Genomic DNA, 453,383 nt, shown 5'->3' on the forward strand with positions numbered 1-453,383 from the left:
CTGCTGGCGCGCGTGTCGGACAGGTAGGTCTCGCTAAACATCCGTAGTGAATCAACCGCCTTGCGTGCTTCGTTTACCCAGATTGTCTTGCCCTGGTCCAGCTCGGACAGTGCGCTCAATTGCAGCAGATCATGGCTGACCTCCTGGGCCAGTTGATTGATACGGGTCGATTCCCGGAGCAATTGATCATAATGTGCCCGGAGTCTGTCGCGTTCTGTCGTCAGGTCCAGATAGTTCAGGCCTTTACTGATCTCGCCCCGTAATTTCTCCAGGCGGGCGATGCCTGCACTTATTATGGCGACTTTAGCGACCGGCGTGCTGGTCAGCGCCGCCAGTTCTTCAGGACTGGGCAACAGATTCTTGAAAACGTCGGCCAGGTTGTATTTCTCGTATTCCGTGATGGCCGCATCCAGGATTTGCTTGTCTTCCATCAGTGCGGCGATCTGTTTGCCGAGTTCGGTGATGCTTTCCTGATGGGTGTCGAGCTGGCTCTGTAGCGTCTGTTGCAGCCGTTCGCTCGCCGGTTTCAGATTGATTTGCGACAGGTCATCAATACTTTGCAGCATGGCGTTGTCAGCCTGGTGCACGCTGTGAGCGAGTGTCAACAAGATATGGGTACGTTGTGCCTCCACTTGTTGAAGCGCTTCCTGTTTTTGTTCGGCATGCAGGCTGGTATCAGACTCGATTTGCACGCGAAGCTGGTCGGTTTGATTCAGGTTGATAGTGCGCGCAGTAGCCAATACCTTGTTGAGCTCTTTGCGAAACGTGTAGCTCGCCTGGCTCAGAGCTGTTTTAACGAAAGGCAGCTTTTCTTTCATGACCGGTAGAAAATCAAGTGACAATGACTTGATCTGGTTATAGATAAGTGTCTGTGCATCAGTCATGACTTTTAAGTCAGGTGTTTTAAAGTCGTGCGAGACGGGAGCGAGCATGGTCATATCCTTGTACCGGTAAGCGTCATTGGTTATTGAATTGTTCAAGCGCGCTGTTGAAAACAGTCAGCAACTTGTTGGTGAAGCCGTTAATGTCGCTCCAAGGATCTACGACATTTGAAAACTTCAAGGCAAAGGTCAGCAGGGACTGGTTGTCTTTTATCGTCTCCAGCTCATTAGCGGCGGCCTGGATGTACTCAGACAACATCGTCCAGATATCCCGCAGATTGACGGCGCTGCGATGAGCATCGAGCATGCGGAACTGCATGTCCTCAAAGTAGATGGCGAGGCTTGCAACGGTATTGAGAAGAGGGCGCGAGACCTTTAGTTTTTCAAGGGCGGCGTCCTTCTCTTTCAACAGGCGATTTTTTGCCTTGCGGGCGTCTTCGGCTCTTTTGCCGAATATACCGCCGGTGATAATCAGACCAAACGCTCCCCCTGGCGCACCGCTGAACGCCAGCGCTACATTTTTTTTGTACTCCGCTGCTTTTTCGGCGATCTGCTGGGTCAGCTCATCAATGTACCTTTCCAGTTCGGTGATTTGAGAGGCCAGCCCGGACTGGTTCGCATGATTGAATTTCTGATTGATGTCCGGGATCAGTGTCTGGGTCAACGTATTGGCGAAGACTTCAAGGGAATTGCTCAACGTGCTGGCGCTCTGGCGATGCTGCTCAACCTCGTCAGCGATGCTTTTCAGAAAGGCTGACAGTTCGTTGCGAATGCTCAGGTCCTGATCGTCGAGGGCCGACGGGTCGAGGTCATTGATGAACGCCAGGCTCAGATCGGAAACCTTGAGTTTTAAACGTTGAGCGATGCTCATCTGCTCAATGCTTTCGATGATGTCGCTGCCGTTTCTGTAAAAGCTGCCAGCGAACCGGTCGATCGTGAAGGTCACACTTTTTATGTTGTTTTCAATCGGGCTCCAGCTCAAGGCATGGTCGCGAATCTGGCGGTAAGTATGCAGTATGTCCTGAGGTTCAAGACCGGGTACGTTGCTTTTATTAAAGCCCAAAGCGTGTTCTACACCGGTTAGTGTGACGGGCAGGTTGAGGCTGTGCCGTTCATAACGCTTGATGTTGAAGATGTCTTCTTTGGTCAAGATCAGGGCCGGGCTGCGGCCTTCGAATTCTTCATCCAGCAGCGCTGTTTTTATATAGATGATCGGGATATCCGAGGTGCTGGCATGGGTGTCACCGGATACAAGTGTTTTCAGCATCATGTGCACGTTCCTTGTGTTGATAGATGAAGTTGCTCCGTTGCTGATCATGTTACTGGTCAGCCGTATGGGTGAGGCTGTTTTATAAGTAACACGGGTATTTGACGGGCGGCAATCGTGGCATTGTGTATAAAGTGGGTGGTGTGTTTACTATTTGTTATATGTGTAACTTTTTAAAAATTCGCCATTGTGTTGCTGAAACTTCCGACAAAATAATGTCCCGTTTCGCGCCTCAAATGCTTAAACTGCGCGCTGATTTTCAAGGTCCCGAAGGGACACCCGAGGCGTAGTCAATGTCAGTTTCCAACGATGCCGCTACCGGCTCTGTAGTGGATCAGCGTGCCCAATTCTTCACCTTGCTGGACGATTGCCTGGCGCAGAGTGCGCTGGTCAAGCTGGTCCTGGCCCGCTATGTCGGTGCCGAGACCGACCTGCAACGTATCCTCATCGCGCCGGTGACCCTCAAGGGCCAGGCCTGTCTGTCGTTCGTGTACCGTTACAAGACCCGCGACATCACCAAGAATCATCCGCTGGCTGAGGCTGTGGCGCTGATCGCCGAGCTGCTGCCAGGCTCGTTTCGCAATGCTCACCTGCTGTCGCTCAGCGATGAAGTGCAGCTGGAGTTCAGCAAGAAGGGCAAGGCCAATCTGTCACGCAGCCAGACCGGGCAATCGCGTGTTGCGCCTGCGGCGGCACATGATCGGGAGAAGAAACGCTACCTTGAGCTGACCCGGCCGTTTCTCACCGATCTGGGTGTGACCAACCGCCAGCATGAATTGATTCCTGCCATGTCACGCAAATGGAAGCAGATCAACAAGTTCATCGAAGTGTTCTCCCATGCCCTGGCTAGCTCGGCTATCCGCCTGGACAAGCCGGTGCGGGTGGCGGACTTCGGCTCCGGCAAAGGTTATCTGACCTTTGCGATCCACGATTACCTGCGCAATACCTTGCAGGTGCAGGGCGAGGTCACCGGTGTCGAGTTGCGCGAAGACATGGTCACCCTGTGCAACAACGCGGTCGCACGCCTGGAGCATCCGGGTCTGGTGTTTCGCTGTGGTGACGTGCGCAGTGTGGCGCCCAGCGAGCTGGAGGTGATGATCGCTTTGCATGCCTGCGATATCGCCACTGACTATGCGATTCACACCGGCATCCGCTCCGGGGCGGCGATCATCATGTGCTCGCCGTGCTGCCACAAGCAGATTCGTCAGCAGATCCAGAGCCCGGGCCTGCTGCAACCGATGCTGCAATATGGTTTGCACATGGGCCAGCAGGCCGAGATGGTCACCGACAGCCTGCGTGCCTTGCTGCTGGAGGCCTGTGGCTACGAGACCAAGGTCTTCGAGTTCATTTCGCTGGAGCACACCAACAAGAACAAGATGATCCTGGCGGTAAAACGCGCCGAGCCGGTTGATCCGGCGTCCATCCTGGCGCGCATTGGCGAACTGAAAAGCTTCTACGCCATCGACGAGCAGTGCCTGGAAACTCTGTTGCGGGCTGACGGCTACTTTAGCTGAGCTTCACTGTCGTGGCGGGCACACTGACTACCGTAGTCTTGCGCCCGAGAATCACCGTACCGACCACCGCGGCGGCGAAAATCCAGGTCACCGGCTCGACCTGTTCGCCGAACAGCAGGGCCGACAGGGCGATGGTGAAGAAAATCTGCAGCAACTGAATCTGGCTGACCCGGGAGATGCCGCCCATTGCCAGCCCCGAATACCAGGCAAAAAAGCCCAGAAATTGCGAAAACAAGGTGACGTAACCGAACGCCCACCAGGCTTGCGGCGAAATCGCGCCCTGGTGCTGGCTGGCCAGCCAGGTCACTGGCCCCAGCAGAAGCGGGAACGACAGCACCAATGCCCAGCAGATCACCTGCCAGCCGCCCATCTGCCGTGCCAGCCGCCCACCTTCGGCATAGCCCAGGCCACCGACGGCCACTGCAGCTAACATCCACAGGTCGCCCAACTGGATGCTGCCGGCACCATTGATCAATGCGTAGCCCAACACCAGAGCGCTGCCCAGCGCCGCGCAGCCCCAGAACGAGCGTGATGGACGTTCGTGAGCCAGCCAGGCGGCATAGAGGGCGACGAACAAGGGCTGGATGCCATTAACCAGCGCGGCATGCGAGGCCGGCAGGCTCTGCATGGCCCAGGCCGACAGCACCGGAAAGCCGACAATCACCCCCAGCACCACCAGCAGAAGGCCTTTGAGCTGGGCGAAGGTGGGCAGCTTTTCGCGGCGCCACAACAGCAGCAGTGCCGCCGGAATCGCCGCCAGCAAGGCGCGGCCCATGCCGTTGAGCAGTGGATGGATGTCCTGAACCACGATGCGTGTCATCGGCAGGGTCAGGCTGAAAATGATCACGCCCAGCAGGCCCAGGGCCATACCGGTATTTTCACGAGAAGACATGGGAAACGCCAAATGCCAGAAGAGAACAGGATCGTCATCAGGCCATAGAACCGGCGGCCGTGCCTTCTACAGCTAGCGGCAGATTGAGCAGTACAGTTAGGAACTCTGGTTGGCGAGCGGGAAACTGTTCATTGAGCTGAATCAATACCTTTGTCATGCACTACGGCGATGCTGGAGGCCTGTCACGTCAGGAGAGTCAGCATGAGCAGCACCTTTTTTATTCCAGCAGTGAACCTGATCGGTGCCGGCTGTATAAATGAGGCGATGGACGCGATCGGTAAATACGGCTTGCTCAAGGCGTTGATCGTGACCGATGCGGGGCTGGCCAAGGCCGGCGTGGCCAGTCGGGTCGCGGGCCTGTTGGTCGAGCAGGGGATTGATTCGGTGATCTATGATGGCGCCCGGCCCAACCCGACCATTGCCAATGTCGAGCAAGGTCTGGCGCTGCTCCAGCAACACGGGTGTGATTTCGTCATTTCTCTGGGAGGCGGTTCGCCCCACGACTGTGGCAAAGGCATTGCCCTGTGTGCCAGCAACGGCGGGCATATCAGCGACTATGAAGGCGTTGACCGTTCTGCACGTGCGCAGTTGCCGTTAGTGGCGATCAACACCACCGCCGGTACAGCCAGTGAAATGACGCGGTTCTGCATCATTACTGACCAGACCCGGCACGTGAAAATGGCAATCATCGACCGCAATGTCACGCCGATCCTGTCGGTCAATGATCCGCAAATGATGGTGGGCATGCCGCCTGCGCTGACGGCCGCCACCGGCATGGATGCGCTGACCCATGCAATCGAAGCGTACGTTTCCACGGCTGCCACGCCGATTACCGACGCCTGTGCCTTGAAAGCCATCGGCCTGATTGCAGGTAACCTGCTGCGCGCCGTGGACCAGGGTGATGACTTGCAGGCGCGGGAGAACATGGCCTATGCCCAGTTTCTCGCTGGTATGGCATTTAACAACGCCTCGCTGGGGTATGTGCATGCCATGGCGCACCAGTTGGGCGGCTACTATGATTTGCCCCACGGAGTGTGCAATGCGGTCTTGCTGCCCCATGTGCAGCGCTTCAATGCCTCGGTCAGCGCTGTGCGATTGACTGATGTGGCGCACGCCATGGGCGAAAGCATTCGCGGTTTGTCCCCCGAAGCCGGTGCCCAGGCGGCGATCCGGGCGATCAGCGAGTTGTCTGCCAGCGTCGGCATACCTGCCGGGCTGAGCGAGCTGGGGGCATTGGCAGCCGACATCCCGATTCTGGCCGCCAACGCGCTGAAGGACGCCTGCGGGCTGACCAATCCACGACCTGCCGATCAACAGCAGATCGAAGACATTTTCCGCCAGGCCCTGTGACCTTACCGGCAGCCGGTGGCGGGTTCAAACCACGGCCGGGTGCCCTGCAAGAGGGATTCTTGATGAGCATAACCTCCATGGACATTTGCCAGGCCGCCGAACGACTCGAAGGCTTTGTTGGCTATCACCGCAAGATCCAGACATATATCGTGCGCTTCAGCGAAGACTCGTTCGGCATGGATGTCGATGAACACAGCATCACACCAGTGCGTGAGTTCGTCTGGACGGGCGCTGAAGGCTCGCCCATGACGCTGGACCGCGAACGGCTGCAGATGCTGGTCAACCAGAACATCGACAGCCGCCTGGGCATCAGTGAACCACTGCGTGTCTATCTGCACCGCCATGACCTACCACCGATTCGCGCCGAGCGTTTGCTAAAGGCGGGCTGAGCAGTTTAATGAAGCGCCTGCTGGGTCTGGCGCACCAGAGCCAACAGGTAAGGTGCTCCCTGCTGGCTGATGGCCTGGCGCAGAACCTTTTCCGAAACCGTGGCGCCGTTGTGGCTGGCGGCGCGGCAGTAGCGATAGACCCGGTCGACGATCTGTTGCTGGTCAGGTGCTTCAGGCAGCGCCGCAGCGGCCTGTACCAGTAACAGATAGCGCAGGGCGAGGGTGCGGATTGCCAGGGTCGCAGCCCATTCGACCAGGGTCACACCATAATCCTGACCGGCGCTGGTGGTGGAAATGAAGGGAAAACCGGTGCGGGTCATCTCGGCAGCCATAAAGCGCTTGAGTACCGGTTCCAGCGCTGCGCCTGCCGCGCTGTAGGCCAGTTCGCGTACCTGCGGTTTAAGGTTCACGCGGTTGTGTTGCGGGGTTTGGCCAGCTTCGATGTCGATGGCGGCCATCACGCTCTGGCGCAAACTGTCTGGCACGAACGGTGCTTGAGTGATTTCGAACAGCACCAGCAGCAGTGGATCGGTAACGATGAGGGCCGGATCGGCGGCCGGTAACTGGTAGCCCCGAGTCAACGGCGCAGCCGCTTCGCCCCATTGTGCATAAGGCACCTGGTTCAGTTGCCCGACCAGCTCATACAATTGCACGAGAACGTCACCGGCGGATCGCTGCGAACCGAGCACCAGATCATTGAAGAAATTGACCGTGCTGACCCAACCCTGATCATCGAGGCCGTCAAAGGTGCTCGGGCTGCTGGCTGAAGAGCGATAGTCATCCTCAAGCTGTTCTTCGAGCTGGAACGGTGCGTCACTGAACAGCACCAACCGGGTCACCTCCGGGCAGCTCATGGTTGCCGACTTGACGGTCAGCTCATTGATGCGCCGGTACATGCGCGGGTAGGTCGAGCAGATATCCGGCAAGGCCGGCTCGCCGCGTGCCGCATGAATCGAACAACGACCGTGCTGCAGAGCCAGGCATTGATTATTGTCATTTTTCTTTATTCGGTAGTCATCGTGCTCCCGGGCTATCAGGTTGAGCAACTCGGGCGCCGTCTGGCCTGCGCGTTCAATCCAGCGCGGTGTCACGGCGATGGGCCAGTTCTGACAGCACGTGTCTTCACAACGCTCGGCCAGACAGGAAAACGACTGGATGTACTGGAACGCCTTGACGGGCAGAGTAGCCATACACACCTCAAGCAGAAGGATCGCTTAAAGCCCCTTGAGTGGCGTGGCGGGACGGGTAGTTCCATTGGTTTTGCGCTTTAGAGGGTGTTTACGAAATGGCCGCACTCGCCAGTACGGCGTTGCAATCGCGCAGGCTGCCTCGCTTACGTTTTTTCAGGCACCCTTGGGTCAAACGCTTTGCGGCCTGGCTTGATGGCATCTCAGGCACCAGACCACGCCTGTTACCAGCAGGGCAATGGCTGACCACTGCATTGCATCCGGCCAGTGCCCCTCCCACACAAAGCCCAGCAGTAACGCGGCCAGGGTTTCGATGACCAGCACCTGGCCACTGAGTGCCAGTGGCAGCAGGCGACTGGCCTGATTCCACAGTGCCCCGCCAAGCAGCGAAGCGAGCAGGGCCACGCCGCCGGCAACCATCAGATGGCTGAGCCACTTCTGGGGATCATGGTGGGTTATCTCCGGCCCCAACAGGGGAATGGCCAGCAGCAGGGACTGGGCGCCGGTCATGACGCCGGCCAGTAACGCCCAATCGTAGGCTGATACGCCAGGCATGCGATTCAGGCGTCGGGCATTGCTGACCGCGAACCAGCTCCAGGTCAGCAATGCGCCGAAGGCACAGAGCAGGCCGGGGCCGATATGGGCTGACTGGCCAGCAGCGCCGGTTTGCAGGGTGTGCAGGCTGATCAGCGCCGCTCCCGCACCGGCGCAGCACAGTGATGGTGCCAGACGACGCAAGGGGACGGCCTGGTCATCATTGCGCCCGGCCAGCGCAACCAGCACTGGAATCAAGCCGACGATCAGTGATGTGGTGGCGACTCCGGCCAGTTGTACGCCGCTGCCGACCAGTGTGTAGTACAGCAGATTGCCGATCAGGCTCAGCCAGAATAAGGAAATCCAGTCTTCGCGACGCAATGCGGCGTACGCGATGCGCCAGCGCGGTGTCAGCAACACGGCGCAAATCAGGCCGTAGCAAAGAAAACGCAGGATGGCGAACTGGGCGCCAGACAGTTCCGGTGCGAGCTTGGGGCCGAGAAATATCACCCCCCAGCATAATCCGGCGCCAACCCCATAAAACATGCCCTTGAGCACAACCCGATCTGCCAGCATGAGCCTGTCGCCTTATTCAAATGCAAGGCTGCGAGTCTAGGTGGGGGGAGCGGGTGGATATTGCTCGAAAATTCCGGATTTTTTACCCAGGCTGTTTTTACCGGGGTGATTTCATGCCAGTGGTTTTGCGCCAGACGGCCGGTGTGGTACCGCACTGCCGGCTCATTGCTCTGGTCAGCGCTGCCTGGTCGCAAAAGCCGCAGCGCAGGGCAATCTCGGCAATCGGCAGGTGCGTATCGGTCAACCAGCGCTGGGCCTGGCGCAAGCGAACCTGAGTCAGCCAGGCTTGCGGGGTGGTATCGAGCAGTTCACGAAAGCGCAGGTGTAATTGGCTCAGGCTGACGGCCGCGAGGCTCGCCATCGCTTCATTGCTCCAGGCTGCGGCCGGATTGGCCTGTACTTGCGCAAGCAGGCGCTGGAGACCTCCAGTTGCCGATTGAGGCCCGGCGGCGAGTGCGGACAGTAGCAGCGGTGCGAGTTGCTCGGCGTGATTGATCAGGGCTTGACTGCCTGCCAGCTCGGCAAATTCAATCAGTCGTCTGGCGGCTGGCGAAACAGGCACATAAATGCGTTGGGCCAACGTGTCGAGGGCTTTGTCCTGCAACCAACTGCTCGGGCAGTCGAGCACCAGAAAACAGCTGTCTGCATCAGCCTGTTGTGCGTGCGCCATACCGGGTGCCACCAGTGCTGCCGTTGAGGTGTCGAGCCTGGCGCCATGGCCTTGTACTTCTATTTCCATCCGCCCATGGATCGGCAGCACCAGTTGCGTAAATGCGTGCTGGTGGTGAGGGGATTCACCCTGATAACGGCGAATGGTGAGAACTGGGCTCATGGCACCCTGTTGCAGATAATCAAAAGTCTGGTGGGCTGAATCTACCATAGCCATCTGCCTGATGGTTCCGGTTCCGCCATGAGCGGCCGGCCGGCTCCTCCCACTTGGTCCGCAGTGCTTGTCTGAACAATATTAGGCTTACCCGCGAATCTGCTTCCACTCCAGCCCGTAGCGTGCCAGGTATTTGCGTAACCGGTCGGCGTCGTTGGGGTTGGCCTTGCCCTGGCGGGACACGCCAAACAGTTTGCGCCCGGCATCGGACAGGCTGCCTGCGTCGCGGCATACCTCGATCACCGCCTGGAGTTGCAGACGGTCGAACAGGTCCAGCTCAAGGTCGTCTTGCAGCAGCGGTTGCAGGTCGTCCTGTTCGGCAACCAGGCCCCAGGCATAGCTCAGGCGCTGGATTTCTTCCTCGACCTGGCTCTGGTCGATGCGCCCGCTGTCGGCCAGGGTCGCCATGCGCGTGATCGACGCTGAAAGCTCACGGAAATTGCCCAGCCAGGCGGCTTGGCTGGAACTGGCGAAATCCAGGTAGCGGCGCCGCGCTTCAAGGTTGAAGCGCACCAGCCGGCCCTGCTCGCGGGCATGACGTTCCAGTTCGAAGTCGATGTTCGGCTCTATGTCTTCGCGGCGGCCGCTCAGGCCGGGGAGGTTGAAGGTCCACAGGTTGATCCGCGCATACAGGTCCTCACGAAACAGCCCTTGGGCCACCCGCTCGCGCAGGTCACGATGGGTGCCGGCGATGATCAGAAAGTCGCTGTCGACCTCTTTGTCCGAACCCATGGGGAAGAAGCGTTTTTCTTCGATGGCTTTGAGCAGCATGGCCTGTTCATCGGCGCCCAGTTCGCCAATCTCGTCGAGAAACAGCATGCCGCCGTCTGCCGCACGCAGCAGGCCGTCGCGAGCATTCTGGGCGCCGGTGAACGCGCCTTTGATATGGCCGAACAGTGCCGACATGGCGCCGTCGCCGCGCAAGGTCGCGCAGTTCACTTCCACGAAACGGCCCTGCACCTGATGCCGGCTGCGCTTGAGCTCAAAGATGCGCCGGGCCAGAAACGACTTGCCGGCACCGGTCGGGCCGATCAGCAACATCGGTGCGGTGGAGCGCAGCGCGACCCGCTCGATCTGTTCGATGGTTCGGTTGAAGGTGGTGCTGCGGGTGGCAATGCCTGACTTGAGAAACGCCAGGCCTTCCAGGCGCTTGCCGGCGAAGCGCGAAGCGATGTGGTCGTAGCGCGACAGGTCAAGATCGATGATTGAGTGGGTACCCGGTGCGCGCAGATCCGGTTCCAGACGGCGGGCAGGTGAGGTCTGCACCAGGCGCGCCGGCAGGTAGCGAGCCTCTGTGAGCAGAAACCAGCAGATCTGCGCCACGTGGGTGCCGGTGGTGATGTGGATCAGGTAGTCCTCATGCTCGGTGTCGAAGGCATACGCTGCGGCGAAGTCATGCAGGGCGCCATACACCTCCTGAAAGTCCCAGGGATTTTTCAGGTCCATCGGCTGCAGGCGGACTTCAGTCTCCGGCGAGACCTGACGGATGTCATCGGCCACGCGCTGGGCCAGGCTAACGTCACGGGCGTCGATGCTGTGGATCAGCTCCAGGCGATCAATCAGCAGGTCCGGTTGCTGGCACAGGCCGACAGTAGGCCGCCAGACGGACCAGCGGTTGGCGCCTTTGCCGACCCGGTCAAGCTTGGAGCCGATAAACCCTACAGCCACAGTGCGCTTGCCTGGCATTTTTATCCTTTTAGATAAATGACGATAACCAAGGATAATTTTTGCCGGCGGTTTTGTCTCGCTGACGGACCAATAAAATTCATCTTTTAAAATTAATTCGTTATTAATCAAATAGTTATAAATTTATTTAGAGTGATTTTCGAAAGCTGGCACAGCGGCTGCAATACCTCTGATAACAACGGAACATCAGAGCGAGACGCCAAGATGGCCAACTTCAAACTGTTCAATCGCCAGGCGGCGACCTTACCGGTCACTGATACTGTCAATGCAAGCCAGGCGCCGGCCTATGCCTACAACGCCCGTCACAAGCTGGCACAACTGGCGGTGACCGGTTGCCTGAACCAGACCTTCCATGCCTCGGCCCAGGCCCAGCTTGACAGCGTGCTGCAACTGGTCGCTGAGCTGGACAGCCGCTACGTGGCCAAGGCGGCGGTGTATGCCCGCCAGCGAGGACACATGAAGGACATGCCGGCACTGCTGTTGGCTGCGCTGGTGGCTCAGCGCTCGGCGCTGGTGCCCGAACTGTTCGCTCAGGTGGTGGACAGCGGCAAGATGCTGCGCACCTTCGTGCAGATTCTGCGCAGCGGCGTGACCGGGCGTCGCTCCCTGGGCTCGCAGCCCAAGCGTCTGGTGCAGGACTGGCTGAACAATGCCAGCGAGTACCAGTTGTTGCAGGCATCGGTAGGCACGCAGCCTTCGCTGGCTGATGTGGTGAAGATGGTCCATCCCAAACCTGCCGAAGCCTGGCGTGCCGCGTTCTTTGCCTGGTTGCTCGGCAAACCGGTGGATGTGCAGGCCTTGCCGGAGCTGACCCGTGACTTGCTGGCGTTTCGCAGCGGTGCCACGACCGAGGTGCCAGCGGTGCCATTGCAGTTGCTCGGCAATGAAACCCTCAGTGCCGAACAATGGGCTGAACAGGCCCGATACATGGGCTGGCAGGCATTGCGGATGAACCTCAATACCCTGGCGCGGCATGCTGCGTTCCAGGTGCCGGGGTGCGCTGAGCAAGTGGCGGCGCGGCTGGCCGATGCTGCACAGGTGGCCAAGGCGCGGGTCTATCCGTACCAGTTGCTGGCCGCTTACCGAATGGCCGGCGACGAAGTCCCGCAGGTGGTGCGTGAGGCTTTGCAGGAGGCGCTGGAGTTATCGCTGACCAACGTGCCGACGCTGCCGGGCGCGGTGGTGGTCTGCCCGGATGTGTCCGGTTCGATGCACAGCCCGGTCACCGGCTATCGGCAGGGCGCGACCACGGCGGTGCGTTGCATTGATGTGGCCGCACTGGTCGCCGCCGCCGTGCTGCGCAAGCAGCCCAAGGCCCGGGTGTTGCCGTTTGAGTTCGAGGTGGTCAAGGTCAGGCTCAACCCGCGTGACAGCGTGATGAGCAACGCACAGAAGCTGGCCTCGATTGGCGGTGGCGGCACCAATTGTTCGGCACCGCTGGCGCGCCTGGCTGATGAAAAGGCCAGGGTCGATACGCTGATCCTGGTCTCGGACAACGAGTCATGGATCGATGCGCGGCGCCATGGTGCCACCGAGACCATGCGCCAATGGGAGCGCATCAAGCGGATCAATCCGCAGGCGCGGCTGGTGTGCATCGACATGCAGCCCGGCGCGACCACCCAGGCGCCAGAGCGTGAGGATATCCTCAACGTCGGCGGCTTCAGTGATGCGGTGTTCGATGTGATCGAGCAGTTCGCCCTGGGCCAATATGCTGCCCGGCACTGGGTGCGGGCCATCGAAACCTGCGGGACCGGCTTGGGCCGGAAATGAGTTTTTTGCTTCACCGGTGCTGAATGCTGACGGGACTACATTCCAAGACGTCTCGTCAAACCCTGGTCAGCGCCTGTGAACGGCACGAATGCCGGTGGCTGTACATCTGGTTTAGCCGGTTCGATTCCGGCAGCAGGTCCTGGACCTGCTTTCAGTCACCCCCTTTAGTCGTGCCACTTTTTTGAATTTGCCCGGCGAATGCCGGTGGAACTACAGGATGCCGAGGTCGCGGGTTCGATCCCCGCCCGCCGTGAGGCGGTAGCTCAATGGCAGAGCGCGGTACATGTTTCACCCCCTTTTGTCGCCTTGAGGCTGTGAATAGACGCCGAGTAATCGGCCAATTAGAGAAGAACCCGATCATGCAAGAGAAAACCTTTCAGCTACTCGAAGTCGCCAACGGCAAGCCCATCAAGATGTGGACCCAGGGCGTACCGGTAGAAAGCGAAGCCCGTGAGCAGTTGATGAACACCGCGAAGATGCCGTTCATCTTCAAGCACCTGGCGGTGATGCCGGATGTGCACCTGGGCAAGGGCTCGACCATCGGCAGTGTGATCCCCACGGTCGGGGCGATCATTCCTGCGGCAGTCGGTGTGGACATCGGCTGCGGCATGATTGCCGCGCGCACCACGCTGACTGCCCAGGACCTGCCGGATAACCTGCATGGCTTGCGCAGTGCGATCGAGAAGGCCGTGCCGCACGGGCGTACTTCCGGTCGCGGAGGACGCGACAAAGGCGCCTGGGAAAACGTGCCGCAGCAGGCCGATGACGCCTGGGGTGCGCTGGCCAGCCGCTTCAAGTTGATCACCGACAAGAACCCGCAGCTGAGCAAGACCAATAACCGTAACCACCTGGGAACCCTGGGCGGTGGTAACCACTTTGTCGAGGTGTGCCTTGATGAGGCCAACCGGGTCTGGTTCATGTTGCACAGTGGCTCGCGCGGGGTGGGCAATGCCATCGGCAACCTGTTCATCCACAAGGCTCAGGAGGATATGCGTCAGCACATCGCCAATTTGCCGGACCGTGACCTGGCGTATTTCGAGGAAGGCAGCCAGCACTTCGACGATTACGTCGAGGCGGTGGGGTGGGCCCAGGATTTCGCCCGGCAGAACCGTGCGCTGATGATGCAGGCGGTGATCCATGCCACCCGGCAGGTCATCAGCAAGCCCTTTGAGGTGGCACTGGAGGCGGTGAACTGCCACCACAACTATGTGCAGAAAGAGCGGCACTTTGGCCAGGACGTGTTTATCACCCGTAAAGGCGCGGTGTCAGCGAAAAAGGGCGAGTTGGGCATCATTCCAGGCTCGATGGGCGCCAAGAGCTTCATTGTCCGCGGTCTGGGTAACGAGGAGGCGTTTTGCTCGTGCAGCCACGGCGCCGGGCGAACCATGAGCCGTACCAAAGCCAAAAAGCTCTTCACCGTCGAGGACCAGATTCGCGCCACCGCCCATGTCGAGTGCCGCAAGGATGCCGATGTGATCGATGAGATTCCGATGGCCTACAAGGACATCGACCAGGTCATGGACGCCCAGCGCGAACTGGTGCAAGTGCTGCACACCCTGCGTCAGGTGGTGTGCGTGAAAGGGTGAGCTGGGCTCATGAAATGCACCGCACCGAGCGCCACTCGCGTTGCCGCCAGATGCCTGAGCGGCACGCCCGGGCTGCCGGCTTGGGTAAAGGCCGGCGGCCTTGATCGAATCAGAGGGAACGATGAAAAACGTCATTGAACTGGACGGCGCCATCGGCGGCGGGCAGGTGCTGCGCAGTGCCTTGAGCCTGTCGATGATCACCGGCCAGCCGCTGCATATCCACAATATCCGCGCCCGGCGCAGTCGGCCCGGACTGTTGCGTCAGCATCTGACAGCGGTACTGGCAGCGGCCGAGATCTGCACTGCACACACCGAAGGTGCGCAGTTGCATTCTCAATCGCTGAGCTTTGTACCCGGCCCGGTCCGTGGCGGTGATTACCGCTTCAGCATCGGCACTGCCGGCAGTTGCAGCCTGGTATTGCAGACCCTTTTGCCTGCGCTGCTACAGGCACCTGCACCTAGCCGGGTGAATGTCACGGGCGGCACCCATAACCCGCTGGCACCACCGGCGGATTTTCTCCAGCGGGCCTTTGTGCCGTTGTTGCAGCGTATGGGCGCGCAGGTCGAGCTTGAGTTGCTGCGCCATGGTTTTGTGCCGGCCGGTGGTGGTGAGCTGCAGGCAATCATTCAGCCTTCGGCCTTGCAGCCGCTGCAACTGAACGAGCGTGGTCGCGTGCTGGCGCGGCGTGCCACGGCGCTCAGTGCCGCAGTGGCCGGGCATGTGGCCGAGCGTGAACTGGGGCGGGCGGCCAGGCGGCTGGACCTGCAGCCGGCAGAGTTGTTGCGCCAGGCGCTGGATGCCGAACGCGGACCGGGCAATGCCCTGTTGCTGGAGTTCACCTGCGAGCACCTGACTGAGCTGTTCAGTGCGCTGGGTCAGGCCAGCCTGCGGGCCGAGAAGGTCGCTGACCTGGCGGTGGACGGCGCACGGCGCTGGCTGGCCAGTGAGGCGGCGGTGGCTGAGCATCTGGCCGATCAATTGCTGTTGCCCATGGCGCTGGCCGGCGGCGGCAGCTTTAGCACCACGCATGTGAGCGAGCACTTGCAGAGCAATATCAGCGTGATCGAGTGTTTCTTGCCGGTACGTTTCGAATGCAGGGAATTGTCCAGCGACTTGTTGCAGGTGCAATGCTTGAAGACCACCGGCACTTGACCCATGCCTGATCGGCGCTAAAGTGTGGCGCTTGTTTCCTCCGATTGAGGTGTTCGTCCGATGCGCCATTGATGCCGCCGTCCTTTGACGGCTCGTTTAACTAGCCCGCTTTGCTGCGGGGTGTTTTCGGCATCTGTGGAGTTCATATGACGGGCCCTTGTCTGACGCTTGATAGCGTTTGTTTTGTGTTGCCTGATGGCAGACCGCTTTTTACGCATCTCAGTGCACAGTTCGACCAGCAGCCGACCGGGCTGGTGGGGCGCAATGGTGTCGGCAAAAGCATGCTGGCGCGGATTCTTGCCGGCCAGCTTCAACCTGCCAGTGGCCGTTGCCTGCGCAGCGGGCGGGTGCATTACCTGGCCCAGCAGGCCAGTGGCGCCTGTGTCGCCGAACTGGCCGGTGTGCAGACGGTGCTGGAGGCGTTGCAGCGCATTGAGGCCGGTAGCACGGCCATTGAGGATTTCGACGCCGTCGGCGAGCGTTGGGATATTCGTCAGCGCCTGGAGCAGGCGTTGCAATCGGTTGGCCTTGGGCATCTGCAAGCCACCACGCCGGCGTCTGAGCTCAGCGGGGGCCAAGCCATGCGCGTGGCGCTGCTGGGCGCGATGTTGTCGCAGGCTGATTTTCTGATTCTCGACGAGCCGAGCAACCACCTTGATGCGTCGAGCCGAGCGGCGCTGAACGAGCAACTGCAACGCTGGCCGGGCGGTTTGCTGGTGATCAGTCACGACCGGCAGTTGCTGGGGGCCATGCAACGCATCGTCGAGCTGACCCCCTCGGGGCTGCACAGCTATGGCGGCGATTACCCGCACTACGTCCGCTGCAAGGCCGCCGAACAGCACGGTGCCGAGCAGCACTTGCAACAGCGGCGTCTGGAGCTCAAACGCGGCCAGCAAGCGCTGCGTGAGCAGCAGCAATGCCAGCAGCGCCGTCAGGCGCAAGGCCGGCGCCAGGGGCGCGAGGCCAATCAGGCCAGGATCCTGCTGGGCCGCCAGAAGCAGCGCAGCGAACAGTCGGCAGGTCGACAACAGCAACGGCAGCTGGACGAGACCGCCCGCCTGGCAGCCAATGTCCGTGAGGCCGCCAGGCAATTGGACGACGAGCGGCTGATCAACCTGCACGTTGCGCCGGTCGATACGCCGCCGCGACGTTGGGTGGCCGAGTTGCTTGATGTCGAACTGGCGCATGTCCCGGTCAGGCAACAGATCAATCTGGCCCTGCGCAGCGGTCAGCGGCTGGCAATCAGCGGGCCGAACGGTTGCGGCAAATCCAGTCTGTTACGCCTGCTGGCCGGTCAGCAGGCACCGCTGGCAGGGCATTGTCGGGTGTCAGTCGCCAGCGTGCTGCTGGATCAGCCACTGAGCCTGTTGCTGCCGCATCGTTCGGTGCTTGAGCAATTGCAAGCGCTGAACCGGCGCGAGCCGCACGCTGTGCTGCGCATGCGTCTGGCGCAGTTGGGGCTTGATGCGCAACAGATCCTGATGCCCAGCGCCCGGCTCAGCGGTGGCGAACAGGTCAAGGCCGCGCTGGCGTTGGCCCTGTACGCCGAGGCGCCCGCGCAACTGCTGTTGCTCGACGAACCGGGCAATCACCTGGACCTGCCGTCCCTTCAGGCGTTGGAAGCCATGCTGCGGGCTTATACCGGGACACTGGTGGTGGTCTCCCATGACCCGGTTTTCAAGGCAGCACTGGCATTGGACAGTGAGTTTATGGCGAGCACTGACGGCTGGCAGATGGGTTAGCGGTGGTGTATATAAAAGAGATTCACAAATGATATTTGTTTCTATTTAATACGCGCACTCCGCCTATTTCTCCTCTTCAGGTACACCCGCATGCGGCATTTTTCACGCCCCCTCGTCTCGGCTGCCCGTGGTACGGCCATTGGTTTACTGGCTATCAGCCCGGCGGTCATGGCCGACAACAGCCCGACGTCGGCTGGCCAGGCACTGGAGCTGCCCGATACCACTGTCCAGTCCAGCTATGAACAGACCTCCAGCACCGCCCCGTTCACCGGTTACAAGGCTGACCGCGCGCAAAGTGCGACCAAGACCAATACCCCGCTGAACGAAACGCCGCAAACGGTGAGTGTGATCGGCAGCGAGCAGTTGCGTGACCAGAACGCCCAGTCGCTGGCCGAGAGCCTGCGCTATACCGCCGGGGTCAATGCCGGCCAGCGCGGGCGCCGGGGGCTGGATGACTTTATCGTGCGCGGCTTCGTCCAAAGTGCCTACAAGTTCGTTGATGGCATGCGCATGGATTCGGACATGTGGATCCAGAGCGACCCGTTTGCCTTCGAACGCATTGAAGTGCTCAAGGGGCCGGCCTCGATTCTGTATGGCCAGATCGCACCGGGCGGGGTGATCAACCAGGTCAGCAAGCGGCCCACCGATCAGCCGCAGGCCGAAGTGGGCATGGGCCTGGGTAACTACGGCCAGCGCAAATACACCGCCGATCTGTCTGACAGCCTCAATGCCGATGCCAGCCTGCGCTATCGTCTGGTGGCGCTGTACTCCTCCAGCGATGACATCGTCGATCACGTCGACCGCGACCGCAGTTACATCGCCCCGTCGCTGACCTGGGACATCAATGACGACACCAGTGTGACCCTGCTGGCCAGTTACCAGAAGAGCCACTACGTGCCGATCCGTGGCCTGCCGGCTGAGGGCACCGTGCTCGCTAACCCCAACGGCAAGATCGACCGCGACCGTTTTGTCGGGGTGCCGGGCATCGACAACTACACCACCGAGCAGCGGATGTTCGGCTATGAGCTGGAGCATCGGTTCGCACCCAACGTCAGCTTCCGCCAGAAGCTGCGCTACAACGAATACGACCTGGACGGCGCGTTCGCCAGCCCCACCTCGCTGGCCGCCAACAAGCGCAACTACAACCGCCAGATCCAGTGGCGAGATGTCAAAGGTGAAGTGTTCACCATGGATAACCAGCTCAACGTGCAGTTCGACAGTGGCCCGCTGAGCCACGACGTATTGGTTGGGCTGGACTGGTTCGACTTCCATACCGATGACACCCGTCACACCTCGACTCTGGCGGCGATCGACCTGTACAACCCGTCTTACAACGTGACGCCCGGAGCAAAGACTTTTCAGGCTGCCACCAGCGGCACCGAAGACCTGCTGCAGCGCGGCCTGTACCTGCAAGACCAGATCAAGTTCGGTGACGGCTGGAACCTGCTGCTGGGCTTGCGCCACGATGACTCGGAACTCAAGTCCCATCGCGGCACGACCCGCACCACCACTGACGAGAACGCCACCACCGGCCGGGTGGGGCTGTTGTATGCCTTCGAGAGCGGCTGGTCGCCGTACATCAGCTACAGCGAGTCGTTCGTGCCGGTCACTGGCAGTGATGTCAGCGGCAAGGCCTTCGAGCCGGAAACCGGTGAACAGGTCGAGGCCGGCATCAAGTACCAGTCGCCGAGCAAGGCCTTCGATGTGACGTTCGCGGTGTATGACCTCAAGCGCCAGAACGTCACCACCACCGACCCGAACAACAGCGGTTTCAGTGTGCAGGTGGGTGAACAGCGCCACCGCGGCGCTGAAGTCGAGTTGCATGGCCAGTTGACTGAAAAGCTCGACCTGGTGGCGACCTATAGCTATATCGACGCCGAAATCACCAAGAGCAACGATGACTTCCAGGGCAATCGCCCGGTGCAAGTGCCCGAACACATGGCCAATGCCTGGCTGCGTTATGACCTCTCCAGCCTGCTGCCGGGCCTGGGAGTCGGTGCCGGAGTACGTTACATCGGTGAACAGGCCGGCGATCAGGCCAACAGCTTCAATTCGCCCGAGTACACCCTGTACGACATGATGGTCGACTACAAGACCGGCCCATGGCGCTTTGCGGTCAATGGCAGCAACCTGAGCAACAAGGATTACACCGCCAGCTGTGCCAGTACCTCGCAGTGCTTCCCGGGTGATCCGCGCATGCTGATGTTCAGCACCAGCTACCGCTTCAGGTAATTGCCGGGGAGGGGGCGGTTACATGCTGTGGGTGCAAGCAGCGCCGCGTGACAGTTTGCCGGTTTACCGGGCCTGATCGGAAACATAGCCTGCCGGGCGCTTCACTATGAAGTGCCCGCATGCAGTTTCATCAGATCAAGGACCTTTCATGAAAACCACCCGTTCACTGCTGCTCGGCCTGTTGGCCCTGTTCGGCGCCACGACTGCCGTAGCTCAGATCAAATTCGCCAATTCCGGTGCCAGCGGCTTTCCCATTTCCGATGCTGTCCAGGTTGGCAATACCCTCTATCTGTCTGGCCAGTTGGGGATGCTGCCAGGCACCGGCAAGCTGGCCAGCGGCGGCATCGAAGCCGAGTCGCGCCAAGCCATGGATAACATCCAGCGTATCCTGCAAAGCCATGGCCACAGCATGCAGGACGTCGTCAAATGCACGGTGTTTCTGGCCGATATTGCCGAGTTCGGCCAGTTCAACGAGGTCTACACCCGCTACTTCGAAGCTGACCGTTATCCGTCCAGAAGTGCTTTGGGCGGTATCAGTCTGGTGAAGGATGCGCGGGTAGAAGTGGAGTGTCTCTCCGCCAAGGGGTGAGCCACCGTCAGCCGCGCCGCCTGGTCGGTGCGGCTCAAGCGCTTTTCAGACCGGTGCCGGGCGGTTGATTTCCACCGTCACATGCACCAGCTCTTGATGGATCGACAAGGCATTGCGCACCGTTTCTGCTTCCAGCGGCTCGTTACAGGCCAGGCTCAGCATGCAGGCGTACTGGTCCTTGCCGACCCGCCACACATGCAGGTCTGTCAATGTCGAGCTGACCGGCAACTGTTCGATCACCTCGCGCACCTCGGCCACCACCGGTGCCTGCATTTCTGCATCCAGCAGCACCCGTGCGGTGTCACGCAACAAGCCTTTGGCCCATACCCCCACCAGTATCGCGCCGACAATGCCCATTACCGGGTCCAGCCAGCCGGCTGCCCAGAATTTGCCGGCCAGCAGGGCGATGATCGCCAGCACCGAGGTCGCTGCATCGGCCAGGACATGCAGATAGGCCGAGCGCAGGTTCAGGTCGTGGTGATGCTGGCCGTGGTCATGAGGGTGGTCATGGCCGTGATGGTGATGGTCGTCACGCAGCAACCAGGCGCACAGCAGATTCACTGCCAGCCCCGCCACGGCAATGACGATGGCTTCGTCGTAGTGGATTGGCCCGGGATACAGCAGCCGCTCGACGGACTGAAAGACCATCAGCCCGGCCACGCCGAGCAACAGGATGGCACTGGTGTAGCCACCCAGAATCTCGATTTTCCAGGTGCCGAAGGTGAAGCGCGGGTCACTGGCCAGCCGTCGCGAGGCCGCATAGGCGAACAGCGACAGGCCCAGCGCCAGGGTATGGGAACTCATGTGCCAGCCATCGGCGAGCAATGCCATAGAATTGAATTGCCAACCACCCACGATTTCCACGAGCATCATCACTGCCGTGATCCACATGGCGATTCGCGTCTTGCGTTCGGCTGACAGATCGGGCTGGTGAAATTCATGCGAATGCAGGCAATGCCCGGTGTCACGAGTAATCATGAGCAGCGTGCTCCAGAAATGAAGTTTTATACTATACCCCAGTATAGTTTTAGGAAGGCTAATGGCTCATACCGTAAAGGGCAAGAAGCAGTTGCTGACCAGGGTCCGCAAGATCCGTGGCCAGGCCAATGCATTGGAAACTGCGCTGGAAGAAGAAAAAGACTGCGTGGCGATCCTGCAGCAGATTGCGGCGATTCGCGGCGCGGTCAACGGCCTGATGGCCGAGGTGATGGATGGGCACATTCGCGACCACCTCGGCGATGCCGAGCTGAGCGCTGAACAACGTCAGGTCGAAATCGAGCAGATTTCCACATTGTTGCGTTCGTATCTGAAATGAACTGACAGCCAATCTGCGCAAGCAAGTTAAAGGAATAACAATGCAAACGATTTTCCTGAATCTGGGCCGGCTGATTCCCGTCTGGCTGTTTTTCGGTGTGCTGTTCACGGCGCTTGGTTATCCCGGCTACAGCCATCTCGACCAGGCCATGAGTCAACTGGGTGCGCAGGGCGCTGCTACTCACGGCTACTCGCCATGGGTCAACAACTACCCGCTTGGCGTGTTGTTCGTGCTGTTTGCCTTGGGTGTGAGCCAACGTTTTCGCGGATCACGTCTGGCTCAGCTGAGCGCCGCACTGGTTGCGCTGCATGGTCTGGCCAGTTTTGCCACCGGCTACTTTGCCTGTGATCAGGGCTGTGCACCCGAGCAGCCGTCCTCGTCCCAGCAACTGCATAACCTCGCCGGGCTGGTCATGTTCCTGTCGCTGACCCTGGCCAGTGCCCTCTGGATCTTGCTGGGCAAGCGGCTGCTGCACTCTCGCGGCTTTGGCGTTTATTCCGCGCTCTGTACCGTGCTGGCGCTTGTCAGTGTGGCGTTTATGGCTCAAGCGCTGGAGGCCGGGCATCTATTTGGTCTGTATCAGCGGCTCAACTACGGCGTGTCGGTCCTGTGGTTGGCGGGCCTGGCGCACATGGCACTGGGTTCGAAGCGGCCCGGTTTAAAGTTCGATATCCGCCGGTCAGCCTGAAGCCGGGCTTGTTGATCAGGACATTTGCCAATCCGGGCGGCGGCAGGCAGCATGCGCGGCGTGACCGATCCAACGGCGCCTGAGCTGAGGTTGAAGATGTTCTTGAAGTGGACGCAGAGGCTGCTATTGCCTCTGGCATTGATGTCGATCCCGGTGCTCGCTGTCGAGCAAACCGTGCAGGTCCCAGGTCCTTTAGGGGCGCTCTCGGGCAGCCTTGTTGCTGTCGCCGACCCGCAGGCCCCGGTGGTGCTGATCGTGCCAGGCGCAGGCCCGACTGACCGCGACGGTAACAATCCGCTGGGCATTCGTGCCGCCACCTACCGGCTGCTGGCCCAAGGGCTGGCCGGGCAAGGCATCAGCAGCTTGCGCATCGACAAGCGCGGGCTGTTTGGCAGCCGCGCAGCGATTGCCAATCCCAATCAGGTGACCGTTCAGGACTACGCCAGCGATGTGCGCTTATGGATGAGCTATCTGGCCCAGCGTGAACGCTATCGCTGCGTCTGGTTGCTGGGCCACAGTGAGGGGGGCCTGGTCGCCATGTTGGCGGCGCAGAACAACCCGGACCTGTGCGGGGTGATCCTGCTGGCCGCCCCCGGCCGACCGATGGGGCAGGTGCTGCGCAGCCAACTGGCCCGCAACCCGGTCGAGCGCAAGCAACTGGACGCCGCGCTGGCGGTGATCGACTCGCTGGAGCGCGGGGTGCCGGTGGCTGAAGTGCCGGGCGTGTTGCAACCGTTGCTAAGACCTGAGGTGCAGAGCTTTCTGATCAGTGGCTTCGCGCTCGACCCGGCGCAGTTGCTGTCGCGGGTTAACAAGCCAGTGCTGATCCTGCAGGGTAACAGCGACCTGCAGGTCGGGATCAACGACGCCGAGGCGCTGCATGCGGCCCGGCCGGGCTCGGTGTTGCGTATCCTGGCGGGCGTCAATCATGTGTTCAAGGCGGTACCGCAAGGCGATCATGAAGCCAACGTCGCGGCCTATGGCGACCCTGATCTGCCACTGGCCAGTGGCGTGATCGAGCCCATTGTGCAGGTGATCCATGGCGCCGCGCACTGATTGGGTCGTGCACAGCGGCCATCCGTCCAGGGTCGAGCGCATCGAGGCGTTTTTCGGTGGTCACGGTTACGACCCGCATCGCCACGATACCTACGCGATTGGTCGTACCTTGTCAGGGGTGCAGAGTTTTCTGTACCGCAAAAGCCTGCGTCACAGCCTGCCGGGCGGCACCATGGTGTTGCATCCCGATGAATTGCATGACGGCATGGCGGGCACCGAAGAGGGCTTTCATTACCGGATGATTTATATCGAGCCGGTGTTGATCCAGCAGATTCTAGGCGGCCAGCCATTGCCGTTTATCAAGGGCGGCCTGTCGACCGATCCGCGTTTGTACCGGGCCAACGAAACGTTCATGCAGGCCATGGATTGCCCGCTGGAGCCGCTGCAAGAACAGGACGCGCTGTTCGACCTGGCCCAGGCGCTGCAAGCGGTGTCCGGTCACCCCAAGGGCCGACGCAGTTTCGATTATCAGGCCGCCGAGCGCGCTCGCGAGTACATCCATGATTGTCAGGGCGGCCAGGTGAGCATGGATGAACTGGAGCGGGTCAGCGGCCGCGAGCGCTGGAGTCTGTCGCGCGACTTTCGTGCGCTGTACGGCACCAGCCCCTATCGCTACGTGACCCAGCGCCGCCTGGCGCTATGTCGGCAACTGCTGCGCTCGGGCTTTACCCTGGTCGATGCGGCGCTGGCGGCCGGCTTCTTCGACCAGAGCCATATGACCCGGCACTTTGTACAGTGTTATGGGTTGTCGCCGTCGCGCTGGTTGAAGATGCAAGGCTGAGGTTGCAGGATCGTACAAGAAGCCAGCGTCCTGGCCTCATTAAGCTGACACCACTCAATCAGCCAGGAGTGTCAGTCCATGAATCCGCTCAACACGCAATCGATCAACCTGCTGCACAAGGTCTCGCTACTCAACGAGCAGTGGTCACCCCGAGTGGTGGCCGAGATGAACGACTACCAGTTCAAGGTGGTGCGCATTCAGGGCGAGTTCATCTGGCATTGCCATGCCGAGACCGACGAAACCTTTCTGGTGCTCGACGGTAATCTGCGCATCGATTTTCGTGACGGGCATGTGCTGTTGGGCGCTGGCGAGCTGTACGTGGTGGCTAAAGGTGTCGAGCATAAACCGTACGCCGAGCACGAGGTCAAACTGCTGCTCATCGAACCTCGCGGGGTGCTCAACACCGGGCATGAAGGTGGCGAGCGCACCGCGCAGAACGACGTGTGGATCTGACGGGCCCACCTCAATACTGTTCGATTAGGCGCTTTATGTCCCCGGTGGGAGCTACCTTGGTAGCGAAGAGGCCAGTAAAAACACTGCATCTGCTGTGAATGTGCCGCCGCCTTCGCCAGCAAGCTGGCTCCCACTGGTCTAACTGACAAGTATTGGATTTAACCTCGGTTCAGGGTGGCGTTGGCATGGCGGATGAATTCGTCAGCGCTTACTTCACCGGTGATGCGCGCCTCGCGGCGTTCCTTGCCATCCGGGCCGATCCACAGCAGGGTCGGCGGCCCCAGTACTTCAAAGCGCTTGAGCAGCGCCTGGCTGGCGGTATCGGCGCGGGTGACATCAGGTTTTACGATGCGCACGCCACTGAGACTGGCCTGTACCTCAGGGTTGGCGAACACCTTGGCTTCCATGGTTTTACAAGACACGCACCAGTCGGCGTAATAGTCGACCAGCATCCACTGGCCCTGATTACGCGCTTGAGCCAGTTGCTCTTCAAGCGCCTGCAGTGAGTCGAGTTTTTGACTGGCAGGCGCACTGCTGAGCAGCGGCGCGCTGCGGCCGGCATACACCGAAAGTGGCTGCCAAGGATCACTCGCGCCGCCCGCAGCGCCGACCAGCATCAGCACGCCCCACACCCCCAATACACCGGCAGCGGCGCGGCCTGCTGCTCGGCGAGCGCTGCGCTGCCTGGCCAGATCGCGCAGCCAGGCTGCGAGCATGATTGCCAGCACGCCCCACAGCCCCAACCACAAGGTATCAGCCAGCAGCGGGCGGGCGACCAGCAGTGCGGTGGCAAGAAACACATAGCCGAACAGCGCCTTGAGCTGTTCCATCCACGCCCCAGGCTTGGGCAGCAAGCGATTGCCTACGGTGACCAGCAACAGCAGCGGCAGGCCCATCCCCAGACCCAGCGCAAACAACACCAGGCCACCGTGCAGGGCACTGCCGCTTTGCGCAATGAACAGCAGCGCGGCGGCCAAGGGGGCGGTCATGCACGGGCCGATCATCAGCCCGGAAAACAGCCCGAGCAGGCCGGCACTCAACACACTGCCGCCGCGTTGCTGCTGGCTGGCACTGTCGAGCCGGTCACGCAAGAAGGCGGGCAGTTGCAGTTCGAACAGACCAAACATCGGTAAGGCCAGGATGACGAACAGCAGGGCAAAACTGCCCAGCACCCAAGGTTGTTGCAGCGCCGCCTGCAGGTTGGCGCCGAGCAATGCTGCCGCCACGCCCATGGCGGCGTATACCAGTGCCATGCTCAACACATAGACACCGGCCAGCAACAACCCCCGACCGGCTCCAGTGCCTTTGCCGACCACAATCGCGGCCAGGATCGGCAGCATGGGCAGTGAGCAGGGCGTGAAGGCCAGCAGCAGGCCCAGGCCGAAGAATATCAACAGGCTCCAGCTCAGTGTCTGCTGCTCCAGCATTCCGGACAGCGCCTGATCTGTGGCCTGTAATGGCGGTTTTTCAGCCGGGTCTGCCTGCAAGGCCACTTCCCGGCTTTGCGGCGGGTAACACAGGCCGGCGTCTGCGCAACCCTGCCAGCTCAGCTTGACCTGGCTGGCCGAACCCGGCGGGATGTTCAGGCTTAAGCTGTGACGATAGACCTCGCTGTCGCCAAAGTAGTCATCATGATGAGCTTCGCCTTCTGGCAACGAAGGCATTTGCTCAGGCGTCAGCCCAGAGAATTGCAGGCGCTGTTTGTACAGGTAATAGCCCGGGGTAATTCGCCAGTACAGCTGGGTCGAACCATCGGCTTGCGCATCGACACTCAAGGCAAAGGCCTGGTCGGCGGGCAAAAACTCAGCCTGGCGGCTGCCCAGCAATCCGTTGGCCGATACCACGCTAGAAAACAGCAGCACGATTAGCAACATCAATGTACGCATGGGAGCCCCTGTTTCAGTCACGGTGGACGGGCAGCATGCGAGTGAGGCATTAACAGCGGGTTAAAGCGGGCGATGCAGTGTTTTACCAAGCTGGCGCGAAAAGCCCCTTCCTTCAGGTGGGGATGAAAGCGGCACCGCGAAGCGGTCATAGGGGTTAAGATCCATAAAGCCGCCCTATCCTGTGTTTCATGACTGAAATGAAAGCGACCAGAACCCTCAAGGTTCGAGTGCGAGACAAGCATGCACCGCAGCTGCGTGAAGCTTCTCGTGCTGTGAATTTTGTGTGGAACTACGTAAACGAGTTGAGCCGTCGCTCGATTCGTGAGCGTGGTCGTTTTCTGTCGGCGTTCGACATTCACAAGTACACCAACGGGGCCGGTAAAGACCTGGGGCTGCACAGCCAATCGGTGCAGGCTGTTGCCGACGAATATGTCACACGGCGCAAGCAGTTCAAAAAGTGCCAGCTCCGCTGGCGCTGCTCGGGCGGCGCTCGGCGCAGTCTGGGTTGGCTGCCCTTCAAGGTCGGCGCTGCTGTCTGGAAAAACGGCCAGGTCGTCTTCAACAAACAGCACTTCAAGGTCTGGGACAGCTACGGCCTGGCGGGTTTTAAATTCAGATCCGGTAGCTTCAACGAGGACAGCCGTGGACGCTGGTATTTCAACATCGTGGTCGAGGTCGACCGCCAGTTATCGCCAGGCCAGGACGCGGTGGGTATCGACCTTGGGTTGAAAACCACCGCCACTTGCAGCGACGGTGACAGGCTCGAAAGCGGACGCTTCTACCGAGACCTTGAAAAGTCGCTGGGAACGGCCCAGCGCGCCGGCAAGAAGGCCCGTGTGCGGGCGATTCACGCCAAAATTGCGAACCGCCGCAAGGATGCCCTGCACAAGTTCAGCAACGCGCTGGTCGCGCGTTGTGGCGTCATTGTGGTGGGCGATGTGAACTCACTGAAACTAGCGAAAACCAGGATGGCCAAGTCGGTGCTGGACGCCGGCTGGGGCCAATTGAAAACCATGCTGGAATACAAATGCGATCACGCAGGCACGGTTTTCAAGGTTGTCAGCGAGAGAAACACCACCCAAACCTGTTCGAGCTGCAAGCAATTGCCGGACTCGAGGCCGAGAGGTATCGCAGGGCTTGGAATAAGGGAATGGACTTGTTGTGGGTGCGGTGCCACCCACGACCGCGACGTCAACGCCGCAAAGAACATTCTCGCGCTCGGGCATGAGCGTCCAGTTGTGGGAATCCCCGCCCTTTAGGGCGGGGAGGATGTCAAGGCGCGGACATGTCCGATAATGCCGTCTTAATCGAAATGGCCGATGATTGGCTGATATTGATACCGGAGTTGCCCCATGCACGTATTGCTGGTCGAAGACGATGCGCTGATCGCCAGTGGTATCGTGGCCGGGCTCAATGCCATGAGTCTTACCGTGACCCACGTGGCCGATGCACGTAGCGCCGAGGCCAGCCTGCGCATGGGGCATTTCGACGTGTTGATTCTCGACCTGGGCCTGCCCGATGAAGACGGCATACGTCTGCTGCAACGCCTGCGCCAGCAAGGCATGGAGTTGCCGGTGCTGATCCTCACTGCACGCGATGCGGTCACCGACCGGGTCACCGGTCTGCAGGCCGGTGGCGATGATTATCTGCTCAAACCCTTCGACCTGCGCGAACTGGCAGCGCGCCTGCATACGCTGGTGCGCCGTGCCGCCGGGCGCAGTGTGAACATCGTCGAGCATGGCCCGTTACGCTTCGATCCGGGGACGTGCCAGGCCTGGCTTGACAGTGAGCCGGTGCATTTGCCACGCCGTGAACTGGCACTCTTGCAGGTGCTGCTCAACAACCCGACCCGGGTGCTCAGCAGCGACAACCTCAAAGATGCCCTGTACGGCTTCAGCGAAGACGTCGAGAGTAACGCGCTGAACGTGCACATCCATCATCTGCGGCGCAAGCTCGGCAACAGCATTATCGAAACCGTGCGCGGGCTGGGCTATCGATTAGGCCCGGCCGGTCGAGAAGTGGAGTCATGAGTCTGCGCCTGCGCCTGACCCTCATGCTGGGCTCGTTTTTCGTGCTGCTCTGGCTGTTGGCGGCAGCCTGGATGTTACAGAACCTCCATGGGCAGATGATGCGCTCGCTCGATGGCCGGCTGGAGGCTTCGGCGCATATGGTCGCGAGTCTGTTTGCCCAGTTGCCCCATATTCATGATAAGGACGGTTCGCGCGTGCCGATCAGCGCCGAGCAACTGGCGGTGGCCAACGGCATGGCCTGCCAGGTCAGTTCCTTGCGTGGTGAGGTGCTGCTCAGCAGCCAGACCGCTCCTGATCAGGCCCTTGAGCCTGAGGCTCACGGGTTTAGCCAGCAGGTGATCGAAGACGTCGTGTGGCGCACCTTCACCCTGGTGGCGGGGAATTTACGCATCACCACCGCTGACAAACTCAATGACCGTGACCATCTCAATCGTTCGGTGCTGTTTGCCGCCGCCTTGCCGGTCCTGGTCGCCTTGCTGGGCAGTCTGGCGCTGTTGTGGTTCTGTGTCGGGCAGGGACTCAAGCCTTTGCAGGTCATGCGCGAAGCCTTGACCCGGCGCAACGCCGACTCGTTACATCCCTTGCAGATGGGCGCTCTGGCCGGTGAACTGCAACCGCTGGTCGACACCCAGAACCAGTTGTTTGCGCGGATTGCCCAGACCATCGAGCGCGAGCGGCGTTTCAGTGGCGATGCGGCCCATGAGTTGCGCAGCCCGCTGACTGCGATCAAGACCCACCTGCAAGTGGCGAGGATGGTGCACGGCGAAGACGACCCGTCGTTGGCCCATGCCGAGGCTGGAGCCGATCGCCTGCAACGCACCCTTGAGCAATTGCTGTTGCTGGCACGGGTTGAAGGCAGCCAGGACTTTAACGATGGCATGCAAGGTTCGGCCGAGGACGTGGCACGCATGGCCATTGCCGATATCGACCCGGCGCAGCGCCCGCGAGTGATCTTGCAATTGGCGGGCGACTTATCCGCCGCGCCGATTCAGGCGCCGGTCACGCTGGTGGTGTCGGCGCTGCGTAACCTGCTGGAAAACGCCCTGCGTCACTCATCGGCGCAAAGCCCGGTCGAGTTCCGGGTGTGTCACAGCACGGCCGGGTTGCAGTTCTGCGTGTCTGACCGGGGACCGGGAATGGCGCAAGAGCAGATCCCCAACATGACCCGGCGCTTCTGGCGCAAGACCGGCAGTGACGGCAGTGGCCTTGGCCTGTCGATCGTCGAAGCGATTGCCGAGCGTTGCGGCGGCAGTCTGGTGTTCAGCAATCGGGCCGATGGGCTGGAGGTGACGTTCAGCCTGCCTGAGTCGTTGACTGCCAAGGGTTATTGAAGCCGCCTTTCCAATATACATTTTGGGTGATGAATCAATTCATCAATTGCTTCAATTTATGACATGCCATGCCGATAGCCTCTCAATATCAATCGAAGGGATCGGCAATGATGGGACTGCGTAACTTTGGTATTGCACCACGAGCGTCGATTTTTTTCGGCATCATGGCGTTGCTGGTCCTTTTTCTGGGGCTGATGAGTCTCAATAAAATGTCGAGCCTTTACGACGCCACGACGAGTATTGCTCAGGACAGCCTGAAGCCGACTCGTATCCTCGGTGAGCTGGCCGATACCACCACCCGCTTGCGTACTGTTTCGTACGTAATCCAGGTAGGTCGCTCGCAGGCAGACATTGATAAAGGCGAAGCGCGTCTTGAGGTGCTGACCAAAAAGGTCAACGCCAGCATGGACGAGTATGCGCCTTTGGTAGGCAGTGCCGAAGAGGCTGATAAATTTCGTCAGCTCAAAGAAGCACTCGTTAATTATCTGCTTGCGCAGGACACGCTGCGCAAAGCATCCATCGAGAAGCGTGACGGAGAAATCCTGGGCCTGATCAATGGCGATCTGAAGCGTTACTCCGATCAGATGGCGCCGTTGATTCAGTGGTTGCTGGACGTGAATCGCCAGGACTCTGACAAGGCTGTTGCCGATGCCGCTGAGCAGTATCTATCGGCGCGTAACATTGTTATCACCGTGCTGGTGCTGGCTGCGATCATGACGGCCCTGCTCGCGGTGATATTTACCCGCAGCATTGTGCGTCCTCTGGATGAAGCCGTGCAGGCCGCCGAAACAGTGGCCAGCGGCGATCTGACGCAAACTGTCGAGCCCGATGGCCATGATGAGGTTTCGCGCTTGCAGCAGGCATTGCGGAAGATGCAAATGAATCTGCGCGATACCTTGCAGCAGATTTCCGGGTCGGCAACCCAGGTGGCTTCTGCTGCCGAAGAACTCAATGCCGTCACCGAGGAAGGGTCACGTTCGTTGCAGCAGCAAAGCAACGAGATAGAGCAAGCGGCTACCGCGGTAAATGAAATGACGGCAGCGGTCGAAGAAGTGGCCGGCAACGCGGTCAGCACCTCTACGGCGTCGCAACAATCCAGTACCTCTGCTTTGCATGGCCGTCAACGTGTGCAAGAGACCGTCACTGCCATCCAGAAAATGAATGAAGACGTCGGCAACACCGCTGACCAGATACGCAACCTCGCGGAACAGACGCGTGACATCGGTAAAGTACTGGATGTCATCCGGGCCATTGCCGAACAAACCAACCTGTTGGCACTCAACGCGGCTATCGAAGCGGCAAGGGCGGGGGAAGCCGGGCGCGGTTTCGCAGTCGTCGCCGATGAGGTGAGGGCTCTTGCCCATCGTACTCAGCAGTCGACCCAAGAGATCGAGGTGATGGTCGGGGGCATCCAGCAAGGCAGCAGCCAGGCGGTCGTTTCGATGCAGAACAGCAACGCTCGTGCTCAGGCCACTCTGGATGCCGCTCGAAGTGCTGGCGAGGCTCTTGAGGAGATTACCAAGAGCGTCAACCTGATCTCCGATCGTAACCTGGTGATCGCCAGTGCAGCCGAAGAGCAGGCACAGGTATCGCGAGAGGTTGATCGTAACCTGGTCAATATCCGTGACCTGTCGCTGCAATCTTCGGCCGGAGCCAAACAAACCAACTCCGCCAGCCAGGAGTTGTCGCGGTTGGCTGTCGATCTCAATCAAATGGTGGGTCGCTTCAAACTTTGAAGTCGTCCAGTACCGGAGCAGGGCGTGTAAACCTTCTGGCACTCTGTTGCTTGAATCCATCAACAACAGACGATTATTGCTATGGTGATCCTACCGTGCCATGCCAGAAGGAAATCCCATGAGTTTTTCGCTGCTCAGTCGTTATGCGTTCTTTGTCTGCTGCGTCGTGTTCACCTTGGCGACCCTGCCGTTCGTGCACCAGCATGAATGGCTCTGGATATTCACCCTGGTGCTGGGGTTGTTGAGCCTGCAGGGCATCTTTGATCTTTTACAGTCGCGTCATGCTGTACGGCGTAACTACCCGATTCTTGGCAACATCCGCTACCTGATCGAAGGCATCCGCCCGGAGATTCGCCAGTATCTGCTTGAAGCCGACGACGAGGCCACGCCGTTTTCCCGCGCCCAGCGCGCGCTGGTTTACTCCCGGGCCAAAAGCGAAGCCTCGGACAAACCGTTCGGCACCTTGATGAACGTCTACCAGACCGGCTACGAATTCATCAGCCATTCGATGCGCCCCGCGCCCTTGTCAGACCCTGAAAGTTTTCGGGTCGAGATCGGCGGGCCGCAATGCACGCAGCCTTACTCGGCTTCGGTGTTCAACATCTCGGCGATGAGCTTCGGCTCACTCAGCGCCAACGCGATTCGCTCGTTGAACAAAGGCGCGAAGATGGGTCATTTTTCCCATGACACCGGTGAGGGCAGCATCAGCCCCTACCACCGCGAACACGGTGGTGATCTGGTCTGGGAACTGGGCAGTGGCTACTTCGGCTGCCGGACATACGACGGTAAGTTCGATGCCGAGAAATTCGCCCGCCAGGCCGGCGACCCACAGGTGAAGATGATCGAGATCAAGCTCAGCCAGGGCGCCAAGCCCGGCCACGGCGGGATCTTGCCCAAGCACAAGGTTACCCAGGAAATCGCCAGCACCCGTGGCGTGCCGATGGGTGAGGACTGCATCTCACCATCGAGCCACAGCGCCTTCTCCACGCCGCTGGAACTGATGCACTTCATTGCCCGGCTGCGTGAGTTGTCCGGCGGCAAGCCCGTGGGTTTCAAGCTGTGCCTGGGCCACCCCTGGGAGTTCATGGGCATCGCCAAGGCCATGCTGGAAACCGGCATCCTGCCAGACTTCATCGTGATCGATGGTGCAGAGGGCGGCACTGGCGCTGCGCCAGTGGAGTTCACCGATCACCTTGGCGTGCCGATGCGCGAAGGCCTGTTGTTCGTGCATAACACCCTGGTGGGCATCAACCTGCGCGACAAAATCAAACTCGGCGCCAGCGGCAAGATCATCAGCGCCTTCGATATTGCCAGTGTCCTGGCCATCGGCGCCGACTGGGGCAACGCCGCGCGCGGCTTCATGTTCGCCATCGGCTGCATCCAGTCCCAGTCGTGCCACACCAACAAATGCCCGACCGGTGTCGCCACCCAGGACCCGCTGCGCCAGCGTGCGCTGGTGGTCGAAGACAAAGCGACCCGGGTCTATAACTTCCACCGCAGTACCTTGAAGGCCCTGGCCGAAATGCTCGCCGCCGCCGGTTTGACCCATCCACGACAACTGACCGCACGGCATCTGGTCCGGCGCATGTCTGCCACAGAGGTCAAGCTGTTCTCGCAAATGCATGTGTTCCTCAAGCCCGGAGCATTGCTTGGCGGCCACGTTGAGGGTGAGTTTTACGAGCGCATGTGGCGGGCGGCGCGGGCCGACAGCTTTGATCCGATGCCGGCCGATGAAACGGCGATGGAGCCTACGCTGGTGGGGCAGGCGCGGGCCTGACCGGCGGCTTTTTCCGGATCAGTTGTTGTCCTGAACTGATCGGCCTTGGCCCTGCATGCTGCACTGCCCGTGGTGTTTACCTGATGAACCACGGGCAGTCGCAGGGTTTAATTGCCGCGGTTAAGGGGTGTCTCGGCTTTGGGTAAAGCAGGCTTCACTGGCGTGGAGACTTCGTTCCCCGTGCCCTTGATGCCGGGGTTGGCATTGTCGTTCATGAGCACCGTCGGGTAGTTCTTCTGGGTCCAGGTACGCCAGCTGGAAACGCCAATCATCATCTGCAGCGAGTAATCCAGTGAGTTGAATCCTGGCGTAAAAGGCTCGCCGGACTTGAGGTTACGGTAGAAAGGCGCTACCGCCGCTTCATTGACCTTGCAGCCGGCCACGCGCTCGTAGGTTTCATTGTCGCTGCCGGGAAGCGCGACTGCTCTGAGGCAGCTATCCGGGTAGCTGGGGTTGAACTCTGGTGCACGTTCGCCCCGAGTGTCCATGGCTCGGCCGTGGCAGCTCATACAGCTGGACAGTGGACTGTCGACCGGGCCGTTCATGCGGCCCAGGTACCCCATCTGGTCATCGGGTGCACGCTTGGCGAACATGCGCTTGGCTTCGGGGTTGATCCAGCTCTCTTCAGGACGCTTGCCTGCCTGGTAATCGGCGTAGGTCAGGTTCGGCGAGTTGCCCCATTCCAGACCCACAGCAATCAGATTATCCCAATAGTTGGCCGCTTGACGGTCGCCGTTGAATACAAAGGTACCGAACACCCAGCCGCTATGGGTCGCGTCTGCCTGTTCCTTGACCGCGATATCCATTTGCAGCAGGCGAACTGCCCTTGGCTGGCCGTTACCATCGATGTCGGCTTTCCATACCAGATTGTTACCCTTGAGGTAGGGCGCTTCGCTATCGGTGGCATCGGTGAACAACAGCTTGGCGGTGACCGTGCCTACAGGGAAAAGCGTGTTGGTGGTTACGGGCCGTGCCGGGTCTGCCCATACGTTGCCGAAGGTACTGGCACCCAATTCGTTGTAGAACCCTACCGCCCAGTTATTCGCCCGGCGTGTCTGGTTGGGGCCTAATTCATGAAAGCGGCTGCGCCTTTCCATGGTCAGTCCATGGACCGGTTCGCGTTTATCGTGCATCCAGGGGGCGTGGTACCAAGGGCGTACGGCGTTTTTCTGCAATTGCCAATCAACTTCGGTATTACCTTCGACAACATAGCTCAGGACCGCGGCCATGTACTTCTCTGGTTCGGTTTTGTAATCAATGCCGCTCCAGGGGAACGCCGCGACAGAAGCGGGCGGTTGCCGGGGGTATTGATTGCTGATGCTGAAGCAGGGGAAATCGCTGATGCAGGGCGCTTTGGCGGAGGTATTGAACTGTTCTATGGCGGCCTTTTCGTAGCCGTTATCGCTGGACAGGGCATGGGCGTTGAGCCCATAGACAGTGGCCACCGCTGTTATGACTGAACACACTATATGCTTATATGACATCGCGCACTCCTTGGGCTTTTTTTCATCACGTGTTGCTGATCAAGTGTTGTTTTAATAAGTGTTAATCACGCGGATCGATGCAAGTTGATCAATCAGGTGCTCGCTAACGACGTCTGCGGCCAATACGCGAAAATGTCTTTGAGCCGAGTCTGGATTAGCTGGCTGCCGGGATATCTCAGAACGGATGCAACGCCTGGCGAGTCATTGGCGGGCTGAACGCACTCAAGGCCAGGGGCCCAATAGAAAGCCTGCGTGGTGCTTACGCTACGACCTGGATTGCTTGCTGGCATGGACCATCCTGATGCCTTCCCTGGATTCGTGCCGCTCGCGTAATACCGCTGCGCGACTGTGATGTACGGATGGATTGAGTCGAAAGGCTTTTGCTTGGAACCGGCTGCGGATTCAAACCGGGCTTTACGAGCTCGGAAATGTACTCCGGATCTGATGACGGTAAAACGAATATTTGGCACATTGCCATCATTTCTTGGGTGCCGTGCTTTTTTGTTGTAGATAGCCGTCGATATTGGATTGGGAGGGGGATGATGCAGGCAGTCGCTGCGCACGTTCATTCGACGACGCTATGGCCGGTTTGGTTAATGCGCAGTAGAAGGCAGGGACAGGAAGGTTGCGATGCTTATCGCGAATAGCCAAAGCCAGATACTGCATGGCTTTGAGGCTATCGTCGGTGAGCTATGGTCACCGGGAGGAGACTGGAGCGGGTGAAGGGAATCGAACCCTCGTTATCAGCTTGGGAAGCTGGAGTAATGCCATTATACGACACCCGCTTTGTGCGCCTGACTTTGTACCAGATAGAGCGGGTTAAATGAAGCGTTGATTTACTGACCGATCATTCAGGCAACATTCGCCGAGAGGCTTTGGTGGGCATCGGCGAATGTATGTGCTTGGTTGGGGCCGGGTACGGCAGGTTTCAAAGAGCAAATGCGTGAGTTCCCTGTGGCTGGTGGTAGGCATGGCGGGTATTGCTGGCAGACACCGCACCTGGCTGCAGAAATCCCAGCAGGGCGTTTTTCGAGTCGCGGCAGGCGGCCTTGTTTTCCATGTCGAGGAAATGACCGGCGTCCTGGATGGTGCTGAAGCTGCAGTCTTGTACGTACTTGGTGAAATGGTGGACATCCTGGCCACTGGTGTATTCGTCCAGCGCACCGTTCATGAACAGGACGGGGATTTTGATATTGCTCGCGGCTGCCAGGTAGTTCTGCGGGTCGACTGCCAGCACCTGGGTGATGTGATGATGCATCTGGTCGTATTCGTGCAGGTCCAGACTGCTGACATGCCGATAGTTGAAGCGTTTGAACAGCGAGGGCAAGTGCTTGCCGATGGTGTCGTTGATCAGGTGACCGACTTCGTAGCGGTTACGTTCGCCCAGGTGTTTCACGCCGCGCAGCAGATAGTCCTGCATGGCGTCGTTGATGACCGGCGAGAACGAACTGACAACGGCTTTCTCGATGCGCTTGGGACGCTGCGCCAAGGCCAGCAGGGTTGCCACCCCGCCCCATGAAAAGGACATGACATGATCGGCATGGAAGTGCTCGATCAGTTCCAGCAGCAGATGGGCTTCTATCTCACGGCTCAGCGGTGCTTCGTGGGTGTTGTGCGGTTTGGAACGACCGGCGTACGGCTGGTCGAACAGGACGATGTTGAACTGTGGGTACAGGTTACGTACGGTCTGCGCATAGGACGCGGTGGTGGCCAGTGAGCCATTGACCATGATGATGGTCTTTTCCGCGGCGTCTGCACGATAGAATTCCGTGTAAACCCTGAACAGTCCTTGTATATCAAGCACAGCGATTTCTGGGCTCATATGTCTTCTCCTGGCGTAGACAAGGGTTACCAAGCAGTCGAAAACGGCCGGCGTTTTTCAACGGCTTGTTACGCGCAAATCAATTTGCACGAGTTTCGTGACAGGTAGGCATATGCCTTGGTTAAAAGCCCATGTCGATCCGAACCATCTGTCCGACAGGTATTGTTATTAGGCGGGCGATTTGTCGTGGGCCTGAATGGCCCTGGTACGGCAAAAAGGTTTCTTAGAATGCGGGTATGACTTGTCGGTCACATGTGGACCGACGTCTGGATTCAAGCAGTCGATCCGGGAACCCGCAAGTGCCGTTCGTATGAAGTCACATTTCGTGGGGTGTGGGCCGACTGACGGTCAGATCGAGTCGACTTCCTGGGCCGTCAGTGCGCGAAACCGGCCCGGTTTCAACCGCTCATCCAGTAGCAAAGGGCCCATGCTTTCGCGGTGCAGGCGCATCACTTTGTTATCGAAGTGGCCGAACATCCGCTTTACCTGATGATAGCGGCCCTCGACGATACTCAGCCGTGCCTGGCGTGGGCCGAGCAGGGTCAGGTGAGCGGGCTGGGTGGTGAGGTTTTCGAAGGCGAAATAGAACCCTTCAGCGAAGCGCGCCACATACCGTTCGTCGATTACCTGCTCGGTTTCAACGTAATACACCTTGGGCAGTTTGGTCTGCGGCTGGGTCAGTCGCCGCGACCACTGGCCGTCATTGGTCAGCAGCATCAGGCCGGTGGTATTGAAGTCCAGGCGCCCGGCGATGTGCAGTTCATGCCGGTCTGGCACATCCAGCAGGTCGAGCACCGTCGGATGCTGGTCATCCTGGGTCGCACTCACGCAGCCCATCGGTTTATGCAGCATGAAGTAACGCGCCGGCTTGCCTGCCTGTAACACCTCGTCGTCCAGTTGCACGCGGCTGAACTCGCGGACCTCATGCAGCGGGTCACGGGTGGTGTTGCCATCGACCCGGACCCGGCCAGCAATCAAGAGCAGCCGCACTTGCTTGCGGCTGAACTGGGGCAGGTTGCCAAGAAAGCGATCCAGACGCATGGTCAGGCGCCGTCCTGCGCCAGGCTATCGACAATCCCTGCGCAGCGCGGGCACAGGCAGGCTTTATTGCGCAGCTCATCGGGCAGGGCGGCGAGGCGAGCAGGGTCAATGCTGACACTGAAGCACCAGCAAGCCTGGGCGGCGGTACGCGGATCGGCCAGCGAGCAGTCGTTGCTGTAGCCGCATAATGGGCAGCGTTGGGCGATGGCGCTGCTCTGCGGTATTGCACTCATACCGGCACTGCCCGCTCGACGCACACTTGATTACGGCCGCCTAGCTTGGCCTGATACAGCGCCCGGTCAGCACGGGCGATCAGATCCTGCAGGTTGTCGTTGGGCAGGCGCTCGGTCAGGCCGACGCTGACGGTGACCTGCAGCATGCTTCCGGAAAAAAAGTAATCGTGTTGCTCAGCCAACCGGCGAATCTGCTCGGCCACGCGCTGGCCGCCGGCCAGGTCGCTGTCTTTGAGCAATACGATGAATTCTTCGCCACCCCAGCGGCAAATCACGTCGGACTGGCGCAGGCAACTCTTGAGGTCTTCCGCGAAGCCTGCCAGCACCGCATCGCCTGCCAAATGGCCATGGGTGTCGTTGAGGTGTTTGAAGTGGTCCAGGTCCAGTAGCAGGGCGGTCACCGGGCCGGGGCTGTCCAGGGTATTGCTGGCCAGCAGATTGAACCCGCGGCGGTTGGGCAGGCCGGTCAGGGTGTCGAGCGTGGCCTGCGCTTCCAGGCGGCTCTGGTAGCGGTGCAGGGTCTTGTTCAGTAACAGCATGACGATCAGGGTCACCGCCAGGCAGATCGCCAGGTTCAGGTAGAGTGAATGGCGGATGCCGTCCAGCGCGCCATTTTCCTTTTTGGTGACGAACAGGAACCAGTTCAGTTCAGGGATGAAGCGCACATTGACGAAGCTGTCAGCGCCTTCGGCGGTGTACTCGTAGCTATCGTTGCTGGCCTGGGGCAGTTTTTCCATGAGCTTGCCCAGGCCTGGCAGGTCCAGCAGCGTCTGGCCGGCCTGTGGATCGTGCGGGCTGCTGCTGGTGCCGGTGAGCACCACAACGCCGCGGGTGTCGACGAAAAATACGCCACGATCATAGCGCTGCTGGTAGCGGTCGATCAGCTTGACCACCGCATCCACGGTCAGCCCGACCCCGGCGGCGCCGATGAAGCGATTGTTGTAGTCGAACACCTTGTAGTTGATGAAGAAGCTCGGCCGGTCCTGGTTGGCCATGTCCGGATCGAAGCTGATCTCGTAGGGCTCGCTCATGTCCCGAACCCGGTAGTACCAGGCATCGCGGGGTTCGTCGGGCTTGATGGTCTTGAGGATGCCCTTGGCCTGGTAGTAGATCCCGGTTTTTTCGGAAATGAAAAATGAGGTATAGGCACCGTAGTGGTCATGCACCTCGCGCAGGTAGCGGATGATCTGCTCGGGGTTGTTCTCGCCGCTCACCACCCAGTCGCGCATGAAGGTGTCACGCGACATCATTGAGGCGATCAGGGTTGGGCGCACCAGGTCCTTCTGGATTTCCGAGTAAACCGTGTCGGAGGTCAGTGGCAGCTCGGTATTAATGATGTTGTCGCGGATCGAGCTGCGCGAGGCGTAATAGCTCAGCAACGAGGTGACCAGAAAACCGCCTGCCAATAGCAATGCCAAGGTGAACAACAAGGTGCGCTGTGAGGTGATGGCATTGGGAAAAGGCATAACGATTCCGGGTGGCTGGTAAACCGCTGAGGGCGGCATAGTAGACGAAACCTATTGCTGTGCTCTATCACCGCGTGGCCAGCATTTATCGGGCCAGAGTTCTTCAAGGGCTGATCGGGCGCCCCGGCAGCCGTGCAGGCACAGTGTAGACCGGTGCCTGGCCGATCAGCCCCTGCAGCGCGGCGCAGCGGCAATGCACCAGAAGTATCCGGTCGTAATGAATGCCCTGCTGAAAAAGGTTACCGAACAACTCGTCCAAGGTCGCCGGCAGGCGGCCAAACCGGTTGCGTACCGTCAGCACGTCCATCGGGGTCGGTGGCAGTTGTCCGGAGAAAAAACCGCTGTTGCTATTGCGCACTGTCCGGCCGACATCGTCGTAGCTTTCTGCCCCGGCACCCTGGTATTTCGCCAGTGTGTAGTTTTTCAGGCGCCCCGGCAGCGAGGTGCCGGCCAACAGTTTATCGGTGGCGACCAACGGCGGCAGCGCGGGTGTGTGACCGACCGGGCTGGAAATGGCAAACGGGCTGACCCGTTGGCTGACAACCCGGTGCAATCCGGGATCGATCAATATATGGCCGTGAGGCGCATAGGTGTGGATTTGCGTGCCGTTCGGGATTTTCACGGTTTTGCTCCACGGCAGGTGGTAGCCATGGGTGCTGACCACCAAGGTGCGCGCCTGGCCACGGTCTGAGGTCCAAAGCAGGAACTTGCGGCCCAGCTTCCAGACATGCACCGGCAATTGGCCGTACTGCGGGCCGCTGTATGTCCAGCGTTTGAGCCGGCCGCCATTATGAAAGAACGGCTCCAGGCGGGTCTGGCGGGGCATGCTCGGGCCGCCGATCCGTTGTCCCGGCGCCCGAGCCTGAGCAGCGGTACGCAACACGCGCCGGCCGTTGTCGATGAGCTTGCGCTGGGTGTCCAGTATCCGGACAGTGGCCGGGCCCACGCGCCAGAGCGCGAAACTCAAAAGCGATGCCAGTGCCTGTTGTTTTTCCGGGTAGCGACGGCCGGGCAGGTTGGCCATGGCGATATCGGTGCCGAGCACTCCCAGTTCGGTCGCCAGTGTCGCGATGGCCGCCGGTGTCATTGCCAGTGACATGGGCGCCAGCAGCCACTGCAGATGACGCAGTTGCTCGCTCCAGTAGCGCAGGGTCTGTTGCGTTGGAGTGACAATCTGCTGGCGGGCGTGCTCCAGCGCGTTGGCCCTGAGGGTCTGGCACATGTAGGCAAACGGTTGCCCGGCTGGCAGCGGCTGTTCGTACAGTGACTGATCATGGCGTTGGTGGCGGTCTGGCTGATACAGAATGTCGGACCAGGGACGCAGAATCGAGGTCGGTATCTGCAGCGGTGCCTGGCCGCTCCAGAATTTGAACAGATAATCCAGGCGTTGCTGATGCCGGTCCGGTACGTAACGCATTACCGTCGTGCGCCAGTCGGAATCAGCCATCGCGTTAAGCAGGTAGTGGTTCATCTGCTCGGCGTCGGTAAACTCGATAAAGCCATTGGCTTGCCCGGCCTGGTACAACACCCGCTGCCTGAGTTGGGCCGGTGCCAGCATCAGCAGGCTGCAGCACGGTTGCTGCTCAAGGCCTTCGATGAACGAACTCTGCACCTCAAAGCCCAGTACGCTCCAACTGGCGGCCGGGTCGCTCAGGGCATCGACCACGCGGTCGAAGCCGCCGCGCTGCAAATTGCCCTGCTTGAGCGCGATGATTGCCTGGCTGATCAGTGCAGCGCGCAAGGCGTGTTCCACCTGCGCTTGCTGTTGTGCCCAGAATGTTTCAATGCGCCCGCTGACCAGTGTCAGGAAGTCAGTTCGCCCGATGTGTTCGGCCAGTTGTCGGGCACTGACAGGCAGTTGTTTATCCACCTGCCATTGACCCTTGCCGGTAGGGTCGTGCCAGATTGCCCACGTGCCACCTTCATCGATGTAGCCCTCGGGCTGTTCAGCCTGATAGCGGCTGATCAATGCCTGGGCGAGGTTCATCGGCCGGGTATCGGGCGTATGACTACGATTGCCGGCCTGACGTACATGGCCCAGCGGGGTTCGTCGCTGGCCAGGGCGCCAGGCGACGAACACCTGGCGTGGATTGAGATCAAGCCCGTGCTGCTTGCGCAGCCAGTTGCGCATCAGGCCGGTGGCGATGTTCATTGGCGCAGGCAGGCTGTCGAGAATGGCTGGCCGTGCCTGCCACAGGTCTGCGGCGCCGGCCAGTGCCAGGGCCGGCCTGATTGGCTGCCACATGAATGCATCGCTGCCGCCCCGCGCAAAAGACTCGGCAGCGCTCTGGCTGGCCCGTTGCAGGGCGTGCATCGGGTCTCCTACATACAGGCGTGCTTCGATCTGGCCGGGTTGTTGGTGATACAACCAATGGCGGTGGATGGCAGAGTCGTTGAGTTCGCCCAGCATACGCTCGGTCATGTAGCTGGCGTTGTCGCTGATGTATTCGACAGGGCGGCGTCCTGAACCTGGCTGGTGGATGAAGCAGTGTGCAGTCAACGGCGAGCGTACCTGAAACAACCCGGGCACTACCTCATCAGCAAAATGCAACAGCCAGATCTGCGCACTGCGCGCCGGGCCGGTGTCCAGCATTGCCTGAGGCGTATCGGGCGGCTGGGTATAACCCAGTGCATCGAGGGCAAGGTAATAACCCTCGCGGTGCAGGTACTTGCGCTTGAATTGCCGGGCCAGTTCATCCAGCCAGGACAAACGGGCCAGTTGACGCCAGGTGTCAGCCTGGTGGCGCCAGAACCTGTCAAGCTGTTGTCGGTAGTCGTCTGCCCAGGGTTGGTCGATGATGTGGCGCAGTAAGTCACTGCGTTTGAATGACGGCAGTTCCGCCAGCGGCGCACCGTCAGTCACTTTGGCCCGCACCAGATACGGCAGCTCTGACTGATCTCCGGCCGTCACCGCCAGCTGGCTCAGGCTCAATTCCAGGTGTTGCTGCTCCGGATCGACGCCGCTATAGGGGCTCTCTATGCGCAGCCGCAGCGTGTCCGGGTCCAGCGGTTTACCTGCGGTTTCATGCAGCCAGTCGGTCAGGCGCTTGCGCACATAGCGCGGCCAGCCCGCAGGGGCGTCCATGTCCAGTTGCAGGCTGCGCAGCAGCAGTACCGAGTCGGCCAGCAAGGCATAGCCCGGACGTCTGCGCAGACGGGCCAGTTGCTCAAGGCGCCGGGCATTCAAAAGCCGGGTATCGTCGGTGGCCGGTTCTGGCTCGGGCTGAGGGAGGCGGATATCGAAAAACGGTGAAGTCGCAAAGGCATTGGCAGCGGGCAAACTGTCGGTGCGTTCCTGATCCTGACCGGCAAGCAGTATCGGTCTGGGAGGGATGAAACTGGGATCATGCATGGCAGAGACTCGAATGAGAAAAGCCACGCACTATGTCGTTGTTGTCAGTGCCGATGAGGGTAATTATTTATGGATCGCGCAGAATAACGGTTATGAAATTTTTTGTTGCATTGTCACGAAGCGCCGAGAGGCCGATGGCGTGGGATGCGCGGAACTTTCAGGCGGTTTTCGACGGCCTGGCGACGAATGCTTACCGCACCAGAATCGGTTTTTCCGGTCTTATGTAGCGTCCCCCAGAATCGGGCGGATACGCGATCAGCGGCGCTGATTCGCGACCACTCGCGGTCCAGGAGGCCGCCATGTATCGACGATCCCTGCTTGTTCTGTTGGTTCTTTCACTGGCCGGCTGTTATGGAGGCGCCGGTTACTATGAATCGGATGTCTATACCCAGCCTACGGTCGCACGCGGCTATTACGACGGCCCGGGCTACTACCAGGAGCGACGCATCTATGTAGCACCCCCACCGCGCTATTACGGTCCGCCACCGCCCCGTTATTACGCTCCACAGCCGCGTTATTACGGTCCGCCACCAGGGCCGCGGCTCTATGTACCCGGCCGCCCGCCTGGCCAGGCCTGGGAGCATCGTGGCCGCGATTATGACCGCCACCCTGATCGTAACCGCTGGGATGACCGGCGTGATCGTAACCGCTGGGACGATCGTCGCGACCGCAACCGTTGGGATGATCAACGCCAGCGTGACCACAACCGCTGGGATAACCGGCGCTAACCTTGCCTGATGAATGACGGCGCCTGATACGGCGCCGTTTTCAGGGCGGCGGCGATCAGGTGCATTTGACTTTGCCTGCGAGCTTTTCTAGTGTCCGCGCAACGTTTTTAGCAGGCACCTTCATGACAAGTGACGACCGGATCAAACTCGAACCCAGCTGGAAGCACGCACTGCGTGAAGAGTTCGAAAAACCTTACATGGCTGAGCTGCGCGAGTTCCTGCGGCAGGAGCATGCCGCCGGCAAGCAGATCTTTCCGCCAGGGCCGCTGATTTTCAATGCGCTGAACTCAACCCCGCTGGACAACGTGAAAGTGGTGATTCTCGGCCAGGATCCGTACCACGGTCCGGGCCAGGCCCATGGCTTGTGCTTCTCGGTACAGCCGGGCGTGGCGACGCCGCCGTCGCTGGTCAATATCTATAAAGAGCTGCACCGCGACCTGAACATCGACATACCCAACCATGGTTGCCTGCAATCCTGGGCAGACCAGGGCGTATTGCTGCTTAATACCACCCTTACAGTCGAGCGGGCCAATGCCGCTTCACACGCCGGGCGTGGCTGGCAGCATTTCACTGACAAAGTGATTGAAGTGGTCAGTGCTCATCAGCCCAACCTGGTATTCCTGCTCTGGGGCGCGCATGCACAGGGCAAGCGCAAGCTGATAGACGCCACCAAACACCTGATCCTCACCTCGGTGCATCCGTCACCGCTGTCGGCTTACAAAGGCTTTATCGGCAATGGCCATTTCGGGCGGACCAACAAGTTTCTCGAACAGAACGGCCTGACGCCGATTGACTGGCGGCTGCCGGTGCTTTGAGCTGGGCCACATGAACGGGGTTTCGTAGGGGGAATGCCGATCAGTTAAGGGAATTGGCTCATTGTTGCCGTTGATTTTGATCTTCGAGCCGAGATGGCACAAACGACGCCGAACGCGACTTGGGTGCAGGCCGAGGGTAGGCGTCGATTCGGGGGAGAAACCGACATGGATGTCGGTTTCAGGTGCGCTGGGCAGGACGCCCATCGCGCCGGCCCCCGAATCGGCGCCGGACGGAGGGAAGTCTGCCCGCAGGGCGGACCCAAACCAGGAGCAAGCGGTTTTTCCCCATTTTGCCGCTTTCAAAATGGGGTCGCCCAGCAGGGCGAAACCTGCGGTTCAGGCAGCTCGGTAATGGATTTTCCATTGCTCAAAAGAGCGCCGGAGATCGGCGCTACTCTCCTGCGGCTAAGCGCTGTTTCTAACCCAGCGCCGATACAGTGGCTCGGCCAGAAACAGCACGAACAGCAAGCGCATGACCTGCATGGCGGTGACCAGCGGCACCGACAGTTGCAACACCTCCGCAGTCAGGCTCATTTCGGCTATCCCGCCGGGCATCATGCCCAGCGTCAGCGAGCGCACATCCAGATGGGTGAGGGCGCCCAGGCCAATGGCCGCGAGGCTGGCGGCCAGCATCATCAGTGACGTGCCCAACAGGGTGCGCGCCAGAAATGACGGCGCGCGACGAAAGAATGCCCGGTTGAAGTGACAGCCCAGGCCGCTGCCGATCAGCAGTTGCCCCAGTTGGCTGGCACCGTTGGGCAGACCCAGTTGCAGGTCACAACTGATGCTTGCCACCGAGGTAAGCAGCAACGGCCCGAACAGCCAGGGGTTGGGTTGTTTCAGGCGTTGCCATAACCACGCGACCACTGCGCCGCCGAGGCTCAGACCCAGCAGCCAGCGCCAGTCGACGCTGACCGGATGGCTGAGCAGCGCACCATCGCCTATCAGGTATTTGAAAATGGCCGGGACGCACAGCACGACGGCCAATACCCGCAAGCTTTGCGCCGCTGCCACACTGCTGAGGATGGCGCCGTTACGCGCGCCCAGGTTGACCATTTCCTGTGAGCCACCCGGCATGCTGGAAAAGAACGCAGTAGGCCGGTCTTCGCCGGTGCGCAGCATCAGCCACACACCGATCAGACAAGACAGGCCCGTGATCAGCGCGCCGCTGAGGATCAGGCCGAAATGGGCGATGACCTGCTCGACCACGGCAGGGTTGAAATGCAGACCAATGCCCACGCCGATGATCAGTTGCCCGAACTTGCGCCCGCCCGGCACCGGGCCCAGTTGCCACGGCGTCAGGCAGCGCACCAGGATGACCGCCAACAGCGAGCCGACCATCCATGGCAATGGCCAGCCGATCAGGCTGGCCAGGTAGCCACCCGCTACCGCTACAAACGGGGTGGCCCACCAGTTGCGCCAAGAGCTATCAGGCATCAGCCACGGCTGCACGTTGTTTGGCGCGCTTGCGCCAGATGCGGTACAGCGGGAACAGCAGCATGAACACTGTGACTACCCAGACGCCCATGGTAATCGGGCTGTTCCACAGAATGCCCAGTTCGCCATTGGAGATCGACAGCGCCCGGCGCAGGTTCTGCTCCATCAGGCCACCGAGGATGAAGCCCAGCAGAATCGGTGACAGCGGGAAGTCCATCTTGCGCAGGATGTAGCCGAAGATGCCGATGCCGACCATCAGGAACAGGTCGAAGGTCGTCGCGTGGACGGCATAAACGCCAATCGCGGTAATGATCGCGATCACCGGCACCAGCGCCCAGTTTGGCACGGCGAGGATGCGGGTGAAGATCCGGATCATCGGGATGTTGAGGATCACCAGCATGACGTTGGCGATGAACAGCGAGGCGATCAGGCCCCAGACGATGTCTGGCTGCTGCTGGAACAGCATGGGCCCTGGGGTGATGTTATACAGCGACAGGGCGCCGATCATCACCGCCGTGGTGCCTGAACCCGGCACGCCGAGGGTCAGCATCGGCACCAGCGCGCCGCAGGCGGTTGCGCCAATGGCGGTTTCCGGTGCCGCCAGGCCACGCATGTCGCCCTGGCCGAACTTGCCGCTGGCGCCCGCGATGCGTTTCTCGGTCATGTAGGCCACAGCACTGGCCAGGGTCGCGCCGGCCCCCGGCAGCACGCCGAGAATAAAGCCCAGCAAGCCACAGCGCAGGTTGACGATAAATACCGCCGCCGCTTCCTTGAAGTTGAACAGCATGCGCCCGGTGGCTTTGACCGCTTCCTGGCCACGATGGGTCTTTTCCAGCAGCAGGAGGATTTCACTGATGGAAAACAGACCCAGTACCAACACCACAAACTGAATGCCGTCAGTCAGATGGATGTTGTCTCCTGTGAAGCGATACACACCGCTGTTGGCATCGATGCCGACCGCCGACAGGAACAGGCCGATCAGGGCCGCGATGAAGGTTTTCAGCGGTCGGTCACCGGCCATCCCGCCGAGGCAGACAATCGCAAACACCATGAGGACAAAGTACTCGGCCGGGCCGAAAGCGATGGCCCATTTGGCCAGCAATGGCGCGAACAGCACCATGCCGCAGGTGGCGATGAAGGCACCAATGAACGAACTCCAGGCAGACAGCGACAACGCGACACCGGCCATGCCCTTGCGAGCCATCGGGTAGCCGTCGAGGGTGGTCATGACCGTGGAGGCTTCACCCGGAATGTTGAGCAGGATCGAGCTGATCCGCCCGCCGTATTCGCAGCCCAGATACACCGCTGCCAGCAGGATCAGCGCCGACTCCGGCGGCAGGCCCAGGGCGAAGGCGATCGGGATCAGCAACGCCACCCCGTTGATCGGGCCCAGGCCCGGCAGCAGGCCGACGATGGTGCCGATCAGGGTGCCAGACAGAGCGGTGACCAGGTTGTAAGGGGTCAGGGCAACGCCGAAGCCTTGGCCCAGATAGCTGAAAGTATCCATATCAATTCTCCAGAACGCTGAGCAAGCCCAAGGGCAGGGGAACGTCCATGGCTTTATCGAATAGCAAGTAGAGGCCGATGCTCATCAGGGTGACCACCACGGCACCGGGCAGCCAGCGGCCGCCATACAGCCGGGCCATGGGAATGCCGATCAGGACGCTGCTGAGAATGAAGCCCAATGGTTCGAACAAGCCGGCAAACACCAGCAGCAGGCCGATGCACACCGCGATCTTGACCAGGGTTTCACGATCCAGTGGCGGTTCGTCCTCGGTATGGACGATGGGCGTGGGACGAAACAGCATGTACAACAGCGCAGCAGACATCAGCCCCAGCATCAGCAGCGGGAAAGCCCGTGGGCCCACCGGTTCGTAAGAAAATGGCGCCTGATAAGGCCAGGCCATCAGCGCCAGGGCCGCACATACCAATAGCAGCACGGCAGCAAGAAGTCGTTGCAAGACCATGATGATCTCCTGCGTTGCGCCTTTTGAGGCGCAACGGCTAGTCAGACAAGTGGGTTCTGATTACTGAATCAGGCCAAATTCCTTGGCCAGCAATTTGTAGTCAGCCACCTGTTTCTTGACGTAGGTATCGAGCTCGGCGCCGGTCATGGCAAACGGGAACAGCTCGCGCTGGTCGCGCAGTTTGGCGAAGTCTTCCGAGGCCAGCACTTTGTCGAACGAGGCTTTCCACCAGTTGTAGTCTTCGTCGCTGACTTTCGGGCCGAGGTAGAAGCCACGCACCACCGGCCAGACAATGTCGTAGCCCTGTTCCTTGGCGGTCGGGATGTCTTTCATTTCCGGCTCGTCGATGCGCTTGTCGGCGAAGACGGCCAGCAGCCGCATGTCACCGCTGAGGATGTGCGGCATCGAGTCGGAGATGTCGGTACTGCCCACCTGAATGTGGCCGCCGAGCAGTGCCGTGGCAATTTCGCCACCGCCTTCGAGAGCGACATAGCGCAGGGCGCGCGGGTTGATACCTGCGGCCTTGGCGATCAGCGCCGTCTGCATCCAGTCCTGGCTGCCGACGGTGCCGCCGGAGCCGATCACGACCTTGCTCGGGTCGGCCTTCAAGGCTTTGACCAGATCGTCGAGGTTCTTGTAGGGCGAGTCACTGCGCACGGCGATGGCGCCATAGCTGGTGCCTACGGCTGCCAGCCAACGTACAGCGTTTTCATCGAAACGACCGAATTTGCCCTGCGCCAGGTTAAGCAGCGAGCCGCTGGACCAGGCCACCAGCGTCCCGGCATCGGCCGGCCGCTGGGCGACCACCGCGTTATAGGCTACCGCACCCACGCCACCTGGCATGTAGGTCACGCGCATCGGCGAGGTGAGGATCTTCTCGTTGATCAGCGCGCTTTGGACCAGCTTGCAGGTCAAGTCAAAGCCGCCGCCGGGGGAGGCCGGTGCGATGCATTCGGGGCGTTTGGGTTCAGCAGCGAACAACTGGCTGGCCATCAGCATGGCGCCGGCCGCGAGGGCAAGATGGTGCAAGGGTCGTTTCATGGGGCAGTCTCCTGAAGCGTTTCTTGTTTTTAAAGGGTGAAGCAGAGCTGCTGAGCAAACCTCAGGCAGCAGCGTGCACCGGTGTCATCACTGGCATCGGAATTCTGGAAGACGGGGTATAGACAATTGGGGGCGGTGTACCGCGAGCGCAGCGCATTGTGCAGTTCGGGTCAATGAGCGCGCAGCCATGCATGGCGTGGTCATGAGTAAATCCTTTTTATTTTTCTTGTTATGCAGATGCTCGTTGGCACCTTGTGGAACGCTCAGTTTTCGGGCGTTTGCGCGATGCTAAATCACCAACCTTTCACTAACCTTTCAATGTTGGTTGCCAAATAAACCAAGCAGCCTCAAATTGTTTCGGGGCTTCACAGCCATGTACGCCCCTGTACACTCCAGCCGACTCACCCCCCAAAGGCATTTCTGGAGACCACGATGCGCGTGCTGTTCGTCGAAGATCATCTGCAACTGGCTGAAAGCGTATCCCGGGCGCTCAGGTTGGCCGGGCTGACCGTCGATGTCCTGCACGACGGTGTGGCGGCAGACCTGGCGCTGAGCAGCGAGGAGTATGCAGCGGTGGTGCTGGATGTCGGCCTGCCGCGCATGGACGGTTTCGAGGTGCTCGCCCGCCTGCGTGGACGCGGGCGTCACACGCCGGTGCTGATGCTCACCGCGCGCAGCGATGTCAAAGACCGCGTGCACGGCCTGAACCTGGGCGCAGATGATTACCTGGCCAAGCCGTTCGAGCTGTCCGAGCTCGAAGCCCGGGTCAAGGCGCTGCTGCGGCGCAGTGTGCTGGGCGGTGAGCGGCAGCAGCGCTGCGGTGCGCTGGTCTACGACCTGGATACCCGGCGCTTCACCATCAACGGCGAGCTGCTGACCCTGACCTCCCGCGAGCAGGCCGTGCTGGAAGTGCTGATTGCCCGCTCGGGAAGGGTGATGAGCAAGGAGCAATTGGCCGGCCAGGTGTTCGGCCTGGATGAAGAAGCCAGTCCGGATGCAATCGAGATCTACATTCATCGGCTGCGCAAAAAACTGGACGGCCACTCGGTGGCCATCGTGACCTTCCGCGGCCTGGGCTATCTGCTGGAAAGCCGCGATGCGCAATGACAGCCTGCGCTGGCGGTTGCTCTGGAGCCTGGCGCTGCTGCTCACGGTACTGATGCTGGCCAGTGGCATGAGCGCCTACTGGAACGGTCGGGAGGTGGCCGACACCGCCTATGACCGAACCTTGCTGGCCTCGGCACGGACCATCGCGGCCGGCCTGACCCAGCGTGATGGCACCCTCAGCGCCGAGATTCCCTACGTGGCGCTGGATACCTTCGCCTACGACAGCGAAGGGCGTATCTACTATCAGGTCAATGACATCAACAAGCGTCTGATCTCGGGCTTCGAGAATCTGCCTTCACCGCCGCCCGGCACCTTGCGCACTGATGACTACCCGGCGCTGGCCAGCTTCTATAACGGTGTTTATCGTGGGCAGGATGTGCGGGTGGTGAGCCTGCTCAAGCCGGTCAGCGAGCCGGGCATGAACGGCATTGCGGAAATTCGTGTGGCCGAAACCCAGGAGGCGCGGGTCGGCATGGCTCGCAGTCTGATGGCCGACACTTTGTTGCGGCTGGGGATGCTCGGTGCCGGTGCCATGTTGCTGGTGTGGTTCACCGTCAGCGCCGCCTTGCGTCCACTGGAGCGTTTGCGCAGTGCGGTGGAAGACCGTCAGCCGGATGACTTGCGGCCACTGCCGATGGTCGAGGTCCAGCACGAATTGCGCCCGCTGGTCAGCTCGCTGAATCACTTTACCGAACGCCTGCGCCATCAGTTCGAACGCCAGGCGCAGTTCATCGCCGACGCGGCCCATGAGCTGCGCACCCCGCTGGCGGCGCTCAAGGCCAGAGTCGAGCTGGGCCTGCGCGAGCATGACCCGCAGCAGTGGCGCAGCACGCTGGAGTCGGCGGCGCAAAGCACCGACCGACTCACCCATCTGGCCAATCAGTTGTTGTCACTGGCGCGAATCGAAAACGGCGCACGGGCGATTGCCGAGGGGGGCGCGCAGACCCTTGATCTCAGCCAGTTGGCCCGTGAGTTGGGCATGGCGCTGGCGCCGCTGGCCCATGCCCGGGGCGTGGCACTGGCATTAGAGGCTGACGAGCCGGTCTGGCTGCGTGGCGAACCCACCCTGCTCAACGAATTGCTCAGCAACCTGCTCGACAACGCCATGGCTCACACGCCTGCTGATGGCAACGTCGTACTGAGGGTCATCGCCCCTGGCATTTTGGAAGTCGAAGACGACGGCCCAGGCATCCCTGAAGCAGACCGTGAGCGGGTATTCGAACGCTTTTATCGGCGTAATCAGCAGAGCGCCGGAACTGGCCTGGGCCTGGCGATCGTCGGCGAGATCTGCCGGGCGCACCTGGCGCAGATCTCGTTACATGACGGGGAGCAGCGGGGCTTGAAGGTGCGGGTGAGTTTCCCGTAGGAGGGGCCGGGCGGCGATCCGCTTTAGCCGCGAAGCGTTCTCTGTAGCGGCCGCGATGCAGGGTGCGGTCAGTACAGCATCCTGCTGGCCTCATCCATGTGCACGCTCAGTTGTCCGCCAGCCGGGTCAAGCCCTAGCTGGGTAAAGGCCGGAAGGTCGACGATGTCTACCTGCGCCAGTGGATGGCTGGTGCCTCTGTTGATGTGTGCGCTGGCCACTTGTACCAGGTCGATGTAGTCCGCCTTTTTCGATACCCGCTGCAGATTCTGGAACTGGCTTGGCACATTGGCCAGCGACTCCTGGAAATCCCAGGTGCATAGCAGGCGTTCGCCGATGGTCGGGTGGATATTGTCGATGACATGGTTGAGGCTGACCGGATCGGCCAGCAGCTCGAAGTGGTCTTCGGCATAGGTCAGGATCGGCAGGATCCCGATCAGGTGTACCAGCCCGGCCAGGGTGGCCTGGTCCGGCTTGAGATGATGATGCCGCTGGCTCAGCGAATAGCAGATGCCGGCCACTTGCAGGCTCTGTTGCCAGATTTCGCGCATCTTCTGTTCGATCACCGGCGACTTGGCGTGGAACATCTGCTCCACTACCAGGCCGATGGCCAGATTGCTGGTGTAATTCACGCCAAGACGGCGAATGGCCGAAACCACGTCGCTGATCTCTACCGCACCACGCAGCATCGGGCTATTGGCGACCCGGATCAGGCGCGCCGACAGTGCTGTGTCATTGCCGATTACCCGGCTGAGTGCGGCCACACTGATCTCGGTATCTTCCGCAGCCTGACGAATCTTCAGAGCTACCTCCGGCAAGGTTGGCAGGAACAAGGCATCCCGTTCAATCGCTCTGATCAGGGCCTTTTGTACCTCGGCAGCCATGTTGCTCATGTCAAATCTCGTAGCTGTGGGCTTTTATATGTATGCGGCGGGCTTGCAGGCCCGCCGGATTGGCTCAGCGCTGGATTTCCAGCTTGCTGTCCAGGCTGTAAGGCAGATCCAGAAGCTCCAGGGCCGGGCCTTCGGCACTGCCCAGGTGAACCTGGCCGCCCTCGATGGCGTTATCCTGCAGTACGGCCAGCAGTTCAACGCCGCTGGCGGCCCGTGCGGCGATCACCACATTGCCTACTGCGCTGGCATGCACCGGTGAAAACAGCGCGGCGCCCGGCTCGGGAATTTCCTCGGCTTGCAGGCTCAGGCGATACAGATGACGCTTGAGCTTGCCCAGGTATTGCATGCGCGCGACGATTTCCTGGCCGGTGTAGCAACCTTTCTTGAAACTGACCCCGCCGACTGCCTGCAGATTGATCATCTGCGGGATGAATTCTTCGCGGGTCGCAGGCATCACCTGGCCAATACCTGCGCGGACCTGGCCCAGCAGCCAGTCGTTGAGCGAGCCTTGCGGCAGTTGCGCAACCAGTTGCGCCTGAACCTGAGCGGCCTGTTCAGCTTTGACCCAGAGTTCGGCCCGGCCGGGGCTGACTCGTGTGGCGAGCAGTTCGTTGACCTGCACCAGGCTGTCAGTCTCGGCTGGCAGTTCCAGACCCAGGCTGCGCAGCGCATCGTCGCCATCTTGCAGGCCGAAGCGCACCCAGGCAGCGCTTTCGTCGGTCAGTTTGGATTTGGAAAACACCGCGTACTTGCGCAGGTCCAGCAGCTGCGGCTCGATCAGTTCGCTGGCCATGGCCAGCAGGCAGCCATCGGCTTCAAAGAGGATGCGGAAACTCGACTGCATCCGGCCTTTCTGGGTGCAGCGCGCACCGAGCCCGGAGCGGGTTGGGCTCAGGTAGTTGATATTGCAGGTCAGTTGCCCCTGAAGGAACTTGCCGGCGTCTACGCCGCGTACTGCCAGAACGCCCTCATGGGACAACGTGCAGAAAAAAGCTGATTCGGCCATGGTCATCGCAAAATCTAAAAGGAATGACCTACATCATAGTGGTCTGATGACGATAAAGGTATATGCAAGGCTTTTTGACCATCGGGGCGCGACAAGCCCCCGCCGTTCAGGGCGGGGAAGGATAGCGCGGACGGCGTAGCCGTCCTCGGTCGCAGGGGGCGGATGTCAAATAGCCTGATTCGAGCCAGGTCACCCTATGCGCGAGAAGCCTCGGGGTTTAGCCCGAGGTCGAGAGCGCGGACGCCGCAGGCGTCTTGGTTGGGAGTCTGCTGTTTTTCGATGTATTGGCGCAGGATTTCAATCGGCGCGCCGCCGCAGCTGGAGGCGAAGTAGGATGGCGACCAGAGGACACCCTTCGCTTGAGCCAGGGGTGGAAATCCCCGAACTGCTTACGCAGCAGTCTGGATGATACCCTCTTGAGTGAAGCCACCCGATTCGACAACGCCACCCATAGCTTGAAAGACCAAACCATAATTCATGCCATGACCCACACCAGGACCCTCAAGCTCCGAATCAAAGACAAGCACGCGAAAACGCTGCTTGCGATGGCGCGCGAGGTCAATCTGGTGTGGAACTACTGCAATGAAACGAGTCATCGCGCCATCCGGGAACGCCACCAGTGGCTCTCCGGTTTTGACCTGCAAAAGCTGACCAATGGATTAAGCAAATGCGACGGCGTGCAGATCGGCTCGCCCACCGTGCAGCAGGTTTGCGAGGACTACGCCAAGGCCCGTAAGCAGTTCAAGCGTTCCAGGCTCAATTGGCGGGTGTCCAGCAGGAGCAGTCCCAAATACAGCCTGGGTTGGATTCCCTTCAAGGCGCGAGCCTTGCAATACAGGGACGGCCAGATTCAGTTCGCCGGGTTCAGGTTTGGCCTGTGGGACAGCTACGGTTTAAGCCAGTACGCCCTGCGGGCCGGAAGCTTCAGTGAAGATTCCAGGGGGCGCTGGTATCTCAATATCTGCGTGCAGGTTCAGAGCAAGCCGTGCATCGGCACTGCCGCAGTTGGCATCGACCTGGGCCTTAAAGCGGCGGCGACAACGTCTGAGGGCCAAGTGCTGATAGGACGCCAATATCGCACCCTGGAGCAGAAGCTGGGCATCGCTCAGCGTGCTGGCAAGAGGGCACGTGTTCGCGCCCTCCATGCCAGGATCAGGAACCGGCGCAAGGATGCGCAACACAAGTTCTCAACCGCCCTGGTTGAGCGCTGCGCCGCCATTTTCGTTGGCGATGTAGCCAGCGCAAAACTCGTAAAGACTCAAATGGCCAAATCCACGCTTGATGCAGGATGGGGCCAACTCAAGACAATGCTGGAGCAGAAATGCCAACGGGCAGGCGTTGTTTTTGAGGTTGTAGCCGAGCGCTATACCACCCAGACCTGCTCGTGCTGTGGAAGCATTTCCACCAGCAGTCCGAAAGGTAGAGCCGGTTTGCGAATAAGAGAATGGACTTGCGTGTGCTGCGGTACAGCCCACGACCGCGATGTAAACGCGGCCCGGAACATTCTCGCGGCGGGGCATCGCCGTCTAGCTGTAGGAATCCCCGCTCTTTAGGGCGGGGAGGATGTCAAAAACCTGTATACTCGCCGCCGGATTTCGAGGAGCGTTTCATGGTCGACGATGTAGAGCTCAATCGCCTGTTCTGGCACAGCCGTCGTGGCATGCTGGAGCTGGACGTACTGCTGGTCCCGTTTGTCCGGGAGGTTTACGCGAGCCTGAACGAGGTCGACCGCGCCTTGTATCGTCGGCTGCTTGAATGCGAAGACCAGGACATGTTCGTCTGGTTCATGCAGCGTGGCGAATCTGACGATGCCGAGTTGCAGCGCATGGTGCGTATGATCCTGGATCGTGTCCAGCCGAAGTAAAGCTTTCGAATGCCGTTGGCAGGCTTCCAGGAGTCTGCTGACGGCTTACCTTGTGGCCCAGACGCTGGCCTGCCTGGCTGTCTGGCTGCTTGATGTTCCCGTTCTGTTGACCCTGCTCGGCTGGCTGGTCTGTGCCGGGCATGCGGCCTGGGTCTTGCCCAGAGCCATTCTGCTCAGCCATGCCCGGGCCTTTCGGGGTGTGCGCCATGCCCACGATGGCTGGCAGGTCTGGAGCCAGGCACGCGGCTGGCAGCCCGTGCAGATCGCTGCCGACAGCCTGGCTTTGCCGCTGATCATTGTCTTGCGCTTTCGTCCGCGAGCAGGGCAGGGTGGTGGCTGGTTGACCCGCTCTGTATGTATTCCCCGTGATGCGCTGGCGCCGGATACCCACCGACGCCTGCGCGTGCTACTCAAGTTTGCCCGTTACGCTTGAGAGGTGTCCTTGAGTCAGGCGTTGTAGTTGGCAGGGACCAATACGGTATCAAGGGCTTCAGGCAGCAGTTGCGGATAATCCAGTGTGTAATGCAAGCCTCTGGACTCCTTGCGCTCCATCGCGCAGCGGATCATCAGTTCGGCCACCTGGGCGAGGTTGCGCAGTTCGATCAGGTCGCGGCTGACTTTATAGTTGCTGTAAAACTCGTCAATCTCATCGAGCAGCAAACGTACCCGGTGCTCGGCGCGTTGCAGGCGCTTGTTGGTGCGCACAATACCCACGTAGTCCCACATGAAACGCCGCAGCTCATCCCAGTTGTGCGCGATGATCACATCTTCGTCCGAGTCGGTTACCTGGCTGGCATCCCAGCCCGGCAATTGGGCAGGCATATCGATCTGGTCGAGTTGCCCCACGATATCCGCCGCTGCCGAACGGGCGTAGACGAAGCACTCCAGCAGCGAGTTGCTGGCCATGCGGTTGGCGCCGTGCAGGCCGGTACAGCTGGTCTCGCCGATGGCGTACAGGCCGGGGACGTCAGTGCGACCATGGCTGTCAACCACCACGCCACCACAGGTGTAGTGCGCCGCCGGCACCACCGGGATCGGCTCGCGGGTGATGTCGATGGAAAATTTCAGGCAGCGCTCATAAACCGTCGGAAAGTGCGATTTGATGAACTCGGCCGGCTTGTGGCTGATGTCCAGATAAACGCAGTCGACGCCCAGGCGTTTCATCTCATGGTCGATGGCCCGGGCCACGATGTCGCGAGGCGCCAGTTCGGCTCGCTGGTCGAAACGCGGCATGAAACGTTCGCCATTGGGCAGCTTGAGCACCGCACCTTCACCGCGCAACGCTTCGGTGACCAGAAAGCTCTTGGCCTGCGGGTGATACAGGCACGTGGGGTGGAACTGGTTGAATTCCAGGTTGGCCACCCGGCAGCCGGAGCGCCAGGCCATCGCAATCCCGTCGCCTGAAGCGCTATCCGGGTTGCTGGTATAAAGGTAGACCTTGGCCGCGCCGCCCGAGGCGAGAATGGTGAAGCGCGCTGCATGGGTGTCGACTTCGCCGCTGTTGCGGTTGAGCACGTAAGCGCCCAGGCAGCGTTGGCCTGGCAGGCCCAGGCGCGGCTCGGTGATCAGGTCGACGGCCACGCGCTGTTCGAGCAGCTCGATGTTGGGGCGTTGCCGGGACTGTTCCAGCAGAGTCCTGAAAATCGCGGCTCCCGTGGCATCGGCGGCGTGGATGATGCGCCGATGGCTGTGGCCGCCCTCACGGGTCAGATGAAACTCGAACCCTTGAGGCCGTTCGTCGCCTTCCCCGCCACGGGTAAATGGCACGCCCTGTTCGATCAGCCACTCGATGGCTTCGCGGCTATGCTCGACGGTAAAGCGCACGGCGTCTTCGTTGCACAGTCCGCCACCGGCGTTGAGCGTGTCTTCGACGTGCGACTGCACGGTGTCGGTATCATCGAGCACCGCAGCCACACCGCCCTGGGCCCAGAATGTCGAGCCGTCGGACAGGTCGCCCTTGCTCAGGACGGCAATGCGCAAATGCTCGGGTAAGGTCAGGGCCAGGCTCAATCCTGCCGCGCCGCTGCCAATGATCAGGACATCATGCTGAAAATGTTGGCTCATGTATGAATTCCGCGTAGAGCGGCCACTAGTATAAGTAAGGTGGGATCGGCACAATACCCGCGCTTTCATGGCATTGTGAGACCAGAGGCGGGTCCGGATTGTGCGCCAGACTCCGGGTGCGTGCATACCGTTTTTCAGTGTGGTCGTTGTCGATTGCCTGAGTGTCACTGCATGCAGGCGCTCACGCCTGCGGTTATTGGTGCAACGGGAACTTTTCAATGAGCCACGTGCTCAATAGCAGGATGCCTGTAAAGGGACAGCGTCGGCCATGCGCGAGCAGTATCCGCGGCTGATTCGACGTAAAGATTATTTGGCGCAGCCGGCTTCGTTCGTGCTGCGTTTTTCGTGCGGGACAGCTCAGTGTCCGCAGGAAACTTTGCCTGAGGGGGGAGAACTTTTGTCAAAAGCCCGAGTCTATGTTTGCAAGCCTGAACGATGGCAGTTGCAACACTCCTTCAGGCTCAATGAGGAGTGTTCATGCTAACCCAGGAAGAGGATCAGCAGCTGGTAGAGCGCGTTCAGCGCGGCGACCGGCGAGCATTTGATCTGTTGGTGCTGAAGTACCAGCACAAGATTCTCGGGTTGATCGTGCGTTTCGTGCACGACACCCATGAAGCTCAAGACGTTGCGCAAGAAGCCTTTATCAAGGCCTACCGCGCGCTCGGCAATTTTCGCGGCGACAGCGCCTTCTACACGTGGCTGTACCGCATCGCCATCAACACGGCGAAAAACTATCTGGTGTCCCGCGGTAGGCGGCCACCGGACAGCGATGTGAAATCTGAAGACGCGGAGTTCTACGATGGCGATCACGGCCTCAAGGACATCGAGTCGCCGGAGCGTGCATTGTTGAGGGATGAGATCGAGGGCACCGTGCATCGAACCATCCAGTTACTCCCGGAAGATTTGCGTACGGCTCTAACTTTGCGCGAATTCGACGGTCTTAGTTATGAGGACATTGCGAGCGTCATGCAATGCCCGGTGGGTACCGTGCGTTCTCGGATTTTCCGCGCTCGGGAAGCCATCGATAAAGCCCTGCAGCCGTTGTTGCAGGAATCCTGAGACAGCGGCGCTAGCCAAGAGAGGAACCCGCCATGAGTCGTGAAGCCCTGCAGGAATCGCTGTCCGCGGTAATGGATAACGAAGCGGACGAACTGGAATTACGTCGGGTATTGAATGCCATTGACGATGCTGAGACTCGCGCCACCTGGTCGCGTTATCAGGTAGCACGTGCAGCGATGCACAAGGAGCTCCTGATGCCTCACCTGGACATCTCGGCGGCTGTGTCGGCAGCGATCGCCGATGAGGCCTCGCCACTCAAGCCCGGTCGCGGTCCATGGCGCACGCTCGGTCGCCTGGCTGTCGCCGCATCGGTGACCGTGGCGGTGCTGGCTGGCGTACGTCTGTATAACCAGGATGAGATTACCGGTGCACAACTGGCCCAACAGAACCAGCAGCCAGTAAACCTGTCTGTCGCTCAGCCGCAAGGCCCGGCAGTGCTGGCTGGCTACACCACTGAGCAGGCCGGTCCTGCTGCCAATGGTGCGGTCGAAGGTCAGGCAGGTGCTGATGATCAGCGTGTGCCGGGTTACCTGCGCCAGCACGCACAACAGGCCGCACTGAAAGAAACTGAAAGTGCACTGCCTTATGCCCGCGCAGCGAGTCTGGAAAACCGCTAATACCGCTAAGGAAACCTATGCGAGCCACTCCTCTACTATTACCTTTGTTGTTCAGTGGATGGCTAGCCGTTCCAGCGTATGCTGACAATGCGCAAGATCTGCTCAAGCGTCTTGCGCAAGCCGAGCAGCAGCAAAGCTTTCAAGGGGCCTTCGTCTACGAGCGTAACGGTAGCTTCTCTACCCATCGCATCTGGCACAGGGTCCTTGATGGCAAAGTCCGTGAGCGTCTGCTCCAGCTTGATGGTTCTGCCCAGGAAATCGTGCGTGTCGATGGTCTGACGCAATGCGTCAGCGGCACGCTCGTAGAGGGGCTGGCCAATCTTCCGGACCCTTCGGGCCGGGTTCTCGATGCGCGTAAATTATCTGCCTGGTACGACATGAAAGTCGCTGGAAGCTCTCGGGTTGCCGGGCGGCCTGCCACGATTCTGGTCATGTCGCCCAAGGATCAGCACCGTTACGGTATCGAGCTGCATCTGGATAACCAAACCGGCATGGCCCTCAAATCGCTGTTGCTCAGTGAGCGGGGCGTGTTGCTGGAGCGCTTCCAGTTTGTCGAATACGACGCTGCCAAGCCGATTGAAGACAAGGTCTTGCAGGCCAGCGGGGACTGTCAGCCTCTGCAGGTGGCAAAGAGCAAGCCGGTTGAAAAGCCCGTGGTCTCCAATGCCTGGCACACAGACTGGCTGCCGTCGGGCTTCGAGCTGACCAATCAGTCGGTTCGCGAAGAGCAGGGCAGTCATACGCGGGTCATCAGTCAGCTATACGGCGACGGTCTGGCGCGTTTCTCGGTATTTGTCGAGCCGGTTGACGGTACCCGGTCTTCTGACATTCGTACCCAGTTCGGTCCCACGGCGGTAGTGTCACGTCGTCTGGGCGTCGGGCAGAACGAGGCGATGGTCACTGTGGTCGGCGAGATTCCCGTCGGCACTGCCGAGCGTATCGCGTTGTCGATGCGTCACTCCGATACGCCTGCCAGCAAATGAATCGAGCGGGCAGCCGTTGCGCAGAATGTAAAAGGTTTCACTTTGCGCCCGGCTGTTCTGCGGCCTACGATTTGCCTGAGCTGGAAATGAATCGCTGAAATGTTTGGTGTGCTTTGCAAGTTGCAATCAAACGCGTTTTTTTCTATAGGTCACAGCTTTGCAGCTCTGGCCTTTGTCGTTTCTGGTGTTGTCAGAAATGAGTCCGGCCGGAATCTGAATCCAGAGCGCGGTGCCTGGGCCTAAGGGCCAGGTTCATGGAACAGTCGCTTTGTATTGCTTAACTTTGCTCGTCAGGAACGGGAGCCGTATGTCGATACTACGCTTGAAATCTTATTTCTCAGTCATGGCTGCTGTGCTGGTGCTGGGTCAGGCTGTTGCTGCTCAGGCCGAGGACCTGCCGGATTTCACAGGGTTGGTCGAGCAAGCTTCGCCAGCGGTGGTGAACATCAGTACCCGCCAGAAAATGCCAGAGCGTGGCATGGCCAGCCAGCAGATGCCGGATCTCGAAGGCCTGCCGCCGATGCTCCGCGAGTTTCTTGAGCGCGGCATGCCGCCGGGGCAGCGTGCGCCGGGGCGTGGCGATCGCCAGCGCGAAGCGCAGTCATTGGGGTCGGGCTTCATCATTTCCAATGACGGTTATGTGCTGACCAACAACCACGTGGTTGATGGTGCCGATGAAATCATTGTCCGCCTGTCTGATCGCAGCGAGCTGAAGGCCAAGCTGGTGGGGACCGACCCGCGCACCGACGTTGCGGTGTTGAAAATCGACGGCAAGGACCTGCCGGTCGCCAAGCTGGGCAGCACCACCAACCTCAAGGTCGGTGAATGGGTGCTGGCCATCGGCTCACCGTTCGGCTTCGATCATTCGGTGACCAAGGGTATTGTCAGTGCCAAGGGGCGTAGCCTGCCGAACGACACTTACGTGCCGTTCATCCAGACTGACGTAGCGATCAATCCGGGTAACTCCGGCGGTCCGCTGTTCAACATGAAAGGCGAAGTGGTCGGTATCAACTCGCAGATCTTCACCCGTTCCGGTGGTTTCATGGGCTTGTCGTTCGCCATCCCGATCGATGTGGCCATGGATGTTGCCAATCAGCTCAAGGCTACCGGCAAGGTCAATCGCGGCTGGTTGGGCGTAGTGATTCAGGAGGTCAACAAAGACCTGGCGGAGTCTTTCGGGCTTGATCGTCCGGCGGGTGCGCTGGTCGCTCAGGTGCTTGAGGACAGCCCGGCCTCCAAGGGCGGGCTGCGGGTGGGGGATGTGATCCTCAGTGCCAACGGCCAGGCTATTGTCATGTCGGCTGACTTGCCACACCTGATCGGTAACCTCAAGGACGGTAGCAAGGCCGAGCTGGAAGTGATCCGCGACGGCAAGCGTCAGAATCTGACCATCACTGTGGGCGCGCTGCCTGACGAAGGTCAGGAAGAGGGTATCCCGGGCACCGGCGCCGAGCGCAGCAGCAATCGCCTGGGTGTGTCGGTGATCGAGCTGACCGCCGAGCAGAAGAAGAGCCTGGAGCTCAAGGGCGGCGTGGTCATCAAAGAAGTGCAGGGCGGCCCTGCCGCGCTGATCGGCCTGCGTGGCGGAGATGTCATCACCCACCTGAATAATCAGGAAGTGGTGTCGGCCAAGCAGTTTACCGAGGTGGCCAAGAGCCTGCCGAAGAACCGTTCGGTGTCCATGCGCGTGTTGCGTCAGGGCCGGGCCAGCTTCATTACCTTCAAGCTAGCGGAGTGATTCACTCAGGCTGAGAAGAAAAGAGGGCGGCGCAAGCCGCCCTTGTCGTGCCTGTAGCCGGCAGACAGGGGAGGGCGTTGCGGCAAACGTGACGCCTGCGCTTCGGTTCAGGTACAATTCCCGGCTATTTTTCGGCGGGCGACCTGCCTGCGACTTTTTTGAGTGTTGATCCGTGAGTGATTTGAGTCATATCCGCAATTTCTCCATCATCGCCCACATTGACCATGGCAAGTCGACGCTGGCCGACCGCTTCATCCAGATGTGCGGCGGTCTGTCCGACCGTGAGATGGAAGCTCAGGTCCTTGACTCCATGGACCTGGAACGTGAGCGCGGTATCACCATCAAGGCGCACAGCGTCACCTTGTACTACAAGGCCAAAGATGGCATCACCTATCAGTTGAACTTCATCGACACGCCAGGCCACGTCGACTTCACCTATGAGGTCAGCCGTTCGCTGGCGGCCTGTGAAGGCGCACTGTTGGTGGTCGATGCCGGGCAGGGTGTTGAAGCCCAGTCGGTAGCCAACTGCTACACAGCCATCGAGCAGGGCCTGGAAGTGATGCCGGTCCTCAACAAGATGGACCTGCCGCAGGCCGACCCGGATCGGGTCAAAGACGAAATCGAAAAAATCATCGGTATCGATGCCACCGACGCGGTGGCCTGCAGTGCCAAGAGCGGCATGGGTGTGGATGAAGTGCTCGAACGCCTGGTCGCGACCATTCCGGCACCCACCGGCGATATCGACGCGCCGCTGCAAGCCCTGATCATCGACTCCTGGTTCGACAGTTACCTCGGCGTTGTGTCGTTGGTGCGCGTGCGTCAGGGCCGGGTCAAGAAGGGCGACAAGATTCTGGTCAAGTCCACCGGCAAGGTGCACCTGGTCGACAGCGTTGGCGTGTTCAACCCCAAGCACACTGCCACCGCTGATCTGAAGGCCGGTGAAGTGGGCTTCATCATTGCCAGTATCAAGGAAATTCTCGGTGCCCCGGTGGGCGATACGCTGACCCTGAGCACGACCCCTGAGGTCGATGTACTGCCAGGTTTCAAACGTATTCAGCCGCAGGTCTATGCCGGCCTGTTCCCGGTCAGCTCCGATGATTTCGAAGATTTTCGCGATGCATTGCAGAAGCTGACCCTCAACGACTCCTCCCTGCAGTACGCGCCGGAAAGCTCCGATGCGTTGGGCTTCGGTTTCCGTTGCGGCTTCCTGGGCATGCTGCACATGGAGATCATCCAGGAGCGTCTGGAGCGCGAGTACGACCTGGACCTGATCACCACCGCGCCAAGCGTGATCTTCGAGCTCAAGCTCAAGACCGGTGAAACCATCTACGTCGACAACCCGTCCAAGCTCCCTGATGTGTCGTCGGTAGAAGATTTCCGTGAGCCGATCGTCCAGGCCACCATTCTTGTGCCGCAAGAGCACCTGGGTAATGTCATTACCCTGTGCATCGAAAAGCGTGGCGTACAGCGCGACATGCAGTTCCTGGGCACCCAGGTACAGGTGCGTTACGACCTGCCGATGAACGAAGTGGTGCTGGATTTCTTCGATCGCCTGAAATCCACCAGCCGTGGCTATGCTTCGCTGGACTATCATTTCGATCGTTACGAATCGGCCAACCTGGTCAAGCTCGATGTCCTGATCAACGGCGACAAGGTCGATGCCCTGGCGTTGATCGTGCACCGTGACAACGCCGCCTACAAAGGCCGGGCGTTGACCGAGAAGATGAAAGAGCTGATCCCGCGGCAAATGTTCGACGTGGCCATCCAGGCTGCCATCGGCGGTCAGGTCATTGCCCGGACCACGGTCAAGGCACTCAGAAAGAACGTATTGGCCAAGTGTTATGGCGGTGACGTCAGTCGTAAGCGCAAGCTGCTCGAGAAGCAGAAGGCCGGTAAGAAACGCATGAAGCAGGTCGGTAACGTGGAAATTCCACAGGAAGCCTTCCTCGCAGTGCTCAGGTTGGAATAGTCAGGGTCCTATGTCGTCACTAAATTTCCCGCTGTTGTTGGTCATCGCTGTATTCGTCTGCGGCGTGCTCGCGCTGCTTGATCTGGTCTTCCTGGCGCCACGGCGCCGGGCGGCCATTTCCAGCTATCAGGGCAGCGTCGGTCAGCCGGACATGGCGGTCGTCGAGCGCTTGAGCAAAGAGCCGCTGCTGGTCGAATACGGCAAGTCGTTCTTTCCGGTGCTGTTCATCGTGCTGGTATTGCGCTCGTTTCTGGTTGAACCCTTCCAGATTCCGTCGGGCTCGATGAAGCCGACCCTCGACGTGGGCGATTTCATTCTGGTCAACAAGTTCTCGTACGGTATCCGCCTGCCGGTGCTCGACAAGAAGGTGATCCCGGTCGGTGATCCGCAGCGTGGCGATGTCATGGTGTTTCGCTACCCGAGTGATCCGAGCGTCAACTACATCAAGCGTGTAGTGGGCTTGCCGGGTGACCAGATTCGCTACACCAGCGACAAACGGTTGTTCGTCAATGGCCAGCCAGTCGCCAGAACCCTGATTGGCAGCGAGCCGGGCACCTTGGGCAGCGCTGAGCTGTACAGCGAGAAACTCGGTGAGGTCGAGCACCAGATCCGTCAGGAAATGAGCCGCTACCGTACGCCGCCTGACACCGAGTGGAGCGTGCCGGCCGGCCACTACTTCATGATGGGCGACAACCGTGACAACTCCAACGACAGCCGTTACTGGGATGATCCCAATATTCCCAAGGACGAGCAGGGCATGGTTCCGGACCGCAATATCGTCGGCAAGGCCTTCGCAGTCTGGATGAGCTGGCCTGAGCCCAAGCTCAGCCATTTCCCTACGTTCTCACGGGTAGGGTTGATCAAGTAATTACTGCGGCGCTGTTCGGACAGCGCCGTATGTCATTTGGGTATGTCTGAAGCATCAGTCAGACGGCCTTGGGGAATAACATGACATTCAACAACAGGCAGCACGGGATGTCGCTGATGGGATTGTTGCTGTTGCTGGGGCTGATCGGCCTGGCAGTGACGATGGCACTCAAGACAATTCCTCACTATCTCGACTACTTTTCCTTGAAGAAGAGCATCCAGCTGGCCGGTCATCAGCAAGCCCTTGGTATCGAAACTGTGGATGACTTCTATAGTTATGTCGGTAAGAACATGCAGGTCAATAACATCCAGGATGTAGATTTGAAAAAGGCGTTAAGCGTGAAAGAGGAAGGCGGCAAGTTCAGCGCCCACCTGAATTATGAGCAGCGTGAACATTTGTTTTTCAACCTCGATCTGGTTATCAAGTTCGACGAGCAATTCAGCGTGGCCAAACCGTGAGTGCACCCCTGAGTCGCCTGGAGCGTCAGCTCGGCTATACATTCAAGGACCAGGACCTGATGATCCTGGCATTGACCCATCGCAGCTATGCGGGTCGCAACAATGAGCGTCTGGAGTTCCTTGGGGACGCCATCCTCAACTTCGTCGCGGGTGAGGCGCTGTTCGAGCGGTTCGTACAGGCGCGTGAAGGCCAGTTGTCACGCCTGCGTGCCCGGCTGGTGAAAGGCGAGACCCTGGCGCTGCTGGCCAGAGGCTTTGCCCTGGGCGAGTACCTGCGGCTGGGTTCGGGTGAATTGAAGAGCGGCGGTTTTCGCCGCGAGTCGATTCTGGCCGATGCCCTGGAAGCGCTGATCGGTGCGATCTATCTGGATTCGGACATGGCGACTGCGCGCGAGCGCGTGCTGGCCTGGCTGACCAATGAGTTCGACAGCCTGACGCTGGTCGACACCAACAAGGACCCGAAAACCCGGCTGCAGGAATTTCTCCAGTCGCGGGCCTGTGATCTGCCGCGCTACGAAGTGGTGGACATCCAGGGTGAGCCGCATTGCCGGACCTTCTTCGTCGAGTGCGAAGTGACCTTGTTGAACGAAAAAAGCCGCGGCCAGGGTGTCAGCCGGCGTATTGCAGAGCAGGTCGCCGCCGCCGCGGCCCTTATCGCCCTGGGCGTGGAGAATGGCAATGACTGAAACAAACGTGACCCGTTGTGGCTATGTCGCCATTGTCGGCCGCCCCAATGTGGGCAAATCGACCCTGCTCAACCACATTCTCGGCCAAAAGCTTGCGATCACTTCGCGCAAGCCGCAGACCACCCGCCACACCATGCTCGGGATCAAGACCGAGGGTGATGTGCAGGCGATCTACGTCGATACCCCCGGCATGCACAAAAACAGCGACAAAGCGCTGAACCGCTACATGAACAAGACCGCCTCGGCGGCGTTGAAAGACGTCGATGTGGTGATCTTCGTGGTGGACCGCACGCGCTGGACTGACGAAGATCAGATGGTCCTGGAGCGTGTGCAATACATCGAAGGGCCAGTGATTCTGGCGGTCAACAAGACCGACCGTCTTGAAGAAAAAGCCGACCTGATCCCGCACCTGTCGTGGTTGCAGGAACAGCTGCCCAACGCTTCGGTGGTGCCGATCTCGGCGCAAAACGGTCACAACCTCGAAGCGCTGGAAGCGGTGATCGCCAAGAACCTGCCCGAGAATGATCACTTCTTCCCGGAAGACCAGATTACCGACCGCAGCAGCCGCTTCCTGGCCGCTGAACTGGTGCGCGAGAAAATCATGCGTCAGCTCGGTGCCGAACTGCCGTACCAGATCACCGTGGAAATCGAAGAGTTCAAGCAGCAGGGCCATACCCTGCATATCCACGCGCTGATTCTGGTCGAGCGTGACGGGCAGAAGAAAATCATCATTGGTGACAAGGGCGAGCGCATCAAGCGCATCGGCAGTGATGCCCGCCGCGACATGGAAGTGATGTTCGATTCCAAGGTCATGCTCAACCTGTGGGTCAAGGTCAAGGGTGGCTGGTCGGACGACGAACGTGCCCTGCGTTCGCTGGGCTACAACGAGCTTTAACAGGCCGTGCTCCGGCCATGCCCAGTCATGGCCGGCAATCTTCTTCTACGAGCTCTCCCATGAGCAATTCCAACGCTCAACCGGCCTATGTATTGCACAGCCGGGCCTACCGCGAAAACAGCGCACTGGTCGACTTCCTGACGCCGCAAGGCCGGTTGCGCGCCGTGCTGCGCAATGCGCGTGGTAAGGCCGGAACCCTGGCGCGGCCGTTTCTGCCGCTCGAAGCCGAGTTTCGCGGCAAGGGTGAACTGAAGAATGTATTGCGTATGGAAGCTGCCGGCGTCGGTAGCTGGATGGTCGGTGAGGCGCTGTTCAGCGGCATGTACCTCAATGAACTGCTGATTCGCCTGCTGCCTGCCGAAGACCCCCATCCGGCGGTCTTCGAGCATTACGCTGCAACCCTGCTGGCGCTGGCCGAGGGCTTGCCGCTGGAGCCGCTGTTGCGTTCGTTTGAATGGCGATTGCTCGACGACCTGGGGTATGGCTTTGCTCTGGACACCGACACCAACGGCGATCCGCTGGAAGCCGGTGGCCTTTATCGGCTGCTGGTCGATGCGGGGCTTGAGCGCGTCTGGTTGCTGCAACCTGGTGTGTTCCAGGGCGCTGAGTTGTTGGCCATGGCGCAAGCCGACTGGAGCGCTCCCGGTACGCTGGCCGCTGCCAAGCGGCTGATGCGTCAGGCGCTGGCGGTGCACTTGGGTGGGCGTCCGCTGGTGAGCCGGGAATTGTTTCGCAAGCCTTGAATAGGCTTTATGCTTTGCGGCCCGCTTCGTCCCATTTTCAGGAGTCCTCCGTGACCCAAAGCTCCCGCATCCTCCTTGGCGTGAACATCGATCACGTGGCCACGCTGCGTCAGGCCCGCGGCACCCGTTACCCAGACCCGGTCAAAGCAGCCCTGGACGCCGAAGAAGCCGGCGCCGATGGCATTACCGTGCACCTGCGCGAAGACCGCCGGCACATCCAGGACCGTGATGTGCTGTTGCTGGCCGAAGTGTTGCAGACCCGCATGAACTTCGAGATGGGTGTCACTGAAGAGATGCTCAGCTTTGCCGAGCGCCTGCGCCCGGCCCACGTATGTCTGGTGCCGGAAACCCGCCAGGAGCTGACCACCGAAGGCGGCCTTGATGTCGCAGGTCAAGAGGCTCGTATTCAGGCAGCGGTAGAGCGTCTGGCCAAGGTGGGCTGTGAAGTGTCGCTGTTCATCGATGCCGACGAGCGGCAAATTGCCGCATCCAGGCGTGTAGGGGCGCCGGCTATCGAGCTGCATACCGGCCGTTATGCCGATGCCCAGACGCCAACGGAGGTGGCCGAAGAGCTGCAGCGCATCGCCGACGGTGTGGCTTTTGGGGTGGGGCAGGGGCTGATCGTCAATGCCGGGCATGGGCTGCATTACCACAACGTCGAAGCTGTGGCGGCGATCAAGGGCATCAATGAACTGAACATTGGTCATGCGCTGGTGGCGCACGCACTGTTGGTCGGCTTCAAGGCCGCCGTGGCCGAGATGAAAGCCCTGATCGTGGCGGCCGCCCGTAACTGAGGTGGCTTTGTAGGGGCCGCTTTAGCGGCGAGCTTTCGCCGCTGGAGCGGCTCCTACAAGGTTTTGTGTCAGGCGGTGGATTATCTTTTTCAGGTAAAAAGTGGCTATCAGGAGCCAGGCTGTTGCTGTTGTGCCGGCGGTGGGGTCTTGTCCACGCCGGGCACGTGCAGGCTGCCCTCGGTGACCTGATTACCTTCCAGTTGTGGTTGGGTCACCCAGGTCAGGATGTCGTAGTAACGCCGGATGTTGGCTACGAAATGCACGGGCTCGCCACCACGGGCGTAGCCGTAGCGAGTCTTGCTGTACCACTTCTTCTGCGACAGGCGCGGCAGCATTTTCTTCACGTCCAGCCAGCGGTTGGGGTTCAGCCCTTCGTTGACCGCCAGCTTGCGCGCATCTTCCAGGTGCCCGCTACCCACGTTATAGGCCGCCAAGGCCAGCCAGGTGCGATCAGGCTCCGGCACTTCGCTCAGTTGCTCTTTGACCAGCGCAAAGTACTTGGCGCCGCCCTGAATGCTCTGCCGGGCATCGAGACGATTGGACACGCCCATGGCCTGGGCGGTGTTCTGGGTCAGCATCATCAGGCCGCGTACGCCGGTCTTGGACGTCACCGTGGGCTGCCACAGCGATTCCTGATAACCAATGGCAGCCAGCAGGCGCCAGTCGACTTCTTCTTTCTTGGCTGAGGTCTTGAAGAACTTTTCGTACTTGGGCAAGCGCTCTTGCAAGTGCTGGGCGAAGGTATAGGCGCCCACATAACCCAGTACGTCAACGTGCCCGTAGTAACGGTCCTTGAGGCGCTGCAGCGTGCCGTTCTTCTCTGACTTGACCAGGTACGCGTTGATTTCGTTAAGCAGGCTGTTGTCTTCGCCCGGACCCACGACCCAGCGCTGCTTGCGGGTCTCGCCCAGGTCGAAGGCAACCCGCACGTTGGAGAAATACACCTGGTTCATTGCCAGTTCGTTGGAGTCGACCAGGGTCAGGTCGATCTGGCCTTCATCGACCATGCGCAGCAGGTCGACCACCTCAACCGCATCGGACTCTTCATAGTCCAGGGCCGGGAACTGTTTCTTGATCTCGGCCAGTTGCTCGGCATGGCTACTGCCCTTGAGCACCATGATGCGCTTGCCCACCAGGTCGGCGGGGTCGGTCGGTCGTGACTGGCCGTTGCGGTACACCACCTGTGGGGTGACTTCCAGATACGGATGCGAGAAGCGCGCCTGCTGTTTGCGGTTCGGCGTCTCGATCAGGCCGGCAGCGGCCAGCACCGGGCCGCCGGGCTTGCTCATCTGGTCGAACAGTTCGTCGAGGCTGTCGGCGGTTTCGATCTGCAGTTTCACCCCCAGATCGTCCGCGAAATGCTTCACCAACTCGTATTCGAAGCCGGTTTCGCCGTTGCGGTCCTGAAAATAAGTGGCCGGGCTGTTGCGGGTAATGACGCGCAGGACGCCATCCTCCTTGACTCGCTCCAGTGTGTTGGGTTTATCCACACAGGCGCCGAGCATCAGGAAGAGTCCGGTTGCGATGAGCCATCTGACGCAACGAGTGCGAAAATCAGGTCGGGAGAACATTGGCGCAGTATACGCAAAGCGCACCCGGCGCCATATATCGACAGCAAAGCTCGTGTCTGATAAGCAAAAGGGCTTTTTGGCAGCCCGTGACATCCGGGCGCATGCCGTGTAGCCGTTTTGGGTGCCAGAAATGTCGCTTTAGGCTAGAATGCGTGGCCTCAAAGTACACCCCCCTTCCCGAGGCTGTCCCGACGATGTTGATCCTGCGTGGTGCTCCTGCCCTTTCTGCTTTCCGCCACAGCAAATTGCTGGAACAACTGAAACAAAAAGTTTCAGCTGTCAGTGGCCTGTACGCCGAATTCGCTCACTTCGCTGCAGTCACCGGCGCCCTGAGCGACCAGGAACAGCAGGTGCTCGACCGTCTCCTGAAGTACGGCCCGAGCGTGCCGGTTCAAGAGCCTGCCGGTCGCCTGTTTCTGGTAGTGCCGCGTTTCGGCACCATTTCGCCGTGGTCCAGCAAGGCCAGCGACATTGCCCGTAACTGCGGCCTGGAGAAGATCCAGCGCATCGAGCGCGGCATTGCCTTTTATGTACAAGGCCAGTTCGCGGAGTCGGACGCCCAGGCGATTGCCAGCGTCCTGCACGACCGCATGACCCAATTGGTGCTCGGCAGCCTTGAACAGGCCGATGGCCTGTTCAGCAAGGCGCAGCCCAAGCCGCTGACCAGCGTCGACGTTCTCGGCGGTGGCCGCGCCGCGCTGGAGCAAGCCAACGTCGAGCTGGGCCTTGCCCTGGCCGAAGACGAAATCGACTACCTGGTGAGCAGCTTCATCGGGCTCAAGCGCAACCCGAACGACATCGAACTGATGATGTTCGCCCAGGCCAACTCCGAGCACTGCCGTCACAAAATCTTCAACGCCAGTTGGGATATCGACGGCCAGAGCCAGGAAAAAAGCCTGTTCGGCATGATCAAGAACACCTATCAGATGCACAGCGAAGGCGTTCTGTCTGCTTATAAAGACAACGCTTCGGTGATCGTCGGCAGCGTGGCCGGCCGCTTCTTCCCGAACCCTGAGACCCGTCAGTACGGCGCGGTGCAGGAGCCGGTGCACATTCTGATGAAGGTCGAGACCCACAACCACCCGACCGCCATCTCGCCATTCTCCGGTGCGTCGACCGGTTCCGGCGGCGAAATCCGCGACGAAGGCGCTACTGGCCGCGGCTCCAAGCCCAAGGCCGGCCTGACCGGTTTTACCGTGTCGAACCTGCACATCCCGGGCTTCGAACAGCCATGGGAAGTCGCTTACGGCAAGCCTGAGCGCATCGTCACTGCACTGGACATCATGATTGACGGCCCGCTCGGTGGCGCGGCGTTCAACAACGAGTTCGGTCGCCCGGCCCTGACCGGCTATTTCCGTACCTTTGAACAAAGCATCCAGACCCCGCACGGCAGCGAAGTGCGCGGTTACCACAAGCCGATCATGCTGGCCGGTGGTCTGGGCAACATCCGTGAAGATCACGTGCAGAAAGGCGAGATCACGGTCGGCGCCAAGCTGATCGTGCTCGGTGGCCCGGCCATGCTTATCGGCCTGGGCGGCGGCGCTGCTTCGTCGGTCGCCACTGGCAGCAGCTCGGCTGATCTGGACTTTGCCTCGGTGCAACGTGAGAACCCGGAAATGGAACGCCGCTGCCAGGAGGTCATCGACCGCTGCTGGCAACTGGGCGACGCCAACCCGATTGCTTTCATCCACGACGTGGGTGCCGGCGGTCTGTCCAACGCTTTCCCTGAGCTGGTCAACGACGGCGGCCGTGGCGGTCGTTTCGAGCTGCGCAACGTGCCTAACGACGAGCCAGGCATGGCGCCGCTGGAAATCTGGAGCAACGAATCCCAGGAGCGTTACGTGCTGGCCGTCAGCGTCGAGAACTTCGAGCGCTTCCAGGCCATCTGTGAGCGTGAGCGCTGCCCGTTCGCGGTCGTCGGTGAGGCGACTGAAGAACAACACCTGACCGTGACCGACAGTCACTTCGGCAACAGCCCGGTGGACATGCCACTGGAGGTGCTGCTGGGCAAGGCGCCACGCATGCACCGTTCGGTGCAGCGTGAGGCCGAGCTGGGCGATGATTTCGACCCGAGCAGCCTGGACCTGGCCGACAGCGTGCAGCGTGTACTGCGCCACCCGGCGGTGGCCAGCAAGAGCTTCCTGATCACCATCGGCGACCGCAGCATCACAGGCCTGGTGGCCCGTGACCAGATGGTCGGTCCATGGCAGGTACCGGTGGCCGACTGCGCCGTGACTGCAACCAGCTTCGACGTCAACACCGGTGAAGCGATGGCGATGGGCGAGCGCACGCCGCTGGCCCTGCTCGATGCCCCGGCCTCTGGCCGCATGGCCATCGGCGAAACCCTGACCAACCTGGCCGCCTCGCGCATCGCCAGGCTGTCCGACATCAAACTGTCGGCCAACTGGATGTCCGCCGCCGGTCACCCGGGTGAAGACGCCCGCTTGTATGACACGGTCAAAGCCGTCGGCATGGAACTGTGCCCTGAGTTGGGCCTGACCATTCCGGTGGGTAAAGACTCCATGTCGATGAAAACCCGCTGGAGCGACGAGGGCGTCGACAAGAGCGTGACCTCGCCGATGTCGCTGATTGTCAGCGGCTTCGCGCCAGTGGTCGACATCCGTCAGACCCTGACCCCGCAACTGCGCATGGACAAGGGCGAAACCGACCTGATCCTGATCGACCTGGGCCGTGGCCAGAACCGCATGGGCGGCTCGATCCTCGCTCAGGTGCATGGCAAGCTGGGCAGCAGCGCGCCAGACGTCGACGACGCCGAAGACCTCAAGGCTTTCTTTGCCGTCATCCAGGGCCTGAATGCGGATAACCATCTGCTGGCTTACCACGACCGTTCCGATGGCGGCCTGCTGACCACTGTGCTGGAGATGGCCTTTGCCGGTCACTGCGGTCTGCACCTGTCGCTCGATGGTCTGGCCGACAACGCCAGCGAAGTGCAGGGCATCCTGTTCAACGAAGAACTGGGCGCCGTCATTCAGGTTCGCCAGGACTCCACGGCGGGCGTACTGGCCCAGTTCAGCGCTGCCGGCCTGTCTGATTGCGTTTCGGTGATCGGCAAGCCGGTCAACAACGACGACGTGTCGATCAGCTACAACGGCGCTGCGATCTTCACCGGCCAGCGCCACGCGCTGCACCGCGAGTGGGCGCAGACCAGCTACCAGATCCAGCGTCTGCGTGATAACCCCGAGTGTGCTGACCAGGAATTCGCTCTGCTGCTCGAAGAAGACAATCCGGGCCTGAACGTCAAGCTCGGCTTCGATGTCAACGACGACATCGCAGCGCCTTACATCAAGACCGGTGTGCGCCCACAGGTTGCCGTGCTGCGTGAGCAGGGCGTCAACGGCCAGGTCGAGATGGCCGCCGCGTTCGACCGCGCCGGCTTCAACGCCATCGACGTGCACATGAGCGATATCCTCGCTGGCCGTGTCGACCTCAACGAGTTCAAGGGCCTGGTGGCCTGCGGTGGCTTCTCGTACGGTGACGTGCTGGGTGCCGGTGAAGGCTGGGCCAAGTCGGCGCTGTTCAACGCCCGTGCCCGTGACGCCTTCCAGGGCTTCTTCGAGCGCAGCGACAGCTTCACCCTGGGGGTGTGCAACGGCTGCCAGATGCTCTCCAATCTGCACGAGCTGATTCCGGGCAGCGAGCTGTGGCCGCACTTTGTGCGTAACCGCTCCGAGCAGTTCGAAGCCCGTGTAGCGCTGGTGCAGATCCAGGAGTCGCCGTCGATCTTCCTGCAGGGCATGGCCGGTTCGCGCATGCCGATCGCCATTGCTCACGGCGAAGGCCATGCGGAGTTCGCCAGCAGCGATGCGCTGCAACAGGCTGATGCGTCCGGCACCGTGGCGCTGCGTTATGTCGACAACCATGGCAAGACCACCGAAGCCTACCCGGCCAACCCGAACGGTTCGCCACGCGGTATCGGCGGCCTGACCACTCGCGACGGTCGCGTGACCATCATGATGCCGCACCCTGAGCGGGTCTTCCGTGCCGTGCAGAACTCCTGGCGTCCTGACGACTGGAACGAAGACGGCGCGCTGATGCGCATGTTCCGCAACGCGCGCGTCTGGGTGAACTGAGCCGGTGTACAAGCTCGCCTTCTTCGTGCCCGCCAGTCATCTGGAGCCGGTAAAGGCGGCAGTCTTCGCCGCTGGCGGCGGGCGCATTGGCGCTTACGACCACTGTGCCTGGCAAACGCTGGGCACAGGCCAGTTCCGCCCGCTGGACGGCAGTCAGCCGTTCATCGGGCAGAGCGGGGTGGTCGAACAGGTTGCTGAATGGAAGGTCGAGCTGGTCGTCGCCGACGAGCTGATAGGTGCGACAGTGGCTGCGCTCAAGCTCAGCCACCCGTATGAAACGCCAGCCTATGAGGTCTGGCGGCTGGAAGACTTCTGACGATTGACCGTCGATCAGCGGTGGGAGCGACCTTGGTCGCGAAGGGGCCGGACCAGACGCAGCCCATGTTGTGCCTGGCAAATGGCTTTCGCGAGCAAGCCCACTCCTACAGGCTACCCTTCAGGGCCTGATCTCGATCAGCGTCCCGTCCTTCACCAGATCCCACACCTCGCGCATGTCGTTGTTCTTCAGCGCAATGCAGCCTTCTGTCCAGTCCAGGGTATGGAAATACCACTCCGGGTATTCTTCATCGATGGGCGTGCCATGAATCATGATCATGCTGCCGGGCTTGACGCCCTCCTTGCGGGCGCGTTCGCTGTCAGCTGCATTGGGGTAGGAAATGTGCATCGACAGGTTGTACTTGTTGCTCGGCTTGCGCCAGTCGAGCCAGTAGAAACCCTCAGGGGTACGTTTGTCGCCTTCCTGCAGCTTGGTGCCCTTGGGGTTCTTGCCCAGCGAAACGCGATAGGTCTTCAACGCTTCGCCGTCACTGATCAACTGCAGTTGCCGGGTTGATTTGATCACCAGCACCTTATCGATGCGTCGCTCTGACAATTTGCCGGTGTTGATCACCTTCTCGCCAACGATCTTCTGTTCGCTGCCCTTGGGCACGATGGTCTGGGTGAAAGCCGCCTGGGAGGCGGATGCGAACGACAGGCACACTACAGCGAACAACCAGCGCATTGACGTTTTCCTGAGGCCGCGCAGCTCGCGGGCCGGGCTTGGGATTATTGGACAGGACGAGAGGGGGGCAGCGCCTGACTATGGACAGGATAGAGCTGTTCGCGCCGGTCTGCGAAGAACCATTCTAGGGTACGCCGGACCGTCATGAAAGCCAGCTCATTCCACGGAATGTCGGCTTCGTCAAACAAGCGCACTTCCAGGCTCTCGACCCCGGCGGCATAGCTCTCGCCGACCAGTTCACCACGGTAGAACACATGCACCTGATTGATGTGCGGTACATCGATCATCGAGTACAGGTAAAGCTGCTGCACACTGGCGCAGGCTTCTTCGACGGTTTCACGGCGCGCGGCCTGCTCGACGGTCTCGCCGTTTTCCATGAACCCGGCCGGTAAGGTCCAGTAGCCCAGGCGCGGCTCGATGGCGCGGCGGCACAGCAGCACCTTGCTGCCCGAAGTCACCAGGCAGCCAGCGACGATGTTGGGGTTCTGATAATGAATGGTCTGGCAATGGTCACACACATAGCGCGCGCGGCTGTCGCCTTCGGGGATGCGCAATGTGACCGGTTTGCCGCAGTGACTGCAGAAATTCATGATGGGTGTTCGATCAGTGAAAGCCGACGCTCATCTTGGCCTTTCGTACAGGCAGTCAGCAAGTTTTCATACACAGTTGCTATGAAGAGAGTCCTGCAAAGGCTTGGGCGCATCGCTGCTTTGGTGCATGATGCCGGGTACAACACGATCGAGATTCCCCATGCTGGATGAGCTACTTCGCCGTGTAGGCAGTCACACGCCAGGTGTCCTGGAGACCGATGAGCGCTTTCCTGAGGCGGCGGTTCTGTTACCAGTGACCCGTAGCGCCGAGCCGGAACTGGTGCTGACCCTGCGTGCCAGTGGCTTGTCGACCCACGGCGGTGAAGTGGCGTTTCCCGGTGGCCGTCGCGACCCGGAAGATCCTGACCTGGTGTTCACCGCCCTGCGTGAAGCCGACGAAGAAATCGGCCTGCCACCAGGGCTGGTGGAGGTGATAGGCCCGCTGACCCCGGTCGTGTCCCGTTACGGCATCAAAGTCACGCCCTATGTGGGCATCATCCCGGATTTTGTCGAATACCAGCCCAATGACGGTGAAATCGCAGCGGTGTTCAGCGTGCCGCTGGAATTCTTCCGCCAGGACGTGCGCGAACACACCCACCGCATCGACTATCAGGGCCGCAGTTGGTACGTACCCAGCTATCGTTATGGCGAGTACAAGATCTGGGGCCTGACCGCGATCATGATCGTCGAGCTGATCAACGTGCTGTACGACGCCAATATCAGCCTGCAACGTCCGCCGCGGCTGTCCGGTTCCTGAACCGCCTATTACAAGAACGCCTGAGGACCTGCCATGAAATACCGCCTGGGATCTGCCCGTGTGCAGACCCACCCTGAAAGCTGGAGCGCGCCCAACGCCACGCTGATCGGCCATGTACGCCTGGAAAAGAACGCCAGCGTCTGGTTCGGCGCGGTGTTGCGCGGTGACAACGAACTGATCCATATCGGTGAAGATAGCAACGTCCAGGACGGCACGGTGATGCACACCGACAAGGGCTGGCCGTTGACCATCGGCAAGGGCGTGACCATCGGCCATAACGCCATGTTGCATGGCTGTTCGGTCGACGATTACAGCCTGATCGGCATCAACGCGGTGATCCTCAACGGCGCGAAGATCGGCAAGCACTGCATCATCGGCGCCAATTCATTGATAGGCGAAGGCAAGGTCATTCCGGACGGCTCGCTGGTCATGGGCTCGCCGGGCAAGGTGGTGCGCGAGCTGACCGATGCGCAGAAGAGCATGCTCGAAGCCAGCGCTGCCCACTATGTGCACAATGCGCAGCGTTACGCCAGTGATCTGGCGCTGCAGGATGAAGATGAATACTGAAGCCCCTGCCGAGAAACCGGTGCGTTCACCCTGCGTGAGCATCTGTGCACTGGATGACAACGACATCTGTACCGGCTGTCAGCGCAGCGTCCAGGAAATCACCGGTTGGAGCCGCATGAGCAACCACCAGCGCCGTGAGGTGCTGGTGCTGTGCCATGAGCGGGCCAAGGCCAGCGGGATACTCTGGACGCTCTGAATTGAGCAACTGACCGTAACCCAGCCGTTTTGTCTCATGGCTGCTGCGCCAGCTCAGTGGTGTGATGCCACTGCGGCCGCGACTCGACCCAGAGGTGTTTCGCCTTGTGAGCCTCCAGGGGCGTATCCAGAGTAGCCACCGCTACACTGACCCAGTCTGCGAACTGCCCGCCGCTGTTGCTCCAGAACAGCGTCGAACCACACTGTGAGCAGAACTGCCGGGCCACTGTTGGCGATGATGCGTAAGTGGCAAGCAGGTGGCCACCCCGGTCAATCAGCAAGGCACTGCGCGCCACGCTGGCATAGCTGGCGAATGCCGCGCCATGGGCTTTCTGGCATTGCGTGCAGTGGCAGTGGCTCAAGGCTTTGAGCGGTGCTGATAGCTGATAGTGGATGGCACCGCACAGGCAGCTGCCTTGGTGGGTCGGTTGCATATTGTAAATTCCCGGTCGATTTGTCGCAGACCAGACGATGTTTCAGCAAGCCCGCAACATCGCTCTGGTCAGTTCCGCCAGTCATGATTTCGCGGCGGGTCCTGGACCCAGCCATGACCCGCTGCAACAGCGTCAGTTGTTCAGGCGAGTACTTCGCCGAATAGCGATGGATTGACCATCGGGGCGCGACAAGCCCCGCCGTTCAGGGCGGGGAAGGATCGCGCGGACGGCGTAGCCGTCCCTGGTTACCGTGGGGTGTCTGCTGCTGTTCGATGGACGCACCGCCACAGGATGATGCGAAGTAACATGGCGACACAGATGCCCTTATACGGCGGTATTTCGTTACAAAGACCCCATGGGCATGCACCTTGAAAACACCGTGCCGTCCGCGCCTAATGTCGTCTCCATTGCTCATGGCTCAAGAGCAGTATGCAACGACTTCAAGCCTTCAAGTACGAACTCATGCCAGACGGCCGGCAGGAGCAGCAAATGCGCCGCTTTGCGGGCTCCTGTCGCTTCGTCTTCAACAAGGCGCTGGCATTGCAGAAGGAGCGCCACGAGCAAGGCGAGAACAAGCTCGGCTATGCGGGCCTGTGCAAGTTGCTGACTGAGTGGCGCCATAGCACGCAAACCGCATGGCTGGCCGATGCGCCTGTTCACCCGTTGCAACAGAGCCTCAAGGATCTGGAACGGGCCTACACCAACTTCTTCGCCAGACGAGCCGACTTTCCCCGACTCAAGAAGAAGGGGCAGCGCGATAGTTTCCGCTATCCCGACCCGAAACAGATCAAGCTCGACCAGACCAACAGTCGCCTGTTTCTGCCCAAGCTGGGCTGGCTGCGCTACCGCAACAGCCGCGAGGTGCCTGGCACGGTGAAGAACATCACCGTGAGCCAGTCGTGTGGCAAGTGGTTCGTGAGTATCCAGACCGAACGCGAGATCGATGAGCAGCCCACGGCGCAGGGTGCGGCAGTCGGCATCGACATGGGCATTGCCCGGTTCGCCACGCTTTCGGATGGTTCGTTCTACGCACCCCTCAACAGCTTCAAACGCCATGAGACCGCGCTGTGCAAAGCGCAGCAGGCGATGAGCCGCAAGGTCAGATTCAGCCGCAACTGGAACAAGGCGAAAGCCCGCGTCCAGCGCATTCACTCGCGCATCGGCAATGCCCGCCGCGACTACCTGCACAAGTGCTCTACCACGATCAGCCAAAACCACGCGATGGTGTGTATCGAGGACTTGCAGGTACGCAATATGTCCAGGTCGGCGGCAGGCACGGCAGAGGCGCCGGGAAGAAACGTCCGTGCCAAATCTGGCCTGAACAGGGCCATCCTCGATCAGGGCTGGTTCGAGTTTCGCCGCCAACTGGACTACAAGCTGGCGTGGCGCGGCGGCTGGCTGATTGCCGTGCCGCCGCGAGATACCAGCCGCACGTGCCCTTGTTGCGGCCATGTGTCGGCGGCCAACCGCCAGACGCAAGCGCTGTTCAGGTGTGTGGGATGTGGTTTTGAAGGCAACGCCGATGTGGTTGGCGCGATGAATGTACTAAGGGCGGGACACGCCCGGTTAGCCTGTGAAGTGAGCGCAGAGGTCATGGCGCCAGCAGCAGGAACCCACCGAAGCGACTCGGGGGCGGCTCGATGCCGCGCCTGAGCGCCGTAGGAATCTCCGGCCTTCAGGCCGGGGAGGATGTCAAGGGTTACTTGTCAGCAGGCGGGCATCCTATACCACGTTGAAGGCCAGCGGCCATGGCTTTGTGACGGCTATGCGGGCAGGCTTTGGTGATGGCAAAAAGGCCGGTTTCTGGCTCGAAAATCCGCCTGATTGCAAGATGCCTCTCTTTCTCTTGAAGGAAATTTCCGAGAAAATCCTGACCGCTTGCGCCTGTGCTCCGGGCTGTCTAGGCTGCCTCGCGTCGCTGCTTTCAGCGGCAGGGCTTGGCCGCCCGATCACACAATCAATAGGCGCAGCATGTCGGAAACCGCACCGTGAATATCGTTTACGGTGCAGCTTCATGGCAACTGCGCGAGGGACACCTTCGGGTGTGCCGGGTTACCTATTGACCGGTCGGCCAACCCTTGTGCAGTTGCCACCCATCCGCTTGGCCGCGGCCTTGGCGGTGACTTTTTATCCATCAATAGGGGTTGCGCCATGACCAAAAAACTCGTTCCCGATCCACCGACTTCCAGTCCCGTGCCCATTGCGGGGCACGATCTCAACCACTTCGAAATGCAGCTCAGCCAGGTCTATGACGTGCTGCGTTGCGCCACCGCGATTGCCTATGAATGTGCCGATAACCTGCAGGGCCAACCTCGGGATCTGGCCATGGGCAGCATGCACCTGATCGGCCATGCGCGCAAAATGGTCCATGATCTGCTCGATCAGTTGCAGCCGGTGGTGCCGGACACTGATGGTCTGGCGAACTGACCTGCCGCTGGTCACTGTAGTGCGCGTGGCGAGTGCTTGACCTCGACTTAACTCAAGGTCTGATACTCGCGCTCCTTCACACCAGGAGCTGCCCCATGAGCCATCGCGCTGCATTCGAACTGTTCAACCCGCAAGGCCTCTACGACCCCACCGGTAACGGCTATTCCCATGGCGCACGGGTCGAAACCCCGGCACGCTTTGTGTTTCTGGCCGGGCAGGGCGGTGAAGACAGTCAGGGCCTATTGGCCGACAGCTTCGCCGCCCAGGCTCGTCAGGCGCTGGCCAATGTCCGTCTCGCCCTGCAGGCCCAGGGTGCGGATTTCAACGACGTGTTCAAACTGACCCTGCTGATTGTCGATCACAGCCAGCAGCGGTTGGGTGAGTGGGTGGCGGCCATTGATCAGGCCTGGGGGGCGGCAATGAAACCGGCCTGCACACTGATTCCGGTGCCGCGCCTGGCACTGGACGGCATGCTGGTGGAAATCGAGGCGATGGCGGTGATTGCCCCTTCATCGGATGCTGGTGCGATCTACTGAACGCCACCCGCCAGCAGTGCTCCAACTCCATACAAGGCGGAGTTTCAGTGGTCCCGGTCCTTGCCTGGCAAGCAGCCGAGTGCCCGTCACTGCAGAACTGACGGGCGCTCGGTCGTTGCACTGAGGACACTCACATGAAACCTGACCAACCGCCCGGACCACCCGACCCTGCGCCCATCCAGTTCACCGCAGCACCCGCCGTCCAGCCGCGAGCGACGCTGTTGTGCCTGAGCCACCTGCGCTGGGACTTTGTCTGGCAGCGACCGCAACAGTTGATGTCGCGGCTGGCCACTGACTACGAGGTGTGGTTCTTCGAAGAGCCGTTGTTCGACGAGCGACCGGAACCGCATCTGGAGGTGCGTGAGGTGGCTGGCGGTATCACGGTGCTGGTGCCATGGTTGCCGCAGGACCTTGGCGAGCAGCGCATCATCAGCCTGCAACGGCAACTGCTTGATGGCTGGCTGGCGCAGCATCACCAAGCGCCCCTGCTGTTGTGGTACTTCACCCCCATGGGGCTGCGATTTACCCGGCATCTGGCCGGCCAGGTGGTGGTCTTCGATTGCATGGACGAACTGGCGGCGCTGCGCCATGCCCCGCCGGCCCTGGCGGAGCTGGAGCGACAACTGCTGGAGCGCGCCGATGTGGTGTTTACCGGCGGGCTCAGCCTCTGGGAGTCGCGGCGTGAGCGGCATGACAACGTGCACCTGATGCCCGGCAGCGTCGACATCGCGCATTTTGCCCATGCCCGCCTGGTCCAGGCCGAGCCTGCCGATCAGGCTGATATCGGCCGACCGCGGCTGGGGTTTTTCGGCGTGCTCGATGAGCAACTGGACCTTGTGCTGTTGCGCGAGCTGGCCATGCGTCGGCCGCTATGGCAGATCATCCTGATCGGGCCGGTGGCCAGGATCGACCCCGCGAGCCTGCCACGTCAGCCCAACCTGCATTACCTGGGGCCGCGCGACTACCAGACGCTGCCGGCCTATCTGTCAGGTTGGGATGTGGCACTGATGCCGTTTGCCATCAATGAATCGACACGCTACATCAGCCCGACTCAACCTCTGGAATACCTCGCCGGTGGGCGCCCGGTGGTGTCCACGCCCATCCATGATGTGGTTGAGTGCTACGCCGACAGCGGCGTGGTGAGCATCGCTGCCACCCCGCAGGCGTTTATCGAAGCCATCGGCCTGGCGCTGGATCTGACCCGCCAGCCTGCGCGGCTCCAGGCGTTGGCTGACCGTGCGTTGCAGGGCATGTCGTGGGACAGCACCTGTGACCGGATCAAGGAGCAGATTGCATCCCTGCGATAAGCGCTGATGCTGCCAGCGCGGGCCGGTTTCGTCGGTTTTGCCAGGCGCAGGGTGAAATCAGACTGTTGCGCATCTTCAGACTTTCTTAAGACTCGCTGTCGATACTCCTCTCCACACACCGGCTGGGGAGGTGATAGCTGATGCCAACACTTGAGTGGGAATTTTCCGTGCCCTTGTGGTTCGGTCATGCCGGCAGTACGCCGTTAAGGCTTGAGCAGCACTTGCCGGGCGACATTGTACGAGGCGAAGCCGAGCGCTATATCCAGGATCGCTTTCTCGAGGCACATGGCGCTGAGGTCCGACTGTTCATGCCCGAGCTGTGGGCGTTGCGCGGGGCTGACGATGGCCTGTGCGCAACCGCTGGTATACGGCTGGCCGAGCACGACACGCTGTTTCTCGAACACTATCTGGATAACCCCATAGAGCAACTGGCCGCCGGTGTAGCCGGTGGCGAGGTGCCGCGCAGGGTCATCGTTGAAGTCGGCAATCTGGCCGCCAGCAATATCGGCAGTGCGCGCCTGTGCATCATCACCGTGACTTGGCTGTTGGCCCGGCGAGGGCTGGAATGGGTGGTTTTCACCGGTAATGTCGGCCTGGTCAACAGTTTCAATCGATTGGGGTTGCGCCCCGTCACGCTGTGCCTTGCCGACCCGATGCGGCTGGGTGAGCAGCGCCATGAGTGGGGCCGCTACTACCAGACCCGGCCCAGTGTCCACATCGGCAACATCCGCACCGGTTTCGCTCACCTGACCCGTCTGGGGCTTTTCGAGCGGTTCGGCTTACCCCCTCTTTCACAGGCCCACAGCCATGTCGCCTGAACTAAAGGTTTTCAGTGACCGGCTGCTTGAGCATGCCGCCGAGCGTCCCTATACCACGGCCGTCTGGGGCGACGAACTGCGTATCGACTATGCCTCGCTGTACGCTGAAATCGAACTGCGTCGCGAGTTGCTGCGTGACGTGCAGGCCAATTCCATCGCCCTGGCCCTGGACAATACAGCCAACGCGCTGATCTGGGACCTGGCAGCGCTGTTAGAAGAGATTCCCTGCGTTATCCTGCCGCCGTTCTTCAGTGCCGCCCAGCGCCAGCATTGTCTGCAACAGAGCCAGGTGCAAATCGTTCTGGCTGACAGGCCGCATGAGCATGAATTGATTGACGCGGGCTATCAGCAGGCCGGGTTGTTCTGGATTCGTGAGGTCAATGCTACAAGGCTGCCGCCCGGTACGGCCAAGCTGACTTATACCTCCGGCTCGACCGGTGCGCCCAAGGGGGTGTGCCTGAGCGCAGCCGGTATTGTCGAGGTGGCGCTGGCGCTGGTAGCTGCCAGCCAGGCCAGCGCACCGACCCATCATATGGCCTTGCTGCCGCTGGCGGTGCTGCTGGAAAACATCGGCTGCTACGCCGCCCTTTATGCCGGCGCAACCGTCAGCTTGCCCTCGCAAGGCAGTCTGGGCATCCAGGGCGCCAGCGCAGTGAATCTCACGACCCTGTTGGGCGTTTTGGCCCGGCGCCAGCCCGATAGCTTGATCCTGGTGCCGCAGTTACTCCAGGTGCTGGTTAGCGCCGCCGAGCAGGGTTATTTGAACCCGGCCGGGTTCAGCTTCCTTGCAGTAGGCGGTGCACGGGTCAGCGAGCCACTGTTGCAACGCGCCCGTGACGTGGGCCTGCCGGTCTATGAAGGGTATGGGTTGTCTGAGTGCGCATCGGTGGTCGCGCTCAATCGGCCCGGTGCCCAGCGGCCGGGCAGCGTCGGTCAGCCTTTGGCACACGTGCAACTGCGCCTGGGTGAGGACGGCGAAGTGCTGGTGCGCAACCGGGCCATGCTTGGTTATCTGGATGAACCCAGTGCCCCCGACCAGTGGTGGCCCACTGGTGACCTTGGTTACTTCGATGCGGACGGCTACCTGTTTATCAAGGGCCGCAAGAAAAACCAGTTCATCACCAGTTTCGGGCGCAACGTCAATCCGGAATGGATCGAGGCGCAACTGACCCAAGGTCCGCTGATTGCTCAGGCGTTTGTCTATGGCGAGGCGTTGCCGCGCAATCATGCGCTGCTCTGGCCTCGTCATCCGGCCACCAGCGACGCACAGCTTCAGGAAGCGGTCGAGCAGGCGAACCTGGCCTTGCCCGGTTATGCCCAGGTGCATGGCTGGACCCGGTTGCATCAGCCGTTCAGCACTGACAACGCGATGCTGACGGCCAATGGCCGGCCATGCCGCGACGCCATTCTTTATCACTACCACCATGTGTTCAGCGCCCATTCATCTGCCGAGGACATCGCATCATGAGTTTTTTCCAACAGTTGCAAGCTGCTACGCAAACGGATCGTGACGCGCTGTTTAACCTGCCGATCATTCGCCAGGCGCTGGCCGGCGAGGTCAGCCTGGAGAGTTATCAGGCGTTTCTGGCCCAGGCTTTCCACCATGTCCGCCATACCGTACCGCTGATGATGGCCTGTGGTGCCCGTCTGCCTGCCCGGCTGGAATGGCTACGCGGTGCGGTCTGTGAATACATCGAAGAGGAGTACGGTCATGAGCAATGGATCCTCAACGACTTGCGTGCATGTGGCGCTGATGCCGACGCTGTACGTGACGCAATGCCAGGGCTGCCGATTGAGTTGATGGTCGCCTACCTGTACGACCTGATTGCCCGGGGCAATCCGGTCGGTCTGTTCGGCATGGTCAATGTGCTGGAGGGCACCAGCATTGCTCTGGCTACCCATGCTGCCGGTGCCATCAAGGCTCGTCTGGGGCTGCCTGAGACCGCGTTCAGTTATTTGCAGTCCCATGGCAGCCTGGATATCGGCCATATGGACACCTACCGCCAGCTCATGGACCGTTTGACCGCACCTGAAGATCAAGAGGCGGTGATTCACGCTTCGCGGGTGGTCTACCGACTGTACACCGCCATGTTCGATTCGTTGCCAGTCGAGCCCGCTCGGGCCGCCGGGGCCTGCCATGCAGCTGCATGACGCCAGGGTCATCGTTACCGGGGCCAGCGGTGGCATCGGTTTGCAAATAGTGGCAGCGCTGTGCGCCCAAGGCGCCCAAGTGGTGGCCGTATCACGGCAAGGGCAGGCACTTGGCCCTTTGCTGGCGCTGTATCCGGATCGCTTGTCGTGGCTCGCGGCCGACCTGTGCAACGCTGCGGGGCGTCAGCAAGTGGTCGCTGAGGCCCAGCGCCTGCAAGGTTTCAATTTGTTGGTCAATGCTGCCGGCAGCAATCACTTTTCAATGCTTGAGCAACTGCCTGAACAGGACATTGAGTCCATGCTGCAACTTAACCTGCTGGCGCCGATGTTGTTGGCCCGGCAACTGCTGCCGATGCTCAAGCAGGCTGACAGCGCGATGATCGTCAACGTCGGTTCGACGTATGGGTCAATCGGTTATGCCGGCTATACCGCTTACTGTGCAAGCAAGTTTGGTCTGCGCGGTTTTTCCGAAGCGTTGCGCCGTGAACTGGCCGACTCGCGTTGCCGGGTACTTTATGTGGCGCCGCGGGCGACCCGAACCGCGATGAACAGCTCGGCAGCGCAAGCACTCAATGCGGCCCTGAACAGTCAGGTGGACGAACCCGCACACGTGGCCGGTGCAGTGCTTCACGCCATTATCGGTGACCGTAACGAGCTGTATCTGGGCTGGCCAGAGCGGTTGTTCGTGCGGCTCAACAACCTGCTGCCGATGCTGGTCGACCGCGGACTGCGTAAGCACTTGCCGTTGATCCGCCAATACAGTTCTCAAAGCCAACACGAGCGGCCTTGACCATGAAACATTTGTTTATCGCACTGGGCTGTCTGCTCAGCCTGCCGGCCCTGGCGCTGGATAACGCCGATCAACAGCGGCTTGCCGGCATTCAGAACGAGTGGGCCAACATCCAGTATCAGCTTGTACAAGGGCAGCGTGCAGCAGCGTTTGAGCGTCTGTCCGGGCAAACCGAGCGCTTTACCAAGGAACGGCCAGCGGCGGCCGAAGCGTGGATTTGGTCGGGGATTGTGCACAGCAGTTGGGCCGGCGCCCAAGGCGGCTTAGGCGCACTGGGTAAAGCGAAACTGGCCCGTCAGGATTTCGAGAAGGCGTTGGCGATTGACCCTGACGCCTTGCAAGGCTCGGCGTACACCAGCCTGGCCGCCTTGTATGACCGTGTGCCGGGCTGGCCGATCGGGTTCGGTGATGCCGAAAAGGCCGGGCAATTGCTGACAGAGGCGCTACGGATCAATCCTCAAGGCATCGATACCCTGTACTTTTGGGGAGACCACCTGTATCGCCTGGGACGCTATGCTCAAGCCCGTGAGGCCTTGAATAAAGCCTTGCAGGCGCCTGCAAGGCCGGGCCGGGAGGTGGCTGATGCCGGACGACGTGAAGACATCCGGCAACTGCAGGCCGATATCGACAAAAAACTCAAATAAGGAATACGCATGCGGCTGCTGTTGATCGAAGACGATACCGCACTGGGTGACGGTATCCATCAAGCCCTGTTGCGTGACGGCTATACCGTTGACTGGATCAAGGACGGCGCCAGCGCCTTGCATGCGCTGCTCAGTGAGACTTTCGATCTGGCTGTGCTGGACCTGGGTTTGCCTCGTCTGGACGGCCTGCAGGTGTTGGCGAAACTGCGGGCGACCGGCTCGACGCTGCCGGTGCTGATCCTTACTGCCAGAGATGCGACCGGGGACCGCATCGCCGGGCTGGATGCCGGTGCCGACGACTACCTGATCAAACCCTTCGACCTGGCCGAGCTTAAAGCCCGTCTGCGTGCTTTGCTACGTCGCAGCGCCGGGCGGGCTCAGGTGGTGATTGAGCACCGCGGCATTACCCTGAACCCTGGCAACCAGCGCGTGACACTCGACGGTGAAGCGGTCTCGCTGACCCCTAAAGAGTATCAATTGCTGTATGAACTGCTGTCACCGGCCGGCCGGGTGATGACCCGTGAGCGCCTCATGCAGTTGCTGTATGGCTGGAACGAGGAGGCGGAGAGCAACACCCTTGAGGTCCACATCCATAACCTGCGCAAGAAGTTTTTCAGTGATCTGATCCGCACCATTCGCGGCGTAGGTTACATGGTCGAGGTTTGCCCGTGAGGTCGATCAGACGCCGGACTCTGACGCTGATCATCGGCCTGTTATTGGTGGGCTTGCTGGTGCTCACGCTATTTAACGTGCATGACAGCAATCACGAGATCGCGGAAGTCTATGACGCTCAGTTGGCACGTAATGCGCGCCTGCTACAGGGCGTGATGAGCATGCCTCTGGCTTCGGGTGAGCATGAGCAGCTTTACCAGGCCTTCAATAATGCGTTGCAACACATCGACCCACGTGCCGGTGGTCACCCTTACGAAAGCAAGATGGCGTTTCAGGTATGGAGCAGTGACGGCCGGGTGCTGGTGCATACCGCCAGCGCGCCGATTTTTGACCAGCCTCTCAAAACCCCGGGGTTCAGCGCGATCACCGACCCGCGAGGGCGGCAGTGGCGGGCTTTTGTACTGAATGACCAAGAGCACGGCTTCAGCATTTGGGTCGGCGAGCGCGATGACGTCAGGGCTGATCTGGTCGGCCGTATCGTCCACCACACCGTGCTGCCCAACCTGCTTGGCAGCCTGATCCTGCTGGTGGTGGTCTGGATGGCGATAGGTGTGGGCCTAAAACCGCTCGATGACCTTGCCTGTATCTTGCGCAATCGTACTCCTGGCTCGCTGGAGCCGCTGAGCCTGGCGCCGTTGCCAACAGAACTCGAACCCATGCAGGCGGCGCTGAACCGCCTGCTGTCTCAGGTCCAGGAACTGCTGCACCGTGAGCGGCGTTTTATCGCCGATGCCGCACATGAAATGCGTACTCCGCTGGCGGTGCTCAAGGTCCATGCCCAGAACCTGATGGAAGCCTCCAGCGAGCAGGAGAAGCGTAAATCACTGGACTATCTGGTGGTGGGCGTTGATCGCACCACCCGGCTGGTCAACCAACTGCTGACCATCGCCCGTCTGGAGCCTAATGCACCGATCAATCTGGCACCGGTGGATGTGGTCGATGCTACCCGCAATGCCATTGCCCAGTTGACGCCCTGGGTTATCGGTCAGGGCCTCGAATTGTCGTTCCAGTGCGAGGTGTCACACCGTACGGTCAATACAGACATTTCGCTGCTGAGCATCGCACTGCAAAACCTGGTTTCCAACGCTGTGAAGTTTTCCCCGCCGGGAGGTCATGTAGCGGTGTCACTGCAGTTGCAGGAGGCTTCGTTCGCGTTGCTGGTTGAAGACCAGGGACCCGGCATCAGCGATGAGCAACAAACGCGACTGTTCGAGCGTTTCTACAGTCACGGCAACGAGGAGGGGGTAGGGCTGGGTCTGGCCATTGTTCAGGCCATCGCCCAACGACTGCAGGGCAGCATTGACCTGAAGAACCGTGAACAGGGAGGGCTGAGGGCCTGCCTCACGGCACGGGCGTGAGCATTCTGTATTGATTCAAACCGCAGTGCCCATGCGTCTGCGGAAAAAATAACCAGATGATATCAACCCAGTCATTCCAGGCCAGGGATTGCTTGGCTCTGTCTGAAGGGGCTACCCATGAATACACGAAATCTGTTGCTTGGCACCCGTACCATCCTGGCCTTTGGTTGCATCTGTTTGCTGTTGCTGGTCATCGGCATCAGTGCGATCTGGCAGTTGCGCAACGTCGACGGGGTGGTGGTCTCTCTGCATGAGAACTGGTTGCCCAGTGTCCGCCAGGCCGGCAAGATCCAGGCAGCAGCGCTGTTGTATCGGGTCGATGCGCGGCGCTTCGCCATGGATGACCAGCGCATGAGCGCCGTTTCGCTGGCGACACTCGACAAACTGCGCAGCCAGCTCAAGACTGAAACCCAGGCCTATGCCGCTATGGTGTCTTCCGATGATGAGCGGCGTCTGTACGAGCAGCTCAGTGCCTATGTTGATGCCTACATACGCGAGATCGACAAGCTGTGGCAGTCGGTGCCACCGCCAGTGTGAAGGAGCTTGGGGCGATGATTGTGCTTGGCTCCAAGCCGGTCGCCTCCGAGTTGCAGGCCAGCGTGGAAAAGCTGATCGAGATCAACGAGCGCGGAGCCGATGCCTCCAGCCTCGAAGCGCATGATATACAGACCTTCAGCGTCTACCTGATCGGTTCTTTAAGCGCGCTGGCACTGGTGTTGACGGTGCTGATTGCGCGACTGTTCAGCAACAGCATTGTGCGCCCGGTGCGTGCCCTGCTCAGCGCCACCGAACAGATCGCCAGCGGCAACCTGCGCGCTGACATCGATGTGCAGGGCGCCGATGAACTCACGGGGCTGGAAACAGCGACACGGGCGATGCGTGACAACCTGCGTTCGATGATTGACCTGATTGGCCAGTCATCCTCACAACTGAGCAGCGCCGCCGAGCAACTCAGCGCCATCACCCACGAAACCACTGCCAGTGCCCAGCAGCAGAGCCTGGAGACCGACCAGGCGGCCACGGCGGTCAACGAAATGACCGCAGCTGTCGAGGAAGTGGCACGCAATGCCTCGTCAACCTCGCAGTCCAGCCAGCGCTCCGAACAGTCGGCGGTGCTGGGCCAGAGCAAGGTCACTACCACCATCACCTCCATCAAGCGCCTGAGCGACAGCGTGCGCCAGACCCGCAACGACGTCGAAGACCTGGCGCAGAAGAGCCAGGACATCGCCAAGGTGCTGGATGTGATCCGCACCATTGCCGAACAGACCAACCTGCTGGCGCTCAATGCCGCCATCGAGGCGGCGCGGGCCGGCGAGCAGGGCAGGGGGTTTGCCGTGGTCGCTGATGAAGTCCGGGCCCTGGCCCATCGCACCCAGCTCTCGACCCAGGAAATCGAGAAGATGATCGCCGAGATCCGCAGCAACTCCGAAGCCGCCGTCAGCTCCATGCGTCGCAGCGACACCGAAGCCAGCGACACCCTGGCCAGCGCCAACCAGGCCGGCGAAGCCATCGAGCAGATTGCCGAAGCGATCAGCGACATCAACGAACGCAACCTGCTGATCGCCAGCGCCTCGGAACAACAGGCCCAGGTCGCCCGCTCGGTGGACCAAAACCTGGTCAGCATCCGCGATATCTCATTGCGCAGCGCCCAGGCCGCCAGCCAGACCTCCGACGCCAGCCAGGAACTGTCACGTCTGGCGGTGCAACTCAATACGCTGGTGGGCAAGTTTGTGGTTTGAGTGGGTGGCCAAGGAGCGGCCCATCCCGAGCCGCTTCAGCGGCGAAAGAGCTTCGCGGATAAATCGACCTCCACACGGTAGATTGGTCTCTTGCGATCACCAGTTGTAAGTCACATCAGCAGTCAAGGTGCGGCTCTCGCCGTAGTAGCAATCAAGATCACTGCCGCAACTGGCGACGTATTTATCGTTGGTCAGGTTTTCCAGATTGAGTCTTACGGCCACCCCGTTGATGTGCAGCGGCGACTTCTCAAGATCGTAGGAGACCATTGCGTCGTAGACGGTATAGGACGGAATCTGGAAGGTACTGCCAGGGTAGTCCGAGCCGTAGCTGCCTCTTGCATAGCGTGCTCCCAAGCCCAGGCCCAGTCCGGCCAGCAGGCTGGTATCGAAGTGATAATCGACCCAGGCTGAAGCGGTCAGTGGCGGGTTGCCTGCCTGGGTGCGCCCTTCGCGGCCATCGTTCACGCTGCGCCATTTGGACTGGTTGCGAGCGACCGAACCGGTCAGGCGCAGGTTACGGGTCACATTGACTTTGCCTTCCAGCTCGATACCTCTTGAGCGCACGGCCCCGCTCTGGGTGCTGAAACCAATGTTGACCAAGTCGGTGGTCAGGACATTTTTCTGGTCAATCTGGTAAGCCGACAGCTGGATAAAGCCATCAATGGCTGTCGGCTCATATTTGAGCCCGACTTCGATCTGCTCGCCGACGGTCGGTTCAAATGGGCTGCCAGCAGCGTTGGTGCCGGTCTGCGGCAGGAATGATTCGGCATAGCTGATGTATGGAGTCAGGCCGTTTTCAAATTGATAACCCAGACCGGCACGCCCAGTGAATTTCTCGTCCTTGATATTGCTGTGGGTGCCGCTCAGTGGTGCCTTGTTATCGGTTTCGGCAAAGTCATAACGGCCGCCGAGGGTCAGGAACCAGTTATTCCAGTGAAGCTGGTCCTGAATGTACAGGCCGGTCTGGGTGATGGTGTTGTCCCAGCGATACGGACTGGTGAAGTTGATCGAGTTACCGTACACCGGGTTGTACAGGTCGATGCCGATGGCGCTGCGGTCATAGCGGCCGAGGAACTGCGAATTGAAGTGGTAATGATCCACGCCCAACAACAGCGTATGGTCGATCCCGGCGGTGCGAAACTTCGCCTGGGCAATGCTATCGATGCCATAGACCTTGTTTTGTTGCGCCCAGTCCACGCCATAACGGGTTTGATAGCTACGGTCGTTCAGGCCGGTGACCGGGTTGGTCGGGAAGGCATAGCCGTGCAGCGGGGCCGTGTAGCGGTCATCGACATAGGCATAGCGCGCATTCTGCTTGAGGGTCCAGACCTCATTGAGGTCATGGGCGATCTCATAGCCAACCACGAACTGCTCGCGGTCGTATTTGTTCACCCCCGGCTCGCCAATGAACAGCGAGCGACTGATCCGGCCCTGTGGTGTGCTGTATAGCGTGCCGTAAGCCGGCAAGCCTTGCGCTTCAGGTGTGCCCCGATCTTTTTGGTACTGGGCGAACAGGGTCAGGCTGGTGCGCTCGCTGGGCAACCAGGTCAGGCTGGGAGCCAGCAGCATTCGATTCTGGTCGGCATAGTCGATGGATGACTGGCTGTCATTGACCACCCCGGTCAACCGGTAGAGAAACTCGCCCTGATCATCCAGAGGGGCACTGACGTCGAACGCACCGTACTTGCGATCCCAACTACCGCCGCCCAGCACGATTTCGTGCAGCGGCGTGGCGCTGGGACGCTTGCTGACCATGTTGACGATCCCGCCAGGCTGGTTCTGTCCGTAAAGTACTGACGCCGGGCCCTTGAGAACCTCGATCCGCTCCAGAGTGTACGGGTCGATCTGCAATGCACCACCGGTGCTGCCGCCGCCATAGGGCAGGTGCAGCCCATCCAGATACAGCGGTGTCGGTGAAAAGCCCCGGGAAGCAGGCTCGTCGAAAATCTTCACCCGTGACGGGAAGCCGCCACCATTTATGCCCGGGGTATAACGCAAGGCCTCGGTGACTGATTTCGAACCGCGCAGTTTGATTTCGTCCTGGGTGACCACGTTGATGGTCTGCGGGATTTCGCTCAATGCGGTATCAGTCTTGCTGCCAGTGGCGCTGCGCTTGGCGACAATACCGTCCACTGGTCCCCAGGCCGACTCGACCGATGAGGAGGAAACTCTGGTGGCCGCCAGGGCCACGGCATTGGCCGCGGCTTCACTTTTGACCAGTCCGTAACTGCCTTCGCCCAGCGATACGCTTTGCAGCCCGGTACCGGTCAGCAGAATCTGCAGTGCCTGCGCCGGCGCATAGCGGCCTTGCACCGGGTGGCTGGTCTTGCCGACGGTGAGTTGCGGGTCGCCGCTCAGATAGATGCCGGCAATGCTGGCAAACTCGGTCAGCCGCATATTGAGCGGCCCGGCTTCAAGGGTGAAGGTGCGCAGTTGCACTTGTTCCTGGGCCTGGGCGCGATCGTGCAGCAGCAGGGTGACTGGAGCGGCCAGCAACACGGCCAGGGCAAGCGGATGAACACGGAAACTGGACAGCATCGGGGGGTTCCTTGAAAAGAGTCACTGAGCAGAAGTGCCGGAAGTAATCGGATGAGCGAAAAAAACCGGAAGTCGTCAGTGAATCTTTTTTGCCGTGGCCCTTTTCAAAGCGGCTCGACACTCACCCACCATGGCATGCGACGCTGGATGCGCACCGGCAAGGTCTTGGCCAGCATGTCCAGTGCCAGGTCGGTGTCATGCAGTGGATAGGCGCCCATGATGTTCAGATGAGCGACCTGCGGGGCGATGCCGAGGTAACCGTGCCGGTGGCGACCCAACTCAGCGATGAAACTGCCCAGGTCCATGCCGCTGGTCAGCAGCACGTTGCGGCTCCAGCTCTCGCGTGTCGCCAGCGCGGGAGTCTGCGCGCTCAGGGTCTGGGCATCGAAGCTTAGGGACAGACCAGCCGTCACTTCCTGTTGTTGCTGTGAGTCGGCGCAGCGTGCCAGCACCCGGCCTTCGAACACACAGAGGCGGGTCTGTCGCTCTTCGCGCAGCACGCTGAAACGGGTGCCCAACGGTTGCAGACTGCCTTGGGCGGTGTACACACGCAGTGGACGCCGGTCGTGGCCGGTGCTGATCAACACTTCGCCGCTGTACAGGTACAAGCCGCGCTGCTGGTCGTCGAAGCGCACATCCAGGGCACTACCGCTGTTGAGCCAGATCCGGCTGCCGTCGGCCAGTTGCTGCTCGCGGATCTCTGCGGTGCCGGTCCGGTAGTCGGCTTGCCAGGCCTGCCAAGTGTCCCGTGCGTTGCCTTGCCAGCTCAACCAGCCCAACACGCCAAGGCCAGACAGCCCCGCCAGGCCGCGCAGTATTCGGCGCCGCGACTGATCGCCATGGCGTAAACGGCTCAGGGTTTGATCGGCCTGCTCGACGTCCTGCTGCAACGGGGCAAAGCGCTGACTGACCTGCTCAACGAAGCGCCAAGCCTGGCGATGCGCTTGGTCGTCAGCCAGCCATTGTCGCCATGCCTGTTGCAAGGCCTGGTCGTCAGGGGTACCGGTCAGTTGCGCATACCACTCGGCAGCCTGCTGCAACGCTTGGTGATCAATCGCTGCCTGCATCAGTCACCATCCAGTGCTGCGGCCAGTTCAGCTTCCAGCAGGGCGCAGTGGAACATTGCCTTGGCCATATAGCTGCCGACAGTGCGTTCGCTGACCCCCAGTCGCTCACCGATTTCTCGATAGCCCAGGCCATGCAACTGTGCGAGCAGAAATGCCTCGGCCACGTTTGGCGGCAGTTTTTCCAGCAAGGCCTGCACCTGCAGCAGTGCTTCGAACACCACGGCCCGGTGTTCTTCACTGGGGGCATAGGCTTGTGGGCGCTCGGCCAGTACTTCCAACCAGGCCTGTTCAACCCGACGGCGGCGCCAGAAATCCACGCACATATTGCGCGATAACGCCCCTAGCCAGGCTTTGGCGTCTGCATCGTCAGGGAAGCTGCGCGGATTGTTGAGCAGACGCACGAATACGTCATGGGCCAGCTCAGCGGCATCGTGGGCATTGCCCAATTTGCGTCGGAACAGATTGCGGATCCAGCCATGGTGCGCTTGATACAGCGTGCCGATATCGAGGGAAGAAGACATTCGAGGGCGTTCCGGCAAGAGGCAGCGATTGGATTATATCAAATGGGAATTATTATCAATGCTACGCCCGGACGGGGGCTCAGCACAACCAGAGAGTGGCCACTTGCCTTGCTCGTTGTGCAACCTGAACCCCGGTTCCCGCTCCAACGCGCAATTGTCTGCGCCTGCCGTCCGGGCAGCACCGCCAGCAGAGCGACACCGGTCACCAGACGGCGAGCTCAGGAAGGTCCGTGACGTTTGTTAAGCCGGCGGCCCGAAATTCATCGAACACTGCGCAGGACGAGTGACGCTGCCGGTGGTCTGACGGCAATGACGTCAACCTGGATAGAGTCATGACGCTTGCGCGCATCGGTTTCGCTTGTCAGTACCGCCACCCTGAACGCGGCCTCTCGGAGGTCGAAATCAAACGGGTGGAAAGCCCCTTCAACCCACGTACCACCACCTTGCGCTGGATCAACAGCGTCGAGCCCGCCGTGGCCCAGGCCAGGCTGGTTGAGGTGGTTACGCACAATCTGGATGCGCAACTGCGCCTGCTCGATTACGTGGCGCAGTTGCCACCGCCGCTGCGCATGTTGCGGTTGTCGAGCGATCTCTTGCCGTTCTACAGCCATCCGCAACTGCGCGATTTTTACCAGCAGCCGTCCATCCAGCAGTGGCTGGGCAGTTGTTTCGCGGCGATTGGCGAGCGGGCGCGGGCGGCAGACATTCGGCTGTCGTTTCATCCCGGTCAGTTCTGCGTGCTAGGGTCGGACAATGCCTCGGTGGTCGAAAACAGCCTGGCCGAGTTCGAGTATCACGCCGACATGATCCGCATGCTCGGTTATGGCCGGCGCTTTCAGGATTTCAAATGCAACGTGCACATTGCCGGGCGCCTGGGGGCGGAGGGTATTCGTGCGCTGTGGCCGCGTTTGTCTGAGGTGGCGCAGACATGCATCACCTTCGAGAACGAAGAGAAGAGCTATGGCGTTGATGACTGCCTGCAACTGGCCGATCTGGCGCCTGTGGTGCTGGATATTCATCACTGCTGGATCAACGAAGAGCAGTACATCGACCCCTCTGATCCACGGGTCGCGCAGATCATCGACAGTTGGCGCGGGGTGCGCCCGGTGATGCATTACTCACAACCGTCGGAGCGTTTGCAGGCGCTGGGCTTTGCTGCCGAAGACAAACTGGAAATGAGCGAGCTGCTCAAGGTCGTGGCCAAACGTGAGCTGTACGGGCACAGCGAGCGGATGTGGAACCACTGGACCAACGGTTATGCGCGGCAGTTTCTTGAGCGTTTCGACATCATGATCGAGGCCAAACACAAGAACCTGGCCAGCCTGGCGCTTTATCGGGAGTGGCTGCCCGGCCCCGCATAAGGGCCGGGCGGTCGGTTACTTGCCTGGAGTCAGGGTCAGGCGTTGCTTGCCATAGCCGCGCTCGTAGTTCTGCTGCTGCACCGGCAGGATGCTGTACTGCGCCTTGAGCCAGGCATCAATGCTGTTGGCATAGAACGGGCTGGCCGGGTTGCCGGACTGGCCGCTGCTGACCACCGCTTGCAACGGCTCGGCCTGACTGAAATCAACGATCATGCGCAGGCTGGCGCTTGGCAGTACGTCGAAGCTCTGGCCCCAGGCGTAGGCCGCAGGGTTGAGGCTGCTGTGGTCGCCACCTGCAGGCACCGGGCTGCGCTGGAACTGGCCTTCGCCACCCAGGTGGCGGGCCAGCGGGTTACGCGACGGGGCCCAGTCATAGCGGTGCAGCTTGCCCCATTGCCAGGCTTTACGGTCGCTGCCCAATTGGCTTTCACCGGCGCTGATGGCTGCAGCCAGGCTGCGCGCCAGGATCGCTGGTTTGTCTTCTTTTTGCGGGGTTTTGAGGTCGTCCCAGAACGGGCTGTCGTCGCGGCCCAGCAGGTGGTCGGCCTGCGCCGACCACGACGAACGGGCATTCGCCACCAAAGCTTGCCAGGCCGGGCTGTCGGCGCCGCCGAGTTCATCCTGAAAGGTCAGCCGGGCACTTTCTTGCAGGAACAATTGGTAGATGGCAGCGTCGGCAGAACCTGCGGTCAGGTTACCGTCGAAGGCCATCAACCGGCTGTAGGCTTCGCGGGCTTTGCCGCGCTCAGCGTCGGGCAGGGCCTCAATGGCCTGCTTGAGCGGCTTGGCCATGCCCGGTGCTTCGAACATAGCTTTGAGTTTGGCGGCAAACAGGGTGCGCTGGTCGTATTGCGCGGCGATGCTGCTGCGCAGGTCCTGCTTGCCGGCGTTGGCCAGTTCCGCGAGGCGTTCGGCGCGCTCCGGGTAGCCCCAGGTGTTGGACAACTGCATGCCGTAGCCTTTGGGGGCTACGCGGTTGTTGGCGGTGCCTAGCCAGCCCTGACGCGGATCCTGGTCGTAAGGGTGGAGCATGGCATCGGCAAAGCCGTCCCAGTCGTAACGGCTGTCCCAGCCCGGTGACGGCAACAGGCCCTGGCCATCACGGCGGTTCGGGTAACGCCCGGTGACCTGCCAGGCGACGTTGCTGGCGTCGGCAAATACCATGTTCAGGCCAATGGCGCGGATTTCCCGGCTGGCATCAAAACCGCGTTCGACGTTGTTGGCGCGCGACAGGTTAAACAGCGCATCAAGGCTCTTGTCGTCCTTGAAGTCCGGGATCTGCAACGCCACGCCCAATGCGCTGGCGGACTCCCCGGCCTGCAACAGCGTGCCGTGGCGGGTGCTGTAGACGGTTTCGCGCACCGGCTGGCTGCCCTTGACCATGAAGGTTTCCTGATGACTCACAGCCGGTTGCCATTTGCCGTCGGCCAGGTACATCAGGCGATTGTTCTCGCGCTTGAGTTTCTCCAGAAACAGGTCCTGATTGTCGCCCTTGAGGTTGCCCATGCTCCAGGCCAGTTTGCCGTTGAACCCACTGAGAAACAGCGGCAGGCCGGCGATGGTGACCCCGGAGGCCTGATACTTGGGCGCGTTGATCTGCACCAGGCTCCAGCCGGATGCGGCGCCCGATGGCACTTGCAGCTCGCTGACCAGCAGGCTTTTGCCGCTGCGGCTGCGTAGCGGGGCGATGGCCCAATTGCTGGAGGCGGCATTGCCCAGCAGGTTGAGGTCGGCCAATTGCAGGGCCACGCGGTTCAAGTCGTTCAGTTCCTTGCCCTGACCGGCCAGGCTCAAGCCCTTGAGCTTGTCGGCCTCGGCAAACGCGATCGCTTCGTCAGGTGCGCTTGGCAGCAGCCAGGCGAGTTTGTCAGCGCCAACCTTCTGGTTAAGCACCAGCGCTGAGAGTTCTTGTTGCAGGTTGACTGACAGGTTGAAGCTCAGCAGGCTGAAAATCAGCGCCGAGTCTTCCGGCTGCCAGTACTCCAGCCGATAACCGGCGCTGGCCAGGTCGCCCGGCAGCTTGTCGCGATAACGGAACAGGTAGGCGTTGACGCCACGGGCGTAGACCTCGAAGAATTTCTGCAGGCGCGGCGATGAACCCTTGTACAGCTCGCTGGCGCTGCGCTTGAGGTTGGCAGCGCGCATCAGCCGGTCCACCGGCAGCGCTTCGGCACCGACCACCTCGGCCAACCGTCCCTGAGCCAGCAGACGCATGCCGAGCATCTGCCCGACCCGTTCACCGGCATGCAGGTAGCCCAGGCTGAACAACGCATCGTGGAACGAGTGGCTTTCGATCAGCGCCATGCCTTGCGGATTGCGGCGGATCGATACGTTTTGTTCCAGACCCTTGATGGCCACAGTGCCGGCAGACGGCAGCAGGGTCGAGGCATCCTCACCGCCCAACTGGCAGCCGGCAAGGCCGAGAAAACCGGCGGTCGCGGCGGCAAAACCAAATCGGGAAGACAAACGTGAACGGGCGGGCGAGGCCATGGCGAAACTCCGGCGGCGTGGCAACTGCAAAAAGTTGTTACGTTAGTGAGCGGGCAGGCGCTACGCAAGCCGGGAGGGGAGGAATATTTTCAGGGCGCTACATGCTGGTTTATTTGGGCGGGTTGATCCGCGCAGCCAGCGCATAGGCCCGCTGGGTCGCCGGGCGAGCTTCGATGGCATGGAACCAGCGCTTGAGGTTCGGGAAATCATCCAGGTTCTGCTGCTGGAAACTGTGCGGCACGATCCACGGGTAGATGGCCATGTCGGCAATGCTGTACTGGTCGCCGGCCACAAACTCACGGTCGGCCAGGCGCTTGTCCAGCACACCATACAGCCGCGCGGTTTCGTCCACATAGCGCTTGATGGCGTAGGGCACTTGCTGCGGTGCAAAGCGGTTGAAATGGTGATTCTGCCCGGCCATCGGCCCCAGGCCGCCCATCTGCCAATACAGCCATTGCAGGGTTTCCTGGCGACCGCGCAAATCGGCAGGCAGGAACCGGCCGGTCTTTTCTGCCAGGTACTGCAAAATGGCGCCTGACTCGAACAGGCTCAGCGGCTCGCCGCCGTCGGCCGGGGTGTGGTCGACAATGGCCGGAATGCGGTTGTTGGGGGCGATCTTCAGAAATGACGGCTCGAACTGCTCGTTGTTGCCGATATTGACCGGGATGATCCGGTGTTCAAGGCCGGTTTCTTCAAGAAACAGAGTGATCTTGTGGCCGTTGGGGGTGGTCCAGTAGTGCAGGTCGATCATTGACAGCTCCATGCGGTTTACCCGAAGACGTCGTTGTACTCCGGCACAGGACCGGCCTGCAAATGAAAACGGCCTGCAAGGCAGGCCGTCAGGTGTGCTTGGCGATCAGGCGCCGTGGCACTTCTTGAATTTCTTGTCGCTGCCGCACGGGCAAGGGTCGTTGCGGCCAACGTCTTTCAGCGCATTGCGCACCGGCTCCTGGTGGCCGTGGTTGCAGTGCGGGCCATGGACATGACCGTCGTGCTCGTGGTGATGATGGTCGTGGTCGTGGTTGCAGTCAGGACCATGGACGTGGGGCTGGTTCATCGGGGTGTGCTCCAAAATTGAATCGGCGGCCATTATATCTCGCCGTCGACCCCAATACGCACGCTGTCGCGAAACAACAGACCAGTCTTGAGTTTGCCCTCAAGGCGATAAGGGATCGGTTGCCCGCGCTGCTTGAGCTTCTGGGCAATTGGTTTGGCGTGGCGCCACAGGTTGGTACGCACCGGCACCACGAAGATTTCATGGCTGTGCCCGGCGACCAGAAACCAGTCGGTGACCTGATCTTCGGCCAGGATCAGCTCACCCAGCATGATTTTGTAGCGCAAACCGCGCACCAGAAGGCGTGAGTCATTGGGGTTGTCGACCTCGAAATGCAGTTTGAAGTCTTGCTGCAATAGCTGCACTTTGACGGTCTCAACCTTGAGCAGGCGCAGTTGTGGTGGCTGCCAGGCACGTGAACCCCACCCGCTCGAGCATCCGCTCAAGGTGCCGAGCAGCAGGGCCAGCAGCCAGAGTCGTGGGAATGTCAGTGTCATGCCGATGACCGTCAGGGGCGAGGGTATTGGCAGAGTGTAGGCCATCAGGTTGTTCGTGCGGACAAGCCTGCGCCATACTTTGGATACAGGCTTGAAGAGAGGCAGTGATGAGTCTTTACGAAATCGTCTTCAGCGGTCGGCTGGTAGCAGGTGCCCAGCCAGACAAGGTCAAGGCCAATCTGGCGCGGTTGTTCCAGGCCGACGAGCAACGCATGGCGCTGTTGTTCTCCGGACGCCGGCTGGTTCTGAAGAACAACCTCGACGCTCAGGCCGCCGAAAAGTACCGGGCGACGCTGGAGCGTGCCGGTGCGTTGGCCGAGGTGGTGGATATGCATCCGCGCATCGAAGAAGTGGAACTGGCGCCGCCGCCGGATGCGCCAACCTGGCTGAAAAAGCCCAAGCCGGGTGACGGGCGGTTGCAGGTCACGCCCCGCGACCTGTACATGGCGGCATTCGTCGATGTCGATGCCCCCGACCTGCCGCTGGCCGAGGTCGGCAGCGACCTGCAAGATGCCAAACCAGCACCGCAGGCGCCGCGACTGGACCTGTCCGGTATCACTCTGGCGCCGGCTGGCAGTGACATGGGCCAGCACAAGCAGCCCCAGGCCAGGCCCGCGCCGGACACTTCACACCTCAAGCTGCTCTGAGCAAGCCGTTCCTACAGCAGGTAGCCGGCGCAGCATTTCTTGAATTTCTGCCCGCTGCCGCACGGGCAGTTATCGTTACGACCCGGCTTGAGCGGCACGGTGGGGTCGATGAAGTACCAGCGCCCCTGATTCTGTACAAAGGCCGAGCGTTCGCGGTGGCTGTGTTCGCCGTGTTCATCGTGCCAGCGTGCGGTGAAGGTCACGAATGCGTGTTCCGGCTTGCCGCCCAGCACCTCGGTGTCTTCCACCTCCAGGCCCAGCCAGGTGCTGTGCGCGCTCCACTGGGCGATGGCGTTGCGGTCCAGCGCATGTTGTTGGGCCGGCAGCGTGGTGTCGAGCAGGTAATCCACCTGGCTCAAGACATAGGCGCTGTAGCGCGAACGCATCAGCTTTTCCGCGCAGGGTGCCGGCTGGCCGGCATGAAAGCGGCCGCAGCAGGCCAGCAACAGATCCCCGCTGCCGCAGGGGCAACTTGCACTACTCATGCATCACCACCAGTACTTGCCAAAATTTTCCGGGTTGGCCCAGAACTTGGCATTCAGCCAGTCGGGCACCTGTTTGTATTCACGCAAATCGTAAGTAAACAGCGTCAGCACCTGTTCATCGCGGCTGAAGCGTTCGCTGGCTTGCAGGGCCAGGGCGAAGAAGTCGGTTTCCTGCCAGCCGCAGGCCTGCAGGTCAGCCAGCACCGCGATGCGGCTGGCGTTGAGGTTGCGGATGCCGCCAAGCAATTGCAGGCCGTCGCGCCGCGGGATGTGTTCAAGGCAATCGACCACCAGCGCCAGGTCGAAGCGTTGGGCGGCCAGTTCGGTCGGCAGTTGCCCGGGCGCGGCGACGGCCAGTTCGGTGTCCGGGTGCGCCTCACGAAAAGCCTGCAGGGCCGGGAACGTTTCGCTGCCGATCAGCAGCAGGCGTTGCGGGGCGTAGCGGTCGAGCAGGGCGGCCAGCGCCTGTTGCGGTGTGCGGGTGGAGAAAGCAGCGGTCATCATCGTTCCTCTTGACTGTGCAAGCGTAGCGTTATCGGCAACGGGCAAGGCCTGAAAGTTTACTGGATCGGCCGGTAAGGGAAATGGCTTTTCGCCGTATGCCTGCACATCGTCTAGTCTGGACCTTTGCGACGATACCCAGTGTGGCAGGGGACCAAACGCCGGTTCGGCGGGCAATTTAATTGTGCCGCGGCGGTGAACCTTCTCGATTTCGCAAAGGACAAACGGTAGCGCACTGGCAAAGTGCCGTCGCAAAAAACCTCCGCGGCAAACCGGCCGCCCCTCGGGAGTGCAGAACAATGAATATGCTTAGGACAGCGGTACCTTTGATCCTGGTGAGCAGTGTGCTGACCGGTTGTGCGGGCTTGCAGAAAGAAGACTGGCCAAAATGTGCCGCTGGCGGCTTCCTCGGTGGCGCGGCGGTGGGGGCGTTCCAGACCGCAGCGGTGGCGGCCAGCCTCGGCGGCGCAGTGGGCGTGATGGCCGGTGCTTATTGCTGGGTGCATGGCGACGGCGACGATGATGGTGACGGCGTACCGAACAGCCGCGACAAGTGCCCGGATACTCCGCGCGGCACGCCGGTCGATGCCACCGGTTGCCCGATCGTGGCCGCGCCTGCACCTGAGCCGATTCCCGCTGCGCCAGCGCCACTGCCGCGTGAAGAGGTGATCAACATCAACAAGGAAGTGCTGTTCGAATTCGACTCGGCGCGCCTGACCGCTTCCGACCGCACCAATCTGGACGTGGTTGCCAGCCGTCTGCGTCAGGAAGCCGCTACCGTGCAACTGCGCGTCACTGGCCACACTGACAGCGTCGGCAGCGATGCCTATAACCAGAAGCTCTCTGAGCGTCGTGCGCATTCGGTAACCGATTACCTGATCAGTTCGGGCGTGCCACGTGCCTCGTTCGTGTCGGTGTCCGGGGAAGGCGAGTCGCGTCCTGTCGCGGACAACAAGACCGCTGAAGGTCGCGCGCTGAACCGCCGCGTTGAAGTGAAAATCAACCGCTGATCCACCGCTCCCTGTACCGGTCCGGCGACTGTTGCCGGGCCGGTTATCTGCTCTGCCCCCTGCATTTACCTGTCGTCACTGGCATTGTGTGCTGGCTTGGCGTTACTGTGCGCGCTGCACATATGATGCGAAAGCCAAGCGTTTGCATACACGACATGATCAGGGGCCTGAAATGAAGCTGTTCTGGGGGTTGGGAAAAGTGTTGATGCTGGGGTTCTGGGCAGTGGTGCTGATCAACCTGCTGGTTGGTGCTCCCGGTCCCTTTGACGTGGTAATCGACATGGCAGGTTGCCTGATCCTGCTGACCCATCTGTTGGAGCTGGTGCTGTTCAATGCCAGCCTGCGTGGCCGCGCCCAGCCCTGGCGCGATCGCGGCAAGATTCTTGTATTCGGTATCTTTCATCTCCAGGCCATCGGCCGTCCACGCGTCGAGGCCCGTCATGCGTAAATTCCTGTTGCTTGCCACCCTGTGCAGCCCCCTGGCCATGGCCCAGGACATTCAGGTGCAGTCCCATTCGCTGTTGCGCCTGCCGGCCAGTGGCACCGTCTTGCAGGTTCAGCGCCTGGAAGTGGCCGATTACGGCACCTTGCTGGTTCCCGGCGGGGTCACAGACCTGAAGGTCGAACAACTGCTGCTCGGCCACGAAGCCCGGATCGCGATCGTCCCTGGCAGCCAGCCACTGAACGTGCTGATCGGCACGGCGCAACTGGGCACCGGCAGCCAGATCACGGCACGCGGTGCGCCGGGCACTTATCAGAAAGCGCCGACACCGGGACGCAACCTGACCTTGCGTATTCAGGCATTGCAGGCTGAGGAACTCTCGGTGGATGCCCGTGGCGGTACCGGCGCGCCAGGCTACGTGGGCCTGGACGGTGCCAACGGCCAGCCACCGGGTTGCACCTGGGGCAGTGCCGGGCGGGGTTATGACGGTGATGCCGGTGGTAATGGCCATGATGGCGCCGCGGGCGGCCAGGTGCGTCTGGAGCTGCCGCTGGGCTTTGCTGCCGAGCGCGTCAAGGTTAACGTCGACGGCGGTGCCGGTGGTGCGGCCGGTGAAGGCGGTAAACCAGGCAAAGGCGGTGAGTCCAAGGGCTGCATCGTCTACCGCGCCGATGGCGGCAAGGCCGGCACCGCCGGAGCGGCGGGGCAGGCGGGTGCCGCAGGACCTGCCGGGGTGGTGAACGTACAGCGTTTCTGACCGGCGCCGCCTGGGCGGCTGCGTCGACCTATGACCACAGCGCCGGCCGCGCTGCGGCAAGCGCTACCACCGCCAGGCCGATCAACAGATTGATACCCACCAGCCGGCGGATGCGCCCCAGCACCCCGGCGCCTTCGGCCCACTGTTCGGCTTGCACCGCCTGACGCAGCTCGGGCAACTGTAACGAATGAATGCGTAGAAACACCGCGACCATCACCACATACAGGCCCATCATCGCCTGCACATAACGCGGCGCCAGCTCCAGGCTCGGGTAGTTCAGGCGGGCAAACACCACCCCGGTAACCGGCAAGATCACGATGGCGAGCCACACCCAGGTAAAAAATCGCGGAAACACCTGGACCCATAATCTCAGGCGCAGGGGACCCTCAAGTGCTGCAATGATTGCCGGGCGCAGAATCATCCAGGCGAAGAACATGCCGCCGACCCAGACCAGGGCCGCCAGAACATGCAGGGTGTAGGCAAGAGTTGATACGCTCATGAAGGCTCCTGATGGCGATTTGTCCGACCGCTGACGATGCATTTGCTGCGATGCGTTCAGCGCAGATGGCATTAGCGCGCTATGATAGCGCCCACTTTGAAACACTGAAAATTTATCCAGCCTTTTGCCGTATCCCGAGCCAATGATCAGCACCGAACTCAAAGCCCAGATCCAGGGCGCCTATTCGCGCTTCCTCGAAGCCAAGAGCCTCAAGCCTCGTTACGGCCAGCGCCTGATGATCGCGGAGGTCGCCAAGGTGTTGGGCGATGTCGCGACCGACGATGAAGGGCGGCGTAGCGGGGACCCGGCGGTGGTTGCAGTGGAGGCCGGAACCGGCACCGGCAAGACCGTCGCGTATGCCATTGCCTCGATTCCGGCGGCCAAGGCGGCCGGCAAGCGGCTGGTGATCGCCACCGCTACCGTGGCGTTGCAGGAGCAAATCGTTTTCAAGGATTTGCCCGACCTGATGCGCAACAGCGGCCTTAGCTTCAGCTTTGCTCTGGCCAAGGGGCGTGGTCGCTACATGTGCCTGTCCAAGCTCGACCTGCTGTTGCAGGAGGGTAACCAGAACAGCGCCACTGCCCAGTTGTTCGAGGAAGAGGGCTTCAAGATCGAGGTCGATGAAGTCAGCCAGAAGCTGTTCAACAGCATGCTGCAGAAACTGGCTGGCAACAAATGGGACGGCGACCGCGACAGCTGGCCCCAGGAACTCGACGACCTGACCTGGTCGCGGCTGACCACCGACCATAGCCAGTGCACCAGCCGCCATTGTCCGAACTTTCAGCAGTGCGCCTTCTACAAGGCCCGCGAAGGCATGGGCAAGGTCGATGTAATCGTCACCAACCACGATATGGTCCTTGCCGACCTGGCGCTGGGCGGTGGTGCGGTCTTGCCCGACCCGCGCGATACCGTCTATGTGTTCGACGAAGGTCACCACCTGCCCGACAAAGCCATCGGCCACTTCGCCCATTACACGCGGCTGCGCTCCACCGCCGACTGGCTGGAACAGACCGCCAAGAACCTCACCAAGTTACTGGCCCAGAATCCGCTGCCGGGCGACCTGGGGCGTTATATCGAGCAGGTGCCGGAGCTGGCCCGTGAAGTGAAAAACCAGCAGCAGTTCATGTTTGCGGCCTGCGAGCAACTGGCGGACTTTCGTGCCGGTGAAGACACCGAAGGCCGCGAACGGCCGCGCCACCGCTTCGTCGGTGGGGTGATTCCCGAGCATATCCGCGACATCGGCATCGAGCTGAAAAAGGGCTTCTCGCGGCTCAACGACCTGTTTACCCGCCTGGCTGACCTGCTCAAGGAGGGCATGGACGGCGAGGTGAATATCGGCATCGCCAGCCATCAGGCCGAAGAATGGTATCCCCTGTTCGGTGCCCTGCTGGCCCGTGCCCAGGGCAACTGGGAGCTGTGGACCGCCTTCACGGCCGAAGACCCGGACGAAAGCCCGCCCATGGCGCGCTGGCTGAGCCTGGCCGAGAGTGGCGCGATGTTCGATATTGAGGTCAATGCCAGCCCGATCCTGGCCGCTGAGATGTTGCGCCGCAACCTCTGGAATGTCGCCCATGCCGCGCTGGTCACCTCCGCAACCCTGACCGCGCTGGGCAAGTTCGACCGTTACCGGATGCGCTCCGGCCTGCCCAGAGATGCCGTGACAGCGGTAGTGCCCAGCCCGTTTCACCATGCCGACGCCGGTGTATTGCGGGTCCCGGACCTCAAGGCCGACCCGCGCAATGCCGCCGAGCATACCGCGGCGATCATCCGTGACCTGCCGGAGCTGGTCGAAGGCTCCAAGGGCAGCCTGGTGCTGTTCTCGTCGCGGCGGCAGATGCAGGACGTGTTCGACGGCCTGGACCGCGACTGGCGCAAGCAGGTGTTCATCCAGGGCAACCTGTCCAAGCAGGAAACCCTCAACAAGCACAAGGCGCGGGTCGACGGCGGCGAGTCCAGCGTGCTGTTCGGCCTGGCGAGTTTTGCCGAAGGGGTCGACTTGCCGGGGGCGTACTGTGAGCACGTGGTGATCGCCAAGATTCCTTTTTCGGTACCGGACGACCCGGTTGAGGCGGCACTGGCCGAGTGGATCGAAGCCCGTGGTGGCAACCCGTTCATGGAGATTTCCGTGCCCGACGCCTCGCTGAAACTGATTCAGGCCTGTGGCCGCTTGCTGCGCACCGAGTCTGATCGAGGCACCATTACCTTGCTCGACCGGCGCCTGGTGACCCAGCGTTACGGAAAAGCCATCCTCAATGCCTTGCCACCCTTTCATCGCGAGATTTCATGAAGCGCGGTTCACAACGGCCCTGATCGCTGAAACAATACGCACCGACATTTGACAGGCGCGGCTGAGCCCGCCGCGAAACCGCCAGCCAGGAGCCAAGCGTTGCAGATCCAGGGTCATTTCCAGCTTGAATTCGAAGCCGTACGTGAGGCGTTTGCCGCACTGTTCGACGATCCTCAGGAGCGTGGCGCTGCGCTATGCATCCAGATCGGTGGCGAAACCGTCGTCGATCTGTGGGCCGGCACGGCTGACCAGAGCGGCAGCGAGGCCTGGCACAGCGATACCATCGCCAACCTGTTTTCCTGCACCAAGCCATGGGCGGCAGTCGCTGCATTGCAACTGGTAGACGAAGGCAAGCTGCGCCTCGACGAGCCGGTCGCGCGTTTGTGGCCCGAGTTCGCCGCTGCCGGCAAAGACACCATTACCCTGCGTCAGTTGCTCTGTCATCAGGCCGGTCTGCCGGCGCTGCGTGACCTGCTGCCGGCCGAAGCGCTGTATCAGTGGGACACCATGACCGGCGCTCTGGCGGCCGAAACTCCGTGGTGGACGCCGGGGCAGGGCCATGGCTATGCGGCAATCACCTACGGCTGGCTGGTGGGCGAGATGCTGCGCCGCGCCGATGGCCGCGAGCCGGGTGATGCCATCGTCGGCCGTGTCGCCAAACCGCTGGGGCTGGATTTTCATATCGGCCTGGCCGATGAAGAGTTTCACCGTGTTGCGCACATCGCGCGTGGCAAAGGCAACGCCGGTGACGAAGCCGCGCAGCGCCTGCTGCAAGCCACGATGCGCGAACCGCAGTCGATTACCTGCAAGGCCTTCACCAACCCGCCCTCTATCCTGACCAGTACCAACAAACCTGAGTGGCGGCGCTTCCAGCAACCGGCGGCGAATGGTCATGGCAATGCCCGCAGCCTGGCCGGTTTCTACAGCGGTTTGCTTGACGGCAGCCTGCTCGAATCGGAGCTGCTCGGTCAGATGACCCGTGAGCACAGCCTGGGCCAGGACAAGACCCTGCTGACCTCTACCCGGTTTGGGCTGGGCTGCATGCTCGATCAACCGACGGTCGCCAATGCCACTTATGGCCTGGGCCCCAGGGCGTTCGGTCATCCGGGGGCGGGCGGTTCGGTGGGCTTTGCCGATCCCGATTACGACGTGGCCTTTGGCTTTGTCACCAGTACCTTGGGCCCGTACGTGCTAATGGACCCCCGTGCCCAGAAACTGGCGGGTATACTGCGTGAGTCTTTGCAGTAAGTATTGCTCATAAGTGCTTGTTTAATACCGATTGTCAGTTTCTCTGGTAAAAGCCAACCGTAGAACGGTTTCTTTTTCCACTCTGTCTTGATGCGTGTTATACGACGTTGCTCGCGTCCTTTTGTCTGCCACTTTCGTTGTAGGTCGTCCATGTCCTCGAAAAGAACTCTTGCCATCGCTTTGTGCATCGCCGCCCTGACCGGTTGCGCCCAGACCCCGAAAACCGATGCTGCGGCTGACGCCTCCAGCCCATGGTACTGGCCGTTTGGCTCCGAAGCTGCTGCCGATGGCAAAGCTGACGCGGCGGCCGACAAGGTTGCCAGCAAGCCCGAGGACAAACCCGCTGCCAAGCCTGCACCGTCCATGGTGGCCAAGTCCGAGACCGACAGCCGCTGGTGGTGGCCGTTCGGTTCCAGTGACAGCAAGCAAGCCACGCAAGAAGCCAAGGTCTTGCCGATGCCGGATCCAAAGCTGACCCAGGCCTGGCTGGACGAGTACGAGCCGCGGGTGCGCACCGCCATCAAAGACAGCAATTTCCAGTTCGAGCGCCGTGACGACCTGCTGGTCATCACCGCCCCGGTCGACTCCTCGTTCAACCCGGATCGGCCGGCCATGCTGCTGCCGGTGACCCTGGGTCCGATTACCCGTCTGGCCAAGGCCGTCGAGGGCGATGCCAAGACTGCCGTGCTGATTCTCGGTCACGCCGACACCAGCGGTGCCAAAGAAACCAACCAGAAGATCAGCCAGGAGCGTGCCCAGTCGGTCGCAGCAATCTTCCGCCTCAGCGGCCTGGAACGTAACCGCCTGAGCCAGCGCGGCATGGGCGCGGTGATGCCGCGTGCCGCCAACGACAGCACCCAGGGCCGTGCCCTGAACCGCCGCGTCGAAATCCTGCTGACCCGCCAAGACACCATGCGCGCGCTGATGAGCCGCTATGACGTACCGGCGGTCGCGCCAACGCTGGTCGCGGTACAGGACGTCAAACCGGCGGCTGCCGCTCCAGCGCCGGCCAAAAAAGCTGCCCCAGCCAAGAAAGACACCGCTAAAAAGGCCGCACCGGCCAAGAAAGAAACCGCCAAAAAGGCAGCGCCAGCCAAGAAAGAAGCGGCCAAGAAAGACACTGCGAAAAAGGCCGAGCCTGCCAAGGCTGTCGCCAAGAAGACCGACGCCCAGGCCAGCAACTGACCTGAGCGGCGACCTGCTGGCGGCCAACATTGACCGCCAGCAGGTCGCCAGCGCTTCAAGCTGTCCTGTGCCGGGCTGTTATGCTTAACTGCCCGGCTCAGCAAAGCCTTGAAGGAGCACCGCCCATGACCTCATCCCTGGCCGATATGCGCCGTGACTACGCCCGCGACGGTCTGACCGAAGCCCAGGCGCCGGATGAACCCTTTGCCCTGTTTGATCAATGGTTCGCTGAAGCGGTGAAGACCGAACAGGCGCCGGTGGAAGCCAATGCCATGACCCTGGCAACGGTGGACGCCGACGGTCGCCCGCATTGTCGGGTGCTGCTGCTCAAGGCTCTGGACAGTCAGGGCTTCACCTTTTTCACCAACTATGACAGCGCCAAGGGCCAACAGATGGCCGGGCAGCCGTTTGCCGCCATGACCTTTTTCTGGCCGACCCTGGAACGTCAGGTACGCATCGAAGGGCGAGTGGCGAAGGTCACCGCGCAAGAGTCCGATGATTATTACCAGGTCCGTCCGCTGGGCAGCCGGCTGGGGGCTTGGGCGTCGCCGCAAAGCAGGGTCATTGCCGACCGCGCCGAGCTTGAGCAACTGCTGCACGCCACTGAACAGCGCTTCGCTGATAGCCAGCCGCAATGCCCTGCACATTGGGGCGGCTACCGTCTGGTGCCCGACCGGATCGAGTTCTGGCAGGGGCGTCCGAGTCGCCTGCATGACCGTTTGAACTATCGTTTAACAAATGATGGCTGGATTCGTGAGCGGCTGGCTCCGTAGGATCGCAACTGAATTATCTCCCGCCGCAGCCGTCTGAATATCACTCGGCGCCTGTCTGTATGGCGCCTGAATGAACTCGATATGCAGCCTGCCTGGTCGTGACGGCATCGCTGGCCGGGAGTCTAATGGTTACTCGATCTTCAGGAGATACCCTCATGCGCAAATCTGTATTGCTGGCTGCTTCGTTCGCTGCGATGGCGTTGACACTGGGCGGCTGTACCTCGAACCTCACTGGCGATTCCTACTCGCGTGACGAAGCGCGGGCGGTGCAGACTGTACGCTTGGGGGTTGTCCAGGCCTTGCGTCCGGTGAAGATCGAAGGCACCAAAACCCCGATTGGCGCCGGTGCAGGTGCGGTGGTCGGTGGGGTGGGCGGCAGCGCTATCGGCGGTGGACGCGGCAGTGTGGTTGCGGCGGTGATCGGTGCGGTCGCCGGCGGCCTGCTCGGCTCGATGACCGAAGAGGGCCTGACCCGCACCCAGGGCGTCGAAATCACCGTACGCGAAGACGACGGCAGCATGCGCGCCTATGTTCAGCAGGTGCAGGAAAACGAGATATTCCGGGTGGGCGACCGGGTCCGGGTGATGACCGTCAACGGCACCAGCCGGGTGACCCACTGATCGCAGCTTGATCCGCTTCACAAAAAAACAACCCGATCCACTGTGATCGGGTTTTTTTTGCCCGCCAGATTGTTTTCCCGCCAGCCCGCACGTTCGAATGTAAGGTTGATGGCATTATGCTTTTACTGTGCTTTACTCGCTGTGCCAAACCTACATCGGATGGTGACTTTTCTTTCAAGGGAAAACGAAATGGGCGACAGAAGTGGCGACAAGGATATCGTTTACGCAAAGATTCACCCGTCCATTGGCATTGCACGGGTCGGTAATTCAAAGGACGAGTTTTATATCGGACCGCAGGTCGTCGAACCCAAGCCGCAGCCAGCCGGGTTTTATCGCGATAGCACCGGCGCGCTGAAGCGCGAGGTCGCGCAATTTCGGATCTACGGCTATGACGCACAGGGCAAAGTGGTCCGCGAGCTGTATATGGACAAGGAGGTACAGGTCGAGTGGACGGTGGAACTCGCCAACCACAAGGCTGCCTGGTACAACTTCGAACTGGCGCTGGACATTCCTGAGGCTGCAAGCTTGGCGCCGACCCGGCGCAACGCTGACGTGAAAGCCCCGCAACGCAGTGCGCTGTCGATCTTGCCGGGGGCACGGACGATCAAGTCGCCGAATGCGCAGGGTGATGAGTACCGCTTTGGCGGCGGCAAGTTTTTTGACACCGAGGTCCCGCTGGGCGAACTGCGCACCGACGCCCATGGCCGGTTGCAAGTGTTCGGCGGTCATGGCAAATCCGGCTCCTGCGACGGCAAGGCACCGGTAACCTTCGCCAACAATGATGGCTGGTACGACGATACCAGCGACGGTCCGGTGACCGCCCGCGTGCGACTGGACGGACGCGAACTGGAGGTCGCCCCGGCCTGGGTGGTCGTAGCGCCACCCAACTACGGACCTCAGCAGAAGTCAGTGCGCACCCTCTATGCGCTGATGACTGATCTGGCGGTCCAGGCAGGGCAATTGCCAGCTCCGCTGCATCCCTCGTTCCGCGATGATATCCTGCCGATCTTCAAGGCCATGTGTGATCTGCAATGGATGAACAGCGGCTTTGCGGCCGGCTTCGGCCATGGCATGGCGCAACATTTCCTGGCACCGGACTATTTGCACAAGCTGTCGCAGCCGGGCGAGACCTATGCCGAACTGCGCCGCACGGTGGCAAACAGTTTCCGTAACCCGGAAGATGGCGATATTTCGATGAAGCCATGGCCGTGGGTTTACGGTGATGCGATGAATGTGCCGATGCCGCTGTCGCCGCGTGCGATGAATGCACTGAGCACGACGCAGTTGGCTTTGCTGGATCGCTGGGCAGAGGGCAAATTCATTGCCGATTACGATCCCAAGCACGTTCCGGAGTATGAATTCGACAAGATCCCGTTGCAGCAGCAACCGGCCACGCTCGACCGTGCCGCGCTGGAATTCTGTCTGGCCGATGCATTTCACCCCGGTTGTGAAGTGACCTGGCCAGTGCGCCACGCGACCATGTACATGGAACCCTACCGCTGGCGTCACCGCAGTGCCGACAATCCCGAGCCTGACTACGGAGCCAACCTGACGCCGACCAGCGTGGCTTCCTACAATGGCCCACTGTATGCGCAGTTCCCGGGCTCGATCACGCGCTGGATGGCGGTGCCATGGCAGACCGATACCGCCAGTTGCCGCTCCGGCTACGACAAGCAATATGATCCGCACTTGCCGACCTTCTGGCCGGCGCGGGTGCCCAACCAGGTCCTCAGTGCCGATAACTACCGCAAGGTTGTGGATGCCAGCCTGAGCAAGGAAGAGCGGCTGCGGGCCTTCAATGAGCGTTCTGACTGGAACCGTACTCTGGGGATCACGGATCCACTGCAGACGATGGTGGATCACTTTGATCGCCAGGGCATTGTCGAGGTTCGTTATAAAGACCTCAACGATCCGGACTTCCCGGATGTGATGCAGGTCGAGGATCGCGGTGGCGATGATTTGAGTTCCGAAGCGCAGGAGCTGGTTGATCACGACATCCGTGAAATGCTCATCGCCGGGACGCCGAGGGTGTGATTCAGCCAGCACGGTGCGCACCTCAACAGCACTGGGACGTTATCGTGTGCGGCGCCGGGCCTGCGGGCTCGGCGCTGGCGCGTCGACTGGCCGGGCGGCATCGGGTGCTTGTGGTGGATCGTGAATTGCCGTCTGGCTCTACGCGCACGGCGCAGACATGGCGCATCGGTGAATCACTTCCAGGTTCGGCTGCCGTACTGTTACGGCGGCAAAACCTGCTGGAGCGGTTCCTGGCTGACGGCCATGCCGAGCGCTGTGCCAGTGTCTCTGTCTGGGATAGCGTCGAGCCGGTCTGGTTCGACGCCTTGCGCGACCCGGCAGGTCCAGGCTGGCATCTGGACCGCATGCGTTTTGATGCCATGCTGCGCGACGCTGCGCACCAAGCGGGGGCTGCAAACGCTACGGTGCGCGGGCGGCTTGAGGTGCAGCACGATGGCACGCATTGGCAACTGGCTGATGAGCATTCGGGGGCGCAGCATCGCGCCAGGGTGGTCGTCGATGCCACCGGGCGCAATGCAGCGCTGTGCCGCAGCCTGGGTTTGCGCAGGCAGGCGGCGGATGATCTGGTGTGTGTACATGTTCTGTTGGCGGCGCAGGTGGACGATGTCGACCGCAGTACCCGCACTTGTGCAGACCAGGATGGCTGGTGGTACAGCGTGCGTGTGCCGTCAGGTGAACGGGTGCTGGCCTGTCATCTGGATGCCGATGATCCGGCACTGCGTGAGTTGCGTAACGCCAGGGTGTTGCTCGAACGCGCCCGGCGTCTGCCGCTGTTGGCGGCGGTGCTGCCGCCAGATGTCGGGGCTGCGCAGACTCATGTCTGCCCGGCAGGCAGTGTGGCGCTGGACTTGAGCGGGTGCGCGCAGCGGCCAGGCTTCTACGCGGTCGGTGACGCTGTGCTGGCTTTCGATCCGCTGTCGTCGCAAGGTTTATTCCACACGCTGGCGTCGGCTGACAGTGCGGCCAGCGCCATTGAAGGCTATCTGCAAGGCAACGACCTTGCTGCGCACGCCTATTGGTCCGAAATGCAGCAGGTCCAGGACCGTTACTTTACTCATCTGGCGGCCACCTATGCGGGCCCGGTACGTCACCGTGAGCGTCCGTTCTGGGCGCGGCGGCTGGCCTGAACTTGATGAGTGGCGCTGCAGCCTTGTGTAGCGGCCACTCAACTCGGGCTGTCAGCGCTTGGCGCTGGCCATGGCCATTACCGCATAGCCAATCAGCGCGGCCAGCAATGAGCCCGTCAGAATGCCCATTCGGTCCACACCGGCAAACGGGCTGACACCCGGCACGAAGGCCAGTGAGCCAACAAACAGGCTCATGGTGAAGCCAATCCCGCACAGGATCGACACGCCCAGTACCTGACCCCAGTTAGCCTCGCTCGGTAACTTCGCCAGCCCACAAGCCACCACCAGCCAGGTCAGGCCGAATACCCCAAGGGTCTTGCCCAGCAACAGCCCGGCGCTGATGCCCATCGATACCGGGTGGGTGAAGCTTTCCAGGCTTAACCCGGCCAATGGCACGCCGGCATTGGCGAAGGCAAACAGCGGCAGGATGGCGAACGCCACCCAGGGGTGCAGCCCGTGCTCCAGGCTCAACAGCGGCGAGTCTTCACCGGCCTGGGTGCGCAGCGGAATACACATTGCCAGGGCGACCCCGGCCAGGGTCGCGTGTACACCGCTTTTGAGCACGCACACCCACAGCACCAGGCCAACCAGCAGGTAAGGCGCCAGACGCACGACGCCCAGGCGATTGAGGATGATCAGCGTCAGCAATGACAGCGCCGCCAGGCCCAGCGCCAAGTGCGACAGTTCACCTGAATAGAACAGCGCGATGACGATGATCGCGCCCAGATCGTCGATGATCGCCAGGGTCATGAGAAACAGTTTGAGCGACAACGGCACGCGCTTGCCGAGCAGCGCCAGCACGCCAAGCGCGAAGGCAATATCAGTGGCCATGGGGATTGCCCAGCCGCCCAATGCCGTGCTGTTGTTCATATTGAGCAGCACGTAGATGGCGGCTGGCACGACCATGCCGCCGATGGCGGCCGCGCCGGGCAGGATGATCTGTGCAGGGTTGGAAAGATGGCCCTCGAGGATCTCGCGTTTGACCTCCAGGCCAATGACCAGAAAGAACAGCGCCATCAGCCCGTCATTGATCCATAGCAATGCCGGCTTGGCGATTTGCAGGCTGCCGATCTGGGCGACTACCGGGGCCTCGAGAAAGGCATTGTACAGCCAGGACAGTGGCGAATTGTTGATGATCAGCGCCGCGGCAGCGGCGGCGATCAGCAGCAGGCCACCGGCGGCTTCGAGTTGAAAGAAACGGATGATCGTAGTGCGCATGGGCCGGATCGCTCTCCAGAGGGAAGAAAAGACACCGGGTTCGTAACAGCGGGCGTTGCGCCAGCATTTTGCACAGCTACGGGGGTGTCCGGAGTTGCGAAAAGTTTAACGGGCCCCCCACAGATTCTGTGGTGGAAGCGTCTCTTAATACTGTAGGACGTTTCTGTAAATTATCGTTGGTCGCGGCTGAGCGGAGGACCGCCCAGCCGCCTGTCATCAATCAGCGATGCCCAGCAGATCTCGCGCTACCGCTTCGGCAATGCGGATACCGTCCACACCTGCCGACAGAATGCCGCCGGCATAGCCTGCGCCTTCACCCGCCGGGTACAGCCCCTTGACGTTGAGGCTCTGCATGTCTTTGCCACGGGTGATGCGCACCGGCGCCGAGGTGCGGGTTTCAAGCCCGGTGAGCACGGCGTCATGCAGGGCGTAGCCTTTGATCTGCCGATCGAACACCGGCAACGCCTCGCGGATCGCATCGATGGCGAAAGCCGGCAGGGCCTGGGCCAAGTCCACCAGTTTCACGCCGGGCTTGTAGGACGGCTCGACGCTGCCCAGTGCGGTGGACGCCTTGCCGGCAATGAAATCACCGACCAGTTGCGCCGGGGCTTCATAGTTGCTGCCGCCCAGCTCATAGGCCAGCGACTCCAGGCGCTCCTGGAACTCGATGCCCGCCAGTGGTCCGCCGGGGTAGTCACGCTCGGGGTCGATGCCCACCACCAGGCCGGAGTTGGCATTGCGCTCGTTGCGCGAATACTGGCTCATGCCGTTGGTCACGACGCGGTTCGGTTCGGAAGTGGCTGCCACCACCGTGCCGCCCGGGCACATGCAGAAGCTGTATACCGAACGGTTGTTGCTGGCGTGATACACCAGCTTGTAGTCGGCCGCACCCAGTTTCGGGTGGCCGGCATACTTGCCCAGCCGCGCCTGGTCGATCAGGGTCTGCGGGTGTTCGATCCGAAAACCTACCGAAAACGGCTTGGCTTCCATGTACACGCCCCGCCCGTGCAGCATGCGGAAGGTGTCACGGGCGCTGTGACCCAGCGCCAGCACCACATGTTGCGAGTCGATGCGCTCGCCGTTGGCCAGTTCGACACCTTGTAGCTGGCCGTCTTCGATCAGCAGGTCAGTGACCTTGTGCTCGAAACGCACCTCGCCGCCCAGCGCGATGATTTCGGCGCGCATGTTCTCGACCATGCCGGTCAGGCGGAAGGTGCCGATGTGCGGTTTGCTGACATACAGAATTTCGTCCGGCGCACCGGCCTTGACGAACTCATGCAGCACTTTGCGACCATGAAACAACGGGTCCTTGATCTGGCTGTACAGCTTGCCATCGGAGAACGTGCCGGCGCCGCCTTCGCCAAATTGCACGTTGGACTCGGTGTTGAGGATGCTTTTGCGCCACAGACCCCAAGTGTCTTTGGTGCGCTGGCGGACTTCCTTGCCGCGCTCCAGCACGATCGGTTTGAAGCCCATCTGGGCCAGCAGCAGACCGGCAAAGATACCGCACGGGCCGAAACCGATGACCACCGGACGGCGATCGAAACCTTGTGGGGCGTGGCCGACGAACTTATAGCTGACATCTGGCGCCGGACCGATCTGCCGGTCGTTGGCCAGTTTGTCCAGCAGCGCTGCTTCGTCGCGGACCTTGAAGTCCAGGGTGTAGATGAAGAACAGCTCGGTGGATTTCTTGCGCGCATCATAACTGCGCTTGAATACTGTGAAATCCAGCAGGTCGCTGTCGGTGATACCCAGACGCTGGACCAGGGCGGTACGCAGCTCTTCATCAGGGTGATCGAGGGGCAGCTTGAGTTCGTTGATTCGTAACATTGAGGCACATCCGGTTTCGGGCCGCAGGTTCAGCCCGGCAGCACTACAAGAACCGGGCATTATATGCGGCATCGATGCCTAGATGTTATGCGTCAGTCATTTCTTGAACCACCGTAATAGCCACAGCCGCGTACTGCCTGGCCGTTGATGCGCAACTCTGCGCTCAGGTGGCGCAGCGCGCCGCTCTTGCTGTCGACACAACGTTGCGGTGCAACCCACAGCTCGACGCGCTGGCCGTTGGCTTCGCTGCTCAGGTTGAAGCGGCCATCGGGCAGTTGTTCTTCCAGGTAGGGCAGGGCAACCGGCGGTTGGCCCTGGACATCGATGATCATGCCCTTGCCGCTGACATTCACGTTCCATACCGGGTTCTCGCCATCGGCATGCAGGGTCAGGCGCTTGAAGTTCGGATCTTCGCAGGCCTGGCCTGTGCGTTCAACCCGGTACCACTGATGCAGGTCCAACTGGCCGTCGCCGCCTTCGGCCTTGCTGGCATTGAAGCGGCCGCGCAGATCAGCGAACACTTTGCCTTGGGCATCGGCCAGGCCGGCGGCTTCCTGCAGGATGGCGGTATTGCCCCGGTCCAGCACCACATAGCGGCGCGGCTCGCCGCAGGGCTGGAACAGCAACTTGCCGTTATCGCCAGTGAGGGTGCCCTGCATACGGGTCATGCCGGCGGTTGAAACCTTGGCCGGGGCGCTGGATTGCAGATTGAGCAGTTGGCAGCCCGCGAACAGCGGCAGCATAGAGAAGAGAAGGGCAGAGCGGAAAGCGGACATGCGACGGCCTCACAGACAGATGCCGACACGTTACGCACAGCGGGGATGGATCTCAAGTGAAGAGCGTCGCCTGCGGAGCAGCCTCCCACCGAGTCGCAGGTGTATCTACTATTTGAGCGCGCCTCCCACAAGGCCTGCGTCGAGCCGGAATCTGGCGAACGACAGGTACCTGTGGGAGGCGGCTCTGCTGGCGAATGGAACGTCAGCCGCCCAGATAAGCCTCACGCACTTTTGGGTCGACCAGCAGGTCTTCACCGCTGCCCTGCATCACCACCCGGCCATTTTCCAGCACATAGGCGCGGTCAGCGATTTTCAGGGCCTGGTTGGCGTTCTGCTCGACCAGAAACACCGTCACGCCATCACGGCGCAGTTGCTCGATGATGTCGAAGATCTGCTGGATGATGATCGGTGCCAGGCCGAGCGAAGGCTCGTCGAGCAGCAGCAGCTTGGGTTTGCTCATCAGCGCGCGGCCAATGGCAAGCATCTGCTGTTCGCCGCCGGACATGGTGCCGCCGCGTTGGCTGAAGCGCTCCTTGAGGCGCGGGAACAGATGCAGGACCTTGTCCATCTGTTCCTGATAGTCGCCCTTGTCGGTGAAGAATCCGCCCATGGCGAGGTTTTCTTCGACGGTCAGGCGGGCGAACACCCGGCGGCCTTCCGGCACTACCGCAATGCTCTTGCGCATGATCACCGAGGACTCCTGGCCCACCAGTTCTTCACCCAGGTAGCGGATGCTGCCGCTATGGGCGCGCGGCGAGCCGCACAGGGTCATCAACAGAGTGGATTTGCCGGCGCCGTTGGCACCGATCAGGGTGACGATCTCGCCCTTGCGCACCTCGACATTGACGCTGTGCAGCGCCTGGATCTTGCCGTAGAAGGTAGAAACGTTTTCGAACTGCAGCATTTACGCTTCCCCCAGGTAGGCTTTGATCACGTCGGGATTGTCACGGATTTGCTGTGGCGTGCCGTCAGCCAGCGGCGTGCCCTGATTGATCACGAAGATGTGGTCAGAGATGGTCATGACCAGTTTCATGTCGTGTTCGATCAGCAGCACGGTCGCGTTGTGCTCGTTACGCAAGACACCGATCAGCGCCTTGAGGTCGTCGGTCTCCCGCGGGTTGAGGCCCGCAGCCGGCTCGTCGAGCATCAGGATGCGCGGACGGGTCATCATGCAGCGGGCGATTTCCAGGCGGCGCTGCTGACCGTAGGCCAGGGTGCCGGCCGGGCGGTTGGCGAACTCCTTGAGGTTGACCGCTTCGAGCCAGTGCTCGGCGTAGTCCATCGCTTCGCTTTCGCTGCGGCGAAACGCCGGGGTCTTGAACAGGCCGGCCAGGAAGTTGGTATTCAGGTGGCGGTGCTGGGCGACCAGCAGGTTTTCCACGGCGGTCATGTCTTTGAACAACCGCACGTTCTGGAAGGTCCGCACCACGCCTTTGCGGGCAATCTGATGACCGGCCAGGCCATGGATTGCCTCGCCGTCGAGCAGGATGCTGCCGGAAGTCGGTTTGTAGAAACCGGTCAGGCAGTTGAATACCGTGGTCTTGCCGGCGCCGTTGGGGCCGATGATCGACACCACCTGTTTTTCATTGACGGTCAGGGCCACACCATTGACGGCCAGCAGGCCGCCGAAGCGCATGGACAGACCCGAAGCTTGCAGAAGTGGGCGGCTCATTTGCTCGGCTCCGATTTCAATTTCATTTCGGGGCGCTGCATCGGCAGGAAGCCTTGAGGACGCCAGACCATCATCAGCACCATCATGGCGCCGAACATCAACATCCGGTATTCGCTGAACTCGCGCATCAATTCCGGCAGCAGGATCATGACGATTGCTGCCAGGATCACGCCAAGCTGCGAGCCCATGCCACCGAGTACCACAATGGCAAGAATGATCGCCGACTCGATGAAGGTGAACGATTCCGGTGTCACCAGACCCTGGCGGGCGGCAAAGAAGCTACCGGCGAAACCTGCGAACGCAGCGCCCAGGGTGAAGGCGGAAAGCTTGATCACGGTCGGGTTCAGGCCCAGTGCACGGCAGGCGATCTCGTCTTCACGCAACGCTTCCCAGGCGCGGCCGATCGGCATGCGCAGCAGGCGATTGATGACGAACAGAGCGAACAGCGCGAGCATCAGGGCAACCAGATAGAGGAAGATCACCTTGTTGATCGAGTTGTAGGGCAGGCCGAAGAACTCGTGGAAGGTCTGCATCCCCTCAGCCGCCTTGCGTTCGAACGACAGGCCGAAGAAGGTCGGTTTCTCGATGTTGCTGATACCGTTAGGGCCGCCGGTGAAACCGGTCAGGTTACGCAGCAGCAGACGAATGATTTCACCGAAACCCAGGGTCACGATTGCCAGATAGTCACCGCGTAGACGCAGCACCGGAAAGCCCAGCAGGAAGCCGAACAGCGCCGCCATCATGCCGGCAATCGGCAGGCAGACCCAGAAGCTCAGGCCGAAATAGAACGACAGCAGCGCGTAGCTGTAGGCGCCCACGGCGTAAAAGCCCACGTAGCCGAGGTCGAGCAGGCCGGCCAGACCGACCACGATGTTCAGCCCAAGGCCCAGCATCACGTAGATCAGGATCAGGGTGGCGATATCCACCGCGCCGCGTGAGCCGAAGAACGGCCAGACCAGAGCGACCATGACCATCGCCAGGATGATCCAGCGCTGGGTGCTCGGCAGGGTCAGGAAGTTGCTGGCCTTGGCCGGCATCACCGGCAGGCCTGGCGAGGAGCGCCAGGCGGCAGAGATCTGCTCGCTGAACAGTACGCGCAGGAACATTGCCAGTGCTGCACAAAGGATCACCGCGATGGTCGTGCTGCTGGCATTGAGCACCGCCAGATTGACGCCGACGATTTCCAGCTTCAGACCCAGCACCGGGTAGGCCACGGCCAGCACCAGCAAGGCGCTGAAAAACGCCGATTTGAGTTGTTTGCTCATACTTTTTCAACCTCCGGACGGCCCAGCAGACCGGTCGGCCGGAACAGCAGCACCAGAACCAGCAGGCTGAACGCCACAACGTCTTTGTACTGGTCGCCAAAGATATCGGCGCCGAAGGCTTCGGCTACACCCAGTACCAGACCGCCGAGCATTGCGCCCGGAATACTGCCAATACCACCCAATACTGCGGCAGTGAAGGCTTTGATCCCGACCAGAAAGCCCGCGTTGGGGTTGATCACCCCGTATTGCATGCTCAGCAGCACTGCTGCAACGGCGGCCAGGGCGGCACCGATGACGAAGGTCAGAGCGATGATGTTGTTAGTGTTGATACCCAGCAGGTTGGCCATCTTGATGTCTTCGGCGCAGGCACGGCAGGCGCGGCCCAGGCGAGAGCGGGAGATGAACCAGGTCAGGCCCAGCATGGTCAGCACGGTGACGATGAAGATCAGCACCTGCATGTAGGAAATGACCACTTCATGGGTACTGGCCGAGCCGAACACGAAGTTGCCCGGAATCAGGTTGGGAATCGACTTGTCCTTGGAGTCTTGCGCCAGCAGTACCGTGTTCTGCAGGAACAGCGACATGCCGATCGCGGAAATCAGCGGGATCAGACGGTTACTGCCACGCAGCGGTCGATAGGCGACCCGTTCGATGCTGTAACCATAGGCACTGGTCACCACGATACTGGCCACGAAGGCCGCCGTAATGATCAAGGGCAGACTGCCCAGGCCCATCATGGTCAGCCCGGCGATGGCGATGAAGGCCACGTAGGAGCCGATCATGTACACCTCGCCGTGGGCGAAGTTGATCATGCCGATGATGCCGTAGACCATGGTGTAGCCAATGGCGATCAAGGCGTAGGTGCTGCCAATGGTCAGGCCATTAACCAGCTGTTGAAAGAAATGATAGATGTCTATCTCGGGCATTACAGCGCTCCTGAAGGCCTACACTGAGGTTCACTGGCCAATCGTGTCCCCGTTGCGCGTCAAGGTATTGCTCCCGCGTTGACGCAAATCCAGTGAGCCAGTGTGGCTTCGAGTTGTTCAGGTGGCGATGGAGTCTTGTGGAGCCCACGCACCTCGTAAAACAAAGCCCACTGCGGTTGCAGTGGGCTCTGGTGTTGATCGAAGGTGTGAAGTTACTTCACAGGGGCTTCGGTCTTGGTGCCGTCTTTGTGCCAGGTATAGACCACGAACTTGAAGTTCTTCAGGTCGCCCTTGTCGTCGAACGACAGGTCGCCGGTCGGGGTCTTGAAGGTGTTGGCGCGCAGCACGGCCGCTACCTTGTCGGTGTCTTCACTCTTGGCCTTGCCGATCGCTTCGGCAAGGATCTGAACGGCAGCGTAGGATGGGAACACGAACGGACCGCTCGGGTCTTCTTTCTTGGCCTTGAACGCATCGACCAGTGCCTTGTTGGCCGGGTCCTGGTCAAAGGAAGCTGGCAGGGTCACCAGCAGACCTTCGGAAGCGTCCTGGGCGATCTGCGAGATCGACGCGTTACCCACGCCCTCTGGGCCCATGAAACCGGCTTTCAGGCCTTTTTCCTTGGCCTGGCGCAGGATCAGCCCCAGCTCAGGGTGGTAGCCACCGTAGTAGACGAAGTCGACGTTGGCCTGTTTCATTTTGGCGATCAGCGAAGAGAAGTCCTTGTCGCCGGCGTTGATGCCTTCGAACAGGGCGACCTTGACGCCGTCTTTTTCCAGGGTCTGCTTGACCGCGGTGGCGATGCCTTCACCGTATTGCTGCTTGTCGTGGATGACCGCAACGACCTGAGGCTTGACCTGCTTGGCGATGTACTCGCCAGCGGCCGGGCCCTGGGCGCTGTCCAGGCCGATGGTGCGGAACACCAGTTTGTAGCCACGTGCGGTCAGCTCAGGGCTGGTGGCGGCCGGGGTGACCATGATGATGCCTTCGTCTTCGTAGACATCCGAAGCTGGCTGGGCGGAGCTGGAGCACAGGTGACCGATGACGTATTTCACGCCGTCGTTGACCACTTTGTTGGCCACGGCAACGGCTTGCTTGGGATCGCAGGCGTCATCGTATTCGACCGCTTCGAGCTTCTTGCCATCAACGCCGCCTTTGGCATTGAGCTGCTCAATCGCCATCTTGGCGCCACTGAACTGCATGTCGCCGTACTGGGCGACAGCGCCGGTCTTGGGACCCGCAATACCGATCTTGATGGTATCGGCTGCGAACGAATGGCTGGCCACGCCGGCCATTACCAGTGCTGCGAACAGCTTGGAAAGCTTCTTGGTACCCTTGATCATGATGCTCCACTCTTGCGTTGTAATTTTTATAATCCTGACGGCCGAGGCTGCAGGACCGAATTGCTCGATACCGGTCCAGACCACCACGCCAACTGTACCGGCACAGTTTAGAGCGCGGCTGGATCGCTTGAAAAGCTGACTGTTCGAGGCTGAACCGATGTATGTCGCCTGATTGACAGAAACTTATAGAATTTCTCTGTAATTCCGCTTTTTTGGCGCTTAAGGGCGCCCGCTTCATGCAATCGTTTGCCTCAGATCGCGCAATGCGCCGCCCGAAGCGGGGCCGGACCAGTATCGGCGGGTTTTTCTCCGGGGTTGGCAGCGCTATGATTGCGCCGATTTTCCCTTCGGTGAGACCCATGAGCCAAGACCCTAGCACCCTCTATGCCAAACTCCTCGGTGAAACGGCGGTTATCCCCTGGCAGCAATTGCAACCATTCTTTGCAAAGGGTGCCCTGTTGTGGGTCGCACCCGATCTGGATCTGATCGCCGTGGCCGAAGCCATGGCCGAAAACGATGCCGCAAAAATCTCTGCCTGGATGGCCGAAGAGCGCGTCAGCAAGCTCTCTGAAACAAGGGCTCTGGACTTTGTCGAACGTGATCCGCAACTGTGGGCGGTGGTCGTCGCACCTTGGGTTGTGATCCAGGAAAGGGCGCTTGCGTGATTTGCGCACAATAACGGTGCATGGTTTTGCGCCGATTCAGGGAGCTGCTTCATCCATAGGCTGGAAGGGTAGCAAAAGGCTATAACGGCATCCATGTCCGGTACTTCAATCCGACCAGCGCGAGCGTTTGGTACGGGTCGGGCTGTTTTGCGAGTAATGGTCCTGGCTGGCGGGCAGCTCGCTGAACAGGTCGAGTGATCGGGGGGCTTCGGCGTCTTGCTGGCGGACCTGAAGCATCATCGAGGCCGGCCACAGGCTGACGGGATCGCGTTCATTCATCTGTTTGATCATCGGCAGCAGCCGCTCCAGCGGCTGGGGTTTGCTGAACAGATAACCCTGTACGTAATCGCTGGCGTACTGGCTGAGAAAGTCCAGTTGGGCGGGGGTTTCCACGCCTTCGGTGACGACCTTCAGGTGCAGGGTGTGAGCCATGACAATGATTGCGTGGACGATTTCCATGTCCTGGGGTGATTGAGGAATGTCCTGGATGAATGAGCGATCGATCTTCAGGGTGTCCAGCGGCAAGCGCTTGAGATACGCCAGCGAAGAGTAGCCAGTGCCGAAATCGTCGATCGACAGGGATACACCCATGCTGCGAATGCGCTTGAGCAGCAAAATGGTGTTGCTGATGTTACCCATCAGGGCGTTCTCGGTCACCTCCAGTTCCAGACGCCCTGGGGCGACATTGGCCTGGCGCAGGGCGTCCTCCACTTCATCGGCAAGCTCATCGCGGCTCAGGTTCAGGGCCGAGCAGTTGAACGCGATGATCAGCTTGTCGAAACCGTCCAGGCGCAGTGCACCCAGATCCTTGCAGGCGCGGCGCATCACCCAGTTGTCCAGTTCCCAGATCAGGCCGTTGGCTTCGGCGATACCAATGAACCGGTCCGGACTGAGCAAGCCGTGTTGCGGATGCTCCCAGCGCACCAGCGCTTCGAGCTTGGCTACATGTCCGGTACGCAAGTCGATGATTGGCTGATAGAACACCTGCAGGCCGGTTTCTTCGCGCAGTGCGTTACGCAGTTCTTCTTCAAGATGCAGTTCCAGGCTTGCCCGGGTCTTGAGTGCCGGGCTGAAAAAGTGCGCCCGGTTGCGACCGTTGCCTTTGGACTGGTAGAGGGCCAGGTCGGCATTTTTGAGCAGTTCGTCGCTGGTCTCACCATCGCGTGGAAACACCGCGATGCCAATACTGGTGGTCATCACCATGCGTCGGCCGGCCAGGGCGATGGGTTCTTTCATCTTTTGCATGACCCGGTTCGCCAAGTGCCGGGCCTCGTCGTATTCCGGCAGGCTGATCAGAATGCAGAATTCGTCACCACCAAAGCGCGCCACGACATCCTGGGTTCGGGTGGCACTGCGGATCCGCTCGGCAATCACCTTGAGCAATTCGTCCCCGGCATCGTGGCCAAGGCTGTCATTGATGCGTTTGAAGTGGTCGATATCGAGAAACATCACCGCCAGCAGAGCGCCGGTTGCACTGTGCTCAATGAGCCGTTCGGTGAACAGCTGGTTGAAACCACGACGGTTGACCAGGTTGGTCAACGGATCGTAATGCGCCACTTGCTGCAGCGAGACCCGCGCCTGGTCAAGCTGTCTGAGCAGGGTGTTGACCCGCTCCAGGTCACGCTCCTTGCTCTGCAGTTTCTTGTCGGCCATAGCGGCGCTGATACTGCCGGCAATGATCAGCAGAGTAATGGCGGCAATCGTCATGCCCAGTTGCTGGCCGTTCTCGGTGCTGGGCAATTGCAGTGGCGCGTCCAGCGGCAGCACCAGCTGCAAGGCTTGCATGCCGGTCATGTGCATCGCCAGGATGCCGGCACCCAGCAGCACGCTGGCAGCATAGCGGTACATCTGATGAAACATGCCGCTGCCTTTGCGCAAACGGCGCGGTATAACCAGCAAAGCGCCGCTGGCCATGATGGCGATCAGAATCGACAGGCTGAACAGCTTCGGTTCGTAATACTGCGAGGCATCCGAGCGCATGGCCGCCATGCCGGTGTAGTGCATGGCGCTGATTGCCAGGCCGATCAAGACGGCACTGGCCAGCCAGTTCAGGGCAGTCAGCCCGGGTCGGCTCAGGCTGCGGATCGCCACGTAGCCGGCAAACATTACAAATGAAAGCGATGCCAGGGTAATGCCCAGGTCGAAAGTAATCCTCAGTGGCGCCTCGAACGCGAGCATGCTGATGAAATGCATGGCCCACACCCCGCCGGCAAGGCACAACGCGCCCAGTGCGCGCCAGACCCGCTGGTGACGGCGGGTCTCGACATTGACGGTCCGCTCGGCAATTTCCAGGGTTGCGTAGCAGGCGGCGCAGATGACCCCAAAGGCCAGCGCGACCAGAAAGATGTTATGGCTGCAGTTGAGCAGCAATTGACCCGAATCAGGTACGCCAACGTAGACATGCAAACTCGGCCATTCCATAGCGAGCCCTGTGTGTTCACTGCCGGGGTCGCCATGCAGCGGGGGCAATGGCGCGTCGATACCATTATAGAAGCAGAAAAAAAGCTGCCAGTTCCGTCGAAATTTATTTTGCCAAGCAAGTTGTCTGCCGCCATTCACCTCAAATGGCCGGTTTCAGTAATGAATGTTTACAGACTATGTCCGAGTGCTTGGCCGGATCGTGACTAGTCTGTGTACCACTCGATTCCCTTCGCAAGGACGCCCGGATGAATAAGCCTCTGTCGGATGTTGCCAATCAGGCCGATAACGCCTGGCGGATATTGTTTCTGTTGTTCCTGGCCAACCTGTTCAACTTTTTTGACCGGGCCATCCCGGCCATCGTGGCCGAGCCGATCCGCAAGGAGTGGTCGCTCAGCGATTTTCAGGTGGGCCTGATGGGTACAGCTTTTACCCTGGTCTACGCGATTGCCGGCTTGCCACTGGGGCGTCTGGCCGATACCGGGTCGCGCAAGACCATCATGGGGGTGGGCCTGGCGGTATGGAGCGGGTTGACGGCCGTGAACGGCATGGTCAGTCATTTCTGGAGCTTTGTGTTGGTGCGCATGGGGGTGGGGATTGGTGAGGCCAGTTATGCACCGGCCGCCAACTCGCTGATTGGCGATCTGTTCCCGGCTCAGCGCCGGGCGCGGGCCATGGGCATCTTCATGCTTGGCCTGCCGCTGGGGCTGCTGTTGGCATTCTTCACCATCGGCTCGATGGTCAAGGCCTTCGACAGTTGGCGCGCACCGTTCTTCATCGCGGCAGTGCCGGGCTTGATCCTGGCGCTGTTCATGTTCTTCATTCGCGAACCGCGACGTGGTGCGGCCGAAAGCGTGGTGGTCAGCGAAGCGCCGATCGAGCGGCCGATCCGGCGGCTGTTGAGCATCGCCACCTTCCGTTGGCTGGTGCTGGCCGGGTTGGCCTATAACTTCGCGACTTATGCATGCAACTCGTTCATGGTGCCGATGCTGCAGCGCTACTTTCAGGTGTCCTTGCAGGAAGCGGCAGTCGCGACCGGTGTGATCGTCGGTGTGACCGGCTTGATCGGCCTGACCCTGGGCGGCGTAGTGGCCGACAAATTACATGAGCGCTCGCTCAACGGTCGGTTGTTGTTCGCCGCATTCAGCATGCTGGTGGCAACGCTGGCCACTGCTTATGCCTTGCATGCCGGGCTGGTGGCGATCAGCTTGTTTGTGGCGGTGTTCAGCCTGGGCTGGCTGTTTGCCTATAACTTCTATACCTGTGTCTACCCGGCGATTCAGGACGTGGTCGAGCCGCGCTTGCGCGCAACGGCCATGGCGGTGTTCTTTGCCGGGTTATATTTGCTGGGTGGCGGCCTGGGGCCGGTGGTGGTGGGGCTGCTGTCCGATCATTTTGCCCAGCAGGCAATGCTCGCCGCTGGCGCAGGCGAAATGACCGAAGTGTTCAAGGCTGTAGGGCTGCACGGGGCCATGTACCTGATCCCGGTTGCGTTGCTGACGACCCTGATCTTTCTGCTGTTGGCCACTGGCAGCTTTGGCCGGGATGCCGAAGCGATGAAAGTGCGGATGCAGGCGGGGTTATAGCGCTGTTGTTGGTGTTCGCGGCTCAAGCCGCTCCTACAGAGCGTAGGAGCGGCTTGAGCCGCGAAGATTGCAGCGTCGATCAACCCGCTACCAGCACCCGAATCGACTCCAGGCGCAGCGCGGCTTTATCCAGCATCGCCAGGCCTTTCTCGCGCAAATCGCGCAAGGCTTGCAGCTCGCTCTCGCGCACGGTCGGGTTGACTGCACGCAGGGCGGTCAGGCGTGCCAGCTCTTCATCGGTGTCGGCAGCCAGACGGCGTTGTGCCTCGGCGACCCGCTCGGCGTGACGCGGTGCGACCTTGGCTTCGCCGGAGTTGATCTTCGGCGTCAGCACATCGCGCTGGGCCTGGATGAACTTGTTGGCACTGGCCTTGGGTACGCTTTCGAGCTGATCGTTGAGGGTGTTGAACGACACCCGGCCCGACAGATCGTTGCCGTTGCCGTCCAGCAGACAGCGCAAGGCGGCCGGTGGCAGGTAGCGGCCCAGTTGCAGGGCGCGCGGGGCGACCACTTCGCTGACGTAGATCAGTTCCAGCAGCACAGTGCCGGGCTTGAGCGCCTTGTTCTTGATCAGGGCCACTGCGGTGTTGCCCATTGAACCGGACAGCACAAGGTCCATGCCGCCCTGCACCATGGGGTGTTCCCAGGTGATGAACTGCATGTCTTCGCGGCTCAGCGCCTGATTGCGGTCATAGGTGATGGTCACGCCTTCGTCGTCGCCAAGCGGGAAGCTGGCATCGAGCATCTTCTCGCTGGGCCTGAGGATCAGGGCGTTCTCTGAATGGTCCTCGCTGTCGATGCCAAAGGCATTGAACAGGGTTTCCATATAAATAGGCAGGGTAAACTGATCGTCTTGCTCCAGGATCGCCTCGACCAGCGCCTCACCTTCGCCGGCACCGCCGGAGTTGAGTTCCAGCAGACGGTCACGGCCGCTGTGCAACTCGCCTTCGAGGCGCTCGCGCTCGGTGCGCGCCTCGTCGATCAGGGCTTGCCATTGATCGTCGTCGCCGCCTTCGAGTTGCGCCAGCAGGCGTGGGCCGAACTGGTGCTGCAAGGCGTTGCCGGTCGGGCAGGTATTGAGGAAGGCATTGAGTGCTTCGTGATACCACTGGAACAGCCGCGCCTGCGGGCTGGTTTCCAGATAGGGCACGTGCAGTTCGATGGTGTGCTTCTGGCCGATCCGGTCCAGACGGCCGATGCGCTGCTCCAGCAGGTCGGGGTGCGAGGGCAGGTCGAACAGCACCAGGTGGTGAGCGAACTGGAAGTTGCGACCCTCACTGCCGATTTCCGAACAGATCAGCACCTGGGCGCCGAACTCTTCATCGGCGAAGTAAGCTGCAGCACGGTCACGTTCCAGGATGTTCATGCCCTCATGGAACACCGTGGCCGGGATGCCTGAACGCACGCGCAAGGCGTCTTCCAGGTCCATGGCGGTCTCGGCGTGGGCGCAGATCACCAGCACTTTGGTGCGTTTGAGCATCTTCAGGGTGTCGATCAGCCACTCGACACGCGGGTCGAAGCGCCACCAGCGGTTCTCGTCGCCGTCTTCGGCCTGGGTCTGGAAGCTGACTTCCGGATACAGCTCGGCATGTTCGCCCAGCGGCAGCTCCATGTACTCCACCGGGTTGGGCAGCGGGTAGGGGTGCAATTGACGCTGAGGAAAACCTTGTACAGCGGCACGGGTGTTGCGGAACAGCACCCGGCCTGTGCCGTGGCGGTCCAGCAGTTCGCGCACCAGGCGTGCCTTGGCGTCTTCATCGCCCTTATTGACGGCGCTGATCAGGGGGGCGCCTTCGGCACCGAGCAAACCCTGGATGGTCTGGGTTGCAGGGGCGGACAGCTTGCCCTGATCCAGCAGTTGCTGAACCGCCTCGGCCACCGGGCGATAGTGTTCGCTCTCGGTGCGGAAGGCAGCCAGGTCGTGGAAACGATGCGGGTCGAGCAGGCGCAGGCGGGCGAAGTGGCTGTCCTGGCCCAGTTGCTCCGGGGTCGCGGTCAGCAGCAGCACGCCGGGGATGACTTCAGCCAGTTGCTCGACCAGCGAGTATTCGCGGCTGGCCTTGTCTTCGTGCCAGACCAGGTGGTGGGCTTCGTCGACCACCATCAGGTCCCAGCCGGCGGCAAACAGCGCGTCCTGGGCTTTTTCGTCTTCGACCAGCCACTCCAGGGCAACCAGCGCCAATTGGGTGTCTTCGAACGGGTTGCCGGCATCGCTCTCGATGAAGCGTTCGCTGTCGAACAGCGCAACCTGCAGGTTGAAGCGGCGACGCATTTCCACCAGCCACTGGTGCTGGAGGTTTTCAGGCACCAGGATCAGCACCCGGCTGGCGCGGCCGGAGAGCAACTGGCGGTGGATCACCAGGCCGGCTTCGATGGTCTTGCCCAGACCCACTTCGTCAGCCAGCAGAACCCGTGGTGCGATACGGTCAGCGACTTCGCGGGCAATGTGCAACTGGTGAGCGATCGGTTGGGCGCGAACCCCGCCCAGGCCCCACAACGAGGACTGCAACTGGCGGCTGGTATGTTCCAGCGTGTTGTAGCGCAGCGAGAACCAGGCCAGCGGGTCGATCTGCCCGGCGAACAGCCGGTCGGTGGCCAGTCGGAACTGGATGAAATTCGACAGCTGCGTCTCTGGCAGTGTCACCAGCTCGTTTTGGCTGTTGAAGCCGTGATAGACCAGCAGGCCGTCGACATCGTCGACTTCGCGGACAGTCATCTTCCAGTTTTCGAAATGGGTGATGACATCGCCCGGCGAGAACCGCACACGGGTCAATGGAGCGTTACGCAGAGCATACTGGCGGGTCTCGCCAGTGGCCGGGTAGAGCACGGTCAATAAGCGGCCATCCTGTGCCAGAACGGTGCCTAATCCCAGCTCGGCTTCGCTGTCGCTGATCCAGCGTTGCCCCGGTTGATACTGCTGCGCCATGCTGCGTGTCTCCGCGATGAAAAAAGCCGGCTATGGTAACGCAAGCGAACCCTCATGACCAAAGACGGTGAAGAAAAAACGACGCCTTTGGCCCCGTATTTACGGGTGTCTTGCTGCCTGCCGGCACTTATTGCAGAAAACATAGTCGAAAAGCTTCGAACCAAAGCATTAAAGACGACGAAAAGGCCGCCGACAGCCTAAGTAGAGGAGGGCACAATCATGTTGCAACCAATGCTGCCATTAAGTGTGGTGCCTGTGACCTCGCAAATGGACCCTGCCAAGCGTCTGCCAGAGGTTCCCCCTGTCGCGCCGGTGCAACCGAGCTCCAGCGAGAGCACCATTGATCTGCGCCACGAAGATGCCGAGCGTGCAGCGTTGCGCCTGCGTGAAGAGCAAGAGCGCCAGCAGCGCCAGCAACGCGGTGAGCCCCCGATAGAGTTCGAAGAAGAAGCCGAGCAAATAGAAGCCGGGCAACTGGCCGTTCCGGGTGATTCGCTCAACGCCGACAATACAGTGCCGGTGGTGCCACTGATCGACAACGAGCCGCGTCAGGGTCTTTGGGTGGATGTCGAGGTCTGATCCGGGCTTGTCCGGCTACCGGTTATTGCGCATCATCGCGGTTGAGCCCGCCCGTTCGAGAACCCAGCGCCATGAGCGATGAAAGCAAGCTGATCGATTTAGGTGCCGAGCGCGCCAAGCGCATCCACGACATCAACGACAAACGCCTGGACGACATGCGTAAAGCCTTCGAGCACGCCATGCCGCTGACCAGCAAAAAGCCAAAGAAAAAGCCCAAAAAACGCTGAAGTATCAAACGCCCCCGGCAATCGGAGGCGCTGCTGCACGCAGGCTGGCTGTCGTCAGCCCGAAAAAACTCTCCATCATTGTGCGCACTGGCCGGATCACTGATCCAGGTCAATGCCTGCCCGTACGCCGGGGATTAATCTAACCCCATCGAACAGCAGCAACCGGAGCAAGCCACCATGTTTTTTCTGGACAACCCACAGACCGTCGTAACCGTGGCCTACGTCAGCGCCAGCATGCTGACCCTGTTCTTCATCAGCATGGGCCTCTTCCTCTGGAAAGACTCGCAGCACTGAGAGTTGCAGCTTTTCACAACGAGCACGCAAGGCATTTTGGGCGACTTCGGTCGCCCATTTTTTTGCGCGCAGGATTTGTGATCCAAGTCGCTGTTTAGCTTCTGCTCTTCGAACCGAGACATCACAGACGCCGCCGAATGAGACGATTGGCGCCGGAGGGAACCCCGCCTCCAAGGGCGGGGCGAAACCCGCAGTCCAGTCAACCGCGGCAATGATCCTTACACCTAACTCCGTCGTTCGTGGATTAAGGCAGGCGAAAAAACTCAGCCAAAAGTAATCTCGGGTAATACCGTCAACTCAACACTCTGCTGCTTGCGCGGTGCCAGAATCTCCGCTTCGCCATCGACCACCAGCTCATCATTCTGGTTGAACACGCGCGTGGCGATACGCACACGGAATTTAGGCAGCTTTTCGAGGATTTCCAGGCGTACAGTCAGGGTGTCGCCCAGCTTGACCGGCTTCTGAAAACTCATGGTCTGGCCAATGTAGATAGTGCCCGGCCCAGGCAGCTCACACGCCACCGCCGCACTGATCAGCGCGCCACTGAACATACCGTGGGCAATACGCTCCTTGAACATGGTCTTGGCCGCATACTCGGCATCCAGGTGCACCGGGTTATGGTCGCCAGACATGGCAGCGAACAGTTGAATATCGCGTTCTTCGACGGTTTTGCTGTAGCTGGCAGTCTGGCCGACTTCGAGGGCCTCGTAGGGCGTATTGGTGACTTGAGTCATGCGGTTTTCCTGATAATTGAAAAAACGGGCGATTCATTCAGCCCGGTGCGGGCGCGGTTGTTCGAGGGCGAAGTTCAGCCATTCGAGCAGGTCACGCGTCACCTCATCACGGTTTGTTTCATTGAACAGCTCATGCCGAGCGTCGGGGTACAGTTTAAGCCTTAATGCACTGTGGCCCACCTCAGACAGCGCATGAGTGAGATGTTTCAGACGCTTGCCATCGCTGACCGGATCACATCCGCCGCCAATAATCAGCAGTGGCAGGCCAGGGTCAATCTGCGCCAGTGCGGTGGGCTTGCTGATTTTTTGCAGGCCACCGAGCAGGTCCATCCATAACTGGTTAGTGCAATGGAAGCCGCAAAGCGGGTCGCGTAGGTAGTTGTCGACCTCCAGCGGGTCGCGGCTCAGCCAGTCGAAACGGGTGCGTGCCGGCTTGAAGCGTTTATTGAAGGTGCCGAAGGACAGCCGGTCGATCAATGCGCTGCGCCCCTGCTTGCCTTGGCGCAAACGCTCCAGCCGAGCGATCAGCCGGGCCGCCCGGTACAGGGCTGCAGGCTGGTAGTTCGAGCCACTGAGGATCGCCCCCTGCAAGCTGGCGCCATGATGCATCAGCCAGGCCTGGGCGATGTAGCTGCCCATGCTGTGGCCCAGCAAGAACAGCGGCAATTGCGGATGACGTTCATCGATGGTCTGCGCCAGTGTCGCCAGATCGCCAACCACCTTGCTCCAGCCTTGCTGTTGGGCGAAGTGACCCAGCGTGCCTTGCGCAGCGGTCTTGCCATGGCCGCGCTGGTCATGGGCATACAGGGCGATGCCGGCCTCGCTCAGCGCGGCGCCGAGCCGGGCATAGCGGCCTGCATGTTCTGCCATGCCATGAGCAAGCATCAGCACCGCCCGAGGTTCGTCGTCGGGTAACCAGGCATACACGTACAGGCGGGTATGATCGGTGGCATCGAGCCAGAAGGAATGTTGCTGCATGGCACTTACCTGCACAGTGCGAGATAGGAATGAGTGTATACCGAGGGCTCGGTTACGGTCGGATTGCGTAGGTTAATGGTGTAAGGCGTGGATGCTGACGGGGGATTATTTCTCAACGTGTTGTGTATGAAATTTCCGTCAATAATGTGGGACTGAGATGTCGGCGTTTTCGGCAGCGAAAGTGAAGGCGGGTCTGGATTGATCAAGACAGAATTCGCGGGCTGGAGCAAAAATCAAAGATGTGACTAAATTTTACATTTCAGTCGCATTTGTGACCGCAAGTGCCATCTTTGCCTCTAGGCGCTATTTGGCAAAGCTGCTAATCTCGGGCCGTTTTTTGACGCTAAAACGTGAATCGCATAACTCTAATTACGTTCACTCGGCATCGCAGCGCGCGATGTGGAATTCGCTATCGCTAGGAGCAGGCCTGCATGATCGAAACCTTCTGGAAGGATAAATACCCGGCCGGTGTGGCAGCCGAGATCAACCCCGACGAGTATCCGAATGTCCAGAGCGTGCTGAAGCAGTCCTGCCAGCGTTTCGCCGACAAACCTGCTTTCAGTAACCTGGGCAAGACCCTCACTTACGGCGACCTCTACGAATTGTCCGGCGCCTTTGCCGCCTGGATCCAGCAGCATACCGACCTCAAGCCTGGCGATCGCATCGCCGTGCAATTGCCCAATGTCCTGCAATACCCTGTAGCCGTATTCGGGGCCATGCGTGCCGGGCTGATCGTGGTCAATACCAACCCGCTGTACACCGCGCGGGAGATGGAACACCAGTTCAACGACTCCGGAGCCAAAGCCTTGCTGTGCCTGGCCAACATGGCGCATCTGGCAGAAAAGGTACTGCCCAAGACCCAGGTGCGTCATGTGATCATCACGGAGGTGGCAGACTTGTTGCCGCCGCTCAAGCGTCTGTTGATCAACAGCGTCATCAAGTACGTAAAGAAGATGGTCCCGGCCTACAACCTGCCGCAGGCCGTGCGCTTCAACGACGTTCTGGCCAAGGGGCGGGGCCGTTCGGTCAATGAAGCTTCGCCGGCCAGCGATGATGTGGCGGTACTGCAATACACCGGCGGTACCACCGGGGTGGCCAAGGGGGCGATGCTGACCCACCGCAACCTGATCGCCAACATGCTGCAATGCCGCGAGCTGATGGGTTCGAACCTCAATGAAGGCTGCGAGGTTCTTATCACCCCGTTGCCGCTGTATCACATCTATGCGTTTACCTTTCATTGCATGGCAATGATGCGCTGTGGCAATCACAACGTCCTGATCACCAATCCGCGCGACTTGCCGGCGATGGTCAAGGAACTGTCGAAATGGAAGTTCAGCGGCTTCGTCGGCCTCAATACCCTGTTTGTGGCCCTGTGCAATAACCAGGACTTCCGCAACCTGGACTTCTCCGCCCTCAAGGTCACGTTGTCGGGGGGCATGGCCTTGCAGCAGGCTGTTGCCGAACGCTGGAAAGAGGTTACCCATTGCCCGATCTGTGAAGGCTACGGCATGACTGAAACCAGCCCGGTGGCCACCGTCAACCCGATCCAGAACATCCAGATGGGCACCATCGGCATCCCGGTGCCGTCGACCCTGTGCAAGGTGATCGACGATGCAGGCAACGAGCTGCCGTTTGGCGAGGTCGGTGAGCTGTGCGTCAAAGGTCCGCAGGTGATGAAGGGCTACTGGCAGCGCCAGGAAGCCACCGAGGAGATCCTCGACGCCGAAGGCTGGTTGAAAACCGGCGATATCGCGGTTATCCAGCCGGACGGCTACCTGCGCATCGTTGACCGCAAGAAAGACATGATCCTGATCTCCGGTTTCAACGTGTACCCCAATGAACTGGAAGACGTGCTGGCAACCCTGCCGGGCGTATTGCAGTGTGCGGCCATCGGTATCCCGGACGAGAAATCAGGCGAGTCGATCAAGGTCTTCGTGGTGGTCAAGCCGGGCATGACCCTGACCAAGGATCAGGTCATGGAGCACATGCGGGCCAACCTGACCGGTTACAAGGTGCCGCGTGCGGTTGAGTTCCGCGACGCGTTGCCGACTACCAACGTCGGCAAGATCCTGCGCCGTGAGCTGCGTGACGAAGAACTCAAGAAACTCGGCGTCAAGAAGTAACCCCGTTACCCCTGTAGGAGCGGCTTTAGCCGCGAATTCTTTTTTAGCCGCGAATTCTTCGGTCTTCGCAGCTAAAGCAGCTCCTGCAAGACCCGGCCGTTCCCGCAGCCATCCCCCTATCTGCATCAAATCTGCGACAATCCCCGCTTTGCCCCTTTCGAAAAGACCCTGCGCAGCTGATGACCGCCGAATCGCCTTCTATCGACCAATTGTTGAAAAAACTCGATCACGTCGAAACCCGCGAGCGGCATCGCTTGCGGCGGCAGATCCATGAGTTGCGCAAGCACCCCAATGAGGTGAAGCTGGCGCAGTGGGTCGAGCGTTTGCAGGCGTCCTGTGCGCGGGTCGAGTCGCGCCAGCGCAGTGTGCCGGCGATTCGTTACGACGATAACCTGCCCATCGCGGCCAAGCGCGACGAGATCAAGGCCGCACTGCTCAAGCATCAGGTGCTGATCATTGCTGGTGAAACCGGCTCGGGCAAGACCACCCAGTTGCCGAAGATCTGCCTGGAGATCGGTCGCGGTCAGCATGGCCTGATCGGCCATACCCAGCCACGCCGGATCGCGGCGCGCAGTGTTGCCAGCCGGGTGGCCGAAGAGCTGGGCACACCGCTGGGCGCGCTGGTGGGCTATCAGGTGCGCTTTGAAGATCAGAGCGACGAAAGCACCCTGATCAAGCTGATGACCGATGGCATCCTGCTGGCCGAGACCCAGCATGACCGCTTTCTTGAGCGTTACGACACAATCATTGTCGACGAGGCCCACGAGCGCAGCCTGAACATCGACTTCTTGCTCGGCTTTCTCAAGACCCTGTTGCCGCGTCGCCCGGACCTCAAGGTCATCATCACCTCCGCGACCATCGACCTGCAGCGCTTTTCGGAGCACTTCAACGACGCGCCGATCATCGAGGTTTCCGGGCGCACCTTCCCGGTCGAAACCTGGTACCGGCCGTTGACCAGCGAGCAGGACGAAGAAGGCAACAGCGTCGAGGAAGACCTGACTGTCGATCAGGCGATCCTCGCGACGCTTGACGAGTTGGCCGAGCTGGAACGTCGCGAGCGCAAGACGCCCGGCGACGTGCTGGTGTTTTTGCCGGGTGAGCGCGAGATTCGTGACGCTGCCGAGGTGCTGCGCAAGGCGCAACTGCGCCACACCGAAATCCTGCCGCTGTATGCGCGCCTATCACCGGCCGAGCAGCAACGGATCTTCCAGTCGCATCCGGGCCGTCGTGTGGTGCTGGCCACCAACGTGGCGGAAACGTCCCTGACCGTGCCGGGCATTCGCTATGTGATCGACATCGGCACTGCACGCATCAGCCGCTACAGCTACCGCGCCAAGGTTCAGCGCCTGCCCATCGAGGCGGTGTCCCAGGCCAGTGCCAACCAGCGCAAGGGGCGCTGTGGCCGGGTCGAGCCAGGGATCTGCATCCGTCTGTACAGCGAAGAAGATTTCCTGTCGCGGCCGGAATTTACCGATCCGGAAATTCTGCGCACCAACCTGGCGGCGGTGATCCTGCAGATGCTTCATCTGCGTCTGGGCGATATCAGCGCCTTCCCGTTCATCGAGCCGCCGGATGGCAAGGCGGTCAGTGATGGTTTCAACCTGTTGCAGGAGCTGTCAGCGGTCAACCGCGAGAACCAGCTCACGCCGTTGGGCCGTCAACTGGCACGCCTGCCGGTGGACCCGCGAATGGGCCGGATGCTGCTTGAAGCAGCGAAACAGGGCAGCTTGCAGGAAGTGCTGATCGTCGCCAGTGCGCTGTCGGTGCAGGATGTGCGTGAGCGTCCGCCCGAGCGTCAGCAGGCCGCCGATCAGGCCCATGCGCAATGGAAAGACGCCGATTCCGACTTCGCTGCGCTGGTCAACCTGTGGCGCGGTTTTGAAGAGCAGCGCCAGGCGCTGACGTCCAGCCCGCTGCGTAACTGGTGCCGGCGCAACTTCCTCAATTACCTGCGCTTGCGCGAGTGGCGCGACGCACACCGGCAACTGACCCTGATCTGCCGCGAACTCAAGCTGCCGATCAACCCGGAGCCGGCTGATTATCCGAAATTCCACAAGGCGATTCTCTCCGGCCTGCTGAGCCAGATCGGCCAGAAGACCGAAGAGGGCGATTACCTCGGTGCCCGGCAACGGCGCTTCTGGATTCACCCTTCATCGGGCCTTGGGCGTAAACGGCCACAGTGGGTGATGGCTGCCGAACTGGTGGAAACCACCAAGCTGTACGCGCGTATGGTAGCCAAGGTCGACGTCGACTGGATCGAGCCGCTGGCCGGGCATCTGATCAAGAAAAACCACTTCGAGCCGCACTGGGAGAAAAAGCGCGGGCAAGTGGTGGCGTTTGAGCAGATCACCCTGTACGGCCTGATTGTGGTCGGCCGCCGTGCAGTGCACTACGGGCCTATCGACCCGGTGGTGTCGCGCGAGCTGTTCATTCGCGAAGCTTTGGTGCGCGGCGATATCAACTCGCGGGCCAAGTGCCTGAGCGCCAATGCGCGGTTGCTCGAACAGCTCGACGAACTCGAAGCCAAGGCCCGGCGCCGTGACATTCTTGCCGACGAAGAAACCCTTTACGGCTTCTACGAGGCGCGCCTGCCTGCGGAAATTCATCAGACGGCGACCTTTGACAGCTGGTATCGCATGGGCAGTCAGAAGGACGCGAACCTGCTGATCATGCGCGAAGAAGACGTACTGGCCCGCGAGGCCAAGGAAGTCACGGCCGCGCAGTACCCCGACAGCCTGCGCCTCGGTGAACTGACCCTGCCGCTGAGTTATCACTTCGAGCCTAACCATCCACGCGACGGCGTCACCCTGCGTGCGCCTGCACCTCTGCTGTTGTCGCTGCCGGCCGAGCGCCTGGAGTGGCTGGTGCCGGGTCTGCTGGAAGCCAAGTGCATTGCCCTGGTGCGCAACCTGCCCAAGGCGATCCGCAAAAACTTCGTGCCGGTGCCGGACTTCATCAAGGCCGCTTTGCAGCGCATCAGTTTTGGCGAGGGGTCGCTGCCTGAGGCGCTGGGCCGTGAGTTGCTGCGCATGACCGGCGCCCGGGTGCCGGACGAAGCCTGGATTGAAGCTGCCGAACAGCTCGAAGGGCATCTGAAGATGAACCTGGAGGTGGTCGACGGTAATGGCAAGTTTCTCGGCGAAGGGCGTGATCTGGATACCCTGACCGCCCGCTTTGCCGAAGCCGGCCAGGCCGCCCTGGCGGTGCCGCAGACTGCCAAAAGCCAGCAGCCAGTTGAAGCCAAGTGCTTCGCCAAGGTCGATGAAAAGACCCAGCACAAGGTCGCCGGGCTGTCGATGACGGTGTATCCGGCACTGGTCGAAGAGGGCGGCAACGTCAAGGAAGGCCGCTTTTCGACCCAGGCCGAGGCCGACTACCAGCACCGCCGTGCTTTGCAGCGCTTGTTGTTGCAGCAACTGGGCGATACCGCCAAATTCTTGCGCGGCAAGCTGCCGGGGCAAACTGAACTGGCCCTGCTGCACCGTGACCTGGGCCGTGTCGAGGCGCTGATCGAAGACATTCTGCTGGCCAGCCTGGACAGCTGTGTGCTTGAAGGCGAAGCCAATCTGCCGCGTGACGGCGCCGGGCTGTTGTCGCTGGCCGAGCGCAAGCGCGGCGAGTGGGCCGAGCATGCCGAGCGGCTGGCGCGCCTGACTCTGGAAATCCTCAAGCTGTGGCACAGTCTGCAGAAAAGCTTCAAGGGCAAGATCGACCTGGCCCGCGCTGTGGCGCTCAACGATATCAAGGCCCAACTGGGCCGGCTGGTGTATCCCGGTTTCGTCCGCGAGACGCCGGCGCAGTGGTTCAAGGAATTGCCGCGCTACCTCAAGGCCATCGAACTGCGTCTGGAGAAACTGCCGGGCCAGTTGCAGAAGGACCGGGTATGGAGCATCGAACTGAGCGAGTTGTGGGCGCAGTATCAGGCCCGCGCCGACAAACATGCCCAAGAAGGCAAGCGTGACCCGGAACTGACCACCTGGCGCTGGTGGCTGGAAGAGTACCGCGTCTCGCTGTTCGCCCAGCAGCTCGGCACCCGCATTCCGGTTTCCGACAAGCGACTGAGCAAACAGTGGAGTCAGGTGCAAGGCTAAGCGCTGGTAGGCGGCCGCGATAGCTCGCAGCCGAGGCGCTGTGGCACACTTCACGCCTTGCGTGCTATTGCCGTGGTGCCCTGCTGACGCCCATTGAGCGCCGCGGGTATTCGCGCTACGCCAGCAAGTTGGTACGCTGGTGCCATTAAGGCCAGCAAGACCCATAATCCAAGAGAGGAACGACCGTGCATAACGTCGTCATCAGCGGCACTGGCCTGTATACCCCGGCCCACAGCATCTCCAATGAAGAGCTGGTGCAATCCTTCAATACCTGGGTGACCCGATTCAACACGGACAACGCGGCAGCCATCGAGCGCGGTGAAGTCCAGGCGCAAGCGCCGTCCGATGCGGCGTTCATCGAGAAAGCCTCGGGCATCAAAAGCCGTTTCGTGATGGACAAGCAGGGCATTCTCGACCCGCAACGCATGAAGCCGCTGCTCGCCGAGCGCAGCAACGACGAGCCGTCGATTCTCTGTGAAATGGGCGTGGCGGCAGCGCGCCAGGCACTGGAGCGCGCGGGCAAAACCGTAGCGGATGTCGATGGGGTAATCGTCGCCTGTTCGAACCTGCAGCGGGCGTACCCGGCGATTTCCATCGAGATTCAGGCGGCTCTGGGGATCGAGGGTTACGGTTTTGACATGAACGTAGCCTGTTCTTCAGCCACCTTCGGTATTCAGAACGCCTACAACAGCGTGCATCTGGGCCAGGCTCGGGCGCTGCTGGTGATCAACCCGGAAATCTGCACCGCGCACCTGAATTTCCGCGACCGCGACAGCCACTTCATCTTCGGTGATGCCGCCACCGCCGTGTTGGTAGAGCGCGCGGACCTGGCCACCTCGGCGCACCAGTTCGAGATTGTCGGCACCCGTTTGCTGACCCAGTTCTCCAACAACATCCGCAACAACTTCGGCTTCCTTAACCGCACTGCCGAAGAGGGCAACGATGCGCGGGACAAGCTGTTCGTGCAGGAAGGCCGCAAGGTGTTCCGTGAGGTGTGCCCGATGGTGGCGCAACTGATCGGCAGCCATCTGCAGGACAACGGCCTGAACGTCGCTGACGTGCAGCGCTTCTGGCTGCATCAGGCCAACCTGAGCATGAACCAGTTGATCGTCAAGAAGCTGCTGGGGCGTGATGCCAGCAGTGAAGAAGCGCCGGTGATTCTCGACCGCTACGCCAACACCAGTTCGGCTGGTTCAGTGATCGCTTTCCATAGCCATCAGGATGATTTGCCGCAAGGCGCACTGGGTGTGCTTAGCTCGTTCGGTGCAGGCTATTCGATTGGCAGTGTGATCCTGCGCAAACGCTGATCCACCGCACCAGGCACAAAAAAACCGGGCGTTCAGGGTATCGTCGGATGATGGGGAACGATACTCAAACGCCCGGTTTAGCACACTCGGGTTGGGCCTCGGGCTGTGCCAGAGGCCCGCTACAGCAGATTAGAACTTGACTTCGGCGTCCAGCTGCAGGACGTCAACGTCTTTGTCGCGGCCAGCACGGCTGGCGAAGTCAGCTTCGGCCATCAGGTAGGTCGCGCCCAGCGAGAAGTTCTTGTCGATTTCGTAACCGACCTTGAACTTGTGGCCGCGCGAACCGGTGGTGCCGTTGGCGAAGTCGGAGTCGGTGAAGGCACCGACTACAGCGTTACGCTGCACGTCGCGGTAGTTGTAGTCCAGGCTGAAGCCGAATGCCTTGGTCTTCACACCGGCCAGCCAGGCAGTATCGTGACCGTCGGTGGACTCGTCGTTGACCACGTACTGACCGTACAGGCCCAGTGGCACGGCCAGGCCGCTGATGTCGATCTGACCGAAACCTTCGTACAGACGGAACTCTTCCGAAGTGTTGCCGTTCACCCGCAGCGCGCAAGGGGTGGTGGTGGCAGTGCCACAGGCGCTGTCAGTGTCGTTGTCGAAGCCGTAGACGCTACCGCCCAGAGTGACTTTCAGGTTGTCCAGCGGGGCGAATTTGACACCGGCCTGGCCAGCGTACAGGCGCAGGTCGTTCTTGAACTCGACGCCGTTGCCGTCCACGTTGTCTTTGAGGGTGTAATGACCGGCGCTGGTGAACAGCTCGGTCTTGCCTGCCAGTGGCAGCTTGTAGGTCAGGGCCAGACCTTCGGGGTTGATGTCGCTATCCCAGATCACGTCGCCCATGCTCACCCATGGCTGGTTCATCTTGCCGCCGATGATCGACAGGCCGTTGATGGCGTCCGGGTGGTAGTCGATGTAAGCCAGGTCCAGCCAGATGGATTTCTTCGAGAAGTAGCCGTCCAGGTCCTGGTTGGTCGAGCGCGCATCGTTGCCGCCGCCGGTGGCGATACGGATACCGCTGTTAACCTGCGGGTTGATTTCGGTGTAGGCACCCAGGCGGGCACGGATACGCTGACGATCCTTGTCGCGGCCGCCGTTGTCGGCTTCGCCAGCGATGTCGATGTTTTCCTGACGCACACGTACGTCGCCTTTGATCTGCGTCTTGGCAGCCCATGCAACTTTCTTCTCGAAATCGCTCTGCGCAGCAGCAGACTTGGTGGCAGCAGCTTGTTGCTCCTTGGCCAGGTCAGCTTGCAGCTCAGCGTGCTGGGCAGTGCTGATCGAGCCATTTGCCTTCAGCATGTCGAGCAGTTTGGCGTCGACTGCGGCACTGGCCGGAACGCTCATGGCCAATACCAGACCGCCACACAGGGCTGCCGCAGTACGAGTAGAAACAGGACGCATAAATATCTCCGAGGCTGGGTGCGCCGGCGGCTGCCATGGCGCAGGACATCCCTGACGGGATTTGGTTCAGGTCTTTCAACCGGTTCTAAAAACAGGCGCCAGTATTACTGCCAGGCATTACAGAAAAGTGGCAAAGTGGTGGCATGTGGATGACAATCTCGTTGCATTTGATGGGCTGTAATGCCCGGAATAGAGCGGTCGATAATGTCTTTCTGGGAAATCGGGCGTGCAATCGGTGATACTGGCGACCTCCACTGGCCAGAGAGAACCCGCAGATGTCCGTACATGTCGTCGATAGCCTGAGCGCGGTTTCTGCGGCTGACTGGGATGCCTTGCTGCCAGATCAGCAGCCGTTTTTACGCCATGCCTTTCTCAGCGCTCTGGAAGACAGCGCCAGCCTGGGGCCCCATTCCGGTTGGCGTGCCGAGCATGTGTTGCATGAACAGGCGGGGCAGTTGGTCGCAGCCATGCCGGCCTATCGCAAATGGCATTCCTATGGCGAGTACGTGTTCGATCACGGCTGGGCCGATGCCTGTCGCCGCGCGGGCATTGCCTATTACCCCAAGCTGCTGGCCGCCGTGCCGTTCAGCCCGGTCAGCGGTGCACGAATCCTTGCCAGTAGCGCTCAGGCCGGCATGACCTTGCTCGAAGGGCTGCCGGGTTACCTGCATGGCCAAGGGCTGTCCAGTGCCCACGTAAACTTCACCGACCCGGCTGCCGATACGTTGTTGGCCGAACAGGACGGCTGGCTACAGCGCTACGGCTGCCAGTACCACTGGCACAATCGCGGCTATCGGGATTTTCAGGATTTTCTCGATGCGCTGAGCTCTCGCAAGCGCAAACAGATGCGCAAAGAACGTGAGCAAGTGGCAGGGCAGGGCATCGCGTTCGAATGGCTGAGCGGGTCGCAGATGAGCGAGGTCCTGTGGGATTTTGTCTATGCCTGCTACGCCAACACTTACGCCGTGCGCCGCCAGACGCCGTACCTGACCCGCGAGTTCTTCAGCCTGTTGGCCGAGCGCATGCCCGAAGCGATTCGAGTGGTCCTGGCCCGGCAAGGCAACCGCCCGGTGGCCATGGCCTTCAGCCTGGTCGGCGGCGACAGTTTCTATGGTCGCTATTGGGGCTGCCTGGCCGAGTTTGACCGGCTGCATTTCGAAACCTGCTTCTATCAGGGCATGGACTACGCCATCGCCCATGGCCTGCAACGCTTTGACGCAGGTGCCCAGGGCGAGCACAAACTGATTCGCGGCTTCGAACCCCAAATCACTCATTCCTGGCACTACCTGCTGCATCCAGGACTCAAAGACGCTGTGGCGGATTTTCTTGAGCAAGAGCGGGTCGGTGTACTGGCCTATGCCGAGGATGCCCGCAACGCGCTGCCGTATCGGCAGGCGTAGACGGACGAACTCGCCCTCCAACACTGCGTTGCGATGTTGTTGATTTTGCTTTTGATCTCCGAGCCGAGATAGCACAGACGACGCAAATCGCGACTTGGGTGCAGGCCGAGGGTAGGCGTCGATTCGGGGGAGAAACCAACATGGATGTCGGTTTCAGGTGCGCTGGGCAGGGATGCCCATCGCGCCGGCCCCCGAATCGATGCCGGACGGAGGGGAGTCTGCCCGCAGGGCGGACCCAAGCCAGGAGCAATGCCTTTTGGTTACTTTTGGGCGAAACCAAAAGTGACCCGCCGTAAGGGCGGAACCTGGCGAATGGACAACAGCGGCAAAGACTCTTGTATCGTGCTAAAGGTCTTCGCGGTTAAAACCGCTCCTACAGCCTCAATCCACCCCCACAAACCCGCCCGTCTGGTGCTGCCACAACCGCGCATACAGCCCGCCCTTGGCCAGCAGCTCGGCATGGTTGCCGATCTCGACAATCCGCCCCTTATCCAGCACCACCAGGCGGTCCATCCGTGCGATGGTCGACAAGCGGTGGGCAATGGCGATCACGGTCTTGCCCTGCATCAGGGTTTCCAGGCTCTCCTGAATCGCCGCCTCAACCTCCGAGTCCAGCGCCGAGGTGGCTTCGTCCATAATCAGAATCGGCGCATCCTTGAGCAGCACCCGGGTAATCGCAATGCGTTGACGCTGGCCGCCAGACAGCTTGACGCCGCGTTCACCCACATGCGCGTCGAAGCCGGTACGCTCCTCGGCATCGGACAGCAACGGGATGAATTCATCAGCCTTGGCGCGGTGCACCGCTTCCCAGAGTTGCTCATCCGTGGCGCCGGGATTGCCGTACAGCAGGTTGTCGCGGATCGAACGGTGCAGCAGCGAGGTGTCCTGAGTGATCATGCCGATCTGCGCACGCAGGCTCTCCTGAGTCACCTCGCAAATGTCCTGGCCGTCGATCAGGATGCGCCCGCTTTGTACGTCATACAGACGCAGTAACAGATTGACCAGGGTCGATTTGCCCGCACCGGACGGGCCGATCAGGCCAATCTTCTCGCCGGGCCTGATGTCCAGATCCAGGCCATGGAGGATGCCCCGGCCGTTGCCATAGTGAAAATCGACCGCAGCGAACTTCACGCCGCCCTGGCCAATCTGCAGTTGCCGGGCATCCGGGCGATCGGTGACCGCCACCGGTTGCGAGATGCTTTCCAGACCATCCTGCACCGTGCCGATGTTCTCGAAAATGCCATTGACCACCCACATGATCCAGCCCGACATATTGACGATACGGATCACCAGGCCCGTGGCCAGAGCGATGGCCCCCATGCTGATCAGCGACTGGGTCCACAGCCACAATGCCAGACCGGTAGTACCGACGATCAACAGGCCGTTCATGCCAGTGATGGTCACGTTCATGGCCGTCAGTACGCGGCCGGCCAGTTGGACCTTCTCGGTGTTCTCGCGGATCGCTTCCTGGGCGTAGCGCTGTTCGTGATTGGTATGGGCGAACAGCTTGAGGGTGGTGATGTTGGTGTAGCCATCGACGATACGCCCCATCAGTCTGGAGCGGGCATCGGAAGCTTCCACTGAACGCTGTTTGACCCTCGGCACGAAGTACCGCAGCGCCAGGACATAGGCAGCGATCCACAGCACCAGCGGGATCACCAGCCGCCAGTCGGCTTCGGCAAACAGCACCAGCGCGCTGATCGAGTAGATCAGCACGTGCCACAGTGCGTCCATGGCCTGCACCGCCGAATCGCGCAGCGAGTTGCCGGTCTGCATGATGCGTTGGGCGATACGCCCGGCAAAGTCGTTCTGGAAGAAGTTGATGCTCTGCTTGAGCACATAGCGGTGGTTCTGCCAGCGGATCATGCTGGTCATGCCGGGGCTGATGGTCTGGTGCACCAACAGGTCATGCAGGGCGACAAAGATCGGTCGCAGCAGCAGGGTGACCACCACCATCCAGAGCAGTTCGTTACGGTGTACGCTGAAAAACTCGCCAGGCGCGGTGGTCTGTGCCAGGTCGATGATCCTGCTCAGGTAGCTGAACAGCGCCACTTCGATCAGCGAAACCACCAGGCCGACGACCAGCAGGGCGGCGAAGCTGGGCCAGACCTGGCGCAGGTAGTGCAGATAGAAGGGCAGAACCCGATTGGGCGGTGCGGCACCGGGATCGTCCCGGAAGATGTCGATTAATTGCTCGAAACGACGATAAAGCATGGGGTCTGATTCCCGCCGGCAGCGGGCTCTCCTTGAGGGTGGGAAGCGGTCCCGTCCGGCCTGCCCCGCAGGGCAGGCTGGCCCCCGATCACTCCACGCGCTTGGCGGACTTGATCAGGATCGGGTAGACAGGCACGTTCTGCATGCCTTTCTGGTTGGCGGTACGGGCATTGACGATCTGGTCGACCACGTCCATGCCTTTGACTACCTTGCCGAACACCGCGTAACCGAAGTCACGCACACCGTGGTCGAGCATGGCGTTGTCATTGGTGTTGATAAAGAACTGGCTGGTGGCCGAGTTCACGCTGCTGGTGCGGGCCATGGCAATGGTGCCGCGTACGTTGTGCAGGCCGTTGTCGGCTTCGTTCTTGATCGCCGCCTGGGTCGACTTCTGGCTCAGTTGCTGGGTGAAACCACCGCCCTGAATCATGAAGCCGGGAATCACCCGGTGGAAAACCGTGTTGCTGTAAAAATTGCTGTCGACGTAACTCAGAAAGTTCTTGGTGCTGATCGGCGCTTTGTCGTCGGCCAATTCCAGTTCGATCTGGCCGAAGCTGGTGTCGAGCACCACGTGCGTCCTCTTGGCTGGCTCGGCTGCCATCAGGTTGGCCGAGAACATCACGGTGCAGGCGGCGAGGGCGAGAGTCTTGAACATAATGCAGTGAGTCCTTCGGTGGTGGTTGCGACTGAGGTCGGCTAGCAAACCACAGCTAGCCAGGTAAACACCAGTGCGAGCCTTGCCTCAGACTTCCTGTGCGGCAATGAATTGCAGCAGGGTACGGTTGAATGCCTCGGGCTGATCCAGCGGTGTGGCATGCCGGGAGTTTTCGATGACCACCAGCCGGGCATTGCGGATCAGCTTCACGTAAGCCTGCTTGACTGCCACCGGGGTGTAATCACGGTCGCCGCTGATCACCAGGGTCGGGCAGTTGATGCGCGACAAGCGTTCCTGCACGCCCCAGCCAACAATCGCGTCAAAACTGGCCAGGTAGGCGCGCTTATCGTTGCGTGCCCAACGCTCGGCAATCTTGCGCCGCAGATCGGCCTGGTCAGGGCGCGGGAACAGCAGTTTGCCCAGCGCCTGGCCGAGGGCCTGCATGCTCAGCAGGCGTGCCAGGCTCCAGCGCTTGAACCACTGCCACACCTCATTGGCGCTGCGCACTTTGACCTGCGGGCCGCTGTTGACGATGCACAGGCTTCTAAGCCATTGCGGATGATCCACTGCCAGTTGAAAGCCGATCATGCCGCCCATCGACAGGCCCACCACATGCACCGGTTCCAGGTGCAGGTGCTCGATCAGGGCTTCGACATCGGCGCTGAAGCCCTTGATGCTGTAACGCTCGCGGGGTTTGTCGGAGCGGCCGTGACCGCGAATGTCCAGGGTGATGACCCGGTGCTGGGCGGCCAGCGCCGGGATCTGGTATTCCCAGTCCAGGCCGCTGGAGCCCAGACCGTGAAGCAGCAGCACCGGGCTGCCCTGGCCGTACTCCTCGTAGTGCAGTGAACAACCGTCGTGTTCAAAAAAGGCCATGCGTGACTCCTGTCAGGCTTGGGGTGGGGCCGCGAATGGCGCATCCAGCGGCGCGGTATCAAAGGTACGGATCAACTCGATCAGAATTTGCGTTGCCGGACCCAGCGGTTTGTCTTTGGAAGAATAAAGATAGAACGCCGGGTTGCGATTGCCGCCTTTATCCAGCGGCAGCAGTTTGAGGACGCCTTCACGCAGTTCACGCTGGATCATGTGCCGGGGCAGCCAGGCAAAGCCCAGACCGCTGCTGACGAAGGTCGTTGCCGTTCCCAGGCTGCCGACTGTCCAGCGCTGTTCGGCGCCCAGCCAGCCGACGTCACGTGGCTGCTGGCGGCCCGAGTCGCGGATCACCACTTGTAACTGGCTTTCCAGGTCCTGAAAGGTCAGCTCGCGATTGGCCTGATGCAGCGGGTGTTCAGGGTGCGCCACGGCAACGAATTCGACCCGGCTCATTTCCGTGCCGAGATAACCGGGAATGCTCAGCGCGCTGATCGCCAGGTCAGCGACCCCTTCGAGCAGCACTTCTTCGACCCCGGACAACACCTCTTCACGCAGGCGCACCCGGCAGCCGCGGCTTTGCGGCATGAATGCGCTCAGCACGCGGACAATCCGTGCGGTGGGGTAGGCCGCATCGACCACCAGCCGTACTTCGGCTTCCCAGCCCTGCTCCATGTGGTAAGCGAGGTCTTCCAGCTGACTGGCCTGCTTGACCAGTTGCCGTGAGCGGCGCAGCAGCACACCGCCGGCCTCGGTGAGCACGGCCTTGCGCCCGTCGATACGCAGTAGCGGCACACCCAGCTGTTCCTGCATGCGTGCCACGGTGTAGCTCACCGACGATTGCGAGCGGTGCATGGCCTCTGCTGCCTGGGCGAAGCCGCCGTGGTCGACCACGGCTTGCAGGGTGCGCCATTGATCAAGAGTGACGCGGGGGGCTTTCATCGCCTGTTGCTCCTGTTTATTGTCCGGTCATCACCCCTGAGTAAGGAGACTGCCCGATGAACCGAATCTGTTGTGCTGTGCTGGCCATGCTGCCGACTGCCGCGCTGGCCTATCCCATCGAAGTGCAGAAAAGCACGCCCGGGGTGCAGGTCGATTACCGCAGCCATGACACCTACCACGACACTGGGTCGCTGACCCTGGACAACTATGGCCGGGTCGACGCGCGTTGCCGGGTGGAATTCATCAATGGCCCGGAAGCACCGCGTGTCCGCCGTGTCGAGGTCAAGGCCGGGCAAAGTCTCAACGTGGTGTCGAAATTCAATCGCAGCATCATCAAGCTGCGGGTCAAGCTGGAATGCGAACCGGCAGCGTAAAGCAATCAAGCAAAATATTCGATTGGACGTAGCAATTTTTTGCGCTTTTTAACGGATGAGTCGATGATTAAGCTGTGCTCCATCACATCAAATATGACTTCAAGGAGCACAAACCATGTCTCGCGTACTGATCATCGAAAGCAGCGCTCGCCAGGAAGGCTCTGTATCCCGCCAGTTGACCCGGCAGTTCATCGAGCAATGGAAGGCCGCCCACCCACAGGACGCTATCAGCGTCCGTGACCTGGCCGTCGAGCCAGCGCCACACCTGGACGCCACCTTGCTCGGTGGCTGGATGAAGCCCGATGATCAGCGTGATGCCAGCGAGCAGGCCGCCCTTGAGCGCTCCAACCTGCTGACTGATGAACTGGTCGCTGCCGATGTACTGGTGCTTGCCGCACCGATGTACAACTTCGCCATCCCCAGCACCCTGAAAGCCTGGTTCGACCATGTGTTGCGTGCCGGTGTGACCTTCAAATACGGCGAGACCGGCCCGCAGGGTCTGCTGACCGGCAAACGCGCTGTGGTCCTCACCGCCCGTGGTGGCCTGTACACCGGCGGCGCCATGGACCATCAGGAACCCTACCTGCGCCAGGTGCTGGGCTTCATCGGCATTCATGAGGTGACCTTCATCCACGCCGAAGGCCTGAACATGGGCGGTGAGTTCAGCGAAAAAGGCTTGAACCAGGCACTGGCCAAGCTGGCCGAAGTGGCCTGATACCACGCTGTCATACCGCCAACAAGGAACCTCTGTAGGAGCAGCTTCAACTGCGAAGCTTTCACAGGCTTTCGCGGCTGATGCGGATCACCGCCCGCCGCTGCTACATGGCTCACGTTGGTGCTCGTCTGGACAGTGCCTCGCCTGACCCGCTATGGTCGCCACCGGTCTACAAGGGGCAATCATGGGTTATCTATTTACCGTCGCGCTGATTCAGGCGCTCTCTTTCAGCCTGATCGGTGTGTATCTGGCCGGGCATGTCGACAGCTATGTCGCCGTGCTGATCCGCGTGCTGCTGGCCGGGCTGGTGTTCATCCCGCTGACCCGCTGGCGCCAGGTCGAACCGGGCTTCATGCGCGGCATGCTGCTGATCGGTGCCCTGCAGTTCGGCATTACCTACGTATGCCTGTACCTGAGTTTCAGGGTGTTGACGGTGCCGGAAGTGTTGCTGTTCACCATCCTGACCCCGTTGCATGTGACCCTGATCGAAGATGCCCTGAACCGGCGTTTCAACCCTTGGGCATTGTTGGCCGCACTGGTTGCGGTATTGGGGGCCGGGGTCATTCGCTACGACGGCCTGGACGGCGAATTTTTCGGCGGTTTTCTACTGCTGCAATTGGCCAACTTCACCTATGCCGCCGGGCAGGTGCTGTACAAGCATCTGGTCGCTCGTTACCCCAGTGATCTGCCCCATTACCGGCGCTTCGGCTATTTCTTTGTCGGCGCACTGCTGGTAGTGCTGCCGGCCTGCCTGGCGTTCGGCAATCTGCAAAAGCTGCCCGATGCGGGGCAGCAATGGTGGGTGCTGGTGTTCCTTGGCCTGTGTTCCACGGCGCTGGCCATGTACTGGTGGAACAAAGGCGCGTGCCTGGTGCCGGTTGCCAGCCTGGCAGCGATGGGCAATCTGCATGTGCCGCTGGGGCTGTTGATTAACCTGCTGATCTGGAATCAGGACCAGGACTACACCCGGTTACTGATCGGCGGCGGGGTGATCATTGCCTCGGTATGGCTCAGCCGTCTGGGCACCCGTCGCGAGCCGTCAACGCTCAGATGACGGCTTTGTGCCGTCAAGTAAATAGCGGTTTTGAGGGCGAGAAGACGCTTGGTCGGCGTTGAGTCAAAAATTTGTGGTGGGGTTGATGTGCGTCAACTGGCCACTATGGCGAGCAGGTAGAACGTCGGCCTGCGCCGCGCTGCCTGATGGGCAGGGAGGCTCTGAAATCCCTGTCTCAAGGAACGCCTCATGCCCTCTGAACTGCCAGCCGGCGGCCGTCATATCGAACTTGCTGCCGACGCCAATATTCTTTCCACCACCAACGGCAAAAGCCATATCAGCTATGCCAATGCCGAGTTCATTGATATCAGTGGCTTCACCGAAGCAGAACTGCTCGGGCAGCCGCACAATATCGTGCGGCATCCGGACATGCCCGCGCCGGTGTTCAAACACATGTGGCAAACCCTGGCCAGTGGCCGTTCATGGATGGGACTGGTCAAGAACCGCTGCAAGAACGGCGACTATTACTGGGTCAGTGCCTATGTGACGCCGATCCGGCGTAATGGCCAGATCGTCGAATACCAGTCGGTGCGCAGCAAGCCTGAAACCGCGCACTGGCAAGCTGCCGAGCGGCTGTATGAGCGGTTGCGCAATGGACCGGTGGTGCTGCGTGCAGGCGGTTTTCGCCATCGCTCAATGGCCCGAGTGGGAGCCTTGGTCGGCAGCGGGGCCGTGGCCGCAGGTTGGGCGTTGGCGTTGCCGCCCAGCGGCGTACTGGTGCTGGGCGGTCTGTGCAGTGCCTTGGCCATGCTCGGGGTGGGCAGTATTTTGAGGCCGGTGCAGCAACTGGCGCAGCACGCCCAGGCCCTGACCGATAATCCGGTCAGTCAGTTGCTCTACACCGGGCGCCGTGACGAGCTGGGCCAGATCGAATTTGCCTTGCGCATGCTGCGCAACGAAACCGGCGCAGTGATCGGCCGTATCGCCGATGCCTCGCAAAAGGTTGGTGAGCAAACTCAGGGGTTGCTCGATGAGATCGATGCCAGCAATGCGTTGTCGATGCAACAGCAGGCCGAGACCGATCAGGTGGCGGAGTTGGTCAATTCCGTGGCCAGCAGCACTCTGGAGGTGGCCGGTCATGCGCAAAGCGCCGCCACGCTGGCCAGCCAGGCCGGTGAAGCAACCCTGTGCGGGCAGCGCATCGTGGCGCGCACCTGTGAATCGATTGCCAGTCTGGAAGCGGATATCCAGCGAGCGGTCGAAGTGGTCAATCACCTGCAGAGCCATAGCAGCGAGATCGCCACGGTCCTGGATGTGATTGGTGGCATTGCCGAACAGACCAATCTATTGGCCCTCAATGCCGCCATCGAAGCGGCGCGGGCCGGTGATCAGGGCCGCGGTTTTGCGGTGGTCGCCGATGAAGTCCGCGGCCTGGCAGCGCGCACCCAGCAATCGACCATGGATATTCATCACATGATCGAGGGGTTGCGCAGCAAGGTGCTGAGCGCCGTCAGCGTGATGGACAGCAGCCGCGAACAGGCGGCGGCCAGTGTCGGCCAGGCCAGCCAGGCGACTGATGCGTTGCGCGATATCGGCTTACGGGTCGAAGCCATCGCCCGCATGAATGCCCAGGTGGCAGCGACCATGCACGAGCAGAGCCGCCGCACCGAGGCAATCAATCACAACATTGGCAGTATTCGCCGGGCGGCGGAGCGCAATGTCGAGGCCAGCGGCAACAACCATGGCCGTGCCAGCCAGGTCCTGCAACTGAGCACCCGCCTGCACGGGCTGGTGCAGCAGTTTCGCAGCAGCGCCAGCCAGCGCCGCTGATCGCTGGCAAGCAACAGCGCCGGTTACTCAGCGATAACGCTCAAGCCAGTGGGCATACGGCGCCGGCAGGGTCCAGGAGGCGTTGTCCACGCCCAGTTCCTTGGCGGCGAAGTAGCTCCAGTGCGGGTCGGCCAGGTGCGCACGGCCGACCGAGACCAGATCCAGATGACCGGCCTTCACGGCTTCGTTGGCCAGTTGCGGGGTGCCAAAGCCCCAGGCCGAGGTCACCGCAATACCGGCTTCGCGGCGGACCCGCTCGGCAATCGGCCCCATGAATGCCGGACCCCACGGAATGTTGGTTTCTGCAATGGTGAAGCCAACGCTGACACTCAACAGATCCAGGCCGCCGGCCTTGAACCGGCGGGCCAGTTCGATGGACTCGGTGAGGGTCTGTTCGTCACGGCCGTCGTATTCCAGCACGCCGAAACGCGCGGTCAGCGGCAGGTTCTCTGGCCACACTTCACGCACGGCCGCCAGGGTCTCGAGCAGGAAGCGGCTGCGGTTATCGAAGCTGCCGCCGTAAGCATCCGTGCGCTGGTTGCTGTGTTCGGAGAAAAAGCTCTGGCCCAGATAGCCGTGGGCGAAGTGCAGTTCGATCCATTCAAAGCCGGCGTCACGGGCGCGACGGGCGGCATCGACGAAGTCCTGCTTGACTCGCTGGATGTCCGAGAGGGTCATCTCGCGTGGCACTTTCGGCAGGTGGTGGCCGAAGGCAATGGCCGACGGGGCAATGGTCTGCCAGCCGCGTGGATCGTTTGCTGCGATATGGTCATCACCTTCCCACGGGCGATTGGCGCTGGCCTTGCGGCCGGCGTGGGCAATCTGGATGCCGGGCACGGAGCCAGCCGCCTTGATCGCCTTGACCGCCGGAATGAATGCCTGCGCCTGCTCGTCGGTCCAGATACCGGCACAGCCTGGGGTAATACGGCCTTCGGGCGCCACGGCAGTGGCTTCGACCACCACCAGGCCGGCGCCACCACGCGCCATACCGGCCAGATGCACATGGTGCCAGTCGTTAACCACGCCTTCTTCGGCGGTGTATTGGCACATCGGTGGAATGGCGATGCGATTGCGCAGGGTCACGTCTTTAAGGCTGAAGGGTTCGAACAGGGCGGTCATGGAAAACTCCGTTACAGTCGGTACAATTGTTAATACGATAGTTCGATAGTATTCGAAATATGGCGAATGTTGAAGCCCCCCGTTATGATGCCGCCCTATGAGAAGCTTCAAACACCCCATCCTTCAGGACTTCACCCTCGAACGTGTGCTCTACGCGTTGAGCGACCCGGTGCGCATGCAAATTGTCCGCTGCCTGGCGGGCGTTGAAGAGGCCAGTTGCGGTGAACTGGACGGCGGCCGCCCTAAATCCAGCATGTCCCATCACTTTCGCGTGCTGCGCGATGCCGGCCTGGTGCACACCCGCAATGTCGGTACTACGCACATGAACTCATTGCGCAAAGACGAAATGAGCGAGCGCTTTCCCGGCTTGCTGGATGCGATTCTGGCCCAGGTCTAGCCCAGACCTGGGCAGCGCCAGCCCGTAGGAGGGGCTCGAGCTCCCGAAGCAGAGCTGATTCCTTCTCTATCTTTTTCGACAAAAATTCTTTTTAAAACAACAGGTTGATTGCTCATATACCGCTCGGTATATGGACTCCTTCTGCTGCCGGTCATAGCTTGAGCTTTGGAAACCTCAAGTTACACCTGCAACCAGGAGAAAAACGAAATGGGTCGATTGCAAGGCAAGGTCGCGCTGATTACTGGCGGCGCAGGCGGTTGCGGGCTGGCCGCGTCAGAGCTGTTTGCCAAAGAGGGCGCCAAGGTGGCGATTCTCGATCTGCCAGGCAGTGATGGTGAAGCCGTTGCCGCGCGGATCAACAAGGCGGGCGGTACTGCGTATTTCTTTGCCGCCGACGTTGCCAATGGCGCGCAGGTTGAGCGCGCGGTACGCCAGGCCGAGGCGCATTTCGGTCCCGTCACCGTGTTGATGAACCACGCCGGCACCATCGCTGCCGGTCCGTTTCTGGAAACCACCGAAGCCGATTGGGACCGGCTGATGGGCATCAACGTCAAAGGCATGTTCCTGGTCACCAAGGCGGTACTGCCCGGCATGCTCGCGGCGGGCGGCGGCAGCATCGTCTGCACCTCGTCCATCTCGGCGGTGGTCGGCACGCCGATGGAGGTCGCCTACTGCACCACCAAGGGCGCCTGCCACATGTTTGCCCGGGCGATTGCCGTGGAGTATCGCGACCGCAATATCCGCAGCAATGCGGTATGCCCAGGATTTATCGGTACGGCCCATGGCCTGCGCGAAATCGAGCTGCTGCAGGGCCATGGTGTGGATGTCTCCGAGCAAGCCATCGCTGGCATGCAGGGCCGCCTGTGCGCCCCGGCCGAAGTGGCTGCCGCTGCGCTGTTTCTGGCCAGCGACGAGTCGAGCTTCGTCAATGGCACTCACCTGTTCGTCGACAATGGCTACACCGCGATCTGAGCAGTGCACCAGAATAAAAATAGCTGCAACGCTGCACTGAAAATTCCTGCCAAAACAAACTCTTACAATAGAAGAGGCAGCAATGGAAAACATCGGCACTTATGTCATTTACCTGATCATGGTCTGCGCCGTGATCGGCGCCATCGCATCGATCTACAACCCCGAGTCGGAGCTGGGCAAGGAGTTTACCGCCGGCATTAACAGCATCGGCCCGATCTTCCTGCCGGTGGCCGGGATCATGGCCGCCATCCCTTATATTTCACAGTTCATCAGCGTGTTCATCGCGCCAGTGTTCCAGGCCATGGGCGCCGATGCTGGGATTGCCGGGCCGATTTTCATTGCCGCAGACCTGGGCGGTTATCAACTGGCCCAGGCGTTGTCGAGCAGCCCCGAAGGCTGGATAGTCGGGCTGATTACCGGCTTTCAATGCGGCTCGACGGTGATTTTCGTGATCCCGGTGGGCCTGGCGATGCTCGACAAGCGCGACCACAAATACATGGCGCTGGGCATTATGGCTGGCCTGCTGAGCATCCCGGTCAGCATCATCATGATTGCCCTGCTGATGCAGGGCATGGGCCTGAACGTGCGCCCGGACATTGCCACCACCGGTATACCGACTCAGGCGTTGCACTTCACGCTGACGGGGCTGATCCAGAACCTGATGCCGCTGATCCTGTTCTGTTGCGCCCTGGCCGCTGCCTTGCGTTACCTGCCGAACCTGATGGTGGCGATCTTCCTCAAGCTCGGCCAACTGATGTATGCGTTGGTGACCCTGGTGCTGGTGGCCTCGATTGTCGAGTACTTCACCGGCTTCTTCAGCTCGACCTTCGGTCGCTGGGGTTTTGCGCCGATCATCGCCGATAAAGAGGACCAGATGCGTGCACTGGAAATCGCCGGTTACGTGAGCATCATGCTCTGTGGCGCTTTCCCCATGGTATGGCTGATCAAGCGCTACCTGTCAGGTCCGATTGAGAAGGTCGCCGGTCGGGTAGGGCTGTCGCCGGTGGGCGCTGCGGGGATTCTTGCCGCGTCGGCCAATATCCTGGCCATGTTCCGTCTGCTGGCCGACATGCCGCCCAAAGACAAGGTACTGGTGGTGGCTTTTGCCGTGTGCGCGGCGTTCACCTTTGGTGACCACTTGGCCTATTCAGCCAACTTCCAGCCCTCGATTATCCTGCCGCTGATTATCGGCAAGCTGGTGGGCGGCGTGATCGGCATGGGCCTTGCTTGGTGGTTGGCGGTGCCCAAGGCGATCGAGCTGGGTCAACAGGATGAGTCCGAGCGCCGCTTCAGTGCAGCCCCCGGTCTGTCCTGACCCACGCCAATAAAGTGCTATAAGGGCCGGCGCACCTGCGTCGGCCCCTTATATCCACCGCTGAGCGGTTACGTACCATTTTGGGGTATCTTGCCCGCAGAGGGTGCGCAGCAAGGATTTTCCGGACATGAGCATGGCAAGCATAAACGCCGATGATGCACAGCGGCTGGCCCCCCTGATCAACGCGGTAGGCACCGATCGGCTCGGTCCGGCAATCGATTCACTATTACGCCAATGGCTCGATTTCGACATGAGCTGCGTGTACCTGTTTCGCTTCAACCACAACGCTGTATTGGTGCACGACGGCTACAACCAGTGCGTACCGCAACGCACTCTCAACGCCTATATCCGTGGCGGCTATTTGCTTGACCCGTTCTACGTGGCTTGCATAAACGACCACCCGGCCGGGCTATGGCGCATGAGTGAGCTGGCGCCGGATTGCTTTTTTTCTTCAGGGTTTTCCATCTCTCAGGACATCCATCCCTGTGTATCGTCCGGGCACGGCACGCTGATCGAAGAAATCGGCTTCATCATCCCTCTGCAGTCGCGTGTTGCCATCGTCTATTCGCTGATGCGCAACCTCAGCGGTGGCCCGTTTCAGCCTTGGGAAATGCGTGCCCTGGAGGCGCTGGCACCGTTGATCAACTCATTGTTCGAGCTGCACTGCCGGATCCGCTACAGCGACAGCTGCAAAGCCAGCGACCCTGGCGACGCCAAGTCAGAAGATGCTTTTATGGAGATTCTTCAAGGGCAACTGACTGAAACCCAGCGCTACATTGCCAAGCTGATCCTGCAGGGCCATAGCAGTTCGTCCATCGCGGCGGTGCTGGGGATTTCGGAAGGAACGGTAAAGGTGCACAAGCACAACATCTACCAGCGCCTGGAAATATCCAACAACGCTGACCTGTTTCGGTTGTTCATCGATTACCTGACCCGAGTGGCGTAGGAGCGGCCGGACGGCGATCCGCTTTAGCCGGGAAAATACCTCTGTGGGAGCGACCTTGGTAGCGCAGAGGCCGGCTGCTCCCACAGAGATTTGTGATACTTAACCGAACAGTACTGCCGCTAAAGCGGCTACGGTATAGGCGTCAGCTACCGCCACCTGCGCCACCGCCGCCGCCAGCACCTCCAGAGCCGCCGCTGGAGCCACCGGCACCACTGGCGCCACCTGGGCCGGCACTGCCTGCGCCACTCGCTTCACCGGTGCTGCCGCTGGTGCCACTGCCGGTCGAACCGCTGCCGCTTTGGGTACCGCTTGATTGACCGCCGTTGCCGCTGCTGCCGCTCATCCCGCCGTTGCCACCGGAGTTGGTGCCAGGGGTGGTGGCGCCACTGGGGTTGCCGCTGTCTTGCGACATGCCGGGGTTAGCCGTGGTGCCGGATGGGCTGGTGGTCGTGCCGTCGGTGTTGGTGGCGGCAAAGCTCAGGGGAGTGATAACGCCCAGGCACAGAGCCAGGGCCAGTTGGTGAGGCCGAATCAATTTCATGGTGGTACTCCTTTTTGTTGATCACCAACGATTCGGCTGCGTAAGCGGGGCGAGGGTGCCATGTGGGGCGACGGGTGGTCGTATGTCCTTCAAGGACTGATGGGGGTGATGGCAGGCTGGACGGTACTGTTCAATTGCTTGATTCGTCCCTCCAGACCACCATTTTCCTGATAGCTGGAGTAGAGCGTCATTAGACCGAAGAGGGCGAGTGCGACCGCTACTGAGGTGAAGCCGCTAAGGGTTTGGTTGCCCAACGATCGCTAGAAGCCTGGCCTCAGACTGTCTATCCGGGACACGATGACATCATCGCTAATCGACTCTCTCAACTGTGCGCCGAGTTGGTCGAGGGATTCTTCGATGAAGTTCTTCGCAAACTGCTCTGCTTGATCCCGGTACATCGCGACTTGTTGAGCGGTACAGGCGACTTGCTTGAAAACATCATGGTTATCGTTGGTGTGGTTGCGAATCCACTCGATTTTGTGGCGTTTGTACAGTGAGTAGGCGGTTAGACCTGGAGAGTCATCGTCGTTCTCGACTAATCGTCGGAAGACGTCGCACGTTGCTGATGCCGATCCCGATATAGCCGGTGCAATGCACTCTGATGATCTGTCAGCGGGAGGCTTGCAGGATCTGCCTGGATCATTGCCGACAGTGATATCTGCGCTGGCAGACAAAGGCTCGCGACTCATGTCAGCGTGACAAACGTTCGTATGCCCGTTTCATCATGGCATTGATGGCTTCTTTGGACAGCCGAGATGAGCGTGTGGTGAGAGGCGTTCTGCCGCTGGTAGAAAATCGTTTGTTGCTTTCCTTGATGAGAGCAATCGAGACGTCAGGCATAAAGCCTCCGATTCCATGAACATTTAAGTTGTTCTTACTGTGGTTCGCCAAGCCTGGCCTATAGGCTTCATGCATTGGCAAAGCCAGCCATTCACTGCAATAGAGCGTTGACGACCCTGGCCGCAGATGCAAGCGAACGCGGATGATGTTGGCTGGACAGGCGATGTAGGAACAGTGACTGCGCAATGCAGGGCCGATCCATGTGAGCGAGATTGATCCTGATTTCAGGGCTGCCTGTCGAGTAACGGGGACTTCAGTCCCCGCTCATTAGTGCTCCATGTGCGCGTCAAACCTGCGCCTTCTCTTTCTCAGCCTCCTTCACCGGCGGCAACGCCAACCCTCCCTGCGCGGGCTCGCGCCCGGCCAGCCCCAGACGCATGTCCGCGCCGCTCGGCTGTTGATACAGCGTCAAGCCAAACTCGGGCAGCACCGACAACAGATAGTCAAAGATATCGCCCTGAATCCGCTCGTACTCCGCCCACACCGTGGTGGTGGTGAAGCAGTAGATCTCCAGCGGCACGCCATGCTCGTCGGCGGCCATCTGGCGGACCATGCAGGTCATGTTCTGGTGCACTTCGGTGTGGTTTTTCAGGTAGGCCAGGGCGTAGGCGCGGAAGGTGCCGATGTTGGTCATGCGACGGCGGTTGGCGGCCATGGCGGCGACGTTGCCTTGCGCGTGGTTCCACTCCTTGAGCTCGGCCTGTTTGCGGGTCATGTACTCGGTGAGCAGCTTGACGCCGGACAGGCGCTGCTCTTCTTCGTCGGTCAGAAAGCGGATGCCGCTAACGTCGATGAACAGACTGCGCTTGATGCGTCGCCCGCCCGATTGCTGCATGCCCCGGTAGTTGCGAAAGCTCTCGCTCATCAGCCGCCAGGTAGGGATCGAGACGATGGTCTTGTCGAAATTCTGCACCTTGACGGTGTGCAGGGTGATATCGACCACGTCGCCATCGGCGCCGACCTGGGGCATTTCAATCCAGTCGCCGACGCGCAGCATGTCATTGCTGGTCAGCTGCACGCTGGCGACGAACGACAGCAGGGTGTCTTTGTAGACCAGCAGGATGACCGCCGACATTGCACCCAGACCCGACAACAGCAGCAGCGGCGAGCGGTCGATCAGGGTGGCGATGATGATGATCGTGGCGAAGATGTAGAGAATCATCTTGGCCAGTTGCACATAGCCTTTGATCGAGCGGGTCCGCGCGTGCACGGTACGCGCGTAGATATCCAGCAAGGCGTTGAGCAGCGCACCGATGGCGAAGGTCATGAACAGGATGGTGAACGCCATGGCAATGTTGCCCAGCACGTTCTTGCCGGCAGTGCTCAGCTCCGGCACCAGATTCAGGCCGAACTGGATGACCAGCGACGGGGTCATCTGCGCCAGCCGGTGAAAGACCTTGTTGTGACGTAGATCGTTGAGCCACTGCAGCGAGTGCTGGCGGCCCAGGGCCTTGACCGTATGCAGCACCACAAAGCGTGCCAGGCGACCCAGTATCAGCGCTGCGACCACCAGCAGCAGCAGGCCGAGGCCGGCTTGTACCCATGGGTGCTTTTCCAGCAGGCTCCATAGCTCTTGAGCACGGAGCATGAGTGATTTGGTATCCATTGCGACGAAAGGGCACTCTTGGTGAATGAACCGGCGATTAGAACATCCACGGATGACAGATGGCAGGCGTGATCGGAAAAAAGGCAGGATCTGACAGGCCGGGTTCAAGCCGTTGATGCATGCTGAGTTTACTAAATACCAAAAGCATCCTACCTTTGGTATTTAGTGCGTTGCGGCCAGCGACGTGTAATCAACGGGTTTCAGGAGCCATTCCATGCATGCATTGATTGTCGTCGCCCATGCCGATCAGCAGTCGTTCACCCACGCGGTGACGGCTGAAGTCGCAAAAGGCATCACCGATTCGGGCCACACCCTTGAGGTCGCCGACCTGAGTGAGCAGGGCTTTGACCCACGCTTCGGCGCGCCAGACCTGGCGAAGTTCCGCAATCAGGCCGAGGTGCCTGACGATGTCCGATTTGAACAGCAGCGTATCGAACGCGCTGGCGCGCTGGTGCTGGTCTATCCGATCTATTGGTGGTCGTTCCCTGCGTTGCTCAAGGGCTGGATCGACCGGGTGTTCACCAATGGCTGGGCTTATGAAGAGCGGGCCGATGGTGGCCTGGACAAAAAACTCGGTGATCTGAATGTGCATTTGCTGGCGATTGGCGGGGCGAACCTGCGCACGTTTGCCCGTCACGGTTACTTTGGCGCGATGCGTACCCAGATCGACCATGGCATTTTCGATTATGTCGGCGCGTCGGTGCGTACCTCGGAGTTGCTTTTGCCCGCCGAAGGGAGTTTTCCCCAGGCGCACTTGCAGATAGCACAAGACATCGGCCGTCGGGTATTTGCCTGAGCCGGGCAGGTGCGGCAGTATGCGGGCGCATTCGATAAGCAAAGGCCAGACATGTCGACTCACCCAGAGCCAAGCCAGCACAGCACGCCCCGCCCGCGCACGCGCATGACCCGGCAAGACCGCTTCGTGCAGTTGCTGCAGGTGGCCTGGCAACTGGTCAGCGAGGAGGGCACCGATGCCCTGACTCTGGGGCGCCTGGCGGAGGCAGCAGGCATCACCAAGCCCACGGTGTACGAACACTTCGGAACCCGTAACGGCTTGCTGGCGGCGCTGTACCAGGATTTTGAAAGCCGTCAGAACCACATCATCGATGAGGCCATCGCGGCCGGTGAGCCAACCCTGCAGGGCAAGGCCCAGGTCATCGCGGCCAGTTATATCGCCTGCGTACTCACCGAAGGCCGCGAGATTCCCGAAGTGCTGGCCGCGCTCAGCGGCTCGCCGGAGCTCGCCTCCCTGAGAAAGGCCTGCCAGAAAAGCTACATCGAAAAGTGCCGCCGGGTGCTGGCGCCTTTCGCCGGGGCGGCAGGGTTGTCGCAGGCGGCCTTGTGGGCAATGTTGGGGGCGGCTGATTCGCTTGCGGCTGTGGCAGTGGAAGGCGAGATCAGCGAGCAGCAGGCGGTGGATGAGTTGTATCAGGTGATTGTCGAGATGCTGCGCAGGCAGGCGCAGGCCTGACGCTCTTGCAGGCCGCTAGGCCCTGGCACTGCCCATCCATTGGCCACTTCCGGCCGGATAGTTCGCATCACTCCCGCTCGCCAGCAGGTTACGAATAAACCGCTCAGGCTCGCGGACCCGCCCCTGCAGGTTGGCCTGCGCCTTGGCGATCACTTCCATATCCGCCATGGGCCGTTTCTCGCTGCCATAGGGCGTCGCCTGGGCGGCCTGTATCGCCTCGCCATTGCTGTGAACCAGAGTCACCTGCGCACCTGGCTGACGATCTGCGCTGAGCCAGCGGGCATCGAGTTCCGGGTCGACGTCGGCGTGGACTTTCGCCGCCAGGGCCCGCAGCTCTGGCGAATGCAGGTTCGCTTCGCTGTACCAGTCGGTTGCCGGCAACTGCATCAGGGTGGCCGCCAATGTGTAGGGCAGGCTGAACTGCGCGTCGGTGGCGCTGGCCGGCGCGTAGACCATGAAGTCGTCGCACAGGCGTGCAAAGGTGCGCACATTAATCTGCGCAATGTCTTCTGGCGCCCAGCCGCTGGTGCGAATCAATTGCTGTGCACATTCCAGTGCGGTGGCCAACCAGCGGCAGGCCGGGTAGCGCTTGAAGCTGCCGAAGCGCAGATACCAGTCGCACCTCAGGCCTTCGATCAGGTCTCGTTCGGCAAAGCGGTCGGAGCCGATCATGCGCCAGTAGCCTTGCGGCCCGTCCAGTACATCCTGGCTGCCGGCCAGCCCGGCGCGAGCCATCAGCGCAGCCTGCACCCCGGCCTGGGCGGCCGGGGCCACGCCATCCTTGAGGGTGACGATAGGCCGCTGTTGCCAGTTGTATTTGTGCAGGCTCGGCACGCAGGCCAGGGTGGCGGCGAAGCCCAGGGTATGGTGCATCTGCTGTTCATCGAAGCCGCAGGCGCGGGCGTAGACCACCGCGGCGCCAATGGCCTGGTGCTGGGCCACGCCGTAGGCCTTGGCGAAGCTTTCGGCGCTCGGTTGCAGGGCGTTGATCAGGCGATTGTTGATCTCGAAACCCGCTGCCAGGGCGGCCAGCAGGTCGGCTTCGCTGATCGCACCCGGATGACTGTCCAGCGCGGCCATGGCGGCGGCTACCAGGCTGGAGCCTGGATGACCCATGCCTTTGCCGTCGATTTCCACGCCGTCGTCATGGTCAAGGGCGTTGATGATGAAGGCGTTGGCAAAGGCTGCCGCCGCCGGGCTGTAGTCACTGCTGCCGGCGAATACCTGGCACTGGCCCAGGCCGCCGCTGGCCCGCGCCAGCGCCCGGGCCTGGTCACCCAGCCCGGTGCCGCTGGCCGCCCAGCCGCAGCCCAGGGCATCGAGCACGTGGAGTTTGAGCTTGGTAACCAGGGTGGGCGGCACGTCGCTCAGTTGCAATTGGCAGGCGAATCGCGCCAGGGTTGTCGTCAGGGTCATGAGAGGTCAACGCTTGAAGTATCGGGCCTGCACACGTCGTTCGATACGGCTGGCCAGCAGCGACAACGGCAGGATGGTAATGATGAAAAACAGCGCAACGAAGGTCAGGGTTTCCAGCGGTCGGAAGGTTGCGGTGCTTAATCGTTGTCCTTCGTACAGCAACTCGCCCACGGCGATGTAGCTGCCCAGTACCGAGTTTTTCACGGCCATTACGCACTGCCCGACGAAGGCCGGCAGGATGCGTAAAAAAGCAATCGGCGCACTGATGCGCCATAGCACCTGCAACGGTGTCATGCCGTTGGCCAGGCCCGCTTCGATGTGCCCGGGGTCTACGGCCTGCAGCCCGGAGCGGAAGATCTCGGCGAAGAACACACTGGTGTACAAGCCCAGCGCCAGGGCGCAGGTCCAGTAGCCCGACAGCTTCAGGCCCACCAGAATCGGCAGGCAGTAATAAGCCCACACCACCAGCACCAGCGGTGGCACTGCGCGGACGGTTTCGATCACCGCCTGGGCCGGCAGGCGTAGCACCCGGGCCTGGGCGCCACGCAGCAGCGCCAGCAGCACACCGAGGCCAATGCCCAGGGTCAGTGACACGGCAAGGATGCGCAGCGTGGTGAGAATGCCGCCCAGCAGCAGTTCCCGGTAGGTGAACAGGACGCTGAAGTCCCACTGATAGTCGATCATTTTTCGGGGCCCTCCTGCACCGCGCGTTGCGTACCGAGAAAGCGTCGCACCGGCGCCGAGGCAGGCCGGGCCAGCAGCGCCTGCGGTGAGCCTTCATCAATGATACGGCCCTGGTCGAGCAGCAGAATGCGATGGCAAACCTGCAGGGCAAAGTTCATTTCGTGGGTCACCACGATCATGGTGGTGCCGCTTTTGGCCAGATCGGTCATCACGGCCAGCACTTCGCCGACCAGTTCCGGGTCCAGCGCCGAGGTGGGCTCGTCGAACAGGATCAGCCGCGGCTTCATGACCAGCGCCCGGGCAATCGACACCCGTTGCTGCTGACCGCCGGAGAGGGTCACCGGGTAGGCGTCTGCCTTGTGCTCCAGGCCCATGCGCCGCAGGGCTGCCAGCCCCTCTTCGATGGCTTGCTCGCGGGGCACGCCACGCACGATACGCGGCGCTTCGGTGACGTTTTCCAGCACTGTGCGGTGCGGCCACAGGTTGAAATGCTGAAAAACCATGGCCATGGCAGCACGTTGGCGGGCCAGCACGCGAGTCGGGACCGGACGCCGTTGTGGCCCGTGAACGCCGATTTCCTCGCCGTCGAGCCACACCTGGCCGCTGTCCGGGCGCTCCAGCCGGTTCAGGCAGCGCAGCAGCGTCGACTTGCCCGAGCCGCTGGATCCGATCATCCCCAGCACTTCGCCGGCGGCCAGTTCGAATGACACCTCATGCAGCACCGGACGGCCATGAAAGGCCTTGCCCAGTGCGTTGACGCGCAGCAGGGGGGCGTTGCTCACTGAGGCACCGGCACGTGTTTAGCCCAGATACGCGCCAGAGTGCCGTCTTTTTCCAGGGTTTCCAGGCGCTGGTCCAGCCAGGCACGCAGTTGCGCACGGTCCTTGCGCAGGCCCATGTTGGTCGGTTGCTCCTGCACCGGCGACGGAATGACCATGGTGCCCTGGCCGCGCTTGGTGATGTACAACGCCATCTGCACATCGTTGGTCAGCATCGCGTCGGCGCGGCCGCTTTCCACTTCCAGTTGCAGCGCATCATTGTTGGGCACGATCACCCATTGAGTTTGGGTCAGCTTCGGTTGCAGCAGGTTCGCGGCAGCCGAGCCATCGATGGCCGACAGCTTGATGGCGGAGGTGTTGATCTTGTCCCAGGTGGCATAGCGGCTGGCGTCTTTTTCCAGGGTCAGCACGCCAATCTTGTGGGCACCCATCGGCCGGGTGAAGTCCACGGCCTTGGCTCGTTCGGGGGTGTTGTTGAAACCGCCCAGCAGGTCGAAGCGATTCGATTGCAGGCCGGCCACCGCGGTGCCCCATTGTGTGTCAACGTACTCGACCTGCACATCGGTACCTTCGAGTACGGCCTGGACGATATCTGGCACCAGACCGGTCCACTGGTTGCTCAACAGATCCTTCTGATACCAGGGCGCGGCATTGACCGCACCGACGCGCAACAGATGACCGCCCAGAGCATCGGCAGGCTGAGCGGCTTGAACGTTGCCCAGGCTTGCACCGACAAAGGTGCCCAGCAACGTTACCAAGGTGGTCAAACGAGTAATGAACGGCTTCATGACATTCCCTGTAGGCTATAAAGAAATCCAGTCTATGAACTATAGTTCATGTATTGAAATTCATATTTAGCATAAGTTTATTCCGTTATGGCGATGAGCAATAAGCAGCTTGAGGTGTTCGTCCGGGTGGTGCAGCTCGGTTCGGTGACCGCCACCGCGCAGGCCCTGGGGATGTCTCAACCCTCGGTAAGCAAAAGCCTGGCACTCACCGAGCAGCAGTTGGGTTTCACCCTGTTCGAGCGCAGCGGCGGCAAGATGAAAGCCACCGCCGAGGCCCGCCAGATGTTCGACGAGGCGCTGCGTATGCAGGAGGGCATTGCCCGCTTCGAGCGGTTTGTCGATAACGTCAAGCGCTACCGGGTGGGGCAGTTGCGTGTCTGTGCCACCCCGGCGCTGGCGATCAACGTGTTGCCGTTGATCGCGCCCAAGCTGCGCCAGGCCTTTCCCGATCATGGGCTGGTGTTGGACATGTACCTCAACAACGAGATCGAGGACGCCATCGCGCGTCGTCAGTACGATCTGGGGTTTCTCATCCAGCCGCTGGACGAGCAGGCGCCACCGGCCGGGCTGGTATGCGCCGGGCGCATGGTCTGTGTGATGCAGGACGGGCATCCGCTGGCCGGGCGGGCGGCGGTCAACTGGGCTGACCTGGACCCGCGTGAGGTCATCTACATCACCACCGACCCGCGCCTGGTGGCAATGATGGCCAGTGCCGTTCCGGGCTTTCGTGAACGGCCGGTGTCGTCGCTGGAGACCAACCGCTACAGCCTGGCCATCAACCTGGTTCGTCAAGGCCAGGGGATGACCATCGTCGACGAGTTTTCCCTGGCCGGCACGCCGCGCCAAGGCCTGGCGGTACTGCCGTTCGAGCCGGCCATGCCTGTTGCCGTAGTGGCGGCGATGGCCGGGCGCAGTTCGATGAGCGATACCGTGCTGCGCTGCATTGACGCGCTGCGCGAAGTCCTGGAGGCCGCGCGATGACAGGGTTGCTATCGGCCATATTTTGTTAACAATAGCGGCCCTGATTTCATGGCGCGCCAATCGGCATGCTGTGCCTTCTTTATCTTCATTACATTAAGGTCCGTTGATGAGCGACCTCACCGTCGAGCTGATCCCCACCGCCCCTGACCAGATTGATCTGATCCGCAACCTGTACCAGTTCTATGCCTACGAGTCTTCCGACTGGGAGCAACAGGACGTCGAGCTCGATGGCCGTTACTACATTCATGAAGAGCATCTGGTGCGCTACTGGCAGGAGCCTGACTGGAGCGCCAGCGTGTTGCTGATCGATGGCGAGGTGGCGGGGTTCATGCTGGTGGAGCGAAGCGAGTTGCCGGGTATCGATGCACTGGAGTTGGCCGACCTGTTCATCCTCAAGAAGTACCGGCGTCGCGGAATCGGTCGGGCACTGATGGGCCAGGTGCTGATGAGCGGTCACGAGAACTGGCTGGTGCGCTACTCCCAGCAGGACGATGCGGCCAATGCGTTCTGGAACAAGGTGCTGGAGGATCTGCCGCGCCCGGCCAGGGCCATCGAACTGGACGACGACCCGGAGCTGGTCAATTACCTGGTGACGCGGGTAACGCATTAACACGCCTGTTAGGGGTGAATGCCTGTCAGTCGAGGCCAATCACGACTGCTTTCCCGCATTGTCCTGACCATCGAGGCGCGACAAGCCCCGCCGTTCAGGGCGGGGACGGATAGCGCGGACGGCGTAGCCGTCCCTGGTTGCCGTGGGGTGTCTGCTGCTGTTCGATATCCGCACCGCTGCAGCATGATGCGCAGTAACACGGCGACACAGATGCCCCTCTACGGCGGTATTTCGTTACAAAGACCCCATGGGCATGCACCTTGAAAACACCGTGCCGTCCGCGCCTAATGTCGTCTTCATTGCTCATGGCTCAAGAGCAGGATGCAACGACTTCAAGCCTTCAAGTACGAACTCATGCCAGACGGTCAGCAGGAGCGGCAAATGCGCCGCTTTGCGGGTTCCTGTCGCTTCGTCTTCAACAAGGCGCTGGCGTTGCAGAAGGAGCGCCACGAGCAAGGCGAGAACAAGCTCGGCTATGCGGGCCTGTGCAAGTTGCTGACCGAATGGCGCAATAGCCCGCAAACCGAATGGCTGGCCGATGCGCCTGTTCACCCATTGCAACAGAGCCTCAAGGATCTGGACCGGGCCTACACCAACTTCTTCGCCAAGCGAGCCGACTTTCCCCGGTTCAAGAAGAAGGGACAGCGCGACAGTTTCCGCTATCCCGACCCGAAACAGATCAAGCTCGACCAGACCAACAGCCGCCTGTTTCTGCCAAAGCTGGGCTGGCTGCGCTACCGCAACAGCCGCGAGACGCTGGGTACTGTGAAGAACATCACCGTGAGCCAGTCGTGTGGCAAGTGGTTCGTGAGCATCCAGACCGAACGAGAGATCGATGAGCAGCCCACGGCGCAGGGTGCGGCAGTTGGCATCGACATGGGCATTGCCCGGTTCGCCACGCTTTCGGATGGTTCGTTCTACGCACCCCTGAACAGCTTCAAACGCCATGAAACCGCGCTGTGCAAAGCGCAGCAGGCGATGAGCCGCAAGGTCCAATTCAGCCGCAACTGGAAGAAGGCGAAAGCCTGCGTCCAGCGCATTCATTCCCGCATCGGCAATGCCCGCCGCGACTACCTGCACAAGTGCTCGACCACGATCAGCCAAAACCACGCGATGGTGTGTATCGAGGACTTGCAGGTACGGAATATGTCCAGGTCGGCGGCAGGCACGGCCGAGGCACCGGGAAGAAACGTTCGGGCCAAATCTGGCCTGAACAGGGCCATCCTCGATCAGGGCTGGTTCGAGTTCCGCCGCCAACTGGACTACAAGCTGGCGTGGCGCGGCGGCTGGCTGATTGCCGTGCCGCCGCAGAATACCAGCCGCACGTGCCCCTGTTGCGGCCATGTGTCGGCGGCCAACCGCCAGACGCAAGCGCTGTTCAGGTGTGTGGGATGTGGTTTTGAAGGCAACGCCGATGTGGTCGGCGCGATCAATATACTAAGGGCGGGACACGCCCGGTTAGCCTGTGAAGTGAGCGCAGAGGTCATGGCGCCAGCAGCAGGAACCCACCGAAGCGACTCGGGGGCGGCTCGATGCCGCGCCTTAGCGCCGTAGGAATCTCCGGCCTTCAGGCCGGGGAGGATGTCAACGGTGCTTTGTCGTTCATCTACCCGGTGGCGGCGATCTTCGTCGACTGGCTGGCTTTCGATCATCGCCTCGATTGGCAGCAATGGCTTGGCGTGGCTGCGATCCTGTTGGCCGCCGCCGGTATGCAGCAAGGCTGGTGGTGGCGGTCGGGCAGGATCAACGCCCGGGCATGACACGAGAAATCAGATCCAGCCCGACAAGCCAATCATCACCACCGGCAACGCCACTGCGGCAATCACCGTCTGCATCGCAATGATCCCGGCCATCAACGGTGCATCGCCACCCAGTTGCCGGGCCATGATGTAAGACGACGAAGCGGTCGGCAGGCTCTGGAACATAATCGCTGCGATTGCCGCATCACCGCGCAAGCCCAGTGCATGGCAGGCCAGCAGCGTCACCCCTGGCATCACCAGGAATTTTGACAGTGACGACATGCCCACTGGCTTCAGCCAACTGCCCGCGGTCGAGAAATTCAACGCCGCCCCCACACACAACAGTCCCAGCGGCAATGAAGCCTGGCCCAGCGCCTTGAGTGCGGGCTCAAGTCCTGCGACCAAGGGGACTTCAGCCCACTGCAGGAAAATACCGAGAAAGCACGCCAGCACCAGCGGATTGAGCGCCAGTTGCCTGAGTGTGGCCTTGAGCGACAACCGTCCGGCACTGCCGTAGCGGGCAAACACCAGCACGCAGAGAATATTCACAGTCGGTACGATGGTCGCGTTGGCCACCGCTGCCAGGGCGATACCGTGGCTCCCGAACAAGCCGGCCGCCGCCGACACTCCCACATAGTTATTGAAGCGGATACTGCCCTGAAACAGCGAGGTGAAGGCTGCATCATCGACCTTGAACAGCCCGCGCAACGTGACGAACGCGACGGCGACCCCGACCGTTGACAGCACCAGAACGCTGACCATCTCGCGTACCGGCACCTCATCGAGTTGTGCCGTCGCCAGGCTGTGCAGGAACAGCGACGGCAGCAGCAGGTAATAGCCCAGGCGTTCAGCCTGCGGCCAGAAGGCCTCGCTGAGAAACTGCCGATGGCGCAGCCAGGCGCCCAGAGCAATCAGTAAGGCGATGGGCAACAGGGCCAGAATCAGGGCGGTGGTCATGGCGTGCCTCAACACAGAGAGTCGAGTCACGATAACGGCAGCCAAAGGCAAGAAAAATCGATATTAACTTGAGGCTTTCTCAAGTAATTCTCATGGGTTGGGCTGCCCTGCGAATGACCGATCGATGGCCTGTGCCCGCACCGCCTCTGCCAGCGCCACCGCCAGACGTCCGGCGGGGCGGTCTTCGCGTTCCAGCAGCACCACACGGCGCATCCGTTGCGGCTCGCCGAACGGCAGGCACACCAGCTCAGCGAAGACTGTGAGGTTATGCGCCGAGATCGGAATCACGGCAACTCCCAAACCCTTGGCGACCATGCGGATGATCGCGTCCTGGCTGTCCAGCTCCATGCTGGTCTGGACCCGCAAACGCTGGCGACGCAGTTCGCGTTCGATGGTGCGCCCGGCCCAGGCGCGGCGGTCGAAGCGGATAAACGGATAACTCTGCAACAGGCGTTTGGCATCGCGGCTTGGCGCTGAGGGGGGGGCAATGATCCAAAAGCCCTCCTCGAACAATGTGGTGCTGACCAGGCCATGCGGGTAAGGCTTGACCGGCTCGGTGGTAATGGCGGCGTCCAGATCACCGGCGTCGATCAGCCCCGCCAGTTCGGCCGACATCCCCGATGAGACGTTGACCCGCAAGTGCGGATGACTGGCGCCCATCGCCGCCAGCGCTGCTGGCAGCACACCGGCCAGCGCGGTCTGGATCGCGCCTATGCGCAGCCGCCCGCGTAATTCGCTGCCATCACCCAGTTCGGCGGCGATGCTGTCGTAGAGGGCCAGGATTTCCCGGGCACGCTCCACCGCCAGATGGCCGGCTTCGGTCAGTACCGGCAAACGCCGCGCACGGTCGAACAGCGGCGCATTGAATTCCTCTTCCAGGCCGCGTACATGCAGGCTGACTGCCGACTGGGTCAGATGCACCGCCTCGGCGGCCCTGGCAAAGGAGCCGTGTTGGGCAATGGCGACCAGCGTGCGCAAGGCGCGTAAAGACATGGGGGGGCTCCGAACGGCGGGAACTAAGGCGTGGCCTGAGCAGCATAATCAATCGGCTGATCAGGCGGCCAGATTCATAGCCGTAGTTCGCTGTCCAGAGTACTTGGCTTAGAGCCGGAGCGGGCTTGGTCGCGAAGCGAGCAGCAGGGAAGGTCAGGCGACCTGACGCAGGTTTTGCAGAATCAGGGGCCGTGCCCAGCCATTGTCGAAGTCCAGTGCACGCTGCTGACTGACCAGGGTTGCTTGGTCGTAAGGCTCGGCCGGCTTCTCGGCCAGATCCCATTCCAGCTCGGCGATCGGCAAATGCAGCGGGCGAGGTCGTGGGGCGGCGCTTGGCGACTTGCCACTGTCATCGTACGCATGGAACACCGTCGGGCGAACCCACTCGGTATCGAACTCCAGGTTACGCTGCTGCTCGATCAGTTCCATGGCACTGAATGGTTCGGCAGCCGGTGGCAGCAGATCCAGTTCAAATTCGGCAATCGGCAGAAACAGCGGCTCAGGAGGACGCACTTGAGTGTCAGTCACCGGGCAGGCGCGCTGTTCAACGATTTTGCTCAGGGTTTGGGCGCCAGCAATCGGCTCACCGGTGCTTTGATCCAGAATTTCAGGGAAAGCGGTTGTAGTGACCGCCTTGTCATCGCCAGACTGTTCGGCCATTGCTCGGGCAAACGCATCTGACCAGAGCTGGGTTACATCCCCCAGGACCCGGTTGTTGCGCAGGCTGAAGTCGCCACTGTGCGACAAGTACCCGATTGATTGAACATTATCTGACATGGCGATCAGTACTGACTCTGGCTCTGGCAAAATGCCTGATACCGAAGTTATCGGCCGCTTTGGCCGATCATTAATTTATTTTTCGAGTGTGTAAAGCCATGAGCGAGCAGTCAGGTGGCAGCGTGATCCGGGTCGAAGCCCTGGACCCGGCCGGGCAGGAACAAGCCCATTACTGGGCGCAGCGTCTCGGTTTGGCGTTGCAGGCCGAACAGGCCGACTTTGCCTTGCAGATCAGCGCCGACGGCCTGCAGTTGCAGCAACTGGGCAAGGATGCGCCCGGTGCGGTGCGGGTGGATTTCGTCGACGGTGCGGCAGCGCACCGACGCTTGTTCGGCGGTGGCAGCGGGCAGATGATTGCCAAGGCGGTGGGCCTGCAACCCGGTGTGCGGCCACGGGTGCTGGATGCCACGGCGGGGCTGGGCAAGGACGCTTTCGTACTTGCTACTCTGGGCTGTGAAATGCAGTTGATCGAGCGTCAGCCGATCATCGCCGCGCTGCTCGAAGACGGTCTGGCCCGTGGCCGGCAAGACGCCGAGGTGGGCGAAATCCTGCGTCGCATGCAATTGCTGAGCGGTAATTCCATCGAGCTGATTCGCAACTGGCAGGGCGAGCCGCCGCAGGTTATCTACCTGGACCCGATGTTTCCGCACCGCGACAAGAGCGCGCTGGTGAAAAAGGAAATGCGCCTGTTCCGCCCGCTGGTCGGTGACGACCTCGATGCCCCGGCGCTGCTGCATGCCGCTCTGGCGCTGGCCAGCCATCGGGTGGTGGTCAAACGCCCGCGCAAGGCCCCGCCTATCGAAGGTGCCAAGCCGGGCTATACCCTGGAGGGCAAGTCCAGCCGGTACGACATCTATCCGAAGAAAGCGCTAAAACCCTGAGGCTTGCATTTGTAGGAGATGCTCGTAGGAGCTGCTTTAGCAGCGAAACACGGTAAGGCTTTCGCGGCTAAAGCGTAGCGCCGCCCGGTCGCTACGGTTTTGCATAAGCCCTGACGAACAGCTTCACCACCTCCTGCACGTGGGCCTCGACACTGGCCGGGTCGCGCTCGGCGCAACAGCCTACCAGCAGGCGAAAGTGGTCGATGCCCTTGATCAGACTGAGAAAGTGCCCCGCCGCGCTGTGCGGCGACGGGATCTGCAACTGCCCGCTCTGATCGGCACGGATCATGAAACGCTGCATGCCGTCGAGCACCCGTTGCGGGCCCGCCTTGAAAAAGGTCTGCGACAGGAGCGGGTCCTGAATCCCCAATGTGGCCATCAAACGGTGCAATTGCAGGGATTCGGGGCTATTGATCAAGTGCTCGAAGGCCCGGGCAATCGTCAGCAGCATGTCTGCCACGGGCAAGTTGTCGTTGAATTCGAAATACGGATCAGGCAACAGCTCTTCGCAGCAAGCGGTCACCGCCTCGATGAACAAGGTTTCTTTGTCAGTGAAATGGCTATAGACGGTGAGCTTGGACACCCCGGCTTCGCTGGCGATGCTGTCCATGCTGGTGCCGGTGTAGCCATGCCGGATGAACAGGTTTTTCGCGGCCTCAAGGATGGCACGGCGCTTTTCCAGATCCTTGGGACGGCCAGGGCCAGGTGTGGACGGTAAATCAGGCATTTTTGGGTCTAATAATGTACTGGTGAGTTTTGTATTTTTTAATATACTCGCCGGTACAAATATTCCAAGCCCACACTCACGGAAGAATCCGCCTACATCATGCCGCGTCATATCCTGTCTCCGATCCTCGCTATCGGCTTGGTAACGCTACTGACCGCTTGTGGTCAGGAAGCAGCTGCGCCAGTTACCGTCCGTCCGGCTCTGGTGGTGCAACCCCTCCCTGCGTCACGTTCCATGGACAGCTACCCCGGTGAGGTCCGTGCCAGGTTCGAGCCGGAGCTGGCCTTCAGAATCGGCGGCAAGGTCAGTCGCCGCCTGGTCGAGGAGGGGCAGCGGGTCAAGGCCAACCAGCCGCTGGCTGAGCTCGATGCTCAGGATGTACGCCTGCAACGCGAGGCGATGCGTGCTCAAGTGACAGCGGCCGAGGCCAACCTGCAACTGGTGCGCGCCGAGCGCGACCGCTACAAAACCCTGCTGGGCAAGCAGATGGTCAGCCAGTCGCAATACGACAATGCCGAAAACCTCTATCGCTCTGGTGAGGCGCGCCTCAAGCAGCAACGCGCGGAACTTACCGTGGCCGATAACCAGGCCGACTACACCGTATTGCGGGCGCCGCAAGAGGGCGTGATTGCCAGGCGTGCCGTGGAGGTCGGCCAGGTGGTCGCTGCCGGGCAGACAGTCTTCACCCTGGCCGCCGATGGTGAGCGGGAGGTGAGTATCAGCCTGCCGGAGCAGAATTTTGCCCGCTTCAAGATCGGTCAGCCGGTTACGGTCGAACTGTGGACCCAACGTGACCGGCGTCTGCCGGGGCGGGTTCGCGAGCTCTCGCCAGCCGCCGATCCGCGTTCGCGCACCTTCGCGGCCCGCATTGCATTCGAGGCCGGTCAGGTGCCGGTCGAGCTGGGCCAGAGCGCGCGGGTCTATGTCGCCAACGAGCATGCAGTCGCGTTGGCGGTGCCGTTGTCAGCGGTCAGTGCCGAGCAGGGCGCCAGCTATGTCTGGCGGGTTGAGGCTGACAGCACCCTCAAACGTGTTGCCGTGCAGCTTGGGCCATGGGGCCAGGAAACCGTGCCGGTGCTCGAAGGGCTGCGCGCCACCGATTGGGTGGTGGCCGCTGGCGTACATGTGCTGCGCGAAGGTGAGCGAATCCGCCCGGTGGATCGCAGTAACCGGGTGGTCGACCTGGCTGGCAAGGAGTAACCTGCGATGCACTTCAACCTTTCCGAATGGGCGCTGCGGCATCGCCAGGTGGTGCTGTACCTGATGATCGTGCTGGCCGTGGTCGGTGCGTTGTCTTATAGCAAGCTGGGGCAGAGCGAAGACCCGCCGTTCACCTTCAAGGTCATGGTGGTTCGTACCCTGTGGCCGGGTGCCAGCGCCGAGGAAGTGGCGCGTCAGGTCACCGACCGGGTCGAGAAAAAGCTGATGGAAACCGGCGAGTACGAACGCATGACCTCGTTCTCCCGGCCCGGTGAGTCCACGGTGATCTTCATGGCCCGCGATTCGCTTTTTTCGGCGTTCCTGCCCGAGCTGTGGTACCAGGTGCGCAAGAAGGTCGGCGATATCCGGCACACCCTGCCGGCCGGGGTGCAGGGGCCATTCTTCGATGACGAGTTCGGCACCACGTTCGGCAATATCTACGCGCTGACCGGCCAGGGCTTTGACTACGCGGTGCTCAAGGATTATGCCGAGCGCATCCAGATTCGCCTGCAGCGGGTCAAGGATGTCGGCAAGGTCGAACTGATCGGCGTGCAGGACGAGAAAATCTGGATCGAGCTGTCCAACGTCAAACTGGCGACCCTGGGGGTTCCATTGCAGGCTGTCCAGCAGGCGCTGGAAGCGCAGAACGTAGTGGCCTCGTCGAGCTTCTTCGAAACCTCACAGGAGCGTATTCACCTGCGGGTCAGCGGGCGCTTTGTATCGGTCGATGAGATTCGTGACTTCCCGATCCGCGTCGAGGGTCGAACCTTGCGTATCAGTGACCTGGCCGAGGTGACGCGTGGTTTCAACGATCCTCCGGCGCCAGGCATGCGCTTCATGGATCAGGACGCGATTGGCGTGGCCGTGGCAATGAAAGGCGGCGGCGATATCCTGGTGCTGGGCAAAGCGCTGCAAGCCGAGTTTGCCCGCTTGCAAGCCAACCTGCCGGCCGGCATGGAACTGCGCAAGGTGTCTGATCAACCGGCGGCGGTGCGCACCGGCGTGGGCGAGTTCGTTCAGGTGCTGGCCGAGGCGTTGATCATCGTCCTGCTGGTGAGCTTTTTCTCATTGGGCGTACGCACTGGCATGGTAGTGGCGCTGGCCATCCCGTTGGTGCTGGCAATGACCTTTGCCTGCATGCTCTATCTGGGCATCGGCCTGCACAAGATTTCGCTGGGCGCGCTGGTACTGGCGCTGGGGTTGCTGGTGGACGACGCGATCATTGCCGTGGAAATGATGGCGATCAAGATGGAGCAAGGCTACGACCGGCTCAAGGCGGCCAGCTTTGCCTGGACCAGCACCGCGTTCCCGATGCTCACCGGCACCTTGATTACGGCAGCAGGCTTTCTGCCCATCGCCACTGCACAATCGAGCACCGGTGAGTACACCCGCTCGATCTTCCAGGTCGTGACCATCGCCTTGCTGGCCTCGTGGGTGGCGGCGGTGATGTTCGTCCCATGGCTGGGTGAAAAACTGCTGCCGGACCTGGCGAAAAAGCACGCGCTGCGGCATGGCAGCGGGGTTGAGCCTGACCCCTACGCGACGCCGATGTACCAGCGGGTACGGGTGGTGATCGAATGGTGCGTGCGGCGCCGCAAGACGGTGATTGTTGCCACCGTGGCGCTGTTTGTACTGTCGCTGGTGATGTTCCGCTTCGTGCCGCAGCAGTTCTTCCCGGCGTCCGGACGTCTTGAGTTGATGGTTGACCTGAAGCTGGCCGAAGGCGCGTCGCTGAGCAATACCACCGAACAGGTCAAACGCCTGGAGGCACTGCTCAAGGATCATCCCGGTATCGAAAATTATGTGGCCTATGTCGGCACCGGTTCACCGCGTTTCTACCTGCCGTTGGACCAGCAACTGCCCGCAGCGAGCTTTGCCCAGTTTGTGGTACTGGCCAAGACCATCGAAGACCGTGAGCAATTGCGCAGTTGGCTGATCAGCGCCCTTAATGAGCAGTTCCCGACCTTGCGCTCACGAGTGACCCGGCTGGAGAACGGCCCGCCGGTCGGCTACCCGGTGCAGTTCCGGATTACCGGCGAACACATCGACGAGGTTCGGGCGCTGGCGCGTAAGGTCCAGGCCAAAGTGCGCGAGAATCCGCACGTGGCCAACGTCCACCTGGACTGGGAAGAGCCCAGCAAGGTGGTGCATTTGAACATCGACCAGGACCGCGCCCGGGCACTGGGGGTGAGCAGCGGCGACGTGGCGAAATTCCTCCAGTCGTCGCTGACCGGCTCCAGCGTCAGCCAGTTTCGTGAAGACGATCAGTTGATCGATATCGTCATGCGCGGCACCCGCAGTGAGCGTGAGCGGTTGCAGGACCTGTCGAGCCTGGCAGTGCCGACCAGCAACGGCACAAGCATCGCTCTGGCGCAGATCGCGACCCTCGAATACGGTTTCGAAGAAGGCGTCATCTGGCATCGCAACCGCCTGCCGAACGTCACGGTGCGCGCTGACATCTACGGTCCACAGCAGCCGGCTAGCCTGGTCAAGGAGATTCTGCCGAGCCTTGCCCAGGTGCGTGCCGAACTGCCCGATGGCTATCTGCTGGAGGTCGGCGGTACGGTGGAGGATTCCGAGCGTGGCCAGAGCTCGGTCAATGCCGGGGTGCCGTTGTTCATCGTGGTGGTGCTGACCCTGTTGATGATCCAGCTGCGCAGCTTTTCGCGGATGTTCATGGTGTTCATCACCGCGCCACTGGGGCTGATAGGCGTGACCCTGTTTCTGTTGGTGTTCAACCAGCCGTTCGGCTTTGTGGCCATGCTCGGCACCATCGCCCTGTCGGGAATGATCATGCGCAACTCGGTGATATTGGTCGATCAGATCGAACAGGACATCGGCTCCGGGCAAGACAGCTGGCACGCGATCATCGACGCCACGGTGAGGCGCTTCCGCCCCATCGTACTCACCGCGCTGGCCGCAGTGCTGGCGATGATCCCGCTGTCACGCAGCCTGTTCTTCGGCCCGATGGCGGTGGCAATCATGGGTGGCCTGATCGTCGCCACGGCCCTGACCCTGCTGTTCTTGCCGGCCTTGTATGCGGCGTGGTTCAGGGTGAAAAAGCCGGAGTAGGACCGGCCGGGCGACGATCCGCTTTGGTCGGGGAAAGAGTCGATGCTTTCCCGGCTAAAGCCGGTCCTACGGGAGCCGCGAGATCACAGCGCGCCAAATACCTTCTTCGCCAGGCTGGTCGCGGCCGCGGCCGGGTTGGCGCGGATGCTCTGCTCCTGCTTGGCAATCATCTCGAACAAACCATTGAGCGCCTGCTCGGCCACATAGTTTTCGACGTTGGCGTTCTTCGCGTCCAGCACGCCCAGCGCGGCAGCCTGGCCAGCGAAAGCGTTGTATTTCTGCGCCACGCCAACCTTGTCGGTGGCCTGCTTGACGATCGGCAGGAACTTGGCGCGAATCGCCTCACGACTGGTTTTGTCCAGGTATTGGGTAGCCGAATCCTGGCCGCCGCTGAGAATCGCCTTGGCATCAGCCACGGTCATCTTCTTCACCGCATCGACCAGCAACGCCTGAGCCTGTGGCACCGCGGCCTCGGCGGCCTGGTTCATGCTGGTTTCGAGTTGATCGACCTCAGCGCCCATACCGAATTGGCGCATCTTCTTGGCGACCTTGCCCAGATTGCCCGGCAGTTCAATGCGCACGTCCTGGTTATTGCTGAAACCGCCCGGTGTGCCCAGTTGCTTGACCGCGATCTGCGCACCCTGGGTCAGGGCATCCTTGAGTCCGCCACTGGCGTCCGATTGCGACAGATCGCTCAGCGACAGGGCGAAGACATTGGCCGAGAGCAACAGGCCTGCACACAGGCCAGCGAAAGTGAACGAGGGGCGAAACATGGCAGGATCCTTTTCCGGTTGAAACATCTTGAATGGAGCAAGTGCTGCAAGAGTATCAGGGAAGTGCCGGATTGACCCGGATGCGCAGCGGCTGCCGGTCACTGCCATCCAGATTCACGCTGTGCCGCTCAGTGCTGATGAACAACAGGCGCCCGTCGGCCTCTATGCGCGCGCTGACGGCGTAGCTGTGGCCGGGCGTCACCTGCGCAGGATCGTATTGCAGGTGAAAAGGCAGTGGTACCTGAGTGTTGATGGGCGTGTTGTACTGGGCCAGCGTGGTCGCTGGTGCGTCGGCGCGTGACACGTCTTGCAGGCTGACACTCAGCGTCGCGGCAGGCGGCAGGGCACTGCGTTGCAGGTAGAACACCTCGCCTTCAAGGCTGGCGATGCCGGGTTTGTGCATGGCCGAGCAAGCACTCAGTAGTGCTGTCAGGGCGATAAGGGGGATGGCTTTCATGCCGGGGCTCCTTGAGAAACCGCCTGCCCGGAGCAGGCGGGTTGAACATAACACTAGCCAGCTGCAGGTGCTTCGTCGTCTGCGCCCTGCAACGTGACCTGGTGAATCGACAGGCGGATTTCTGCGGTCAGTACCCGCTTGGCGGCGCCTTCGGCCATCTCGCCAAGCTGCGGGTGGTAGCTGAGTTTGCCATTGATGTCTTTGCGCAATACGCCCTGGTCGAGCAGGGTCTGGATGAAGTGGCGGAACAGGCTTTTGTCGAAGAACTCCGGCGCATTGAGGCCATGCAGGATCGACAGGCGCTGTGCCATGACTGTGCACAAGTCTTCCAGTTCTTCTGCGCTCAGCGCGTGCTGGCCGTTATCCAGCAGCAGCGCGACAGCCATATAGAAGCGTTGCAGGGTCTGGGCGATGGCGCGTGACAGCACAGTCAGTTGCACGAACTCCCGCGAGCTGGGCTCGGGGCGCAGGTACACGTCATTTTCCAGGCGCAACAGACCTTGCTCGACAAACGCTGCCAGCCACTGTTCGATGATTTCGTCCAGTTCGGCCAGCGACCAACGGATGAACAGCTCCGACTGCAGATAAGGGTACAGGGCACGGGTGTAGCGCAGGATCAACTCGCGGCTCATCCGTGACCAGCTCTGGAAGAAGCAGGCCAGCAGCGAGGGCAGGGCAAAGATATGCAGGACATTGTTGCGGTAGTAGGTCATCAACACCGCGTTCTGCTCGTCCAGATAATAGATGCGCCCCAGCGCGTCCTTTTGCTCGGCCAGCAGTTCCATGCTTTTCACATGCTCGATCAGCGCCTTGCCGTCACCGTCCGGCAGCGTGGTGTGCGCGGAGTAAGGCACCTGGCGCAGTAGCGTCAGGAACAGATCCAGGGTGCGCTCCAGCGCCTGGTCACCCAGTGCCAGGCGCGGCGTGGACAGCAAGGCCAGGGCCACCAGATTGACCGGGTTGATGGCGGCCGCCTCGTTGATCCGTTGCGCCACGCGCTCGGCCAGCTGGTTAGTGGTCGTGCTCAGCCATTGCGGGCGATCGTGCGGGCCGACCGACTGCTGACGCCAGTCTGGTTGTTGCTGGTCAAGAAATTCAGCCAGGCGGATCGGTTCGCCAAAGTTGACCGCCACCTCGCCGAAGCGTTTTTTCAGCGCGCCGAAGACCTTGAACAGATCGAACACCGATTCTTTCTTTTTGGTCTTGCCGCGCAATTCACCCAGATAGGTACGGCCTTCGAGTACCCGTTCATAACCGATATAGACCGGCACGAAGACCAGCGGCATGCGTGGATTACGCAAAAAGCTGCGCAAGGTGATGGCCAGCATGCCGGTCTTGGGTTGCAGCATGCGCCCGGTGCGCGAGCGGCCGCCTTCGACAAAGTATTCGACCGGGAAGCCTTTGCTGCACAGGGTGTTGAGGTATTCGTTGAATACCGTGCTGTAGAGCGGATTGCCTTTGAAGCTGCGGCGCATGAAAAACGCCCCGCCACGGCGCAGCAGGTTACCGACCACCGGCATGTTGAGGTTGATCCCGGCGGCGATGTGCGGCGGGGTCAGGCCATTGCGGAACAACAAATAGGAGAGCAGCAGGTAGTCGATGTGGCTGCGGTGGCACGGCACGTAGACCACCTCATGCCCTGGTGCGACCTTTTGCACGTTCTCGATGTGATTGACCTTGATACCGTCGTAGATCTTGTTCCAGAACCAGCTGAGCAGCACTTCCATGAAGCGGATGACGGTATAGGTGTAGTCCGAGGCGATCTCGTTGGCATAGCCCAGCACCTGCTCACGGACCTTGGCTTCAGGCAGGTTGTCGCGTTCGGCGGCTTCCTTGATCGCTTGCACCACCAACGGTGCTCTGATCAGGTCCTTGACCAGATTGCGTCGGTGCGAAACGTCCGGGCCGATAACCGAACTGCGCACATTGCGAAAATGCACCCGCAGCAGCCGCTGGGTCATGCGCAGGGTCAGGGCCGGTCCCTTGTTCTGCGCCAGCAGGTCGCGCAAGTGAATGGGCGCGGAAAACTGCACACGGGTCTTGCGGCCCAGAATCAGAATGGTCACCAGCCGCCGCAACCGCCCGGTCACCGCCCAGCTGTCAGCGAACAGCAACTTCCAGGCGCTGGACTCATGGTCGGGCGACTGCCCCCAGAACACACTCACCGGAATGATCTGCGCATCCTCGCCCGGATACTCATTGAGCGTATTGAGCAACCGCTCCAGCACCGGTGGCGCCCCGCGTTTGTCATGGCGCCCCAGCCAGTCTGGCTCCGGGGTCAGATAGAAGAACCCGGCTGGCTCTAGCTGACCATTGACCGCGACTTCCAGTACCGGACGCGGCAGGCCCACCTTGGTGCACTCCCGATCCACCACTGCCAGATCACTCAGCGCTGGCGACTGCAAGGCATAAAACACCGGCTTGCTGCGATCCAGATCCAGCTTCAGCGACGACTGATTGATCGTCTCCGAACGAACCCAGAGAAACAACACACGGCGCAAGGCACCGAAGACAAGGCGGTGCAACGGAGATCGGGTCATACGGAGTCTGCTAACAAGGAAGGCATGGGCGGCCGGGGCGACAGTGTGCCGTATCCGCCAGGGAACGGCAAAAAGACCGGTGTCGTCTATTGGTGTCAAGAATCGTAGGAAAGTTCGCAGCGACAGCCCCAAGCAGGAGCTCGCTGTCCATGCTTGGCTCGTGATCTTGCTCTGCTGTAGTTTTGCTTTTGCTCTCGAACCAAGATGGCGCAGACGACGCGAATCGCGACTTTGGCGCAGGCCGAGGGTAGGCGTCGATTCGGGGGAGAAACCGACATGGATGTCGCTGCTCTTGATATCAGGAGCCGGTGCGCTGGGCAGGACGCCCATCGCGCCGGCCCCCGAGGATCAAACAACCGCGGCAATGACCCTTGCACAAAACGAAAGGCCTTCGCGGCTAAAGCCGCTCCTACGGGCGATCCCGCGCCAGGCCAGCTGATGTCAGGAGGTGCGCCAGATAATCTCTTGTTCACCTTCGGCACTGATCCTGATCCACCGGTCAGCGTCCTCCTCACCATCATCCTCCGCCCAACTGCCTGGCGCACAGCGTACCTCAACAGCCAGCGCCGCAAACGCCGCATGGGCGCAGGCAATATCGTCGTCCCAAGGCGTCTTGTCACTCTCCAGAAACAGACTGTTCCACTTGCCCACTGCCTTGGGCACCCAGGTCACCGGCACCTCGCCGGCCCGGCACTTCCAGGTCTGGCCTTTCTGTTGCCACTCACTGCACGGCCCCAGCGCGACACTCAACCAGGCAGTAATCGCCTTGTGATCGACGTCTTCGTCCTTCAGGTAAATCTCGATATCAGGTTGACGCATGATGGCCTCGAAAAATGGCTTACTGCAGCACGAAATAATCGTAGCGCATGGAAACGGTGACCTTGAACGGGCCAGGGTAATCGATGACCGCTGCCCGGCGCTCGGCGCTGGCCCGCCAGCCATGTGGCGTCATCGCCAAGAGATCGGCACGCGACTGGCTGTCGATCAGCTTGAGGGTATAGGTCAGGGTCTCGCTGTGAGCCAGCTCCATCCCCTCCGGTACCAGTGCCAGATGCTTGTCATCGGCGTAGTCGCGGACTTCGTCGTACAGCTTCTGGCGCATCTCCATCAGATGGCCGCTGGTCGGCCCCACGCGCATCAGGCCGCCGCCAGGCGTCAGCAGACGCCTGGCCTCAAGCCAGTCCAGCGGGCTGAAGACGCTGGCCAGAAACTGACAACTGGCGTCCGGCAACGGAATGCGCGCCATGCTCGCGACCAGCCAGGTCAGGCTGCTGTCACGCCGGCAGGCGCGTTTGATTGCCTCGCGGGAAATATCCAGCGCATAGCCATCGGCTTTGGGCAGTGCCTCGGCAATTTGCGCGGTGTAATAGCCTTCGCCGCAGCCGATGTCCAGCCAGCGCCCCGGCGCTCGCTCGGCGGCCAGTTCCGCCAGACGGCGGGCCACCGGCGCGTAATGGCCGGCGTCGAGAAAGCGCCGCCGGGCTTCGACCATCGCCTGGTTATCGCCCGGGTCACGGCTGTTCTTGTGCTGCACCGGCAGCAGATTCAGGTAGCCCTGGCGTGCGCGGTCGAAACGATGGTTGGCCGGGCAGGCCACACCGTTGTCGGCGTTGGCCAGTGGCGCTGCGCAGATTGGACAGGTGAGCATCAGGCGAGCAACTTGACCAGGGTCTGATAGTAGATCTCGGTCAGCACGTCGAGGTCGCTGGCCAGGATGCGTTCGTTGACCTGGTGGATGGTGGCGTTGACCGGGCCGAGTTCGACGACTTGGGTGCCCAGCGTGGCGATAAAGCGACCGTCAGAGGTGCCGCCGCTGGTCGAGGCCTGGGTTTCGCGACCAGTAATGTCACGGATGCTCGCCGACACGGCATCAAGCAGCGCGCCTGGCTCGGTCAGAAATGGCAGGCCCGACAGCGCCCAGTCGATGTGCCAGTCCAGGTCGTGCTTGTCGAGAATTGCTGCGACGCGCTGTTGCAGGCCTTCGACAGTGGACTCGGTAGAGAAGCGGAAGTTGAACACCGCGACCAGCTCACCGGGAATCACGTTGGTGGCACCGGTGCCCGAGTTGAGGTTGGAGATCTGAAAGCTGGTCGGCGGGAAGAATGCGTTGCCTTCGTCCCAGTGCTCGGCAGCCAGTTCAGCCAGGGCCGGGGCGGCCAGATGAATCGGGTTTTTGGCCAGATGGGGGTAGGCCACGTGGCCTTGTTTGCCGCGCACCTGCAAGGTGGCGCCGAGTGAGCCACGGCGGCCGTTCTTGACCACGTCACCGACCAGGGTGGTGCTCGACGGCTCGCCGACGATGCACCAGTCCAGACGCTCGTTACGTGCTGCCAGGCGTTCGACCACCGCCTTGGTGCCGTGGTGCGCCGGGCCTTCTTCATCGCTGGTGATCAGAAAGGCCACCGAGCCTTTGTGATCGGGGTAGTCGCGCACGAAGCGTTCGCTGGCCACCACCATCGACGCCAAGCTGCCTTTCATGTCGGCTGCACCACGGCCGCAGAGCATGCCGTGCTCGTCGATCAGCGCGTCGAACGGGTCGTTCTGCCAGGCCTGTACCGGACCGGTGGGCACCACGTCGGTGTGGCCGGCAAAACACAGCACCGGGCCGTCACCGTTGCCATGGGTGGCCCAGAAGTTATCGACGTCTTCGATGCGCATTGGTTCGAGCTTGAAGCCGACCGCGCCCAGGCGTTGCATCATCACCGCCTGGCAATCGGCATCGAGCGGCGTAACCGATGGCCGACGAATCAGGTCGCAGGCCAGTTGGAGAGTGGGCGAGAGGTCGGCTGGGGCCGTCATGAACAGGACTCCGGTTGCAGGGCGCAGAATGTGCGAGGTGCGAAAAGGCCGATATCTTAAAGCAAATTTGCCCGCTCCATGCGCCTGAATCGGCGGCTTTGCGACAGTCCGTTGCTGGCGGTGGGTGTCCTGCGCGGCGTCAACGCCTATAATGCGCGCCGGTTTTCGAGGTCATGAACATGAGCACAGCAGATCCACGTTTTGCCGGTATCGCCCGGTTGTATGGCAGCCAGGGGCTGGAGCGCCTGCAAGCGGCCCATGTCGCGGTGATTGGTATTGGTGGCGTGGGTTCGTGGGCTGCTGAGGCGCTGGCGCGCAGTGGCGTGGGCGAGATATCGCTGTTCGATCTGGACGACGTCTGTGTCAGCAACACCAACCGCCAGTTGCATGCGCTGGACGGTACTGTGGGGCGGGCCAAGGTCGAGGTGATGGCCGAGCGTATTCGGGCGATCAACCCGGACTGCGTGGTGCATGCGGTGATGGACTTCGTGACCCCAGACACACTGGCTGAGTACATCACTCAAGAGCTGGATTTCGTGATCGACTGTATCGACAGCGTCAAGGCCAAGGCCGCGCTCATTGCCTGGTGCAAGCGGCGCAAGATCGGCCTGGTGACCACCGGCGGTGCAGGCGGGCAGATCGACCCGACGCAAATCCAGGTCTGTGACCTGAACCGTACCTTCAACGATCCGCTGGCGGCCAAGGTGCGTTCGACCCTGCGCCGCGACTACAACTTCTCGCGTACCCCCAGCCGCAGCTACAGCGTGCCGTGTGTATTTTCCAGCGAGCAGTTGCGTTATCCGATGCCCGACGGCAGCGTGTGCCAGAGCAAGACCTTTGTCGGCGAGGGCGTGCGTCTGGACTGTGCCGGTGGCTTTGGCGCAGTGATGATGGTTACCGCGACCTTCGGCATGGTCGCGGCGAGCAAGGCGGTGGACAAACTGGTAGCCGGGACCCGCCGGCCATCGGAGCGGGTCAAGCCAGCAAACTGTTGAAAAACTACCTGCGTTGCCATTGCTACGTTAAAAACAGGCTCACAATGCTCATTTACACCCGTAAACTCCGCTTGCTCGCCTGTTTTTGCCTTGCACTGCCTGCCTCGCCTACGTTTTTCAACGGCTTGCCCGCCGAAGCGGCTCAGGACTGAGCAGCCAGTTCGCGCATGCGTTGCAGCACGGCGTTCAGGCCGTTGCTGCGCGACGGCGATAATTGACGACCAAGCCCCAGGCTGTCGAACCATTGCGCCACATCGACCTGGCGCAACTGCTCGGCGGACAGGCCGTTGACCCGCACCAGCAGCAGTGCCAACAGGCCGCGCAACAGCCGCGCATCGCTGCTGGCGCGAAACTGCCAGCGGCCTTCAGCGGCGTCAGCGAGCAACCAGACCTGGCTTTCGCAGCCGTGTACCCGATGCTGTTCGGACTTTTCCGCTTCGCTCAGTGCGCTCAGGCGTTCACCCCACTGCATCAGCAACCGGGCGCGTTGCTCCCAGCCCTGTAACTGGCTGAAAGCTTGCTGCGCCGCGACGGCTTCTGAACCCAGCGTCATGCCAGCAGCTCCAGCGACTGGTCCAGAGCACTGAACAGGCGCAGCAGGTCGTCCGAGTCGTTGTACAGCCCCAGCGACACCCGAATCGCGCCGGGCAGGCCGAGGTGTTTGAGCAGCGGCATAGCGCAGTGATGGCCGGCGCGCACGGCGATGCCCTGTTCGGTGAGCAGGTGGGCCAGGTCGGCGTTATGCACGCCCTCGACCACAAAGCTGACCAAGGCCAGTTCAGGCGCGCCCAGCACGCGGACCCGATCGCGCTGCTGCAGGCCTTCAAGCAGACGTTTGTGCAATTGCGCTTCGTGGTCGGCGACCGCTCGCTGGTCGAGGCTGTCCAGGTAATCGAGCGTCGCCCCAAGCCCGATCACGCTGGCGATGGGCGGGGTTCCGGCTTCAAAGCCCAGCGGCGCGGCGCGAAACTCGGCATGCCGGTAGTCGGCGGTCAGTACCATCTCGCCGCCGAACTGCCAGTGGGCCAGCTTGGGCAGCGCTTCGTTACCCGCGTAGATCACGCCCAGGCCTTCGGGGCCATACAGCTTGTGGCTGGAGAAAACGTAGAAGTCGCAGCCCAGCGCCTGCACATCATGGCGACCATGCACCACCCCTTGCGCGCCATCGACCACCGTCAGCGCCCCTTGGGCACGGGCCAGGGCCAGCAGGCGTGGCAGTGGTTGCCAGGCACCGAGCACATTGGAGAACTGGCTGACGGCCAGCAGGCGAGTGTTCGGGCCGATCAGCGCGCTGGCCGCGTCGAGATCGATCAGGCCGTGCGCATCAAGCGGCAGGATCACCAGTTTCAGATTGCGCCGCTGGGCCAGTTGTTGCCAGGGCAACAGGTTGGCGTGGTGCTCCAGGGCGCTGATAGCAATCTCGTCACCGGCGCTGAATACGCCTTCCAGGCCGTAGGCAAGCAGGTTGAGAGCCGAGGTTGCGCCGTGGGTAAAGATGATCTGCCCGCTCTCAGCGGCATTGAGCCAGTGGCTGACCTTGCTGCGCGAGGCTTCGAAGGCCTGGGTCGCGTGGGCACCAGGCAGGTGCTGGGCACGGTGTACGTTGGCCGCACCGTTGCAGTAGTAATGCATCAAGGCATCGAGCAATGCCTGGGGTTTTTGCGTGGTGGCAGCGCTGTCCAGATAGGTCTGGCCTTGCCGCTGCAGGGCGTCGATGGCAGGAAAGTCGGCGCGCCAGGGAGAAATCAGGGGCATTGGTCCGTCCGGCTTGTCAGGCGGGGCCAGGCCGCGGGGTTGCCCGCGCACCTGGACCCGTACACGGCATCAGTTGTGAGCGTGCAGTGCTTCGTTCAGCTCGATGGCCGACTTGTGGGTTTTGCATTCCACAGCGCCGGTTTGCGAGTTGCGACGGAACAGCAGGTCGGTCTGGCCAGCCAGATCGCGGGCCTTGACGGTGCTGACCAGTTCGTTGTTCTCATCGAGCAGCGCGACTTTGGTACCGGCAGTGATGTAAAGACCGGCTTCAACGGTGTTGCGGTCGCCCAGCGGGATGCCGATACCGGCGTTGGCACCGATCAGGCAGCCTTCGCCAACGCTGATGATGATATTGCCGCCACCGGACAGGGTGCCCATGGTCGAGCAGCCGCCGCCCAGGTCCGAGCCCTTGCCGACGAACACGCCAGCCGATACACGGCCTTCGATCATGCCCGGGCCTTCAGTGCCGCCGTTGAAATTGACGAAGCCTTCGTGCATGACGGTGGTGCCTTCACCAATGTAGGCACCCAGGCGCACCCGGGCGCTGTCGGCGATACGCACGCCGGCCGGCACCACGTAGTCAGTCATTTTCGGGAATTTGTCGACCGAGAAGACTTCCAGCAGCTCGCCTTTGAGGCGCGCTTCGAGTTGCCGCTCGCCCAGCTCGCCCAGGTCGACCGCACCGGCATTGGTCCAGGCGACGTTTGGCAGCAGCGGGAAGATACCGGCCAGGCTCAGGCCGTGCGGCTTGACCAGACGGTGCGACAGCAGATGCAGTTTCAGGTAGGCCTCAGGGGTTGAGGTCAGTGCGGCGTCTTCGGCCAGCAGGGTGGCGACCAGCGGCTTGTGGCTCTCGGCCAGACGGGTCAGCAGTGCGGCTTGTGCAGCATCGACAGGCTTGACCGCTTCGGCCAGCTTCGACGCCAGGTCGGTGTTGAATGCGATGGCCTGGTTACCGCCGCTGTAGCCCAGCAGTGGCGCGACTGCCGCGACCAGCTCGGCCGATGGCTTGAGCAGCGGCTGAGCGTAGAAGACTTCCAGCCAGTTGCCTTGACGATTCTGGGTGCCGACACCGAAGGCCAGGCTGAACAGAGTAGTGGACATGCATATTCCTCTTGAGTGATCAGGGGGTTGCCAGCAGCTCGTGGGCTTACTGCAACGCCGCCGCATACAGTTCGGGTTTGAAGCCAATCAGGGTTCGCTCGCCGAGATCGAGCACCGGGCGCTTGATCATCGACGGTTGCGCCAGCATCAGCTCGATGGCCTTGTTCTGGTCGAGGTCGGCTTTTTGCGTCTCCTCGAGCTTGCGAAACGTCGTACCGGCGCGGTTGAGCACCACTTGCCAACCGTGTTCGTCACACCATTGGCTCAGGTGTTCGCGGTCGATGCCCTGGGTCTTGTAGTCGTGAAAATCATGGCTCACGGCGTGTTGTTCTAGCCATGTACGGGCTTTTTTCATCGTGTCGCAGGCCTTGATGCCGTAAATGCGTACGATCTTGCTGTCGTTGGCGGTATTGGCCATTGCCGAAACTTCCCATGCATCGCTGAAAACAGCCGGTGATTATGCCATGCCCACACGTGCTGTGCCCGGCCTGTCTCGATATCTGTCGGACAATCACAGACAGAGGGGGCATATTCAGATGCCGGATTAAGGTACGTAGCGTCAGCGTACTATGCCGTTGAAAATCTCCGTGGCCTTACCGTCTTTCTTGATCGTGAGTTTGTTGTTCTGCGCCAGGGAATCTACTGCTTCCGAGCAGCCATCGACTGTGACGCTGCCGTCCACTGATTCCGTTGCTGTGCTGAAGCTCACCGCGTAGGTAGTGGCAGGACAAGCCCGGCCGCCTTCTCCAGTGGAGATAACCAGCACGTAACGGTCAGGGCCGAAGGCATAAGCTTTCTCTACTGTGACATAGGTCGAGAACTCGGGCTCTTCGAGCACTTGTTCAAGGATATTCATCACTCCGGCGCGAGACTGATAGTTGATGGCATCGGCGCCAGTGGTGAATGGGCCCACCTGATCGCCGGAGATTAGCACCGGTTGATAGGTGACGCTGGGAGCAGCAGGAGCCAGGCTGGCCGAGGGGGCCGGTTTCGTTACGAGTCCTGTCGATGTGGTGGGGCTGGTGCACTGGCCGTTTTCGCAGATCCGGTCGCCCTTACAATCAGTGTCTTTACCGCATTGTAAGGGCGCTTGGGCTGGGTGGCTGATCTTCTCGACAGGTTTGTCGCAGGCACTGAGGCAGAGGGCCAGGATGGAGAATGCAAAGACGCGCTTCATTAGCGAATTCCTTTTCATGAATGATGGCGCGGTAGTATCGCCAAACCTCTTGTGAAAGTCTTGGCCATTACCTTACGGGTATCCAGCGCATATCGTCCGGCGTGCGGGTGACAACCCACGGCACATTGCATGCCGTGGGGCAGGGCAGGCGTGTCAGCGGGTTACAAACGCCCGAATCCGCTCAGCGGCTTCGATGCACTCGGCCAGTGGTGCGACCAGGGCCAGGCGCACGCGGCCGGCGCCGGGGTTGAAGCCGTCCACTTCCCGCGACAGGTACGAACCTGGCACTACAGTGACGTGCTGTTCGGCGTAAAGGTCGCGGCAGAACGCGGCGTCGTCCTGGCCGACGCTGGGCCACAGGTAGAAGCTGCCGTCCGGGCGTTGCACGTCCATCACCGGGCCAAGGATGTCGAGCACGGCGTCGAATTTCTCACGGTACAGGTCGCGGTTGCTGCGCACGTGGTCTTCGTCGTTCCAGGCTGCGATGCTGGCCAGTTGAGTTTGTACCGGCATGGCGCAGCCGTGGTAGGTGCGATACAGCAAGAAGGCCTTGAGGATCTCGGCGTCGCCGGCCACAAAGCCGGAGCGCAGGCCTGGCAGGTTGGAGCGCTTGGACAGGCTGTGAAACACTACGCAGCGCTTGAAATCCTGGCGGCCCAGTTCGGCGCAGGCGCTCAGCAGGCCGGGTGGCGGGCTTTGCTCGTCGAAGTACAGCTCGCTGTAGCATTCGTCGGCGGCGATCACGAAGTCGTACTGGTCGGCCAGGGCGATCAGTTGTTTCAGGGTTTCGAGCGGAATCAGTGCACCGGTGGGGTTGCCCGGCGAGCACAGGAACAGGATCTGGCAGCGCTGCCAGATGTGCGGGGCGACGGCGTCGAAGTCCGGGTTGAAGCCGTTGTCGTTCAGGCACGGCAGGTAATGCGGCTGAGCGCCGGCCAGAAACGCCGCACCTTCGTAGATCTGGTAGAACGGGTTGGGGCTGACCACCAGGCCATCGGCTTCGCGGTTGACCACGGTCTGGGTGAAGGCAAACAGCGCCTCACGGGTGCCGTTGACCGGCAGTACGTGGCGGGCCGGGTCGATCCAGCCGGCGGGCACGCCAAAGCGTCGTTCGCACCAGTGGCCGATGGCTTCACGCAAGGCCGGCAGGCCCAGGGTGGTCGGGTACACCGCCATCTGGTCGAGATTGTCAGCCAGCGCCTTGGCCACGAACGCCGGCGATTTGTGTTTGGGCTCGCCGATCGACAGGGCGATGGGGCGCTTGTCGGGGTTGGGCGTCACGCTGCCGAGCAGGGCACGCAGCTTTTCGAACGGGTAGGGCTGAAGCTGTTGCATGGCGTTGTTCATGAGGCAAATGTCTCAAGGTGCAAGGCGCCCTGAGCCGGGCGCCGTAAATGGATAAATTCAGATACTCAGGCGAAACCCGCCGTCCGGTTCGCTGTTGACGTTCAACTGTTCGACAATGGCTTCCTGCAGGCGGGCACACAGTTGCGGGTCGGACAACGGCTGGTTGTCGGCATCGGTGATGAAAAACACGTCTTCGACCCGCTCGCCCAGGGTGGCAATCTTGGCGTTCTGCAGCGACAGGTCGAACTCCAGGAAGATCTTGCCAATCCGTGCCAGCAGTCCGGGGCGATCCGGGGCCAGCAGTTCCAGCACCGTGACCGGGCGCTGGGCGTCGTTATGGATGGTGACCTGCGGAGCAAAGCTGAAGTGCTTGAGCTGGCGCGGCACCCGGCGCTTGATGATGGTCGGGTAGTCGTCCGGGTTGCGCAGGGCCTCGGTCAGACCCTGGCGAATTTCTTCGATGCGCTGCGGATTGTCGCCAATCGAGCCGCCATCGCTGTCGAGCACGATGTAGGTGTCGAGGGTGAACTGGCTGCTGGAGGTGATGATTCGTGCGTCATGAATGTTGAGGTTCAACTGGGCCATGGCGGCCACCGTCACAGCGAAGAAATCGTGCTGGTCGGCGGCGTAGATGAAGATCTGCGTCGCGCCCTCGAATTCACGTTGGGTGGTTTCCTTGATCAGCACCAGCGGGCCGCCGTTGACTGGCTGTTGCAGGATCGCATCGCTGTGCCAGGCCACGTCACCGGCGGTATGGCGCAGAAAGTAATCATCGCCCAGCCCCGACCAGAGCTGTTCCACATCGTCCGGGTCGGTGCCATTGCGCACCAGAATGTCCAGGGCGGCGGTCTGGGTGCGGCGAATCTGCTCTTCACGGTCCACCGGGTTTTCCAGGCCGCGGCGCAGTGCACGCTTGGTCTCGGTATACAGCTGGCGCAACAGGCTGGCCCGCCACGAGTTCCAGAGGGTCGGGTTGGTGGCATTGATATCGGCCACGGTCAGTACATACAGGTAATCCAGATGCACTTCATCACCGACAAACAGGGCGAAGTCGTGAATCACCTGCGGGTCGGACAGGTCCTTGCGTTGCGCGGTCGTCGACATGACCAGGTGGTTGCTCACCAGCCAGACAATCAGCCGCGTGTCCCACACCGGTAGCTGGTGGCGGTGGCCGAAGACTTCGGCGTCGACGGCGCCGAGCTCCGAGTGATCGCCACCGCGGCCTTTGCCGATATCGTGGTACAGCCCGGCCAGGTAAATCAGCTCCGGCTTGGGCAGGCGGGCCATGATCTTGCTGGCCAGCGGGAATTTCTCCGACACCTCGGTGTACTGCAACTTGCGCAGATGTTTGATGAGGTTGAGGGTGTGGGCATCGACGGTATAAATATGAAACAGGTCGTGTTGCATTTGCCCGACGATATGCCCGAATTCCGGCAGGTACAGGCCGAGGATGCCGTAACGGTTCATGCGTCGCAGATTGCGGTGGATGCCCGTCTCGCATTTGAACAGCTCGATGAACAGGCTGGTATTGCGAATATCGTTGCGGAACTCGTCGTCGATCAGGTAGCGGTGCTCACGCAGCAGGCGGATGGTATTGGCCCGCACGCCTTTGATCTCGGGGTTTTGTGCCATCAGCACGAAAATCTCGATGATCGCAAAAGGGGTGCGCTTGAAGACATTCGGACGCGTAGCTTCTATATAGCCATCATGGAGCTGGAAGCGTGAGTTCAGTGGCTGGGTGTTGCCGTCATCCTCACAGAGGATGACTTCCTCGAAGTGCTGGATGATCAGGTCGCTCAACTGGGCGATGCTCATCACCACCCGGTAATACTTCTGCATGAAGTTTTCGACGGCACGCTTGGAGTCGGTGTCCTGGTAGCCAAGCAGCTCAGCAATGGAGCGTTGATGGTCGAACAGCAGACGGTCTTCGGCGCGTCCGGCCAGCATGTGCAGGGCGTAGCGCACCTTCCAGAGAAACTCCTGCGAGGAGGCCAGCAACTGGTTCTCGCTTTCCAGCAGAAAGCCGGCACCGGCCATGGCCTGCAGGTTCAGGGTGCCGTACTGGCGACGGGCGACCCAGAGGATGGTCTGGATATCGCGCAGGCCACCCGGTGAACCCTTGACGTTGGGTTCGAGGTTATATTCCGTGTCGTTGTACTTGTGGTGGCGGGCGCGCTGCTCAGCCCGTTTGGCGAGGAAGAAATCCTTGCTCGGCCACAGGTGACCGGTGCTGGTGGCTTCGAGCATGTGCTCGCGCAAGCGTTCCGGGCCTGCAATGGTGCGGCTTTCCATCAGGTTGGTGATGACCGTCAGGTCGGCTTTGGCTTCGCTGGCGCACTCTTGCACCGAGCGCACGCTTTGCCCGACTTCCAGGCCGATATCCCACAGCAGGGTCAGAAACCGCTCGATGGAGTCGCGAAAGACTTCGTGATCGTCCTTGTCGAGCAGGATCAGCAGGTCGATATCGGAATAGGGGTGCAGCTCGCCGCGCCCGTAGCCGCCCACCGCCAGCAGGGCGATGTCGGCCTGAGGTTGCCATTGGAACTGGCTCCAGGCCTGTTGCAGGATGTTATCGACGAACCAGGCGCGGTCCTCGATCAGGCGACGGATCTCGCGGCCTTCGCGAAAGCGTTGGTCAAGCACCTCGCGCGCCTGGCGAATGGCCTTCTTGAACGCGGCGATGGGGCTGGACTTCAGGGCCAGTTCAGCCTGGAACTGGCCGCGGTCGAACAATTCGGGATCCACCTGCGGCATGGGCGTGGCTTTCCTTCGGGTCAGTGGTTGTCAGCCAGCGTTGGTACGGGCGATGGTGTCGTCGCTGCGCAGGGTGAAGATCTCGTAACCGTCAGCGGTGACGACCAGAGTGTGTTCCCACTGTGCCGAGAGCTTGCGGTCCTTGGTGATCGCAGTCCAGCCGTCGCCGAGGATCTTGGTTTCGGCGCGGCCCTGATTGATCATCGGCTCGATGGTGAAGGTCATGCCTTCCTTGAGCTCCATGCCCGTGCCGGCCTGGCCATAATGCAGCACCTGTGGCTCCTCGTGAAAGACCTTGCCGATGCCGTGGCCGCAGAACTCACGGACCACCGAAAAGCCGTTCTTTTCAGCGTGCTTCTGGATGACTTCACCGATATCGCCCAGCCGGGCGCCAGGACGGACGACCTCGATGCCTTTATACAGGCACTCCTGAGTGACGCGTGACAGGCGTTCGGCCCACTCGGGCACCTGGCCGACATGGAACATCTTGCTGGTGTCACCGTAATAGCCATCCTTGATGACGGTGATGTCGATGTTCAGGATGTCGCCGTTCTTGAGCGGTTTGTCGGCCGGAATGCCGTGGCACACCACATGGTTGATTGAGGTGCAGATCGACTTGGGAAAGCCTTTGTAGTTCAGCGGTGCCGGAATCGCTTGCTGAACGTTGACGATGTAATCGTGGCAGATGCGGTCCAGTGCCTCGGTGGTGACGCCGGCCTTCACGTGGGGCTCGATCATTTCCAGTACTTCGGCGGCCAGGCGGCCCGCGATGCGCATCTTTTCGATGTCTTCGTGATTTTTAATGCTGACAGTCATTCGGGCGCTCTCGGTAATGCACAAAGCGCCGATTCTAACAGACCGCCGGGCCTCTGGTGGCGATCCCCGGCACCGGATACGCAGGGCGATCAATCAGCCTGTAATAACTGTGGGTTTTGTTTGTCAGCTTTATGTGATATAAAGTGCGCCGCTTTGCAGGGGCTGCCCCTGGAGCATAAACCCACACACGTGTCGACACGATGACCTGGGTGCCGTTGGCAAAGCCGCCGGTTGGTCATTGGGATGCGTGGAGGCCTAACCCGACTTATCAAGGAACTATCATGTCCCAAGTCAATATGCGCGATATGCTGAAGGCCGGTGTGCACTTCGGTCACCAGACCCGTTACTGGAACCCGAAAATGGGCAAGTACATTTTCGGCGCGCGCAACAAGATTCACATCATCAACCTGGAAAAAACCCTGCCGATGTTCAACGACGCCCTGTCGTTCGTAGAGCGTCTGGCTAACGGCAAGAACAAGATCCTGTTCGTCGGCACCAAGCGTTCCGTTGGCAAGATCGTTGCTGAAGAAGCAGCACGCTGCGGCTCGCCGTACGTCGATCACCGCTGGTTGGGCGGCATGCTGACCAACTTCAAAACCATTCGTCAGTCGATCAAGCGTCTGCGCGAACTGGAAGTCCAGGCTGAAGACGGTACCTTCGCCAAGCTGACCAAGAAAGAAGCCCTGATGCGCAGCCGTGATCTGGAAAAACTGGATCGCAGCCTGGGTGGTATCAAGGACATGGGCGGCCTGCCTGATGCCCTGTTCGTTATCGACGTTGATCACGAGCGCATTGCAATCACCGAAGCCAACAAGCTGGGCATCCCGGTCATCGGCGTTGTCGATACCAACAGCAGCCCGGAAGGCGTTGACTACGTGATCCCAGGTAACGATGACGCCATTCGCGCCATCCAGCTGTACATGGGTTCGATGGCTGATGCCGTCATCCGTGGTCGCAACAACGTTGCTGGCGGCACCGAAGTCTACGAAGAAGCTCCGGCTGCTGCTGTAGAAGGCTGAGTAACCAACGCCAGGCGTTGACTCAGTACGCAAAAAGGGGGCTTGGCCCCCTTTTTGCCACCTCGGAAAACATCGGCTGGCGCGGCCATGGCTATGTTGTCATCTGCTGCTGCCAAGATGGTTTTTCAAGAATTTGAACGCCCGTGACTTCGGGTGGTGTGGTTAAAACCTATCCAAGAGGATTTTGAAATGGCAGAGATTACTGCGGCGCTGGTCAAAGAACTGCGTGAGCGTACCGGCGAAGGCATGATGGATTGCAAAAAGGCCCTGACCAAGGCCGGCGGCGACATCGAAAAGGCAATCGACGACATGCGCGCTTCCGGTGCCATCAAGGCTGCCAAGAAAGCTGGCAACGTTGCTGCTGAAGGCGCTATCGCAATCAAGGACGACGGTAAGTCCGCTGTCCTGCTGGAAGTCAACTCGCAGACCGACTTCCTGGCCCTGCAGGAAGACTTCAAGGCATTCGTTACTGCCAGCGTCGAAAAAGCCTTCGCAGAGAAGCTGACCACTGTCGAACCACTGATCGAAGCTCAAGAAGCTGACCGTCTGGTACTGGTCGGCAAGACTGGCGAAAACGTCAACATTCGCCGTCTGGTCCGTGTTGAAGGTGACGTGCTGGGTGCTTACCTGCACGGCAACAAGATCGGCGTGGTTGTGGTCCTCAAGGGCGGCGACAGCGAGCTGGCCAAAGACATCGCCATGCACGTTGCGGCGACCAACCCTGAGTTCCTGCTGCCTTCGGAAGTTTCGGCTGAAGCGATCGAGCGCGAGAAGGGTGTCTTCCTGCAACTGAACGAAGACAAGATCAAGGGCAAGCCTGAGAACATCGTTGAAAACATGATCAAAGGCCGTATCTCCAAGTTCCTGGCTGAAGCCAGCCTGGTCGAGCAGCCTTTCGTCAAGAACCCGGAAGTCAAGGTTGGCGAGCTGGCCAAGAAAGCCGGTGCCGAGATCGTTTCCTTCACTTACTTCAAAGTGGGTGACGGCATCGAGAAGCCGGTTGATAACTTCGCTGAAGAAGTTGCCGCTCAAGTGGCTGCCAGCAAGAAGTAAGACGGTTTTCAACTGTCGTACTGCAGGCTGAAAAAGAGGCTGCCCGCTCATGCGTGCGGCCTCTTTTTCAAAAGAAACAGAGGAATTTTTGCTTGCAGGCATGGTCTGCAAGGCAGCTTTTTCTGGCGCCCCGGTAGCGTCAGACTAAAGTTGACGCAGGTCTTCAGGCCTGTATGGATTTCATAATCAAGTAATGCCGCAGGAGAGATTCGCAATGGCTCAGCAGGGCAGTGGTCATCAGGCTCGCTATAAACGCATTCTACTCAAACTTAGCGGCGAAGCCCTGATGGGCTCCGAGGATTTCGGCATCGATCCCAAGGTGCTCGACCGCATGGCGCTGGAAGTCGGCCAACTGGTCGGCATCGGTGTTCAGGTAGGGTTGGTGATTGGTGGTGGCAACCTGTTCCGTGGTGCTGCGCTGAGCGCGGCCGGCATGGATCGGGTGACAGGCGATCACATGGGCATGCTTGCCACCGTGATGAACGCGCTGGCCATGCGTGACGCCCTGGAGCGCGCCAATATCACTGCCATCGTGATGTCCTCCATTTCCATGACCGGCGTGACCGATCACTATGATCGGCGCAAGGCCATGCGTCACTTGAACGCCAAGGAAGTGGTGATCTTCGCAGCCGGCACCGGCAATCCGTTCTTCACCACTGACTCGGCCGCGTGCCTGCGGGCCATCGAAATCGATGCCGACGTTGTGCTCAAGGCAACCAAGGTGGATGGCGTGTACACCGCTGATCCGTTCAAGGACCCTAATGCCGAGAAGTTCGATCACCTGTCTTACGATGAGGTGCTCGATCGCAAACTGGGTGTGATGGATCTGACTGCAATCTGCCTGTGCCGCGACCACAAGATGCCGTTGCGTGTCTTCAATATGAACAAGCCCGGCGCCCTGCTCAATATTGTGCAAGGTGGCGCTGAAGGAACCCTGATCGAGGAAGTTCGATAATGATCAACGACATCAAGAAAGATGCCCAGGAACGTATGGGCAAGTCGCTCGAAGCGCTGGGTCGTAACCTGGCTTCGATCCGCACCGGCCGTGCACACCCCAGCATCCTCGACAGCGTCAAGGTGACTGCCTGGGGCAGCGAGATGCCACTTAACCAGGTTGCCGCAATCAGCGTCGAAGACGCGCGTACCCTGAAGATCGTCGCTCACGACAAGAATCTCAGCGCGGCCATCGAGAAGGCCATCCTGACCTCCGACCTGGGGCTGAACCCTAGCAGTGCCGGTACCACCATTCGTGTGCCGATGCCTGCCCTGACCGAAGAGACCCGCAAGGGTTACACCAAGCAGGCGCGTGGTGTGGCAGAAGACGCCAAGGTTGCAGTGCGCAACGTGCGTCGTGATGCTCTGGCTGACCTGAAGAAGCTGTCCAAAGACAAGGAAATCAGCGAAGACGAAGAGCGTCGTGCCGCCGATGAGCTGCAAAAGCTCACCGACAAATATGTCGCGGAAGTCGACAAGGCACTGGAAGCCAAAGAAAAAGACCTGATGGCCGTTTGAGGTCGGGGTTTTTTAATGGAAAAGACCAAGCAGGCGGCACTGTCTTCAGTGCCGCGCCATGTCGCGATCATCATGGATGGCAACAATCGCTGGGCGAAAAAACGCCTGCTGCCCGGTGTCGCCGGCCACAAGGCTGGTGTGGATGCGGTGCGCGCCGTGATCGAGGTGTGTGCCGAGGCCGGGGTCGAAGTGTTGACCCTGTTTGCGTTCTCCAGCGAGAACTGGCAGCGCCCGGCCGATGAGGTGGGTGCGCTGATGGAGTTGTTCCTCACAGCGCTGCGTCGTGAGACCCGGCGCTTGAACGAGAACGAAATCAGCTTGCGGATCATTGGTGATCGCAGCCGTTTTCATCCAGAGTTGCAGGCGGCCATGCGTGAGGCCGAGCAGGCTACCGCCGGCAGCAATCGTTTTGTGCTGCAGGTCGCTGCCAACTACGGCGGCCAGTGGGACATTGCCCAGGCTGCGCAGCGGCTGGCGCGCGAAGTGCAGGCAGGTCATCTGAAGCCTGAGGACGTCACGCCCGAGCTGTTGCAATCTTGCCTGTCTACCGGCGATCTGCCGTTGCCCGATCTGTGCATTCGCACCGGTGGCGAGCACCGGATCAGCAATTTTCTGCTTTGGCAGCTGGCCTATGCCGAGCTGTACTTCTCCGACCTTTTTTGGCCGGACTTCAAACACGACGCCATGCGCACTGCGCTGGCCGATTTTGCTTCGCGCCAGCGCCGCTTTGGTAAAACCAGCGAGCAGGTCGAAGCCGGAGCCCGTGCCTGATGCTCAAACAACGGATCATCACTGCGCTTATTCTGCTGCCGATTGCCCTGTGTGGGTTCTTTCTGCTTAAAGGTGCCAATTTCGCGCTGTTCATTGGTGCGGTTGTGGTGCTGGGCGGTTGGGAGTGGGCCAGGCTGGCAGGGTTTGCCAGTCAGTCGATGCGTATCGGTTATGCCGCGGCGATCGCTGTGCTGCTGTTTCTGCTTTATCTGTTGCCGGGCCTGGCGCCTTGGGTGCTCACCGCTGCGGTCATATGGTGGCTGGTGGCAACCTGGCTGGTGCTCACCTACCCGGTGTCCAGCGAGCATTGGGCCAGTGCACTGTGCAAGCTGGCCATCGGCCTGGCAATTCTGCTGCCGGCCTGGCAAGGTCTGGTGCTGATCAAGCAGTGGCCGCTGGGTAACTGGTTGATCCTGTCGGTTATGGTGCTGGTATGGGCGGCAGACATTGGTGCCTATTTCACTGGCAAGGCGATCGGCAAACGCAAGCTGGCGCCAAAAGTCAGTCCTGGCAAGAGCTGGGAGGGTGTTTATGGTGGCCTGGCGGTCAGTCTGATGATCACCTTCGTGGTGGGTGTCATGCGTGACTGGTCATTCGGTGAGTTTGTCGCGGGCTTGGCCGCTGCGGCGGTTATCGTGCTGATTTCCGTTGTTGGTGATCTGACCGAAAGCATGTTCAAGCGTCAGTCCGGGATCAAGGACAGCAGCAATCTGCTGCCGGGTCATGGCGGTGTGCTGGACCGTATCGATAGCCTGACAGCCGCAGTGCCGGTGTTCGCGGTGCTGTTGTGGATCGCTGATTGGGGTGTGATGTGAGCAAGGTGCAACAGGTAACGGTGCTTGGCGCGACCGGTTCGATTGGTCTGAGCACGCTGGATGTCATTGCTCGCCACCCTGGGTTGTTCAAGGTTTTCGCGCTGAGCGGTTTCACGCGACTGGATGAGCTGTTGAAGTTGTGCGTGCGCCATCAGCCACGCTATGCAGTGGTGCCGACGTTTGAAGCTGCCGGACGCCTGCAGGCCGCGCTGATCGGTGCTGGCCTCGGAACCCGAGTGCTGCTGGGTGAGGATGGGCTCTGCGAAGTGGCTGCGCACCCTGAAGTCGATGCAGTCATGGCCGCTATCGTGGGGGCCGCCGGCTTGCGCCCGACCTTGGCGGCGGTGGAGGCAGGCAAAAAAGTGCTGCTGGCCAACAAGGAGGCGCTGGTGATGTCCGGCGCCTTGTTCATGGAGGCCGTGCGCCGCAGTGGTGCGCTGCTGCTGCCGATCGACAGTGAGCACAATGCAATTTTCCAGTGCCTGCCCGGTGACTTTTCTCGCGGGTTGGGCGCAGTGGGTGTCCGGCGGATCCTGCTGACCGCTTCCGGTGGGCCGTTCCGGCAGACCCCGCTTGAGCAATTGCAGGCAGTAACGCCTGAGCAGGCTTGCGCACATCCTGTCTGGTCGATGGGGCGCAAGATCTCGGTCGACTCGGCCACCATGATGAACAAGGGCCTCGAACTTATCGAGGCCTGCTGGCTGTTCGATGCCCGGCCCGACCAGGTCGAAGTGGTCATTCATCCGCAAAGCGTGGTTCACTCGCTGGTCGATTACGTGGATGGTTCGGTGCTGGCTCAACTGGGCAATCCGGACATGCGTACCCCCATCGCCAATGCGCTGGCCTGGCCTGCGCGTATCGATTCGGGTGTCGAGCCGCTGGATCTGTTTCGTATCGGTCAGTTGAATTTCGAAGCGCCGGATGAACAGCGCTTTCCCTGTCTGCGCCTGGCGCGCCAGGCGGCGGAGGCGGGCGGTAGTGCGCCGGCGTTACTCAATGCGGTCAATGAGGTGGCCGTGGCCGCGTTTCTCGATCGGCGCATTGGCTATCTGGATATCGCGAGTATGATTGAGTCGGTCCTGAATCAGGAGCCGGTGGTCCCGGTCAATGAGCTGGAGACTGTTTTCGCCATGGATGCCCGGGCGCGGACCTTGGCTGCGCACTGGCTGGAACGCAATGGGCGATGAAATTTTCGGACGCTTGGGGTTTTGTGCGGCATCAGGGGCAAGCGACAGGCTTGCGATGATTGACTCACTGGCCGGCAAGCCGGTCCCCGGAGAAAGTTGATGAGCGCTTTGTACATGATCCTGGGGACTCTGATCGCCCTGGGTGTGTTGGTGACCTTCCACGAGTTCGGCCATTTCTGGGTGGCGCGTCGTTGCGGGGTCAAGGTTCTGCGGTTCTCGGTTGGCTTTGGTACGCCGCTGGTGCGGTGGCATGATCGTCATGGCACCGAGTTCGTCGTGGCCGCCATTCCGCTGGGCGGTTATGTGAAGATGCTCGACGAGCGCGAAGGGCATGTGCCGCCCGAGCTTGCCGGGCAGTCGTTCAATCGCAAGACGGTCTATCAGCGCATCGCCATTGTCATCGCCGGTCCTGCGGCCAACTTCATTCTCGCCATCGTGTTTTTCTGGGCGCTGGCCATGCTGGGCAGCCAGCAGGTTCGACCGGTCGTCGGTTCGGTCGAGCAAGGCAGTATCGCTCAGCAGGCCGGTTTGCAGGCCGGCCAGGAAATCGTTGCGGTTGACGGCAAGGCGACCAGCGGTTGGGCGGCGGTGAACCTGCAGCTGGTGCGTCGTCTGGGTGAAACCGGCACTGTCGATCTCAAGGTGCGTGACGAAAGTTCAGCTACCGAGACATCTCGTCAGTTGGTGCTCAACGATTGGCTCAAGGGCGCCGAGGAGCCGGACCCGATCCGCTCGCTGGGGATCCAGCCGTGGCGCCCGGTGCTGTCACCAGTGCTGGCCGAGCTCGACTCCAAAGGGCCAGCGCAGGCAGCCGGTCTGAAAACCGGTGATCGCCTGGTGGCGTTGAACGAGCAGCCGGTCAGTGAGTGGCAACAGGTGGTCGACTGGGTGCGTGAGCGACCCGGTGCGCAGATTTCCGTGCGTATCGAGCGCGATGGTGTGCAACTGGATATTCCCGTCACGCTGGCGACCCGTGGCGAGGCTGCGGCCGCGACCGGCTACCTCGGTGCCGGTGTGAAAGGCGGTGAATGGCCCGCGCACATGCTGCGTGAAGTCAGCTACGGGCCGCTGGAAGCGGTGGCCGAAGGCTTCAAACGCACCTGGAACATGAGTGTGCTGACCCTCGAATCCTTGAAGAAAATGTTGTTCGGGGAGCTATCGGTAAAAAACTTGAGTGGACCGATAACCATTGCTAAAGTGGCGGGCGCTTCAGCCCAGTCGGGCGTGGGTGACTTCCTGAATTTCCTGGCGTATCTGAGCATAAGCCTGGGGGTTCTCAATTTGCTGCCCATTCCAGTGTTGGATGGGGGGCATTTGCTGTTCTACCTGATCGAGTGGGCGCGTGGTCGCCCGTTGTCGGAAAGGGTACAGGGTTGGGGCGTTCAGATCGGTATCAGTCTGGTGGTGGGCGTTATGCTGCTCGCGCTGGTCAACGATCTGGGCCGACTCTGAAGCTTCGTTCCGTTACGAATCTGCCGCATCAGCGGCAGCTTGTTTATTGCCAGTTGGAATAAAAGGACTTCATGAAACGTCTGCTGCTAACTGCGGCTCTTGCCGCACTGATGATTGCTGAAGTTCACGCCGAGTCCTTCACCATCTCCGATATTCGTGTCAATGGCCTGCAGCGGGTATCCGCCGGCAGCGTCTTTGGTGCGCTGCCATTGAACGTCGGCGAGCACGCAGACGATGGTCGTCTGGTCGAAGCCACTCGTGCGCTGTTCAAGACCGGGTTCTTCCAGGACATCCAGTTGGGCCGCGAGGGCAACGTCCTGGTCATTACTGTAGTCGAGCGTCCGTCGGTAGCCAGTATCGAGATCGAAGGCAACAAGGCCATTTCCACTGAAGACCTCACCAAAGGCCTCAAGCAGTCAGGCCTGGCTGAAGGCGAGATCTTCCAGCGCGCCACCCTTGAGGGCGTGCGTAACGAGCTGCAGCGTCAGTATGTTGCCCAGGGCCGCTACTCGGCTGAAGTGAAGGCCGAAGTCGTGCCGCAGCCGCGTAACCGCGTGGGCCTGAAGATCAACATCGACGAAGGCACCGTTGCCGCTATCCAGCACATCAACGTGGTGGGCAATACGGTGTTCCCCGATCAGGACCTGATCGACCTGTTCGAGCTCAAGACCACCAACTGGCTGTCGTTCTTCAAGAACGATGACAAGTACGCCCGTGAGAAACTCTCCGGCGACCTGGAGCGCCTGCGCTCCTACTACCTGGACCGCGGCTATATCAACATGGATATCGCCTCGACCCAAGTCTCGATCACGCCTGACAAAAAGAGCGTGTACATCACGGTCAACGTCAACGAGGGCGAAAAGTACAGCGTCAACTCGGTCAAGCTCAGTGGCGACCTCAAGGTGCCCGAGGATCAGGTCAAGTCGCTGATGCTGGTGCAGCCTGGCCAGGTGTTCTCGCGCAAGGTCATGACCACGACTTCCGAACTGATCACCCGGCGTCTGGGTAACGAAGGCTACACCTTCGCCAACGTCAACGGCGTGCCGACGCCAAATGATCAGGATCACACCGTCGATATCACTTTCGTGGTCGATCCCGGCAAGCGTGCCTACGTCAACCGCATCAACTTCCGCGGCAACACCAAGTCGGCCGACGAAGTGCTGCGCCGTGAAATGCGCCAGATGGAAGGCGGCTGGGCTTCGACTTATTTGATCGATCAGTCCAAAACCCGCCTGGATCGTCTGGGCTTCTTCAAGGAAGTCAACGTCGAGACCCCGGCCGTGCCGGGCACCGACGACCAGGTCGATGTGAACTACACCGTTGAAGAGCAGGCCTCCGGCTCGATTACCGCCAGCGTCGGTTTCGCCCAGAGCGCCGGTCTGATCCTCGGTGGCTCGATCAGCCAGAACAACTTCCTCGGTACCGGTAACAAGGTCAGCATCGGCCTGACCCGCAGCGAATACCAGAGCCGTTATAACTTCAGCTATGTTGATCCGTACTGGACGCCCGATGGTGTGAGCCTGGGCTACAACGCCTTTTATCGCAGCACCAACTACGATGACCTCGACGTCGACGTGGCAAGCTATGCGGTAGACAGCTACGGTGCCGGTATCAGCCTGGGTTACCCGATCAGCGAAACCTCGCGTCTGACCTATGGCCTGAACGTGCAACAGGACAAGATCAAGACCGGTACCTACACCGTTGAAGAGATTTTCGACTTCATCGACCGTGAGGGCAGCAGCTTCCTGAACTTCAAAGCGTCTGTCGGCTGGTCCGAATCGACCCTCAACAAAGGCGTGTTGCCGACCCGTGGTCACTCGCAAAGCCTGGTGCTTGAGTCGACCCTGCCAGGCAGCGACCTGTCGTTCTTCAAGCTTGACTACCGCGGCCAGTACTTCTATCCGATCAGCGACACCTACACCCTGCGTCTGCACACCGAGCTGGGTTATGGCGACGGTTACGGTTCGACCAGTGGCCTGCCGTTCTACGAGAACTACTACGCCGGTGGCTTCAACTCGGTGCGTGGCTTCAAGGACAGCACCCTTGGTCCGCGCAGTACACCGAGCCGCGGTGAGGCCGATGGTGGTCGCCCAGGTACCATCGCCGATCCGGATCAGGATCCGCTGCCATTTGGTGGCAACGTGCTGGTGCAGGGCGGTGTGGAGCTGATGTTCCCGCTGCCGTTCATCAAGGACCAGCGCTCCTTGCGCACTTCGCTGTTCTGGGACGTGGGTAACGTCTTCGACAGCAACTGCGATTCCAGCCGCACCCGAAACGGTGAGCGAGTCGAGTGCAATAACGTCGACTTCTCCGGCATGGCCAGTTCTGTTGGTGTCGGTGTGACCTGGATTACCGCGCTTGGCCCGCTGAGCTTCGCGCTGGCGATGCCGATCAAAAAACCGGACAACGATTCCGAAACCCAAGTGTTCCAATTTTCCCTGGGTCAGACCTTCTAAGGGTCTGGCTCCCGAAAACGATAACGAATTCTGTAGGAGTGTATCGTGCGTAAGTTGACTCAATTGGTACTGCTGGCCACCGTTCTTGTTGCAACCCCGGCGTTGGCAGACATGAAAATTGCCGTGCTGAACTATCAGATGGCTCTGCTGGAATCCGATGCGGCGAAGAAGTACGCCGTGGATGCCGAGAAGAAATTTGGCCCTCAGTTCACCAAACTGAAAAGCCTGGAAACCAGTGCCAAGGGTATCCAGGACCGTCTGGTCAGCGGCGGCGACAAGATGGCCCAGCCTGAGCGCGAGCGTCTTGAGCTGGAATTCAAGCAAAAGGCCCGTGACTACCAGTTCCAGTCCAAGGAACTGAGCGAAGCCAAAGCCGTTGCTGACCGCGAAATGCTCAAGCAACTGAAGCCTAAGCTGGATCAGGCTGTTGAAGAGGTTATCAAGAAGGGCGGTTTTGACCTGGTGTTCGAGCGTGGCGCCGTGATCGACGTCAAGCCTCAATACGACGTGACCCGCCAGGTCATCGAGCGTATGAACCAGCTGAAGTAACCATGAGCGCCTCCATCAAACTCGGCCGTCTGGCCGAGTTCCTGGACGCCACCTTGCGTGGCGACGGGGACAAGGACATCGCCGGACTCGCCACTCTGCAAGAGGCGGGCCCTGAGCAGGTCAGCTTTCTGGCCAACCCGCAATATCGCAAGTTTCTCAATGAGACCCAGGCCGGTGCCGTGCTGCTCAAACCAGCTGATGCCGAAGGCTATGCCGGCGATGCGTTGCTGGTGCCGGATCCGTATCTGGCTTATGCGCGCATTTCGCACCTGTTCGACCCCAAGCCAAAAGCTGCTGCCGGGATTCACCCGACGGCGGTTGTCGCTGATGATGCGCAGGTCGATCCGAGTGCAAGTATCGGCGCTTTTGCGGTGATCGAGAGCGGCGTGCAGATCGGCGCGAATGTTACGGTCGGTGCCCAATGCTTCATCGGTGCACGCAGTGTGATTGGCGAGGGCGGCTGGCTGGCGCCACGTGTCACGCTGTATCACGATGTGCGCATTGGTCAGCGAGTGGTCATTCAGTCCGGTGCCGTGCTGGGCGGCGAAGGCTTCGGTTTTGCCAATCAGAAGGGCGTCTGGCAGAAAATTGCCCAGATCGGCGGGGTGGTCATTGGTGACGATGTGGAAATCGGCGTCAACACGGCCATTGATCGCGGTGCGCTGGCCGATACCCGCATCGGTAACGGTGTGAAACTGGATAACCAGATTCAGATTGCCCACAACGTGCAGGTCGGTGACCACACCGCGATGGCAGCTTGTGTCGGTATCTCTGGCAGCACCAGGATCGGCAAGCATTGCATGCTCGCCGGTGGTGTGGGTCTGGTCGGACATATCGAGATTTGCGACGGCGTGTTCATCACCGGCATGACCATGGTGACTCACTCGATCACCGAGCCTGGCTCCTATTCGTCAGGTACGGCCATGCAGCCGGCAGCGGAGTGGCGCAAGAGTGCGGCACGACTGCGCAAGCTCGATGATATGGCTCGTCGACTGCAGAAACTGGAAAAGATCGTCGAAACGGTGACCTGCGACGCCGCTGGATCATCTGAAGGCTGATATCTTTTTCCCATCAGGCGAGTGCGGCCGCTGGACCGCCTCCCTGAGTTGTAGAAGAGCGCCGCAGTTGTGTGCGCTCTCACTCTTTACTACAGGCTTCCCCTCGAAATGATGGACATCAACGAAATACGCGAATATCTGCCTCATCGTTACCCTTTCCTGTTGGTGGATCGCGTGGCGGAGCTGGATCTTGAGGGCAAGACCATTCGCGCCTACAAGAACGTCAGTGTCAACGAGCCGTTCTTCAATGGTCACTTTCCCCAGCATCCGATCATGCCGGGCGTATTGATCATCGAGGCCATGGCTCAGGCTGCGGGTATCCTGGGTTTCAAAATGCTTGACGCCAAACCTGCTGATGGCACTCTCTATTACTTCGTGGGTTCGGACAAACTGCGTTTTCGCCAGCCAGTGGTGCCGGGCGACCAGTTGACGCTTGAGGCCAAATTCGTCAGCCGCAAGCGCCAGATCTGGAAGTTCGAGTGCCAGGCCTCGGTCGACGGCAAGTCGGTTTGCTCCGCCGAAATCATCTGTGCGGAACGCGAACTATGAGTTTGATTGACTCTCGCGCAATCATCGATCCGACGGCCGTACTGGCCGACAACGTTGAAGTCGGCCCCTGGTCGATCATCGGGGCCGGTGTGGAAATTGGCGAGGGTACTGTGATCGGCCCCCACGTGATTGTGCGTGGGCCGACGCGCATCGGTCGTCACAACCGTATCTACCAGTTCTCTTCCGTTGGTGAGGACACCCCTGACCTCAAGTACAAGGGCGAAGACACACGCCTGGTGATCGGTGATCACAACGTGATTCGTGAGGGTGTGACCATTCATCGCGGCACCATTCAGGACCGCGCAGAGACCACGCTGGGTGATCACAACCTGATCATGGCCTATGCGCATATCGGTCATGACAGCGTGATCGGCAACCACTGCATTCTGGTCAACAACACTGCCCTGGCCGGTCATGTGCATGTTGATGACTGGGCGATCCTGTCCGGTTATACGTTGGTGCATCAGTACTGTCACATTGGCGCACACAGTTTTTCCGGGATGGGTACTGCGATTGGCAAGGACGTGCCGGCGTTCGTCACCGTGTTCGGCAACCCCGCCGAGGCACGTAGCATGAACTTTGAAGGCATGCGCCGGCGTGGGTTTTCCGAAGAGGCCATTCTGGCCCTGCGCAAGGCCTACAAGACGGTCTACCGCCAGAGCCTGACGGTCGAACAGGCGATTGCCGAGCTGGCTGAGCCGGCTGCGGCGTTTCCTGAAGTCGCGATCTTTCTCCAGTCGATTCAATCGTCCACCCGCGGCATCACCCGCTGATCATGGCCAGTCCATTGCGTATCGCTCTGGTCGCGGGCGAGGCGTCCGGCGATATTCTGGGTTCCGGCCTGATGCGGGCCATCAAGGCGCGTCATCCGGATGCGACCTTCATTGGCGTTGGCGGGCCGCTCATGGAGGCTGAGGGCATGACCTCGTACTTTCCCATGGAGCGCTTGTCAGTCATGGGGCTGGTTGAGGTGCTGGGCCGCTTGCGCGAGCTGCTTGGGCGGCGCAAAGAGCTGATCCAGACGCTGATCGCCGAGCAACCGGATGTGTTCATTGGCATCGATGCGCCGGACTTTACCCTCACCATCGAACTGAAGCTGCGTCAGGCCGGGATCAAGACCGTGCACTACGTCAGCCCGTCGGTCTGGGCCTGGCGTCAGAAGCGCGTGCTGAAGATTCGTGAAGGCTGCGACCTGATGTTGACCCTGCTGCCCTTCGAGGCACGTTTCTACGAAGAAAAGGGCGTGCCGGTGCGCTTTGTCGGTCATCCGTTGGCCGATACCATCCCGCTTGAGGCTGACCGGGCTGCGGCGCGCGCCGAACTGGGCTTGGGTGACGGGCCGGTGGTGGCGTTGATGCCGGGCAGTCGGGGCGGCGAAGTCGGGCGCCTGGGCGCCTTGTTCTTCGATACCGCTGCGCGGCTGCTCGCCGGACGTCCTGATCTGCGTTTTGTCCTGCCTTGTGCCAGCCCGCAGCGTCGGGCGCAGGTCGAACAGTTGCTGCAAGGTCGTGATCTGCCGGTGACGCTGCTTGATGGCCGCTCCCATGTCGCTCTGGCCGCCTGTGACGCGGTGCTGATCGCGTCGGGCACTGCCACGCTCGAAGCGCTGCTGTACAAACGGCCGATGGTCGTGGCCTACCGTCTGGCTCCGCTGACTTTCTGGATTCTCAAGCGGCTGGTCAAGAGTCCTTACGTCTCGCTGCCCAACCTGTTGGCCGGTCGCCTGCTGGTTCCTGAGCTGTTACAGGATGCGGCAACTCCCGAGACGCTGGCTGGCCAGTTGCTGCCCCTGATCGACGCAGGGCTGGTGCAGACTGAAGGCTTTGACCAGATTCACCGCACCTTGCGCCGCGACGCCTCCAACCAGGCGGCACAAGCGGTGCTGGAACTGATAGGTCGTAACCCCGAGTGAGTGTGAACGCTATGCAGATGGGCCTTGATTTCACCCTGGTCGAAGAGCTGGTTGCCGGTGTCGATGAGGTGGGGCGTGGCCCGCTGTGTGGCCCGGTGGTCACCGCAGCGGTCATTCTGGATCCGGCGCGGCCGATCATTGGCCTTAACGACTCCAAGAAACTCACCCAGGCGCGCCGCGAACAGCTGTTCGACGAAATCTGCGAAAAGGCCCTCGCCTGGCATATCGCCCGCGCTGAGGTCGAGGAAATCGACCAGTTGAATATTCTCCATGCCACGATGCTGGCCATGCAACGCGCGGTCGAAGGGCTGAGCGTGACCCCGAAGCTGGCCCTGATCGATGGCAATCGCTGCCCGAAGCTGGCGGTGCCATCGGCGCCGGTGGTGCAGGGTGATGCCAAGGTGCCGGCCATTGCCGCGGCATCGATTCTCGCCAAGGTCAGTCGCGACCGGGAAATGGCCGCGCTGGAACTGATCTATCCCGGCTACGGGATGGGCGGGCACAAGGGCTACCCCACGCCTGTTCATCTGGAGGCGCTGGCGCGTCTGGGCCCTACGCCTATCCATCGGCGCTCGTTCGCACCGGTACGTGCTGCCTGGGAAGCGCGCGATGCCATAGCTCTGCAAGTGCCGGACGGTTTGCTTCAGCACTGACGTTTGCGTCTGGGCTGGGTACAATCCCGAGCTTCGTTTTACCTGTCTTCGCGCTATAGGATCTCCATGTCGGCTTCTTTCGTTCATCTGCGCCTGCACACCGAATACTCTCTGGTCGACGGTCTGGTGCGAGTCAAGCCACTGGTCAAAGCGTTGACCGGCATGAACATGCCTGCCGTTGCGGTCACTGACCAGAGCAACATGTGTTCGCTGGTCAAGTTCTACAAGGCCGCGCAAGGCGCGGGGATCAAGCCGATCTGCGGTGCCGACCTGTGGCTGGCCGGCAAGAACGCCGATGCGCCGCTCAGCCGTCTGAGCCTGCTGGTCATGAACCCGCAGGGCTATCGCAACCTTACCGAGCTGATCTCTCGCGGCTTCACCGAAGGGCAGAGCAACGGCCATGTCGTGGTTCAGCGCCAGTGGGTGGCTGAGGCCAGCGACGGCCTGATCGCCCTGTCGGCAGCCAAAGAGGGTGAGATCGGCATGGCGCTGCTCTCCGGTAATACTGATGAAGCCGATCAGTTGCTTAGCGAATGGATGGCGGTTTTTCCTGATCGGTTTTATATCGAGGTGCAGCGCACCAACCGGGTCAACGACGAAGAACACCTGCACGCTGCAGTGGCGCTGGCTGATAAACATGGCGCGCCGCTGGTGGCGACCAACGATGTACGCTTTATCAAGCAGTCAGACTTCGAGGCCCACGAGACCCGCGTGTGCATCGGTGAAGGCAGGGCGCTGGACGATCCGCGCCGTTCGCGCACTTACAGTGATCAGCAGTACCTCAAAAGCCCTGAGGAAATGGCCGAGCTGTTCAGCGATCTGCCCGAGGCCATTGAGAACACGGTCGAAATCGCCAAGCGCTGCAACATCGACGTCAAGCTGGGCACTCACTTTTTGCCCAACTTCCCGATTCCCGATGGCATGACCATCGATGAGTACTTTCGCAAGGTGTCGTTCGATGGCCTGGAAGAGCGTCTGGCCGTATTACTCCCGCCGGATTCTGAAAACTACCAGGCGCGCAAGCAGGTCTACATCGACCGGCTGAATTTCGAGCTGGACATCATCATCCAGATGGGCTTTCCCGGCTACTTCCTGATCGTTATGGACTTCATTCAGTGGGCCAAGAACAATGGTGTGCCGGTAGGTCCGGGCCGTGGTTCGGGTGCCGGCTCGCTGGTCGCCTACGTGCAGAAGATTACCGACCTCGACCCACTGGAATACGACCTGCTGTTCGAGCGGTTTCTTAACCCCGAGCGGGTTTCGATGCCCGACTTCGACGTCGACTTCTGCATGGACGGCCGCGACCGGGTAATCGACTATGTGGCCGAAAAATACGGCCGCAACGCAGTGAGCCAGATCATCACCTTCGGTTCGATGGCGGCCAAGGCGGTGGTGCGCGACGTGGCTCGGGTGCAGGGCAAGTCTTACGGCCTGGCTGACCGGCTGTCGAAGATGATCCCCTTCGAAGTCGGCATGACCCTGGAAAAGGCTTACGAGCAAGAAGAAATCTTGCGTGACTTCCTCAAGAACGATGAGGAAGGCGCAGAAATCTGGGAAATGGCGCTCAAGCTTGAGGGCGTGGTGCGTAACGTCGGCAAGCACGCCGGTGGCGTGGTCATCGCGCCAACCAAGCTGACCGACTTTGCGCCGATCTATTGTGATGAGGCCGGTGATGGCCTGGTAACCCAGTTCGACAAGGATGACGTCGAGTCGGCGGGCCTGGTGAAGTTCGACTTCCTTGGCCTGCGTACGCTGACCATCATCGACTGGGCGCTAGACACCATCAACCGCGACCGGCGCCGCGATGGCGAAGAGCCGCTCGATATTGCATTCATCCCGCTGGACGACAAGCCGACCTACGAGCTGCTGCAGCGCGCCGAGACCACGGCGGTGTTCCAGCTCGAGTCGCGGGGTATGAAAGAGCTGATCAAAAAGCTCAAGCCCGACTGCCTCGAAGACTTGATCGCACTGGTGGCGCTGTTCCGTCCGGGACCTTTGCAGTCCGGCATGGTTGACGACTTCATCAACCGCAAGCACGGCCGCGCCGAGCTGGCCTACCCGCACCCTGACTACCAGTACGAAGGCCTGCAGCCGGTGCTGGCACCGACCTACGGCATCATTCTGTATCAGGAACAGGTGATGCAGATCGCTCAGGTCATGGCTGGCTACACCCTCGGTGGCGCCGACATGTTGCGCCGCGCCATGGGTAAGAAAAAGCCCGAGGAAATGGCCAAGCAGCGCGGCGGTTTCATCGAGGGTTGCGCGGCGAACAATATCGACGCCGACCTGGCGGGTAACATTTTCGACCTGGTAGAGAAGTTTGCCGGTTACGGCTTCAACAAATCCCACTCGGCCGCCTATGGCCTGGTCTCTTACCAGACCGCCTGGCTGAAGATGCACTACCCGGCGCCATTCATGGCCGCGGTGTTGTCGGCCGATATGCACAACACCGACAAGGTCGTGACCCTGATCGAGGAAGTGCGCAGCATGAAGCTGCGCCTTGATGCGCCGGATGTGAACATCTCCGAATTCAAGTTCACCGTCAGCGACGACGGGCGCATTCTCTACGGCCTTGGGGCGATCAAGGGCGTGGGCGAGGGGCCGGTCGAGGCGATTACCGAGGCGCGCAAGGATGGGCCATTCAAGGATCTGTTCGATTTCTGTGCGCGGGTCGACCTCAAGCGGGTCAACAAACGCACGCTCGACGGCTTGATCCGCAGTGGTGCGCTGGATCGTCTGGGGCCGTATTTCGAGCTGGAGCCCAAGGCCTATCAGGCCAATATCGACCGTAATCGTTCGTTGCTGCTGGCGGCCCTGGAGGAAGCTATCCAGGCCGCCGAGCAGACCGCGCGCAGCCGTGACAGCGGTCACTCGGACCTGTTTGGCGGGTTGTTCGAGGCCGAAGACGCCGATGTCTACGCCAACCATCGCAAAGCCCGCGAGATCACTCTCAAGGAGCGTTTGCGTGGCGAGAAAGAGACCCTGGGTCTGTACCTGACCGGCCACCCTATCGATGAGTATGAGGGCGAGATTCGCCGCTTTGCTCGCCAGCGCATTATTGATCTGAAGCCTGCGCGTGATACCCAGACGGTAGCCGGCCTGGTGATCGCCTTGCGGGTCATGAAGAACAAGAAGGGTGACAAGATGGGATTCATCACCCTGGACGACCGGTCGGCGCGTATTGAAGCCTCCTTGTTCGCCGATGCTTTCCACTCGGCGCAGTCGTTATTGCAGACTGATGCTATCGTGGTGGTCGAAGGTGAAGTGAGTCACGACGATTTCTCCGGTGGCCTGCGGTTACGGGCAAAGCGGGTCATGAGTATCGAAGATGCGCGCACCGGACTTGCTGAAAGCCTGCGCCTGACCGTAAGTGCCGAGGCACTCAAGGGTGACCGTCTGCGTTGGCTGGGCGAGCTGTGCAAGCGCCATCGCGGTGCCTGTCCGGTGACCCTCGATTACACCGGGCTGGACGCCAGAGCGGTTCTGCAGTTCGGCGAAAGTTGGCGAATTGACCCTGCTGACAACCTGATTCAGGCGCTGCGTGACCAGTTCGGACGCGAGAACGTCTTTCTCCAGTATCGTTAAACGCTTAAAATCCAGAATTTTTAATCTCGACCTGAATGCGCCTCTTCCGTAAGGTGGGGCGCTAACGGATCAACCGGCCGGCCTCTTGGCCGTCGACCCAAGACGGATGCCTATGAACCCGAATTTTCTCGATTTCGAACAGCCTATCGCTGACTTGCAAGCCAAGATCGAAGAGCTGCGCCTGGTAGGCAATGACAACTCGCTGAACATCAGCGACGAAATCTCCCGGCTGCAGGACAAGAGCAAAACGCTCACCGAAAGCATTTTCAGCAACCTGACCAGTTGGCAGATTGCCCGGATGGCACGTCATCCGCGCCGTCCTTACACCCTGGACTACATCGAGCACATCTTTACCGAGTTCGATGAGCTGCATGGCGATCGGCACTTCTCCGATGATGCTGCCATCGTTGGTGGTGTTGCGCGTCTGGATGACCAGCCGGTGATGGTGATCGGTCACCAGAAAGGCCGTGAAGTGCGTGAGAAGGTACGTCGCAATTTCGGCATGCCGCGCCCTGAAGGCTATCGCAAAGCGTGCCGCCTGATGGAAATGGCCGAGCGCTTCAAAATGCCGATCGTGACCTTCATCGATACCCCTGGTGCTTACCCGGGCATTGATGCTGAAGAGCGCAACCAAAGCGAAGCCATTGCCTGGAACCTGCGTGTCATGGCCCGCCTGAAAACCCCGATCATCGCCACCGTGATCGGTGAGGGTGGCTCGGGCGGCGCATTGGCCATCGGTGTCTGCGACCAGCTGAACATGTTGCAATATTCGACCTACGCGGTGATCTCGCCGGAAGGCTGTGCGTCGATCCTGTGGAAAACCGCCGAGAAGGCCCCGGACGCCGCTGAGGCCATGGGCATCACTGCCGAGCGCCTCAAGGGCCTGGGCATTGTCGATAAGGTGATCAAGGAGCCACTGGGTGGCGCGCACCGCGATCCGGTGCTGGTTTCGGCGACTATTCGTGAAGAGCTGCTCGGCCAGCTGTCCATGCTGAAGAAGCTCGACACCGACGCGCTGCTGGCTCGTCGCTATGAGCGTCTGATGAGCTACGGCGTCTGACATGCTGCTGGTCGGCCATGGCGTCACGCCTGGCCGGCCGGTTTCTTGCCATGAACGATATTGAGCTGCGCGCAGCGCTCGCCAGCGCGCTGACTGACGCAAGCCAGGCCCCGGCCTTGCTCGTCGCTTTCTCCGGTGGTCTTGACTCCACTGTCCTGCTGCATCTGCTGACCGATCTGCGCCAGCACCAATCCCTCCCCGAGCTTCACGCCATTCATGTTCATCACGGCCTGCAGGCCGTAGCTGACACTTGGCCGCAACATTGTCATGAGGTCTGCGCGGCGTTGGACGTGCCACTTAGTGTCAGGCACGTGCAGGTGGCTTCAGGCGCGAGTCTGGAGCAGGCGGCGCGTCAGGCGCGTTATGCGGTATTTGCCGATGTGCTGGGGGCAGAGCAGTGGTTGCTCAGTGCCCAGCACCGTGATGACCAGGCTGAAACCTTACTGTTGCGGTTATTGCGCGGTGCCGGCGTGCGCGGTCTGGCGGCCATGGCGCCGCGACGCAGGCTTGGTCAGGGGTATCTGGTGCGGCCCTTGCTGGAGGTGCCGCGCGCTGCTCTTGAGGCGTATGCCCGGCGTCACGGGCTGCGCTGGATCGAGGATCCAAGCAATCAGAATGTGCAGTTTGCGCGCAACTTGCTGCGCGGACAGGTGTTGCCGTTGTTGCGCTCGCGCTGGCCGCAGGCGGCTGCCAGCCTGGCGCGCAGTGCTGAGCATCTGGCTGAGGCGCAGCAGTTGCTCGGTGAGCTGGCAGAGCAGGATCTGCAGCGTGCTCGTTTGCCGAGTGGGTTTGACTGGCTTGGCCTGCCAAGTCTGGCGCTGACGCCGCTGAGCGGTTTGTCTGCGGCGCGGCAACGCAATGCCCTGCGTCATTGGCTGGCGCCGCTGAGCCGGCTGCCCGACACCGATCACTGGGCCGGCTGGGAAGACTTGCGTGATGCCAGTGCCGCGGCGCATCCGCTGTGGCGTCTGGCTGACGGAGAGCTGCACCGGGCCGCTGGCCATCTGTGGTGGCTGGCCGGTGACTGGCTGAGCCCTGCGGTTGGCGTCATGGCCTGGGATGATCCCCGGCAGCCATTGGTATTGCCTGGTAACGGCCGGTTACGCTTTGAAGGCGCAGCGCCGTCGGGAGTATTACAGGTACGCTATCGCCAAGGCGGCGAGGTGATGCAGTTGGCCGGGCGCGGGCAGCGTGACCTCAAGCGCCTGCTCAACGAGCGCGGCGTGCCGGGTTTTGCGCGCAGCCGTCTGCCGCTGGTGTTTCAGGGCGATCAGTTGCTGGCAGTTGCCAACCTCGCGGGGCTTGATTGTCCGCTGCCCGGCGCAGGCAAACTGATCTGGTGCGCACCGACGAGCGACCAATGTTTGAGATAAAAAGGCCTTTCCGGTAGACTACGCTCCCTTCTTGATACAGCTTGTGTCAGTCGATTCTGAACGACACCAGTTGCCGGTTTTACCTCCAGTGTTTGCTGGGCAATCTTCAAAGTGTGGCGCTATGCAAAGGACAGGACAGGCTTATGCTCGGTCGTTCTTCAACGCAGCAGTTTTCGGAGTGCACCATGTACCCTGTCGGTAACCGGGGGCTTCGGCCTTCCTTCGCTTTCCCCGGCGGCTCTGACCGCTTTAACGCAGACTTCTAGGGTTTTTCATGACGCGCTACATCTTCGTCACGGGCGGTGTTGTTTCTTCATTGGGGAAAGGCATTGCCTCTGCATCTTTGGCGGCCATCCTGGAGGCGCGGGGACTTAAGGTCACCATGCTCAAACTGGACCCGTACATCAACGTCGATCCGGGCACCATGAGCCCGTTCCAGCACGGTGAAGTGTTCGTTACCCACGACGGCGCCGAAACCGACCTGGACCTGGGTCACTACGAGCGGTTCATCCGCACCACGATGACCCAGAACAACAACTTCACCACCGGTCGTGTGTACGAGCACGTGCTGCGCAAAGAGCGCCGTGGTGATTATCTGGGTGCGACCATCCAGGTCATTCCGCACATCACCGACGAAATCAAGCGCCGCATCATCAAGGGTGCTGCCGACGCTGATGTGGCGTTGGTCGAGATCGGCGGTACCGTGGGCGACATCGAGTCGCAACCGTTTCTCGAAGCTATCCGCCAGTTGCGTTTCGAAGTCGGCGCCAAGCGCGCCATGCTGATGCACCTGACTCTGGTTCCGTACATCGCTACCGCTGGCGAGACCAAGACCAAGCCTACCCAGCACTCGGTCAAGGAACTGCGCTCGATCGGCCTGCAGCCAGACGTTCTGGTATGCCGTTCCGATCACCCGATCGATGTCTCGTCGCGTCGCAAGATCGCCCAGTTCACCAACGTTGAAGAGCGTGCGGTGATCGGTCTGGAAGACGCCGATACCATCTACAAAATCCCGGGCATCCTGCACTCCCAGGGGCTGGACGATTTCGTCGTCGAGCGCTTCGGCCTGCAGTGCGGTGGCGCGGACTTGTCCGAGTGGGACGCGGTGGTCGACGCCAAGCTCAACCCTGAGCACGAAGTCACCATCGCCATGGTCGGTAAATACATGGAACTGCTCGACGCCTACAAGTCGTTGATCGAAGCCATGAGCCATGCCGGTATCACCAACCGCACCAAGGTGAACCTGCGTTACATCGACTCCGAAGACATTGAAAACCAGGGCACTGGCCTGCTCGAAGGGGTGGATGCCATTCTGGTGCCGGGCGGCTTTGGTCTGCGCGGCGTGGAAGGCAAGATCACCGCCGTACAGTACGCCCGTGAAAACAAGGTGCCGTACCTGGGTATCTGCCTGGGCATGCAAGTGGCGGTCATCGAGTTCGCCCGTAACGTGCTGGGCTGGAAAGACGCCAACTCCACCGAGTTCGACCGCACCGTCGAGCATCCGGTGGTTGGCCTGATCACCGAGTGGGAAGACGCCACTGGTGCGGTCGAGACCCGCACCGAAAGCTCCGACCTGGGCGGCACCATGCGTCTGGGTGCCCAGGAATGCCAGTTGCAAGCCGGTTCCAAGGTCCATGACTGCTATGCCAAGGATGTGATCGTCGAGCGTCACCGTCACCGTTACGAGGTCAACAACAACCTGCTGCCGCAACTGATTGAGGCTGGCCTGCAGGTTTCGGGTCGCTCCGGTGACGGCGCGCTGGTTGAAGTGGTCGAGGCACCGGATCATCCATGGTTCGTCGCTTGCCAGTTCCACCCTGAGTTCACCTCGACGCCACGTGACGGCCATCCGTTGTTCAGCGGCTTCGTCAAGGCCGCGCTGGCTCAACATCAGAAGAACGCCTGATTCGGGATACCAAGTACATGGCTCAGAAAACCATCCGCGTCGGTTCCATCGAGATTGCCAACGACAAGCCTATGGTGTTGTTTGGCGGCATGAACGTGCTCGAGTCCCGTGACCTGGCCATGCAGATCTGTGAAGAGTACGTGCGGGTGACCGAGAAGCTCGGCATCCCGTACGTGTTCAAGGCCAGTTTCGACAAGGCCAATCGTTCGTCGGTCAACTCGTACCGTGGCCCTGGCCTGGAAGAAGGCCTGCGCATCTTCGAAGAGATCAAGCGCACCTTCAACGTACCGCTCATCACTGACGTGCACGAGCCGCATCAAGCGGCTCCTGTCGCCGAGGTCTGCGACATCATCCAGTTGCCTGCCTTCCTGTCGCGCCAGACCGATCTGGTCGTGGCGATGGCAAAGACTGGCGCGGTGATCAACATCAAGAAGGCCCAGTTCCTCGCGCCTCAGGAAATGAAACACATCCTGACCAAATGTGAAGAAGCGGGTAACGAGCAACTGATTCTCTGCGAGCGCGGTTCGAGCTTCGGCTATAACAACCTGGTCGTGGACATGCTCGGCTTCGGCATCATGAAGCAGTTCCAATACCCGGTGTTCTTCGACGTGACCCATGCCCTGCAAATGCCGGGCGGTCGCAGCGATTCCGCCGGCGGCCGTCGCGCCCAGGTTCTGGAACTGGCCAAGGCCGGTTTGTCTCAGGGCCTGGCGGGGCTGTTTCTGGAAGCCCACCCGGATCCGGATCAGGCCAAGTGTGATGGTCCATGTGCCTTGCGCCTGAACAAGCTTGAGCCGTTCCTCACCCAGCTAAAGGCGCTTGACGATCTGGTGAAAAGTTTCGCCTCTGTCGAAACCGCCTGATAGCGGTTTCCGGTAAAGTGCCGTGCCCGGTGGTCTTGCCTGTCAAGACGCCGGGCCACCATCGGGCCTGACTGTTTTTCGCCCGCTGTGTATCGTTTTTACTGCTGTGTCGTTCTCGTCTATCCCGGAGTGTTTACAACAATGGCAAAAATCGTCGACATCAAAGGTCGTGAAGTTCTCGACTCCCGTGGCAACCCCACCGTGGAAGCAGATGTACTGCTCGACAACGGCATCATCGGTTCGGCCTGTGCGCCGTCCGGTGCCTCAACCGGCTCGCGTGAAGCGCTTGAGCTGCGTGATGGCGACAAGAGCCGTTACCTGGGCAAAGGCGTTCTGAAAGCCGTTGCCAACATCAATGGTCCGATCCGCGACCTGCTGCTGGGCAAGGATCCGGTAGACCAGAAAGCTCTGGATCGCGCCATGATTGAGCTGGACGGTACTGAGAACAAAGCCACCCTGGGTGCCAACGCCATCCTCGCGGTGTCCCTGGCTGCTGCCAAGGCCGCTGCCCAGGATCAGGATCTGCCACTTTACGCGCACATCGCCAACCTCAACGGCACGCCGGGTCAGTACTCGCTGCCGGTGCCGATGATGAACATCATCAACGGTGGTGAGCACGCTGATAACAACGTCGATATCCAGGAATTCATGGTTCAGCCGGTTGGCGCCAAGACCTTCTCCGACGCGCTGCGCATCGGCACCGAGATTTTCCATCACCTCAAAGCCGTGCTGAAGGCTCGTGGCCTGAACACTGCCGTCGGTGACGAAGGTGGTTTCGCCCCTAACCTGACGTCCAACGAAGACGCCCTGAGCGCCATCGCCGAAGCCGTTGAAAAAGCCGGCTACAAGCTGGGCACCGACGTGACCCTGGCACTGGACTGCGCGGCCAGCGAGTTTTATGAAGGCGGCAAGTACAACCTGTCCGGTGAAGGCAAGTCGTTCGACGCCGAAGGTTTTGCTGACTACCTCAAAGGTCTGACTGAACGTTTCCCGATCATTTCCATCGAAGACGGTCTGGACGAGTCTGACTGGGCTGGCTGGAAGATCCTGACTGACAAGATCGGTGCCAAGGTGCAACTGGTTGGCGACGACCTGTTCGTGACCAACACCAAGATCCTCAAGGAAGGCATCGAGAAGGGTATCGGTAACTCGATCCTGATCAAGTTCAACCAGATCGGCACGCTGACCGAAACCCTGGAAGCCATCCAGATGGCCAAGGCCGCCGGTTACACCGCAGTGATCTCGCACCGCTCCGGTGAAACCGAAGACTCGACCATTGCCGACCTGGCCGTGGGCACTGCTGCTGGCCAGATCAAGACCGGCTCGCTGTGCCGCTCCGACCGCGTTTCGAAGTACAACCAGCTGCTGCGCATCGAAGAGCAACTGGGTTCCAAGGCTGTGTACCGCGGTCGTGCAGAGTTTCGCGGTTGAGCCATAAGTGTTAAAACGGCAAGACCCGCAGGCAACCTGTGCGGGCCTTGGCCAACGTTGTAATGTATTGAGCCTGGCATCTGTCAGGCTCAATGCTGTTTGTCGCATGTGGGCACCTCTAAAAACTAGCTGCGTTGCCATCGCTGCGTTAAAAACAGGCTCACAATGCTCATTTACAACCCGTAAACTCCGCTTGCTTGCCTGTTTTTGCCTTTCGCTGGCTGCCTCACCTACGTTTCTAGAGGCACCCATGTGTTGGCTCTGCCGTCTTCTTACCGGGTAACTGATATTTCAATGCGCAGTCCTTACTGGTTGTTTCTTGTCCTTCTGCTGTTGCTGGGCGGTCTGCAATATCGACTTTGGGTGGGTAATGGCAGCCTTGCGCAAGTCGCCAGCCTGACCAAACAGATTGAAGAGCAGCGGGCCGAGAATGAAAGCCTGCTGGAGCGCAACCGGGTTCTGGACGCGGAGGTCATGGAGTTGAAGAAGGGCCTGGAAACCGTCGAAGAGCGTGCCCGTCACGAGCTTGGCATGGTCAAGGACGGCGAAACCCTCTATCAACTGGCTCGCTGAGTAAGCTGATGACTAGCGTATTGCCTGCCTTTTGGGCAGTTATTCCTGCAGCGGGTGTGGGTGCCCGCATGGCAGCTGACCGTCCCAAGCAGTACCTGCAATTGGGCGCTCTGACTATTGTTGAACACAGCCTGCTGTGTTTTCTCGATCATCCTCGCCTCAAGGGGCTGGTGATCAGCTTGGCGGCGGATGATCCCTACTGGCCGACCTTGCCCTGCGCGCTGGATTCACGCGTCCAGCGTGTCGATGGCGGCAAGGAACGGGCCGATTCGGTGCTCAATGCGTTGTTGCATCTGCATGCGCAGGGTGCTGACGATGACGATTGGGTGTTGGTGCATGATGCGGCGCGGCCTAATCTGTCGCGTGGCGACCTGGATAACTTGCTGTCGGTACTGGCCGATGACCCGGTGGGTGGTCTGTTGGCGGTGCCAGCGCGCGATACGCTCAAGCGCGCTGATGACCAAGGGCGGGTGACGGAAACCGTGGACCGCAGTTTGATCTGGCAGGCGTATACGCCGCAGATGTTTCGCCTGGGCACTTTGCATCGGGCTTTGGCTGACAGTCTGGTGGCTCACGCTGCAATTACCGATGAAGCTTCGGCTATTGAATGGGCCGGGCAGGCGCCGCGGTTGGTCGAGGGGCGGTCGGACAATATCAAGGTCACGCGGCCGGAAGATCTGGAGTGGTTGCGGCAGCGGCGCTCGTTTGGTGGGGCTTGAAAGAGCCTTGAGCGATGTACATTCGCCGCTGCGGTGGTGGGTGTTAGTCACCTTTGCGCTTTTACAGCGGGTCACTTTTGCCTAGCGCGCGTTTGGCTTGAGCTCGTTGCTGTTGCTGTTGCTGTTGCTGTTGCTGTTGCTGTTGCTGTTGCTGTTGCTGTTGCTGTTGCTGTTGCTGTTGCCGTTGCCGTTGCCGTTGCCGTTGATTTTGATCTTCGAGCCGAGATGGCATAGGCGACGCCGAACGCGACGATTGGCGCAGGCCAAGACCGGAGCAAGCGGTTTGGTTCCTTTGCCAAGACAAAGGAACTCGCCCAGCAGGGCGAAACCTGCAGCCCAGCCACCGCTAGGCAAGATTTTCCATCTCTTTAAATGCCAAATGTTAATTCGCGGCTAAAGCCGCTCCTACTAACCCCCGCCCACATATTCTTTACGCTGCGCCAACCCCTGCTTGAGGTAATCCACCAGCTTGCGCACTTTCGGCGACAGGTGGCGTTGCTGCGGATACAGCGCCCACACCGCGGTATTGGGCGGCTGGTGCGCTTCAAGTAGCGACACCAGCGCACCGCTTTGCAAGTGCTCCAGCACGTAATAGTCCGGCAACTGACACAACCCCATGCCATTCAAGGCGGCGTCCAGCACCGCCTGACCGCTGTTGCAACGCCAGTTACCCTGGATCCGTTGTGAAAACTCCCGACCGTTGTATTGCAGCAGCCAGGTGTCGCTGCTGCCGATCAGGCAGTTATGGCGGTTGAGCTCCGACAGGCTGTGCGGTCGGCCGTAGCGCTCTAGGTAGGACGGTGAAGCGCACAGATACATGCGTCGCGGTGCCAGGCGTGCTGCCACCAGTCGTGAATCCTGTAGCCGCCCGAGGCGAATCGCCAGGTCCAGGCCCTCGTGAACCAGATCCAGCGTATCGTTAGACAGCTCGATGTCGATGCGCAACTGTGGGTACTGCTCCATGAAGCGTGTCACCAACGGTGCGATGAAGCGCTCGCCGTAAGCAACGGCGCAGGTCATGCGCAGCAAACCCTTTGGCTCGCTGGTCAGGTCGCCCACGGCACGCAAGGCTTCCTCGCGGCCATCCTGCAAACGCTGGCAGTGCTGCAAAAATGTCTGGCCGGCTTCGGTCAGCGCCACGCGCCGGGTGCTGCGATACAGCAAGCGGGTCTGCAGACGCTCTTCGAGGCGCACGATCTGCCGGCTAATGTGCGATGACGACACCCCCAGACGCTGCGCAGCGGCGGTGAATTGCCCGCACTCGGCAACTGCGACGAACTCGTCCATTCCTTCCCAGCCACTGCTGAACATCGATTATCCCTGTATGGCAATAATGTTTTGCTTTTACCCGATTATTCACCAGAGCAGCCTGTAATACACTGCTGAAATCACTTTTTACCCTTCAAGCCCATAAAGCCTCCCAAGGAGAACCGCATGATCAAGTCGCGTGCCGCTGTAGCTTTCGCCCCTAACGAACCTCTGCGTATCGTTGAAGTCGATGTCCAGCCGCCTCGTGCTGGCGAAGTGCTGGTGCGTGTCGTGGCCAGCGGCGTCTGCCACACCGATGCCTACACCCTGTCGGGTCAGGACTCTGAAGGCATCTTCCCGTGCATTCTCGGTCACGAGGGTGGCGGTATCGTTGAGGCGGTGGGTGAGGGTGTCACCTCGCTGCAGGTGGGCGATCACGTCATTCCGCTGTACACCGCCGAGTGCGGCAAGTGCAAGTTTTGCACCTCCGGCAAGACCAACCTGTGCCAGGCGGTGCGTGCCACTCAGGGCAAGGGCCTGATGCCTGACGGCACTACCCGGTTCAGCTACAACGGCGAGCCGGTCTACCACTACATGGGCTGCTCGACGTTCTCCGAGTACACCGTGCTGCCGGAAATCTCTCTGGCCAAAATCCCCAAGGAGGCGCCGCTGGAGAAGGTCTGCCTGCTGGGTTGCGGCGTGACCACCGGTATCGGTGCAGTGCTCAACACCGCCAAGGTCAAGGAAGGCGACACCGTAGCCATCTTCGGTCTGGGCGGCATCGGTCTGGCGGCGATCATCGGCGCCAAGATGGCCAAGGCCTCGCGCATCATCGCCATCGACATCAACCCGGCCAAGTTCGACATCGCCCGTGAGCTGGGAGCCACCGATTTCGTCAATCCAAAGGATCACGAGCGTCCGATCCAGGACGTCATCGTCGAGCTGACCGATGGCGGCGTGGATTACTCCTTCGAGTGCGTCGGCAACGTCAACCTGATGCGCGCCGCGCTGGAATGCTGCCACAAGGGCTGGGGCGAGTCGGTGATCATCGGTGTTGCCGGCGCTGGCCAGGAAATCTCCACCCGTCCGTTCCAGTTGGTGACCGGTCGGGTATGGCGTGGTTCGGCGTTCGGCGGCGTGAAAGGCCGTACCGAGTTGCCGTCCTATGTGCAGAAGTCGGAAACCGGCGAAATCCCGCTGGACAAGTTCATCACCCACACCATGGGCCTGGACGAGATCAACCATGCGTTTGAACTGATGCATGAAGGCAAGAGCATCCGTTCCGTCGTCCACTTCTAAGAGCGCTGCAAGTTTCAAGCAGCAAGTGGAGTTCGCTCTTGCTTGCCGCTTGTAGCTTGAGGTTTATAGCTGGAGGCTCCATGAGTCTGGAAAATATCTCCTGCCAGAAAAGCTTCGGCGGCTGGCACAAGCGTTACAAGCATCACTCCAAGGCACTGGGCTGCGACACGGTGTTTGCGGTCTATCTGCCGCCGCAGGCCGAACAGGGTGGCAAGCTGCCGGTTCTATACTGGCTGTCGGGGCTGACCTGCACTGACGAGAACTTCATGCAGAAAGCCGGTGCCCAGCGCCTGGCCGCCGAGCTGGGGTTGATCATCGTGGCGCCGGATACCAGTCCGCGCGGGCCGGATGTTGCCGGTGACCCGGATGGGGCCTGGGATTTCGGTCTGGGCGCCGGTTTTTATCTCAACGCCACCGAGCAGCCATATGCCCGGCACTACCGGATGTACGATTACGTGGTCGATGAACTGCCCGCGTTGATCGAAGAGCATTTTCCGGCTTCCCAGGCCCGTGGTATCAGCGGCCACTCAATGGGTGGTCACGGTGCGCTGGTCTGCGCGCTGCGCAATCCGGGTCGCTACCAGTCGGTCTCGGCCTTTTCACCGATCAGCAACCCGGTGGATTGCCCGTGGGGGCAGAAGGCCTTCTCGCGTTATCTAGGCGAAGACCGTTCGCGCTGGCGCGAGTGGGATGCCAGCCTGCTGCTGGCCCAGGCCACGCAGAAGCTGCCAATCCTGGTCGACCAGGGCGACCGTGATGATTTCCTGGTCAACCAGCTCAAGCCCGAGGCGCTGGTACAGGCTGCCAAGGCGGCCGGACATCCGCTGAACCTGCGTATGCAGCCTGGCTATGACCATAGCTACTACTTCATCGCCAGCTTCATCGAAGAACACCTGCGCCATCACGCGACGGCCCTCAAAGCCTACTGACAGGCCGCCCCAAGGTCTGCCAAAGCAGGTAGAATCTCGCCCTGACTTTTATCGGGGCGTTTTTCTATGCGTATAGGCCATGGCTACGATGTGCACCGTTTCGCCGAAGGCGATTTCATTACCTTGGGCGGCGTGCGGATAGCACACGGTTTCGGCCTGTTGGCACATTCCGATGGCGATGTCCTGCTCCACGCCCTGAGCGATGCTCTGCTGGGTGCAGCAGCGCTGGGCGATATCGGCAAGCACTTCCCGGATACCGACCCGCAGTTCAAGGGCGCCGACAGCCGCGTGCTGCTGCGTCATGTGATCAAGCTGGTCGGGGAGAAGGGCTGGAAGGTCGGCAATGTCGACGCCACCATCGTTGCCCAGGCGCCCAAGATGGCCCCGCATATCCAGGCCATGCGCGAGCTGATTGCCCAGGACCTGCAGGTCGATCTCGATCAGGTCAACGTCAAGGCCACTACCACGGAAAAACTCGGCTTCGTCGGCCGTGAAGAAGGCATCGCGGTGCATGCCGTCGCGTTGTTGTTGCGCGCATGACCGAACTCGAACTGCTTGGCCCGCGGGCTTATGGCGATGCGCTGGGCACCGCGCAACTCAAGGCGGTGGCCGAAGATTTCCAGGTCGATGAAGTGCTGGACATCCCGTTGTCTGGCGATGGCGAACACCTGTGGCTGTGGGTCGAGAAGCGTGAGCTGAACACCGAGGACGCTGCGCGTCGTCTGGCGCGGGCTGCGGGCGTGCCGTTGCGCACGGTCAGTTATGCCGGCCTCAAGGATCGCCAGGCGCTGACCCGCCAGTGGTTCAGTATCCAGTTGCCGGGCAAGGCTGACCCTGATCTGGCTGGCGCAGAGGATGCCAGCCTGGCGATCCTCAAGCGCGGCCGGCATCGGCGCAAATTACAGCGCGGTGCCCACTCGGCCAACGGTTTCACCTTGCGTCTGACTGCGCTCAATGCCGACAAGGTGGCCTTGGACAAACGTTTGCAGGCCATTGCCGCGCAGGGTATTCCCAACTACTTCGGTGCCCAGCGCTTTGGTCACGACGGCGGCAATTTGCCGCACGCTCGTGAATATGCCGAGCGCATGGCGTTGCCCGAGCAACGCGCGGTACGCTCGCGGCTGTTGTCGACGGCGCGCAGTTATCTGTTCAACCGGGTACTGGCCGCACGGGTCGCCGACGGCAGCTGGAACCGCGCCCAGGTCGGCGACTTGCTGGCATTCACTGACAGCCGCAGCTTTTTCCCGGCCGGGCCTGAGGAATGCAACGACCCGCGGCTGGCGATTCTCGACCTGCACCCGACCGGCCCGCAGTGGGGCGAGGGTAATTCACCTGCGGCGGCGGCCACGGCGGAACTCGAGAATGGCGTGGCTGCGCAGGAGCCGGCATTGCGTGACTGGCTGGTAAGGGCGGGAATGGAACACGAGCGTCGCATCCTGCGACTGCCCATCGGTCGTCTGACGTGGCATTATCCCGAGCCTGACATTCTGCAACTGGAATTCGTCCTGCCGCCTGGATGTTTCGCGACCGTACTGGTCCGCGAACTTGTCGATCTAGTGCCGGTGGGGCTTACGGATAACCCATGCGTATTCTGATTTCTAACGATGACGGGGTCGCCGCGCCCGGTCTGGCAGCGTTGTATGCAGCGCTGTCGGATTATGCCGAGTGCGTGGTGATCGCCCCTGACCAGGACAAGAGCGGTGCCAGCAGTTCGCTGACCCTCGATCGTCCACTGCACCCGCAGGTGCTGGCCAACGGCTTTATCAGCGTCAACGGCACCCCGACCGACTGCGTCCATCTGGGCCTTAATGGTCTGTTGCCGGACGAACCGGATATGGTGGTGTCCGGGATCAATCTGGGCGCCAACCTGGGCGACGATGTGCTGTATTCGGGGACTGTGGCCGCAGCGCTGGAAGGCCGGTTTCTGCAACGCCCGAGCATCGCCTTTTCGTTTTTGTCGCGTCAGCCGGACAACCTGGCCACGGCGGCGCATTACGCGCGCCTGCTGGTCGAAGCGCACGAGCAGCTCGATCTGCCTGCGCGTACGGTGCTGAATGTGAACGTGCCCAATCTGCCGCTGGACCGGATACGCGGTATCCAGTTGACCCGCCTGGGGCATCGCGCCCGTGCGGCTGCGCCGGTCAAGGTGGTCGACCCGCGCGGCCGCGCCGGCTACTGGATTGCAGCCGCCGGAGATGCGGAGGACGGCGGTGCCGGGACTGATTTTCATGCCGTGATGCAGGGCTATGTGTCGATCACGCCATTGCAGCTTGATCGCACCTATCGGGATGGTTTCGACAGCCTGAACGTCTGGCTGGAGGGGCTGCGTTGAATTCAAGGGATGATCTGCTGCGCCGTGGTATCGGCATGACCTCGCAACGCACCCGCGAGCGTCTGATCCAGCGTCTGTACGAAGAGGGGCTGAGCAACTCCCGGGTACTGGATGTAATCCTCAAGACGCCCCGGCATCTGTTTGTCGATGAGGCCCTGGCGCACCGCGCCTATGAAGATACGGCTTTGCCGATCGGCCATAACCAGACCATCTCCCAGCCATACATGGTGGCGCGCATGAGCGAGTTGCTGCTGGAGGCTGGCCCGTTGGACAAGGTGCTGGAGATTGGCACCGGTTCGGGCTACCAGACGGCGGTATTGGCGCAACTGGTTGAACGGGTGTTTTCTGTCGAGCGGATCAAGGTCCTGCAGGACCGTGCCAAAGAGCGTCTGGTCGAGCTGAATCTGCGCAATGTGGTGTTCCGCTGGGGGGATGGCTGGGAAGGCTGGCCGCCGCTGGCGCCCTACAACGGTATCATCGTGACTGCAGTGGCCGCTGATGTGCCTCAGGCGCTGCTCGATCAATTGGCGCCTGGTGGGCGGATGGTCATCCCGGTTGGGGCGGGTGAGGTTCAGCAACTGATGCTGATCATCCGTGAGGAACACGGCTTTTCCCGACACGTACTGGGTTCGGTGCGCTTTGTGCCGTTACTCAATGGACCGCTGGCGTGAGTGGTCGCAGTGAATTCTGCCCGCGCTTACCGGTCTATCCAGCACCCCGGATGTGGCAAGGTGGCACTAGCGAGCGGTGGCTGTGCACCAGAGGCTAGCGTTCGTAATGGTTACACTGGCGGTTCAGTGGTGTTGCGACACAATTGAAGTCTTTCCAATTCAGTCACCAGTAAAGGGAGTGGCGGGTGAGTCATAGGGTCATTCGACAGCTTGGTTCTTTCGCAGGTTTTCAGCATCTGCTGCTGGGCGTTGTGCTCAGTGTTGTGCTGGTTGGCTGTGCCAGCTCGCCTTCGGGCGGCGTGAGCGTCGTCGATCGCAACGGCAATGCCGTCGCGCAACGGGCGCCGGTCACCAAGGGGCAATACGTGGTCAAGCGCGGTGACACCCTGTTTTCCATCGCCTTCCGCTACGGCTGGGACTGGAAGGCTCTGGCGGTGCGCAATGGAATTCCCGAGCCTTTCACCATTCGTCCGGGGCAGACAATCCGTTTTGACGGCCGCTCCGACCCGGCGCCAGTCGTGGCGACCCGTGCTCCGGTGGTGACTTCCAGTTCCACCACCAGCAGTGGTTCAGGCTCTGTAAAAACCACGGTCATTTCCAAGCCGGTGGCTGTCACGCCGGTGGTCATTGCACCTGCGGCAACCACTCCGGGCGGCGCCGCCGAGCGTTCGCCGAGCGGCTGGACATGGCCGGCCAGTGGCGTGTTGATAGGCAAATTTTCATCAAACGGTAGTTTGAATAAAGGAATTGATATCGCCGGGGATTTGGGACAGCCTGTTTTGGCAGCGTCTGATGGATCTGTTGTTTACGCCGGAAGTGGATTACGGGGCTACGGCGAATTGATCATCATCAAACACAGCGATACCTACGTCAGCGCCTACGGTCACAACCGCAGGCTCTTGGTACGGGAAGGACAACAAGTCAAGGCAGGGCAGACAATTGCCGAGATGGGGTCAACGGGAACTGACCGGGTGAAGCTGCACTTTGAGATTCGCCGTCAAGGAAAGCCTGTAGACCCTCTGCAATTTTTGCCACGCCGTTGAGTGTTGCCAGCCTGTTCCTGACGTAATTAGGAACAGGCTCAAGTGTTGCCACGGAGATCAGGCGACGCTGGAGCTTGAGGTCGAACTCACCAAAGGACTATAACAATGGCTCTTAGCAACGGGGCGCCGGAGTTTGACATCGATGATGAAGTGCTCCTCATGGACGCTGGCATTGTCCTGGAGCAGGTGTCGGACGAGAAGCAGCCGTCTACTGCAGTCTCGGCTCGCACCAAGGCCAAAACTTCCTCGTCGCTCAAACAGCACAAGTACATCGATTACACCCGGGCGTTGGACGCCACCCAGCTGTATCTGAACGAGATCGGTTTCTCTCCCTTGCTGTCCCCGGAAGAAGAAGTCCATTTTGCACGCCTGTCGCAAAAGGGCGATCCGGCCGGCCGCAAGCGCATGATCGAGAGCAACCTGCGGCTGGTGGTCAAGATTGCCCGGCGGTACGTCAACCGCGGTCTGTCTCTGCTCGACCTGATCGAAGAAGGTAACCTGGGGCTGATCAGGGCGGTCGAGAAGTTCGACCCCGAACGCGGCTTCCGGTTCTCGACTTATGCGACCTGGTGGATTCGCCAGACCATCGAGCGGGCGATCATGAATCAGACGCGGACCATCCGTCTGCCGATTCATGTGGTCAAGGAGCTGAACGTCTACCTGCGTGCAGCGCGCGAGTTGACCCAGAAGCTCGATCACGAGCCTTCCCCGGAAGAGATCGCCAACCTGCTGGAAAAGCCGGTCAGCGAAGTCAAGCGCATGCTTGGGCTCAACGAGCGGGTGTCCTCTGTGGACGTCTCGCTGGGGCCTGATTCGGACAAGACCCTGCTCGACACCCTCACCGATGATCGGCCAACCGACCCGTTTGAGCTGCTGCAGGACGATGACCTTTCCCAGAGCATCGACCAGTGGCTGTCAGAACTGACCGAGAAGCAACGTGAGGTGGTGATCCGTCGCTTCGGTCTGCGTGGTCATGAAAGCAGTACCCTGGAGGATGTGGGGCTGGAGATCGGCCTTACCCGTGAGCGGGTGCGGCAGATTCAGGTCGAGGGGCTCAAGCGTCTGCGCGAGATTCTGGAAAAGAACGGCCTCTCCAGCGAATCCCTGTTCCGCTAGGCTGGCGAGCGAAAAAGCCGATATCAACCAACCCGATGTTGATATCGGCTTTTTCATATCTGCATATTCTTATGACATATTGCTGACAATAGCGTTTATATGTCCGCATTTTATCCTGTAACCAATACTTTCAGCGACTGATGACTGCGCGTGTAATCCATTGCTTACCCATGTTGTAAGTCGTTGTAGTCCTGGGTTGCAGATTATTAGCTATAGAGTATTGGGAAGTTTCCCATCCTGTTGATTTGAATGGGGTTTCAGGTTTTTGACGTGAAGCTTCGCCGGTTGTTTCCGGTTTTCAGGGCATTGCCCTGAGCGAAAAAATCACTAGTATCTGAACTGTGCCAACGGAGTGGCGCAGGCGCTCAAGGAAGAATGCCTCAGGGACATCGCAGGATGCGATTCATCAGGATGATGAAAGGGATCAAATGGACCATGGAAAAAATGTGGGCGGTCATACCGCCCCTTTTTTTGCCTGCCCGAAAGTGTCGGCAGGCGCTGCGCGAATGGCCCGCGCAGAACCCTGGAATCAACGCTCCAGATCGGCGATCTTGCCGGTCTTGCCGTCCCACTCGGCAGCATCCGGCAAAGCGTCCTTGCGTTCGGTGATGCTTGGCCAGATTTCTGCCAGTTCGGCGTTGATCTCGATGAAGTTCTCCATGCCAGCCGGGATCTCGTCTTCCGAGAAGATGGCCTGGGCCGGGCATTCAGGCTCGCACAGTGCGCAATCGATGCACTCATCCGGGTGAATCACCAGGAAGTTCGGGCCTTCGTAGAAGCAGTCCACCGGACAGACTTCTACGCAGTCGGTGTACTTGCACTTGATGCAGTTGTCGGTGACGACGAAGGTCATTTCTAATTTTCTCCTCAGGCGGCGGCAGCATCGCTGTGTCAGCCAGCGATACCGGGCTCGGGAATGACACCGGGCCGAATGAAAGCACGTGCAGGTAAGCGGCCTTAAGGCAGGTTGGTTGAATCCGCCTGCCGCTTGACCTTGGTTCGCTGCGTGTTCACGCGGCTCATATGACTGCTCGACCAGATTCAAACTGAGAGCATCCCAAAACCGCGCAGGATTCTAACAGCTTGTTACGCTTCGCGTCATAGTCGAGTTTGCAATGAATACAATAAGTCCAGAGCCTGACGCGGAGTCAGGTCATCGGGCTTGATCCGCCCCAGTTCTTCAAGTACCGGATGGGGCAGGCTGGCGAACAGGTCGTTTTGCACGGGGGCTGCAGGTTTTCCGGCTTTTGCCTTGGGCAGGTCGTGGGGCAGGCTGGTGGTTTCCAGGCGTTGCAGATGCTCTTTGGCACGGCTGATGACCCGCGCCGGAACGCCGGCCAGCTGGGCCACGGCAAGGCCATAGCTCTGGCTGGCAGGGCCTGGCAGCACCCGGTGCAGGAACACGATCCGTTCGTTGTGTTCGGTGGCATTGAGATGTACGTTGCTGACCAGCGGCTCGCTCTCGGGCAGCACGGTCAACTCGAAGTAGTGGGTCGCGAACAGCGTATAGGCGCGCAATTGGGCGAGACATTCTGCCGCAGCCCAGGCCAGCGACAATCCGTCGAATGTGCTGGTGCCACGACCGACTTCGTCCATCAACACCAGGCTGCGGTCAGTGGCATTGTGCAGGATATTGGCCGTCTCGCTCATCTCGACCATGAAGGTCGAACGGCCGCCGGCCAGGTCGTCACTGGAGCCAATCCGGGTGAAGATCCGGTCGACCAGCGACAGCTCGCAAGCCGCAGCCGGGACGAAGCTGCCGATATGGGCCAGCAAGACAATCAGCGCGGTCTGACGCATGTAGGTCGACTTACCGCCCATGTTGGGACCGGTGATCACCAGCATGCGCGTGTTGTCGTCCAGTGCCAGGTCGTTGGCCACGAAGGGGCTGGACAACACCTGCTCGACCACCGGGTGGCGGCCTTGCTCGATCTTCATGCACGGTTGCGCGACGAAGTCCGGGCAGTTGAGGTCCAGATTGAGGGCCCGTTCTGCTAGGTTGCTCAGGACGTCCAGCTCGGCCAGGGCCGCTGCGGTGTCCTGTAACGGCGCAAGATGGCCGATCAGGTCTTCAAGCAGGGTTTCGTAGAGGATCTTCTCCCTGGCCAGGGCGCGGCTTTTGGCCGACAACGCCTTGTCTTCGAACTCCTTGAGTTCCGGGGTTATGAAGCGTTCGGCGCCCTTGAGGGTCTGGCGCCGAATGTAGTCGGCCGGTGCCTGTTCGGCCTGCTTGCTAGGCAGCTCGATGAAGTAGCCATGGACACGGTTATAGCCGACCTTGAGGTTGGCCAGGCCGGTGCGGGCCTTCTCTCGGGCCTCAAGGTCGATAAGGAACTGGCCGGCGTTCTCGCTCAGCGATTGCAGCTCGTCCAGCTCGGCATCGTAGCCGGTCTTGAGCACGCCGCCGTCGCGGATCACCGCGGGCGGGTTATCGATAATTGCGCGTTGCAGCAGGTCTGCCAGTTCCGGGTAAGTGCCGGCGGTTTTCGCCAGTTGTTGCAGGTGCGGCGCCTCCAGATCGGCCATCGCCTGTTGCAGGTCGGGCAGGGCGCTCAGCGCATCGCGCAATCGAGCCAGATCACGAGGGCGCGCATTGCGCAGGCCGATCCGCGCCAGTATGCGTTCAATATCACCGATTTCCTTGAGCTGCGGTTGCAGGTTTTCGAAGCGGTAGCGGTCCAGGAAGCAGGCGATCGCGCTCTGGCGGGCCTGGATCACGCCAAGGTCGCGCAGCGGGCGGTTCAGCCAGCGAATCAGCATGCGGGTCGCCATCGGTGTCTGGCAGCGGTCCATGACCGACAGCAGCGTGTTGTCGCGCCCGCCTGCCAGGTTGGTGTCCAGTTCCAGGTTGCGCCGGCTGGCACCATCGAGAATCACTGTATCGTCCATGCGCTCGTGGCGCAGGCTGCGCAGGTGAGGCAGGGCGGTACGCTGGGTTTCTTTGGCATAACCGAGCAGGCAGCCGGCAGCGCCGATGGCCAGGGTCAGGGTTTCGCAGCCAAACCCCTTGAGGTCCTGAGTACCGAACTGTTGGCACAGGCTCTTGTGCGCTGTGTCACGCTCAAAGTCCCAAGGCGCGCGGCGTCTGGCGCCACGGCGTTTTTCTGCCGGCAGGCCCTGTGGCCAGTCGTCGGGGATCAGCAACTCGACCGGGTTGATCCTTTCCAGTTCGGCCAGCAGGTTCTCCCAGCCCTTGATCTCCTGGACGCTGAACAGACCGCTGGTGATGTCCATCACCGCCAGGCCGAACAAGCGCTCATCGCCGAGCAGGGCGGCCAGCAGGTTGTCACGGCGCTCATCGAGGAGCGCCTCATCACTGATCGTACCGGGAGTGATGATGCGAACCACCTGGCGTTCTACCGGTCCCTTACTGGTGGCCGGGTCGCCGATCTGCTCGCAGATCACCACCGACTCGCCGAGTTTGACCAGTTTGGCCAGGTAACCTTCGAGTGAGTGGAAGGGAATGCCGCACATGGGGATGCTTTGACCTGCCGACTGACCGCGGGCGGTGAGGGTGATATCCAGCAGCTTGGCGGCTTTTTTCGCATCTTCGTAGAAGATTTCGTAGAAGTCGCCCATGCGATAGAACATGAGTTGGTCTGGATGCTGGTTTTTCAGTTTCCAGTACTGCTGCATCATCGGGGTGTGGGCGGACAGATCGGTAATGGCTTTATTCATCAGTGGGTCAGGCGGGTTCGTTCTATAAAGTAAGGGCGCTTCAAGGCAGACGAGTTGTCTGCCGACCAATGACATCAAGGTTACCATGCGCATCAGGTCGAATCATGACCTCACGTTTTGCTGCTGCCTTCTACCTCGATTCCCTGTGTAGACTTTGCGCCCAACTTATCCAGATCAATGGCATCAGGAGTGCTGCATGGACGACCTTACCCGGCTTGCCGGCTTGCTTGGTGAGCATCTGCAACGTCTGCAGGCTCAGGTCAGCACCGCCGAGTCTTGTACCGGTGGCGGTATTGCCGAAGCCATTACCCGCATAGCGGGCAGTTCGGCCTGGTTCGAAGCCGGCTATGTGACCTATTCCAATGCGCAGAAAACCCGCCAGCTGGATGTGCCGCAAGAACTGTTCGCCAGCGTGGGTGCAGTCAGTCAGGAGGTTGTGCAGGCCATGGCCCTCGGTGCGCAGCGTCACAGTGGTGCACGGTTTGCGGTGGCGGTCAGTGGTGTCGCCGGGCCAGGCGGCGGCTCTGCGTCCAAGCCGGTCGGTACGGTGTGGCTGTGCTGGGTGGCCGGCGAGCAGATCATTGCCCGTTGCCATGTGTTTGCCGGTGATCGGGATGCCGTGCGCCGACAGACGGTAAAGGCTGCGCTAGAGGGGCTCGTAGGGCTTTGTGCTGGAGAAAACTCCAAACAGGGGTAGGCGTTCGCTCAAGGCTGTGGAATAATACTGGCTACTTATACAGGTGTTGTGGCCGCAAGGCCCTTTTTGAATTTGATTACGTGAGGACTTCAATGGACGAGAACAAGAAGAAAGCCTTGGCTGCGGCCTTGGGTCAGATCGAGCGTCAATTCGGCAAAGGTGCCGTAATGCGCATGGGTGACCACGAGCGCCAGGCGATTCCTTCCATCTCTACCGGCTCGCTGGGTCTGGACATCGCGCTGGGCATTGGTGGCCTGCCCAAAGGCCGGATCGTTGAAATCTATGGTCCGGAGTCTTCCGGTAAGACCACCTTGACCCTGTCGGTCATTGCCCAGGCCCAGAAAATGGGCGCTACCTGCGCCTTCGTTGACGCCGAGCACGCGCTGGACCCCGAGTATGCTGGTAAATTGGGTGTCAATGTCGACGACCTGCTGGTGTCGCAGCCCGATACTGGTGAGCAGGCGCTGGAAATCACCGATATGCTGGTGCGTTCCAACGCTGTTGACGTGATTGTTGTCGACTCCGTGGCAGCACTGGTACCCAAGGCTGAAATCGAAGGCGAGATGGGTGATATGCACGTGGGCCTCCAGGCCCGCCTGATGTCCCAGGCGCTGCGCAAGATCACCGGTAACATCAAGAACGCCAACTGTCTGGTCATTTTCATCAACCAGATCCGGATGAAGATCGGTGTGATGTTCGGTAGCCCGGAAACCACCACCGGTGGTAACGCCCTCAAGTTCTACGCTTCGGTCCGGCTCGACATCCGCCGTACCGGCGCTGTGAAAGAGGGGGATGAAGTGGTCGGTAGTGAGACCCGGGTCAAGATCGTCAAGAACAAGGTTGCGCCACCGTTCCGTCAGGCTGAGTTCCAGATCCTGTACGGAAAGGGCATTTACCTTAACGGCGAAATCATCGACCTGGCTGTGGCCCATGGCTTCCTGGAAAAATCCGGCGCCTGGTACAGCTACCAGGGCAACAAGATTGGCCAGGGCAAGGCCAACTCGGCCAAGTTCCTTGCCGAGAATCAGGAAATTGCCAAGGCACTTGAAAAGCAGATTCGAGACAAACTGCTCAGTGGTGGTGCCGCTGCTGCCGACAACCGCACAGCGGACATCGATGAGTCCGCTGACGATATGGCTGAAGCTGACGCCGATATCTGATTGCGCTCATGACCACCGTACTCGATACGCCTGTCGCTGTACGGCGTTCTGCAATGGACCTGCTCGCACGACGCGAGCATGGTCGTGTCGAGCTGACGCGCAAGTTGCGTCAGCGCGGCGCCCCGCCTGAAATGATCGAAGCTGCTCTGGATCGTCTTACCGACGAAGGACTGCTTTCCGAAGCCCGTTACCTTGAGAGTTTTGTCGCCTCGCGTGCACGTTCCGGCTACGGTCCCTTACGCATTCGTGAGGAGCTGGGGCAGCGTGGTCTGGCGCGTGCCGATATCGAGCAGGCGCTAAAAGAGTGCGAGGTCGATTGGCGAGCTCGTCTGTCTGAAGTCTGGCAGCGCAAGTTCGCAGGCCGGCGACCCGCCGATGCGCGTGAGCGGGCTCAACAAACCCGCTTTCTGGCTTATCGGGGTTATCCAATGGATCTGATTGGCCGCTTGTTAAGCGGCCGAGAAGACGACTGATCCGTTCAGAGCGCGCCGAGCGCTGAGGATTGTTCTGCTGCCGACGCTATGGTTTTCTCAGCCCGGTTCTGTGGCTCGTTGATCACGTCTATCAATTCTCTGAGGCGCCCCTGCTGACGGCCGGTGGAGTTGAACGTCAGACGGCTGAGCTGGCTGAAGCGTTCTTCGTCGTGATCGGGATGGTAGCTGTGTTGCTCAAAGCTGCCGCTCAGGCACAGGTCGGCAAATTCCTCACGTATCTGCTCCAGCGCTGTTTCGCTAAGCGCATGATGCATGCGGATCACAAAGGTCTTCTTCATCCAACGGGTTGAATGGAAATTGCTGTAAAAGCGATTGATCTCATCGACGGCCTGTTCAGGGCTGTGCACCAGACGCATGAGCTTCATGTCGCTGGGCAGTATGTAGCGGTTGTCCTGCAACTGGTTTTTCATGAAGTCCAGCGCGCTCTGCCAGAAGCTGCCGTCAGCTGTGTCGAGCAGTACCACCGGTACCAACGGGCTTTTGCCGGTCTGGATCAGGGTCAGTACTTCCAGGGCTTCGTCCAGCGTGCCGAAACCACCTGGGCAGAGCACCAGCGCGTCCGCTTCCTTGACGAAGAACAGCTTGCGGGTGAAGAAGAAGTGGAACGACAGCAAATGGTCGCTGCCATCGACGATCGGGTTGGCGTGCTGTTCGAACGGCAAGGTGATATTCAGACCCAGGCTGTGACTGAAACCTGCTCCTTCATGAGCTGCGGCCATGATGCCGCCACCGGCACCGGTGATGACCATCAGGTCGGCTCTGGCCAGTTGTTCACCCAGGTTTCTGGCCATGGCATAAAGCGGATGCTCTACAGGTGTACGGGCAGAACCGAATACGGTGACTTTACGGCGCCCCTTGAACTGTTCCAGTACGCGAAAGGCATTGTCCAGTTCGCGCAGGGTCTGCAAGACGATCTTGGCGTTCCAGCGGTTGCGGTCATCTTCGGCCATGCGCAGCACCGTCAGGATCATGTCGCGGTACAGCGGCAGGTTGGCGGTGGCTGGTGCGATCTGCCTGATGTGCTCCTCGATCTGCGAGGTGATGTCCAGGCCGTTGCTCTGGAAGTGCCGGGCTAAAACGTCGTTGGCTACATACGGCATAAAGGTCTTCTCCTTCGACAGGCATTGGTTGCTTTTGAACAAGCGCACTTTCGAACGGTGCTGAGGTGTCCTGTCGGTGTACGTGGTTGACGGAATACGTGGGGTGTCCGCACGTAGTCCGTAAAGCGCAGAGCATCTGCAACGCATGTAAAGATTTATAGCGTCAGCGCGCCGCTGATGTCGACTTGATGATGTTTCTCTTCATGAACAATGAGGTCGCGATGCCCACTCGTCAGGCGGGCAGGTGGTCGCCCGTTGCTCTGATTTACTTAGAACAGGACTCGCTCACAAGCATTGCAGAGCGGGTTGGTGTGGGTGCGATGAGGTATGCAGGGAGGCTGCAGATGGTATTCATCGAACTGGAAGTGGATCAGGCACTTTACGATGCGTTGGTACAGGCGGCTAGGGACAACAGGCTGACGCTGCGTCAGGAGTGCCAGCGGCGCTTGTGCGGTGAAGGAAGGCGTTCACGTTATATCAATGCCCTGATTGCCGAACTGCGTGCCGATGATGAACAGCGGCGCGCAGTGCTGGCAGCCAAGCGCAGGGCGGGTGGCTGAAGGCTTGCTAGGCTGTTGAAAAATTACCTGCCTCGCCTACGTTTTTCAACGGCCTGCTACTTCTTGGTCTTGGCGGCAGGCTTTGCGGTGCAGTCGGCGTTGCTGAAGGTCTGGGCCATGATCGGCCGGTTGGTTTTGTATTCGCTGAATTGATATTTCAGCACTGCACCTTTGGTCATCAACTGGCGATAGCCATTATTGTGGCAAACACTGGCGCCCAGTTGAGCGCGCACGGTGTCAGGATTGGCACGCATTTGTTGGGCCTGGCCCTCACGCACGCTCAGATGATTGATCAGCTCGTGGCCGTTGACGGTGTAACCTTGATCCAGAAGGTCTTCATTGATGGCCCGTGGGGTACCGACGCTGCTCTCTTTGGCGACCTTTTCCAGCATCTGGCTCAGTTCATACTCCTGCTTGGAGGCCGCCTGGGCAGCCAGAGGGGCTACCAGCAGCAGGGTAAGGGTTGGGGCGATGAGGCGCAGCATGGAATTCTCCTGATTCGGTGGTGAGGGTCTGACCAGCGCCATCGATTGGCGTTCACCGTAGTGGCACAAGTATAGGGCTTGCCAGGCTGCTTCACACCTGGGCACTTGCCGGTCGGGCTCTGGTAGACTTCGCGCACTTTTCTGTTCTGTCGGGTATCTGTTGTGCCGATGCTGTCGTTGTGCAGGTTCATTCTGCAATGAGCCATGCCGTATCCCGTTTGCGCCAGGACCGCCTGGCGCGCAGTAGCAAACCTTTTCTGGCTCGCGGTTCGCGGGCGCCGCGTTGTCCTGATTGCCGGGTCATTTTCAGCTATTGCCTGTGCGCCTTGCGCCCCAAAGTGGCCGCCAGCTCCGGGATATGCCTGCTGATGTACGACACCGAGCCGTTGAAACCGACCAACACCGGTTGGCTGATTGCGGATGTGATCGCAGACACTCATGCGTTTGGCTGGTCGCGCATCGAGGTTGACGCGCAACTGCTGAGCCTGCTGGACGATCCCCAGTGGCAGCCTTATCTGGTGTTTCCAGGCGAGTTCGTGGCGCAGGAGCGGGTGGTCGATAAGGTCATTCCTGAACCGGGCAAGCGGCCGTTGTTCATTCTGCTTGATGCGACCTGGACCGAAGCGCGCAAGATGTTTCGCAAAAGTCCGTATCTGGAGCGCTTTCCGGTGCTGAGCCTGGCGCCGGAGCAGCTTTCGCGTTATCGCCTGCGGCGTTCAAAGCGTGAAGACCATTTTTGTACGGCCGAAGTCGCCGCATTGTGTTTGGAGCTGGCCGGGGATGTCGAGGCGAGCCATGTGCTGGATGCCTGGCTGGATGTTTTCACTGCCCACTATCTGGGTGCCAAGTTCCAGCGGCCAATTGATCCTGACGATGCGGCGCACAGTCTGGTGAAAGGCTTTCGGTAATATATAAGCGTGCATCAAGAGGCTAATTGCCATCTTCTGGCGGGTATCTCGCTTGACCCGCACCGGATGGCTGGGCATTCTTGGCGCCGCCCTGAGGCTTGATTTTCCGGGCGTGGTTCGCTGGGGCAATGGAGAGTGGCCGGCATCTCCCGGATGCCTTGTTGAGTACCCGTACTCACTATAAGAACAGGATCAGACCATGACCTACGATATCTTGATCGCCGATGATCACCCGCTGTTTCGCAGTGCCTTGCATCAGGCCCTGAGCCTGGGGCTTGGCCCTGAGGTGAGACTGGTCGAGGCCGAGAGCATCGCGCAGATCGAGGCGCATCTGCAAGGCAAGACCGACTGGGATCTGGTTCTGCTGGATCTGAACATGCCGGGCGCCTATGGCTTTTCCGGTCTGGTATTGCTGCGTGGGCAATATCCGCAGATTCCGGTGGTGATGGTCTCGGCTCAGGAAGAGGCCGCGATTGTCGTACGTTCCCGTGAGTTCGGTGCCAGTGGTTTCATTCCCAAGTCGAGTCCTCTGCAGACGATCCAGCAGGCAGTGCGTGCCGTGCTTGACGGCGATACCTGGTGGCCGCCGCAGGCCGATGAGCCGGTCAGTGTCTCGGCTGAAGCCAAGGCCGCCAGCGCCGGTCTGGCCAGCCTGACACCCCAGCAGTTTCGGGTTTTGACCATGGTTTGTGAGGGGCTGCTCAACAAGCAGATCGCCTTCGAACTCAATGTATCGGAAGCAACCATCAAGGCCCATGTGACCGCCATCTTCCGTAAGCTCGGTGTGCGTACCCGCACCCAGGCGGCGCTGTTGCTGCAACAGCTGGAATCAATTGCGGCGCATTGATCGCACCACAGGTTCACGTTTTTTTGACTGAGCCTCGCTTAGCTTCCCTCATCCTTTCTGCATGGCAGTTTTTGTATGTTGTCGCCTTTCAAGGGCCAGACCGGCCTTAAACGTGTTCTCAATGCTGCGGGCTATTCATTCGATGGTCTTAGCGCAGCCTTCAAGGGCGAAGCCGCTTTTCGTCAACTGGTCTTGCTCAATGTGCTGTTGATTCCGCTGGCATTCTTGCTTGATGTCAGTCGTGGCGAGCGGGCGCTGCTGATTGCTGTGTGCTTGCTGGCGCTGATTGTCGAATTGCTCAACTCGGCGGTGGAAGCGGCGATTGACCGTATCTCTCTGGATCTGCATCCGTTGTCCAAGAACGCCAAGGACATGGGCAGCGCCGCGCAACTGGTAGCCCTGAGCATGATCGCCGCAGTATGGATGGTGGTGTTGCTCGGCTGAAGCCTTTTAGTCTTGATAAAGGCTTGGCAACACAATCTGGTCGCTGCGCTGGACGCCGGCGGTGAACGCGCGGCACAGCTCAAGAAACTCGCGCATGGCCGAGGTCTGGTATTTCTGTTTGTGCCAGATGAAATAGAACTGCCTGGACAGATCCAGCTCTGGAGTGTCCAGCGCCACCAGGCTGCCGCGCCGAAATGCATCGCGCAGTGCCAGCCTGGAAATGCAACCAATCCCCAGCCCTGATTCAACTGCGCGTTTGATGGCCTCGGTGTGCTCCAGTTCCAGACGCACGTTAAGACCGTTACGATGATGACGCATGGCCTGGTCGAAAGTCAGGCGAGTACCTGAACCCTGTTCGCGCAGAATCCATGCTTCACGGGTCAGCTCTTCCAGGTTCGCCCGGCCTTGCCGGGCCAGTGGGTGTTGTGGGGCGCAGAACACCACCAGTTCATCCTCGACCCAGGACTGCACTTCAATGTCCGGATGGCTGCAGTCGCCTTCAATCAGGCCCAGATCAATTTCATAATGGGCCACCTGCTGTACAACATGCGCGGTGTTCTGCACATGCAGCTTGACCTGGCTTTCCGGGTGGCGCTGCATGAAGCCGCCGATCAATAGGGTCGCCAGATAATTGCCGATGGTCAGCGTGGCACCCACCGCCAGCGAACCGAAGCCGGATTTACCGTTGAGCAGGTCTTCGATTTCCTTGGCCTGGTCGAGCAGGGCCACAGCCTGCGGCAGCAACTGGCGCCCAGTCGCGTTAAGGCTCAGGCGCTTGCCGGCACGGTCAAACAACTGGCAGCTCGACTGGCGCTCCAGTTCGGTAATCGAAGTGCTGGCCGCTGACTGCGACAGCGACAGCATGACCGCAGCTTTGGACACGCTTTCCTGCTGCGCGACGGCGACGAAGACTTGAAGCTGGCGGAGAGTAAATCGCATATCTATATAACCGATAACCCATATCTTGATAATCCAGTTAACAGATATTGTGTCTGCCACTAGAATGGCGCGCAATAGTGCCTGTGCTGGCGTGGATGATTTTTTTCAGGAGTTTTCCCGTACATGAGTAACATGTATCACGAGCGTGTCCTCAGTGTTCATCATTGGAACGACACCCTCTTCAGCTTCAAGTGCACCCGGGACCCAGGTCTGCGTTTCGAGAACGGTCAATTCGTCATGATCGGTCTGCAGCAGCCCACCGGGCGTCCGCTGATGCGTGCCTACTCTGTCGCCAGCCCGAACTGGGAAGAGCATCTGGAATTTTTCAGCATCAAGGTGCCGGACGGCCCGCTGACATCGCAGCTGCAGCACCTCAAGGAAGGCGACGAGATCCTGATCAGCAAAAAGCCTACCGGTACCCTGGTCCTCGACGACCTGCTGCCGGGCAAGCATCTGTACCTGCTGAGCACCGGCACTGGCCTGGCGCCATTCATGAGCGTCATCCAGGATCCGGAAACCTACGAGCGCTTCGACAAGGTCATTCTGGTGCATGGCGTGCGTTGGGTCAGCGAAGTGGCTTACCACGAGTTCATCACCGAAATCCTGCCACAGAACGAGTTCTTCGGTGAGGCGGTGCGTGAAAAACTGATCTACTACCCGACCGTGACCCGCGAGCCTTATCATAATCAGGGCCGTCTGACCGACCTGATGCGCAGTGGCAAACTGTTCGAAGACATCGGCCTGCCGCCGATCAATCCACAGGACGACCGTGCCATGCTGTGCGGCAGCCCGAGCATGCTGGATGAAACCAGCGAAGTGCTCGACAGCTTCGGCCTGAAAGTTTCGCCGCGCATGCGCGAGCCGGGCGACTACCTGATCGAGCGTGCTTTCGTCGAGAAGTAAGCCCTGCGTAATAAAAAACCGCCGTTTCGTCAGAACCGGCGGTTTTTTTTGTGCCTGTTCGTCAGGCTGAAAGCACAACCTCAAGCACCCGAATGACCCCGGCCTGCGGGTAGTGCCAACGTACATCCAGATCCCAGAACTGTGCGCCGTAGCGGCGTTCTGGGGACGGGGTCTGATAGGCCGGCTTCGGATCCTGCGCCAGGCATTGTTCGATCAATTCCACCAGCGGCTCTGCCAGCCGTTGAGCGTGCTCATGGGCCTGTTGCAAGGCATCGTCCTGCCATAGCACCGCAATCAACGAGGGCGCGGCGCTGGCCATGCCATTGTGAGCGTCGGGGATGCTGTCGGCGTAAGGCACATAGGGTTTGATATCCAGCACCGGCGTACCGTCGAGCAGGTCAATGCCCGACAGCCACAGGCGGCCGGGTTCGACCTTGTCCAGGCGCACCACCGACTGACCGATGCCGTTGGGCCGGTGGGTCGCCCGGGTGGCGAACACCCCCATGCTCTGGTTGCCGCCCAGGCGTGGTGGCCTAACCTTCAGCCGCGGCGTTTGTTCCAGCGCCTGATGGAAGACGAACAGCAGCCAGACATGGCTGATCTGCTCCAGCCCCTGCACGGCATCGCCCTGATCGAAGGGCGGTAGCAGCTCCAGAACCCCCCGCGCCGCCGGCGCCAATTGTGGCTGACGGGGGATGGCGAACTTCTCCTTGAAACAGGAGCGGACGATACCGACCGGTGAAACCTGATAACTCATGGCTGAGCAGGGCGCAGGCGCTGGGCGAGACCTTTGAGGAAGTTGCGCAGCAACTGATCACCGCACTCGCGATAGTTGTTGTGGCCGACCTTGCGAAACAACGCGCTGAGTTCCGGCTTGGAGACCGGGAAGCCGGTGGCATCGAGAATCGCGTGCAGGTCTTCTTCCTTGAGTTCGAACGCCACGCGCAGTTTTTTCAGCACCAGATTATTGGTGACCGGCAGCTCGATGGGCGGCGCCAGACGGCTTTGGTCCTTGCCGCGTTTGTAATAGACCAGGCCATCGAGAAAGTGCGCCATGACCGTGTCCGGGCAGCGGACAAAGCCTTCTTCCTCTTCGCGCTTGATCCAGCCGGCCACTTCGGCGCGGGTTACGGTCTGGTCGGCCAGTTTCAGAATCTCGGCGATCTTGTTGTCGCCGGCCGCCAGGATGTAGCGCACGCTGCGCAGGATATCGTTGTTAAGCATGGTGAAAGGTCCAGTGAAGCGATTTCAGAATTTTTCCCGGCTACTCAGGTAGCGCCATTGTCCTTCAGGCAGCTTGCCCATTGACACGGTGCCAATGCGCAGCCGGCGTAAGCTGACAATCTGCACGCCGACTGCCGCGCACAGTTGCGCGACGAGATCCGGTTGCGGGTTTTTCATGGCCAGGCGCAGGCGGTTTTCGCTTTGCCAGCTGGCCTTGACGGCAGGCAGTTCCTTGCCTTTCCAGGTGACACCATGGTTCAGGCGATTGAGTCCGTGGGCGACCATCTCGCCGCTGACTTGCACGACATACTCCTGCTCGATCTTGCTGCGATCGTCGGTCAGCTTGCGCAGGGTTTTCCAGTCCTGGCTGAACACCACCAGGCCGCTGGCGTTGTCCTGCAGGGTGGAAATGGCCTTCTGGCGCAGAAAGTGCCCTTTGAGCACGCGTTTACCGAAGCTCAGTTCATTGCACAAGGTGCCGGGTGTGATCGACTGCAGCGCAGCGTCAAGGCTCATGCCTGCCGGTTTGTGCAGGATCAGGGTCACGGGATCCGGGGCGGTGGCCTTGGCATCGGCGTTCAGTTCGACCTTCTGCTGGGCGGTGACCTTCAATTGCGGCTCTTCGATCACCTCGCCGTCGACAGTCACCCAGCCGCCTTCGATGTAAAGCTCGGCCTCCCGGCGCGAACAGCCGGTCAGCTCAATAAGGCGTTTGGAGAGGCGTATAGGGTCTGACATTGCTGGTAACCGTTGAAAGAGGTGAATGGCGCCATTGTACGCTGGCTGGCGCGCCTGAACGTACGGATATCAGCCGCGGCGTGCCAGTGTCATGCGCAACATGGGGTAGGGCTGGCCGAGGCCATCGACGGCTGTACGGCCGCTGATCTTGAAGCCTTGTTTCTGGTAGAACCCCAAGGCCTTGGGATTCTGTTCGTTGACGTCCAGTTCACGGATACCGAAGTGTTCGATAGCGTGGGCCAGCAGTTGTCGCCCCAGACCCTGGCCGCGATAGTCGGCCGCGATGAACAGCATTTGCAGCTTGCCGCCGCTGACGCCGGCAAACCCGTTGATCAACTCGCCGTCACGGGTACAAAACAGGCTTACCGAATCGAGGTACTGTTCGAACAGCAGCTTCCTGAGCCGGATGATGTAGTGTTCGGGCAGAAACAGGTGAGTGGCACGCACCGAGCCTTCCCAGACATCGAGCAGGCGCGGATAGTCGTTTTTCTCGGGGATGTAGAAATCCATCTCGCAATCCTTCAACCAGTTGCCGAAAATGAAAAGCCCTGCCAATGGCAGGGCTCGAAAGCACGCCAGGCGGCTTACAGCACTTCAGCCCACAGGTCGTATTCGTCTGCGTCAGTGACCCGGCAGATGATCTTGTCGCCAGGTTTGACCGGGCTGTCGTCTTCCAGACCAATGTAGACGTTGCCGTCGATTTCCGGGGCATCGAAGAAGCAGCGGCCGACTGCGCCGCGCTCGTCGACTTCGTCGATCAATACTTCGATTTCCTTGCCAATCTTCATCTGCAGGCGTGCCGCGCTGATTGCCTGCTGGTGAGCCATGAAGCGATCCCAGCGTTCCTGTTTGACGTCATCGGGGACTTCAGGCACGTCCAGGTCATTGGCCGGTGCGCCTTCTACCGGCGAGTACTGGAAGCAGCCGACGCGGTCGAGCTGGGCTTCGGTCAGCCAGTCGAGCAGGTACTGGAAGTCCTCCTCGGTCTCGCCCGGGAAGCCGACAATAAAGGTCGAGCGGATGATCAGCTCCGGACACTGTTCGCGCCAGTTCTTGATCCGCGCCAGGGTCTTGTCTTCAAAGGCCGGGCGCTTCATCAACTTGAGTACTTTCGGGCTGGCGTGCTGGAACGGGATATCCAGGTACGGCAGGATCTTGCCGGCGGCCATCAGCGGGATCAGCTCATCGACGTGCGGGTATGGGTAAACATAGTGCAGGCGAACCCATACGCCCAGAGTGCTCAGGGCCTGGCACAGTTCGGTCATGCGAGTCTTGACCGGCTGGCCGTTCCAGAAGCCGGTACGATACTTGACGTCCACGCCATAAGCGCTGGTGTCCTGAGAGATGACCAGCAGTTCCTTGACGCCCGCCTTGACCAAACGCTGCGCTTCGTCCAGTACATCACCCACCGGGCGGCTGACCAGCTTGCCGCGCATCGACGGGATTATGCAGAAGCTGCAGCTGTGGTTGCAGCCTTCGGAAATCTTCAGGTACGCATAGTGGCGCGGGGTGAGCTTGATGCCTTGCGGTGGCACCAGGTCGATCAGCGGGTTGTGCTCGTGATTGGGCGGCACCACCTCGTGAACGGCGGTAACCACTTGCTCGTACTGCTGGGGACCGGTGACCGACAGCACGCTCGGGTGCACATTGCGGATCACGTTCTCGTCGACGCCCATGCAGCCGGTCACGATCACCTTGCCATTCTCGGCAATCGCCTCGCCGATCACTTCCAGCGACTCAGCCTTGGCCGAGTCGATGAAGCCACAGGTGTTGACCACCACCACATCGGCATCCTGATAGGTCGGCACGACTTCGTAACCTTCCATGCGCAATTGGGTCAGGATGCGTTCGGAGTCTACAAGCGCCTTTGGGCAGCCGAGACTTACGAATCCGACTTTGGGAGCGGATGCGGGGGTATTAGTGGTGGACATGGCAAACCTCGGTGTAATGGTGGGCCTCGTCGCACAGCGCGGGCACCGACTGGGCGCTGGGTGCGCCTCTGGTCAAAAAGTGCGCAATTCTAGCGATCACGCGGCGTCATGACCAGTGGTTAGAAGAGAAATAAGACGAGTGCTGCGCTATGCTTCGCGCCGTTGCGCACGGCGAATGTCAATAAACCGTGCAAACTCAATTGTTTCCTGTTGTTAATTCTGTTTTGGATCTCAGGTTCCGGCTTCGGGAGTGTTCGATGAGTCATGCAAGTAGTCAGGCCGGAACAGGAAGTGCCGCCAAGCCCTTGAGTCTGCTGGTCGCGGCGGTCGGGGTGGTGTACGGGGATATCGGTACCAGTCCGTTGTACACGCTCAAGGAAGTGTTTCAGGGGGGGTATGGGGTGGAAGTCACCCATGATGCGATTCTCGGCGTCTTGTCGTTGATCTTCTGGTCGCTGATCTGGGTCGTGTCGTTCAAGTACATGGTGTTTGTGCTGCGTGCCGATAACCAGGGTGAGGGCGGGATCATGGCCCTGACCGCGCTGGCGCGGCGGGCTACGACGCAGTACCCGCGCTTGCAGATGGTGATGATTGCCTTTGGCCTGTTCGGTGCAGCGCTGTTCTATGGCGACAGCATGATCACCCCGGCGGTGTCGGTGCTGTCGGCCATGGAGGGGCTGGAACTGGCCTTCGAGGGGCTGGAGCGCTGGATCGTGCCCATGGCGCTGGTGGTGCTGGTGGGGCTGTTCCTGATCCAGAAACACGGTACGGCGCGAATCGGGGTGCTGTTCGGGCCGGTGATGGTGACCTGGTTTCTGGTGCTGGCGGCACTGGGCATCTATGGCATCGTGCATACGCCCGAGGTGCTCAAGGCGGTTAACCCGGTCTGGGCGGTGCGGTTCTTTATCGTCCATCCTGGCATCGGCGTGGCGATTCTGGGCGCTGTGGTGCTGGCGCTGACCGGTGCCGAGGCGTTGTATGCCGACATGGGCCACTTTGGCCGCAAGCCGATTTCCCGGGCCTGGTTCATCCTGGTGCTGCCGGCGCTGCTGCTTAACTATTTCGGTCAAGGCGCATTGGTGCTGGAACACCCTGAAGCAGTGCGCAACCCCTTCTATCTGCTGGCACCGGGCTGGGCGCTGTTGCCGCTGATCGCGCTCTCGACCCTGGCGACCATCATTGCTTCCCAAGCGGTGATTTCCGGGGCCTTCTCCATGACCCTGCAGGCCATTCAGCTCGGGTACATCCCGCGCATGTTCATTCAACACACCTCCAGTGACGCCCAAGGGCAGATCTACATCGGTGCGGTGAACTGGGCGCTGATGGTCGGCGTGATCCTGCTGGTGTTGGGGTTTGAGTCGTCCGGCGCGCTGGCCTCGGCCTACGGTGTGGCGGTGACCGGAACCATGCTGTGCACCACGTTCCTGGTGGCGGCAGTGATGCTGCTGCTGTGGAAGTGGCCGCCGCTGTTGGCGGTGCCGCTACTCGTCGGCCTGTTGCTGGTCGACGGTCTGTTTTTTGCTGCCAACGTGCCGAAGATCGTCCAGGGCGGCGCCTTCCCGGTGCTGGCCGGTGCGGTACTGTTCATCCTGATGACCACCTGGAAGCGCGGCCGGCAGTTGTTGTCCGAGCGCATTGACGAGGCGGGTCTGCCGCTGCCGATCTTTATCGGCAGTATTCGTGTGCAACCGCCACACCGGGTACAGGGTACGGCGGTATTCCTGACCGCGCGCTCTGATGCTGTGCCGCATGCGTTGCTGCATAACATGCTGCACAACCAGGTGCTGCACGAACAGGTGGTGTTACTGACAGTCGTCTATGAAGATCGTCCGCGAGTACCGGCCAGTGAGCGTTTCGAAGTTGAAGCTTATGGTGAGGGTTTCTATCGGGTGATCCTGCACTTTGGCTTCATTGACGAACCGGACGTGCCTCAGGCCCTGGCTCTGTGTCATCTTGAGGATCTGGACTTCAGCCCGATGCGCACCACCTATTTCCTGAGTCGGGAGACCGTGATCCCCTCGAAAATTGTCGGCATGGCCCGTTGGCGCGAAGCGCTGTTCGCCTTCATGCTCAAGAATGCCAACGGCAACCTGCGGTTCTTCAAGTTGCCATACAACCGGGTGATCGAACTCGGGACCCAGGTCGAAATCTAGACCGCAAAAAAGCCCCGCGACCGGAAGGTGGCGGGGCTTTTTTTACCAAGCTGGCGGCTTATTGAGCGTTCGCAGGCACCTTGCCTTGCCACTGATCGATTTTGCGCATCAGTCGCTTGGCCAGTGCCGGATAGTTCTCATCAAAGTGATGCCCGCCCGGCAGTTCCAGCACCTCGCCGACGATGCTGGTATCGGTGCAGCCGCTGTCCTTCTTCTCCTCGGCACCGTAGACACACAGCACTTTGGCTGCCGGCAATTTGGCAACCTCCGGTCCGGTCCTGGCCTCGGTGCCGGCATTACCCAGCCAGCCATCGACGTGAATCTCGAAGTTGCCACTGCGCGCCAGGGCCAGCAGGATCATGCCATCGACGCGCTCCTGATCTTCCGGTGCCATGCGGTTATACGCCGCTGGCAACACGTCGGCGCCAAATGAATAGCCCGCCAGGATAAAGCGCTTGGCGCCCCATTTCTGCCGGTAGTGATTCATCAGTTCGGTCAGGTCTGTGGCGATCTGTTCCGGTGACTTGCGCTCCCAGAAGTAGCGCAGCACATCGATGCCCACCACCGGGTAACCGACCTTGGCCATATCACCAGCGATAACCTTGTCCAGATCGCGCCAGCCGCCGTCACCGGACAGGAACAGGGTCACGGTATCGCTGCTCTGGCTGGCTGGTACCTCAACGGTGGGCACGCCCAGGCCGCCGGCGTCATTTTCACCAAGCAGGGCATGACGCAGCTCGGTATTGAGCACCTGGCTCAGGGGGATGTCGTAATCGCTGATGCTGGTCTCGGCATTGGGCTGGTCGCGTACAAACGCCGCACTCGGGTCATCCGGGGCGTCGTTGAAGGCTGCCAGCCATTTGCCATGCGGGGCTTTTTGCGGCAGTGGCTCGTCGCAGATCTGCGGCGGGATGTCGCCTTCTTCAAGTTCCGGTGGCGGATTGGAGACATGCTGCAGGGCAAAGCCCACCGAAATTGCCTGGGCCTTGTCGTCGGTCTGGGCAGCCAGCCAGCGCCAGGCCAGGGTGGCACCGTGGCCGATGCCCCCGACGACGGTGGCCGGGCCGTCCAGTTTCTGCAAAGCGTTACTGAACACCTGGCTTTGCAGCACACAGTCATCGGCAGGCAGTTCTACCTGAATGATGCTGGCGGCGGCGTCAGTGCCCAGTGCCTGCAGTTGCTTGTCGCTGAGTTTGTCTTTGCTGTTGACTGCCAGAGCAATGCGGGCCTTGACCCGGCTGGCCGGGGTTACCAGGGTGATAGCCGAGCCATCCTCAAGAGAGGCGTGCTCGACGGTGGCCGGTGTAGCGGGGCGGTGCCAGAACCATGTACCCAATGCGGCAAGCAGAACCAGCGCCAGTATTATCAGTACATAGCGTAATACACGTCGAATCATCAGCGTTTCACCAATCCAGTCAGGCCGCCTGCAATCAGGGCGGCGGTGTCTGCCAGGGCCACCAGCGGATCGAGTCCGGCCGGTACGGCCATGTAGCGCGGTTCCCAGTCAGGCTGGAATTTGTCCTTGAAGCGGCGTAGCCCCTGGAAGTTGTACAGCTGTTCGCCACGACGAAACACCATCGAACCCAGGCGTTGAGTCAGCGGCGCGCCGCGCCTTGGTTGCAGGCCCGACAATGGCACCATGCCCAGGCTGAAGCGGGCATAGCCTTCGGCTTTATAGTGCTGGATCAGGCCGATCATCATGAACTCCATGGTGGACTTCGGTGCGTCGGGGTGGGCGCGCATCAGATCAAGGCTGGACAGCTCCAGGCTGGAAGTCTCCAGCAAGTTGGCGAAGGCCACCGGCTTGCCTTGAAAGCGGATGATGGCGATGCGGAAATACTGCAGGTACTCGGGGGTGAAGCGTCCGAGCGAGAAGCCTTTTTCGCGCACATTCTTGCCGCTGAGCCAGGCATCGGAAATCACTTTGAGCTCGTCCAGCGGAGCCTGCCCGCGTTCGTGGATCTCCAGGGTCAGGCCGTCACGGCTGCCGCGGTTCCAGGTATAACGCAGGTCTTTCATCTCCTTGCCCTTGGCGTCGATGTCAAAGCGCCGCAAATCAACCCGTGCTTCTTCACCGAGCTTGATCGCGGTCAGGCCAATATCCATGTAGTAGGGCAGGTTTTCGGCGCGAACCTGATAGAACACTGGCCTTGCGTGGTGTACGTCGCACAGGTCGCGGAACTGCCAGATCATTTCGGCGCGCTGCTGGGCCGGGCCGATCGGGTCATACAAGGCCACCAGGCTGCGCCCGCGATGCGAATACATCAGGAAGGCGTTGTTGTCCGGGTGGAACAGAATGGCTTTGTCGCCGGTCAGCGCCAGGCCGCCGTCGGGCTGGTTGGAGGCCTTGAGGATCGCGGCGGCTTTGTCCAGTTCCTGGGCGTCAGGCAGTTTGATGCCGGGGCGGGCGGTGCGCAGTAGCCAGGTCAGGGACACCACCAGCAGCAATACCGCGCTGCCCAGCGCCGAGCGCAGGCCGCGCGGGGCGTCGGCGTCCAGGGTGAACTGCCACCACAATTGATGGCTATAAGGCACGTCCTGGTAGGCAAACAGCAGCAGCCAGATCGACGCACCTACTACGCAGGTACTGGCAATCACATACAGCGGAGAAAACGGCAGTTCCAGCAAGCGGCTGGGACGGTAGAACGAGCGCCGGAAAGCGATCAACAGCACGGCGGTCAGCAGCAGCAGACTGGCTTCTTCCCAGTCAAAGCCCTTGAGCATCGACAGCACTGCACCTGTCACCAGCAGGATCACGGTGAGCATCCACGCCGCTGACAGGCGCCGCCGCAGTCCTTGGGCCAACAGCAGGCAGAGCACGCCGATCAGGCTGGCACCAAAGTGAGAGGCATTGATCAGGCGATGCGGAATCATGAACCCGACATTTTCCAGGCGGGTGTCGATCTCTGGGGTGGCACCGGAGAATAGCAATACGACCCCAGAGAGAAACACCAGCAATGCCAGGACCGGTGCGCCCAGCCCGGAGGCAACCCGCAGCGCCTGTTGGGCAAACAGCAGGCGCTTGGCTTCGGTGAACAGCAGCGTCAGGCACGCCAGCAGCAGTGGCAGGACCACGTAGATCAAGCGATAGAGCAGCAGGGCGGCGGCCAGTGGTGCGGCGCCCAGTTCATTGGCGAACGCCGCCAGCAGGACGGCTTCGAACACTCCGACGCCGCCTGGTACATGGCTGAGCACGCCAGCCGCCAGGGCCAGCAGATAAACCAGAATGAACGCGCCCAAGGGCGGTGACTGTGGCAGGAGCAGGTACAGCACCAATGCTGCTGCAACGACGTCCAGTGCGGTAATCACCAGTTGAGCCAGGGTCAGGCGCAGGTCTGGCAGACGTAGCGAGCGCCGTCCGGCGCGCACCAGCAGCACGTGGGGCACGTCTTGTTCTGGCAGGCGCCGACGATAGACCGCGATAGCCAGGATCAGGCTGCCAGCCAGTACCGCGATGGCCACACTGGCCAGCACGTCGACGGGCAGCTTCAACGCCAGCGATGCGCCAGGCAGGTTACTCAGTGTCGCAATGGCGGCCAGTGGCGGCAGTGCGCAACCCAGCGACAGGCTGGCGAACACGGTCATGCGGGCAATTTCGATGGCGCCGATACCATGGCGTGAATACAGGCGGTAACGCACCGAGCCGCCGGACAGCATCGACAGGCCAACCGCGTTGCCAATCGCGAATGAGGTGAAACCACCCAGCAAGAGGGTGCGGGTTGGCAGGTTGACGCCCGCGTACCGGCTGGCTGAGAGTTCATAGCCCATGAGAATCACGTAGCCGATGATCGCTGCCAGCAGAGCGCCGCCCAGCGCCGGGAGCGGGACGGCGTACAGTGCGTCGCGCAGGGCAAAGAAATCCATTTCGATCAACATGTGCCGGCAGGCGATCAAAGCCATGCCAAACAGCACCAGCATGACTGCCAGCCCTATGGGCTGGCGATACTTGCTCAGGCGCTCCAGCCATTGCAGGCGCACAGGTTGTATCGGTTGGGTCGCCGTAACGGCTTCGAGGGGCTCTGACGGATGATCGCGCATCATTCACTTCCTGGAGTGCGCGCGACAGGATTGAGGTCTACAACCAAGTTACCGATCCCTACGCAAAAGTATGTCGAGATGTTAGCGCGTCAGCGACTGGCGAGCGACTGGCCAATGGAGCAGGGCGCAACTGTTCAGCAGCGATTCAGACTGGCTCTTTATCACAATGATCGCAAGACGATGAGTGGGCGCGTGCCATTACTGATAGCCGGTTGAGATCGTTGCATTTTGAGACTAGTCATAAAGGTGTCGGCAGGGCAGCAAAAAACTGGTGTTGCCGACACATCCGGTTACGGGGAAGGATAATAGGGGGTTCCTGGCAGTCAGGCTAAAGAGTTTTTTATCAACGACTTGCGTGAATGCTTCAGGTGGCTGGAAAAGCTTTCGTGCAGACGCAAAAAAGGCCACTTTTTCAAGTGGCCTTTTCTGTGTATCTGGTTGCGGGAGCCGGATTTGAACCGACGACCTTCGGGTTATGAGCCCGACGAGCTACCAGGCTGCTCCATCCCGCGTCTGTGAGGCGGCATTGTACGGATTAATAAGTTTGTGTCAAGCGTGAAGTGAAAATAACAGGTTGTAAGCAGTGGCGCAGATAAAAACGGTGCACAAAAAAAGGCCACTTTTTCAAGTGGCCTTTTTCGTGTATCTGGTTGCGGGAGCCGGATTTGAACCGACGACCTTCGGGTTATGAGCCCGACGAGCTACCAGGCTGCTCCATCCCGCGTCTGAGGTTGCGCATTCTACAGATAAAAAAGAGTGTGTCAATATAATAGTCGAAGAAGTAGGGATATGTCTTTGAAAGACAATGCTGTTCAGATAAACGCTGCGGACTGGGTGGGAGCGAGCTCTGCTCGCGAAGAGGCCAGTAAGATCACAGCATATGCAGTGACTTTGCTGGCCTCTTCGCGACCAGGGTCGCTCCCACCGGGGGGGGGGCATAAAGCGCCTGATCGAACAGTATTGCTTTTAAAAATAAAGCAACAAAAAAGGCCACTTTTTCAAGTGGCCTTTTCGTATATCTGGTTGCGGGAGCCGGATTTGAACCGACGACCTTCGGGTTATGAGCCCGACGAGCTACCAGGCTGCTCCATCCCGCGCCTGTGGATGGAGAGTCTACAGAATGATAATTTTCTGTCAAGCGCATAATTCAAAAAAGTGCTTTTTCTTCAATCAGTTAGTGGTCGTTTGTCTGACCGGCGGCGGGTTTGGTCAGTCGGTTGACTCAGATCAGGCGACTTTTTAAGTGCCTTGCCGTGTTCAGGCGTGTCAGCTGCGCAGGGTGATACGATACTGCCCATCTGAAGTTCACTGATCGCAGGACATGGCGCAGCGTAAGATCATCCATATCGACTGTGACTGCTTTTACGCAGCCATCGAGATGCGCGACAACCCGAAGCTTGCGGGTATTCCGTTGGCGGTGGGAGGCTCTGCGGATCGGCGCGGGGTGATTGCGACTTGTAATTACGAGGCGCGAGCTTTCGGTGTGCGCTCAGCTATGTCTTCCCACCATGCGTTAAAGCTTTGCCCGGATCTGACCATCGTCAAACCGCGTATGGATGCTTATAAAGAAGCATCCCGGGAAATTCATACGATCTTTCGCGACTATACCGACCTGATCGAGCCGCTCTCGCTGGATGAGGCCTATCTGGATGTCTCCGGGTCCAGTCGCTTCGCCGGCAGTGCGACGCGCATTGCCCAGGACATTCGCCGTCGGGTCTCCAGCCAATTGCATATCACGGTCTCGGCCGGGGTAGCGCCCAACAAGTTCCTGGCCAAGATTGCCAGTGACTGGAAAAAGCCCAACGGGATATTTGTCATTACCCCTGAGCTGGTCGAGGAGTTTGTCACTGGTTTGCCGGTCAGCAAGCTGCATGGTGTCGGCAAGGTGACCGCCGACAAGTTGGGGCGTCTGGGGATTGCCAGTTGTGCGGACCTGGCCGGCTGGCAGAAGCTGGCGCTGGTTCGTGAGTTCGGCAGCTTTGGCGAGCGGTTGTGGAATCTGGCGCGGGGCATCGACGAGCGGCCGGTGCAGAATGACAGTCGGCGCCAGTCGGTCAGCGTCGAAAACACCTACGACACCGATTTGCCTGATCTGGCCAGTTGTGTCGCAAAACTGCCCGAGCTGATGGAGTCGCTGGAGAAGCGTTTGGCACGCCTGGATAGCCATTACCGGCCCGGCAAACCGTTCGTGAAGGTCAAGTTTCATGATTTCGCCCAGACCACCCTGGAGCAGGCGGGGGCGGGAAGGGATCTGGCCAGTTATCAGCAGTTGCTGAGTCAGGCATTTGCCCGGGGCGACAGGCCGGTCCGGTTGCTCGGAATAGGTGTGCGCCTGCAGGATCTGCGTGGCGCACATGAGCAGCTTGAGCTTTTCTAGCGCTTATTCCTCTGCCGCAGTCGGTGCAACCAGGCGACCTGCATCTTTTGCCAGTGACTTGATCAGTTCGTTCTGCAGTTCCTGGTCATTGCGGGTCAGTTCCAGCAGGCTCTGTTCGAGTTCGCTGGCCTGTTCGTCCAGACCCAGTTCGGCCAGCCGCTTGACCCTGTGAACCCACTGGCTGACTTCGTCATCTTCCAGATCGTCGTAGATCAAGCCGTGAGCTTCAAGCAGCTTGCCACGCAGATTTCGGCTGACAGGCAGGCTGTCGCTGGCACGGGCATTGTCCTGCTCATCTTCCACGCTGATGTACAGGCGGGTGACCTGACGCAAGTCCTGCTCGGCGAACGGGCTGTCGAGCAGGTTCAGGCGCAGCACGCCATTGCGGTCTGTGCTCAGCTCATGGGTGGTGGCGCCGGCCTTGATCAGGACCGGGCGTTCATTCCATGGCAGTGTCGAATTTTCGATGCGTTTGTCTTGCTGGACTTCGTCAATGCTGGCCAGGTTTTGCTCGGCGCGCCCGTGAGACGGGGCATTCATGAACGGGTTCAGACCCGCCACGCCGTAGTTGATCCAGTCGTGGGTGACGCTGTCGGGCAGGTTGCCAAGGGCAAAAATATTCACCACGTTGGCGCCTGCGCCGGCTACTACTGCAACCGCGCCAAGCGGAATCTCGTAGATTTCGCGCCAGGGTTGATAGGGTGTGTAGCGGTCGTAATGGCGGGTCACTTCATATTCGGTGACTTCAAACGACTTGTGTTCGTGAATGCGGATGCGACGCTGCGGCAGTTCCAGGGTCTTGGGCTCGCCGATGTCGATTTGCAGGGTGTGTTCGAGGAGTTTGCGCTCGACGCGTTCTTCGTGCTCGCTGCGTTGTGACAGCTGATTGGCACAACCGCTGACAAGCAGGGTGCCACACAGGGCGGCGCTGCCGAGGCTCAGGGGGCTTCGCTTGAACATGAGGTCTCTGGGTAGGTTGGGCGCACAAGAACTGAAACTGCGCACCCGCAGGTTGCGGGTGCGCCGCTGAATCAGCGCTTGATGCGAGCCTGAATGAACGACAGCACGTCGGCCAGGGCCAGTGCTTGTGGTTGCGACTCGGTCCGGCTCTTGTACTCGATGTTGCCTTCGGCCAGGCTGCGGTCGCTGACCACGATGCGGTGCGGAATGCCGATCAGTTCCATATCGGCGAACTTGATGCCTGGGCTGGTCTTCTTGTCGCGGTCGTCGAGCAGAACCTCGAAGCCTGCGGCAGTCAGGTCGGCATACAGCTTATCAGTGGCTTCGCGGACGGCATCGGTTTCATAGCGCAAGGGAACCAGCGCGATATGGAACGGGGTCAGGGTGTCGTTCCAGATAATGCCGTTCTCGTCGTTGTTCTGCTCGATGGCGGCCGCCACCACGCGAGAAACACCGATGCCGTAGCAACCCATGGTCAGGTCGATCGGCTTGCCATTCTCACCCAGCACCTGGCATTTCATGGCTTCGCTGTACTTGGTGCCGAGCTGGAAGATATGGCCGACTTCGATCCCGCGCTTGATTTCCAGTACACCATTGCCGTCGGGGCTTGGGTCGCCGCTGACCACGTTGCGCAGGTCGGCAACCTGAGGTACGGGCAGATCACGTTCCCAGTTGACGCCAAAGTAGTGCTTGTCGTCGATGTTGGCGCCGACGCCAAAGTCGCTCATCAGCTCGACCGAACGATCGATGATGCACGGCAGTGGCAGGTTCAGCGGGCCGAGCGAGCCGGCGCCGGCGCCGATGGCGTCACGCAGTTCGGCTTCAGTGGCCATGGTCAATGGGCTGGCAACCTGTTCAAGCTTGGCGGCCTTGATTTCGTTGAGTTCGTGGTCGCCGCGGATGATCAGCGCGATCAGCTTGCCTTCTTCGGCTGCGCGCACGACCAGGGTCTTGACGGTCTTTTCAATCGGCAGGTTGAAGCCTTCGACCAGTTGCGCAATGGTCTTGGCGTTCGGGGTGTCGATCAGGCGCAGCTCTTCGGTCGGCGCAGGGCGGCTCTTTTCTTGCGGCAGTGCTTCGGCTTTTTCGATGTTGGCCGCATAGTCGGAGCCGTTGCTGAAAACGATGTCGTCTTCACCGGAATCGGCCAGCACATGGAACTCGTGGGAGCCTGCGCCGCCAATGGAGCCGTTGTCGGCTTCCACCGGACGGAATTTCAGGCCCAGGCGGGTGAATACATTGGTGTAGGCCTGATGCATGCGATCGTAGGTCTGCTGCAGCGAAGCCTGGTCGGCGTGGAACGAGTAGGCGTCTTTCATGACGAACTCGCGGCCGCGCATCAGGCCGAAGCGCGGACGAATCTCGTCGCGGAATTTGGTCTGGATCTGGTACATGTTGATCGGCAGCTGCTTATAGCTGTTGAGCTCGTTGCGGGCCAGATCGGTAATCACTTCTTCGTGGGTTGGGCCCAGGCAGAAGTCGCGTGCATGGCGGTCGACCAGGCGCATCAGCTCGGGACCGTACTGCTCCCAGCGACCGGACTCTTGCCACAGTTCGGCAGGCTGGATGCCAGGCATCAGGATTTCCAGGGCGCCGGCGGCGTCCATTTCTTCACGCACGATCGCCTCGACCTTGCGCAGTACGCGCAGGCCCATCGGCAGCCAGGTGTAGAGGCCCGAAGCCAGTTTGCGAATCATGCCGGCACGCAGCAGCAGCTGATGGCTGACCACGACCGCATCGGAAGGGGTTTCTTTCTGTGTGGCGAGCAAAAATTGACTGGTGCGCATGATTAGCCGTTATCGGTTGCTTGGGACTGAAAATGACTCGGCATTGTACGGCCACAGGCGTGTCGAGTACAGGCTATGGCCGGGGAGGTGCCCTTCAGTGCAAAGGCTATATAAAGAAGAAGCCCGGCAATCGCCGGGCTTCCAGTGCTACACGGTGCAGGATTCTGGTTACAGAATCGAGATCGGGTAGTCGACGATCAGGCGGAACTCGTTAACATCACCTTCGCCCTGGTCAGCATTGGCGCGGTGCCATGCTTGACGGATACGGAACGACAGATCCTTGGCCGGGCCGGACTGCAGTACGTATTTGGCTTCGAAGTTGGTTTCGTGGTGTTTGCCGTCTGCGCCGTAATAGCCGTAAGGGCCATTGGTTGGAGCGTTGCTGCCGTCGATGTCCCAGCCTTTGATGTAGCGGGTCATGAAGCTCAGGCCTGGAACCCCGTAAGGTGCCATGTTCAGATCGTAGCGGATCTGGGCAGATTTCTCGTTCGGGCCGTTGAAGTCGGAGTACTGGATCGAGTTGTTGAGGAAGATCGAGTCGCCGCCACGGTTGTTGTTGCCGGTGCCGATGTAGTCGAACGGTGTGTCACCGTTGATTTTCTGCAGGGCTACAGTCAGGGTGTGAGCTGCCATGAACGAGTAAGCGACCGAGCCGGAGAAGGCCGTGTTGCTGATCGAGCCGGCCTTGGCCGAGCCTTCGTCAACGGTGCGATACAGGTTGGCGTCGAATGCCAAGGACTGATCGCCGCCCAGTGGCAGGGCGTAGTTCACGTTGGCGTAGTACTGGTTCCAGATGTCTTCAAGCTTGGCGCCGTACAGGGCTACACCGAGGTTGTCGGTAATCGAGTACTTGCCGCCGACGAAATCGGCAGATTTGGCGCTCACGCCAGCGTAGTTGGCGAAGATTTCGCCGCTACGGTTGGTTTCATCCTGGCTGGTGGTCGAAGTGAAGTGACCGGCTTCCAGATCCAGGCCCTTGATTTCGCTGCTTTGCAGGCTGATACCGGTGGCGGTCTGTGGCAGCAGGCGAGAGCCGCCAACTGCGAATACCGGGCTGCTAGGCTGCATGTCGCCGATTTTCAGCTCGGTTTTGGAAATGCGGAATTTGGCGGCGGCACCGGCTTTGCCGAAGCTGTCGGAGTTGCGGCCTTGACTGTCGGTCTGCAGGTTGCCGGAGCCGGAGTACTTGTCGCTGCCGTCGAGGTTGAAGCCGAGGTAACCAAAGGCGTCAACACCGACACCGACAGTGCCTTGAGTGTAGCCGGAGTTGTAGATACCCCAGAAACCCTGAGTCCAGTCTTTGTCGTCAACTGCGCCAGCTTTCTTGTCGCGGTTGTAGTAGTAGTTGCGTGCTTTCAGGTTCAGCGAACTGCCTTCAACGAAGCCCTTGGCTTCGGCTTGGTCGCTGACAAACGGCGCAGCCGATGCCAGTTGGGTGCTGGCTGCCGCCGCAACGGCCAGTGCGATTGCGCTCCACTTCATCACTCTCATCGTGATTGCTCCTTTGGTTTAGAAGTTTTCGCTGCCCCATCTGTATTTTTTTTAGGGGCGGCTCTTTCTTGTTATGCCGGCTATTTTTGGTTTGTGCCGGTCAGGGTGCAAATGCTGTATACGTCAATGTCGTCGAAAAGGATACGTATGTCGCTTAAAATGTCGCTTTTTTACAAGAACTTTATTTTCTCTATTTTGTCTTGAGCAAGATGCTTGCCAAGTACAGGGTGCCGCCGGCTGAGCTCAAAATTGGCGTGCGAGTGTTAAAGCAACAAGCGTGCTCAAACTCCCAGAAAATGAAAAAAATTTGTGAAAATCACAGGTTTTACATTCTGACTTGTTAATAAATTCTTGTTTATTAAGGAAAAAATCCATTTTTTAGCGGTGGCCTCGTCATTCTTGCTTGCCGCTGCCCATCCGGCCAGGCGTGACAAAAAGTGTTACCGGACGCCGCCGGTTCTGGGTAGATCCTGGTATTGAGGTATGCCAGATACACATTCTTGATTCGTTTTGGTGCGTTTGCATGTGCGAGTGTCAGAATCTGGTTCATCGTGCTGAAGACGCGGCGAGCGGTCCTTTGACTGACTCGACAGCTTAGCCGGGGCTGGCGTTTCTGCACGCCGGGTTGAGAGCGAGCCGGTCGTGTCGGGTTTTTGTTATCCTGCCAGCCTTGTGTGATGTTTTTGTTCTCCCGTCAGGAGTCGTATGGTGTTCGCTCTGGATTCACGTTTGCAGCAAGACACTCTGCCATTGGGGGATTTTCCTCTATGCCGCTTGCTGCTTAGCAACGATGCTCGCTATCCCTGGTTTATTCTGGTGCCGCGTCGCGCAGGTATCAGCGAGGTTTTTGAACTCGATGCCGATGACCAGGCGCAGTTATGGCGGGAAACCACCGCTCTGGCGGCCATCCTTAAAGATACCTTCAATGCCGACAAGCTTAACGTTGCCACTTTGGGTAACGTCGTCAGCCAGTTACATATGCATGTGATCGTGCGCAAGCGCGATGATGGGGCGTGGCCTGCTCCGGTATGGGGCAAGCTGACGGCGCTGCCTTATGAGCCAAGGCAGGTTGCTGCACTGATTGAGCGTCTGCGGCCTGTGCTGCCAGAGGATTTCAGGCTGGAGTCGAGCGTATGAGCCTTGAGGCGCGGATCACCGAGCTTGAGAGCAGGCTGGCATTTCAGGACGATACTATTCAGGCGCTCAATGATGAGCTGGTAGGCCAGCAGCGAATCGTGGAACGTTTGCAGCAGCAGTTTTTGCTGCTCGCCAGGCGCCAGGAAGAAATGAGCCATCGGGTCGATGGTCTGGATGATGAGGCTCCACCGCCTCATTACTAAATGAAAAAAGCCGCGTATCACGCGGCTTTTTTCATGTTGCCAGGTATTAGCGGCGTGGCGCGGCAGCTACCACATCTTCTGCCTGCAGGCCCTTGTCACGATTCATGACCGAGAACTCTACACGCTGGCCTTCGACCAGGACGCGGTGACCTTCTCCGCGAATCGCACGGAAGTGGACGAAGATGTCATCGCCTGAGTCTCTGGAAATAAAACCGAAGCCCTTTGAAGAGTTGAACCACTTCACCGTGCCGGTATCGCGCTGGCCAAGTTCATGGCTTTGCGGCACCGGTGTGGGGGAGCGCTTGTGCAGGGTGGTGCCCAGATGCAGGATGATCGCGCAAAAGGTGATTGCCAGCCCGAGCACGACGGCGGGCTGACCGGCGACGCTTGGCAGTGGCACCAGCAAGACCAGGATCTGGGCGACGACTGCCAGGACCAGCAGAATGCTGGCCAGGGTTTGCAGGCTGCGGCGCGGGCCCTTTTTCCAGTGGGGAATGACCGGTGCGATCAACAGATTGAGCAGGCCGAAGAATGCCAGGTACAACGCATCGGGCTGTGGCAGGTAGGACAATAATGCTTCATTGCGCAGGCTGGGTATGAGTGACAGCAGCAAGGCTGCTGTTCCCGTTACCAGGTGGACGATTTTCAACATGTCAAAAAACTCACATCAGGATGGATCACGAGGAAATAGCGGGTAACGCCCGGTACGCTTCAAAAATAAGGAAGGCGTGATACACGGGCTGTGTATTTAACAGCAAAGCCTTGACCTACTCAAATCAGTGCTCAGGTGAGCCGGTTGCCGTTGGTCCGGTGGAACCCTTGTGCGGTTGCAGTGTTCTCAGGGCCGCGGCGTATCAAGGTTTTCTATGGTCTCGATAGGGCTGCTTCGCAGGGCATCTCTTGCTAAAGTAATGCCTGTTGAATTTTCATCGTCGCTAAAAGGATATGCAGCATGGCAATCGATATCGGCATCAGTGAAGAGGATCGCAAGTCGATCGTTGACGGACTTTCCCATCTGTTGGCGGATACTTATGTGTTGTACCTCAAGACGCACAACTTTCACTGGAACGTCAGCGGGCCAATGTTTCGCACGCTGCACCTGATGTTCGAAGAGCAATACAACGAACTGGCCCTGGCAGTGGACTCCATCGCTGAGCGTATTCGTGCGCTTGGTTTTCCGGCGCCGGGCACCTACTCGACCTACGCGCGCCTGTCTTCCATCAAGGAAGAAGAGGGTGTGCCGCATGCCGAGGACATGATCCGCAGCCTGGTTCAGGGGCAAGAGGCCGTGGTCCGCACTGCGCGGAGCATTTTTCCGCTGCTCGACAAGGTCAGTGATGAGCCGACCGCAGACCTGCTGACCCAGCGTATGCAGGTGCATGAAAAGACAGCATGGATGCTGCGCTCGATGCTCGAAACCCGCTGAGTTCTCCGGTGAGTGGCGCTTCGGTGCCACTCACTGACAGAATCCCTGGGGGCTTCTATATATATTTATTACCCGCTCCGTTAGTTGTTGCTGTAAGCGCGGTTGAATTGACTATTCCTCGCGTTGTAGTGGTTATGTCCTACATGGTTTGCTTGCCAGACCTGCTGGATAAGCGTTCTCGTTTCGGGCTTTATAGCGAGGCATTTGTTTATTTTTAAATGTTTCTCTCAGGTTCGTTTAGATGCTTGTTCAGAGGTGATGATTATCATGGTTCGAGATGTTGAACGTGAGGTCGGTGAGCCAGGAGGCTTGGGTGCGGTGTCCGAAGATCCCTTTATAGAAGGGTTCAGCATGGCGCTGGCCCAGCCCCATTCCAAGTCGGTCAGGCTCAATGGCCTGGCGACTTGCCTGCGGCTTGAAAATGTCTACTGGAATGTCCTGTCGACGATTGCTCGGTCGAACAACTGTTCAATCAATGCCGTGCTGTCGAATATCGATCGGGAGGTTCATCTGCGTTACGGTGGGGTCAAGAATTTCAGTGGTCTGATTCGGGTCGTGTGCGTAGCCCATCTGCTCAAGGCGCAAGTCCGGCTTTGAGTATCCCTGGCTCTCTATTCTGCGGGGCTGCCTTCGGGCAGCCCCGTTCTGCTGTCCGTAATTCGCGGGGCGTGCGGCTGCAACGCTGCGATTAACTCTATATACTGCCCCGTCTGCCACTGGCACGCCTGCGCGTGGGCGGATCCGCTTGAACTGCACGTCCAGGCTCTTGCACTATTGGGTCCACGCCAGGGAGGACGAAGCCTCCACTGAATTTCGAATTACGGGAAGTGAATACACCATCATGATGCGCAGCCACTATTGCGGCCAACTGAACGAGAGTCTGGAAGGTCAGGAAGTTACCCTTTGCGGATGGGTCCATCGTCGTCGTGACCACGGGGGAGTGATCTTCCTCGATATCCGTGACCGTGAAGGTATGGCCCAAGTGGTCTTCGATCCTGATCGCGCCGAGACCTTCGCCGCAGCCGACCGGGTCCGCAGCGAGTTCGTCGTCAAGATCGTTGGCAAGGTGCGCGCCCGCCCGGCCGGTGCTGCCAACACCAATATCGCTTCCGGCGCCATTGAAATCCTTGGCTATGAGCTGGAAGTGCTGAACGAGTCGGAAACGCCGCCGTTCCCGCTCAACGAATTCTCCGATGTCGGTGAAGAGACCCGCCTGCGGTATCGTTTCATCGACCTGCGTCGCCCGGAAATGGCAGAGAAGCTACGGCTGCGCTCGCGCATCACCAGCAGCATCCGTCGTTACCTGGACGACAACGGCTTCCTGGACGTCGAGACGCCGATCTTGACGCGCGCTACGCCGGAAGGTGCTCGCGACTACCTGGTGCCAAGCCGTACCCACCCCGGCAGTTTCTTCGCTCTGCCGCAGTCGCCACAGCTGTTCAAGCAACTGCTGATGGTGGCGGGCTTTGATCGTTACTACCAGATCGCCAAGTGCTTCCGCGATGAAGACCTGCGTGCCGATCGTCAGCCTGAATTCACCCAGATCGACATCGAAACCAGCTTTTTGAACGAAGAAGACATCATTGGTCTGACCGAGACAATGGTTCGTCAACTGTTCAAGGAAGTGCTGGGCGTCGAGTTCGGCGAGTTCCCGCACATGCCTTTCGAAGAGGCCATGCGCCGTTACGGTTCGGACAAGCCTGACTTGCGCATTCCGCTGGAACTGGTCGACGTTGCCGATCAGCTCAATGCGGTCGACTTCAAGGTGTTCAGCGGTCCGGCCAACGATCCGAAAGGGCGTGTTGCCGCGCTGCGCGTTCCGGGTGCGGCGAACATGCCGCGTAGCCAGATCGATGATTACACCAAGTTCGTCGGTATCTACGGCGCCAAGGGGCTGGCTTACATCAAGGTCAACGAGCGCGCCAAGGGTGTCGAGGGGCTGCAGTCGCCGATCGTCAAGTTCATTCCTGAAGCTAACCTCAATGTGATCCTTGATCGTGTGGGCGCGGTCGATGGCGATATCGTGTTCTTCGGTGCCGACAAGTTCAAGGTTGTCAGCGAAGCTCTTGGCGCGCTGCGGATCAAGCTTGGTAACGATCTGAATCTGCACACCTGTGAATGGGCGCCGATGTGGGTTGTCGACTTCCCGATGTTCGAAGAGAACGATGACGGTTCGTTCTCGGCGCTGCATCACCCGTTCACGGCGCCAAAGTGCAGCCCTGAAGAGCTGGAAGCCAATCCGGGTGCCGCGTTGTCGCGTGCCTACGACATGGTGCTCAACGGTACTGAGCTCGGTGGTGGTTCCATTCGTATTCACCGCAAGGAAATGCAACAGGCGGTATTCCGTTTGCTGGGCATTGCCGAAGACGAGCAGCAAGAGAAGTTCGGCTTCCTGCTTGATGCACTGAAGTACGGTGCTCCACCGCACGGTGGTCTGGCCTTCGGTCTGGATCGCCTGGTGATGCTGATGACCGGCGCCCAGTCCATCCGTGAAGTCATCGCGTTCCCGAAAACCCAGAGTGCTGCAGACGTCATGACCCAGGCTCCGGGTGTGGTGGATGCCAAAGCCCTGCGTGAGCTGCACATCCGCCTGCGCGAGCAACAGAAAGCCGAATAAGGCAGTGCAGGGCGTTTGATCGCGCCTTGCAGTTTGCGCCAAGGTCATGCAATTGCGCCTTTCGCCCGCCTTGTGTGGGCGAGAGGCGATCGTGTTTCTGAGAGATACCGGAGCAATAAATGGCAGGTCATTCCAAGTGGGCGAATATCAAGCACCGCAAAGAGCGTCAGGATGCCAAAAAAGGCAAGATCTTCACCAAGTGGATTCGTGAGCTGACTGTCGCTGCCCGTGCCGGTGGCGGCGACCCGGCTTCCAACCCACGTTTGCGCCTGGCGCTGGACAAGGCTCTGGGTGCCAACATGACTCGCGACACCATTGATCGCGCCGTGGCACGTGGTGTCGGCGCCGTCGATGGTGATGATGTAGTCGAACTGAGCTACGAAGGCTATGGTCCTGGCGGTGTGGCGATCATGGTCGAGGCCATGACCGATAACCGCAACCGTACCGCTGCTGCAGTGCGCCATGCTTTCAGCAAATGTGGCGGCAATCTGGGCACGGACGGCTCGGTTGCGTACCTGTTTGATCGCAAGGGGCAGATTTCTTTCGCTGCCGGTGTCGAAGAAGATGCCCTGATGGAAGCGGCGATGGAAGCCGATGCTGACGACGTGGTCAGTAATCCTGATGGCTCTTTCGATGTGTTTACTTCTTTTGCCGGTTTCTATGCGGTGCGTAATGCGCTGGAGGCTGCTGGCTTCAAGGGTAGTGATGCGGAAATCGTGCTGTTGCCAAGCACCAGTGCGGTGCTGGACCTGGACAATGCACAGAAGGTTCTCAAGCTGATCGACATGCTTGAAGACCTCGACGACGTGCAGAACGTCTATTCGAACGCGGAAATCCCTGACGAGATCATGGAACAGCTCGGCTGATCCTGATAACACCAGAGCGCCGAAGGCGCGCAGTGACGGCTCCGGCCGCGCTGTGCACCTTCGGTTTCTGTTTTATGCGGTATCGATAGCGTGATCGGACAGCAAGCGTTATGACTCTTATTTTAGGTATCGACCCAGGCTCCCGGATTACCGGTTATGGCGTTGTGCGCGATACCGGCCGTGGTTGCATCTATGTGGCCTCCGGTTGCATCCGTACCGGTGAGGGGCAATTGCACGAGCGCCTGCAAATCGTCTATCGCGGTGTGCGAGAGGTGATTCGTACTTATGAGCCGGTCACCATGGGCATCGAGAAGGTGTTTATGGCGCGCAATGCCGATTCTGCGCTCAAGCTGGGGCAGGCGCGCGGAGCGGCGATTGTGGCCGGTGCCGAAGAGAGCCTGGAAATTGCCGAGTACACGGCGACTCAGGTCAAGCAGGCAGTGGCGGGTACCGGCGGGGCTAACAAAGAACAGGTCATGATCATGGTCATGCATCTGCTCAAGTTGACCAGCAAGCCGCAGATTGACGCTTCCGATGCCTTGGCAATCGCCTTGTGTCATGCCCATACCCGTTCAAGCCTGATAGCTCATGGCCTGGGGGCTGCACGCAGTCGGGGCGGGCGCTTGCGGCTCTGATTGCAGCATTCGCTCGCATTTTTTCACTTGCCTGCGGCAAGCTTTATGTCCATTTTTCGCCTGGGCGACAGGCAATACAGGATTTGACAGGTGATAGGACGTTTACGCGGTGCCCTGATCGAGAAACAGCCTCCGCATCTGCTGCTGGATGTCAATGGTGTCGGCTACGAGCTGGAGGTGCCAATGAGTACGCTTTATCGGCTGCCTCATGCCGGTGAGACCGTGACCTTGCACACTCATCTGGTGGTGCGTGAAGACGCGCACCTGCTGTATGGCTTTTTCGAAAAGCGCGAGCGTGAGCTGTTTCGCGAGCTTATACGGCTCAACGGTGTAGGCCCCAAGCTGGCCTTGGCGCTCATGTCGGGGCTGGATGTCGATGAGCTGGTGCGTTGTGTTCAGGCCCAGGACACTTCGGCACTGACCCGTATACCGGGGGTCGGCAAAAAAACCGCCGAGCGTCTGCTGGTCGAGCTCAAGGACCGCTTCAAGGCCTGGGAGGTCTTGCCGGGTGCCTTTACCCTGGTTTCCAATGGGCCCGAAGCGCTTGAGCCAGTGGCCAGTGCCGAGTCCGATGCGATGAGTGCGCTGATATCCCTGGGCTACAAACCTCAGGAAGCGAGCAAAGCCGTTTCCGCGATCAAGGAAAAGAATTTGAACAGTGCCGAACTCATTCGTCGTGCGTTGAAGGGGATGGCGTAAGTGATAGAAGCCGATCGCCTGATAACTGCCAGCGGGGGGCGCGACCGGGACGAGCAGTTCGACCGCGCCATTCGCCCGCTGAGCCTGGCCGACTACATTGGCCAGCCCACCGTGCGCGAGCAGATGGAGCTGTTCATTCAGGCCGCGCGAGGGCGCAGTGAGTCCCTCGACCACACCCTGATCTTCGGTCCGCCCGGCCTTGGCAAGACCACGCTGGCCAATATCATTGCTCAGGAGATGGCGGTCTCGATCAAGAGTACCTCCGGACCGGTGCTGGAGCGGCCTGGCGACCTGGCAGCGATCCTGACCAGCCTCGAACCTAACGATGTACTGTTTATCGACGAGATCCACCGGCTTTCGCCGATTGTCGAAGAAGTGCTGTATCCGGCGATGGAAGACTTCCAGCTCGACATCATGATTGGCGAGGGGCCGGCAGCCCGTTCGATCAAGCTGGACCTGCCGCCTTTCACCCTGGTTGGTGCCACCACCCGTGCCGGCATGCTGACCAATCCACTGCGTGATCGCTTCGGAATCGTGCAGCGTCTGGAGTTCTACAACATTGCCGACCTGTCGACCATTGTCGCGCGCTCGGCCAATATCCTCGGGCTGGTCATCGAGCCTGAGGGCGCCTTTGAGATCGCCCGCCGGGCGCGCGGTACGCCGCGAATCGCCAACCGTCTGCTGCGCCGGGTACGCGATTTCGCGCAGGTGCGCGGCAATGGCCAGATCACTCGGCAGGCGGCGGACCAGGCCTTGAACCTGCTGGATGTCGATGAGCATGGTTTTGATCATCAGGACCGCCGCTTGCTGCTGGCCATGATTGAGAAATTCGACGGTGGTCCGGTGGGGGTCGACAGTCTTGCGGCCGCGATCAGTGAAGAGCGCCATACCATTGAAGATGTACTTGAGCCCTACCTGATCCAGCAGGGGTATATCATGCGTACCCCTCGGGGCCGAGTCGTCACTCGCCATGCGTATTTGCATTTCGGGCTGAATATTCCGTCACGAATGGGCGAAATGCCAGCTACCGGGGAACCTGTAGATGATAATGCCGACTAATGGCTCTGGAGCGGCACTGGCCTGCGCTGCAAGCTGGTGGATTGCTGTTCTCGGGCAGGCGCCTTGCGTTAGCGGGCCAAACCTTGAAAAACAGTTGCTACATCCGATTGGCAACCCGAGGAGTAAGCACTAGAGTATGCGCGCGCAAAACGGGGTTCAGTCGTTCGCACATCGCTGTCGCGTCTATTACGAAGACACCGATGCCGGCGGCGTCGTCTACTACGTCAATTACCTGAAATTCATGGAACGGGCTCGCACCGAGCAGCTGCGGCAACTGGGGTTCAACCAGTCCACGCTGGCCGATGAGAACCTGTTGTTTGTCGTGCATTCCAGTGAGGCGCGTTACCACAAGCCGGCGCGGCTGGACGACGAACTGTTGGTCACCGCGCAAGTTATCGAACTCAACCGCGCCAGCCTGCGTTTTCGCCAGCAGGTCACGCGAGTGGCCGATGCAACGCTGCTCTGCGAGGGGCAGTTCCTGGTGGCGTGTGTCAGCGCCGATAGTTTCAGACCCCGGGCCATTCCAGAAACGCTGCGTGCGGCTTTTGCCTTGCAGCACAGTGGCGCGGGCTTACCTTCAGATTCAGAGCAGGAGATAGAACGTGGAAGCTGCTAACGTCGTCGACCATACCTCCATGTGGAGTTTGGTCAGCAATGCCAGCATTGTCGTGCAGTTGGTCATGCTGAGCCTGGTGGCTGCCTCGGTTGCCTCATGGGTAATGATTTTTCAGCGCAGTAACATGATCAGGGCCGGCCGGCGTGCGCTGGAAAGTTTCGAGGAGCGGTTCTGGTCGGGCATCGATCTGTCCAAGCTGTATCGTCAGGCTGGCAGCAACCCTGATCCGGATTCGGGTGTGGAGCAGATCTTCCGTGCCGGCTTCAAGGAGTTCTCCCGTCTGCGTCAGCAACCGGGCGTTGACCCGGATGCGGTGATGGAAGGCGTAGCGCGTGCGATGCGCGTGGCCATTTCCCGCGAAGAAGAAAAGCTCGAAACCGGCCTGCCGTTTCTGGCAACCGTCGGCTCGACCAGTCCTTATATTGGTCTGTTCGGTACTGTGTGGGGGATCATGAACTCCTTCCGGGGTCTGGCCACCGCCCAGCAAGCGACACTGGCCACCGTAGCGCCAGGTATTGCCGAGGCTCTGATTGCAACGGCCATCGGCCTGTTTGCAGCCATCCCGGCCGTTATGGCTTACAACCGTTTCGCCGCGCGCACCGAGACTCTGATCGGCCGTTACTACACCTTTGCCGACGAGTTCCAGGCCATCCTGCACCGTAAAGTGCACACCAGCGAAGAGTGAGCAGGTAATTCCCCATGGCTTTGATCGCTCGAGATCGTCGCAACAAACGCCGGCCGGTCGCCGAAATGAACGTGGTGCCTTACATCGACGTGATGCTGGTACTGCTGGTCATTTTCATGGTCACCGCGCCCATGATCAACCAGGGCGTCAAGGTCGACCTGCCCAAGGTTTCCAGTGAGAGCCTGCCGCAGGACAACAACAACCAGGTCCTGACCATTTCAATCAAGGCTGACAAAACCTATTACTGGAATGTGGGCAGCGAGGTCGATACCGACAAGCAGATGGACAAGGCGATGACCTTGCCCCAGCTGACCAGTGCAGTGACCAAGATCATTGCGGCCGGGCGTGATGCCGGCAAGCAGACCCAGGTCTTTATCCGTGGTGACAAGGCGGTGGACTACGGTTCGGTCATGGTCACCATGGGTGGACTGCAGAAAGCCGGTATTGCCAATGTCGGCCTGATTACTGAGGCCCCCTGATGCAGCCAATTCGAGAGCCATCCGCCTCGGAAAGCTACTTCTGGCCCAGTGTCTGGGCGGTGGCCCTGCATATCCTGATTTTCGGCATGCTCTTTGTCAGTTTTGCCATGACCCCTGAGCTGCCTGAAGCCAAGCCTGTGGTTCAGGCTACGCTGTATCAGCTCAAGTCCAAGAGTCAGGCAACCACCCAGACTAACCAGAAGATCGCTGGCGAGGCGAAAAGAACCGCTGCACGGCAGACTGAAGTCGAGCAGTTGGAACAGAAAAAGATCGAGCAGCAGAAGCAGGAAGCTGTAAAAGCGGCGGAACAAAAGAAAGCCGATGAGGCTCAAAAAGCCGAAGAACAGAAAGCTGCTGCCGCCGAAGAAGCCAAGAAGGCGGCTGAACAGAAAGCTGCCGAACAGAAAGCCGAAGAGGCGCGCAAGGCGGCTGATGAAGCCAAGAAAGCGGCCGAAGCGAAAAAGGCCGAAGAGAAACAGCAGGCTGATATAGCCAAGAAAAAAGCTGAAGAAGAAGCGAAGAAAAAAGCCGAGGAAGATGCCAAGAAGGCAGCTGCCGAGGAAGCCAAGAAGAAGGCAGCGGACGAGGCCAAGAAACAGGCCGCCGAAGATGCCAAGAAGCAGGCTGCCGAGGACGCGAAAAAGAAAGCCGCTGAAGACGCCAAGAAAAAGGCTGCTGCAGATGCTGCTGCCAAGAAGGCTCAGGAAGCTGCACGCAAGGCTGCCGAAGACAAGAAAGCGCAGGCGCTGGCTGACTTGCTTTCCGACAAGCCGGAGCGACAGCAGGCATTGGCCGACGAGGTGGGCGATCAGGTTGCCGGTAGTTTCGACGATCTGATCAGGTTGCGCGCGTCTGAAGGCTGGAGTCGTCCGCCGTCTGCCCGCAACAACATGTCTGTACAGTTGCAGATCAAGATGTTGCCCGACGGGACGATTTCTTCGGTAACAGTTGCCAAGTCCAGTGGTGACGGGCCGTTTGACAGCTCTGCTGTTGCTGCAGTCAGGAACATTGGGCGTTTGACAGAAATGCAGGGTCTGAAGCCGGCTGAGTTCGCGCCCTATCGCTCATTCAAGATGACATTTACTCCAGGAGATCTAGCCCTGTGATCAAGCTTTTTAGAGGACTGCTCGTCGTTCTCTGCTGTGTGGCCGGGATGGCCAACGCAGAAGAGAAGAACATTCTGGTTACCAGTGGCAGTGACCGCGCCACGCCGATTGCGGTCGTGCCATTCGGCTGGCAGGGCGGTAACGTCCTGCCAGATGACATGGCTGAAATCATCGGCAATGACCTGCGTAACTCGGGTTACTACTCGCCGATTCCGAAGCAGAACATGATCAGTCTGCCGGCCCAGGCCAGCGAAGTGATCTTCCGTGACTGGAAAGCGCTGGGCGCCCAATACGTCATGGTGGGTAACATCGTGCCCGCTGGTGGTCGCCTGCAAGTGCAGTACGCCCTGTTCAACGTCGCTACCGAGCAGCAAGTGCTGACTGGCAGTGTGTCGGGGACTACTGATCAATTGCGCGACATGTCGCACTTTATTTCCGACCAGTCGTTCGAGAAGCTGACAGGTATTAAAGGTGCGTTCTCGACCCGTATGCTGTACGTGACTGCCGAGCGTTTCTCCGAAACCAACACTCGCTACACCTTGCAGCGTTCCGACTACGATGGCGCACGTGCAGTGACCCTGCTGCAATCGCGTGAGCCGATCCTTTCGCCACGCTTTGCGCCGGATGGCAAACGCATCGCTTACGTCTCGTTCGAGCAGAAGCGTCCGCGTATTTTTGTACAGCATATCGATACCGGTCGCCGTGAGCAGATCACCAACTTCGAAGGCCTGAACGGTGCACCAGCCTGGTCGCCGGATGGCAGCAAACTGGCGTTCGTGCTGTCCAAGGACGGTAACCCGGAGATCTACGTGATCAACCTGGCCAGCCGTCAGCTGAGCCGAGTCACCAACGATTCTTCGATCGATACCGAACCGTTCTTCGGTAAGGATGGCTCGACCATCTACTTCACGTCCGACCGTGGCGGCAAACCGCAGATCTACAAAACCAGCATTAATGGTGGTGGTGCCACTCGCGTAACGTTCGTGGGCAACTACAATGCCAATCCGAAACTGTCGGCTGACGAAAAGACCCTGGTAATGATCCATCGCCAGGAAGGCTTCACCAATTTCAAGGTTGCGGCTCAGGATCTGGCCCGCGGAAGTGTAAAAATCCTTACAGATAGCAACCTTGATGAGTCACCTACTGTTGCGCCCAACGGCACCATGGTAATCTACGCCACCCGCCAGCAGGGCCGGGGAGTCTTGATGCTCGTGTCCCTTAACGGACGCGTAAGGCTCCCGCTTCCTACCGCTCAAGGCGAAGTCAGAGAACCTTCCTGGTCCCCTTACCTGAACTGACGCGGCGCTACACAAGTTTTTGCTTAACACACTGGGGTTCATTAGGAGTTTCAAGATGGAAATGCTGAAGTTTGGTAAGTTTGCTGCGCTGGCTCTGGCCATGGCCGTAGCTGTAGGTTGTTCCTCCAAAGGCGGCGACAATGCCGGCGCTGGTGGTGCAGTTGATCCTAACGCTGGTTACGGCGCCAACTCTGGTGCTGTCGACGGCAGCCTGAGCGAAGAAGCTGCTCTGCGCGCAATCACCACCTTCTACTTCGAATACGACAGCTCGGACCTGAAGCAAGAAGCCCTGCGCGCGCTGGACGTTCACGCCAAGGACCTGAAAGCCAACGGCGCTCGCGTCGTTCTGGAAGGTAACACCGACGAGCGCGGCACTCGTGAATACAACCTGGCACTGGGCGAGCGTCGTGCGAAAGCCGTTCAACGCTACCTGGTTCTGCAGGGCGTGTCCCCAGCTCAGCTGGAGCTGGTTTCCTACGGTGAAGAGCGTCCAGTTGCTACCGGCAACGACGAGCAATCGTGGGCTCAGAACCGTCGCGTCGAACTGCGTAAGTAATTCGATATGACTTGCCGTCGTGCTCTAACCGTTCTGGCCCTCACCCTGCCGCTTACTGCATGGGGTGCGGTTCCTGTAGTCGGTGACAATTCTGGCTCTGGCAGCAGTTATCCGCCAGCGGGTTATGGCACGTCCGGCGCCTACGTCGGAGGCGAGGCTTCGGCCGCGCCTTCGGCGCAGGGTCAGCTGTTCATGCAGCTGCAACAGATGCAGGAAGAAATATCGCGTTTGCGCGGTATCGTCGAAGTTCAGCAGAATGACATCCAGCGCATGAAGCAGGAAGCTCTGGAGCGTTATCAGGACCTGGACCAGCGTATCGTCAGTGGCGCTTCTGCTGCTGCGAACAATAATTCCCAACCGGCTGGCGGCGCAATCGACGCCAGCGGTACACCATCGGCCCCGGCAGCCCAGGCTCCGGCGGCTGGCACCGAGCCGCCAGACCCGGCCAAGGAGAAGCTCTACTACGACGCTTCCCTGGATCTGGTCAAAGCCAAGGATTTCGACAAGGCCAGTCAGGCACTTGCCGCATTCCTGCGTAAATACCCCAACAGCACTTACGCGGGCAACGCTCAATACTGGCTGGGTGAGGTAAACCTGGCCAAGGGTGACCTGCAAGGTGCCGGTCAGGCATTTGCCAAGGTAAGTCAGCTGTACCCCAAGCACGGTAAAGTGCCCGATTCGCTTTACAAGCTGGCAGATGTCGAGCGTCGCCTGGGGCATACCGACAAGGTCAAAGGTATTTTGCAGCAGGTTGTAGCCCAGTATCCGGGTACTTCCGCTGCTCAATTGGCGCAGCGTGACCTTCAGCGTCTTTGAGCCAAAGCTGACAGTTGTCCAGAAAAGCCGCGCCTGTCGCGGCTTTTTTCGTTAGAATCGCCCACCCGAAATATCGGTCATCATTAGTTTCGCTTCATGGCATTGCGTGATTGCGCGGTGCCCTGAAGTGCCTGACGGAGGCGGACGGCCTGTTTAGCTGTTACGCCCGTGGCTCTCATGCAAGACACATTACGTATCACCGAAGTTTTTCACTCGTTGCAGGGTGAAACCCGCACGTCCGGGCTGCCCACTGTATTTGTGCGGTTGACCGGTTGCCCGCTGCGCTGCCAGTACTGCGACAGCGCCTATGCGTTCAGCGGCGGCACCATCATGACGCTGGACGCCATTGTCGAACAGGTTGCAACCTGGCGACCGCGCTATGTATGCGTGACCGGCGGTGAGCCTCTGGCCCAGCCCAATGCGATCGCGCTGCTCAAGCGCCTGTGTGATGCTGGCTATGACGTCTCTCTGGAAACCAGTGGGGCGCTTGATATCTCGGCAGTCGACACCCGTGTCAGTCGTGTTGTGGATCTCAAGACCCCGGGCTCGATGGAAGTCTCGCGTAACCGCTACGAGAACATCGAGTTGCTGACGCCTAATGATCAGGTCAAGTTTGTGCTCTGCTCTCGGGAAGACTACGACTGGGCGGTGTCCAAGCTGATTCAGTACCGGCTTGATCAGCGAGTGAGCGAAGTCCTGTTCTCGGCCAGTCACCATCAGTTGAAAGCGCGTGATCTGGCGGACTGGATCGTCGCAGATAATCTGCCGGTGCGTATGCAGATGCAATTGCACAAGCTGCTTTGGGACGATGAGCCCGGGCGTTGAGAGGAGAAAGCAATGAGTGACAAGAAAGCGGTCATCCTGCTGTCTGGCGGCCTGGATTCGGCCACGGTTGTGGCTATGGCTCGCGCCGAAGGTTACGCCTGTTACACCATGAGCTTTGATTATGGCCAACGCCATCGCGCCGAGCTCGATGCAGCTGCACGTGTGGCGAAAGACCTGGGTGCCATCGAGCACAAGGTTATCGGTCTGAATCTGGACGGCATGGGCGGCTCGGCCCTGACTGACAGCAGCATTGATGTGCCCGAGGCGCCCACCGAAGGTATCCCGGTTACCTATGTGCCGGCGCGAAACACCGTGTTCCTGTCGCTGGCGCTGGGCTGGGCCGAGGTGCTGGAGGCGCGGGACATCTTCATCGGCGTCAACGCGGTGGATTACTCCGGCTACCCCGACTGCCGCCCCGAGTTCGTCGAAGCCTTCGAGCGCCTGGCCAACCTGGCGACCAAAGCCGGTGTAGAAGGGCAAGGCTTTACCATCCGTGCGCCGCTGCAAAACTTGAGCAAGGCTGACATCATCAAGGCGGGGACGGAACTTGGTGTGGATTATGCGCTGACGGTTTCCTGCTATCAGGCTGATGATCAGGGCCGTGCCTGCCGTAAATGCGATAGCTGCCGCCTGCGTGCAGAAGGCTTCGCTGCGGCCGGTGTGAATGACCCAACCAATTATTTTTAATTTTTTTATCGGAAGGTGTTGAATTACTGTGAAAAATCAGTAATATACGCGCCATCCAACGGGTCGTTAGCTCAGTTGGTAGAGCAGTTGGCTTTTAACCAATTGGTCGTAGGTTCGAATCCTACACGACCCACCACCTTTTTCAGGCGGCAACAAATATGGTCGGGGCTTTCATATCAGGAAGTCAGGTCATGCAACCGTCTGGAGCGAACCTTAGGCTTCGCTCTGAGTAATGTCAATATGAGATAACCCACCTTTTACGGTGGGTTTTTTCGTTTTGGCGTCAAAAGCATGGCGAGCAAGGCTCGTTTTCTGACGATTCAGTCGAGCAGCAATCTTGCAGGCGAGTGCAGTCGCAGCGCCGGTGGCGCTGGACTGGAAGGAGGGATTAAACCGCTCCGGCTTGGCTAGGTAGTGAAGCGCGCCGCTAACGCGCGGCTGCTGCGCTCAGCCCCTTCGCGTCTGGACAGTGCGCGTAGCTGGCTGCTCATCAGCGTAAACAATGCGTTGTGCTGGAACTGCATCGTTGCAGATTCGATGGATGGCTCCAGCGGGGCGAATGAAGGGGCCATAGTGCCTGCCCCGAAAGAGACATGGCTCGGCGGCTGGCTGCCAGGTATGCCTTGTGTCTCAACAGGCCAATCGTCGGTTGTCTGTTTCTGGAGGCGCTTCGGAGCTCCTGTGTCATCAACTCTGGCTACCCGATTCAAGGCACCCTGAGCCAAGCTTCGTTCATGCATGACATCACGCATGTGGTCGTAATCGGCTTCGATGTAGCTCATGGTTGTTGCCAGGTTGGAGTGGTTCAGCAGGCTCTTGGTCAGATGTATGTTGCGATCGGGTTGCTTCATTAGATCGGTGGCAAGCGTATGACGAAACCGGTGTGGGGTCATGCGAACGCCAGTGGTTTTGGTCAGCTTTTTGTACATGCCTTCAATCTGGTCCAGGTTCATCACTTCGCCTCTGTAGTGTTTCGAGAAGCGATTGACGTTGAACAACTGATCACGGCGCTTGAAGCCGGCGCGCTTGGCTTTGTTCAGTAGTGTCTGCAGCAGCGGTTCCAGTCCTTCGGTGATCGGCACCTGGTACTCGCGATGAGTCTTTTCAGTGTCACCGCACACTAGAATCAAGCCGTTTTCCAAGTCAACGTCCTCCACCCGGATACAGAGCAGAGCGTTGAGCCGGATGCCGGTGTAATAAAAGACCTCGAATACAGTCAGCCAAAACCAAGCGGGTGTGATGGTGGTGCGCCGCCGGGTATGCTGTTCGACCTCGACCAGATATCTGAGCCAGTCTCGTGCCTTGCCAATGGCGTCGCGCTCTACCGTTTTGCTCTTGCGCTTCGGTGGTTGCACAGCAGTTTTCTTGAACGGATTCGCAGTGATTTGGGGCATCAACCCATGCTCAATCGCATACGAATACATTGTTCGAAGATGCGACGAGTACGTGTTCCAGCTGCGCTTGGACAGTCCATCTTCCAGAATCTGATTACGCCAGGAAAGCACTGCACGTCGGTCAATCGTTTCTACGGTCACTTCAGCGCCGAAGTGACGTGCCAGGGCATTTGTGGATGCTCGATATATTTTCTGGCTTGCGTCACGCAAATCGTGGTCGTGGACGTACTCGTCTGACAGTTCCTTCGGGGTCATTGGATGACCTCGATTTGTTCCAGCGATATACATGGGTTGTCGAACGGGATTTCGGCAAACACCACTTTGGGATCATCCAGGAGATAGCCCCGGAGTTGCTTTGTCTTGCGAGGACCTGAGACGTTGAATGTCCAGATGTTCAGATGCTTATCAGTTTTGCGATGCAATTTTTTCTTCTCAAAGGCTTTCTGCACCATCTGCCAGGCATTCAGTTCTTTAGCTTTGGCAGCCTGTTCCAGTGTTGGGTATTCCAAAACAAAACGTTTAAAAATCCCAGGTGTGACCAGCATCGCTGTGCCGTCTACTGTGTGGACCAGCGCTTTGGCGTCATTGATGATGATGCGATGCGTAGCGATACCTGAGTGCAGCCAGGTGATAAAAGCTTGCCCGAGTTCTTGAGCTGGGTTCTGGTTAGGCATGGGTGAGATGACTTCAACGTCCGGAGTGCTTGAATCGGCGGCCATGTCAGCCACAGCCAAAGCATCGCTGTCATGAGCTTGGCTGGGAGAGGGCGGCATTTCTTGGGTGGGAGGAATTACTGCTGGTAGTGGCTCATTGATATTACCTAAAAGCGCCAGTAATTCGTCTCTTTCCTCATCAAGTTTTTTTGACGCATCAGTAACTAAAGGTTGCTGATCGACGTCTGTCGTAGGCGCAATGTAAGACGTCAGGGCGTCAAGTGGATCGTTTGGTACTGCAGTAACCGTCTCAGGAGCCGAGCTGGTAGCCTCAACTGCACCAGCGGCCAGTTCCTCTATCACCAGTGACCCTGAATAGGGTTGTGGGCGATCTGCGGCGTTAGGCCAAATCAGAGCAGGTGTGATCTTCAGCAGAGTGAATGTGTTCTTCCAGCCACTCCCATTATCGACAGTCACTTTCCAGACGGCCTTGTCCTGGCGATTAGTCTGGATGACGGCCTGGTCCTGCAGCATGTTGAAAAAGGGGGCATTCGAGCTGGGGACATTCTCAATACCCTGGGTCAGGAGATAGGCACGCAATTGATCAGCTGCTGGCTTGCTCACCAGCCATACAGCATCGGACGCGTACCAGCCATCTGAAGGCCCATCGAGTTGGTTCAGTTTGAATTTTTCGCGAACCAAGTAGCGCAGGCCCTCGCCCAATTGCCGGGCGAGCGATTGCTTCGGAGCCGCCAGCGCTCGCTCCGGATTACCGCCGAGGTCCTGTGCCACTGACGCTTGGTCGGCCTTGACGACGATCTCGCCCAGAATGCCGGCATGCTCATACTGGCCGGCCAGCAGATAGATCAGTAGCCGCCACAATTCAGGAAAGCCGCTGAGCCAGTCCAGGATCTTCGCGTCCAGGATCTGCGAGTAGATCAGTGCTGAGGCAGCCCCATGTAACTGATACTCACGGCCTTTGACGTAGCGGAAGCGATAGGGCTGGGTGATAGGGCCATGCCAAGGGTGCCAGCGTTTGCCATCCTGCAGTTCGACCTCAACGTCTACCGCGATCTTGCCCAAGTCATGGATCAAGGCTCCGTAGGCCGCTGCAGCAGACCAGGCTTCCGTCTGTGCGGCTTGCGACTCGGGAGGTGCGCCGATCGGCAGCAGATAGGTTTGCCGGATCTTTAACGCATAAGCAACGATCTCCAGCCCGTGGTCAAGCATCCCACCGAGGTGCGAGTGGTGGTGGTTGGCAGAGGCGGGTAGAAGCTGGACCAGCTCCGCGAAGCGGTTCAGGGGCGCTTGGTACAATTGATTGAACTGATCCCGGGATACGGAGGCTCGCCGCCATATGTTTTCGAGAAGCTGCTGGCGGCGTGGGAGCTTCAGAAGATCTGCTGTCGGTGCAGGGCGGTGAAGATCAGTAGGCCGGGGTGGCTCGGCTGGCGCTGGGGTCGGCCGTGTGAACCAACGAAGCAAAGACATCGAGCGCTCCATAGCGTGTGTGAGGCGCGCTTTTTTGCTTGATGCTGGCTCTCGCATCAATGGGAAAGCAAAAATCGAAGATCTCCTGATATTGAGTCAGAATGACATCACTATGGTCTATGACCGCTTGTGTACGGCCTTGCAAGTCATTTGCTGCTGTGTCAATCACTCAGCATGTACGGGGAGACTCAGCTCCGCGTACCTGGCCCTGAATCCATCGGTTTTTGCTGGCTAAGAATGCCCACCACCCCGCGCCACTCCACCTCCTAAGCCCACACAAACTTTTGACTTTTGGCAGCATCGACTACAAATTTCAGCTGTCAATGTTCACCCGCACTGGTAGCCAGTGCTGGAGGCCGACGCCAAGAAGATCAACGACCTGGAGACGATGCTGCTGCCGCTGCGTAAGCTGTACGCGGCCGATGCTCGCAAGTACGACCATGCGCGCAAGGGCCTTGAACAGGCTGTGATGCGCGCCCTTCATCCGCAACCGCGCAAGTGGGGAATTGACTAATACCACCCCTTTACATGCAGGTAATTAGCGCGGCGCGCAGTGAAATTTAGCGGTGCGCCGGCTACCGCCGCCGACCCGGTCTGTCGTGTCGCATCATACTGACGACCTTTCCTCTGCCCTGGAGCGGCCCATTCAGATAGCCGAGGGTACTGAGCGACCACTCTGACTACTCTCAGAGGGCTGATCGAAGAGACTCTCAGAACGCCGTTTTCAGGAACTGGGAAGCCAGAGCCGCTGAAGGGTAATTTGTCAGGCTTCTGGTCGCGTCGAATCACGCGTGAGCACCGTCTGGTTTACCTCTATGAAGGAGGTACTCTGACTACCATTGCTTGCCGTTTCCATTACGAATAGGTCTACATCTGCAACCAACGGCTTATGCTGTGCCTACAAACAGTACATCGGAGCACTGAAAGTGGTTCTCCACCATATACAAAGCCTCCCGTTCTCAGACCGGGGGGCTTTTTTATCCGTAATCCGCATGCGGCCGACGGGCTGCTATTCAATGCTCTGGTGGTGACCTAGCTGGTGCGCCGTCACAAGGTTTGGAAGAGCTACCGCGACTGGCCTGAGGGTGACTACTGAACCCATAGATCGGCCAAAGCCTGGCAAGCAAAGCGGCAGCGGGGAAGGGGGAGCTTGGCATTTTCCGTGAACACCACGGCACGTGGGCCTGTAAGCTATTCAGGAGGTCCGCTGCCCACTCTCTCAGGATCGTCCGCGATTCGTCACCAATCCTGACAGAGACTCCCATGACTGCACTCATCCGCCGCGCAACATCCCTTCGCCCAAGTCAGTTCAAGCACCTAATCCGCGTTGCATCAGTTACTGGTCGTCTACCAGAGCGCGATGTGGCCTTATTGTGGTTAACCCATACAACAGGCATCCGCGTCACCGAGCTGGCCTTGCTGGAAGTCGCAGACGTGGTGTATCCCAGCGGCGCAATCAAGTCCGAGGTGTACTTGCGGGCTGACATCACGAAGGGTTGCCGCCCAGGATGTCTAAGCCCAGCCACCGAGCTGGGCAGCGGCAGTAGAGAAGGGGGCTTTCGCTCTCCAGAGCAGGATGTGCTGACTAATGCGATGCTCGCTGCTACCATCCACTGAGCTTAGCAAACATACTTGAATGCCTAGTGTCAATGATATGTTGACAAAAATTATCTTGTGATATATAATCCATATCACAAACCACAGATAGGAGGATTTTCCGATGACCTAGCTAGCCAAGACTCGGCCGTTTCAGTCACCAAGGCCCGTCAACCTTACCTTGAAACACCGACGGTCAGACTGATAACGCAGACACTCATAATTCCGAAGAGAGGCAACTAAACCTGTCCATCATGGCGGGAGGCGCTTTCTTCATTAGTACCCAGGAGACACCCATGGCACACGCCGAAAAAGCTGAAACATTTCTGGTGCGGTTACGCCCCCAAGACACGCCTTCTGGTGTGAGCATTTCAACCGTTGAGATGCTGATGTCGCAGACCGGCCTGAACCGAACCGAAGTCGTCCACCTCGCACTGCGAGAGCTCGCTAATCGCTGGCTACCTCGATACGAGGAAGACGATGGACCACTAACCGACGCTCAGTACGAGGCGATCCTTGCTGCAAGCCCTGCAACGGATACCCCGGAGGAGCTATTTACTCAGAGGCTATTCTAGACAATGACAAATGCTAACACTTCTCAATCACTACTTTCGGTAGGAGTTCAAAAACCGTTTCATCCCCTCCCTGTTATTGGGGACATCGTGCTGTGCAGGTTTCCGTACTTGCCCGGTGTGCCAGGTCCAAAAGAAAGGCCTGCGCTCGTGGTACGGGTCTCGCCAACCACGCACGAGATCATGGTCTGCTTCGGCACATCGCAGAAGACTCAAACGCTGTACCCAGGTGAATTCCTGATTTCTTCTTCGGATCCTGGCTTTAGCGTCAGCGGGCTTGATCGTTCTACAAAGTTCGATACGTCTAGGAGAGCACAGCTCCCCTTCAACGACGAATGGTTCATGGCTGCACCCGGGCTCTCACCTCAGTCTCCTTCTCCGAAACTGGGTATCATGCACCCTTGCTACAGCCAGATCGCAGTGGCGGCCGCGCAAGCGAAGCCTCCTACACAGATCTCAAGCGTGGTCGCTAAATCGCGGTCACGCACCCCGTGAAGATGAGCATTGCTCTCCAAAAGCCGGCTAACGCCGGCTTTTGTTTGTTCATTGGAATTTTTGGCGTTGGGTGGCCTGACGCAAACCAAGCCCCGGCCCTCAGCTGGGGAAAGCGATCAGCTGCACCCTAAGTTATTGGATAACCCTTAATGAGTGACGAATTCCTAGACGAAGTGGCGCCAGAGCATCGCCCAAATGCGTGCAAACATAGAAGCTACGCAGATCGCAGTTGAGCTTTCCGTTGGTGAGAACAGTCCGGCCTATGCCGAGGCCAAGGAAAGGGCATTGAAGTCGCTGCAGGGGGTGGTCGACACCATTGAGTCATTGTCTGCACAATTGGGCGGTGTACCGGCACCAGTACGTCACTGAAGACAGAACGGGAAATCCATTGCACCACCAGCCCGCCCAACCGCGGGCTTTGCCAGTAGGAGAGGGCTGGATTCACGTAGGCCAAGATCAAGCAGGGACAGAGACTATGGCAAATGTACTCACCACCGACCACATTGAGAGCGCTTACCGTATCGCTGGTCAATTTTAGCTTTGGAAGCAGATTCTCTGCTCAATCGAGTGAGTTCGCGTTTGGAGTACTCAGTTTTGATTGGCACGGAGAACTCCGTAAATTGGAAAAAAGCGCATGGTGGAGCGATCCCACAATCGCTGGACTACGTCTACAGTTGCGCTGTAGTGCCGGTGTTGGGCGCCTAGTAATCATGGACATCAGTTTCAGAATCACAAGCCCCTATACCTAGAGAAGGCAAAGGCTCGACGATGGCTACAGTTGTTAAGAGCGAAGTGCTGACAGTGCTTTGCACGCTACTCAAGGAGTCAGTCCAACCCAGCAGGCCGCCAACCAAGCTGATCGCCTTTGAGCGGCGCCTGCTGAAAGATGGAATGACCACGAGTACCCCTCTGGGGGACTACCTCATTCTGTCTGAGCGGCGTGGATACAATTCGATTGAGCGACTTTTCGAAGAGCTGCTTGAGCCTCTCGAGATTCCTAAGCAGTGGGTTTATATCTCACCCGAGTTTCCCGAAGATGAGGCTTACGGGTATCCAGGGCTGACTGCGGTTGACGCAGTAGCGCTGCTCATTGAACTGGAACACCTTGGCCTCCAAGTCCATCCTCAGAATCTGATAGCAGTGCTGGCGTGTGAGCTCGGAAAAAAACAGCTTCTCACACAAAGCGAGCTATTGATTGTTAGGTACGACCAAGATCGTCGAAAGCGGCAGATTACACTGAGGGCGGATCTAAAGGCTGTTGGGTCTGATATCTCGACGACACATCATACGGACGCCAACGGTTATCAGGTCACCATGACGTGGGCTGGAAGTGTCGCTATCCAGCTTCAGGTACAGGGGCCAGACTATGTCGAACCTTTACCTCAGGAGTTCGTCACCTGCGAGTACTGCAAACACCAGTACCTCACGAACGACTCCATGGAGGCTCGAGCTCACGCATCTGAGCATGAGTGGACGGAGCAGCTGTTTGACCCAGTGCCTGATGCGCGATTCGCCGAAAGACTTGCCTCCAGTGCTCATGCCGAGCTGGTTGATTCGAGTAGTCCCCTGTGGATGCACGAAGCTGTGTACCAGCGTGCCAGAGCTTTCAGGCGCGAGTTTCGTTATGACAGGGTTCAGTGGGACGGATCCAATGAGCGTCGAGCGAGCGAAGGGTGGCACGGCTATCTCTTTGCAGGAGACTCATACGGCACAATTGCTGGGGCATGCGGTTTCTACCACGGAAGATCAGATCAGGAGGCAGGGCAGTGGGGATTGCACTGGATCTGGCTTGCTCCAAAGTTTAGGCACCAGGGGATTTTGAAAGCCCACTGGGCTGATTTCCTGAGCCGATATGGGGAGTTCTACGTTGAGCCTCCGATATCAGAAGCGATGCAGGGCTTCATTCGAAAGCACGGCTCTGATTGTCAGAAAATGCAGCTTCAACCTCAGCCCAACCAAGAAGCCTAACGATGGGAAATCGCACCAGGTATACCCAAGCCCCGGCCTAAATGCCGGGGCCGAGGACGTAGGAGGACGCTCGTTTTCGCGTCCGCGAAATCAAGGGAATCGGCGATGGCTATACCTGCACCCTATGACGCTCACCCGTTGATGCTTGCCCCAGTGATGCAAATGGTGTGGGCCATACCTGATTGCGTGTTATGGGTAGTGGGTGACACCTGGGTCAAGTGCGAGAACGGCGCTTATTTCGTCGGAGCCGATGAAGAAGTGAGTGACCAGCATGTGTATGAGCTTCTTCGTGACGCGCAGGGTGATGTGTATCCTTGGACCGACTATTAAAGGGAAAAATCATGGGTACGTTTAAAAGGGATGTCACAAAACGTCTGCCGGTAATCGATGGACCTTACAAAGGCAAGCAGATCGCGCACGAAGGAGACACTTTCACTGAGGTGCACGCAACGACTGTGAACAGTCGTGGGACACACGGACGGGTAACCTATTGGCTTCGGCAACACAAACAGATAGGTCTGGTCTGGGCTACCGCTGGAAACAGAAGCGTGTCGCAACCGGATGGGCACCTGACCTTTGATACAGATCAGTATCGTTCTGAGCTTGGTTTGCCGCCACGCGAAGACGTTTAGGAAACGCACCAAGTGGACGCCAAGCCCAGCCGCGCGCTGGGCCGAGGCCGTGGAGGGATGCCATTTGGGTCTCCCCAATCAACGGAATGAGAAACTTGAGGTATCAACAATGAGAAGGCCAACGCTGACTGATTTTGACGAGTGGCTTGATGGAGCTGTGCGTACAGGCCTAGTCGAAGACGTGTATGCCCTTCACGAAGCTGTAAGTGACGAAACTGAGTTTGCTCAATACAAAGCCGAGCGAGCGCCAAATGGACAGCTCTTGGTCTCGTATGGTGATGATAGCCCTTGGCTGAGATTGTCTACAGAGGACGCTAAGCAGGGTTTTCTTAGGCGTCTTGGCGGTCGTTATGTAGGGGAGGGCTGTATGGATATCGGTGCTTGGTATGCCATGCACATGGGGTTAGCGTCCGATTAAAGGAAAAACGCACTAGGTACACGCCAAGCCCAGCCATCGAGCTGGGCAGCGGCAGTAGAAAATAAGGCTTTTCGCTCCCCAGAATCGAGCAGGAAAAATGTTCAGCTTAATCAGACGTTTAGTTTCTAAGTCCGACGTACCAAAACTTCCACAGATCAGCGCGGAGGTTGCTTTCCGTGCTGGAGAGATGATTTCAATTAGCTTGATGTCTGAAAGGTCTGCGCCTGGCATCATTGCCAAGCTTAACTTCCCATTTAGTCGTGGCTACCTTTTCGGATGGATCGATGCCGCAAGCCAGTGTGCAAACATCCCGCTGACAGATAAGGAATTTGTCGTTTACATGTCTGCTGGTCATTACCCGTTGAAAGACGATATTGGCGACTCAACATCATTCGTCCTGTCATCAGCGAAGCTGCAAGGCACGCCTTCCTTTGACAACGGGCGATCACTAGGTGCCCAAGAATACATGGCCTCTCTTGATGGGAAACTCAACATGCCGATTGGGCTGATCACCTTCATTCGCCGCTAAGGTTTATCCCCGCAGGGACGACTGAACTGTTCGAGGGAAACGCACCAGGTACCCAAGCCCCGGCCTTAGCAACCGGGGCCAAGGCCATAGAAGGGCACAGTCATCGGCGCCCAAGATCGAGCAGGACTAGAGGCAGGCATCATGACTCAGCTCACAAAAGGATTTTTGTTCATTAAGCTGGGTGGAGCAGGCGTGGCACCGTACCATTGACAGTCGCCGCAGACAGTAGCAAAGGCGGCAAGAACGTTCTTCAGCTTGCGCCGGATCGTGGCCCCGGCCAGGCCGCGCTGTTCGAGCTGGGCGCGCCCGGCTAAAACGTGCGCCCGAGTCACGCTGCGAAACTCCTCGGCGCCGGCCAGGCCGACAAAGCTGCAGAAGTCCTGCAGGTCGCCCTGGTACGCGCGGCGGGTGCGCAGGTTGTCGATATTGGCGAACCACTCGACCGCTGCCGGCACTTCGGCCAGTTGCTGGAACTGCGCGGCGGTCAGTCGGCGTTCGCTAGTAAGGATCAGGTCTGACACCTCAAGCTTCCTTCTGATGCTTTTTATGAGTCTCGCGACAACGTTCAATGACTGCCATGACGCCAGGATGACGCGGGAAGTCCTGGAACGGGGGCTTGGGCTTCTTGTAATAGGGGAGGGGGCTGATAATGTGGTTTGGTAGCGTATCCAGTTCAAGCGAGAGCAGCACCAAGGTCTTGAAGGCGTTGGGTACCTGGTCTTTTTCAAAGTCGGCCCAGCGCTTCATCATTCTCGCTACCGACTTTCCTTCGCTGTCACGCGGGCTGGACTTGTGATGCACCAAAGTATTGCGTGCAGCCACCAGGTTCCTGAGGCCATTCATCGCCGGACCTTTTTCATCGAGCGCCTGGCCGCAGGACAGGCTGGGGGCAATCATCCATTTCCCCTCCAGGTCCATTTTGTCCAGCTTCTTGGCAATTGGGTCACCCAAGCTCATCGCTGCGTATTCAAATGCGGCCGCCTCGATGGCCATGGCGGCAAACACGATGGTCTTGATGCCGGCGACCCGCCTTCTTTCATGCTGCTCCATTAGTCCATCGGGATCGTCGCTGGGATGAAAGCCCTCAAGGGCAGCCGGGTCGATGGCCTGATCCAGAAATGTGCCGAACGCCTGCTCGGCGACATCGGCGTACAGCTCCACCAGAGTGTCGACACGGTGCGCGTGGTAAGTCTTGGGCGGCTGGGGTGTGCTCATCGGCTGGTTCCCTGAATAGCGTGATAACGTATTTTATCAGGTCTTTTGGGAAGGCTCGGTTTTCAGCGCCGATCCATGACTCAGGACCTGAGGTTGCCATTTTACTGCGACAGCGAGTTAACTGATGCTGACCTCAAAAAGCACAAATCTGAGATAGTCGAGGCCAGTCATCGGCCATGCAAGCACACCTATCGGACGCCTATGGATCAATCCCTTGTAAAAGAGGATGTGGCGTGGCATGTGGCTATACTCTCCGGTAGGATTAGGATTTTAATGTAGAGCATAAAGGAAGTAGATATGAGTTTTTCATTGGCTGAAAATCCAGAGCTGATATTGGGTGGGGCGCTGCTCCTTTGCATAGTTTTTGTAGTCAGCTTCAAATTCGTACGAAATCGTAATTTAAAAATTAAGGCAGACAACGGTTCTGCAACCGTCAATGGAAAAAATTCGGGCAATATCACCATCACTCATACTAAAGAGAAGTAATAGTGGGAATATGGGGGCTCATCGGTCGCTACATTAGTAACTCAGGGAGTACTAATGTAGCGGCAAAAAATTCAAGCGTGGCTTTTAATGGTGTGAATACCGCGCCTATTACAATAAATTCCCCTGAAGCTATTGTTGAGGCTATTTCAAAATCTGATCTAGTCAAACACGTCGCTATAGCTCAAGAAGCGACTGGAGATCTGGAGACTGAGTTTGATCGGCAGATCGATCATTATAAAGACCAAATGAACGCCGGAGCGATAAAGGCTGCTCTTGAATCTTTTGAAAAACTTTTGGCTGACCAAAAGGAAAAACTTAGTGATTATTTGATATTGCGAGTAAAAATAAATATCGCACTTTGTAAGTATCAATTAGGTGAGGTTCGTAAAGTTCCGAATCTGATTCTTGAAGCTTGCACCTACGCCCCTGAAGATAAAAGAGCAGTCGCATTTAAAGCTTTGGCATATATCCTTAAAGGAGACGCTAGTAAGGCTCTTGAGTATGGTCGCGAGAAGATCATAGAGCAACCGGATAATGAGATTTTAGCTGCATTTATATTGCAGGCTACTCGTATTGAATACGCCAATAAGGGGCAGTTTTCAGATCCATTTGAACAGTTTAGTGAGCGAGTTAAATTAAATCAATCTGTGCGTATTGCGCACATTCATCTTCTAGCTTCGCAGGAGGTTGAGGGGTGGATGGATTTAGCTAAGAGTTTTTTAGATGAGTTCCCTGATGATGCGCAGGTAAAAAGTATTATTGCGTCAGGCATCCTTCATCACTATATTAATAACAGTAAAACTGCGAACGGATTTACATTTACGGAAGATGAGGTGAGTGAGCTGAAGTTGGCGGCTAATTACTTAGCCGCTGAATGGCAGGAATTTAAAAAAAGCGATAGAGTTGCGCAAGATGGTGATCTTCAAAACATTCAGAATCTTCTGGTTTTATACAAGCTTTCAAGTGACATCGAAGCGCTCATTAGAGAGTGCTCTTATGTGTTGTCTGACTTGGCAGACGATCAGCAGTTAATCGAGATTGTAGCTCGCAGCTTGATCGATCTTCAGGGCGGCGATCTATTTGAAAAGGCTGTGGTAAAGATTGCTGATGTTGGAAAAGAAAAGGAAATCAGGGTATTAAATAAAATAGCGAATAAAGATTGGGTCGGACTAAGCGGAATTCAGGATTATGCTATTGAGAGGTTTGATTCTCCATTCATTGATCATGTTAAAGTAGTAGTTTACATTGCGCGAGCTTTCGTTGGCAAAGCACATGGCAAAGATCAGTTAAACAATCTCTTGGAGAGCCGTGTGCTTGATAGTCGCGGTCGACTACTATTGTTCGAGTTTGCTACTGCAAGTGAAGTTGTTTCAATTGCTAAGATCGCTCATTCATATGGTCGCAATCGAGTTACTGAGAAAAGCGAAGTAATTGAGTTTTGTCATTATATGAAACTTGTCCGTTATTTGATGTTATGGCAGGAGATTGTCTCTCGGCTGGAGTCGCATCCGTTCGCTATTGTAAACTACGAACTAAAGCATATGCTCGCGTTGGGATTCCTAAATGAATATCCAATCAGAACAGAGGCTATCGATTTTTTTGAAAAACATATAATTCCTGAGCCCAAAGGGTTTGAATTATTGGTCGGGTGTTTGTATTTTAAGCGCAATGATTTTAAGCGATCAGTTCCTTTAATTGAGAAGTACATTAAGAATGGGGGGAAAGACTTATTTTCTTTTATAGTGTTATGCGACATCGCCAAATTGAGTAATGATGGTTTGGCATTGACGAAACTCTTCGATACCTATGATCTTACTGCATTCGATGGCAATCCTGAGCAGCGTATGCATGTGGCTAAAGTGCGAGCATCAACAGGTCAAGGAGCCGAGGCTCTTGCAGATGCTTATAAGATCTGGGCAGAAAATCCAGATTCGGCAGACGTTGCGTTGGGGTTCTTCTGTACTTTTATTATGGTCGAAAAAGAACAGATTTTGGGTTCGGTAACAGTTGTCAGTAATGGGTGCTATTATCGGCTTGTGCCTTCCGAAGGACAAGCAATTGAAAAAAATGTTGAGTGGAATTGTGAAGATATCCTTGATCTCTCGCCAGAAAAAGTAGATTTCTATACCCGGCAAGTATGGGGTAAAGGTGTAGGGTACAAGTTCGCACAGGACAAACTTCAAGGCGAAATAGTTTGGGTTTTAGAAGAAATTAAGCATCCTTATTTATACGCATTTCATGAGATTTGCAAGAACTACGAGACAAAGTTTCCTAATGCAGGAGGACTGTGGTCGCTGAGCGTGAAGGATAACAACTTTGACTCTTTACTTGCAATGGTTCAGCGGCAAGCCGATTGGGATAACACTTTGTTTGGAGAAATTCTTGACAAAAATATGCCTTTAGAAGTTGCTGCTGGCCTCAGCAAAAAAGGAATATTCGACGTTTATGATTTGGTCCGATCTAAAGCTGGAGCAGTGAGCACCTGCGTGGGTACTGCGGAAGATCGAATGACCGCAATGCGACTGGTTGAAAGCTACGAAGGCAAGCCAGTCATCCTCGATACCTATGCTGCGAGGGTCGCCTCTGAACTCGGACTTCTTGAGTCTTTGAGTTCCTTCTTTAGCAGAGTAATTGTTTCGCATAACACGTTACAAACGTTGCAGATGCTGTCAATTGATAAGGCAGAATTATTCGGTGCTGTATCCATGGAGAATGCTCGCATATTAGAATCTATAAGAGATATAGAGTCCCGATGTGAGGTTGTTGAGTATAGTTTTCCTAGGCATTCAGACGAGCTTACAGATAAGCTTGTTGAACTGAACGCTGCTGGTATAGCGCCATATTTCATTGCAAAAGATCAATCTGCTTTATTTGTTACAGAGGATGCTTACTCTAGAGGGTTTGCTTCACATGTTTATCAGCTCGTAGATAGCGTTTGGATTCAAGCAGTGCTGAATACCCTGTTGCAACGTGGATTTATAGATATGGAGCTTTTTTCAAGCGCGATGCTTGGCTTGGTGGAGCGAAAACATGGTTATGTCTCGGTTGGCGGTTATCTTCTAGAGTATGTTTATCAAAACGATAAAACTCCAAATCTTGCTAAGATTTCAGAATTATGTGAATTCATAGGAGGGCCGCATGCTGAGCTAGAAAGCCATTACAATATAATATTTCAATTTATTCTTATGCGCTGGTTAATAGACTATAATCCTAATATTGATCAAGCGCTTGAGGGGCTGCTTCTGAAGAGTCACGGCGACGCCTTTCCGTCTGCTAAAGCAATGAAAGCCACATCAATGTTGCTGGAGAAGCTGATCGCAATACCAGGCGGCAGGCTCAAGCTAAAAGAGCTTATAGATCTCCCGATAATCCGATTGAGTCGTTTCATCATAGACTGGTGGAATGGCCATTTTTACCGATGATAAGTTTGGCCAGTTATTTTCAGCCAAATAAGTCATATGTTGCAGGGTTGATCGCTTCATCATGTACGCGGAGATTGCTCCGCGTACATAGCCTTGAAACCGATAATGCGTGTCATGGATGACATTAATGGCCGGTGGGGAGCTGTACGATCTGCAGCAGTGCCCTCAGAACCTGACTGGGGCATGCGGCGAAATATGATGAGCCAGAGCTATACAACACGGCTGGATCAGTTGTGGAAAATATCAGCTAAATAAGTTTTTAAATTAAATTTATAATGTAGTTTTATTGCTTGTGTCGGTGTATATATCTATAGTCTAAATATATCGATGTATATTTGACTGTTGTGGGGGTCTTTTATATGATCAAATTGCACGCATTCAAATAAAAACTCTGTGCTAAATTTTTCATCTGTGAAGGTCTCGCACCATTCTCCTCTTAATGGCAAGCGATTTTGGTGTATTCTATCTCTTACTTTGTCAATGAAGTAGAACTTATCGTCGATGAATTTGATTTGTAAGTCAACGTTATCCACAGAAAAAGAGCATGAGAGAGATATTTTAATGATGCCTTTTGCTTCGAGTATGTCGGTTTCATTGTCGATGTTCACGTTACTTTCAACTACGTCACAAGATATGCTTTTTTCATCTATTTCAATATTTAGAAATGAAGAAAATAAATCGTGGCTTAATGCGGCGCTTTGTTCGATTATGCATTTTTTCATGTGCTTTATAAGGGTGGCGTCAAACTTTTTAATTACATCTGCGCTACACGTTTTTGGAATGTTTGAGCTTAGTTCTCTGAATGAAACTGCAGTGGTACGAGCTACATACACATTGGGCGCCTCATAATGAGAATCTAGCGATAATAAGTTGTCTCGGCCTATTTTTGATATTTCATTACTGCAAGCGAAATCATTAAGGTTTTCAGTTATAAAGATGACTTTGTAATTTTTTTTGTCCTTGATAAGCTCTTTTATGGACTCGACTATCAGGTAGTCTTTATACCCTTTTTCTTTTACGTTCTTGTCTGTGAATGGTTTAATGCGCTGATTCATTCTCTCTACAATATGCTTGTGTTTTACAGATGGGTATGGAAGGATTGTTATGTTGTTTTCCTTTATGAATTTGTTTAGGCGAGCAGGGTATTTTTTATGTGAGTTATCTAGTTTCTTAGCGGCAGAGTTTTTGTTTAAAATTCCATTCAAGCCTAGTAGGTCGAAGCTTTTATATATTCTATCAAGTTTTTCTTTTGCATCTGTCAATGATTCCTCATAGTTACCAATGCACTCATCAAAAACAACTTCGGGGATGAAAATATCTAACTCATAAAATTTTCTAGTTTTTACTAATTTATGCAGATAATGGCTGGTCAATGCGTAGTTTTTAATCAAAATATTTGCGTCAATTACAATGGCTTTAAATTTCATTGCCTAGTGCCTTTAAGGGTGATTGATCTCTATATTCAGCCTGGGATATAACCTTACGATTTTTTTATATTTTTCTGCATAGTTCTCGTTTGTAAAAGCCTGTTCAAAATTATTGCGCATTAACAATCTGGATGATATCAAGGAAAAACCAACCCCCTAATCCAGGGCCACTATCTGTGAATAGCACGGCACGCAGGCTTGTGAGTTGTTCATGAGGTCCACTGCTCACTCTGTCAGGATCAATTCATCATCAATCCTGACAGAGAACCAATGACGCATCCACTGCCGTGTAAGATGCTTCCGCCCAAGAAAATTCAAGCATCTGATCCGAGTAGCATCAGCTACCAGTCGACTGCGAGAGCGCGACGTGATGCTTTTTTGCTCAAGCACGAGGTTTATCTATTCGCGGGGATCAACAAGGGCTGCCGATCGTGCAATTTCTATCTGCTTCCGACGACACTTCTTGACCGATTGTTGTAGGGGCTAGTGATTCTGACACTTTATTCCGAAGATCCTGAGCCACTCGCGCTGGTGATTCTGACCCAGCCACTCCAGTGGTTGTGACCCACTACGCTGACGATGCTGACCCTCCACCCAAGCGCTAAATCTGCTCCCCCTCACGACAGGTCACCGCAATTAAATGACGAAGGGGCCATCGCCCCTTCGTTATCGATGATTACGTCTTGGCTGCTTGTTTACGCAGTGACTCGCCCTTGAGTCCTATTCGGTGTGACCGGTGGACGATACGATCTAGGATGGCCTCGGCCAGCGTGGCGTCGTTGAACATACTGTGCCAGTGCTCAGTAGGGAATTGGCTAGTGATGATCAGCGATCCGGCCTGCATCCGCTGATCGACAATATCCAGCAAGGTATATCCCACCGTGGGCTCCACCGGTGCCAACCCGAAGTCATCGAGGATAAGCAGGTGAGCTTTGCTCAAGGCTGCTCGGTACTTGGGTAGAGAGCCATCACCAATGGCGATTTGCAGCTCTTCATAGAGTTTCGATGCGTTTTTATAGATCACAGAGTAGCCCTGTCGGCAGGCCTGGCTGCCAAATGCGCAGGCGAGCCAACTCTTACCTGTGCCGGTGGCTCCGGTCAGCAGCAGGTTCTGTTGCTGAGCGATCCAGGAGCATCCCGCCAGACCGGCGATCACTTGCTTATCCAGACCGCGACTGCTGCGGTAATCCAGATCCTCAAGGTGCGCGGCATAACGCAGTTTCGCCTGCTTCAGTAGTCGAGACAGTTTGCGGTTCTCGCGCTCGCTGAGTTCACGATCCACCATCAGGCCGAAGCGATCATCGAAGGGAAGTTCCTGCATGCGCGGCTGCTCAAGCTGATCGCGGTAGGCCTTGGCCATGCCGGACAATTGCAGTTGCTGGAGCTTGCTTTGGGTCTGCTGATTCAGCATGTCGAGCGATCCTTTTCATCAGCAAAGTAGTGGGCACCACGCAGGTTCTCGTGAGCGGGTGTTGAGCTGGGCAGAGCTTTCAGACCAGGACGCTTGTCGGGCTGCTCGCGCAAGATGGATTGCAGGCTTTTCAGGGCGAAGGTATTAATGGTCAGCGCATAGGCACAGGCCTCCTCCAGTCGGGCATCGCCATGTAAACGAGCCTCTTTACGCAAAGCGCTGGCGGCCTTGTACCCGTTGGCCACATCGGTACGTTCGGTCAGGTGATACTGCAAGTGACGTAGCAGCGCAGGCCCGACCCTTTCGCCCCAAGCGAGCAATGCGGCGGGCTCACTCTCAGCGTAATACTGGTGGTTGGGCGGCCTGTGCTCCGGCTGCATGCTGATCCCAGAGACATACTGCCGGGGATGACTACTGACACGCAGATGGTTGTGAAAGACCTCCACGACCTCGCCCGTAGCGCGCACATCCACTTGCTGCTGCACCAATCGGCTCGGTACGGAATAGTGATGGTTGTCGTACTCCACTAGGTAATCACTGCGCACCCGCACCTTGAAGCGCCAATCGGCATGCTCATAGGCGTGGATCGGCAGTGGCTGGAGAGCAGGCTGTTCCACCTCGACGAACAGGCTGTGCCGACTGCAACCAGGCTGTCGCTTGAATGGGCGCTGATTGAATGCCGGTAGCAATTCCAATATGGCCTGATTTAGTTCTGCCAAGCTGAAGAATCGACGGTGACGCAGGGCTGCCAGCAGCCAGCGCTGAATCAGTTTCACTCCGGCCTCCACCTTGCCCTTGTCTTTAGGTTTACGCGGGCGCGCCGGCAAAATGATGGCCTGGTAGTGCTGGGCCAGTTGCTGGTAGATCAGGTTGAGCTGAACCTCATTCTTGCCATGCTTGATCACAGCCGCTTTGAGATTGTCGGGAACAAGCAGGCGGGGTACACCTTCGAAGAAATTGAAAGCCTGCACATGGCAGTGCATCCAGTCTTCAATCCGTTGACTCCAGACTGCGCAGGCGAAGGTGTAGCTGGAGTAGCCCAGCACACCGACAAAGATTTGCGCCATCCGAGGTTCTGATTGACCGTCCAGATAGACCGGCATGGTCTTGCCGGAGAAATCCAAAAAGAGCTTGTCGCCAGGCTGATGCAGCTGACGCATTGCCAATGGCTGCTGCTGTAGGAAGCGGCGATAGCTGGACGTGAACTGCGAATAGGCTATGCCGCCTGGCTCGGTGGCCCGCCATTCACGCCATAGCAGTTCCAAGGTGACGCTGGGGTTGCGCATCTCCGCATGCACCCAATTCCAGTCGGGACAAGCTTTCAAGCGAAAGCCACTGAATGGCTTGATCCCCAAATGATCATAGAGCTGTTCATCACTCCACCCGGCAAGCTGACCCAAGTCGAGATCAATGCGCTCCAAATGGCGTTGTAAGCGCTTGAGGCTGTTGCGCGAAAGCCCAGTGCTATGAGCAATTTCGCGCGTTGATAGACGTGTGCCATAGTGCAAGCGCACGGCTTCGCGCAGGAGGCGCGGTTCAATCCGGACTCTCATCCATACTCCTTCGTACCCCGTGAGTGGGGCGCTGAACGGCAGGCAGTACCTGCCCCTCGGCCTTGACAGCCGATAGAAGGACGCTGAGAATTCACAAGCGTTGAAGGTGCTTATGTCATCTGGAAAAAGGCTCGGAGTTGCTGCTCCGGGCCTTTTTTGCGTCCACAGTTTTTGTTTGCCTGTACGATCTAATCGATAACCTGACTCCCTATGGCTCTGTGAGGCTCAACTGCTATGGTGGCTCGATACTCCAGCCTGGGCTACAAGCCAACGCTCTACCTCCTGCTTGAGAAATAAGCGGCGGCGGCTGACACGGAACGATGGAGACATCGGTAAGCCCATGCTCAGCCGGTTGCGCGCCGTATGCTCAGAAATCCTGAGAATCTGGCTCACCTCCTTGAGTGTCATCGTTTCCACCGTTGTCTCCTTGCGTGGGCAGCAATATCCCGATGCCGCATGCTAGGTACTAGGCGGATGCTTAACTACTAGCCAGATTGGACACTTGATTTGCCTCTCTACATAGATGACGTATTTCTCGACTCTCTCGCCTATGAGGAGGTGGCAGTTGCTCTCTGGGCAATAAGGTTGCACGCCTCTGACGAGGCTGTAACGCCAACCATCGCGCTTCGGCTGATCAGGCAGTATCTGCAACCCCTGATCCCTCCCGAGCACTGCCATTTGCTTTATAAGCAGCGGGTGCCGACGTGGAACGGCATTTGGGGGATTTACGCCTCACTAGGGTTTGCTGTTTGCCAGAGCAACGACCCTCGCCTACTTGAAGTGATGAAGGCAGTGCAACTGATCCATGCCAACACCACATGGCCGCCAAGGGAATACACCTTCCCCACCGTCGTTGAAGTGACGAACTTCCTCAGCATATGCAACCATCTGCAAATCCCGGCTCAGGGTATGATTCGTGCAGAAGACGGATCCCAAATTGACCTTTTCAGCTTTTGCACTTTGTGCTGGCGACAACCACTGACAGGAAGAAAGCTCTGCGCACACCATGCACCGAATGCTCCGCTTCAGGACGAAGTCGGAACGCAGGCAGCTGCCGCGCGATACAAGTCAGGTGTTCGCCAGAGAGAACGGTTCGATAAGGAAGTAAATCGTATTCTGACCAAGGAAGTGACCGAGTTTCATGAAGGGCTCTTCACGCCCGTCGTGCTGTTCCCCGAACAGGATATAGCTATCTGGCTGACCGAACGCCGTCCTCTGCTGTGGCGATTGCTTAGTGAGCGTCAGCAAGAACTCAACGATGGAAACGCAGTTAGCTTGCTGCTTGATCTACTGCACAGCCCTGACGGACTGCCGCCCAAGGCATATCAGATTTACCGACAAATCAATAGGCACCTGCAGGGCCATCCGCTTCTGATTTGGCCAATGCTCATGCGGGCCGAGGGGTGGTACCGATGTCGAGAAAAAGTGCGGGGGCAATGGGGCGGTAAACGCTCTGGTGCAGGGCGTCCCGTGCAGCTAGCCACAGAACCGCCAGCTACCTCCCCAGATGCCGGGACGCAGGTCACGGTTACGCGATTATGAACCCTGATGAAATGCTGGTAGGTCTTCACATCTGATCATCCCTAATGAGCGTTCGCTTTGGGTCTAAATCGCCCCCTCGCGACCGGCAGTAATCGGCCTAGGCTTTGTAAAAACGTTTTCGAGTGCGATAGGTGCGCAGAGCCGGACTGAAAATTGCGCCTATGGGCGAAATGCGTATCTGCTGACGAGCCGATAAATTTCAGATTTCACGTAGACACACGCACTTCAATTTTTGCGAGGCGTTTTTACACACTCTTGGCCTATCGCTGTCTTTCGATGCGTAGGACGCAGGTTCGATCTCCCCGCCCCGGCAATCATTGCTACAGTCGATTGAATGTGGATCTTCTGGTTAATCCGAGCGTGCGCTCTCAGATTTTGCATTCTTGACTTGGTTCAATAACCGTAAAAATTGTTAGCTATTGAGGCAGGCCTTCACAGTGTCATCCAGGATGGCTATCAGCTCGGTGATGATTATTTCCGCGGGCCAAATGAGTTTCTTATCGCCCATGCATTTTTCTAATGATTTTTGCTATGGCAGTCCACTCGGTGTTGGCCAGATCCATCGTAGCATTTTAAGACGTGGCAGCTACATGCTGGCGAAATATCAGATACGTACTCGTACTCACGCCACCGAAAAACCAGTGGCGTGAGCTAGCCTATCAATTATTTGATGTCACGGCTTGGCAACGTGCCAGACTTGGTTGACGCCGTCACCAGTTGTATCGCCTGGCTTGACATCTTTGACCCAGCTGTAAAGTGGCATGCCTTTGTATGCCCATTGTTTTGTGCCATCGTCTCTAGTAACGATAGAGTAATCATGCTCCGCTTTCGCGTCTGCGGATACCGCTAAAGGTGGCCAGTTTGCAGCGCATGGCCCATTGCAGGCCGACTTGCCCGAGGAGTCCTTACCAAAGGTATAAAGAGTCATACCTTTGGCGTCTACGAGTACTTTTCCCTTGTCCGTTTCAGCAACCTTGACTGGCGCATCGGCGAGCGCCAAACCCGACATACAGCAGGCGGTGACAGCGACGGTGAAAATCATCTTTTTTAACATACGTATCCCCTTCTGGTGTTTTTAGCTTTTAGAGACTCACCTGCTATCTGGAGCAGCACGTGATTAAATAGTAGACGCCGTAGAAAAAACGTCCTGATATCATTTTTGCTGGAGTCCTGTTCGCCCCCGGCCCTGTGCTTTCTCGATTGGGCAACGCGCCGCTCACGGTCAAGCATCACTCGCTAATCCCAATGAGTGAAGGCGACTCATCCACCAGAACTCATCACTTTCACTCATTATTATTTATCCAGTCGTGGATTATTAGCAGTCCCCCGATGAAGACCAGGGCTGTCCAGTCAGTCGGCCTCGAGCGTCGAAACCACCTTGTTGCTGGCGAGATCGACTGTGGAGATACTCAAGTCCTCGTTGAGGACATAAGCCTTCGACTTGTCTTTGCTGAATACAATGGCCTGGCGGGGCGCCTTCAAACCGGTCACAGTCGTCGTCACTTTTAGCGTTTTGGTGTCGATCACTGAAAGGCTGTTGTCACCCAGGTTACCAGAGTAGACGTGCCGCCCGTCTGGAGTCAGAGCTGCGCCGTAGGGGTCTTTGCCCACCATGACCGTGGTTGTGATTGCGCGTTTTCGAGTGTCGACAACTGCGATGCTGTTACTGCCACTGTTAGCCGCGTACAGCGTATTACCGTCGGCTGATATGGAGATGGCGCGCAACTTGTTGAAGCCAGTGATCTCACCTTTGATCGTATTAGTTTTGCTGTCGACCAGGGTGATTTTGTCGCCAAGAAAGTTTGTGACATAGACGGTTTTGCCGTCAGGGCTTAATCGGATGCCTTGGCGCGGTTGGGAGAAGCCAGGTACCACAGCGACTGGCCGCTGGTGATCAAGATCAATGACCGACAGCGTGCTGGCCGCTTCATTGTTGACGTAGAGCAAGCCTCCGTCCTTGCTGAGTGTGGTACCAAAAGCACCTGCGCCCAATGGAATATCTGCGATCACTTTTAAAGTCTTGGTGTCAATCTTGCGCACGACCCCCAAACTGCTGTCGGAGAGGTAGAACACATCGCCAGTTGGCGAAAACACAATATTTCGCGGCGTGACGTATCCGTTCAGAACCTGCCGAACCTTGCCGTTTTTCAAATCATAGACCACTACATCTGGACGCTGACTGTACGAGACCACCGCCGTCATTTCATCTGGGCTGACAGCCAGCGAGTTGTTGCGAATATCGCCGTCAAACGTCCATCGATCTTGCGCGGCTAATGCGTTCATCGTTGTGGTCAACGCAACGCCCAGCGTCAGGGCTTTGACGGTTTTATTTATCACATTCATCAGAGCTTCCTCATAAGGGTAAGCAAGGCCTTCAGTCGCGCCTTGGCAAATACAACTCGTTCATTGCTGCAGGACAGTGAGTTGACCTTATGCGTCTTTGATAAATTCCGGAAACGACTTGTTTTTGTAGCGCTTACCTGTTTTTTAAATAGATCAAGCTATTTCTGGCTCGCGAATTGACTGCAGCTTTCCCAGAATCGCTCAAGCCCAGACGAGATATACTTGTCCCGGTGGCGGATCAGAAAAAAACGTCGGGTCAGTGCAGGCAAGGCGTGCGGCAGTTCAACCAGGACTTGGGAGGCAAGTAGATCCCGAACTACCCAGCGGGACAGGCAACTGATGCCGATGCCTTGTGCGAGGGTATGCTTGATAGCCTCTGAACTGCCGATCTGGCGGGTTTCGGCGAGATCGTGCAGATGACGCAGCAGCAATTGTTCGACTTCTTCACGGGTACCAGAACCTGGCTCGCGCAGTAGCCATTCAGCAGTACGAAAGTCATTAAGTGTGACCTGCTGCTTTAGCGCCAATGGGTGCCGTTGGCCTGCGACAATAAGCAGTTCATCAACAAGCCAAGGCTCAGCACGGAGTTCGGGCAGGTGGCAAGGCCCCTCAATCAGGCCCATATCAATGTCGAAATCAGCGACTCTCCTTGCGATAGCCATGCTGTTGGCCATGTCGATATCGACCCTCAAATGTGATGCTGATTGACGTAGCTCACCGAGAATCAATGGCAGAATGTAATTGCCTATAGTGGTACTGCACCCTACCCGCAAGCGTGTCTTCATCCCAGCATGGCCTGGTAAGAAGCCGGCCTCTATCTGTTGTGCGTTCTCAAGCATCCTTCTGGCTTGAGGCAGTAAGGCGTGGCCGTTATCGTTCAGCACTAAACGCTTTCCTACTCGGTCAAACAGCCTCGTATCCAAGGCGTTTTCCAACTCGTTGAGTGCGGCGCTAGTTGCAGATTGGGATAGTGACACTGATACGGCTGCGTTGGTGGTGCTACCGTGTTGTGCAACGGCGCAGAAAATTTGTAGCTGACGCAGGCTTAGCTTCAAAAGATCTACCCTCAAAATCGGTAATGAATACCTATATTATCCGTTTTTACAGCTATTCCCATCACGCTAGGCTTCAGTAATGTCAGATTGAACGCATACTGAGACGGAGCGCGTAAATGAGTGATACACGACTCGCAGCTATTATGGGCGGCCGCCATCCACTGGCGGCTTTGTCCAATCCAAGAGAGGCGATCCGGCAGTTCACACCTAACTGGTTTGCCGCCACGATGGGCACCGGCATTCTGGCCTTGGCCCTAGGGCAGTTGCCGGGTCACAGTGCGCTGCTTGCAGGTGTTGGCGAGGCCCTTTGGCTGTTCAATATCCTGCTGTTTACCGTCTTTACCTTGATGTACGCCGCCCGCTGGGTGTTCTTCTTCGATGAGGCAAAACAGATCTTTGGGCATTCCACGGTTTCGATGTTTTTCGGCACGATACCGATGGGCCTGGCAACCATCATCAACGGGCTGGTTCAGTACGGTCTGCCAAACTGGGGAGAGGGTGTGATTGCCCTGGCCCATGTGCTCTGGTGGCTGGACGTCGCCATGGCACTGGCGTGCGGTGTACTTATCCCATTCATGATGTTCACCCGACAAGAACACAGCATCGATCAGATGACTGCTGTATGGCTGCTTCCTGTGGTAGCGGCGGAAGTAGCAGCGGCGAGCGGCGGTATCATCGCACCGCATCTGGCCGATACCAACGCTCAGTTCACGATGCTGATCACCAGTTACGTCTTGTGGGCCTACTCGGTTCCGGTGGCCTTGAGCATTTTGGTTATTCTGGTACTGCGCCTGGCGCTTCATAAGTTACCGCACGAGAGCATGGCGGCATCGTCTTGGTTATCGCTGGGGCCGATTGGTACCGGTGCGCTGGGCATGTTGGTCATTGGCAACGATGCACCGGCCATCTTTGCCGCCCATGGCATGCCAGGCATAGGTGCGGTAGCTGCTGGCATCGGGGTGGTATCGGGTGTTCTATTTTGGGGGCTTGGCTTGTGGTGGATGCTCTTGGCACTGCTCATTACCGCTCGCTATGCGAAAGGAGGCATCCCTTTCAATCTTGGCTGGTGGGGCTTCACTTTCCCGCTTGGCGTCTATGCGGTAACAACGCTCAAGCTCGGTGTGACGCTGAACTTGGTCTTTTTTGATGTGCTGGGCGTTATCTTGGTGATGATGTTGGCCATCATGTGGCTGGTGGTTGCAACCAAAACCGCCGTCGGTGCATACCGTGGCAATCTGTTTGTATCGCCCTGCATCGCGTCGCTGAACGCCAAGCGCGCCGGTGCCTAACGATCAGACACTTGCCATCAGCGCCGCTCGGGTCAGAGTAGCGACAATGTCTTTAGCGACATCGGGATGCTGACACACCGAAAGAGGGCTCGGGTGGGGCATGGCGAGCAGCCTGACCTCAGGGCGATGATGCTCGATTTCGGGTGCAGCTCTCTGCGCCACGCGCCCAGCCAAGACCACAGCGCGCAGGCACGGGAGCAGATCCATTACCTCTTTCAGCAGAGTGACGCCCTCTGTGATTTTCAAGCGGCTGATGGCTTGGGCAGGACTGCCCAGATCCGGCAGCCATGGATAAATATTCCACAAGATGGTCTGCTCACGCGCGAGACATGCCTGTTCAAGAAAGCGCTTCAGGTTGCGTTGGGAAGGCCCGGTGTTGTCTCGGGAAACGAAGCGTGGCCACGAGCAATCCCTGGCCGGAGACTCCAGCAATATCAGTACAGAGGCATCGACCCCACCATCCATCGGATCAAAGTACGGCAGTCGTCTAGTTCCCAGGCTCCGGGCATCTACCCAGTTGTTTAGAATATCAACAGGCTGGGAGTACAGATGATGTCTGCGGGTATCTTGGATATTCATCTAGTCTCTAGGCGTCGAGGGGAAACCGTGCTCGCGTCAAGGATTGCAAAGCACTATTTACGTGACAATTGCGCGAGTGATATGTTGCTTCCAAGGAGATGGCATTCCTCCTCACAACCGCCCCGTGCTGATGATGCCTACGTGAACCCTGGACAGGGTGCGTAGGTGTGCTCCCTGTCCGCTAATCTAGGACAGGATCTTGACTCAAAATTCCGTATTACCTCTCTATCGCAATCTGCGTTTATCAGCGCCTCCTCGGCCCTACCTGCTCAGAGGAGATTTACAGTCATGCTGAAATCACTCTTTGTCATCGCCATCGGCGCATCACTTGGTGCGTGGTTGCGCTGGCTCCTGGGTATAAAGCTCAACGCGCTGTTCCCAACTATTCCCCCAGGCACTTTGGTGGCGAACATGGTCGGGGGGTACATCATCGGCCTAGCCATCGCGTTCTTGGCCGCATCTCCCTCCTTAAGCCCCGAATGGCGCCTGCTGATAATCACGGGCTTTTGCGGGGGACTTACCACCTTTTCCACCTTTTCAGCCGAAACAGTTGCCCTAATCCAAGAAGGAAGATTGCTGTGGGCGCTTGGCTCAATTTCATTGCACGTCGTAGGTTCGTTAGCGATGACCGCTGCCGGACTACTGTCTTACCAAATGATTGGTACTCGCTGAGGAGATCAAAATGAAAGGCTATATGGTCGTTTTCTTCACCCAACAAAACCGTCGTTACCAAGGAAAGATGCTTGGCGAATGGATCGTTGACGTAGCTAAGGAAATGGGGCTGCGCGGTGCCACGCTGTGCACTGGAATCGAAGGTTTTGGACACACTGGAAAACTTCACTCATCGCACTTTTTTGAGCTGGCTGATCAACCCACGGAGATTCGCCTGGCAATCACGGAGGAGGAGTCAGAGCGGTTATTCAACCGACTGGACTGCGAGGAAATATCGGTGTTTTTCACGAAGACGCCAATCGAGATGGGCACGCTTGGAAAAACGCCTCCCAGCGATACCCAGTCCAAAACTTCGGAGCTATGAACATGAGCTATACGGACAGATCTTCGTTGACCGCTTCCTCAGTACACTGATGTTCTACTCGGCCAACTACGGGTTCGTTCCAACTACGCTGAGGGATGACGGCTATCCTCTCGACGCTCTGGTGATTTGTCCTTACCCGTTATCACCATAGCCCCTACAAGCCTTGGATGTGATCAGTGGCTCACCCAATCGGAGGAGGCCAGTGAGGAATGGGTCGACTCCAGTACCGAGCCCCTGAGACCTTCGAACCTCAAAATAGTCTCCCTGCAACGGTGAAAACGACTTCTTTTTGTCTGCTCCTAACTACTACGAAGGGCCGCTTTTGGCCGAGGCTGTGTAAAAACGTTTTCGAGTGCGACAGGTGCGCAGAACCGGACTGAAAATCGCGCCTCTGGGCGAAATCCGTATCTGCTGACGAGTCGATAAATTTCAGTTTTCACGTAGACGTGCGTACTTTAGCGTTTTTACACACTCTGGGCCGATAACTGCCCATCATCACCGACGGCAATCGCCCAGAAGCGGCTCTCACTCCAAAAGAAGTGCAAGGAAATTTCGACGTTCGCTACCTATGGCTTGGTGGGGCAGGATCGTCGGCGCAGTGGATTACAACCACTGGATTAGCTAGGCAGAACCTGCGGCTCGGATGGCGCACAATCACTGGAATTGGTTGCCACCATCACTGGAATACACAATTGTGGCCTGGCGTGAGTGGCTGCAACGGTTCGAAAGACGCCGCTCCCCGAATATACCCCGGCGGTCTTGAGTGCGGTGTTGGAGCGATTATTCTCCAACATCAAGTACGCGGACAATCTCTGCGTACCAGAGTCATCAACCACCTGGTGCGCGGGCTTTTTTAGGCTAGGGTCAGCGAGAGGCCCCACATATGGACCCTCAGTGCGTATGAGGCGGAGAGGGCAGGGACATGTTCTTGTCCTTATCGACTACAAATTGTGGCTATGAGGGATATGGCGACGATGGGATGAGGCTCTATCCTTTCGTGAAGAAGGTGCAGTTGATTGCATCCAGATCAGCGCTCGAGGTCTCTCAAGAATCAGCCTGGCAGAAGTCCCAAGGGTAGTGGGGCGCTCTGATTCATTGCCCCACAGCGCCCTTTTATAGCCCGAGGTAACGAGGCCCTTTCGGGTAGGGCTTTTACCATTATGAACCATTCCCTTACCGCCGTTCCCTTTGGGCCATTTACAACCTTTTGAGGCGGAAGCATCTGAGTCATAGAGAAAGGATCAATCTGGATCAGCGCGCAGGCGGGCTATATTTTCGTTCGCCTGTGACAGCAGCTCCTTTAGCCTGGCAATCTCAACCATAGCATCCGAGAGTTGGCCCCGTGTGCGCTGGAGGGTCTCCAAAGCCTGTTGCAGGTCAGCATGCGCCTCTTTGCGACGATTACGGAAGTCGCGCTGCCTATCAGCATTGCTCTTTGCATTTCCTGACCTTGGACGTCCTGGACCACGAGGAGGTGAGGGTGGGGAGTCGGTAGGCATGTCGTTTCGTCCGATGACCGGTCGCTGATTGAATAGTTACGTAACAAAATCTATGCTATCGTTATGCCATGTAAGTTGCAAGGCACCCGTTGGCAACTGCTTCAGAATCGGGGTATAAACGGGTTCAAGCTGTTCAGGAAGGAATCAGAACCATGACCACTCAATCGCTCGCATACCGGGTAGGCTCTGCACTTGGCGTGATCGCCGGAGCGCTGGTGCATGCCCGTAAACCAAGTGTGTGCTGGATCAAGCGTGCGTTAGTCGTAGGCCTGTTGCTGTGGGTTGTAGTAGCGAATTTTTCTTGGCTTGTTAGCTCTTTGCTTACTGTAGGGTGTTTGGCCTTGTTGCTTGCTGCAAGTTCCAGGCTTGGAACATCTAGTATTTCCGATATAGACCTGTCGATCACAACGAATCGGGATGGCTACGAGCATGACGGTTTTTACGCAAAGGGCGTAAAACTGCACGATTGAAGCCTGCTGTGCCAAAGCACTTGGCGCTCAGGCACAGCAGTCAGGCATATGGTATTACTACAAAGCCTTCTTAGCAGCATCCCCGCCTTTCTCGCCGGCAGTCTGAACGTCCTTCGCGCCGGTTTTCATCCCCTCAAGTACGTTACCTGCGCTCACGCCAGCCCAACTTAATGCAGCTATCCATAGCAAAGGCAGAATTATGAACATCGCGCCCATCACAAAGTTCAAGATCGCGTCCTGAGTAGCCACGTTCAGCCCAAGAACAGGATCGAATGGCAAATCAGGTGAGCCTGAGCCATACATGGCTTCCAGAATCGTCGAGTCCAGCCAGCGTGCGAGTTGCAACCAGAAGTCCACAAACATCACCGCGAAGAACACCACGCTCGTCGTCGTCGTAACGCTGAGCTGATACGCACCGACCACCAGCACCATCGGCAAACAGATCACGATGCCCATCTTGATAAACGAGAGCACCATCGGCAGCGCTTGCCTGACCATGTCCATCCCTGGGAAGTAGGCCAGCGAGCCCAGGGCTACGCCAAATGTCCCACCGGCTCTCGCCAGTCCGTTCCACATGGTCCCGCCGATCTGCCCGCCGTAGTCGGAATAGACATCTCCCCTCATCTGGCTGGACGGTGCGACAAGTTGCCGAATCAATGCCTCGGTCACTTCGTCTGCAGACATCCACTTTGCCCAGCCGAGAAACTGCGTCACCAAATCTGGATCAACCTGGTCCTTCAGGCGATCGCGTAGGCCGGTGCCGCCGTCCGACCACCACTGCTTACACTTGGGGTATCCGCCACCTCCTGACACTTGTGGCATGCCATCGTCACGCTGGCTGTCGTAGGGCCAGGCTGTTCTGGGTGAGCGTGAGTAGTCGGTATCGTAGTAGCCCGATGTATTGAGAAAGAACTTGGAGCCAATCCAGTTCAGGTCCTGCAGGGACTTGGAGCTGTCAGCGGCTGAGCCAAGATCGGGTTGCCGCATAAACATCCGTGCCCGGGAAGGCCCATAACAGTCATGGGTGAAGTCGGCCACTTCCTGGGCGAGAAGGGGATTGTTGATCTTGGCTGCATTCACCTCCATCCGCATCATCCGCAGATCCGTCCCGCAGGGTATCGCTGCCACAGCACCGGCAGTGAGACCCTTGGACAGCGAGTGCATGAAGGCCCACCAGATGGGGATCTGGGCGGACTGGTTGGCCACGCTGCTGAAGGTGGTCGACCAACCAGTGTCAGTCGGTGCCGGCGTGTTCACCTGGCACTGCTTGGATCGCTCCTGGTCGAACTGGAGAGTGTCGAGTCCCACACGCACCGAGGGCACCGCACAGAGCATCACAACGACGTAAGCCACATAGGTGTTGGTCTCGATGCGTGCCAGGGATAACACACCCTTGTTGCCTTCATCAGCCCCTTCTCCACGGGCCTTGAGCCATTCACGGGTGACGATGATGATGAAGGGCAGGGCGAACAGTCCGGTATCGGAGATCATGTTCCAGATCCCGTTGTTGATCACCCAGCCGATCAGCGTCAGGTAATACTCCAGGTAGTCGTTGGTATAGAGGGTCATAGCAGAGCCCCCCAGTCGACTGGGGCTTTCTTGACCTCGACCAGGACGATCAGGATCACGGCAGCCGCCTGAAGCCCCATCAGCCTGAGCCGGTCACCAGGAGAGGTCGCCAGTTTCCACGGTTGTATCTTTAGCCAAGCATAGGTCAATGCAGCGTAGAGCAAGCATCGCCAGGTTAATAAACCCCCATAGTGGTCGTGGCTCCACTCGTACCACTGCTCGACACCTCCCATCCAACGAATGACCAGGCTGGCGATCAACATGCCGAGGACGGTTATCAGCATCATCAACGTCAGGAGAAAGATGATGCGTTTAAAGGTTTTGAAGGGGCTGCGGCCGGCAGTTAGGTCTTTGGACATGGCCATCACTCCCTTGTGGGTTTCTGCAGGAGGTTCAGACGGTTGGATTCAGTCGCACCTGGCATGATCGCCCTAGAGTTTTCCGAGCGGGCCTGGCTGCGCTCGATGATCGCCATCGGGGAGTTGGCGGCCAGCTCGCGACGCAGATCGAGCTCGATCTTCAAGTTCATGATCTCCTGTTGCAGCACGTCGGTTTGTTTTTCCACGGCTTCGGTGGCCACGCTGTTGGCCGCCACGTTCGACTCTTTGGAGCCAGAGATCAGCATGCGCTTTAGCACCAAGGCCCGACCGAGTACATCTGAGAGGGCCACTTCGGACGCCAGGCGCTCTGTCAGCAGTGCCTGGTCACGCTCATCGCGCAGCGCTGCGATAACCCCGCGGGTGATCGGAAGTGAGTCGCTGGAGGCCTTGCGCAGCTTCTCGGATGTGATGGGGGTGCCAGGCTTGATCAGATCCTGCAGGGCGGTTAGTTTCTCTTCGTAGGTTTCCTGGATCAGTGGCGTCAAGCCCACGCCGGGGGTCGACTCACTGGAGCAGCCTTCACAAGTCTTGATCTGTTGCTCGCCCAGGACACGATTGGCGAACTGGCTGGCTTCGGCGGGGGACTCCCAATACCCACACGTCAAACCGTTCGAGCAACTGTTTGCCGGCACTGAAGATTTGTCAGTAGGGGCGCGCTTGTTCAACATGTTGTAACCGGCTTTGGTCACATCACTGACCACCTTGATCGGCTCTTGGCCTGAGCCGCCGGCCTGCTTGCCACCGACCCACGTCACGCCTTTTTCACCAGGTGCTTTTTCAACCTGGTCGACCACTGCTACAGCGTCAGTGTTGTTCGCCAAGGCTTGGCTCATTTTTTGGCCTTCAGCCACCTTACCCCAGCTCATTTGCCCGCCGCCGGCTATGTCAGCCATCTTCTCGGTCATGGCGCGGCACGTAGCCTTGGAGCGGTCGAAGTCCAGCCTGGCTTGCAGGATGCCGTTGGTGAGCAGGTTGTAAAGGGCAGGGTTCGAGCGTTGCAGGATCAATGCCGGCAGCGAACTCACTGCGCTGGTGGCGTTCTGTACCACCGAGCTCATGATGTTCTGAAAGCCCTGAGTGGCACCGTTCAACTGGTTTTGCAGTGTGTTGCTCAGGTCCATGTTTCCGCAGACCAGATTGTTCTGCCAACCCAGCCCGACGCCGATGCTTTCCATCTGCCCGGCGCTGCCCATTGTGACGGCGCTGCCGCCGCCGATGCTGTACAGCAGGTCATCGCCAATGACACTGCCTTGTTGTTCTACATGGATTGGATCAGCGGCGTGGGCTACTGCAGACAGAGTGAGCAGGGCAACGCCTGCCGGTAACAAAAAGTGCTTCAGCATTACAGGGTTCCCCCGCTTGGTTGAAAGTCAACGCTGCCCAGAAAGATTTGCCCGCGACGCTCACAACAGGCGTAAGGCCGCCAAAGTGCCCAGGCATAGGATTGATCCCCGGACTCCAGATTGGGAGCGAGGCTTGGAAACGCGGCGCAAGTCGGGCTGAGAGTGGGGGTGAGTTCCTGCCACTTGCCCGTCATCGAATTGCCTTCCATTAGCGCGCCGGCAGGCCAGTAGCCGTCTTGAGGCATTGCAACCATTGGCAGATAGACGTGAGGCTGGCCAACCCGGGTTGTAACGTCGCCGGCGCGCTGCGCGATCACCGCTGAAGCCTTGTAGCCGTCAGCCTGGTGAATGAAGCCGCTACGCGGATAGACGCTGCCCCAGGTGTTGGCTGTCAACAGGCTGCCCACTTCACGCATCCCCGGTATCAGGGATTCGGGATACACCGCTTCCGGGATTCCGTAGCGCCAGGCCCAGGTGTCGATGGAACTCAGCAGGTAAGGCACGTAGGCAGTGCCGGCCCCCTTGCAGGCATACCCGGAACCGCTGGCAAACTGGCTGAACGCGAATCCGCCCGGGTGCCCGATCACGTCGGCCTCGCGGAAGCGAGTCATGTTGTTCTCGTTACCGTGGTTGGTTGTACCGTCATTGCCAGCCTGCGCAGTGGCGTTCGGTGCGCCCATGGTGCTGACTTCAATCCACGGGTTCTCTCCGGTGTTGGCATAGGACGAAACCACTGCGTCCGGGACGAAATGCGCGACCTTGGTGGAGGTCCTGACCTGGCAACCGAAGTTGGTGCAGAACAGCCAGTAGCAGATGCCGACCACCTTGTATTCCAGGCAGGTCGGGGATGCCGTTGAGGCCACGATGGTTGCAGTGGTGATGCTCGCTGCCGGGACAATTGAGCTGTTGGCCATCAAGGCCAATGCCGCGATGCGGCGCCGTAGGATGTTCATTGGCGAGCCTGCTCGATCAACTGCAGGGCGCGCTGGACGTTTGGTTCGCCGTAGACCACATAGCGCTGATCGACGACAACAGCAGGAACCTTGGCGATACCCAGGCCCCAGGCCTTGGCCTTGGCTTGCTGAGCCTTCGCGAGCTGTTGATTCAGTTGCCGCCCTTCAGGGCTGGCCATCAGCGCTTCAAACGCTTTCGTGGCTTGCTGCGGGGACTTTGGTAGCAACGAGGTCAGTTTTTCTTCCAGGATCTGTTGCTCATCGAGCTGAGTGACCTGAGCATCCTGGTAGTTGCTGACAGCGTGTGCCCGGTCAGTGATGACCCAGACTTCTTCAGTCGCATGGGCATTAGTGATGCAGGAGGCGAGTAGGGCAGCAGTGATGAGAGGCAAATGGTGCATGGCGCTGTACCTGTGGAGGTGAAAGCCACAGCTAAACGCGAATAGTCATGCAAGACCGCAATCAATGGAAAATATGCATCTGCTCTTTTCTTTGGTGTGGTCACTCTCCGTTGCAATTGATGCTCAATGGTATGCTTCAGTTGTAGTTCTGACCCGGCCCCTCAATGAACATCTCTATCGACTCTTTACGCATTAGCGCGGCTTCTTGGCGAGCCTGTAATCCTGAGCACTCTGGTGGAGTTGTTCTGCTGTGGCAGGGCGTGGTGTACGGTTGGAAGGATTCTCTTCGGGACCCAGGTGATGAGCGACCTGGCGCGTTTGCAGTAGCTGAAGATGGCCAGATATACGTAGCAGAGGGTGGAGAAAAGTCTAACGGCGCTCAACGCTGGAGCGCCGTTTCTTAACCAGTGTCAGTTAGCTGCAGCAGGCTGTTCCTGGACTGCCACCAGATCTAGCGCCGAAGTCAACGTATCCGCATCAGCGGCGCCTTCGACAGTGACCTGCTTACCGCTAGGGTTGTGGGTGATCACCAGCGTGGGTGTTGCCTTGATCCCAGCCCGTCTTGCCGCTTCGATAGCCTGTCTTACTGCCTCTTTCACATCTGTGTCCTTGCGGGCACAGCTATCCAGCTCGCCGTGTTCGTTACCTGGCAGGCGTAAAGTGTCTTTGAAACCCTGACCACCACCTGCGGTTTGTGCGAATACGATATCCACGGCTTTCCAGAATGCATCGTTACCTCCGGTCTGGCCGGCGCACTCGACCAGGTACGCCTCGTACAATGCGTTCGGGCCATGGATGTCCAAGGGCAGGTGATGCCACTGCAGATTGACGTCTTTCTGCCCGTCGACCCATAGCTTGAGCCAAGGCGTGTATTCCTTGCAGTACGGGCACTCCAGATCCGCATACTCAATGATTGTGAATTTCGCTTCGGCCGGACCATACACCCATGGGCCTTGATGCCGCTGAGGTGCTGTTGATGGCAATTTCCATGCGAGCGCGAGGATGATGATCACGAGGCATATCAGTCCTGTGAACATACCGGTGATCTGCTTCATACCAATGTCCTTGTCCGGGCGATCAAGTGCTGCTTCGATAACGCATCGAACAGCGCCTGCAGGGCCTCATCGGGTTGAGGATGCTGATTCAGCCAATCATCCAGGGCACTCTGGATCAGATATCCCACGTCTCGGCGATCAACAGCCTGTTCCTGGACCAGTTGCAGTTGCTCGATCAGAACGGGCGAGGAGATCCGTAGGGTCTCCAAGGTATCTTGGCCAGGCTCTTTCAGGAGGATCACCAGAGTGTCGATCAGGTTCTGGGTCAGGGCATTCATGGCTCTCATGCAGGGCGCTCCGCTGCCTCGGGGATGGTAGTCGTGGTCGGGGTTCTGAACTGGATGGGCGTGGAGGTGATGCCCCGGCGGCGGTCCAGGCCGGCTGCGACCTCGATGGCAGCGCCCAGCTCGTCGCAGCCGGTGGAGCGCATGATGTCGAACCGCGCTTTCTTCTCTTCCGGTTCCGTCATGGCCAAGGCCAGGTACAAGCTGGGCGGCACGACTCGAAACAGCAGTTCCAGGCGTTTGGACAGCACAACGCCTTCGGTGAACTTGCGGTTCTCCTTGCGGGCCGAGAGCATCATCGACTTTTGCGCAGGCGTCAGTTCGCGGAAGCGTGCGATTTTCTCGACCTCATCCGGTGGCATGTTCAGGCAGATCCACCACTCGATCATGTTGAGCAGCGCAGATGCCTCGGGAGGAACGTCATCGATGTTCTGCGTGGCCATCCAGAACCAGGCACCGAGCTTCCGCCACATCTTGGTGATCTTGACTGCATAGGGTGATAGCAGCGGCACTTTGAGCTGAATGTGGCCCTCGTCCGTGAAGCAGATCAGTGGTCGGCCCTTGAACTGGTCGCGCTCGGCGATGTTGTTCACGGTATTCAGCAGTGAGATATAGGAGATGGCCATCTGCGCCTGGTAACCCTCGCGGGCATAGGTGGCCAAGTCCACCACCGTCACATCAGCCTCGGGCCATGGCGTGCCCGGGCGGTTGAACATCTCGCCTTCGGTGCCCATGCAGAACATGCCCATGGCCTCGGCCATTTCCATAAAACGAGTGCGGCGCGCTTCCGGGAGGTTCTGGTCGGTCCCCATGTCCTGCAGCGCATCGCGGATATCCTGGGTCAGCACAGGGCGATCGGCTTTCATGCACGCTGTAGCGGCATTCAGGATGCACTGGCGAATCGCACTGCGGTCAGCCCTGGTCAGGCGCTGATCCTCTTTCTCTTCGCCACCGGTGATCATCAGGCGCGCGGTGATCTCCAGTTCGCCGAGGATGTCACGCTGGTCGTCCTCGGTGTTGTCCGGTGCGCTGGCCGTATCCTGGTCAGAGGCTTCCAGATCATCCGCATCCAGGATTTTCACGGAGCCGGGATTCTGTACCAGCTTGATCGCATCGGTGAACGGCGCCAGGCTCACGCCAGAGCCAGGCGCCATACGGACTTTATTGACGGTCAGGCCAAGGCGCTGGGCGAAGTCGGCCAGCAGGCCGAAGCTGTTACCGGCCTCGATGATCACCATCCGTGGTCGGTAAATTGCCAGGACTTGGCAAATGATATTGGTCGCTGAGGCTGACTTGCCCGCACCGGTCGGACCGAAGATGAACATGTGCGCGTTCATCTGCCTGTCCAGCGGATTCAGGGGGTCGAAAGTCAGTGGTGCACCGCCTCGGTTGAACAAGGTGATGCCAGGGTGGCCGGTGCCGGTGGAGCGGCCCCAAATGGGCGCCAGGTTGGCCATGTGCTGGACAAACATCAGTTGCACGAACCAGTCCATGGCGCGTGGCTCGTTCGGGTCAAAGTTGCCCGGCAACCAACGCAGGTAGGTGTTGAGGGGAGAAACTTCGTCCTGCGCCTGCACCGGCAGAATCCCGGCCCCGAGCAGTGCGTTGTTCAACTGCAGGGTGCGGTCTTCGAGCTGCTTGTGGTCTTTACCGCGCAGGAAGAAGCTGACGTTGCCACGGTACAGCTTGTGCTTGCGCCCGATCAGTTTGCGGGCGATCTCGACGTCTTCCCGGGTGTGGATTGAGGCCTGTGTGTCACCGACTGCCTTCTTGGAGAGCTGTTCCAGGTGACCTTCGAGCAGATCCTGTGGCGTGGCCACCATGGTCATGCACAGGATGGTGTCCTCTGGAAGCCGGTCAAACAGGGCATTCAAGGAGTCACTTTTCTTGGTCTCACCGGTCAGGTGGCCGGTACGCGGGGAGGTTCTCAGTCGATCGACAGACACCACCCGGTGGGGCATTGCGTCGAAGTACCAGAAGCCTGACTCGGTGCTCGACCGTGGTTCACGGAACATGAGGTTCTGCGAGAAGTCCGTGCCGCTGGCCAGCGGTATGTCGTCCTCACCACCTTCATCAACCGCGCCGGCGTGCTCGTAGAAGGCTCGAATGTCTGCCGGAGTCGAGCCGAGGTGATCCGGCTTCGGGTTGAACCAGCGCAAAAGCCAGTGGTGAATTGCACGGCCGTCCATGGGCGTGGCCCGAACGCCGGCGTTTGTCAGGGCACCGGTCAATCGGTCGACGATCACCTGCAGGTAGGTAGGAGCATCCAGGCCGCGCACCACGGTGTCGGCCTTGCGCACCCGACGATACACAACCAGGCGCACCCGCCGTTGTTGGCCCTTCCATGGCAGTTTGCTGACGGCGGTGTCTTCGAACAGCCCACCCGGTTTGGAGATGGCGTTGAGGTGATCCTTGAACTGCCGCAGGTACAGATCGCTGAATTCGGTGCCCTGGGCGCGCTCTTGCACGTACCCTCGCAAGGTTTCCAGATAGCTGTCCCAGTTGGTTTCGTCCTGGGCGTACATCTGAACCACCCATGGGGAGCTCTCCAGCTCATCGAGGCTGTCCTGCAGGGCATTCTCCAGTGCGTCACGTGCGCTACGAAGCCACTCCGGGTCCCGGCCCTCGGTGCCGATCGGCGTCAGCTCGAAGAACGCTGCCCTGGACACGCCGTCCTCGAGGAGCATGGCTTTTTCTTCGGGCAGGTATTCGACCCAGGGCAGCAGGTCAACGAACGACGGATGCACGTCGTAAAGTCGCGTCACGTCCTGTTCGGTAGCGGGGCGGGCTTTCGGGTTTCGCCAGTCGTGCGGTGCCGGCACCCCTTGATTCGCCAGGCGGTCGAGGTAGCGCTTGCTGGCCTGGTCAGCGAGGTATGCCGGATCTACCACAGGAACCGACGTGGCTTCAGATTCAGATCCGAGGGTGGGTTCTTCTGCAAGGCTGACCCCTTCGTTCCCTGCACGGTTGCGGCCCAGGAGTCGTTTAAAGATGCTCATCAGTAGTCCTCCGTACGCTCGCCGGGCATGGCGTACTGCACCCGCTGGTAGAAAGGAAACACGGTGGTGTAGCCCGGCACCGGCGCGGGGTCGGAGCCGGCCAGGTGTGGAAACACGTACATCACCAGGTCCGGGTTGGGCAGGCGTTTGAACTGGCTATAGATCTCGTTTTGAGAGGTGCGTGAAAACTCAGCCTGGTCGTTGCTGGCCGCCAGTTCGGCGGCGCTGATCGGACGGCGCAGTGACTGGCGTGCGTCCATCAGTTTCTGTCCAGCCGCGCTGCCTCCGCTGCCAGTGGTGCCCTGTTGCCAGACATCCATCATCGTGCTGTCTGGCCGGGGTAGGATCTCGTCCTTGCTGGTCGAACAGCCGGAGGAAAGCACGCCCAGGATCAACACAGCAATGCAGGTAGATAACGATCTAATCGAGGGATGCTGAGACATGTGTAGCTCCTGAGGAGTAATCGACCTTGCGGCCCTTGAGCTCGTAATCGATGGCGAGCTGCTGATCGAGATGCACGGCGACTTTGGCGCCGGGTTGCACGTACACAGCGGCGAAGGCCTCGCCATACAGCTTGTTCATCCAGGCGCGGATGTCGCTTACGCCGCCGGTTAGGATTGCGCCGAGGGCTGAGTTGCCCGTGTTGCCGGTGCTGCCGAAGGTGGTGCCGCCGCTGCTGAACGACGTCGAGTTGGTGGTTTCATCTGCCTTGAGGATCTTGGCGGCGCCGGCACCTGCTGCCGTCAACAGCGACTGATTGGTGAGGTATTCCTTGGCATTGGAGCGACGGTCGCCGGCGATGCACGGAATGCCGTAGGGGTCGCTGAGCCAGCCCAGTCCACCGCGGATGCTTTGCTGACCTTCACTGCTAGTTTGGTTGTTGTTCTGGTTGTTGCCGTTACCTTCCTCCTGCGGCGCGGGGAAGGTGCGGACTGTCCCGTCGTTGAAGACGAACGTGAGGCTACGGATCTGCCCGCGCACGCACGAGAGCGTCCAGTCACCACTGGCCGTACCGCTGGCAATCGCGCCGGCGACGTCAGGCAAATCAATGCCGTTGGCCGTGAGGTTGTCTGGGCCGATCATGACCTTGAAGGGGTAGGGGTCATTGACTGTGCCATCGATCGGCACCCGGCCGATCAGTGCAGACATGGCCACCGACCCCATCAGGGTCGAGTTCTGAGGCAGAGTGAAGGTCTTGCGAACCTGATTCCGTGCATCCTGCGCAGATGCCTGGGCCTCAATGGCCTGGGCCGAGTTGTTGATCAGCGTCTGGCCTCGATCGGCCGCTGCACCGAAGGATGTCGGGTAACTGAAGCTGTTGGCAGCCTGGGAGCCTCCCGCTGCCAACGGATTGCCCGAGGCATCACGGGCAGTTCGATCCTCAGGCTCCACCCAGACAACCTCTTGCGAGCCACGCTGGAAGCCAGCACCGTCGCCTGGCTGTACGCCAAAGCCGATCGGCAGATCGCTCGATGCCGCCGGATTGCCGCTACTCAATGCATCCAACTGAGATTGCAGGCTCTCCAGCATACCTTGGACGCGCTGACCGGCCTTATCGTCAGCCTCCCGTTGCACCGATTCCAGTCGCTGATTGATGGTTTGGTCATAACCGCGCAACCGCGCTTGCAGATCCTGATTGTCGCGCTTGAGGGCTTCGTTGCCGTCCTGGGTCTTCTTCAACTGGTCCTTGAGCTGCCGGGTTTCAGCTACGACTGTTCGAAGCGTGTCACCAGGTGTATCACCGTCAACACCCAAGGCCTTTGCGTCGGTGGCACCGATACTCGGTGTTCCAGCGACGTTCTGCTGAGCCCCCTGTTTGCCGGACATGTCGGTAACCATCACCACGACCAGCAGAACAAAGGGGATGGCCAGCCACTTGAGTAGCGGATTACCGCTGAGTGTCGCCATGGCGGGCTCCTTTCGGGTCAATCTGGTTGATCGAAACGGGAAGCAGCGACTCAGCCAGGCCTTTACCCCGGGTCACCAGGTACAGCGTGGTGGTGTCCGAAGCCTGCCCACGGCCTCCGAGGTAGGGATGTTGAAAGGCGGCAGAAACGAAGTTTCCCATCAACTCTCGCGGATCGAGCTTTAGTTGTTGGTCACTAGTGTTCTGCAGCTTGATGGCTGTGACGTAGAAATCGTCCAGACGCCAGGCACCCAGCGGCGAGGTCTGTACCGGCAGCACTGGCAGGAGGGTGCTGAGGTTGATACCGGCCTTGATCCTGACCTGAGCGACATCGGTAACGGGTTCGACGGTTCGCAACGGCGCATACATCATTTGCGCGGCATAGCGCGTCAGTACCACGGGGATCGGTGTCTCGCGCTTGGGTACAGCGGGTTCATCGCTACCTTGGGCTTGGGGAGCACCGGCAGATCCAGCGGTACTTTGCCTGGTCGTTCCCGCGCGCCCGTATCGGCTGGAAACGGGGTTGCCGGGGACGATTTTGACGGGTTCAAGAGCCGCTTGCCCCTCCGCTACCGGCGTGGCCATGATGTCGATCAGCATGATTTCGCCGGTGGCCACGTCTTGCAGTTGCAGGCGTGTCGGCTGGATAGGCTCGCTGGCTCTCAGGTACACCGCTCCACCGGTGCTCTGCACGCGGAGCCTGCTGGCCAGGTCGCCGGGCAGACCCACACGAACATTCTGATCAACGAAAATGATCCGCTCCTGGTCTACGAGCAGCGGGATCGCAATAGGGATGCGCTCCCATTTTTGGATCTCTACGGCTGCGCAGTGGCCGCTGACCAACAGCATCAGGACCAGCGCCTTGGTGAGATGCTTCATCATTTACCCCCTGGGTCGTTCACGTCGACCTCGATGCGTTGCGGGGGGCTCGAATAGCAATCCCATTGCATCCCGAATGGATTGCTTTCTGGATCGACATCAGCACGAATCACGTGCAAGGGGTAGCGGGCTAGTGCGCGCTTCACCCGCTCGCCGCCGTAATACTCGTCGGCGGCCATATCAAGGTTCACCGTCCAGGAATTGATGTTGTGAGCGATGGTGCGCTGCTCTTTCTGATCGTTGACACCACGGCCTGGAATCTCGAAGACTCCACGCTCCCTGCGTCGTAGCTCGCCGGCATTGCGCCGGAGCTCAAAATCCTTCTGCAGGTAGGATTTGCAACTGGGGGTCAGGTACGCCGAGAGACGGAAGATGTTGTCCTCGTAATTGACCTCGCCATCGGTTGGCCAGCGGTTCATTTGCTGGAAGATGTACAACGCGAAGCCGTAGACAGACTCCGGCGGGACGTCCCACCACATGCGGGTACTGCCTGAGCGAAGGTCAGGTGGCACATGAATGGTCAGATCGCGAGGAGCCGACCACCATCCGACTGCCAATGCCACGCTGACAAAGGCCATGAAGCCGATAGAGATGCGCAGGCTGAGAATGTGGGCCTGCTGGGCGTCCACTTTTTTACGGAAAGTCATTGATCACTCCGTGCGACGGCAGGACCAGGCACCGGATCTGATGACCAGGCCCAGGTTGTTCCAAAAGGGGAGGAAGGGCAGGTGCAGCGCGATGAGCAACTGCACACGACGGTAGAACCAGGTGTCAGGACGACCGCGCTTCATTCTGCGAAGTATCCGGCTGGCCACGGTCAGCCCCAGTGCTCCACCGACCAGGCCTCCGGCAATCACAAGTGCCGGGTTGCCGAACGCAAACGCAATCGGAATGCCGAGCAGCAGACCAGCCACACCGCTCAGGCCCAGGGTTGACCACATCTCATCGGCAGTCAGCCCGCCCATGACGACGGGTTGCCGGTTCAGGTTGTTTGGCAGGAACTGAAGTGTTCCGTCTTCGCCGATCGACTCGTCAGCCATCTGGAACTCCTGATTACAGAACGCCAGTGGCCTTGGTGCCGATGAAGATGCCGATGCCAATCAGGCCTACACCGACAACGGCGGTAGAGCCCAGGTCTCGCCATTTCTTCTTGCCTTCGTGAATTTCGTGGTAAACGCCGTAGGCGTGGGTAGCGACACCCAGCATCATTGCTGCGATCAGGATGAGGGCGAGCAGCATGAAGCCGTCGTAGCCATAGTTTTGCAGCGTCTGCATCCAGCTCTGGCCCTCGCCGCGAGTAGGCGCTTGAGCTTGGGGGAGAGCCGCAAAGGCCGCAGGTGCTGTCGATGCCAGGGCGCCTGCCAGCCAGTTCTGGCTCGATTTGAGTTTGAGGAAAGTGTGCATTTGCAACTCCACTAGCTGAGTATGAAAAAGGACAGGGTTAGAAAGAAAATGAACAGCCGCACAACTGATGCGCCGGCTGTATTACGGTCGAGATTGGAGGTCGCCCAGCCGCGATAGATGCTGTTCAGTGACCACAGCAGCCAGAGGGCAGCGATGACGAAGGCAAGTCCCACAAAGAAGGTCGCGCCGCTTGAGGGCGTAAGGCCACTGGCCGCTGTGAATGCTGCGGATTGGGCGGCCGACATGCTCATGGAGCGGCGCTCCCGTCATGCATGTATTCGCCGGAAAGCTGAGCCGCATCACGGGGCTGAGCGCGGCTTGGTGTCAGGTACTGTTCCAGGCCGGAGCGGATCCGCTGCAGGTCACCAGCCAAGCGCTCATAGTCAAAGGCATAGCGCTGACCTGGCTCCTGGCTAACCTGAGCGCTGCGCCTGGCGGAATCTTCCAGAGCGTTGAGCTGACGGATCATGACCTGGATGTGGTTCTGTTCGGATGCGCCGGCGGCGATGGCAGTCGACTGCATTACGCTCAGCACCAATGCAGCGATGGGGATCTTCAGGCGGGAAACTGTTTTCACGGCAAGTCACTGACGTTGTGGGGTGATGTCAGCTTGCCGTCAGAGGAGTAGGTCGCGCCGCAAGAAACCGAAAGCTCGGCGTGGGGGATTTATTTGGCACTTGTAGGTGGTCAGCAGAGGGGCTCCTAACGTTTCTGGTAAAGGTACCTTCGCTCACCTAACCCTGAACTGGAGAGCCTCCGTCATGACAATACTGCTCCCCGCGCTATCGTACCGAACAGGTGTCATGGGAAAGCTCTGAGCCGACATTCTCCATCGGAGCACATGACTAAAGAGGTTTGGCAAACTGTGCATTGAGCTGATTGTCATCGTCGTCAGGGCACGGAAAAAACTCGAGCTGTACTGATTGTGAAATTCTCAAGCGATTTAACACCACAGACGATCTAATCCTGATAGCTTTTTAATGGCCCAAGCAATACCGCTCGGGCTTTGTATGGAAGAGCGTCATGACATTCATAGATGCCACAGCAGTTGATTCGCAGTTGGTCTATGCTATGGGCAATAATGCCCAAGAGCAGGTTACGGCATACTCTCACCTGAATCTGTACACGCATGGGGCAGCACGCGCTGCTCTGAAGAGGAGAGGCGTGGACATTACAAAACCGGACTATTTGAGGACAAAGGGGTGGTTTGAAGAAGTGTTCCGTCAACTGCTTAATCTGGGTTTCACTGCGAAGGCAGCCAATGGTGGCCAAGTGAGGCAGGATGTCTCCTCGGGTGACGTGGACATCGGCAGCTTGTTGACCACCGTCGTCAGCACATATCTGAAAGCCACCGCACTTGAGAGCTTCAGACAGCTAGCAACGCTTTTGTCCAAAGCCCCTGGTGATAGTGGCACTCACGAGTTTATGACCTTTTGGTGGAACAAGGCGAGTTGGTGGGGCGATTGCACAATTGTTTCCTTCGCCTTCCTCAAGGACGAGCTAGGAATGTCATCCGTAACCGTGGTCTATCTGGTGCTGGAGGTTGAGTTCACGGATTGGCACTCTTTGTTTGTCAACTACCACCATGAAGGTGTAATGATCTACAGCGCTGCCATTACTCTTGATCTTGATATGCACGTCTACGCAGCAAATGAAAAAGGTATCTCAGACGCTATTTCTAGTGCGGTGGCGAACCATATCAAGAGCGAGGAGTTGAACTTCGACTGATCGTTTGTCGATACGAGGCTCCTGCAATTGATAGCCGTGCTGGAGCATCCGAGCTACCCAAGCGTCAGCTATCATCGGCGCTACTGTGCCGCCGTGGTACCTTGGTTAGGGCGCCTCATTCACGGCAATCGAGCTGTCGAGAGTCATGCCGTCCTTGCTCCATGAAGCTCACTACGGGCCTGCACGTAGCGCTCTATGATGGATAGCACCATGCTATTGATGGCCAGAATCTTCATAGCTCGTGTCACGGATACATACAGCAAATTGAGCTCGTCACCCCGCCGCCCGGCATCAATGTCGGGTGAGAGCGGGTCAGCAGTGAAGTCCTCGAACAGCGACACGTTATCCCACTCCAGGCCTTTGGCCTTGTGTGCAGTGGTCAGCGTGACCGTTGCATCCAGTTCGCTATTCACTGTGCTCGATCGCAGCGCCAGGATCCTCGCCGGCAGATCCGGGTAGGCGTTGATGATTTTGATCGAGCGCAGCATCTCGCCGTCCTGGGTGACCTCGGCGATTTCCACGTACTGATCGTAGTCGCGGTAGTCCCGTAGCAGCTTGCGGTTCTGCACCTGTTCATTGCGGCCGCGGCTGAATGCGTAAAGGTCCTCAAGGTCGCGCAGCGAATAGCTGTCGATGCCACCTACCCAGTAGATCTGCTCACGTGCCCCGGGTTTTCCGATCAGATCCAGGGCGTTGTCGATTACCCCGGTTACGGTTCGATGGATGTAGGCTCGCTGTGGCAGTCCATCGGGTAGGATCTTCTTCACGAACGTCTGTGCGCCCAGCCCTGTAGCTTCCGGGTTTCACCTTTGTACGACAGGAGAATGTTGGCCACATGTGCTACCTCCGGGCCGAAGCGGAAACACTGCGTCAGGTAGTGCTTCTCGGCAGTGGCCATCCAGGGCGCCTCCAGAGCATCTTCTGCGCCTCTGAAGCGGTAGATCTGCTGATGAGGGTCACCTACTGCGACGATGCGGGTTTTCTGAATCCGTGCGATGTCCGCGATCACCGGGTTCACGTCCTGGGCTTCGTCCAGGAGAATGCAGTCGAAGCGCTGGCTCAGGTCCGGTTTGCTCACCTGGTACAGTTTCAGGTAACCGTCATGCGTGATTTGCACACCCGTATCGGCTGGATCAATCATCCGTTTCCAGAGGGCGGTGGCCACGCCAAGACTGCGGCTCAGAAATTGTTCCTGGGCAGTGGTTAAGGTTGGCCTGTCCTGAAATCGCGGGAAGTGCTGACGACTGATCGCATCATCGGCACTGGCCATGTAGTTGTTCAACGTGGTCACAACGTCACGCACCAACTCCCAGTCCTGGCTGTTGATGGCACGGGCCACATCAGTAAGCCGCAGGTTGTTGGCCTGCTTTGCCTTGAACTGGGTGCCATAGACGGCATAAGCCAAGCCATGGGCCGTCTTCGCCACTACATTGCGCGGAAACTTGCCACGAGCGGCCAGCTCCACCGACTTGTTGTAGCAGATGTACAGAATTCGCAGATTGCTGTGGTGTTCCGAGTAGCCACGCAGGGTCGTGGTTTTACCGCTGCCGGCACCGGCCTGGATCAGCAACTTGGGGGCATCGGAAATCGTTATCGGGCGTTGTTCTTCAGTCCAGTTTGTCATTTAACTTCTCATCTCAAGGCTCTGGCCCGTACATGCCGCCTTTGGCGACGCGGGTGAGAAACTGCCGGCACAGCTTCACGGACGGCTCTTGGCCTAGACCTCCTTCCACACCATATGGGTTGTCCATCCAGACCAGGCCTTCGTCGTAGTGCAGGTAATGGCCTGCCACACGGACGCCCTTACCTGTGTAGAGTTGTCCGGACAGCGCCTCTGGAGTTGGTAAACCAAGGGCATTCCAGTCGTTACGTTCAATGCAGTCCTCTGCGCGGGCGATGGCCTCCTTTTTGCGCCTGGAGGCTTCGAGTTCTTCTCGGAGCGCTTCGGACTCTCTTGACTCCAGGTGCCACTCCTTCATGTAGAGCGCTGCCAGTCTCGGGATATCAGCAATCATTGGCGGTACGGTGCCGCCGTAGTGCCTTGGGTAGAACGCCTCATTCAGAGCAAGCTCCCACACCAACTGATATGTCTCTTGGGCAATTTCGCCAGCTTGTCGATGAAGCCCCAGCCGACCGTAGGCACGTACCTGCATCCACATAAGTCGCGCCTTCAGGGCATGTTCAAAACTCGGATGCATGGTCACCTCCCTGGCAACCAGCGCTAGTAGTATCGGCGGCCCTCATCAAGTCGTACCAGACCTGGCTGGCAGGCACCCTAACCTCGATGAGCCCAATGCGTCGCTGCGATCAAACATGCTCGTCTCCGACAGATCCACTCGCTGGCTCAGAGAACTCTGCAATCAATTCTGGCTCAGCTCCAGCCCACTCAAGTGCATCCTTCATGTTCTCGAAGGTGCGGCGGCGTGGATCGGTTTTGCTCACCCGAACGTCCCGGCCCTCGATCTGCAGGTGCCAGGCACAATCTGTTTCACGGATCCGCTTTGTTGCCGTGATGTCGCCGCTTTTGGAGGCCAGCAACAGGCCCTTGCTTGGTGTAGTCATGGGACAGGTACCTCGGGCTTGGCTTGGGTAAAATGCTGGAGCAGGTAGCGGTCGTTGTAGCTGCTGATCGGGCGTTTGTAGTACCTGGAACAGATGGGTTTTGCACCTTTGCGCAGCTTCAGTCCACGGCCGGTTGCACGGGTCATAGAGATGGATTCGAGCCCCAGGGTTTTGAGGTACTTCTCGAAGGCGTTGCCGGCGTCATTGCTCAGACCGTGGGGCTTGCCGGCCAGGCCATCACTGAGCACCGTCATCCAGGGCAGATGTGAGTTCATGTGGCGTTTTACATCGGAGAGGGTCTTCATAAGGGGGACTTCTTGACGGTGGCCACGGTGATCAACACGCTGATGTCCAGTAGATCGACGGTGCCCATCGGTTGGATGGGCGTATCTATGACTGCAGGAGATTCTCGACCCAACGAATCGCCGCGTAGTGCAAGCACAGGAACGCTATGAAGGCTGCGACTATCAAAAGAAATACTATGTCCGACCGTTTCATCATTGACTCCGTTAAAGATATTTCTTGAAGGTGGCTACGGTGATCGAAACGCTGACGCCCAGCAGCGCGGCGCACGGCAGCAGTAGCAGCAGTGGGCTGACGCTGATTGGCATTGCCAGGTAGAGGGTCCAGGGCAGGATGGCCAGGGGAATGATTGAGCTGCGTGCTTTGTGATACAGGTAGCTCGACTCTCGGCCAGCGCCGAACTTGCGCAGATCACGGCGTACCAGGCCGTCGACCATGCCAATGAACGCGGCCATGGCAAACAGCGGAATCGTCAGGGTCAGTACGACCAGTCGGACACAGAAGGTGAGTAGCGTGAAGACCGCTGCCAGGCCATAGGTCTGAAGTGCCGACACACCTTGGGCGGTCATGTATCGCAGATCCAGCTCGGAGCGCGGGCCTGCTTGGGCAACGGCCTCGGCGTTCTTCAACCAGCCAATCAGGCCGGTTTTCACGATCAGCCAGTCGTATAGCAACTGGACCAGCCACGTGGCCGTGCGACCAGGCTCTTGGATGACGATGCTGTGTAGCAAGCCTTGGGACAGCCAACTGAGTTCGTATTCGAGCATCTCCCGGGCGTGGTGCCAGCCTGCAGAAGGCCACAGAAAGTACAGGCAAGCCCACTCAACCAGGATGGCCAGCATTAACGAGCCGAACATCACTCCGATGAAACGCAGTGGGAAGTTGAGGATCATTCCGAACAGTGTTTCAGGACGCTCCTGCTGCTGTTCGGCTTTGCGAGGTACATCTGCCATGGGTCAGTCCTCAGTCCGCTCGCGTGTCGGCGTCGAGCTGGCGGAAATCTTCCACCAGGTCATCCGGCAAGCTCTCGTTCAGTGAGCGGGAGCCAGGCGGTTGCCACCACTCATCATCGGCGCCGCCTCCCTTGCGCATGCTGTCGGTCATCGCAAGCAGATCTGCTGGCATCACTTCATCCTGATCATGCGCCGGCAGCGGCATGCGAATCTTCCAGAGGTTGCCGCCTTCGATCAGCGCGAAGCACTGGCCTTTGGGCAGGCCGACGACGTGTGCTGGCTCAATCATTGGCACACTGGTGAGTTGCACCTGGTCTAGCGAGCTGGAGGTGAAGGCTGTATTGCCACTCACGGAGTCGTTTGCGCTGCTGGCCGGAGTGCTGTTGTAGATCTGCACCTTCGGCAACTGGTTGGTCAGCAGCTCGGCGGTTGCGGTCTCGCGGACCCGCAGCATGAACAGGTTGTTGAAATTACCTATCACCTGGCCCGCCTTGGCGCGGGAGCCGATCTTCGCCTCGATGTCACTCAAAGTCTGGGTGTAGGCCGTCACCTGGATGCCGGCGCCGCCGGCCTTGTTCACCATTGGAATGAACTCATCGCCGATCAGCTCGTTGAACTCATCGGCGTGCAGATTGATGGTGACCTTGCTGCTGGCCTGGCCGGGCAGTCCGTCGTCGATGCCGAACTTATAGATGTGACCTGCGACCGATACCAGGTCACTGAACATCGAGTTGCCGACTGCAGACGACACTTCTGTGTCGGACAGGGCGTCCAGGCCGACATAAACGATCGCTCGCTTGCGGATCACCTGCATCCAGTCAAAGATCGGACGGTTGTCGTTCAGGTCCAGATAATCAGGGGATAGCAGCTCTGCGATGCGGCCCGTGGTCAGTTTCTCAAGCAAAGGCAGGAGGGAGGCCACGATCTTGTCAAAGTAGGTTTTGTCGTAGCGAATGGCGCTGTGCAGGCCTTCCATTACTGAGTCGGAAATCCGCTTGCTCGTTAGATACTGGTCAAGGGCGACGATTCGAAGTGGGCGGTCCTTCATCGCGAAGGACAGGTTTTTCCGATCGATTTTGCTCTCCAACGCGATGATGGTTTCCCAGGCCTTGGGATCATGCTCTGCGAAGTATTTCGCAGCGTACTCAACGAACAGCGCATCGATGTTGATCACGTGCGTGCGGATCTGCTCGTAGTCAGGTCGGCGGCCCAGGGCCACGAGCGACTGGGCGATGATGTTGACGAATCGCCAGGCGAATTCCCGGAATGCTGCCGAGTTACCTTCGCCGGAAAGCTGGCCAGAAATACGGGTAGCCACCTCGCTGATCCGCCCGAATCGGCCCACGGCGTTGTAGCGCGCCGAAATATCTGGCCAGCCCAGATGGAAGACATAGAACTCGTCCAGGCGCCCGGCTCGCTTGGCCTCCAGATACATGCGTTTGAGCAGATCGGCATCGCCTTTCGGGTCAAAGACGATCACCACCTCGTGCTGGCCGCTGCGCTTGCGCCGAATGTCCTGGGTGATGAATACCTCTGCCAGACGGGTCTTGCCTACCCGCGTAGTCCCCAGTACCAAGGTGTGCCCGGGACGCTCTCCCAGAGGCAGGCTGACATCCTGTTCATCCGGCTCAATGCCGTGCAAGCGAGGCAGACCGCCTACCGGCGGCAGCGGCCTGACTGGGTTCCAGGGGGCATCCCAGCTTGTGGCCTTGGCCAGCGTGCTCACCGGAAAGGGGGCGAACTCCAACCGGGCTTCCAATTGGCGAGCCTGCTGATACAAGGGGGACGGCTCAACGTAGGGGGCAAACTGAGGCAAGTACGTGTCAGCCAGGCGCTGCGTATGCTTCTGGGTCCAGCGAAAGCCCCGTCCGATGAACAATCGATCATTGCTGATGGGCATCTGTGCGCTGGTCATTGAGTATTTTGGCAAGCGACGGATGTTGGCCTGGTATCGAAGCACTCGCCAGGCTTGCTTCAGCCTCACCGTGCCCAGGTAAAGAAATCCTGTGGCAGCCACCAAACCGAACAGAGGGGTGAGCGCAACTGTCCAGGGCGCCAGTACGCACAGGGCGGCAGCTAGATAGCTGACAGCGGTGGTGTACAACTCCACTGGGGGGCGTAGTAGGGATTCGAGTGTGTAGGCGCTCATCAGTCAGGCCTCGATCATGGGCTGGGCTTCGTGACCTGGCTTCTGTGTTTCTGGGGGCGACGCCGGCATTTCGTGTTCGGGTCGCCGATCGGTCAGTCGCTGCCCGATGAATTGGTCGCTGCAGTGAGACACGCTCACGATTTTGCTGCCGTACAGATGCGCTACCTGGCCGAGTTGCTCGCAGAGCTGCTCACGTGCGCGAATGTCATGAGTGTGAAGAAACACGACTGTCATGTACGGCAAACTCGGCTTGGGCATCGTCTTGTCCGTCAAGGCTGAATGGTGGTCGAGGTAATCAGCACCGGGTAATGCGAGATGCCCAGCCGCTTGGCGATGTCTGAGCCTGGCGTGGGGGCCAGCGGTAATCCGGGTGCCCAACTCTTGATCGCATTCAGTCGGGCCTCACTGGCGACATTGACCACTAGGCCAACTGCATTGAGCCGCAACAGCTCTTCCCTGCGCTGCTGAAGCCAGGCTTTGGAGCGTTCATCGTCACCGATCAGAAACATCGCCTGCAGCCCGGGGGCATTGATGGTGCGGCCCTGGACTGACCCTGGGGTTAGTTCCTGGGTCTTCACTGGAAATGCGCCGCTGCCTCGGACACCTATCGGTGTGGACCCCTGCTGCGCGGGTGCCGGGTCGCTGGCCACCAGATCCTGATAGTAAGGAAGGGCCGAAGCACCGCCCTGGTCAGCAACGACCACCAGATTAGAGGCCTGAGCGTCCAGGCACACCGCCATGGTGACCAGCAGAGCCTGGCGGACCGAGAGAGGGAGCGAGAAGGTACATTTCATGGGTTGGTTACCAGAAGGTTGGTGCCGGTGACCCGGCTCAGGTGGCGAGAAAAGGCTTCTCGGTAGCGTGCAGCGGGAGCGCCGCCTGCTGGCCGGTGATAACGGCCTGCGGCTGTGACCCAGCTACCGTCACTGGCGGCTTTCTGTTCAGCCAGAATCGTTGCGGTGACCCGAAGATTGATGTGCGGATCCAGTCCTTCGCACGGGTAGGTGTATCGATGCCCGTTGGCCCGGATGTTGGTTTGGCCAAGACCGACGTCCACGCGCCCTGGACTGTTGGTTGCCAGAGCAATCATCAGTGCGCGGCATGCATCCGACCGAGTAGCGAAGCGATAGCCTTTGCCGGCCACATTCAGCGTCCAGGGCCAAGGGACCAGTTTTCCGTTGATGGGCGTGCCGCTTTCCTGCAGGGCCACCGAATACAGAACCTCGGGTGGGACACCATGAGGGATGGCGATCAATCGGTAGGCTGGAGGGACATCGACCGGCTTGTTGGCGGCTGAGGCCTCCAACGCTTGAGCGGCAAGCGCTGTACTCAGGGCCAAGGCCGCAATGACCTTTGTGATCATTGACGCTGCCATTGCCCGTTCACCTGCAGGACCTGAGCGGGCAATTCGCCTCCGAAACCAAGCCGCATCCAACGTCCTTGGTCATGGTTAAGGGTGATTTGCTGGCTGCGGACATTCTTGGGATCTACGCCGGCGAGAATCGCCCAGCGCCTGATGCGCTCATCATCACCCTGACTGCCAATGAAATAGATGTCAAAGGGCTTCTGTTGACTCTGCAACTGTTGTACTTGGGTAACGCAGCTCTCGCACTGCTCGCGCACAAAAACGGCCAGCCTGCCGTTGCTGACGGTGCCGATTGCACTGCTACTGCCATTGTCCGATCCGCTGCGAATAATGAAGGCCTTCTCACCTGGAAAGAGGCGGGCATTGGCTTCATCGTAGGCACGCTGGTACGCCAGTTCTTTTTCCACACGCCGGCGTTCGGCGCGTACCTGCAGTTCAGCGAAACGACGACGCTCCTCGTCTGTGCGTGCCTCGATACCCAAAGCGGTTAGTGGATCAAGTCCTGGCGAGTAGATGCCCCGCGAGCCTTGCATCAGCAACGAATAGCGCTGGTACTCCTGCGGAGTCAGACCCCACTCGCTGGCCAGGTCATCGTGTAGAGCATCAGAGCCGAGAAGTGTTTGCCCTGTACCTTGAGCGGTAGAGGTACGGGTGCGGCTGTCCTGGGCTTGTTGAGCGTTGGCACTGAACGTTGCGGTACAGAGCAAGAAGCCGAGCATCCCGGCGTAGATAGACTGGTGAAATTTACACATGGGCGGCTCCTATGGCTGTACGTTGATCGTTCTGCTGACACCTGCAACATCGAACCTGGCGCTCTTGCCGTCGATCCCGCTGAGGCGCCAGGCGCTGCCGACAACCGTGTCACCTGGGCGGACCAGGTAAATCTGGCTCAGGCGGGTGCTGCCCGGCGGCGCGACGGTCAGGAACGGCTCACCGCCACGGTATTCAATGCCGATGATTTGGAACGGAGGTGGGACTGGTGGAGGAGGTGGGGCAATGGGTTTCACCACCGGTGGCTTGACCGGCTTTTCGAGCTGGACGCTGGTTTGCTGCTGCTTGGCTTTGCGCAGGTTCTCAACGGATTCGCTGACTGCTTGAACCTCGGCTTGAAGGGCAAGCAGATCGCGGCTGCTCGCCGCCTGGTCTGAGACATGCTGAGCGGCTTCACTGGCCTGCTTGGCGGTCGCTTGGACAGCATCAATACGGCTGACCATCACCTGCTGCGCGACCTGGAAATCTTCGGCGCCGATGAGTTTGCGACCGACCAAGCCATCAATCTGGTCGTTGATTTGGTTCATACGGCCAAGCATGCCGTCGAGGGTTACCTGCTCGGCGGCACCCTCCATGGCGTTGCGCAACTGATGCAGTTGGAGTTGTTGGTAGATAATGCCGCCTGCCAGCAGAAAGCAGGTGCATACAAGGCATATAAGGATGGTTTGGAGGCGCTGGCTCATGGTAATCCTCACGGGTGAGGGTCACAGGCTCGCAGGCGTGCTGGATCAGCACATCAAAAAATGGGAACTGGGATTGAATGGATTATTCAATCTCGTGATTTACGCACGCTACCTCTCATCTGTGCTCTAGAACGCGAATCGTATATGCAGAAGCGCTCGTAGCTAGTTCCCGACTCGTCGAATTAGGTCCGAGCCTTGATTCTTAACGTTCCCGACCGCTGGGCTTACGGGATACCACTCAAAATCTTCCACCGGCCTGGAGTGTCTGGCCAGCTCAAGCGCCCGTTCCGCCGGCAGATCTTCTTGCAGCCATTCGCGAGCATCCTCCGGATCGAGTACCACCGGCCGGCGGTCATGGATATCCAGCATGCCCGCATCGCTTGCATCGGTGATGATCACGAAGCCGTCGCCGTCATGGGGCTGCAAATCGGTGTGCACTTGAGCCAGGGCAGCGAAGAACATCGGTTCTCCGCTCTTGAGTCTGATCAGGTAGGGCTGTTTCTTGTTCGGGTCGTCAGGATGCTTGACCCATTCGAACCAGTTATTCGCGGGCGCGAGTGCGCGGCCTGCTGGCCATAGCTGTTTGAAAAATTTCCCGCTGTCCACTGTTTCAACCCGGGCATTGATCGGGTCGGGTCGCTTCCCCTTCGCCCAGCACGGAGCCCATCCCCATTTCACCTTGTCCACTCGCAAACCTCCTTCGGCACCACGAATCAGCTCGACCCGCGTGGAAGGAGCGACGTTGTACCGATTGATGTCTTCGTGGTCGTAACCGTTGATCACGATCAGATCCAGCTCAAGCTGTCTCAGGTAATGATCCATTGATTCGTAAATGGAATAGCGGCCACACATGATGTCACCCGTCGAATTTTCCTACATTGCAGATTGACCACGGATGGCTCACAGAGTTAACTGTATATAAATACAGTACCTCACAAAAAGGCATTATCATGAGTGTGACCATCCTTGGACCTTTGGCCGAAAAGGGCGCCAAGCTCCCGTATCTCTCGTCCTTAGTGGCTGCCGGGTTTCCCTCACCCGCAGCGGATCACATCGAAAAACACATCTCGCTCGATGAGCTTTTCGACATACGGGCGCCGCACGTCTACTTGGTCAAAATCGAGGGCGACAGCATGCAGGGCGCTGGTATCTACAACGGTGACCTGGTGATCGTGGATCGTAGCCTGTACGCAGAGCATGACGACATAGTAGTGGCTTCATTGAACTCAGAACCGGTGTGCAAGCGTCTACACATGCGCGACGGAGCGGTGGTTCTCAAGTCGGAAAACAGTAAATATCCGCCGCGACACGTCTTGGAGGGTGACGACCTCATCATCTGGGGCGTGGTGAAGTACAGCGTGCGCGACCATGACAACGCCTGACAGGACATTTGCCCTGATCGACTGCAACTCGTTTTATGCGAGTTGCGAGCGCGTATTTCGCCCGGACCTGGCTAAGACCCCCATAGTCGTATTGAGCAACAACGATGGTTGTGTGATTGCCAGGTCCTACGATGCCAAGCGCTACGTGAAGATGGGCGCGCCGTACTTTCAGATCAAAGACGACCTGTGCCGTCACGGCATCATCGCTTTCAGCAGTAATTACGCGCTGTATGGCGATATGAGCGAGCGGGTGATGACCATCATCGAGTCGATGGTACCGGCGGTCGAGATTTACAGCATTGACGAGGCGTTTGCGGACCTGACCGGTATCCAAGGTGACCTCACAGCCTTCGGCCGCAAAATCCGCACGGCGGTGCATCGCTGCACGGGCATACCGGTAGGTGTCGGCATCGGGCCAACCAAAACGTTGGCCAAACTCGCCAACAACATGGCCAAGAGGCTTCAAGCCCACACTGGCGGTGTCGTCGACATCAGCGAGTTGCATAAAAGGAATTGGGTGCTGCGCAACAGCAAGGTGGGGGAGGTGTGGGGCGTTGGCAAACGCATGCGGGCCCACCTGGAGGCAATGGGCATCATTACCGCCATGGACCTTGCCAACGCGGATGCCTGGAACCTTCGTCAGAAATTCAGCGTTGTGATCGAGAAAACGGCCCGGGAGCTGGCCGGTACCGCCTGCCTGGACCTGGCAGAAGCAGAACCCCCAAAGCAGGAAATCTGCAGCAGCCGCATGTTCGGCACCCGTCTGACCGAGATCCAGCCGGTCAAGGAAGCCGTGGCCACCTACGTATCTAGGGCTGCGGAAAAGCTCCGGGCGCAAGGCTCGGTTTGCAAACGCATGCGGGTCAGCATCAGAACAGGCATGTTCAACCCCGATGAAGCCAAGTACGCGCAAGGTGCGCTTGTAGAACTGCCGTACCCCACCAATGATACTCTGTTACTGACCAGAGCCGGTGGTGAAGCCGTTGAGCGGATCTTTCGGCCGGGCTTTCGCTACAGCAAAGCTGAAGTGTTGTTACTGGATCTGCGCCAGCTGGGAGAGTTTACTGGCGACCTGTTTGCTGCGAGGCAGTCTGAATCAGCCGGCCGAATGATGTCGGTGATGGACGAGATCAACGGGCGCTGGGGTAGAGGTACTGTGCGATCAGCGGCTGTACCAAGCGACCCAGGCTGGGCTATGCGGCGAGACTTAATGAGTCAGAGCTATACCACCCGTATTGATCAGCTTTGGACGGTAAAGTGCAATTGAGTTGGGGGTTCATACGCTGATGTAAGTCTCAAGGGGGCATCCTCCTCGGCTCATGTATCGCTACTCGTTTGGATCAGCAGGCTCGGCGAACATGCACTCTGCGATGTAAAAAACTGATAGTCAAAAGTTGGGAATAAGTTGCTCATCTTGCCGAAAATGTGAGTTGGCCTCATCGACGCCCGAGAGAGTGATCGGCTGTTGCTAGCATAGGTGTATAGCTTCTTGAGATTGGGGCGTGAACGCCGGTGCAATTACACTGAGTAGACCCCTAAGACATAAGCCAGCGCTTGCAAGCTGGCTACATCTGTGTTGAAGATAGATGATTTTCAAGCTCGCCCAATGAGCGTGCATCGCGAGAAATACAGATCCTCTTCAGCTAATTTGAACTTCACGATCACAGGATCATTGGTGCCATATTGTACCAATAGTTTCTCGTTGCGGTTATAGTTCTTGAACTCTTTGCGACGAGATTTTCTGATGGTGTCCATAGCCGCCTTTGTGAGGGGTTCGTAGATCTCGCGTATTATCTTGGTGCGATCAATTGATTTCATTAGTTCAAGGATCGAATTCGCTTGAGTTACAGCTTCGGCTTCGTTTCTTAACGACAACGCATGCTGTAGCTGAATGTAAACAAAGATTACGCCGGCTTCGGGCCATCTAGAATTAGTTGTGGTTTCAAACTTTCTAAATAATCTGAAGTATTCCATTATTTCGTGACGTTTGTGGTGCATGCCTCCACTGATGATGCTCAAGGCGGCCTCTACGTCCGCCTCTCCAAGCATCTCAACAGGGCAGTACATATTAAGCTGGCTTAGGAATGCCAGCCCCCACCCACGGGAAACTTCGACATTGTTAGAGTTCGCAAGTTGTCTGTACAGCCTGATTCTATCGATTGCGGGTGTTTCATCTGTCAAGCAGTATGCCTCAGAATGTTGAAGAAGCTGTACAGCTTTATGATGATCAATTTCGTCGATTGCCTCTGCAAGATCAACAAGAATTGCCACGGCGCTCGTATAACTTTCGAAGTAGCGGCGTTTAACTATGGAAAGCAGTTGCTCGAAAACTGGTAGCTGCTGCTGCTCAACTAGACCCAGCAATGCTTGTCCCAGAACAGCTTTGGATAACCCCAGGACATCGCGTAGATCATTAGATAACTCGACGTCGTTCGCTGCCACAAGGTTCACGAACTTGTCGAGTGCTGCATTTTTTTCTTCGGTGCTTGGACTGCGCTTATAGAGTTCGACCAATAAAAAAGGTTGAAATTCAATTGGTGCTATCGCTAGAGCCTTGGATAGAGTTTCGTACCATTTTAGTTCATCACCATAGGCAAGGTAAATTACAGCTAAATTGGCTAGGGCGGTGGTTGATAAATAATGCTGATCTAGTTCATTTAAAGTTTCAACTTCCTCGATCAAAGCTAAAGACATGCTGATAGCGTCGCTGCGATATTTTGCTTCTGCTAGGCGCCCGTAAATTACCTGTAAGTTTAGACGCGCGGTAACTGATAGGGCTCGATCCGGTCCTTCAGTTGCTACGACAAATTTATTGAGGCTGAAATGGTAATTTTTTAGCAGTAGGCTACTGATACCAGAGAGAAGCGTAGATAGCTGCCTTGTCCTAGGGTCACTGGTGCGTTCCGCGACGATATCAAACTGCCGTTGTGCATCGTTAAAATTTTCAGAGTTCAGATGTGCCTCTCCAAACTCAAGCAACTGAGTCTCAGTTAGGACAGATGTAGTACCGATTTCGCTATATATTCGAATGACTTTTTCAAAATCCTGCGAGATGAATGCCTTAGCCGCTTCGTCTACAGCAGAGAACTTAGAATTGTCGAGTTGCTGGATCCATCGCTCCGACAGTGCGGAGTCAATCACTCGGTTCTTGATGACGACGCCCTTGTCACCGTCTGTTTTCGCGATTCCCGCGAGGTATAGCTTTCCCTTTATTTTGTCATCCGCGAAGTCTGATCGGCTGTACCGGATAGACATGATTGCCTTACGGATCTCAGAGTCAAACTCGACCAAAGTTCGAATGTGATCAATTGGAGCACGGTCGTATTCACGCAAATACAGCCTATCGACTGTTGTGTCCACAGTCTCGCAGGATATTTCGCCCCCCTTCAAGGCCTCGAGTTCGATTTCAGAGCAGATATCCCACGATATCCGAGGATTACCATCCGCCCACCAAAATATGCGCTCTGTAATCTCAGACGAAAAAGGAAGCTCAGCATTACTCACGAATGTATTAAATTCAGAGTTTGTAAAGTCTTCTAGATAGATTTTCTCGCCAATGTTGAACGGCGAAATATTCTTGTCTTTGATCAGGTCTACTGGTTCTGCTACACCCGAAAGTACATAGGTGAGGTTACGATAGATGTCGAAATTTCCTCGGGAAAAATACATGCTACGAACTTGGGATAAGATTGTGTCTGAATATGAGCACCCAATCAGGGAATCAATTTCGTCTAGTATGAGAATGATTTTTTTTTCGCATTCATTTAGTAGTAATCTGAGGTGTCGATCATACTCCACACTGGGCTCAAGGGCGTTGTTTTGACGGTGGGCGTTAATTGTATCTACAGCCTTAAATTCCTCGCTGGCTGACTCGATGATGGTATCAATAATGTTCCTAAAAAAGCTACGAGCACTTTCAAATCTGTTTGAAAGATCGAAGTATACCACCAAGTCGTCTTTGCGGTGGCGCTTCATATTAAGTAACAGGTTGGTCTTGCCCATCTGTCGAGCGACAAGTATATAAGCAGGGCGCCCCATCTCGTCTATAACAGTTTTTAGTTGGCGATCCGCAGCTCGCTCTACGTACAGGTGCGCTGGGATAATAGTGTTGGGAGAGAGTATGCGCTTTTTCATACCACCAAATCTCTGTGTACAGACGAAAGAAGCTCGTCAATAGTGTGATTAGACGTTACTTCGTTTCGTGTGCGGCGGAAGAATAATTTTACGAATCTCGGAGATCCCTGAGCTTTTTTGGTGACGACTTTAGCCTGGTCCGGGGTTAGCTGCATATCGAGGTTGTGATTAATCATTCCCACCAAAGTCGACAGGTCCTGCTCATTCCAAACTGTAAAATTGATGAACTGAATTTTTTCACGAAGTTTTGCCGAGACGTTGGATACATCCTTGAGTGGATCTCGAATGGACGAGAATAACCAGATGACGCGACCATCGTCGTTCATGCTTTCGCACAACAGGGCAAGCTGGTAGCAATGCTCAACAAATCGAACATATTCTTCGCCACCCTCGAGAGGGATTTCCTCGATCAGTACCGCCAGAGTTGTATTTTTGGCAAGTAAGTCGAAAACTTTGCGGAATGCTTTTCTCAGGTCAATGTCTGATATTTCACGAGGCAGTATTATATCATGCCCCGACTTCTCATATAGAGAATTACATATTTCGCGCATGAGATGTCGTGCGTCTAGCCCGCGTAACCCGTCAAGAATCTGGTGATGGAATACCCATCCTTCTCGCGAGGCGAGCCTACGAAGTGCGGCTGTCTTACCTACGCCGGCTGGACCGTTAATCCATATGTTCGAAGAGTTTGCTGCTGACTTAATTATCTCGTCTTCGCGACGATGAACATAATGTGGCTCGACCTGCTCGGTGTAAACATCGAAGAGTACGTCTCCGGCGTGCAAAAGCTTAGTAGGCGTCTTGCAACGCTCAGGTGAAGTGATATCTGGACTGAATCTATTTAGGAACTCTTTTAACACCTGAAAGCGCAAGTCAGATGCATCTGAAGGTTTGGTAACATCTATGTGGCCGCATTCAATCAAAGTCCTTGTATTTTGATCTCCGATGTAGGGAAGAGCGCTTTCTCTGGATACAATTGCATCGCTTCCTGCAATTACGCTCAGCACGGTTACGTCTTCAGAGAGGCGAAGAGCCACCCAGTCACTATTCAATGAGGTCAGGATGTCTCCTCTAACGGTAAGCTGAGTAAGATGGGCATGACGCCAGGAGAAGCCTTTTGCAATATTAGCCAGCGCCGCTCCAGCTAGAGGTGATGCGTAGAGTACCGCGGCCATAACCTGATGATCTCTCCCGCATTTCTTTGACTCTAGGATGTAGTGTCTTGCTATCACACCGCCTAGGCTGTGCGCGACGATAATCACCTTGCGATCGTTGTATTTTGTTGAGATGAAAGTTCGTAGACCCTCGGATATCTCCTGAATCGACGCCATTTTTTTTCCGAATGGAATTCGCCATAGACTTGAAGGATATTCATAGCAATCGTAAGCTAAATGATCAAGCTCTGGGGACGAACAAAGGACTTGGATCATTTGATCCCAGGTCCCTGAGGAGCCCGATAGACCATGCACGAAGACTACTACACTCTGTCCTTTCGAGCGCCTAGTCTTTTGAATTTCTATCTTTTTCGCCAATTATCTAACTCTTCGTCCAGAACAAGCGATTTTTATTTGTGGTGGTGGCGCACTGCTATTAAGGCATGCTGGGCGCCTGTTGACAACTTTTAGGCATCATCGCAACCAAGCCGGCTATTGGTCTGATCAGCCGGACGGCTTATAGGTGGCAGCCCTACCCGCACGGGTTATTTCTGGAGTTGATTATCTGCTGGCCCTTGGCCTGCTTTCGTAGCTCCGACACTCGCGCTCCAGCCGCGGTCGGAATGGGGCCATCTGATGAGGAGCGTTATGTGCTGGTCAAGAGCTGTTGGCCCCTCATGCTTGGGCGTTGGAGATCCCCTATGCCCCCATAGTCGGTTATGAAGCTTGTGCAAAACTAAGGTCCCATACGTACAGCCGTTTTCTGCCAGCACTGCCCGGCAGATGAAGGCTGATTCTATTGAAAAAGTCGATTTTTCAGGAAAAGTGACGCTGAGCTATGATTGTGGCCAGCGATGCAGATCTGGGAGCCATACCACTGTACCTGGCTGGCATACCTCTAGACGACAGCACTGTAGGGTGGTGGGCGACCAGTTCAATGAAGTGGTGGGGATGGGCTGTGCTATCAGTGGATGAATATGCTTTGTCGTTCTGGAGTTGGAGGCGGCAGTATTTGAGGTAGGAGCCATCTGGCAGATGGCTCCTACTTTCAGTTTGCTACAAGTTGCCGTGCCAAAGCCATCTCAACCGAATCCCCATCCTGGTTCAACGAGTCAAGCCCCGAATCAGGCACGTCTCCCGACGTGCTCTGCGACACCGCGATCTTCTTGGCCATCAACTGCAGACACGTGATCTGTGAGCTGCCGGCGTAGCCGAAGAACACCACCCGTACTGCATGCTTCTGACCGATCCTCCATGACCGGCGAGCAGCCTGTTGCAGGGTGTAGACGTTGTAGCCCGTCTGCAGAAAGACGATCGTGGGAAAATCGAGCAGATCCAGGCCGGTCTTTACCAGCTCCGGGTTGGTGATCAGCACATCAATCCCCCGGTCCACCTGGTCCAGGATCCAGTCCTCGCGCCTGGCGGTGTCCACCGTTGCTCGCAACACAGCGACTTTCAGCCCGGCCTGGTCCAGCATGCGCTTCAGCCTGGTCGTGGTATCTCGTTTACCGGTGTAGACGGTATAAGCGAGTACCTTACGACCGAGGGCTTTCTCTTGCTGACACAGCTTGATCAGCGCTTGCTCCTTGGGGCTTGGTTCGTCATCGTTGAAGATCGTCCCGACCATGGCCAGCGTTTCCTGGGTCCTCGGGTGTTTAACCACCTCCGGCCTGAAGCAGCAATCCGGCCAGGCCAGCAGCACGTTGAGTACCACGCCCAAGAGCGTGGTGTCCCTGCGTGCCAGAGCCTGGCGAAGTTCAGCTGTCAGTGTCCGAGCCAGATTCTGGTACCCCACTTCTTGATGCTCCTGCATCGGTATGTCGACAAATTCCTCCTGGTACGCCGGCAGCACGTTGCCTCCGATGTCCTTGAGTTTCAGGAAGACGGTGAATGGCAGCACGAACCGGTGAATGCCTTTTGGGCCGAAGCCTGGGGCTTTCACTGTGCGTACCGAGAGTTTTTTGCCTCGGGCAGTTTTGTGCGATTGACCATCGCGTTCGGTGTAGATGTCCTTGAGTACGCCGTGATCGCGCATGAACGCCATGGCTGCTGGTGCCATGCTGCCACGTGCATTGGGCCGATATCCGTCCTCGATCATCCGGCGAGGGAGAATACGGAACAGTAGGTAGAACAGGTCATCGGCGTAGCCACCCATCAGCGTACCGGTGAGCAACAACAGCTTGCGCGCCTTGGCCGCGAGTACCCCCATGGCCTGCCCCTGGGCCGAACCGCTGTTTTTGTATTCATGGCCCTCATCCACAACTATGAGATCGAAATAGCCATTGGGTAGGTAGCGTTTGATGAACTCGGTCGGCTGGTAGCCGCCTTCGCCAAAGCCGAACTCCAGGTTGGCCATGGCTCGCTCCATACGTGTGGCCTGGCGATCGGTGAAAACGAAGTTACCCTTAGCATCCATCAGGTTGATGAACTCGCTGACGTTGTCGGCCAGCATGCCGGCGAGGAACTCCTCTCCGAAGTCCTGGATCAGCCGTTCGGCCCGAACAGGCCCGATGGTAGGTATGCGGCACATGGACTTCAGGATCAGACCACGACGGTCATTGCCGGCGTTACCAGGACGGATCAGTGTCCAGAGCGGTGATCGACAGTGTGGGCACTGCCGGCGGCGCTCTTCGTTCTGGAACTCCTGCAGTGTGATCAGGTTGTCTTCGTCGTCCTCGAGCAGCCGGCCGCAGTCTGGGCAGACTGCCAACAGACGATTTCCGCTAGCACGCCGAGTTGCACATGCCAATCGCCAGTGAAAGCCCATCCGCATCCGGACGCGCCCGAGGATGAAGAACTCCTGGCGACCGTCGTAAGGTAAGCCAAGCGACTGGCGCAGCTTGAGTAGTTTGACCAACGTGTCTGGACCGTTGAGGATCCAGACACGTGCGCCTGGGATGGTTTCGAGGATCTCCCTGCGCCATTTGTAGACCAGGTGAGGCGGGGAGAGGACCAGTGTGCGTCGATACCCTTCGGCATGCATGACAGCCGCAGCGGCGATGGCCATCATGGTTTTGCCTGTTCCCATCTCGGCATTGATGATGCCGGCCTGTTCGTCCTGGTCGATGAGCAATGCAGCGATCGCCTGGACGACTTCAGCCTGCGCCGGGAAAGGTGTGCGTTTCAGGTTGTGCAGAACCGCTTGGCGACCGGGGTTGTTGTGGCCGGTGAACACCGGTGGATTGGAACGGTTGAGGGAGTCGAGCAGGCCCTCGCCGAACTCTTCGATGAAGTCGGTGAGATTGAGCGTTGTGGGAGTGTGGTTGAGATCGGTCATGCGGCTCTCCGAAGAGCAGAGGCACGCCGACCCCTGATGGGTATCGACGTACCCATGGGGTTGAGTGATTGAGGTGCGCCGGCCAGCGGCGGTAGGTTAGTAGTCCGAAGGCAGCAACAGCGTGGTTACGCTGCGATCCGCTTCAGTGATGATCCAGAGCCGAGGCTCGTCGACCACCGGAGTGTCATAGCAGGAGAACAAGCGCTCGCCTGAACGCAGTGCCTGTTGGTTACTCTGTTGATCCTCTTGGCGCAGTTCGCCCCAGTCGCCGCTCAGGTGCCGGCGTAAATAGATCGTGGGATCAAGGGCACCGTGCTCGACCAGGTTGCTGATCGCCGCGGTCATCACGACCCGGCCAGGTTCAAACAGTCCTTCACAAGTGTTTGCCTGGGCGTCGGCCACGTTACTGGCTGGGGAATGCTCCGGTGCCGGGGTGGACGTGATGGTCAGCACCTGGCCAAGTGTCGCAGAGCCTGGCGTCATGTCCCAAGCCCGAATCACGGGTACGAAACGATCGGTCAGGATCCTTGACTCCTGGATGTTGCCATCCTCATCTTCAGTGAACTCGGTACGACTGACCTTCTCTTTGTGTGTGTCGCCTTTCAGGACCAGAATGCGTCCTGCAGGAGAGGTCACTACGCCAGACACAGCGCCGGCGGCGAGTGCCAATGCAAGGTGCCACTGGGACAAGGCTTTGACTGGGCGCCGTGAAGCCAGGCCGCGCAGGCCGAAGAGCAGAATGAAGTCATTCCACAGCCCGCCCAACCGACCGGTTTCCAGTGCCAGTTGTTCAGGTTCCAGACTTAGCCGATAGAAGTGACTGATCTCTGTGACCGCTGCCGGCACCACATACGTTTCCCAAGGCCATTGCTCCGGCAAGGTCTCTGCCGTCACGACTCCAGCGCCGATGTCGCGCAACCGGTCTCGATCTGCCTTTAGTTCAGTCGGCTTCGCCAGGTCCTGGCGACGAATCCGAATGCCGTAGATCACTACCTGTTTGAAGGTCACCTCCACTGCTGCGTAGATCCGCAGACTGGTGAAGTGGTTGCACAGCCAGCCGCAGAACTCATCGTCCAGGACGTAGTGAGGAACGATCAGCACCAGGGTGCCACCGTACTGCAGAAGAGGAAGGCAGCGTTGATAGAACGCTTTCTCCAGGCGCTTGCGGCCGCTGCTTTGGTATTGCGATGAACCGGAATGGTCAGCGACCAGATCTCCATAAGGCGGATTGAGCCAGAGTAAACCGAAGGCTTGCCGGCTAATCATGGTATCGAACAGGTCACTGTGCAGTACCCGATCAAGCAGGCTACGGGCGTGGTCAGCTCGCTCACGGTGATACTCGACCGCGAAGGCCTGAACCCGTTCTCTGCCCAAGGCATGGGCGGCTTCAGCTAATGCAACGCCTTCTCCAGCGCACGGGTCGCAAATGCGCATCACCCCAAGTGTGGCCGGGGCAATCGCCTGCAGCGCTCGTTCAAGTGTGGTCTCGTCGGTGGGGTAATAGCCATTACGCGCAAAATTGCGCGCCAGGCGCGGGAACATCAGGGCCATGGGGCCTCCTTGAATGATGGGTGCAGCTCAGGCCTGGGGCTGAGCTTCGAGGGTGAGTTGATTGAGTCGAACGAGCTGGCCAACGGAGGCTTCCAGCACATCGATCTGGAGTGAGAGCCGCCATGCGCGCACGCTGCCTATGGAGCCGGGCAGCAGGGTGAGCATCTGTTGAGTGGTCAGGATCTCCATGACCGGCTCACGCCAGTGGTCAAGCAGGGGAAGAGGGCAGGTGGACATGACCAAAGGCCATAACTGTTCGTGATGGGCTGAGTGTTGATCCAGGAGTGCGTAGGCAAAGTGATTCGCCAGGTCAGGCAGTGATGCACGGCTGTCAAATAGCCACAGATGAATCAGGCTACCGAACAATGTCCCGCGCAATTGTCGGGTCGTGCGTTTCTCCAGAAACTCGGTGTTTGGGAAGACAGGCAAAGCTCGGTTATCGACCGTGATGTGGAACTGGTCGAGACCTTGCTCATCCCGACCCAGCGTGAGCCTGGCAAGAAACTCCTGGACGGCGGTATCGCGGCCCCAGGCGGAAAGGAAAATCAGCTTGCGATCCTCGTCGCAGACGCAAGCGTCCACCATGAGGTCTGGGCATTCGTCGATGGGATACAGGGACATGATTGGCTCCTGAAGGGAGCAACCAGTCCCAAGGGGAAGGTTGCCCCGTGGGTGGTTATGCGCTGCTGTTTAACGAACGGTTTTGGTCCGGGGATCAAAGATCTGTCCGTCGGTGACGTGAAGCGGTCCCTGGCCAACCAGGAAAATCGTCTGGAGGTACTGGCTGCGTAGCTCCACAGCGGCTTCTGCTTGCTGTGAGGACAATTCGAGCTCTTCGATGAAAAAGTCGATCATCTCTTCGTTGCTGGAGACATCGTTGTTGGACAACTGCTCCTCGATAGTGGCGAGGGTGTCCTGGGACAGATTGGAAAAAATCGAAGTCATGGTGAGCTCCTTGAAGATGGGCGGGAGCTCCTGAGGGAGCCCCCTCAGGGTGTATGACGTGGGTGCTACTGGCGATGCCAGGTCTGGGTCTTGAAGTTCAGTTCGTAACCCAGCTCTGCCAGCCGTGTGCATTGTTGCCTCAAGCGCTGCCGGTCAACCGTGGTGTCGAGTTTCACCTCGTTACCCAGTGGCCATATAGTGCTGAATAGCTCTGCATCTACCGATGGCTGTAAAGCAACTGCAGGAGCGGGAAAGTCCATACCGAAAGGACGATTGTCATTGTCTGCTTCAGCAGGTGGCTGGCGGCTTATGGGCCGTGGAGCTGGTTGCTTTACTGGTGCGATGGGCCTGTTGGCGGGTGTGACAGGAGGCGTTTCTTCTTCCAGAGGATCTGGAACAGTGGACGTCATCTGTTCTGCATCTTCGCTGCTGAGGTCAGAGACTTCATCAAGCGACATGCTTTCGAGTTCAGCCCGGATCTCCACAACCAGCCGTCCGCCGTGGGTGTAGTAAGACGGCCGGATCTGGCGGATGGCGAACGTGCCTTCGTACTTGCCCTCCATGTATTGATCCAGGAGCGCATCCTTGATGACAAACTCGCCTATTGATGTCGCCAGGCGTCCGACGTTAAAGGGGCCATTGCGGCCGCTGATAGTGCGTATGGCCAGATAGCCAGGGATGCTGATCATTCATCCACCCGGGGAAAAGTGAGCCCCGTAAGAACGGGGCTTGTAGGGACTCGATCAGCAGACAGCAGCGCCGGTGCTGTCATCGTGCAGGTCGACCTGGATGAACGGCAGATCGGCGATACCGCGACCTACAGTCAGTTTTAACGCAATCAGGTCGCGACCTTGTCCGGTGGGCTGCTTCTGCAGCACGCTGAAAGTCAGGGAAGTGGCGTCGGGATGTGCTTTGAGTTCTTGCCAAGCAGCCAGAACGACGGTAGCCAGGCGCTGGCTCATTTCGTGAACACGGGCAGGATTCTGCAAGTGGACAGTTCGTGACCAGGCTGAGCTGCTCAGAACGATGGGGTAGGAATGGTAATCAGCCAAAGCTGGAGAGTTGGACATATCGAGGTCGCCTTGAAAAAAGCGGGTCCCCGCCCATGGGGAGAGATCCCCGCATGGGTTTGAGTAGATGCACTCCATCACCAAGTGATGCGATCGAGCTACCGAGTGCTTGTCGATCTTGGGTGGGTCAACGCTGATGCGCCGAAGCCTGGACCCGGGCTTCGCTCAGACCGCTGTCGACGACAGCGAACTTAACTGAATTTTTTAGCTCGGCTGGCCGAAACGTCGCGGCGATACGATGACTCGGCGCCGTGAGGCGCCTCATCGAGGGTAAAGACACAGGGTGTAGAAGGTATCAAGCCGTCGCTTTGCGATTGGCAGGTTCGGCAGTCACGCAAGCGCGTTGTGCTCGGGCAAGTGTCAGATCGTCCAACAGCAGACTGCGTCGTGCAGCGCACCGTTTGAAAATCTCTGCATACGGAAACTGCAAAGACAGAGCATGCAGTCGGAGCGAGCGGAGCAGTTTGACGCGATAGCGCTTGATGCGTGGGCCGCAGCCGATCTGGGCTTCAGAGCAGAAGGTCGAGATCTGTTGGTTGTAAATGCGTTCCAGAGCATCCAGTCGGATGTATGCAGCGGGAGTTTTTGGGTGGCGAACAAAAACGTGTCCTGCAAAAACCTGAGTCGTTGCCTGCATGGTGAGCCTCTTCTTTGAGAGAAAAGGGTTCACCAGCCCAGGAGGGTGATGAACCCTCTGGATGGCGTTTGAAAAGGTTGGAGTTAGGCTGCAGCTTGTTCCTGGTCCTGAGATTCCTGAGCGGGTGCTTGCTGTTGTGGTTCTTGACCCGAGGTATCTTGAGGCTTGGCTTGGTAGACGGTTTCACCGTTGACCTTGATCCAGCTCAAATACAAAAGCCGTCCTTTCAAACAGGCACCTGACTGGCCTTTCTTCGCGCCGGCCTGGTACGTGAAAGCATCGGCCCAGATGTCTCCGATTCGGAACGACACAAGGACTTTCTTATCAGCGTTCACGGCTTCAAAGCAGCGCTTGATCAGCTTTTCAGCCTCGCCGCCGACGACGTTGCAGTCGATGTAGGTGTATTCAGAATCATCGGATGTGCCTCGAAGCGCCGCGACAGTGACGGCCCAGAAAGGCTTACCCTTGCGCGGGGTCACTTCACGGATACGGTTCAGGTAGCCGATGCCGGTGGTGTGCAGATCGAAGTATTTGGTTTCGTTGCTCATGGTGTATCTCCAATTCAAAAAAAGAACGGAGAACACCTGCCCTGGTAGGGAAGAGTATTCCCCGCATGGGTAGGCTGATTCGGTGTGAAGGATTAATGCAGCGTTTCGATGGACTGCAAGGCGCTAAGCACGTTGATGACTGTAGCTCTCCACACTGGGTGAGGAGCTCTACCTTGCATCAGCTTTGCATTGCGACGCAGGCCGCGAGCCGTAGTGAAGTTGTTGTGAGTTGCCTCACAGCACGCTTGAGCCAACATCTGCTCAATTCGCGCTTGAGAAACCTGGATCACGTACTCAGACGAATAAGGTGGGATCCACTCGACGGAGGTCGAGTTGATGATTTCACCTACCGCGACGAGTCTTCCAAGGTTGTCAACGATGGAGACCATTGCGGGAACAATGGCTTCATCTCGCGACTGGGTGGCAACAGCTTCTGAAGCAAGCTGCAGAGCCTGTTCAAGCGCTTCGCACTGTCCGATTCGTACTTGCTGCAAATCCTCATCCGAGTGCTTCTCTCCGATCATGTTGATGTACATGACCTGATCGATGCATTCCGGTTCGGTGCGATCAGTAGCTGGGTTCATACGATGTCTCCGAAGGAAAAACGGAGAACACCTGCCCTGATGGGGAAGAGTATTCCCCGCAAGGGTGAGTGAAGCCAGTGAAATGTAACCAGTTAGAACATGATCTTCGCTGATGCCAATAACAAACCGGCAATGGCGGAGAACATGATCCCCATGCGGATGGTCATACGCAGTTCAGACTGTGACTGACCTTGGAGCAGTTCTGCTTTGAGCTGGTTGAGGTCTGCTTTCGTAGCCAGGTGCGTTTGCATGTCCGACTCCAGTGCATCGACGACTGCTGCAGCTTTGCTCTCTTCGACGTTGATCGAAATCAGTGCCTGGTAGAGCGTGATACTGCCTTTCATGAAAACCTCCTTGTGTTGACGGAGGCCTACCCTGACGGATGAGGTTCCGTCGCGGGTGAATTGAGGGAGCATTCATCAACCGAGGTTGATTGATCGCGCTTCCGAATGCTGAGCGATCTAAAGGGTTGGATCAGTGTGCGATCACACTGCAATCATGAGATCCAGATTGCCTAGGGATGTTGCTGACGACGTCAGCGATACACGGCTTTAGAATCCACAGGTGATAGGTGGTTGTCAAGATGCTGTGAAAAGAAAAAGCCCTCATCGAGAGGGCTTGGTGGTTCTACGGTTTCTAGCGGCTGAGTCGATCCCAGTCCGCCTCAGTCCAATGGTCGGTATTGAGGTTGTCCATCCAGTGAGGAGCATTTTTCCAATCATAGGGAGCGTCAACCGGAGCAATCAGCGGGTCAAGTGACCCGAGATCGGGCGGGCTAAGCTGATCGATTGGCTCTGTCGTACTGGACGTAGCTGCAGCCTTCGGCTTACGACTGCGTTTTGGTTTGACGCGCACGTTTGATGTGTACCAAGTCTGAAGGTCGACGGACTGGCGGCGAACCATTGCAGGTGTGCGCTCAAGTTCAGCGAAGCAGTCCTGTGGCAGTGGTTGCTGGAGTCGGTTGGCATGTGAGCGGGAGGTATGATTGTTCGAAGGTGTTTGGGGGACGTGTTCCGCAGTCGAACAGCGGAGTGAGGTTAGAAGTCCACGTACAGCGGCGCCGGCCATATAACCGACGCGATAACTGACGGAAGGGGAAGTAGCTGTGGTCATGATGTTTCTCCAAGGTTAATGCGGAGAAACACTGCCCTAGTGGGGAAAGTGATTTCCCCGGTGGGTATAGAAAATGCTCCTACCGGCTCAAAGGCCAGTCGATCGCGCTACCAGAAGCTGAGCGATCTTGGGTTGGACCAGCACATTGTGCTTGCAGCTTTAGGTCCAAGCTGCGAGGCTTTGCTGACAACACCAGCGATAGCTTGACTAGAATTATTTGTCGGTCTCATTCTGTCAATAGGGAGATTTTAGGATGACGGAATCTAAAGGAAATATCGGAGCTTTCAGGATTATGCCTTTGCTGACAAAGAGTATGACAAATACTCCATTGCTCAGTATTAGAAATTACTATCGCCGCATGGATAGGATATTCGAAAAGGAAGATTTAAATCTTGAAAATGAACTGTATAAAATTGAAATGGCTGATGAGGGAGATGCAAAAGAGAGTGATATATTTTTTCATGGCATGCGGGTTGCCAGTCATGAATTTGCAAAGTCTTCTTTTTACAGTTCAGCTGTGCTCGGAGTATATGCGGGCTTTGAAAATACCTTGGAACGCGTCATTGTGCAGCTATCAGATATCGATAAGATTGAAAGAGTTAAGAAAAACAATTTATCTAATATCGATGCTTTAAAAGTCACTTTGGAGCGGCACTTCGCGTTCAACTTTGATACCTCTCTATGGGAAGAAGTTAGCGATTTTAGAAAGCTTCGCAACGCGATTGCGCACAACGGTGGGGTGATTTCAGAGAAAGATAGGGGGGAGGGTCTGACTCAACGGCTTGATGGAGTTTATGAGAGAGATAATGGGCTCGAGATTACGATGAGTTACATTGAGAATGTCATCGCTTTACTTGATTCATTTTTTAAAATTTTGAATGGAGAGATAAAAAGGGTATACGATAAAATTTCGTGAAAAAAGCATATGTATGCTTTGCATACACATGCTCCGCTGCCAAGTATAGGGAAGAAATTGCCACCTGTGATTCGAGTCTTGATCCCTGGGCTGTGATCGTTTGTCTCGCATTCACCTGGCCAGTTATCGTGGCTGAGGCCAGTAATCAAAAGGCACGCATCCGCGCACAAATGGAACCCGTTTTGTCGCCGGCGGGTCACCGGCCATGAATAACGTCCCCTAAGGGTAGCCTGATAGCCCTGAGTCAAGGCGATCAGGCTACCCGTAGGAAGTCGTGTCCCGTAGGAGGGGAATAAGGTAGGCCGCAACACCGCTGCGGCCTTTGGAAGAGCTGGCACCGAACCTGAGGGGACCCTGTATGCCTTTGAACTCGTTAAGCGAGTTAGACGGCTGCGCGACCCGAGGGCAGGGAGGCAAAGGGAGAATCCCGAGCAGATCTGCACGCGCTTCCCGGAGCTATGCGTGCTTCTGGTTGGTGAGAGGTAAACCTGCTGCACCAGGGCGCTACTGATGACCGTCAGTAGCCAGCGGGGTGAACGGTCGCATTATGGGTGCATAGCGGGGTGATGGCAAGAAAGCAGCAAATAATGATCACGCATTGCTGGTCTTGGGTTTGCTTGACCGAGGTTTGCGCTTGTCAGCAGGCTCCTCGTTGACGACACCCTTGCACTCTGGATAGCGCGAACATGACCAGAATGCCCCATTCTTGCCGGTGCGATGGGCCATCTTGCTCTCACACAATGGGCAGATCGGACCGACAGGCACTTTGATGTCCAGCTTGGCCTGGCTGTACTGGGTGACCATTTTGCTGATCCAGAACCCCTGCTTGGCAATGAAGTCGTCCAGGCTGAGCGTCCCGGCCTCAATCATGCTCAGTGCTTGTTCCCAAATCGCTGTGGTCACTGGGTCAGCAACAGATGGGGGCACGGCTTTGACAAGTGATACGCCGGCGTCGGAGGCTGTGACAGCCTTTCCTTTCTTGACCAGAAAACCGCGGTCAATCAGTCCTTCGATAATGCTGGCCCGGGTGGCCTCGGTGCCAATGCCGGTGGTTTCCTTCAGCGTCTGCGCCAGGCGAGGGTCTGTGACTAACTTGGCCACGGTCTTCATCGCCAGGATCAGATCGCCTTCGGTATAGGGTTTTGGAGGCTTGGTCTGCAGCGCTTTAGCCTGCGTGTTCTGAATTGTCGCGTGAGAGCCTTGCTGTAGCGGCGGCAGGATCTGAGAGCGGGTTTTGTCTGCTGCTTCATCTTCTTCTTCGGCAGTGGAGGCGAACAAGGCTTTCCAGCCGGTGACAACGATTCGTTTGCCCACTGCCTGCAGGAGCACATCCTGGCACTGCAGATCTGCAACAGTGCGGTCGTACTCGTGATCAGGCATGAACTGAGCCAGGTAGTGTGAGCGGATCAATCCGTACACAGCACGTTCCTTGTCGCTCATGGCTTTGAGGTTCGTGGGTTCAAGCGTGGGGATGATCCCGTGGTGAGCGGTGATCTTCTCGTCGTTCCAGACCCTCGAGCGTCGTGCGGGGTCAATCTGTTGCAAGAGCTGGGAGACTGCTGGGTCAGTTATGCGAATGGCCTCCAGCACCTGAGGGACTTCCGGCAGCATGCTAGTCGGTAGATACCCGCAGTCCGTTCGGGGATAGGTTGTGGCCTTGTGAGTTTCATACAGGGCCTGAGCGACGTTCAAGGTTTCCTGGGCACCCATGCCGAACTTCTTGGAGCAAGCTTGCTGCAGGCTGCTTAGATCGAACGGCAGCGGCGCCGATTCCTTGGCTCTTTTGGTCTCGATAGCGGTGACCTGGGCTGCACTGCCAGGTTGCAGTTTGGCATGCGCAGCGTGTGCATATCGCTGATCCAGGCATCGGCCGTCTTCGTCGGTGATGTCCTTCCCGGGTTTCCATTGTGCGGTAAAAGCCTGGTTCTTGACGGCCAAGCTGACATCGATGTCCCAGAACGGAATCGGACGAAAGCTGGCGATCGCATGGTCGCGGTCGACCACGAGGCGAAGTGTTGGGGTCTGCACACGACCTACCGACAACACGCCGCTGTAGCCGGCCTGGCGACCGAGGAGGGTAAACAGACGTGTGAAGTTCATGCCGATGAGCCAATCGGCTCTGGAGCGTGCCAGTGCGGAGTGATACAACGAAAAGGTCTCTGCACCAGGCTTCAGGTTGCCCAAGGCCTGGCGGATGGAAGCTTCATTGAGTGCGGATAACCACAGCCGGCTTACCTGGCCACGGTATCGGCAGTGCTCGATGAGCTCACGGGCAATCATCTCACCCTCGCGATCGGCGTCAGTGGCAATCACCAGCTCGGTGGCTTGCTGCAACAGTGCCTTCACGGCTTTGAACTGGCTGGCTGTTTTGGGTTTGATCTGGGACTTCCAGGCTGACGGCAGGATCGGCAGCGCATCGATTGTCCAGGTCTTGTATTGCGGGCCGTACTCTTCTGGCGGGGCGGTTTCGAGCAGATGACCGATCGCCCAAGTCACCACAACACCGTTGCCTTTTATACAGCCATCACCGCGCTGGGTCGCGCCGAGGACTTTTGCAATGTCCTTGGCCTGGCTGGGTTTTTCGCATAGAAACAAACGCATGAGGGTTTCTCTCGATGAATGTCGAAGAGAAACCCTCGCAGTCGGGACGTTCTAAAGACAGGGGAAATCCTTATTAGCCTCGGAGGTTAATACCCCGTGATCAAAGTACGGCGATAGCTGTCTCAGAAATAAGGCCTATCTGGGCAATTGAAGCTATAGGAGTGCCATACTGCGCGATGATGCCGTTGATGGTGTTAGTTGCGCTGGCTACGTCGGTAACTCCGTTCAAAATGGCCTTTGAGTCGATACCCGGTGCGCCAGTGCCTGACACTTGTTCTAGAGCAGCAAATTCTCCTACAGCGATTCGGGAGTAGAGGAAGTTCGAGTCGCGCTCTGAGTCCAGGCCCGCAGTCAGAAATGTGGTCAGGAAATCTGATCGCCCGATGCTTCCCGAGTTAAGGTCGTTTAGCCAGTAGCTGTATCCGCCGGAATCGGGGTTTCGTCCGAGAGCGTTGGTGTATGCGAAAGTAATGTAGTCCGCATTATTGAGAGTTGTTCCAGCCTCACCATTCTCAGTACCAGCTTGGTAAATATTACGTCCTACAGCCAAATAGGCACCGTGTTGTGTCTCGCCGGTGGAAATATCAGTGGCAAGCTCGTTGGCCCAGTATTTAAGCCCACCGTGATCGGGCGTTCGCCCAAATGCACCGATGTACATGCTGGTCAGAAAACCCAGTTGCCCGTCCGAGAGCCCAGGAAAATTTAGCGGAGAGTCTGGAAGGTTTGCAGTTGCGGTCAGTTGTACTGGTGCCTTAATGATCTCGGCTACGGTCGGGGCAGGGTTGGTCTGCGTCAGAATGCTCATCGCGCTGCCGAAGTCTGTGATTGATAGGCTGCCCGAGCCAATAGCAGAAAGCACTGCCGATTTATCAGAGACTGAAATTCCAGGGTAGAGGTAGTTGATGATCTCCGTTGGCACGAGCTGGTTCACATAGGCAACTGGGTCTATCCCGATCACAGAAGGTTTGCTCAGATAGGCTTGTTCTGTTGAACCAGCAAGCACTATCGCGGTAGCAATTTCGTTGTCAAAAGTAGCTTTGAGAGATTCGCCATATCGGCTCCCAATGCTAAATCCTTGTTCGATATCAGCTTCCCAGCTTGATGCCTTGGCAACGTAACTAGGTAGAAATTTTTTGTAAAAAGCTTTAACGGTTGCAATGGCTTGGGACTGGGAAAGGGTCATGATGTAAACTCCTTTTTAAATCAGGTTCGCTATTGATGTCATTATGATTCTGGCTAGTTAACTATGCAAGAGGAGCCAGATCTATTTATGTAAGTGGCTGTCACTGGGGTCCCAAATCTCTGAGTGCCATATTCGGAGCATAAACGGTTCAAGACTGTAATGTAACTATTATTTTGCTCGCCGTTTTCAGTCGCCGCCTGCAGCATTGTGGCGCGGGTTGGAGATCTCCAGGTTAATGCTAGAGCATCTGCTAGCGAAACTTCTGGTCTGCTTTGCTGATACTCTCTTGCCCAGTTCAGCCATTGATTTTGCCAGTATACAAATCCAGATGCTTCAGGGCACCTGGCTCCAGCGTTGAACTCTCGGTAGGTGTTAATAATATTGGTTTTTTCTGAGCTTCCAAGAGGCCCGTTAGAATACTGTGGGTGGGTGGAATTACAAATAAACGCCTCAACGATGTACACGGTTCCAGGTGGCGGTGCTGTGCCAGTCCCTGTATCTGCATCTTCGGTACAAGCGTTACTGATGATATTGCAGCTTCCCCATGATGTAGCGCTGTTGTGACTGATCAACTCCCTGCCATCGGTTGGAAGGCGCCAGCCATAGACTACGTAGCTGCCGCTCTGGGCTGACGTACAAGAACCTGACTGCGGGCACGTACAACTGCAAGCTCGGGATGTTGACACATTGCGCAAACTGACAGCACTTGTACAGCCGCCATGATTGATGTCCCAGTTCTGCCCGGCAGGGCATCCTGCTGAGGAGCTTGTAGAACCAATGACAATATTCATACGTGTCAGGTCAGTGTTCAGGTTGATGTCTGCCTTGTTTCGGTCCAGTGCATGGATCGGCTGAATAATTGCCAGGACTAAAACGAGCGTGCCAAAACCATATTTTCTTGCCAGCGAGCGAAGCCCGGACATAAGTAGTGCTCCGTCATGAGTATTTTACGCATGATCGGTTTGCTGGCCCTTAAGTTATTTCACTTAAAGTGAATCGTCAACAGTTTTCGTACACCTTCTGCGCTCAGTATGTCCCCCCATGCAACAATTCGGAACACCGCACCATCCTTAACGATTGATGTCATAAATTGATCATTAAGGGCGACCACTGCCTTATCTATCAGGGCTCTATGGATACCGGTGAAGTCTGAGATTGTTACTACAGAAGGACGCTCCAAGTAGTCGATCGCGGCCAGGCAAACCAACAGTCGTCCAGCGTGTCCCTTGGGAAGCTGAGGCACGCCGTGTTCGTTCTTCTCGTATTTGTCGTAGTTCTGCATCATCGTGCTCGTGTCTGGCCGGTCTAGCTGGCAGCGGGCGAACCATTCGCCGGTGAGCTGCCAGTGTACCGTGAGTCCTCCCTATGACGTGAAGATGCTGGTTGCGTGCGAGTAACCAGTCAGGGTCAGCTTCGATAACGACAGCCGGTGATCACCAGCGCACGGGCGTCCGGGTTCGAAGAGGGAATGCTTACAACGCCATTGGTAACCGCAACCCCCTGGCCCACACGGACCGAGCTATCAGGTGCCGAAGTCACTGTTCCGTTGAACGTGCCAGTGACGTTTACATTTCCTGTCTGGTTTACAAACCCGTTGCCGACGACATTACCGGCCAGGTTGCCCCGGACATTCACGTTGCTACCTGTCATCGTTGCATCCAGTTGTGCCAGCGACGCATAGCTGAAGGACTCCATATTTGCACCAGGACAAACAGGAGCAGCCACAGCCGCACCGTTGGCCAGCACCTGCGTACCCAGCACGGTATGGTTGGTCACCTCAAACCAGGACCCGCCTGTACACAGCAACGGTGAGCTACGGTTGCTGGTCGCGTACTGACCTTCGACCGTACATGCACTGCCAGGCAAAAGATTGGTGTTCAGCAGCAGACCTGTAGCCGACGAGATCTGCCCGACCACTGAGAGTGTGTTGTTGAGGTTTACAGGTCGGATGTCCCCCATGCGTACGTAACCGTGGTGGTCGACGTCGTTGAGCGAGGCGATCACTACTGCGTGCCCAGCGCTTGTGGCAGGGATATCCATGTCTGTGGTTGGACGATTGAAAAGCGGACCTCGCACAGTGCCTGCAAGCATTCCGTTACTGCCGCCGTATGAGCCGGCGGCTTTGACGACTGCCCCGACAAGGTTACCGTCGAACTCCATGCTGGCCGGTGCCGGTGTACAGGCCTGGGTGTTCACAACACCTACCGGCCTGGCGCCGGTAATGGGCCAGCACGTGTAGATGAACGCTTTGGTCTCACAGCCGAAGCCAGGACAGTCAGCCGTGTTCCGGAAGAACTTGATGTGGATGGAGCGGCCCAACGGCGGTGTGCTGGGGAAGTCTGCGGCCAGCAGGCCTGCGCCCTTGAGATCCGGGACAGAAATCGTTGTTGTGTCCCCGGTGAAGGCTACCCACGCTGGCGGCACCGGGTATGTGCCTGGCGGTGCATTGCTGATATCTGTCAGGCTGAACGCGGCTTCATGTCGCTGCAGCGCGACTATCACGGCGCTGCGCACTGCGAGCATGTACTTGCCTGTCGACTGTGCAGCCAGATCCTCGATATCGCGCTTCCAGCGCCCGGCAGCGACGCTGGCCATCAGCGTGACGAGCATGATGCTGATGAGTACAGATATCAGCCCGAAACCGCGCTGTGAGCGTCTGATGGCCATGCGTGCAGGCTCCATTAACGGATCGTCAACACGACTTCATTGGTGTCGCCGTCGGTACAGGCACCACCAGCCCTTGCAGACGTGTACTCAGTAGTGACGTTGTTATTGGCGTCTACGGCTTTGACGGTTCGTCCATTGATTGTGATGGTCTGAACCGCTTTCTGCATGGTGGATGGGAAACCCGGGCATGCATATGAACTCAGGTCAGCAAACGTCCAGGACGCAGTATCGCCAGTCTCGCTAACGGTGACGGTGCCGCTATTGCTGCTACCACCCAGGCCGTGAAGGACCAGGCCAGTGGTGGGATTCACTTTCAATGCACCGTCTTTGATGTTTCGAGCAAACGTGGCTTGGGTCAGCCCCTCGTAAGGTGTCATGCCCTCACCCTGGGCGTTGATTTTGACGCTGGCGATGTAGCGTTGCATGTCTTCGGCCACTGGTGGCACTGATGATTGAACGACGTAGCGGTTGCCGGCCGGGATACCAATGACCACGATCAGGGCGCTGATGAGAATTGTAATGACCAGGTTTGTAAGTCCCACGATGGCTTCTCCGGAGTGTTAGTAGAATTGGTTTTGCAGGGCGGATGAAAGGGCGTCGATAGCGGCGTAGATCCAGAGCATTAGCCCCGTTGCTGCGGCTAGAACGCTCAGGATCAACACCCAGCTGAGCACCAGGCTTTGCAAACTGAGCTTTTTAAGCACACGGGTTTCGAGTCGCGACTTCACGGCACTGAGAGCCCCTTCCAGCCCTCGTGAGTCGATCAGATCCTGCAGATACCAGGCGGTATCTCTGTCGAGGGTGCCGGTGGTGAAAATCAACGAGTTGTCGGTACCGGAGTCGACATAGGCGAGCATCTGTTCCAGGTGATACCGCTTCCAGCGCGAGGCCCCCGGGATCTGCATGGCTAATCCTTCCCGGAGGCCTTTCGCGGCAGTTTTCTGGTTGAGCGCTGTGGCCAGGCTTGAGAGCGTACGGATGCTTTGAAAGTCTCGGTACATACTCCAGATCAGACCGTAGCGGTCGAACAGTAATCGGACCGGGCCGGTCAGATTGCTCAGAGACCAGACACAGAAACTGACCACCACTACGGTCAGCGTCACAATCAACAGCCAGCTCGCGTCAATGACGTCAGCGAAGTGGAAAAGCCTGGCGGCAATCAGCGGCCAGTTTTCTGGAGGCACCAGTGAAAAGGCGCTTTGCAGCCTGGGCACCATGAAGCCAGGTGTGCAGAGGATCATGGCGAGCAGTGCAGCCAGGCTAAACAGCGAAGCCAGCATGGTTCCAAGCACGATGGACAGCGCTTTGCGTTGCAACTCGGTGTTTGCTGCCAGCTCCCTGAGCGATTGCTGGAGCGCGTCCTCGTCCCCTTGTTCCTGGGCAGTGGCGATCACAGCAATGTCCGCTGCCGGCAGCGTTTGGTCGAATGTGCGGCTCAGGTTGCCGCCCCGGGCGAACTGGCGAGCCCAACGCGCTGATAACCGGCCACGAGCGACACCGGCAAACCGCACGGCATCATCTTGGAAAATGCGGATGAGTGGCTTGGCACCCTGGGTGCCCTCAATCATGTCAGCGAGAAACCGGTAGTAATCTGCGCGATCGAATATGGAGAACAGCAGCGCATCGAACCGAAGCCGTAGATCCAGCTCTTCGATGCGCATGAGAAGTGCATCTGCTTTCAGGCGCAGTGACTCGGGAATCATGGCTTGCCTCGCCTAGCTTTGACGGCTTGCTGCAGACGCTCTACGACCTCAAACGAACTGGTCCGGGCTTCAATGTCGCGAGGGTCGACCTTGCCCTGGAGGGCTTTGTACATGGCGCACTCGAGGATCGTTTTGTTCGTCATGTCAGCATCATTGATGGCAGTCCTTGGCAAGGACTCCAGATGCTCCTGCAGACCGATCGTGTCCTGGTTCATGATGCAGCGCAGTACCTGATGATCCAGGGACGGCTCAATCATCTCGGCAATTACTTCACGCCCGTTGTAGCCATTAAGGTCTGGGATTTCCTTGTTCTGGCAAGAAGCACAACCCTCTTGGCAGCGGACATTGATGGTGCGGGTATCGATACCTTCGTAGATCCGTATTATTCGCTCGATATAGGCCTGCCAATGCTGGGCATCACGGTGCTTGCCTGTCTCATCGACACCACCAGTCTCTGCCAGGGATGAAAGCGGGATCGCGCAATCCGGGCAAAGGCGAGGTACAAGTGCCTGGTAAACCAGAAGTTTGAGCAGCCCAGGTGAAGCAAGTAGCGAGCTTGGTACACCTATAGATTTTGAGTACAACCGTTCCGGAGTTTGCCAAGCTGACTGCGCGTGAATGGTGGTGTAGAGACTCGTGCCACTGTTGGCGAGATCCTGCATCGCATCGCCGGTCTGTAGATCTCGTATTTCTCCGAGTCCAACATCGTTCGGGGCTGAACGTCGAATGGTACGACGTGCAGCCGTGTACTCCTTGCTGTCATCCTCAGTTAGGCTGTTGCTGATCGAGATCTGCAACACATTAGGTATCAAGTACTCCACTGGCTCTTCGACGGCCATGACTTTTCGGAACCGTCCCAGTAGCTCAAGCAGCTTTCCGAACAGTGTCGATTTCCCTGATCCCATTTCCCCGGCAATCACGGTAGCCCCACCTGCCGCCCGCATTGCGCGCTCGAGCATGGCAATCTGGGACGGCAGATAGCCCATTTGCTCCAAAGACATCTGCGTTACAGACTGAGAGCTGTCCAAGATCCTTAGAGTGACGGCAGGTCCTTGCATCGCAGTGATGGAGGCCCAGCGGGCGGTGACCGGTCTGCCGAAGCAGACCAGTTCCAGCTGGCACTGCTGTGCGCTGGCCTTTGAAAATACTGCGCCCTTGCCGCTATTACCCCACTGCCAAACAACCGACAAAAGTGCAGACAAACGCGCTGTAGGCATTTTCCAGCGTGGGGGCGCTACGTACTTCCCTCCGATGGTGAACTGAATCTGAGATTGCGTAGCCTTCGTGCTGACGTTGAGGTGGATATCAGAGGCTTTGTTTATAAGCGCCCATTCAACGAGTTCCTGGAATGACGCTCGATAGGCAGTCATTTCCTTCTCGGGAATTGCGTTCACGTCGAGTCCGCTTATCCCGCCCTCCGAGACGTTCAATAGCAACGTTGGCGTAACGGTCAGCACTCGCACATCATTCGCACCGCGCCTGGCAAGTTCGCCCCTGCACGCAGAGCAGATGTCACTCTCGACATAATCCGCAGTAGCCAAGATCACCCAACCGAGCCGACCTTCATCGAGCTGGAAGGGACAAAGGTTCGGCGTATGTTGACTGCCTACGATGTGAGCGAACGGCGTCAGATTTTTTGTACCCAATGCCGTGTGAAGCTGCAAGGCAGTGGAATACTCATCTTGGCCGGTCGTAACAGCTACAGGTTTGGTTCGCGATTCTTTGCTGAGAATGTGACCGAGGGTCAGCGTTGCCATCGTCATCGCTCAGCCCTCAACCAGGCGGTTGATGCACGCCGTCGTGGTGCCGGCCGAGTTGGCCAAGACGACACAGGGTGTTTTCAACTTCACGAGCTTGTAGCCGGTGTCCAGGGCTCCGCTGATAGGTGCGGGCCTTCCATCCTGGAACAACACGCGCTGGTCGTTGATCGATACCTCTGCCCGCAGCAGTTTGCCGAAGCCGAAAATCCCCAACACCGCGACCCGGTCAGCAGTCTCCTCAACAGCAGGCGCTGGAGTTTCTTTTTCTGCAGGAGTGAGGGGCGGGTGAGTTGCTTCTGCTGCAGGAGACATTGTGGGCTGAGCAGCGGGAATCGTAGGGGCTTGCTGCCGACCATTCGAAGCCAGGTGCCGTTGACGTTCGATATTTGCCGCTGTACCGGCATCCAGGATCAACAGTTCCTGAACTGTCGCGATGGCTTGAGCCTGACCGGAGCCCAGCTCCTGCGCAGTGACACTCATGCTCAAGGCGAGGGCGCAGACGAATGTGGTGATGCGTTTACTGGACATAGTAGTCCCCTTTGATTTCGCCAAAGAGCGCGCTGTTGCGCAGATCGGGCCTGGCTTCGTTTCGCTCAACGTCGAATTGCAGACGTGATATGCGAGTGCTGTCGTTGAGTGGGAAAGCGGCCAGTGAGCGCAGCGGCCCCTTGATCGAGAACGTCATGACGTTCGGCAAACGAATCCCCTGCGGGAGTTCAAGAGCAACCTTGCCTTGGCCGTCGTTGATGACTGGGGCCGGAATGGTGACCGCTGCGGGTGGTTTCACCTCGATGAGGCTGTACGCTTTCGAAACGTCCTGCAGGCGGCTGATGTAGTCGAGGCTGAATGTGGTCAGTGCCGGCAGCGCTTTGCGTGACAAGGGGTGCCGTGTGCCCGGCACTTGCCATGAGACTTGAGCGTTGTCGAGGTCAACCCAGCGGGTCTTCCACTTCCAATCTGGACGCAGCGATGAGAGAAAGGACTCGTTGGTGGCAATGACGCCGCGAGCGTAGTCCGCCCTGCAGGTCCAGTTGCGCTGATTGGCGTTGTCGCACTGGACACGTTTCAAGGACCAGTTACCGACCTCCAGGGGCAAATGCATCATCGCTTCAAACAAGTCAGCGAAGCCGCGGGGGCCATCCATCAGGGTACTCTCGGCCCATATGTCCAGCGCGGCGGTCCATTCCTGGGTAGCGTCTATCTGCTGGGTGTCTGCATGCGAGCGTGTGTAACTCTGAATCAGTCGCTTTCCCTGATCCCAAGCGAAGTTCGCGATCAGCAAACCGAGCACAGCAATGATGAGGATCTTCAACGGACCTGGTACAGCGTCGACGCCGTAGCGTACAGCCTTTAACTGGGTCCTCTCGTTCAGATATGACTGGACGTCGGTGTCTTCGAGGTCACTGATCTGTGGGTAACGAGCCCTGACGCTGGCAACGAGCTGGTCGGCCTCCTCGGGTGAGCACAGGGTATCAGTACCCTTGATGACCGAACCGTTGTGGGTCGCGATCACCCAGACCAGAGCCTCCTCTATCGAAATGACGCCGAGATAGGCTGAAGTCGGGTGTTTCAGCGCAACGATGGCACCTGCGGAGTAGACTGCGCGTCCCTTCCCAGTTTTCTTCACACTTGGCAGCTTGGCCGTGCCGACAGAGCTAGAGTACTCAACTGCCGGCACATGATGAGTTGCCTTGAGGTTACGGGCGTGGGCAAGCGACTGGCGATCCAGCTTGTTGCCGATCAGCGGTGCCCAGTCGAGTCCGTAGACAACGCAACGCTCGCCTCCGACTTCACGGATGATGAGTTCTTTCATAATCACTGCTCGCGGACCATTGCAGTGATCACTGATACGGTGATCCGCTGGTTGGACTGAGTCGTGTCGGAACCTCCCATGATGATCGACGCCTTGCGATCAGTGCGTCGCTCGTCGCTGGATTGGCTGTCTTCGGTCTGTGCTGCGATTACATAAGGTTGGCCAGGGCGCAGGATGGCTTTACGCACGTACACGTCGCTCTGAATCTGCGGGTTCTGAACGTAGGAGCCGTTGGGCTGCGAGATGCGCTCAATGTCAGGCTTCGGCGTGTCATCAAACTTGATGCTGAGGTTGATGTCGCCGTTCGAGTAGGCATAGGGCAGGAAGGTAATCAACCTGCCGTAGACCAGCTCCTTGGTGCTCATCGAGAGGGTGGGTGCTGTGGTGAGCGACGTGTTTGGCGTCTGGTCTAGTTTGTCGATGTACGATAGGCGTTTTGGTCGGCCTACTGTCGACGGTTGGCCATTCGTGGAACCGAAGGTGTCCATGCGCTGAGAAACAACCCGACCGATCTTGCTAAGTGCCTGGACCGCAACCGAAGATCCGGCAAACTGCCCACTGCCGGCAGACAGCCCGATGGACATGGCAGCGCCTTGTTGCTCAACAATGGAGTTAAGGCCTGATACTTCGAACCCGTTGGTGCTAGCTGTCTGGAATGCCAGATTCCAGTTGAGTGCACCCTGCTGCGAGTCAGTTCTCTCGACGGTAATCTGCTCGTAGACGAAATCGATGCGGCGTGAACGCATCGCACTCTCCATCCTGATGTACGCATCAATCTTGTCCAGGGCCGCTTTGGTGTCGGTGACCACCAAGTATCCATCGTCACCTGCAGTGGCTTGGCCTGCCCGGGTCATGAACTGCTCAACTCGTTTGATCAACCCTGCCATGGGCTGCTCTTTGCGCTCGCTCTTGATCACCGACTTTGAGCGGCTTTCCAGGCCGTTGCTGGCTGAGCTGCCGTCGGTGCTGCCAGATTGGCCGGCGCTCATCTCGGTCGAGCCAGACTCCTCGAGGTTGCGCACCTCAAAGATTCGGGTGTCGGTGCGGTAGAAGACAATTGCCCCACGATCACTGTCGTATTTCCAGGAGACGAAAAGCTTCGTGGCGATCGAGTCCAGCGTCGCGTCGAGAGGTCGAGTGGCTTGGTCCGCTCGTGCCTTCGAGGATCGCGCTTGAGGCTTTCCAGAATGGGTCGATGAGGCGTTCAGAGTACCGGTGGGCAGAAAATCGTTCGCCAGTGAGGGATCCAGGCCATAGGCAGTTGGGTCTGCGAGGTCGGCCGACGTGGGGTAGCCAATCGTCTGGCTCTGCTGGCTTTCGTTTCGCTCGTTCAGTCTCGGCAGGAAGTCTTCAACTGGAAGCAATGCGTCGGGCATCACTTGCACCGGGATCTGAGTTGCATTCTGTATGCGTGCTGCCAGTGTCGGCAGATCGACAGCGCCGTCCGAGTACAGGAGAGTCGTATCGACGCCTTGGCGTAGCGGCATTGGGAGGGTGACTTCGCGGCTGACCGGAACGGCTCTACCCGTGATGAACGGCCGTTGGACGGTCTGGGCAGCTCGTTTGGCATCGAGCGAGATGGACTCGGCCTGCAGCGTCGCGCGATAGCGGGCAGTGCCATTGGCATCGCTGGATGCTTGCTCGATGAGATGTTTGTCGTGCGTAACGCTGCACCCCGTTATACCGCACAGAGCGATGGCGAGTGCCGTGAGCTTGAATCGTTGGATAGTCATTCGGTCACCGGGCGCTGGCAGGATCACAGGTCATGTTGTAGCCGACGACCCTGATCACATTGTTTGTGTAGAAGCACGGCTGGAGCGGTGTATCCGAAAGCTCAGTTGTACCTACCAGCCCCTGTGCGGCTGCCTTGAAGTCGCCGTTGAACGTGGCGTTAGCCGAAATTGGGATGTCGACGGGGCTCACCCAGTGTTCATCGCCAAACGTCCAGCCCGCCTTGTCAGCCCACTTGCGCAGCGTGAGACGAATGTTCTTGTCCGCTACTGTTACCGTCCAATTGGAGGGCGGCCGAGCGCCCGGTGGGCTGGACGGGAATACCGGAGTCGCGACCGTGACAGCAGATAGGGGGACCGAAGGTGTGGCAGTGGTCTGATTGCCAGAAAGAGAGGGCTTTGAGGGAGCCGGTGCTGCGGACCCGGTGGCGATACTCTCGGTGACGGCGACGTTCTTGGACGCGATGACCGGGGTTATATTGGAGCCTTCCTTGGCCTTGTCCACCGGGGTTGATGGAACTGATGGCGCGGTAGCAACAACCTTTGTATCCGCCACCAACGGAGCCGCCGCTGGTACAGCGATAGCGACAGCACCAGAATCGTCGGCCCCAGTTACAGGAGTTGGTGTGCTTACCGGCGGTGCCTTGGCCAGCGCCTGGGCTGCCTGGACAGGCGCTGGAGGCTGATATCCTGGGCGCAGGTTGAAGCAGACGTTGCGGCTCACTTCATCAACTTTTACCTGCCACGCTGGCCCGGCCAGCACCTGCAGCGTGTTGCGAAGTGACATAGGGCCAAGTTTGTACTGCGCTGCCGGCAGCGGCCGCGAGTAGAGAATGCCCACATAGCCTGAGCCGGCAGGACAGAGCTGATATCCGGAACGCGCTGTGACGTACTCCATGGCATCCCGAACGTTTGGGTTCATGTTCGAAGGCATGGTCACATCAATGATCTGCGACATCAGATCACGTTGCCCTTCAGCGGGCATGGTGTTGACCAGGGTATAGCGGCTGTAGCGGACTGCATCAGGTTTACCCGATGCGGTATCGGCATACAGATCAGGTGTAATCAGCTCAGGATTCCGAGCGGGATCGACCGTGGTTTTGCTCGACGTGTCAGGCTGGATCGCGCAACCGGCGAGCAGCGTCAGTACGGTGAGAGTGGTGAAGTGCCTGATCATGTGCCAAATGGCCCCCTGAGAGTATGGGGGCAAAGTGGCAGGCTCAATGCCAGCACGCAGCAGTAAATGGATATCGCGCAGCCGGTGTATTTTTAACCAGCTATGCCGTCAACGTGCGAGCCATGGCAGCTTTCGTCAGTTTCTCCAGATCCTCTTCAGGCTCAATCAACTCCTGGCTGACTTTGCGTTTTGCCATCAGCAAATCCCATAGCTGCTGGTCGATGGTGTTGTCATACAGAGGAATCTTCACGACGACCAGGCGCAACTGGCCGTTCCGGTAGGCGCGGTCTTCGGCCTGATCCTGTTGGCCGGGAGTCCAGGGCAGACCAAGGAACGACACGTAGTTAGCTGCCGTGAGGTTATTACCGGTGCCGGCGGCTCTCGTCGTGCAAATGAATACTCTGCAGTCTGGGTCATCCTGAAACGTGTCGATCGACTTCTGCCGTTTACGCAGAGAGTCAGAGCCAATCAGCGTGACGCAGCCGATTCCAAGTTCGGTACAGCGTTCTTCCAGTTGCGCTACGGTCGGCTTGAATTCGCAGAACAGGATTATCTTGTCCAAAGGGTCCAGGGCCGTGAGCATCTCAATCGTGTGCTTGATCTTCAACTGCTCAAGCAACTGTCGCATAGCGCCAAGGCGAGCGAAGATCGGTTTGTCGCCAAACCGGATCTTGTCGTACTCCTTGCGTTCGTCATCGGTCAGAGCCAACGGCAGCAACTGGCGTTGCTTACCCTTCAGATCGGGAAGCACGTCTTTTCGCCGGCGCAGCATCCAGTCCTGGATCTCGGCCCGCAGGTTCTGGCGGAACTCGGGACTGCCGGCGAACCTGCTGCAGAAGTCCTTCAGCGGGAGCTGCCCGATTGGATGACCAGACAGGCGCAGCAGGGTGTGCAATTCAGCCTCGCGGTTGAGCACGGGTGTGCCTGTAAGCAGGTAGCGGTTGGGTATCTGAGCCGCGATATCGAAGCCATTGCGTGTCCAGCCTGCGGTGGGTTCCTTCATCGTCTGCGCTTCATCGACGATCATCACCTGGTATTTGCCGGCAATAGCGACCTGAGCTTCCAGGCGTTCGAAGTTCACCAGCGTCCATTGCGCGTCGTCATTGATGGTCTGAATCGACACCGTGGCGTCTGGGTAGACGGCGTGGATCTCTCGCTGCCAGTTGACAAGCAACGTATTGAGCGTGATGACCAGGATAGGACGGCCTGCGGCCCGTATGTGAGCTGCAATGATGCCTTGGCGGGTTTTACCAAGGCCCATGTCATCTGCCAGCAGTGCGCCTGTACGCATCAGAAGGTGGCGGATCCCCGCAGGCTGATGGCCAAGTAGCGAATACCCCAGGAGCGCCTGGTTGATCTGTTCCTCGGAAAACTCCGTGCGTTCGATCGTCGGGACCGCAGCCAGATAAAGTTCGTAGGACACCTCTCCAGTAGCTACGGCCGCTTGGCGCTCTGCTGGAGGTCCGCCGATGGTGATGCCAGGTAAGGTCTCTGCGCTGGCTACAGAACCATCATCAAGCAGTGTCTGGGTCGTGGTGATGACCTCGATTTGTTCTTCGGCCAGCCCCAGATCCAGTATCAGGTTGCTCCTGACCAGCTCGATGGTGGAGTTGATGCGCCATGACTTTGAGCGGCCCAGGAATGAACCCTGCATGCGCCTGGCAGCGGCTACGACGCCTGGGTGAAAGTCGCCCGAGAGCAGCACTCCACCTTCGTCCAACGATGCTATGCGCAGTGCCAAGCCCCAGGTAAATGCATCCTGGGTAGGTTGACTCAGCGCCTCGCTGATTCGCGCCTGGAAGGATTGCCATGAGTCCAGCACGCCACTGGGACAGAGCTCTGTGAGCTTGTGGAAGAAGACATCCAACTCGTCCAGCAGCCGGTCTTTGGGGATTCGCCAGTAGCGGTAGAGAGGGTGATCGCCGCGTCGGATGTAATGCCCACTGCGGGCCAGGAACACCCGGTTGGCTCCGTCGATGTAGGGAGTTTCGAGACCAAAGTCCCAGCCATCGAAGACCACGTTCTTAAGCAACCTGACCTGGCCACCTTGATTGACCATGCGAACGCGGCTCATGGCTGGCCTACGGACGTTTTGATCCAAGCGACCATGCTTTCGCTCATGAATTGTTCGTAGTTCGCTGGTACAAGGTTCGGCCAGTTCAGGTTGTGAGGGATGCTCTGGTCGCGTAAATGCGTCATCAACCAGACTACAGCTACGCTGGCAGGGGAATCCGAGGCAACTGAGCGGTTCTTATGGGCCTGCAGCTGGGCCAGTCTGGGTAGACCGTCACGTTGCACAATTTCGACAGAAGCGACTGATACTCCGGCTTGGCGGACAGAAAGTAGACGACAGGTTCCACGCAGTGCGAATCGGTCATAGGTGTCGATGCAATGTCCCAGTGCCCGATGTTCGGCGTACAAGTCTTCGGCGCTAAGCAACTCGACAATCTCGCATCCGTTGGGTGTCATGATCGATCGCGCCGAAGTCAGAAGGCCGGGCCAGTGAGTAAGCGCCTGACGATCCCTGTAATTCTTGTTGTAGGCGATGTTACCGGCGTCCAGAGCCTGGTCGAAGCGCTTCATCAGGTTGGCCAGTTGGTTGTATGTACAACGCTCAATGAACGTCAGGAGGTTCCTTGTAGCGATGCCTCGGCGGTCAACCAGTCTGTTGTTGTCGTCGACGTAATTGACATGTTTGAACAGCTCGCCGGCATGTTGAATGGTCGCTGTTATCTGGTCCCACGCCGGGTCTGACCAGTTCGTGGGTGTACCACGCAAAAGAGTGGTCAGGTTGACCCGGTTCAGAGCCATATACGGAATCGCGGACCATAGTGCGATGAATACCTTCCACTCTGGCCGTTTACGTGGCATCCGATTTCCCAACGATGCACCTGCAAGCAGGGCATTCCAACCTTCGTGCTTGCCTTCACGGTTGATGTGAAACAACGCGGTGCCTGCGTGGTAGGGAGACGCTTTACCCAATGCTCGAACGAATGCGGGCTTAGAGTTCAACACCTTGGCGAGTTCGTCATTCAGCGGCAGCCCAAGGTCGACGATTGTCGAGAGAATCTGTGCACTGGTTTGGTGGTGTACCAGGACCGGGACCAAGATTCGCTGTGCTGCCAGTGCCTGCAGTCTGCGATGGCGCTCTCCTGTGACCAACCAGTTGTACATGACTGCGGTAGGGCACCCGACAGACCTTATCGCTCGCAGTATTTTCGGGTCGATGTGAGTGCAGAACTCACGTAGCGTTGCACCGAGGTTTTTTACGTGAAACTTCACTCGAATGGCGATCATCTGACGCAGCGCCTTATCAGCCCTTTCGTCATTCGAGCAACGTAGCTCGGGTTGCTGCGGGAATGCGTCCACGAAGGCCATTGCGTAGGCATGTTCGCGGGCAGCCTTGCAGTAGCTCGTGACCAGGGGCAACGTATCAGCTGCTGGCTGGAATAGTGCGAGTCCCATGTGCTCGTCGCAGTTCGACCTGAAGAGTTCCGCGGCCACCTCCTGTTCAAACGAGAGGTTGAGAGCACTGATGGATGTGCCGTCAAACCGCTGCAGCCTGTCGCCCAGGCGCGCCAGGACCCGCTGCTTTCCATCGGATTCTGCGGTGAAAGCGATGCACCAGTATCTTGAGCTGGATGTCACTTCCAAGTGGTGCTTCATGCACCAGAGTCTTGCTGTGTCACGCATTCCCAGTTTTTCCGCGTAGCGTGCGGCTATCTCAATGCGGGCCTCGGAAAAGCGCTCGTGCAGTTCGTGAAGGGTGGGTAAGGGTAGTGCAGACATGTAACAGCTCCAGCGCTTCGTTTCAGCAACTGTCCGGTGCAGGCTCAGCAGGTGGCTATGGGAAACGGGAAGCTTGGAGCGAGGAGATTTTGAGATGAAGGAGGCCGTCTCAGTCGAACAGACTCAGTTGCTTTGCCTGGGCAAACCCTTTGAGCCAAGAGGAGCGCATTGCCGGGTGCACGTAGGGACAGGCATGCACCGGAAGCCCTTTCACGGCGGCGTCAGCACCGGCAGCTCGTATGGCAACGTGAGGATTGTTCAACTTTCGCCTATCCCGGGCTGGGCCATCGCTGGTGTTGTGCACGCTCGTCTCCGCAAATGCGTAACTGCATGGATTTGACCACCTTCCACGAAGGTTTGCTATGGATCAAGGCAACAAAACGAGTTCTTTGAATTCAGGCATTCTTCAAGATATCAGCCGCCGAACTCACGTCGCCTTCCTGAATTATTTGAAAGAGCCCTCGCTCAATGTCAACGACACGTGCAGTAGGCAAATAAGCTTGAGCGATAAAGCCAAGATGATCACACCAGCTTTCGTAGGCAGCTGAGTTTCCCTTAGTTGTGGGGATGCTGGTGCTGTACTGCTTGAATGCAGCTAAGACGGTGTCTGTATGGATTTGGTGCATTTGCATGATCTGCCTGTCCAGCGTCGCTGATTTCACTGGATCCAGGTACATACGGATCTTGCTTACGAACGAGACCTTAGAGAACTGAGGTAACCCTAATTCAGCGATTTCATAGAGTGCCGGCCTTTCACGATTGGTAAATAAGCCTGAGGCCTGTTGCAGCTGGTGGATCGATACCGCGCTTCTGAAGCGCTCAACACGAACAGGGCCTAGCCCTCCCATTTGTGCAAAACCCCAGTAGAGAACATTCGACAGACCGTCTTTAACTTGCTCCGGGGAAGCGCTGAGCAACTGTTGACGAATACGGGTTTCTAGCTGGAGCATCGAAAGCCCAATGACTGGTTTTTTTGCGATGAAGTCAAAATGGGCTGTAGGGAATGAGTACGAATTTACTGCATCCCGTAATTTTTTCACTTGCTCTGTGCTGAGAGGCATCAACAGATCCTTGAGTGTTTGAGACATTCAAATGCCAAAAAATCCTTTGGACACTATAACGTGGCTAATTTCTATCATCTGGGCGCTGTTGGGATGGTATCCAAAGTCCATCCATACCGTGATGGTGTAGGTTTGCCTGTAGCCGCTTTCTGCTTACGCTGACCAAATGTAAAGGGGGCAACCTTAGCCGGTCATCGCTACCAGATTTGCTAGTCAAGTCCCGTCCACGCGACAGGTCAAGTCCAATGCAAATAAGTGGACAAGTGCAATGTAAACGGGTGATCAAGCAGAGCGCAATTACCCATCAAGAGTGGGTTGAAGGCAACAGGAAGCTACAGCCTATGGATGGACGTCACGAACCGTGAGTTTCACTTCTAGGAGCACACCACGAACGGGCGCGATTTTTTGCTTTCAGGGTAGGGTATAAGCAGTGGAATGAGGATGGCGAACCAGCAGAACACCATCCTCGGGAACTTCACGAGTGGCGCGATTTTTTAGAAGTTGGGCACCCCGTGGAAGCTATCGTCATCTGGATAGTCGTACTGAGGCAGAACATTGTTGCCTGCAGAGCGCCCCGGGTCAGCCCCGGGCTTCTGTTGTAGTACGATGTGCTCGATGCGTTGAGGCAGGATGCCAATGCGAATGGCATCGACTTTCAACGCTTGTACCTGTTCGCCGTCCTTCTCCCAGCGATCCATGATTGCCCGGCCCTGAACAAGAACACGCATGCCTTTTTGGTAGAGATTCGAGTAGGCCTCAGCATCCTTATGCCACAGTTCGACATTGGCCCAGAAACCGCCGCGCTCTGTATAGCCGCCTTTGCCATCCGGGAACGAGTTATCGAAGTACACGTTCAGCCGCACCATGCGCCGCGGCTCATTGTTACCGTTCGAGAACGACTTGAACTCCGGCGGGTTCCCGATATTTCCTTCCCATACTACGTTGGTAGCCATAGATTTTTCCTCAGTAACGTTCTGGTTGAGTGGTGAGCTGCTGCAGTCGCTCCAGGAACACGGCATCGGCCTGGGCCACTTTTTCGGCGCACTCGGTCGCTTGCTTGCCAATCGAGTGAATCAGGCTGATTTGCATGTTGAGCGTGATCCGCTGATGTTCCACAGCGACCAGGTCGTGCAGCAGGTTTTCTGAAAGTTTGGTTGTCAGCAGCATCTCACTCCAGATCCCGACACCCATGCGCCGGGACTGCACGTGCTGCCAGCGTAGAAACATGGTTCCTGATCCAGTGTTCTGTTCAGTGAGCCGTACAGGCAGCAGCGAGAATGGTCGTTGCTTGGCTTGGCCCAGCACGTCCTGGGCAAGCTGTTTCAGCTCGCCTTCGATCACCCCGCAAAGTTCGGCTAACTGTTCCAGCTCCCCCTTACCCTTAAAAGGCTTTAAAAGGCCTTTTAGTGAGGCACTTTGTTGCAGACCCTGGAAGGCAGTTTGTTGCAGTGGTTTGAAGGCTGTCTGTTGCAGCTCAGGAGTCGTTGCGGGCCTAACCATGGTCAGTCCTCCTCGCCGATGTAGTCGTCTTCGTTTGCATGAAGGACCGAGGGTGATGCCTTGTTGATCGGCGGCGCGAAGCTGGAGCGGCGGGTGCCTTCCAGGATGTCCTGAGGAATGTCGCCGTAGCGTGCGAATGCCTCACGGGCCTGTGCAGCTTTGGCGTTATTGGCAGCGAAGTCGTCCCGCGCAGCGCCAGTAAACTTGAAGAGCTGGGCCAGGCTGAACAGCTTGCGCAGGACCCGGGCACCTTCGTCGATCCAGATCTCCATGTCCCGCCTGCCGACCAGACCGACGTGCTGGGCAAGCAAGACACGTCGGACGATTTCGTCGTAGGAGGTCAGCAGGTACACCGCTTTAAATCCCAGCGGGTTGGAGATGAACAGCGGCATCTGAACTGGCTGGATCGACAGGTTGTTGCCGATGGTGATGGCTGAGGGAAGCTTGGCCATCACCTCATCGAGGCGCGTGTCGATTGCCTTGAGATCCTGTTCGGACTCAGCCACTTTTTCTTCGATTTGCAGGAGCCACCAGTCCGAATACGGATCGTCCAGAGTCGCACCACGGTTCATGCGGTTAATGAAGCTGCAGAAGCCCGCCAGGCCGATGATGCTCGCCTTGTCGTCGGACTTGGGGCGCCCGAGCCAGATTCGGGCGGCATGGTGGGTGTGTAGGGTCAACGCGACATCGCTGCGCAGGGAGCCGATGTTGAGCCGGTAGTTATCAGCCATTACGTGGGTTGTCCTTATATATAAAGGAAGGAAGTGCATGGCGAATGCTGAACTCATGCCGCCCGACTGGCAGCGTTCAAAATGAAACCCACGTGAAGGGAAATTGTTGTAACGACCGCCTTGGCTGGGTAGACCGGGGTGGTACCGACGGTACCACTTGCGGCCGTCCGATCCAGCACGGTGGCCGGGGTGTTTGGGGTGTTGCCGGTGGCAACACTTGTAGCTGTCCGACTCCGGACGATGGCAGGGATGTTCAGGGTGGTGTGGGGCACACCACTTGAGGCCGGTCGACCCGGTGTGATGGCAGGGTTGTTCAGGGTGGTGTGGGGCACACCACTTGAGGCCGGTCGACCCGGTGTGATGGCAGGAATGTTCAGGGTGGTGTGGGGCACACCACTTGAGGCCGGTCGACCCGGTGTGATGGCAGGGTTGTTCAGGGTGGTGTGGGGCACACCACTTGAGGCCGGTCGACCCGGTGTGATGGCAGGGTTGTTCAGGGTGGTGTGGGGCACACCACTTGAGGCCGGTCGACCCGGTGTGATGGCAGGGATGTTCAGGGTGGTGTGGGGCACACCACTTGAGGCCGGTCGACCCGGTGTGATGGCAGGGATGTTCAGGGTGGTGTGGGGCACACCACTTTGAGGCCGGTCGACCCGCGTGATGGCAGGGATGTTCAGGGTGGTGCGGGCCGCACCACTTTCGGCTGGTCGATCCGACGAGTTGGCCGTGTTCATGGTGTTCGTCGGCCCAAGTTGATATTCAAAGCGCGCAATGCTTCGTTACCGGTCTGCATTCCGCCTGATCGTCTCTGCGGAGGTGGTGCCGAATGAACGATAGGGGCAGGAGCTGTGGGAGTAGGTACCGTTTTCTCGGTTGATCCATCTGACCTTGGGAACCACTCATTCAGTTTTCCGCTGAGTGCCTTCTGCACGAGCGTTAACAGGTAAGCCATCGGATTGGCGATTGTTCCGTCGCTGCAGCGAGCGGTCCACTGGCGAACAACTTGATCCTGCATCTGGTCCGGTAGGTTCCGAATCGCTTGAATGGCTTTGTGCCGGTTCTCTGGAGTGAGGCTATCGAATGCACTCGGAGTCGGCCGAGTGGTCTGGGGCGATGAGTGCTCTCGCAGGTGCGGTACGTTTTTACTTACAAACTGATTTGTATCTACGTACGTACTATGTGAGTTCGGAATCCGAACTGAGTCCGAACTGCCCGGTTTTCCACTGAGTTCGGAATCCGAACTGGGGTAATCGAGCGGATCGCTTGCCGATTTTTCACTGAGTTCGGATTCCGAACTCAGTGGTAAGTGAGTCGTTTTTTGCTTAGTTCGGATTCCGAACTCGGTGTGCTCAGAGCCTGTTTCTGGCCTTCCGGTGATCCAGGACTGTGCAGCGATTCGCTCGATGTAGCCGTCGAGTCGTGTCGGCAGCCTCTCTCCGACGTCTGGATCATCAGTCAATTCTTTCCAGGTCCGCTCAGCGATGTCCCTGATAGCCCGGTTCGCGTGCTGCAGCGAGTGAACCAGCAACTGCATGTAGTCTCGGTCAAGTTCGATGGCTTCGGCCGGAGAGGTCGGTTCGTCGTGAAGCATGTACACATTACCCTGCACCTGGCCGTTTATTTCATCGCGTACCTTGCGGCCAAGGCTAAGCCAGCGCGTCAAACGAAGTACGGTCAAGGCCTTGGCCACCGTCTCTCTGGATGCTGGTTTGCCAGGCTGCATGCCCAGGTACGGACGTAGCTGTTCGTAAGTTGGGAAGGCAGTGATGCCATCACTGTTAATGAGCAGTCGAAAGACTTGCCATGCGTTGCGCTCAAGTGGGGTCAGGCGCTGGTCCAGCAGCAAGCGCCGAGGAACTGTCTCGTGGGGATTTCCGCTGAATATGATGCCGGCATAATCGCCGGACGTGCGTTGTTGAGCCTCTTCATCGCGACGAAGCTCCAATTGTGCGCGCAAGTGACGGGAGGCTGACTCAAAGACGTAAGAGAGACTCATGGTTCCGTCGCTACCTGTCCAGGAAGTACCAGGGCAGGCTGCGGAGGAAATTCAGTGCCTTTACTTTTGTAAGCTCCCGACGAGATCCAGCCGGTGACCCGGTTCCAGATCGCGCCGAGTGTCAGACCTTCCGTTCGCAGCTCTTCGGCTACTAGCATCGATATATCAAGAATAGCCAGGCTGTCTGTGAGATCAGGCTGGTGCTCTTTCATCAATGCGATCCAGCGATACCAAAGCTCTCGATCGGTATCTTCGCTGGGTTCTCGCCACCGGCCGCGAGGTGGCTTAACCCCCATCACGGACCTCAGCATTGCTGCTTCTTGCGGCGTCAGGCCGAAGAACGTATGCAGCATGGTCGATGTGGCCCCTAACCGAATTGCTCGTTCGATCATGCGCTTTTCATCATCGGACCGATCTGCACTCGACATCAGCCGCTTGACCATTTCGAGGTCAATAGTGATCTGAACCCAGTTGACGGGCGAGTTTGCAAGAACACTGAGAATGCTCGGATGTTGGAGCTGGCCCAGGGTTTCTGGATCGAGTCCCAGATCAACGCAGCGCTGCAATTGCCCGGTGCGCATGAGGTACAAGACCTGATGCAGTACAGCTTCGTTTACGGCGAGTTTCGACATGGACAATCCTCCCGCTCTCAGCTATCAACATCGGTGGAGTGGGTGGCTACCTCAAGATCAATGAGGCGTCTGGCCAGGCGGATAATCCTGAACAGTTTCACCAATCCGCCGTCACTGAGCCTTTCACCGTTTTCAGCGGATTGTTCAGCTGACGGGGGAATACCCAACAAGATCTGGCCCAGTGCTGCGGCAAACTGAAATTCGCCCAACACGCTGAGGTCACCGTCCGGCGTTGGATTCATCATTTTCAGAGCGATGGCCACGCTACCGCTGAGTGACTGGAGCAGGGTGAGAGTGTGCTGAGCAACAAACGACAGATCGGCCTGCTCTTGAGGGCTGACGTATAGAAAGCCGATACCGCTGCCAGTGGCTTCGATCTCTCCGGGGGCATTAACCGAAAGCACAATCTCGGCTGCCAGGTTGGCGATCTGAGTGCGCAGATGGCGAGGTGTATCAATGTCACCTTCGATGTACCAAAGGTCAGTGATCGGGTGCAGGCCACCGGCCTGTACCGGGATGGCAGTCAGGCAGTTGGCATTGAAGTCGGGTAGCGACTCGCCGTTCATGCTTGCGAGCCGCTGTTTGAGTGTCATCACCCGTTCGCTGATGTTTGCCGGTGAAACAATGTGCCCATCAATGCGCGCTTGCTGCTGTTCCGCGCTCATGGCATCTGCTGCCGGCGGTGCAAGAGTTTGCTGCGTTGTGTCGACACGAACGGTCGCTGGACTGGCACCACTATTCTGTTCCAGGGAGCCTGGTGGGCTGGGTGGTGGGAGTGAGGGCGCTGGTGCAGCACTCTGCGGTGATCCATTCCCACCTGTATTCGGTTCCTGAGGTCCGGCCGATGTTGGTGTTGGTGCAGGTTTTGAGGGCGGTAGTGTCTGAAGAGGAGAGAGCGGGGATGGCGGGAGTGCTGGTGCAGTGTCTGTCACGGCGTTATTGCGCCGATTCTGGTCGTCTTGTTGCTTGATGCCGAACAGGATGTTCTCGTAAGTCACATGCGGAAGACTTTTGCGCATCTGACCAATCAGCTCATCCTGGAACCGTTCAAGCAAGAACTCATCGGCTTCACCGTCGAATGACGATAAGACATCACCGAACAACATATCGAACTCAACGGCTTCGCCTTTGTAATGCTCATTCCAGCAGGTGTCCGCTGATTTTCGCAGGGCTAAGAGCTTGATTATTCGGTTTGCTCCGAGCCCCGAATACAGTAGGTGAGGGGCTGCCGGTAGTAAAAATCTTATCGCATCTTGCATGCGACTGATATGCGAGTGCGATACGGGGTAACCGTCAGCTGTTAGTTTCCGTGAAAGCTCACGCATGCCTATGGGGTTTCCAGACTCCTCTTCATAAAGCTTTTTTGCTTGCTCAATGCCAAGAGCTCGCTCAATGAACAACAACTGCCCGTGCATATCGTTCTCGGCCAAGTGACCGGTCAGCGAGATGATCTCACCGCGCTCCTGATGCCATGGGCGGAACAAACAATGAACCCGATAAAACCGGTCCTCGTTGGTTTCCCGGTACAGCTCATTGAGGATCGCCAGGCGCGTGTTGCCGCCGTTGCGGATCCGATACTTTTCTTCATCTGGTCGGCGTGTTACCGCCGGTGGCGTATCCAGGCCGCGCTGCCGAATAGATTCTTTGATCTCATCATAAAGCGGGTTACGAGTCGTGCGAGGGTTCGAGTCGTAGGGCAGCATTTGATCCAGGGTCAGCACCATCCCGGTATCTGCGACAGGATCACTCAGAGCAGCAACTTGAGTGGCCTTTGATTTGAAGCCTGGAGCCAAAAGGCGTTCGGTGATATGTGCGACTTTATCGGTGGCCATCAATGGCGCTCCATCAGTGCTGGAACTTGTTCAGGGAGACGTCCCAGCAACTGGTCAATGATCGAATTGGCGCGAGCCAGTGCCTCCTCGTACTGCTCAACTTGTTCAAGGCGATGAACCATTTCGCTGTTCATAGAACGGGTGTTTTCTTTGGCTTTGAGCGCGATTTTTCCTCGCATGCCCAGAGGGAGACGTACTACGAATTTCTCATCTGCACTGTGTCGTTTGGATTTTGTAGTCATGCCGATAGTCCTGTATGGCTTCTGATAAAGAGGTCACTGAGTCGGAGTACTTTCAAGCTCTCGCCTTGCGATTACGGCTTGCGCCGAATGTGCGGAAGGGGATGCGATAGGTTCTTGCCAACTGCTGGCAGCGGCTGAGTGACTCTCCCAGCTCCGCTGCTGCTTCATGCAGGTTCTTGCCGATCCTGGCCTTGATCTCCAGGTCGGTTTTCAGCAGCAGATCACTCTTCTTTTTGACTCGGGCCTGTTGTGGGAGAGCGATTCTTGACTCCCGCGGCCCTGAGGTGCTCGAGGTGTTAGGTTCGAGTTGGCCAACCACAGTGACCGTTCCACCATTTGCCAAAAACCGGGCGATCGCCAGATCCAGGTCGGCCTTCGCGGCTTGTCGTGACGTCGGTGTGAGGGTTTCATCGACCTCAATGAATTGCTCGCTGTGATCAATCATTTGTCTGTTCCTCCTCAAGCGCGTTGCCGGCCTGGATGGCCACGATTTCGGGTGCATCGTCGGGATACTGGCGTGCGAGGTTGGCCAAAAACGCACGACCGTCCTCGCGTGTTCCAGGGATTCTGAATGCGATGGTGTATTGCTGTTCGTTGCCGGCGCCGGGCAACTTGGCGGCAACGGCCACTTTCAACGAGCGGGTGAAGAGGTGTCGGGGAACCCAGACTGCCCAGAAGTAGTTAGTGAGCAGAGCGCCGGGAACCATGAGGTCGACCAGAACGGTGTTTGAGGTCGTTGGTTCTACAGCGATGTATCCCAGTTCAACGAACTCGGCCAGCTCTGCGAGTAAGCTCTTGGGGGCCACAGTGCTCTGATCCCGAGCAAGTCGAATCACGACTTGGGCTAGGGCATCCAGCTCGACGGCATTCACCCCGGTTTGATGCGCGAAGCTGAGCGCTGAACGCTCGAACTGAGCATCGGCGCGGATGGCAGGAAAGTGAGTGTTAGGCACGCTCGGCCTCCTGCATCGTTTCGATGTCATAGCTATCGCAGCAGGGGCAGACCAGCAGTTCTACTTCGCCATCGGGTTGCTCAGGAGCTGGACGGATCACTCTTACCTGGTGGAGTCGAAAATGCCGGTTGCAGTTACCGCAGCAGTGCGTCGGTTGCACAGGGTTTAGAGTTGTCATGCACGCGCTCCTTGCCAATCCACGTTGGCGCTGAGATTGGCGAAGCGGGTCTGGTGAGGAATAAAGGCTGTACGCACGGTGCCGCATGCGCCGTTGCGATGTTTGGCAGCGATGATTTCAGCGATGCCTTTGTGCTCAGTCTCCGGGTGATAGACCTCATCCCGATACACGAACAAAATCACATCCGCGTCTTGCTCGATCGCGCCGCTGTCGCGTAGATCCGCGCTGATCGGGCGCTTGTTTGGGCGTCTTTCTAGGTCGCGATTGAGCTGGGAAAGAGCCACGACGGGGCAGTTGAACTCTTTGGCCAGCGCCTTGAGCGAACGAGAGATTTCACTGATTTCGTTGGCCCGATTCTCCTGGCCTGGTGAGCGCATCAACTGCAGATAGTCGACCATGAGCAGCGCCGGTGGACCGAACCGCCGGGCTGCGCGTCTGGCTTTAGCGCGAAGCGCCGCCGGCGTCAGGTTTGAGGTGTCATCGATGACGAGCCGAGTGCCGAAGTCATCAACTTTTTTCACGGCAGATGTCAGCCTCGACCAATCTTCATCCTCAAGTTGGCCATTCAGAAGTTTGCCGAGATCCATGTGACCCAAGATGGCCAACAACCTGTAGATCAGTGCCTCGGTAGGCATCTCCATGCTGTAAACCTGAACTGTTTGCTCTGCAGGCGCGCTGTTCAGCGCTGCGTCCACAATGTTCAATGCGAAGCTGGTTTTGCCCATCGATGGGCGTGCACCGAGGATGATGAGGTCTGCAGGTTGGAAGCCTCGGGTGAGGGTATCCAGATCAGTAATGCCCGTTGGCACCCCGGTTACCGTGACATTGCCGTTGAAGTGCGCATCAATTTTGTCGACGACTGAGAACAACACGTTCTTGATGTCGGCAAACTCACTCTGCACTTGGCCTTCGCCAAGCTTGAATAACTGTTGCTCGATCTCGTCTTGAACAACGGCTGCCTCAGCTTGATCGTCAGCAGCGGCCCTGGAGCAGTGGAACCCAAGCGACATTAGCCGGCGTAGATGCGCTCGATTACGAACGATCATCGCGTAGTGCTGGATGTTGGCCACCGAGGGAGTGTTTTTCGCCAGTTCCGCGATATAACCGAGTCCGCCGATTTGATCCAGATCGGCCATTGAGTCCGAGAGTGTCACGACGTCAAAAGGGCTGTTCTTCTCGGCGAGAGCGGTGATGGCCCTGAAGATGCTCTTATGCTCGGACCTGAAAAAGTCATCAGCCTGGATCTGATCAGCAATCAGATCCCACGCCTCATTATCAAGCAGCACCCCGCCCAGCAGGCCTTGCTCGGCCTCGACTGAGTGGGGCGGCAGCAGATCCAGGGCGCTCATTGAGCGCCCCCTTGGCCAATAGCCATCGGCCTTTGTCCCGACACGCCGCGATGGAGCTTGGCCTGAGAGCCTTCTTCCCACCCTTGCAGGCTCGACCGGTTGTCGTAACCCTTGGGGTCGATCGTTTTCGTGGTGAACTGCTTCAGGTTTGGATGGTGGCGTTCCAGGTAAGCGCTGACCTTCTGGCTTGTGGATGCGTCCAGGCCGGTGGCGAACTGGCGAACTTTGGCGCTGACTGCGCTGATCCAGGCCTCAGCAAATATTTGTCCACGACGGCGCTTTGTCGCCAGATTGCAGCGGCGTTGTGCGGCAACATGCTCCCGGCGAGCTTTCTGTAGCTGATGCAGCAATCCCGAGTAGGTATGGGCGGCGAGTTCCGGTGCGACGCCCAGACCAATGAACTTGAATGACCAACCTAGCGTATGGTGGTAGTAGCTCAGGTGCGAAGCATCGAATGCCGAGGCGCAGGTGCTTGCAAGGGAGTGCTGCCAATGTGCGGGCGAGCGCTGGGTTTTGGTTGAAACACTCGATTCGTTGACCTGGCTTGCGTCAATGTCGGTCGATTCGAGGTTGTATTGGGACATCAACGCCCGGGCTTGTCGTAGAGCTGTTTCTACTTCGTTAGGCGATGCACCATTGGAGTTGGCCAGGGCCAGCAACTTGCTGACCTTGGCAATGACCTTATGCTTGTCCATGACCGGTCTCCGTTTTGAAGGCCGGATCGGCGCCGATGAACACGCTGTCAGGCACGTCACTCCAGTCGCGGCGAAGTGTGTCGAATCGACCTTCGCTCCACAGTTGGAGAAATTGCAGCGGAGCTTGCTCGGGGTGGCCGAGCACATACTCCATGGCAGCAGTCGCGGCAGCAGAGTGGGAGTGGCGGATCATGCCTGCTCCCCCTTGGCCACCCTCACCAATTGCGCAACGCGCTCTTCGGTCAAGCCCTCAAGCTGCTCGCGGAATTCAGGAAAGAGCTCCTGCGCGAGTTGCCGGAACACAGCCAGCGCGCATGGACTCTTGCGATTGGACGGTTGCCGGTATTCGAAACGATGGGCAGGAAGGCCCAGAGTCGCCGCTTTCCGAAAAATCGTGGAATGCGGGACGATGGTGTTGGTCAGCGAGATTTCTGGGTGGTCAGCGAATATCTCGATCAGGCTTTCGTAGATGCTCCATGAGTCAACCGTGTCCTCCATGTCGTTGATCACGATCTTCACGGGCGGCAGCTTCATGCCCAGGCGGCTGTACACACGCATGCCGTCGAGCATCTGCATCGTACCTCGGTTAAATTCCCGGGCTGCGAGCATGTTCGGCGGAAGAGGGGAGATAGCGACGTCGGATGCGAGGATCACCATTTCGAGCACAACTGAGCGTGCGCCCTGGGTGTCGATCAGGATGACGTCGTAGTCGTTGTCAAACTGGTCCATCAGGTTGGCCAGTCGCAGCCGCCCATCAGGTGCCTGCAGGAGCAGGCCGCCGAGCTGGTTGTTGTCGTCGTTGGAGACAATCACGTCCAGATTACGGATGGACGTCTTCGAAATGATCCGTTCCGGCGCGGTGACGTTAAGAGCCAGCAGATCGTAGATACCGCCTGGCGCTTCATGGATTAGCGGGTAGTAGGACGAGCTTGTGGGCTGGACAGGGTCAAGATCTATGATGAGAACCCGGATGCCGGCATCTGCGAGCAGTGCGCCGAGGTTCGTGGTGCTGGTGGATTTTCCAGTGCCGCCTTTGGTCGAAACGACCGAGTACTTCCGTGCCATGGCTTGAGCCTCTAATGGGGGACATTAGAGGTTGATGACGTCCCTTCCTGGCACGCGAAGCCCCGTATTTCGTGGGCTAGAGGCTGATTTTCATCAGTTGTCTTTTAACCAATTGGTCGTAGGTTCGAATCCTACACGACCCACCATATATACGCAGAAACCCTCCCTAGTGGAGGGTTTTTGCGTTTGGCTGCTTAAATAATTTTTGATCTTCTGTCAGGCAAGATTTGCGGCACTGCTTGTTTTGGCTCAACGACCGAGCACTTTTGAACTTTATTTAAATAGTAATCATTAGCAGATTTGGCAGTTTAAATATTTGTGCTGATACCGTTCATTAGGGTTAGAATCTGCCCGCTTCAGGCCGCAGGGCTTGAGGTTGTGTTCAAGAGCTGGATGCTCCCAGATCTACGGGGCGCCGGCTTTTTTTTCGCATGCCTTTCGGGTGTAAACTTGCATTACGCGCCACCGCGCACTCAGGTCCAGCCAACATGACGCAGATTTCCGAACGCTTTCTGGTGCAGGCCCATCTGGCGGCCAAGCAGCCAAGAGAGTTGAGCCTCGAAGAACAAGCCCACTACCGTGCGCAGATCGCTGCCGAACTCAAAGCGCGTGATGCGGTGCTGGTTGCGCATTATTACTGCGACCCGGTTATTCAGGCGCTGGCCGAAGAGACCGGCGGGTGTGTGGCGGACTCTCTGGAGATGGCGCGTTTCAGCAATAACCACCCTGCCAGCACCGTGCTGGTCGCCGGGGTGCGGTTCATGGGCGAGACAGCCAAGATCCTCAACCCGGAAAAGCGCGTGTTCATGCCGACCCTGGAGGCAACCTGTTCGCTGGATGTGGGTTGTCCTGTCGATGAGTTCTCGGCGTTTTGCGATAAGCATCCTGACCGCACGGTGGTGGTCTATGCCAATACCTCGGCAGCTGTTAAAGCTCGCGCCGACTGGGTGGTGACTTCCGGCTGTGCGCTGGAAATCGTCGAAAGCCTGATGGATAACGGCGAGAAGATCATCTGGGCACCGGACAAGCATCTGGGGCGCTGGATTCAGCGCGAGACCGGCGCTGACATGCTGCTGTGGGACGGTGCCTGCATTGTCCATGAAGAATTCAAGTCCAAGCAGCTTGAGGACATGAAGGCGCTGTACCCTGAGGCGGCAGTGCTGGTGCATCCGGAGTCGCCGGAAGCGGTTATTGCGTTGGCCGATGCAGTCGGTTCTACCAGTCAGATGATCGCTGCCGCGCAACGTCTGCCGAACAAAACTTTTATCGTTGCCACTGATCGCGGCATTTTCTACAAGATGCAGCAGGTGTGCCCCGACAAGATCTTCATCGAGGCGCCTACCGCCGGTAACGGCGCGGCATGCCGCAGCTGTGCGCATTGTCCGTGGATGGCCATGAATACCCTGGAGCGTACCTTGCAGTGCCTGCAGGACGGTAGCAACGAGATCTTTGTCGATCCAGCCCTGATTCCGCATGCCGTACGCCCGTTGCAGCGCATGCTGGACTTCACCCAGGCTGCCCGTCTGAAGCAGGCGGGCAACGCTTGAGGCAGTGGATGTAAAAAGCCCGGCATCGCTGCCGGGCTTTTTTATTTGCGCTGCCCTCAATTGTTACATCATGCCTTTGACCAGACGTTCCTGTTCGACCAGTTCTTTCTGGCGGGCGTCGATGCGTGACGCCAGCTGGAAGTTGTTGCTGGAACGACGCTTGGCGAAGTCCAGTTGCTGGATGGCCTGGCGGAAGTCGCCGACCAGAGCAAAGAACTCGGCGCGGGCCTGGTGCAGGCCGACGGTATTGCCGGTCAGGCCACGGGCTTCGGCCACCTGATACCAGATGTCCGGGTCGACCGGACGGTTTTTCAGCAAGGCATCCAGGGCTTTTTCGGCTTCAGCGTTTTTGCCTTGCTTGAGCAGGGTGTCGATACGCGCCTGATTGAGCGGGTAGTTGCCAGGGTATTGAGTCAGCAGGCGCTCTGCGCGCTGCTGAGCTTCGGCGAGGCGGTTGCTGGTGATGTCCAGGTCGATCTGGGCCAGGTTGAAGGTGATGTCGTTAGGTGCCTTGTCCAGCAGCGGCTTGAGGCCTTCGCGTGCTTCGTTGAGCTGGCCGCCCTTGATCTGGGCAATTGCCAGGCCATAGCGAGCGTAGTCTGACTTCGGGTTTTCGCTGAGCTGGGCACGGAAGCGCTTGGCAGCAATGCCTGGGGTTTCTTCATAGATCAAGGCGATGCGGGCACGCATCAGTTGATAACGCAGGCTGTCTTCCTTGCCGCCGGACGCGGCCTGTTCGGCGCGGTTACGGGTGTCGGCGATACGTGACTCGCTGACCGGGTGGGTCAGGAGAAACTCTGGCGGCCTCGCATCGAAGCGGTACTGGCGCATCAGACGTTCGAACATGGTGGGCATGTTGCGCGGGTCGTAGCCGGCTTTTTCCAGATTGAGGATGCCGATGCGGTCGGCTTCCTGCTCGTTCTGGCGCGAGAAGCGTCGCTGCTCCTGAATCGCTGCGGCCTGTGATCCGGCAATCGCGGCCATGCCGGCATCCCCGGCGCCGGCCGCAGCCATGACGATACCGGCCAGCATCGCGGCCATTACCGGCACCTGCATGCGTTGCTGGGCCTCGACACCACGGGCGAAGTGGCGCTGCGACAAGTGGGCCAGTTCGTGGGCCATGACTGAGGCATATTCGCCTTCGGTCTGGGCGTGCAGAAACAGGCCGCCGTTGACACCAATGATTCCGCCGGGGGCGGCGAAGGCGTTGAGCTGGTTGCTGTTGATCAGGATGAATTCGAGGCGCCGGTCCTGGACCTGGCTGGTCTCGGCCAGTTTATAGACCGAGGACTCGACGAAGTCTTTGAGTTGCGGGTCGGAAAGCTGATCGACCTGCGAGCGCAACATGCCCAGCCATGCCCGCCCCAATTGATGTTCCTGTTCCGGGGAGACGATGGACGAACTGGAGTCGCCCAGCGAGGGCAGGTCATCGGCCATGACCGGAGTGGCCAGCAGGCAGGCGAGGGTGAGCAGTGTAGGACGCAGAAAATTCATGCACGAAGCTCTGGGTAAATGTGCAGCTACTGTAGCTGCCTCAATGGCTTGCTGACCAGAGTGCGGTATTCTTCAAGCCATGTATGAAACATCCTGATTACTTTTTGCCACAACGATGTGCCTGGCTGGAGAGAAACGATGTCTGAAGCTGTAGCCCCCGAAAACTGTGATGCTGAACTGGATGCACGCGGGCTCAATTGCCCATTGCCGCTGCTCAAGGCCAAGATGGAACTCAACCGCCTGGTCAGTGGTGCGGTGCTCAAGGTGCTGGCCACCGACGCCGGCTCCCAGCGTGACTTTCGCAGTTTCTCACGGCTCTCCGGTCATCAGCTGTTGCATGAGCAGAGCGACGCGGGGGTCTATACCTACTGGTTGCGCAAAGCGTAGCTGGCCGTTTTTCTTCAAAAGGACGTTTGATGTACAAGGTGCTCCAAGACTGGATGCAGCGCTACTTTTCTGATGAAGAGGCGGTGGTGCTGGCGGTTCTGTTGGCTCTGGCCTTCACCCTGATTCTGACCCTGGGCGGGATGCTGGCGCCGGTCCTGGCCGGGCTGGTACTGGCGTTTCTGATGCAGGGGCAGGTCGGGCTCTTGATGCGTTTGCGCATCCCGGAGCGCGTAGCGGTGAGTCTGGTGTTCACCTTGTTCATCGGTTGTTTGCTGGTGTTTTTGCTGATCCTGGTGCCGCTGCTGTGGCATCAGTTGATTACCTTGCTCAATGAGTTGCCCGGCATGCTCGCCAAGTGGCAGTCGCTGCTGCTGTTGCTGCCTGAGCGTTATCCGCATCTGCTATCCGATGAGCAGGTGTTGCAGGCAATCGAGGTGGCGCGGGGTGAGGTGGGCAAGGTCGGCCAGTTGGCACTGACCTTTTCATTGTCCAGCCTGCCGCTGCTGGTCAACCTGATGATCTATCTGGTGCTGGTGCCGATCCTGGTGTTCTTCTTCCTCAAAGACCGCCATCAGATGGGCCGCTGGGCGCGGGGGTATCTGCCGCGTGAGCGGGCACTGCTGACCCGGGTGGCCAGAGAGATGAACCGGCAGATTGCCAATTACATCCGTGGCAAGGTCATCGAGATTGTCATCTGCGGTGGGGTGACCTACGTGGCGTTTGTCGCGCTGGGGCTCAACTACGCGGCGCTGCTGGCGATGCTGGTGGGCATTTCGGTGGTCGTGCCCTACGTTGGCGCTGTGGTCGTCACCGTGCCTGTGGCATTGATCGGCCTGTTCCAGTGGGGCTGGGGGGATCAGTTCATCTACCTGATGGTCATTCACGGGATCATCCAGGCGCTCGATGGCAACGTGCTGGTGCCGCTGCTGTTCTCCGAGGCGGTAAACCTGCATCCGGTGGCAATCATTTGCGCCGTGTTGCTGTTTGGCGGGCTATGGGGCTTCTGGGGGATCTTTTTCGCGATTCCGTTGGCCACCCTGTTCAAAGCGGTGCTCGATGCCTGGCCGCGCCAGGAGCCTGTTGTGGCACCGATGTTGTAGGGTATTCCGGGCGGCGCAGGGCGCGCTGCCCGGGTTCATAATGCGCAATCAGGCCTGATTCAGCTCTTGAGCCTTGGCCAGCACCTGCTCTACATGGCCGGGCACTTTCACGCCGCGCCACTCATGGCGCAGCACGCCATCCTTGTCGATCAGAAAGGTGCTGCGATCCACTCCCAGGTACTCCTTGCCATACAGCTTCTTGAGCTTGATGACATCGAACAGCTGGCACAGTGCTTCATCCTTGTCGCTGATCAGCTCGAACGGGAACGCCTGCTTGGCCTTGAAGTTCTCGTGAGTCTTGAGGCTGTCACGCGATACGCCGAACACCAGGGTGTTGGCGGCTTCGAATGCCGCAATGCTGTCGCGGAAGTTCTGGCCCTCGGTGGTGCAACCGGGGGTATTGTCCTTGGGGTAGAAGTAGATCACCACCTGACGCCCCTTGAGGCCGGACAGGCTGACGGTCTGACCGCCAGTGGCGGCTACCTGGAAATCGCTAACGGATTGGTCTACTACAACGGCCATCAGGCATTCCTTACATTGGGGCTTGTGGGCGCCATGGTTCGATCAGTGCGTCGAGGTTCAGGGCGTCGGAGAAATCCAGGAACTGGTCGCGCAGCCAACTGATCTGGGTACCTGCCGGCAGGGTTACGGTAAAGGTCGCATTAAGCATGGTGCCGCCGGTCTGCGGCGCCTGGTAGGTGTCGCAGGTGAGGTTTTCCAGCTCGACGTTGTGGTCGATGAAGAACTGGCACAGCTCATTGATAATGTCCGGGCGATAGGCCGAGCTGACATAGGCAACGTACGGCAGTGCCTCGGGACGGCTTTCAAGGGCGGCACTGCGCACCACGCTGATGGTGAAAGTGTGTTTCTTGGCCAGGTTGGGAAGCGCGACTTCCAGGCGCGCCAGAGCGTCCCAGCTGCCGGATACCTGCAGCACCAGAGCGCTGAACTCGCCGTGCCTGGTCAGGCGCGAGCTGACCACCGCACAACGGTTTTCATGGCTGGCGCGAGAGAGAATGTTGGCCAGTTCCATAGGGTTGGCGCCTAGGGCGCTGATGACAAGAAATTGTTCGCGAACCGGGGGGGTGGAGGACATGCAGCATTCCTAGATGATGAACGGTCGGTATCTTCCGGGCCTTTTCGAGCCGCTGGCAGGGATGGTCTGCTCCGCTGCTGTTCCGAACCTTCCTGACCGGGTCAGCCGTGGCAGGGTCGCAACGCGCTGGAACAGGGCTGTCAGGGGCAAAACCGGGCGATTGGTCGCCGAGCGCAGACGAACGATACTGAGCAAAGGGTGAAGGGTAGCGAAATCCTTCGCCAAGGGGAATGCTCAGAGCGCCGGAGTTCGCTTGTACAAGGCTGATGGCGCCAGTACCATTACGGCTCTCTTTTTCCGGCAGGAGCGGTTGCATGATTGCGGGCAGTATGGTGGCACTCGTCACACCCATGGATGCACAAGGTAGTCTGGACTGGGACGCCCTGAGCAAACTGGTGGACTTCCACCTGCAAGAGGGCACCAACGCCATTGTCGCGGTCGGTACGACCGGCGAGTCGGCGACCCTGAGCGTAGACGAGCACATCGAAGTGATTCGTCGCGTGGTCGGCCAGGTGGCCGGGCGCATTCCGGTGATCGCCGGAACCGGCGCCAACTCCACCAGCGAAGCGGTGGAACTGACCACCAATGCCAAGAATGCCGGCGCTGATGCCTGCCTGTTGGTGGTGCCGTACTATAACAAGCCTACTCAGGAAGGCCTGTTCCAGCATTTCAGCCACATTGCCCGCGCCGTCGATATCCCGCAGATCCTCTACAACGTCCCTGGCCGCACCGCCTGCGACATGCAGGCCGAGACAGTGATCCGCCTGTCGACCGTGCCGAACATCATCGGTATCAAGGAAGCCACCGGCAACCTGCAACGCGCCAAGGACATCCTGGCCGGTGTCAGCAGTGATTTTCTGGTCTACTCCGGTGACGACGCCACGGCGGTAGAGCTGATGCTGCTCGGCGGCAAAGGCAATATCTCGGTCACTGCCAACGTTGCGCCACGGGCCATGAGCGACCTGTGCGCCGCCGCCCTGCGAGGCGATGCCGCCGCCGCCCGGGCCATCAATGACAAGCTCGCGCCGCTCAATAACGCCCTGTTCGTCGAATCCAACCCTATCCCTGTGAAGTGGGCGCTGACCGAGCTGGGTCTGATGCAGAGCGGTATCCGCCTGCCACTGACCTGGCTCAGCCAGTCCTGTCACGAGCCGCTGCGCCAGGCCCTGCGCCAGGCCGGCGTACTGGTTTAATTGAGGAAGTACAACGCAATGAAGCGATTGGCCGGACTTTCCGCACTTGCCCTGATCATCTCCAGCACCAGTGGTTGTGGCTGGGTATGGGGCCCAGACGGTTACTTCCGTGATCGCGGCAGCGATTACCTGGAAGCGACCCAGACAGCACCGATGCAGGTGCCAGCCGATATCAGTGGTGCCAAGCGCCTCGATCCGCTGCTGCCGATTCCGCGCAACGTTGCCGATAGCACCCACAAAGGTGAATACGTCGTGCCGCGTCCGCAACCGCTGAGCACTTCCTTGGCCGAGGCCGGCGATTTCAGCCTGCAGCGTAACGGCGAAGCACGTTCGATCCTGGCCCAGCGCCCGCCGGCCGAAGTCTGGCCGGTGGCGCACCAGTACTTCGAAGACAATGGTTTCCGGATCGCTGAAGAGCGCCCGCAGACCGGTGAGTTCACCACAAGCTGGCAGCGTGGCGACGAACTCTCGGCTTCGGTGGCTCGTCGTCTGGCCGGTGGTGGTAGCCCCGCTGACGGCGAAACCCGCGTACGGGTACGTATCGAGCCTGGCGTGCAGCGCAACACCAGTGAAATCTACGTGGTCAGCGTTTCCCGTGCCGCGGGCAGCACCAGCGATGTCGAGTTTCCTGCGCGCAGCGCCAACCTCGGCGTTGACGCTTCGCTGACCGACGACCTGCTGGCGAGCCTGAACCGCAATGCCGGGCAGGGCGGTTCGGTGTCGCTGCTGGCTGCGCGTGACTACGATGCCCCGAGCCGCGTGGCCCTGGGCTCGGACGGTAGCGGTAACCCGGTCCTGAATGTGGGTGAAGACCTTGATCGTGCCTGGTCCAGCGTCGGTCGTGCGCTGGAGCAGGGAGACTGGCGCGTTGAAGACATCAACCGCAGCCTGGGTCTGTATTACATCAACCTGGCAGAGCGGGCCAAGACGCCTGAAAACGAATCTGGTGGCTTCTTCAGTGGTCTGTTCGGCAGCAAACCGACCAAGGAAGAGCTTGAAGCTCGCGCCGAGCGTTATCAGGTGCGCCTGAGCAAGGTCGGTGACAGCGTCCAGGTGACGGTCGAGAAGAACATCAACACCGTGGCACCTGCCGATGTGGCGCGTCGCGTGTTGAGCATCATTCAGGATCACTTGGGCTAAGTGCGCTTCGCGGTCCTCGGCAGCGGCAGTCGTGGCAATGCCACGCTGGTCGCAAGCCACGATACTTATGTGTTGGTCGATTGCGGCTTTTCGCTGCGTGAGACCGAGCGACGCCTGGCCCGGCTGGGCGTCGCTGCAGAACAGCTCAGTGCGATTCTGGTGACCCACGAACATGCCGATCATGTGCATGGCGTGGGTTTGCTGTCTCGGCGCTACAATGTGCCGGTGTACCTCAGTCGCGGGACGTTGCGCGGCATGCGCAAACCTGTGGAGGCCGCTGCACTGCTCTGTGCCGGCGAGTCGCTGCGCATCGGCGCGCTGGACATCGACGTGGTGTCGGTCGCCCACGATGCACTGGAGCCAACCCAGTTTGTCTTCAGCGACGGGCAGCGGCGCTTTGGCCTGCTGACCGACCTGGGGTCATATTGCACGGACGTATTGCAACGCTATCAGGGCCTGGATGCCCTGATGATCGAAGCCAACCATTGCCGCGATCTGCTTGCCAGAGGGCCTTATCCGGTCTTTCTCAAGCAGCGGGTGGGAGGCCACACAGGACATTTGAACAATCATCAGGCCGCGAGCCTGGTGAGCGAGCTGGGATGGCAGACACTGCAACACCTGGTGCTGGCCCATCTGAGCAGCAAGAACAACCGGCCGCAGTTGGCCCGGCAATGTTTCGTCGATACCCTCGGGTGCGACCCGGACTGGCTGCAACTGGCCGATCAAGATTGTGGGCTCGACTGGCGACAGATCGCCTAGCCCAATCATTAGCAAGCGGAGCCCATCATGGAAAAGCGCGAAGAACTCTACCGCGGTAAAGCCAAATCGGTTTACAAGACCGATGACGCCGACCGTTTGATCCTGCTGTTTCGTAACGACACCTCGGCGTTCGACGGCAAGCGTATCGAGCAACTGGACCGCAAAGGCATGGTGAACAACAAGTTCAACGCCTTCATCATGCAGAAGCTCGAAGAGGCCGGCGTGCCGACCCAGTTCGACAAGCTGCTGGGTGACAACGAAGCACTGGTCAAGAAGCTCGACATGATCCCGGTCGAGTGCGTCGTGCGTAACTACGCTGCCGGCAGCCTGGTCAAGCGTTTGGGCGTTGAAGAAGGCCTGAAGCTTGAGCCTTACACCTTCGAACTGTTCCTCAAGGATGACGCCAAGGGCGACCCGTTCATCAACGAATCTCACGTGGTGGCATTCGGTTGGGGCACCGCCGAGCAACTGGCGCGCATGAAAGAGCTGTCGCTGAAGGTCAACGAAGTGCTGAGCAAGCTGTTTGACGACGCTGGCCTGCTGCTGGTCGACTTCAAGCTGGAGTTCGGCGTGTTCCACGGCCAGATCGTGCTGGGCGACGAGTTCAGTCCTGATGGCTGCCGCCTGTGGGACAAGGAAACCCGCAAGAAGATGGACAAGGATCGCTTCCGTCAGGGGCTGGGCGACGTCATCGAAGCCTATGAAGAAGTCGCGCAGCGTCTGGGCGTGCCCCTGTAAGTTTGCAAGCGCTTGATACCACGAAAAAAATTGTAGAAATGTCTCGACAACTACGATCAAGCTGGTATGATGCGCGCCATTGGAGAGATGCCGGAGTGGTCGAACGGGACGGATTCGAAATCCGTTGTACTGGCAACAGTACCTAGGGTTCAAATCCCTATCTCTCCGCCATACAACGAAAAGCCCCGCAGATGAAAATCTGCGGGGCTTTTTAGTTTTACTCCTGCTGCATGCTTTTGAGCATCGTTCCTGGTTCGGTATCAGCCAGCTGTCTCGCATGACGTGGTCTGCTGTGTTCAGCCGATCGCCCGGTTGTATAAATGTTGGCAGTTATCCTACAACCGTGTCGGCCATTATATAAATTTAATTGGTTTGCCATACCCATTAACAAGTTAGGGGTATACAGGCTTAATTGGATCCAGAGATATCCTTTTGTCTACCACTCACCCAGATGATGTGAAACATTTTTGGGGTGGAAATATGTCTGGTATCAAATCGGTTACCATGGGCCCGGTATTGTCTGACGATCCACGCATTTAAACCCTGATTGTGGGCAAGGTTATTTATGGATGGCGCGCAATTAAGAGCCTGCCTGGAGGCTGAGGTAGATGAACTGCATGCCCAAGGTAATATTGACTCGCTCATCAAGCAGCATTATCAGTACCTGGGGCAGTACTATAAAGTTCGGCCGTTCTTTTACAAGAATGTTCTGAAATTTGACAGGTTTATGGTGGTGTTGGCCATGTTGGCCAACTATTACGATGAGCATCTTCCTTCGCTGTCAAAGGTTCGCGAGTTGTGTTTGCAGCGTGGTTATTTGTCCAAAAACAGCCTGGAGTCGTATTTCTCCTTTTTCATTATTTCCGGTTATATGGAGGTGACGCATCACCCGGATGATCGACGGCTCAGGATTTACAGGCCTTCTGTGCGGGCCATGGCTGAGGCCGTCAATATCGTCAGTGCCTATTACTTTCCGGCGCTCGGTATGACGGATACCTGTGATGGCTCTGCAAAGGTCAGTGGACGAACCGTAGAGGCGTTCTTTCGCGGCTTCAAGCGGATTCTGGATGCTGACATCACCCTTGACATGCTGCTGCCGGAAAGCCGCTGGCTGATTAATCGCGACGGCGGGCACATGCCGATGCTGGCCCTGTTCGTCGAGGCGCTGGAAAAGCAGGCCAAGGCCGGGTCGGGTTGTAAAAGGTCGAGCTACGGAGAAATGTCTGCCGGGCTTGCGGTGTCGAGCACTCATTTGATCAGGCTGGTGAGGGAGGGTGAAACGAAGGGCTATTTCACAACGGCCAGGAGCACCTTGGAACTGTCGGAAAGCTTCATGCAGTTGGTGCGAAAAATGATGCTGATCAACTTCGCTATTACCCGAGTAAGCATCCGGCTGGGTGAACAGCACACCGGCCAATAAGGAGGTACATGAAGACCAACATGGAGCAGGGTAAAGTTGCAGCGAACTCAAGACAGGCGACTCAGAACGGTGTTGCATGGCGGTATTGTGCGTGCGGAGTGTCTGGCGATTTCCAGTTGGTGTGTGGTGCAGTGGCTTGTTTACTCCCGTCAGTCAGTGATCGAGGCGCTCCTGCTGTTTTTTCTGATGATTGCCATCAGTCTTGTCCAGACATTTACCCGTAGCGATAAAGTCTGGCGGCTCGCGGGTGTGGTATTTGTTCTGGTGTTTTCTGCATCTTACAAGTTTTTATTTGTTTCGCGTCCCGAGCTGTATCAGGCATTTTCATTGGCTTTTGCAGTCATTGCCGTATTGGGCGCTTCGTTGCTGATCCGCAGTCCTCATGATTACACGGTCACTGCGTTATTGACCTGGTTGATTATCTGGCCCGTCGCACCCTTGGCGGTGCCGGACGCCAATCTGTATGTCGTTATCTTTGCCCTGTTTTCCGTCGCGTTGGGCGGGCTTAACAATTATTCGTTCATGGATTCTCTGAGGAGCATTTTGGCGGCCGAGCAACAGTATCGGGTTATGGCTGAAACCGACTATCTGACCGGTATCTACAACCGTCGTGCGTTCATGGCGCGTTTCGAGCGCCTGGCGCTGTCCGTGCGGGGCGGGTGCTTTCTGATGATTGATATCGATAACTTCAAGCGTGTCAACGATGGCTGGGGGCATGACGTCGGTGATCAGGTTCTGTGTGCCCTGGCGCGTTGCCTGGATCAGGTGCAAGGCAGTCACTGTCATGGGCGCCTTGGTGGCGAGGAGTTCGGTGTGCTGCTCGATACGCGTAATACCCAGGAGGCCGTCGCTTATACCGAGCGCCTGCTGCAGGCGGTGCGCGGCTGCGACTTTTTGCCCTGCAGGTTCACCGTGAGTGCGGGCCTGGTGTCTTTCGAGCGGGGGGCGGATGTCTCGCACGTGCTCAAAAGCGCTGATCGCAAACTTTACGAGGCCAAGAGTGCCGGTAAAGACAACTTCAAGATGCAGGTGTGCTGAGTGTTCGCCTGCTATCGCTCATACCGCTGTAGAAACCATTGCGATAGAGCAGGGAGGTGCCATGAGGCACAGCATAGCGACAGCCGTTGCCGATCTGGAGTCCGGTGTCGCGCACCTGAAAGGTCAAGTGTCATGCATGTTGCTGAAGATCAATCAGGTCGATTGCGCCATTGACATTGCCAAGTCGCTGCTGGCCAGCACAGATCGGTTAATGGGCGGGCCCCAGACCAATGCGAGCAGTTTGAGTGACCTGTCCTGTGTTCATCTCAAGGGCGAGTTGTTGAGGCTTATTGCGGTCGTCGAGGAGGGCGTCAGAAGAATTCTGGGGCTGACCGGCATGTTGATCGACGACGTTCGCCAGAGACTGTTGATCATCAGTCGGGGGTTTTGCGAGTTCGATTCAGCGCGTGGTCGTTTGAATGCCCTGAAGACGGTGCTGGATGACGTCGAGTCGTTATGTGTCTCGATTCTGGCGCGATCCAGCGTTCAGTTGCTGGCGCTTGATGCCTTGAAACAGAACAAGGGCGCCCTTGAGTGACCGCTTGGCAGGTTCTGCCGGTGGTTCATTCGCCGTAACCATTGGGAGGTGTGAGTATGTTCGACCGACGCTTGAAACAAGAGCTGATAAAGCGCGATAACCAGTTACGGCAGTTACAGCAACTGGGTGCACAGCTGGATGCGGGCATGCTCTCAGTGCGCCTGGGTCCGGATTTGAAAGTCATGGCATTCAACAGCGCATTTGCCGATTCGCTGGGGCGCGTGCCTGAGCGGCTGCATGGCCAGAGTCTGAAGCAGCTCATGTCAACGTCAGGCAGCACCGCGGGGCTCTTCGCAGCGCTGGAAGACGGACTGAAGGCGTCAAAGCCTGTGCATGACCGTTACCGGTTTATACGCACCGATGGCGGCACGGCCTGGCTGAGCCTGCATTGGCTGCCGGTGTATGACGATGCGGGCCGTCTCGAACATGTGCAGGGTTACGGTTCGGCTATCACCGACATGGTCGAGCAGATCAGCGAACATTCGCAAATCCTGGCGGCGTTGCTCAGGTCCACGGCGGTAATCCAGTTCAATCCCGACGGCACCGTGATCACCGCCAACGATCAATTCCTGCAGAGCATGGGGTATTCGCTGGCGCAGATTCAGAAACGTCATCATCGGATCTTCTGCGCCACGGACTATGCCGCCTCTGCCGAATACGTGGCGTTTTGGGAAAGGCTGCGGCAGGGTGAATACGTGGCGGGCCGGTTTTGCCGGCTGCACAATCGTGGTCATCCGGTCTGGCTGGAGGCTTCCTATAATCCGGTCTATGACGCTGAAGGGCGGCTGTACAAAGTGGTCAAGTTCGCCAGCGTCGTAACCGACCAGGTGAGCCGCGAGACACAGGTCAAAAGCGCTGCGCAGATTGCCTACGATATTTCGCGCCAGACCGAGACCCGCGCCGCGCAGGGTACCGAGGTCGTACAGCAGGCCATCAAAACCATGAAATCCATCGCCGGTCAGATGCAATCGGCGACCGCCAGCATGCAGGCTTTGGGCGATCAGTCGTTGCTGATCAGCAGCATGGTGGAGAAGATCAGCGCGATTGCTTCGCAGACCAATCTGCTTGCCCTCAACGCGGCTATCGAGGCTGCGCGTGCCGGTGAGCAAGGTTGGGGCTTTGCAGTTGTGGCCGATGAGGTGCGTCAACTGGCCGGGCGCACCAGCGCGGCCACCGGTGAAATCGTCCAGATTGTCCAGCACAACAAGACCCTGGCTGACAAGGCGGTCGAAGACATCCAATCCAGTCGGACAAAGGCCGAGCAAGGCCTGCTGATGGCCGAGCAGGCCGATACCGCGATCATCGATATTCGCAATGGGGCCATTGAGGTGGTTCAGGCTGTAGGAAGGGTCACGGTGGATTTGGGCTAAGCGCTTGGTATGCACAACTGCGCCGTAGAGCCGGTCGCCCGTACCGATGGCCGGGTATTTGACGACGATCAGGTATCTATTCTGGTTGCCCTATTCCCTGCTCGCGGCGCCAGTGCGACTGCTATCGTGAAGAGCACGATTCAGCGTGTTGTTACGTATTACGTTGGTTTGACCTGACTCACAATCGAATGCTCAGGGGGCCATCATGCAAAAGACTGTCATTTTTGGAGTGCTCGATACTGCTCAGTTGGCGTACTACTACTTGAAAAAAGACCCTTCGGTTGAAGTTGTCGGTTTCACGGTCAACCAACGTTATCTCCCGGAATCGAGACATTTCGAAGGCTTACCGGTGGTGCCGTTCGAATCCCTCCATGAGTATTTTCCGTGTGTCGGGTACAAGCTGTTTGCACCGATGACGGGGCGCAGGATGAACCGTCAGCGTGAGTCGATCTATCTTCAGGGCAAAGAAAAGGGCTACGACTTCATTTCATACGTCAGCCCCCAGGCGACGGTGAATGACAACCTGATCGGTGAGAACTGTTTCATTCTGGAAGACAACACACTGCAACCCTTCACCAGCATCGGTAACAACGTGGTCATGTGGAGTGGTAACCATATTGGTCACCATAGCGAGATTCGCGACCATGCGTTTTTCGCCTCCCATGTGGTCCTGTCCGGGCATTGCCTGGTCAATGCCTATGCCTGGTTCGGCGTCAATTCGACCATCACCAATAATTGCACGATCGCTGAGGGCACCTGTGTCGCCATGGGGGCGCTGATTTCGAAAGACACTCAGCCTTGGCAGTTATATGTCGGTGCCCCGGCGCGCGCGGTGAAAAGCAGTCAGGAACTGGATTTCTAGGCATCCCATGGTGTGTAAGGCCTGCGCCTCACAGGTAATCGTAGGCCTCAAGATGCGGTTTTATACCTTGGGCGCCGACTTCCATCAGCGCATCGATGATCGACAGGTACGGGGTAAAGACTTTGCCACGCTGGCGGTAGGGCAGTGGCTGCATGGCGATGAATTGCAGATTTATACCGGCTTTGGCAAATGCCCGTGGCTCGTACAGTGACCTGCCGCCCTGGGCGTTGATGTAGCGTGTTGCACTTTCCTGGCGACAAATATCCAGAATCCGTTCCTGCGCCGCCAGGTGCGCGTTGTTGTAGATCTGGCTGCTGGGGATGATTCGCGCCGTCAGGCCCATGAAGCTCGCCATCATTTGAATCTGATAAGTCAGAAATTGCGCAAGGTTGCTGCTCTCAAAGCTCAGCAGGTGCTCAAGCAAAGGAAACACCTGATGGAAGCAGGGCGCTTTGCCGTAAGCCATTTGTACACTCATCAGCATTCGACGCTGCCACTGCGCGGCGGGTGCGATCTGGATCTGGTTAATCTTGCGGTTCTGCGATGCATCAAGCAGCGGCAATGTGATCAAGCCCGCAGCGTTATTGATCAGGATCCGGTTGCGATTGATCCAGCCACGGTTGATGTAGTTCACGTCGTCATAGACCACGAAGCAGTCCGAGGCGTGTAGCAGTTGCCAGTAGCCAATATAGGGAAACAGGTAGGGTTGCATGATCGCCACTGCGCTCATGCAATCGCCTCGGCAATCGCGAAGTTGTTGCACGGGGGCTTGAAAGTGATAACGCTGACGTGCAGATGGTGGCGGAAACTGTCGAGCATCCGTTTCTCTCCCTGGCGATTCAAAAAATGTCCTTGGCCCACGTGTACGGGCGTAAGACGTATTGAATCGCTCGCGCTGGCCCATCCGGAGTACAGGTTCAGTTAACTGTCGACCAACGCTCTGAGGTCACGGGTGATCAGGTCAATCACTCCAGCAAACTGTAGCAGCCAGGGGTGTTCGTGCAACGGACGGCTTTGCAGTGGCGGTAAATATTATTGCGTGCTGACGGGTATGCGCATGGCGTGGTGCATGAGCGTCGCCGGGTGACTCTGCATGTCATCCATCTGGTCTATTCTCCCTGCAAGTGCATACGCTATCGGGGGCTTCCTACGGTTGCGCAGCACCCTCCGCTGTCGCCCGAAGTGCCACACGGCCTCGGTTCACTCAGTTGCATGCAAGGAGTTGCAAATGACCGATGTAGATCAAGCAGAACAAACCCCTTCGCTTCCGGATCAAGGCTACGATGAGCTGATCGCTCAGTTTCAGGCGCAGGGTCGGCAGATTGATTGGCTGCTGCAGTGGCTGGTCAGGTTTGTGGTGAGTACCAAGGTCGAGCTGGGTGTCACCCTGTCGGTCGGTGGAAATCTGCTGTCAGGACATCTTGTTTCTCATGATGCCTATTTTGATCAGCTAGCCGAGGAGCTGGCGGCGCCTTTTGGTCAATTTCACAACGGTACTGATCAATCAATGAAGGAAATGATTCTGTCGTTCAAACCCGGTGAGCTGGCTGAGGACGACAATCACGCCTTCCACTTCATTCATCTCAAGGACGCCAAAACCTACTCTTCTGACCAGAGCCCGATCTGCGAAACCGGCGTGTTGTGGCGTGGCCGCATCGCTGCGGTAGACGGCTTCAGTATCGGTCGGATCGTGACTCATTGATCGCAGCTGTCCGGCGCGGTGCAAGCCTCGCCGGCGGTTCACTTTATCAACGGGCAAAGAAAAGCCCGCCGGATGGGGGGAGCGGGCTTAAGGTTCACACTTGGGAGCGACTTCAAGATGCAACAGCCGCTGTGAAAAGTTCGTGAACTTCATGTCATGGTTTTGCAGCCTGTTAGTTTTTGTTTTTTTGTTCGCCAAGGCTGGGTTTCGGCCGTCGTTGCGAATGCCCGCTGAATTTCCCACGTCGACGTTCTCCAGCGCCAAATCAGCGCGCGCCGTCGTCATTGGCCGTTGTCGTCAGATGGCAACAAAATCTGTGCAGCGTGGTGCAGGCGATCTCGCTGAAAACTGTCGTTTTTTAGCGACAATATGTCGCAGCGGGGCGGGTGTCGCGAGTAATATGTGCGGCCTGTATTGCTCACCGAATTTTTCCGGTATGGCCTGAGAGAGCTGGCAAAAAAACAATAACGCAACACGCCAGGTTGCACGCCCCGGTCTTGCACAGAATTTACGAGAGACGAAAAGGCGAAGAAGAAATGACCAATACCACACGACCGCTGTACATTTCCTACGCAGGTCCTTCCCTGTTGGAAATGCCCCTTCTGAACAAGGGCAGTGCGTTCACTCCGCAAGAGCGGATCGATTTCAACCTGATCGGCTTGTTGCCACAAAACGTGGAAACCATCGAAGAACAGGTGACCCGGGCCTACAGCCAGTATCAGCAGTGCGCCAGTGATCTGGACAAGCACATCTTCCTGCGCTCGATCCAGGACAACAACGAGACGCTGTTCTTCCGTCTGCTGGACGCGAATCTGGAACAGATGCTGCCGATCATCTACACCCCGACGGTCGGTCAGGCGTGCCAGGAATTCTCCAAGATCTACCGCACCCACCGCGGCCTGTTCATTTCCTATCCTGACCGCGATCGTATCGACGACATCCTGCGCAGCGCGACCAAAGACCGGATCAAGATCATCGTGGTAACCGACAGCGAGCGCATTCTCGGTCTGGGCGACCAGGGCATCGGCGGCATGGGGATCCCGATCGGCAAATTGTCGTTGTACACCGCCTGCGGTGGGGTCAGCCCGGCCTACACCCTGCCGATCGTGCTGGATGTCGGCACCAACAACCGTGAATTGCTGGATGACCCGATGTACATGGGCTGGCGCCACGAGCGGGTGACCGGCAAGGAGTACGAAGACTTCGTTGCGCTGTTCATAGAAGCGGTACAGCGCCGCTGGCCGGACGTGCTGCTGCAGTTCGAAGACTTTGCCCAGGCCAACGCCATGCCGTTGCTGGACAAATACCGCGACGTGCTGTGCTGCTTCAACGATGACATTCAGGGCACCGCGTCCGTGGCGGTGGGTACGCTGCTGGCGGCCTGCAAGGCCAAGCAGGAAACCCTCGGCCAGCAGAAAGTGGTGTTTCTGGGCGCCGGTTCCGCCGGTTGCGGTATCGCCGAACACATCATCGCCGCCATGCAGGTCGAGGGCCTGAGCGAGGCCCAGGCACGCAAGCGGATCTTCATGGTCGACCGTTTCGGTCTGCTCACCGAGGGCATGGATAACCTGCTGGACTTCCAGAAGCGCCTGGCGCAGCAGTCTGCTGACGTGGCCGGTTGGGCAAGCGCCGGTCAGGACTATGCGTCACTGCTGGATGTGGTCAGCAACGCTGGCGCCACCGTACTGATCGGGGTTTCGGGTCAGCGTGGCCTGTTCAGCGAAGAAGTGATCCGTGAGTTGCACAAGCACTGCCCGCGTCCGCTGGTGATGCCACTGTCCAACCCGACCTCCAAGGTCGAGGTCACGCCTGAGGAAGTCCTGCGCTGGACCGACGGCCAGGCCCTGGTTGCCACCGGTAGCCCGTTTGCCCCGGTGAACATCAACGGTCGCACCGTACACATTGCCCAGTGCAACAACTCGTACATCTTCCCGGGCATCGGTCTGGGTGTCCTGGCGTGCAAGGCTTCGCGAATCAGCGACCGCATGCTGATGGCAGCCTCGAACGCCCTGGCCGAATGCTCGCCTATGGTGACCGGGGAGGGCGATGCGGTGTTGCCGCCGCTCAAGGACATTCAGCAGGTCAGCCGCAAGATCGCTCTGGCCGTGGCCAAAGAGGCCCAGGCCGAAGGGCTGGCGCTGGAAACGCCGGAAGACGTTATTCTCGACGCCATCGAGCGTAACTTCTGGACGCCTGAGTACCGTACCTACCGTCGGCGTTCCAACTGACCGACAGCCGGGGCGCGCAATGCGCCCCGGCCTCCTGCAACATCTGCTCAATACTATGAAGATTGTGCAAAGACTTGCCGGCTGATGCGCGACAAGCTCCCACGGCGATATATACTGCGCGCCATTATCCAAGGGAGAGCCGTGTGGCCATCGATATTCACTGGATCCGCGACGACGACAGCCTTGCCCGCCAATGCACGCAATGGCAGTCTCTGCCGTTTATCGCCGTCGACACCGAATTCATGCGGGTCGATACCTTCTATCCGATCGCCGGTTTACTGCAGGTCGGATATGGCAACAACGCCTGGCTGATCGATCCTTTGCTGATCAACGACTGGCACCCGCTGGCGGTACTGCTGGAAGACCCGGCCGTTACCAAAGTTCTGCATGCCTGCAGTGAGGACCTCGAGGTCCTGTTGCGCCTCACCGGCAGCCTGCCGCTACCGTTGTTCGATACCCAACTGGCAGCCGGTTACCTGAACATCGGCTTTTCGATGGGCTATTCGCGGCTGGTGCAAGCGGTGCTGGACATCGAACTGCCCAAGGGCGAGACCCGTTCCGACTGGTTGCAGCGGCCACTGTCCGATACGCAGGTCAGCTATGCGGCAGAAGACGCCATGCATCTGGCCGAGCTGTTCAACAAGTTGCAGCCACAGCTATCGGCCCAGAAGTACGCCTGGGTTCTGGAAGACGGCGCCGAACTGGTCGCCAATCTGCGTCGCGAAAGTGACCCGCGCGAGGCTTACCGCGAGGCCAAGCTGGCCTGGAAGCTGTCTCGTCAGCAATTGGCGGTGCTGCGTGAGCTGTGCACCTGGCGTGAGCAGCAGGCGCGGATTCGCAACCAGCCGCGTAATCGTATCCTGCGTGAAGCTTCGTTGTGGCCGTTGGCCAAGACCCAGCCGGATCAGCTCACCACGCTGGCGCGCATCGAAGACATGCACCCGCGTACCGTGCGTCAGGATGGCGAGTTTCTCTTGCAACTGATCAAGAGCGCGGGCAGTACCCCTGCCGATCAATGGCCGGCGCCGCTGCCGGAACCGCTGCCGATCGAAGCCTCGGCCATGCTCAAGTCATTGCGCGCCATCGGCCAGCAGTACGCCGAGCGCCTGGATATGGCGCCGGAATTGATGCTGCGCAAGAAAACCCTGGAGTTGCTGCTCAAAAGCGGCTATCCCCAAGGGCCTTACCAATTACCCGATTCGCTGCGTGGCTGGCGCCGTGAGTTGATGGGCCAGGCACTGCTCGACAGCCTGGCCAGTGTCGGAGAACAGCCTTGAAACGTATTTGCTCCATCTATCGCAGCCCCAAGAAGAACGAGATGTACCTGTACGTCCTGAAAAGTGACGTGCTCAGCCGTGTACCTGAGGGTTTGCTGACCGCGTTCGGCAAGCCGCAGCATGCCTTTGACCTGGTCCTGAGCCCTGAGCGTGCGCTGGCGCGTGAGGACATCACCAAGGTGCTGGAAAACCTCGACAACCAGGGTTATCACCTGCAAATGCCGCCTGCCGAAGAAGAATACATCGAGCATTTGCCCGAAGAACTGCTGCGTCGCAACGATCCGGTGTGATCGTGTCTGCCGGCATCCGACGGGTGCCGGTCTGGTGATGCCCGGTACTTCGTATTGACCTGCCTGCCCGAATTCCAGGATTGCCTTGCATGCGCGTTCTGATCGCTGAACATGATTACGCTCTCTATACCCGACTGCTGCAACAGGCTGCCCCACAACTCGAAGTCCTGAGCAGTGGTGATTCGGCGCAGTTGGCCGAAATGGCCAGTGATGCGCCGGTCTGGCTGGGCCAGCCCGATCTGCTCGCCACGTTGTTGCGTCAGGGGCACAAACCGCAGTGGATGCAATCAACCTGGGCCGGCATCACGCCGCTGCTCAGTGAGCACCTGAGCCGTGAGTACCGGCTGACCCGTGCGGTGGGTATTTTTGGCCAGGTGATGGCCGAATATGTTCTCACTTATATGCTTGGTCATGAGCGTGAAGTGCTTGCACGGCTGATGAGCCAGGTCGAGCGCAAATGGGATAACCGCCCAGGCCATAGCCTGGCCGGGCGCAAGGTACTGATCGTGGGTGCCGGTGACATTGGTCGGAGTGTTGCGCAGTTTCTACGGCCGTTTGGCGTGCAGTTGTTCGGCGTGGCCTACACGGCGCGTGAGCTGCCGCCCTTTGAACAGGTCGTCACGTTGGCTGACATGGCGCAACTGCTCGGTGATATGGACTATGTGATCAATCTGCTGCCCAACACGCCGCAGACCCATGACCTGTACGATGCGAAGCTGTTCGCTTGCTTCAAGCCTTCGGCGCTGTTCATCAACACCGGGCGCGGCGTGTCGGTGGTCGATGCCGACCTGGTAGAGGCGCTCAAGGAAGGCCATCTGGCCGGTGCAGTGATCGACGTCTGCCGCCAGGAGCCCTTGCCCCGGCGTCATCCGTTCTGGACTGCTTACGGCCTGTTGTTGACCGGACACAGTTCAGCGCCCACCTCGCCACCGGCGATGGTCGAACTGTTTCTGGACAACCTGCGCGCCTTTGAAGCGGGCGAGCCATTGCGCGGCGAGGTGGATTTCGCGCGCGGTTACTGACGGCTGCGCCTGTCAAAATCCGTAGGAGCCGCCGGGCGGCGATCCGCTTCAGCGGCGAAGCCTTCGCCGCTGAAGCAGCTCCTACGAGGCCCGGTGTGTGCTGCGTGATTCAACCTACAGGCTGAAATCACCTTCGGCAGCCAGTTCGCTGACCGGCTGACGCGGGCTCGGTACTTCACGGCCTTGCAGGTATTCCGGCAGGCTTGCCTTGTCGCCGGCCTTGCCCACTGCGACCACCGCGTGAATCGCGTAGTGCTCCGGAATCTTCAGCTCTTGACGGGTCAGGTCCTGATCGAAGCCGGCCATGCCGTGGGTGTGCCAGCCGCTCAGGCTGGCCTGCAGGGCAAACAGCCCCCAGGCGGAGCCGGTGTCGAAGGTGTGCCACAGGGCCGGGCTTTCTTCGCTGGCGCCCGGTGCGGTGAAGGTGGTCTTCGACACAATGACCACCAAGGCTGAGGCGTGCTGGGCCCAGCTGCGGTTGAATTCATTGAGCAGGCCCAGGTAGCGTTCCCAGTTCGGTGTACCACGGCGCGCATACAGGAAGCGCCAAGGCTGTGAATTGTAGGCCGAAGGCGCCCAGCGCGCGGCTTCGATGAAGCTCAGCAGGGTTTCTTCCGGGATCACCGCATCGCTGAACGCCCGCGGCGACCAGCGTTGGATGAATTGCGGGTGAATGTCAAAGTCGGCAACGCGAGGATGAGTGCTCATGGCAGTCCTTGTCGTAGGGAGGGGTTGAATGACGGGCAGACAGGATGGGCCGTGGTCGGCAGGCATCAGGATGTAACAAAGCCTGTCAAAATTACTGTTTCGCACTACCAATGACAAGTCTGGCGACAGCCAGCGCTTGGCCCGCAGCAGTTGTGCCACTAGACTGGCGGCCTTTTCCTGCACCGACGCTGTTTAGCCGCCCATGACCGCCACACTCGAACCTTTCTGGATCCACAAGCGCCTCGACCAACTGAACCGGGACGAGTGGGAGTCGCTGTGCGATGGGTGCGGATTGTGCTGCCTGCAAAAGCTCGAAGACGAAGAAGACAACAGCGTCTACTACACACGCATCGCCTGCAAGCTGCTGGACCTCAAGACGTGCCAGTGTTCGGACTACCCGAACCGTCGCGAGGCCGTGCCGGACTGTATCCAGCTCACCCCAGGCCAGGCCGATGAGTTCAAGTGGCTGCCGCCGACCTGTGGTTATCGGCTGGTCAGCGAAGGCAAGGATCTGCCTGAGTGGCACCACTTGGTCAGCGGTGACCGCAAGGCGGTCCACCGCAAGCGTATCTCCCAGTCCGGACGCATGCTCAGCGAAGACAGCGTGCCTGAAGATGACTGGGAGGATTACCTGATTTTCCGCGCCGGCTAACGCTTCAGATCTCAGGCCTGGAGGTCTTCGGGGTGGCGACCTCGTCAATGACCGTCTCTTTCACCGCCTCGATCACTTTGGGCGCGGTTTTTTCGGCTTTTCTTTTCAGGTGGTGCAGTTCGGCGCCGGCACGTTCGATATCGGTCCGTGCACGGTGCAGATCGCTACGGCTCTTCTCCAGCAGGCTCTTGGCCGAGCAGTGGCCGGTGATGCCTCGGGCCAGAACCGCGCCGCCGATGGCCAGCTGTACCAGACCGAACAGCCCGCCCCGGCGCAGCCCTTTGCCTACCAGCGCCACGCCACCGGCCAGCGAGGTGATGCGCTCCCAGCCCTGAACGTTCTGTTCCGGGCGTTGTGGCGGGAATGGGCGGTCAATGCGTTCGATGATCGGGGTATCGCTCATGATTGCTCTCCTGACGGGTTGAACCATTACTGACTGCCAGCCAAGTCAACTGTTCCCCGAATCTGCATCAATGGCTGCGCGGGCGGCTGGCGTGGGCTCGGTGACCTTGTCACGACCGAACTGCGCACCGGAGCGGGTATTGTTGCCCTTGGCCATGCGGTCGTAGAGCACCACATTGACCGTCGCCGCGAGGTTCATGCAGCCTTCGGTAGGGATGTACACCACGTCCTCGCACCAGTCGCGGATCTCCTGGTCCAGCGAGCCATCTTCCGGGCCGAAGATATACAGGGCGCGATCAGGGTGGGTGTACTCCGGCAAGGCGCGGGCACCTTCGACCAGCTCGACTGCCACTGGGGTGCAGCCCAGCGGCAGGATCTGTTTGAGGTCTTCAATACCGATCAGCGGGATATCCTGGTGGATCTTCTTGGTGTCGGTAACAAAGTCCCTGGCGCGCTCATAGCGTTTACCGGTGTAGAACACCGACGCCACGCCATAGCAACCGGCGGCGCGCATGACCGAGCCGACATTTTCCGGGGATTTGGGGTTATACAGTCCGATACAGGCGTAGCGTTTGTTGCCCACGGTGAAGTGCTCTGGAGAAAAGCCGGCAAGTATACGGCAGATTCAGAACCACAGCCGTACCCCCAGCACCAGCCGTGCTTCACTGCGCGCTTCACCCTCAGCCCTGGCGTAGTCAGCGCTATTGCCGTAGCGATGGTTCCAGGTCACGCCGACATAGGGCGCAAACTCGCGGTGGATCTCATAGCGCAGGCGCAAACCCAGTTCGCTGTCGGCAAGACCTGCACCGACCCCGCGTTGCTCATCGTTGCTGGCATACAGGTTGACCTCTGCCGAAGGCTGCAAAATCAGCCGGTTGGTAATCAGCAAGTCGTACTCGGCTTCCAGGCGTAGCGCAGCCTGGCCGCTTTCGCCGATAAACGCCGTAGCTTCGGTTTCCAGCCCGGACAGCGGCATGCCCTGAATCCCGAACGCCGCCCAGGTTTGCGCGGCACCGGGCTTGAAGTCCTGACGTATGCCACCCAGCAAATCCCACCAGGGCGAAATTGAATGGCCCCACAGCGCCTGTACTTCGGCGTGCTCGGTACGCCCTTGACTGCGTTCGCCCTCGCTGCGTAACCACAACCGGTCGATGTCCCCACCGACCCAGCCGTCGACATTCCAGGCCAGCGCACTGCCGTGTTCGCCATCCTGCCATTCGAGCCTGTCCAGCAACACCTGGTGATTCCAGGCGTTGTCGTGCATCTGGTGCCCTGCCGGGTGCTGGTACACCGCCGCCCGGTCAGCGTCGGTCAGGGGCGGGACTGGCGAGGCAACGGCGGGTGGCATTGAATGGCCGCTGTGTGTGCTCATGTCGTGGCCTGCGTGACCCTGATGAGCATCAGTGGCGGGCGCAGGCGCGTGTCCTGCATGCTCGTCTAGCGGCTGGGCGTGCATGGCAGGGTCCGCCATGGCGCCGTGGCTGGAGTGGTCCATATTGTGACCGGTGCCTTGCGCGGCCAGCGCGACCGGGCTGAACAGCAGGCTGGTGGTCAATAGCAGGGCAGGGCGGCGGCTCATGTGCGTCAGGCTCATTCTTGTACCCTCACTTCGCGGAACATGCCGGTCTCCATGTGGTACAGCAGGTGGCAGTGATAGGCCCAGCGGCCCAGCGCGTCGGCAGTCACCCGGTAGCTGCGCCGCGTGCCGGGCGGCATGTCGATGGTGTGCTTGCGGACCATGAAGCGCCCGTGCTCGTCCTCCAGATCGCTCCACATGCCATGCAAGTGAATGGGGTGGGTCATCATGGTGTCGTTGACCAGCACGATACGCACCCGCTCGCCATACCTGAGCAACAAGGGTTCGGCGTCGGAAAACTTCACACCATTGAACGACCAGGCGAATTTTTCCATGTGCCCGGTCAGGTGCAGTTCAATGCTGCGGCCTGGTTCGCGGCCATCGGGGTCAGCGAAGCGGCTGCGCAGGTCAGCGTAAGTCAGCACCCGTCGGCCGTTATCGCGCAGGCCGATACCTGGATCATCCAGCTTGGCCGTTGGCTGGGTGGTCTGCATATCAACCAGCGGATTGCCCTCTTCGCTGGCGGGGTGTTCGATGGGTTGCGAACCGCTGCCATGCTGCATGCCCGGCATCGCTGGCATGGCGGCGTGATTCATTTGGCCATGGTTTATCTGGTCATGGCCCATGCCCGCATGGCTCATGTTCATATCGGCCATGCCCAGCAGTGGCCGTGGGTCCAACTGCGGCACTGGCGCACGTAGCCCCGGCTGGCTGGCCAGCGTGCCGCAGGCAAAGCCGCTGCGGTCCATGGCCTGGGCGAACAGGGTATAGGCGGGGGCCTGTGGCTCGATGATCACGTCATAGGTTTCTGCCACGGCGATACGCAGTTCATCGACGGTCACGGGTTCGACATGCAAGCCATCGGCGGCAACCACGGTCATTTTCAGGCCCGGTATGCGCAGGTCGAAGTAGCTCATGGCCGAGCCGTTGATCAGCCGCAGGCGGACCTTTTCGCCGGGCGTGAACAGCCCGGTCCAGTTCATGTCCGGTGCCTGGCCGTTCATCAGGTAGGTGTAGGTCGCGCCGCCGACATCAGCGATATCGGTGGGGTTCATGCGCATCTGCGCCCACATTTTCCGGTCGGCGACAGTCTGGCTCCAGCCGTGCCGGCCGACGTCGTCAATGAAGTCGATCAGGGTGCGTTTCTGGCGATTATAGTAATCGCCTTGCTGCTTGAGTTTCTTCAGCAGCGTGGCAGGTTTCTCGTCGGTCCAGTCAGTGAGCATCACCACATGCTCACGCTGGTACTCGAACGGCTCGGGTTGCCTGGCATCGATGATCAGCGGCCCGTAGACCCCGGCCTGCTCCTGTAACCCGGAGTGGCTGTGATACCAGTAGGTGCCGTTCTGGCGCACCTTGAAGCGGTACTCATACATGCCGTCAGGGGCGATTCCGGCAAAACTCAGGCCCGGTACACCGTCCATATTGGCTGGCAGGATGATGCCGTGCCAGTGAATGGAGGTCGGTTCTTGCAGCCGGTTACGCACGCGCACCGTCACCGTATCGCCCTCACGCCAGCGCAACAACGGGCCGGGCAAGCCGTTATTGATGGTCAGTGCGGTACGCGGCCGACCGGTGATGTTCACCGGCGTTTCACCGATGAACAGCTCGAATTCGGTGCCGCTCAGTTCCTGCGGTTGCTGATTGCCGGCCGCAGCGGCCCGCAGCGGCGTAGCCAGCAAGCCCAATCCACCCAGCAGCCCGCCGGCGGCCAGGCCCTGAACGAACGTACGTCGTGAAGTCTTGAAAGGCATCGCAGTAGAAGTCCCATGCATCGATGGGCGTGAAGATGCCATAACGCACAGCGGTGGGTGATTACATTTACGTCAGGTTAAAAAGCATGAGCAACGCTATAGGCATAAGCATTCGGCGAACTCTCCTGGTAACCGAGTGTGCCCTGAGAGGGTGTTTACAAAATAGGCGAACGAAGGCAAGACAAGGCGAAATCGGGCGGAAAAGCGCAGTGTACAGAAGTACATGAGCATGTTGACCGGGCTGGCGATCCAGGCCGATTTCAACGCAGTATTGCTAAGTGCAGCCATTTTGTAGACACCCTCTAAGCTTATGCATAACAAGTCTTATACCTATCCAGGTCGGTCTCATAAGCTGGCGTTTTGGGCACCTCTAAAAACGACCTGCGTTGCCAGCACTGCGTTAAAAAACGGCTCAGGATGCTCATTTACAACCCGTAAACTCCGCTCCCTCGCCGTTTTTTGCCTTGCGCAGGCTGCCTCGCCTACGTTTTTAGAGGTGACCTTTTGCAAGATATATCTATTGAATGTACCGGGATCTGTTTGCAATGCGAAGTCCGGGACACGATGAAGGAGGCTGCGTTGATTCGGGCTTTTATGGTTGATGTGGATGGTGTCGTCGTCGATGGTCGGCCCGCCGACGGCCAAGGCTGGGCTTCATCACTTGAAGAGGATCTCGGGCTGGCAAGCTCGGATCTTCATAAGGCGCTGTTCGAGCCCTACTGGGATGCCATAGTTACCGGCAAGTTATCCCTTGAAGAGAGGCTTGCCTCGGTGCTGGCAGACATTGCTCCGAACCTTTCTGCGCATAGATTATTGAATTACTGGTTTGAAAACGATGCTCGGCTCAATCTCGGGTTGCTGGCGGACCTGGCCCGTCATCGTCGTCGTGGGGTGAAAGTATTTCTCGCGTCCAATCAGGAACACCTACGCGCAGAGTTTTTAATGACGTCACTTGGCCTGGATCACTACTGCGATGGTATCTTTTACTCCGCAGCGCTGTCTTGGCGAAAGCCAAGCCTTGAGTTTTATAAAAAGATCACCGAGTTGTCCGGATTTCTACCAGAGGAGTTACTCCTGATTGATGATACTCCAGCTAATGTTCAGGCTGCACTTGAGTCGGGCTGGAATGCTATTTGTTGGACGAAGTCCAGCGAGCTTGAAGCGCAGATCAGTGATCTACAAGTAATAGGCGAAAGTGCAAAATGACCCTGCGCAGGGTCGTATCGTGAACAGCGACTGCTCTTGAGTTCTGTAAGAAAAAGTACTGCTGCCTACAAAGTAGGCGGCAGGCCAAGGTGACCATAGCCGCAACGCTCCTGGCCAGCCAAACATCCGTTCACTGATGCTCCGCTGTCGATACTTTGGACAATCAAAGAGTCGCGGCAAGCCATGCGGGCCGCCAGCCAATCATGGCGCAAACGCTACCGGCACCGACTTTTAGTACAAAACCTAAAAAGTATGAGCGGCTGTGTTTTTGCCGTTGTTCTTCGGGCCGAGCCCGCGCTGTGGCGCCAGATCAGCACAGAGGTGCAGCGCTCACTCATCCTTCTTCATCAAGCCTGCCAGCGCCGCAAACGGGTTATGCGTGGCCTTGGCGATTTTCGGTGTGCTCAGTGAGTCTTCGCTGAAGTACTGCTGGTCGGTGTATCGCGCATGTTCGTTGTCATGGCAATACAGGCACAGCAACTCCCAGTTTGAGCCGTCCTGGGGGTTGTTGTCGTGGTTGTGGTCACGATGGTGTACCGTCAATTCGCTCAGGCGCTTGCCGGAAAACTCCCGGGCGCAGCGCCCGCAGACATGCGGGTACATGCGCAGGGCCTTGTCACGGTAGCCTTTTTCCCGTTCGCGCTGGGTTTCGGCGAGGATGCGGTCCAGTTTGGAAGTGTTCGACGGCGTGCTCATACAATGGCCTTGCTGCAGGTGTGGAATACGCCGTCAGTCTATCAGGCTGTCAAACCTGCTGCGCGAGCAACTGCCCATCGACCATGCGCAGCCGCCTGGACAATGAAATCGCCAATGCGCGAATAATCTTTGCCGCAATCTTCGGCGCCTCGTCGATCATCTTGTCCAGCGAGTCACGCCCCAGGGTCAGCAACTGGCAGTGGCTGGCAGCGATGCAACTGGCCGAGCGACGTTCGCCATCGAGCACCGCCATTTCGCCCAACGCCCGGCCGCGGCGCAGGCTGGCGATATCCACCGCCTGGCCGTCGGGGTTGAGTTTGCGCACCACCACGTTGCCCTGGTCAATGATGCACATGAAGGTTCCGGGGTCGCCTTCATTGAAGATGACCTGGTCCTTGTCGAATTCAGTGATGCTGAAATAACCGGCGACGCTGGCCAACTCGCTGGATGACACGGAATCAAAAAGCCCGCAGTCGAGCAGCATGGTGTGAATCGCGGTGTTCATGTTGGACGGTTCAGGCATGATTCGGTCTTGTTCTGATTGGTTTACGCTCACGGTCAACGCTTGTTGCAGCCAGGCGCCCGATGACGACGGTCTGGCTGCAAAGCACGGCTATCAACCAGCCAGGTCAAGTACTTTGAACACAAAACCGTATTCAAGTGCCACATCCCGCAGACCCTGATAGCGGCCGCTCATGCCGCCATGGCCGGCGCCCAGCTCGGTCTTGAGCAGCAGCAGGTTGTCGTCGGTCTTGTGCTCACGCAACCGCGCCACCCACTTGGCTGCCTCCCAGTACTGCACGCGGCTGTCGTTGTAACCGGCGATCACCAGCGTTGCCGGGTAGGCCTGGGCCTGGACGTTTTCATAAGGCGCATAGGCTTTGATCCGCTCATACACTTGCGGTTCTTGCGGATTACCCCATTCGTCGTATTCGGTGACGGTCAGCGGCAGCTCCGGGTCGAGCATGGTGTTGAGCACGTCGACAAACGGCACTTCGGCAATTGCCGCACGGAAAAGTTCAGGGCGCTGGTTGAGTACCGCGCCGATCAACAACCCGCCAGCGCTACCGCCGCTGATCACCAGTTGCCCGGCGCGGGTCAGGCCTTTGTCGATCAGGTGTTCGGCGCAGGCAATGAAGTCGCCGAAGGTGTTGTGTTTGTGTTCCTGCTTGCCGGCGCGATACCAGGCTTCGCCCAGCTCGCCGCCGCCACGCACGTGGGCGATGGCAAAGGCTACGCCGCGGTCGAGCAGGCTCAGGCGGGCATGGGAAAACCACGGGTCGAGGCTCGCGCCGTAGGCGCCGTAGCCATACAGGTAAACCGGCGTTGGCTGGCCCAGGCAGTCACGGCGCACCACCAGGCTGATCGGCACTTGAGTGCCGTCGGCGGCGGTTGCCCAGAGGCGCTGACTCACATAGGCATCGGCATCGAACTCGCCGAGTACCGGGGTCTGCTTGAGTACCTGTTGATGGCCGTTGTCCAGTTGCAACTGGCGTACTTGAGAGGGGCGGTTCAGTGACTGGTAGCGCAGACGAATACGGTCGCTGTCGAACTCCAGGCTGTCCTGCACGTACAGGCTGTAGGCGGCATCAGGCAACTGCACGCGGTAGGACGGCAGGTTCTGCGGGCGCACCTCGATCACTGGCAGGCCACCTTCACGCAGGCTCAGGGTGATGGCTTTGGCATTGAGGGTCACGCCATCGAGCATCACTGTATCGCTGTGGGGCACCAGCGGCTGCCAGTCGGCGCGGGCTGGAATACCGGTGGCCGGTGCCTGGTAAAGCGCGAAGTTGATACCGTCCTGGTTGCTGCGAATGAACCAGGTCCATTGGCCATCGAGCAGGCCATGATCGACGTCATATTCGTGGCCTTCGACCCGTGGTGCCAGGCAAGTGAACGCCTGCGCTGGCTGATCGGCGTCCAGTACCCAGGCTTCGCTGGTGGTCTTGCTGCCCAGTTGCAGCAGCAACTGGCGCTCCGAGCTGCTGCGTGCGCATTGCAGGAAAAAACGCCCGTCCGGCTCGCAGAACACCTCCTCGGCATTTGCCTCGCCCAAACGATGGCGATGGAGCTTCCAGGGCCTGTGCGTGTCGTCCAGCGTTGCGAAGAACAGGGTCTGGCTGTCATTGGCCCAGGTCATGCTCCCGTCGCAGTCCTCGAAGGGCAGGCTGTGCACCTCGCCGCTGTCCAGTTCCTTGACGAACAACTGGTAGATCTCATCGCCCGAGGTGTCCAGGCTGTAGGCCAGACGGCGGTGGTCAGGGCTGATGCTGAAGCTGCCCAGCGACAGGAAGCCACCGTTGGCCAGTACGTTCGGGTCCAGCAACAGCTGTTCGGTGGGTTCGTCTGGCTGATGGGAGCCGTCGGCCGGGCGTGCGCAGCGGTAATGGCGCGCGTATTCGTCGCCGGCGGTGGTGCGGGTGTAATACAGGTACGGGCCCCAGGGCGAGGGCAGCGACAGGTCGGTCTCCTGGATGCGCGCCTTGATTTCTTCAAACAGCGCCTCGCGCAGAGCCTGTTGGTCGCCTAGCTGTGCATCGGTATAAGCGTTTTCGGCTTTCAGGTAATCGAGTACTTCAGTGCTGTCGCGCTCTTGCAGCCAGACATAAGGGTCCTGGCCATCGGCCTTACGGGCTACAGGGGCGCTGGCGCAGGTAGTAGGTGAAGTCATGCCGGGCTCTCCTGGATAAAACGTGGTTCACATGCCGGACGCGCCGGGGCCGTGAAAAGCCGTTATCATAAGCGTCTATTTGACTGGCTGACCACGCACCACATGACTGAACATGACTATCTGATCGCCTGGGGTCTCTACGCCGTTGCTGCATTGGGCTGCCTGCTGGTGCTGTTTGTAATGACCGGCTGGATGTGGCGCTACCTCAAGGAGCCGCTGCGGGTGATTGGCGCGGTGCTGCTGTTTACCCCGACCGTGGTTGATCCGGCACGTGATCTTTACGCGCCGGCGGTGGCTATTTCGGCACTGGATCTGCTGTTCAAGGTGGGCAGCAATGTCTGGACGGCGGTGCTCGACCTTGCCATGTATGGTCTGTGTGCGTTCATTGCTTACCTGGTGTTCGTGCTGGTGCGCATGCCCATCGAAAAAAGCCGCAAGGCACGCCAGGAGCAGCTTGAAGCCCGCAAGCAACAGGCCGCTGCGCAGGATGACGAGGATGATGAGCCGTTCGGCAAGAGTGAGCTTTACGGCCGCAGCCCGGAACCGGCGTCGACGCTGCGCACCCGGGTCGAGCCGCGGCTGTAACCGTTCGCTTCGTGGGGGCGCGCCGGCTGTACGCCTGCGCAGGCAATGTTTTGAAGCGAGTACCTGAACATGTGTGAACTGCTGGGCATGAGTGCCAATGTCCCGACTGATATCGTTTTCAGCTTTACCGGCCTGATGCAGCGCGGCGGCCGCACCGGTCCGCACCGTGATGGCTGGGGCATCGGTTTTTATGAGGGGCGCGGCCTGCGCCTGTTTCAGGATCCGGCGGCCAGCAGCGAGTCGGAAGTCGCGCAGTTGGTACAGCGTTATCCGATCAAGAGCGAAGTGGTGATCGGCCATATCCGCCAGGCCAACGTCGGCAAAGTCTGCCTGTCCAACACGCACCCGTTTGTACGTGAACTGTGGGGCCGGAACTGGTGCTTTGCCCACAATGGCCAGCTGGCGGATTTCAATCCGCAGCACAGTTTCTATAGGCCGGTGGGCGATACTGACAGCGAAGCGGCGTTCTGCGACCTGCTTAACCGCATTCGCGAGGCGTACCCTGAGCCCGTGGAAATCGAGCAGCTTTTGCCAACGCTGGTAGAGGCCTGCAACGAGTACCGTGGCAAAGGGGTATTCAATGGCTTGCTGAGTGATGGCGACTGGCTATTTTGCTTTTGTTCCACCAAGCTGGTGCACATTACCCGACGGGCGCCATTTGGCCCTGCGCGGTTGAAGGATGTCGATGTGATCGTCGATTTCCAGGCTGAAACAACGCCCCACGACGTGGTCACCGTGATCGCCACCGAAGCCTTGACCGAGAATGAGACCTGGACCGGTTACGAACCGGGCCAGTGGGGGCTGTGGCGCAAGGGGGAGTGTGTCACCCACGGCACCACCGCAACACCGTAATACCTGCTTTGAACGACCGACCCGCCAAAAAATCAAAAAGAGGGATATCGATGCTGCGTAGTTACCTGCGACTGGTTCTGTTCACCACCGCACTGTTGTTCGGCGTCCAGGCGCCAGGTTTCATCAGTGATTACAGCAAGCGGGTCGAGGCGCACCTGATCGAGGCGCAGCAGGCGATCAAGGGCTTCAAAGCGACCGCGCAGCAGTTCTTCAACGGTGATATTCAGGCACTGATCCAGCACTACCGCAACAGCGAAGACCCGGTGTTTCGCAACGACGCCAGCAACATCGAAAACCTGCTCAGCCGCACCCAGGTACTGGAGCGTCAATGGCTGGGCCTGCAAGGCTCCATGGCCGGCAAAGCCTGGCACGTCGCGACTGCCGCCGACCCTGACATCCGCCGCGAAACCCTTGATGGCTACACCTGGCAACTGCTGCTCACCCCCGTGGTGATCGGCTGGGGTATCGCCAGCGCGGTGATCCTCACCTTCCTGGTTGAAGGCCTGTTCCTGCTGCTGGGCTGGGTGGTCAACGGCGGCCGGCGCAAACCGAAAATGCGCGCCGAGTGGCGTTGAGCAAAACGCTGGTGATTGTCCGCAGGAGATCGCCCGCCGCCTCGGCGCCGAGCTGTCGCGCAGCAAACACGGCCCCGTAGGAGCGGCTTTAGCCGCGAAGGCTTCCCGGCTGAACCGGATCGGCCGCTCTTACTTGGCCAAATAGCGAATCCCTTCCTCCAGCCCTTCCAGGGTCAGCGGATACATCCGCTGCTCTACCAGGTCGCGCACAATGTGCGTCGAGGTCGTGTAATCCCAGACGTTCTTCGGGTAAGGATTGATCCACACCAGCTTTTTGAACTTGCTCATGAACCGCTGCATCCACAGATGGCCCGGCTCCTCGTTCCAGTGTTCGACGCTGCCACCGGCATGCGTGATCTCATAAGGTGCCATGGACGCATCACCGACGAAGATCACTTTGTAATCGGCGCCATAGGTATGCAGCACGTCCTGGGTGGCGATGCGCTCGGCATTGCGCCGCTGATTATCCTTCCACAGCGTTTCATAAACGAAGTTGTGGAAATAGTAATACTCCAGGTGCTTGAACTCGGTCTTGCACGCCGAGAACAGCTCTTCGCAAACCTTCACATGCGCATCCATCGAGCCGCCAATGTCGAACAGCAACAGCAGTTTCACGGCGTTGCGTCGCTCCGGGCGCATCTGGATGTTCAGCAGTCCCGCATCGCGGGCGGTGTGTTCGATAGTGCCATCGAGGTCCAGCTCTTCGGCCGCCCCCTCACGGGCGAACTTGCGCAGCCTTCGCAGTGCGACTTTCAGGTTGCGGGTGCCCAGCTCGACCTGATCATCGAGGTTGCGGTACTCGCGTTGGTCCCAGACTTTGACCGCCTTGCCCTGACGCTGCCCGGCATCGCCCACCCGGATGCCTTCGGGGTGATAGCCTCCGGAGCCAAACGGGCTGGTGCCGCCGGTGCCGATCCACTTGTTGCCGCCAGCGTGGCGCTCTTTCTGTTCGGCCAGGCGCTGCTTGAACGCCTCCAGCAGTTTGTCCAGGCCTCCGAGTGACTGGATCTGCGCCCGCTCTTCAGGCGTCAGCGAACGTTCGAATTCCTTGCGCAACCAGTCTTCGGGAATCAGCGCCTGCAACGCGTCATCAAGATCCTGCAGGCCATTGAAGTAAGCGCTAAAAGCCCGGTCGAACTTGTCAAAGTGGCGCTCGTCCTTGACCAGAATGGTGCGGGCCAGAAAGTAGAACTCGTCGATATCGGCAAACACCACACGTTGTTGCAGGGCCTCGATCAGGTCCAGCAGTTCGCGCAACGACACCGGTACTTTTGCGGCACGCATTTCGTTAAACAGATTGATCAGCATGGCGAGGGCCTTTGTTCAGCGGTTGCCGCGCCGGCTCATGAACGCCAGGCGTTCGAGCAATTGCACATCCTGCTCGTTCTTCACCAGGGCACCGGCCAGCGGTGGAATGGCCTTGGTCGGATTGCGCTCGCGCAGCACTTCTTCGCCAATCTCGTCGGCCATCAACAGCTTCAGCCAGTCGACCAGTTCCGAGGTCGAGGGCTTCTTCTTGAGGCCCGGCACTTTGCGCACATCGAAAAACACATCCAGCGCTTCGCTGACCAGGCTTTGCTTGATGTTCGGGAAGTGCACATCGACGATCTTTTGCAGTGTCTGGCGGTCGGGGAAGGCGATGTAATGGAAGAAGCAGCGGCGCAGAAAGGCGTCGGGCAGTTCTTTCTCGTTATTGGAGGTAATGATGATGATCGGCCGGTGCCGGGCCTTGATGGTCTCGTCGGTCTCGTAGACGTAGAACTCCATGCGGTCGAGTTCTTGCAGCAGGTCGTTAGGAAACTCGATATCGGCCTTGTCGATCTCGTCGATCAGCAGAATCACCCGCTCGGGTGCTTCGAAGGCTTCCCAGAGCTTGCCCTTTTTCAGGTAGTTACGCACGTCGTGAACCTTGTCCACGCCCAGTTGCGAGTCGCGCAGGCGGCTGACCGCATCGTACTCGTACAAGCCCTGATGGGCCTTGGTGGTGGACTTGATGTGCCAGGTGATCAGCCGTGCGCCAAAGGATTCGGCCAACTGCTCGGCCAGCAAGGTCTTGCCGGTGCCTGGCTCGCCTTTGACCAGCAACGGTCGCTCCAGAGTGACGGCGGCGTTGACCGCCAGTTTGAGGTCGTCGGTGGCGACGTAGGTGGCGGTGCCTTCGAACTTCATCGTTGATGGATCCTCGTAACCCGGGCAAAGGGATGAATATAGCCTGTATCACTGCGCATCGGTGCCTTCATATCGGGCATTGAAGGCCTGGATAAAGCCATTGCGCAAAATCCCCCAGAACGCCTGCAAGCCACTGATGTTCTGCTGCTTGACGCTGCCAGACAGCGCTACACGGGTCGCGAACTGGTTCTTTTGCTGGTTTTTGAGCACGGTTTCACTGGCGCCGACCAGGGCCTCCCAGACCGAGCGCAACAAGCCCTTGTTCTGGTTCTCGACGTCCTGCTGCCAGTTGAACACCTCGACGTCGCGCAGCAAGGGCTTGATATAGCCGTCCAGCCGGCCGTCGACCGCCTGGGCTTCGATGACCAGATCGCCGTGCCCGGCGTTGAAGTCGAACTTGCCATAGGCCGAGGCAAAGTCGTTCATGCGTTTGAGCTCTATGCCGGTGGCGCGCAGCCGAAAGTCAAAGTCCTGAAAGTTGTTCATCGGATCGAACGTGGCGGTGCTTTCAAGGCGGGCGCTCTGCAACAGCCGGGCCTTGCCTTCGAAGCGTGCGTCCCGAGGGCCCTGCAGGTCGACCACGTTGGTCAGGTTGTACAGGCTGGCGTTGACCTGATCGGCCTCGATACGCACTTTCGGTGTAGTACTGAAGTTATTGAAGGTGATCTGGCCGTTATCGATGCGCAACTCGTTGAGGGTGAACGGCAGGACTTTATCCAGTTGCGCCCGCCAGTCGGTGCCCTGACCGGTCTGCGAAGCGCTGCGGTCTTGGCCGCCGTCGACGAAGTTGAGTTGCGGTTCGCTGAAAATCACCTCACCGACCACGGCATGATCCTGCCACAGCGAGCGCCAGCTTATGGCCAGTTCGATCAGCGGCGCCTGCAGAAACGGCACCGGCACTTTGCCGTCGACCTTGACGATCTGCAGCGCCTTGATCCGATAGGCGCCGCGCCACCAGGCCAGCTCGACATCGGCGATGCGGCCACGGTAATCGCCCATGTCTGCCAGCTTGTCGTTCAGGTAGTCGCGCACCAGATAAGGCAGGGCCAGGTGCAGGGCCAGCAGCAGGCTGGCCAGACCGGCCAGAGTCCATAATGGCCAGCGGTAGCGACGTTTCATGGTATTGGCCTCGAAAAGACGGTTAACAGGCTGTTGAGAGTTGACTGCCGTCAAGATCAATCGTTTCGCTGTGACTGGACGCAAAACAGCCTTGCGCATAGGCTGTTGGGTCTTTCTCAAATGCCTTTGCAACAAGGACACCGTCATGAGCCGGATCTATGCAGACAATGCCCACTCCATCGGCAATACGCCGCTGGTGCAGATCAACCGGATAGCGCCGCGCGGCGTGACCATCCTGGCCAAGATCGAAGGTCGCAACCCTGGCTATTCGGTCAAATGCCGGATCGGCGCGAACATGGTCTGGGACGCCGAGAGCAGCGGCAAACTCAAGCCGGGCATGACCATTGTCGAACCGACTTCCGGCAACACCGGCATTGGTCTGGCCTTCGTTGCAGCGGCGCGGGGCTACAAGCTGATCCTGACCATGCCGTCCTCCATGAGCCTGGAGCGTCGCAAAGTGCTCAAGGCGCTCGGCGCAGAGCTGGTGTTGACCGAGCCTGCCAAGGGCATGAAAGGCGCGATTGCCAAGGCTGAAGAGTTGCTGGCGGCCAACCCCGGCGAGTACTTCATGCCAGCGCAGTTCGACAACCCGGCCAACCCGGCGATTCACGAGAAAACCACCGGCCCGGAAATCTGGGCTGATACCGACGGCGCGATCGACGTGCTGGTCGCGGGTGTTGGTACCGGCGGCACCATCACCGGCGTCTCGCGCTACATCAAACAAACCGCTGGCAAGCCGATCCTGTCGGTGGCGGTCGAGCCTGAGACCTCGCCGATCATCGCCCAGGCGCTGGCTGGTGAAGAAATCAAGCCGGCCCCGCACAAGATTCAGGGCATCGGCGCCGGGTTCATCCCGAACAACCTCGATCTGTCGCTGCTCGACCGCGTCGAGTCTGTCAGCGAAGACGAAGCCAAGAGCATGGCCCTGCGCCTGATGCAGGAAGAGGGCATCCTGTGCGGTATTTCCTGCGGTGCTGCCATGGCCGCTGCCGTGCGGCTGGCTGAAAAGCCCGAGATGCAGGGCAAGACCCTGGTGGTGATCCTGCCCGACTCGGGCGAGCGCTACCTGTCGAGCATGCTGTTCAGCGACCTGTTCACCGACCAGCAATTGCAGCAGTGAGTTTCTTGCCGGTCGGTCAAAGGTTTATGATGGCCGACTTGTTAAGCGCTTGATGCGCTGAAGAACTTCTGGCCGGTGCGTACCGGCCTTACGACCCGAACTGACGGGCGGCCTTGATCCAAAGGCCGCCCGTTGGTTTTCAAGGAGAGCTCCATGACCCTATCGTTCGCTGTAAAGGCGTCGATCCTGCTGTTGTTCGTGGGCAGCACGCTGTACGTCCACCTGCGTGGCCGGGCACGCCTGCCGCTGCTGCGTCAGTTTGTCAATCATTCGGCGTTGTTCGCTCCTTACAACAGCCTGATGTACCTGTTTTCCAAAGTACCGTCCAAGCCATACCTGGACCGCCGCGAGTTTCCTGAGCTCGATGTGCTCAAGGACAACTGGCAAGTCATTCGTGAAGAGGCCATGCGCCTGTTCGACGAGGGTTACATCCGTGCGGCAGCCAAGGATAACGACGCCGGTTTTGGCTCGTTCTTCAAGAAAGGCTGGAAGCGGTTTTACCTGAAATGGTACGACAAGGCCCTGCCGTCGGCCGAAACCCTGTGCCCGCAAACCGTGGCGCTGGTCAACAGCATTCCCAACGTCAAGGGCGCAATGTTCGCCTTGCTGCCTGGCGACAGCCACCTCAACCCGCACCGCGACCCGTTCGCCGGCTCGCTGCGTTATCACCTGGGCCTGTCGACGCCCAACTCCGACGCCTGCCGGATCTTCGTCGATGGCGAGGAGTACGCCTGGCGTGACGGTGAAGACGTGATGTTCGACGAAACCTACGTGCACTGGGTCAAGAACGAGACCAGCGTGACCCGGGTGATTCTGTTCTGTGATGTCGAGCGGCCACTGACCAACAACCTGATGACCCGCATCAACCGCAGCGTCAGCGCCTTTCTGGGCCGCGCCACCGCGCCGCAGAATCTCGACGACGAGCGCGTCGGCGGCATCAACCAGGCCTATGCTTTCAGCAAGCGCTTCAGCAACGTGATCAGCACTCAGGTCAAGCAGTTCAAGCGCAGCAACCCCAAGGCCTACCGCATCCTGCGCCCGGTGCTGGCCGTGCTGGTGCTGACCCTGCTGGGTTACTGGCTGTTTGGTTGAGCCGATAACGGGGTAGGGGCCGGCAGATACTCACGCCCATAGGGTGCCCCATAGAGGGCGCTCTGGAGGATTGACCGTGCCTCCCCACCCCCTCGCGCAGGCCATCGCCCGGCTGATCCTGGCCGGCTTTGACGATTACCGCAGGCATTTCCGGCGCATCACCGGCACTGCCCGGCAACGCTTCGAGCAAGCGCGCTGGCAAGCCATTCAGGATGCCTCCGCGCAGCGCATCGAACTCTATGAAGTTCAGGTCAATCGCACCATTGTCCGGCTGCGCCGGCGCTTTGCCGGTGAGCGCTGGCCGGGGGTGAGGGGATGGCCCCTGATCAAGACCCTGTTCACCAGCCTGATCGCCCCGCGCCGCGACGGCGAACTGGCCGAGACCTGGTTCAACTCGGTGTTCTGCGGGTTATTCAGTCATGACCTGATCAGCGATGGCTGCATGTTCGTGCACAGCACTTGTCCGCCGTTACGGGGCAAGCCTGAGCTCGCGCAGATCCGGCGTTACTGGCCCAATGGCAACCTGCCCGTGCTGCTGCGCAGGATTTTCAATGATTACCGCTTCAAGGTCCCTTACTGCGACCTGGACGCAGACCTGCTGCGCCTTGAGGCGCTGCTGCAAGCCAACTTGCCGGACTGGGTGGTGCGCGACCCTGAGCTGTGTATCGAACTGTTTACCTGCGTGTTCTACCGCAACAAGGGCGCGTACCTGGTAGGCCGGCTGTTTACCGCAGATGAACACTGGCCGTTGGTGATTGCCCTGCTGCACCACCAAGGCGAGGGCCTGCGGATCGACACCCTGATTGTCGACGAGGCCGAGGTGTCGATCATCTTCTCCTTCACTCGCTCATACTTCATGGTTGATGTGCGGGTGCCCAGGCAGTTCGTGGCGTTTCTCAAGCGCATCCTGCCGGGCAAGCACCTGGCCGAGCTGTACAGCTCGATCGGCTTCTACAAGCAGGGCAAGTCGGAGTTCTATCGGGCGCTGATTCGTCATCTCAATCGCACTGACGACCGTTTTGTCATGGCCCCGGGTGTTCCGGGCATGGTCATGAGCGTATTTACCCTGCCTGGCTTCAATACCGTGTTCAAGATCATCCGCGACCGCTTTGCGCCGGCCAAGCTGGTTGACCGTGCCACGGTGATCGACCGTTACCGGCTGGTAAAAAACAGCGACCGGGTCGGCCGCACGGCCGACACCCAGGAATTTGCCGATTTTCGCTTTGCCTTGACCAGCTTCGAACCTGCCTGCCTGACCGAACTGCTGTTGGCAGCGCCGTCGACTGTCCAGGTGGTGGATGGTGATACGGTGCTGATCCGCCATTGCTGGACCGAACGGCGGATGATGCCGTTGAACCTGTATCTGGAGCAGGCCAGCGCGGCGCAGCGACATGAAGTACTGGACGACTACGGCCTGGCGATCCGCCAACTGGCAGCGGCGAACATCTTTCCCGGCGACATGCTGCTGAAAAACTTCGGTGTCACCCGTCATGGTCGGGTGGTGTTCTACGACTACGACGAAATCAGCCTGCTCACCCAGGTCAACTTCCGCCGCATCCCTGCACCGCGCACCCCGGAAGATGAATGGGCCGCTGAGCCTTGGTACGCCGTCGGCCCCCACGACGTTTTTCCCGAAGAGTTCCCTACCTTCCTGTTCGCCGACCGCGAACAACGCCAGCTTTTTACCCGCCTGCATGGCGAACTGTTCGATGCCCACTGGTGGCAAAGCGTTCAAACCGACATCCGCGCCGGCAACGTGATCGACGTATTTCCCTACCGCAGAGGGCACTGAATCGAGCGGCCGACAAAGGTCGCCGTTGCTGTTGATCTTGCTTCTGCTTTTGCTCTTCGAATCCCGCTTGAAGCGGGACTAGCCGTCGCAAGCATTTTGGTTACGTTGGCGCTCCAAAGTAACTCGCCCAGCAGGGCGAAACCTGCGTCTCAAGCAACTCGGTATTGGATTTTCCATTGATCGAAAGATCGCCGTGCTAGCGAAGAGTGCAGCACATTCACAATAGATGTATGAATTTTACCGGCCTCTTCACGAGCGAACTCGTTCCCGCAGAGACCGCGTTGATCATTAGTCCTGCGGTTGAGCCCTATATCCTCAATGCAAATCCACATGCCGACTCAACAACGCCCGCAACGCCGCAGGCTTGACCGGCTTGGGCAGGTAATCCAGCCCGGCTGCATGCACCTGCGCAATCAACTCCTGGCGACCATCGGCACTGATCACCACCCCCGGCACCGGCTCACCCAGCCGCGTGCGTAACCAGGCCATTAACTCAGCGCCGGTCTCACCGTCATCCAGGTGGTAATCGACCAGCGCCAGGTGCGGCCGGACCCCCGTGTCCAGCAACGCCTGACACTCACTGCGATTGCGCGCGGTCCACACCTGACAACCCCAGCGACTCAACAGGCTCTGCATGCCGATCAAAATGCTGTCTTCGTTATCGACACACAGTACCTGCGTTCCATTGAGCGGCGGCTTGTCCGCCTCGACCACCACCGCCTGCGCCAGCGGCTGAGTCTCGGCCAGTGGCACCTGCACACTGAACACACTGCCACGGCCCGGCCATGAGCGAACCTGCAACGGATGATCAAGCACCCGGCACAAGCCATCGGCAATCGCCAGCCCCAGCCCCAGGCCTTTTTCGGCGCGGGTCTGATGGCTATCCAGACGCTTGAACTCCTCGAAAATCACCCGCAGCTTGTCCTGCGCAATGCCTGGCCCGCGATCCCAGACCTCAAGGTTCAGATGCCGGCCGCGACGCCTCACACCCAGCAACACCGGGCCTTTGGCATAACGGAAGGCGTTGGTCAGGAAGTTCTGCAAAACCCGGCGCAGCAGCTTGATATCACTGTCGACCCGCAACGCGCTGCCCCGCACCCTGAACTGGATGCCTTGGTCCTGAGCCAAAGCCTTGAACTCGGTGCCGAGTGTGTCAAACAGGCTGTTGAGGGCAAAGGGCTGACGATCCGGGGCAATCTTGCCGTTTTCCAGGCGCGAAATATCCAGCAGATCGCTGATCAGGTCTTCGGCTGAGCGCAATGAGCTGTCCAGGTGCTGGATCAGTTGCTGAGCGTCGCAGGAAATGCCTTCCTGCTGCGCCGACAGCGCGGCGGAAAACAGCCGCGCAGCATTGAGCGGTTGCATCAGGTCATGGCTGACGGCGGCCAGAAAGCGGCTTTTCGATTCGTTGGCCGACTCGGCATGTGCCTTGGCCTCGCCCAGTGCCTGGTTGAGCTGTGACAGTTCATGGGTGCGCTCGGTGACCCGTTGTTCAAGGCTCTCATTGACGTCCTTGAGGACCTTTTCCGCCTCGCGGTACGCGGTGATGTCGGTAAAACTCATGACGAAACCGCCACCGGGCATCGGGTTGCCGATCAGTTCGATCACCTGACCATTGGGGAACAGCCGTTCGGAGGTGTGCGCACGGCCCTGGCGCATCCAGTGCAGACGCCTGGCCACGTGGACTTCGGCCTCGCCAGGGCCGCACAGGCCGCGCTCGGCGTTGAAGCGAATGATGTCGGCAATCGGCCGGCCGACCCCGATCAAACCCTCGGGGTAGTCGAACAGCTCCAGGTAGCGACGGTTCCAGGCCACCAGGCGCAGCGACTGGTCGACCACACTGATGCCCTGGGTGATGTTCTCGATGGCGCCTTGCAACAGGGCACGGTTGAACTCCAGCACTTCCGAGGCTTCGTCGGCGATGCGCACCACGTCCTCAAGTTGCATCTCGCGGCCTTCGATGGCTGCCTTGACCACCGCGCGTGCCGAGGATGTGCCCAGCACACCGGCCAGCAGGCGTTCGGTATGGGCGATCCATTCGCCGTTGGCGTTCTGGCCAGGGTTGAAGTCCTGGCCCTGGGTGAAGGCGAAGCGCAGGAAGCTTTTGTGCGCCCGGTCGTCACCGACGAAGCGCGACGACAGATGCAGCAGGTCTTCAACTTGCACCGACAGCAGCGAACGGCTGCCGGAGCGGGCCTGGGTCTGCTGGCCGATGAAGCGCCCGGCCTGCCAGTGTTCGGTGACCCGTGGGCGCGAGAGGATCGAGACCCAGGCGAACAGGATGCAGTTACCGGTCATCGACAGCACCACACCCTGGGTCAGCGGGCTGATCGGCAGATTAAAGGGGTTGTTGTGCAGCCAGGCCAGCAGCGGGAAACTCTCCAGTGCCCAGCCCATGCTGTGGGCAATCACCGGCAGCACCAGGGTGTAGAACCACAGGAAAATACCCGTGGCCAGGCCGGCGAACACGCCACGGCGGTTGGCCTGTTTCCAGTACAGCGCGCCGAACATCGCCGGCGCCAGTTGGGTGATGGCCGCAAAGGCGATCTGGCCGATGGTCGCCAGGCTGGCGGTGGAGCCCAGCATGCGATAGCTGACGTAGGCCAGCAGCAGAATCACCACGATGCTCACCCGACGCACGGTGAGCATCCAGTGGCGGAAGGCTTCGAACGGCCGCTCGGCATTTTTGCGCCGCAGCAGCCATGGCAGCAGCATGTCGTTGGACACCATGGTCGACAACGCCACGCTGGCGACGATCACCATGCCGGTGGCCGCCGAAGCGCCACCGATGAAGGCCAGCAAGGCCAGGGCAGGGTGGGCGTGGCCCAGCGGCAGGCTGATTACAAACGAGTCGGGTAGCACCCCGTCGGGCAGCATCATCTGCCCGGCCAGGGCGATGGGGATCACGAACAGCGCAGCCAGCGCCAGGTAAGCAGGAAATACCCATTTGGCCAGGTTCAGGTCGCCAGGCTCGATGTTTTCCACCACCGTCACGTGAAACTGCCGCGGCAGGCAGACAATGGCCATCATCGCCACCCCGGTCTGCACGATCATCGCCGGCCAGTTGATGGTCTCCTGCCAGTAGGCTTCCAGTTGCGGGGCCGTACGTGCCTGGCTGAGCAGGTCGTCGAAACCGTCATACATGCTGTAGGTGACGAACACCCCGACGGCCATGAACGCCAGCAGCTTGATCACCGCTTCGAAGGCAATCGCCAGGACCATGCCCCGGTGGTGTTCGGTGATGTCCAGATTGCGCGCGCCGAACACGATGGTGAACAAGGCCAGGACCAGCGACACCACCAGTGCGGTGTCCTGGGCGCTGGTGCCGGTCGAGTCGGGCCCGGCGCCGATCAGGATATTCACCCCCAGCACGATGCCTTTTAGCTGCAAGGCGATATAGGGCAGCATGCCGACCAGGCAGATCACCGCCACCATCACCGCCAGTGGCTGGGATTTGCCATACCGTGCGGCGATGAAGTCGGCAATCGAGGTGATGTTCTCCTGCTTGCTGATCAGCACCATCTTCTGCAGCACCCAGGGCGCCAGCAGCATCAGCACGATAGGTCCGAGATAAATTGGCAGGAACGACCATAGCTGCTCGGCGGCCTGGCCCACTGCGCCGAAGAAGGTCCAGCTGGTGCAATACACCGCCAGCGACAGGCTGTACACCCAGGCCCGCTGGGTCGGGCGCAGGGCATTGCTGTAGCGGTCGCCATAGAAGGCGATGGCGAACATGATCGCCATATAGGACAGGGCGACGACCGCAATAAGGCCGCTGGACAACGACATGGAAACTCCGGAGCAGAAATGGAACGCAATCTGGTCTGAGAGTCTGGCACGTGGCTCGTGGCAAGTCAGCGCCGACCATGGTCGCAGTGGCTGTAAATCAATTGGCGGCGCAGTCAGTGCCGAGGGCTATGAAGGCAAACCTAAAAGGACGGGGCGAGGTTGCGCCGGGCAGCCTCGCCCCCGTGTCAGGGCTTTTGAGCTCAGAAGGCGGTCAGATTTCTTCGTCCTTGAACGCTTCTTCGCGTTTTTTGCGCAGCGCGGGCAGGATCATCAGCACCAGCAGGATGGCCGAGGCCGCGAACAGGCCGGCGCTGATCGGCCGCTCGACCAGCACCATCGGGTCGCCCTGGGAGATCAGCATCGCCCGGCGCAGGTTGGTTTCCAGCAGTGGCCCGAGCACGAAGCCCAGCAGCAGCGGCCCCGGCTCGCATTTGGCTTTGCGCAACAGATAGCCCAGCAAACCGAAGATGATCACCAGTGCCACATCAAAGCCGCGGTTGTTGACGCTGTAGACGCCGACACAGCAGAACAGCAGGATGGCCGGGAACAACAGGCGGTAAGGCACGCGCAGCAAGCGAACCCAGACCCCAATCAGCGGCAGGTTGATCACCAGCAGCATCACGTTGCCGATCCACATACTGGCGATCAGTCCCCAGAACAGCTCGGGCTGGTGATTGATCACCGACGGTCCGGGGGTGATGCCGTGGATCATCATCGCGCCAAGCATCATCGCCATGATCGAGTTGGACGGAATGCCCAGGGTCAGCAAAGGAATGAACGACGATTGCGCGCCGGCGTTGTTGGCCGCTTCCGGTGCGGCGACCCCTTCTATTGCACCGCTGCCAAAATTTTCCGGGGTTTTGGAGACTTTCTTTTCCAGCGAGTAGGCGCTGAACGCACTCAAGGTCGCGCCACCGCCCGGCAGTACGCCCAGGAAGGTGCCCAGTGCGGTGCCGCGCAGGGTGGCCGGCCAGGCTTTGCGAAAGTCCTCGCGGGTCGGCCACAGGCGGGTGATCTTGCCGGCCAGTGAGCCCCGTGCTTCGGGTGATTCAAGGTTAACGGCGATTTCTGCGATACCGAACAGGCCCACGGCGATGACCACAAAATCGATGCCGTCATACAGGTCGGTGGAGCCGAATGTCAGGCGTGTACTGCCACTGCTGACATCCATGCCGACCATGCCCAGCAACAGTCCTATGCAGACCATGGCCACCGCCTTGATCACCGAGCCGCTGGCCAGGATAGTGGCGGCCATCAGACCAAAGACGGTCAGGGCGACGTATTCGGCCGGGCCGAACGACAGGGCGAACTTCGACAACAGCGGGCCGGCCACCGCCAGTGCAACGGTGGCCACGGTGCCGGCAAAGAACGAAGCCAGTGCGGCAGTGGCCAGTGCCGCACCGGCCCGGCCGCGCTTGGCCATGGCATGGCCATCCAGTGCTGTCACCACCGCAGACGCCTCACCGGGCAGGTTGACCAGAATGGCTGTGGTCGAGCCGCCGTACTGGGCGCCATAGAAGATGCCGGCGAGCATGATCAGCGCCGCCAGCGGCGGCAGGAAGTAGGTGATCGGCAGCAGGATTGCCACCGTGGCGGTCGGGCCGATACCCGGCAAGACCCCAATCAGGGTGCCCAGCAGCGCGCCAATCAGGCAGAACGCCAGGTTGGTCGGGCTCATTGCGGCAGAAAAGCCCAGGTACAGCGCGTCGAAAAATTCCATCAGAACGGCCCCACTGGCATTTGGACGTCCAGTCCATAGATGAACACGACCAGCCCGAACAGGCTAAGCACGACACTGGAGATGAGGGCTTCACGCAGGCGCCACTCTCTGTCGGCCATGCTGCCGAACAGGATCAGCCCGGCCGACGCGATCAGAAACCCGGCCAGCTCGGCCGCCAGCGCGAACCCGCCAACGGCGGCCAGCAGGATCAGCAAGGGGCGCAAGCGCACCTTACCGATGGGCTCGGCGCCCTTGCACAAACCTGCCAGGCCAATGATCAGGCCCAGTATCAGCACCATGCTGCCAACCACCATGGGCATGAAGCCAGGCCCCATCATGGCCGCGCTGCCAAAGGCCAGGTCTTTGCTCGACCATAACGCCAGGCCGCCCAGCCCGATCAGGGTGGCGCTGGCCAGCAGATCGGGACGGTTGCCGCGTGTTGCCGCGCTTACTGCACCCATGGCGAGACGCTCCAGAGCTTCTGGTAGCCTTGCAGTTGGGCGGGCATTTGCGCTGCCCAGTCTTCACCTGACAGGTAGGCGATCGGCAGCATCAGGTCCTTGGCCTTCTTGAGAAAATCAGGGTCTTGCAGCACATCGCGGACCGCCTCGGACATGCGCTTTTCGATGTCGGCAGAAATACCTGAAGGCGCCGCAATGCCACGTTCGGAACTCATGACCAGGTCGACACCTTGTTCCCTGGCGGTTGGCAGGTCCGGTTGCTGCGGCATGCGCTCGGCCGAGAACTGGGCCAGCACCCGGAAGTCGTCATCGGCATTCAGTTCGCTGATGTTCTGCCCGGCGCCACTGATATGCCCGCCCATCAAAGCGGTGCGTGACTCGGACGCGCCGCTGAACGGGATGTGGGTGAGTTTGGTGCCGGTCAGTTGCTGCAACTGGACCATCATCAGGTGATCGTCGGTTCCTACGCCGGAGGTGCCGATCGACATTTTGCCCGGCGCGGCTTTGGCGGCTTCGATGAAGTCGGCCAGGTTCTTGTAGGACGACTCCTTGGGCACCGCCAATACGGTCGGGTCATCGACGATCCGCGCCACCGGACGGATCTTGTCGGTGTCGTAGCCGACCTTGCGCTGTACCCGGGTGCTGAGAAAACCCGGGGTATTGATAAAGGCAAAGGTATAGCCGTCAGGCTTGGCTTTGCTCAGCGCGGTGTAGGCGATTTCGCCGGCTGCACCGGGACGGTTGACAATCACGATGTCGGCGCCCAGGCGCTTCTCGATAAACGGCTCCATGGCGCGGGCCATCACGTCAGTGCTGCCACCGGGTGCATAGGCCACCAGAAACTCGATCGGCCGGTCTTGCGGCCATTGCGCATGGGCGTTGAATGAGTTGAGGGCAAGGGCGAGCAGGGCTGCACTCGAACAGAATGTGGGCTTGTTCATCAAGGTTCCTCGGGTTGTTTTTATTGAGGTACTGGCAGGTGAAATTCAGCGCAGTCGGCGCGACAGTGGACGGCGTGACAAGCAGTGACGCAGCGGCTGGGGATGAGCGGCAAGGCGGGGCATAGGCTGACCTGTATTTTTATTGTTCAGGTATGAGATGACGATAAAAAAGCTAACAGATTGAAATGATATTTTAAAAATAAGCTTTTGTGACAAGATGTTTCGTCGCGTTTCGCTAGCATTCAATAGCGCTGTAAGCGTTTTCTGAAAGCCGTGTAGGGCGCTTCCTGGCGTATTCATGAGGGGTTGACAGGAAAGGGGCTGTGAATTTTTATAAAAGGAATGCTATTTCAAAAAAACAAGAAAAATGGAGCTGTATATGCACTGCGCTGCAAAACCTTCCCTGCGCCATCCGGTCCTGAACGCCTGTTTGCTTTTACGTGGTTTGTCACTGCCAAGGTCTGGCTCTGTGAGCCCTTCCATCTCTCGTCTGGCAATCGCAACAGGTTGCGCGATCGTCGGCTTGCAGGCGCATGCCGACTTGCTCAAGGACAGCCAGGCCACGCTGTCGATGCGCAATTTCTATTTCAATAACGACAACCGCGATGGCAGCGCCGATCCTTCGAAAACCGAAGAATGGGCGCAAGGCTTCATGCTCAACTACCGCTCAGGCTTTACCGAAGGGCCGGTCGGGTTGGGGGTGGATGCCACCGGTATGCTCGGCCTGACCCTCGACAGTGGTCGCGGTCGGCATGTCGGCAGCACGATGATTCCGTCTGACGGCGACCGCGCCGCCGATCAGTGGAGCCGCTTCGGTGCGACAGCCAAGCTCAAGGCCAGCAAGACCGAACTGCGCTACGGCCAGTTGATCCCCAAAATTCCGGTACTGGTGGCCACTGATGGTCGCCTGCTGCCGCAGACCTATCAGGGCGTGCAGGTGCAGTCCAAAGAGCTGGACGACTTCACCTTTCTGGCAGGTGGCCTGAACCGGGCCACCGGGCGCGGCTCGACCAACCGCACCGGTATGGCGGTGGCCGGTGGTTCGCAGCAAAGCGATCGCTTCTACTTCGCCGGGGTCGATTACCGGGTTGACCGCGACTTGCTGCTGCAGTACTACGCAGGCCAGCTCGAAGACTATTACACCCAGCATTTTCTGGGCCTCAATCACAAATGGACGCTGGGCGACGACAGCTCGCTGACCACCGACCTGCGCTATTTCCGCACCCTTGCCGACGGCGCCAACCGCAGTGCTTCCGGTCGCGCCCAAGGCTATCGCACCAGCGGTTATACCTCGGCAGGCAATGGCGAAATCGACAATAGCTTGTGGAGCGCGGCGTTTACTTACCGGCTGCGCGGTCATTCGGTGTTGCTCGGCTACCAGAGCGTTTCCGACGACAGCAACTTCGTCCAGCTCAATCAGGGTTCGATCGATGAGGGCGCCGGGGGGACCACCCTGTACCTGTGGACCCAGAAAATGGTGCTCAACTTCAGCCGTGCCGGCGAGCAGACCGCCTTTGCGCAATACGCCTACGATTTTTCCGCCAACGGCGTGCCGGGGCTCAAGGCCAGCGTGATGTACCTCAAGGGCGACAATATCCAGACCGTGAACGGCGCCGAACAGTCGGAATGGGAGCGTAACCTGGCACTGGAATACGTCGTGCAGGACGGCGCTTTCAAAGGCCTTGGCGTTGCCTGGCGGCATGCCGTGGCCCGCAGCGAAGCTGCGCGTGATGCCGACCAGACCCGGGTGATCATCAACTACACCTTGGCGCTGTTCTAAGTCGCAGGCATTGCGAGCCGCTGTGGGAAATCACCTGCCGCCTCAGCACCGCGGATAAGCGCTGCATGCCTTTATGGGAGCGACCTTGGTCTGGGCGGCATTCCGACGAAAGGGCCAGCAAAGTCACAGCAGATGCAGTGTTTTTACTGGCCTCTTCGCGACCAAGGTCGCTCCTACAGAATGCCTGTCATCGCACAGAGATTTGCAATGCGGCTTGTCAGTCTGTGCCGTGAACGTGCAGATTAGCGGCTTTGGCGTGTTGCGCGCCTCTATTCAAAGCCTCTCAGGTGCACGGACGATGAGTCAGCAGTCACAATTCGATCTTCTGAAAAAGCGGCGCTTCCTGCCGTTTTTTATCACCCAGTCCCTCGGGGCTTTCAACGATAACGTGTTCAAGCAGGCGCTGATCCTCGCCATCCTTTACAAACTCAGCATCCAGGGCGATACCTCGGTGTACGTCAACCTCTGCGCCATGCTGTTCATTCTGCCGTTCTTTCTGTTTTCGGCGCTGGCCGGGCAGTTGGGCGAGAAGTATCCCAAGGATGCGCTGATCCGCCTGATCAAGCTGGCCGAGGTCGGCATCATGGCTGTCGCTGCGGTGGGCTTTGTGTTCAGTAATCTGCCGCTGCTGTTGCTGACACTGTTCGCCATGGGCACTCACTCGGCGCTGTTCGGTCCGGTGAAGTACTCGATATTGCCCCAGCATCTGCGCGAGAACGAACTGGTCGGCGGTAACGGGCTGGTGGAAATGGGCACCTTCCTGGCCATTCTGGCCGGCACCATCAGTGCCGGAATCATGTTGTCGTTCACCCATTACGCCTGGATCGTCTCGGCCGCCATCCTGCTCACAGCGTGCCTGGGGCTGTTGGCCAGTTACGGCATTCCCAAGGCGGGCGCTGCGACGCCGGATTTGCGTCTGAACTGGAACATTTTCAGTGAAACCTGGGCAACCGTGCGGCTGGGCCTGACCCAGACCCCGGCGGTGTCGCGCTCGATCGTCGGCAACTCGTGGTTCTGGTTTGTCGGGGCGATTTACCTGACCCAGATTCCAACCTATGCCAAGGACCTGATGCACGGCGATGAAACCGTGGTCACCCTGATTCTGACGGTGTTCTCGGTGGGTATTGCGCTGGGCTCGCTGCTCTGTGAGCGGCTGTCCGGGCACAAGGTCGAAATCGGCCTGGTGCCGTTCGGCTCGTTCGGCATCACCCTGTTCGGCCTGTTGTTGTGGTGGCATTCGGCGCATCTGGTCGAGCCTGCCACGGTGCATGGCTGGCGCGAGATTCTCGGCTTGAGTGCCGGGCGCTGGGTGTTGCTGGATATCCTTGGCATCGGGGTCTTTGCCGGCTTCTATATCGTCCCGCTGTACGCCCTGATCCAGTCGCGCACCGCCGAGAAGGAGCGCTCGCGGATCATCGCGGCCAACAACATCCTCAATGCGTTGTTCATGGTGATCTCGGCACTGGTCTCGATCCTGTTTCTCAGTGTGGCCAAGCTCTCGATCCCGGAGCTGTTCCTGGCCGTGTCGCTGATGAATATCGCGGTCAACGTGTACATCTTCCGCATCGTGCCCGAATTCACCATGCGCTTTTTGATCTGGTTGCTCAGCCATTCCATGTACCGCGTCGAACACCGCAACCTGGATCAGATCCCTGATGAGGGCGCGGCGCTGCTGGTGTGCAATCACGTGTCGTTTGTCGATGCATTGCTGATCGCCGGTGCCGTGCGGCGGCCGATCCGCTTCGTCATGTACTACAAGATCTACCAGCTGCCGGTGCTCAACTTTGTGTTCCGTACCGCTGGGGCCATTCCGATTGCCGGGCGCAACGAAGACATGCAGATCTACGAGCAGTCTTTTGCCCGCATTGCCCGTTATCTGGCCGACGGTGAACTGGTGTGTATCTTCCCGGAAGGCAAGCTGACCACTGACGGTGAAATCAGCGGCTTCAAGGCGGGCATGAGCCGGATCATCGAGGAAACCCCGGTGCCAGTGATTCCCATGGCGCTGCAAGGTCTGTGGGGCAGCTTTTTCAGTCGTGATCCGAGTAAGGGGCTGTTCCGTCGCCTGTGGTCAAGGGTGGTGCTGGTGGCTGGCCCGCAGATTGCCGCCGAAGCGGCAAAGCCGGTGGAGGTGCGTGAGGTGGTCAAGCAGTTGCGCGGCCAGGCCCGTTAGTCTGCAAGCACAATCAGTACATGGCGTTTCTTGCCCAGACTGACCTGCCACGGTGCCTGCTCGGCATCCAGTGGCAGGTCCGGGTTGTCCAGCCGCTCACCCTTGCAGCGCAAGCCGCCGCCGGCCGCCAGCCGGCGCACGGCGCTAAGTGACGGCTCCAGTCCGGCATCGACCAGCACGCTGGCAAGCGTAGCCCCGGCGTGCAGCGCTTCACGCTTCAGCGCAATCTGCGGCAGCCCGGCGCTGTCGTGTTCGGCGAAGATTGCGTTGGCCTGCCGCTGCGCCTGGTCAGCCGCGTCCTGACCGTGGGCCAGGGCAGTAACCTGATTGGCCAGCACGATCTTGGCCTGGTTCAGCGCCGCACCGCCTGCGGCTGTCAGGCGCTCGATCTCGTCCAGCGGCAATTCAGTGAACAGCTTGAGAAAGCGGGCCACGTCGCGGTCATCGCAGTTGCGCCAGAACTGCCAGAACTCGAACGGCGCCAAGCGCTCGCCATTGAGCCACACTGCGCCGTTAAGGGATTTGCCCATCTTCTTGCCGTCGCTGGTGGCCAATAACGGCATGGTCAGGCCGAACAGTTCGCGGCTGTCGCGGCGCCGACCCAGCTCTACACCATTGATGATATTGGCCCACTGATCGGCGCCGCCCAGTTGCACGGTACAGTCAAAACGTTTGGCCAGCTCGGTGAAGTCATGGGCTTGCAGCAGGGTGTAGCCGAATTCCAGAAACGACAATGAATGCTCACGATCCAGGCGTTGGCGCACGGCATCGAAGGTCAGCAGGCGATTGATCGAGAAGTAGCGGCCCACCTCGTCGAGAAATTGCAGGTAGCCGATACCGTCCAGCCACTGGGCGTTATCCACCACACGCCCGGCGCCGTCACCCAGTTCGACATAACGTGCGAAGGTCTTGCAGATACCGGCGATGTTCGCCTCGATCTGCGCCTGGTTCAGCAGCGGGCGACTCTCGTCACGAAAGCTCGGGTCACCGATGCGCGTGGTGGCGCCACCGATCAGCATCAACGGTCGATGCCCGGCCTTTTGCAGCCAGCGCATCAGCATCAGGCCTTGCAAGTGCCCCACGTGCAGGCTGTCGGCGGTTGCATCGAAACCCAGATACACGGTGCGCGGTGCCTCGGCCAGATGCTCGCGCAGGCCATCCAGGTCGGTGGATTGATGAATGAAGCCGCGTTGTTGCAGGGTTTCGATGATGTCGGTGTTTGCGCTCATGGTGGCTCGGCCGTTGTATAGATGAAAAACTATAAAACCTACCGATAGGTAGGCTTGCTGGGCCGATCATAGACAAGCTTGCCCGGCAGGGCAATGACTCGATAAGTCAGGAGCAGAGGAGGGGCGTGAACCAGCCTGTATCGGCCGGTCCACGAAAGGCGCGCTTAGTCTTGCAGCTTGTGGCTTGCCACTTGCGGCTGGTCGTCTTTCATCTTGCGGAAATACGTCGACAGCAACGCACCGGAGATGTTGTGCCAGACGCTGAACAGCGCACTGGGCACCGCTGCCAGTGGCGAGAAGTGTGCGGCAGCCAGGGCAGCGCCGAGGCCGGAGTTCTGCATGCCGACTTCCAGCGCCAGCGACTTGCGCTGTGGCAGGCGCAGCTTGAACAGCTTGCCGGTGAAGTAACCGAGCAGGAAGCCGAAGCTGTTATGCAGAATCACCACGGCCATGATCAGCAGGCCTGATTCTGCGATCTTCGCCTGGCTGGCCGCCACCACGGCGCAGACGATCATCACGATACTGACCACCGACACCAGCGGCAGCACCTCTACCGCATAGCTGATCCGGGCGCCCAGCAGACGTTGGGCAAGTACTCCGAGGATGATCGGCAGCATCACCAGTTGCAGGATCGACATGAACATGTCGGCGAACGAGACCGGCAGCCAGGCCGAGGCCAGGAACCAGATCAGCGCCGGGGTCAGCAGCGGGGCGAGCAGGGTGGTCACCGCAGCGATGGCCACTGCCAGGGCCAGGTCACCCTTGGCCAGCCAGGCCATGACGTTGGACGAAGTGCCGCTGGGGCAGCAGCCGACCAGGATCACCCCGACGGCGATTTCCGGCGGCAGGTGGAAGAGCTGGCAAAGCAGCCAGGCCACGCCGGGCATGATCACGAAGTGGGCGACCACGCCGAGTGCCACGCGCCAGGGGTTGCGCGCCACTTCCGAGAAATCTTCAAGCTTGAGGGTCAGGCCCATGCCGAACATGACCAGCCCCAGCAGCGGGACGATCCAGCCTTTGAGGCCAATGAAAACCTGCGGGAACAGGAACGCCAGGATGGCGAACAACAGCACCCAGTACGCGAAGGTGTTGCCGACGAAGCGGCTCAAGGCTGCCAGTGCGCGCATGGCCTTATCCTTTTGTGATTGCTTAATGAAAAGCGCCGCCAGCGAGGGCGGCGCGATGGCGCTGGGCTGATCAGATGCCTTGTGGCTGCTCTTCGCCGCCCAGGGCTTCGAACAGCTCGGGCAGGAACTCGCCGAAGGTCAGCATCATCAGAGTGAAACTGGCGTCCAGTTGGCCCAGGGCTTCGTCACCGCCGTCCTGCTCGGCCTGCTCTTGCAGCAGGTCTTCGAACTTCAGGCGTTTGATTACCAGCTTGTCGTCGAGCACGAACGACAGTTTGTCTTGCCAGGCCAGCGACAGCTGGGTGACGATTTTGCCGGTGTTCAGGTGCAGCTGGATCTCATCGCCGGTCAGGTCCTGGCGCTTGCAACGCACGATGCCGCCGTCTTCGTGGGTGTCGCGCAGTTCGCATTCATCCAGCACGAAGAAATTGTCGGCGGCTTTCTGGGTCTTGACCCAGTCGGTGAGGGTGGCGCTTGGGGCGACCTTGACCGTCAGTGGGCGCACCGGCAGCGAGCCGATCACTTCACGCAGGGTCGACAGCAGGTCTTCAGCGCGCTTGGCGCTGGAGGCGTTGACCAGAATCAGGCCCTGTTTCGGCGCGATGGCGGCGAAGGTCGCCGAGCGGCGGATGAACGCGCGCGGCAGGAAGGCCTGGATGATTTCATCCTTGAGCTGGTCGCGCTCCTTCTTGTAGACCTTGCGCATCTGCTCGGCCTCGATCTCTTCGACCTTTTCCTTGAGGGCATCGCGCACCACGCTGCCAGGCAGAATGCGCTCTTCCTTGCGCGCCGCGATCAGCAGGAAGTCCTGACTGACATGCACCAAGGGTGCGTCTTCGCCTTTGCCGAACGGCGCCGTGAAGCCATAAGTGGTCAACTCCTGGCTGGCGCAGGGGCGGGCAGGCTTGGTCGCCAGTGCAGTTTCCAGCGCTTCGGCGTCAAAGGGCACGTCCTGGGTCAGTCGATAGACAAGCAGGTTTTTGAACCACATGGGCTGAGTCTCTCCTCATATACAAAGTGGGGCATTATTCGCTGCCCGGCTCCCTTGGACCAGCCCTGAGCTAAGTCATTGGAAAATTTATAAATTTTTTTTCAAAAAGTGCTTGTCAGAGTTTGGGGTGCTCCGTAGAATGCGCGCCACACCGAGAGGGTGATTAGCTCAGCCGGGAGAGCATCTGCCTTACAAGCAGAGGGTCGGCGGTTCGATCCCGTCATCACCCACCATCAGTGTAATGCGCAGCGGTAGTTCAGTCGGTTAGAATACCGGCCTGTCACGCCGGGGGTCGCGGGTTCGAGTCCCGTCCGCTGCGCCACTTTCGATTCAAGCTCACTGAACGGCTTGAATCACTGCCAAAAAGGCGACCCTTGGGTCGCCTTTTTGCTTTTCCGGCTTTTGTTCGGCGCTTCAGGCGCAAGCCTTCAATCGTCTTCACGGGTCCTTTCAGCCCGCACCGCGTCCATGAACGCCTGCATGGCCGATGACTGGATGCGATGGCGGCGGGTGATCAGGCCGTAAGGCGGCAGACGCGGTTCGAAGATGATCGGCAGTACCGCCAGCAGGTGCTTGCCCGGGTAATCATTGATGACCGACACCGGCGTCACACCAATCATGTCGGTCTGCTGCAGCAGCGACAGCAGGGTCATGATCGAAGTGGTTTCGACGATGCTGTTGGGGATATCCACCCGGGCGTTGTGGAAGGCCTGATTGATGATGGTGCGCATCGGGCTGGGGTGCTGTTGCAGGACCCAGGTCATGTCCTGCAGTTGCTCCCAGCTCAGTTCGGTGGCGCCTGCCATCGGGTGTTGGGCGCCGGCAACCACACACAGGGTTTCTTCACCCAGACTGTCGAACAGCAGATCATCGGTGCGGGCGCCATCTGGAATACGGCCGAGCACCACGTCCAGTTGATCCTGTTGCAGGGCCTGCACCAGTACATCGCTGGTATCGACCTGAATACTCATCGACAGCCGTGGATGACTGTTCTTGAGGGTGGCGATGGTGCGGGTCAGGAGCCCGCAAGCCAGCGCCGGAATGGCGCCGATGGTTACCCTGCCAAGATTGCCGGACTCCAGCGCCACGAACTCCTCACGCATGCCCGACAGCTCGGCGAAGATCATCTTCGCGTAGTAGATCGCCGTCTCGCCAAACGCGGTGGCGCGCATGCCGCGCGGCAAGCGCTCGAATAGTTCGACGCCAAGCAGGCTTTCCGCTTCGTGGAGCATCTTGGTGGCTGCCGGCTGGGTCATGCCGATCTCTTCGGCCGCGCGGCGCAATGAGCCGAACTCCTGAAGCGCCAGCATCAGGCGCAGTTGCCGCAAACGCAGGCGGCTGTGGATGATGCTGGCGTCTGGAATACGGGACATGGCGCGACTCTTGGCAGGAGAACCGGCCAAGGGTGACAACAAATCGCGCCGCTCGCCAGTCATAAGCGAGCGGCCCCTGGCAACGCCCGGAAACAGCCCGGCCTGGGTCCGGTCACGAGACATGCTTGGTCTGCCCGCAGCCTTGACGCGTAAACAGTGCTTTTATGGCGCGCGCCAGCAGTGGCCAGAACAGCATCAGCAGGGCTGCCGTGGTCAGGCTGCCAACCAGTGGATTCGACCAGAAGATCGATAATTGCCCATCGGAGAACAGCATCGACTGACGAAACGCGTCTTCGGCCTTGTCGCCCAGCACCGCCGCAAGAATCAATGGCGCAATCGGGTAGCCGAGCTTTTTGAACAGGTAACCGAGCGCGCCAAAGATCAGCATCAAGCCGACGTCGAACATCGAGTTGTGCACCGAGTAGGCACCGATCGAGCAGATCATGATGATGATCGGCGCAATGATCGAAAACGGGATGCGCAGGATCGAGGCGAACAGTGGCACGGTCGCCAGCACCACAATCAGGCTGACCACGTTGCCCAGATACATACTGGCGATCAGCCCCCAGACGAAATCGTGCTGCTCGACAAACAGCGTCGGCCCCGGATGCAGGCCCCAGATCATCAGCCCGCCGAGCATCACCGCGGCGGTTGCCGAGCCCGGAATCCCCAGGGTCAGCATCGGGAGCAGGGCGCTGGTGCCGGCACTGTGATCGGCGGTTTCAGGGGCGATAACACCTTCCACTTCACCTTTGCCGAAGTTGTCCCGGTTCTTCGAGAAGCGTCGCGCCAGGCTGTAGCTCATGAACGAGGCGGCGGTCGGTCCGCCGGGGGTAACCCCCATCCAGCAACCGACCAGCGCGCTGCGCAGCCAGGTCAGCCAATAGCGTGGCAATTTGGCCCAGGTGCGCAGGATGGTCATTGGCGTGATGCGCGCCCGTTCGCCGCGAAACACCAGGCCTTCCTCGACCGTGCAGAGAATCTCGCCGATACCGAACAAGCCGATCACCGCCACTTCAAAGCTCAGGCCGGAAAGTAGCCAGGTCTGGTCGAAGGTCAGCCGCAGTTCGCCAGACACCGTGTCCATCCCCACGGCAGCCATGGCAAAACCGATCATCATCGCGACCACGGTTTTCAGTGGCGGGTTCTTGCTCATGCCAATGAAAGTACAGAACGCCAGCAGGTACACGGCGAAGAACTCGGGCGAGCTGAACGCCATGGCGAATTCGGCGATACGGGTCGACAGGAAGGTCAGCAGCAGCACGCCCACCAGTGCCCCGAGCAGCGCCGAGGTGAAGGCGGCGGTCAGTGCTTCGCCGGCCTGGCCGTTGCGCGCCATCGGGTAGCCATCGAAGGTGGTCGCCACCGACGAGGGTTCGCCGGGTATGTTGAACAGGATCGAGGTGATGGAGCCGCCGAACAGTGCGCCCCAGTACATGCACGACAGCAGGATGATCGCTGACACCGGCTCCATGGTGAAGGTCAGCGGCAACAGCAGCGCCACGCCGTTGGGCGCGCCGAGGCCGGGCAGTACGCCGACCAGAATGCCAAGCAGCACACCGATGACCATCAGGCCGATGTGATGCGGGGTCAGGATCAGCGCCATGCCCTGCATCAGAGAGTCGATTTCGCTCATTGCGGCTTTCCTCCGGCCAGGGTCAGCAGATCACCCAGCAGGCCGCTGTCCAGCGGCACTTTGAACCACAGGGCGAAGATCAGATAGCTGGCCAATGCCGCGCCGCAGGCTATGGTAGCGATCAGGGCGATGCCGTAAGGCTTGCTGCGCTGGCGGTCGCGCCACATGAACCAGGCGATGAACACCGCCGAGGCCAGGTAGATACCGGCAAACGGCATGGCGATTACATACAGGGTAATCGGCACGAATACCGCCAGCACCTGGCGAAAGGCCTGGCGGCCGACGAACCCGGCGCTCATCGCCGGGCTGCGCAGCAGCGCCAGAATCAGGTTGCCGAGACTGGCGGCGGTCATCAGCAGACCGATGTAGAAGGGGAAGTAACCGGCCTGGGGGCCGGCATCGCCCCAGCCGATACCGATATCAATGGCGCCATACATGACGATGCTGCCAAGTGCGGCGGTAAACAATGCCAGGCCGATTTCCACCCGGCGGGTGGTCACCAGCGGCGTGTCGGTGGTGTTGGACATGAGGGTTCCTCGCTGTGGGCTGGGCAGCCCGGCGGCTTCGCTGCGCGCCGGGAGAGGTCGAGGCGAGGCTTACTCGCGCAGCCAGCCGGCCTGCTTGAACACGGGGATGACGCGCTCGCGATCCTTCTCGATGTAGCTGACCAGTTGCTGGCCGGCGAGGAAGGTCGGGGCCAGCGCCGAGCGCTCGACGTAGGTTTTGAATTCCGGGGTCTGGCTGACCTTGCGCAGCAATTCGACATAGAACTCGCGCTGCTCGTCGCTGACCCCGCCAGGCAGGAACACCGTACGCGGGAAGCGGTACTGGTCGATGCCCAGGCCCTGTTCCTTGCAGGTGGGTACGTCGGCCCAGGACTGCGTGTCGGTGACTTTCTGGGTGTAGCTCATGCGTTGCTGGCTGAACACGCACAGTGGTACCACCTGGCCGCCGCGCCACTGGCTGACGCTTTCGGCCGGGTTGTTGAAGTTGGCTGCGATGTGCTTGCCGGCCAACTGGGTGGACGCTTCGCTGCCGCTCTTGAACGGTATGTAGGTGAGCCGGGTGTTGGTCTGCTGACCGAGCAGCAGGGTCAGGGTCTGGTCGACATCCTTGGACTGACTGCCGCCGATTCGCATCTTTGCCGGATCCTGGGCAAGGGCGGCCTTGAACGCGGCGGCGTCCTTCCACGGTGAGTCCTGATAGGTCCAGAGGATGAAGTCATCTTCCGCGACGGCGGCTACCGGGGTCAGGTCGGTCCATTGGTAGCCCAGCTTGGCGACCAGTGGCAGCAAGTAGATGTTATTGGTGCCGATCACCAGCTTGTGGGCGTCGCGGTTGGCCAGCTTCATCTCCAGAAAGGCTTCGGCACCGTTGCCGCCGCCCTTGTTGAGCACCACAGTATTGACGTCGAGCAGCTTGTGCTGAGTAATCGCCGACTGGATCACCCGGCCCAGTTGATCGGTGCCGCCGCCGGGGCCGCCGGCCACAACGATCTCTACGTTTTTCTGCGGTTTCCAGTCGGCCAGGGCACTGAGCGGAGCGCTGCAAAGCAGGCAGCAGGCGCTGAGCAGGGCGGGAATGTGACGCGAGCGAACGATGCGCATCGGGGCTACCTCATTGTTGTCATTGTTATGTGGGATGCCCGGAGTGTGCGAAGCATCTCGATAAGCGTCTACTCAAAATAACTGATACTCCGATAGCCTCAGGTTATGTCGACCGTGTCGGTCGAGTGATAACCCCAGGCTATGTCCATATGAGAATCTTTGATTAGACGGTTATCGTTTCGCGGGCCGATAGTGCGTTCAGCCCGGACGGTCCCCTGCCGTCCCGGAATTACAAAAACAACAATGCAGAGGTACTTTCAATGGCTCAGGCTCACCCTGTCGCCCGACAAGTGCGCGCCTCCTCGGACCAGGTTCTGGCTGCCAGTCCCAGTCGAGTGCGCTGGCGCATTTTCGCAATCATCTTCGCGCTCACGGTTATCAATCTGGTCGATCGGGTATCGCTGTCGATCGCCATGCCGATCATCGCCAAGGAGTTCACCCTCAGCCCGAGCATGCAAGGGCTGATTCTCAGCAGCTTCTTCTGGGCCTACGCGTTGCTGCAGATTCCCGGCGGTTGGCTGATCGACCGCTACGGCCCGCGTCGGGTCATCGGTTGGTCAACCGGGCTGTGGGGGACTTTCCAGACGCTGGCCGCATTTGCCACCGGTGGGCTCTCGCTGATGTTCGCGCGGGTCGCTCTGGGCGCTGCCGAGGCACCGTTGTTTCCGGCAGGCGGCAAGCTCAACTCGTTGTGGCTGGGCTCTGGCGAGCGCAGTCGCGGTGCGGTGCTGATGGACTGCGGCGGGCCGTTGGGCGTGGCGCTGGGTGGCTTGTTGATCGCCTACATGATTGCCGTGCTCGACTCCTGGCGGATCGCGTTCTTCATCGCCGGTATCGCCACCCTGGCGATGGGCTGGCTGGCCTGGCATTACCTGCGTGACGATCCGGCGGCGCATCCAGGTGTCAATGAGGCTGAGCTGGCGTCGATCAATGAGGGGCGCAGTGTGCCGATGGCCGAGGCCGCGCAGCAGGCCGTGAAGGGCCTGGGCATCGCCGCCCGCTCGTTGACCGGCATCATGCTTGGCCGGGCCAGTTGGGCCATGGTGTTCTTCGGTCTGCTGACCTGGGGGCCAAGCTATCTGGCGCAGGCGCGTGGCTTCGACATAAAGGGCATTGGCGCGGCGACGTTCGTGATCTTTCTGTGTGGCGCCGCCGGCTCGCTGACAGGTGGCTTTCTCTGTGATCTGCTGATCCGCAAAGGCATGCGCCGGGGGCTGGCCGCCAAAGGGCTGCTGACGTTTTCCGGGCTGATCGCGCTGTGCGCCTTCTTGCTGCTGCCCGGCCTTGGCGACCCCTACCAAGCGGTCGGGCTACTTTCGCTGACGGCATTCTTCCTGATGTGGGGCAGTTTGTACTGGAGTTTTCCAGGCCTGCTGGCATCGCCGGCAAGGGTGGGCCTGATCGGTGGCGTGATGAATCTGGCGGGGAGTCTGGGCGGTATCGCGGTGCCGATCCTGGTCGGCCTGCTGTTGCAACATGCTGGCGGCTACAGCGCGGTATTGGGCTTCTTCGCCGTGTGCTCGGGGCTTTTTATCGCCGGCACGCTGTTGATTTCTCTGGACCAGGCCGAGGTGGCCCATGGCTGATCTGTATGACGGGCCGATCACTGATGCCCACCATCATTTCTGGGACCCACAGCGCAATTACCATCCGTGGTTGTCGGGCAAGCAAAACATCCCGTTCCGTTACGGTGACTACAGCGCGATCAAGCGTCGTTACTTTCCGGATGATTACCTGGCCGATGCCGGTGAGCATCAGGTGGTGGCCACTGTGTATGTGGAGACCGAGTGGGATGCCCGCGACCCGATTGGTGAGACGCGCTTCATTCATCAGGTCGCCGCGCAGTATGGCGCGCCCAATGCGGTGGTCGCCCAGGCCTGGCTGGACGCCCCGGATGCTGCTGAGGTGCTGGCCGCCCAGGCAGGTTTTGAGCGAGTACGCAGCGTACGCCACAAGCCAGGGGGGCCGGCTGCGCCGGATCACGTCGGTCAGCAGCGGACGTTGATGAGTGATGAGCAATGGCGCCGCGGCTATGCCGAGCTGGCGCGCCATGGCCTGCACTTCGACCTGCAAAGCCCGTGGTGGAACCTGCATGAGGCAATCGAACTGGCCCGCGACTTTCCACAAACCCAACTGATCCTCAACCACGCCGGGCTGCCGTCGGATCGCAGCGAGCAGGGGCTGGCAGGCTGGCATGCCGCTATGGCGCGCCTGGCCGACTGCGCAAACGTCGCGGTGAAGGTCTCTGGCATCGGCCTGCCCGGCAAGCGCTGGTGCGTTGAAGACAACGCCTGGATCGTGCGCGAAACCATCGCCATGTTCGGCGCCGCGCGGGTGATGTTCGCCAGCAATTTTCCGGTCGACAGCCTGTGTGGCTCGTTCGACGACATCTACGGCGGCTTCAAACGCATCGTCGCCGACCTGCCGCGCCAGCAGCAGGAGCAGCTATTTCACACCAATGCGCGGCGCCTTTATCGCACCGTGCCGGATGTCATCCGCCTTGCGGACGTCTCTGCCGACCTGAGGACCATTGCATGAGTAACTCGACTCTTCCCCGTCTGGCCATGGTGCTGGGTGATCCGGCCGGCATCGGTCCTGAACTGATCGCCCGGCTGCTCAGCGAGCCGGAGGTGCGGGGCAAGGCCCATGTTTTGCTGATCGCCGATGAAGCAGAAATGCGCCGCGGCATGGACATTGCGGGGCGGTCGTTTCCCTACCGCATCATCGAGTCGACCGAGGCGCTGCAATTCACCGACGACACACCCTTGCTGTTGCCATTTCGCGGCCATGCCGAGGGCGAGTTTGTGCGCAGCCAAGCCAGTGTCATCGGCGGCCGCTACAGCCTCGATACCCTGGAGCAGGCACTGCGTCTGACGGCGGCCGGCAGCACCGACGCGATACTGTTCGGGCCGTTGAACAAAACCTCACTGCACATGGCTGGCATGGGGCACAGCGATGAGCTGCACTGGTTCGCCGAATACCTGGGGTTCGAGGGACCGTTCTGCGAATTCAACGTGCTCGATAACCTGTGGACCTCGCGGGTGACCTCCCACGTGGCGCTGGCCGATGTGCCTGGCATGCTCAGCCAGCAACGGGTGTTGGAGGCCATTGGCCTGATCGATACCGCGCTCAAGCGCAATGGTCTTGATAAACCACGCATCGGCGTCTGCGGGCTCAACCCGCATAACGGCGACAACGGCAGCTTCGGTCGGGAAGAGCTGGACATCATCGGCCCGGCAGTGGAACTGGCTCGCGAGCAGGGCATCGACGCCGTCGGCCCATATCCGGGCGACACCATCTTTCTCAAGGTGCAGGGCGATAGCCAGGCCTTCGATGCGGTGGTGACCATGTACCACGATCAGGGCCAGATCGCGATCAAGCTGATGGGCTTTTCCCGAGGGGTGACGGTGCAGGGCGGCTTGCCGATTCCTATCACTACCCCGGCCCACGGTACGGCGTTTGATATTGCCGGGCAGGGCAAGGCCAATGTCGGCGCAACCCGGCAGGCCTTCGAGATCGCTTGCCGTATGGGCGCTCGACGTCAGGCCTGACGCCAGACCGTATTGCTGATTTTTTCTCTGCCGGCTCGCGCTCGCCAGCCGGTCAGGTTGACTCATGCTTTGAAACAGGAGCTAGACCATGAAAATAAAATCCATCCGCACCCGCGTTTTCGAATGGAAGGGCAAGGTCGTACCGCCCCAGGCACATTTCTGCACCAACGCCAGCGACATTCTTTTCGAGCGTGGCGATGCCATGGGCTCGTTCCGGTTCCACGGTTGGCTGGTGGTGGAAGTGGAGACTGACAACGGCATCGTCGGCATCGGTAACTGTGCCTTGGCGCCGCGGGTCGCCAAGCAAATCATCGACACCTATCTGGCCCCGATTGCGATTGGCGAAGACCCGTTCGACAACGAATACATCTGGCAGAAGATGTACCGGCAGAGCCATGCCTGGGGGCGTAAAGGCATCGGCATGGCGGCGATTTCGGCAATCGATATCGCCATCTGGGACATCATGGGCAAGGCGGTCGGCAAGCCGGTGTTCAAGCTGCTCGGCGGCCGCACCAAGGAAAAGATCTGGACCTACGCATCTAAGCTGTATGCCAACGACAACCTCGACCTGTTCCTCGAAGAAGCCCAAGGCTACCTGAATCAGGGTTTCACTGCCTTGAAGATGCGTTTCGGTTACGGCCCCAAAGACGGCCCGGCCGGCATGCGCCGCAACATCGAGCAGGTGCGTGCCCTGCGTGAGCTGGCAGGTCCGGATGTCGACATCATGCTTGAGTGCTACATGGGCTGGACCCTGGAATACGCCCGGCGCATGTTGCCGAAGCTGGCCGAGTTCGAGCCGCGCTGGCTGGAAGAGCCGGTGATCGCTGATGACCTGGAAGGCTACATCGAGCTGAAGAAGATGGGCATCATGCCAATCTCCGGCGGTGAGCACGAGTTTACCTCCTATGGCTTCAAGGACCTGCTCGAACGCCGGGCCGTCGACGTGATCCAGTACGACACCAACCGGGTCGGAGGCATCACCGCTGCACGCAAGATCAACGCGATGGCCGAAGCCTGGTCGGTGCCGGTCATCCCGCATGCCGGGCAGATGCACAACTATCACCTGACCATGTCCACCACCGCCTCGCCAATGTCCGAGTTCTTCCCGGTGTTTGACGTTGAGGTGGGTAACGAACTGTTCTATTACGTGTTCAAGGGCGAACCGGCGCCGGTTGATGGCTACATTCAACTCGATGACAACAAACCGGGCCTTGGTCTGGAAATATCGACCGAGTACTTGAGCGAGTTCAACATCATCGAGTGACGGCCTGGCTCAAGCATAACGCTCTGGCCCCTGCTGCCCTCGGTCAAAGAGGGCAGTATGCCCATGCACACGTATGAGGGAGGGCGCTGGCCGCGCAAGCGTCACGAAGCAGCCGAATGCTGAGGGTTTTTCGGGTTATCGATTTTTTTCAATTATTTGCAGCTAAGTGCTTGCCAGCTATGGAATTGCTCCGTAGAATGCGCGCCACACCGAGAGGGTGATTAGCTCAGCCGGGAGAGCATCTGCCTTACAAGCAGAGGGTCGGCGGTTCGATCCCGTCATCACCCACCATCAGTGTAATGCGCAGCGGTAGTTCAGTCGGTTAGAATACCGGCCTGTCACGCCGGGGGTCGCGGGTTCGAGTCCCGTCCGCTGCGCCACTTTCGATTCAAGCTCACTGAACGGCTTGAATCACTGCCAAAAAGGCGACCTCAGGGTCGCCTTTTTGCTGTGCGTTGAAAAAAGCGCTCGGCCTGTCGGCGTCGGGCCGATGCGGCACGGAGCATGATTGTTTATTCCAAAATTAAATCTCTGTTATTGATTTAGATCATTTTTATTAATATTAACTTATAGCCAAATAGAATTATCTGCGCTGGTCAAATTCCGTTATGTTTGGTTTCGACAGCCTACCCCTCACCTCGGATGGTACCCAATGTGATTCAGATTCTGCGTCGCAGACCGTAACCACCCAGGCCAAACGCCTGATTCGGCACGGTCTGCCAGGGTGATCGACCACTGATCCCTGAAGCAGAAATGTTGGAAGGGAGTTTGACCCATGCTGCATATCCAGTCCCCCCAAGCGAGTTCTTCACCTCGTTTACCTGTACGACGCTCCTTGAGCTGCCAATCCATTCGCCAGTGCCTCGCGCCATCCGGCCTGAGCGGCTGAAGCTCGCCTTTGCGCTGATGCTTGCTGCTCTGCATGGCTGAGCTGCGCCGCTTTATTAATACCACCCCTAAAGGTCACGTTGCCGTGTTGGCGGCGTGACTTCCCGACTGCGCAATTTGGCAACACAGGCGGCAGTGCCGTTTGTTCTGGAGCGAATATGGAGCAAGTGATTCAAGGCAACGGCAAGCAGGGATGGCGCCGTTCAGTTGTGTTCAACCCGTTGTACCTGGCGGTCAGCAGTGTGCTGCTGGCTGGCAATGTACAGGCTCAAGAGGTGCCGGTACGCCAGACCGATGCGCTGTCTACCGTGGTGGTCACCGGTAACCGTGGCACTGAACAACGCACCGTGACCAGTAGCCCGGTGCCTATCGACGTGGTCAGTGCCAGGCAACTACAGGCCACCGGCAAACCGGGGTTGATGGAGGCCCTGAGTGCGACCATCCCGTCGCTGACCCTGCCGGAAAAGACCGGTTGGGACGGCGCGGGGATGTCCCGCGCACCGAACCTGCGCGGCCTGCCGGCTTCGCAAGTGCTGGTGCTGGTCAATGGCAAACGCCGCCATACCAGTGCGACCCTGAACATCAACGGCATCAACATCGGCGCCGCGCCGGCGGATCTGGACCTGATTCCGATCAGCGCCATTGATCATGTTGAAGTGCTGCGCGATGGCGCGGCGGCGCAGTACGGCTCCGACGCGATTGCCGGGGTGGTCAACGTGATCCTCAAGGCCGACACCAGCGGCACCTCGGTGACCAACGCCGGTATCGGCTATGACGGCAAGAAGCAGACCGTGCAGCAGAGCCTGAACAAGGGCTTTGAAATCGGTGATGGCGGGATCGTGCAACTGGCCCTCGACGCGCGCAGCCAGAACGACGACAACAAGGCCAGCGCCAACGGCTACACCTATGAGCAGGCCTTTGACCGCGCCGGCAAATCCACTTACGGCGGCTACGGCACGCCGAAGAACAATCTGCTGACCCTGGCCTATAACGCCGAGCTGCCGGTCACTGATGAGCTGACACTGTATTCGTTCAGCACCTTCTCGCGGCGCAAGACCGAGCAGGGGCAAAACTTCCGCCTGCCGACCATTACCAACACCATTCGCACCGGCCCCAACGGTTACCCGGCCGGCTATGTGCCGACCTGGTACATCGACGAAGAGGATTTTCAGGCCGCGTTCGGTGGCAAGGGCCAGCTCGGCGAGTGGGATTGGGACCTGTCGACCACTTTTGGCCGCAACGAGGCTGAGCAGGGCACCTGGAACAACCAGAATCCGTCGCTGGGCGAAGCAACACCCAACTCGTTCAAGTCCGGGACCTGGATCGCCAACGAGCTGACCACCAACCTGGATTTCAAGCGCGGTTTCGAGGTAGGCCTGAGCAAGCCGCTGGACCTGTCGCTGGGCCTGGAGCATCGCCGCGAAGCTTATGAGGTCGAGGAGGGCGACTGGGCCTCGTGGGCCAACGGCGGTTATTGCGTCGCGCCGGGTAACTGCGCCGCGTCCGGCGCCCAGGTCACCAACGGTATTTCGCCGGACCAGACCGACAAGGCGGCGCGCAACAGTGTGGCCAGTTATGTCGATGTCGGCTTCAACCCGTTACCGCAATGGTATGTCGGCAGCGCGTTTCGCTATGAACACTACAACCAGGGCGTAGGCGCGACGCGCAGCGGCAAGCTGACCACCCGCTATGAATTCACCCCGCAACTGGCGGTGCGTGCCACGGTGAGTAATGGCTTCCGTGCGCCGTCGCTGGCCAACAGCCTGTTCAGTGCGCGCTCGACCACTTATGGCGTAGTCGACGGCGTGTATCAGTCGATCAACTACGGCGTGCTGCCGGTGGATTCCGGCGCGGCGCAGGCGCTGGGCGCGTCATCGCTGAAGCCTGAGCGGTCGACCAACTACAGCCTGGGCCTGACCTTTACGCCCACTGACCGGCTGAGCCTGACCGCCGACGCCTACCTGATCAATGTGCGTGACCGCATCACCCTGACCAACACCCTGCTCGGCAGTGAAGTGACCCAGGTGCTGCTCAATAACGGCATCGACTCTACCTCCGGCGGCCAGTACTTCATCAACGGCGCCAACACCCGCACCAAGGGCATCGATCTGGTCGGTAATTACAGCCAGGACGCTGACAGCTGGGGCGCGTTGAAGTGGACCGCCGCGTTCAACTACAACGACACCGAAATCCTCAGCTACCGCAACTCGACCAGCATCCTCGGCACCCAGTACGCGCTGATGGATCGCCAGGCGCGCAATTTCATCGATGGCGTACAGCCCAAGACCAAGCTGATCCTGAGCGGTGACTGGCAGATCGAGCGCTTCAACATCAATCTGACCCTGACCCGCTACGGCAAGTACACCGAGGTCAACTCAGCCGCCGACCGCTCGCTGGATCGCACCTACCAGGCCAAGTGGATCACCGATCTGGACGTCGGCTACGACATCACCCAGGACCTCAACCTGGCCGTCGGTGCCAAGAACCTGTTTGACGTCTACCCCAAGAAACAGGGGGTGCCCAGCAGCACCATGGTCAGCAGCTGGGGCGCCTACTCGCCGTTCGGCTTTACCGGTGGCTACTACTACACGCGCCTGACGTATGCCTTTTGACGCGCCCCTGACGACACGCACTCATTGCCTGCGAGGAATCGAACATGCCTACCATCGCCAAACCCTTTGATCTGCAAGAACAGGACAGGGTTGCCCGGGCCTCTGCGCCCCACCGCACCACGCCGTCCATCGCGTTGCAGATTGTCCCGGCGCGTCATCCCTGGCGCTGGGTCGGCAGCCTGTTTGCCGCCGTGGTGCTGCTCGGCATCGGCCATTCACTGGTCAGCAACCCGCGTTGGGAGTGGGGGGTGTTTGCCGAGTGGTTCTTTGCCCCGTCGGTGCTGCGCGGCCTCGGCCAGACCCTGCTGCTGACCCTGCTGAGCACGCTGTTCAGCATTGTGCTCGGCACTGGCCTTGCGTTGGCGCGGCTGTCGAAGTCGCCGCTGCTGGCGACTCTGGCCTGGGGGTACATCTGGTTCTTCCGGTCAATGCCGGCGCTGCTGGTGCTGATCATCCTCTACAACTTTGCCTATCTGTATGAGCGCATCGTGCTCGGCGTGCCGTTGACCGACCTGGTGCTGGCCGAGTGGTCGACGGTGGACGTGCTCAGCCAGTTCACCGTGGCGGTGCTGGGCCTGTCGATGATGCAGGCGGCCTACACCGCCGAGATCATTCGCGGCGGCATTCTTGGTGTCGATCAGGGCCAGCATGAAGCAGCCGCAGCGCTGGGCCTGCCCGCCCACCGGCGGATCTTTCGGATTATCCTGCCGCAAGCCCTGCGCTCGATCCTGCCGTCCGGGTTCAACGAGATCATCGGCCTGGTCAAGGGCACCTCGATTGTCTACGTGCTGGCCTTGCCCGAGCTGTTCTACACCGTGCAGGTCATCTACAACCGCACCCAGGCAGTGATTCCGCTGCTGATGGTGGCCACGGTCTGGTATCTGATCATCACCACGCTGCTGACCATCGCGCAGTATTACATCGAGCGTTACTTCGCCCGTGGCACCAGCCGGGTGCTGCCGCCCACGCCGTTGCAGCGGCTGATCAACTGGGTCGAGGTGCGCCGCCATGGCTGAAGCGAGCGGGCATATCCGCATCCACAACGTCGGCAAGTCCTACGGCGCCCAGCAGGTGCTCAAGGACATTGATCTGGACATCGAAGCGGGCAAGGTCACGGTGATTCTCGGACCGTCCGGTTCGGGCAAATCAACCCTGCTGCGCACCATCAACCATCTGGAAAAGATCGACAGCGGGCACATCACCATCGACGGTGAGTACGTCGGTTACCGGCGCAAGGGCGACCAGCTGTTCGAACTCAAAGAGCGCGAGATTCTCAAGCGCCGTGCCGAAGTCGGCTTCGTGTTCCAGAACTTCAACCTGTTCCCGCACCTTAGCGCCTGGCAAAACATCGCCGAGGCGCCGCTGGCCCATGGTCGCTGGAGCAAGGCCCAGGCCCGCGACAGGGCGGTGGAGCTACTGGCCCGGGTCGGTCTGGCCGAACGCGCCGAGGCCTACCCACGGCAACTGTCCGGCGGACAGCAGCAACGGGTGGCCATCGCCCGGGCGCTGGCCCTCGACCCCAAGGTGCTGCTGTTCGATGAGCCGACCTCGGCGCTGGACCCGGAGCTGGTCGGCGAGGTGCTGGAGGTGATCAAAAACCTCGCCAGCCTCGGCACAACGCTGGTGGTGGTGACCCACGAGATCGGTTTCGCCCGTGAGGTGGCCGACCATGTGGTGTTCCTCTGCGACGGACAACTGGTCGAGCAAGGCCCGCCGCAGCAGATCTTCCACAACCCGCGCCACCCACGCACCGCCGCCTTTTTCGGCAAGGTTTTATGAGCTTGCTTATGCCGCGTTGCACGCGCAGCAGCGGCTTGAGCCGCGAACCCCATCTATCAAGGAGCGCTTTATGAAGTTCACCAACACCGCGCGCATCGCCCTGCTGGCCCTGGCTGTCAGCGCTGGCCAGCCCGCCCTGGCTGTGACCGACAATGCCGCCGGCGTCAAGGTGGTCAAATTCGACCTGAGCCCCAATCGCGAACGCATTCATGCGCCGCGCAACGAGGCTGCGATTGCGCAGATCCCGCCGGGCTTCAAGTTCGCCCAGCCGGGCAAGTTCACCGTTGCGGTGTCTGGCACCGCCAGTCCGCCGCTGGCCCTGCTGGCCTCCGATGACAAGACCACGATTGGCAGCGAGGCCGACACCGCGCAGTTGATTGCCGACAGCCTGGGTCTGCAACTCAATGTGGTGCAGAGCAGTTGGGAAGACTGGCCGCTGGGGGTCAGCTCCGGCAAATACGATGCGGTGATCAGCAATGTAACGGTGACCGAAGCGCGCAAAAAACGCTTTGACTTTGCCACCTACCGCCGCGACGTGGTGGGCTTCTACGTGAAGAGCAGCAGCAAGATTCAGTCGATCAAAGAGGCCAAAGACATTGCCGGGCTGAAGATCATCGTAGGCTCCGGCACCAACCAGGAGAAGGTCTTGCTGGCCTGGAACCAGGCCAATGAAAAGGCCGGGATCAAGCCGGCGCTGTTGTTGTACTACGACGACAACGCCTCGGCGCAACTGGCGGTGCAGTCCGGGCGCGCTGACGCGACCTTTGCGCCCAATGCCACCGGCGCCTATTCGGCGGCGTTGACCGGTGGCACGCGGCTGGTCGGGGTGGTCAACGGCGGCTGGCCGTTGCAGGCCGACATCGCCGTGACGACGCGCAAGGACAACGGCCTGGTAACGCCGATCCACAGTGCCTTGCAAGGGGTGATTGCCGGTGGTCAATACGCGCAGGTGCTGGCGCGCTGGGGGCTGGATGTCGAGCGGGTCGACGAATCACTGATCAACCCACCGGGCCTGCCGGACTGATAGAGGAGCGCACACATGACACTGACTCGACGTGAAGCCTTGTCGACCATTGCTGCGGTCGGCGGTGACAACGCCGCCCGTGAGGCGCTGGCGGCGCTGGGCCTGGGGCCGTCTTCGCACCGCCGGCCGCAACCGCTGCAGCTCAAGCCGGACGCCGGGCAGGGCGCCAGCGTGCTGGTGCTCGGCGCCGGGATCGCCGGCCTGGTGAGCGCCCTGGAACTGCGCCGCGCAGGCTTTCGGGTCAAGCTGCTCGAAGCCCGTGAGCGGGTCGGCGGGCGTACCTGGACGCTGCGCAACGGCGACCGGGTCGATTACCGCGATGGCCGCAGCCAGACGGTACAGTTTGATCAGGGGCTGTATTTCAATGCAGGCCCTGCGCGGATTCCCAGCCAGCATCGCACGCTGCTGGATTACTGCGCCGAGTTGGGTGTGCCGCTGGAAGTGCTGGTCAACAGCAGCCACGGTGCTCAGGTACGCCCGGACCTTGCCCAGCCAGCATTCACCGTCGGCCAGGCGATCAACGATGCCCGCGGTCATCTGGCCGGGTTGCTGGCCACGGCGGTCAAGCGTGACGCCCTGGACGATGTGCTCAGCGCTGAGGAGCGGACCCGCTTGCTGGGGTTCTTGCAGGTGTATGGCGACCTGTCGCAGGAACTGGCCTATGAAGGCAGCCTCCGTTCCGGACATGGCGAATCGCAAGCGCATCCCGGTGCCTTGCCAGGCAGCCTGAGCCCGGTGAGCCTGGAGCGGCTGTTGCACCCTGAACTGTGGGGCGCCTTGCTGCACAGTGAGTTCCCTGAGTTTTCGGCAACCATGTTCCAGCCGGTCGGCGGCATGGACCGCATCACCGATGCGTTTTACCAGCGCCTGCGCGAGCAGGTGCAACTGGGGGCTGAAGTGCGCCGGATTCGTCAGCTCGACGATGGCGTGGCGGTGACCTGGCACGACCACCAGAGCGGCCTGGAGCAGGTCGAGCGCGCCGATTATCTGGTGGCGACCATTCCACTGCCGCTGCTGGCGCGGCTCGACACCGACTTCAGCGAGCCGGTCAAAGCCGCTTTGCGTGAAGCGCCCAACGGCAAGGCGACCAAGGTGGCCTGGCAGTCGCCGCGCTTCTGGGAAACCGATTACCGGATCTACGGCGGCCTGTCGTGGGTCGAGCACCCGGCCCGGCTGCTCTGGTACCCCAGCAACGACCTCAACACCCGCGAGGGCCTGGTGGTGGCCGGTTATGTCACCGGCGACGATGCCCAGGCGTTCGGTGAGCAGCCGTTCGATGCGCAGTTTCGCGCCTCCAGCGAGGCCGTGGAGCTGTTGCATCCGGGTTACTCAACCCAACTGCGCCACCCGCTGGCGGTGTCCTGGGAACAGATTCCGTTCAGCGAAGGCCCATGGCTGGAACGCGACCGCTTTGCCGCCCAGGCCAGCGCCTTGCTCGAAGAGCCCCATGGCCGGGTGTACTTCGCCGGCGACGGGCTGGTGCAGAGCGGCGTCGGCATCTGGCAGGAGTCCGCCGCCAACTCGGCCCGCCATGCGGTTGCGCGACTGGCCGAGCGGGTTATCGAGCAGCGCCAGAAGGCCCAGGCCGGTGTACTTAACGAACACATCAATCCAGGAGCATGACCATGAGCGACAGCATTCAACGCACCTCCGTTGGCACCTTTCCGATCTCCCAGACCGTCACCGTGCCGGCCTCGGCCAGCCTGATCTTTGTCAGCGGCACCTTGCCGGACGTCGCCAACCCCGACGCACCGCCGGGCACCCCGGCAGCCTATGGCAACACCGAAGTACAGACGGTTTCGGTGTTCAACAAGCTGCGCAACATCTTGCGTCAACAGGACCTGGACCTGGGTGACATTGTGCAGTTGCGGGTCTTTCTGCTGGGCACCGAAGAAACCGGCGGCCGCCTGGACTTCGCCGGCTTGCAGGCCGGCTACACGCAGTTTTTCGGCACCCAGGAGCAGCCCAATAAACCGGCGCGCACTGCCTTGCAGGTCGCCGGCCTGCCGTTGCCCGGCGCGCTGATCGAAGTTGAAGCCGTCGCTGCCAGAGCTGTCTGACGCCGCTTCGCTGAATCGGGCGCAGCGCCGCCCGATTCCTGTTGATCCCATTCCAGCCACAGACCGACCACCGGGGACAGACCCTGGCGCGGGTTCGTGCACCTGCAATAAAGCCGACAAGGAAAAGTTATGAGCAGACAGCGTGCAGCAGTACCGGGCCGGTTCGCATCATCGCGGCCGTGGGTTTTGAGTTCACTGAGCAGCGCTTTGCTGCTGGCGATGAGCGCCCAGGCGGCGCCGCCCGGTCAGGGCAGCGGCAGTGATACGCAACTGGACAAGGTCCAGGTGGTCGGCGCCCGGGTGACCGAGGCCGACGAGGCGATCGGCACCGATAAGATCAGCAACACCGTGTCGATCTCCCATCAGGCGTTGCTCTCGGCACCGGCCGGCACCTCGGGGCTGAAGATGCTGGAGTCGCTGCCGGGTTTCAATGTGCAGGTCAATGACGCACTGGGCCTCTACGAGTTCGGCAACTCGGTGTTTGTGCGCGCCTTTAACTTCCAGCAGATCGGTTTTTCCATCGATGGCGTACCGTTGGGCCGCACCGATCAGTTTGGTGGCAGCCCGATTTATCGCTACGTGGATAACGAGAACACCCAACGGGTGACAGCCTCCACCGGCGCAGGCGATGTGTCGCAACCGGGCTATGCCTCGCTGGGGCCTTACGTGGATTACGTGACGGTCAATCCGAGCAAGGAGGCAGGGCTGAGCACTTCCTACACGCTGGGCAGCGACAGCCTGCGGCGCAGTTTTATCAAGGTCAATACCGGCGAATACAACGGCCTGTCGGCGTACCTGAGCCGTTCGAAGATCGACGGTGACCTGTGGCGCGGACCGGGCACCATTGACCGGGAGCACATCGAAGCCAAGCTGCGTTATCAGTTCGGCGACGGCAATGACCTGCAGTTTCGCGTGGTGCATAACGACTTCTTCGACTACGACTCGCCATCGATCACTCAGGCGCAGTACCGGGGCACGGCCGGTGACGCTTTTGGCCGGTCGGGGCGCGACTTTGCCTATCTGGGCCAGTTGCCGAACCTGCCGCCGAGCACGGCGGGGGTGCAGTACAGCAATGCCGGTTACAACCAGTACTACAAGACTGCGATCAACCAGCGGCGTGACACGCTGTACAGCCTCAACGGGCGCTTTGCACTCAGCGACAACCTGGACAACACCACCAGCGTCTATTACGAAGACAAGAAGGGCTTTGGCGTATCGCCGGAGGCCTACGCCACCTCCCTCGCGCTGCACAACGCGCAGGTCGCCAGCGTGCCGGGATTGTCGGCACCGCGGGGTATCCAGTACGGCCTGTCGGCCTTGAGCGGTCACCGCTATGGGGCCAGCAGCAACTTCACCTGGCATGTCGGTCAGCACGCCATCGAGGCTGGTATCTGGGCTGAAAAGGACGTGTTCAACCGCTTGCAGGCGCGCTACAACCTGACCGATGGCAGCCCGGCCGGTTACCGGCTGATCAATGAGCCGGTGCATCTGCAAGGTGACTTCAGCTCGACCCGCGACTCGCTGCAACTGCACATCAAGGACACCTGGACCTTGTTCGACGACCGTCTGCGCCTGCAGTATGGCTTCAAGCGTCTGGACCTGGATTATCGGGTCGAAGGCTACCGCAATGCCGGCGATTACATCGCCAACCGTCAGCCCCGGCTGGGCACCACCTGGCGCGACAACTTTCTGCCCCAGGCCGGTATCGTCTATGACCTGACTGCCAGTTCGCAGCTGTTTGCCTCGTACTCGGAAAACCTCGCCCTGCCACGTGGCGCCGACGATGTGTATCGCGCTGCCAGCCCCAGCGTGCCGGCGCCGCAAGCAGAGACCTCGAAAAACTACGAGGTCGGCTACCGCTTTAACCGGCCAACCTTCAATGCCGCCTGGGCGCTGTACCGTACCGAATTCGACAACCGCCTGCAGTCGTTTGCCGCCATCGTGCCGGGCAGCACCACCACCGAGACCTTCTATCAGAACGTCGGCAAGGCCGAGGCCTACGGCACCGAGCTGAGCGGCCAGTGGAAACCGCCGGTCCTCGCCAACAAGGTGGTGCTCAACGGCAGCGTCAGCTACAACGTGGCGCGTTTCAAGGATGACGCTGCCGGCCTGGCGCTGAAAGACAACGAGGTGCCCGATAGCCCGCGCTGGCTGGCGCAGGCCGGTGTCACCTACGAAATCACCCCTTGGGCGGTACTGAATCTCACCGCCCGGCACATCGGCTCGCGCTACAGCAACTTTACCAACAGCGAATCGGTGCCCGGTTACACCCTGTACAACGCTTATCTGGACCTGGGCCGCGACGACCTGCATTACGGCCCGCTCAAGGGCGTCAAGCTGCGCTTCAACGTCGATAACCTGTTCGACAAGGATTACCTGGGCTACATCCTGACCAGTACCACCGGGCCGGCTTCCTACCGTCCTGGCTCGCCGCGCACCTTCCAGACCACCCTGAGCGCGGAGTTCTGAACCATGAACAGATTTGCTGCCGCTTTATCGGGTCTCGCACTGACCCTGTTCAGCCTGAACCCGCAGGCCGACGAGCAGGTCCGTGCCTCGACCCTGGCCCTGCATCAGCGCTTGCTGGTGCTCGACAGCCATCTGGATACGCCGCTGAATTTCCTGCGCCCTGGCTGGGACATCCTGGAGCGCCACAGCTACAAGGACGACGGCAGTCAGGTCGATTTGCCACGCATGATCGACGGCGGCCTGGATGGCGGTTTCTGGGTCATCTATACCCCGCCCGGACCGCGTACCGAAGCCGGGCGGGCCTACGCCAGCAACTACGGCCTGTCGGTGCTGGCGCGGATCAAGGACTTGATCAGCCGTGCGCCGGAGCGCTTCGAGCTGGCACTGACTGCCGCCGATGCGCGGCGCATCGCCGCCGAGGGCAAGCGGGTGGTGTTCATCAGCATGGAAAACGCCGACCCGCTGGGCTCCGATCCGCAGTTACTGAACACCTACTATCGACAAGGTTTGCGCATGCTCGGGCTGGTGCACTTCAGTACCAACGAAATCGCCGACTCGGCCACTGCGCTGCCGGAATGGAAAGGTCTGAGCCCCAAGGGCCACGAGCTGGTCGCCGCCGCCAACCGGCTGGGTATTTTGCTGGATGTTTCGCATGCTTCCGATGCCGTGTTCGATCAGGTCCTGGCCTTGTCCAAAGCCCCGGTCATCGCCTCACACACCAGTGCCAAGGCGATCAGCCCGCACCCGCGCAACCTCGACGATGAGCGCCTGCGTGCGCTGGCGGCCAAGGGCGGGGTGGTGCAGGTCAATAGCTACGGCGACTACCTGATCCCGCTCAAGCCCAACCCGGAGCGACAAAAGGCCTTGGCGCCGCTGTACGCCCGCTACAACAACCTCGCCGCGCTGAACCCCGATGAGGTCAAGGCGCTACAAGCCGAGATCGCTGCGGTCAAGCAGCGTTACCCCCAGCCAAGGCCGGACCTGGATGTGTTCATGAACCACGTGCTGCACATCCTCAAAGTGGTCGGCCCCGAACACGTCGGCATCGGCGCCGACTGGGACGGTGGCGGTGGAGTGGAGGGGCTGGAAGACGTCAGCCTGCTGCCGCGCATCAGCGAGCGACTGCTGCAGGCTGGCTACAGCGAGCAGGATCTGGCCAATATCTGGGGCGAGAACCTGCTCAGGGTGCTGCAAGCGGCGCAGGATGCGGCACCGCACTGAGGTGCCGCCGACGCGGGGCCCGTGGACCGGTGCGAGCCAGCTTGTTGGCGAAGACGGCGGCACATTCACCGCAGATGCAGTGTCTTTACTGGCCTCTTCGCGACCAGGGTCGCTCCTACTTGATCAGCGCCAGCACTGCGTCAGTTACCTGGCGGGTAGTGGCGGTACCGCCCAGGTCCGGGGTATGCAGGCCACTCTCGGTCACCGCCTCAATGGCCGACATCAGGGTCCTGGCCGCCGCTGCCTCGCCCAGATGCTCCAGCATCATTGCGGCGGTCCAGAACGTGGCGATGGGGTTGGCCACGCCCTTGCCGGTGATGTCGAACGCCGAGCCATGGATCGGTTCGAACATCGACGGGAAACTGCGATTGGGATTGAGGTTGGCCGTCGGCGCAATCCCCAGGCTGCCAGACAACGCCGCGGCCAGATCGGAAAGAATGTCAGCGTGCAAATTGGTGGCGACGATCACATCCAGGGTGCCGGGCTTGAGCACCATGCGGGTGGTGACGGCATCGACCAGTTCCTTATCAATCCGCACATCCGGAAAGTCCTTGGCCACCTCAAAGAACACTTCATCCCACAGCACCATGCCGTGACGCTGGGCATTGGACTTGGTGACCAGCGTCAGGTGCTTGCGCGGGCGGCTGCGGGCCAGTTCGAAGGCAAACCGGTGAATCCGCTCGACACCGACCCGGGTAAACACCGACACCTCGGTAGCGACCTCTTCCGGCAGGCCGCGGTGTACCCGACCGCCATTGCCGGAATACTCGCCCTCGGAGTTCTCGCGCACCACCACCCAGTCGATCTCATGACCGTTATGCAGCGGACTTTTGACCCCCGGCAGCACCCGCGCTGGCCGTACATTGGCGTACTGATCGAAACCCTGGCAAATCGGCAGCCGCAGCCCCCACAGCGAAATATGATCGGCCACATTCAGCGCGCCCACGGCGCCGAAGAAGATCGCATCGAAAGTCTTCAGCTCGTCCAGACCGCCTTCAGGAATATAAAAACCGTTCTTCAGGTAATTGTCCGAATTCCAGTCGAAATGCCCGAACTTCAACTCAAAACCGGATTTTGCTGCCAACGCCTGCAACACCTCGACCCCGGCGGCAATCACCTCCACGCCAATACCATCACCCGGTACCGCTGCAATCTTGTAAGTGCTCATGACTCAACTCCACGCTGGATAATCAATCGTGCCTGCCGCCACCGAATGGCCGACAAGGTGTGGAACCGAGTGTAAGTGGTGAGCAGGGGTTTATGATTAACTCAAAATAACAACATAGTTAACTTTATTTCATGAGTTTCAAGCGCTCATCGGCACCTGCCGTTAGGGCAGAGCGCGCAGCCCGATCAGCTGCGGGATTAATCCATGCAGCGCATCAAGCGCCATACTGTCCAATTAGCCGCCGATTGCCACTGTAGGAGCGACCTTGGTCTGGGCGGCATTCCTACGAAGAGGCCGGTAAAGTCACAGCATCTGCTGCGAATGGGTCGTCGTCCTGGTTTGTAACCGGAGCGCTGGCCAGCTGCTCCCAGCGCTCTGACTGACCCGTATTCAGGCTAAAGCAGGCCCCACCGCAGCCATCAAACCCGGCGACAGTTCTGAACAACCCCTGAACAGTCATCACCCGGCGCCGAGCTTGCCCCTACCTCCCTGAACTTATTAGGGTTTTGCGCCTCTGATGCCGGTAGCCATTGATCGCGGCGGCCTGATAAGCTCGCGGCTTTACTCGTTTGCCCTTTCGGCGCATGAACAAGGAAACAGCATGAAACAGCATCGGTTGGCAGCGGCGATTGCCCTGGTTGGTCTGGTACTCGCAGGTTGTGACAAACAAGCCAGTACCGTCGAGCTGAAAACCCCGGCCCAGAAAGCCTCCTACGGCATCGGCCTGAACATGGGCAAAAGCCTGGCACAGGAAGGCATGGACGACCTCGATTCCAAGGCCGTAGCCCTGGGTATCGAAGACGCCATCGGCAAGAAAGACCAGAAACTCAAAGACGAAGAGCTGATCGAAGCCTTCGCTGCCCTGCAAAAACGCGCTGAAGAGCGCCTGGCCAAGCAGAGTGAAGAAGCCGCAGCAGCCGGCAAGAAATTCCTCGAAGAAAACGCCAAGAAATCTGGCGTGACCACCACAGCCTCCGGCCTGCAATACGAAGTCGTCAAAAAGGCCGACGGTGCTCAACCCAAACCAACTGACGTGGTGACTGTTCACTACGAAGGCAAACTGATCGACGGCAAAGTGTTCGACAGCTCTGTAGAGCGCGGCAGCCCGATCGACCTGCCGGTCAGCGGTGTGATTCCAGGCTGGGTCGAAGGCCTGCAACTGATGCACGTTGGCGAAAAGATCAAACTGTACATCCCGGCTGAGCTGGCTTACGGTGCCCAGAGCCCGAGCCCGTTGATTCCGGCCAACTCGGTACTGGTCTTCGACCTGGAACTGATGGGCATCAAGGACCCGGCCGCAGCGCCGGCCCTGCCTGACGAAGAAGAAGAGGCCGCACCGGCTGAGGCACCTGCCAAGAAGTAATTGCGGCATGTCAGCAAAAACGCCCTGCACCGCAGGGCGTTTTTGTATCCGGTCGAACGCTTTATCCTGTGTGAAGTCTCACTATCAGGCCGGGCAGTGAGCTTTGTCGGACAATCAGGTGAGCGCTACACTGCGCCAAGTCACCGATTTAACAGGAGTTTTCAGGTGGCCAAAAAACGCCCGATTTGAGTCAGGCCCCCGTGGCACGGGGCGCTCAGGCCTGAAAAGCGCGGCTGTTCACAAGGTTATCCACAATTTATGTGGATAACATGACTGCCATAAATCTTTCGTATCGGAGTGATCATGAAAGCCCCCTGGACTTTTCTCCGTTTCCTGCCTGGTGCCCGCCGCCTATTGGCCGCAGGGCGTTTACCGGCATTGCTGTTTGCCGTTGCCCGCAAAGGCTCCAGCGAGGGCAGCCGGCTGGGGCGCATCAAGGACGATCTGCGTCTGCTGCAGGCCCTGTGCCTGGCCTACTGGCGTGGCGAGTACCGCGACATAAGCCCCAAGGCCATTTTGTCTATCGTCGCCGGCCTGATGTACTTTCTCAGCCCGCTGGACGCGATCCCTGACTTTATTCCGGGCCTGGGGATGTTCGATGACGTTGCGGTACTGGCCTGGGTCATGAAAAGCCTGACTGACGAGCTCGATGCGTTCCGTGCCTGGCGTGAGTCTCAGCCGGTGGAGAAACTGGTAGTCGTCGAGCGGCTGCCTGCCAGTGAAGCATTGCTGGAGCGCGAAAAAGGCATCTGATCCAGCAAATCGGCCGACTTTAAGCGAATCTGCCGGCCTTGCAGGTGGGCAACGACCCATAAAGCACTGTTAAGATAACGACATCATTGTTTTTCGAAATAAGTCCTTATCCAGTACAGGGGGTCGTATGGATCTTCAAGTCATCTCACGTGACGGCGAACCCGAGTACGCCGTACTGCCCTGGGGCCAGTACCAGGCACTGTTGAAAGCCGCCGGGCTGGCTCAAGCACCGGCCCGTCAGGTGGTCGAGACCCCGCAGGAGCCCCAACCATTGCCCGGTTTCGACCAGCTTGCTGCGCTGCGTCAGGCCAAAGGCCTGGAACTGGCGGGGCTGGCCCGTTCGGTGGGGGTCAGCCCTTCCTATCTGGAGCTGATCGAAAACGGCACCCGTGAGCCGGACGCAGCCATCAAGCGCAGCCTGGCGTGGCATCTGGGGGTAGCCGGTTGGCGGGGTGACTCATGAGCGTGCGTATCAGCCGCCAGCACTGGGAACAGCTGCTGAGCGAGCTTGATCAGGCCCGTCGTCAGCGTCATCTGGTCACTTACCGTGCCTTGCTCGAACGCCTGCAACTGCCAACCCCGGCGATGCAAACCTTGAGCGCCGCGCTGGAATACCTTGCCACCCTGGACGCCAAGGCCGAGCAGCCATTGCGCAGTTCACTGGTCATCAGCCAGGGCGCCAGCCGCCTGCCACGCCCTGGTTTCTTCGAATGCGCCGAGCGTCTGGGGCGTTTTTCCGGGCCGTCTGACGGCACCGCTGCGGCCGCCTGGCATGCCTCGGAAGTGGTGCGGGTTTTCGAGTTCGCCTACTCGCAGCCTGAGCGCGAGCAGTTGGCGGCCAAAGGTTAGTAGGGTTAATGCCGATCAGTTAAGGTCGGCGCGGTCTTTGTGGGAAGTTCTGCTGGCGAATGCAGGGGACATCCACAGCAGATGTGCAGGTTTTACCGGCCCGGTCGCGAGCCGTTGCTGCCTGCCACGGGCATTTGCTGGGGCCAGACCTTGACGCTGTTGAGCTTGAGATCTGGCATCAGTGCTCTGTAACCGCGTCGTTTAAAGGGTCGACCCTGACAGCCCTGCTTCTGTCGATCTTCCACGACATCAACTCGTTGACCGTGGCTTCCAGGGCGGACCAGCTGTTTATCACAGCAGTGAAGTTCGCCAGGTAAAGATGATTGCTGGCATCAATGCCAGCCTGCAAGGTCTGGATAACCTGTTTTACCGTGGTACGTTGCTCGCTCCAGAAATGCCCAAGCGCTTGCTGGCAATCGAGCAATTGGATCAAGCAACGCTTGGCATTTTGCATGTGAGCAACAACCGCGCTGGCAATCGCCAGTTCTTGTACCGGTATGCTCTGCCTGCTTTGAAGCTCCCGAACGGCTTGCATGGACTGCGTTATGGCTGCCAGGTCCCGTTTGTGCTCCTCAGCTGGCCACGCACCCAGAAGCGGTAATGTAAGCTCAAGAACGGGCTCTGCCAGAAAGTTTGTGTCGGCAATCT

General features: G+C 59.2%; 413 protein-coding genes, 10 tRNA genes, 13 pseudogenes and 1 riboswitch (2 of these 437 cut by a window edge). Of the genes and pseudogenes, 227 read left to right on the forward strand and 209 right to left on the reverse strand.

The features are described 5' to 3' along the window. Positions 1–932: the 5' portion of an alpha-xenorhabdolysin family binary toxin subunit B gene (locus NJC40_RS12225; protein ID WP_253139197.1), read on the reverse strand. It extends 73 nt beyond the left edge of the window; 932 of the gene's 1,005 nt are visible here — the first part of the coding sequence; its start codon is at positions 930–932; its stop codon lies off the left edge, out of view. A gap of 25 nt (positions 933–957) precedes the next feature. Continuing rightward, positions 958–2,151, reverse strand: a complete 1,194-nt coding sequence (locus tag NJC40_RS12230; RefSeq protein WP_253139194.1) for an alpha-xenorhabdolysin family binary toxin subunit A — start codon at positions 2,149–2,151, stop codon at positions 958–960. Positions 2,152–2,441: 290 nt separating this feature from the next. Between NJC40_RS12230 and NJC40_RS12235 the strand changes: the two genes are divergently transcribed. After that, positions 2,442–3,662 (forward strand): class I SAM-dependent methyltransferase, encoded by a 1,221-nt coding sequence (locus NJC40_RS12235; protein WP_253139191.1) that lies wholly within the window; start codon positions 2,442–2,444, stop codon positions 3,660–3,662. Here NJC40_RS12235 and NJC40_RS12240 read toward each other — a convergent pair. Continuing rightward, a complete protein-coding gene (locus tag NJC40_RS12240) occupies positions 3,655–4,554 on the reverse strand; it encodes a DMT family transporter (protein ID WP_253139188.1) in 900 nt (299 codons plus the stop codon). The two genes, NJC40_RS12235 and NJC40_RS12240, sit on opposite strands and share 8 nt — an antisense overlap. A 201-nt stretch (positions 4,555–4,755) precedes the next feature. Here NJC40_RS12240 and yiaY point away from each other — a divergent pair, with 201 nt between their 5' ends. Both yiaY and NJC40_RS12250 read left to right on the forward strand, forming a co-directional pair. Beyond that, complete coding sequence (gene yiaY / locus NJC40_RS12245) at positions 4,756–5,904, forward strand: L-threonine dehydrogenase (RefSeq protein WP_253139185.1); 1,149 nt, start codon at positions 4,756–4,758, stop codon at positions 5,902–5,904. Positions 5,905–5,966: 62 nt separating this feature from the next. After that, the gene (locus NJC40_RS12250; protein ID WP_045488270.1) at positions 5,967–6,293 is read left to right on the forward strand and encodes a DUF2025 family protein; all 327 of its coding nucleotides are present in this window, start codon (positions 5,967–5,969) and stop codon (positions 6,291–6,293) included. A 5-nt stretch (positions 6,294–6,298) separates the two neighbouring features. On the opposite strand, the gene fliB is transcribed toward NJC40_RS12250, so the two are convergent. From fliB to rtcR, 4 genes are all read right to left on the reverse strand, one after another. Further along, entirely contained in the window at positions 6,299–7,483 is a 1,185-nt protein-coding gene (gene fliB / locus NJC40_RS12255; RefSeq protein ID WP_253139182.1) for a flagellin lysine-N-methylase, read from the reverse strand. A 168-nt stretch (positions 7,484–7,651) separates the two neighbouring features. Next, on the reverse strand, positions 7,652–8,590 hold the full coding sequence (locus NJC40_RS12260; RefSeq protein WP_253139179.1) for a DMT family transporter: 939 nt from the start codon (positions 8,588–8,590) through the stop codon (positions 7,652–7,654). A 97-nt stretch (positions 8,591–8,687) separates the two neighbouring features. Further along, on the reverse strand, positions 8,688–9,422 hold the full coding sequence (locus tag NJC40_RS12265; RefSeq protein WP_045494375.1) for an AraC family transcriptional regulator: 735 nt from the start codon (positions 9,420–9,422) through the stop codon (positions 8,688–8,690). A 138-nt stretch (positions 9,423–9,560) separates the two neighbouring features. Next, positions 9,561–11,159 carry an RNA repair transcriptional activator RtcR gene (gene rtcR / locus NJC40_RS12270; RefSeq protein WP_253139176.1) on the reverse strand — a complete coding sequence of 533 codons (1,599 nt, stop codon included), beginning with the start codon at positions 11,157–11,159 and terminating at the stop codon, positions 9,561–9,563. Positions 11,160–11,363: 204 nt separating this feature from the next. Between rtcR and NJC40_RS12275 the strand changes: the two genes are divergently transcribed. From NJC40_RS12275 to NJC40_RS12300, 6 genes are all read left to right on the forward strand, one after another. Beyond that, on the forward strand, positions 11,364–12,929 hold the full coding sequence (locus NJC40_RS12275) for an RNA-binding protein (RefSeq protein ID WP_253139173.1): 1,566 nt from the start codon (positions 11,364–11,366) through the stop codon (positions 12,927–12,929). Positions 12,930–13,288: 359 nt separating this feature from the next. Then, positions 13,289–14,515, forward strand: coding sequence for an RtcB family protein (locus tag NJC40_RS12280; RefSeq protein WP_253113321.1), 1,227 nt, complete (start codon positions 13,289–13,291; stop codon positions 14,513–14,515). Between the two features lie 121 nt (positions 14,516–14,636). After that, a complete protein-coding gene (gene rtcA, locus NJC40_RS12285; protein ID WP_253139170.1) occupies positions 14,637–15,668 on the forward strand; it encodes an RNA 3'-terminal phosphate cyclase in 1,032 nt (343 codons plus the stop codon). 146 nt (positions 15,669–15,814) lie between these two features. Then, the gene (locus NJC40_RS12290; RefSeq protein WP_253139167.1) at positions 15,815–17,410 is read left to right on the forward strand and encodes an ATP-binding cassette domain-containing protein; all 1,596 of its coding nucleotides are present in this window, start codon (positions 15,815–15,817) and stop codon (positions 17,408–17,410) included. 90 nt (positions 17,411–17,500) lie between these two features. Further along, positions 17,501–19,642, forward strand: coding sequence for a TonB-dependent siderophore receptor (locus NJC40_RS12295; RefSeq protein WP_253139165.1), 2,142 nt, complete (start codon positions 17,501–17,503; stop codon positions 19,640–19,642). A 148-nt stretch (positions 19,643–19,790) separates the two neighbouring features. Beyond that, positions 19,791–20,231 carry a RidA family protein gene (locus NJC40_RS12300; RefSeq protein WP_253139162.1) on the forward strand — a complete coding sequence of 147 codons (441 nt, stop codon included), beginning with the start codon at positions 19,791–19,793 and terminating at the stop codon, positions 20,229–20,231. A 45-nt stretch (positions 20,232–20,276) separates the two neighbouring features. Here NJC40_RS12300 and dmeF read toward each other — a convergent pair whose 3' ends face one another. Further along, positions 20,277–21,209: a CDF family Co(II)/Ni(II) efflux transporter DmeF gene (dmeF, locus tag NJC40_RS12305; RefSeq protein WP_045488302.1), complete on the reverse strand. Its 933-nt coding sequence runs from the start codon at positions 21,207–21,209 to the stop codon at positions 20,277–20,279. Positions 21,210–21,270: 61 nt separating this feature from the next. On the opposite strand from dmeF, the gene NJC40_RS12310 reads away from it, so the two are divergent. The 5 genes from NJC40_RS12310 (at position 21,271) to NJC40_RS12330 (ending at position 24,524) form a co-directional block, all read left to right on the forward strand. Continuing rightward, positions 21,271–21,546 (forward strand): metal/formaldehyde-sensitive transcriptional repressor, encoded by a 276-nt coding sequence (locus NJC40_RS12310; RefSeq protein ID WP_253139159.1) that lies wholly within the window; start codon positions 21,271–21,273, stop codon positions 21,544–21,546. 40 nt (positions 21,547–21,586) lie between these two features. Further along, complete coding sequence (locus NJC40_RS12315; RefSeq protein ID WP_253139156.1) at positions 21,587–22,234, forward strand: DUF998 domain-containing protein; 648 nt, start codon at positions 21,587–21,589, stop codon at positions 22,232–22,234. 96 nt (positions 22,235–22,330) lie between these two features. Continuing rightward, positions 22,331–23,290 (forward strand): alpha/beta hydrolase, encoded by a 960-nt coding sequence (locus tag NJC40_RS12320; protein WP_253139153.1) that lies wholly within the window; start codon positions 22,331–22,333, stop codon positions 23,288–23,290. After that, the gene (locus tag NJC40_RS12325) at positions 23,274–24,071 is read left to right on the forward strand and encodes an AraC family transcriptional regulator (RefSeq protein ID WP_253139150.1); all 798 of its coding nucleotides are present in this window, start codon (positions 23,274–23,276) and stop codon (positions 24,069–24,071) included. Before NJC40_RS12320 ends, NJC40_RS12325 begins: the two co-directional genes overlap by 17 nt. Positions 24,072–24,149: 78 nt before the next feature. Further along, positions 24,150–24,524: a cupin domain-containing protein gene (locus NJC40_RS12330; protein ID WP_045488311.1), complete on the forward strand. Its 375-nt coding sequence runs from the start codon at positions 24,150–24,152 to the stop codon at positions 24,522–24,524. 158 nt (positions 24,525–24,682) lie between these two features. On the opposite strand, the gene dsbD is transcribed toward NJC40_RS12330, so the two are convergent. After that, on the reverse strand, positions 24,683–26,410 hold the full coding sequence (gene dsbD, locus NJC40_RS12335; protein ID WP_253139147.1) for a protein-disulfide reductase DsbD: 1,728 nt from the start codon (positions 26,408–26,410) through the stop codon (positions 24,683–24,685). Positions 26,411–26,607: 197 nt separating this feature from the next. Here dsbD and NJC40_RS12340 point away from each other — a divergent pair, with 197 nt between their 5' ends. The 6 genes and pseudogenes from NJC40_RS12340 to NJC40_RS12365 all read left to right on the forward strand — a co-directional run bounded on the left by NJC40_RS12340 (position 26,608) and on the right by NJC40_RS12365 (position 33,284). Beyond that, positions 26,608–27,669 carry an RNA-guided endonuclease InsQ/TnpB family protein gene (locus tag NJC40_RS12340; protein WP_492180526.1) on the forward strand — a complete coding sequence of 354 codons (1,062 nt, stop codon included), beginning with the start codon at positions 26,608–26,610 and terminating at the stop codon, positions 27,667–27,669. A gap of 93 nt (positions 27,670–27,762) precedes the next feature. After that, entirely contained in the window at positions 27,763–28,440 is a 678-nt protein-coding gene (locus NJC40_RS12345; protein WP_253139140.1) for a response regulator, read from the forward strand. Next, positions 28,437–29,771 (forward strand): ATP-binding protein, encoded by a 1,335-nt coding sequence (locus tag NJC40_RS12350; RefSeq protein WP_253139137.1) that lies wholly within the window; start codon positions 28,437–28,439, stop codon positions 29,769–29,771. The genes NJC40_RS12345 and NJC40_RS12350 overlap by 4 nt, the downstream gene beginning before the upstream one ends. A 164-nt stretch (positions 29,772–29,935) precedes the next feature. Then, positions 29,936–30,604, forward strand: a pseudogene (locus NJC40_RS12355) (MCP four helix bundle domain-containing protein); the annotation flags it as partial. A 309-nt stretch (positions 30,605–30,913) separates the two neighbouring features. Next, a pseudogene (locus NJC40_RS12360) lies at positions 30,914–31,507 on the forward strand (methyl-accepting chemotaxis protein); the annotation flags it as partial. A gap of 118 nt (positions 31,508–31,625) precedes the next feature. Next, positions 31,626–33,284: an FMN-binding glutamate synthase family protein gene (locus NJC40_RS12365; RefSeq protein ID WP_253139134.1), complete on the forward strand. Its 1,659-nt coding sequence runs from the start codon at positions 31,626–31,628 to the stop codon at positions 33,282–33,284. 107 nt (positions 33,285–33,391) lie between these two features. On the opposite strand, the gene NJC40_RS12370 is transcribed toward NJC40_RS12365, so the two are convergent. Continuing rightward, entirely contained in the window at positions 33,392–34,381 is a 990-nt protein-coding gene (locus NJC40_RS12370; RefSeq protein ID WP_253139132.1) for a hypothetical protein, read from the reverse strand. Positions 34,382–34,390: 9 nt separating this feature from the next. Here NJC40_RS12370 and NJC40_RS12375 point away from each other — a divergent pair, with 9 nt between their 5' ends. Continuing rightward, positions 34,391–34,744: a hypothetical protein gene (locus tag NJC40_RS12375; RefSeq protein ID WP_253139129.1), complete on the forward strand. Its 354-nt coding sequence runs from the start codon at positions 34,391–34,393 to the stop codon at positions 34,742–34,744. Between the two features lie 735 nt (positions 34,745–35,479). Here NJC40_RS12375 and NJC40_RS12380 read toward each other — a convergent pair. The 6 genes from NJC40_RS12380 to NJC40_RS12405 all read right to left on the reverse strand — a co-directional run bounded on the left by NJC40_RS12380 (position 35,480) and on the right by NJC40_RS12405 (position 42,682). Further along, positions 35,480–35,553: transfer RNA gene (locus NJC40_RS12380), tRNA-Gly, on the reverse strand. A 143-nt stretch (positions 35,554–35,696) separates the two neighbouring features. Then, positions 35,697–36,590 (reverse strand): alpha/beta fold hydrolase, encoded by an 894-nt coding sequence (locus NJC40_RS12385; protein WP_253139126.1) that lies wholly within the window; start codon positions 36,588–36,590, stop codon positions 35,697–35,699. A 348-nt stretch (positions 36,591–36,938) separates the two neighbouring features. Next, entirely contained in the window at positions 36,939–37,631 is a 693-nt protein-coding gene (locus NJC40_RS12390) for a pseudouridine synthase (RefSeq protein WP_253139122.1), read from the reverse strand. A gap of 2 nt (positions 37,632–37,633) precedes the next feature. Next, positions 37,634–37,864, reverse strand: coding sequence for a cysteine-rich CWC family protein (locus NJC40_RS12395; RefSeq protein ID WP_253139120.1), 231 nt, complete (start codon positions 37,862–37,864; stop codon positions 37,634–37,636). Continuing rightward, positions 37,861–39,330, reverse strand: coding sequence for a sensor domain-containing diguanylate cyclase (locus tag NJC40_RS12400; protein WP_253139117.1), 1,470 nt, complete (start codon positions 39,328–39,330; stop codon positions 37,861–37,863). Before NJC40_RS12400 ends, NJC40_RS12395 begins: the two co-directional genes overlap by 4 nt. A gap of 103 nt (positions 39,331–39,433) precedes the next feature. Continuing rightward, positions 39,434–42,682 (reverse strand): dermonecrotic toxin domain-containing protein, encoded by a 3,249-nt coding sequence (locus tag NJC40_RS12405; protein WP_253139114.1) that lies wholly within the window; start codon positions 42,680–42,682, stop codon positions 39,434–39,436. Positions 42,683–42,981: 299 nt separating this feature from the next. Here NJC40_RS12405 and NJC40_RS12410 point away from each other — a divergent pair, with 299 nt between their 5' ends. Both NJC40_RS12410 and ung read left to right on the forward strand, forming a co-directional pair. After that, on the forward strand, positions 42,982–43,410 hold the full coding sequence (locus NJC40_RS12410; RefSeq protein ID WP_253139111.1) for a hypothetical protein: 429 nt from the start codon (positions 42,982–42,984) through the stop codon (positions 43,408–43,410). A 122-nt stretch (positions 43,411–43,532) separates the two neighbouring features. After that, the gene (ung, locus tag NJC40_RS12415) at positions 43,533–44,225 is read left to right on the forward strand and encodes a uracil-DNA glycosylase (protein WP_045488380.1); all 693 of its coding nucleotides are present in this window, start codon (positions 43,533–43,535) and stop codon (positions 44,223–44,225) included. 405 nt (positions 44,226–44,630) lie between these two features. On the opposite strand, the gene NJC40_RS12420 is transcribed toward ung, so the two are convergent. The 4 genes from NJC40_RS12420 to NJC40_RS12435 are packed head-to-tail and all read right to left on the reverse strand — an operon-like array spanning position 44,631 to position 48,670. Beyond that, entirely contained in the window at positions 44,631–45,662 is a 1,032-nt protein-coding gene (locus NJC40_RS12420; RefSeq protein ID WP_253139109.1) for an AbrB family transcriptional regulator, read from the reverse strand. Then, positions 45,655–47,169, reverse strand: coding sequence for a tripartite tricarboxylate transporter permease (locus tag NJC40_RS12425; RefSeq protein ID WP_045488382.1), 1,515 nt, complete (start codon positions 47,167–47,169; stop codon positions 45,655–45,657). The genes NJC40_RS12420 and NJC40_RS12425 overlap by 8 nt, the downstream gene beginning before the upstream one ends. Before the next feature lies 1 nt (position 47,170). Beyond that, on the reverse strand, positions 47,171–47,629 hold the full coding sequence (locus NJC40_RS12430; RefSeq protein ID WP_045488385.1) for a tripartite tricarboxylate transporter TctB family protein: 459 nt from the start codon (positions 47,627–47,629) through the stop codon (positions 47,171–47,173). 60 nt (positions 47,630–47,689) lie between these two features. Then, complete coding sequence (locus tag NJC40_RS12435; protein ID WP_045488388.1) at positions 47,690–48,670, reverse strand: Bug family tripartite tricarboxylate transporter substrate binding protein; 981 nt, start codon at positions 48,668–48,670, stop codon at positions 47,690–47,692. Between the two features lie 432 nt (positions 48,671–49,102). Here NJC40_RS12435 and NJC40_RS12440 point away from each other — a divergent pair, with 432 nt between their 5' ends. After that, the gene (locus tag NJC40_RS12440) at positions 49,103–49,777 is read left to right on the forward strand and encodes a response regulator (RefSeq protein ID WP_045488390.1); all 675 of its coding nucleotides are present in this window, start codon (positions 49,103–49,105) and stop codon (positions 49,775–49,777) included. Further along, positions 49,767–51,143 (forward strand): sensor histidine kinase, encoded by a 1,377-nt coding sequence (locus tag NJC40_RS12445; protein WP_045488392.1) that lies wholly within the window; start codon positions 49,767–49,769, stop codon positions 51,141–51,143. The genes NJC40_RS12440 and NJC40_RS12445 overlap by 11 nt, the downstream gene beginning before the upstream one ends. A 68-nt stretch (positions 51,144–51,211) precedes the next feature. Here the strand turns inward: NJC40_RS12445 and NJC40_RS12450 are convergent, their stop codons facing one another. The 3 genes and pseudogenes from NJC40_RS12450 to NJC40_RS12460 all read right to left on the reverse strand — a co-directional run. Beyond that, the gene (locus tag NJC40_RS12450; protein ID WP_045488394.1) at positions 51,212–52,033 is read right to left on the reverse strand and encodes an HDOD domain-containing protein; all 822 of its coding nucleotides are present in this window, start codon (positions 52,031–52,033) and stop codon (positions 51,212–51,214) included. A gap of 64 nt (positions 52,034–52,097) precedes the next feature. Continuing rightward, on the reverse strand, positions 52,098–53,039 hold the full coding sequence (gene ygfZ, locus NJC40_RS12455; RefSeq protein WP_253139107.1) for a CAF17-like 4Fe-4S cluster assembly/insertion protein YgfZ: 942 nt from the start codon (positions 53,037–53,039) through the stop codon (positions 52,098–52,100). A gap of 257 nt (positions 53,040–53,296) precedes the next feature. Further along, a pseudogene (locus NJC40_RS12460) lies at positions 53,297–53,487 on the reverse strand (transposase); the annotation flags it as partial. On the opposite strand from NJC40_RS12460, the gene NJC40_RS12465 reads away from it, so the two are divergent. Genes NJC40_RS12465 through NJC40_RS12475 form a run of 3 tightly spaced genes read left to right on the forward strand, consistent with a single transcriptional unit; the run spans position 53,456 to position 55,336 of the window. Beyond that, a complete protein-coding gene (locus NJC40_RS12465) occupies positions 53,456–54,592 on the forward strand; it encodes an RNA-guided endonuclease InsQ/TnpB family protein (RefSeq protein WP_290447560.1) in 1,137 nt (378 codons plus the stop codon). The pseudogene NJC40_RS12460 and the gene NJC40_RS12465 sit on opposite strands and share 32 nt — an antisense overlap. Before the next feature lie 56 nt (positions 54,593–54,648). Beyond that, positions 54,649–54,903: an FAD assembly factor SdhE gene (locus tag NJC40_RS12470; protein ID WP_045488395.1), complete on the forward strand. Its 255-nt coding sequence runs from the start codon at positions 54,649–54,651 to the stop codon at positions 54,901–54,903. Continuing rightward, positions 54,887–55,336, forward strand: a complete 450-nt coding sequence (locus NJC40_RS12475) for a protein YgfX (protein ID WP_253139102.1) — start codon at positions 54,887–54,889, stop codon at positions 55,334–55,336. Before NJC40_RS12470 ends, NJC40_RS12475 begins: the two co-directional genes overlap by 17 nt. A 14-nt stretch (positions 55,337–55,350) precedes the next feature. Here the strand turns inward: NJC40_RS12475 and nadB are convergent, their stop codons facing one another. Beyond that, entirely contained in the window at positions 55,351–56,967 is a 1,617-nt protein-coding gene (gene nadB / locus NJC40_RS12480) for an L-aspartate oxidase (RefSeq protein WP_045488399.1), read from the reverse strand. Positions 56,968–57,444: 477 nt separating this feature from the next. On the opposite strand from nadB, the gene rpoE reads away from it, so the two are divergent. The 11 genes from rpoE (at position 57,445) to pdxJ (ending at position 67,777) form a co-directional block, all read left to right on the forward strand. Then, complete coding sequence (gene rpoE, locus NJC40_RS12485; protein WP_045488402.1) at positions 57,445–58,026, forward strand: RNA polymerase sigma factor RpoE/AlgU; 582 nt, start codon at positions 57,445–57,447, stop codon at positions 58,024–58,026. Between the two features lie 32 nt (positions 58,027–58,058). Continuing rightward, positions 58,059–58,643, forward strand: coding sequence for an RseA family anti-sigma factor (locus NJC40_RS12490; protein WP_045488405.1), 585 nt, complete (start codon positions 58,059–58,061; stop codon positions 58,641–58,643). Between the two features lie 17 nt (positions 58,644–58,660). Next, the gene (locus NJC40_RS12495; protein WP_253113370.1) at positions 58,661–59,626 is read left to right on the forward strand and encodes a MucB/RseB C-terminal domain-containing protein; all 966 of its coding nucleotides are present in this window, start codon (positions 58,661–58,663) and stop codon (positions 59,624–59,626) included. Positions 59,627–59,933: 307 nt separating this feature from the next. Further along, positions 59,934–61,364 carry a DegQ family serine endoprotease gene (locus NJC40_RS12500; protein WP_253139101.1) on the forward strand — a complete coding sequence of 477 codons (1,431 nt, stop codon included), beginning with the start codon at positions 59,934–59,936 and terminating at the stop codon, positions 61,362–61,364. A gap of 172 nt (positions 61,365–61,536) precedes the next feature. After that, entirely contained in the window at positions 61,537–63,333 is a 1,797-nt protein-coding gene (gene lepA, locus NJC40_RS12505) for a translation elongation factor 4 (RefSeq protein WP_045488415.1), read from the forward strand. A gap of 10 nt (positions 63,334–63,343) precedes the next feature. Continuing rightward, positions 63,344–64,201, forward strand: coding sequence for a signal peptidase I (gene lepB / locus NJC40_RS12510; protein WP_045488418.1), 858 nt, complete (start codon positions 63,344–63,346; stop codon positions 64,199–64,201). A gap of 80 nt (positions 64,202–64,281) precedes the next feature. Then, on the forward strand, positions 64,282–64,659 hold the full coding sequence (locus NJC40_RS12515) for a DUF4845 domain-containing protein (RefSeq protein ID WP_253113384.1): 378 nt from the start codon (positions 64,282–64,284) through the stop codon (positions 64,657–64,659). After that, positions 64,656–65,345 (forward strand): ribonuclease III, encoded by a 690-nt coding sequence (gene rnc / locus NJC40_RS12520; RefSeq protein WP_045488424.1) that lies wholly within the window; start codon positions 64,656–64,658, stop codon positions 65,343–65,345. The genes NJC40_RS12515 and rnc overlap by 4 nt, the downstream gene beginning before the upstream one ends. Continuing rightward, positions 65,338–66,240, forward strand: coding sequence for a GTPase Era (era, locus tag NJC40_RS12525; RefSeq protein ID WP_045488427.1), 903 nt, complete (start codon positions 65,338–65,340; stop codon positions 66,238–66,240). The genes rnc and era overlap by 8 nt, the downstream gene beginning before the upstream one ends. A gap of 59 nt (positions 66,241–66,299) precedes the next feature. Then, on the forward strand, positions 66,300–66,983 hold the full coding sequence (gene recO, locus NJC40_RS12530; RefSeq protein ID WP_045488430.1) for a DNA repair protein RecO: 684 nt from the start codon (positions 66,300–66,302) through the stop codon (positions 66,981–66,983). A gap of 50 nt (positions 66,984–67,033) precedes the next feature. Next, the gene (gene pdxJ, locus NJC40_RS12535) at positions 67,034–67,777 is read left to right on the forward strand and encodes a pyridoxine 5'-phosphate synthase (RefSeq protein ID WP_253139098.1); all 744 of its coding nucleotides are present in this window, start codon (positions 67,034–67,036) and stop codon (positions 67,775–67,777) included. Between the two features lie 107 nt (positions 67,778–67,884). On the opposite strand, the gene mltF is transcribed toward pdxJ, so the two are convergent. After that, positions 67,885–69,348, reverse strand: coding sequence for a membrane-bound lytic murein transglycosylase MltF (gene mltF / locus NJC40_RS12540; RefSeq protein ID WP_052483407.1), 1,464 nt, complete (start codon positions 69,346–69,348; stop codon positions 67,885–67,887). A gap of 194 nt (positions 69,349–69,542) precedes the next feature. Between mltF and purL the strand changes: the two genes are divergently transcribed. Beyond that, positions 69,543–73,439 (forward strand): phosphoribosylformylglycinamidine synthase, encoded by a 3,897-nt coding sequence (gene purL / locus NJC40_RS12545; protein ID WP_253139094.1) that lies wholly within the window; start codon positions 69,543–69,545, stop codon positions 73,437–73,439. Between the two features lie 4 nt (positions 73,440–73,443). Next, positions 73,444–73,755, forward strand: coding sequence for a YqfO family protein (locus NJC40_RS12550; RefSeq protein WP_045488440.1), 312 nt, complete (start codon positions 73,444–73,446; stop codon positions 73,753–73,755). A gap of 120 nt (positions 73,756–73,875) precedes the next feature. On the opposite strand, the gene NJC40_RS12555 is transcribed toward NJC40_RS12550, so the two are convergent. Then, positions 73,876–74,439 (reverse strand): L,D-transpeptidase family protein, encoded by a 564-nt coding sequence (locus NJC40_RS12555; protein WP_045488443.1) that lies wholly within the window; start codon positions 74,437–74,439, stop codon positions 73,876–73,878. A gap of 44 nt (positions 74,440–74,483) precedes the next feature. After that, positions 74,484–75,029 carry an NUDIX hydrolase gene (locus NJC40_RS12560; RefSeq protein WP_253139091.1) on the reverse strand — a complete coding sequence of 182 codons (546 nt, stop codon included), beginning with the start codon at positions 75,027–75,029 and terminating at the stop codon, positions 74,484–74,486. A 160-nt stretch (positions 75,030–75,189) separates the two neighbouring features. Between NJC40_RS12560 and NJC40_RS12565 the strand changes: the two genes are divergently transcribed. From NJC40_RS12565 to NJC40_RS12575, 3 genes are read left to right on the forward strand one after another with little or no spacing between them, the layout of a single operon-like run. Further along, complete coding sequence (locus tag NJC40_RS12565) at positions 75,190–75,786, forward strand: CoA pyrophosphatase (RefSeq protein WP_045488449.1); 597 nt, start codon at positions 75,190–75,192, stop codon at positions 75,784–75,786. Between the two features lie 33 nt (positions 75,787–75,819). Beyond that, complete coding sequence (locus NJC40_RS12570; protein ID WP_253139088.1) at positions 75,820–76,353, forward strand: gamma carbonic anhydrase family protein; 534 nt, start codon at positions 75,820–75,822, stop codon at positions 76,351–76,353. Continuing rightward, positions 76,343–76,549, forward strand: a complete 207-nt coding sequence (locus tag NJC40_RS12575; RefSeq protein ID WP_045488454.1) for a DUF1289 domain-containing protein — start codon at positions 76,343–76,345, stop codon at positions 76,547–76,549. Before NJC40_RS12570 ends, NJC40_RS12575 begins: the two co-directional genes overlap by 11 nt. 34 nt (positions 76,550–76,583) lie before the next feature. Here NJC40_RS12575 and NJC40_RS12580 read toward each other — a convergent pair whose 3' ends face one another. After that, a complete protein-coding gene (locus NJC40_RS12580; RefSeq protein ID WP_253139085.1) occupies positions 76,584–76,982 on the reverse strand; it encodes a GFA family protein in 399 nt (132 codons plus the stop codon). 429 nt (positions 76,983–77,411) lie between these two features. Between NJC40_RS12580 and NJC40_RS12585 the strand changes: the two genes are divergently transcribed. The 13 genes from NJC40_RS12585 to NJC40_RS12645 all read left to right on the forward strand — a co-directional run bounded on the left by NJC40_RS12585 (position 77,412) and on the right by NJC40_RS12645 (position 89,424). Continuing rightward, positions 77,412–78,635, forward strand: coding sequence for an RNA-guided endonuclease InsQ/TnpB family protein (locus NJC40_RS12585; RefSeq protein WP_045488460.1), 1,224 nt, complete (start codon positions 77,412–77,414; stop codon positions 78,633–78,635). A gap of 498 nt (positions 78,636–79,133) precedes the next feature. After that, on the forward strand, positions 79,134–79,409 hold the full coding sequence (locus tag NJC40_RS12590) for a DUF6124 family protein (protein ID WP_253139082.1): 276 nt from the start codon (positions 79,134–79,136) through the stop codon (positions 79,407–79,409). A gap of 95 nt (positions 79,410–79,504) precedes the next feature. Continuing rightward, positions 79,505–79,945: a RidA family protein gene (locus tag NJC40_RS12595; protein WP_253139079.1), complete on the forward strand. Its 441-nt coding sequence runs from the start codon at positions 79,505–79,507 to the stop codon at positions 79,943–79,945. Positions 79,946–80,079: 134 nt separating this feature from the next. Then, positions 80,080–81,252, forward strand: a complete 1,173-nt coding sequence (locus NJC40_RS12600) for a glycosyltransferase (protein ID WP_253139076.1) — start codon at positions 80,080–80,082, stop codon at positions 81,250–81,252. 140 nt (positions 81,253–81,392) lie between these two features. Further along, the gene (locus NJC40_RS12605; RefSeq protein WP_253139075.1) at positions 81,393–82,070 is read left to right on the forward strand and encodes a thermostable hemolysin; all 678 of its coding nucleotides are present in this window, start codon (positions 81,393–81,395) and stop codon (positions 82,068–82,070) included. Then, positions 82,060–83,538 carry an AMP-binding protein gene (locus NJC40_RS12610; protein WP_253139072.1) on the forward strand — a complete coding sequence of 493 codons (1,479 nt, stop codon included), beginning with the start codon at positions 82,060–82,062 and terminating at the stop codon, positions 83,536–83,538. Before NJC40_RS12605 ends, NJC40_RS12610 begins: the two co-directional genes overlap by 11 nt. After that, entirely contained in the window at positions 83,535–84,221 is a 687-nt protein-coding gene (locus NJC40_RS12615) for an iron-containing redox enzyme family protein (protein WP_253139069.1), read from the forward strand. Before NJC40_RS12610 ends, NJC40_RS12615 begins: the two co-directional genes overlap by 4 nt. After that, entirely contained in the window at positions 84,208–85,011 is an 804-nt protein-coding gene (locus tag NJC40_RS12620; RefSeq protein WP_253139065.1) for an SDR family oxidoreductase, read from the forward strand. Before NJC40_RS12615 ends, NJC40_RS12620 begins: the two co-directional genes overlap by 14 nt. Positions 85,012–85,013: 2 nt before the next feature. Further along, the gene (locus NJC40_RS12625) at positions 85,014–85,655 is read left to right on the forward strand and encodes a tetratricopeptide repeat protein (RefSeq protein ID WP_253113457.1); all 642 of its coding nucleotides are present in this window, start codon (positions 85,014–85,016) and stop codon (positions 85,653–85,655) included. Between the two features lie 9 nt (positions 85,656–85,664). Further along, entirely contained in the window at positions 85,665–86,327 is a 663-nt protein-coding gene (locus NJC40_RS12630; protein WP_253113460.1) for a response regulator, read from the forward strand. Beyond that, positions 86,324–87,685 carry an ATP-binding protein gene (locus NJC40_RS12635; protein WP_253139062.1) on the forward strand — a complete coding sequence of 454 codons (1,362 nt, stop codon included), beginning with the start codon at positions 86,324–86,326 and terminating at the stop codon, positions 87,683–87,685. Before NJC40_RS12630 ends, NJC40_RS12635 begins: the two co-directional genes overlap by 4 nt. A gap of 117 nt (positions 87,686–87,802) precedes the next feature. Beyond that, positions 87,803–88,222 (forward strand): MCP four helix bundle domain-containing protein, encoded by a 420-nt coding sequence (locus NJC40_RS12640; protein ID WP_363321673.1) that lies wholly within the window; start codon positions 87,803–87,805, stop codon positions 88,220–88,222. A 14-nt stretch (positions 88,223–88,236) separates the two neighbouring features. After that, positions 88,237–89,424 (forward strand): methyl-accepting chemotaxis protein, encoded by a 1,188-nt coding sequence (locus tag NJC40_RS12645; RefSeq protein ID WP_363321672.1) that lies wholly within the window; start codon positions 88,237–88,239, stop codon positions 89,422–89,424. A gap of 96 nt (positions 89,425–89,520) precedes the next feature. Here the strand turns inward: NJC40_RS12645 and NJC40_RS12650 are convergent, their stop codons facing one another. From NJC40_RS12650 to NJC40_RS12660, 3 genes are all read right to left on the reverse strand, one after another. Further along, positions 89,521–91,962 carry a TonB-dependent siderophore receptor gene (locus NJC40_RS12650; RefSeq protein WP_253139059.1) on the reverse strand — a complete coding sequence of 814 codons (2,442 nt, stop codon included), beginning with the start codon at positions 91,960–91,962 and terminating at the stop codon, positions 89,521–89,523. Between the two features lie 104 nt (positions 91,963–92,066). Then, a complete protein-coding gene (locus NJC40_RS12655; RefSeq protein ID WP_253139056.1) occupies positions 92,067–93,029 on the reverse strand; it encodes a FecR domain-containing protein in 963 nt (320 codons plus the stop codon). Next, positions 93,029–93,550: a sigma-70 family RNA polymerase sigma factor gene (locus NJC40_RS12660; RefSeq protein WP_253139053.1), complete on the reverse strand. Its 522-nt coding sequence runs from the start codon at positions 93,548–93,550 to the stop codon at positions 93,029–93,031. Before NJC40_RS12660 ends, NJC40_RS12655 begins: the two co-directional genes overlap by 1 nt. 332 nt (positions 93,551–93,882) lie before the next feature. On the opposite strand from NJC40_RS12660, the gene NJC40_RS12665 reads away from it, so the two are divergent. Beyond that, a complete protein-coding gene (locus NJC40_RS12665; RefSeq protein ID WP_253139051.1) occupies positions 93,883–94,911 on the forward strand; it encodes an apurinic/apyrimidinic endonuclease family protein in 1,029 nt (342 codons plus the stop codon). A 15-nt stretch (positions 94,912–94,926) separates the two neighbouring features. Here NJC40_RS12665 and NJC40_RS12670 read toward each other — a convergent pair whose 3' ends face one another. The 4 genes from NJC40_RS12670 to NJC40_RS12685 all read right to left on the reverse strand — a co-directional run bounded on the left by NJC40_RS12670 (position 94,927) and on the right by NJC40_RS12685 (position 98,952). Next, on the reverse strand, positions 94,927–97,401 hold the full coding sequence (locus NJC40_RS12670) for a penicillin acylase family protein (RefSeq protein ID WP_253139048.1): 2,475 nt from the start codon (positions 97,399–97,401) through the stop codon (positions 94,927–94,929). Between the two features lie 109 nt (positions 97,402–97,510). After that, positions 97,511–98,152, reverse strand: coding sequence for a glutathione binding-like protein (locus NJC40_RS12675; RefSeq protein ID WP_045488474.1), 642 nt, complete (start codon positions 98,150–98,152; stop codon positions 97,511–97,513). A gap of 105 nt (positions 98,153–98,257) precedes the next feature. After that, positions 98,258–98,458: an SEC-C metal-binding domain-containing protein gene (locus NJC40_RS12680; protein WP_084710242.1), complete on the reverse strand. Its 201-nt coding sequence runs from the start codon at positions 98,456–98,458 to the stop codon at positions 98,258–98,260. A gap of 32 nt (positions 98,459–98,490) precedes the next feature. Further along, positions 98,491–98,952, reverse strand: coding sequence for an LEA/WHy family protein (locus tag NJC40_RS12685; RefSeq protein WP_045488476.1), 462 nt, complete (start codon positions 98,950–98,952; stop codon positions 98,491–98,493). 107 nt (positions 98,953–99,059) lie between these two features. On the opposite strand from NJC40_RS12685, the gene NJC40_RS12690 reads away from it, so the two are divergent. Beyond that, a complete protein-coding gene (locus NJC40_RS12690) occupies positions 99,060–99,599 on the forward strand; it encodes a hypothetical protein (protein WP_045488479.1) in 540 nt (179 codons plus the stop codon). An 11-nt stretch (positions 99,600–99,610) separates the two neighbouring features. On the opposite strand, the gene NJC40_RS12695 is transcribed toward NJC40_RS12690, so the two are convergent. Further along, complete coding sequence (locus NJC40_RS12695; RefSeq protein ID WP_045488481.1) at positions 99,611–100,084, reverse strand: YchJ family protein; 474 nt, start codon at positions 100,082–100,084, stop codon at positions 99,611–99,613. Between the two features lie 3 nt (positions 100,085–100,087). Then, entirely contained in the window at positions 100,088–100,585 is a 498-nt protein-coding gene (locus NJC40_RS12700; RefSeq protein WP_045488483.1) for a DUF6231 family protein, read from the reverse strand. Positions 100,586–100,884: 299 nt separating this feature from the next. On the opposite strand from NJC40_RS12700, the gene NJC40_RS12705 reads away from it, so the two are divergent. The 3 genes from NJC40_RS12705 (at position 100,885) to NJC40_RS12715 (ending at position 102,794) form a co-directional block, all read left to right on the forward strand. Further along, positions 100,885–101,595 (forward strand): PA1041 family peptidoglycan-binding anchor lipoprotein, encoded by a 711-nt coding sequence (locus tag NJC40_RS12705; protein ID WP_045488485.1) that lies wholly within the window; start codon positions 100,885–100,887, stop codon positions 101,593–101,595. A 172-nt stretch (positions 101,596–101,767) separates the two neighbouring features. After that, positions 101,768–102,043, forward strand: a complete 276-nt coding sequence (locus tag NJC40_RS12710) for a DUF1145 domain-containing protein (RefSeq protein WP_045488487.1) — start codon at positions 101,768–101,770, stop codon at positions 102,041–102,043. Then, positions 102,036–102,794 (forward strand): collagen-like protein, encoded by a 759-nt coding sequence (locus tag NJC40_RS12715; RefSeq protein WP_253139045.1) that lies wholly within the window; start codon positions 102,036–102,038, stop codon positions 102,792–102,794. Before NJC40_RS12710 ends, NJC40_RS12715 begins: the two co-directional genes overlap by 8 nt. A 28-nt stretch (positions 102,795–102,822) precedes the next feature. Here NJC40_RS12715 and NJC40_RS12720 read toward each other — a convergent pair whose 3' ends face one another. Then, complete coding sequence (locus NJC40_RS12720; RefSeq protein ID WP_045488491.1) at positions 102,823–103,293, reverse strand: CopD family protein; 471 nt, start codon at positions 103,291–103,293, stop codon at positions 102,823–102,825. 142 nt (positions 103,294–103,435) lie between these two features. Here NJC40_RS12720 and dinG point away from each other — a divergent pair, with 142 nt between their 5' ends. The 7 genes from dinG (at position 103,436) to NJC40_RS12755 (ending at position 112,567) form a co-directional block, all read left to right on the forward strand. Beyond that, positions 103,436–105,580 (forward strand): ATP-dependent DNA helicase DinG, encoded by a 2,145-nt coding sequence (dinG, locus tag NJC40_RS12725; RefSeq protein WP_045488493.1) that lies wholly within the window; start codon positions 103,436–103,438, stop codon positions 105,578–105,580. Between the two features lie 99 nt (positions 105,581–105,679). Further along, positions 105,680–106,828: a serine hydrolase domain-containing protein gene (locus NJC40_RS12730; RefSeq protein ID WP_253139042.1), complete on the forward strand. Its 1,149-nt coding sequence runs from the start codon at positions 105,680–105,682 to the stop codon at positions 106,826–106,828. A gap of 150 nt (positions 106,829–106,978) precedes the next feature. Then, positions 106,979–108,013 carry an OmpA family protein gene (locus NJC40_RS12735; protein ID WP_257105478.1) on the forward strand — a complete coding sequence of 345 codons (1,035 nt, stop codon included), beginning with the start codon at positions 106,979–106,981 and terminating at the stop codon, positions 108,011–108,013. Between the two features lie 125 nt (positions 108,014–108,138). Beyond that, on the forward strand, positions 108,139–108,786 hold the full coding sequence (pdxH, locus tag NJC40_RS12740) for a pyridoxamine 5'-phosphate oxidase (protein ID WP_253139036.1): 648 nt from the start codon (positions 108,139–108,141) through the stop codon (positions 108,784–108,786). 155 nt (positions 108,787–108,941) lie between these two features. Next, positions 108,942–109,406: an outer membrane lipoprotein gene (locus NJC40_RS12745; protein ID WP_253113499.1), complete on the forward strand. Its 465-nt coding sequence runs from the start codon at positions 108,942–108,944 to the stop codon at positions 109,404–109,406. Between the two features lie 189 nt (positions 109,407–109,595). After that, positions 109,596–111,440, forward strand: a complete 1,845-nt coding sequence (locus NJC40_RS12750; RefSeq protein ID WP_253139033.1) for a LodA/GoxA family CTQ-dependent oxidase — start codon at positions 109,596–109,598, stop codon at positions 111,438–111,440. After that, positions 111,437–112,567, forward strand: a complete 1,131-nt coding sequence (locus NJC40_RS12755; protein WP_253139016.1) for an NAD(P)/FAD-dependent oxidoreductase — start codon at positions 111,437–111,439, stop codon at positions 112,565–112,567. Before NJC40_RS12750 ends, NJC40_RS12755 begins: the two co-directional genes overlap by 4 nt. 51 nt (positions 112,568–112,618) lie before the next feature. Here the strand turns inward: NJC40_RS12755 and nhaA are convergent, their stop codons facing one another. From nhaA to NJC40_RS12795, 8 genes are all read right to left on the reverse strand, one after another. Then, positions 112,619–113,785 carry a Na+/H+ antiporter NhaA gene (gene nhaA / locus NJC40_RS12760; protein ID WP_253139013.1) on the reverse strand — a complete coding sequence of 389 codons (1,167 nt, stop codon included), beginning with the start codon at positions 113,783–113,785 and terminating at the stop codon, positions 112,619–112,621. A 216-nt stretch (positions 113,786–114,001) separates the two neighbouring features. Then, positions 114,002–115,615 carry an NAD(P)/FAD-dependent oxidoreductase gene (locus NJC40_RS12765; protein WP_253139010.1) on the reverse strand — a complete coding sequence of 538 codons (1,614 nt, stop codon included), beginning with the start codon at positions 115,613–115,615 and terminating at the stop codon, positions 114,002–114,004. Positions 115,616–115,707: 92 nt separating this feature from the next. Further along, a complete protein-coding gene (locus tag NJC40_RS12770) occupies positions 115,708–116,391 on the reverse strand; it encodes a COG3650 family protein (RefSeq protein ID WP_253139007.1) in 684 nt (227 codons plus the stop codon). Positions 116,392–116,593: 202 nt separating this feature from the next. After that, positions 116,594–117,295: an ABC transporter ATP-binding protein gene (locus tag NJC40_RS12775; protein WP_045488514.1), complete on the reverse strand. Its 702-nt coding sequence runs from the start codon at positions 117,293–117,295 to the stop codon at positions 116,594–116,596. Continuing rightward, the gene (gene livG, locus NJC40_RS12780) at positions 117,296–118,063 is read right to left on the reverse strand and encodes a high-affinity branched-chain amino acid ABC transporter ATP-binding protein LivG (protein WP_045488516.1); all 768 of its coding nucleotides are present in this window, start codon (positions 118,061–118,063) and stop codon (positions 117,296–117,298) included. Continuing rightward, complete coding sequence (locus NJC40_RS12785; RefSeq protein ID WP_045488518.1) at positions 118,060–119,328, reverse strand: high-affinity branched-chain amino acid ABC transporter permease LivM; 1,269 nt, start codon at positions 119,326–119,328, stop codon at positions 118,060–118,062. Before NJC40_RS12785 ends, livG begins: the two co-directional genes overlap by 4 nt. After that, positions 119,325–120,254 carry a high-affinity branched-chain amino acid ABC transporter permease LivH gene (gene livH, locus NJC40_RS12790; RefSeq protein ID WP_045488520.1) on the reverse strand — a complete coding sequence of 310 codons (930 nt, stop codon included), beginning with the start codon at positions 120,252–120,254 and terminating at the stop codon, positions 119,325–119,327. The genes NJC40_RS12785 and livH overlap by 4 nt, the downstream gene beginning before the upstream one ends. Before the next feature lie 212 nt (positions 120,255–120,466). Beyond that, a complete protein-coding gene (locus NJC40_RS12795) occupies positions 120,467–121,594 on the reverse strand; it encodes a branched-chain amino acid ABC transporter substrate-binding protein (RefSeq protein ID WP_253139004.1) in 1,128 nt (375 codons plus the stop codon). Positions 121,595–121,953: 359 nt separating this feature from the next. Between NJC40_RS12795 and NJC40_RS12800 the strand changes: the two genes are divergently transcribed. Then, positions 121,954–122,259: a DUF2288 domain-containing protein gene (locus NJC40_RS12800; RefSeq protein ID WP_045494410.1), complete on the forward strand. Its 306-nt coding sequence runs from the start codon at positions 121,954–121,956 to the stop codon at positions 122,257–122,259. Between the two features lie 105 nt (positions 122,260–122,364). Here the strand turns inward: NJC40_RS12800 and NJC40_RS12805 are convergent, their stop codons facing one another. Continuing rightward, the gene (locus NJC40_RS12805; protein ID WP_045488524.1) at positions 122,365–124,680 is read right to left on the reverse strand and encodes a putative bifunctional diguanylate cyclase/phosphodiesterase; all 2,316 of its coding nucleotides are present in this window, start codon (positions 124,678–124,680) and stop codon (positions 122,365–122,367) included. Between the two features lie 245 nt (positions 124,681–124,925). Here NJC40_RS12805 and NJC40_RS12810 point away from each other — a divergent pair, with 245 nt between their 5' ends. Beyond that, on the forward strand, positions 124,926–126,263 hold the full coding sequence (locus NJC40_RS12810; RefSeq protein ID WP_253139002.1) for a spinster family MFS transporter: 1,338 nt from the start codon (positions 124,926–124,928) through the stop codon (positions 126,261–126,263). 79 nt (positions 126,264–126,342) lie between these two features. Here the strand turns inward: NJC40_RS12810 and rapA are convergent, their stop codons facing one another. Continuing rightward, on the reverse strand, positions 126,343–129,189 hold the full coding sequence (gene rapA / locus NJC40_RS12815; protein ID WP_253138999.1) for an RNA polymerase-associated protein RapA: 2,847 nt from the start codon (positions 129,187–129,189) through the stop codon (positions 126,343–126,345). Positions 129,190–129,408: 219 nt separating this feature from the next. On the opposite strand from rapA, the gene NJC40_RS12820 reads away from it, so the two are divergent. The 3 genes from NJC40_RS12820 (at position 129,409) to NJC40_RS12830 (ending at position 130,289) form a co-directional block, all read left to right on the forward strand. Next, a complete protein-coding gene (locus NJC40_RS12820; protein WP_045488530.1) occupies positions 129,409–129,768 on the forward strand; it encodes a hypothetical protein in 360 nt (119 codons plus the stop codon). A 71-nt stretch (positions 129,769–129,839) separates the two neighbouring features. Next, positions 129,840–129,995 carry a hypothetical protein gene (locus tag NJC40_RS12825; protein WP_173426688.1) on the forward strand — a complete coding sequence of 52 codons (156 nt, stop codon included), beginning with the start codon at positions 129,840–129,842 and terminating at the stop codon, positions 129,993–129,995. 177 nt (positions 129,996–130,172) lie between these two features. Continuing rightward, the gene (locus tag NJC40_RS12830) at positions 130,173–130,289 is read left to right on the forward strand and encodes a cytochrome c oxidase subunit CcoM (protein ID WP_442965448.1); all 117 of its coding nucleotides are present in this window, start codon (positions 130,173–130,175) and stop codon (positions 130,287–130,289) included. Between the two features lie 263 nt (positions 130,290–130,552). Here the strand turns inward: NJC40_RS12830 and NJC40_RS12835 are convergent, their stop codons facing one another. Together NJC40_RS12835 and NJC40_RS12840 are read right to left on the reverse strand one after the other, a co-directional pair. Beyond that, complete coding sequence (locus NJC40_RS12835) at positions 130,553–131,023, reverse strand: MaoC family dehydratase (protein ID WP_045488532.1); 471 nt, start codon at positions 131,021–131,023, stop codon at positions 130,553–130,555. A 33-nt stretch (positions 131,024–131,056) separates the two neighbouring features. Further along, the gene (locus NJC40_RS12840; RefSeq protein ID WP_045488534.1) at positions 131,057–132,001 is read right to left on the reverse strand and encodes an alpha/beta hydrolase; all 945 of its coding nucleotides are present in this window, start codon (positions 131,999–132,001) and stop codon (positions 131,057–131,059) included. A 431-nt stretch (positions 132,002–132,432) separates the two neighbouring features. On the opposite strand from NJC40_RS12840, the gene fadD1 reads away from it, so the two are divergent. The 3 genes from fadD1 to NJC40_RS12855 all read left to right on the forward strand — a co-directional run bounded on the left by fadD1 (position 132,433) and on the right by NJC40_RS12855 (position 139,522). Continuing rightward, positions 132,433–134,124 carry a long-chain-fatty-acid--CoA ligase FadD1 gene (gene fadD1 / locus NJC40_RS12845; protein WP_045488536.1) on the forward strand — a complete coding sequence of 564 codons (1,692 nt, stop codon included), beginning with the start codon at positions 132,433–132,435 and terminating at the stop codon, positions 134,122–134,124. A 179-nt stretch (positions 134,125–134,303) separates the two neighbouring features. Beyond that, positions 134,304–138,215: an ATP-dependent RNA helicase HrpA gene (hrpA, locus tag NJC40_RS12850; RefSeq protein WP_253138996.1), complete on the forward strand. Its 3,912-nt coding sequence runs from the start codon at positions 134,304–134,306 to the stop codon at positions 138,213–138,215. A gap of 185 nt (positions 138,216–138,400) precedes the next feature. After that, entirely contained in the window at positions 138,401–139,522 is a 1,122-nt protein-coding gene (locus NJC40_RS12855; RefSeq protein WP_253138992.1) for a beta-ketoacyl-ACP synthase III, read from the forward strand. A gap of 129 nt (positions 139,523–139,651) precedes the next feature. Here the strand turns inward: NJC40_RS12855 and NJC40_RS12860 are convergent, their stop codons facing one another. Beyond that, the gene (locus tag NJC40_RS12860; RefSeq protein WP_253138989.1) at positions 139,652–140,926 is read right to left on the reverse strand and encodes a putative porin; all 1,275 of its coding nucleotides are present in this window, start codon (positions 140,924–140,926) and stop codon (positions 139,652–139,654) included. A gap of 275 nt (positions 140,927–141,201) precedes the next feature. Here NJC40_RS12860 and NJC40_RS12865 point away from each other — a divergent pair, with 275 nt between their 5' ends. After that, positions 141,202–142,326: a GNAT family N-acetyltransferase gene (locus tag NJC40_RS12865; RefSeq protein WP_253138986.1), complete on the forward strand. Its 1,125-nt coding sequence runs from the start codon at positions 141,202–141,204 to the stop codon at positions 142,324–142,326. 381 nt (positions 142,327–142,707) lie between these two features. On the opposite strand, the gene NJC40_RS12870 is transcribed toward NJC40_RS12865, so the two are convergent. The 4 genes from NJC40_RS12870 to NJC40_RS12885 form a co-directional block, all read right to left on the reverse strand. Then, positions 142,708–144,540 (reverse strand): ABC transporter ATP-binding protein, encoded by a 1,833-nt coding sequence (locus NJC40_RS12870; RefSeq protein WP_253138983.1) that lies wholly within the window; start codon positions 144,538–144,540, stop codon positions 142,708–142,710. An 88-nt stretch (positions 144,541–144,628) separates the two neighbouring features. Next, entirely contained in the window at positions 144,629–145,195 is a 567-nt protein-coding gene (locus tag NJC40_RS12875; RefSeq protein ID WP_253138981.1) for a peptidylprolyl isomerase, read from the reverse strand. A gap of 87 nt (positions 145,196–145,282) precedes the next feature. Next, positions 145,283–146,071, reverse strand: coding sequence for an alpha/beta fold hydrolase (locus tag NJC40_RS12880; protein ID WP_253138978.1), 789 nt, complete (start codon positions 146,069–146,071; stop codon positions 145,283–145,285). A 12-nt stretch (positions 146,072–146,083) separates the two neighbouring features. After that, on the reverse strand, positions 146,084–147,007 hold the full coding sequence (locus NJC40_RS12885) for a LysR family transcriptional regulator (RefSeq protein ID WP_045488560.1): 924 nt from the start codon (positions 147,005–147,007) through the stop codon (positions 146,084–146,086). A 56-nt stretch (positions 147,008–147,063) separates the two neighbouring features. Here NJC40_RS12885 and NJC40_RS12890 point away from each other — a divergent pair, with 56 nt between their 5' ends. From NJC40_RS12890 to NJC40_RS12905, 4 genes are all read left to right on the forward strand, one after another. Continuing rightward, entirely contained in the window at positions 147,064–147,381 is a 318-nt protein-coding gene (locus tag NJC40_RS12890; protein ID WP_253138975.1) for a 3-phosphoglycerate kinase, read from the forward strand. A gap of 115 nt (positions 147,382–147,496) precedes the next feature. After that, entirely contained in the window at positions 147,497–148,096 is a 600-nt protein-coding gene (locus NJC40_RS12895; RefSeq protein ID WP_045488566.1) for an FMN-dependent NADH-azoreductase, read from the forward strand. Between the two features lie 184 nt (positions 148,097–148,280). Then, on the forward strand, positions 148,281–149,150 hold the full coding sequence (locus NJC40_RS12900; RefSeq protein ID WP_253138972.1) for a carboxylate/amino acid/amine transporter: 870 nt from the start codon (positions 148,281–148,283) through the stop codon (positions 149,148–149,150). A gap of 189 nt (positions 149,151–149,339) precedes the next feature. After that, positions 149,340–150,920, forward strand: coding sequence for a methyl-accepting chemotaxis protein (locus NJC40_RS12905; RefSeq protein ID WP_253138969.1), 1,581 nt, complete (start codon positions 149,340–149,342; stop codon positions 150,918–150,920). A gap of 27 nt (positions 150,921–150,947) precedes the next feature. On the opposite strand, the gene NJC40_RS12910 is transcribed toward NJC40_RS12905, so the two are convergent. Beyond that, on the reverse strand, positions 150,948–152,039 hold the full coding sequence (locus tag NJC40_RS12910; RefSeq protein ID WP_045488572.1) for an NADH:flavin oxidoreductase/NADH oxidase: 1,092 nt from the start codon (positions 152,037–152,039) through the stop codon (positions 150,948–150,950). A 97-nt stretch (positions 152,040–152,136) separates the two neighbouring features. Between NJC40_RS12910 and NJC40_RS12915 the strand changes: the two genes are divergently transcribed. The 4 genes from NJC40_RS12915 to NJC40_RS12930 all read left to right on the forward strand — a co-directional run bounded on the left by NJC40_RS12915 (position 152,137) and on the right by NJC40_RS12930 (position 155,669). Beyond that, positions 152,137–152,436: an ArsR/SmtB family transcription factor gene (locus NJC40_RS12915; protein WP_045488575.1), complete on the forward strand. Its 300-nt coding sequence runs from the start codon at positions 152,137–152,139 to the stop codon at positions 152,434–152,436. Positions 152,437–152,643: 207 nt separating this feature from the next. After that, complete coding sequence (locus tag NJC40_RS12920; protein ID WP_253138965.1) at positions 152,644–153,408, forward strand: SDR family NAD(P)-dependent oxidoreductase; 765 nt, start codon at positions 152,644–152,646, stop codon at positions 153,406–153,408. Positions 153,409–153,490: 82 nt separating this feature from the next. After that, the gene (gene eutH, locus NJC40_RS12925; RefSeq protein ID WP_045488581.1) at positions 153,491–154,723 is read left to right on the forward strand and encodes an ethanolamine utilization protein EutH; all 1,233 of its coding nucleotides are present in this window, start codon (positions 153,491–153,493) and stop codon (positions 154,721–154,723) included. Between the two features lie 142 nt (positions 154,724–154,865). Beyond that, positions 154,866–155,669, forward strand: coding sequence for a LuxR C-terminal-related transcriptional regulator (locus NJC40_RS12930; protein WP_253139499.1), 804 nt, complete (start codon positions 154,866–154,868; stop codon positions 155,667–155,669). A gap of 142 nt (positions 155,670–155,811) precedes the next feature. Here the strand turns inward: NJC40_RS12930 and NJC40_RS12935 are convergent, their stop codons facing one another. Together NJC40_RS12935 and NJC40_RS12940 are read right to left on the reverse strand one after the other, a co-directional pair. Then, positions 155,812–156,210: a hypothetical protein gene (locus NJC40_RS12935; RefSeq protein WP_253138963.1), complete on the reverse strand. Its 399-nt coding sequence runs from the start codon at positions 156,208–156,210 to the stop codon at positions 155,812–155,814. Between the two features lie 1,126 nt (positions 156,211–157,336). Next, entirely contained in the window at positions 157,337–158,656 is a 1,320-nt protein-coding gene (locus tag NJC40_RS12940) for a mechanosensitive ion channel family protein (protein WP_253113631.1), read from the reverse strand. 214 nt (positions 158,657–158,870) lie between these two features. On the opposite strand from NJC40_RS12940, the gene NJC40_RS12945 reads away from it, so the two are divergent. Together NJC40_RS12945 and NJC40_RS12950 are read left to right on the forward strand one after the other, a co-directional pair. Next, positions 158,871–159,452 carry an NAD(P)H-dependent oxidoreductase gene (locus NJC40_RS12945; protein ID WP_253138961.1) on the forward strand — a complete coding sequence of 194 codons (582 nt, stop codon included), beginning with the start codon at positions 158,871–158,873 and terminating at the stop codon, positions 159,450–159,452. 51 nt (positions 159,453–159,503) lie between these two features. Next, on the forward strand, positions 159,504–160,127 hold the full coding sequence (locus tag NJC40_RS12950; RefSeq protein ID WP_253138958.1) for a TetR/AcrR family transcriptional regulator: 624 nt from the start codon (positions 159,504–159,506) through the stop codon (positions 160,125–160,127). Positions 160,128–160,142: 15 nt separating this feature from the next. Here NJC40_RS12950 and NJC40_RS12955 read toward each other — a convergent pair whose 3' ends face one another. From NJC40_RS12955 to NJC40_RS12970, 4 genes are read right to left on the reverse strand one after another with little or no spacing between them, the layout of a single operon-like run. Further along, positions 160,143–161,543: an MmgE/PrpD family protein gene (locus NJC40_RS12955; protein ID WP_253138956.1), complete on the reverse strand. Its 1,401-nt coding sequence runs from the start codon at positions 161,541–161,543 to the stop codon at positions 160,143–160,145. Between the two features lie 6 nt (positions 161,544–161,549). After that, positions 161,550–162,227 (reverse strand): amino acid ABC transporter permease, encoded by a 678-nt coding sequence (locus tag NJC40_RS12960; RefSeq protein WP_253113636.1) that lies wholly within the window; start codon positions 162,225–162,227, stop codon positions 161,550–161,552. Further along, positions 162,224–163,009: an amino acid ABC transporter ATP-binding protein gene (locus NJC40_RS12965; RefSeq protein WP_373568428.1), complete on the reverse strand. Its 786-nt coding sequence runs from the start codon at positions 163,007–163,009 to the stop codon at positions 162,224–162,226. The genes NJC40_RS12960 and NJC40_RS12965 overlap by 4 nt, the downstream gene beginning before the upstream one ends. Beyond that, on the reverse strand, positions 163,006–163,794 hold the full coding sequence (locus NJC40_RS12970; RefSeq protein ID WP_253138953.1) for a substrate-binding periplasmic protein: 789 nt from the start codon (positions 163,792–163,794) through the stop codon (positions 163,006–163,008). The genes NJC40_RS12965 and NJC40_RS12970 overlap by 4 nt, the downstream gene beginning before the upstream one ends. Positions 163,795–163,887: 93 nt before the next feature. Between NJC40_RS12970 and NJC40_RS12975 the strand changes: the two genes are divergently transcribed. The 4 genes and pseudogenes from NJC40_RS12975 to NJC40_RS12990 all read left to right on the forward strand — a co-directional run. Next, positions 163,888–164,775 carry a LysR family transcriptional regulator gene (locus NJC40_RS12975; RefSeq protein WP_253138950.1) on the forward strand — a complete coding sequence of 296 codons (888 nt, stop codon included), beginning with the start codon at positions 163,888–163,890 and terminating at the stop codon, positions 164,773–164,775. 106 nt (positions 164,776–164,881) lie between these two features. Beyond that, complete coding sequence (locus NJC40_RS12980; RefSeq protein WP_045488607.1) at positions 164,882–165,385, forward strand: GNAT family N-acetyltransferase; 504 nt, start codon at positions 164,882–164,884, stop codon at positions 165,383–165,385. Between the two features lie 321 nt (positions 165,386–165,706). Then, the gene (locus tag NJC40_RS12985; protein ID WP_492180527.1) at positions 165,707–166,939 is read left to right on the forward strand and encodes an RNA-guided endonuclease InsQ/TnpB family protein; all 1,233 of its coding nucleotides are present in this window, start codon (positions 165,707–165,709) and stop codon (positions 166,937–166,939) included. Between the two features lie 29 nt (positions 166,940–166,968). Then, a pseudogene (locus NJC40_RS12990) lies at positions 166,969–167,145 on the forward strand (EamA family transporter); the annotation flags it as partial. 9 nt (positions 167,146–167,154) lie between these two features. Here the strand turns inward: NJC40_RS12990 and NJC40_RS12995 are convergent. The 3 genes from NJC40_RS12995 to NJC40_RS13005 form a co-directional block, all read right to left on the reverse strand. Continuing rightward, a complete protein-coding gene (locus NJC40_RS12995) occupies positions 167,155–168,081 on the reverse strand; it encodes an AEC family transporter (RefSeq protein WP_253138944.1) in 927 nt (308 codons plus the stop codon). Positions 168,082–168,171: 90 nt separating this feature from the next. Further along, entirely contained in the window at positions 168,172–169,074 is a 903-nt protein-coding gene (locus NJC40_RS13000) for a LysR substrate-binding domain-containing protein (RefSeq protein WP_045488621.1), read from the reverse strand. A gap of 153 nt (positions 169,075–169,227) precedes the next feature. Then, a complete protein-coding gene (locus NJC40_RS13005) occupies positions 169,228–169,851 on the reverse strand; it encodes a hypothetical protein (protein ID WP_045488623.1) in 624 nt (207 codons plus the stop codon). A gap of 98 nt (positions 169,852–169,949) precedes the next feature. Between NJC40_RS13005 and NJC40_RS13010 the strand changes: the two genes are divergently transcribed. Then, complete coding sequence (locus NJC40_RS13010) at positions 169,950–170,732, forward strand: class I SAM-dependent methyltransferase (protein WP_253138941.1); 783 nt, start codon at positions 169,950–169,952, stop codon at positions 170,730–170,732. Between the two features lie 91 nt (positions 170,733–170,823). On the opposite strand, the gene NJC40_RS13015 is transcribed toward NJC40_RS13010, so the two are convergent. Then, a complete protein-coding gene (locus NJC40_RS13015) occupies positions 170,824–171,459 on the reverse strand; it encodes a TetR/AcrR family transcriptional regulator (protein WP_253138938.1) in 636 nt (211 codons plus the stop codon). Between the two features lie 99 nt (positions 171,460–171,558). On the opposite strand from NJC40_RS13015, the gene NJC40_RS13020 reads away from it, so the two are divergent. Both NJC40_RS13020 and NJC40_RS13025 read left to right on the forward strand, forming a co-directional pair. Continuing rightward, the gene (locus NJC40_RS13020) at positions 171,559–172,659 is read left to right on the forward strand and encodes an efflux RND transporter periplasmic adaptor subunit (protein ID WP_253138935.1); all 1,101 of its coding nucleotides are present in this window, start codon (positions 171,559–171,561) and stop codon (positions 172,657–172,659) included. Positions 172,660–172,665: 6 nt separating this feature from the next. After that, entirely contained in the window at positions 172,666–175,731 is a 3,066-nt protein-coding gene (locus NJC40_RS13025) for an efflux RND transporter permease subunit (RefSeq protein ID WP_253138933.1), read from the forward strand. Positions 175,732–175,814: 83 nt separating this feature from the next. On the opposite strand, the gene NJC40_RS13030 is transcribed toward NJC40_RS13025, so the two are convergent. The 6 genes from NJC40_RS13030 to dapE form a co-directional block, all read right to left on the reverse strand. After that, positions 175,815–176,504 (reverse strand): DUF4197 domain-containing protein, encoded by a 690-nt coding sequence (locus NJC40_RS13030; RefSeq protein WP_045488634.1) that lies wholly within the window; start codon positions 176,502–176,504, stop codon positions 175,815–175,817. A 55-nt stretch (positions 176,505–176,559) separates the two neighbouring features. Further along, positions 176,560–176,961, reverse strand: coding sequence for a YbaY family lipoprotein (locus NJC40_RS13035; protein ID WP_253138930.1), 402 nt, complete (start codon positions 176,959–176,961; stop codon positions 176,560–176,562). A gap of 53 nt (positions 176,962–177,014) precedes the next feature. Next, positions 177,015–179,501, reverse strand: coding sequence for a glycerol-3-phosphate 1-O-acyltransferase PlsB (plsB, locus tag NJC40_RS13040; protein WP_253138928.1), 2,487 nt, complete (start codon positions 179,499–179,501; stop codon positions 177,015–177,017). Between the two features lie 441 nt (positions 179,502–179,942). Then, positions 179,943–180,320, reverse strand: a complete 378-nt coding sequence (locus NJC40_RS13045) for a hypothetical protein (RefSeq protein WP_045488643.1) — start codon at positions 180,318–180,320, stop codon at positions 179,943–179,945. 19 nt (positions 180,321–180,339) lie between these two features. Next, positions 180,340–181,149: a putative RNA methyltransferase gene (locus NJC40_RS13050; RefSeq protein ID WP_045488646.1), complete on the reverse strand. Its 810-nt coding sequence runs from the start codon at positions 181,147–181,149 to the stop codon at positions 180,340–180,342. Next, entirely contained in the window at positions 181,149–182,300 is a 1,152-nt protein-coding gene (dapE, locus tag NJC40_RS13055; protein ID WP_253138926.1) for a succinyl-diaminopimelate desuccinylase, read from the reverse strand. The genes NJC40_RS13050 and dapE overlap by 1 nt, the downstream gene beginning before the upstream one ends. 179 nt (positions 182,301–182,479) lie before the next feature. Here dapE and tcdA point away from each other — a divergent pair, with 179 nt between their 5' ends. Continuing rightward, positions 182,480–183,295 (forward strand): tRNA cyclic N6-threonylcarbamoyladenosine(37) synthase TcdA, encoded by an 816-nt coding sequence (tcdA, locus tag NJC40_RS13060; protein ID WP_253138924.1) that lies wholly within the window; start codon positions 182,480–182,482, stop codon positions 183,293–183,295. A 142-nt stretch (positions 183,296–183,437) separates the two neighbouring features. On the opposite strand, the gene NJC40_RS13065 is transcribed toward tcdA, so the two are convergent. The 8 genes from NJC40_RS13065 to map form a co-directional block, all read right to left on the reverse strand. Further along, positions 183,438–183,848 (reverse strand): SufE family protein, encoded by a 411-nt coding sequence (locus tag NJC40_RS13065; RefSeq protein WP_045488651.1) that lies wholly within the window; start codon positions 183,846–183,848, stop codon positions 183,438–183,440. Further along, entirely contained in the window at positions 183,845–185,050 is a 1,206-nt protein-coding gene (locus NJC40_RS13070) for an aminotransferase class V-fold PLP-dependent enzyme (RefSeq protein ID WP_253138923.1), read from the reverse strand. Before NJC40_RS13070 ends, NJC40_RS13065 begins: the two co-directional genes overlap by 4 nt. Before the next feature lie 69 nt (positions 185,051–185,119). Beyond that, on the reverse strand, positions 185,120–186,154 hold the full coding sequence (gene dapD, locus NJC40_RS13075) for a 2,3,4,5-tetrahydropyridine-2,6-dicarboxylate N-succinyltransferase (protein WP_045488656.1): 1,035 nt from the start codon (positions 186,152–186,154) through the stop codon (positions 185,120–185,122). A 46-nt stretch (positions 186,155–186,200) separates the two neighbouring features. Beyond that, positions 186,201–186,572: an ArsC family reductase gene (locus NJC40_RS13080; RefSeq protein WP_253138922.1), complete on the reverse strand. Its 372-nt coding sequence runs from the start codon at positions 186,570–186,572 to the stop codon at positions 186,201–186,203. 141 nt (positions 186,573–186,713) lie between these two features. Next, entirely contained in the window at positions 186,714–187,331 is a 618-nt protein-coding gene (locus tag NJC40_RS13085; RefSeq protein ID WP_045488661.1) for a hypothetical protein, read from the reverse strand. Between the two features lie 153 nt (positions 187,332–187,484). Further along, positions 187,485–188,678, reverse strand: a complete 1,194-nt coding sequence (gene dapC, locus NJC40_RS13090; RefSeq protein WP_253138920.1) for a succinyldiaminopimelate transaminase — start codon at positions 188,676–188,678, stop codon at positions 187,485–187,487. Between the two features lie 57 nt (positions 188,679–188,735). Further along, entirely contained in the window at positions 188,736–191,432 is a 2,697-nt protein-coding gene (locus NJC40_RS13095; RefSeq protein ID WP_253138918.1) for a [protein-PII] uridylyltransferase, read from the reverse strand. A gap of 30 nt (positions 191,433–191,462) precedes the next feature. Beyond that, the gene (gene map / locus NJC40_RS13100; protein WP_045488666.1) at positions 191,463–192,248 is read right to left on the reverse strand and encodes a type I methionyl aminopeptidase; all 786 of its coding nucleotides are present in this window, start codon (positions 192,246–192,248) and stop codon (positions 191,463–191,465) included. Between the two features lie 281 nt (positions 192,249–192,529). Here map and rpsB point away from each other — a divergent pair, with 281 nt between their 5' ends. From rpsB to NJC40_RS13220, 24 genes are all read left to right on the forward strand, one after another. Beyond that, positions 192,530–193,267, forward strand: a complete 738-nt coding sequence (gene rpsB / locus NJC40_RS13105) for a 30S ribosomal protein S2 (RefSeq protein ID WP_045488668.1) — start codon at positions 192,530–192,532, stop codon at positions 193,265–193,267. A gap of 189 nt (positions 193,268–193,456) precedes the next feature. Continuing rightward, positions 193,457–194,320, forward strand: coding sequence for a translation elongation factor Ts (gene tsf / locus NJC40_RS13110; RefSeq protein ID WP_253138916.1), 864 nt, complete (start codon positions 193,457–193,459; stop codon positions 194,318–194,320). Positions 194,321–194,534: 214 nt separating this feature from the next. Then, entirely contained in the window at positions 194,535–195,275 is a 741-nt protein-coding gene (gene pyrH, locus NJC40_RS13115; protein ID WP_045488672.1) for a UMP kinase, read from the forward strand. Beyond that, positions 195,275–195,832, forward strand: coding sequence for a ribosome recycling factor (gene frr / locus NJC40_RS13120; protein WP_045488684.1), 558 nt, complete (start codon positions 195,275–195,277; stop codon positions 195,830–195,832). The genes pyrH and frr overlap by 1 nt, the downstream gene beginning before the upstream one ends. 15 nt (positions 195,833–195,847) lie before the next feature. Next, on the forward strand, positions 195,848–196,603 hold the full coding sequence (gene uppS / locus NJC40_RS13125) for a polyprenyl diphosphate synthase (protein ID WP_045488687.1): 756 nt from the start codon (positions 195,848–195,850) through the stop codon (positions 196,601–196,603). Continuing rightward, the gene (locus NJC40_RS13130) at positions 196,603–197,418 is read left to right on the forward strand and encodes a phosphatidate cytidylyltransferase (protein WP_253138914.1); all 816 of its coding nucleotides are present in this window, start codon (positions 196,603–196,605) and stop codon (positions 197,416–197,418) included. Before uppS ends, NJC40_RS13130 begins: the two co-directional genes overlap by 1 nt. Then, positions 197,415–198,605 (forward strand): 1-deoxy-D-xylulose-5-phosphate reductoisomerase, encoded by a 1,191-nt coding sequence (ispC, locus tag NJC40_RS13135; RefSeq protein WP_045488693.1) that lies wholly within the window; start codon positions 197,415–197,417, stop codon positions 198,603–198,605. The genes NJC40_RS13130 and ispC overlap by 4 nt, the downstream gene beginning before the upstream one ends. A 99-nt stretch (positions 198,606–198,704) precedes the next feature. Then, entirely contained in the window at positions 198,705–200,057 is a 1,353-nt protein-coding gene (gene rseP, locus NJC40_RS13140; RefSeq protein ID WP_045488695.1) for a sigma E protease regulator RseP, read from the forward strand. Between the two features lie 71 nt (positions 200,058–200,128). Further along, the gene (gene bamA / locus NJC40_RS13145) at positions 200,129–202,513 is read left to right on the forward strand and encodes an outer membrane protein assembly factor BamA (protein WP_253138912.1); all 2,385 of its coding nucleotides are present in this window, start codon (positions 200,129–200,131) and stop codon (positions 202,511–202,513) included. A gap of 45 nt (positions 202,514–202,558) precedes the next feature. Continuing rightward, positions 202,559–203,062, forward strand: coding sequence for an OmpH/Skp family outer membrane protein (locus NJC40_RS13150; protein ID WP_045488698.1), 504 nt, complete (start codon positions 202,559–202,561; stop codon positions 203,060–203,062). A 2-nt stretch (positions 203,063–203,064) separates the two neighbouring features. Then, the gene (lpxD, locus tag NJC40_RS13155) at positions 203,065–204,120 is read left to right on the forward strand and encodes a UDP-3-O-(3-hydroxymyristoyl)glucosamine N-acyltransferase (RefSeq protein ID WP_045488701.1); all 1,056 of its coding nucleotides are present in this window, start codon (positions 203,065–203,067) and stop codon (positions 204,118–204,120) included. 108 nt (positions 204,121–204,228) lie between these two features. After that, complete coding sequence (gene fabZ, locus NJC40_RS13160; RefSeq protein ID WP_045488704.1) at positions 204,229–204,669, forward strand: 3-hydroxyacyl-ACP dehydratase FabZ; 441 nt, start codon at positions 204,229–204,231, stop codon at positions 204,667–204,669. Further along, positions 204,666–205,442, forward strand: a complete 777-nt coding sequence (lpxA, locus tag NJC40_RS13165) for an acyl-ACP--UDP-N-acetylglucosamine O-acyltransferase (protein WP_045488706.1) — start codon at positions 204,666–204,668, stop codon at positions 205,440–205,442. The genes fabZ and lpxA overlap by 4 nt, the downstream gene beginning before the upstream one ends. 2 nt (positions 205,443–205,444) lie before the next feature. After that, complete coding sequence (lpxB, locus tag NJC40_RS13170; RefSeq protein ID WP_253138909.1) at positions 205,445–206,581, forward strand: lipid-A-disaccharide synthase; 1,137 nt, start codon at positions 205,445–205,447, stop codon at positions 206,579–206,581. An 11-nt stretch (positions 206,582–206,592) separates the two neighbouring features. Next, a complete protein-coding gene (gene rnhB, locus NJC40_RS13175) occupies positions 206,593–207,234 on the forward strand; it encodes a ribonuclease HII (protein WP_045488710.1) in 642 nt (213 codons plus the stop codon). Between the two features lie 66 nt (positions 207,235–207,300). After that, on the forward strand, positions 207,301–210,819 hold the full coding sequence (dnaE, locus tag NJC40_RS13180; protein WP_253138906.1) for a DNA polymerase III subunit alpha: 3,519 nt from the start codon (positions 207,301–207,303) through the stop codon (positions 210,817–210,819). A gap of 112 nt (positions 210,820–210,931) precedes the next feature. Further along, entirely contained in the window at positions 210,932–211,879 is a 948-nt protein-coding gene (gene accA / locus NJC40_RS13185) for an acetyl-CoA carboxylase carboxyl transferase subunit alpha (RefSeq protein WP_045488716.1), read from the forward strand. A gap of 50 nt (positions 211,880–211,929) precedes the next feature. Next, positions 211,930–213,252 carry a tRNA lysidine(34) synthetase TilS gene (tilS, locus tag NJC40_RS13190; protein ID WP_253138903.1) on the forward strand — a complete coding sequence of 441 codons (1,323 nt, stop codon included), beginning with the start codon at positions 211,930–211,932 and terminating at the stop codon, positions 213,250–213,252. A gap of 274 nt (positions 213,253–213,526) precedes the next feature. Continuing rightward, positions 213,527–215,158, forward strand: coding sequence for a CTP synthase (pyrG, locus tag NJC40_RS13195; RefSeq protein WP_045488719.1), 1,632 nt, complete (start codon positions 213,527–213,529; stop codon positions 215,156–215,158). 17 nt (positions 215,159–215,175) lie between these two features. Next, the gene (gene kdsA / locus NJC40_RS13200) at positions 215,176–216,021 is read left to right on the forward strand and encodes a 3-deoxy-8-phosphooctulonate synthase (RefSeq protein ID WP_045488722.1); all 846 of its coding nucleotides are present in this window, start codon (positions 215,176–215,178) and stop codon (positions 216,019–216,021) included. Between the two features lie 141 nt (positions 216,022–216,162). Next, positions 216,163–217,452, forward strand: coding sequence for a phosphopyruvate hydratase (eno, locus tag NJC40_RS13205; protein ID WP_045488724.1), 1,290 nt, complete (start codon positions 216,163–216,165; stop codon positions 217,450–217,452). 294 nt (positions 217,453–217,746) lie between these two features. Further along, complete coding sequence (ftsB, locus tag NJC40_RS13210; protein ID WP_045488725.1) at positions 217,747–218,025, forward strand: cell division protein FtsB; 279 nt, start codon at positions 217,747–217,749, stop codon at positions 218,023–218,025. A gap of 8 nt (positions 218,026–218,033) precedes the next feature. Next, on the forward strand, positions 218,034–218,744 hold the full coding sequence (gene ispD / locus NJC40_RS13215; RefSeq protein WP_253138900.1) for a 2-C-methyl-D-erythritol 4-phosphate cytidylyltransferase: 711 nt from the start codon (positions 218,034–218,036) through the stop codon (positions 218,742–218,744). Positions 218,745–218,841: 97 nt separating this feature from the next. After that, positions 218,842–219,141, forward strand: a complete 300-nt coding sequence (locus NJC40_RS13220; RefSeq protein ID WP_253138897.1) for a hypothetical protein — start codon at positions 218,842–218,844, stop codon at positions 219,139–219,141. A gap of 11 nt (positions 219,142–219,152) precedes the next feature. Here NJC40_RS13220 and NJC40_RS13225 read toward each other — a convergent pair whose 3' ends face one another. Further along, the gene (locus tag NJC40_RS13225; protein ID WP_045488728.1) at positions 219,153–220,055 is read right to left on the reverse strand and encodes a LysR family transcriptional regulator; all 903 of its coding nucleotides are present in this window, start codon (positions 220,053–220,055) and stop codon (positions 219,153–219,155) included. Positions 220,056–220,178: 123 nt separating this feature from the next. Here NJC40_RS13225 and NJC40_RS13230 point away from each other — a divergent pair, with 123 nt between their 5' ends. The 8 genes from NJC40_RS13230 to rpoS all read left to right on the forward strand — a co-directional run bounded on the left by NJC40_RS13230 (position 220,179) and on the right by rpoS (position 227,382). Continuing rightward, complete coding sequence (locus NJC40_RS13230; RefSeq protein ID WP_253138894.1) at positions 220,179–221,291, forward strand: S-(hydroxymethyl)glutathione dehydrogenase/class III alcohol dehydrogenase; 1,113 nt, start codon at positions 220,179–220,181, stop codon at positions 221,289–221,291. A gap of 80 nt (positions 221,292–221,371) precedes the next feature. After that, the gene (gene fghA, locus NJC40_RS13235; RefSeq protein WP_253138891.1) at positions 221,372–222,220 is read left to right on the forward strand and encodes an S-formylglutathione hydrolase; all 849 of its coding nucleotides are present in this window, start codon (positions 221,372–221,374) and stop codon (positions 222,218–222,220) included. Between the two features lie 66 nt (positions 222,221–222,286). Beyond that, a complete protein-coding gene (ispF, locus tag NJC40_RS13240; RefSeq protein ID WP_253138888.1) occupies positions 222,287–222,760 on the forward strand; it encodes a 2-C-methyl-D-erythritol 2,4-cyclodiphosphate synthase in 474 nt (157 codons plus the stop codon). Then, positions 222,757–223,815, forward strand: coding sequence for a tRNA pseudouridine(13) synthase TruD (truD, locus tag NJC40_RS13245; RefSeq protein WP_045488739.1), 1,059 nt, complete (start codon positions 222,757–222,759; stop codon positions 223,813–223,815). The genes ispF and truD overlap by 4 nt, the downstream gene beginning before the upstream one ends. Further along, on the forward strand, positions 223,803–224,552 hold the full coding sequence (gene surE / locus NJC40_RS13250; protein ID WP_045488742.1) for a 5'/3'-nucleotidase SurE: 750 nt from the start codon (positions 223,803–223,805) through the stop codon (positions 224,550–224,552). The genes truD and surE overlap by 13 nt, the downstream gene beginning before the upstream one ends. A 35-nt stretch (positions 224,553–224,587) precedes the next feature. After that, positions 224,588–225,223, forward strand: coding sequence for a protein-L-isoaspartate(D-aspartate) O-methyltransferase (locus NJC40_RS13255; protein ID WP_045494436.1), 636 nt, complete (start codon positions 224,588–224,590; stop codon positions 225,221–225,223). Between the two features lie 185 nt (positions 225,224–225,408). Beyond that, a complete protein-coding gene (locus NJC40_RS13260; RefSeq protein WP_253138885.1) occupies positions 225,409–226,266 on the forward strand; it encodes a peptidoglycan DD-metalloendopeptidase family protein in 858 nt (285 codons plus the stop codon). Positions 226,267–226,371: 105 nt separating this feature from the next. Further along, positions 226,372–227,382, forward strand: a complete 1,011-nt coding sequence (gene rpoS, locus NJC40_RS13265; protein WP_045488748.1) for an RNA polymerase sigma factor RpoS — start codon at positions 226,372–226,374, stop codon at positions 227,380–227,382. A 529-nt stretch (positions 227,383–227,911) separates the two neighbouring features. On the opposite strand, the gene fdxA is transcribed toward rpoS, so the two are convergent. Continuing rightward, positions 227,912–228,235 carry a ferredoxin FdxA gene (fdxA, locus tag NJC40_RS13270; RefSeq protein ID WP_045488752.1) on the reverse strand — a complete coding sequence of 108 codons (324 nt, stop codon included), beginning with the start codon at positions 228,233–228,235 and terminating at the stop codon, positions 227,912–227,914. Positions 228,236–228,480: 245 nt separating this feature from the next. Next, on the reverse strand, positions 228,481–231,048 hold the full coding sequence (gene mutS, locus NJC40_RS13275) for a DNA mismatch repair protein MutS (RefSeq protein ID WP_253139493.1): 2,568 nt from the start codon (positions 231,046–231,048) through the stop codon (positions 228,481–228,483). Positions 231,049–231,256: 208 nt separating this feature from the next. Between mutS and NJC40_RS13280 the strand changes: the two genes are divergently transcribed. The 3 genes from NJC40_RS13280 (at position 231,257) to recX (ending at position 233,390) form a co-directional block, all read left to right on the forward strand. Beyond that, positions 231,257–231,757 carry a CinA family protein gene (locus NJC40_RS13280; protein WP_253115197.1) on the forward strand — a complete coding sequence of 167 codons (501 nt, stop codon included), beginning with the start codon at positions 231,257–231,259 and terminating at the stop codon, positions 231,755–231,757. 92 nt (positions 231,758–231,849) lie between these two features. After that, on the forward strand, positions 231,850–232,917 hold the full coding sequence (gene recA, locus NJC40_RS13285) for a recombinase RecA (RefSeq protein ID WP_045488768.1): 1,068 nt from the start codon (positions 231,850–231,852) through the stop codon (positions 232,915–232,917). Positions 232,918–232,925: 8 nt separating this feature from the next. Further along, the gene (gene recX, locus NJC40_RS13290; protein WP_253115195.1) at positions 232,926–233,390 is read left to right on the forward strand and encodes a recombination regulator RecX; all 465 of its coding nucleotides are present in this window, start codon (positions 232,926–232,928) and stop codon (positions 233,388–233,390) included. Between the two features lie 5 nt (positions 233,391–233,395). Here the strand turns inward: recX and NJC40_RS13295 are convergent, their stop codons facing one another. Continuing rightward, positions 233,396–234,511 carry an LOG family protein gene (locus tag NJC40_RS13295; protein WP_253138882.1) on the reverse strand — a complete coding sequence of 372 codons (1,116 nt, stop codon included), beginning with the start codon at positions 234,509–234,511 and terminating at the stop codon, positions 233,396–233,398. Positions 234,512–234,855: 344 nt separating this feature from the next. Between NJC40_RS13295 and NJC40_RS13300 the strand changes: the two genes are divergently transcribed. Beyond that, positions 234,856–235,071 carry a hypothetical protein gene (locus tag NJC40_RS13300; protein ID WP_045488776.1) on the forward strand — a complete coding sequence of 72 codons (216 nt, stop codon included), beginning with the start codon at positions 234,856–234,858 and terminating at the stop codon, positions 235,069–235,071. 56 nt (positions 235,072–235,127) lie between these two features. Here NJC40_RS13300 and NJC40_RS13305 read toward each other — a convergent pair whose 3' ends face one another. Continuing rightward, entirely contained in the window at positions 235,128–235,556 is a 429-nt protein-coding gene (locus tag NJC40_RS13305; RefSeq protein WP_045488778.1) for a quorum-sensing-regulated virulence factor family protein, read from the reverse strand. A 197-nt stretch (positions 235,557–235,753) separates the two neighbouring features. On the opposite strand from NJC40_RS13305, the gene NJC40_RS13310 reads away from it, so the two are divergent. The 3 genes from NJC40_RS13310 (at position 235,754) to NJC40_RS13320 (ending at position 237,755) form a co-directional block, all read left to right on the forward strand. Further along, entirely contained in the window at positions 235,754–236,464 is a 711-nt protein-coding gene (locus NJC40_RS13310; protein ID WP_045488780.1) for a tRNA-uridine aminocarboxypropyltransferase, read from the forward strand. A gap of 199 nt (positions 236,465–236,663) precedes the next feature. After that, a complete protein-coding gene (gene erdR / locus NJC40_RS13315; RefSeq protein WP_045488785.1) occupies positions 236,664–237,311 on the forward strand; it encodes a response regulator transcription factor ErdR in 648 nt (215 codons plus the stop codon). A 75-nt stretch (positions 237,312–237,386) separates the two neighbouring features. Continuing rightward, a complete protein-coding gene (locus NJC40_RS13320; RefSeq protein ID WP_162484335.1) occupies positions 237,387–237,755 on the forward strand; it encodes a diacylglycerol kinase in 369 nt (122 codons plus the stop codon). A 6-nt stretch (positions 237,756–237,761) separates the two neighbouring features. Here the strand turns inward: NJC40_RS13320 and NJC40_RS13325 are convergent, their stop codons facing one another. After that, positions 237,762–238,694, reverse strand: a complete 933-nt coding sequence (locus NJC40_RS13325) for a LysR family transcriptional regulator (protein WP_045488788.1) — start codon at positions 238,692–238,694, stop codon at positions 237,762–237,764. A gap of 123 nt (positions 238,695–238,817) precedes the next feature. Here NJC40_RS13325 and fpr point away from each other — a divergent pair, with 123 nt between their 5' ends. Next, positions 238,818–239,597, forward strand: a complete 780-nt coding sequence (fpr, locus tag NJC40_RS13330) for a ferredoxin-NADP reductase (RefSeq protein ID WP_045488791.1) — start codon at positions 238,818–238,820, stop codon at positions 239,595–239,597. Positions 239,598–239,658: 61 nt separating this feature from the next. Here the strand turns inward: fpr and tsaA are convergent, their stop codons facing one another. The 5 genes from tsaA to rimO all read right to left on the reverse strand — a co-directional run bounded on the left by tsaA (position 239,659) and on the right by rimO (position 243,490). After that, positions 239,659–240,354 carry a tRNA (N6-threonylcarbamoyladenosine(37)-N6)-methyltransferase TrmO gene (gene tsaA / locus NJC40_RS13335; RefSeq protein ID WP_045488794.1) on the reverse strand — a complete coding sequence of 232 codons (696 nt, stop codon included), beginning with the start codon at positions 240,352–240,354 and terminating at the stop codon, positions 239,659–239,661. Further along, positions 240,351–240,821, reverse strand: coding sequence for a YehS family protein (locus NJC40_RS13340; protein WP_253138879.1), 471 nt, complete (start codon positions 240,819–240,821; stop codon positions 240,351–240,353). The genes tsaA and NJC40_RS13340 overlap by 4 nt, the downstream gene beginning before the upstream one ends. Positions 240,822–240,845: 24 nt before the next feature. After that, the gene (locus NJC40_RS13345) at positions 240,846–241,559 is read right to left on the reverse strand and encodes an rRNA pseudouridine synthase (protein ID WP_253138876.1); all 714 of its coding nucleotides are present in this window, start codon (positions 241,557–241,559) and stop codon (positions 240,846–240,848) included. Between the two features lie 69 nt (positions 241,560–241,628). Then, on the reverse strand, positions 241,629–242,069 hold the full coding sequence (locus NJC40_RS13350) for a GNAT family N-acetyltransferase (RefSeq protein ID WP_045488803.1): 441 nt from the start codon (positions 242,067–242,069) through the stop codon (positions 241,629–241,631). A gap of 74 nt (positions 242,070–242,143) precedes the next feature. After that, positions 242,144–243,490 carry a 30S ribosomal protein S12 methylthiotransferase RimO gene (gene rimO / locus NJC40_RS13355; protein WP_253138874.1) on the reverse strand — a complete coding sequence of 449 codons (1,347 nt, stop codon included), beginning with the start codon at positions 243,488–243,490 and terminating at the stop codon, positions 242,144–242,146. A gap of 257 nt (positions 243,491–243,747) precedes the next feature. On the opposite strand from rimO, the gene NJC40_RS13360 reads away from it, so the two are divergent. Then, positions 243,748–245,643, forward strand: a complete 1,896-nt coding sequence (locus tag NJC40_RS13360; RefSeq protein WP_045488922.1) for a potassium transporter Kup — start codon at positions 243,748–243,750, stop codon at positions 245,641–245,643. A 58-nt stretch (positions 245,644–245,701) separates the two neighbouring features. Here the strand turns inward: NJC40_RS13360 and NJC40_RS13365 are convergent, their stop codons facing one another. The 5 genes from NJC40_RS13365 to NJC40_RS13385 form a co-directional block, all read right to left on the reverse strand. Next, the gene (locus tag NJC40_RS13365; RefSeq protein ID WP_045488925.1) at positions 245,702–247,039 is read right to left on the reverse strand and encodes a virulence factor family protein; all 1,338 of its coding nucleotides are present in this window, start codon (positions 247,037–247,039) and stop codon (positions 245,702–245,704) included. After that, positions 247,039–249,681: a bifunctional lysylphosphatidylglycerol flippase/synthetase MprF gene (mprF, locus tag NJC40_RS13370; RefSeq protein ID WP_253138871.1), complete on the reverse strand. Its 2,643-nt coding sequence runs from the start codon at positions 249,679–249,681 to the stop codon at positions 247,039–247,041. The genes NJC40_RS13365 and mprF overlap by 1 nt, the downstream gene beginning before the upstream one ends. A 435-nt stretch (positions 249,682–250,116) precedes the next feature. Continuing rightward, positions 250,117–250,193 (reverse strand) — tRNA-Met (locus tag NJC40_RS13375). Positions 250,194–250,328: 135 nt separating this feature from the next. Next, positions 250,329–250,405, reverse strand: a tRNA-Met gene (locus NJC40_RS13380). A gap of 296 nt (positions 250,406–250,701) precedes the next feature. Beyond that, positions 250,702–250,778: transfer RNA gene (locus NJC40_RS13385), tRNA-Met, on the reverse strand. Between the two features lie 224 nt (positions 250,779–251,002). Here NJC40_RS13385 and dinB point away from each other — a divergent pair. Beyond that, complete coding sequence (gene dinB, locus NJC40_RS13390; RefSeq protein ID WP_253138868.1) at positions 251,003–252,058, forward strand: DNA polymerase IV; 1,056 nt, start codon at positions 251,003–251,005, stop codon at positions 252,056–252,058. Between the two features lie 3 nt (positions 252,059–252,061). Here the strand turns inward: dinB and NJC40_RS13395 are convergent, their stop codons facing one another. The 3 genes from NJC40_RS13395 to NJC40_RS13405 form a co-directional block, all read right to left on the reverse strand. Further along, positions 252,062–253,018 (reverse strand): YceB family lipoprotein, encoded by a 957-nt coding sequence (locus NJC40_RS13395; RefSeq protein WP_253138865.1) that lies wholly within the window; start codon positions 253,016–253,018, stop codon positions 252,062–252,064. 71 nt (positions 253,019–253,089) lie between these two features. Continuing rightward, positions 253,090–254,805, reverse strand: a complete 1,716-nt coding sequence (locus NJC40_RS13400) for a proline--tRNA ligase (protein WP_045488936.1) — start codon at positions 254,803–254,805, stop codon at positions 253,090–253,092. A 168-nt stretch (positions 254,806–254,973) separates the two neighbouring features. Then, positions 254,974–256,296 carry an OprD family porin gene (locus NJC40_RS13405; protein ID WP_045488938.1) on the reverse strand — a complete coding sequence of 441 codons (1,323 nt, stop codon included), beginning with the start codon at positions 256,294–256,296 and terminating at the stop codon, positions 254,974–254,976. 708 nt (positions 256,297–257,004) lie between these two features. Between NJC40_RS13405 and NJC40_RS13410 the strand changes: the two genes are divergently transcribed. Both NJC40_RS13410 and NJC40_RS13415 read left to right on the forward strand, forming a co-directional pair. After that, a complete protein-coding gene (locus NJC40_RS13410) occupies positions 257,005–257,433 on the forward strand; it encodes an HIT family protein (protein WP_045494454.1) in 429 nt (142 codons plus the stop codon). Next, a complete protein-coding gene (locus NJC40_RS13415; protein ID WP_045488941.1) occupies positions 257,430–257,636 on the forward strand; it encodes a SlyX family protein in 207 nt (68 codons plus the stop codon). The genes NJC40_RS13410 and NJC40_RS13415 overlap by 4 nt, the downstream gene beginning before the upstream one ends. Positions 257,637–257,682: 46 nt before the next feature. On the opposite strand, the gene NJC40_RS13420 is transcribed toward NJC40_RS13415, so the two are convergent. Then, complete coding sequence (locus NJC40_RS13420) at positions 257,683–258,288, reverse strand: cold-shock protein (RefSeq protein ID WP_045488945.1); 606 nt, start codon at positions 258,286–258,288, stop codon at positions 257,683–257,685. A gap of 300 nt (positions 258,289–258,588) precedes the next feature. Here NJC40_RS13420 and NJC40_RS13425 point away from each other — a divergent pair, with 300 nt between their 5' ends. The 17 genes from NJC40_RS13425 (at position 258,589) to NJC40_RS13505 (ending at position 272,142) form a co-directional block, all read left to right on the forward strand. Next, positions 258,589–259,062: a Dps family protein gene (locus NJC40_RS13425; RefSeq protein ID WP_045488947.1), complete on the forward strand. Its 474-nt coding sequence runs from the start codon at positions 258,589–258,591 to the stop codon at positions 259,060–259,062. A gap of 261 nt (positions 259,063–259,323) precedes the next feature. Next, positions 259,324–259,659 (forward strand): ribbon-helix-helix domain-containing protein, encoded by a 336-nt coding sequence (locus tag NJC40_RS13430; RefSeq protein WP_045494457.1) that lies wholly within the window; start codon positions 259,324–259,326, stop codon positions 259,657–259,659. 244 nt (positions 259,660–259,903) lie between these two features. Then, positions 259,904–261,679, forward strand: a complete 1,776-nt coding sequence (gene aspS, locus NJC40_RS13435; protein WP_045488948.1) for an aspartate--tRNA ligase — start codon at positions 259,904–259,906, stop codon at positions 261,677–261,679. A 119-nt stretch (positions 261,680–261,798) separates the two neighbouring features. Then, the gene (locus tag NJC40_RS13440) at positions 261,799–262,545 is read left to right on the forward strand and encodes a YebC/PmpR family DNA-binding transcriptional regulator (protein WP_045488949.1); all 747 of its coding nucleotides are present in this window, start codon (positions 261,799–261,801) and stop codon (positions 262,543–262,545) included. 110 nt (positions 262,546–262,655) lie between these two features. Continuing rightward, positions 262,656–263,180 (forward strand): crossover junction endodeoxyribonuclease RuvC, encoded by a 525-nt coding sequence (ruvC, locus tag NJC40_RS13445; protein ID WP_045488951.1) that lies wholly within the window; start codon positions 262,656–262,658, stop codon positions 263,178–263,180. Between the two features lie 90 nt (positions 263,181–263,270). Further along, on the forward strand, positions 263,271–263,879 hold the full coding sequence (gene ruvA, locus NJC40_RS13450) for a Holliday junction branch migration protein RuvA (protein WP_045488954.1): 609 nt from the start codon (positions 263,271–263,273) through the stop codon (positions 263,877–263,879). Next, positions 263,880–264,938 (forward strand): Holliday junction branch migration DNA helicase RuvB, encoded by a 1,059-nt coding sequence (gene ruvB / locus NJC40_RS13455; protein ID WP_045488957.1) that lies wholly within the window; start codon positions 263,880–263,882, stop codon positions 264,936–264,938. Between the two features lie 136 nt (positions 264,939–265,074). Beyond that, positions 265,075–265,554: a tol-pal system-associated acyl-CoA thioesterase gene (gene ybgC, locus NJC40_RS13460; protein ID WP_045488960.1), complete on the forward strand. Its 480-nt coding sequence runs from the start codon at positions 265,075–265,077 to the stop codon at positions 265,552–265,554. Positions 265,555–265,573: 19 nt separating this feature from the next. After that, entirely contained in the window at positions 265,574–266,239 is a 666-nt protein-coding gene (gene tolQ, locus NJC40_RS13465; protein WP_045494459.1) for a protein TolQ, read from the forward strand. A gap of 14 nt (positions 266,240–266,253) precedes the next feature. Then, on the forward strand, positions 266,254–266,718 hold the full coding sequence (gene tolR, locus NJC40_RS13470) for a protein TolR (RefSeq protein ID WP_045488962.1): 465 nt from the start codon (positions 266,254–266,256) through the stop codon (positions 266,716–266,718). Beyond that, the gene (tolA, locus tag NJC40_RS13475) at positions 266,718–267,824 is read left to right on the forward strand and encodes a cell envelope integrity protein TolA (RefSeq protein WP_045488965.1); all 1,107 of its coding nucleotides are present in this window, start codon (positions 266,718–266,720) and stop codon (positions 267,822–267,824) included. The genes tolR and tolA overlap by 1 nt, the downstream gene beginning before the upstream one ends. 47 nt (positions 267,825–267,871) lie before the next feature. Next, positions 267,872–269,122: a Tol-Pal system beta propeller repeat protein TolB gene (gene tolB, locus NJC40_RS13480; RefSeq protein ID WP_231906435.1), complete on the forward strand. Its 1,251-nt coding sequence runs from the start codon at positions 267,872–267,874 to the stop codon at positions 269,120–269,122. A 55-nt stretch (positions 269,123–269,177) separates the two neighbouring features. Beyond that, positions 269,178–269,678: a peptidoglycan-associated lipoprotein Pal gene (pal, locus tag NJC40_RS13485; protein WP_045488968.1), complete on the forward strand. Its 501-nt coding sequence runs from the start codon at positions 269,178–269,180 to the stop codon at positions 269,676–269,678. Positions 269,679–269,684: 6 nt separating this feature from the next. Beyond that, positions 269,685–270,494: a tol-pal system protein YbgF gene (ybgF, locus tag NJC40_RS13490; protein ID WP_045488970.1), complete on the forward strand. Its 810-nt coding sequence runs from the start codon at positions 269,685–269,687 to the stop codon at positions 270,492–270,494. Between the two features lie 177 nt (positions 270,495–270,671). Further along, positions 270,672–271,319 (forward strand): 7-carboxy-7-deazaguanine synthase QueE, encoded by a 648-nt coding sequence (gene queE / locus NJC40_RS13495; protein ID WP_045488972.1) that lies wholly within the window; start codon positions 270,672–270,674, stop codon positions 271,317–271,319. A gap of 12 nt (positions 271,320–271,331) precedes the next feature. After that, entirely contained in the window at positions 271,332–272,006 is a 675-nt protein-coding gene (gene queC, locus NJC40_RS13500; protein WP_253115182.1) for a 7-cyano-7-deazaguanine synthase QueC, read from the forward strand. A gap of 60 nt (positions 272,007–272,066) precedes the next feature. Further along, positions 272,067–272,142 (forward strand) — tRNA-Lys (locus tag NJC40_RS13505). Positions 272,143–272,413: 271 nt separating this feature from the next. On the opposite strand, the gene NJC40_RS13510 is transcribed toward NJC40_RS13505, so the two are convergent. Together NJC40_RS13510 and mobH are read right to left on the reverse strand one after the other, a co-directional pair. Then, a complete protein-coding gene (locus NJC40_RS13510; RefSeq protein ID WP_253138862.1) occupies positions 272,414–273,655 on the reverse strand; it encodes a site-specific integrase in 1,242 nt (413 codons plus the stop codon). After that, entirely contained in the window at positions 273,652–275,556 is a 1,905-nt protein-coding gene (gene mobH / locus NJC40_RS13515; RefSeq protein WP_492180533.1) for a MobH family relaxase, read from the reverse strand. The genes NJC40_RS13510 and mobH overlap by 4 nt, the downstream gene beginning before the upstream one ends. Positions 275,557–275,890: 334 nt before the next feature. On the opposite strand from mobH, the gene NJC40_RS13520 reads away from it, so the two are divergent. From NJC40_RS13520 to NJC40_RS13550, 7 genes and pseudogenes are all read left to right on the forward strand, one after another. Next, the gene (locus NJC40_RS13520) at positions 275,891–276,058 is read left to right on the forward strand and encodes a hypothetical protein (protein ID WP_253138856.1); all 168 of its coding nucleotides are present in this window, start codon (positions 275,891–275,893) and stop codon (positions 276,056–276,058) included. Positions 276,059–276,238: 180 nt separating this feature from the next. Beyond that, a pseudogene (locus tag NJC40_RS13525) lies at positions 276,239–276,409 on the forward strand (Txe/YoeB family addiction module toxin); the annotation flags it as partial. 398 nt (positions 276,410–276,807) lie between these two features. Then, positions 276,808–277,050: pseudogene (locus tag NJC40_RS13530) on the forward strand (site-specific integrase); the annotation flags it as partial. A 386-nt stretch (positions 277,051–277,436) separates the two neighbouring features. Continuing rightward, on the forward strand, positions 277,437–277,715 hold the full coding sequence (locus tag NJC40_RS13535; RefSeq protein ID WP_253138853.1) for a hypothetical protein: 279 nt from the start codon (positions 277,437–277,439) through the stop codon (positions 277,713–277,715). Between the two features lie 1,260 nt (positions 277,716–278,975). Beyond that, on the forward strand, positions 278,976–280,175 hold the full coding sequence (locus tag NJC40_RS13540; RefSeq protein ID WP_253138850.1) for a hypothetical protein: 1,200 nt from the start codon (positions 278,976–278,978) through the stop codon (positions 280,173–280,175). Positions 280,176–280,280: 105 nt separating this feature from the next. Next, positions 280,281–280,505: a hypothetical protein gene (locus NJC40_RS13545; RefSeq protein WP_253138848.1), complete on the forward strand. Its 225-nt coding sequence runs from the start codon at positions 280,281–280,283 to the stop codon at positions 280,503–280,505. Between the two features lie 817 nt (positions 280,506–281,322). Beyond that, positions 281,323–281,754, forward strand: a complete 432-nt coding sequence (locus NJC40_RS13550) for a hypothetical protein (protein WP_253138845.1) — start codon at positions 281,323–281,325, stop codon at positions 281,752–281,754. Between the two features lie 230 nt (positions 281,755–281,984). Here NJC40_RS13550 and NJC40_RS13555 read toward each other — a convergent pair. Then, positions 281,985–282,275 (reverse strand): annotated as a pseudogene (locus tag NJC40_RS13555) (site-specific integrase); the annotation flags it as partial. A 1-nt stretch (position 282,276) separates the two neighbouring features. Further along, positions 282,277–282,969, reverse strand: a complete 693-nt coding sequence (locus NJC40_RS13560) for a hypothetical protein (RefSeq protein WP_253138842.1) — start codon at positions 282,967–282,969, stop codon at positions 282,277–282,279. Between the two features lie 297 nt (positions 282,970–283,266). Here NJC40_RS13560 and NJC40_RS13565 point away from each other — a divergent pair, with 297 nt between their 5' ends. The 3 genes and pseudogenes from NJC40_RS13565 to NJC40_RS13575 form a co-directional block, all read left to right on the forward strand. Further along, entirely contained in the window at positions 283,267–283,455 is a 189-nt protein-coding gene (locus tag NJC40_RS13565; RefSeq protein ID WP_253138839.1) for a hypothetical protein, read from the forward strand. 77 nt (positions 283,456–283,532) lie between these two features. Next, positions 283,533–286,877, forward strand: a complete 3,345-nt coding sequence (locus tag NJC40_RS13570; RefSeq protein WP_253138836.1) for a tetratricopeptide repeat protein — start codon at positions 283,533–283,535, stop codon at positions 286,875–286,877. 102 nt (positions 286,878–286,979) lie between these two features. Continuing rightward, positions 286,980–287,132 (forward strand): annotated as a pseudogene (locus NJC40_RS13575) (DUF4113 domain-containing protein); the annotation flags it as partial. Positions 287,133–287,185: 53 nt separating this feature from the next. Here NJC40_RS13575 and NJC40_RS13580 read toward each other — a convergent pair. From NJC40_RS13580 to NJC40_RS13595, 4 genes are all read right to left on the reverse strand, one after another. Beyond that, the gene (locus tag NJC40_RS13580; protein WP_253138832.1) at positions 287,186–288,304 is read right to left on the reverse strand and encodes a PIN domain-containing protein; all 1,119 of its coding nucleotides are present in this window, start codon (positions 288,302–288,304) and stop codon (positions 287,186–287,188) included. Positions 288,305–288,980: 676 nt separating this feature from the next. Then, the gene (istB, locus tag NJC40_RS13585) at positions 288,981–289,715 is read right to left on the reverse strand and encodes an IS21-like element helper ATPase IstB (RefSeq protein WP_042920210.1); all 735 of its coding nucleotides are present in this window, start codon (positions 289,713–289,715) and stop codon (positions 288,981–288,983) included. Beyond that, the gene (gene istA, locus NJC40_RS13590) at positions 289,709–291,268 is read right to left on the reverse strand and encodes an IS21 family transposase (protein ID WP_042920212.1); all 1,560 of its coding nucleotides are present in this window, start codon (positions 291,266–291,268) and stop codon (positions 289,709–289,711) included. The genes istB and istA overlap by 7 nt, the downstream gene beginning before the upstream one ends. A gap of 225 nt (positions 291,269–291,493) precedes the next feature. Next, positions 291,494–291,676, reverse strand: coding sequence for a helix-turn-helix domain-containing protein (locus tag NJC40_RS13595; protein WP_353887144.1), 183 nt, complete (start codon positions 291,674–291,676; stop codon positions 291,494–291,496). Between the two features lie 99 nt (positions 291,677–291,775). Between NJC40_RS13595 and NJC40_RS13600 the strand changes: the two genes are divergently transcribed. After that, positions 291,776–292,810, forward strand: coding sequence for a hypothetical protein (locus tag NJC40_RS13600; RefSeq protein ID WP_042920216.1), 1,035 nt, complete (start codon positions 291,776–291,778; stop codon positions 292,808–292,810). A 673-nt stretch (positions 292,811–293,483) separates the two neighbouring features. On the opposite strand, the gene NJC40_RS13605 is transcribed toward NJC40_RS13600, so the two are convergent. The 3 genes from NJC40_RS13605 to NJC40_RS13615 all read right to left on the reverse strand — a co-directional run bounded on the left by NJC40_RS13605 (position 293,484) and on the right by NJC40_RS13615 (position 296,208). Continuing rightward, positions 293,484–293,864 (reverse strand): COG4315 family predicted lipoprotein, encoded by a 381-nt coding sequence (locus NJC40_RS13605; RefSeq protein ID WP_042920220.1) that lies wholly within the window; start codon positions 293,862–293,864, stop codon positions 293,484–293,486. Positions 293,865–294,160: 296 nt separating this feature from the next. Continuing rightward, the gene (locus NJC40_RS13610; RefSeq protein ID WP_042920222.1) at positions 294,161–295,153 is read right to left on the reverse strand and encodes a YncE family protein; all 993 of its coding nucleotides are present in this window, start codon (positions 295,151–295,153) and stop codon (positions 294,161–294,163) included. Positions 295,154–295,311: 158 nt separating this feature from the next. After that, entirely contained in the window at positions 295,312–296,208 is an 897-nt protein-coding gene (locus NJC40_RS13615) for a LysR family transcriptional regulator (RefSeq protein ID WP_042920223.1), read from the reverse strand. Positions 296,209–296,324: 116 nt separating this feature from the next. Between NJC40_RS13615 and NJC40_RS13620 the strand changes: the two genes are divergently transcribed. Next, positions 296,325–297,497, forward strand: a complete 1,173-nt coding sequence (locus tag NJC40_RS13620; protein WP_042920225.1) for a TDT family transporter — start codon at positions 296,325–296,327, stop codon at positions 297,495–297,497. 3 nt (positions 297,498–297,500) lie between these two features. Here the strand turns inward: NJC40_RS13620 and NJC40_RS13625 are convergent, their stop codons facing one another. Beyond that, the gene (locus tag NJC40_RS13625) at positions 297,501–298,076 is read right to left on the reverse strand and encodes a uracil-DNA glycosylase (protein ID WP_093503737.1); all 576 of its coding nucleotides are present in this window, start codon (positions 298,074–298,076) and stop codon (positions 297,501–297,503) included. Positions 298,077–298,161: 85 nt separating this feature from the next. Further along, positions 298,162–298,223, forward strand: a riboswitch (Fluoride riboswitch). 141 nt (positions 298,224–298,364) lie between these two features. Between NJC40_RS13625 and crcB the strand changes: the two genes are divergently transcribed. The 4 genes and pseudogenes from crcB (at position 298,365) to NJC40_RS13645 (ending at position 301,081) form a co-directional block, all read left to right on the forward strand. Next, on the forward strand, positions 298,365–298,748 hold the full coding sequence (gene crcB, locus NJC40_RS13630; protein ID WP_042920229.1) for a fluoride efflux transporter CrcB: 384 nt from the start codon (positions 298,365–298,367) through the stop codon (positions 298,746–298,748). A 10-nt stretch (positions 298,749–298,758) separates the two neighbouring features. After that, the gene (locus tag NJC40_RS13635) at positions 298,759–299,112 is read left to right on the forward strand and encodes a DUF190 domain-containing protein (protein WP_042920230.1); all 354 of its coding nucleotides are present in this window, start codon (positions 298,759–298,761) and stop codon (positions 299,110–299,112) included. Next, positions 299,063–299,260 (forward strand): annotated as a pseudogene (locus NJC40_RS13640) (inorganic diphosphatase); the annotation flags it as partial. The gene NJC40_RS13635 and the pseudogene NJC40_RS13640, both read left to right, overlap by 50 nt. Before the next feature lie 1,503 nt (positions 299,261–300,763). Further along, on the forward strand, positions 300,764–301,081 hold the full coding sequence (locus NJC40_RS13645) for a hypothetical protein (protein ID WP_253138829.1): 318 nt from the start codon (positions 300,764–300,766) through the stop codon (positions 301,079–301,081). Between the two features lie 57 nt (positions 301,082–301,138). On the opposite strand, the gene NJC40_RS13650 is transcribed toward NJC40_RS13645, so the two are convergent. From NJC40_RS13650 to NJC40_RS13670, 5 genes are read right to left on the reverse strand one after another with little or no spacing between them, the layout of a single operon-like run. After that, the gene (locus NJC40_RS13650) at positions 301,139–302,650 is read right to left on the reverse strand and encodes a conjugal transfer protein TraG N-terminal domain-containing protein (protein ID WP_253138826.1); all 1,512 of its coding nucleotides are present in this window, start codon (positions 302,648–302,650) and stop codon (positions 301,139–301,141) included. After that, complete coding sequence (locus NJC40_RS13655) at positions 302,647–303,009, reverse strand: hypothetical protein (RefSeq protein WP_253138824.1); 363 nt, start codon at positions 303,007–303,009, stop codon at positions 302,647–302,649. Before NJC40_RS13655 ends, NJC40_RS13650 begins: the two co-directional genes overlap by 4 nt. 5 nt (positions 303,010–303,014) lie before the next feature. Beyond that, the gene (locus NJC40_RS13660; RefSeq protein WP_253138820.1) at positions 303,015–304,373 is read right to left on the reverse strand and encodes an integrating conjugative element protein; all 1,359 of its coding nucleotides are present in this window, start codon (positions 304,371–304,373) and stop codon (positions 303,015–303,017) included. Further along, a complete protein-coding gene (locus NJC40_RS13665) occupies positions 304,373–305,326 on the reverse strand; it encodes a TIGR03756 family integrating conjugative element protein (RefSeq protein ID WP_253138816.1) in 954 nt (317 codons plus the stop codon). Before NJC40_RS13665 ends, NJC40_RS13660 begins: the two co-directional genes overlap by 1 nt. Further along, complete coding sequence (locus NJC40_RS13670; protein ID WP_253138813.1) at positions 305,323–305,727, reverse strand: TIGR03757 family integrating conjugative element protein; 405 nt, start codon at positions 305,725–305,727, stop codon at positions 305,323–305,325. Before NJC40_RS13670 ends, NJC40_RS13665 begins: the two co-directional genes overlap by 4 nt. Positions 305,728–305,891: 164 nt before the next feature. Between NJC40_RS13670 and NJC40_RS13675 the strand changes: the two genes are divergently transcribed. Beyond that, positions 305,892–306,131: an antirestriction protein ArdR gene (locus NJC40_RS13675; RefSeq protein ID WP_253138809.1), complete on the forward strand. Its 240-nt coding sequence runs from the start codon at positions 305,892–305,894 to the stop codon at positions 306,129–306,131. A 6-nt stretch (positions 306,132–306,137) separates the two neighbouring features. Here NJC40_RS13675 and NJC40_RS13680 read toward each other — a convergent pair whose 3' ends face one another. From NJC40_RS13680 to NJC40_RS13730, 11 genes are read right to left on the reverse strand one after another with little or no spacing between them, the layout of a single operon-like run. Further along, positions 306,138–306,782: a DsbA family protein gene (locus tag NJC40_RS13680; protein WP_253138806.1), complete on the reverse strand. Its 645-nt coding sequence runs from the start codon at positions 306,780–306,782 to the stop codon at positions 306,138–306,140. Next, positions 306,779–307,069, reverse strand: coding sequence for a hypothetical protein (locus NJC40_RS13685; RefSeq protein WP_253138803.1), 291 nt, complete (start codon positions 307,067–307,069; stop codon positions 306,779–306,781). The genes NJC40_RS13680 and NJC40_RS13685 overlap by 4 nt, the downstream gene beginning before the upstream one ends. Beyond that, positions 307,066–310,065: a conjugative transfer ATPase gene (locus tag NJC40_RS13690; RefSeq protein ID WP_253138801.1), complete on the reverse strand. Its 3,000-nt coding sequence runs from the start codon at positions 310,063–310,065 to the stop codon at positions 307,066–307,068. The genes NJC40_RS13685 and NJC40_RS13690 overlap by 4 nt, the downstream gene beginning before the upstream one ends. Next, entirely contained in the window at positions 310,065–310,508 is a 444-nt protein-coding gene (locus NJC40_RS13695; protein ID WP_253138799.1) for a TIGR03751 family conjugal transfer lipoprotein, read from the reverse strand. Before NJC40_RS13695 ends, NJC40_RS13690 begins: the two co-directional genes overlap by 1 nt. Next, positions 310,486–311,973: a TIGR03752 family integrating conjugative element protein gene (locus tag NJC40_RS13700; protein ID WP_253138796.1), complete on the reverse strand. Its 1,488-nt coding sequence runs from the start codon at positions 311,971–311,973 to the stop codon at positions 310,486–310,488. Before NJC40_RS13700 ends, NJC40_RS13695 begins: the two co-directional genes overlap by 23 nt. Continuing rightward, the gene (locus NJC40_RS13705) at positions 311,954–312,853 is read right to left on the reverse strand and encodes a TIGR03749 family integrating conjugative element protein (RefSeq protein WP_253138794.1); all 900 of its coding nucleotides are present in this window, start codon (positions 312,851–312,853) and stop codon (positions 311,954–311,956) included. Before NJC40_RS13705 ends, NJC40_RS13700 begins: the two co-directional genes overlap by 20 nt. Beyond that, positions 312,850–313,497, reverse strand: a complete 648-nt coding sequence (locus tag NJC40_RS13710) for a PFL_4703 family integrating conjugative element protein (protein WP_253138791.1) — start codon at positions 313,495–313,497, stop codon at positions 312,850–312,852. Before NJC40_RS13710 ends, NJC40_RS13705 begins: the two co-directional genes overlap by 4 nt. Before the next feature lie 3 nt (positions 313,498–313,500). Further along, positions 313,501–313,890, reverse strand: a complete 390-nt coding sequence (locus NJC40_RS13715) for a TIGR03750 family conjugal transfer protein (RefSeq protein WP_253138788.1) — start codon at positions 313,888–313,890, stop codon at positions 313,501–313,503. A 13-nt stretch (positions 313,891–313,903) separates the two neighbouring features. Further along, positions 313,904–314,254 (reverse strand): TIGR03745 family integrating conjugative element membrane protein, encoded by a 351-nt coding sequence (locus NJC40_RS13720; RefSeq protein ID WP_253138785.1) that lies wholly within the window; start codon positions 314,252–314,254, stop codon positions 313,904–313,906. A gap of 11 nt (positions 314,255–314,265) precedes the next feature. Continuing rightward, entirely contained in the window at positions 314,266–314,505 is a 240-nt protein-coding gene (locus NJC40_RS13725; RefSeq protein ID WP_253138783.1) for a TIGR03758 family integrating conjugative element protein, read from the reverse strand. Then, complete coding sequence (locus NJC40_RS13730) at positions 314,502–314,777, reverse strand: integrative conjugative element protein, RAQPRD family (RefSeq protein ID WP_253139487.1); 276 nt, start codon at positions 314,775–314,777, stop codon at positions 314,502–314,504. The genes NJC40_RS13725 and NJC40_RS13730 overlap by 4 nt, the downstream gene beginning before the upstream one ends. 500 nt (positions 314,778–315,277) lie before the next feature. On the opposite strand from NJC40_RS13730, the gene NJC40_RS13735 reads away from it, so the two are divergent. Then, positions 315,278–315,982, forward strand: a complete 705-nt coding sequence (locus NJC40_RS13735; protein WP_253138780.1) for a hypothetical protein — start codon at positions 315,278–315,280, stop codon at positions 315,980–315,982. Positions 315,983–316,125: 143 nt separating this feature from the next. On the opposite strand, the pseudogene NJC40_RS13740 reads toward NJC40_RS13735, so the two are convergent. The 11 genes and pseudogenes from NJC40_RS13740 to NJC40_RS13790 form a co-directional block, all read right to left on the reverse strand. Next, positions 316,126–317,606 (reverse strand): annotated as a pseudogene (locus NJC40_RS13740) (UvrD-helicase domain-containing protein). A gap of 13 nt (positions 317,607–317,619) precedes the next feature. Next, a complete protein-coding gene (locus NJC40_RS13745; protein ID WP_253138778.1) occupies positions 317,620–318,180 on the reverse strand; it encodes a hypothetical protein in 561 nt (186 codons plus the stop codon). A 109-nt stretch (positions 318,181–318,289) separates the two neighbouring features. Next, positions 318,290–318,544, reverse strand: a complete 255-nt coding sequence (locus NJC40_RS13750; RefSeq protein WP_253138776.1) for a hypothetical protein — start codon at positions 318,542–318,544, stop codon at positions 318,290–318,292. After that, positions 318,541–318,849: a hypothetical protein gene (locus NJC40_RS13755; RefSeq protein WP_253138775.1), complete on the reverse strand. Its 309-nt coding sequence runs from the start codon at positions 318,847–318,849 to the stop codon at positions 318,541–318,543. Before NJC40_RS13755 ends, NJC40_RS13750 begins: the two co-directional genes overlap by 4 nt. Before the next feature lie 204 nt (positions 318,850–319,053). Next, positions 319,054–319,800, reverse strand: a complete 747-nt coding sequence (locus tag NJC40_RS13760) for a TIGR03747 family integrating conjugative element membrane protein (RefSeq protein ID WP_253138773.1) — start codon at positions 319,798–319,800, stop codon at positions 319,054–319,056. 10 nt (positions 319,801–319,810) lie between these two features. Then, the gene (gene traD, locus NJC40_RS13765; protein ID WP_492180537.1) at positions 319,811–321,949 is read right to left on the reverse strand and encodes a type IV conjugative transfer system coupling protein TraD; all 2,139 of its coding nucleotides are present in this window, start codon (positions 321,947–321,949) and stop codon (positions 319,811–319,813) included. Between the two features lie 269 nt (positions 321,950–322,218). Next, on the reverse strand, positions 322,219–322,743 hold the full coding sequence (locus tag NJC40_RS13770; RefSeq protein WP_492180539.1) for an integrating conjugative element protein: 525 nt from the start codon (positions 322,741–322,743) through the stop codon (positions 322,219–322,221). Further along, entirely contained in the window at positions 322,740–323,312 is a 573-nt protein-coding gene (locus NJC40_RS13775) for a lysozyme family protein (RefSeq protein WP_253138771.1), read from the reverse strand. Before NJC40_RS13775 ends, NJC40_RS13770 begins: the two co-directional genes overlap by 4 nt. Beyond that, positions 323,309–324,067, reverse strand: a complete 759-nt coding sequence (locus NJC40_RS13780; protein WP_253138769.1) for a TIGR03759 family integrating conjugative element protein — start codon at positions 324,065–324,067, stop codon at positions 323,309–323,311. Before NJC40_RS13780 ends, NJC40_RS13775 begins: the two co-directional genes overlap by 4 nt. Before the next feature lie 9 nt (positions 324,068–324,076). Further along, positions 324,077–324,769, reverse strand: a complete 693-nt coding sequence (locus NJC40_RS13785; RefSeq protein WP_253138768.1) for a methyl-accepting chemotaxis protein — start codon at positions 324,767–324,769, stop codon at positions 324,077–324,079. 162 nt (positions 324,770–324,931) lie between these two features. Continuing rightward, positions 324,932–325,621 carry an SOS response-associated peptidase gene (locus NJC40_RS13790; protein ID WP_253138767.1) on the reverse strand — a complete coding sequence of 230 codons (690 nt, stop codon included), beginning with the start codon at positions 325,619–325,621 and terminating at the stop codon, positions 324,932–324,934. Between the two features lie 98 nt (positions 325,622–325,719). Between NJC40_RS13790 and NJC40_RS13795 the strand changes: the two genes are divergently transcribed. Together NJC40_RS13795 and NJC40_RS13800 are read left to right on the forward strand one after the other, a co-directional pair. Then, a complete protein-coding gene (locus NJC40_RS13795) occupies positions 325,720–326,151 on the forward strand; it encodes a LexA family protein (RefSeq protein WP_253138765.1) in 432 nt (143 codons plus the stop codon). Further along, positions 326,138–327,418, forward strand: a complete 1,281-nt coding sequence (locus NJC40_RS13800) for a Y-family DNA polymerase (protein ID WP_253138761.1) — start codon at positions 326,138–326,140, stop codon at positions 327,416–327,418. Before NJC40_RS13795 ends, NJC40_RS13800 begins: the two co-directional genes overlap by 14 nt. Before the next feature lie 326 nt (positions 327,419–327,744). Here the strand turns inward: NJC40_RS13800 and NJC40_RS13805 are convergent, their stop codons facing one another. The 12 genes from NJC40_RS13805 to NJC40_RS13860 form a co-directional block, all read right to left on the reverse strand. Next, on the reverse strand, positions 327,745–330,285 hold the full coding sequence (locus NJC40_RS13805) for an AAA-like domain-containing protein (RefSeq protein ID WP_253138758.1): 2,541 nt from the start codon (positions 330,283–330,285) through the stop codon (positions 327,745–327,747). Continuing rightward, the gene (locus NJC40_RS13810) at positions 330,282–331,754 is read right to left on the reverse strand and encodes an alpha/beta fold hydrolase (protein ID WP_253139479.1); all 1,473 of its coding nucleotides are present in this window, start codon (positions 331,752–331,754) and stop codon (positions 330,282–330,284) included. The genes NJC40_RS13805 and NJC40_RS13810 overlap by 4 nt, the downstream gene beginning before the upstream one ends. Before the next feature lie 733 nt (positions 331,755–332,487). After that, positions 332,488–334,716: an SNF2-related protein gene (locus NJC40_RS13815; RefSeq protein ID WP_253138755.1), complete on the reverse strand. Its 2,229-nt coding sequence runs from the start codon at positions 334,714–334,716 to the stop codon at positions 332,488–332,490. Between the two features lie 96 nt (positions 334,717–334,812). Next, positions 334,813–336,267, reverse strand: coding sequence for a DUF6094 domain-containing protein (locus tag NJC40_RS13820; RefSeq protein ID WP_253138752.1), 1,455 nt, complete (start codon positions 336,265–336,267; stop codon positions 334,813–334,815). 27 nt (positions 336,268–336,294) lie between these two features. Beyond that, positions 336,295–336,888: a hypothetical protein gene (locus NJC40_RS13825; RefSeq protein WP_253138750.1), complete on the reverse strand. Its 594-nt coding sequence runs from the start codon at positions 336,886–336,888 to the stop codon at positions 336,295–336,297. Positions 336,889–336,957: 69 nt separating this feature from the next. After that, positions 336,958–337,212 (reverse strand): hypothetical protein, encoded by a 255-nt coding sequence (locus NJC40_RS13830; RefSeq protein WP_253138748.1) that lies wholly within the window; start codon positions 337,210–337,212, stop codon positions 336,958–336,960. 65 nt (positions 337,213–337,277) lie between these two features. Beyond that, positions 337,278–337,901, reverse strand: a complete 624-nt coding sequence (locus NJC40_RS13835) for a DUF3275 family protein (protein ID WP_253138746.1) — start codon at positions 337,899–337,901, stop codon at positions 337,278–337,280. Positions 337,902–337,955: 54 nt separating this feature from the next. Continuing rightward, positions 337,956–338,174, reverse strand: coding sequence for a hypothetical protein (locus tag NJC40_RS13840; protein ID WP_253138744.1), 219 nt, complete (start codon positions 338,172–338,174; stop codon positions 337,956–337,958). Between the two features lie 403 nt (positions 338,175–338,577). Further along, positions 338,578–338,919: a hypothetical protein gene (locus tag NJC40_RS13845; RefSeq protein ID WP_253138742.1), complete on the reverse strand. Its 342-nt coding sequence runs from the start codon at positions 338,917–338,919 to the stop codon at positions 338,578–338,580. A gap of 83 nt (positions 338,920–339,002) precedes the next feature. Beyond that, positions 339,003–339,467: an STY4534 family ICE replication protein gene (locus NJC40_RS13850; RefSeq protein WP_253138741.1), complete on the reverse strand. Its 465-nt coding sequence runs from the start codon at positions 339,465–339,467 to the stop codon at positions 339,003–339,005. Between the two features lie 92 nt (positions 339,468–339,559). After that, a complete protein-coding gene (locus tag NJC40_RS13855; protein ID WP_253138739.1) occupies positions 339,560–340,051 on the reverse strand; it encodes a hypothetical protein in 492 nt (163 codons plus the stop codon). A 92-nt stretch (positions 340,052–340,143) separates the two neighbouring features. Next, a complete protein-coding gene (locus NJC40_RS13860) occupies positions 340,144–340,395 on the reverse strand; it encodes a hypothetical protein (protein ID WP_253138736.1) in 252 nt (83 codons plus the stop codon). A 1,022-nt stretch (positions 340,396–341,417) separates the two neighbouring features. Between NJC40_RS13860 and NJC40_RS13865 the strand changes: the two genes are divergently transcribed. Beyond that, positions 341,418–342,080, forward strand: a complete 663-nt coding sequence (locus tag NJC40_RS13865) for a hypothetical protein (RefSeq protein ID WP_253138734.1) — start codon at positions 341,418–341,420, stop codon at positions 342,078–342,080. Between the two features lie 591 nt (positions 342,081–342,671). On the opposite strand, the gene NJC40_RS13870 is transcribed toward NJC40_RS13865, so the two are convergent. From NJC40_RS13870 to NJC40_RS14010, 29 genes are all read right to left on the reverse strand, one after another. Further along, a complete protein-coding gene (locus NJC40_RS13870; protein WP_253138731.1) occupies positions 342,672–344,681 on the reverse strand; it encodes a DNA topoisomerase III in 2,010 nt (669 codons plus the stop codon). A gap of 100 nt (positions 344,682–344,781) precedes the next feature. Continuing rightward, complete coding sequence (locus NJC40_RS13875; RefSeq protein WP_253138727.1) at positions 344,782–345,864, reverse strand: DUF4214 domain-containing protein; 1,083 nt, start codon at positions 345,862–345,864, stop codon at positions 344,782–344,784. A gap of 982 nt (positions 345,865–346,846) precedes the next feature. Then, positions 346,847–347,146, reverse strand: a complete 300-nt coding sequence (locus NJC40_RS13880) for a hypothetical protein (RefSeq protein ID WP_253138725.1) — start codon at positions 347,144–347,146, stop codon at positions 346,847–346,849. Positions 347,147–347,271: 125 nt separating this feature from the next. After that, positions 347,272–348,531, reverse strand: a complete 1,260-nt coding sequence (locus NJC40_RS13885; RefSeq protein WP_253138722.1) for a hypothetical protein — start codon at positions 348,529–348,531, stop codon at positions 347,272–347,274. Positions 348,532–348,545: 14 nt separating this feature from the next. Next, positions 348,546–349,073, reverse strand: coding sequence for a type 4 pilus major pilin (locus NJC40_RS13890; protein WP_253138719.1), 528 nt, complete (start codon positions 349,071–349,073; stop codon positions 348,546–348,548). A gap of 18 nt (positions 349,074–349,091) precedes the next feature. After that, complete coding sequence (locus NJC40_RS13895; protein ID WP_253138716.1) at positions 349,092–350,234, reverse strand: hypothetical protein; 1,143 nt, start codon at positions 350,232–350,234, stop codon at positions 349,092–349,094. Continuing rightward, on the reverse strand, positions 350,231–351,991 hold the full coding sequence (locus NJC40_RS13900; RefSeq protein ID WP_253138713.1) for an ATPase, T2SS/T4P/T4SS family: 1,761 nt from the start codon (positions 351,989–351,991) through the stop codon (positions 350,231–350,233). Before NJC40_RS13900 ends, NJC40_RS13895 begins: the two co-directional genes overlap by 4 nt. A gap of 9 nt (positions 351,992–352,000) precedes the next feature. Then, positions 352,001–352,522, reverse strand: coding sequence for a hypothetical protein (locus NJC40_RS13905; protein WP_253138710.1), 522 nt, complete (start codon positions 352,520–352,522; stop codon positions 352,001–352,003). Continuing rightward, a complete protein-coding gene (gene pilO2 / locus NJC40_RS13910; protein WP_253138707.1) occupies positions 352,512–353,807 on the reverse strand; it encodes a type 4b pilus protein PilO2 in 1,296 nt (431 codons plus the stop codon). Before pilO2 ends, NJC40_RS13905 begins: the two co-directional genes overlap by 11 nt. A gap of 2 nt (positions 353,808–353,809) precedes the next feature. Beyond that, complete coding sequence (locus NJC40_RS13915) at positions 353,810–355,540, reverse strand: hypothetical protein (protein WP_253138704.1); 1,731 nt, start codon at positions 355,538–355,540, stop codon at positions 353,810–353,812. A gap of 4 nt (positions 355,541–355,544) precedes the next feature. Further along, positions 355,545–356,714: a PFGI-1 class ICE element type IV pilus protein PilL2 gene (gene pilL2 / locus NJC40_RS13920; protein WP_253138702.1), complete on the reverse strand. Its 1,170-nt coding sequence runs from the start codon at positions 356,712–356,714 to the stop codon at positions 355,545–355,547. A 100-nt stretch (positions 356,715–356,814) separates the two neighbouring features. Beyond that, positions 356,815–358,788, reverse strand: coding sequence for a DEAD/DEAH box helicase (locus NJC40_RS13925; RefSeq protein ID WP_253138699.1), 1,974 nt, complete (start codon positions 358,786–358,788; stop codon positions 356,815–356,817). Continuing rightward, complete coding sequence (locus NJC40_RS13930; RefSeq protein WP_253138696.1) at positions 358,785–360,503, reverse strand: PcfJ domain-containing protein; 1,719 nt, start codon at positions 360,501–360,503, stop codon at positions 358,785–358,787. The genes NJC40_RS13925 and NJC40_RS13930 overlap by 4 nt, the downstream gene beginning before the upstream one ends. A 109-nt stretch (positions 360,504–360,612) precedes the next feature. Beyond that, on the reverse strand, positions 360,613–360,807 hold the full coding sequence (locus NJC40_RS13935) for a CrpP family ICE-associated protein (protein ID WP_253138693.1): 195 nt from the start codon (positions 360,805–360,807) through the stop codon (positions 360,613–360,615). Between the two features lie 91 nt (positions 360,808–360,898). Next, positions 360,899–361,564: a hypothetical protein gene (locus tag NJC40_RS13940; RefSeq protein WP_253138690.1), complete on the reverse strand. Its 666-nt coding sequence runs from the start codon at positions 361,562–361,564 to the stop codon at positions 360,899–360,901. A 494-nt stretch (positions 361,565–362,058) separates the two neighbouring features. Further along, positions 362,059–362,517 carry a single-stranded DNA-binding protein gene (locus NJC40_RS13945; RefSeq protein WP_253138688.1) on the reverse strand — a complete coding sequence of 153 codons (459 nt, stop codon included), beginning with the start codon at positions 362,515–362,517 and terminating at the stop codon, positions 362,059–362,061. 10 nt (positions 362,518–362,527) lie between these two features. After that, positions 362,528–363,064 (reverse strand): DUF3158 family protein, encoded by a 537-nt coding sequence (locus tag NJC40_RS13950; RefSeq protein WP_253138686.1) that lies wholly within the window; start codon positions 363,062–363,064, stop codon positions 362,528–362,530. Positions 363,065–363,066: 2 nt separating this feature from the next. Continuing rightward, the gene (locus NJC40_RS13955; RefSeq protein ID WP_253138684.1) at positions 363,067–363,795 is read right to left on the reverse strand and encodes a PFL_4669 family integrating conjugative element protein; all 729 of its coding nucleotides are present in this window, start codon (positions 363,793–363,795) and stop codon (positions 363,067–363,069) included. Between the two features lie 53 nt (positions 363,796–363,848). Next, entirely contained in the window at positions 363,849–364,529 is a 681-nt protein-coding gene (locus NJC40_RS13960) for a hypothetical protein (protein WP_492180324.1), read from the reverse strand. Beyond that, positions 364,526–365,791 (reverse strand): STY4528 family pathogenicity island replication protein, encoded by a 1,266-nt coding sequence (locus NJC40_RS13965; protein WP_253142690.1) that lies wholly within the window; start codon positions 365,789–365,791, stop codon positions 364,526–364,528. The genes NJC40_RS13960 and NJC40_RS13965 overlap by 4 nt, the downstream gene beginning before the upstream one ends. Continuing rightward, the gene (locus NJC40_RS13970) at positions 365,788–366,423 is read right to left on the reverse strand and encodes a DUF2857 domain-containing protein (RefSeq protein ID WP_253142691.1); all 636 of its coding nucleotides are present in this window, start codon (positions 366,421–366,423) and stop codon (positions 365,788–365,790) included. Before NJC40_RS13970 ends, NJC40_RS13965 begins: the two co-directional genes overlap by 4 nt. A gap of 17 nt (positions 366,424–366,440) precedes the next feature. Then, positions 366,441–368,255, reverse strand: coding sequence for a ParB family protein (locus NJC40_RS13975; protein WP_253142692.1), 1,815 nt, complete (start codon positions 368,253–368,255; stop codon positions 366,441–366,443). Further along, positions 368,255–368,497: an Arc family DNA-binding protein gene (locus NJC40_RS13980; RefSeq protein WP_253142693.1), complete on the reverse strand. Its 243-nt coding sequence runs from the start codon at positions 368,495–368,497 to the stop codon at positions 368,255–368,257. Before NJC40_RS13980 ends, NJC40_RS13975 begins: the two co-directional genes overlap by 1 nt. Before the next feature lie 52 nt (positions 368,498–368,549). Next, entirely contained in the window at positions 368,550–368,942 is a 393-nt protein-coding gene (locus tag NJC40_RS13985; RefSeq protein ID WP_253142694.1) for a hypothetical protein, read from the reverse strand. Then, positions 368,935–369,450, reverse strand: a complete 516-nt coding sequence (locus NJC40_RS13990) for a hypothetical protein (RefSeq protein ID WP_253142695.1) — start codon at positions 369,448–369,450, stop codon at positions 368,935–368,937. Before NJC40_RS13990 ends, NJC40_RS13985 begins: the two co-directional genes overlap by 8 nt. Before the next feature lie 174 nt (positions 369,451–369,624). Beyond that, complete coding sequence (gene dnaB, locus NJC40_RS13995) at positions 369,625–370,977, reverse strand: replicative DNA helicase (RefSeq protein ID WP_253142696.1); 1,353 nt, start codon at positions 370,975–370,977, stop codon at positions 369,625–369,627. Beyond that, on the reverse strand, positions 370,974–371,672 hold the full coding sequence (locus NJC40_RS14000; RefSeq protein ID WP_253142697.1) for a DUF2786 domain-containing protein: 699 nt from the start codon (positions 371,670–371,672) through the stop codon (positions 370,974–370,976). The genes dnaB and NJC40_RS14000 overlap by 4 nt, the downstream gene beginning before the upstream one ends. Next, entirely contained in the window at positions 371,659–371,865 is a 207-nt protein-coding gene (locus tag NJC40_RS14005; protein ID WP_253142698.1) for a hypothetical protein, read from the reverse strand. The genes NJC40_RS14000 and NJC40_RS14005 overlap by 14 nt, the downstream gene beginning before the upstream one ends. Continuing rightward, the gene (locus tag NJC40_RS14010; RefSeq protein ID WP_253142699.1) at positions 371,862–372,737 is read right to left on the reverse strand and encodes a ParA family protein; all 876 of its coding nucleotides are present in this window, start codon (positions 372,735–372,737) and stop codon (positions 371,862–371,864) included. The genes NJC40_RS14005 and NJC40_RS14010 overlap by 4 nt, the downstream gene beginning before the upstream one ends. A gap of 488 nt (positions 372,738–373,225) precedes the next feature. Here NJC40_RS14010 and nadA point away from each other — a divergent pair, with 488 nt between their 5' ends. Beyond that, positions 373,226–374,284, forward strand: coding sequence for a quinolinate synthase NadA (nadA, locus tag NJC40_RS14015; RefSeq protein WP_253115181.1), 1,059 nt, complete (start codon positions 373,226–373,228; stop codon positions 374,282–374,284). A gap of 63 nt (positions 374,285–374,347) precedes the next feature. Here the strand turns inward: nadA and NJC40_RS14020 are convergent, their stop codons facing one another. Then, on the reverse strand, positions 374,348–375,778 hold the full coding sequence (locus NJC40_RS14020; RefSeq protein WP_045488978.1) for a M48 family metalloprotease: 1,431 nt from the start codon (positions 375,776–375,778) through the stop codon (positions 374,348–374,350). Positions 375,779–375,916: 138 nt separating this feature from the next. On the opposite strand from NJC40_RS14020, the gene NJC40_RS14025 reads away from it, so the two are divergent. Then, positions 375,917–376,165 carry a sulfurtransferase TusA family protein gene (locus NJC40_RS14025; protein WP_253142700.1) on the forward strand — a complete coding sequence of 83 codons (249 nt, stop codon included), beginning with the start codon at positions 375,917–375,919 and terminating at the stop codon, positions 376,163–376,165. A gap of 29 nt (positions 376,166–376,194) precedes the next feature. Continuing rightward, positions 376,195–377,265 (forward strand): AI-2E family transporter, encoded by a 1,071-nt coding sequence (locus tag NJC40_RS14030; protein WP_253142701.1) that lies wholly within the window; start codon positions 376,195–376,197, stop codon positions 377,263–377,265. 48 nt (positions 377,266–377,313) lie between these two features. Here the strand turns inward: NJC40_RS14030 and NJC40_RS14035 are convergent, their stop codons facing one another. Together NJC40_RS14035 and NJC40_RS14040 are read right to left on the reverse strand one after the other, a co-directional pair. Then, positions 377,314–377,787, reverse strand: coding sequence for a peroxiredoxin (locus NJC40_RS14035; protein WP_045488984.1), 474 nt, complete (start codon positions 377,785–377,787; stop codon positions 377,314–377,316). 10 nt (positions 377,788–377,797) lie between these two features. Continuing rightward, the gene (locus NJC40_RS14040) at positions 377,798–378,361 is read right to left on the reverse strand and encodes a glycine cleavage system transcriptional repressor (protein WP_045488985.1); all 564 of its coding nucleotides are present in this window, start codon (positions 378,359–378,361) and stop codon (positions 377,798–377,800) included. A 314-nt stretch (positions 378,362–378,675) separates the two neighbouring features. On the opposite strand from NJC40_RS14040, the gene dapA reads away from it, so the two are divergent. The 11 genes and pseudogenes from dapA to NJC40_RS14095 all read left to right on the forward strand — a co-directional run bounded on the left by dapA (position 378,676) and on the right by NJC40_RS14095 (position 387,419). Further along, positions 378,676–379,554, forward strand: coding sequence for a 4-hydroxy-tetrahydrodipicolinate synthase (gene dapA, locus NJC40_RS14045; RefSeq protein WP_045488987.1), 879 nt, complete (start codon positions 378,676–378,678; stop codon positions 379,552–379,554). A gap of 18 nt (positions 379,555–379,572) precedes the next feature. Beyond that, positions 379,573–380,694: an NlpB/DapX family lipoprotein gene (bamC, locus tag NJC40_RS14050; protein ID WP_045488989.1), complete on the forward strand. Its 1,122-nt coding sequence runs from the start codon at positions 379,573–379,575 to the stop codon at positions 380,692–380,694. Continuing rightward, on the forward strand, positions 380,695–381,453 hold the full coding sequence (locus NJC40_RS14055) for an MBL fold metallo-hydrolase (protein WP_045488991.1): 759 nt from the start codon (positions 380,695–380,697) through the stop codon (positions 381,451–381,453). A gap of 27 nt (positions 381,454–381,480) precedes the next feature. Then, positions 381,481–382,191 (forward strand): phosphoribosylaminoimidazolesuccinocarboxamide synthase, encoded by a 711-nt coding sequence (gene purC, locus NJC40_RS14060; protein WP_045488992.1) that lies wholly within the window; start codon positions 381,481–381,483, stop codon positions 382,189–382,191. Between the two features lie 81 nt (positions 382,192–382,272). Next, positions 382,273–382,362, forward strand: a tRNA-Ser gene (locus tag NJC40_RS14065). Between the two features lie 394 nt (positions 382,363–382,756). After that, entirely contained in the window at positions 382,757–383,611 is an 855-nt protein-coding gene (locus NJC40_RS14070) for a hypothetical protein (protein ID WP_253142702.1), read from the forward strand. A gap of 36 nt (positions 383,612–383,647) precedes the next feature. After that, a complete protein-coding gene (locus NJC40_RS14075; RefSeq protein WP_253142703.1) occupies positions 383,648–384,649 on the forward strand; it encodes a GGDEF domain-containing protein in 1,002 nt (333 codons plus the stop codon). Positions 384,650–384,785: 136 nt separating this feature from the next. Next, the gene (locus tag NJC40_RS14080; protein WP_144403267.1) at positions 384,786–385,187 is read left to right on the forward strand and encodes a hypothetical protein; all 402 of its coding nucleotides are present in this window, start codon (positions 384,786–384,788) and stop codon (positions 385,185–385,187) included. A 182-nt stretch (positions 385,188–385,369) separates the two neighbouring features. After that, positions 385,370–385,960 (forward strand): annotated as a pseudogene (locus tag NJC40_RS14085) (PAS domain-containing protein); the annotation flags it as partial. 159 nt (positions 385,961–386,119) lie between these two features. Then, positions 386,120–386,557, forward strand: a pseudogene (locus NJC40_RS14090) (methyl-accepting chemotaxis protein); the annotation flags it as partial. Between the two features lie 205 nt (positions 386,558–386,762). Continuing rightward, a complete protein-coding gene (locus NJC40_RS14095; RefSeq protein WP_253142705.1) occupies positions 386,763–387,419 on the forward strand; it encodes an acetyltransferase in 657 nt (218 codons plus the stop codon). Positions 387,420–387,447: 28 nt separating this feature from the next. Here NJC40_RS14095 and NJC40_RS14100 read toward each other — a convergent pair whose 3' ends face one another. Beyond that, entirely contained in the window at positions 387,448–388,149 is a 702-nt protein-coding gene (locus NJC40_RS14100; protein WP_253142706.1) for a WbqC family protein, read from the reverse strand. A gap of 498 nt (positions 388,150–388,647) precedes the next feature. On the opposite strand from NJC40_RS14100, the gene gvpU reads away from it, so the two are divergent. The 5 genes from gvpU to NJC40_RS14125 all read left to right on the forward strand — a co-directional run bounded on the left by gvpU (position 388,648) and on the right by NJC40_RS14125 (position 393,938). Then, positions 388,648–389,121 carry a gas vesicle accessory protein GvpU gene (gvpU, locus tag NJC40_RS14105; protein WP_045489006.1) on the forward strand — a complete coding sequence of 158 codons (474 nt, stop codon included), beginning with the start codon at positions 388,648–388,650 and terminating at the stop codon, positions 389,119–389,121. Between the two features lie 536 nt (positions 389,122–389,657). Beyond that, on the forward strand, positions 389,658–391,349 hold the full coding sequence (locus NJC40_RS14110) for an NAD-dependent malic enzyme (protein WP_253115165.1): 1,692 nt from the start codon (positions 389,658–389,660) through the stop codon (positions 391,347–391,349). Between the two features lie 143 nt (positions 391,350–391,492). Beyond that, positions 391,493–392,626 (forward strand): ribonuclease D, encoded by a 1,134-nt coding sequence (gene rnd, locus NJC40_RS14115; RefSeq protein WP_253142707.1) that lies wholly within the window; start codon positions 391,493–391,495, stop codon positions 392,624–392,626. After that, complete coding sequence (locus NJC40_RS14120; RefSeq protein ID WP_045489014.1) at positions 392,623–392,916, forward strand: YcgL domain-containing protein; 294 nt, start codon at positions 392,623–392,625, stop codon at positions 392,914–392,916. The genes rnd and NJC40_RS14120 overlap by 4 nt, the downstream gene beginning before the upstream one ends. An 89-nt stretch (positions 392,917–393,005) precedes the next feature. Next, on the forward strand, positions 393,006–393,938 hold the full coding sequence (locus NJC40_RS14125) for a D-2-hydroxyacid dehydrogenase (protein ID WP_253142708.1): 933 nt from the start codon (positions 393,006–393,008) through the stop codon (positions 393,936–393,938). A 114-nt stretch (positions 393,939–394,052) separates the two neighbouring features. Here NJC40_RS14125 and NJC40_RS14130 read toward each other — a convergent pair whose 3' ends face one another. Then, positions 394,053–394,646: a nitroreductase family protein gene (locus NJC40_RS14130; RefSeq protein ID WP_253142709.1), complete on the reverse strand. Its 594-nt coding sequence runs from the start codon at positions 394,644–394,646 to the stop codon at positions 394,053–394,055. Between the two features lie 202 nt (positions 394,647–394,848). Between NJC40_RS14130 and NJC40_RS14135 the strand changes: the two genes are divergently transcribed. Beyond that, positions 394,849–395,298 (forward strand): YcgN family cysteine cluster protein, encoded by a 450-nt coding sequence (locus NJC40_RS14135; protein WP_253115161.1) that lies wholly within the window; start codon positions 394,849–394,851, stop codon positions 395,296–395,298. 4 nt (positions 395,299–395,302) lie between these two features. Here the strand turns inward: NJC40_RS14135 and NJC40_RS14140 are convergent, their stop codons facing one another. From NJC40_RS14140 to NJC40_RS14155, 4 genes are read right to left on the reverse strand one after another with little or no spacing between them, the layout of a single operon-like run. Then, positions 395,303–395,701: a YgaP family membrane protein gene (locus tag NJC40_RS14140; RefSeq protein ID WP_045489025.1), complete on the reverse strand. Its 399-nt coding sequence runs from the start codon at positions 395,699–395,701 to the stop codon at positions 395,303–395,305. Positions 395,702–395,746: 45 nt separating this feature from the next. Continuing rightward, entirely contained in the window at positions 395,747–396,283 is a 537-nt protein-coding gene (locus NJC40_RS14145; RefSeq protein WP_045489027.1) for an RNA methyltransferase, read from the reverse strand. Between the two features lie 42 nt (positions 396,284–396,325). After that, a complete protein-coding gene (locus tag NJC40_RS14150) occupies positions 396,326–397,279 on the reverse strand; it encodes a copper resistance protein B (RefSeq protein ID WP_290447773.1) in 954 nt (317 codons plus the stop codon). Between the two features lie 11 nt (positions 397,280–397,290). Further along, positions 397,291–399,030 (reverse strand): copper resistance system multicopper oxidase, encoded by a 1,740-nt coding sequence (locus NJC40_RS14155; RefSeq protein ID WP_253142710.1) that lies wholly within the window; start codon positions 399,028–399,030, stop codon positions 397,291–397,293. 504 nt (positions 399,031–399,534) lie between these two features. Between NJC40_RS14155 and NJC40_RS14160 the strand changes: the two genes are divergently transcribed. Then, the gene (locus tag NJC40_RS14160) at positions 399,535–400,236 is read left to right on the forward strand and encodes an HAD-IA family hydrolase (protein WP_253142711.1); all 702 of its coding nucleotides are present in this window, start codon (positions 399,535–399,537) and stop codon (positions 400,234–400,236) included. A gap of 52 nt (positions 400,237–400,288) precedes the next feature. Here the strand turns inward: NJC40_RS14160 and NJC40_RS14165 are convergent. The 4 genes and pseudogenes from NJC40_RS14165 to NJC40_RS14180 all read right to left on the reverse strand — a co-directional run. Continuing rightward, positions 400,289–400,419, reverse strand: a pseudogene (locus tag NJC40_RS14165) (IS5/IS1182 family transposase); the annotation flags it as partial. Positions 400,420–400,566: 147 nt separating this feature from the next. Then, positions 400,567–400,932, reverse strand: coding sequence for a YajD family HNH nuclease (locus NJC40_RS14170; RefSeq protein WP_045489033.1), 366 nt, complete (start codon positions 400,930–400,932; stop codon positions 400,567–400,569). Positions 400,933–400,981: 49 nt separating this feature from the next. After that, complete coding sequence (locus NJC40_RS14175; RefSeq protein WP_253142712.1) at positions 400,982–401,455, reverse strand: cyclic nucleotide-binding domain-containing protein; 474 nt, start codon at positions 401,453–401,455, stop codon at positions 400,982–400,984. 93 nt (positions 401,456–401,548) lie between these two features. Next, on the reverse strand, positions 401,549–403,603 hold the full coding sequence (locus NJC40_RS14180) for a S9 family peptidase (protein ID WP_253142713.1): 2,055 nt from the start codon (positions 403,601–403,603) through the stop codon (positions 401,549–401,551). Between the two features lie 102 nt (positions 403,604–403,705). Here NJC40_RS14180 and NJC40_RS14185 point away from each other — a divergent pair, with 102 nt between their 5' ends. From NJC40_RS14185 to NJC40_RS14195, 3 genes are all read left to right on the forward strand, one after another. Next, complete coding sequence (locus NJC40_RS14185; protein ID WP_253142714.1) at positions 403,706–404,188, forward strand: MFS transporter; 483 nt, start codon at positions 403,706–403,708, stop codon at positions 404,186–404,188. A gap of 69 nt (positions 404,189–404,257) precedes the next feature. After that, entirely contained in the window at positions 404,258–405,040 is a 783-nt protein-coding gene (locus NJC40_RS14190; protein WP_045489041.1) for a class II glutamine amidotransferase, read from the forward strand. Between the two features lie 50 nt (positions 405,041–405,090). Continuing rightward, positions 405,091–405,615, forward strand: coding sequence for a DUF2937 family protein (locus tag NJC40_RS14195; RefSeq protein ID WP_045489043.1), 525 nt, complete (start codon positions 405,091–405,093; stop codon positions 405,613–405,615). Positions 405,616–405,744: 129 nt separating this feature from the next. Here the strand turns inward: NJC40_RS14195 and NJC40_RS14200 are convergent, their stop codons facing one another. Genes NJC40_RS14200 through NJC40_RS14210 form a run of 3 tightly spaced genes read right to left on the reverse strand, consistent with a single transcriptional unit; the run spans position 405,745 to position 408,903 of the window. Beyond that, positions 405,745–406,923 carry a vWA domain-containing protein gene (locus NJC40_RS14200; protein ID WP_253142715.1) on the reverse strand — a complete coding sequence of 393 codons (1,179 nt, stop codon included), beginning with the start codon at positions 406,921–406,923 and terminating at the stop codon, positions 405,745–405,747. A gap of 15 nt (positions 406,924–406,938) precedes the next feature. Continuing rightward, a complete protein-coding gene (locus NJC40_RS14205; protein WP_045489048.1) occupies positions 406,939–407,784 on the reverse strand; it encodes an AAA family ATPase in 846 nt (281 codons plus the stop codon). Between the two features lie 48 nt (positions 407,785–407,832). Continuing rightward, positions 407,833–408,903 carry an AsmA family protein gene (locus tag NJC40_RS14210; protein WP_045489051.1) on the reverse strand — a complete coding sequence of 357 codons (1,071 nt, stop codon included), beginning with the start codon at positions 408,901–408,903 and terminating at the stop codon, positions 407,833–407,835. A 145-nt stretch (positions 408,904–409,048) separates the two neighbouring features. Here NJC40_RS14210 and cysK point away from each other — a divergent pair, with 145 nt between their 5' ends. The 3 genes from cysK (at position 409,049) to aceK (ending at position 412,907) form a co-directional block, all read left to right on the forward strand. Next, complete coding sequence (gene cysK / locus NJC40_RS14215; protein ID WP_045489054.1) at positions 409,049–410,023, forward strand: cysteine synthase A; 975 nt, start codon at positions 409,049–409,051, stop codon at positions 410,021–410,023. A gap of 153 nt (positions 410,024–410,176) precedes the next feature. Then, a complete protein-coding gene (locus NJC40_RS14220; RefSeq protein ID WP_045489057.1) occupies positions 410,177–411,115 on the forward strand; it encodes an aspartyl/asparaginyl beta-hydroxylase domain-containing protein in 939 nt (312 codons plus the stop codon). A gap of 76 nt (positions 411,116–411,191) precedes the next feature. Further along, positions 411,192–412,907 (forward strand): bifunctional isocitrate dehydrogenase kinase/phosphatase, encoded by a 1,716-nt coding sequence (gene aceK / locus NJC40_RS14225; RefSeq protein WP_253142716.1) that lies wholly within the window; start codon positions 411,192–411,194, stop codon positions 412,905–412,907. Positions 412,908–413,222: 315 nt separating this feature from the next. Here aceK and NJC40_RS14230 read toward each other — a convergent pair whose 3' ends face one another. The 4 genes from NJC40_RS14230 to NJC40_RS14245 form a co-directional block, all read right to left on the reverse strand. Beyond that, entirely contained in the window at positions 413,223–416,696 is a 3,474-nt protein-coding gene (locus tag NJC40_RS14230) for a PAS domain-containing hybrid sensor histidine kinase/response regulator (protein WP_045489063.1), read from the reverse strand. 211 nt (positions 416,697–416,907) lie between these two features. Next, complete coding sequence (locus NJC40_RS14235) at positions 416,908–418,416, reverse strand: tripartite tricarboxylate transporter permease (RefSeq protein WP_045489064.1); 1,509 nt, start codon at positions 418,414–418,416, stop codon at positions 416,908–416,910. Further along, the gene (locus tag NJC40_RS14240) at positions 418,416–418,877 is read right to left on the reverse strand and encodes a tripartite tricarboxylate transporter TctB family protein (protein WP_045489066.1); all 462 of its coding nucleotides are present in this window, start codon (positions 418,875–418,877) and stop codon (positions 418,416–418,418) included. Before NJC40_RS14240 ends, NJC40_RS14235 begins: the two co-directional genes overlap by 1 nt. Continuing rightward, positions 418,865–419,818, reverse strand: coding sequence for a tripartite tricarboxylate transporter substrate binding protein (locus NJC40_RS14245; protein ID WP_045489069.1), 954 nt, complete (start codon positions 419,816–419,818; stop codon positions 418,865–418,867). The genes NJC40_RS14240 and NJC40_RS14245 overlap by 13 nt, the downstream gene beginning before the upstream one ends. A 469-nt stretch (positions 419,819–420,287) precedes the next feature. Here NJC40_RS14245 and NJC40_RS14250 point away from each other — a divergent pair, with 469 nt between their 5' ends. Next, entirely contained in the window at positions 420,288–421,598 is a 1,311-nt protein-coding gene (locus tag NJC40_RS14250) for an OprD family porin (RefSeq protein ID WP_045494471.1), read from the forward strand. Between the two features lie 298 nt (positions 421,599–421,896). Next, positions 421,897–423,771, forward strand: a complete 1,875-nt coding sequence (locus NJC40_RS14255) for an MFS transporter (RefSeq protein WP_045489072.1) — start codon at positions 421,897–421,899, stop codon at positions 423,769–423,771. Here the strand turns inward: NJC40_RS14255 and tyrS are convergent. The 3 genes from tyrS to rdgC all read right to left on the reverse strand — a co-directional run bounded on the left by tyrS (position 423,768) and on the right by rdgC (position 427,118). Continuing rightward, positions 423,768–425,000, reverse strand: a complete 1,233-nt coding sequence (gene tyrS / locus NJC40_RS14260; protein WP_045489076.1) for a tyrosine--tRNA ligase — start codon at positions 424,998–425,000, stop codon at positions 423,768–423,770. The two genes, NJC40_RS14255 and tyrS, sit on opposite strands and share 4 nt — an antisense overlap. Before the next feature lie 164 nt (positions 425,001–425,164). Further along, entirely contained in the window at positions 425,165–426,127 is a 963-nt protein-coding gene (locus tag NJC40_RS14265; protein WP_253142717.1) for a bile acid:sodium symporter family protein, read from the reverse strand. A gap of 70 nt (positions 426,128–426,197) precedes the next feature. Beyond that, positions 426,198–427,118, reverse strand: a complete 921-nt coding sequence (gene rdgC, locus NJC40_RS14270; protein ID WP_045489083.1) for a recombination-associated protein RdgC — start codon at positions 427,116–427,118, stop codon at positions 426,198–426,200. A gap of 157 nt (positions 427,119–427,275) precedes the next feature. Here rdgC and NJC40_RS14275 point away from each other — a divergent pair. Both NJC40_RS14275 and NJC40_RS14280 read left to right on the forward strand, forming a co-directional pair. Beyond that, a tRNA-Val gene (locus NJC40_RS14275) sits at positions 427,276–427,351 on the forward strand. A gap of 12 nt (positions 427,352–427,363) precedes the next feature. Further along, positions 427,364–427,440, forward strand: a tRNA-Asp gene (locus tag NJC40_RS14280). 106 nt (positions 427,441–427,546) lie between these two features. Here the strand turns inward: NJC40_RS14280 and NJC40_RS14285 are convergent. The 4 genes from NJC40_RS14285 to NJC40_RS14300 all read right to left on the reverse strand — a co-directional run bounded on the left by NJC40_RS14285 (position 427,547) and on the right by NJC40_RS14300 (position 431,734). After that, positions 427,547–428,491, reverse strand: coding sequence for a LysR family transcriptional regulator (locus NJC40_RS14285; protein WP_045489086.1), 945 nt, complete (start codon positions 428,489–428,491; stop codon positions 427,547–427,549). Between the two features lie 112 nt (positions 428,492–428,603). Then, positions 428,604–430,127, reverse strand: coding sequence for a tripartite tricarboxylate transporter permease (locus tag NJC40_RS14290; RefSeq protein ID WP_045489088.1), 1,524 nt, complete (start codon positions 430,125–430,127; stop codon positions 428,604–428,606). Beyond that, the gene (locus NJC40_RS14295; RefSeq protein ID WP_253140043.1) at positions 430,124–430,654 is read right to left on the reverse strand and encodes a tripartite tricarboxylate transporter TctB family protein; all 531 of its coding nucleotides are present in this window, start codon (positions 430,652–430,654) and stop codon (positions 430,124–430,126) included. Before NJC40_RS14295 ends, NJC40_RS14290 begins: the two co-directional genes overlap by 4 nt. A gap of 69 nt (positions 430,655–430,723) precedes the next feature. Further along, complete coding sequence (locus NJC40_RS14300; protein WP_045489095.1) at positions 430,724–431,734, reverse strand: Bug family tripartite tricarboxylate transporter substrate binding protein; 1,011 nt, start codon at positions 431,732–431,734, stop codon at positions 430,724–430,726. Between the two features lie 260 nt (positions 431,735–431,994). Between NJC40_RS14300 and NJC40_RS14305 the strand changes: the two genes are divergently transcribed. From NJC40_RS14305 to NJC40_RS14370, 14 genes are all read left to right on the forward strand, one after another. After that, complete coding sequence (locus NJC40_RS14305) at positions 431,995–433,320, forward strand: MFS transporter (protein ID WP_045489098.1); 1,326 nt, start codon at positions 431,995–431,997, stop codon at positions 433,318–433,320. Continuing rightward, a complete protein-coding gene (locus NJC40_RS14310; RefSeq protein WP_253140044.1) occupies positions 433,313–434,272 on the forward strand; it encodes an amidohydrolase family protein in 960 nt (319 codons plus the stop codon). The genes NJC40_RS14305 and NJC40_RS14310 overlap by 8 nt, the downstream gene beginning before the upstream one ends. Further along, positions 434,269–435,285 carry a 4-hydroxythreonine-4-phosphate dehydrogenase PdxA gene (locus NJC40_RS14315; protein WP_253140045.1) on the forward strand — a complete coding sequence of 339 codons (1,017 nt, stop codon included), beginning with the start codon at positions 434,269–434,271 and terminating at the stop codon, positions 435,283–435,285. The genes NJC40_RS14310 and NJC40_RS14315 overlap by 4 nt, the downstream gene beginning before the upstream one ends. An 88-nt stretch (positions 435,286–435,373) precedes the next feature. Then, positions 435,374–436,549, forward strand: coding sequence for an L-rhamnonate dehydratase (locus NJC40_RS14320; protein ID WP_045489106.1), 1,176 nt, complete (start codon positions 435,374–435,376; stop codon positions 436,547–436,549). A 215-nt stretch (positions 436,550–436,764) separates the two neighbouring features. Beyond that, positions 436,765–436,840, forward strand: a tRNA-Val gene (locus tag NJC40_RS14325). A gap of 12 nt (positions 436,841–436,852) precedes the next feature. Next, positions 436,853–436,929: transfer RNA gene (locus NJC40_RS14330), tRNA-Asp, on the forward strand. Between the two features lie 666 nt (positions 436,930–437,595). Next, a complete protein-coding gene (locus NJC40_RS14335; RefSeq protein WP_253140046.1) occupies positions 437,596–440,049 on the forward strand; it encodes a TonB-dependent receptor plug domain-containing protein in 2,454 nt (817 codons plus the stop codon). A gap of 44 nt (positions 440,050–440,093) precedes the next feature. Continuing rightward, a complete protein-coding gene (locus NJC40_RS14340) occupies positions 440,094–441,065 on the forward strand; it encodes an amino acid ABC transporter permease (RefSeq protein ID WP_045489108.1) in 972 nt (323 codons plus the stop codon). Beyond that, positions 441,058–441,828, forward strand: coding sequence for an amino acid ABC transporter ATP-binding protein (locus NJC40_RS14345; RefSeq protein ID WP_045489111.1), 771 nt, complete (start codon positions 441,058–441,060; stop codon positions 441,826–441,828). The genes NJC40_RS14340 and NJC40_RS14345 overlap by 8 nt, the downstream gene beginning before the upstream one ends. A gap of 70 nt (positions 441,829–441,898) precedes the next feature. Further along, positions 441,899–442,852: an ABC transporter substrate-binding protein gene (locus tag NJC40_RS14350; RefSeq protein WP_045489114.1), complete on the forward strand. Its 954-nt coding sequence runs from the start codon at positions 441,899–441,901 to the stop codon at positions 442,850–442,852. Between the two features lie 15 nt (positions 442,853–442,867). Beyond that, on the forward strand, positions 442,868–444,475 hold the full coding sequence (locus tag NJC40_RS14355) for a flavin monoamine oxidase family protein (protein WP_045489117.1): 1,608 nt from the start codon (positions 442,868–442,870) through the stop codon (positions 444,473–444,475). 2 nt (positions 444,476–444,477) lie between these two features. Next, the gene (locus NJC40_RS14360) at positions 444,478–444,912 is read left to right on the forward strand and encodes a RidA family protein (RefSeq protein ID WP_045489119.1); all 435 of its coding nucleotides are present in this window, start codon (positions 444,478–444,480) and stop codon (positions 444,910–444,912) included. A gap of 129 nt (positions 444,913–445,041) precedes the next feature. Next, positions 445,042–447,381 (forward strand): TonB-dependent receptor, encoded by a 2,340-nt coding sequence (locus NJC40_RS14365; RefSeq protein ID WP_253140047.1) that lies wholly within the window; start codon positions 445,042–445,044, stop codon positions 447,379–447,381. Positions 447,382–447,384: 3 nt separating this feature from the next. Continuing rightward, entirely contained in the window at positions 447,385–448,602 is a 1,218-nt protein-coding gene (locus NJC40_RS14370; protein ID WP_253140048.1) for a dipeptidase, read from the forward strand. A gap of 115 nt (positions 448,603–448,717) precedes the next feature. Here the strand turns inward: NJC40_RS14370 and NJC40_RS14375 are convergent, their stop codons facing one another. Beyond that, positions 448,718–449,770 (reverse strand): tartrate dehydrogenase, encoded by a 1,053-nt coding sequence (locus NJC40_RS14375; RefSeq protein WP_045489125.1) that lies wholly within the window; start codon positions 449,768–449,770, stop codon positions 448,718–448,720. A 601-nt stretch (positions 449,771–450,371) separates the two neighbouring features. Here NJC40_RS14375 and bamJ point away from each other — a divergent pair. The 4 genes from bamJ (at position 450,372) to NJC40_RS14395 (ending at position 452,735) form a co-directional block, all read left to right on the forward strand. Further along, a complete protein-coding gene (gene bamJ, locus NJC40_RS14380) occupies positions 450,372–451,133 on the forward strand; it encodes a BamJ family beta-barrel-assembly machinery protein (protein WP_253117917.1) in 762 nt (253 codons plus the stop codon). Positions 451,134–451,436: 303 nt separating this feature from the next. Beyond that, complete coding sequence (locus NJC40_RS14385) at positions 451,437–451,886, forward strand: YkvA family protein (protein WP_045489130.1); 450 nt, start codon at positions 451,437–451,439, stop codon at positions 451,884–451,886. 127 nt (positions 451,887–452,013) lie between these two features. Beyond that, a complete protein-coding gene (locus tag NJC40_RS14390; RefSeq protein WP_045489133.1) occupies positions 452,014–452,349 on the forward strand; it encodes a helix-turn-helix domain-containing protein in 336 nt (111 codons plus the stop codon). Further along, positions 452,346–452,735 carry a hypothetical protein gene (locus tag NJC40_RS14395; RefSeq protein WP_045489136.1) on the forward strand — a complete coding sequence of 130 codons (390 nt, stop codon included), beginning with the start codon at positions 452,346–452,348 and terminating at the stop codon, positions 452,733–452,735. Before NJC40_RS14390 ends, NJC40_RS14395 begins: the two co-directional genes overlap by 4 nt. 178 nt (positions 452,736–452,913) lie before the next feature. On the opposite strand, the gene NJC40_RS14400 is transcribed toward NJC40_RS14395, so the two are convergent. Further along, on the reverse strand, positions 452,914–453,383 hold the 3' end of the coding sequence (locus NJC40_RS14400; RefSeq protein ID WP_253140049.1) for a hypothetical protein. The gene runs 634 nt beyond the window's last position; 470 of the gene's 1,104 nt are visible here — the last part of the coding sequence; the start codon falls outside the window, past its right edge; it ends in the stop codon at positions 452,914–452,916.

This window comes from Pseudomonas sp. 21LCFQ02 (assembly GCF_024129895.2).
GTDB lineage: Bacteria > Pseudomonadota > Gammaproteobacteria > Pseudomonadales > Pseudomonadaceae > Aquipseudomonas.

Excerpts from the sequence above, each read along its gene's own strand:
- NJC40_RS12230 (WP_253139194.1), bottom strand. The coding sequence starts at position 2,151 with ATGATGCTGAAAACACTTGTATCCGGTGACACCCATGCCAGCACCTCG.
- NJC40_RS12235 (WP_253139191.1), top strand. The coding sequence starts at position 2,442 with ATGTCAGTTTCCAACGATGCCGCTACCGGCTCTGTAGTGGATCAGCGT.
- NJC40_RS12240 (WP_253139188.1), bottom strand. The coding sequence starts at position 4,554 with ATGTCTTCTCGTGAAAATACCGGTATGGCCCTGGGCCTGCTGGGCGTG.
- yiaY (WP_253139185.1), top strand. The coding sequence starts at position 4,756 with ATGAGCAGCACCTTTTTTATTCCAGCAGTGAACCTGATCGGTGCCGGC.
- NJC40_RS12250 (WP_045488270.1), top strand. The coding sequence starts at position 5,967 with ATGAGCATAACCTCCATGGACATTTGCCAGGCCGCCGAACGACTCGAA.
- fliB (WP_253139182.1), bottom strand. The coding sequence starts at position 7,483 with ATGGCTACTCTGCCCGTCAAGGCGTTCCAGTACATCCAGTCGTTTTCC.
- NJC40_RS12260 (WP_253139179.1), bottom strand. The coding sequence starts at position 8,590 with ATGCTGGCAGATCGGGTTGTGCTCAAGGGCATGTTTTATGGGGTTGGC.
- NJC40_RS12265 (WP_045494375.1), bottom strand. The coding sequence starts at position 9,422 with ATGAGCCCAGTTCTCACCATTCGCCGTTATCAGGGTGAATCCCCTCAC.
- rtcR (WP_253139176.1), bottom strand. The coding sequence starts at position 11,159 with ATGCCAGGCAAGCGCACTGTGGCTGTAGGGTTTATCGGCTCCAAGCTT.
- NJC40_RS12275 (WP_253139173.1), top strand. The coding sequence starts at position 11,364 with ATGGCCAACTTCAAACTGTTCAATCGCCAGGCGGCGACCTTACCGGTC.
- NJC40_RS12280 (WP_253113321.1), top strand. The coding sequence starts at position 13,289 with ATGCAAGAGAAAACCTTTCAGCTACTCGAAGTCGCCAACGGCAAGCCC.
- rtcA (WP_253139170.1), top strand. The coding sequence starts at position 14,637 with ATGAAAAACGTCATTGAACTGGACGGCGCCATCGGCGGCGGGCAGGTG.
- NJC40_RS12290 (WP_253139167.1), top strand. The coding sequence starts at position 15,815 with ATGACGGGCCCTTGTCTGACGCTTGATAGCGTTTGTTTTGTGTTGCCT.
- NJC40_RS12295 (WP_253139165.1), top strand. The coding sequence starts at position 17,501 with ATGCGGCATTTTTCACGCCCCCTCGTCTCGGCTGCCCGTGGTACGGCC.
- NJC40_RS12300 (WP_253139162.1), top strand. The coding sequence starts at position 19,791 with ATGAAAACCACCCGTTCACTGCTGCTCGGCCTGTTGGCCCTGTTCGGC.
- dmeF (WP_045488302.1), bottom strand. The coding sequence starts at position 21,209 with ATGATTACTCGTGACACCGGGCATTGCCTGCATTCGCATGAATTTCAC.
- NJC40_RS12310 (WP_253139159.1), top strand. The coding sequence starts at position 21,271 with ATGGCTCATACCGTAAAGGGCAAGAAGCAGTTGCTGACCAGGGTCCGC.
- NJC40_RS12315 (WP_253139156.1), top strand. The coding sequence starts at position 21,587 with ATGCAAACGATTTTCCTGAATCTGGGCCGGCTGATTCCCGTCTGGCTG.
- NJC40_RS12320 (WP_253139153.1), top strand. The coding sequence starts at position 22,331 with ATGTTCTTGAAGTGGACGCAGAGGCTGCTATTGCCTCTGGCATTGATG.
- NJC40_RS12325 (WP_253139150.1), top strand. The coding sequence starts at position 23,274 with ATGGCGCCGCGCACTGATTGGGTCGTGCACAGCGGCCATCCGTCCAGG.
- NJC40_RS12330 (WP_045488311.1), top strand. The coding sequence starts at position 24,150 with ATGAATCCGCTCAACACGCAATCGATCAACCTGCTGCACAAGGTCTCG.
- dsbD (WP_253139147.1), bottom strand. The coding sequence starts at position 26,410 with ATGCGTACATTGATGTTGCTAATCGTGCTGCTGTTTTCTAGCGTGGTA.
- NJC40_RS12340 (WP_492180526.1), top strand. The coding sequence starts at position 26,608 with ATGAAAGCGACCAGAACCCTCAAGGTTCGAGTGCGAGACAAGCATGCA.
- NJC40_RS12345 (WP_253139140.1), top strand. The coding sequence starts at position 27,763 with ATGCACGTATTGCTGGTCGAAGACGATGCGCTGATCGCCAGTGGTATC.
- NJC40_RS12350 (WP_253139137.1), top strand. The coding sequence starts at position 28,437 with ATGAGTCTGCGCCTGCGCCTGACCCTCATGCTGGGCTCGTTTTTCGTG.
- NJC40_RS12365 (WP_253139134.1), top strand. The coding sequence starts at position 31,626 with ATGAGTTTTTCGCTGCTCAGTCGTTATGCGTTCTTTGTCTGCTGCGTC.
- NJC40_RS12370 (WP_253139132.1), bottom strand. The coding sequence starts at position 34,381 with ATGGAAAGGCGCAGCCGCTTTCATGAATTAGGCCCCAACCAGACACGC.
- NJC40_RS12375 (WP_253139129.1), top strand. The coding sequence starts at position 34,391 with ATGGACCGGTTCGCGTTTATCGTGCATCCAGGGGGCGTGGTACCAAGG.
- NJC40_RS12385 (WP_253139126.1), bottom strand. The coding sequence starts at position 36,590 with ATGAGCCCAGAAATCGCTGTGCTTGATATACAAGGACTGTTCAGGGTT.
- NJC40_RS12390 (WP_253139122.1), bottom strand. The coding sequence starts at position 37,631 with ATGCGTCTGGATCGCTTTCTTGGCAACCTGCCCCAGTTCAGCCGCAAG.
- NJC40_RS12395 (WP_253139120.1), bottom strand. The coding sequence starts at position 37,864 with ATGAGTGCAATACCGCAGAGCAGCGCCATCGCCCAACGCTGCCCATTA.
- NJC40_RS12400 (WP_253139117.1), bottom strand. The coding sequence starts at position 39,330 with ATGCCTTTTCCCAATGCCATCACCTCACAGCGCACCTTGTTGTTCACC.
- NJC40_RS12405 (WP_253139114.1), bottom strand. The coding sequence starts at position 42,682 with ATGCATGATCCCAGTTTCATCCCTCCCAGACCGATACTGCTTGCCGGT.
- NJC40_RS12410 (WP_253139111.1), top strand. The coding sequence starts at position 42,982 with ATGTATCGACGATCCCTGCTTGTTCTGTTGGTTCTTTCACTGGCCGGC.
- ung (WP_045488380.1), top strand. The coding sequence starts at position 43,533 with ATGACAAGTGACGACCGGATCAAACTCGAACCCAGCTGGAAGCACGCA.
- NJC40_RS12420 (WP_253139109.1), bottom strand. The coding sequence starts at position 45,662 with ATGCCTGATAGCTCTTGGCGCAACTGGTGGGCCACCCCGTTTGTAGCG.
- NJC40_RS12425 (WP_045488382.1), bottom strand. The coding sequence starts at position 47,169 with ATGGATACTTTCAGCTATCTGGGCCAAGGCTTCGGCGTTGCCCTGACC.
- NJC40_RS12430 (WP_045488385.1), bottom strand. The coding sequence starts at position 47,629 with ATGGTCTTGCAACGACTTCTTGCTGCCGTGCTGCTATTGGTATGTGCG.
- NJC40_RS12435 (WP_045488388.1), bottom strand. The coding sequence starts at position 48,670 with ATGAAACGACCCTTGCACCATCTTGCCCTCGCGGCCGGCGCCATGCTG.
- NJC40_RS12440 (WP_045488390.1), top strand. The coding sequence starts at position 49,103 with ATGCGCGTGCTGTTCGTCGAAGATCATCTGCAACTGGCTGAAAGCGTA.
- NJC40_RS12445 (WP_045488392.1), top strand. The coding sequence starts at position 49,767 with ATGCGCAATGACAGCCTGCGCTGGCGGTTGCTCTGGAGCCTGGCGCTG.
- NJC40_RS12450 (WP_045488394.1), bottom strand. The coding sequence starts at position 52,033 with ATGAGCAACATGGCTGCCGAGGTACAAAAGGCCCTGATCAGAGCGATT.
- ygfZ (WP_253139107.1), bottom strand. The coding sequence starts at position 53,039 with ATGGCCGAATCAGCTTTTTTCTGCACGTTGTCCCATGAGGGCGTTCTG.
- NJC40_RS12470 (WP_045488395.1), top strand. The coding sequence starts at position 54,649 with ATGGTCGACGATGTAGAGCTCAATCGCCTGTTCTGGCACAGCCGTCGT.
- nadB (WP_045488399.1), bottom strand. The coding sequence starts at position 56,967 with ATGAGCCAACATTTTCAGCATGATGTCCTGATCATTGGCAGCGGCGCG.
- rpoE (WP_045488402.1), top strand. The coding sequence starts at position 57,445 with ATGCTAACCCAGGAAGAGGATCAGCAGCTGGTAGAGCGCGTTCAGCGC.
- NJC40_RS12490 (WP_045488405.1), top strand. The coding sequence starts at position 58,059 with ATGAGTCGTGAAGCCCTGCAGGAATCGCTGTCCGCGGTAATGGATAAC.
- NJC40_RS12495 (WP_253113370.1), top strand. The coding sequence starts at position 58,661 with ATGCGAGCCACTCCTCTACTATTACCTTTGTTGTTCAGTGGATGGCTA.
- NJC40_RS12500 (WP_253139101.1), top strand. The coding sequence starts at position 59,934 with ATGTCGATACTACGCTTGAAATCTTATTTCTCAGTCATGGCTGCTGTG.
- lepB (WP_045488418.1), top strand. The coding sequence starts at position 63,344 with ATGTCGTCACTAAATTTCCCGCTGTTGTTGGTCATCGCTGTATTCGTC.
- NJC40_RS12515 (WP_253113384.1), top strand. The coding sequence starts at position 64,282 with ATGACATTCAACAACAGGCAGCACGGGATGTCGCTGATGGGATTGTTG.
- era (WP_045488427.1), top strand. The coding sequence starts at position 65,338 with ATGACTGAAACAAACGTGACCCGTTGTGGCTATGTCGCCATTGTCGGC.
- recO (WP_045488430.1), top strand. The coding sequence starts at position 66,300 with ATGAGCAATTCCAACGCTCAACCGGCCTATGTATTGCACAGCCGGGCC.
- mltF (WP_052483407.1), bottom strand. The coding sequence starts at position 69,348 with ATGTTCTCCCGACCTGATTTTCGCACTCGTTGCGTCAGATGGCTCATC.
- purL (WP_253139094.1), top strand. The coding sequence starts at position 69,543 with ATGTTGATCCTGCGTGGTGCTCCTGCCCTTTCTGCTTTCCGCCACAGC.
- NJC40_RS12555 (WP_045488443.1), bottom strand. The coding sequence starts at position 74,439 with ATGCGCTGGTTGTTCGCTGTAGTGTGCCTGTCGTTCGCATCCGCCTCC.
- NJC40_RS12560 (WP_253139091.1), bottom strand. The coding sequence starts at position 75,029 with ATGAATTTCTGCAGTCACTGCGGCAAACCGGTCACATTGCGCATCCCC.
- NJC40_RS12565 (WP_045488449.1), top strand. The coding sequence starts at position 75,190 with ATGCTGGATGAGCTACTTCGCCGTGTAGGCAGTCACACGCCAGGTGTC.
- NJC40_RS12570 (WP_253139088.1), top strand. The coding sequence starts at position 75,820 with ATGAAATACCGCCTGGGATCTGCCCGTGTGCAGACCCACCCTGAAAGC.
- NJC40_RS12575 (WP_045488454.1), top strand. The coding sequence starts at position 76,343 with ATGAATACTGAAGCCCCTGCCGAGAAACCGGTGCGTTCACCCTGCGTG.
- NJC40_RS12580 (WP_253139085.1), bottom strand. The coding sequence starts at position 76,982 with ATGCAACCGACCCACCAAGGCAGCTGCCTGTGCGGTGCCATCCACTAT.
- NJC40_RS12585 (WP_045488460.1), top strand. The coding sequence starts at position 77,412 with ATGCAACGACTTCAAGCCTTCAAGTACGAACTCATGCCAGACGGCCGG.
- NJC40_RS12590 (WP_253139082.1), top strand. The coding sequence starts at position 79,134 with ATGACCAAAAAACTCGTTCCCGATCCACCGACTTCCAGTCCCGTGCCC.
- NJC40_RS12595 (WP_253139079.1), top strand. The coding sequence starts at position 79,505 with ATGAGCCATCGCGCTGCATTCGAACTGTTCAACCCGCAAGGCCTCTAC.
- NJC40_RS12600 (WP_253139076.1), top strand. The coding sequence starts at position 80,080 with ATGAAACCTGACCAACCGCCCGGACCACCCGACCCTGCGCCCATCCAG.
- NJC40_RS12605 (WP_253139075.1), top strand. The coding sequence starts at position 81,393 with ATGCCAACACTTGAGTGGGAATTTTCCGTGCCCTTGTGGTTCGGTCAT.
- NJC40_RS12610 (WP_253139072.1), top strand. The coding sequence starts at position 82,060 with ATGTCGCCTGAACTAAAGGTTTTCAGTGACCGGCTGCTTGAGCATGCC.
- NJC40_RS12615 (WP_253139069.1), top strand. The coding sequence starts at position 83,535 with ATGAGTTTTTTCCAACAGTTGCAAGCTGCTACGCAAACGGATCGTGAC.
- NJC40_RS12620 (WP_253139065.1), top strand. The coding sequence starts at position 84,208 with ATGCAGCTGCATGACGCCAGGGTCATCGTTACCGGGGCCAGCGGTGGC.
- NJC40_RS12625 (WP_253113457.1), top strand. The coding sequence starts at position 85,014 with ATGAAACATTTGTTTATCGCACTGGGCTGTCTGCTCAGCCTGCCGGCC.
- NJC40_RS12630 (WP_253113460.1), top strand. The coding sequence starts at position 85,665 with ATGCGGCTGCTGTTGATCGAAGACGATACCGCACTGGGTGACGGTATC.
- NJC40_RS12640 (WP_363321673.1), top strand. The coding sequence starts at position 87,803 with ATGAATACACGAAATCTGTTGCTTGGCACCCGTACCATCCTGGCCTTT.
- NJC40_RS12645 (WP_363321672.1), top strand. The coding sequence starts at position 88,237 with ATGATTGTGCTTGGCTCCAAGCCGGTCGCCTCCGAGTTGCAGGCCAGC.
- NJC40_RS12650 (WP_253139059.1), bottom strand. The coding sequence starts at position 91,962 with ATGCTGTCCAGTTTCCGTGTTCATCCGCTTGCCCTGGCCGTGTTGCTG.
- NJC40_RS12655 (WP_253139056.1), bottom strand. The coding sequence starts at position 93,029 with ATGCAGGCAGCGATTGATCACCAAGCGTTGCAGCAGGCTGCCGAGTGG.
- NJC40_RS12660 (WP_253139053.1), bottom strand. The coding sequence starts at position 93,550 with ATGTCTTCTTCCCTCGATATCGGCACGCTGTATCAAGCGCACCATGGC.
- NJC40_RS12665 (WP_253139051.1), top strand. The coding sequence starts at position 93,883 with ATGACGCTTGCGCGCATCGGTTTCGCTTGTCAGTACCGCCACCCTGAA.
- NJC40_RS12670 (WP_253139048.1), bottom strand. The coding sequence starts at position 97,401 with ATGGCCTCGCCCGCCCGTTCACGTTTGTCTTCCCGATTTGGTTTTGCC.
- NJC40_RS12675 (WP_045488474.1), bottom strand. The coding sequence starts at position 98,152 with ATGATCGACCTGCACTACTGGACCACCCCCAACGGCCACAAGATCACT.
- NJC40_RS12680 (WP_084710242.1), bottom strand. The coding sequence starts at position 98,458 with ATGAACCAGCCCCACGTCCATGGTCCTGACTGCAACCACGACCACGAC.
- NJC40_RS12685 (WP_045488476.1), bottom strand. The coding sequence starts at position 98,952 with ATGACACTGACATTCCCACGACTCTGGCTGCTGGCCCTGCTGCTCGGC.
- NJC40_RS12690 (WP_045488479.1), top strand. The coding sequence starts at position 99,060 with ATGAGTCTTTACGAAATCGTCTTCAGCGGTCGGCTGGTAGCAGGTGCC.
- NJC40_RS12695 (WP_045488481.1), bottom strand. The coding sequence starts at position 100,084 with ATGAGTAGTGCAAGTTGCCCCTGCGGCAGCGGGGATCTGTTGCTGGCC.
- NJC40_RS12700 (WP_045488483.1), bottom strand. The coding sequence starts at position 100,585 with ATGACCGCTGCTTTCTCCACCCGCACACCGCAACAGGCGCTGGCCGCC.
- NJC40_RS12705 (WP_045488485.1), top strand. The coding sequence starts at position 100,885 with ATGAATATGCTTAGGACAGCGGTACCTTTGATCCTGGTGAGCAGTGTG.
- NJC40_RS12710 (WP_045488487.1), top strand. The coding sequence starts at position 101,768 with ATGAAGCTGTTCTGGGGGTTGGGAAAAGTGTTGATGCTGGGGTTCTGG.
- NJC40_RS12715 (WP_253139045.1), top strand. The coding sequence starts at position 102,036 with ATGCGTAAATTCCTGTTGCTTGCCACCCTGTGCAGCCCCCTGGCCATG.
- NJC40_RS12720 (WP_045488491.1), bottom strand. The coding sequence starts at position 103,293 with ATGAGCGTATCAACTCTTGCCTACACCCTGCATGTTCTGGCGGCCCTG.
- dinG (WP_045488493.1), top strand. The coding sequence starts at position 103,436 with ATGATCAGCACCGAACTCAAAGCCCAGATCCAGGGCGCCTATTCGCGC.
- NJC40_RS12735 (WP_257105478.1), top strand. The coding sequence starts at position 106,979 with ATGTCCTCGAAAAGAACTCTTGCCATCGCTTTGTGCATCGCCGCCCTG.
- pdxH (WP_253139036.1), top strand. The coding sequence starts at position 108,139 with ATGACCTCATCCCTGGCCGATATGCGCCGTGACTACGCCCGCGACGGT.
- NJC40_RS12745 (WP_253113499.1), top strand. The coding sequence starts at position 108,942 with ATGCGCAAATCTGTATTGCTGGCTGCTTCGTTCGCTGCGATGGCGTTG.
- NJC40_RS12750 (WP_253139033.1), top strand. The coding sequence starts at position 109,596 with ATGGGCGACAGAAGTGGCGACAAGGATATCGTTTACGCAAAGATTCAC.
- nhaA (WP_253139013.1), bottom strand. The coding sequence starts at position 113,785 with ATGCGCACTACGATCATCCGTTTCTTTCAACTCGAAGCCGCCGGTGGC.
- NJC40_RS12765 (WP_253139010.1), bottom strand. The coding sequence starts at position 115,615 with ATGTTACGAATCAACGAACTCAAGCTGCCCCTCGATCACCCTGATGAA.
- NJC40_RS12770 (WP_253139007.1), bottom strand. The coding sequence starts at position 116,391 with ATGTCCGCTTTCCGCTCTGCCCTTCTCTTCTCTATGCTGCCGCTGTTC.
- NJC40_RS12775 (WP_045488514.1), bottom strand. The coding sequence starts at position 117,295 with ATGCTGCAGTTCGAAAACGTTTCTACCTTCTACGGCAAGATCCAGGCG.
- livG (WP_045488516.1), bottom strand. The coding sequence starts at position 118,063 with ATGAGCCGCCCACTTCTGCAAGCTTCGGGTCTGTCCATGCGCTTCGGC.
- NJC40_RS12785 (WP_045488518.1), bottom strand. The coding sequence starts at position 119,328 with ATGAGCAAACAACTCAAATCGGCGTTTTTCAGCGCCTTGCTGGTGCTG.
- livH (WP_045488520.1), bottom strand. The coding sequence starts at position 120,254 with ATGCCCGAGATAGACATCTATCATTTCTTTCAACAGCTGGTTAATGGC.
- NJC40_RS12795 (WP_253139004.1), bottom strand. The coding sequence starts at position 121,594 with ATGATCAAGGGTACCAAGAAGCTTTCCAAGCTGTTCGCAGCACTGGTA.
- NJC40_RS12800 (WP_045494410.1), top strand. The coding sequence starts at position 121,954 with ATGAGCCAAGACCCTAGCACCCTCTATGCCAAACTCCTCGGTGAAACG.
- NJC40_RS12805 (WP_045488524.1), bottom strand. The coding sequence starts at position 124,680 with ATGGAATGGCCGAGTTTGCATGTCTACGTTGGCGTACCTGATTCGGGT.
- NJC40_RS12810 (WP_253139002.1), top strand. The coding sequence starts at position 124,926 with ATGAATAAGCCTCTGTCGGATGTTGCCAATCAGGCCGATAACGCCTGG.
- rapA (WP_253138999.1), bottom strand. The coding sequence starts at position 129,189 with ATGGCGCAGCAGTATCAACCGGGGCAACGCTGGATCAGCGACAGCGAA.
- NJC40_RS12820 (WP_045488530.1), top strand. The coding sequence starts at position 129,409 with ATGTTGCAACCAATGCTGCCATTAAGTGTGGTGCCTGTGACCTCGCAA.
- NJC40_RS12825 (WP_173426688.1), top strand. The coding sequence starts at position 129,840 with ATGAGCGATGAAAGCAAGCTGATCGATTTAGGTGCCGAGCGCGCCAAG.
- NJC40_RS12830 (WP_442965448.1), top strand. The coding sequence starts at position 130,173 with ATGTTTTTTCTGGACAACCCACAGACCGTCGTAACCGTGGCCTACGTC.
- NJC40_RS12835 (WP_045488532.1), bottom strand. The coding sequence starts at position 131,023 with ATGACTCAAGTCACCAATACGCCCTACGAGGCCCTCGAAGTCGGCCAG.
- NJC40_RS12840 (WP_045488534.1), bottom strand. The coding sequence starts at position 132,001 with ATGCAGCAACATTCCTTCTGGCTCGATGCCACCGATCATACCCGCCTG.
- fadD1 (WP_045488536.1), top strand. The coding sequence starts at position 132,433 with ATGATCGAAACCTTCTGGAAGGATAAATACCCGGCCGGTGTGGCAGCC.
- hrpA (WP_253138996.1), top strand. The coding sequence starts at position 134,304 with ATGACCGCCGAATCGCCTTCTATCGACCAATTGTTGAAAAAACTCGAT.
- NJC40_RS12860 (WP_253138989.1), bottom strand. The coding sequence starts at position 140,926 with ATGCGTCCTGTTTCTACTCGTACTGCGGCAGCCCTGTGTGGCGGTCTG.
- NJC40_RS12865 (WP_253138986.1), top strand. The coding sequence starts at position 141,202 with ATGTCCGTACATGTCGTCGATAGCCTGAGCGCGGTTTCTGCGGCTGAC.
- NJC40_RS12870 (WP_253138983.1), bottom strand. The coding sequence starts at position 144,540 with ATGCTTTATCGTCGTTTCGAGCAATTAATCGACATCTTCCGGGACGAT.
- NJC40_RS12875 (WP_253138981.1), bottom strand. The coding sequence starts at position 145,195 with ATGTTCAAGACTCTCGCCCTCGCCGCCTGCACCGTGATGTTCTCGGCC.
- NJC40_RS12880 (WP_253138978.1), bottom strand. The coding sequence starts at position 146,071 with ATGGCCTTTTTTGAACACGACGGTTGTTCACTGCACTACGAGGAGTAC.
- NJC40_RS12885 (WP_045488560.1), bottom strand. The coding sequence starts at position 147,007 with ATGAAAGCCCCCCGCGTCACTCTTGATCAATGGCGCACCCTGCAAGCC.
- NJC40_RS12890 (WP_253138975.1), top strand. The coding sequence starts at position 147,064 with ATGAACCGAATCTGTTGTGCTGTGCTGGCCATGCTGCCGACTGCCGCG.
- NJC40_RS12895 (WP_045488566.1), top strand. The coding sequence starts at position 147,497 with ATGTCTCGCGTACTGATCATCGAAAGCAGCGCTCGCCAGGAAGGCTCT.
- NJC40_RS12900 (WP_253138972.1), top strand. The coding sequence starts at position 148,281 with ATGGGTTATCTATTTACCGTCGCGCTGATTCAGGCGCTCTCTTTCAGC.
- NJC40_RS12905 (WP_253138969.1), top strand. The coding sequence starts at position 149,340 with ATGCCCTCTGAACTGCCAGCCGGCGGCCGTCATATCGAACTTGCTGCC.
- NJC40_RS12910 (WP_045488572.1), bottom strand. The coding sequence starts at position 152,039 with ATGACCGCCCTGTTCGAACCCTTCAGCCTTAAAGACGTGACCCTGCGC.
- NJC40_RS12915 (WP_045488575.1), top strand. The coding sequence starts at position 152,137 with ATGAGAAGCTTCAAACACCCCATCCTTCAGGACTTCACCCTCGAACGT.
- NJC40_RS12920 (WP_253138965.1), top strand. The coding sequence starts at position 152,644 with ATGGGTCGATTGCAAGGCAAGGTCGCGCTGATTACTGGCGGCGCAGGC.
- eutH (WP_045488581.1), top strand. The coding sequence starts at position 153,491 with ATGGAAAACATCGGCACTTATGTCATTTACCTGATCATGGTCTGCGCC.
- NJC40_RS12935 (WP_253138963.1), bottom strand. The coding sequence starts at position 156,210 with ATGAAATTGATTCGGCCTCACCAACTGGCCCTGGCTCTGTGCCTGGGC.
- NJC40_RS12940 (WP_253113631.1), bottom strand. The coding sequence starts at position 158,656 with ATGGATACCAAATCACTCATGCTCCGTGCTCAAGAGCTATGGAGCCTG.
- NJC40_RS12945 (WP_253138961.1), top strand. The coding sequence starts at position 158,871 with ATGCATGCATTGATTGTCGTCGCCCATGCCGATCAGCAGTCGTTCACC.
- NJC40_RS12950 (WP_253138958.1), top strand. The coding sequence starts at position 159,504 with ATGTCGACTCACCCAGAGCCAAGCCAGCACAGCACGCCCCGCCCGCGC.
- NJC40_RS12955 (WP_253138956.1), bottom strand. The coding sequence starts at position 161,543 with ATGACCCTGACGACAACCCTGGCGCGATTCGCCTGCCAATTGCAACTG.
- NJC40_RS12960 (WP_253113636.1), bottom strand. The coding sequence starts at position 162,227 with ATGATCGACTATCAGTGGGACTTCAGCGTCCTGTTCACCTACCGGGAA.
- NJC40_RS12970 (WP_253138953.1), bottom strand. The coding sequence starts at position 163,794 with ATGAAGCCGTTCATTACTCGTTTGACCACCTTGGTAACGTTGCTGGGC.
- NJC40_RS12975 (WP_253138950.1), top strand. The coding sequence starts at position 163,888 with ATGAGCAATAAGCAGCTTGAGGTGTTCGTCCGGGTGGTGCAGCTCGGT.
- NJC40_RS12980 (WP_045488607.1), top strand. The coding sequence starts at position 164,882 with ATGAGCGACCTCACCGTCGAGCTGATCCCCACCGCCCCTGACCAGATT.
- NJC40_RS12985 (WP_492180527.1), top strand. The coding sequence starts at position 165,707 with ATGCAACGACTTCAAGCCTTCAAGTACGAACTCATGCCAGACGGTCAG.
- NJC40_RS12995 (WP_253138944.1), bottom strand. The coding sequence starts at position 168,081 with ATGACCACCGCCCTGATTCTGGCCCTGTTGCCCATCGCCTTACTGATT.
- NJC40_RS13000 (WP_045488621.1), bottom strand. The coding sequence starts at position 169,074 with ATGTCTTTACGCGCCTTGCGCACGCTGGTCGCCATTGCCCAACACGGC.
- NJC40_RS13005 (WP_045488623.1), bottom strand. The coding sequence starts at position 169,851 with ATGTCAGATAATGTTCAATCAATCGGGTACTTGTCGCACAGTGGCGAC.
- NJC40_RS13010 (WP_253138941.1), top strand. The coding sequence starts at position 169,950 with ATGAGCGAGCAGTCAGGTGGCAGCGTGATCCGGGTCGAAGCCCTGGAC.
- NJC40_RS13015 (WP_253138938.1), bottom strand. The coding sequence starts at position 171,459 with ATGCCTGATTTACCGTCCACACCTGGCCCTGGCCGTCCCAAGGATCTG.
- NJC40_RS13020 (WP_253138935.1), top strand. The coding sequence starts at position 171,559 with ATGCCGCGTCATATCCTGTCTCCGATCCTCGCTATCGGCTTGGTAACG.
- NJC40_RS13025 (WP_253138933.1), top strand. The coding sequence starts at position 172,666 with ATGCACTTCAACCTTTCCGAATGGGCGCTGCGGCATCGCCAGGTGGTG.
- NJC40_RS13030 (WP_045488634.1), bottom strand. The coding sequence starts at position 176,504 with ATGTTTCGCCCCTCGTTCACTTTCGCTGGCCTGTGTGCAGGCCTGTTG.
- NJC40_RS13035 (WP_253138930.1), bottom strand. The coding sequence starts at position 176,961 with ATGAAAGCCATCCCCCTTATCGCCCTGACAGCACTACTGAGTGCTTGC.
- plsB (WP_253138928.1), bottom strand. The coding sequence starts at position 179,501 with ATGACCCGATCTCCGTTGCACCGCCTTGTCTTCGGTGCCTTGCGCCGT.
- NJC40_RS13045 (WP_045488643.1), bottom strand. The coding sequence starts at position 180,320 with ATGCGTCAACCTGATATCGAGATTTACCTGAAGGACGAAGACGTCGAT.
- NJC40_RS13050 (WP_045488646.1), bottom strand. The coding sequence starts at position 181,149 with ATGCTCACCTGTCCAATCTGCGCAGCGCCACTGGCCAACGCCGACAAC.
- dapE (WP_253138926.1), bottom strand. The coding sequence starts at position 182,300 with ATGACGGCCCCAGCCGACCTCTCGCCCACTCTCCAACTGGCCTGCGAC.
- tcdA (WP_253138924.1), top strand. The coding sequence starts at position 182,480 with ATGAGCACAGCAGATCCACGTTTTGCCGGTATCGCCCGGTTGTATGGC.
- NJC40_RS13065 (WP_045488651.1), bottom strand. The coding sequence starts at position 183,848 with ATGACGCTGGGTTCAGAAGCCGTCGCGGCGCAGCAAGCTTTCAGCCAG.
- NJC40_RS13070 (WP_253138923.1), bottom strand. The coding sequence starts at position 185,050 with ATGCCCCTGATTTCTCCCTGGCGCGCCGACTTTCCTGCCATCGACGCC.
- dapD (WP_045488656.1), bottom strand. The coding sequence starts at position 186,154 with ATGTCCACTACTCTGTTCAGCCTGGCCTTCGGTGTCGGCACCCAGAAT.
- NJC40_RS13080 (WP_253138922.1), bottom strand. The coding sequence starts at position 186,572 with ATGGCCAATACCGCCAACGACAGCAAGATCGTACGCATTTACGGCATC.
- NJC40_RS13085 (WP_045488661.1), bottom strand. The coding sequence starts at position 187,331 with ATGAAGCGCGTCTTTGCATTCTCCATCCTGGCCCTCTGCCTCAGTGCC.
- dapC (WP_253138920.1), bottom strand. The coding sequence starts at position 188,678 with ATGAACAACGCCATGCAACAGCTTCAGCCCTACCCGTTCGAAAAGCTG.
- NJC40_RS13095 (WP_253138918.1), bottom strand. The coding sequence starts at position 191,432 with ATGCCGCAGGTGGATCCCGAATTGTTCGACCGCGGCCAGTTCCAGGCT.
- map (WP_045488666.1), bottom strand. The coding sequence starts at position 192,248 with ATGACTGTCAGCATTAAAAATCACGAAGACATCGAAAAGATGCGCATC.
- rpsB (WP_045488668.1), top strand. The coding sequence starts at position 192,530 with ATGTCCCAAGTCAATATGCGCGATATGCTGAAGGCCGGTGTGCACTTC.
- tsf (WP_253138916.1), top strand. The coding sequence starts at position 193,457 with ATGGCAGAGATTACTGCGGCGCTGGTCAAAGAACTGCGTGAGCGTACC.
- pyrH (WP_045488672.1), top strand. The coding sequence starts at position 194,535 with ATGGCTCAGCAGGGCAGTGGTCATCAGGCTCGCTATAAACGCATTCTA.
- frr (WP_045488684.1), top strand. The coding sequence starts at position 195,275 with ATGATCAACGACATCAAGAAAGATGCCCAGGAACGTATGGGCAAGTCG.
- uppS (WP_045488687.1), top strand. The coding sequence starts at position 195,848 with ATGGAAAAGACCAAGCAGGCGGCACTGTCTTCAGTGCCGCGCCATGTC.
- NJC40_RS13130 (WP_253138914.1), top strand. The coding sequence starts at position 196,603 with ATGCTCAAACAACGGATCATCACTGCGCTTATTCTGCTGCCGATTGCC.
- rseP (WP_045488695.1), top strand. The coding sequence starts at position 198,705 with ATGAGCGCTTTGTACATGATCCTGGGGACTCTGATCGCCCTGGGTGTG.
- bamA (WP_253138912.1), top strand. The coding sequence starts at position 200,129 with ATGAAACGTCTGCTGCTAACTGCGGCTCTTGCCGCACTGATGATTGCT.
- lpxD (WP_045488701.1), top strand. The coding sequence starts at position 203,065 with ATGAGCGCCTCCATCAAACTCGGCCGTCTGGCCGAGTTCCTGGACGCC.
- fabZ (WP_045488704.1), top strand. The coding sequence starts at position 204,229 with ATGATGGACATCAACGAAATACGCGAATATCTGCCTCATCGTTACCCT.
- lpxA (WP_045488706.1), top strand. The coding sequence starts at position 204,666 with ATGAGTTTGATTGACTCTCGCGCAATCATCGATCCGACGGCCGTACTG.
- lpxB (WP_253138909.1), top strand. The coding sequence starts at position 205,445 with ATGGCCAGTCCATTGCGTATCGCTCTGGTCGCGGGCGAGGCGTCCGGC.
- rnhB (WP_045488710.1), top strand. The coding sequence starts at position 206,593 with ATGCAGATGGGCCTTGATTTCACCCTGGTCGAAGAGCTGGTTGCCGGT.
- dnaE (WP_253138906.1), top strand. The coding sequence starts at position 207,301 with ATGTCGGCTTCTTTCGTTCATCTGCGCCTGCACACCGAATACTCTCTG.
- accA (WP_045488716.1), top strand. The coding sequence starts at position 210,932 with ATGAACCCGAATTTTCTCGATTTCGAACAGCCTATCGCTGACTTGCAA.
- tilS (WP_253138903.1), top strand. The coding sequence starts at position 211,930 with ATGAACGATATTGAGCTGCGCGCAGCGCTCGCCAGCGCGCTGACTGAC.
- pyrG (WP_045488719.1), top strand. The coding sequence starts at position 213,527 with ATGACGCGCTACATCTTCGTCACGGGCGGTGTTGTTTCTTCATTGGGG.
- kdsA (WP_045488722.1), top strand. The coding sequence starts at position 215,176 with ATGGCTCAGAAAACCATCCGCGTCGGTTCCATCGAGATTGCCAACGAC.
- eno (WP_045488724.1), top strand. The coding sequence starts at position 216,163 with ATGGCAAAAATCGTCGACATCAAAGGTCGTGAAGTTCTCGACTCCCGT.
- ftsB (WP_045488725.1), top strand. The coding sequence starts at position 217,747 with ATGCGCAGTCCTTACTGGTTGTTTCTTGTCCTTCTGCTGTTGCTGGGC.
- ispD (WP_253138900.1), top strand. The coding sequence starts at position 218,034 with ATGACTAGCGTATTGCCTGCCTTTTGGGCAGTTATTCCTGCAGCGGGT.
- NJC40_RS13225 (WP_045488728.1), bottom strand. The coding sequence starts at position 220,055 with ATGTTCAGCAGTGGCTGGGAAGGAATGGACGAGTTCGTCGCAGTTGCC.
- NJC40_RS13230 (WP_253138894.1), top strand. The coding sequence starts at position 220,179 with ATGATCAAGTCGCGTGCCGCTGTAGCTTTCGCCCCTAACGAACCTCTG.
- fghA (WP_253138891.1), top strand. The coding sequence starts at position 221,372 with ATGAGTCTGGAAAATATCTCCTGCCAGAAAAGCTTCGGCGGCTGGCAC.
- ispF (WP_253138888.1), top strand. The coding sequence starts at position 222,287 with ATGCGTATAGGCCATGGCTACGATGTGCACCGTTTCGCCGAAGGCGAT.
- truD (WP_045488739.1), top strand. The coding sequence starts at position 222,757 with ATGACCGAACTCGAACTGCTTGGCCCGCGGGCTTATGGCGATGCGCTG.
- surE (WP_045488742.1), top strand. The coding sequence starts at position 223,803 with ATGCGTATTCTGATTTCTAACGATGACGGGGTCGCCGCGCCCGGTCTG.
- NJC40_RS13255 (WP_045494436.1), top strand. The coding sequence starts at position 224,588 with ATGACCTCGCAACGCACCCGCGAGCGTCTGATCCAGCGTCTGTACGAA.
- rpoS (WP_045488748.1), top strand. The coding sequence starts at position 226,372 with ATGGCTCTTAGCAACGGGGCGCCGGAGTTTGACATCGATGATGAAGTG.
- fdxA (WP_045488752.1), bottom strand. The coding sequence starts at position 228,235 with ATGACCTTCGTCGTCACCGACAACTGCATCAAGTGCAAGTACACCGAC.
- NJC40_RS13280 (WP_253115197.1), top strand. The coding sequence starts at position 231,257 with ATGGACGACCTTACCCGGCTTGCCGGCTTGCTTGGTGAGCATCTGCAA.
- recA (WP_045488768.1), top strand. The coding sequence starts at position 231,850 with ATGGACGAGAACAAGAAGAAAGCCTTGGCTGCGGCCTTGGGTCAGATC.
- recX (WP_253115195.1), top strand. The coding sequence starts at position 232,926 with ATGACCACCGTACTCGATACGCCTGTCGCTGTACGGCGTTCTGCAATG.
- NJC40_RS13295 (WP_253138882.1), bottom strand. The coding sequence starts at position 234,511 with ATGCCGTATGTAGCCAACGACGTTTTAGCCCGGCACTTCCAGAGCAAC.
- NJC40_RS13300 (WP_045488776.1), top strand. The coding sequence starts at position 234,856 with ATGGTATTCATCGAACTGGAAGTGGATCAGGCACTTTACGATGCGTTG.
- NJC40_RS13305 (WP_045488778.1), bottom strand. The coding sequence starts at position 235,556 with ATGCTGCGCCTCATCGCCCCAACCCTTACCCTGCTGCTGGTAGCCCCT.
- NJC40_RS13310 (WP_045488780.1), top strand. The coding sequence starts at position 235,754 with ATGAGCCATGCCGTATCCCGTTTGCGCCAGGACCGCCTGGCGCGCAGT.
- erdR (WP_045488785.1), top strand. The coding sequence starts at position 236,664 with ATGACCTACGATATCTTGATCGCCGATGATCACCCGCTGTTTCGCAGT.
- NJC40_RS13320 (WP_162484335.1), top strand. The coding sequence starts at position 237,387 with ATGTTGTCGCCTTTCAAGGGCCAGACCGGCCTTAAACGTGTTCTCAAT.
- NJC40_RS13325 (WP_045488788.1), bottom strand. The coding sequence starts at position 238,694 with ATGCGATTTACTCTCCGCCAGCTTCAAGTCTTCGTCGCCGTCGCGCAG.
- fpr (WP_045488791.1), top strand. The coding sequence starts at position 238,818 with ATGAGTAACATGTATCACGAGCGTGTCCTCAGTGTTCATCATTGGAAC.
- tsaA (WP_045488794.1), bottom strand. The coding sequence starts at position 240,354 with ATGAGTTATCAGGTTTCACCGGTCGGTATCGTCCGCTCCTGTTTCAAG.
- NJC40_RS13340 (WP_253138879.1), bottom strand. The coding sequence starts at position 240,821 with ATGCTTAACAACGATATCCTGCGCAGCGTGCGCTACATCCTGGCGGCC.
- NJC40_RS13345 (WP_253138876.1), bottom strand. The coding sequence starts at position 241,559 with ATGTCAGACCCTATACGCCTCTCCAAACGCCTTATTGAGCTGACCGGC.
- NJC40_RS13350 (WP_045488803.1), bottom strand. The coding sequence starts at position 242,069 with ATGGATTTCTACATCCCCGAGAAAAACGACTATCCGCGCCTGCTCGAT.
- rimO (WP_253138874.1), bottom strand. The coding sequence starts at position 243,490 with ATGTCCACCACTAATACCCCCGCATCCGCTCCCAAAGTCGGATTCGTA.
- NJC40_RS13360 (WP_045488922.1), top strand. The coding sequence starts at position 243,748 with ATGAGTCATGCAAGTAGTCAGGCCGGAACAGGAAGTGCCGCCAAGCCC.
- NJC40_RS13365 (WP_045488925.1), bottom strand. The coding sequence starts at position 247,039 with ATGATTCGACGTGTATTACGCTATGTACTGATAATACTGGCGCTGGTT.
- mprF (WP_253138871.1), bottom strand. The coding sequence starts at position 249,681 with ATGCGCGATCATCCGTCAGAGCCCCTCGAAGCCGTTACGGCGACCCAA.
- dinB (WP_253138868.1), top strand. The coding sequence starts at position 251,003 with ATGGCGCAGCGTAAGATCATCCATATCGACTGTGACTGCTTTTACGCA.
- NJC40_RS13395 (WP_253138865.1), bottom strand. The coding sequence starts at position 253,018 with ATGTTCAAGCGAAGCCCCCTGAGCCTCGGCAGCGCCGCCCTGTGTGGC.
- NJC40_RS13400 (WP_045488936.1), bottom strand. The coding sequence starts at position 254,805 with ATGCGCACCAGTCAATTTTTGCTCGCCACACAGAAAGAAACCCCTTCC.
- NJC40_RS13405 (WP_045488938.1), bottom strand. The coding sequence starts at position 256,296 with ATGAGAGTGATGAAGTGGAGCGCAATCGCACTGGCCGTTGCGGCGGCA.
- NJC40_RS13415 (WP_045488941.1), top strand. The coding sequence starts at position 257,430 with ATGAGCCTTGAGGCGCGGATCACCGAGCTTGAGAGCAGGCTGGCATTT.
- NJC40_RS13420 (WP_045488945.1), bottom strand. The coding sequence starts at position 258,288 with ATGTTGAAAATCGTCCACCTGGTAACGGGAACAGCAGCCTTGCTGCTG.
- NJC40_RS13425 (WP_045488947.1), top strand. The coding sequence starts at position 258,589 with ATGGCAATCGATATCGGCATCAGTGAAGAGGATCGCAAGTCGATCGTT.
- aspS (WP_045488948.1), top strand. The coding sequence starts at position 259,904 with ATGATGCGCAGCCACTATTGCGGCCAACTGAACGAGAGTCTGGAAGGT.
- NJC40_RS13440 (WP_045488949.1), top strand. The coding sequence starts at position 261,799 with ATGGCAGGTCATTCCAAGTGGGCGAATATCAAGCACCGCAAAGAGCGT.
- ruvC (WP_045488951.1), top strand. The coding sequence starts at position 262,656 with ATGACTCTTATTTTAGGTATCGACCCAGGCTCCCGGATTACCGGTTAT.
- ybgC (WP_045488960.1), top strand. The coding sequence starts at position 265,075 with ATGCGCGCGCAAAACGGGGTTCAGTCGTTCGCACATCGCTGTCGCGTC.
- tolQ (WP_045494459.1), top strand. The coding sequence starts at position 265,574 with ATGTGGAGTTTGGTCAGCAATGCCAGCATTGTCGTGCAGTTGGTCATG.
- tolR (WP_045488962.1), top strand. The coding sequence starts at position 266,254 with ATGGCTTTGATCGCTCGAGATCGTCGCAACAAACGCCGGCCGGTCGCC.
- tolA (WP_045488965.1), top strand. The coding sequence starts at position 266,718 with ATGCAGCCAATTCGAGAGCCATCCGCCTCGGAAAGCTACTTCTGGCCC.
- tolB (WP_231906435.1), top strand. The coding sequence starts at position 267,872 with ATGGCCAACGCAGAAGAGAAGAACATTCTGGTTACCAGTGGCAGTGAC.
- pal (WP_045488968.1), top strand. The coding sequence starts at position 269,178 with ATGGAAATGCTGAAGTTTGGTAAGTTTGCTGCGCTGGCTCTGGCCATG.
- ybgF (WP_045488970.1), top strand. The coding sequence starts at position 269,685 with ATGACTTGCCGTCGTGCTCTAACCGTTCTGGCCCTCACCCTGCCGCTT.
- queE (WP_045488972.1), top strand. The coding sequence starts at position 270,672 with ATGCAAGACACATTACGTATCACCGAAGTTTTTCACTCGTTGCAGGGT.
- queC (WP_253115182.1), top strand. The coding sequence starts at position 271,332 with ATGAGTGACAAGAAAGCGGTCATCCTGCTGTCTGGCGGCCTGGATTCG.
- NJC40_RS13510 (WP_253138862.1), bottom strand. The coding sequence starts at position 273,655 with ATGACCCCGAAGGAACTGTCAGACGAGTACGTCCACGACCACGATTTG.
- mobH (WP_492180533.1), bottom strand. The coding sequence starts at position 275,556 with ATGGAGCGCTCGATGTCTTTGCTTCGTTGGTTCACACGGCCGACCCCA.
- NJC40_RS13535 (WP_253138853.1), top strand. The coding sequence starts at position 277,437 with ATGGCACACGCCGAAAAAGCTGAAACATTTCTGGTGCGGTTACGCCCC.
- NJC40_RS13540 (WP_253138850.1), top strand. The coding sequence starts at position 278,976 with ATGGCTACAGTTGTTAAGAGCGAAGTGCTGACAGTGCTTTGCACGCTA.
- NJC40_RS13545 (WP_253138848.1), top strand. The coding sequence starts at position 280,281 with ATGGCTATACCTGCACCCTATGACGCTCACCCGTTGATGCTTGCCCCA.
- NJC40_RS13550 (WP_253138845.1), top strand. The coding sequence starts at position 281,323 with ATGTTCAGCTTAATCAGACGTTTAGTTTCTAAGTCCGACGTACCAAAA.
- NJC40_RS13560 (WP_253138842.1), bottom strand. The coding sequence starts at position 282,969 with ATGAGCACACCCCAGCCGCCCAAGACTTACCACGCGCACCGTGTCGAC.
- NJC40_RS13565 (WP_253138839.1), top strand. The coding sequence starts at position 283,267 with ATGAGTTTTTCATTGGCTGAAAATCCAGAGCTGATATTGGGTGGGGCG.
- NJC40_RS13580 (WP_253138832.1), bottom strand. The coding sequence starts at position 288,304 with ATGAAATTTAAAGCCATTGTAATTGACGCAAATATTTTGATTAAAAAC.
- istB (WP_042920210.1), bottom strand. The coding sequence starts at position 289,715 with ATGCTGAATCAGCAGACCCAAAGCAAGCTCCAGCAACTGCAATTGTCC.
- istA (WP_042920212.1), bottom strand. The coding sequence starts at position 291,268 with ATGAGAGTCCGGATTGAACCGCGCCTCCTGCGCGAAGCCGTGCGCTTG.
- NJC40_RS13595 (WP_353887144.1), bottom strand. The coding sequence starts at position 291,676 with ATGACACTCAAGGAGGTGAGCCAGATTCTCAGGATTTCTGAGCATACG.
- NJC40_RS13605 (WP_042920220.1), bottom strand. The coding sequence starts at position 293,864 with ATGTTAAAAAAGATGATTTTCACCGTCGCTGTCACCGCCTGCTGTATG.
- NJC40_RS13610 (WP_042920222.1), bottom strand. The coding sequence starts at position 295,153 with ATGAATGTGATAAATAAAACCGTCAAAGCCCTGACGCTGGGCGTTGCG.
- NJC40_RS13620 (WP_042920225.1), top strand. The coding sequence starts at position 296,325 with ATGAGTGATACACGACTCGCAGCTATTATGGGCGGCCGCCATCCACTG.
- NJC40_RS13625 (WP_093503737.1), bottom strand. The coding sequence starts at position 298,076 with ATGAATATCCAAGATACCCGCAGACATCATCTGTACTCCCAGCCTGTT.
- crcB (WP_042920229.1), top strand. The coding sequence starts at position 298,365 with ATGCTGAAATCACTCTTTGTCATCGCCATCGGCGCATCACTTGGTGCG.
- NJC40_RS13635 (WP_042920230.1), top strand. The coding sequence starts at position 298,759 with ATGAAAGGCTATATGGTCGTTTTCTTCACCCAACAAAACCGTCGTTAC.
- NJC40_RS13645 (WP_253138829.1), top strand. The coding sequence starts at position 300,764 with ATGACCACTCAATCGCTCGCATACCGGGTAGGCTCTGCACTTGGCGTG.
- NJC40_RS13650 (WP_253138826.1), bottom strand. The coding sequence starts at position 302,650 with ATGACCCTCTATACCAACGACTACCTGGAGTATTACCTGACGCTGATC.
- NJC40_RS13655 (WP_253138824.1), bottom strand. The coding sequence starts at position 303,009 with ATGTCCAAAGACCTAACTGCCGGCCGCAGCCCCTTCAAAACCTTTAAA.
- NJC40_RS13660 (WP_253138820.1), bottom strand. The coding sequence starts at position 304,373 with ATGCTGAAGCACTTTTTGTTACCGGCAGGCGTTGCCCTGCTCACTCTG.
- NJC40_RS13665 (WP_253138816.1), bottom strand. The coding sequence starts at position 305,326 with ATGAACATCCTACGGCGCCGCATCGCGGCATTGGCCTTGATGGCCAAC.
- NJC40_RS13670 (WP_253138813.1), bottom strand. The coding sequence starts at position 305,727 with ATGCACCATTTGCCTCTCATCACTGCTGCCCTACTCGCCTCCTGCATC.
- NJC40_RS13675 (WP_253138809.1), top strand. The coding sequence starts at position 305,892 with ATGAACATCTCTATCGACTCTTTACGCATTAGCGCGGCTTCTTGGCGA.
- NJC40_RS13680 (WP_253138806.1), bottom strand. The coding sequence starts at position 306,782 with ATGAAGCAGATCACCGGTATGTTCACAGGACTGATATGCCTCGTGATC.
- NJC40_RS13685 (WP_253138803.1), bottom strand. The coding sequence starts at position 307,069 with ATGAGAGCCATGAATGCCCTGACCCAGAACCTGATCGACACTCTGGTG.
- NJC40_RS13690 (WP_253138801.1), bottom strand. The coding sequence starts at position 310,065 with ATGAGCATCTTTAAACGACTCCTGGGCCGCAACCGTGCAGGGAACGAA.
- NJC40_RS13695 (WP_253138799.1), bottom strand. The coding sequence starts at position 310,508 with ATGTCTCAGCATCCCTCGATTAGATCGTTATCTACCTGCATTGCTGTG.
- NJC40_RS13700 (WP_253138796.1), bottom strand. The coding sequence starts at position 311,973 with ATGGCGACACTCAGCGGTAATCCGCTACTCAAGTGGCTGGCCATCCCC.
- NJC40_RS13705 (WP_253138794.1), bottom strand. The coding sequence starts at position 312,853 with ATGATGAAGCATCTCACCAAGGCGCTGGTCCTGATGCTGTTGGTCAGC.
- NJC40_RS13710 (WP_253138791.1), bottom strand. The coding sequence starts at position 313,497 with ATGACTTTCCGTAAAAAAGTGGACGCCCAGCAGGCCCACATTCTCAGC.
- NJC40_RS13715 (WP_253138788.1), bottom strand. The coding sequence starts at position 313,890 with ATGGCTGACGAGTCGATCGGCGAAGACGGAACACTTCAGTTCCTGCCA.
- NJC40_RS13720 (WP_253138785.1), bottom strand. The coding sequence starts at position 314,254 with ATGCACACTTTCCTCAAACTCAAATCGAGCCAGAACTGGCTGGCAGGC.
- NJC40_RS13725 (WP_253138783.1), bottom strand. The coding sequence starts at position 314,505 with ATGAGCATGTCGGCCGCCCAATCCGCAGCATTCACAGCGGCCAGTGGC.
- NJC40_RS13730 (WP_253139487.1), bottom strand. The coding sequence starts at position 314,777 with ATGCAGTCGACTGCCATCGCCGCCGGCGCATCCGAACAGAACCACATC.
- NJC40_RS13735 (WP_253138780.1), top strand. The coding sequence starts at position 315,278 with ATGACATTCATAGATGCCACAGCAGTTGATTCGCAGTTGGTCTATGCT.
- NJC40_RS13745 (WP_253138778.1), bottom strand. The coding sequence starts at position 318,180 with ATGCATCCGAGTTTTGAACATGCCCTGAAGGCGCGACTTATGTGGATG.
- NJC40_RS13750 (WP_253138776.1), bottom strand. The coding sequence starts at position 318,544 with ATGACTACACCAAGCAAGGGCCTGTTGCTGGCCTCCAAAAGCGGCGAC.
- NJC40_RS13755 (WP_253138775.1), bottom strand. The coding sequence starts at position 318,849 with ATGAAGACCCTCTCCGATGTAAAACGCCACATGAACTCACATCTGCCC.
- NJC40_RS13760 (WP_253138773.1), bottom strand. The coding sequence starts at position 319,800 with ATGGCAGATGTACCTCGCAAAGCCGAACAGCAGCAGGAGCGTCCTGAA.
- traD (WP_492180537.1), bottom strand. The coding sequence starts at position 321,949 with ATGAGCGCCTACACACTCGAATCCCTACTACGCCCCCCAGTGGAGTTG.
- NJC40_RS13770 (WP_492180539.1), bottom strand. The coding sequence starts at position 322,743 with ATGAAATGTACCTTCTCGCTCCCTCTCTCGGTCCGCCAGGCTCTGCTG.
- NJC40_RS13775 (WP_253138771.1), bottom strand. The coding sequence starts at position 323,312 with ATGATCACAAAGGTCATTGCGGCCTTGGCCCTGAGTACAGCGCTTGCC.
- NJC40_RS13780 (WP_253138769.1), bottom strand. The coding sequence starts at position 324,067 with ATGTGTAAATTTCACCAGTCTATCTACGCCGGGATGCTCGGCTTCTTG.
- NJC40_RS13785 (WP_253138768.1), bottom strand. The coding sequence starts at position 324,769 with ATGAGCCAGCGCCTCCAAACCATCCTTATATGCCTTGTATGCACCTGC.
- NJC40_RS13790 (WP_253138767.1), bottom strand. The coding sequence starts at position 325,621 with ATGTGTGGCCGCTATTCCATTTACGAATCAATGGATCATTACCTGAGA.
- NJC40_RS13795 (WP_253138765.1), top strand. The coding sequence starts at position 325,720 with ATGAGTGTGACCATCCTTGGACCTTTGGCCGAAAAGGGCGCCAAGCTC.
- NJC40_RS13800 (WP_253138761.1), top strand. The coding sequence starts at position 326,138 with ATGACAACGCCTGACAGGACATTTGCCCTGATCGACTGCAACTCGTTT.
- NJC40_RS13805 (WP_253138758.1), bottom strand. The coding sequence starts at position 330,285 with ATGAAAAAGCGCATACTCTCTCCCAACACTATTATCCCAGCGCACCTG.
- NJC40_RS13815 (WP_253138755.1), bottom strand. The coding sequence starts at position 334,716 with ATGACCGATCTCAACCACACTCCCACAACGCTCAATCTCACCGACTTC.
- NJC40_RS13820 (WP_253138752.1), bottom strand. The coding sequence starts at position 336,267 with ATGGCCCTGATGTTCCCGCGCCTGGCGCGCAATTTTGCGCGTAATGGC.
- NJC40_RS13825 (WP_253138750.1), bottom strand. The coding sequence starts at position 336,888 with ATGTCCCTGTATCCCATCGACGAATGCCCAGACCTCATGGTGGACGCT.
- NJC40_RS13830 (WP_253138748.1), bottom strand. The coding sequence starts at position 337,212 with ATGACTTCGATTTTTTCCAATCTGTCCCAGGACACCCTCGCCACTATC.
- NJC40_RS13835 (WP_253138746.1), bottom strand. The coding sequence starts at position 337,901 with ATGATCAGCATCCCTGGCTATCTGGCCATACGCACTATCAGCGGCCGC.
- NJC40_RS13840 (WP_253138744.1), bottom strand. The coding sequence starts at position 338,174 with ATGAGCCAGCGCCTGGCTACCGTCGTTCTGGCTGCTTGGCAAGAACTC.
- NJC40_RS13845 (WP_253138742.1), bottom strand. The coding sequence starts at position 338,919 with ATGCAGGCAACGACTCAGGTTTTTGCAGGACACGTTTTTGTTCGCCAC.
- NJC40_RS13850 (WP_253138741.1), bottom strand. The coding sequence starts at position 339,467 with ATGAGCAACGAAACCAAATACTTCGATCTGCACACCACCGGCATCGGC.
- NJC40_RS13855 (WP_253138739.1), bottom strand. The coding sequence starts at position 340,051 with ATGAACCCAGCTACTGATCGCACCGAACCGGAATGCATCGATCAGGTC.
- NJC40_RS13860 (WP_253138736.1), bottom strand. The coding sequence starts at position 340,395 with ATGAAAGGCAGTATCACGCTCTACCAGGCACTGATTTCGATCAACGTC.
- NJC40_RS13865 (WP_253138734.1), top strand. The coding sequence starts at position 341,418 with ATGACGGAATCTAAAGGAAATATCGGAGCTTTCAGGATTATGCCTTTG.
- NJC40_RS13870 (WP_253138731.1), bottom strand. The coding sequence starts at position 344,681 with ATGCGTTTGTTTCTATGCGAAAAACCCAGCCAGGCCAAGGACATTGCA.
- NJC40_RS13875 (WP_253138727.1), bottom strand. The coding sequence starts at position 345,864 with ATGACCCTTTCCCAGTCCCAAGCCATTGCAACCGTTAAAGCTTTTTAC.
- NJC40_RS13880 (WP_253138725.1), bottom strand. The coding sequence starts at position 347,146 with ATGCAGAACTACGACAAATACGAGAAGAACGAACACGGCGTGCCTCAG.
- NJC40_RS13885 (WP_253138722.1), bottom strand. The coding sequence starts at position 348,531 with ATGGCCATCAGACGCTCACAGCGCGGTTTCGGGCTGATATCTGTACTC.
- NJC40_RS13895 (WP_253138716.1), bottom strand. The coding sequence starts at position 350,234 with ATGATTCCCGAGTCACTGCGCCTGAAAGCAGATGCACTTCTCATGCGC.
- NJC40_RS13900 (WP_253138713.1), bottom strand. The coding sequence starts at position 351,991 with ATGGCAACGCTGACCCTCGGTCACATTCTCAGCAAAGAATCGCGAACC.
- NJC40_RS13905 (WP_253138710.1), bottom strand. The coding sequence starts at position 352,522 with ATGTCCAGTAAACGCATCACCACATTCGTCTGCGCCCTCGCCTTGAGC.
- pilO2 (WP_253138707.1), bottom strand. The coding sequence starts at position 353,807 with ATGAAAGAACTCATCATCCGTGAAGTCGGAGGCGAGCGTTGCGTTGTC.
- NJC40_RS13915 (WP_253138704.1), bottom strand. The coding sequence starts at position 355,540 with ATGACTATCCAACGATTCAAGCTCACGGCACTCGCCATCGCTCTGTGC.
- pilL2 (WP_253138702.1), bottom strand. The coding sequence starts at position 356,714 with ATGATCAGGCACTTCACCACTCTCACCGTACTGACGCTGCTCGCCGGT.
- NJC40_RS13925 (WP_253138699.1), bottom strand. The coding sequence starts at position 358,788 with ATGAGCCGCGTTCGCATGGTCAATCAAGGTGGCCAGGTCAGGTTGCTT.
- NJC40_RS13930 (WP_253138696.1), bottom strand. The coding sequence starts at position 360,503 with ATGTCTGCACTACCCTTACCCACCCTTCACGAACTGCACGAGCGCTTT.
- NJC40_RS13940 (WP_253138690.1), bottom strand. The coding sequence starts at position 361,564 with ATGCCTCTCAGCACAGAGCAAGTGAAAAAATTACGGGATGCAGTAAAT.
- NJC40_RS13945 (WP_253138688.1), bottom strand. The coding sequence starts at position 362,517 with ATGGCTACCAACGTAGTATGGGAAGGAAATATCGGGAACCCGCCGGAG.
- NJC40_RS13950 (WP_253138686.1), bottom strand. The coding sequence starts at position 363,064 with ATGGTTAGGCCCGCAACGACTCCTGAGCTGCAACAGACAGCCTTCAAA.
- NJC40_RS13955 (WP_253138684.1), bottom strand. The coding sequence starts at position 363,795 with ATGGCTGATAACTACCGGCTCAACATCGGCTCCCTGCGCAGCGATGTC.
- NJC40_RS13960 (WP_492180324.1), bottom strand. The coding sequence starts at position 364,529 with ATGAACACGGCCAACTCGTCGGATCGACCAGCCGAAAGTGGTGCGGCC.
- NJC40_RS13965 (WP_253142690.1), bottom strand. The coding sequence starts at position 365,791 with ATGAGTCTCTCTTACGTCTTTGAGTCAGCCTCCCGTCACTTGCGCGCA.
- NJC40_RS13970 (WP_253142691.1), bottom strand. The coding sequence starts at position 366,423 with ATGTCGAAACTCGCCGTAAACGAAGCTGTACTGCATCAGGTCTTGTAC.
- NJC40_RS13975 (WP_253142692.1), bottom strand. The coding sequence starts at position 368,255 with ATGGCCACCGATAAAGTCGCACATATCACCGAACGCCTTTTGGCTCCA.
- NJC40_RS13980 (WP_253142693.1), bottom strand. The coding sequence starts at position 368,497 with ATGACTACAAAATCCAAACGACACAGTGCAGATGAGAAATTCGTAGTA.
- NJC40_RS13985 (WP_253142694.1), bottom strand. The coding sequence starts at position 368,942 with ATGATTGATCACAGCGAGCAATTCATTGAGGTCGATGAAACCCTCACA.
- dnaB (WP_253142696.1), bottom strand. The coding sequence starts at position 370,977 with ATGAGCGCCCTGGATCTGCTGCCGCCCCACTCAGTCGAGGCCGAGCAA.
- NJC40_RS14000 (WP_253142697.1), bottom strand. The coding sequence starts at position 371,672 with ATGGACAAGCATAAGGTCATTGCCAAGGTCAGCAAGTTGCTGGCCCTG.
- NJC40_RS14005 (WP_253142698.1), bottom strand. The coding sequence starts at position 371,865 with ATGATCCGCCACTCCCACTCTGCTGCCGCGACTGCTGCCATGGAGTAT.
- NJC40_RS14010 (WP_253142699.1), bottom strand. The coding sequence starts at position 372,737 with ATGGCACGGAAGTACTCGGTCGTTTCGACCAAAGGCGGCACTGGAAAA.
- nadA (WP_253115181.1), top strand. The coding sequence starts at position 373,226 with ATGACGCAGATTTCCGAACGCTTTCTGGTGCAGGCCCATCTGGCGGCC.
- NJC40_RS14020 (WP_045488978.1), bottom strand. The coding sequence starts at position 375,778 with ATGAATTTTCTGCGTCCTACACTGCTCACCCTCGCCTGCCTGCTGGCC.
- NJC40_RS14025 (WP_253142700.1), top strand. The coding sequence starts at position 375,917 with ATGTCTGAAGCTGTAGCCCCCGAAAACTGTGATGCTGAACTGGATGCA.
- NJC40_RS14030 (WP_253142701.1), top strand. The coding sequence starts at position 376,195 with ATGTACAAGGTGCTCCAAGACTGGATGCAGCGCTACTTTTCTGATGAA.
- NJC40_RS14035 (WP_045488984.1), bottom strand. The coding sequence starts at position 377,787 with ATGGCCGTTGTAGTAGACCAATCCGTTAGCGATTTCCAGGTAGCCGCC.
- NJC40_RS14040 (WP_045488985.1), bottom strand. The coding sequence starts at position 378,361 with ATGTCCTCCACCCCCCCGGTTCGCGAACAATTTCTTGTCATCAGCGCC.
- dapA (WP_045488987.1), top strand. The coding sequence starts at position 378,676 with ATGATTGCGGGCAGTATGGTGGCACTCGTCACACCCATGGATGCACAA.
- bamC (WP_045488989.1), top strand. The coding sequence starts at position 379,573 with ATGAAGCGATTGGCCGGACTTTCCGCACTTGCCCTGATCATCTCCAGC.
- purC (WP_045488992.1), top strand. The coding sequence starts at position 381,481 with ATGGAAAAGCGCGAAGAACTCTACCGCGGTAAAGCCAAATCGGTTTAC.
- NJC40_RS14070 (WP_253142702.1), top strand. The coding sequence starts at position 382,757 with ATGGATGGCGCGCAATTAAGAGCCTGCCTGGAGGCTGAGGTAGATGAA.
- NJC40_RS14080 (WP_144403267.1), top strand. The coding sequence starts at position 384,786 with ATGTTGCTGAAGATCAATCAGGTCGATTGCGCCATTGACATTGCCAAG.
- NJC40_RS14095 (WP_253142705.1), top strand. The coding sequence starts at position 386,763 with ATGCAAAAGACTGTCATTTTTGGAGTGCTCGATACTGCTCAGTTGGCG.
- NJC40_RS14100 (WP_253142706.1), bottom strand. The coding sequence starts at position 388,149 with ATGAGCGCAGTGGCGATCATGCAACCCTACCTGTTTCCCTATATTGGC.
- gvpU (WP_045489006.1), top strand. The coding sequence starts at position 388,648 with ATGACCGATGTAGATCAAGCAGAACAAACCCCTTCGCTTCCGGATCAA.
- NJC40_RS14110 (WP_253115165.1), top strand. The coding sequence starts at position 389,658 with ATGACCAATACCACACGACCGCTGTACATTTCCTACGCAGGTCCTTCC.
- NJC40_RS14125 (WP_253142708.1), top strand. The coding sequence starts at position 393,006 with ATGCGCGTTCTGATCGCTGAACATGATTACGCTCTCTATACCCGACTG.
- NJC40_RS14130 (WP_253142709.1), bottom strand. The coding sequence starts at position 394,646 with ATGAGCACTCATCCTCGCGTTGCCGACTTTGACATTCACCCGCAATTC.
- NJC40_RS14135 (WP_253115161.1), top strand. The coding sequence starts at position 394,849 with ATGACCGCCACACTCGAACCTTTCTGGATCCACAAGCGCCTCGACCAA.
- NJC40_RS14140 (WP_045489025.1), bottom strand. The coding sequence starts at position 395,701 with ATGAGCGATACCCCGATCATCGAACGCATTGACCGCCCATTCCCGCCA.
- NJC40_RS14150 (WP_290447773.1), bottom strand. The coding sequence starts at position 397,279 with ATGAGCCGCCGCCCTGCCCTGCTATTGACCACCAGCCTGCTGTTCAGC.
- NJC40_RS14155 (WP_253142710.1), bottom strand. The coding sequence starts at position 399,030 with ATGCCTTTCAAGACTTCACGACGTACGTTCGTTCAGGGCCTGGCCGCC.
- NJC40_RS14170 (WP_045489033.1), bottom strand. The coding sequence starts at position 400,932 with ATGAGCACGCCGTCGAACACTTCCAAACTGGACCGCATCCTCGCCGAA.
- NJC40_RS14175 (WP_253142712.1), bottom strand. The coding sequence starts at position 401,455 with ATGCCTGAACCGTCCAACATGAACACCGCGATTCACACCATGCTGCTC.
- NJC40_RS14180 (WP_253142713.1), bottom strand. The coding sequence starts at position 403,603 with ATGACTTCACCTACTACCTGCGCCAGCGCCCCTGTAGCCCGTAAGGCC.
- NJC40_RS14185 (WP_253142714.1), top strand. The coding sequence starts at position 403,706 with ATGACTGAACATGACTATCTGATCGCCTGGGGTCTCTACGCCGTTGCT.
- NJC40_RS14190 (WP_045489041.1), top strand. The coding sequence starts at position 404,258 with ATGTGTGAACTGCTGGGCATGAGTGCCAATGTCCCGACTGATATCGTT.
- NJC40_RS14195 (WP_045489043.1), top strand. The coding sequence starts at position 405,091 with ATGCTGCGTAGTTACCTGCGACTGGTTCTGTTCACCACCGCACTGTTG.
- NJC40_RS14200 (WP_253142715.1), bottom strand. The coding sequence starts at position 406,923 with ATGCTGATCAATCTGTTTAACGAAATGCGTGCCGCAAAAGTACCGGTG.
- NJC40_RS14205 (WP_045489048.1), bottom strand. The coding sequence starts at position 407,784 with ATGAAGTTCGAAGGCACCGCCACCTACGTCGCCACCGACGACCTCAAA.
- NJC40_RS14210 (WP_045489051.1), bottom strand. The coding sequence starts at position 408,903 with ATGAAACGTCGCTACCGCTGGCCATTATGGACTCTGGCCGGTCTGGCC.
- cysK (WP_045489054.1), top strand. The coding sequence starts at position 409,049 with ATGAGCCGGATCTATGCAGACAATGCCCACTCCATCGGCAATACGCCG.
- NJC40_RS14220 (WP_045489057.1), top strand. The coding sequence starts at position 410,177 with ATGACCCTATCGTTCGCTGTAAAGGCGTCGATCCTGCTGTTGTTCGTG.
- NJC40_RS14230 (WP_045489063.1), bottom strand. The coding sequence starts at position 416,696 with ATGTCGTTGTCCAGCGGCCTTATTGCGGTCGTCGCCCTGTCCTATATG.
- NJC40_RS14235 (WP_045489064.1), bottom strand. The coding sequence starts at position 418,416 with ATGGAATTTTTCGACGCGCTGTACCTGGGCTTTTCTGCCGCAATGAGC.
- NJC40_RS14240 (WP_045489066.1), bottom strand. The coding sequence starts at position 418,877 with ATGGGTGCAGTAAGCGCGGCAACACGCGGCAACCGTCCCGATCTGCTG.
- NJC40_RS14245 (WP_045489069.1), bottom strand. The coding sequence starts at position 419,818 with ATGAACAAGCCCACATTCTGTTCGAGTGCAGCCCTGCTCGCCCTTGCC.
- NJC40_RS14255 (WP_045489072.1), top strand. The coding sequence starts at position 421,897 with ATGAGTCAGCAGTCACAATTCGATCTTCTGAAAAAGCGGCGCTTCCTG.
- tyrS (WP_045489076.1), bottom strand. The coding sequence starts at position 425,000 with ATGAGCGCAAACACCGACATCATCGAAACCCTGCAACAACGCGGCTTC.
- NJC40_RS14265 (WP_253142717.1), bottom strand. The coding sequence starts at position 426,127 with ATGCGCGCACTGGCAGCCTTGAGCCGCTTCGTCGGCAACACCTTCGCG.
- rdgC (WP_045489083.1), bottom strand. The coding sequence starts at position 427,118 with ATGTGGTTCAAAAACCTGCTTGTCTATCGACTGACCCAGGACGTGCCC.
- NJC40_RS14285 (WP_045489086.1), bottom strand. The coding sequence starts at position 428,491 with ATGTCCCGTATTCCAGACGCCAGCATCATCCACAGCCGCCTGCGTTTG.
- NJC40_RS14290 (WP_045489088.1), bottom strand. The coding sequence starts at position 430,127 with ATGAGCGAAATCGACTCTCTGATGCAGGGCATGGCGCTGATCCTGACC.
- NJC40_RS14295 (WP_253140043.1), bottom strand. The coding sequence starts at position 430,654 with ATGTCCAACACCACCGACACGCCGCTGGTGACCACCCGCCGGGTGGAA.
- NJC40_RS14300 (WP_045489095.1), bottom strand. The coding sequence starts at position 431,734 with ATGCGCATCGTTCGCTCGCGTCACATTCCCGCCCTGCTCAGCGCCTGC.
- NJC40_RS14305 (WP_045489098.1), top strand. The coding sequence starts at position 431,995 with ATGGCTCAGGCTCACCCTGTCGCCCGACAAGTGCGCGCCTCCTCGGAC.
- NJC40_RS14310 (WP_253140044.1), top strand. The coding sequence starts at position 433,313 with ATGGCTGATCTGTATGACGGGCCGATCACTGATGCCCACCATCATTTC.
- NJC40_RS14315 (WP_253140045.1), top strand. The coding sequence starts at position 434,269 with ATGAGTAACTCGACTCTTCCCCGTCTGGCCATGGTGCTGGGTGATCCG.
- NJC40_RS14320 (WP_045489106.1), top strand. The coding sequence starts at position 435,374 with ATGAAAATAAAATCCATCCGCACCCGCGTTTTCGAATGGAAGGGCAAG.
- NJC40_RS14335 (WP_253140046.1), top strand. The coding sequence starts at position 437,596 with ATGGAGCAAGTGATTCAAGGCAACGGCAAGCAGGGATGGCGCCGTTCA.
- NJC40_RS14340 (WP_045489108.1), top strand. The coding sequence starts at position 440,094 with ATGCCTACCATCGCCAAACCCTTTGATCTGCAAGAACAGGACAGGGTT.
- NJC40_RS14345 (WP_045489111.1), top strand. The coding sequence starts at position 441,058 with ATGGCTGAAGCGAGCGGGCATATCCGCATCCACAACGTCGGCAAGTCC.
- NJC40_RS14350 (WP_045489114.1), top strand. The coding sequence starts at position 441,899 with ATGAAGTTCACCAACACCGCGCGCATCGCCCTGCTGGCCCTGGCTGTC.
- NJC40_RS14355 (WP_045489117.1), top strand. The coding sequence starts at position 442,868 with ATGACACTGACTCGACGTGAAGCCTTGTCGACCATTGCTGCGGTCGGC.
- NJC40_RS14360 (WP_045489119.1), top strand. The coding sequence starts at position 444,478 with ATGAGCGACAGCATTCAACGCACCTCCGTTGGCACCTTTCCGATCTCC.
- NJC40_RS14365 (WP_253140047.1), top strand. The coding sequence starts at position 445,042 with ATGAGCAGACAGCGTGCAGCAGTACCGGGCCGGTTCGCATCATCGCGG.
- NJC40_RS14370 (WP_253140048.1), top strand. The coding sequence starts at position 447,385 with ATGAACAGATTTGCTGCCGCTTTATCGGGTCTCGCACTGACCCTGTTC.
- NJC40_RS14375 (WP_045489125.1), bottom strand. The coding sequence starts at position 449,770 with ATGAGCACTTACAAGATTGCAGCGGTACCGGGTGATGGTATTGGCGTG.
- bamJ (WP_253117917.1), top strand. The coding sequence starts at position 450,372 with ATGAAACAGCATCGGTTGGCAGCGGCGATTGCCCTGGTTGGTCTGGTA.
- NJC40_RS14385 (WP_045489130.1), top strand. The coding sequence starts at position 451,437 with ATGAAAGCCCCCTGGACTTTTCTCCGTTTCCTGCCTGGTGCCCGCCGC.
- NJC40_RS14390 (WP_045489133.1), top strand. The coding sequence starts at position 452,014 with ATGGATCTTCAAGTCATCTCACGTGACGGCGAACCCGAGTACGCCGTA.
- NJC40_RS14395 (WP_045489136.1), top strand. The coding sequence starts at position 452,346 with ATGAGCGTGCGTATCAGCCGCCAGCACTGGGAACAGCTGCTGAGCGAG.